The sequence below is a fragment of the Streptomyces scabiei 87.22 genome (genome assembly GCF_000091305.1).
Classification (GTDB): domain Bacteria; phylum Actinomycetota; class Actinomycetes; order Streptomycetales; family Streptomycetaceae; genus Streptomyces; species Streptomyces scabiei.
This window is the reverse complement of the sequence record NC_013929.1, coordinates 9,046,923-9,508,295: the sequence shown is the minus strand read 5'-3', so window position 1 is coordinate 9,508,295 and position 461,373 is coordinate 9,046,923. Positions and strand designations below refer to the sequence as shown.

Genomic DNA, 461,373 nt, shown 5'->3' with positions numbered 1-461,373 from the left:
ACGGCGTGGTCGTGGTGAGCGGCTCGAAGCCCAGGCGGGCCAGGATCGGGCGGCTGGTGGCGAGCGCGTCGACCTGCACATAGCGGTAGCCGCGGTCGGCGGCGACGCGGGCGCGGTGGGCGACCAGGGCACGGTAGACGCCCCGGCCCCTCCATGCCTCGACGGTTCCGCCGCCCCACAGGCCGGCGAAGCGGGTACCGGGGAGCAGTTCCATCCGGGCGGCGCTCACCGGTTCGTCGCCGACGAGCGCCACCACGGCCACCACGGACTCGGGGTCCCCCGTGAGCTGGGCCAGCAGCTGGTGGCGCATCCGGGTGCTGTCCGTGCCGAAGGCCCTCTCGTGGACGCGGGCCACCATGTCCACGCCCGCGCGGTCGGTGACCGGGAGCAGCCGGACGCCCTCGGGCGGTTCGACGTCGAGGCTCAGGTCGGCGACCTCCGCGACCATCAGCGTCTCCTCCGGGTCGGCCGTGAACCCGGCGTCGCGCAGGCGCTGCCCCAGGTCGACGGGGAGGTCGTGGCCGTACAGCTTCCACTCGAAGTCGCGGCCGAGGCCGGAGAAGTACCGGATCTGCTCGGCGATCGCCGCGTCGGCGCCCGCCTCGTCCAGGTCGGACCAGACGACGCCGCTCCAGCCGTTCTCGAAACCGACCTGCCGCACCACCCCGCCCACGCGCTCGATCCGGGCGCCGGGCCCGTCGGGGCGGGCGCCCTCGCGCATGTCGCGGTCGAACAGTGCCAGCACAGCAGCGTGATCCATACCGCTCACTCCATCATCAGTCGTTCACCCTGGCAATGGAATTCGCCCGCGCGCGGTGGCCGAGGAGGAGTGAGCCGGGCGGGACGGGGCAGGCGGTCCGGGTTCCGTCCTCGCAGCCCGGAGACCTCCCCGATGTCCGAAGACGCGGTGCAGCACGTCGGCCCGGCGCCGCCGGTCCCGCCCGAGCGGGCCGGGCCGCGAGCCGGGCGGACCTCGCGGGACCCGTACTTCGACAACGCGAAGTACCTGACCATCGTCCTGGTGGCCTGCGGGCACGCGTGGGAGCCGCTGACGTACGGCAGCCGGACCGTGACGGCCGCGTATCTGACCGTCTACGCCTTCCACATGCCCGCCTTCGCCCTGATCTCCGGCTACTTCTCGCGAAGTTTCGACATGGCGCCGGGCCGGCTGAAGCGGCTGATGACGGGGGTGGTGCTGCCGTACGTCGTGTTCGAGACGGCGTACACGCTGTTCTACCGCTGGGCGCAGGACGATCCGGGCTATCCGCTGAGCCTGCTGGACCCCTGGTACGTGATGTGGTTCCTGGTCGCGCTCTTCGTCTGGAGGCTGACCACGCCCCTGTGGCTGATGCTGCGTCATCCGCTGCCCGTCGCGCTGGGCCTGGCGACGCTGGCGGCCGTCTCCCCGGACCTCGGCGGCGACGTCTCCCTCCAGCGGGTGCTGGGGTTCCTGCCGTTCTTCGTGCTCGGGCTGACCCTGCGGGCCGAGCACTTCGAGCGGCTGCGGACCCGCCGGGCGCGGCTGTGTCTGCTCCCGGTGGGTCTCGGGGCGTACCTGGCCGCGTACCGGGTGGCCCCGTGGTTCGACGCGGGCTGGTTCTACCACCGGGGCAGTGTCACCGGTCAGGGCGCGCCCCGCTGGGCGGGCCTGCTGACCACGCCCGCTCTGTTCTGTCTGGCGGTGCTGCTGACGGCCTGCTTCCTGGCCTGGGTGCCGCGCCGGCGGCTGTGGTTCACCGCGCTGGGCGCCGGCACGATGTACGGCTACCTGCTGCACGGTTTCGTGATCAAGTGGGCGCGTTTCCGCGACTGGTACGCCGTGGAGTGGGTCCACACCCCGCTCGGGCAGCTCGCGGTGACGGCCGTCGCGGCCGGCGGCATCACCCTGCTGTGCACCGCGCCCGTACGAACCACCCTGCGCTGTGTCGTCGAACCACGCATGGAGTGGGCGTTCCGGAAGGAGGCCGCCGCCCGGGACGCCGGACACTCCGGCCGGGTCCGGGGCGGAGGACACCGTCCCCTCGTCTAGGGCGTGTTGCGAAAGGCCCGCCCTTCGGGCGAACGACGGGACTTTCGCAACACGCCCTAGCCGAGTTCGAGCGTCGTGATCCCGTAGACGCGCTCCGTGGCGTACGGGCGGACCGGGCCGGTGTACATGCGGGCCGTCTCGAAGGACGGGGTCAGCCCGTACTCCTCGGCCAGCGCCACGGCGGCCGTGTTCGGCTCCGGCACGTCGATGGCCAGCGCGCGGCCCGCGGCCTCGGCGGCGAGCCCGGCGAGGAGCGCGCGGGCGTCCGCCGGGGTGTCGGCGAACAGGGGGCCGATCCGCAGGGCGTCCCGGCCGGGGCGGATCACGCCGTAGCCGGCGAGCCGCCCGTCGACGATCCGTGCGAGGGCCCGGTGTCCGTCGGTGGTCAGCCAGCGTTCCAGGAAGCGGGGGCGGTCGGCCGGGTGGCAGGCGTTGTCGTACGCGGCGAGGGAGGCGGCGTCGCGGACCGGCACGAGGCCGTCGGGCGGGGCGGCCTCCGGGATCACTCCCGCGTACCGGTAGGTGCGGTGGGCGGGCTCGAAGCCGGACCGGCGGTAGTTGTCCTGCTGCGCGACCACGCCGTCGAGGCCGACCGTGCGGTCGCCGGCGTGGGCGAGCGCGGTCCGCCAGGTGGCGAGGCCGTGTCCCCGGCCGCGCAGATCCGGGCGGACCAGGTAGAAGCCGAGGAAGGCGTGGTCGGCGCCGTAGGTGACGACGGAGACGGAGGAGACCGGTTCACCGTCGAGCCGGCCGATGAAGAAGCCCTCGGGGTCCTGTGCGAAGAAGCACGACGGGTCCGAGAGCCCCGGGTTCCAGCCCTCGTCGCCCGCCCATCGGGCGACCACCGCCCAGTCGTCGGGCGTGGCCCGGGTGACGACGAGGTCCTGATGCCCCGCAGAGGTCATCTGCGCGCTCCTTCGCTGACGCGGGTGCGCGGCCGGCGGACGGCCGCGGGCACGCGTGGTCGGCCGCGCCCCGCAGCATCCTCGCCGACACCCGGTCGCGGCCGCGACGCCGGAAACGGCCGATGCCGCCGGGCGCGGGGCCCGCCCGCCGGTCCCCTTCACACGGACGAGCGACCCGCTCCCGGCGGCGCTGCGCCGCAGGGTACGGCGGTTCCGGCCGTTCCGCCCGCTGGGAGGCGTGGCCGGAAGGGGCCGCCTATGGTGATCCGGGGGTCGTCCCCGGTCGCCCCGGCCGGGTGTCCCGGGAGGCACGCATGCGGTCCACGCACAGACGGTGCCCGCTCGCCGGAGCCGCGGTCGCGGTGCTGGCCCTGCTGGGGGCCGGACTGCCGGCCACGGTGGCGGGCGCCGGCAGGCAGGAGGGCGCCGAGCAGGGCGACCTGAGCCGCTTCTACCGGCAGAAGATCACGTGGTCGGCGTGCGACGGCCTGGAGGCACCCCGGGATCTGCGGTGCGGCAAGGTCACCGTGCCGCTCGACTACGCGCGGCCCCGGGCGGGCACCCTCGACCTGGCGGTGGCCCGCTACCGGGGCACCGGCGACCGGCGCGGCTCGCTGCTGCTGAACTTCGGCGGCCCCGGCGGCCCGGGCGTCCCCGAACTCGCCTACAGCGGCGCGGACTTCATGGATCTCACCAACGGCTACGACCTCGTCTCCTTCGACCCGCGCGGTGTGGGCCGCTCCTCCCCCGTCAGCTGCGGCGAGGGCACCGAGGAGGCGCTGGAGGCGACCGACGACGGACAGGACGCCGACGATCCGCAGGCGGCGCTGACCACGCTGCGACGGGCCGCCGCCGCGTGCCGGAAGCACTCCGGCCCCGTGCTGCCGCACATCGGCACCCTCGACGCCGCCCTCGACCTGGACGTGATGCGGGCCGCCCTCGGCGACAAGAAGCTCAACTACCTCGGCTTCTCCTACGGGACGCGGCTGGGCGCGGTCTACGCGGCGCGGTTCCCCGACAAGGTGGGCCGCATGGTCCTCGACGGGGTGGACACCCTGACCGAACCGCTGACCGAGCAGGGACTGGTCGGCGCGGCGGGCCAGCAGACCGCGCTGGAGGACTACCTCGACGCCTGCACCGAGCAGCTGACGTGCCCGTTCGGACAGGACTCCCGCTCCGCCCGCGAGCAGGTCGTCGCCCTGGTCGAATCGCTGGACGAGTACCCCGTGCCCTCGGACTTCGGGGCGGACTTCACGGGTCAGGACCTGGTGGGCGCCATCGGTCACGCCCTCTACAGCGAACAGCTGTGGCCCCTGCTCACACAGGCGCTCAACATGCTCGTCCACGACGGCGACACCCGGGGCGTCATGGCCCTCTCGGGCGGCGGCTTCGCCCCGCACACCGCCCTGTACCGGTCCGTGGTCCCGGCCCGCCCGCACGAGCCCGCCGAACCCACCGCCTCCGGAACCCCGACTCCGCACGCCGGGCTCGTCGACGCCGAGAAGGTGCCGATGGACAACTACCCGGCCGCGCTCATGGCGATCAACTGCGCCGACGACCCCGACCGGCCCTCCGCCCGGAGGATCACCGACGATCTGGAGGACCTGCGGGAGGCCTACGAGGACGCCTCCCCCGTCTTCGGCGCCTACCGGCTGACGCAGGTGCTGATGTGCTACGGCCGCCCCGCGGGCACCGACTTCATCCGCGAGAAGGTGCGGGACGTCGGCACCCCGAAGATGCTGCTGGTGGGCACCCGGGGCGACCCGGCGACCCCCTACCGCTGGACGGTCGAGACGGCGAAGCGGCTCGGCTCCTCGGCCGTCGTCCTCGACAACAAGGGCAAGGGGCACACCGGTTACGGGTCCTCCTCGTGCGTGCACGAGAAGGTCGACGACTTCCTGCTGTTCGGGACGCTGCCGGACGACGGAAGTTCATGCGGAGCCGACGACTGAGCATCGGGCTTGTAACACGCACAGGTTCGGTACAACCCCGCGCACACCCCGGACGTCACACTGGGCAGACGTCACGATTGCGCGTGCCGTACCTGTACGTGACCAATACTGGGGGATTCCACCGATGCGTATCCGTTCCTTCCTCACCGTCTCCACCGTGGCGACCGCCGGCGCCGCGCTGCTCATCGCCGCCGCCCCGCAGGGACTGGCCGCCCAGCCCGCCGCCACGACGCCGGTCTGCAAGTCCAAGGTCCTCAAGCTGGCGGCCAAGCAGGCGAAGGACACGCGGGTCGTGCACATCAGTGTCAAGAACACCGGCACCCGCACCTGCACCATCGACCGCCTGCCCGTGGTGACCTTCGGCGACCTGGACGGGGCGGCCCAGCCGGTGCCGTCCGGCGAGAGCGGCCCGTACAAGGTCGGCGCCGGCAAGACGGTCTACGCGGCCGTCCGTACGATCGCCGACCTGAAGGACCCGGAGGCCCGTCGCGTCGACACGGTCACGGTGTCGGCCAACCCCAACCTCGACGGCCGCACGTTCACCCTCAAGCAGCTCGGCGCGAGCAAGAAGGTCAAGGTCTGGGAGCCGGTGACGACCTGGTGGAAGCCGTCCAAGGCCGCCGCCGACAAGGCGCTGGAGAAGGAAGTCGGCTGACCGCGACGACGACCGCACGGCACCACGGCACCACGGCACCACGGCACCGAGGAGCCCGTCGGCGCGCCCCGTGAGGGTGCGTACCGGCGGGCTCACCGCCGTCCTCGGCGGGCCGTCGGAACCCTTCACGGCAAGGTCCGGATTACCCCAAATGCCCGACACCCGGATCGGTCCTATCGTGAAGTCATGGAGCATGCCCTCAGTACCGCGACCCTGACCGAACTGCGCCGCCCGCGGCCCTACCCCGCGGTCTCGGTGCTGACACCGACCCACCGCAGGGAACCGGAGAAGGCCCAGGATCCGGTCCGGCTGCGCAATGTGGTCGCCGAGGCCAGGAAACGGCTGGAGCACGATCCCGCCGTGACGCGCGAGCGGCGCGCCGATGTCGTCCGGCAGCTGGACCAGGCACTGGCCGAGGTGGATCTGGCGCACGCCGAGGACGGTCTGGTGATCTTCGCCGCGCCCGGTGAGCACCAGGTCTGGTCCCTGACCCGGCCCGTACCGGAACGCGTGGTGCTCTCGGACACCTTCCTCACCCGGAACCTGGTGGCGGCGCGGGCCGCCGAGCGGTCCTTCTGGGTGCTCTCGGTCGCCTCGGACCGGGTCACGCTGTGGAACGGGGGCGGCGACCGGGTCAAGGAGGCGCACACCGGCGGCTTCCCCCTGACCCGGGAGCGCGACAACTTCGACGCCGAGCGCCAGGAGCGGACCGGCGACCTGCCGTCCGCCTTCCGCGACGAGGACACCCGGCGCTTCCTGCGGGACGCCGACACCGCGCTGGCGCGGGTCATGCGCGCACGGCACCGGCCGCTGTACGTCACCGGGGCGCCTGCCGCGCTGGCCCTGTTCGACGAGATGGGCACGGTCACCCGGGACGCCACCCACCTCCCGCACGGCGGTCTGGCGCACGGCACCCCTGACGCCGTGTGGCAGGCGGTCGGGCCCCTGGTCGCCGCCGAGGAGCGCAGGAACGCCGACCTCGTGGCCCGGCGACTGGAGACGGCGCGCGGCAGCAAGGAGTTCGCGGCCGGTCTCGACGAGATCTGGCAGAACGCCCAGCAGGGCCGCGTGGGGCTGCTGGCCGTCGAGGAGAACTACCGCGCGAACGTCCGCTCCGACGGGGGCGGCGCCGGCCCCGGCGGGGCGGGGGGCGGCCATCTGGTGCCGGCCGAGAGCGGCGACCTCGACGCCCGTGAGGACATCGTGGACGAGATCGTCGAACGGTGCCTGGACACCGGTGCCGAGATCTTCTTCGTCCCCGACGGCATGCTGAGCGACGCCCGGGGCATCGCGGGGGTCCTGCGCTACTGAGCCGCGCGGGCCGTCACACGCCGCGCAGGAGCGACGTCAGCCCCCGGTCGAGCGCCGGGCCCAGCTCCTCCCGTCCGGCGGGGACGACGCCGTAGCTGCGCAGCAGGAAACGCTGGAGCGCCGCCTTCTCGAACCGGAGCAGGGCGGTGCCGTACGGGGAGTGCAGTTCCACCACCGTGCGCAGGCGGCCGCAGGGCCAGATGTGCACGTCGCCGTTGCCGGAGGGTGCCCCCACCCCCTTCTCCAACAGCTCACGGGAGAACGTCCAGGTCACCATGGTGCCGTTCAGCGAGATGTCCGCCGGGAAGTCGAGGTGCACGGCCAGCGGGTCGTCGGAGCGGTAGCGCAGGCTCGCGGGCACCGGCACCTCCCGGTCCTCGGCGGTGACGAGGAGAGCGCGGGCGGGCTGTTCCAGCGTGACGGTCATTGAACGGTCTCCGTTTCGGTGAAGCTCTTTCTGCGACGCGGGCCGACCCGTGCGCCCACGTGCGTTCTCGACCTCGCGAAGGGTTTTCGTGGCCCGCGTCCCTCTGGATTCATCACTGTGACCCATGTCACTCATTTCCCTCGTGGAACAGTCGCACATATGCCCTTCGAACACGGGAATGAAAGACGTGTGACGGGAACCGACACTCCGTCAAGTCACGTACTCTTCCTACGACTTGGGGCCCACGAAGACGTACCGGAACACCGGGGAAGATCTCGACCGCAAGGACCGTGACATATGCCGGAAGCACCACCGCATCGTGTCTTGCCAAATCCCTTACAGCGCGTCGCGGGCTGTGCAACAGTCGTAATCGGCCCTTACGTCAGCGTTGGTCGTACCGTCCCCCATCGGAGTACGTGATGCCGTCCCCTCTCTCTGCGGATCGTCCTTCCGCCCAGCCGCCCAGCCGCGGCACGGTCGACGCCCTCATCTCGCAGACGCGGCGACTGCGGGGCGACGTGGACGCCGTACGCCGTGACGCGCCCGTCGACACGGAGGACCCCGAGGTCCGCTGGCAGCGCGCGCTCTACGACCTGGCCTTACATCAACTCAGCGACCTCGACGACCACTTGGCCCAGCTGCGGGACGGCCCAGCCCCGCCACCGGCCCCCGCGCCGGCCGCCCCGCCCCCGGCGCCCCCGCGCCCCTCCCTCCTCAGCCGGGTCGGCAGCGCCGAGTGGAACCTGCTCACGGACGAGGCCGACTGGTCCGGGGAGCTGTACCAGATCCTCGGCCGTGACCCCGCCTCCCCGCCGCTCACCCTCGACGAGCTGCCGTCGCTGGTCCTCGACGACGACCGGCCGACGCTGACCGCCATGGTCACGGACTGCCTGATCGACGCCAGACGCATCGACGGGGAGTTCCGGATCGTGCTCCCCGACGGCGGGGTGCGCACCGTGCACATGATGGGCGAGCCCGTCCTCGACGAGGACGGCGCCACGGCCTCGATGTGGGCCGTCCTGCGGGACGTCAGCGAACTGCGGCGCAGCGAACGGGTGGAGAGCGAGACCCGTGACTCGCTGAACCGGCAGCGGCACATCGCCCAGACCGAGCACCGGCTCGCGGTCGCACTGCAGGAGGCCGTGCTGCCGCCGTGGCGGGCCTCCCTGCGGCTCCCCCGGCAGGGACCCGAAAGGCTGGACCTGGCCGCCCACTACCTGCCCTGCTCGACCAGCGCGCTCATCGGCGGCGACTGGTACGACGCCCTCGAACTGCCCGGCGGCGAGAGCCTGTTGAGCGTCGGCGACCTCACCGGACACGGCGTCACCGTCACCTCCGGCATGGCGATGCTGATCGGCGCCCTGCGCGGCATGGCGATGGCGGGCACCGAGCCGGGCCCGTTGATGGCCTGCCTCAACCAGTTGCTGGACACCACCGTGCAACCGGCCCTCGGCAGCGCCGTCTGCTGCCGCTACCGGCCCGCGACCCGCACCCTCGTATGGGCGCAGGCGGGGCACCCCGCCCCGCTGCTGTTCCGCGACGGGACGGGGCACGTGCTGACGGCGCCTGACGGCGTCCTGCTCGGAGCGACCTCCGGTGCCGTCTACGGGCAGGCCGAAGTGACGCTCGAACAGGGCGACCTGCTGCTCCTGCACACCGACGGACTGGTGCCCCGGCGCGACGGAGAGGCGGCCGTCGAGCGGCTGCTGGACCTGGCCCCGCGGTTCGGCGGGGCCCGTACGGCCCAGGAATGTGTACGGACGGTGGTGGAGGAGTTCGGCGAGGCCGAGCGTGCGGACGACGCCTGTGTACTCGTCGCCAGGGTCAGCTCCTGAGGACGTACCGGTGACGGCTCCGGACGGTCCGGAGGCCGTGCACGGCGCTCACGCCGGGGCGATGTCGCCCCTGTTCTTCGACTGGGGCTTGGGCAGGGCGAGTTTGAGCTCCTCCCGCAGCTCCTGGATCTTGGGGTAGCTGGAGTACTGACCGGTGAGCCGGTACATCTCACGCAGCCGGTCCCAGGTGCGGTGGGAGGAGTTGGAGCCCATCGACATCAGAGCGAGACGGGCGTACCGGTCGGCCTGTTCGGGGTCGTCGCCGATGAAGCAGGCCGAGGCCATGGACAGGAAGTCGAAGATCTTGGACCGCTGCCGGCCGTCGACGCGCAGCTCCAGTGCCTTCTGCGCATAGTGCTGGGCCTGCTTGGCCGCGGCCGGGTCGTGCTCCGCGAGGGTGCGGTAGGCCAGGGCCTGCATGCCGTACAGGTCCTCCTCCTTGAACATCTGCATCCAGCTGGGCGGCGGCACGTCCGACCGGTCGGAGACGAACAGGTCCTCGGCCTGTCCGAGGGTGCGGCGCATGGCCTGGCCCTTGCCCATGGACGCCTGGGCCCAGGCCTCGACGGTGTGCAGCATGGCCCTGGTGCGGGGCAGCACCTGCTCGCCGGAGCCGGAATGGGCGAGCTTCATCAGATCGAGCGCCTCGTCGGGCTTGCCGAGGTGCACCAGCTGCCGGGCCGCCCGGGAGAGGGCCTCGCCGGCTCGGGGCCGGTCACCGCCCTCCCGGGCGGCGTGGGCGGCGATGATGAAGTACTTCTGGGCGGTGGGTTCGAGGCCGATGTCGTGCGACATCCAGCCGGCGAGGACGGCGAGGTTGGCGGCGACGCCCCACAGGCGCCGCTGGATGCGTTCGGGATGATGGTAGGAGAGCATGCCTCCCACCTCGTTGAGCTGTCCCACGACAGCCTTGCGTTGCAGCCCGCCGCCCCGGGCCGCGTCCCAGGCCCGGAACACCTCGACCGAGCGCTCCAGTTCCTCGATCTCCTGCACCCCGATGGGGGCGGCCTCGTAGCGGTCGTACCCGGCGGGATCGGCGTGCAGGGGGTCGTCGAGGTCGGGGGCGTCGGCCGCGAGGGCCGGATCGGTGTGCAGCCAGTCGTGCATGGCGCTGCTGAGAGCAGGTCCCGCGGTGAGCGCGACACCCGCGCCCACCAAGCCGCGTCGGTTGAGCATGAGGTCCATTCCCGTGAATTCGGTGAGGACCGCGGCAGTCCGTTCGGGCGCCCACGGCACGCCGTCGGGATGCTCCGCATTCCCGCCGCCCCGCCGTTTCCCCGTACGCCCGTGCCGGACCAGACCGAGGTCCTCGATGGTCACGACACGGCCGAGACGCTCGGTGAACAGGGCCGCCAGCACCCGCGGTACGGGATCGCGCGGGATCTCTCCCATGTCGATCCATCGCCGCACCCGTGAGGTGTCGGTCGCCAGCTGGGGGTGGCCCATGGCCGCCGCCTGCCGGTTGACCAGTCTCGCGAGCTCTCCCTTGGACCAGCCGGCCAGGCCGAACAGGTCTGCGAGTCGAGTGTTGGACGGTCCGCTCACGTCAAGCCCCCAGGTTCTCGGCTGAGTTGAATGTAGCCCGCTGTCAGTTGCACGGGGACTATTCGCCAGGCTTCGCCAGGGTGCGCTACATGGTGTGCCACGGCCCATCCGGTGTCAGGTAGGAAAGCGCCACCCCGACCCGGTCGGCCCGACGGGCACTCCCCAGGGTGCCCCCGGACGGCCGGGGCGGGCAGCGCGTGACATTGCCGGCACACGAAGGGATCTGTCTCCCCCATGTACGCAGCATCGTCCTCCGTGTCCGCTCCTCCCCGGTCGCTGCACCCCCGCCAGCCGGGCGGCGGCGGCCCCTACCTCGACCCCACGCGTACGGCGGCCCCGATGCTCGGTGCCGGACGGGCGCGGCGCTCGCCGGGGCTCGGCACCCAGCCGCTCAGCGGCAGACTGGACCTGTCGGGTCCCCAGGGTGCGCAGCTGCGCACGGCGATCGCGTCGGTGCATCGCATCTGCCCCGAGTTCACTCCGGTCCAGGTGCTGCGCCGCAGCGGCCGTTCGGTGCTGCTCGTCGGTACGACCGGGCGCAGTACGGCCGTCGCCAAGTGTTTACTGGATCATTCCTCCATCTGGGAGGAGCGGTTCCGGCACGAAATAGCCGCATACCGCTCGTTCGTCCGGCACCGCCCGCCGGTGCGGGCGCCGAGGCTGATCGCGGCGGACCCGGACAACTGCACCCTGGTCATCGAGCGGATGCCGGGCCGGGTGGCCGCCCTGCAGCGGCATCCGGCGGAGGCGCCGCCGCGCGCGGACATCCGGGCGGCGCTCGGCGCGATCTGCCGGCTGAACGCGTGGCGACCGCCGACGGGGACGTTCGACGCCCCGCTGGACTACGCGGAGCGGATCTCCCGGTTCCATGAGCTGGGGCTGCTGACCGACCGGGACATGGGAGACCTGCAGAAGCTCCTGCACGGCATCGCCCACGCGTCGGGCCGTCAGGGCATGGGCCAGTTCTGCCACGGCGACGCCCTGCTGTCGAACATCCTGCTCTCACCGGCCGGTCCGGTGCTGGTGGACTGGGAGCACGCGGGGTGGTATCTCCCGGGGTACGACCTGGCCACGCTGTGGGCGGTGCTCGGGGACGCGCCGGTGGCGCGGCGGCAGATCAGTCAGCTGGCGCAGTCGGCGGGGCCTGCCTCGCGGGACGCCTTCCTGGTGAACCTGATGCTCGTCCTGACCCGGGAGATCCGTACCTACGAGACGGCCGTGCAGCGTTCGATGCACGACACGACCCCGACGGCGCCGGGCCCGGCCCACCCGGCTGCCGCGCCGTCCGGCGAGGAACAGCGGTTGCTGCTCAGGCGGTTGCACGACGACTGCCAGCTGGCCCGCAAGGCCGTCCGGGCGGCGGTCGGCACTCGCTGAAGGAACGAAGGTCCGCGGTGCGCCCCTGTGCAAGGGGGTGGCGCACCGCGGGCCTTTGCCATGTCGGCGGGCCCCTCCCCCGTCTCGACGCGGGCCGCCGGGCAGCGCGGCCCGCGTCGTCACGGGTGAACAATCACCGCGGAAGGCGCCCGGTGCGGGCATGATTGACGGATCGTCGGCGGGCCGGCGGCACTGCTGCCGTCCGGTCCCGCACGCCCCCGCCAACGCCCCACCGTTACAGGAGGCCGCCTTGCGAGGTTCCCCCACCGACCGCAGACCCACCCCGCGCCCCGGACGTGCGCGCAGATCGGCGTTGGCCGCGGCCCCCGCCGTCCTGCTGCTGCCCCTGCTGGGCGCGGCCCCGCCCGCCGGCCTGCCCTCCGCCGCCCCGGCCCGTCTGCAGGGCGCGTTCGGCACCGCGGCGGCCGAGTACGGCGTGCCGCGCGACGTGCTGCTGGGCGTCTCCTATCTGCAGTCCCGCTGGGACACGCACGGCGGAGCGCCGAGCGTCACCGGCGGCTACGGCCCCATGCACCTGACCGACGCCCGTACCGCCCTCGCCGAGGCCCCGCACCACGGCGAGGGCGCCGAGGACCCGCGCGGAGACGGCTCCCGGCCACGCCGGGTCGCCGAGGCCGGCCGGCCCGCACCGACCCGGATCCCGGCCCGGCTGCGGACGTTGACGCGGGCGGCCGCCCTGACCGGCCTGCCGGAGCGGACACTGCGCACGGACCCCGCCGCGAACGTGGCGGGCGGTGCCGCCCTGCTCGCCGACGCACAGCGGGAGCTGGGCGTACGGCCGAGTGCCGATCCGGCGGACTGGTACGGCGCCGTGGCCCGCTTCTCCGGCGCCGACGACCGGGCGACCGCCGCGGCGTACGCGGACGAGGTGTTCGCCGTGATCCGCGACGGCGCCGGGCGCGTCACGGACGCCGGCCAGCGGGTGGTGCTGACCGCCGAGCCCGGTCTCGTCCCCCGGACCGGGCAGCTGTCCCGGGCGGGGCTGCGCACGTCGGCCGCGGGCGCCACGGAGTGCCCGGCGACGGTGTCCTGCGAGTGGGTCCCGGCCGCCTACGCGGAGTTCGGCGACGACGACTACGGCAACCACGACCTGGCCGACCGGCCGAACTCGCAGCCCGTGCGGTACATCGTCGTCCATGACATCGAGGGCTACTGGGACAGCGCCCTCGAACTGGTCCAGGACCCGACGTACGTGTCGTGGCAGTACTCGCTGCGCTCCACGGACGGGCACATCGCCCAGCACATCAAGGCCAAGGACGTGGGCTGGCACGCGGGCAACTGGTACGTCAACGCGGCGTCGATCGGTCTGGAGCACGAGGGGTTCCTCACGGCGCCGGACGCCTGGTACACGGAGGCGATGTACCGCGCCTCGGCGCGGCTGGTGCGGTATCTCGCCGACAAGCACGGCATCCCGCTGGACCGGCAGCACATCCTCGGCCATGACACCGTGCCCGGCCCGACGACGGCGGCGGTCCCGGGGATGCACACCGACCCCGGGCCCTACTGGGACTGGCGGCACTACTTCGAGCTGCTGGGCGCACCGCTCGTCGCGACGTCCGGCGGCGACAGCGACATGGTCACCATCCGCCCGGACTACGCGGGCAACCGGCCCGTCTTCACCGGCTGTGCGTCCGGCGGCGCGTCCTGCGCGGTGCACGGCTCCAGTGCGGTGCGGCTGTACAGCCGGCCCGACGCGGCCTCGCCCCTGATCAAGGACATCGGGCTGCGGCCGGACGGCAGCGCCTCGACGACCGGGGTGAACGACCTCGGATCACGGGTCTCCACCGGTCAGAGTTACGCGGTGGCCGAGCGGCAGGGCGACTGGACGGCGATCTGGTACCTGGGGCAGAAGGCGTGGTTCAAGAACCCCGAAGACGAGCCGACGGCGGTCGGCGCGGCCGGTCTGCTGGTGACGCCCCGGGACGGCCTCGCGGACATCCCGGTGTACGGCCGCGCCTACCCGGAGGCGGCGGCGTACCCGGCCGGTGTCCCCGTGCAGGCGGTGTCGCCGCTGCCGTACAAGCTCCCGAAGGGTCAGCGGTACGTGGCCGGTGACAAGGTGCCCGGCGAGTACTACTACGCCGTCTCCTTCGACACCGGCGGGCATCGGGTCGTGGTCGGCGAGGACCTCTACTACGAGATCCAGTTCGGCCACCGGGTGGCGTTCGTGCGGGCGGCGGACGTGCGGGTGCTGCCCGCCGTGTGACGACGGGGCGCGAGGAAGGGCCGGGTGCGCGTGCACCCGGCCCTTGTCGTCTGCGTCCCCTGCCGCCTTCAGCCCTGCTGGAACAGCTCCGCCGGGAGCGGCTTGAGCAGCGCGTACAGGTCGTCGGTGATGGGGCGGTCCCAGGCGGCGATGGTCACCAGGACGTTGTCGCTGCGGTCGAACTGGACGCAGGAGATCCGGGACTCGGAGAGCTTGAGGCGGCGGACGATCAGGAGGTTGTCGCCCTGCATCACCGGCATGTCCTCGGAGCCGACGACGGTGATCTCCTCCTCGTTCTCCAGGGCGATCAGCAGCTGGCTCACCTCGAAGGGGATCTCTCCCTCGGCCACCTCGCGCGCCGGGGAACCCTCCGGGAGGTTGCCGATGATCATCGCGGGGCCGCGGCCGCCGTAGAGGTCGTAGCGCAGGAAGACGCCCTGACAACTGCCGTCGGGGGCGGGCAGCAGACCGGCACCGAGATTGCCCGGCCAGTCGCCCGGATCCATGGCCAGTACGTCGAATTCGGGGCCGGCGGGAGTGGCGCTGCGGCGGCGGAGGAAGGACATGCCGCAATGGTACGGCGTGCCGTGCGGCGGTGGGGCCGAGGGAGCGGCGGGGGCGAGGGCGCTCCGGGACGGCCCGGACGGCCGTGCCCGGCGCCGCCCACGAGGGAGGGAAGGGGGATTCCCCGTTGCGCTGACGAGGCGGACGAGGTGGACGAACCGGGCGTCGTGGGCCGTCCGTCAGGGCCGCGGGCGGGCCCGCGTGCCGGAACGGGTGGGCTCGTCGTCGGCCGGCGGTGCCGCGCCCGCGACGGTGTTCCGGCGGGAGGTGTCGACCGCGGGGGCCAGGAAGGCCGCGCAGACGACGAAGGCGAGGACGACGAGCATGGCGGGCCGCAGACCGATCTGTTCGCCCAGGAAGCCGAGCCCCGGCGGGCCGACGAGGAAGGCGACGTAGCCGATGACGGCGACGAGGCTGACACGGGCCGTCGAGTCGGGGCCGGACTCACCGGCGGCGGAGAGCGCCAGGGGGAAGCCGAGCGAGGCGCCGAGGCCCCAGAACAGCACGGCGGCACCGGCCAGCGCGGGGCTGTCGGAGACGACGACGAGGAGCAGGCCGAGGGCGCCGGAGGCGGCACTGGCGCGCACCACGGTGATGCGGCCGTAGCGGTCGAGGACGTAGGTGCCGGTGAAGCGGCCCAGCGTCATGGCGGCGGCGAATCCGGCGTAGACGAGGGAGCCCGCGGTGGGGTCCATTCCGTGTCCGTCGACCATGAGCAGGGGCAGCCAGTCGTTGGCCGAGCCCTCGGCCAGTGCCATGGCCAGCACGATCGCGCCGATGAGGAGGAGCCTGCCGTCCTTCCACACCGCCGGGTGCCGTTCCCCGTCGCCGTCCCGGGTCTCCGCGGGGGCGGTGCGGCCGGTGCCCGCCGGAACGGATCGCACCGCGTACAGCAGGAGGCCGACGCAGACCGCGACGACCGCCGCGAGATGCCAGTGCACCGGGATTCCGGCCGCGGTCGCCGCCATGCCCGCCGCGGCTCCGCACACCGTGCCCAGACTGAAGAAGCCGTGCAGCGGGGGGAGCGTGGTCCGGCCGCTGATCCGCTCGACGTCGGCGCCGTCGACGTTGACCGCCACGTCCCCGACGCCCATGCCGGCGCCGAACGCGCACAGGCCCAGGGTCACCAGGGGCACGGAGGAGGCGAAGCCGCCCCAGCAGATCGTGACCATGCCGGCCAGCAGCAGCCAGGTCCCCCAGGCGATCACCGGGCGGGTGCCGTAGCGGGACACCAGCCGTCCCGACGAGCTGATCCCCAGCATGGAGCCGAGCGACAGCCCGAACAGGACCAGTCCCATCTGCGCGGTGGAGACGTCCAGCCGGTCCCTGATCGCGGGCGTGCGCGTGACCCACGACGACATGGAGATGCCGGCGAGCAGGAAGACGAGGAACAGCGCCTGCCGGCGTCGGCGCACGGCGTCGTCCATGAGACTGCTTCTCCTAGGGAGCGGAGCCACTGCGGGCCCCCCTGCGGTGCCCCCTGACCGAACAAATGTACAGGCCCCGCCCGTTCCGGGGCCGGGCGCGGGTTCCGCCTCCTCCTCGCCGGTGGGCGCCGCCGGGCTCCGGCCGCCCACCGGCACCGTGCCCGCGGTCGCTCAGGTCAGGTCGAACTCGCCCTCCCGGGCCCCTGACACGAAGGCACCCCATTCGGCGGGGGTGAAGATCAGCGAGGGGCTCTCGGGGCTGCGGCTGTTGCGCATGGCGATGAAGCCCTCGACGAAGGCGATCTGGACATCTCCCCGCCCCTGGCTGCTCGACCGCCAGTCCGCGTTGGTCAGGTCCAGTTCCGCCGGTTTGTGCCAGCCGTCGAGGGATCGCTGCTGCATGGTGGTCTCGGCCACGTCCGTGCTCCTCCCGGTTCGTCGTCCGCCCGCCAGACTAGCGATCGGCCCCCACCGCCGACAGGCCACGTGAGGGGCGGGTTCAGGACGTGGGCGGCTCGGCGCCCACCAGCCACATCGAGAAGAACTGCGATCCGCCGCCGTAGGCATGTCCCAGCACCCGGCGTGCGCCGTCCACCTGGTGTTCTCCCGCGAGGCCCCGCACCTGGAGTGCGGCCTCCGCGAATCGGATCATGCCGGAGGCGCCGATGGGGTTGGTCGACAGGACCCCGCCGGACATGTCGACCGGAAGGTCCCCGTCCAGCTCGGTGACACCGGACTCGGTGAGCTTCCAGCCCTCCCCCTCCGCGGCGAAGCCGAGGTTCTCCAGCCACATCGGCTCGTACCAGGAGAACGGCACGTACATCTCCACCGCGTCGATCTCCCGGCGCGGATCCGCGATGCCCGCCTGGCGGTACACGTCGGCCGCGCAGTCCCGTCCCGCGCGCGGGGACACGCTGTCCTTGCCCGCGAACAGCGTCGGCTCGCTGCGCATCGCGCCGCCGTGCATCCACGCGACGGGCCGGGGCGCGCGGGCGGCCCCCGCCCGGTCGGTGAGGACCATCGCGACGGCCCCGTCGGAGGAGGGGCAGGTCTCGGAGTAGCGGATCGGGTCCCACAGCATGGGCGAGGCCTGGACCTTCTCCAGCGTGATGTCGTGCTCGTGGAGGTGGGCGTAGGGGTTCTTCAGCGCGTTGCGGCGGTTCTTGTACGCGACCAGGGAGCCGACGGTGTCGGGGGCGCCGCTGCGTCGCATGTACGCCCGTACGTGCGGGGCGAAGAAGCCTCCGGCGCCGGCCAGCAGCGGCTGCTGGAACGGGATCGGCAGGGACAGGCCCCACATGGCGTTGGACTCGGACTGCTTCTCGAAGGCGAGGGTCAGCACCGTGCCGTGGACGCGGGCGGCGACCAGGCTCGCGGCGACCAGCGCGGTCGAACCGCCGACCGAGCCCGCCGTGTGGACCCGCATCATGGGTTTGCCGACGGCGCCGAGCGCGTCGGCGAGATACAGCTCGGGCATCATGACGCCCTCGAAGAAGTCGGGCGCCTTGCCGATGACGACGGCCTCGACGTCGGCCCAGGTCAGCTCGGCGTCGTCCAGGGCCCGTCGGGCGGCCTCGCGGACGAGTCCGGCGATCGACACGTCCCGGCGCGCCGCCACGTGCTTGGTCTGGCCGACACCCACGACGGCCACGGGTTCCTTGCTCATCGCGGATCCCCTTCGAGTACGGCGACCAGGTTCTGCTGCAGACAGGGCCCGGACGTGGCGTGTGCCAGCGCCCGGTCGGACTCGCCCCGGTGGATGCGGGCGGCGGCCTCGCCGATCCTGATGAGCCCGGCGGCCATGACCGGGTTGGCGGCCAGGGCCCCGCCCGACGGATTGACGCGCACGTCGTCTCCGAGCCCCAGGACCTCGCGCAGGATCACCTCCTGCGCACTGAACGGGGCGTGCAACTCGGCGGTGTCCACGGGGCGTTCGAACGCTCCGGCCCGTTCGGCGGCGAGCCGGGCGGACGGCGAGTCGGTGAGGTCGCGCACGCCGATGCCGTGTGCCTCGATGCGGTGGTCGATGCCCCGGATCCAGGCGGGCCGCTCGCACAGGTCCCGGGCCCGCTCCCCCGCGGCGAGGATCACGGCGGCGGCCCCGTCGCCGATGGGCGGGCAGTCGCCGGTACGCAGCGGCCGTACGAGGTAGTCGCCCTGCGGCACCGGACCGCGCAGCTGGGCGTGGGAGTTGGCGGCGGCGTCCGCGCGGCTGCGGGCCCCGACCGCCGCGAGCGCCGGCTCGTCCGTGGTGCCCGCGTCGATGAGCGCCCGGGCCTGGAGGGCGGCGAGGGCGACGGAGTCGGGCCACAGCGGGGCCAGGTAGTAGGGGTCGAGCTGCCGGGTCAGGACGTCCCGCACCGATCCGGGCGAGGACTTGCCGTAGGAGTAGACGAGCGCGGTGTCGGCGTCCCCCGTGCGCAGCTTGACCCATGCCTCGTACAGCGCCCAGGCCCCGTCCATCTCGACGTGCGACTCGGAGATCGGCGGCCAGGCGCCGACGCCGTCGAGGGCCAGGGTGAAGGAGAAGGCGCGCCCGGCGAGGTAGTCGCTGGAGCCGGAGCAGGTGAAGCCGATGTCGGCGGTCTTCAGCCCGGTGGCCTGCATGACCTCGTGGAGCACCGGCATGAGCATCTCCACCTCGGAGACGTCGTCGCTGGTGCGCCGGTGGTCGGTCTGGGCGAAGGCGACGACGGCGATGTCCCGTGCGTCCGTGCCCGGTCGTGCCTCGCGGGTCATAGCGTCTCCCTGTACGTCTCGTAGTCCGCGTCGGGTTCGCCGGTGGGCCGGTAGTGGTCGGGATAGCGGGCGCCCTCGGTCCACACCGGCTCGACGCGCAGCCCCATGCGCACCTGGTCGTAGGGGATGCCCGCGATCCGCCCGTGCAGGGCGAGTCCGGCGCCGTCGAGGGCGATGTGGGCGTAGACGTAGGGGACTTCGATGTCCAGGTTCTTCGCCTTGATGTTGACGATGCAGAACGTGGTGACCGTCCCGCCCGGCCCGACCTCCACCTGTTCGGCCGTGGCCACCCCGCAGGTGGGGCAGGCGCCCCTCGGGGGGACGTACACCTTCGCGCAGGAGGGGCAGCGTTCGCCGACCGTGCGGCGGCCGCCGAGGGCGTTGATGTATCCGGTCTGGGCGCGGCCGGGCGAGTAGGTGTAGTCGAGGCGGGCGGGGGCGACGATCCCGGTGACGGCGTCGTCGAACGCGCCGCTGTGGCCCGTCGGTTCCTCCGCCTGCCCGTCGTAGGGCTCGAAGCAGGCGATGTCCGTGATGGCGCCGGACCGTTCCCCGGCCCAGCGCACGCGGACCCGCATCCCGGTGCGTACGGCGTCGGGGCCGGGCGCGTCGAGGGCGTGCAGCAGGGCCGTGTCGGCCCCGTCGAGCCGCACCAGCACCCAGGCGAAGGGGGTGGCGAGGGGCTGGCCGCGGCGTGGCTCGTGGTTCCAGGCCCAGGTGGTCACGGTGCCGGTCGGCGCGACCTCGACCAGGTCGCGGATCTCCTCGGCGGTGACGGGGTCGTACTCGACGGGCGGGACCAGCACCCGCCCGTCGCCGGTGCGCACCCCGAGAAGCACACGCTCACGCAGTCCGGTGAGGAAGGCGCTCTGTACCGGGCCGACGGAGCGGGTGAACGGAAACTCGACGGTGAGGGGGGCCTTGAGGATCGCGGACATCGCAGGTTGCCTCCTTCGCATGAGGGCACGGGGACGCGCCCTCTTTTGGGGGCGCGGGGAACTGCGCGACCGGCCACGACACACCCGCGGCCGGCTCACGACGTCCCGGGGCGGTACGCCTATTCCCGCCGGTAGACAGGGGCCCGCTTCTCGGCGAAGGCACGAGCCCCTTCCTTCGCATCGGCCGTGTCGAAGACCGGCCACCCCCGCTTCAACTCGGCCGCCAGCCCCTCCGCCTCGGTCATCTCGGCCGTCTCGTAGACGGACGCCTTCACGGCCTCGACGGCAAGCGGCCCGCACGCGTTGACCTGTTCGGCGATCTCCAGGGCCTTGGCCAGGGCCGTGCCCTCGGGCACCACATGTCCGATCAACCCGATCGCGGCGGCCTCCTGCGCGCTGTAGGGCCGCCCGGTGAGCAGCATCTCCAGGGCGTGCGTGCGCGGGATCTGCCGCTGGAGCCGGACCGTGGAACCGCCGATCGGGAAGAGTCCGCGCCGGACCTCGAAGAGGCCGAAGGTCGCCGACTCGCCGGCGACCCGGATGTCGGTGCCCTGGAGGATCTCGGTGCCTCCGGCGACGCAGTGCCCCTCGACGGCGGCGATCACCGGCTTGCGCGGCCGGTGGTGGCGGAGCATGGCCTTCCAGTGCAGGTCGGGGTCGGCCTTGAGCCGGTCCCGGTACTGCTGCCCCTCCATCCCCTTGCCCGCGAGGGCCTTGAGGTCCATGCCCGCGCAGAAGGCGCCGCCCGCTCCGGTGAGGACGATGGAGCGGATCTCCTCGTCCTCGTCGGCCCGGACCCACCCGTCGTACAGGCCGACGAGCATCGGCAGCGAGAGCGCGTTCTTGGCTTCGGGCCTGTTGAGCGTGAGCACCAGTGTGCCGCCTTCGCGCCGCACGGTGAGGTGTTCGGTGCCGCCCATCGGGGTTCTCCCTCCACAGGAAACGAGAACAGGTTGCAGGAGACGGGTCGGCACTTCAAGGGTTTTCTGACAGACAGTCAGATTTCTGCGCGAGGACTCTTCACAGTTGCGCCGCCCTTTGCTCTGATGACCGGCAACCCGAGGGCCAGCGAGGTCAGGAGGAGCACGGTGGAGTACAACCTTGCCGACCTGTTCGAGTCGGTGGTGGACGTGGTTCCCGGCCGGGCGGCGCTCGCGTATCTCGACATCCCCGGCACCGGCGCGGAACACCGCCTCACGTACGCCGAGTTGGACGCGGCCGCCAACCGGATCGGCCACCATCTGCTGGACAGCGGGATACGGCCCGGCGAGCACGTGGGGCTGCACCTGTACAACGGCATCGAGTACCTGCAGACCGCGCTCGGCTGCCTGAAGGCCCGGATCGTCCCCGTGAACGTCAACTACCGCTATGTGGAAGAGGAGTTGGTCTATCTCTACCGGGACGCGGACCTGGCCGGGCTGGTCTTCGACGCGGAGTTCACGGAACGGGTGGCGGGCGCGCTGCCGCGGACGGAGAAGCTGCGGCATCTGGTGCGGGTGGGGACTCCCGCGCAGGACGCGCCCGCGCTCGACGTGACCGCCTTCGCCGAGGCGGTGGCCGCCGCCTCCGACGGGCGGGGCTTCCCGGCCCGCTCGGGCGACGACCAGTTCATCATCTACACCGGTGGCACGACGGGCATGCCCAAGGGCGTGATGTGGCGTCAGGAGGACCTGTTCTTCTCGGGTCTGGGCGGCGGGGCCCCCACCGGGGAGCCGGTGAAGTCGCCCGAGGAGCTGGCCGAGCGGGTCGCGGCCGGCGGCGACGGGATCACCTTCTTCCCCACGGCCCCGCTGATGCACGGCACCTCGACGCTCACCGCGTTCATCGGGTTCAACTTCGGCCAACGGGTCGTGATCCACCGTAAGTTCGTGCCCGAGGAGGCCCTGCGGACGATCGAGAAGGAGAAGGTCACCAGTGTGTCGCTGGTCGGCGACGCCATGCTGCGCCCGCTGATCGACGCGCTGAACGGCCCGATGAAGGGCACCGACTGCTCGTCCCTGTTCAGCGTGTCGTCGTCCGGGGCCGTCATGTCGGAGACGGTCCGGCAGGAGTTCCGGGCCCTGGTGCCGAACGCGATGCTGCTGAACAACTTCGGTTCCTCGGAGTCCGGCTTCAACGGCACGGCGACCCAGGACTCGGGCGCGGGCGACGGGTTCCGTATCCGGGTCCACTCCCGTACGCGGGTCGTGGACCCGGCGACGTACGAACCCGTACCGGTCGGCGTGCCGGGGCGGGTCGCCCAGCGCGGCCATGTGCCCCTCGGCTACTACAACGACCCGCGCAAGACCGCCGAGACGTTCTTCGAGCGGGACGGCGAACGCTGGGTGCTCCTCGGCGACATGGCGACCGTCGACGAGGAGGGCGTCGTCACGGTCCTCGGCCGGGGTTCGCAGTGCATCAACACCGGTGGCGAGAAGGTGTACCCGGAGGAGGTCGAGCAGGCCCTCAAGGCGCACCCCGACGTGTACGACGCGCTGGTCGCCGGGGTGCCGGACCCCCGCTGGGGCAGTCATGTCGCCGCCGTGGTGCAGCTGCGCGAGGGCGCGGCCCGGCCGTCCCTGGAGGAGATACAGACCCACTGCCGCACCCGCCTGGCGGGCTACAAGATCCCCCGCCGGCTGGTCCTCGCGGAGACGATCCAGCGCTCCCCCAGCGGCAAGGCGGACTACCGCTGGGCCCGGTCGGTGGCGACGGCGGCCGACGGCTGAGCCGCTGCCTCATGTCCGTCAGCGGCCGTCGAGAAAGGCCGCCACCTCGCGTACGAACCACTCCGGGTCGTCGAGCCAGGGGAAGTGGCCGGCGCCGGGCTGGACCGTGAACCGTGCCTCCGGGAAGAGGGCGGCCGCACGCCGGGCCAGTTCCGGGGTCGGGCCCGTGTCGAACTCCCCCGCGAGGACGAGGACCGGCGCCGGCAGTCCGGCCCGGGTGGCGGGCGGGTCGTAGGCGCCCGCCGAGCCGTAGACGTCGGACGCCTCGTCGTTCGTCTGTTCCTCCTCGGCGGCCATGTGGGCGCGGGCGGTGTCGTCCCAGCGGCCGTAGAACAGCGGCATCATCGCGTCGTCGAAGGGGCCGCGGCCGGTCCAGGCCGCCTCGAAGGCCGCGTACGCCTCGGCGAACCACGGTTCGCCCTCGCGCAGCCGGGCGGCACGGAGGCGGTCCTCGACGGTCACCGGCAGACCCACCGCCCAGGGGGTGGCGGTGATCAGCGCCAGGCGGGAGACCCGTTCGGGGTGGCGGGCCGCGTAGAGCGTGGCCAGGTTGCCGCCGGCCGAGTGGGCGAGCAGGTCCATACGCTCCAGGCCCAGGTGGACGCGGAGTGCCTCCACGTCGTCCACCTGACGGTCGCAGCGGTAGGTCGCCGGATCGGCGGGGACGGCCGAGCCGCCGGTGCCCCGCAGGTCGAGCAGGACCAAGCGCCGGTGGGCGGTGAGGCCGCCCAGGTCGCCCAGGTAGGCGGAGGCGCGCATGGCCCCGCCGGGCAGGACGATCAGCGGCTCGCCCTCGCCAAGCTCGTGGCAGGCGAGTTCGGTTCCGTCGGGTGCGGTGAAGGTCGGCATGGTGCCGATCTTCGGGGGCGGGCCCCGTACGCCGCAACGCGGTTCACGGCGAGGCCGTGCCTCACCCCCGGGTGAAGCGGTCCCGCAGCTCCCGTTTGAGGATCTTCCCGCTCGCGTTGCGCGGGAGATCGTCCACGAAGTGGACCGTCTTGGGGGCCTTGAAGGAGGGGAGCTTCTCGCGGGCGTGCGCGAGGAGCTCGTCCTCCGTGACCTCTCCCCGGCGGACGACGACCGCCGTGACGGCCTCGATCCAGTGGTCGTCGGGCAGGCCGATCACCGCGGCCTCGGCGACCGCGTCATGGGTGTGGAGCGCGTCCTCGACCTGGCGGGAGGCGATGAGGACGCCGCCGGAGTTGATGACGTCCTTCACGCGGTCGACGACCGTGAAGTAGCCGTGGGCGTCACGCACGGCGAGGTCCCCGGAGCGGAACCAGCCGTCGCGGAACGCCTCGGCGGTCTCCTGCGGCTTCTCCCAGTAGCCCTCGCAGAGCTGTTGCGACTGGTAGACGATCTCGCCGGGGGTGCCGTCGGGCACCTCCGCGCCGTCCTCGTCGACGACCTTCGCCTCGACGAACATGACGGGTCGTCCGCAGGAGTCCATCCGCCCCTTGTGCTCGTGCGGTCCGAGGACCATCGCCAGCGGGCCGATCTCGCTCTGCCCGAAGCAGTTGTGGAAGGCCAGCTCGGGCAGCCGCTCCCGGAGCCGTTCCAGGACGGGCACCGGCATGACGGACGCCCCGTAGTACGCCTTGCGCAGGCCGCCGAGGTCACGGGTGTCGAAGTCGGGACGGTTCGCGAGGGCGATCCACACCGTGGGCGGGGCGAAGAAGCTGTCGGCGCGGCCCTCCTCCACGAGGTCGAGGATGCGGTCGCCGTCGGGTGCGTCGAGGATCGTGTTCGTGGCGCCCACCGCGAGGTACGGCACCAGGAAGACGTGCATCTGCGCGGAGTGGTAGAGCGGCAGGGAGTGCACGGGCAGGTCGCCCGCCTGGAGGTCGAGGGCGGCGATCGCGCTGAGGTACTCGTGCACCAGCGCCCGGTGCGTCATCATCGCGCCCTTGGGGAGCGCGGTGGTGCCGGAGGTGTACAGGAGCTGGACGAGGTCCTCGGCGCGGGGCTCCTCGCCGTCGTACGGCTCGGTGCGGGCGAGCAGGTCCAGGAGCGAGTCGTCCGCGTCGCGCAGGGGCAGGGAGCGGGTGCCCTCGGGGAGGTTCCCGGCGAGGCCGGGGTCGGTGAGGACGAGGGTGCTGCCGGACTGGTCGAGGAGGTAGGCGAGGTCGTCGCCGGTGAGGTGCTGGTTCACGGGGACGTGCACCAGGCCGGCCCGGGCGGCGGCCAGGAAGGCGATGAGGTAGGCGTCGGAGTTGTGGCCGTAGGCGGCGACGCGGTCGCCGGGCCGCAGTCCCGTGTCGCGCAGGGCGCGGGCCCCGCGGGAGACCGCGTCGTCCAGTTCGGCGTAGGTCCAGGACCGTCCGCCGTAGTGGACGGCGACGCGGGCGGGCATCCGCCGGGCACTGCGCCGCAGGGTCCCGTCGACCGTCACGCTGCGGCCTGCCGTCATGTTTCCCGCTCCTTCTTCCACGTTCCCGACGCCCGATCCTCGTTCCGTCCCGCGAGCGAGGTCAAGCCGCCACCCCCGGGACCGGACCCCCGGTGACGACCGGATCCGGACGCACATGGCGGGAAGTCGCTCAACTCCGCTCAGGGGACGGCGAGTCACCTTGAGCGGGGATCCCCCGCCCGTATGGACTACGCAGACACGTGTCGACATGCTCAACCATCCCTTGACACAACGATGTTGGGAGCTCGGATGCGCACCCGTCACAGACGGCTGGCGGTCTCGGCCGTCGCCCTGCTCACCGCCTCGGCCGTCCTGCCGTCGGCCGCCGCCGACGACGCCCGGTCCGAAGGGAACCGCGCGTCCCACGGCGGCCTGTCCGCCGTGATCCGCTACACCGAGTACGGCGTTCCGCACATCGTGGCGAAGGACTACGCGAACCTCGGCTTCGGCACCGGCTGGGCGCAGGCCGCCGACCAGGTGTGTGTGCTCGCCGACGGGTTCGTCACCGTGCGGGGGGAGCGCTCCCGCCACTTCGGACCCGACGCGGCACCGGACTTCTCGCTCTCCTCCGCCTCGAAGAACCTCACCAGCGACCTGTACTTCCAGGGCGTCCGGGACGCGGGCACCGTACAGAAGCTGCTGGACCGGCCCGAGCCGCTCGGACCGAGCCGCGCGGTCAAGGACCTGATGCGGGGCTGGGCGGCCGGCTACAACGCGTGGCTGAAGAAGAACCCGATCACGGACCCCGCCTGCAAGGGCGCCGCCTGGGTGCGGCCGGTCTCCACGCTCGACGTGTTCTCCCGCGCGTACGCCCTCGCCGTGCTCGGCGGCGAGGGGCGCGTGGTGGACGCGATCACCACCGCGCAGCCGCCGGCCGCCGGCGCCGCGGGCACGGCCCCCGCGCCGGACGCCAGGGCCGCGGCCCGCGCCGCGAGCGAACTGTTCGGCGCCGCGAACGCGGACATGGGATCCAACGCCGTCGCCTTCGGCGGTGACACCACGGCGAACGGCCGCGGTCTGCTGCTGGGCAACCCGCACTATCCGTGGGCCGGCGGCCGCCGGTTCTGGCAGGCGCAGCAGACGATCCCCGGCGAACTGAACGTCTCGGGAGGGTCGCTCCTCGGCTCGCCGATCACCCAGATCGGCTTCAACGCGAAGGTCGCCTGGAGCCACACGGTCGCGACCGGCACCCCCATGAACCTCCATCAGCTGACGCTGGACCCGGCCGACCCGACCACGTACCTCGTGGACGGCGAGGCGGAGCGGATGACGAAGCGGACCGTGACCGTCGGCGTGAAGGACGGCTCCCCGGTCACCCGCAGCCAGTGGTGGACCAGGTACGGTCCGGTCGTCACCTCGATCGGCTCCGACCTCGCGCTGCCGTGGACGGCCGGCACCGCGTACGCCCTGAACGACCCCAACACGGCGAACATCCGCTTCACCGACACCTCACTGGGCTTCGCCAGGGCGGGCGGCACGGCGGACGTGCTCAGGTCCCTCGCCCGGTACCAGGGCCTGCCGTGGGTGAACACGGTGGCCGCTGACTCCGCCGGGCACACCCTGTTCACCCAGTCGCAGACGCTCCCCCGGATCACCGACGACCTGGCCGCCCGCTGCTCGACGCCCCTGGGCAGGGCCACCTACCCGGCGGCGGGCCTGGCGATCCTGGACGGTTCCCGCGCCGACTGCGCGCTCGGCAGCGACGCCGACGCGGTGCAGCCGGGGATCTTCGGGCCCGCCAGGATGCCGACGCTGAAGGACGCGCCGTACGCGGAGAACTCCAACGACAGCGCGTGGCTGGCGAACGCGGACCGGCCGCTGACCGGGTACGAGCGGGTCTTCGGCAACGTCGGTACGCAGCGCTCGATGCGGACGCGCGGCGCGGTCGAGGACGTGGCGGCGATGGCCGACCGGGGCGATCTGACCGTGCGGGACCTGCAGCGGCAGCAGTTCGCGAACCGGGTGCCCGCCGCCGACCTCGCGGTGGAGGACGTCGCGCGGGCGTGTGCCGCGCTGCCGGGCGGCACGGCGACGGCCGGTGACGGCACGGTCGTCGACGTCTCCGAGGCGTGCGGTGTGTTCCGGACCTGGGACCGGACCGCGGACAGCGACAGCGCCGGTGCGCTGCTCTTCGACCGGTTCTGGCGGCGGCTGAACTCGGTGGTGCCGCGTGCGCAGTTCTGGAAGGTTCCCTTCTCGGCGGCCGATCCGGTCGGCACCCCGAACACGCTCAACACGGACGCGCCCGGCTTCGCCACGGCCCTCGCCGACACGGTCCGCGATCTGCGGGCGGCGGACGTGGCCCTGGACGCGAAGCTCGGCGACCACCAGTTCGTCGTACGCGGCGGCCGGCGGATCCCGGTGTCGGGCGGCACCGAGTCGCTGGGCGTGTGGAACAAGATCGAGTCGCCGTGGGACCCCGCCCGGGGCGTCTACGCGGAGGTCTCGTCGGGTTCCAGCCACATCCAGGCGGTCGGCTGGGACGGCGGCCGCTGCCCGGTGGCCCGCACGCTGCTGACGTACTCGCAGTCCTCCGACCCGAATTCGCCCCACCACCTGGACCAGACGCGGCTGTTCTCCGCGGAGAAGTGGGTGACGTCCCGCTTCTGCGAGAAGGACATCCTGTCCTCGCCGAAGCTGAAGGTGGTCCGTGTGAGCCAATGAGCCGAGGGATGTGGTGCCGCCCCCTGTCGGGGCGGCACCATTCCTGTGTCAGCACCATGCCATTGGCATATCACCGCTCTTATCGAGGAGGCCGCCCGATGGCGCAGGACTCGTTACGTCCCGAGACGGATGCGATCGCCATGATCGACACGACGGTGCCGCACTCGGCCCGTATCTGGAACTACTGGCTGGGCGGCAAGGACAACTATCCCGTCGACCACGCTGCGGGCGACGCCTTCCGCGCGGTGTTCCCCGGCATCACCGACCTGGCCCGCGACTCCCGGGCCTTCCTCCGCCGCACGGTCACCCATCTCACCGCCGAGGCGGGCATCCGGCAGTTCCTGGACATCGGCACCGGTCTGCCGACCGCCGACAACACGCACGAGATCGCCCAGCGGGTGGCGCCGGAGGCACGGATCGTCTACGTGGACAACGACCCGCTGGTCCTGACCCACGCGCGGGCGCTGCTCACCAGCACACCGGAGGGGGTGACCGACTACATCGACTCCGATCTGCGCGACCCGCACACCGTGCTGCGGGAGGCGGCCAGGACCCTGGATCTCTCACAGCCGGTCGGACTGACGATGATGCAGGTCAGCGGGCACATCGTCGACTACGACGAGGCACGCTCCGTCGTCGGCGCCCTGATGGCCGCCCTGCCGCCGGGCAGTCACCTCGCCTTCAACGACAGCGTGGACACCCACGAGGCCAACGCCGAGGCCACCCGCCGCTACAACGAGAGCGGCGCGGCCCCCTACCGTCTGCGCAGCCCCGCCGAACTCGCCGGGTTCTTCGAGGGTCTGGAGCTGCTGGCCCCGGGCGTGGTGCCGCTCAACGACTGGCGGCCGGACGCGGCGGAGGCCGGCGGAACCGGCGGAACCGGCGGATCCGGCGAGGTGATCGCGGTGGGCGGGGTCGCGCGCAAGCCGTGAGCGCCGTGTGCGGCCCAGGCCCTCAGACGGCCTTCTGCCGCCCCTCCCAGTACGGCTCGCGCAGCCGCCGTTTGTAGAGCTTGCCGTTGGGGTCGCGGGGCATCGCCTCGGTGAAGTCGACGCTCTTCGGGCGCTTGTACCCGGCGAGTCGACGGGTGCAGTGGGCGAGGATCTCCTCGGCGAGCGCCTGCCCCGCCGTGAATCCGGGGGCGGGCTCGACCACGGCCTTGACCTCCTCGCCCCAGTCGTCGTGCGGGATGCCGAAGGCGGCGGCGTCGGCGACCGCGGGATGGGTGAGCAGGGCGGCCTCGATCTCGGCGGGGTAGATGTTGACGCCGCCGGAGATGATGAGGTCGATCTTGCGGTCGCGGAGGAAGAGGTAGCCGTCCTCGTCGAGGAGGCCGAGGTCGCCGACGGTGAAGAAGTCCCCGATGCGGTTCTTGCGGGTCTTGCCCTCGTCCTTGTGGTACGAGAAGCCGCCGGTGCTCATCTTCATGTACACGGTGCCGAGTTCACCCGGCGGCAGCCGGTTGCCGTCGTCGTCGAAGACGGCGAGTTCGCTGATGGGCCAGGCCTTGCCGACCGTGCCGGGCTTCTTCAGCCAGTCCTCGGCGGTGGCGAAGGCGCCACCGCCCTCGCTGGCCGCGTAGTACTCCTCCACACAGGCGCCCCACCACTCGATCATGGCCCGCTTCACATGGTCCGGGCAGGGCGCGGCCCCGTGGATGGCGTGCCGCATGGACGACACGTCGTAGCGGGCGCGCACCTCCTCGGGCAGGGCGAGGAGCCGGTGGAACTGGGTGGGCACCATGTGGGTGTGCGTACAGCGGTGGGCGTCGATGACGCGGAGCATCTCCTCGGGCGCCCACCGGTCCATCAGCACCAGCCGGTGCCCGATGTGCAGGGACGCGCCGGCGAACTGCAGGACGGCCGTGTGGTAGAGCGGCGAGCAGACCAGATGGACGTTGTCGTCGAACGGCCTGATGCCGAAGATGCCGAGGAAGCCGCCGAGGTAGGACTCCTCGGGGAGCTTGCCGGGCAGCGGTCGGCGGATGCCGCGCGGGCGGCCGGTGGTGCCGGAGGTGTAGTTCATGACCCAGCCGAGCGTGCGGTCGCCGGGCGCCGACTCGGGCTGTCCGTCCAGGAGTTCGGCGTACGGGCGGAAGCCCTCGGCCGGGCCGACGGCGTACCGGTGGCTCGCGGGGAGCTCGGCCCCGTCGGCGGCGTCGCGGGCGGCCTCGGCGAAACGCTCGTGCGCGATGAGCACCTTGGCGCCCGAGTCGGACACGATCCAGGCGATCTCGGGGCCCACCAGGTGGTGGTTGACGGGGACCAGGTAGAAGCCGGCCTGGGTGGCGGCGAGGTAGGCGGCGAGGAACTCGACGCCGTTGGGCAGGACGACCGCGAAGGCGTCGCCGCGCTCCAGTCCGGCCGCCCGCAGTCCGTGCACGAGGCGGTTGGTCTCGGCGTGCAGGCGCCCGGCGGTCCACTCCTCCCCGTCGGGCGCGACCAGCACCGCACGGTCGGGGTCGGCGGCGGCCTGCGCCCAGAAGCCCTGGGGCGGCTGGGCCTGAGGGGCTCCGTCGCGGGCGGCCGCCGACTGCGGGGCGCGGCCCAGGGGCCCACGGTCTCCGGACGGCCGGTCCTCCGTGGGTCGGTCCTCGGACGGTCGGTCCTGAGAGGCTCGGTCCTCGGACGGTCGGTCCTGAGAGGCTCGGTTCACTGTCCCCCGCTCCTTCCGGCGATCCGGTTGATGTGGTCCACGGCCCGCTCGAAGCCCCGGGTGAGGTCGTCGAAGACCGCCTGGACGCTGCGTTCGCTGTTCATACGGCCGACGATCTGCCCGACGGGCGTGCCGAGCAGCGGCTCCACCTCGTACTTCTGGATGCGGGAGACCGCCTCGGCGACGAGCAGCCCCTGGAGGGGCATGGGGAGGGTGCCGGGTCCGGCGGGGTCGTCCCAGGCGTCGGTCCATTCGGTGCGCAGCTGACGCGCGGGTTTGCCGGTGAGGGAGCGGGAGCGGACGGTGTCGCCGGAGCCGGCGGCGAGCAGTTTCTCGATCAGCCGGGGCGAGGGCAGTTCGGCCTCGGTGGTGGTCAGCCACAGCGAGCCGAGCCAGACGCCCTGGGCGCCGAGCGCGAGGGCGGCGGCCACCTGCTGTCCGCTGCCGATGCCGCCGGCGGCGAGGACGGGCAACGGGGCCACGGCGTCGACCACTTCGGGGGTGAGGACCAGGGAGCCGATCTCACCGGTGTGGCCGCCCGCCTCATAGCCCTGGGCCACGACGATGTCGATGCCCGCCTCGGCGTGCTTGCGGGCGTGGCGGGCGCTGCCGGCGAGCGCGGCGACGAGGACGCCCCGCTCGTGGGCGCGGTCGATGACATCGGCGGGCGGTGAGCCGAGGGCGTTGGCCAGCAGCTTGATCGGGTAGTCGAAGGCGACGTCGAGCTGGCTGCGGGCGACCTGCTCCATCCAGCCGGTGATGCGCCAGCCCGACGCCTCGCCCTCGGCCAGCTCCGGCACGCCGTACTTGGCGAGGGTGTCCTGGACGAACTGCCGGTGCGAGGCGGGGATCATGGCCTCGACGTCGGCCTCCGTCACCCCCTCGACCTTCTTGGCCGGCATGACGACGTCCAGGCCGTACGGCATGCCGTCGACGTGGGCCTCGATCCAGTCGAGGTCGCGCTTGAGTTCGTCGGGGGCCGTGTAGCGGACCGCGCCCAGCACCCCGAGGCCGCCGGCCCGGCTGATGGCCGCCGCGACCGCGGGGAACGGCGTGAAGCCGAAGACGGCGTACTGGACCCCGAGTGTGTTGCTCAGCTCCGTCTGCATGGTGCGCAGGATGCCGCAGTCCTCCGGACGAGGGAAGAGTTTTTCTGATGCACCGTCAGATTTCGCGCTCTCGCGCCGTCGAGAGGCGGGTGCTTGACTGGGTGTCATGAGTGAAGGCGTGGGGAGCGCGGGGTCCGGGTGGAGCCGGCGGCAGCTCGGTCGGCGGGTGCTGGCGGTCGGTGGCGGGTTCGCCGCACTGCCCTTTCCGGCCGCGCCGGCCGTCGCCGCCTCCCCCGGAGAGGGCCGTCCGCCCCTGCGGCACGGTTCGCCCGCGCGGGCCGGGCTGCTGCCCGAACATCTGGAGCGGCTCGTCACCGATGCCGAGTCGTTCCTCGGCCCGTCGCCCCGGCACCCCTGGTACGCGGGTGCGGTCCTGCTCGCCGGACGGGGAGACACCGTCGCGCTGCACCGGGCGATCGGGACGGCGGTGCGGTACTCGGCGTACGACGAGAAGACCGACACCGGGGTGGAGTTCCCGGCGGAGCAGCAGATTCCGATGGCCCGGGACACCGTCTTCGACCTCGCCTCCGTGTCGAAGCTGTTCACCTCGATCCTCGCGGTGCAGCAGATCGAACGGGGCGCGCTGGAGCTGGAGGGGAAGGTCTGCTCGTACCTACCCGAGTTCGGGGCCGCGGGCAAACAGGACATCACCCTGCGCCAGCTGCTCACGCACACCTCCGGGTTCCGCTCCTGGCTCCCGCTCTACAAGGAGCCGACGTACGAGGGAATGCTCCGGCTCGTGTGGAACGAGGCGCCGCTGAACCCGCCAGGCTCGACGTATCTGTACTCGGACCTGAACCTGATCTCGCTGCAGCTCGTCCTGGAGAGGATCACCGGTCACGGTCTGGATCAGCTGCTCCACGACGAGATCACCGCTCCGCTCGGGATGGACCGTACGCGCTTCAACCCGCCGGCCTCCTGGCGGCCGCGCATCGCGGCGACCGAGGACGCCCGTCTCCCCTGGTCGGGTCTGGACCGGGGGCTGGTGTGGGGAGAGGTGCACGACGAGAACGCGTTCGGCCTCGGCGGGGTCGCGGGCCACGCCGGTGTCTTCTCCTGCGCCTGGGACCTGGCCGTCCTCTGCCGCACGCTGCTCGACGGAGGCGTGTACGGCACGACCCGCATCCTGGCCCCCGAGTCGGTGGAGCTGATGTTCACCGACTTCAACACCTCGTTCCCCGGCGACGAGCACGGGCTGGGCTTCGAGCTCTACCAGCACTGGTACATGGGCGCGATGGCCACCCCGCGCACGGCGGGCCACACCGGCTTCACCGGCACCTCGCTCGTCCTGGACCCGAGCACCGACTCCTTCCTCGTGGTGCTCGGCAACTCCGTCCATCCGGTGCGCGGCTGGCGGTCCGGATCCGCGCCCCGGGTGGCCGCGGCGAACCACCTCGCCCGGGCCGTCCCCGTACGCCCGGCCCGGGGCCGCACGTCCTGGTTCTCCGGGATGGCGTCCGGCACCACGGCGACGCTCGCGCTCCCGCCGCTCGACACCGCCGCGGCCGGCGCACGGCGGCCCCGCCTGCGCTGCGCCCTGTGGTGGGACACCGAGCCACAGGCGGGCGCCCTCGTCCTGGAGACCTCCGCCGACGGCGGCGGGACCTGGCGGCCGGCGCCCTTCACGACCGTACGGGGCGCAGGCGCCCCCCAGGAGCATCCTTCCGGGTCGGTGACGGGGTGGTCGGGCCGGGCCTGGCACCGGGTCACCGCGGAGCTGCCGGAGGCCGAGGCGCTCACCGTGCGCTGGCGGTACACGACCGACCGGAGTTACGTCGGCCGCGGGGTGTACGTCGACGGGCTGCGGGTGACGGCGGGAGGCCGGGCCCTGTTCGACGAGTCGCGGGCGGCGGACGCGGGACGGATCGCCACGGCGGGATGGACGGCGGCAGCCGACTGAACGGCGTTCGGCGACGGCCCTGCTGGTCGCGGCGACTCAGCAGGGCGCTGCCCCCGTGGGCGGTCACGGGCCGTCCGCCCCGGACTCCTCCAGGACCGCCATGGCCGCGTTGTGGCCGGGGACCCCGCTCACCCCGCCGCCCCGCACGGCACCCGCCCCGCACAGCAGGACGTTGGCGTGGCGGGTCTCGACGCCCCAACGGCCGGTGCCCTCCTGGGTGTGGGGCCAGGCGAGGTCGCGGTGGAAGATGTTGCCGCCGGGGAGGCCCAGGTCGCGTTCGAGGTCGAGCGGGGTGCGGGCCTCGATGCAGGGGCGGCCGTCGGCGTCGGTCGCCAGGCAGTCGGCGAGGGGTTCGGCGAGATGGGCGTCCAGCTGGGCGAGCGTGGCCTTGAGGAGGTCCTCGCGTACGGCGTCGTTGTCGGCCGCGAACAGGCGCGCGGGCGTGTGCAGGCCGAACAGGGTGAGCGTCTGGTAGCCCTGGTCGGCCAGGTCCGGGCCGAGGATGCTCGGGTCGGTCAGGGAGTGGCAGTAGATCTCGGAGGGCGGGGCCTCGGGGAGTCTGCCGGAGGCGGCCTGGGCGTGGGCGGTGGCCAGTTGCTCGTAGCCCTCGGCGATGTGGAAGGTGCCGGAGAACGCCTCGCGCGGGTCGACGGACCGGTCGCGCAGGGCCGGCAGCCGCGTGAGCAGCATGTTCACCTTCAGCTGGGCGCCCTCGGCGGGGGCGGGCGGTGCGTCGCCGGTCAGCGCGGCCAGTTCCTGGGGCGAGGCGTTCACCAGGACGTGCCGGGCGGCGACGGTGCCTTCCGTGTCGGCGGTCCGGTACGTGATCTCGGCGGACCGTCCGTCCGTCACGATCCGGCGCGCCTCGTGGCCGGTGGCGATCACGGCGCCCGCCGCGCGCGCGGCCGTGGCCAGCGCGTCCGTGAGCGCGCCCATGCCGCCGACGGGCACGTCCCAGGCGCCCGTACCGCCGCCGATCACGTGGTAGAGGAAGCAGCGGTTCTGCCGGAGGGAGGGGTCGTGGGCGTCCGCGAAGGTGCCGATGAGCGCGTCGGTGAGGACGACACCGCGCACGAGGTCGTCGGCGAACCGCGCTTCGACGGCCCTGCCGATCGGCTCCTCGAACAGGACCTGCCACGCCTCCTCGTCGTCGATCCGCGCGCGCAGGCCGTCGCGGGTGGGCAGGGGCTCGGTGAGCGTCGGGAACACCCGTTCGGCGACATGGCCGGTCATCGCGTAGAACCGCCGCCATGCCTCGTACTCGCGGCCGGAGCCCGTCAGCCGCGCGAACGCCTCGCGGGTGCGGCGCTCTCCGCCGCCGACCAGGAGGCCGGTGGAGTGACCGTCGCGTTCGACGGGGGTGTACGACGAGATCGTGCGGCCACGGACGCGGAAGTCGAGGTCCAGGTCCCGCACGATCTTCCGGGGCAGCAGGCTGACCAGGTAGGAGTACCGCGACAGCCGGGCGTCCACCCCCGCGAAGGGCCGGGTGGACACGGCGGCGCCGCCGGTGTGGTCCAGTCGCTCCAGCACGAGCACGGAACGCCCGGCACGGGCCAGGTAGGCGGCGGCGACCAGGCCGTTGTGGCCGCCTCCGACGATCACCGCGTCGTACGCGTCGTGCGGCCGGGGTCCGGCGGGGCGGTCGGGGTGCGCGGGACGGTCGGGGTGTGCGGGGGTGGCAGCCATGGCTCTTGGTAACACGCGATGATCGGGATCGGCCAGAGGGGCGGGCCGGACGGACGCCGTCCCGTACGACGGCCTACCTCCCGGCTCTGTGCGGTGCCGGACGGGAGCCGGGGCCGAGCCGTGCCATGGCGCGGAGGATGTGCTGGGGCGGGAGCTGCCAGCGCAGACGGGCGGGGACGCGGCGCAGCAGGGTGGCGGTGCGGCGCAGGCGGCGGGTGACCACGGCCGGGGCGGGGGCCTCCCTGCCGTACAGCTGATGGGCGTACGGCGGCAGGGAGGCGTACGCGAGGTTCGCCACGCGCCGCCACAGCGCCTCGCGTGCCGGGACGAGCAGCGGGTGCGTGGGGGCCGAAGCAGGAAGTCGTCGACGGCCCGCGCCTCGGGTCCGGCCGCCAGTTCGGGGCGCACGGCCTCGAAGTAGGCCGCCAGCTCCGCCCGGTCCCCGGGTACGGCCTCGGGGTCGAGGCCCACCAGACGGGCGCTGACACGGTGTTCGCCGACGTAACGGTCGGCGGCCGCCTCGGTGAGGGGGTAGCCGGAGCGGCGCAGGATGTGGAGGTAGGAGTCGATCTCGGCGCAGTGCACCCACAGCAGCAGGCCGGGTTCGTCGACGGCGTACCGCTCCCCCGTGTCCGGGTCGGTCGCCGTGAGCAGGCGGTGGATCTTCCGGACGCGGGCACCGGCCTGTTCGGCGGCCTCGGAGGTCCCGTACGTCGTCGTACCGACGAAGCTCGCCGTGCGCATCAGGCGGCCCCAGGCGTCCTTGCGGAAGTCGGAGTTCTGCATGACACCGCGCACCGCGCGCGGGTGCAGGGCCTGGAGGTAGAGCGCGCGGATCCCGGCGATCCACATGACGGGGTCGCCGTGGGCCTGCCAGGTCACGGAGGCGGGCCCGAACAGGCCGGGGTCGGGCGCGGGAAGGTGAGGGGCGTCCACGTCGTCAGTGTGACGGGGCTCGCCGGTCGGCACCAGGCCACCTGCACGACCTGCGCGGAGGCCGCGTGCCGGTGACGCTCGCGCAGTGGCGGCATGCGCCCGGACACCGCCGGGCGTCAGGAGAAGGTGCTCCTCACGCCCGGCGGCACAGGGCGTCGTTCAGGTGTCAGACGACCATCCACTGCTGGTTGGCACCGGCGTTGCAGGTGGACTGTTCCAGGGCCGCGCCATTGGCGGTGGACGCTCCGGCGACTTGCAGGCACTTGCCGCTGTTGACGTTGGTGTAGGTGACGTAGCCGCCGATCACGGCGGTCTTCCTCCACAGCTGGTGCGAGGCTCCGGTGCAGGTCGACTGCACGGCCGCGGCGCCGTTGGCGGTGGCGGCGCCGGCGATCTGCAGGCACTTGCCGCTGTTGACGTTGACGAGCCGATAGTCGGAGCCGACGGCGGTGGAGACCCACTGCTGGTTGGTGCCGGAGTTGCAGTTCCCCGAGTTCACCGATGCCTCGTCGGCCGTGCTCGCGAACCAGACGTCGGCGCATTTGTCGGCGTTGCGGTTGAGGAGGTGGTTGTTCGCGGCCCCGAGCGGGCCCGCGAGGACGGGCCAGCCGTTCGCGAAGGTCACCTGACGGATGTCGAGCGTCTCCCGTCCGGCGTTGTCGGCGTCGTAGTAGTGGTAGGCGAGGAACTTGGAGACACCGTCGTCGTAGGCGTCCGCGCCGCCGGCCGCCACCCTGGGGCGGGCGCCGGTGAGGACGGTGGTGCCGCCGTTCGAGAGCATGTTGACGCCGCTCTGGTCGAGGTAGGGGCCGGTGATGCTGGTGGACCGCCCGACCACCGTGTAGTAGTTGCTGTTGGTTCCGCTGCAGCACAGCCCCTTGGAGCCGAAGAGGTAGTAGTAGCCGCCGTTGAGGATGATCGTGGGGTTCTCGATGCCGACGGCGAGGTGCCAGAGGTTGTTGTCGGTGGTCGACAGTTTGCCGGTGGCCTCGTCGAGGACGTGCATGTAGGTGCCGGGGCCGGTGAACGAGCCCCAGGTGATGTACAGCCGGCCGTCGGGTCCCCAGTCGACGTTGGGGTCGATCGGGTAGTTGACGTCCGTGACCATGCCCTGGTCGGTCCAGGGGCCCTCGATGTCGGTGGCGGTGGCCAGACCCATCACCGCGTAGGCGGAGCCCCAGAGTGAACCGGCGTAGTACAGGTGGTACTTGCCGTTGAAGTACTTGACGTCGGGGGCCCAGATGTTCGGCGGGGTCGAGCCGAGCTTGGCGGTGATCCAGGACGGCGTCGACGACCAGACGTTGCCGACCTTCGTCCACCCGGACGCCGCGGTGCCGGCGCACGTCTTGCGCACGGTGATGGATCCGCTGGGATTGAGCGGGTCGTTCTCGAAGCCGGTGGAGAAGCCGTAGTAGCAGCTGCCCACCTTGATGAGGCTGGGGTCGTGCATGCGCAGGTCACCGCTGAGTGCCTGCGCGGGTCCGGCGGTGACCAGGCCCAGGAGGGTGAGCAGTGCAACCAGGATCGAGGCGAGGGCGGGACGTCGGGCCCTGCCGCGTATGCCGGGGCGGGGCGGGGCGGTGTCATGTCTGGTCACGCGAGACTCCTTCGTGTCGCTGTGGCTCAGTGGGTCGGTTCGGGGCAGGAGGCGAGGTGGTGCCGGCGCGTGCTCGTGGTCCCGGTCGGCAGGAAGGTCACGCCTCCGTCGGGCCACTCGATGCGTCCGGTCGTGCCGGTGGGCACCGTCGTCTCCACGGTGAGCTCCGTCCGTCCGAGCTCCCATCGGATCGCCACGCGCCCGTACGGCGACTCGTGGGCGGCACTCGCCCAGCTGATGCCGCCACCCGGACGGGGGCGGAAGACGACCTCCCGGTAACCGGGCGCGCCCGCCTCGAGTCCGGCGACGGTGGTGTGCAGCCACTGGGCGACGGCGCCGAGGGCGTAGTGGTTGAACGACGTCATCTCGCCCGGATTGACGGTGCCGTCGGGCAGCATGCTGTCCCAGCGTTCCCAGACGGTCGTGGCGTCGTGCTTGAGCGCGTAGAGCCATGAGGGGCACTCCTGCTGGAGGAGCAGGGCGTAGGCGCTGTCGTCGTGGCCGGTGGCGCTCAGGGCGGGTGCCACCAGCGGGGTGCCGATGAAACCGGTCCGGATGGTGTGCCCGCCCGCCGCGACCAGGTCGGCCAGCCGCCGCCCGGCCGCGGCCCGGGCCGCCGCGTCGGGGAGGAGGTCGAACTGGAGGGCGACGGCGTAGGCGGTCTGGGTGTCGCTGGTCATCAGGCCGCCGGGTCCGGCGTACTCGGCGACGAAGGCCTGCCGGACCCGATCCGCGCGTAGCTGGTAACGGCGGCGTTCGTCCTCACGCCCCAGGACACCGGCGGTCCAGGCCACATGCCGGAGGGACCAGGCGTAGTACGCCGTGGCGATGAGGTGACGGTCGGTGCGTCCCGCTCCCGGGTCCTCGGGGGGTGCGAACGGGTCGAGCCAGTCGCCGAGTTGGTACCCGCGGTTCCACAGGCCCGACTCGTCGGCGAGCTCGGTGACGAGGTCGACCCAGCGCCGTGCGCCGGCGTACTGCGCGGCGAGGAGTCCGGTGTCGCCGGAGGCCCGGTACAGGTCCCACGGGGTCAGTGCCACGACGTCGCCCCAGCCGGCGCCCGGGCGGGCCGGGGTCCACTGTTCACCGCCGGGGATCTCGGGGACGTACCAGGGCACGGTCCCGTCGGCGTGCTGTTCCACGGCGACGTCACGCAACCAGGAGGCGAGCATGCCGTGGCAGTCGTACAGGAAGGCGGCGGTGGGGGCGAAGATCTGGATGTCGCCGGTCCAGCCGAGCCGTTCGTCGCGCTGCGGGCAGTCGGTGGGCAGGTCGACGAAGTTGCCGCGCAGGCTCCACACCACGTTCCGGTGCAGGCGGTTGACCTGCTCGTTGGAGCACTCGAACCAGCCGGTCCTCGCCATGTCGGTGTGGTGGACGCGGGCGGTGATGTCGCGGTGGGGGTCGCCGCCCCGCCAGCCGGTGATCTCGGCGTAGCGGAAGCCGTGGATCGTGAAGCGGGGCTCCCAGGTCTCGGGGCCGTCGCCGCGCAGGGTGTAGCGGTCCGTGGACGTGGCGCCGCGCAGGGGGCGTACGCACAGTTCGCCGTCCTGGAGCACCTCGGCGTGGCGGATGACGATCGTGTGCCCGGCCGGGCCGGAGACCGTGATGCGGATCCTGCCGACGAGGTTCTGCCCGAAGTCCACCAGCAGCCGGTCGCCGTCCAGCGCGGTCACCAGTACCGGGTGGATCTCCTCGGTGCAGCGCACGGGTGGGCCGGTGGGCGCGACCAGTGTCGCCGGGTCCCTGGTGACGACGTCCACCGGTGACCAGTCGCCGTCGTCGAATCCGGGGCTGGACCAGCCGGGCAGTTCCTCCCGGGCGTCGTACGTCTCGCCGTCCAGCAGGCCCGAGGCGAGGATCGGGCCCTGGCCGGCCCGCCAGGAGGGGTCGGTGCCGATGACGGTGACGGTGCCGTCCCGGTGGACAATCTCCAGCTGGGCGAGGAGCGCGACCCGGTTGCCGTAGAGGTCGGCATGGCCGCCGCCGAAGCCGAGGCGGCCGCGGTACCAGCCGTCGGCCAGCCAGGCGCCGATGGCGTTGTCGCCGACGCGCAGGTGCTCGGTGACGTCGTGGGTCTGGTAGCGCAGCCGGTGGTGATAGCTGGTCCAGCCGGGGGCGAGCGTGTGGTCGCCGACGCGGCGGCCGTTGATCTCGATCTCGTACAGGCCGTGGGCGGTGACGTACAGCCGGGCGCGTTCCACCTCCGCGCCGAGGGCGAACTCCCTGCGCAGCAACGGCGGGCGGCGACCGGCGACCGGCCTCTCCGAATCGTGCGGCTCGTGCGGCTCGTGCGGTGAGATCGCGCGGGCCGTCCAGTTCGTCGGCTCCAGCAGGCCCGTCTCGATCTGCAACGGCGGGCTCCAGTCGCTGGTCACCCTGTCGGCCCCGCGGACCCGTAGCCGGACCTCGCAACGTGCGCGTGACGACAGCAGCGGCAGCGGCCAGGGGACGAGCACGGAGTCCTGGGAAGTCACCCAGTCCGTGCGGCCCGTGCGGTGCGTCCCGTCGGCGCCGATGACCTCGATCTGGTAGGCCCGCTGGGTCCAGCCGACGGGTGCGGTGGTCTTCCAGGAGAGCCGGGGAGAGGACTCGCCGATGCCGAAGGGCTCCCGGTGGTGCTCCACCGTCGGGGCGGCCACCGTGGGTATGCGCTCGGGGGTCATCCCTTCACCGCCCCGGCGGTCAAACCCTTGATGATGCGCTGGTTGATGAGCAGGTAGAGCACCAGCGCGCCCACGACGTTGATGCTGATCGCGGCGAACAGCGGGCCGTAGGACGTCTCGCCGTACTGGCCGGTGAAGTTGAGCAGTCCCACCTGAATGGTGCGCAGGTCGTCGTCGGTGGTGAAGGTCAGCGAGATGAGCAGGTCGTTCCAGATGAAGAAGAACTGCACCAGCGCGACCGTGAAGACGGCGTTGCGGACGACGGGGAACCCGATCCGCCAGAAGGCCGTGAGCATGGAAGCCCCGTCGAGGGTGGCGGCCTCGAACATCTCGCGCGGGACCGCCCGGAAGTAGGTGGCCATCATGAAGACGGTGAGCGGGAGGCCGACCGCGGTGTAGGTGATGATCAGCGGCCACATCGTGCCGGACAGCCCGGACTGGAAGTACACCCGGAACAGGGGCAGCAGGATCATCTGGCTCGGCACCATGATGCCCAGCAGGAAGACCAGGAGGACCTGATGGCGTCCGCGCCAGATCATGACCTCCAGGGCGAATCCCGCAGCGGTGCCGAGCACGATGATGAGCGCGAGCGAGGGAACCGTGGCCAGGAGGCTGTTGCGGACGTAGAGGGCGACGTGCCCGGTCGTCCACGCCTCGGCGTAGTTGTGGAGGTCCCACGTGCCGGGCAGCGACCAGGCGGGGTCGTTGACGAACTCGGACTGGGTCTTGAAGGAGCTGAGCAGCAGCCACACCAGCGGCGTCAGCTCGACGATCACCAGCAGGGCGACGAGCAGGTTGCGGATCAGGCGCCGGGCGTAGGCGCGCTTGCGGACGGTGGCGGGCCGTGAGGTGGGCAGGGGTTTCCGCGGCGGGGCCGTCAGGGTCTCGGTCATGGGGGTTCAGCCCTTGGTCAGGTCGCGTCGCGAGAAGCGGAAGATGATGAGGGTGACGCCGAGGCAGACGACGGTGAGCAGGGATGCGATGGTGCTGCCGTAGCCGTAGTCGCCGTAGGAGAACGCGGTGCGGAACATGTAGAGGGTCAGGGGCGTCGTGTCGCTGCCCGGTCCGCCGTTGGTCAGGGCGAGCACCGAGTCGAACACCTTGAGCGTGCCGTTGATGCTGAACACGACCGAGGAGAGCAGGACGGGCGCGGACAGGGGCAGCACGATGTGCCGGATCAGCCGCCAGCCGGTGGCGCCGTCCAGCCGCGCCGATTCGAGCGTCTCCTCGGGGATGTCGAGGAGCCCGGCGAAGATCAGGACGCCGTAGAAGCCCATGGAGCGCCACACGTCCACGACGACGAGGACGGCGAAGGAGCCGCCGGCGCTCGCGAACCAGTCGCCGTGGTGGAGACCGAGCCCTTCGAGGGCCGCGTTGGCCAGGCCGTTCTGCGGGGCGACGGCGAAGAGCTTCTGGAACATCAGGGCGACCGCGACCGTCGGGAGGATCACCGGGAAGAACACCAGCGTCCGGACGGTCGCGGACGACCTGCGAAGGACGAACACGTAGAGCAGGGCGAGGAGATATCCGCACAGGACCTGCCCGACGCTGACGGCGAGTCCGTACTTGAAGGTGAACCAGAGGGCCGAGTGCGCCTGCGGGTCGTTCCAGAGCTTGTCGAAGTTGCCGAGCCCTCCGAACGTGAAGCCCTCGATGACGTTGCCCTTGAAGAAGGTGTACCCGAGGGACCAGCCCATCGGGACCAGCATCACCAGGGTGTACACCAGCAGCGCGGGGCCCAGCAGGACGGCGATGGCACGGCGGTCTCCCAGAACTGAACGCATGACGGCTCTTTCACGAAGGGTGTGGCGCGGACGGCGGTGGTGCGGCGGGATCAGCCGTTGTCGAGATCGGTCTGGATCTTCTGCATGAAGTCCTTGGCCGAGAGGGATCCGTTGACGAGCGGCGCGGCGTTCGTCTGGCTGGTCTCCGTCGCCTTCGTGTTGAACAGCGCCTCGAACCACAGGGTGCTGGTCGTGGTCTTGCCGATGGTGTCCTGGACCGTCTGCGTGAGCGGGGGAAGGGTGCCGGTGTCGCCGTTGGGCTTGAACCCGGAGACGGTGCCCTGGTCCTTCAGGGAGGCGGCGCCGTAGTTCTTGGTGATGCAGGAGAGCCAGTCGCCGACCTTGGCGTCGTAGGACTTGGCGGAGACGGCGACCGGGAGGCCGACGTTGGCCGGGATCTGGTCCGCGCTGCCCTTGCCGCCCGCGACCGCGGGGAACGGCATGAAGCCGACGTTGTCCGCGCCGATCTTGTTCTTGGTCTTGTCGTTGAAGTCGCCGAGCGCCCAGCTGCCCATGTAGAACATGGCGGCCTTGCCGGTGAGGAACTGCTGGGTCGCGGTGTCGTAGTCGATCGATCCGACGCCCTTGCCGAAGTAGCCCGCCTTGCCGAGGTCGGCGATGGCCTGCGCGGCCTTCACGTAGGCGGGGTCGGTCAGCTTGGCCTTGCCGTCCGCGACGTCCTGGAGGGCGTCCGGGCCGAGGTCGCGGTAGAGGTAGCCGCTGACGAGGCGGGTCAGGGGCCAGCCGTCCTTGCCGTCCGCGGAGAACGGGGTGACGCCGGCGCCCTTGAACTTCTTGGCCGCGGCGACCAGTTCGTCATAGGTGGCCGGCGTGGCGACGCCGTTCTCGGTGAAGAGCTTCTTGTTGTACCAGATGCCCTCGATGTTGAACTGGTACGGCATCACGTTGAACTTGCCGTACAGGTTCTCGACGGTCTTGATCGCCGCCGGCTGGAGGTCGTCCCACACACCGAGGTCCTTGAGCGTCTTCTCCAGGTCGAGGACCTGGCCGGCCTTGTCCAGGGTCTTGGTGAGCTGCGGGGTGCCGCCCGCCGCGAACTGCACCGGCAGGGCGTTCTGCCCGGCGAGCAGCTGCACCTTCTGGTCGACGTTGCCGATCGGGAGCGTCTGGATCTTCAGCGGCAGGGCCGTGTTCTGCGTCTTGCACGCGCCCTTGCTCAGGGTGGTGAGCTCCTGCTGCACGATGTGGTTGTCATCGTTGATGGTGAGGCTGAATTCCTTGGTGCCGCCGCTCGACGTGTTCGAACCGCCGCCGCAGGCGCTCAGCAGGAGTCCGGCGGAGGTGGCGGTTGCCAGGACGGCAAGGCTGCGGGGCTTGAGGGTGTGGTGCACGGGGTTGCTCCTCGCGGTGCACAGCGCATTGAAGCGCTTCAATGTTGCCCCGGAACCTACGGCCCGCTACGCGACCATGTCAAGGATGATTCGCCGGTATTTCCGAACCGCAATGCACCCGTCCCGGCAGAAAACAGGTGCCCCCCGAGTCGGACTCGGGGGGCACCTGTTTTCTGCCGGGACGGGTGGGGCGGCTCAGTGCGGCGCGCTGGCCCGGACGATCAGCTCCGGTTCGAGCACGACGGTGGCATGCCGGTGCTGCGCGCCCGCGGCCACCTCGTCCATCAGCAGCCGCATGGCTTCCTGTCCCATCGCCCGCCCCGGCAGGTCCACCGCGGTCAGGGGAACGGCCGCGGATCCGGCTGTCCGGTTGTTCTCGCATCCGACGACCGCGACCTGGTCGGGCACGCCGATGCCCGCCACCGTGTGCAGTTCGTGGATGATGCCGTTGGCCAGCTCGTCGGCGACGACGACCAGACCGTCCGGCAGGTCGCCGGGCTCCCGCCCGGCGAGAGCCCGGCCGACCAGGTGCCCGTGCGCCGTGGTCAGGCCCGCACTGTCGATCTCCTCCAGCGTCACCCGTCCGCCGGCCTCCTCGACCGCCGCGCGCACCCCCCTGCGCCGGTCACGCACGGGCTGGTAGTCGTCGTGCGCGACCACGTACGCCAGCCTGGTGCGGCCCGTGTCGATGAGGTGGCGGGCCGCCAGGTATCCCACGTGCTCGTTGTTGACCAGCACCGAGCAGCACGTGCCCGGCCTCGGCGCGAAGTTGAGGAGCACGATCTGACGTCCGTGCGAGCGCATCCGGGCGATGCCCTCGGTGGAGTCCTCCATCGGAGCCAGCAGCACTCCGGTCACCCGGGCCTCGTCGAACACGTCCAGATAGTCGTTCTGGAGCCCCATGTCGCACGCCGTGTTCGCGAGCAGCAGGTTGAGGCCGGCGGTGCGGGCAGCCTCCTGCGCGCCGTGCGCCATGTCGATGAACAGCGAGTTCTCGATGTCCGCGAGCACCATGCCAACACTGTCGTTGGACCCCGAGGCCAGTGAGCGGGCCGCGTCGTTGCGCACGAAACCCAGCCGGTCTATGGCCTCACGCACGCGCTGCGCGGTCACGGGGCTGACCTTGGCCGGATGGTTCAGGACGTTGGAAACCGTTCCGAGCGAGACGCCCGCCGCCTTCGCGACATCCTGCATGCTCGGACCGGCGTGTCCGTTCGCTCGTGGACCTGCGGCTGCCACGACGCTCCTCGGCTTCCGGTCTCCTTCGAACCGGGCACGTCACTGACGCGGCCCGGTCGGTCTGAACACCCGCAGGATACACGCTGGCGTTAAAGCGCTCCAACGTCTGCGCGTGACACACGCTCCGGAACTCACTGGATGTGAGCGCATATGCCCGGCTCGCGCCGTTTTCACCGGCGCGCTCGCGAGCTGTGGCACTCCGGGACAGCGCCCGCTCCACAAGACCCGCCACAGGAACGGCGGCCCGCACCGAAGTTGCCGCTGTCTGCAGGATGCTGCGAGAACCCTTGACGCCCGGACCGGGGAGTGTCAGCCTCACACCGCTGAAGCGATTGAAGCGTATCAATCCGCCCTTCGGCTCTGGAATGCCGGCCCACGCGGCGACCTCCCCGCAGCCGTACCGGCCATGCACAGGCCCGGCCATGTGCTCCGGTTCCCCGTCGGAGCACATGGCCGGCCTCGGCGCCCCGGGGCAGCGGTGCGGAGACGGGGGACGTGCCGGGTCCGCATCGAGCTGTGCACGCGTGAGCCGACGGCCGGACCCCCGCCGCACGGTCACGCCCGTGCATCAGCGACACAAAGGAGTCCCGAATGACAAGCCAGCGCGCCGGAGGCGCATTCCCCGAGATCCGCGGCCGCCGTGTCCCTCCCGCCCTTGCCGCGATCCTGGCCGCCCTCGTGGTCGTCATGGGTCTGGTCACCGCCGGCCCGGCGAAGGCACTCGGCGGTGATGTCCGGATGCACGACCCGAGTGTCATCAAGGTGGGGCACTGCCACTACGGATTCTCCACCGGGTTCGAAAGAGACCCGCTCGACCCCAGCGGATCCCTCACCATCCGCAAGACGTGCGCCCGCACCGCCGCGACCGGCTGGGCGAAGGTGGGCAACGTCTGGGAGACGACCCCGTCGTGGATCACCGCCAAGCTCGGCGCGACTCCGCCGAACATCTGGGCCCCCGACATCGCGTACTTCAACGGCAGGTACCACCTGTATTACGCCGGTTCCCGATGGGGGACGAACTACGCGGTGATGGGCCTGGCCACCGCCAAGCACATCGAAGGCCCGTGGACCGACCAGGGCATGGTCACGGACGTCAACTACCCGATCGACCCCGACGTCGAGAAGGGGCCCCACGGCCGGCTGTACATCTCCTGGGGCTCCTGGACCGGCAGCGGCACCTACATGCACGCCCTGAACCCTCGCACCGGCAAGTTGTCCAGCACGGACAACGAGCTCCGCCACGTCGCCATCAACATCGAGAATCCCACCATCATCCACAACGGCGGCTACTACTACCTCTTCGGTTCCAAGGGTTGGTGCTGCAACGGGGTGAACAGCACCTACTACACCGTGGTGGGGCGCTCCACCAGCATCACCGGCCCCTACCTGGACCGGAGCGGCACGGGCATGCTGTCCGACGGCGGAACCACCGTCCTCACCGGTGCGTACCCCAAGGTCGCCGCGGGTGGCGCCGACGCATTCGAGGACGGCAGGTCCGACTTCCTCGCCTACCACTACTACGACGGCGACAACGCCGGGCAGGAGACCCTCGACATCCGCCGGGTGACCTTCGCGGGCGGATGGCCCGTCATCGCCGGCCCGCTCGGTGCCGCCCACAACCATCTGCTGAACCGCAACAGCGGCAAGTGCGCGGACGTCTGGTACCTGAGTACGGCGGACGACGCATCGGTCAACTCCGGGAACTGCAACTCCGGCGCCAACCAGCAGTGGGTGTCGACGCCGGTGGGCCGCAACCACCAACTGGTCAACGTCAACAGCGGCAAGTGCCTCCAGGTCTCCGGCGCCTCCACCGCCGACGGCGCGGCGGTCGTCCAGTCGACGTGCACCGGTGCCCCGCACCAGTTGTGGAAGAGGACCCCGGTGATCGGCGGCTATGTCACCTTCACCAACGTCCGCAGCGGTAAGTGCCTGGAGGTCGCCGGAGCGTCCGGCGACAACGGCGCGGCCCTGGACCAGTCGACCTGCGCCGCCGGCGCCAACCACCAGTGGATGGTCGTCTGACGGCTCCGGTTGTCATCAGAACGGCGACCGACGGGTGTGACCAGGATTCTTACTTGGCACCAGGCGACGTTCGTGACCTGCTCTGATGCCAAGTAGCGTCCGCCCTGGTAGGGGCCCATGTCGGCGAAGCCGTAAGCGGCTCCGGCGATGGCCGGTTCCGGCTGCATGGTCAGGCAGTAGTTGGTCAGCCCCCGCTCGCACTGCTTGCAGAAGCCGCAGGCGATGTTGAAGAGCAGGACCACGTACTCGCCGACCTGGACCTGCGTACGGCCGGGCCGATCTCCACGACCTGGCCCATGTTCTCGTGTCCCAGCGTGCGGCCGGACTCGAACGAGGTGCGACCCTCGTACATGTGCAGGTCCGAACCGCAGATGTTGGTGGTGGTGATCTTGACGATGATGTCGCAGGGGTGCTCAATCTTCGCGTCCGGTGCGTCCTTCACCGCGACCGTACGCGGGCCTTCGTCAACCGCTGCTGTCATGATTGCGATCCCTTGCTGCCGCGGCATGACCGGTCCATGGCGGTGATGGAGCCGGCGCGAAAGGCCTCGCTCCCGGGGCGCTGAACGAGGGATGCGGGACTCGCTCCGTGACTCCGGCATGCCTCTGCGGGTCGTTCACCCGGATCAGGTGCAACGGCGCGGCCGACGACTTGCGATGCGGAGTACGGCGGCGTGCTGCCCGGGTCCCCGTCGACTCTCGACGCGAAACGAACACACACACATCAATCAGAAAAATCTTCCCATCCGGACGACCACCGACCACCGCCGTATCCCCGACTGGGATTCCGGCTGTGCCGTGGTGGACGTCGCGGGCGGCCGGCCGAATGACGAGGTCGCTCGAGATTCGGCCGATGCCGTTCTCAGTGGTCACGTGGTGTTCGCGGCAGGGACGGAGCGCGCCGGAACGTGGCCATGGAGCGCCGCGAGAACCTGGGCGAGGCGTTTGCGGGAGAGCGCGAGTGTCAGCTCAACGAAAGCTGCGGTGCCGTCGACAACGTGCGCCGCATCGTCAGCTCCTGAACGCAACGCGTAGGCAGATCTGCTCTTCCCAGGCCTCGACCAGGGCGTCCGCCCCGCGACTCTCCGCCCGTCGGTCAGGGCCGCCGTCCGAGGTGGCGGCTTGACATATTTCAGGCCAGTGTGAGGCTGGAGAAGAGGCGGTTCCGCCGCCGTAGCGCGTAGAGCCTGGCAGTGCCGCCCATCGGGTCCAGTCACCCACCAGTTCGCGGCGGCGACAGATGCCCCCACCCCTGCTCCGTAGGGGTCTCCGGGACGCGAGGTGAGGCGATCCAATGGACCGGGTTCCCGAGGTGGCCGTGGTAGGAGCCGGCATCGTCGGACTCTGCACCGCCTATGCACTGGCCGAACGCGGAACGACGGCGCGAGTCTACGAGAGCGGCGTTCCAGGCAACGGGCAATCCGGTGGCGAGTCCCGCATATTCCGTCACGCGCACGACGACGCCCGCCTGGTTCAATTCACACGGCAGGGCCGCGCGATCTGGGGCGAGTGGGCCGACCGGTTGGGCGCCGAACTGATCTCCCAGGATGGAGTGGTCGCCCTGGGCGATCCCGTTCCTGGAAGACTTCGCATTCTGCAGGATGTCGGCGGCATACCGGTCCGGACCGTGGACAGCGCCGAGCTTCAGGCCAGCATGCCGCTGCTCGCGGCCTACCGCGGTCCCGCGATGCTTGACGAGGACGGCGGTGCCATCCGCACCCGTGTCGCGGTCGCGCGCCTGGCCGAGGCACTGGGTGACTCTGTGGTCACCGACGAGGTCCTCTCGTTGCATCCCACTGGCCGCGGCACTGTGGAGGTGCTCAGCGTCGTCGGCCGCGAAGAGTACGCAAGCGTCATGGTATGCGCCGGCTTGGGCACCGCTCGGCTCGCGCGCAATATGGGGCTTTCGCTCCCCATACGGTCGGCGGCCCACGTCCGCCTCACCTTCCAGGTCAGGGGAGCGCCCCCGGAACGGGTCGCCTGTCTGCAGGACAGCAGCGGCGACTTCGGGGAGGTCGGCGTCTACGCGGCCCCCTACCCGGGCAACAGCCGCTATGCGGTGGGCCTCAGCCAAACGGTCGAGGTGCGGGAGGACGGCAGCGTCGTGGACCCCGAAGCACTGGCGGCACTCAGCGACCGCGCCGGCGCGTACGTCTCCCGCGCATTGCCCCGCCTCGACCCCGAACCAGTAGAGCACCTGCACTGCTGGGTGACGAGCCTGCCGTGGAGCGAAGACGGCATAGCGGTCTGGGAAGCCGACAGGGTCTTTTTCGCAGCCGGGCACAACCTCTTCAAGCAGGCACCTCGACTGGGACGGGCATTGGCCAGCGCGGCCATGGCCGAAGAACTCGAGGAGAGCCTGCGTCCGGCGGCAACACTCGGCCGACCCCTCTGAACGCCCCGACAGTTGGGACCTGTCACTGGACGCCCTGCAGACGCCCCGGCCGCGTCGCCTGGCTGAGCGGGTGCGCGGTAGGCGGTGAGGCCGAGGATGGCGGCGGGACTCGTTGTGCACATCTGGCGTGCCGACGCCTGCCGTGCCGACGTCAAGGCCGCGGTCTGCCGGGGGGACAGCAGACCGGCGACGGCTGGGACGATATCGCTCCACCGTGCACGAGCTCGTTACTCGTCTTGGCCGTTCTGCAGCTGGCGGCGACGTTCCTGTTCGCGCTTGGAGTAGGCGGCCGCCCGGATCGCCTCGTCGCTCTCCAAGCCTGATCCCAGTGCGCCGCCCACGGTGGCGACCGAAGCGACGAACCAGGCCAGCGTCACGTACTCCTCGGCGTGCAGCGGGGTTCGCGTCATGGAAGCGAACACTTGGTCGTTGAGGATGAACAGCGCCCACACCCAGTTGATGAGCATCAGACCCACGTAGCAGACGAGCACCCCGATACCCACGGTCGCGACCGTCGAGGCGTTGTACAGCCGCGCCCTCTGCCTCGCCTCCGGCGAGCTCTCCGCTGATCGATGCCACAGGTCCGCGTCTATGATCAGCCAGCCGATCATGATCGCGACAGATCCTACGGTGGCGATCACAAGGCGTGGCGTGCTGAGGGACGCGGCCAGGTTCCAGACGGTGGAGTTCACGGTGGCGACGGCCCCCGTGGCGAGCGCGGCCGCCAGGGCTTTCGACAAGCCCGGCACCAACCGCCACGGCCGATTGGCGCGGACCATACCGGCGAGCACTCGCAGGTAACCGAGCGGCCCGCTGACGACGTACCGAAGGTCGTCGGTCTCCTTCTGGCCGGGGCGGCCCGGATGAACAGGCGCGAGACGTTTGGCGGAGGGCCCAGGACGCGGCTGACTTCGTGGAGGTCCTTCAGCACCAGTGGTTTGCATGCCCGCCATGTCAAGCACGACGTCTTCGACGGCCCGCCGGGCCCTCGTCAGCAGCCGCAGGCCTCCCAGTGAAGGAAGGGAGAGCAGCGCCAGGCCATGTTCGTGATTCAGATTCACAGCGAGCCTGCGCCCGTGTGAGTGCAGCGGAAGGTCGGTGAGGGCCACGAGGATGTCCCAGTTCTCCGCACCCCCACGGTCCATGATCCGGCGCATCAAAGTGGGCGGGTCTTCCGCCCCGGCGCTGAAGGGCTCACTGACCACCTCGACGTCGAACCGTCGTCCCTGGCCCGACTTGTCGGCGAGCCGAGCAGAAAGTGTCCGGGCCATGCGCTGCGCGATCTCTGTCGGCGCGTCCGGATCCGCCAGGAGAGCCACGACTGTAACGCCCTGAGAAGTCACCTGCATGGCTGGACCCTCCTCGTCGGCTGCCCCGCCGATCCCGAGTGCCCACAGACGCCGCCGACGTAACGTCGATGCCGCGTGACACGCGACCTCCGCCTGCAGGTGCGGGCGGTCACACGACCTGCTCCCACCGCTCCACGAGCGCGTCCACCACCGCGAAGACCCACTCCGGCATCACTCCGGCACGCACCGCTGCTCAACTGCCTCTCCCGATCGATCTCCGGCCCTGCCGTCGGACCGCGCGCCCGTCCAACGACCCGGGCGGTCGGACGCCTAGGCCTGGCAGGGGCAAGGCGGAGAGGCTGATTGGGCCCGACATGCGCATGCGTTCGCGCGTCCGCGCGACCAGCCTGGCTGGGAGCCCAAGGGCCGGGAGCCACCCGGATCCCACAGCGGGAGGTTGCCACCATGACCGTGATGTCCATCGCCAGGTTCGAGAAGTTCTTCCGTGCGGCCGCAGGACTGGACGTCGACAAGAACGATCTCAAGCGCTACAGCGACTTCGTCGACGCCAAGCTCTACGATCTGCTGACCGTCGCCCAGGCCACTGCCAAGGCCAACGGTCGCGACGTCATCCGGACCTGTGACCTACCGATCACGGGGACTCAGCACTGGGACGAGGCTCGAGCCGTCTTCGACCTCCTGCTCTGAGCGGCGACGGCACCAAGGGGCTCAGGCCACGGCCGGAGATCGAGTGTCGGAGGAATCAGACCGTAACCGCTCGTCCTCGACCGGATCACCGAGGGCATGGCGACGATGCTTTCGATACGACCATGGGTTCTCCGGGAGACGGTCCCGAAGCAGCTGCTTCAGCTCAGTCCGCGAGGTCGGCCTTGCCGAACAGGACCGCATAGCTGGAGGGGAGTTGACTGATGATCTGGTTCAGTTCTCCGCCGGTGACCGCGTCGGCGACGGTGGTCAGGACGGCGCCGGCGTCCCACTGCGCCGTTCGCGGCCGGGCATCGGTGCGCTCGGCGACCCGGCGGCAGAACTCTTCGATCCCGAAGCTCTGCGCGTGCTGCGGCGTGGCGTGGTCCAGAACCTGTCCCAGCGGGTCGGGCAGCTGGGATGCGAGGTCCTTGACCTCTCCCGGGCTGATCCGTCGGGCCGGCACTTCCAGCACGGCGTTGGTGACGTCCGCGGCTTCATCCTGGTCGTTGTATTCGCCTCGCTCGCGTACACGGGCGAGGAATCCGTCGTATTTCATCGCCGCCTCTTTCTGCCGCGCAATGCGTAGCTGCCACTAGCAGGGCTGCTGGGCCCTCCCGTTCGGACCCACGCGAGGCACGGCGGAATCGGACCGTGGTGGTCATGCGACGCGGTGCTCCGGCGCCGCGCGTGGGTGCGAAGCAGAGGAGGGCAAGCGTCAAGCCCGGTTGACGAGCCTCGCCGGCCCGGCCGTGCTGCCGGACGGGTGTCCGGAGCCCCGGCGTTCGCATGTCAGCCACTGCTCCCGGTGCTTTCACTCGTCTCGCTGATCTCGACGTGCCGGGGCTTCGCGACCTCGGCCTTGGGGACGGTGATGGTGAGCACCCCGTCCGACATCCGCGCATTGATCTTCTCGGTGTCGACCTCTCCGGGCAGCCGCAGCCGGTACTCGAAGGCTCCGGTGCGGCGGGTGCTCCGGCGTAGTACGCCTTTGTGTTCCTTCTCCTTGATCTCTCCGGTGACCACCAGCTCCTGGCCGTTCGCTTCGACGTCGATGTCCTGGCTCCTGACGCCGGGGAGTTCGATCTCGACTCGGAAGGCGTCGTCGGACTCCGCGACATCCGCCGACGGCGTCCACGCGACTGCGGTTGTCGCGCCTCCCACCGTGGATTCGATCAGCCCGCTCATCTCGCTCAGCAGTTGGTCGAACTCCGTCAGCGGATTGCGTGCCCAGCCGAGCGGCCTGGCCTGCATTGCGGCACCCCGTTGGTGCCGGACGGGCGTAGTCATTCCCATCCCATTGCCCCCTTCTCCTTCTCCCTCTCCTTCTCGTGATCTCGTCGCTCTCTGGGGTCATCCGAGCCAAGCGGACTCCTTCGGACGGATGTGCGGGGAGCTGTCGGTGCCGCCGGGCGCGGCCGTGTGGCCCAGATAGCGGTGCACGAAGTGGATGCTCATCGCGCCTTCGCCGACCGCGGAGGCCACGCGCTTCACCGAGCCGCTGCGGACGTCGCCGGCGGCGAAGACGCCAGGCAGGCTGGTCTCCAGCGTCAGGCAGTCGCGGCCCTGGCTCTGCCAGACTTCGGGAACGGATCGGGCCTGCGCCTCCGCGCCGGTGAGCACGAAGCCGCGCGCGTCGAGGGCGAGCGCGTTGGACAGCCACTCGGTGCGGGGCTCGGCGCCGGTGAAGACGAACAGGGCCCGCACCGCGAGCTGCCGGTGCTCGCCCGTACGGTGGTCGGCCACGTCGACGGCCTCCAGCGTCTTGTCGCCGAGCGCCTCGGTCACCTCGGTGCGCAGCAGCACCCGCACCCGCGGGTGGCTCTCGACCTGGTCGATCAAGTAGCGGGACATATGCGCATCGAGACTCGGCCCACGGACGAGCAGATACACCTGCGGTGCGTACCCGGCCAGGAAGAGTACGGCCTGGCCCGCGGAGTTGCCTCCGCCGACGACGGCCACCGGGTCGGTGCGGCACTGCTGGGCCTCGTAGAGGGTCGCCGAGTAGTGGACGCTCGTTCCCTCCAGGCGTTCGATGCCGGGCACCTGGAGGCGGCGGTAGCGAGCGCCGGTGGCCAGGACGACGGTGCGGGCGGTGATCTCGCCGCCGTCGGCGAAAGCGACGGCGTAGTGGCCCTCCCGCGGTTCGAGACGGGCCGCCTCCGCCGGGACACTGATCCGGGCGCCGAACTTGGCGGCCTGGAGCACGGCGCGGTCGGTGAGTTCGGCGCCGGAGATGCCGGAGGGGAAGCCGAGCAGATTCTCGATGCGGGACGACGTCCCGGCCTGACCGCCGGTGGCCATCACCTCGACCAGGGTCGCACCGAGACCTTCCGAGGCGGCGTTCACCGCGGCGGCGAGACCGGCGGGTCCGGAGCCGATGATCAGGAGATCGCCGTGATGGTTTCCCGCGGGCAGCGAGGGCAGGCCCATGAGCCGGGCCAGTTCCGCGTTGCTGGGGTTGCGCAGCAGTGTGGTGTCCCGCCAGATGACGAGCGGTGTCTCTTCCGGGCCTACGCCGAAGCGGCGCAGCAACTCCTCGGCCTCCTCGTCCGTCTCCAGGTCGATCCAGCGGTACGGCAGCCGGTTGCGGGCGGCGAACTCACGCAGCCGCCGGGTGTCGGGCGAATAGCGCGAGCCCACGATGCGGAAGCCGGCGCCCTGCCCGACGAGTAGGGCACGGCGGCCGAGGCAGGCGCGCAGCACCAGATCGCCGAGGACGGAGTCCCGGGTCACCAGGTCACGCAGCTGGTCCATGGACAGGTCGAGGATCTCACCGGGGTCCCTGACCGTAGCGGTGTAGAAGGCCACCTGCCCGTTCAGGAGGCCGAGTTCGCCGATACAGCGGCCAGGGCCGTGCACACGCAGCAGACGTTCGTCGGGCATGCCGTAGCCCTCGACGACGGCGACCGAGCCGCTGAGGACGACGTAGAACGTCTCGCACCGCTCCCCCTCCCGGATCAGCACATCGCCGGCGTCGACTTCGCGCCGCCGACCACGCTGCGCCAGGCGGTCCATCTGATCCTCCGACAGGCGGGGATAGGCGCCATAGATGTCGGCGGTCTCGAAGGGGACGCTCTCCTCCGTCTCGTCCGGCACCTGCGCCGCGCTTGGCCCCGTATCGTCGCCGGACATCACACGAACGCCTCGTGGACGAAGCACCACCGCCAGTCCTCACCGGGCTCCAGCGACGCCGCGATCGGATGTCCGTCGGCGGCGGCGTGACGGCGCGCGTGCCGGTTCGGCGAGGAATCGCAGCAGCCGACGTGGCCACAGGTCAGGCAGAGCCTCAGGTGGACCCACGGGGTGCCGAGCAGCAGACACTCCTGACATCCGTCGGGGGTCAATGGCTGGACCGGCCGGACGAGCGCGAGGTGGGGGTCGGTTCGTACGGTCATGGCTGATCACCCTTTCCCGGCCGGTTCGCGGCCCGCGATCGACTGCTCCACCCACCGCCGCAGGGCTGGGGCAGGTGCGACGCCCGCTTGCCGGGCGATGGTCCGCCCCTTGTCGAGGACCAACAGTGTCGGTACCGCCTGGACCTCGAACCGCTGCGCCAGGCGTGGGTTCTTGTCGACGTCGACCTTGACCAACTTGATCTTTCCCGCGAGATCGGCGGCGACCTTCTCCAACGCGGGACTCACCATGCGGCAGGGACCGCACCAGGTGGCCCACAGGTCGACGACGACGGGCACGGTGGCCTGCTCGACGACCTCGGTGAAGTCGTCGTCGCCCGCATCGGCCGTCCACGGCAGCGGCTGTTTGCAGTTGCCGCACGTGGGGCGACCCTCGGCGGCCACGGGTACCCGGTTGGTGCGCCCGCAGTGCGGGCAGGTGACGTTGGTGGCCTGCACGGTACTCATGCCGCCCTCGCCCCCTTCTCGTCCTCGGGCTGGTCGTAGGTCACCACCAGCTCGCCGTGCTCGGCGTCGACGCGGACCTTCGCGCCGTCCTGCACGTCGCCGCGCAGCAGGGCGCGCCCGACCAGCGTCTCGACCTCGTGGGAGATGTAACGCCGCAGCGGCCGGGCCCCGTACACCGGGTCGTAGCCCTGGTGGGCGATCAACTCACGTGCCTCGTCGGTGAGTTCGACGGTGATGCGGCGCTCGGCGAGGCGGCGGCGCAGTTCGTCGAACTGCAGCTCCACGATCCGCTCGATCTGCCGCTCACCGAGCGGCTTGAACAGCACGATGTCGTCGACGCGGTTGAGGAACTCCGGGCGGAAGTGCCCGCGCAGCTCGCCCATCACCAGGGCGCGGGAGTCCGGCTTGATCTCGCCCTCGGCGGTGGCGCCGTCGAGGAGGTGCTCGGAGCCGATGTTGGACGTCATGATGATCACGGTGTTGCGGAAGTCGACGGTACGGCCCTGGGCGTCGGTGATGCGGCCGTCGTCGAGGATCTGCAGCAGGGTGTTGAAGACATCGGTGTGCGCCTTCTCGATCTCGTCGAACAGCACGACCGAGTACGGCTTGCGGCGTACGGCCTCGGTGAGCTGACCGCCCTCCTCGTAGCCGACGTATCCGGGCGGGGCCCCCATCAGCCGGCTGACGGTGTGCCGCTCCTGGTACTCGCTCATGTCGAGGCGGACCATGTTCTCCTCGGAGTCGAACAGGGCCGCCGCGAGGGTCTTGGCCAGCTCGGTCTTCCCGACGCCCGTCGGGCCGAGGAAGATGAACGAGCCGATGGGGCGGCGCGGATCCCGGATGCCGGAACGGGCGCGGATGATGGCGTCGGCGACGAGCTGAACGGCCTCGTCCTGGCCGATCACGCGCTCGCGCAGGATCTCGTCCAGGCGCAGCAGCTTCTCGCGTTCGCCCTCCTGGAGGCGTGCGACGGGTACGCCGGTCCAGGCGGCGACGATCTCGGCGATCTCCTCCTCGGTGACGACCTCGCGCAGGAGCCGGTTCTGCCCCTGCTTGGCGGCCAGTTGCTCCTCCTCGGACTTCAGCCGGCGTTCCACGTCCTGGAGCCGGCCGTAGCGGAGTTCGGCGGCGCGGTTGAGGTCGTAGGCGCGTTCTGCCTCCTCCGCCTCGTGGCGGACCTGTTCCAGTTCCTGGCGCAGTTCCTGCACGCGGCGGATCGCCTGCCGTTCGGCCTCCCACTGAGCGTGCTTGGCGTCGGCCTCGCCGCGCAGGTCGGCCAGTTCCCTGCGCAGCTCCTCCAGGCGGGTCTTGCTGGCCGGGTCGGTCTCCTTGGAGAGGGCGGCCTCCTCGATCTCCAGGCGGGTGACGCGGCGGGTGATCTCGTCGAGTTCGGCGGGCATCGAGTCGATCTCGGTACGCAACCGGGCGCACGCCTCGTCGACGAGGTCGATGGCCTTGTCGGGCAGGAACCGGTCGGTGATGTAGCGGTGGCTGAGGGTGGCCGCGGATACCAGCGCGGTGTCCTGGATCTTCACGCCGTGGAAGATTTCCAGGCGTTCGCGCAGTCCGCGCAGGATGGAGATGGTGTCCTCCACGCTCGGCTCTTCGACCAGGACCTGTTGGAAGCGGCGTTCGAGGGCGGCATCCTTCTCGATGTGCTTGCGGTACTCGTCGAGGGTGGTGGCGCCGATCATGTGCAGTTCGCCGCGGGCGAGCATCGGCTTGAGCATGTTGCCCGCGTCCATGGCCCCTTCGGCGGCGCCGGCACCGACGACAGTGTGGAGTTCGTCGACGAAGAGCAGGATGTGCCCCTGGGCGGCCTTCACCTCGGACAGCACGGCCTTGAGGCGTTCCTCGAACTCGCCCCGGTACTTCGCCCCGGCCACCAGAGAACCCATGTCGAGTGCGAACACGGTCTTGTCGCGCAGTCCTTCGGGCACATCCCCGCGGACGATGCGCTGGGCCAGTCCCTCGACGATGGCGGTCTTGCCGACGCCGGGGTCGCCGATGAGGACCGGGTTGTTCTTGGACTTGCGGCTGAGGATCTGGGTGACGCGACGGATCTCGGCGTCGCGGCCGATGACCGGGTCGAGCTTGCCGTTCCTGGCCTCGGCGACCAGGTCGCGGCCGTACTTCTCCAGCGCCTCGTACGCCACTTCGGGGTTGGCCGAGGTGACGCGCTGGTTACCGCGGATCTGGGTGAGCGCGCTCAGGAACGAGTCCCGGGTGATGCCGTGCTCCTTGAGCAGGCGTCCTGCGGCGGTCGCCGAGCCTTCCTCGGCCAAGGCGAGCAGGAGGTGCTCCACGGACACGTACTCGTCCTTGAGGCGTTTGGCCTCCCGCTCGGCCGCGTCCAGCAGCCGGGACAAGCGCTGGGTGACGAACACCTGGCCCGGCGCCGCACCCGGGCCGGTCACCTTGGGCCGGCGGGACAGCTCCTCACCCACAGCCGCACGGAACTCCTCGGGCTCCCTGCCCGCCTGTTGCAGCAGCCGCGGGATCAGGCCGTCCTCCTGGTCGAGGAGCGCGAGCAGCAGATGCTCCCCGTCGACCTCGGTCTGTCCCATACGGACGGCGGCGGTCTGCGCCTCCTGGAGGGCTTCCTGTGACTTCTGGGTGAGTCGGTTCATGTCCATGGCGGTATGTCACTCCTCGTACCGGCGCGGCGCAGGGCGGCTTCGAGCAGGCTGATGCGGTCCAGCAGATCGAGCACCAGACCGATGGATGCGTAGTTGAGACACAGACCGGAGCGCAGCCGCTGGACGCGGGCGAGCACCGCAGGGGCCTCGGAGTCGAACACCAAGTGCCCCGCAATGTCGCGCTCGGCGTCGACCAGGCCCAGGGCAACCAACCGGCGGACCAGGTCGGGATGGACACCGGCGCGGCGGGCCACGGTGTCCAGGGAAAGCCTGGGCACGGGGACGAGCGCGTAGCGCACGGCCGTGGAGCCGGCGCTCGTCCGTACGGGACGCCCGCCCGCGTCGGCCCGGGATGTCCGGCCGCCAGCCGCCGCCCGTGAGGGTCGGTCGCTCATCACGTCCTCCTGGGGTCGTACGAAGAGGTGGCGGCGAGCTCCTCGAACAGCTCGCGCTCCCGGTCGCTGAGCTTGGGCGGCACCATGACGCGGAGTTCGGCGTAGAGATTGCCGTCCGCACCGCGCGGGTTCGGCATGCCCTCGCCGCGCAGCCGCAGCCGCCGGCCACTGGACGAGCCCGGGGGTACTGTGACCTTGGCCGTGCCGCCCCCGGGGGTGGGCACCGGAACCGTCGCGCCCAGCGCGGCCTCCCAGGGGGTGACCGGAAGCCGCACGTGCACGTCCCGGCCGTCCAGCCGGAACCGAGAGTGCGGTTGGATACGCACCCGCAGATACAGATCCCCCGCGGCGGCGTCACCACTGCCCCGTCCGCCCTCGCCCGCCAGCCGGATGCGCTGCCCGTCGGTGACGCCGGGCGGTACGTCGACCTCGTACCGCCGCGGCTGCCCGGTGGGACCGGCCAGCGTGACGGTGCGGCGGCCGCCTCGGTACGCCTCCTCGACGGCGAGCGGCAGTTCGGCCTCCTGGTCGGCCCCGGGCACACCGCCGGGGGCGGCGCCTGCTCCGAAGAGCGAGCCGAGCAGGTCCTCGATGTCGACGCCCTCCGCTGCGAAGTCGTCGTCGAAGCCGGTGTACCGGACACGGGGGCCGCCTGCACCCGCGGTCCTCCGAGCGCGGAAGCCGCCACCGGGTCCGGCACCTGCACCGACCCGCTCCTCCCAGTCCTCTGGGACCTTCCGGAAGTCCTCGCCGAAGCGGTCGTAACGGGCCCTGGTCTTCGGGTCCGACAGGACGCTGTACGCCTCGTTGAGGTCCTTGAAGCGTTCCTCCGCATCCGGGGCCTTGTTGACGTCGGGGTGGTACTTGCGGGCGAGCGTGCGATACGCCTGCTGGATCTCGTCCTGGCTCGCGGTCCGCGACACGCCCAGCGCCTCATAGAAGTCCTGTGCCATGACCGGTCACTCCCGCTTCGCGACCGTCACGGCGGCGGGCCTCAGCTGGCGTTCGCCGTCCCCGTAGCCCGGGCGGAGCACCTCGACGACCGTGCCCGGTGGGGCGTCGGGGTCCTGGACGACACCGACCACCTCGTGCCTGGCCGGGTCGAAGGCGACGCCGGTCTCCGCGTGCCGCGGGTAGCCGAGCAGTTCGAGGACGTTCACCCCCTGATCGCGCACCGCCCGGACGCCCTCCACGATCGCGCCGGGATCGGATCCGGCATGCGTCAGGGCGAGTTCGAGGTTGTCCAGGACGGGCAGGAAGGCAGCGGCTGTGCGGGACCGCTCGGACGTTCGCTCCCGCGCCAGTTCCCTGGTGTGGCGCTTGCGGAGGTTGTCGAGGTCGGCGAGCGCACGCCGCCAGCGGTCCTCGAGTTCCTTGAGCTCGACCCTGTGCTCGTCCTCGGACGGGGCGGGGCCGCCGGCCGCGTCCGGGCCGGGTTCCTCATCCGCGTCGGACTCCGGCCCGGTCGGCGGGCCCGAGCGCGGAAGATCCCCTCCAAGAGGGCTTACGGCGCCCTCCGGAGCCGGGTCGGCCGGGTCCGGCACGGCCGGGTCGGATTCCCTGGGGTGGATCGGCATGGCGGTTCCTCAGTCCTTGTCGAACTCGGCATCGATCACGTCGTCGTCACCGCCACCGCCGCTCGGGCCGCCGCCGGTCGCACCGTCCCCGGTGGCGTCCTGGTCGGGACCGCCCGTGGCGCCGCCCTGATGTGCCGACAGCCCTGACAGCACCTGCTGGAGTTCGGACGTCAGGGGCCGCGCCCGCTCCACGCCTGCCTCCTCCTTGACCGCCGCCCTGGCGTCCGACACCAGCATCTCGGCGCGTGCCTTCTCGTGCGCGGGTACGGCGTCACCCAGCTCGGCGAGGCGCTTGTCGACCTGGTATGCGACGGCGTCGAGCTCGTTGCGGGCGTCGACGGCCTCCCGCATAGCCTGGTCCTGGCCCTGGTTACGCTCAGCCTCCTGGACCATGCGCTCGACCTCACTGCGGTCCAGGTTGGAGCTCTCGGTGATGGTGATGCCCTGCTCCTTGCCGGTGTCCCGGTCTCGGGCCTTGACGTTGAGAATGCCGTTGGCGTCGATGTCGAAGGTGACCTCGACCTGTGGCTCGCCGCGCGGCGCCGGGCGGATGTCGGTGAGCTGGAAGCGACCAAGCACCCGGTTGTCGGCGGCCAGCTCGCGCTCGCCCTGGAGGACGACGATGTCGACGGCAGGCTGGTTGTCCTCGGCGGTGGAAAAGGTCTCGGTGCGACGCACGGGAATGGTGGTGTTCCGCTCGATGATCTTCGTCATCACGCCGCCGCGCGTCTCGACACCCAGCGACAGGGGCGTGACATCGAGCAGTAGGACGTCCTTGACCTCGCCCTTGAGCACGCCGGCCTGGATCGCGGCGCCCAGGGCCACGACCTCGTCGGGGTTGACGCTCATGTTGGGTTCCTTGCCGCCGGTCAGCCGACGCACCAGCGCCTGGACGGCGGGGATGCGGGTGGAACCGCCGACGAGGATGACCTCATCGATGTCGCTCTCGCCGACCTTGGCGTCGGCCATGGCCTGCTGCACCGGCCCCAGGCAACGCTCCACGAGGTCGCCGGTGATCTGCTCGAAAGTGGACCGCATGACGGAGTCGGTGAGGTGCTTGGGGCCCGAGGCGTCGGCGGTGATGAACGGTAGGCTGACCTGCGTCTGCGTCACCGAACTTAGCTCGGTCTTGGCCTTCTCCGCCGCCTCGAACAATCGTTGCAGCGCCTGCGGGTCTTTGCGCAGGTCGATGCTGTTCTCCTTCTGGAAGTCGTCCGCGAGGTAATCCACCAGACGCCGGTCGAAGTCGTCGCCGCCCAGATGACTGTCACCCGCCGTGGAACGCACCTCCACGACGCCGTCGCCGACGTCGAGGACGCTCACGTCGAAGGTGCCGCCGCCCAGGTCGAAGACGAGGACGGTCTCGTGCTCCTTCTTGTCCATGCCGTAGGCGAGGGCAGCCGCGGTCGGCTCGTTGATGATCCGCAGAACCTCCAGTCCCGCGATCCGTCCGGCGTCCTTGGTGGCGGTGCGCTGAGCGTCGTTGAAGTAAGCGGGCACCGTGATGACCGCTTCTGTGACCCGCTCCCCCAGTTGCTTGGAAGCGTCGTCGGCGAGCTTGCGCAACACCTGGGCACTGATCTCCTCAGGCGCGTACAGCTTGTCGCGCACCTTGAATCGGGCTGCCCCGCCGTCGCCCTCGACGACGTCGTACGCCACTGCCCTGGCCTCGTCGGAGATCTCATCGAAATGCCGGCCGATGAACCGCTTGGCCGAGTAGATGGTGCCCTTGGGGTTGAGGATCGCCTGGCGCCGGGCGAGCTGGCCCACCAGCCGCTCCCCGGTGTCGGTGAAGGCCACCACCGACGGTGTCGTACGGTTGCCCTCGGTGTTGGGCACGACGGAAGGTTCGCCGCCCTCCCACACGGCGATCACCGAGTTCGTGGTGCCCAGGTCGATGCCCACTGCCTTGGCCATGAGGAACTCCTCCCGGTGCGGCGGCATGCGCCGCAGCCGCGGTCCGATCGTTCATGTACGGGCGGGACGTCCGCCGACGCCGGTGGTCTGCAGCCCGCCGAGCAGCCGTACGGCCTCGTCGGCGACCTCTTCGTCCACGACGACGTCGTACCGGCCGGGCTCCATCGAGCGGACCGAGGCGAAGTCCCGGTGGCCGCCCTGCAGGGCGTACAGGAGCAGACCGAACAGCGCGCCCACGACCGCCCCGAAAATCAGGCCGTAGAGGGCGACGAGCAGGGCGGAGACGAGCGGGTCCACCCAGTCGACCAAGCCGAAGAGCCAGCCGATCAGCGCACCGGGAAGGGCCCCACTCGCCGCACCGTGCAGGGCGGCCCTGCCGTAGTCCATACGGCCGACGACCTGTTCGACGAGGCGGACGTCCTGGCCGATGATGGCCACCCTCTCCACGGGAAACCCCTGGTCCGAGAGGTGGTCGACGGCGCGTTCGGCCTCCTGGTACGTCTCGTACGCGGCAACGGGCCTGCGAGGCTGCTCGGTCATCGCCCAGTCCTTCCTGCCGACGGGCACGGCCGCCCACGGCACACCCCAGGCTCGCGAACCGAGGAGCTCTACGCCTGCGCCCGGCAGGTCGAAGAACGACGGAGCCCGTCCCCCCGCGAGCACGAGGCGGAAAACTCCGAAGAGCCGGGGGTGAGCCGGTCGCAGCGGGGTACGCGAAGGCCGCCCACCTCTCTGCGGGCTCGGGAAAGGGAGTGATCCCATGGTCGGCCGCTGGGCCCGGAACATGCGCCGAGGCCGTCCCGACCAGGAAGGCAGCCTTCCACGGGGCCGTCCCGGGCGGCACCCGACGGCCTCGTGGAGAGGGTCCCGCCCGCACCTTCCCAGCCCGGCCGACCCTCCCCACGAACTGCTGGCAATCTCCCGCCTCCTGTTCGACAGCCGGAACGAAGGCGAGATCCTGCGCCTGGCCATGGACCACCTGTCGGCCGTCGGCCCGTACAGAGCCGAGGCCGGATACCTCAGGGTGCACGGCCGGCTGGTCTCCAGCCCGCAGGGCAGGCCGGACCCTGCGCCGGCCGTCGACCGGACGGTGCGAGAGCTGACGGGGCAGGACGGCCCCGTCGCAGTTCCCGGCCGGTCACGGGGCCGAGCCCTGGCCCTGCACGGACCCGGTGGACTGCACGGCTACCTCCTGGTGACGTCTCGCTCCCGGCCCACCCATGCCCAGCAATTCCTGCTCGCCGTACTGGTACGCCTCACCGCCGCAGCCCTGTCGGTCGCCGTCGCGCACCGCCGCCGGCAGGAAGACGCGCTGGAGCTGCACCGACTGCGACGAGAGCGGGCAACCCTCCAGCGGCGGCTGATCTCCCTCGTGGTCGAGACGGGATATCAGCGGGCCGTGCACGAGGCCCTCGCCGAGGTCACGGCCTCGGGAGGCGGCGAGGAGGCCATCACCAGCGCAGTGCATGAGCTCACCGGCTTTCCGGTTCTGGTGGAGGACCGCTTCGGCCGACTGCGGTCCTGGACCGGTCCCGGTCGGCCCGACCCCTATCCGGAACCGGACCCCGCACGCCGTGAGGAGATGCTCCGGGAGGTCGCCCGAAGGGGCGGACCCGTGCGCATCAAGGACCGGCTCATCTCCGTGCTACGCCCACGCGGTGAGGTCCTCGGAGTGCTGGCCCTGGTCGATCCCCTGGACGACGCCGACGAGTACACCCTGTTCGCCTTGGAGCACGCCGCCATCTCACTCGCCCTGGAAATGTCGCATCTGCGCCACCTGGCGGAGGTGGAGCTGCGACTGCACCGCGAACTGGTCGACGATCTTCTGGGGGGCACGGACGAGACGAGCGCCTACGCCCGGTCAGAGGCGTTCGGGCACGACCTGCACCGTATCCAGTACGTGGTCGTCGTGCAGTGGAAGAGCCAGGTCTCCGACGACGCATTCGCGCGGACCGTGGGCCGGGTGGCGTCGGCCGTGGGCATGCCGTCATTGGTGACTCGGCGTTCCGACCACGTGGTCCTGGTCGCCGAGGGCAGGCCCCACGAACACGCCTTGTACGAGGCGCTCGCCCGGGAGACCGGAACAAACGACGGGACGATCGGGGTGAGCGCCCGCTGCGACACCCCGGACGGTATCCCCGGCCGCTACCAAGAGGCACTGCGTGCCCTGGAGGTACGCCGCCGGTCCCGAAAGCGATACGGCACGACGTTCTTCGACAATCTGGGCCTCTACCGCATCCTGGGGCCCGGCAACGAATACCGGGAGCTTGAGGCATTCGTTCAAGAATGGCTCGGACAGCTCACCGACTACGACGGCCGGCACCGCACGGCGCTCGTGGAGACCCTGTCCCGGTACTTCGACTGCGGCGGCAACTACGCCGAGACCGCCGACTCCCTCACGATCCACCGCAGCACGCTCCGCTACCGGCTCCAGCGCATCCGTGAAATCAGCGGCCATGACCTCACGAACGTGGAGGACCGCCTCAACCTGCAGGTCGCGACCCGGGTGTGGAAGATCATGCTGGGTGGACCCGGTTGAGGCGCCCACCCACCGGGGGGCCGGCTCCGCTGTCCCCATCCCACGGGGAGCAGGATGCGGTCCGCCGACATGGCTCGTCAGACGATGGCCTGCCGCACACCGCGAGTGTCCTGCTCCGAGCGGTTCCTCCGCGCCGTGTAACTCGAAACCTCGTCTGGCAGCAGCCACATCACCAGTGGCAGCGGCATGAGCCTCGGAATCCCGTATCCCCGCGACCGATCGAACGCGGCCCGAGCCACATGAATCGAGGTGATGCGCCGGCACGTGTGACAACACCCGTGATCTTGGTGCCATCTATCTCTCTTTTGTGCCAACCAAAAGTCCTCGTCACATACAGCTAGCGCCGTACTCTGGGCATGCCGAGGCCGATCCACGAGATGATCTCGCGCTGGATCTCGTTGTTGCCGCCGCCGAAGGTGAAGATGACGGCCGAGCGGTAGCCGCGTTCGAGTTCGCCGTGCAGGACGGTGCCCGCGGAACCCTCCTTGAGGGCGCCGGCGGCGGCGACGATCTCCATGAGCCAGGCGTAGGCGTCGCGGCGGGCCTCGGAGCCGTAGACCTTCACGGCGGAGGCGTCCTGCGGGGTGAGGGTGCCCTCCTGCAGGGCACTGACCATGCGCCAGTTGAGGAGTTTGAGGGCGTCGAGCCGGGTGTGGGTCTGGGCGAGGCGGCGGCGGACCCAGGGCAGGTCGATGACGCGGCGGCCGTCGGCGAGCTTGGTCTCCATGGCCCAGCGCTGGACGTTGTGCAGGGAGCGGATGGCCATGGTGCCGTGGGCGGCGAGGGTGACGCGTTCGTGGTTGAGCTGGTTGGTGATCAGCCGCCAGCCCTTGTTCTCCTCGCCGACGCGGCGGGAGACGGGGACGCGGATGTTCTCGTAGTAGCTGGCGGTGGTGTCGTGGGAGGCGAGGGTGTTGATGAGGGTGCAGGAGTAGCCGGGCTCCGTGGTCGGGACGAGGAGCATCGTGATGCCCTTGTGGGGCGGGGCGTCGGGGTCGGTGCGGACGGCGAGCCACACCCAGTCGGCGGTGTCGCCGTTGGTGGTCCAGATCTTCTGCCCGTCGACGACGTAGTGGTCGCCGTCCCGGACCGCGCGTGTCTTCAGCGAGGCCAGGTCCGTACCGGCGTCGGGTTCGCTGTAGCCGATGGCGAAGTCCAGCTCGCCGGAGAGGATCCGGGGCAGGAAGTACGCCTTCTGCTCCTCGGTGCCGAACTGCATGATCGTCGGGCCGACCGTGTTGAGTGCCATCAGGGGCAGCGGGACGCCCGCCTGGGCGGCCTCGTCGAAGAAGATGAACTGCTCGATCGCGGTCAGCCCGCGTCCGCCGTACTCCTTCGGCCAGCCCACGCCGAGCCAGCCGTCGGTGCCGAGCCGGCGGATGGTCGCGCGGTAGAAGCGCTTCTGCGCGGCCGGGTCGGCGTGGCGGGTGTAGGCGCCCTCCGGAACCAACTCGGCGAAGTAGGTGCGCAGTTCGGTGCGCAGCCGCTGCTGCTCGGGCGTGTATTCGAGGTGCACGGCGCCTCCAGGCTCCCCAGGGCGGACCTGACGGCGCACACGCTAGAACGTGTTCCAGTAATTGGGAACAGCGGGAGCGGGGGCCTTTTCCGGCGCCCTGGGCTCAGCGGAGGGTGGCCAGGAAGTCCGTGCAGGCCCGGGCGCACGCGCGGCACGCCTCGGCACCGTCCTGGGCACCGGAGGATGCGTCGAAGGCGCGCGCGCACTCCAGGGCGACGGTGCGGCACCACTCCACCTGGAGGCGGATGGCCGCCTCGTCGAGGTTGGCCTCCTCGGAGAGCGCCCTGCACGTGGCGTCGCACACCTCCGCGCACATGATGCCCTTGCGGCGCGTCTTCTCCTCGGCCTCGGGGCCGTCGGGGTCGACCAGGCTCGCCCGCAGGGCGCACTCCCGCGCGCACTCGGTGCACGCCTGCGCACAGGCGAAGCGGTCTTCCAGGAATTTGATGAGTTCCTGCTGGGATGTCGTCGTCGTGGTCACCCCGGGCGGGTAGCCGGTGCCCCTCCCGCCAAACACGGGCCTCCGGGATCCGCCCGGCAGGCGGTTCGAGGGGTTCCGTTTCAGGAGGTCCGGACCGGGCACCCGGGCACGAGCCGGTCGAAGCGGGCCGGTTCACTCGACACATTGGGGGTATTCATCCCTTATGAACATGGAATGGACCGATATAGCCGCAGAACGAAGCGTCCTGGCCGGTGCCGCCCCGTTCGTGGCAGGCCTCGTGGTGGTCGCCATGCTCATCGGCGCCCTGTGGCTGGGCGCCCGCGTACGCGCTCGTGAGCCGCGCCGGCCCCGCCCCGACGAGCAGCCCCGGCTCCCCGAGAGCGGCCCCGTCCGCGAGGAGCAGCTGAACCGTGAACCGGACGAGATCCCGCAGAGCGACCGCCGGCTGACCCCGTACGAGGTGCACGGCAACCAGGGGACCCGGCCGAGCGAGGACAAGAAGCGGCCGCGCTGGAGCGGAAAGAGCAGCGGCGGCTTCGGCAGCGGCGGCCTGGGCGCGCACTGACGCCGGGGCCACCCGGCCCACAGCGGCGCCGAGTGCGTCGGGCACGACCGAAGGCATCGAGGGGTGGGCGTCGAACGGATTTCCGTTCGACGCCCACCCCTCGATGTCGTCCCCGCCGGTCACCGGCCCCGTCGGGGGATCCGGGCCGGCAGCCCGGTCAGGAGCCGGTCCCCAGCGACAGCCCCGTGTAGTTCTCCGCGAGTTCGGCCGCTGCGTGACGCGAGGTGGCGACCCGGTCGAGCTGGGCGAGCTGGAGCCTCGTCTCGAACGGTGACTGGTCCGGGTCCGCGTGGAGGGTCGTGGTCATGAAGTACGAGAAGTGCTCGGCCCGCCAGACCCGGCGCAGACAGGTGTCCGAGTAGGCGTCCAGCAGCTCGGTGGACCCGGTCTCCCTGAGCCGGGCGAAGGCGCGGGCGAGCACGATGACGTCGGTCGCCGCGAGGTTGAGCCCCTTGGCGCCGGTGGGCGGCACGATGTGCGCCGCGTCGCCGGCCAGGAAGACCCGGCCGTAGCGCATCGGCTCGGTGACGTGGCTGCGCATCGGGAGGACGGCCTTGGAGGTGACGGGCCCGCGCTTGAGCCGCCAGCCGGGGTTCGCGGTGAGCGCGAGGCGGGCGTCCAGCTCGTCCCAGATCCGCTCGTCGGACCAGTCGCCCGGGTCGGTGCCGTTGGGGACCTGGAGGTAGAGGCGGCTCACGGACGGCGACCGCATGCTGGCCAGCGCGAAGCCGCGCTCGGAATGGGCGTAGATCAGCTCGTCGTAGACGGGCGGGGCGTCGGCGAGGATGCCCAGCCAGGAGTAGGGGTACGTCCGCTCGTACGTCGTGCGCACTCCGTCCGGAACGGCGTCGCGGGCCACGCCGTGGAAACCGTCGCAGCCGACCACGTAGTCACAGGTCAGGGTCTGTTCGCGGCCCTCGTGGGTGTACCGGATCGACGGCCGGTCCGTGTCGGCCCCCTCCACGGCGTGCACCTCGGCCTCGAACAGCAGCGGGCCGCCGCCGGTGAGCTGGAGGGCGATGAGGTCCTTGACGACCTCGGTCTGGGCGTAGACCCACACCCGGCGTCCGCCGGTCAGCCCGGGGAAGTCGACGCGGTGGGCGCGGCCGTCGTAGCGCAGTTCGATGCCGTCGTGGGGGATGCCCTCGGCGTCCAGCCGCGCCCCCGCGCCGGCCGAGCGCAGCACGTCGACGGTGGCCTGCTCCAGGATTCCGGCGCGCTGGCGCTGCTCGACGTAGGCCCGGTCCTTGCGTTCCAGAACCACACTGTCGATTCCCGCGTTGTGCAGCAGACGGGCCAGCAGCAGCCCCGCCGGGCCGCCGCCGATGATGCCGACAGTGGTGTGCATGGAGTACTCCTCGTCGTGGAAGACGGGCCGCGTCCCGTCCCGGGGCACCGACTTTGTTCGTCAGGTGAAATTCACTTCACTCTCTTGTGCGCATGAGTCTGCGCCCGGCCTGCCCGCCTGTCAACGGTCACACCCCCTCAGAGGGGCGGGGCGGGCGGTCGGGTTCCGTGCCGGAGCCGGCGAGGATCAGTCGACGATGTGGAACCCGGGGTGCGGATGCATGAGGAAGTCGTGGTGCGAGATGTTCCAGGCGTAGGCGCCCGCGAGCGCGAAGGCGACTCTGTCACCCGCCCGCAGCCCCGGCGCGCGCACGTGACGCGCGAGGACGTCCTTCGGTGTGCACAACTGCCCGGCGAGGGTGACGCGCTCCCCCTCGGCCGACGGACGCGGCCACGGGTGCGGCCACCGCTCCACCGCCAGGACCGAGCACGGCTGGTCGTGCCCCTTGGTGGCGGGGGTGCGCAAGTGGTGGGTGCCGCCCCGGACCACGGCGAACTCCTCGCCGTGGCTGCGCTTCACGTCCAGCACCTCGGTGGCGTACCAGCCGCAGTACGCGGTCAGCGCCCGGCCCGGCTCGATGCGCAGGGTCAGGTCCGGGTGCGCGTCGGTGAGCCGGGCGAGGCCCGCGCCGTACTCCTGCCAGGCGAAGCGGCTCTCGGGGCGGGTGTAGTCCACGGCCATCCCGCCGCCGACGTTCACCTCGCGCACCGGCATGTCCAGGGCCGTCGCCCAGTCCACGACCGAACGGGCGACGGAGAGCAGGGAGGGGGCGTCGAGCCCGCTCGCCAGGTGGGCGTGGACGCCGAGCGGTTCCAGGTGCGGATGGGTGCCGTCGGTGAGGGGGCGCAGCACGTCCGCGGCCCGGCCGGGGTCCAGGCCGAACGGGGCGGGACGTCCTCCCATCGCGAGCGCACTGCCCGCCAGTGAGCCGTCGGCCACCGCGAGGTTGAAGCGCAGGAGCACCCCGACGGGCCGGGCCGGTGCCGCACGCCGGGCCAGTTCGCCGAGCATCCGCAGCTCGTGCTCGCTCTCGACGTGGAAGCGCGCGACGCCCCGCTCCAGGGCGTCCCGGATCTCGTCGGGGGTCTTGCCGGGCCCGCCGAAGGCCAGCGGTCTGCCGGGGACGGCCTGCGCCACATGGGCGAGTTCACCGCCGGAGGCCACCTCGTAGCCGTCGACGTACGGGCCGAGCGCGGCCAGGATCTCCGGCTCGGGGTTGGCCTTGGCCGCGTAGTACAGCTCGACCCGTTCCGGGAGGGCTGCCCGCACCCGTGCGGCGTGGTCGCGCAGGGCCGTCATGTCGTACACGTAGGCGGGAAGCCGGGTGGACGGCAGGGAGAGGGCGCGGTCGCGTACGGCGGGGGTGGGCAGGGTCATCGACGGCTCCTCGTTCATCGAATGCTTCTGGTTCACCGGGTGCATCTGGTTCACCGGGTGCATCTGGTTCACCGGGTGCATCTGGTTCACCGGGTGCTCCGGCGCAGGACGTCCTCGGCGAGCGGGGAGGGCAGGCGGACGTAGCCGGCCTCGCGGTCGGCCCTGCGTTCCCAGCGGGTGAGCAGATTGGTCTTGGCGGGGAGCGGGGCTCCGGCGAGGAGGTCGGCCAGCAGGGGCGGGCAGCCGGCCTCGTCGGCGTGGGCCCGGAGGGTCGCGCGGACCGCCGCCCACAGGTCGTGCTCGGTCCCGGGGTGCAGGTCGGCGAGGACGGCGAGCAGTTCGGCGACGTGGTTGACGAGGAGGCAGTACACGACGCGGTCCCAGCCGCGCCGGGCGTCGTAGGACATCGGTCCGGCGACCTCGGGCGGCAGGGCGGCGAGGGCGTCGGCGTGGTGGCCGGGCAGGAGCTTGGCGCCCTCCAGGTCGCGGAAGAGGACCTGGGCGGGCATGCCGTCGGGGTCGACGCAGACGAGGACGTTCTGGAGGTGGGGTTCGAGGACGAGCCCGTGGTCGAAGTAGGCGGCGAGGACCGGCGGCAGGAGGAGGCGCAGGTACTCCTTCCACCAGGTCAGGGCCGCCCGGGGACCCGCGCCGTCGAGAAGGCGGGACAGGTGGGCGGCACTGGTCGGGTACTCGTCGGCGACGGCGGCCGCGAGCAGCGGGGTGGTGCCGGGCAGCAGCCGCCGGGACAGGCCCTCGCGGACGATCACCCCGAAGCCTTCGAGGAGGGCCCGGTCGGGGGTGCCGTCGGGGCCGGGGACGGCGAGGCTGCGGTAGGCGGGCTCGCGCAGTACCGCGCTGCCGGGGAAGCGGCTCTCCAGGTCGGTGAGGACCGGGGCGAGGACGCGGGTGAGGGCGACGGCGCCGGAGAGTTCGTAACTGGCGTTCTTGCGAAGGCAGTTGGTGATCCGGACGTTGAGGCTGAACTTCAGGAAGGCGTCACCGTCGAAGAGGGTGCGGACGGAGGCGGTGGCCGCGTACTCCCGGTCTCCGGGCCCCAGGTCGAGGATGTCGCCGCGGCCCAGCGCCTCGCGCAGCAGCCGGTGTCCGCGCAGCATCTCGTACTGCCAGGGGTGGGCGGGCAGCACGCGATAGCCGTCGGGGACGCCGCCGGACTCCCGGTCGAGTACGGCGGTCGCCCCGGCCTCGGCGGTCTCCTCGGCGATCAGGTGGTCGCGGACAGCGAGGCGGCGCAGCGGGAAGGAGGCACCGTCCTCGGGGGCGTACGACCGCCAGGACTCCGCGTCGCCGGTGCGGGCCTTCGGGGTGGGGTGGAAGCGGTGGCCGAACAGCAGGGACCGCTCGGAGACGAGATAGTCCGGGCGCCCGTGCGGGGCGTGCGCGGCGGCCTCGCGGCTGGTGAGCGTGGTGGCGAGGGTGCGGTGGCTGGAGTCGACCTGGTGCAGGAACTCGGGGTTGCTGACGCCGGTGCGCAGGGTCAGCTCGTCGTGCGTGTACACGGCGAGGCGGCGCCAGTCGAGCGGTGTCCAGCCGGTGCCCGACCGCTCGTGGACGGGGCCGGTGAAACGGTGGGCGCCCAGCAGGGACGTGCGGCGCAGCGCGACCCGCAGCAGGAGTCCGCGGCGGGGCAGACGCAGCAGCAGGTGGCCGTCGCTGACGGCGGTCTGGTGTTCGGGGCCGGACACCTCGCGCAGCAGGCAGTTCAGCAGGGTGTGGGCGACGGCGTCGCCGGCGGCGGGGAGGCGGGTGGTGCCGGGCGAGTCGGTGAGCGGGGGCATGCGGCGGCTCCAGCGGGTACGCGGTCGTGGGGGCGGGTCGGACGCGAAGGAAGGGCCGGCGGCCGCGCCGGCCTCGAAGTCATCCCGGAACACCGTGCCGGAGCAGGTAGTTGGGGCCGGTGGTGTAGTGCTTGTTGATGTCGGCGGCGCCGGTCCTCTCCTTGCTCAGCAGGGTCCCGGCGGTCACCATCGCCTTCACCGGCAGCTCGGCGGCGTGCAGCACATGGGCACGCAGAACGGCCGCCGCGTCACCGCCGAGGCGGTCGACGGCCTCGGTGAGCCGGTCCCGTACGAGGCGCAGCAACTCGGGCAGCGGGGCGCGGCCGTGACGGGCGAGGCCGAACGCGTAGGACCCGGCGCACAGATGGACGGTGATGGTGGTGAAGACGTCGGTCAGCGCGCGGTCGTCGGTGGTGAAGGTGCGGGCGTCCTCGAAGCCCCAGCCGCCGTCGCCCTCCCCTTCGTGGGTGCCGAGGGCGGCGGCCAGGCGGGCGGGGTCGACGCGCGGTCCGTCGTTGTCCTTCAGCAGCAGACGCAGCGCGCCGGAGTCCGGGCCGAGGACCAGGGAGACGTTCTGCTGATGCGACTCCAGGGCGATCCCGTACCCGAAGAGCGTGGTCTGCCAGTCGAACAGCAGGGTCAGCACGGCGTCGAGCAACGCGATCGGGTCACCCCTGTGGAACCGGTCGGCGAGGTGGTCCAGGACCAGTCGCCCGCCGGGTGCCGGGGCCAGCAGGGCGGCCAGGGGGACGACGAGCGAGTCGTCGAGGTCCGCCGGGAGGCGGCGGCACAGGACGGCGAGGAGTTCGTGTCCGGCGTGCGCGTACACCGACTCGTCGGCGTGCAGGATCCGGCCACGGAAGCGGGGTTCGCGGTCGAGGACCGCCGCCAGGAGGCGCTGTCCGGCGGCACCGTCGGCGAGGGTCCCGGGCTTGACGGACCGCTTGTTGCGCAGCCCCAGGGTGGCGGTCGCCAGGGGCAGTTTGAGGTGCAGCCCGGGGGCGGCGGCCGGTGCGACCGTACGCATGGACAGGGTGGGCACGACCGTGAGGTACGGCCGGTCCGCGAGGACGGCGTGGTCGGCGAGTCCCGCCTCGCGCAGGGCCGCGTCGAGAGGTGCGCCGGCGGTCAACGGGTGCACGGGCAGGGTGAGATGCGTGCGGTCGAGGTCTGCGAGGCCGAGCCCGGAGGGGGTGGGCCAGCCGTCCGGGAGGGCCCCGGACACGGTGACGGCCTCCCGGGGCAGGGCGAGCCAGCGGAGGGGAAAGCCCGGGTGGAACTCCGGTGCACAGCGGCGCAGTTGCTCGCCGTCCAGGCCCGCGCGGCCGCGCGCGGTCGGGTAGACCGGGTGGTCGAGGCGTGCGGCGAGGGTGTCGAACGCGAGTCCGGCGCGCGGTCCGGTCCAGTCGGCGGGGTCGGCCCCGTACAGGTCGACGAGTCCGGCGGCGGTCTCCTCCTCCGTCTCCTCGTGCAGCAGCATGGTCGCGAGGGTCTGGCGGCACTCCTCGGCGAACGCGTCGAAGCCGGCGCGGTCGACGGGCTCGGCGAGGGAGCGCAGGGCGGCGAGGACGGCCTCGCAGGTGCCGAGGCGGGTGCCGTCCGACTCCCGGAGCAGCAGGGGTTCCCGGGCGGCGTACGGGGACTGGAAGCCGTCCTCGGTGACGGGCAGCAGGAGGGCGTCGTCCACGGCGGGCAGGCGCAGCCAGGGGCCGTCGGCGCGGTGGACGAGGGTACCGCGGGAGCGCAGGCCGACGACGTCCTCGCGGAGCAGGGCACCGAGCACGCGGGTGAGGAGGCCGGCTTCGACGGTGTTCGCGGGCGCGGCATCCGTGGTGGCGGGCGAGGCGTGCGTGGTGGTGCCGGCGGCGGCCACGGGGCGGGCGTCGGTGGTCACGGCCGGATCTCCCAGCGCTGGGCGGCGAGGAAGTCCGCCGCCACCCGGTCGACGGCCTGCTGACCGGCGCCGGTCGCGTTCGAGGCAGCGGTGGCGGTGGCGGTGAGGACGCCGAGGTAGTCGCGGTTCGTCCGGTACAGCGCGTGGTGCTCACCGATCGCGCGGAGCGGACGGTACGTCAGGTCGACGCCGTCGACGTGGAGTTCGGTGGCGGAGGGGCCGGCGACCAGGGTTCCGGCCCGGTCGGCGCAGGGGTACTCCAGACGGGCCGCGGCACCGCGTCGGGCGCCCAGGCCGGCGGGCAGCGGCTCGCCGAGGTGGGTGCGGAGGATGTACTCGAAGAGGGGGAGGCCGAGCAGCCGGGCGAGCAGCAGGTCGCAGCGGTCGCCGATGGCACGGTAGTTGACCTCGATGACGCGGGCCCGGCCGTCGTGGACCACGAACTCGGTGTGACAGGCCCCGAACCCGACCCCGAGGGCGTCCAGTTGGGCGAGGATCTGTGCGAGGACCGGTTCGGGGTGGGCCGGGACGAAGGCCATCCGCCGCTCGACGAAGTACGGCGGCGGGGACAGCTCGGTGTGGAAGCCGCCGAGGACGTGCCGGACGCGGGCGTCGCCGAGGGTCTCCAGGGTGTACAGCTCGCCCGGCAGGTACTCCTCGACGACGAGGGCGGCGCCCGGGCGCCGGGCCAGGATCTCCTTGCCGCGGGCCACCAGGTCCCCGGCGTCGGTCACGAGGACGACGTCCTCGCTGGCGACGCCCTCGCGGGGCTTGACGACACAGGGGTAGGGGGCGTCGGCGACGCGGGGGCCGGTGAGGTCTGCCGGGTCGCGGATCTCGGCGGACCAGACGGTGTCCACGCCGGCGGCGGCCAGCCGGCGGCGCATCTCGCCCTTGTCCTTGGTGCGCAGGGCGGCCCGCCAGTCCTTGCCGGGCAGTCCGAAGTAGTGGGCGGCGAGGGCGGCCTGGGTCTGGAGGTGGTCGCTGTTGGTGAAGACCGCGTCGGGCCGGTGGTGGGTGGAGATCCGGGTGACGACGGCACGGTGGTCGCGTACGTCGCACGCCAGGATCTCGGCTCCGGGGTACGCGGCGCGATGGTCGTCGGGCCGGTCGGTGAGGACGGTGACGTGCAGGCCGAGCCGGGCCGCGGCGGGCAGGAAGCCCTCGGTGACGGAGTCGGTGGGGTTGAGGGCGAGCAGGTACAGACGCATGGGGTGGTGCACTACTTCCGCTGACGGGTCGGGGGCGGCGGGGCGGGCCGGTCTCGTGGTGGGGCCCGCCCCGCGAACCGCGGGAGTCACCGCCCGGGAAGCCGTACGCCGGTGGCTCGGGGTGGAGCCTGGTCATCACTGGGCGATCTTGTGGATAAGGTAAGCCTCACCTACCCCGACTGCAAAACCTCTTCACGCTCTGGAGTGACGGATGACCGTGGTTCACCTGGAGGACGCCCGGGCCGACACCGCCACCCACGTCCCGGAACTCCTGGCCGCCGCCTACCGCCGCCTGGACGCGATCTGCGACGCCCTGTCCGTACGCGTGGCCCGGCCCGGCCGGCCGGGCTACCGGCCGGCGCCCTCCTCGGACCGGCGGACGCCCGAAGTCGGCGTGCGCACCATCAACCTGATGGACGGTCAGGACAGCGTGGAAGCCTTCGTCGAGGCGGAGGCCGCCCGCATCCGGGACCGCCACGACCACCGCGCGCCCCGCCATGTCGCCGCTTCCCGCGCCCTGCACGACTACGCCTGGTCAGCCGCCCTGCTGATGAGCGGGGTCTGGTACCTGGAACAGAGGGTGCCCCGCGTCGCCCCCGCCGACCTCCGGATCGACCTCGCGACCGGCGCCTTCGAGATCCGGCCCGGCTCCGGCCTCGTCTGCCTGCCGGACGACCCGGCCGCGGCCCTGCCCGGCGCTCGCGCCGTCGCCCACCAGGAGGCGCTGCGCGCGGAGTTGAGGGCCGCCGTCGCGGACCACATGGCCCCGGTGCTGGAGGCGTTCGGCCCGTTCGTCCGCCGGGGCTCGCGGGCCCTGTGGGGTCTGGTCTCGGACGACCTGGTCTCCGGGCTGTGGTACCTCGGCCGGGCACGCGGCGACGAGGCCGCCGGTGTCCGGGCCGCCTCCACGGTCCTGCCCGGCGCGCACGCCCCCTTCCCCGGTGGCGCAGACTTCCGCCTGCTGCGCACCGGTGACGGCCGCGAACACCCGACCCGCACCCGCCTGGGCTGCTGCCTCTACTACACGATCCGCCCGGCCGAGGCGTGCTCCACCTGCCCGCGCACCTGCGACGCGGAACGGATCCGCCGGCTGGAGGGCTGACGCGCGGGAGCGTACCGCCGCGCCGAAACTTTTCGATGCCGTCCCCGGACCTTGAGCCGATTGACGCCGCCGGACACAGATAGCAACACTCTTCGACGGAGCTTCCGCACAGGAAGTCTCAAAAGGTCGCAGCTCTGGAGGTCGGCTTGCAGGAGTACGCCGGATACGTCTTCGTCTACTTCACCGGCGAGGGCAGACCGGACGGTGAGCGGATCCGGTTCGCGCTCAGCCGGGGGAACGACCCACTGCGCTGGCGCGAGCTGAACGGCGGGGCGCCGGTGCTCACTTCGGACCTCGGCACGGGCGGGCTGCGCGATCCCTTCCTCGTGCGCGCCCCGGAGGGTGACCGCTTCTACCTGATCGCCACCGACCTCAGGATGCACGGGGAGCCGGACGGCGACTGGGACCGGGTGCAGCGCACCGGGAGCACCTCCCTCATGGTCTGGGAGAGCACCGATCTGGTGCACTGGACCGACCGTCGACGGGTGCGCGTCGCCCCGGACACCGCCGGCAACGTCTGGGCGCCCGAGGCCGTTCACGACCCGGAGCGGGGCGAGTTCGTCGTCTTCTGGGCGTCGAGGCTGTACGCGCCGGACGACCCGGACCACAGCGCCGACACCCACAACCGGATGCTGTACGCGACCACCCGCGACTTCCGTGTCTTCAGCGAACCCCGGCTGTGGAACGACCCCGGCCACTCGGTGATCGACTCGACCGTCGTCCGCCACGACGGCACCTACTACCGCTTCACCAAGGACGAGCGCGGCAACTCCCCCGCCGCGCCCGGCGGCAAGTTCATCACCGTGGAGAAGTCGAAGGAGCTGCGCGCCACCTCGTACGACTTCGTGGCCGACCGGATCGGGCACGGGACGGTCGAGCAGGGCGAGGGACCGATCGTCTTCCGCTCCAACACGGACGACCGCAGGTGGTACCTGTTCGTCGACGAGTTCAGCGGGCGCGGCTACGTGCCCTTCGAGACCACCGATCCGGGCTCCGGGGAGTGGACACCCTGCACGGAGTTCGCGTTGCCGCCCGGCGCACGGCACGGCTCGGTACTGCCGGTGACGCGGGCCGAGTACGAACGCCTCCTCGCCGGGTACGCCCCGGCGGCGTCCGTCGTCGACGCCGACGTACCGGAGGGTCTGAAGGCGTACGCGCTCGTCGACCATGCCCGCTCCAGGGTCGTCCTGCCCCTGCATCCGGGGGCCGGACTCGACGCTCTCGCGCCGGAGTTCAGCCTGTCCGCGGGCTCCCGGATCGATCCGCCGCCCGGCACCCCGCGCGACTTCCGTACCCCGCGGGAGTACACCGTCACCGCGGCCGACGGTACCGCGCGCATCTGGACGGTCGAGGCGGTGCCGATGCGCAGCCCCTTGCTGCCGGGCCTGTACGCCGACCCCAACATCCAGGAATTCCACGGCCGTTACTACGTCTATCCGACGACGGACGGCTTCGAGGGCTGGGGCGGCACCCGCTTCGAGGTGTTCTCCTCCGACGACCTGGTCACCTGGGAGAACCACGGCGTCGTCCTCGATCTGGAGTCGGACGTGAGCTGGGCGGACCGCCACGCCTGGGCGCCGGCCGCCGGGGAGCGCGACGGGTCGTACTACTTCTACTTCTGCGCCGACCAGCAGATCGGTGTGGCCGTCGCCGACAGCCCGACCGGCCCCTTCCGGGACGCCCTGGACCGGCCGCTCGTCGGGCGCGACGACTACGCGGGCCAGATGATCGACCCGGCCGTCTTCCGGGACGACGACGGCACGTCGTATCTCTACTGGGGCAACTGCGAGGCGTACGGCGTCCCGTTGAACGAGGACATGGTGTCCTTCGACCCGGCGCGGGTCCGGCGGTTCACCCCGGAGAGCTTCCGCGAGGGCGCCTTCGTCGTCAAGCGGCGGGGCGTCTACTACTTCATGTGGTCGGAGGACGACACCCGCAGCGAGGACTACCACGTCGCCTACGCCACCGGCCCCACTCCGCTCGGCCCGTGGACCGAGCGCGGCGTGATCCTGCGCAAGCGCCCGGAGTACGGGATCCTCGCCACCGGCCACCACACGGTCGTGAACGTCCCCGGCACCGACGACTGGTTCATCTGCTACCACCGGTTCGCGGTCCCGGGCCCCGGCACCCCGCGCGGTGACGGCGTGCGCCGGGAGTCCACCCTGGACCGGCTGGTGTTCGCGGCGGACGGCTCGATCGAGGAGGTCGTGCCGACGCTGGAGTCCATCGTGCCGGTGGCCGGCCCGAGGTGATCCGGGCGGCGGCCGGGACCACGATCCGGTGGCCCGGTCGGCGCCCCGTGGTCAGTCGTGCGGCGCCTGTCCGCTGACCCGGTGGTCCGCGTGGCTGAGGGCCTCCACCACCAGGCGCCTGAGATGGCCGTCGGCAAGGCTGTAGTAGATGTGACGCCCCGCGCGGCGGGTGTCCACCAGCCCGGCGAGCCGGAGCTTCGCCAGATGCTGGCTGACCGCCGTCCGGGAGGCCTCGCAGCGGTCGGCCAGGGAGCCCACGTCCGACTCGCCCTGGGCGAGCAGCCACAGCAGATGGAGCCGGGTGGCGTCGGAGAGCATCGCGAACACGCCCGTCGCCTCGGCGAGCCGCGCGCCGTCGGGGGCCCGCAGATGCGCACCGGACGCAGATGACACGGCGTGGCGTTCTGGCATGGGCCCAGCGTAGGCGTTCCTCGTACGACTCGGGGGGCCACCTGCGGGAGCAATCCTCATGTGCGCACGTGCGCACATGAGGGCTACACTCGTGCGTACCGACACCCGACCGCTCGACGTCCCGCCGAGGGGAGCCGTCCGTATGCTCGCCGTTCTGCGTCATCGCGCCTACCGGCGGCTGTTCGCCGCCCAGGTCGTCGCTCTCGTGGGCACGGGGCTCGCGACGGTCGCCCTCGGACTGCTGGCCTACGATCTCGCGGGCACCGACGCCGGTTCCGTCCTCGGGACGGCCCTGGCGATCAAGATGGTGGCGTACGTGGTGATCGCCCCGGCCGTCGGCGCGGTCGCCGACCGGCTGCCGCGCCGCGCGCTCATGGTGACGGCCGATCTGGTGCGCGCCGCGATCGCCGTGTCCCTGCCGTTCGTCGGCGAGGTCTGGCAGGTGTACGTGCTGGTGTTCCTGCTGCAGTCCGCCTCGGCCGCGTTCACGCCCACGTTCCAGGCCGTCATCCCCGACGTGCTGCCGGAGGAGCGGGACTACACGCGGGCTCTGTCGATGTCCCGGCTCGCGTACGACCTGGAGAGCCTCTTCTCCCCCGTCCTCGCGGCAGCCCTGCTGTCCGTCGTCACCTACGACCGGCTGTTCACCGGCACCGTTCTCGGCTTCCTCGCCTCGGCCGCGCTGGTGCTCTCGACAGCGCTGCCCGAACGGCCCGCCCCCGGCCACCCCCGCGCGGACGGCGTGTACGCCAGGGCCACCGCCGGCACCCGCCTCTTCCTCGGTGTCCCCGCGCTGCGGGCCCTGCTCGCGCTGAACCTCGCCGTCGCGGCGGCCGGTGCGATGGTGACGGTCAACTCGGTGGTCTACGTCCGCGAGGTGCTGGGCCTGTCGGCGGGCTCCGTCGCGGTGGCGCTCGGGGCGTACGGTGCCGGGTCGATGGCCGTGGCCCTGGTGCTGCCGCGTGTCCTGGACAGGGTTCCCGACCGGGCGGTGATGCTGCCGGGCGCGCTGTCCCTGGCCGTCGTCTTCGCCGGACTCGGCGTCGTCACGGCCGCCCGGGACGGGATGTGGCGGCTGCCCGCCCTGCTGCTCCTGTGGGCCGCGTTCGGCGCCGCGTCCTCGGCGGTGCTCACCCCGGCCGGGCGGCTGGTACGACGCGCGGTGGCGCCCGGGGACCGTACGGCCGCGTTCGCCGCGCAGTTCTCCCTCTCGCACGGCTGCTGGCTGCTGACGTACCCGCTGGCCGGATGGCTGGGAGCGGCGGGGCTCGGCCGGGCGGTGTTCGCCCTGGGGGCGATCGCCCTGGCGGCGGCCGTGCTGGCCGTCCGCCTGTGGCCGTCGGCGCGGTCGACGGCCGGCCTGCCCGCGGCTCCCGCGCCGGCGGACCATGTCCACGCGGATCTCCCTCTCGGCCATCCCCACCTGGCGGGTGCCCTGCGCGTGCCGACGGGCTGGCGGCACAGCCACGGACACCTCGCCGACGGACTGCACGCCCGGTAGCGCGGCGGCCGGGGACGGCGACGATCGCCACGACCTGCCCGCGAGCGGTGGGGTGCCCGGCGGTAGGCTCCGGCAGTGCCGTCGCGGGGGCGTCGGCAGGCGAGTCGAGGAGTGCCATGGCGAGGCGGCCCGAGGAACTGCTCCACCTGCTGAGCCGGGCGGAGCGCCTGTCCGTACGCCGAGTCCAGTCCGTGCTCGACGGGTACGGCTGTTCGGTGGAGGCGTGGCGCGTCCTCGACCTGCTCTCCGACGGGCACGGTCACCACATGACGGCCCTCGCCGAGCACGCCTTCCTGGCGGCGCCGAGCCTGACCAAGCTGATCGACCAACTCGTCGACCAGAACCTGGTGTTCCGCCGCGTCGACCCCGTCGACCGGCGCCGCGTCCTCGCCCATCTCACGGAGCGCGGCCGGCAGCGGTGGCAGCTGCTCGCCCATGAGGTGCGCGCCGGCTGGACCGGGACGGAACCGCCGCTCGACGACGAGGACGACAGACAGCTCGGAATGCTGCTGGACCGGCTGGCCCGCGCCCTGGAGGAGGGCGGGGGCGCCGAGGGCCGGGGCGGGATCAGCGCAGGTCGTGCGGAGCGCGCAGCCGGGCGAGGACGGTGAAGTCGTACGCGTCCGCCCGCGCGAGGTAGATGCGCTGGCGGACGTGGCGTCCGTCCAGGCCCAGCAGTCCGCGCGGTCCCTCGTACGTGACCGTGTGGGCGACCGCTCCGATCGCCGCCACGTCCGTGGCGCCCGCCCGTGCGGCCAGCGCGGCCAGCAACAGGACACCCTCGTAGCAGGACTCGCCGAAACTGCCCGGGACCGGTGCCTCCAGGCCGAAGCGGGCGGTGTACTGCCCGAGGAAGTCCAGGGTGTTCCGGTCGGCGAGCGAGGCGAAGTGACCGGCGGCGCTGTACAGGTCGAAGGTGTCCTCGGGGCCGCCGCCCAGCAGCATGTTCTCGTCCATCAGCGTGCTCAGCCGCAGGCACCGCCGGTCCAGCCCGGCCGCGGCGAAGGCCCGGTTGAAACGGACCGCGTCGCTGCCGACCAGGAGCATCAGGACCCCGTCGGCGTCGGCCCGCTCGATACGGCGCAGCACGCCCTCGAAGTCCCCGGTGCCCAGCGGCAGATACGCCTCACCGCCGACCCGGCCCCGGCACGCGCGGGCGTAGCGCCGGGCCGCCCGCGCGGTGCGGCGGGGCCAGACATAGTCGTTGCCGACGACGAACCAGCGGCGGATCCCGCGTGCCCCGGCGAGCAGCCGCATCGCGGGCAGCAGTTGCCAGGACGGCGTCTCGCTCGTCATGTAGACGCCCTCGGTGCGTTCCCCGCCCTCGTACAGGGCCGTGTAGACGTAGGGCACCCGGTGGGCGATCCGCGGGGCCACCGCCTGCCGTACGGAGGAGATGTGCCAGCCGGTGACGCCCTGCACCACGCCCGCGGCGACCAGGGCCTCGACCTCCTCGGCGACCCGCCGGGGCTCGGCTCCGCCGTCGACCTCGACCAGCCGCAGCTCCCTGCCCAGCACTCCCCCGGCCTTGTTGACCTCCTCGGCGGCCAGCCGCGCGCACGCCCCGCAGGCGGGGCCGAAGATGCCGGCGGGGCCGCGCATCGGGTAGACGAGCGCGACGTTGAAGGCCGAGGCGTCGGCCCTGTACCACGGTGGGGTGCGGAGACGCGGGGGTGGCCCGTTCATGGGCTCATGATGGCGTGACCGTCATCGGCAACCCAGGTGCTGCCCACGGATCGAGACCGATACGGGTCGCACGGGCACCGCCCCGGGCCGCCGGGCGTGATCGGGTCATGGGGCGGGCGCGTCGGGAGCCGATGTGCGGTCGAGTCATGAGGCCGGCGCGTCGGGAGCCGGTGTGCGGCCCGTCGCCCACTTCTCCTCGATCCGTGCGAACCGCCACACCGACAGGGCGACCGCCCAGGTGACGAGGAACAGGCCGACGACGACGTAGCCGACCGCGTTGAGGTCGAGGCCGGCGATCCCGTCCCAGAACGGGCCGTGCAGACCCGCCTTGTCGGCGACGAGCCCGAGCAGTTCGACGGTGCCGATGACGAGGGCCACGGCGACCGAGAGACCGGTGACGGTGAGGTTGTAGTAGACCTTCCGTACCGGCTGGGAGAACGCCCAGCCGTAGGCGAAGTTCATGAACGTGCCGTCGATCGTGTCGAGGAGCGACATGCCGGCCGCGAACAGGACGGGCAGGCACAGGATCGCGTACCAGGGCAGCCCGGAGGCGGCGCCCGAGCCGGCCAGCACCAGGAGCGCGACCTCGGTCGCCGTGTCGAAGCCCAGGCCGAAGAGGAAACCCAGCGGGTACATCTGCCAGGGGCTGGTGATCGACTTCATCAGGCGCCCCAGGAGGCGGTTCATGAAACCCCGGCTGTTCAGCCGCTCCTCCAGTGCCGCCTCGTCGAAGGAGCCCGAGCGCATCTGCCGGAACACCTTCCAGATGCCCACCAGGACCACCAGGTTGACGACCGCGATGACGTACAGGAACGTCCCCGACACGGTGGTGCCGATCCAGCCGGCGACGTCGTGCAGCCCGGAGCCGTCGTCGCGCACGGGGTCCGCGAGTGCCTTGACTCCGACGGTGAGCAGGAAGGTGAGGGCGAGGACGACGGAGGAGTGCCCGAGGGAGAACCAGAAGCCGACCGACAGCGGGCGCTGCCCCTCCCCCATCAGCTTGCGGGTGGTGTTGTCGATGGCGGCGATGTGGTCGGCGTCGAAGGCGTGGCGCATGCCCAGGGTGTAGGCGGTGACGCCCATGCCGATGCCGAACGCCTTTCCGCCGACGCTGTAGTGCTCGGGAGCGACGAGCACGACCAGCGTAAACCAGCCGATGACGTGCAGCGCCAGGACGAAGCCCGCCATCCCGCCGAGGTTCGCCCACTCCCGGCGCGTCATCGCGGCACGTATGCGGCGCCGGGAGAGAGCGCCCCGGTCGGTCGTGACCGGAGGGACGGCGTCGGTGGGGGGAGCCATGGGGCGTGGGCCTTCTCTCGGGGGCGGCCCGGTGCCGCGCCGGTGGTGTCGAGCCCCCTCAGACTCATGCGACAGGCTGTTAGCTGCAAGCAGGTTGCAGTAAAGCTCGTGTCAGGTTTCGGTCAGGTCTGGAGGACCACCGACCCGGCGTCGGGCAAGGACGACGGGGCGAGATGGCTCGTGTGCGGTGTGGGGCCGGTGGGGCGTGCGCGGGGGTGTGAGCTGTTGCACGGCGCCCGCGCGCCCCCCGTCTCCGCTTGTCAGCGCCCTTATCTGGGCACTACTGTCACCACGCCTTGGTGAACGGGAAATCCGGTGTGATGCCGGTGCGGCCCTCGCCACTGTGATCGGGAAGTCCGGCTCCAGTCCTCACGGACAGCCACTGGGTCTTGTGACCCGGGAAGGCGGAGCACGGGCGGTGGTACCCGTCAGCCAGGAGACCGGCCAAGGCGCGTCAACCATCCACGAGGTGCTGGAGAGGGTCTGCTGAGCCATGCACATAGCCGAGGGTTTCCTTCCTCCGGCGCACGCGATCGCCTGGGGTGTCGCGTCCGCGCCGTTCGTCGTCCACGGAGTCCGGGCTCTCTCCCGTGAGGTCAGGGAGCATCCCGAGAGCACCCTGCTGCTCGGCGCCTCCGGTGCCTTCACCTTCGTCCTGTCCGCGCTGAAACTGCCGTCGGTCACCGGAAGTTGCTCCCACCCCACCGGCACCGGACTGGGCGCCATCCTGTTCCGGCCGCCGATCATGGCCGTGCTGGGCACCATCACCCTGCTCTTCCAGGCGCTGCTGCTCGCGCACGGCGGCCTGACCACGCTCGGCGCCAACGTCTTCTCGATGGCGATCGCCGGCCCCTGGGCGGGCTACGCCGTCTACCGGCTGCTGCGGCGGTTCGACGTGCCGCTGATGGTCACGGTGTTCTTCGGCGCGTTCGTCGCCGACCTGGTGACGTACTGCGTCACCAGCGTGCAGCTGGCGCTCGCCTTCCCGGACCCGAGCAGCGGTTTCCTGGGCGCGCTCGGCAAGTTCGGTTCCATCTTCGCCGTCACGCAGATCCCGCTCGCGGTCAGCGAGGGTCTTCTCACCGTGCTGGTGATGCGCCTGCTGGTGCAGTCGAGCAAGGGCGAACTGACCCGGCTCGGCGTGCTCCTGACGGGCGGCCGGGACAGTGCCGGGAGCGAGACCGAGACGAAGGCGGTGGCCCGGTGAACCGGAACACGAAGATCAACCTCCTGCTGCTGCTCGTCGTGGCCGCGCTCGCCGTCCTGCCGCTGGCCCTCGGCCTCGGCGACCACAAGAAGGAGCCCTTCACGGGCGCCGACGGCGAGGCGGAGACCGCGATCACGGAGATCGAGCCGGACTACCGGCCCTGGTTCTCCCCGCTGTACGAGCCACCGTCCGGTGAGATCGAGTCCGCTCTCTTCTCCCTGCAGGCCGCGCTCGGCGCGGGCGTCCTCGCCTACTACTTCGGTCTCCACCGGGGCCGGCGGCAGGGCGAGGCACGGGCCCGGGCGCAGCTGGACGGGGCGGACACCGGCCCGGTTGCGGCGCCGGGGGCGGGGACTGGGGCGGAGGCGACCGGCGAGGAGCGCGCGGCCGGCGGTCCGGCCGGGGGGAACACCCCCATCGGGCGGGTCTGACCCTCGTGCTGCCGATCGACGCGGCGGCGCACAGCAGCCGCTGGCGCCACCGCCATCCCGTGGACAAGGCCGTGCTCGGGCTCGGCCTCACCGTGCTCGCGATCTCCCTGCCGCCCTGGCCCGGCGCGGCCCTGGTGCTGTCGGCCGCGCTCGTCGTGCTGCTGGGCCCGGCGGGCGTACCCGGCCGCCGGCTGTGGCGTGCCTACCGGGTGCCGCTGGGCTTCTGCGTGACCGGCGCGCTGCCGCTGCTCGTCCAGGTCGGCGGGCCCGAGGGGTTCGTCACCCTGGCCGACGGCGGTCCGGTCCGCGCCGGGGAACTCCTGCTGCGCACCTCGGCCGCCTCCCTCGGCGTACTGCTGTTCGCCTTCACCACGCCCATGTCGGACCTGCTGCCGCGGCTGGTGAGGGCGGGAGTGCCCGCGCCGGTGGTGGACGTCGCGCTGGTCACGTACCGGATGAGCTTCCTCCTGCTGGACTCCGTGCGCCGGATCCGGGAGGCGCAGGCGGCCCGGCTCGGGCACACCACACGGGCCGCGACCTGGCGTTCGCTCGCCGGTCTCGGCGCCACCGCGTTCGTGCGCGCCTTCGACCGGGCGGCCCGGCTGCAGACCGGCCTCGCCGGGCGCGGATACGACGGCACTCTGCGCGTCCTGGTGCCCGAGGCCCGGATCTCCGCCCGCTTCATCGGCGCCGGCGTCGCGCTGCTCGCCGCCCTCGCCGTCCTCACCTTCGTCCTGGAAAGGCCGCTGACATGAACGACCCCGTGCTGGTCACCCTGCGGGGCGCCTCCTTCGCCTACGAGGACGGCCCGGTCGTGCTCGACGGCCTCGACTTCGAGGTGTGCGAGGGGCGCGCGCTCGCCCTGCTGGGCCGCAACGGCAGCGGCAAGACGACACTGATGCGGCTGCTCAGCGGTGGACTGCGGCCCCGCACCGGCGAACTCGCGGTCGAGGGGCGGCCGGTGACGTACGACCGCAAAGGGCTGACCCGGCTGCGGACGACGGTCCAGCTGGTCGTCCAGGACCCGGACGACCAGCTGTTCGCGGCGTCCGTCGCGCAGGACGTCTCGTTCGGCCCGCTGAACCTCGGGCTGTCCGACACCGAGGTGCGGGCCCGGGTGGACGAGGCGCTCGGCGCGCTCGGCATCGGCGCGCTGGCCGACCGGCCCACGCATCTGCTCTCCTACGGCCAGCGCAAACGGACCGCCATCGCGGGCGCGGTCGCCATGCGGCCCCGGGTCCTGATCCTCGACGAGCCGACGGCCGGACTCGACCCCGACGGGCAGGAACGCCTGCTCGCCACCCTGGACGGACTGCGCCGGTCCGGCACCACCGTGGTCATGGCCACGCATGACGTCGACCTCGCCCTGCGCTGGGCCGACGACGCGGCCCTGCTCACCCCGTCCGGGGCGCGTACGGGCCCGGTGGCCGAGATGCTGGCCCGCACGGACCTCCTCCGGCAGGCCGGGCTGCGGCTGCCCTGGGGCATCGCCGTCGCCGGACTGCTGCGCGAGCAGGGCCTGCTGGCCGACGACGCGGCCGGACCGCGCACCCCCGAAGGGCTGGCGGCCCTGGCTCAGGTCCGCAGGCCGTAGACGCGGACGGCGGTGCCCGCGAAGACCTCCCGGTGTTCCGCCGGGCCGAGTCCGGACAGCAACTCCTCGGCCGTGGCGAGGACTTCGCGGTAGTCCGAGGCCAGCCGGCAGACGGGCCAGTCGGAGCCGAACATCAGCCGCTGCGGGCCGAAGGCGTCGAGCAGGGTGTCGGCGTACGGGCGGAGCCCGGCGACGGACCAGTTGCTCCAGTCCGCCTCCGTGACCAGGCCGGAGAGTTTGCAGACGGTGTTGGGGAGGGCGGCCAGGCGTCGTATCTCCCCCGCCCACGGCCGCAGTTCACCGGAGGCGACGGGCGGCTTCGCCGCGTGGTCCAGGACGAAGGTGAGGTGCGGGAGGCGGGCCGCCGCCTCCACCGCGGCCGGCAGCTGGTGGGGCCTGACCAGGAGGTCGTAGACCAGTCCCGCGTCCGCGACGGCGGCCAGGCCCCGCAGCACGTCCGGGCGTACCAGCCAGCGGGGATCGGGTTCGCCCTGCACCTGGTGGCGGATGCCCACGAGGTGCTCCCCGCCCGGCCGTTCACGCAGCCCGGCGAGGGCGGCGCCGGCCTCGGCGGAGGTGAGGTCGGTCCAGCCGACGACCCCGGCCACCAGGTCGCTGCCCGCGGCCAGTGCCAGGAACTCGGGGGTCTCCTCCGGCACGGTCACCGTCTGCACCAGCACGGTGGCGGTGACCCCGGCCGCGCGCGCCTGCGGTTCCAGGTCACGGAGGGTGAAGTCGCGGCGCAGCGGCGCGAGTTCGGGTCCGGTGATCCAGTCCTGGTCGCGGACGGAGAGGTCCCACACATGGTGGTGGGCGTCGACGATCCCGGTGGGCGGGGCGGGTGTGCCGGCCGGTGTCACAGCTCCCACACCACGGGCAGTCCCGCACCGGATCCCTCCGCCGAGTAGTCGTGGACGACGTCGAGGAGGTCCGCCATACGGGCCTGCCAGGCGATGTTGACCGGGAGCCGCTCCAGCTCGGCGATCATCGCCGCGTAGTCCTCGACCTCCAACAGGTGGAAGAGGTCACTACCGCTGCGCCAGATCGTCCACTCGCTCACCCCGGCGACGCGGATCGCGGTGGTCAGCTCCTCGGGGACCTCGCGGTGGGCCGCCTCGTACTCCTCGACGCGGTCGGCGCGGACCTTGGTGTGCAGGGCGACCCTCACGACGGCTCCTTCTCCTCGGCAGGCGTTTCGGCGGGTACGGGGGCGTCCGGGGCGATGAGGCGGGCCGCGCGCAGTTCGTCCCAGAGGGCGTCCGGCACGGGGTGCCGGCACTGCCGTACGGTGTCGCGGACCTCGTCGGAGGAGCGGGCGCCGGTGAGGACGCCGGCGACCGCCGGGTGGCCGAGGGGGAAGCGGAGGGCGGCGGCCCGCAGCGGCACGCCGTGGCGTTCGGTGACCTCCTTCAGGCGCAGGGCCCGCTGGAGCACACTCTCCGGGGCGGGGGCGTAGTCGTAGGTGGCGCCCGGCCTCGGGTCGGTGAGCAGGCCGGAGTTGAAGACGCCTCCGACGAGGACGCTCCGGCCTCGGGCGGCGGCCTCGGGGAGCAGTTCGGTGAGGCCCTCCTGTTCCAGAAGGGTGTAGCGGCCGGCGAGGAGGACGACATCGATGTCGGTCTCGCGGAGGAAGCGGGCCGGAAGGGCGGTCTGGTTCATGCCGACGCCGATCGCTCCGACGACACCTTCGCCGCGCAGTTGTTCGAGGGCCGGGTAGGCCTCGTCGAGAGCCTGGTCGGCGTGGTCGTCGGGGTCGTGGAGGAGGACGACGTCCACCCGGTCGAGGCCGAGGCGCTCCAGACTGGCTTCGAGGGAGCGGCGGACACCGTCGGCGCTGAAGTCCCAGACACGGCGCAGGGTCGCGGGGACGGCGAAGCCGTGGGCCAGGTCGTCGGCCGGGCCGCCGTCCTCGGCGGGCACCAGCAGACGTCCGACCTTGGTGGAGACGGTGTAGCCGTCCCGGGGGCGCTCGCGCAGGGCGGCGCCCAGGCGCCGTTCGGAGAGGCCGAGGCCGTAGTGGGGTGCCGTGTCGAAGGTGCGGATCCCGGCGTCCCAGGCGGCGTCGACCGCGGCGGCGGCCTCCTCGTCGGTGACGGGCCGGAAGAGGTTGCCGATGCCGGCGGCGCCGTACGCCAGCTCGGTGACACGGACGGCGGTGCGGCCGAGGGCGCGGGTTCTCATGAGCCCACCGGGCGCAGCCGCAGACCCTGCATGCCGCCGTCGACGGCCAGGGCGGTGCCGGTGACGGAGGCCGCGGCGGGGCTCGCCAGGTAGACGATGGCCGCGGCGACCTCGTCGGCGGTGACCAGACGGCCCAGGGGCTGGCGTGCGTTGAGGGCGGCGCGCTCGGCCTCGGGGTCGTCGGCGGCGTCGAGGAGGCGGCCGACCCAGGGGGTGTCGGCGGTACCGGGGTTGACGCAGTTGACGCGGATGCCCTCGCGGACGTGGTCGGCGGCCATGGCTAGGGTGAGGGAGAGCACGGCTCCCTTGCTCGCGCAGTAGAGGGCGCGTTGCGGCAGGCCGGCGGTGGCGCCGATGGAGCAGGTGTTGACGATGGCCGCGTGGGACGATTCCCGCAGGTGGGGCAGGGCGGCGCGGCTGGTGCGGACGATACCGAGGACGTTGACGTCCAGGACGCGGTGCCACTGTTCGTCGGGGTTGTCCTCGATGGTGCCGATGGCGCCGATGCCCGCGTTGTTGACGAGGACGTCGAGACCGCCGAGCCGCCGGACGGCGTCGGCGACGGCGACCCGTACGGAGGTGTCGTCGGTGACGTCGGCCTTCAGTCCGAGCAGGGGGGCCGGTGCCCCGGCGGGGTCGAGGTCGAACACGGCGACGGCGGCGCCCCGGGCGGCCAGCAGCCGGGCGGTGGCGAGCCCGATGCCGGACGCGCCTCCGGTGACGATCGCCCTGAGTCCCGCCAGTTCCCCTCTCGGCCCGGTGGGTCCGGCCGTCGGTCCGGTCGGTGCGTCCGTCTGCCCGGTCGGTGCGTCCGTCTGCCCGGTCATGCGACTTCCTCTCGTCCGGCGAGGTCGGCGGCCCAGAACGTGCCGTCGGGGTAACGGTATTGGGCGATCGACGCGGGATGCATGGTGGCGGAGAATCCGGGGGTCAGGGGGGCGACGTAGTGGCCCTCGCGCATCACCACGGGTGCGGTGAAGTGCTCGTGGAGGTGGTCGACGTACTCGATGACCCGGTCGTCGGTGGTGCCGGACAGGGCCAGGTAGTCGAACATCGACAGGTGCTGGACCAGTTCGCACAGGCCCACGCCCCCGGCGTGCGGGCAGACGGGGACGCCGAACTTCGCGGCGAGCAGCAGGATCGCCAGGTTCTCGTTGACGCCGCCGACGCGGGCCGCGTCGATCTGGAGGACGTCGAGGGCGCCGGCCTGGAGGAGCTGCTTGAAGACGATGCGGTTCTGGACGTGTTCGCCGGTCGCGACCTTCACGGGGGCGACCCCCCGGCGGACGGCGGCGTGACCGAGGATGTCGTCGGGGCTGGTGGGTTCCTCGATCCAGTACGGGTCGAACTCGGCGAGCGCCCGGGTCCACTCGACGGCCTCGCCGATGTTCCACCGCTGGTTGGCGTCGATGGCGATGCGTACGCCGTCGCCGACGGCGGCGCGGGCGGTGCGCATCCGGCGGACGTCGTCGTCGAGGTCGGCGCCGACCTTCAGCTTGATCTGGGTGAAGCCGTCGGCGACGGCCTGCTCGGCCAGCCGGGTCAGCTTCTCGTCGGAGTAGCCGAGCCAGCCCGGGGAGGTGGTGTAGCCGGGGTAGCCGCGCTCCAGCAGCCGGCTCTCGCGCTCGGCGAGCCCCGTACGGCCCCGCCGGAGCATGTCCACGGCCTCCTCGGGGGTGAGGGCGTCGGCGATGTAGCGGAAGTCGATCTGGGCGACCAGCCACTCGGGCTCGGCGTGGGCGAGCAGCTGCCACAGGGGCCGGCCGGCGCGCTTGGCGGCCAGGTCCCACACCGCGTTGACGACGGCACCGACGGCCATGTGCATCACGCCCTTCTCGGGGCCGAGCCAGCGCAGCTGACTGTCGCCGATCAGGTCGCGGTTGACCGAGCCTGGGTCGGCGCACAGCTCCTCGACCGAGCGGCCGACGACATGGGCCCGCAGGGCCCCGATGGCGGCGACCTGGACGTCGTTGCCGCGCCCGATGGTGAAGGTGAAGCCGTGCCCTTCGAGGCCGTCCCCGGCGTCCGTGCGCAGGACGACGTAGGCGGCGGAGTAGTCGGGGTCCGGGTTCATGGCATCGGAGCCGTCCAGTTCCCGCGAGGTGGGGAACCGGATGTCGTAGGTGTCGACCGCGGTGATCCGGGCGGGGGTTGCAGTCACGGGGGTGCCTTTCACGCTTGGCCGAGGGTCTGGCGCTGGCTTCCGAGCCCGTCGATCTCCAGCTCGACGGTGTCACCGGGGCGGAGGTAGGGGGTGCCGGGCAGGCCGAGGGCGACACCGGCGGGCGTACCGGTGTTGATCACGTCGCCGGGCTCCAGGACCATGTGCCGGCTGAGATAGGCCACGATCTCGTGGACCGGGAAGATCATGTCGCGGGTGTGCCCGTCCTGCCGCTTGACGCCGTTGACGCTCAGGCGCAGCCCGAGGTCCTGCGGGTCGCCGGCCTCGTCGGCGGTGACCAGCCACGGGCCCATCGGGTTGAAGGTCTCGCAGGACTTGCCGAGGTCCCACTGCGAGGAGTGCTCCAGCTGGAACTCGCGCTCGGAGACGTCGTGGCTGACCACGTATCCGGCGATCACCGCGGCCGCCTCCTCGGGGCCCTCCAGGTAGCGGGCCCGCCGTCCGACGACGACGCCCAGCTCGACCTCCCAGTCGGTCTTCCCGGAGCCGCGCGGGATCAGCACCTCGTCGTACGGGCCGACGACCGTGCCCGGGTCCTTCATGAAGACCACGGGGCGGGGCGGGATCGCGGCGCCGGTCTCGGCGGCGTGGTCGCGGTAGTTCAGCCCGACGCAGACGATCTTGCCGGGGCGGGCGAGGGGGGCGCCGACGCGCAGGTCCCCGGTGCCGAGCACGGGCAGTCCGCCCGCCGCGACCGCCGCGCGGGCCCGGTCGACTCCCCCGGAGGCGAGGAAGGCGCCGTCGATGTCGGGGGTCACGGAGGACAGGTCCAGCAGCCGGCCGTCGTCGGTGCGGACGGCGGGCCGCTCCTCTCCCGGGGCGCCGACGCGTAGCAGTTTCACTGGGGATGCTCCCTTGCCATGGAGTGACACGTTCATTCATCGGAGGAATGGCGCACCGTGACTGTAGGGGCAGTTCGGCGCGCTGACAACGCATTCCTCGGATGTATGTGACCGACAGGGGCTGCTCCGCAGGTCACGGATCGGTCATGTGCGACATCCTTCCCCGGATGTCCGCCACCTCCCCCTCGATCATGCGGACAACTCGTCGGGAAGGACCTCTTGTCAACTCCGGCAATGCCGTCGTAACGTCCTCGTCGTCCGAGATACATCGGAGGAATCGCCCCACCATCTCGTGGCCGGTCAAACTCCGCTCCTCGTTCACCGGTTGACCCCCGACCCTCCCCTTCGACGGTCCCCTCACGCCTGTCCCGGAGGGCGGCCTCCCCGTCCTGGCTAAGGAGAACCCGGCCATGAAGCTCGCTCGCACCCGCTCCACCGCCGCAGCGGCCTGCGCCCTCGCGGCCCTCACCCTCCTGACCGCGTGCAATCGCGACAGCTCCTCCGGCTCGGCCGGCTCGGGCGGCTCGGGCGGCTCGGGCGGTGACAAGCCCGCCATCGGGATCGACCTGCCGCGCTCCGACTCGGACTTCTGGAACTCCTACGCCGAGTACCTGAAGAAGGACGTGAAGTCCGAGGACATCAACGCCCTGCCGCTCAGCAACTCGCAGAACGACGTGACCAAGCTGGTCGCCAACGTGCAGGTGTTCCAGAACACGGGCGCGAAGGCCGTCGTCATGGCGCCGCAGGACACCGGCGCCATCGCCTCCACCCTCGACACCCTGGCGTCGAAGAAGATCCCCGTGGTCAGCGTCGACACCCGGCCCGACAAGGGCGACGTCTACATGGTCGTGCGCGCCGACAACCGGGCCTATGGCACCAAGGCCTGCGAGTTCCTCGGCAAGCAGCTCGGCGGCAAGGGCAAGGTCGCCGAACTGCAGGGTGCCCTGGACTCCATCAACGGCCGCGACCGCTCCGAGGCGTTCGCCGAGTGCATGAGGACGAAGTACCCCAAGATCAAGTTCTTTGAGCTGCCCACCGACTGGAAGGGCGACGTGGCCTCCGCCAAGCTGCAGAGCCTGCTCGCCCAGCACCCCGACCTGAACGGCATCTACATGCAGGCCGGCGGCGTCTTCCTGCAGCCCACCCTGGCCCTGCTGGAGCAGAAGGGCCTGCTGAAGCCGGCCGGGCAGAAGGGCCACATCTCGATCGTCTCCAACGACGGCATCCCGCAGGAGTTCGACGCCATCCGCAAGGGCCAGATCGACGCCACCGTCTCCCAGCCCGCCGACCTCTACGCCAAGTACGCGCTGTACTACGCCGAGGCCGCGGCCGAGGGCAAGACGTTCAAGCCCGGTGCCACCGACCACGACTCCACGATCATCAAGATCCCCAACGGTCTGGAGGACCAGCTGCCGGCGCCGCTGGTGACCAAGGACAACGTGGACGACAAGACCCTGTGGGGCAACAACGTCGGCTAGCCGGTGCCGGACCGGCACCGGGGCGGAGGGGCGCGGCCCGTCCCTCCGCCCGCACCCTCTCGTACCCACCCCACGAAGGACGGTATCCACATGGCGGACACCGCGACCGCCGCGGCGAACGGCGGCGGGCACCCCGCCGCCGGGAGTCCCGCCCCGGTGGCCGAGGCCACCGGCATCAGCAAGAGGTTCGGCGCCACCGTCGCGCTGCGCGACGCCCGGATCACCATCGCCCCCGGCGAGTCGCACGCGCTCGTCGGCCGCAACGGCGCCGGCAAGTCGACGCTGGTGTCCATCCTGACCGGCCTGCAGCCCGCCGACACCGGGACCCTGCGCTTCTCCGGCGAGGCGGCGCCCGCCGTCGGCGACATCGACGCCTGGCGCTCCCGGGTCGCCTGCGTCTACCAGAAGTCCACGATCATCCCGGACCTGACCGTCGCCGAGAACCTCTTCCTGAACCGGCAGAGCGACGGCGCGGTCCGCCCCATCCGCTGGAAGCGACTGCGGTCACGGGCGGAGGAACTGCTCGCCGGATACGGCGTCGACGTGCGGGCCGGCGCACGGGCGAGGGATCTCACCGTCGAACAGCGGCAGTTCGTGGAGATCGCGCGGGCGCTGTCGTTCGGCGCACGCTTCATCATCCTCGACGAACCGACCGCGAAGCTCGACGCCCGCGGCATCAACCGCCTCTTCGACAAGCTCCGTGACCTCCAGCGCCAGGGCGTCGCCTTCCTCTTCATCTCGCACCATCTGCAGGAGGTGTACGACCTCTGCACCACCGTCACGGTCTACCGCGACGCCTCCCACATCCTGACCGCGCCCGTCGCCCGGCTCGGCCACCAGGAGCTGGTGGAGGCCATGACCGGGGAGACCACCGTCACGGCGGCGGAGGCCGTGGAGAACCGCCCTCCGGTACGGCCCGACTCCCCCGGCCTCCTCACGGTCGAGGGCCTCACCCTGACCGGCGCCTGCGAGGACCTGTCGCTGTCGGTGCGCGCGGGCGAGGTGGTCGGCCTCGCCGGCGCTGCCGCCAGCGGCAATGTGCGGGTCGGTGAGACCGTCGCCGGGCTGCACCGCCCGGAGCGGGGCACGATCTCCGTCGGCGGGCGGCGGGTGAAGGGCGGCAGCGTGCCCTCGGCGCTCGCCGTCGGCGTGGGCCTCGTCCCGGAGGACCGGCACCTCCAGGGCCTGGTCAACAACCGCAGCGTGGCGGAGAACGCCACCCTGACCGTCACCGACCAGCTCGGCCCGTACGGCACGGTGCTGCCCGCCCGGACCAGGAGCTTCGCGCGGCGCATGATCCGCGACCTCGACATCAAGACCCCGGGCGGCTCCACCCCGGTGTCGGCCCTGTCGGGCGGCAACCAGCAGAAGGTGGTGGTCGCCCGCGCCCTGGCCACCGACCCCCAGGTGCTGGTCGCCATCCGCCCCACCAACGGGGTGGACGTCAGGTCCAAGGAGTTCCTGCTGCGCCGGATCCGGCAGGTCGCGGACGCCGGGAAGGCCGCACTGATCGTCTCCGACGAGCTGGACGACCTGAAGGTCTGCGACCGGCTCGTGGTGATGTTCCACGGGCGGGCGGTCGCCGAGTTCGACCGCGGCTGGAAGGACGAGCACGTGGTCGCCGCCATGGAAGGCGTGGCCGGGCGCGGGGAGACCTCCGCCGGGGCCACGGCGGGCCGGGCCGGGGCGTCCGGCACCGCCACCGACGACCGGGCGGACACCGCGCCGGACACCACCGAAGAGCACGGAAGGTAGTCATGTCCGCCACCACTGATGTCACCGACCCCGCCACGGCAGCGGCGCGGGAGACCACCGGGGACACCCGCCGCGGGCTCGACCTCGGTCGCTTCCGTGAGCTGTCCCTGGTCCCGGCGATCCTCGTCCTCGGACTGATCGGGTTCATCGTCTCGCCGGCCTTCCTGACCGCCGACAACCTCATCGGCGTGGCCCAGCAGTCCACCGAGCTGAGCCTGCTGGTGCTGGCCACCGCGCTGATCCTGGTCTGCGGCCGGATGGACCTGTCCCTGGAGTCCACCATCGGCGTGGCGCCCGTCATCGCCGTCTGGCTGGTCCTGCCGACCGGCGGCGCCCGGTTCACCGGGCTCGGGCTGCTGCCCGAGTGGACGGCCGTACCGCTGTGTCTGCTGGTGGGCGTGGTGATCGGGGCCGTCAACGGGTTCCTGATCCTGAAGCTGCGCCTCAACGGCTTCATCGTCACCCTCGGCATGCTCACCATGCTGCGCGGTCTCCAGGTCGCCCTCTCCGAGGGCCAGTCCATCGTCGAACTGCCGTCCTCGTTCACCTACCTGGGCAGGGCGTCCTGGCTGGGTGTGCCGGCCGCGATCTGGATCTGTGTGGTGCTGTTCGCGGCGGGCGGCAGCGCGCTGGCCTGGCTGCGGCACGGCCGGGCGCTGTACGCGATCGGCGGGAACGCGGAGGCGGCCCGCACCGCCGGTATCCGGGTGGACCGGATCGTGTGGACGGTGCTGATCCTCGGCAGTGTGCTGGCCGCGTTCGCCGGCATCCTCTACAGCGGTCACTACGGCTCGATCTCCGCCACCCAGGGCAGCGGCTGGATCTTCCAGGTCTTCGCCGCGACCGTCATCGGCGGGGTGAGCCTCAACGGCGGCAAGGGGTCCGTGTTCGGCGCGCTCACCGGTGTGCTGACGCTCCAGCTCGTCGTGAACGTCATGACGCTGGCGGGTGTCCCGCCCCTGTGGAACCAGTTCCTCAACGGCGCGATCATCATCGTCGCGCTGATCATCTCCCGCTTCGCCTCCGGCGAGAAGCAGGAATAGGCCGCGGCAGGGAGGTCTCTCGTGGCACTGACCGACGAGGCGATGGACAAGATCAAGGCGATGATCGTGGCCGGTGAGCTGGCGCCGGGGTCCCGCCTGCCCAAGGAGGAGATCCTCGCCGCCCAGCTCGGCCTGTCCCGCAGCTCGCTGCGGGAGGCGGTACGGGCCCTGACCGCGATGCGCATCCTGGTCACCCGGCAGGGCGACGGCACCTATGTGTCCAGCCTGGAGCCGCACCTCCTGCTGGAGTCGCTCTCCTTCGCCTCCGACGTCTCCCAGGGACGGACGGCACTGCAACTGCTCCATGTGCGGCGGCTGCTGGAACCCCAGGCCACCGGGGCGGCGGCCGCGCTGCTCACCGCCGACGACCTCCGTGACCTCGGCGGCATCCTGGAGCGGTCACGGGCCGCCGCCACGGTGGAGGAGTTCGTCGGCCACGACATCGCCTTCCATCTGGGGATCGTGGAGGCGGTCGGCAACCCGGTACTGTCCATGCTGATGAAGGTGCTCTCCACCCGCACCCAGCGGGCCCGGATCGTCCGGGGCACCCGCGCGGAGCGGGCCGTGGAGCATGCCCACCGCGAGCACGAGGCCATCCTTCGCGCCCTGCAGGCCCGTGACGCCGCGCTGGCGGTCTCCGCCGCGACGGTCCATGTCGCGGCCCTGGAGCAGTGGATGGCGGACGGACTGGACGAGGACCCCCTCTGCGCGATCGGGGACTGACCGCGCGGAGGGGGCGGAGACGGGGCGGCGGAGAGCAGGGGAAGGTCTGCGGAGAGGCGCCCCTCACATGCCGGTGGCGTCCACCAGGTCTCCGAGATCGACGAACTTGAAGCCGGTGGACGTACGGGTGCCGCCCTCCCCGTCCGGGACGCCGGGGGTCTCGTGGCCGTCCTGGACGACGAGGAGCCCGCGCGGATAGCGGCGGCCCAGCGGGGCGTTGAGGACGGCAGCGCCGTCGCACTCCTGCACGCCGTCGAGGGTGTCCGACGCCGCCCCGATCCGGAAGCCGCCCTCGTACTCGTTGCCCTCGCGCACCTCCCGGTCGTACAGGGCGAAGGTGTCGTCCCCCTGGCTGGAGGCGAGCAGGTACCCGTCCCCGTCCGGCTCCTGATAGATCGTCAGGCCCTCGACGTCGGCCGACAGACGCTTCCCGCCGAAGCCGGGATCGGCCCCCGGCACGCACTCCTCGCTCTCCTCGTCGTACCGTCCGGGGACGCCGTACTGCCTGGTCCTGTCGATCAGGACGGGCCTGCCGGTCAGGTCGGCGCGCAGGCGCCAGACACCGATGTCCTCCTGGCCGGCGTAGAGGGTGCCGGTGGCGGGGTCGACGGCCATGCCCTCGACCTGCGGGAGTTCGCCGGGCTCGCCGCAGGGACTCCAGGTCGTGCCGTCGGGCAGCCGGAAGGAGGAGGGCAGGTCGAGGGTGCGGACCGTGCGGTAGCCGACCTTGCCGTTCGCCGCCGGGAGGAGTTCGAGCAGGGCGAGGCGGGTGCGCTCGCGTCGGCTGACGAGGGCGTAGGAGCGGCCGGTGGCCCGGTCCGTCCAGGTGGCGAGGCCGTACGCGGTGTGCTGGTCGTTGATCTCGGCCTGGTCGGCGGAGAAGACGGGAGCGGCGGCCGGGTCGGTGATGTCGGTCAGCGGGCCGCCGCGGCGGGTGGGGTCGATCCGGTAGATCCGCAAGCGGTCGTTGCCCCGGTCGCTGACCACGGCGACGTCGGTCCGCCCGGCGGGGGTGCGCAGGCCGGTGACGAGGTCGACGTTGTTGTAGCGGCCGGGGGCGTCGTCCCGCGTCGGCGGCTGCGGCGCGGGCAGTGACTGCACCGGGCGGGCGTTCAGGTCGTAGACGCGCAGGCCGCCCTCCTTCGCGGTGGCGACGACGAGGCTGCGGCCGGGGTCGGCGGGGTTGCGCCAGATCGCCGGGTCGTCGGCGTCGGAGTTGCCGCCGGCCTCGTCGTCGTACAGCGCGGCCGTCTCGCTCGTCGCGGTCACCGTCGGGAGGGCGGACCCGGCGGCTCCCGCTCGCGCTCCCGCGGGGGAGACCACGAGCGAGGTGGTCAGCGCGGTGACCGAGACGAGGAGGGCGGCTCTTCCAGCAGTGCGGGGGGTTCTCACAGGTTCGCTTCCTTACCGTCGTGCAGGCCGTCGAGGGTCGTGACTCGCAGATGGTGCGAAGAGAATCCTGCGCCCGCACAGACGTGACCTGTCCATGCCGATTCGGTCAACGGGCCCGGGTTCGGCCGAAGTTCGCCCGCTCGTCACCTGATGTGGCGGGCTGGGCGCGTGGCGAGGTCGAGGAGATGCTCCAGGGGTCCGCGGCGGAACCGCCGGATCCAGAGGGCGGCGAGCAGCGGACGGGCAGGGGGACGGCGGATGAGGTCCCGGGCCCGCCCGCGGTCTACCCGACGCCCAGGGGCTGGGCGCGGACCCCGCTGCGACCCGTCAAGCGGAACGTTTCGTCGAGGTGGTCGAGCGGGTCCGCCCGCAGCGCGAGGATTCCCGCGCACAGCGCCGTGACGACGAGATGCGTACGGTTCTTCGCACACAACTTCTCCCTGATGCTGCGCATATGGGCGGCCACCGTACGAGGTGAGATCGACAGTCTCCGGGACATGTCCGCGTCCGACATGCCGTGGGCCGCCAGCAGGAGAATCTCCAGTTCCCGGGCGCTGAGCCGGCCGTCGCTGTCCATTGCCATGGGGTGCCTGCCTTGTTCGGTAGGGGTCGCGGACCCGTGGGTCGTGCGTCGATTGCGCTGTGACTCTCCCGTGACATCCCGTTCCCGGGCATCGACCGTTCGACCGATACCGGGCAGTAGTCATCAGTCGATGGGCCCGGTCCTGCGGCCGGGACACGCCTTTCGCCGGGAAAGGGCCAACCGCCCCATTCGGCAGGGCAGTTCGGTCCGCCGGCTTCCCCGTAAGGCCGGACCGCCCAGGTGATCCATGGCATGCTCGCCGCGTGAGCGACGCCCCCATACGCGTGATGATCGCCGACGATCAGGACCTGGTCCGGGCCGGCTTCCGTCTCATCCTGGACGCCCAGCAGGGCATCGAGGTGGTCGGGGAGGCCGCCGACGGGCTCGCGTGCGTGGAGTCGGCACGCGTACTGCGGCCGGACGTGTGCCTGGTGGACGTTCGGATGCCGAAGCTGGACGGACTGGAGGTCACCCGGCTGCTCGCCGGGCCGGGAGCGACACACCCGACCCAGGTCGTGGTGGTCACCAGCTTCGACCAGGACGACTACCTCACCATCGCGCTGCGCAACGGCGCGTGCGGTTTCCTGCTGAAGGACGCCGCGCCCGCCCTGCTGATCGAGGCGGTGCGGTCGGCGGCGCGCGGCGACGCACTGGTCTCGCCCGGGGTGACGGTCCGGCTGCTGCGGCTGCTGGAGGAACGGACGTCGGCCGCCGCAGGCGGGGTGCCCGGCTCGGCGCTCAGCGCACGGGAACTGGAGGTCGCCCGGCTCGTCGCGGTGGGCCGCACCAACCAGGAGATCAGCGACGAGCTGTGTCTGTCCCTGTCCACGGTGAAGACGCATCTGGGCCACATCCACCACAAGCTGGGGGTGCGCAACCGTGTCGAGGTGGCCGCGTGGGCCTGGGCCAACGGGACGGTGCGGACGGAGCGTTGAGGGGGGAATCATGTTCGCCCTGTGGATGATCTGTGTCCCTCCCCACAGATCGGACTTCCGTCTCCCGGAAGGACATGTGCATGCCTAGCCTCCGGTGACATGACCACCTCGTCACTCACGGCACTTTCGGCACAGGCGACCCGGCCGCACCACGGTGCTCCCCGGTTACCCATGCGGCAGCTGAAGCACTGCGCCCTGTACCCGGCGCTGGGCGCACTGCTGGTTCTCGACGTGGTCGTCATCGGGGTCCATCAGCGCGGTCCCGTGGACTGGCTGCCGCTGGTGACCGGCCCGCTCGCCCTGGCGCTGGTGGTGGTACCGGCCCCGCGGCTGAGCACCGAGTGGCGGGCGGGGATCTGTGCGGGTCTCTCCACGGCGGTGACGCTGGGCACCTCCCTGATGGGGTCGGACCTGCCCGCGTGGGGGCTGCTGGAGACGGCGTGCATGCTCGTCCTGCTGATGCGCATCTGCCGCAACGTCTCCCGGCCCGGCATCGTCCTGGCCCTGGCCGCCGCGCTGGGGGCGAGCGTCATCGACGAACCCCTGCGCACCGGGGGCACGGGCATCACGCTGACGTACCCCTTCCTGCTGACGTTCGCGGTCGGCGGGGCCGTGGGCGGGGGCTGCTACCTGCGGACGCTGGACGCCCGGCGGCGTCGGACGATCTCCGCCGTCCGGCTCGCCGAGCGGATCCAACTCGCCCGGGAACTGCACGACTTCGTGGCTCACCATGTGACGGGCATCATCGCGCAGGCCCACGCCGCCGGGGTGATCCACGAGAGCGCGCCCCATCAGGTCGGCCCCATCCTGGGCAACATCGCCGAGGCCGGGCAGCGGACCATGGACTCCATGCGGCGTCTGATCAGCGTGCTGCGCGAGGACGGTGAGCAGGGTGCCATCGAGTGCCCCGAGGCTCCCTACGCCGAACTCGCCCGACTCGTCTCGGCCTTCAGCGGCCAGGGGGACGGATCGTCCGCCCAGCTGGAGGTCACCGGGGTCGCCCGCGGGAGCACGCTGCTGCCCGAAGTGGGCTGCGCGGTCCACCGTGTGGTGCAGGAGGCGCTGACCAACGTACGGCGGCACGCACCGGGGACCCGGGCGACCGTACGCGTCCAGCGCACGCGTGGCGATCTGCTCCGGGTGGACGTCCACAACGGCGGCCCCGAGGGCCGGGTCTCCCGTCCCACGGGGGGCCGCGGCGGCTACGGCCTGATCGGGCTGCGCGAGCGGGTCGAGGCCGTCGGCGGCTCGCTGACGGCGGGCCCCGCCGACGACGGCGGATGGTGGCTCATCGCCCACTTCCCGGTCCTCGAAGACGCCCCGCCCGCGAGCACGGAGAAGTCCGCGGCGCCCCGGCGGCCGGCCGGACGGCACGCCAAGCCGCCCGCACACGCGGAACCGGAACCGGACATGAGCTGGGACGCGGGATAGGCGGCCCGGGAGGCGCCGACGCGACGCGGCGGTGAAATAGGCAATTCTGCGCATCGCGCCGGGCCGGTGGACGCATTAATCTCGGAGAGCCAAAGGCGCCGGGACGTCCTTCCCTCGTCCCGCAGAGCGGTGAACCGGCCCGGGACCGGGCCCTTTCGAGGGCCCGCTCCTTTCTTTTCCGGCCCGCCGTTCCGTGCCTTTCGGCGGACCGATGTCCCTCTGCGGGGAAAACAGGAAAGCGCAGAAAAACGCAGGGAAACCGCTGACGCACAGGACGCGGGAGACTCGAAGGACCCGGGAGACACATGACTACGGCCGTCGTGGTGGGCAGCGGTCCGAACGGTCTCGCGGCCGCCGTGTACCTCGCCCGGGAGGGCGTCGAGGTCACCGTCCTGGAGGCTGCCGGCACCATCGGCGGCGGTACCCGCACCAGCGAACTGACCCCGGGACTCCTGCACGACCACTGCTCCGCCACCCACCCGATGGCCGTCGGTTCGCCGTTCCTGCGCAGCCTCGACCTGGGGCGCCACGGCCTGACCTGGCGCCTGCCGGACATCGACTGCGCGCATCCGCTGGACTCCGGCGAGGCCGGTGTGCTGCACCGGTCGGTCCAGGAGACGGCGGACGGACTCGGCGGGGCCGACGGACGCCGGTGGCGGCGGGTGTTCGGGCCGCTGGCGGACGGCTTCGACGCGCTGGCCGAGGACCTCATGCGGCCGCTCACCCACGTGCCCCGCCATCCGCTGCGGCTGGCGGCCTTCGGGCCGCAGGCGCTGCTGCCGGCCGCCGTGACGGCCCGGCTGTGGCGGTCACCGGCCGCCCGGGCCCTCTTCGGCGGGGTGGCCGCACACGCCTTCCGCCCGTTCCACCGGCCGGCGAGCGCCGCCGTCGGGCTGACGATCATCGCGGCGGGCCACCGGCACGGCTGGCCGGTGGCGGCGGGCGGCTCCCGGGCCATCGCCGACGCGCTCGCGGCGCGGCTCGCGGAATGCGGAAGCCGGATCGAGACCGGTGTGCGGGTGCGCACCCCGGCCGACCTGCCACCGGCCGACGTGGTGCTCTTCGACCTCGCGCCCCGCGCGGTGGCCGACATCCTGGGTGACCGGCTGCCGCGGCGGGTCGCGCGCGCCTACCGCCGCTTCCGCCACGGACCCGGAGCCTTCAAGGCCGACTTCGCGGTCGAGGGCGGTGTCCCGTGGACCAGCGAGGCGGCCCGCCGGGCGGGCACCGTCCACCTCGGCGGGACCTTCGAGGAGGTCGCCCACACCGAGCGGACGATCCACGCCGGGCGCATGCCGGAGCGGCCCTTCGTGCTGGTCGGCCAGCAGTACCTGGCCGACCCGAGCCGTTCGAAGGGCGACCTCCACCCGGTCTGGACCTACGCCCACGTCCCGCACGGCTACGACGGTGACGCGACCGAGGCGATCATCGGGCAGATCGAGCGGTTCGCCCCCGGGTTCCGTGAGCGCGTCCTCGACATGGCCGTCCGCCCGCCGGCCGCGTTCGAGACCTACAACCCGAACTACGTCGGGGGCGACATCGTCACCGGGGCCAACACCGCCCTGCAGCTGGCGATGCGCCCCCGCCTGGCGCTCGACCCGTACCGCACGGGAGTTCCCGGCATGTACCTCTGCTCCGCCGCCTCGCCGCCGGGTGCCGGCGCCCACGGCATGTGCGGAGCGAACGCCGCCGCGTCGGCGCTGCGCCACCTCGGGCGGCGGCCCGGCGGGGGCTGAGACGCGCGAGAGAATTCGAAAGGGCCTGGACCGATTCGGTCCGGGCCTTTTCTGTCACCCGGTTCACGAATAGGCATTTTTATCGATGCGCAGGCGGTCGACGGAAGCCTATTGTTTTCTCCAGAAGGGCACCGGAAGAAAAGAACTTCCGAAGTCCCGAAAGCGAGAGGATAAAAGAAATGAGCAGCATCGAGAACGCGCTGAACAGCGTCGAGATCCCCGTCGAGGGTGTCGTCTACGTCGCCGCTCGCCCGACCCTGGGCACCCCGCGCATCGCGCGGATCGGCCGGATCGCCCAGGCGGCCGAGGGCATCGGAGCCATCGCGGCTGCGGCCACCGCGGGCGTCGGGGTCGCCCAGGCGGCCGAGGCCAACAACCTGGCGGCGGAGGCCAACGCCCAGAACGCCGCCGCTCTCGCCGCGGTCGGCGGCGCGCCCGCCTCCTGACCCGGCGGTGAACACCGGGCGGTGAACACCCGGCAGTGAACGCACAAGGAACCCGCTGTCGGACCAGAGGGCTGTTCTGGTCCGGCAGCGGGTTCTCCGCACGCGAAAAACGTGCTCAAAAGTACCAGGAGAAGAGGTTCCATGAAACTCGTCCGAAGGATCAATTCCGCCGTGCCGGGCCGGGTCGCCTCCGCGGTGTTCAGCCCGATACCGGTGGGCCGGGACCGTGCGCTGGGCCTGTCGGAGCGGCTGGCCGCCGCGACGAGCCTCACCTCGTCCCTCGAATACCTCACCCAGCGCCACGAGATGGGCAAGGGGGGCATGAACGACTGGGAGATCGCCCGGGACAGCATCGCGCACGCGAACCCGCTGGTGCGCCGGCTGATCGACATCGCCAGCGGTCAGCGGACCACGACGGCCCTGCACGTGACGCGCGCCGCGGTCGCCTCCGCCATGCTGCTGCCGGGCGGGTCGGCCTGGCGCGGGGCGGGCAGCCTCTTCCTCGGCGCGACCTCGGCCCTGCTCGGCCCCCGCCAGCACTACGGCAGCGACGGCGCCGACCAGGTGGCGACCCTCGTCCAACTCGCCACGGGAGGCGCCCGCCTGGTGCCCTCGCCGGCCGCCAAGGACGCGCTCCTGTGGTACGTCGCCCTGCAGTCCAACCTCTCCTACCTGGTCTCCGGCTGGGTGAAGCTGCTGGGCCCCGACTGGCGCGACGGCTCCGCCCTGCCCGGCGTGATGCGCACCCACACCTACGGCCACCAGGGCATGCACGCCTGGATCCGGAGCAACCCCCGGGCCGCCAGGCTGCTCGCCCACGGCGTGCTGGCGCTGGAGTGCCTCTTCCCGCTCGCCTACCTCAAGGGCGGCCGGCTGACCCGTCCCGTCCTCGCGAGCGCCGCCGCGTTCCACCTGGCCAACGGCTACTTCATGGGGCTCGGCCGGTTCGCGACCGCGTTCCCCGCGATGCACCCCCTGATCGCCTACACCGCGGCTCCCCGCACCCACCCCGCCGTCGCGGGACGCGACGACCGCGCTCTGCCCGCCGCGCTCACCGCGCTCGCCGGGGCCACGGCGGCCGCGGCCGTCACCGCCGTCCAGCGGCGCATGCGTGCCACCGAGGGCTGGTGGACCTCCCGTGTGCTGACGACCCGTCACGGCAACCGGCTCCAGTACGAGGAGATGTCGGCGGGCGACACCGACCGGCCGGTCTTCGTGCTGGCCGCCGGCCTGCTGTCCACCAGTGAGCACTACGCCTGGATCAGCGAGCGCCTGTCCTACGAGACCACCTACGGCGTCCTCACCTACGCCCGCGCCGGATACGCCGGAAGCCGCCGCAGGGCGGTCACCGCCTACCGGCTCACGGAGTCCGTCGACGACCTCGTCGACCTGGTGAACGGGGCCGTGGCTCCGCACCGCAAGGTGATCCTGGTGGGCCACTCGATCGGCGGCGAACTCGCCCGTCGTGCCGTGCGGCAGCTCGGCGACCGCGTGCACGGCGTCGTGTACCTCGACTCCTCGCACCCGGACCAGTTCAACCGCTCCGCCCAGCAGCGGGTGTCCGGTGCCGGTCTGGGCAGCTCCTTCGCGTCCATGAGCCGGGCACTGCGCCTGGGCACCGGGGCCCTGCTGACCCGCCCGTGGTGGATCAGGGAACTGCCCGCCGCCTACCACGACAAGGTCTTCGCCCAGTACGGGGACGCGCGGATGTGGTACGCGGCCCGGCGCGAATGGGCGGCGCTGCAGGAGGACTTCAAGACGTTCTCCGGACCGCTCGACCGGATCGACGGGGTGCCCGCCCTGGTGATCTCCGCCCAGCGGACGGTGGACCGCGACCCCGAGCAACTGCTGATGCACCGTGAACTCGCCGAGGCGCACCGCCGGGCGCCCAGCGAGACGGTCGTCGTCGAGGGCGCGGGGCACGACTCACTGCTGATCAACAGCCGCTACGCCCACCAGGTCACCGACCGTGTGCTCGCGTTCTTCCAGGGCGTCGAGGACAAGGCCGGGGCTCCCCGGCGGACCAGGTCCGTCACGCTCGACAAGGAGACCGCGCGATGAGCACCCCCCGGCTACTCCCGTCGCGCAACCCGTTCACCGGCGAGGGCGCGGCCTGGCGGATCGCCGGCGCGGCCATGCTGGTCGTCACGGTCGCCGGCCAGCATCCCTTCGAGCAGTTCTCCCGGTTCCGTGCCAAGGACGTGCTGTCCCTGGTGCCGAACTGGCGGTTCTTCGCCCCCAACCCCTGTATGCACGACAGCCACTTCCTCTACCGCACGGTGGACGCGGACGGCAACGCCGCGGCCTGGCAGGACGCGTTCGCCACGGAGACCCGCAAGCCCCGGCACATCGTGTGGTTCCCGACCCGCCGCGCGGACAAGGGGATCGTCGACGCGTGCGCCGACATCCTGCCGACCCTGGAGTTCGGCGGCTTCGAGGGGGCCGCACGCACCCCCGGGTACCGGATGGTCACCGAGCACCTGCGCGTCCTCATCAGGTCCCGGGGGCCCGTACCCGCGGACGTCCGCGGCTTCCAGTTCGCCCTGGCCAAGGACACCGGCTACGACACGCGCCACCGTCCCTCCCTGCTGTTCGTCTCCCCCTTCGTCCCCCTGGACCCCCAGGCCCCGGGCACCCCGCTGACACGGGCCCCGGCCAAGACCCCCGCAAAGGTGTGACCATGGACAACGCGACCCCCTTCATCCTCCTCGGCCTGCTGATCTTCGCGGTCGGCCTGCTCAAGGCGGGCCTGCGGCTCGCCCGGGACCGCGCGGAACCGGACGAGGACGGCGGGGAGCACGAGTGAACCGGGTCCGGGCGGCCACCGCGGGGCCGTGGGCGCGCGATGAGTGACCGTCCGCCCGGCCGGGGGCGGCACACCCGCCCGCAGGATCCGCCGGTGAACCTGGAGAAGGCGGGCGCGCCCGGCGCCGGACGGCGCGCCGCGCACCGGGCGGTGCCCCAGCTCGACCTGCATCTGCTGTGGGGCGAGGGGGCCCGGCCCTGGCGGGCCATGGGCCGGCACCGCCGCATGGTCCTGCTCGGCATCCTCCTCGGCCTGCTGGGCGCCGCGACGTCCCTGGCCCAGCCCGCGGTCATCGGCAGCCTGGTCGGCGCCGTCGGCGAGGGACGCTCGCTGACCGGCCCGATCATGGTGGGCGCCGCCCTGTTCATCGCCGACGCCACCCTGGGCGCACTCCACTCGTACGTCATCGGGCTGGCCGGGGAGAACATCGTCTACGACATCCGCAGGAACCTGGCCTCGCGGCTGCTGCGCTCCCGGTTCCGGGCGTACAGCGGGCTGCAGCAGGGCGATGTGTTCTCCCGGATGGTCAGCGACACCATGCTCGCCCGCTCCACGATGACGCACGCGATCGACAGCATCCTCAACAACAGCTTCCTGGTCGTCGGCGGCGTCGTCCTGATGGCCTGGATCGACACCGTGCTGCTCGCCGCCACCCTGGTCTGTCTGGGCGTCACCAGCGCCGTCTCGCTCTATCTGGCGCGCGGGGTGCGGAAGGTGTCCTTGCTCAACCAGACCGACCTGGGCACCTTCGGCACCGCCCTGCTGCGGGTGCTCGGGGCGATGCCCACCGTGAAGGCGTCCCGGGCCGAGGACCGGGAGGCCGAGGGGATCGCGGCCATCGCCCGGCGGGCCCGGAAGTCGGGGATCAAGGTGACGGTGATGTCGTCGCTGCTCGACCCGACCATGAGCATCGGCACCCAGCTCGCCCTGACGGTCGTCATCGGTCTGGGCGCGGCCCGCACCGCGACCGGGGCGATGCCCACCGCCGACCTGACGGCGTTCATCCTCTACCTGTTCTATCTGGTGGCCCCGCTGCTGACGCTGTTCGAGTCGATCGCGCAGTTCCAGATCGGCAGGGCGTCGGTGGAACGGCTCGCGGAGCTCGGCAGGATCGAGGTCGAGACGGACCCGGACGACAGCCGTCCGGCCGAACAGCCGCGTACCGCCCGGCCGTTCGGGCGCGGGTACGAACCCGGCCTCGTCTTCGACGGCGTCCGGTTCTCCTATCCCGGCAGCGACAGGGTCGTCCTCGACGGCGTCTCGTTCACCGTCCCCGCCGAGGGGCTGACCGCCGTCGTCGGCCCCTCCGGCGGCGGCAAGTCCACCGTCTTCCAGCTGATCGAGCGGCTCTTCGACCCGGTGGCCGGCGTGATCCGCATCGACGGCACGGACATCACCGACCTGCCGCTCAACCGTCTGCGGTCCATCGTCGGCTACGTCGACCAGGACCACACCCTGCTGCGTGGCACCGTCCGGGAGAACCTCACCTACAGCGCGCCGGACGCCGACGACAAGGACATCGCCGAGGCACTGCGCATGGCCAACCTGACCGAGGTGATCGCCGCGCTCCCGCAGGGCCTCGACACCGCGCTCGGCGACCGCGGCGCCGGCCTGTCGGGCGGTCAGCGTCAACGCCTCGCCATCGCCCGTACGTTGCTGCAGGCGCCCCGCTTCCTGCTGCTGGACGAGGCCACCGCGAACCTCGACACCGAATCGGAGAACGCGCTGCGCGACAGCATCGCGATGATCTCCGGCTTCTGCGCGGTCATCGCCATCGCCCACCGCCTGTCCACGGTCACCGAGGCCCGGCAGATCGTCGTGCTCGACCGGGGGCGGGTGCACGCCGTCGGAACGCACGACGAACTCCACCGGCACAGCGAGCTGTACCGCCGGCTCGCCCGGCTCCAGGAACTCAGCGACCTGGCGTCCTGAGCCGGCAGGTAACAGCGGGGACCGGCGGCACCACCGGATCCGCTCCGACAGGAGAAAGACATCCCGACAGGAGAAGTGCATGAACGACTTTCTGCTCATCCCGTCCGTGGTGGCCCTCGGCATCGTCGGCTTCCTCATCGCCACCCGGGCCGTCAGCACCCCCGCCGTCATCGGCGTCGCCCTCGTGGTGCTGTGGGGCGCCTGCTCCCAGGCCAGAAGCACCGTCCACCCGAGGCACACCTCGTCCAAGAAGCGGAGGCAGCACCCATGAGCACCACCACGACACCCCCTGCGCCCGGCCCCACGTCGAGCGCCGTCGTCGAGGACATCGGCTACGGCCGGCAGTTCGGCGACTGGTACCACCGGCTGTTCCCGGACGACGCCTCGGTGGTCGACGAGGTGGAACGCCTGGTCCTCCTGCATCCCGATCCGGGCCTGGGCACCGTCGAGTTCGGTGTCGGCACCGGGCGGATAGCGCTCCCGCTGTCGCGCCGCGTCGGACCGGTCACCGGCGTCGACTCCTCTCCGGAGATGCTCGACGTGCTCCGCCGCGACCTGGCCGACGACACCCCCGTCGAGCCCGTGCACGGCGACATCTGCGTCTACACCGCCGAGCGGACCGTGGGGCTCGTGTACTGCGTCTGCGCGACCCTGTCGATGCTGCTCACGCCCGAGGAGCAGCAGTCGGCGGTGCGTCGCGCGGCCGAACTGCTGGCCCCCGGCGGCAGGCTGGTGATCGAGACCCACAACAAGCCGGCCATCGTCGCCCTGCACGAGGGCAGCGCCCGCGCCACCTACTTCTCGCCCTACCCGGAGCCGGGCACCGGTCTGCAGAGCCACTCCGTCCTGCTGCCGCAGGGGTCGCTGTGGCACCTGTCCCACGTCTGGTACGAGGCCGACGGCACGACCCGCGTGGGCACCGAGGTCTCCCGGCTCACCGACCCGGACGAGATGGACGCCTACGCCCGCGCCGCCGGGCTCGTCCCCGAGCACCGCTTCGGCGACTGGCCCGCCGACGCGGCCCCCTACTCCCCGGAGTCCCCGCTGGCCATCTGCACCTACGTCAAACCCTGACCGCCGGGGGCAGCACGGGGGGCCGGGACGCGTCCCGACCCCCCGTCACAGTGCGATCAGACCGGCCGCCGTGTCCTTGAAGCCGCAGGCGTCGACGTAGAACGGCCGCAGGTGCTCCTCGAAGTCGACGTGCAGCCACTGGCATCCGGCGGCACGGGCCTCGCGGGCGGCGGCCTCGATCAGCGCGACGCCGACGCCGCTGCCACGACGATGCGCCGCGACCACCGTGTCCAGGACGAAGGCGTGCACGCCCCCGTCCCAGACGACGTTGACGAAGCCGATCAGCTCTCCGTCCTCCCCCGCGCAGACCCGGCCGAGGCTGTGCCGTTCCAGTCGTCCGCGCCAGTCCGTCGCGGTCACCGGATGGCCGAAGCCGTCCGCGTGCAGTGCGTCGAGGGCCGTGTTGTCGAAGGGGCCCCGCCACTCGTAGGAGATCGTCACGCGCCGATCGTAGGGCGACCGCGGGCACCGCCGCGCGAACTTAATCGGTGGGGCTGTGGGCGGAGATCTGCCACGCTCCTCGCATGGGTGCCTTGGACATGGTGGCGGAGCGGGTCGCGGGCGGGGCGACCGTGACGTTCCGGCCCAGCGGCTCCTCGATGGTGCCGCTGATACGCAGTCGCCAGCAGGTGACCGTCGCTCCCGTGGACCCGACGAAGGTCGAGGCCGGGGACATCGTCCTGGCACGGGTCGCGGGGACGGTCTACCTGCACCTGGTGTCCTCCGTGGACCATGCCAGGAAGCGGGTGCAGATCAGCAACAACCGCGGCCACGTCAACGGCTGGACCGGCCACGGGAGCGTCTTCGGCATCTGCGTGACCGTCGACGGAGCGGCCCGCCCGGGAACGACGGGCAAGACGCGGCCCGGCGGGTGACGCACCGGATCCCCGGCCGGCGACACGGCAGCCGGTACGCCGACTCAGGTGACGAGGGCACGCCGAGGTGGGTTCCTTCGCCGGCCGGTCGGGGGCGCGCCGGCGAGCACCGCTTCGGTCAAGGGGTCCATGGGGGGCTCCTGAAGTGTCGTCACCGGGCGGTCCGGCGGGCGGGCGCGGACGGGCCGAGGGGAGGGCGGCAGCACGGAGAGGGCGGCTGCGGGAGGTCGTGGGAGAAGGACGTCGAGGGGACGGGGAGGGACGCGACGCCCGGGAGGACGGGCCGGGCGGCGGTCCGCCGGCTGCCGGCCGGGGTTCACCCGGACGCGGCCCGGGGCGCCACGACCGGTGGCAGCCGTGCCCGTAGCTCACCGACCAGCCGGCGGCCGACCAGGTCGACGCCGGTCCGCTCCGCCTCGGCGAGGGCCTCGACGAGTCCGGCGCGGTCGTCGTCCGTCCAGTGCACGGTCGGCAGGCGCAGGAGGTACGTCCCCTCGAGTTCCCCCGTCCGGCCCGGACGGACGCTCCGGAAGAGGGTGTGCAGATACCACCGGAGCAGGCGGCGCAGTGTCTGCACCCGGTACTCCGGACACTCCTCGGCGTCGGCGCGTTCACGGGCGTACGCGCGCACCAGCGCGTCGAGGTGGTAGCGGAAGTGGTCGTGCTCGCGCAGCAGGTGCGCGTCGACCAGCACGTCGAGCACGTCCTCGGCGTTCTCCCGGGAACAGCCCAGCAGCACCGCCGCGGTCTCGCCGCGGACGTACGGCATGTTGCCCGCGCCGAGTGTGCGGAACGCCGCCGCGAGATCGATGCCGTGCACGGACCGGCCGTGCACGGCGGCGTATCCCGCGTCGAGTCCGGTGCGGACCGACAGGTCGCCGAGGTGCAGTTCGTCGAGCAGACGCCGCTGTTCGAGCAGGCGGTGCGCCAGGGCTCCGAGGCTGCGGCGGGGTCGTGAGCGCAGCCGGGTGCCGACGATGCGCAGGGCCAGCGGCACACCGGCGCACGCTTCGACGAGCCGGTGTGCGGCGGCGCGTTCGGCGTCCACGCGGGAACGGCCGGCGAATCGTTCCAGCAGTTGCAGCGAGGCTTCCTCGTCGAGCGCGTCCAGGGTGACGTCGTGGACCCCTTCGAGGTCGGCGAGCCGGTTGCGGCTGGTGACGATCACCCGGCTTCCGCCGCTGCCGGGGATGAGGGGGCGGACCTGGGCGGTGCTCACGGCGTCATCGAGCACGATGAGCATGCGGCGGTCGGCGACCAGGGACCGGAAGAGGGAGCTGCGGTTGACCATCGTTCTCGGCACCGCGACATCGGGCACCCCGAGGCCGACGAGCAACCGGGCGAGGACCTCGGCGGGTTGCGCGGGTTTCCCCGTGCTGCCCTCCAGGTCCGCGTAGACCTGTCCGTCGGCGAAGTCACCGCGGACGGCGTGGGCCGCGTGCAGTGCCAGCGCGGTCTTGCCGGTGCCGGCGGCACCGTTGATCACGACCGTGGTGGCCGGGCCCGCGGCGGGCGCCCTGCCGCGCAGCAGCCGTCCCAGCGCGGCGGTCTCCTGGTCTCGGGCAATGAAGTCCGTGACGCCCTGGGGCAGTTGGGCGGGGGTCGGCCAGCCGGGCCAGGGCCCGCCGTGGCCGCCGGGCGTCTCGGGGCGCTCCTCGAAGGCGGCCCGGTGCCGCGGCGGCTCGTCCTCGGCACGCAGGATGCGCCGCTGGACGGCCCGCAGTTCGGAGCCGGGCTCGGTGCCGAGCTGGTCGATGAGCGCGGCGCGGGTCCGCTGGAACAGGTCGAGGGCCTCCGGCTGCTGGCCCGAGCGGAACAGCGCCAGCATGAGACGGCCGATGAGTCCCTCGTGGAGCGGATGTTCCCGCACCATCTGCCACAGCTCGGGCAGGATCTCGGCATGGCGCTGCAGATCGAGCTCGAGGTCCACGCACCAGATGCGGGTCTGCAGATGGAGCCGCTGCAGATGGGAGACCTCCATGTCCTGAAGGGTGCGCGAGGGTACGTCCATCAGCGGGTCGTGCCGCCACAGGGCGAGCGCTCTGCGGAGTTCCTCGGCGGCTTGCGCGGTGCGGCCCGCCTGGACGAGGGCGTCGGCGGTCTTCCGGTGGGCGGTGAACCGTCCGAGGTCGGTCTCGTCCTCCTCCAGTTCGATCAGATAGCCGGGCGCTCGGGTGGTGATCCGCGCCCTCCCGGCCATGCCCAGGACCTGACGTAACCGCATGACATAGGTGCGGATCGTGGCGACGGCGCTGGGCGGCGGGGTGCCGTCCCAGACAAAGCTCGCGATGTTGTCCACCGGGACCACTCGGTTCGCGTTGAGCACGAGGGCGGCGAGGATCACCCGCTGCCTCGCGGCGGGCACTCTCAATTCGTTCCCGCCCGACCGGATGACCAGGGGACCTAGCAACAAGAACTCCATAACTGCCTCACCCCTACGAAAACATGATGCGATTTCCGTCGATCGCGAGGTCCCCCGTGGCACGCTGGGCGCGCACCACGCGACGCGACAGTGGGTGGAACCCTCTCGCCCGACGTCACCCTTGCAGGGGTGGCCGAGCGGGCAGGGCGATCGCGGTGACGGACAGGCCGTCCCGCACCAGCCAGCGGCCGGACAGTTCCGTGAGCATGGCCGGACCGGGCACCAGCAGCCGGGCGTCGAAGACGCCCGACGCGTGTCCCGGGGCGACTTCATGGGGACGGAAATCGACGACTGCCTCGTCGAAGTCCAGTTCTCGGCCCGTGTGTGGGTACCAGACCTTGAAGACGGCTTCCTTGGCACCGAACAGCAGCCGGTCCCACCACACTCCGGTACCACTGCCCTGCCCTGCGATCCAGGAGCGTTCCTCGGGCCGGGCCACGACGTCGAGGACCCCCTCCGGCAGGGGCTGGTGGGGCTCGGCGTCGATCCCCAGGGCGAAGGCGTCGGACGCCCGGGCGAGGGCGGCGGCACGGTAACCGGCGCAGTGCGTCATGCTTCCGACCAGCCCGTCCGGCCACCGCGGCGCCCCGCGGTGGCCGGGGACGACGGGGGCCGGTTCCATGCCGAGTTGGGTGAAGGCCCTGCGGGCGCAGGCCCGTACGGTGGTGTACTCGCGGCGGCGTCTGTCGACGGCGTCGCCGAGTGCCGCTTCCTCCTCGGGGAACAGGCGGGTGTCGGGCAGGTCCTCCCGGGACCAGGCGGAGGCCACCGTGTCGGGCAGCAGCTGGTCGATCACGCGGTCACCGCCGGAAGGATCTGGCGCAGGACGCCTCGGGGCATGCCGCGTTGCCGGTGCTCGCGGGGGTAACCGACCGAGACCTCCTCGAAGCGGACTCCGTCGTGCCAGGTGGTGCGGGGGATGTGCAGATGGCCGTAGACCACGACCTTGGCGTCGAACCGCACATGCCACTTGGCGGTCTGTTCGGTTCCGCACCACTGGGCGAACTCCGGGTGGTACAGGACTCTCGTCGGATCCCGTACCAGGGGAAAGTGGTTGACCAGTACGGTCGGCAGCTCGGGATCGCGCTCGGCGAGCCGGCGCTCGGTCTCCATCAGCCGGGCGTGGCACCACGCCTCGCGGCTCGGGTAGGGGTCGGGGTGCAGGAGCATCTCGTCGGTGCACACCACACCGGCCTCGTACGCCTGGGTGAGCGCCTGCTCCTTGGTCGCGGCGGTAGGGGTGCGGAAGCTGTAGTCGTACAGGACGAAGAGGGGTGCGACGGTGACGGGGCCGCCCGGTCCGTCCCACACGGGATAGGGGTCCTGCGGGGTGAGGACGCCGAGACCGCGGCAGATGTCCACGAGGTGGCGGTAGCGTTCCTCCCCGCGCAACTGGACGGGGTCGCCGGGAGGGGTCCAGAGTTCGTGATTCCCCGGAGCCCAGATCACAGTGTCGAATCGTTCTCGCAGCAGGGTCAGCGCCCACGTGAAGTCCTCGGTAATCTCACCGACGTCGCCGGCCACGATGAGCCAGTCGTCGTCGGACCGGGGACGCATGCCGGCCACGATGTGCCGGTTCTCCGGATAGGCCACATGAAGATCACTTGTTGCCATGAGCCTGCCTGATACCCGTCCGGAAGATCTCATGCAGCACTTTCTACCGGCTGCTGCCCGCGCCGAGGCAGCGGATCTGGGGTGGCTGGAAGGATCTCTGGGGGTTGTAGGGGGTGGCTAGGGGTGGCCGCCACCGATTCGGGCTGCCTAACCTCCGTTACGTTGCCGGCAGGCACATGAACTACCAGCGCGAAGGACGGACGATGGATCGAAGCACCGAGGACCCGGACCTGTGGCTCCGATGCTTCGTGGCCGCCCCACGGGCCCGGACACGGCTCGTGTGTTTCCCGCACGCCGGAGGATCGGCAAGTGCCTATCACGCCATGGCGGGCGCGCTGCCGCCCGCCGCGGAGGTGCTGGCCGTGCAGTACCCGGGCCGTCAGGACCGGCGGGGCGAGAAGTGCGTCGACAACCTTCCGGAGCTGGTCGACCGGCTGGTGCCGGTCCTGACCGCGTCGGCCGACGACCGGCCGCTGGCGCTGTTCGGGCACAGCATGGGCGCCACCCTCGCCTACGAGGTGGCGCGCCGGCTGGAGCGGGAGGGCGGGGCGAACAGCCCGGTCACCGTCTTTCTCTCCGGCCGCCGGGCACCGCGCTTCGAACGCAGTGAGTACATCCACCAGCGCGACGACCAGGGAATTCTGCGGGAGTTGGAGCTGCTGGGCGGATCCGGTGCTGTGGCACTGGCCGACCCGGAGATCCTCCAGATGGTCATGCCCGCCCTACGCGGCGACTATCGCGCGGCGGAGACCTACGTCCATGTGCCGGGACCCCCACTGCGCTGCCCGGTGGTGGCGCTGACGGGGGACGCCGACCCGCGTGCGGCCGTGGCGGAGGTCGAGGCGTGGCGCGAGTACACGGAGGGCCCGTTCGCCACGCAGGTGTTCAAGGGCGGTCACTTCTTTCTCAACGATCATCCGGACGCGGTGCACAGCACGGTCCGCGATCGCCTGAGCTCGCTCCCGGTCTTCGGCGCGGGCACTCACTAGGCAGACTCGAAAGGAAGCTCGATGCCCCCAGCCGCCGTCAGAGAACTGCTCCGCACCCTCGACCGGCTGGCGCACTGCGTCGGCTCACTGCGGTCCTCCGGATTCGGCGAGCCTCCCGCGCTCAACGGACTGGCCGACGACGTGGAACGGCTGCGCCTGCGTGCCCGCGCACTCGTCGGTGAACCGGCCGACGCTGTGTCGGCCCGCCCGCCGGCCGGAGAACGAGCCACCATCGCGGTGCCCGACAGTCCCTACGACGCCAGGCTGTGGCACGGCGCGGACGACGAGGGCGTGGGCGGCCACGGCCCCCAGATTTCCCCCGACGCCGGGCGCTGACCGCCCGGAACGACGCCGAGGCCGGTCCGTACCCGACCACGCACGGCTCGTCGTCCGGCGCTCCCCCGCCGCCCGGCGTGCCGCTCGCACCGACTCCCATCGAGACGGAGATCCCCATGGCTGAGCAGATCGGCATGACGCCGCGGCTTCTCGAATACGTCAGGCAGACCTCGCTGCGCGAGGACGACCTCCTGCTGGAACTGCGCGAGGCGACGGCCGGGCTGCCCGGCGGCGTCGCCCTGCAGGTGCCCGCGGAGGAAGGGCAGTTGCTCGCGCTGCTGGTCCGGCTCACCCGGGCGGCCGCGGTCCTGGAGATCGGCACCTTCACCGGCTACAGCACCCTGTGCATGGCCCGCGCCCTGCCGGCCCACGGACGACTGGTGACGTGCGACATCACCGATCGCTGGCCGTCGATCGGCGCGGAGTTCTGGAAGCGCGCCGGGGTGGACGGCCTGATCGACCTCCGGGTGGGCGACGCGGCGGAGACCCTGGAGAAGCTGCTCGCCGACGAGGGCCGGGGCGTCTTCGACCTGGTGTTCATCGACGCGGACAAGGCCAACTACCCGCGCTACTACGAGCTGTCCCTGGAACTGCTCGCACCGGGCGGCCTCGTCGTCGTGGACAACACGCTCTTCTTCGGCCGGGTCACCGATCCGCAGTTCACGGACGCCGACACCGCGGGCATCCGTGAACTCAACGCCCGCCTGCACGCGGACGAGCGGGTGGACCTGAGCATGCTCACCATGGCCGACGGCATCACGCTCGCCCGGCGCAAGGACGCCTGACGCGGGGTGGCCGCCGTACCGGCGTCGGCGGGGGCCGCGGGCGGCGGGTCGCTCTCATTCGGGCAGAGCGCCAGGCGGCCCCGTGGCCGGCGCCGGTGCGCGCCGGCCGTGCGCTCTCAGGCGGGCTGCCGGCTCTTGAGGGGCTCCCACCAGTCCCGGTTGTCGCGGTACCAGGCGAAGGTCTCGGCCAGCCCGGACTCGAAGTCGCGCCGCGGGCGGTAGCCCAACTCGGTCCGCAACCTGGTGCAGTCGATCGCATAGCGCCTGTCGTGGCCCTTGCGGTCCGGTACCTGCCGTACGCGCGCCCAGGTCGCGCCGACTGCCGCCAGCAGCCGCGCCGTCAGTTCCCGGTTGCTCAGCTCGATACCGCCGCTGATGTTGTAGACACGGCCCGCGACACCGCCGGCGCGGACCAGCTCGACGGCCGCGCAGTGGTCCTCGACGTGCAGCCAGTCGCGCCGGTTGAGCCCGTCGCCGTACAGCGGGACGTCACCACCGTCGAGCAGTGTCGTGAGGAACAGCGGGATGATCTTCTCGGGGAACTGCCGCGGCCCGTAGTTGTTGCTGCACCGGGTGACCCGCACGTCGAGGCCGTGGGTGCGGTGGTACGACAGGGCCAGAAGGTCCGAGGCCGCCTTGGAGGCGGCGTAGGGGGAGTTGGGGTCGAGAGGGTCCCGCTCGGTGCGGGAGCCGCTCTCCACCGAGCCGTAGACCTCGTCCGTGGACACGTGCACGAAGCGGTCGAGGCCGTGGCGCAGCGCGGCGTCCAGCAGGGTCTGGGTGCCCGTGACGTTGGTGCGCACGAAAGCGTCGGCGGAGGCGATCGAACGGTCCACATGGGACTCGGCGGCGAAGTGCACCATCTGGTCGGCCTGTCGCATCAGCTTGTCGACGAGGGGGGCGTCGCAGATGTCGCCCCGGACGAACGTCAGCCGGGGATCGCCGAGATCGAGATTGTCCAGGCTCCCGGCGTAGGTCAGGCTGTCCAGCACCGTGACCTGGGAGACCCCGCCGCGCTGCGCGGTGTCACCCGCGAGCAGCATCCGTACATAGGCGGAGCCGATGAAACCGGCGGCGCCGGTGACCAGCAGATTCACAGCTCCTCCGAAGGAAGCGGAAGCAGCATGCCCGCCTTGCGCAGGCGCGCCCGCTCCATGACGTACTCGCCGTAGGGCGAATTGCCCATGCTCGCGCCCAGCGCCTGGCAGTCGTCCGGGTCGATGTATCCCATGTGCATGGCGATCTCCTCGATGCAGCCGAGGCGGGTGCCCTGCCTGCGCTGCGTGTCCCTCACGAAAGTGCCCGCTTCGAGCAGGGATTCATGAGTGCCGGTGTCCAGCCACGTGACGCCCCTGCCGAGCCACACCAGTTCGGCGGTGCCCATCTCCAGGTAGACGCGCAGCAGGTCGGTGATCTCCAGCTCGCCCCGGGGGGACGGCTCCAGGTCTCTGGCGAGATCCGTGACCTGGGCGTCGAAGAAGTACATCCCCGGGATGGCGAGCTTCGAGCGTGGGTTGAGGGGCTTCTCCTCGATGGAGACGAGTCCGCCCCGCGCGTCGATCTCGGCGACCCCGAACCGCTCCGGGTCGGCCACCTCGTGGCCGAACAGCACACAGCCACCCATCTTGAGCGCGGTACGCCGGAGCATGGCGGGCAGGTTGGCGCCGTGGAAGAGATTGTCGCCGAGGACCAGCGCGCACTGCTCGCCGCGGATGTGGTTCTCCCCCACGAGGAAGGCGTCGGCGATGCCGCGCGGCTCGTCCTGCTCGGCGTAGTCGAGGGACAGCCCCAGCTGCCGGCCGTCGCCCAGAAGCGCCTGGAAGGCGGGGAGGTCGGCAGGACGCGTGATGATGAGGATGTCCCGGATGCCCGCCAGCATGAGCATGGAGAGCGGGTAGTAGATCATCGGCTTGTCGTAGACCGGCGCGAGTTGTTTGGAACCCGCGAACGTGAGGGGCTGCAGGCGGGTGCCGTTGCCGCCCGCCAGAATGATCCCCTTCATGCTCTCCACGCTCCCTCGTGATCGGTGTTCGGGCATCGTCGGGGGCCCCGCCCCACGTTGTTCTCCCGCGTGTCTCGGGGAGCGGGGCCGACGATCAGCGCGGGGACTTCGAGCAGGGTCATGGCATGGTGGGGACCGGTCCGGTCCGCTGCGTTCTCCTGGCGTCCCTCACACCGCCGGACGGGCGTCAGGCCGGGGTCAGCGTCAGGTACCGCTGCTGCCAGAGTTCGTACAGCTCGGCACGCACCTCGTCGGGGGCGACGCCGGCTTCCTTCGCCAGCTCGCCGACGGTGCGCACGCCGTCCACGACGCTGAGCAGCGTGAACAGCTCCTCCGACACCCTGCTCTCCGGAGCTCCGGCGTAGTTCAGGGAGATCTCGTGCCAGGCGTCACCCGCCGCGGCGGCCCCGGTGCCGAGCCGGCGCGCCAGCCTGGTCACCGGCCGCAACCGGGGAACGAGTCCGTCCAGGTCGGCCGTCGGGTCCGCCGAGCGCCGGCGCACCAGGAAGTCCTCGACCACCAGGTAGTCCAGATCGGTGGTGAGGTAGCACGCCACCACGTCGTCGACGGTCTGCACGATCGGCTCCGCGTTGTTGTTGAAGGACGTGTTGAGCAGCACCGGTGTCCCGGTGCGCTCGCCGAAGGCCGCGACGAGCCGGTGGAACCGTTCGTTCGCGGCCGGGTCGACGACCTGCACGCGCGCGGTGCCGTCGATGTGGGTGACCGCCCCCAGATCCGGCCGGCGCTCCTCGCGGACGGGAACCACGTAGGACATGAAGTCGTAGTTCGCCTCGGTGGCGGGCAGGTCGAAGTAGTCGGCGGCGGCCTCGGCGGTGACCACGGGCGCGAACGGCCGGTAGCTCTCCCGCTGCTTCACCATCGCGTTGATCCTGGTCTGGTTCTCCGCCGGCCGGGCGTCCGCGATGATGCTCCGGTTGCCCAGCGCCCGCGGGCCGAACTCCGAACGTCCCTGCGCCCAGCCCAGGACCGCGCCGTCGGCCAGCAGTCCGGCCGCGACCGGCACGATGTCCTCGTGCCGCTCGAAGTCGAGCACCGCACCCCACGCGCCCAGGCGGTCGCGGACCTCCGCCTCGGTACCCAGCGCGGGGCCCGAGCTAGCGGTGCGGGACCGGCGGACCGGCCGGGCCGCACCGCCCAGCCGGTCGGCCGCGAGGAACGCGGCACCCTCGCTCGCGCCGGCGTCGTGCGACGCCGGGTGCACGAACACCTCGCGGAACAGCCCGGAGCGCAGGATGTTGCCGTTCAGGGTGGAGTTGTGGGCCACGCCGCCGCCGAAACACAGCCGGGACAGGCCGGTCGACTCGGCCCAGTGCGACAGCACGTGCATCACGATCTTCTCCAGCGCCTCCTGGGTCGCGGCGGCGAGGTCCTTGTGCTGCTGGGTGAACGGCTCGCCCTTGCGGCGCGGCGTGATGCCCCTCGTGAGCATCGACGGCCCGACCAGGTCGGGCACCGTCATGTTCGGCAGCAGGTGGTAGTCGCCGTTGTCGGCCAGCATGTACAGCGAGCTGAGGGCGTCGCGGAAGGTCGCCGGGTCGCCGTAGGGCGCCAGGCCCATCACCTTGTACTCGTCGCCGAAGCCGTAGCCGAGCAGCTGGGTGGCGTTGAGGTAGAGCATGCCCAGTGACTTGAAGATCGGGTAGTCGGCCAGCTTCTCCAGCTGCCCCCCGGCCTCCCTGTAGACGGTGCCGGAGTTCTCCTCGCCGCGGCCGTCCAGGACCAGCACCAGCGACTCCGGCATCCCGGACCGGGCCACCGCCGCTATCGCGTGCGCGTCGTGGTGCGGGGTGAAGACGAGCTTGTCGTCGCTGAGTTCCCAGTCGAACTCTTCGGCGAACCACTGCTTGATCAGCTGGCGGCAGTACACCGTGGGCACCTTCGGGTACACGGTGTAGAAGAAGTTGAGCGTGGTGTCGACGAACTCCTCGGGGAAGTAGTACGCCACGCCGTCGAGCTGGTCGACCGTCACCCCCGCCTCGTCCAGGCACGCGCGGATCGCGTTGACCGGGAACTTAGTGGTCTTCTTGATCCGGTTGAAGCGTTCCTCCTCGACGGCGGCGATCACCTCGCCGTCCCGCACCAGACACGCGGCCGAGTCGTGGAACACCTGGTCCGGCAGGAGGGGGACCAGATCGGAGTCCCGCGCGGAGAAGTTTCCGCTCAGCCCGAGCACCAACATCGTGACCACCCCAACTCGTCGTTGACTTGACAATCGCCTGCCGTCAGGCTGCGGCCCCTGCCGGACCACGACACTGCGTGGCTGCGGGCCCCGGGAGTTCGGCTGCAGCCTAGGCGGGACGGATAGCGGATGAATATCGCCGACCACTGGGCCGGACGGCCGTGAAGGCGATCCGTACGGCCCCCGTTCTCCCCACCGGTCGCGGGCTAGTTCAGCCGGCGTATTCGGCCACGTACCGGTCGAGCAGTCGATCGAGGTGGCCGGGTCCGCCCGGCAGGTCGGCGGTCGGCAGCAGGGCCCGCAACCGGGCGGTGGAGACCGTCGTGCGCGCCGGCGGGGCATCGACGACATCGAGCCGGGCGGGCAGGCCCATCCGGGCCCGCACCCCGGCGGCGATCTCGGTCACCGGAACCGGTGTGCCCGAGGCGACGTGCACCACCTCGCCGTGCACGCCGGCCGCCAGCAGACCGTCCACAGCGGACACGACATCGCGCACGTCGACCAGATCCCGGTAGGTGTCCCGGTACAGCCGGACGGTTCCCGAACGCACCTGCTCGACGAACGCGGGCAGCAGTTGGTGCGGTCGCTGTCCTGCGCCGACGACGTGCGACAGCCGCAGCACGAGCCAGTTCGCGCCCGAGTCCGCCGCCTGCCGCTCCAGCCCGAGTTTGTGCCGCCCGTAGGGCGAACCCGGCGAGACGGGTTCCCGTTCCTCCACGATGTGGTCGGTCGAGCCGTACATCGCGTGCGACGCGGTCGACAGCACCACCGCGGTCAGGTTCTCCCGCAGGCAGCGCCGCGTCACATCGGCCATGAGCGCCCGCTCCCTGGCGAACTCCGCCGGATCGGTCACCCGTGTGCTGGACACACCGGCAGCCACCACCACGGCGTGCGGGTGCCGGTCGGCGATCGTGCTGAGGTGGCTCGCGAGGAAGCCCCGGCCGATGACGGGCATCAGTGTCCTCCTGAGGCGGTGACGACGCGGGCGGATGCCCTGATGGCGTCGAGTAGTTCGGCGGTGCACAGGGTGTCGGCGTGGGACGCCGTCGCCGAGTTCGGCACGCCGGCCCGGCGGGCTCGGACCTCGGCGGTGAAAGCGGCGGCCGAGCGGGCCCACTGGTCGGCGGCCGGCGTCACGATCTCCTCGGCATGGTCCTGTTCGTCGATGCGCAGCACCGGCTGGTGGGTGGCGGGCGGGGTGAACGCGCGCTCCAGCAGCAGCTGGGCGGACGAGCCCCACAGCCGGTAGCGGGAACCGTAGCTGTGCCGGAAGCCGAACTCGGCCGTCACGACCACGTCGCCGGTCGTGAGCAGCGCGCTGCCGGACACGTCGACCCCGGTCACCGGATCCACGTGCAGCACCGCGCCGGCGACCTCGATCTCGTTGCCGAACAGCAGTTGTGCCGCCCGGATCGGGTAGACACCGGCGTCCAGCAACGCCCCGCCGCCCAGTTCGGGCCGGTAACGCACGTCGGCGACGGGAAGCGGCGGGAAGCAGAACGAGCTGGTGAAGTGCCGAGGCTCGCCGATGCGACCGGCGGTCACCAGGTTCCGCACGACGGCGTGCACCGGGTGGTGCAGGAACGTGAAGTTCTCCCGCAGCACGAGGTTGTTCACCTCGGCCAGGCGCACCAGATCAGCGGTGTCGGCGGCGCACGTCGTCAGCGGTTTCTCCGCCAGGACGTGCTTTCCGGCCGCGAGCGCGGCGGCAGCCCACTCGTGATGGAGGGAGTTCGGCAGCGGGACGTAGACGGCGTCGATGTCGGCGCGCTCCAACAGCGCCGCGTAGCCTTCGATCGGCTCGCCGCCGAACCGCTCGGTGAACGCCGCGGCCCTGGACCGATCCCGGCTCGCGATGGCCGCGACCGACACCCCGGCCGTGCCGGTCAGAGCAGGCAGCGTGCGCCGCCACGCGATGGATGCCGCACCCAGCACACCGATCCGCACCGTCGCCGCCGGGTCGAAGTCCGCTCCGGGGGCGGGTTCCGTGAGAGGCCGGACCATCAGGCGCCCCCACCCTGTGCGACCGGGCTGTCGTCATCGAGGCGAGCCACGAGGCTGTGCAGGCACGCCACCAGACTGCGGGCCTGCACGTTCACGTAGTGGCTGTGCCGCAGCAACCCGACGATCTGGGCGATGGTCATCCACCGGTGCCGGGCCGGGCCGGAGCCGTTCGCCACCACCGGATCGACCTCGACGATCACGTGCCGGGTACGGGCGTGGAAGAACCGGCCGCCCTCCTCGGAGAGCTCGGAGTCGAACCGGATCCGGTCGGCGGGCGCGGCCAGCACGTCGTCCAGGAAGGGCGGCCTGGCCTCGGCCGGCAGGTGCTCGTAGTTGTCCGGCGTGCACTGCACCGTCGGCGCCAGCTCGACGAAGTCCACGAGCCCCGGCTCCGCCTGGACGCCGACCAGTACGTGCAACACCCCGGAGAACCGGGCGACCAGGAACGCCACGACGCCGAGCCCGTGGGGGGCGATCATCGGCTGCGTCCAGCTGTCGATCTCACGGCCCCCGCCGTCCACCGCGACCGCGCGGACGTCGAAGAAGACGCCCGTGTCGTGCGTGATCCGGTCGGGCTGCCGGCGCCAGCCGCGCACCTCGCGCAGCGGGATCGGGGTGGCCTCGACCTCGCGGCGGGACCGCAGGTCGGTGATCCAGCTCAGGATCTCGCCGTCGGTGTGCAGTGCGCCCCACTCCGTGTCGATCGACCGCACCAGGGCCGCCCGGAACCCGGACGCGCCGCAGCCCAGCTCGCCCACGAGGTTCGGTCCGGAGAAGGACAGGCAGGACAGCACGGTGCGCGTGTTCATGTTGATCAGATGGTCCTCGGCGAGCAGCGCGTGAACCTGGCCCAGTGACAGCCAGCAGAAGCCGGGCAGCACCTCGACGTCCCCGGTGGCCTCCACGACGATGTTGCGGTTGCGTTTGCGGTAGAACCACGAGCCTTGCTCGGACTGCAGCACGTCGGCGAGCACCGCCTGCGGTGGCGCGGACAGGAACATGTCCACATAGGGCACCGGGCGGCCTCGGTGCACCGCGGTGTAGTTGCTCTGCGTGGCCTGCACGGTCGGGGACAGTTGCAGCACGTTGCAGTTGCCCGGCTCCATCTTGGCCTGCATCAGGCAGTGCAGCACCCCGTCAAACTCCTTGACCAGGATGCCCAGCACGCCGGTCTCCGGCTGATTGATGATCGGCTGCGACCAGCGCGCCACCGGGCCATGAGCGGCGGCCACCGACAGGCCCTCGACGGCGAAGAACTTGCCGCTGTCGTGCACCAGGTTGCCGGTGTCGTCGGCGAAACGCCAGCCGACCAGATCGGCGAAGTCGATACCGGCGACCGTGGTGGTCCTGGCCACGGCCAGCCGTTCGGCGAACCAGGACCGAAGGTCCGGTGTGGCCGTCACGGTGCCCTGGGTGGAGAGTACTGATCGGACGACGCGCAGCGCCGCCGACGGGTCGTGGGTCCGAAGCAGACCACCGGAGGTGACCGGGGATGCGGCCATTCGGACTCCTTCGCGGATACCCCGGCCTTCGGGCCGGGAAGAGAACGAACTTCTGCGGAGCAGGACGAGAAACGAGGTCCACCCGGAGGGCGAACGAGGGTTGTGTGCGTTCGGTCGGCCGCTCCGGGGCGAAACCGAGGTGCGGGCCGGCCTGCCACCGCGCCGGCGGGGATGAAGGCGATGAAGCTCGTGCACGACCGATGTCCGGCACCCCGGCCGTCGCCGTGAAAGCGGGTCGGCAACGGGCCGTGCGGCAGAAAGGGCGTTTCGCGAGGTGCGGATCTCCCCGCCACAGCCGGGAGAGAGGTCAGGGTTCCTCCCGTGCCGGCTGGGGAAGAGCTGCCACCGGAAGCCGTCAGAGCCGGGTGACGGCGTGCTTCTCGATGACGTCCGCGGCGGCGGCCACTCCTCGATCAGCGCGCACCGCCGCCGCCAGCGCCGCCGCCCGAGTGGCGATCGACGGATCGTCGACGGCGGTTCGCACGGCGGCGGTCAGCCGGTCGCCGGTCAACCGGGAGAACGGCACCGGCGGCGGTGCGACGCCCAGCGCGGCCATCCGGCTCGCCCACACCGGCTGGTCCGCAAAGCAAGGAACGACGACCTGTGGCACGCCGGCGGACACCACGGCCGCGGTGGTGCCCTGGCCGCCGTGGTGCAGTACGGCAGCGGCGCGGGGCAGCAGCCAGACGAAGTCGGCGCTTTCGGTCCGGATCGCGTCGACGCCGGCGGGCGGCGGGCCGTCCGGGCCGCCGACGACCAGCAACCGGTGTCCGGTCGCCGCCGCTGCCGCCACGCTCGCCGCGAGCAGGCCGGGACCGTCCACCGCCCAGGCGCTGCCGAAGGTGGCCACCAGCGGCGGATCGCCGCGTTCGACGAACTCGGTCACCTCCGCCGGATTGTCCCAACGCGTGTTGTCCGACCAGTACCCGGTGATGTGACACTGCTCCGGCCAGTCCGCGGGCGGCGCGAACACGTGCGGGCTGAACTGGTACAGCAGCGGCCGGGTGACCCCGTCGTCACGGAAGGGTGAGCGGAGCCCGAGTCGCGGCAGCCCGGCCGCGACCCGGCCGCGGTTCACACTGGGCCGGTACACCAGCCACTCCAGTGCGCCCATGGCCCGGTGGGTGAACCGGTTGTAGCCGCCGCCCAGCGGCAGCTCCGGCGCGCCCAGCGCGGGCCACGCGGCGGTCTCGGTCACCGGCCAGGACGCGACCGAACACCACGGCACGTCCGGCCGGCCCAGCGCGCCGATCCGGGTCAGCGTGGTGTTGACGACCATGTCCGCGCCCTCGCCGGCGGCCACCATCTCGTCGATCAGGGCCTGCTGCTGGGCACCGGTCAGCCGTGGCGCCGCCATGGCCATCCGGTACATCGACGGCCCACGCCGCAAGGCGGCCTGCACCTTCGGATCGCGCAGCACCGAGTCGGCGTACCCGGCGGGCAGCGCTTCGAGAGCCCGGAAGCCGAGACCGGCCCGGTCGGCCAGGCTCTTGAACTCCGCCCCGGCTGCCAGCACCACCTCGTGCCCGCGTGCCTTCAGCTCGACGCCGAGCACCACGAACGGCTGCACGTCACCGCGCGAGCCGATGGTCAGCAGGACGATCCGCATCGTTCTCCTCGAGTACGTCACTCCGCCGGACGGGCGTCAGGCCGGGGTCGGCGTCAGGTACCGCCGCTGTCGGTGGTCCTCGCCCGTCGATGAGCCGACAGCCCGTCCGCCGTCGAGCGGTTGCGGCCGAGCCTAGGCGGGACGGATAGCGTCCGAATATCGCCGGACCAGCGGAACCCGGCGACCACGGCCCGCCAGGCATCTCGTGTCGCCCGCATCCGGTCGGGCGACCGGGGCCCCGGAGGCCTCGGGGACGGTCAGGTCGTGGCCGGTGCGCTCTTGGCGGACCCGCCACGCCCATGTCGCACGAGTCCTCGGCGGGCTACCGGACGAGGTGGTCCGGTAGCCCGCCGTGAGCCCTCTTCGGCGGGGGGGGGACCCTCACGCCGGAGCCACGACCGAGGTGTCCGCGGCGGGTCGCGCCGTCAGGTCGGGGGCGTTGAGCCGGACGGTCGTGGAGGGGGGCCGGGGTGCGGCGACGAGATGCAGCCGTTCGACCTCCGCCGTCTCCTGCTCCTCCGCCCCCTCCGCCGCCCGTGCCGGCGCGGTCCGCACGGCGTCGCGGCAGGCGCAGGGCTCCTCGTCGAAGCCGGCGAACCGGTAGGCGACCTCCATCATGCGGTTGCGGTCCGTGCGCCGGAAGTCGGCCACGAGATGGACGCCGGCCGCGGCGGCCTGGTCCACGAGCCAGTTCAGGATGACCGATCCGGCGCCGAAGGAGACCACGCGGCAGGAGGTGGCGAGCAGCTTCAGGTGCCATACGGCCGGGTGCTTCTCGACCAGCGTGACGCCGACGGCCCCGTGCGGCCCGAACCGGTCGGTCAAGGTGGTGACCAGGACCTCGTGGCCGGGGTCCGCCGACAACGCGCGCAGTGTCCGGTCGGAGTAGTGCACTCCGGTGGCGTTCATCTGACTGGTGCGCAGGGTGAGTTCCTCGACCCTGGTGATCTCCTCCTCGGTGGCCCGTCCGATGCGCATGACCAGGTCGAGGGAGCGGAGGAACTCCTCGTCGGGGCCCTCGTGGGCGGACCGTTCGGTCTCCCTGCGGAAGCCGGCCTGGTACATCTCGCGCCGGCGACGGGAGTCCACCGTGCTCACGGCGGGGCTGAACTCGGGCAGGCCGGTGAGGGCGACCGCCTCCTCGGCCGGGTAGCAGCGGACGTCCGGGAGGTGATGGGCGACCTCGGCCCGTTCGGCGGGCTGGTCGTCGATGAAGGCGATGGTCCGGTGGGCGAAGTTCAGGCCCTCGGCGATCCGCCGGACCGCTTCGGACTTGGGGCCCCAGCCGATCTCGGGCAGGACGAAGTACTCGGCGACGCCCAGCTCTTCGAGACGTGCCCAGGCCAGATCGTGGTCGTTGCGGCTGCAGACGGACTGCAGGACGCCCCGCGCGTCGAGTTCGACGATCGCCGCCCGTATCGCGTCGGGCAGCCGTACCTCCGCGTCCTCCAGCAGCGTGCCCTGCCAGAGGGTGTTGTCCAGGTCCCAGACCAGGCACTTCACCAGGGCCGGCGCGTCGGCGCCGGTCTTGTCGCTCATGTCGGCTCCACACTTGTCAACGCGTGCTGGGCGAGCAGGAGTTCGCACATCTCGTTGCTGCCCTCGATGATCTCCATCAGCTTGGCGTCCCGGTAGGCGCGGGCCACCGGGTGGCCGTCCTGGGCTCCCGCCGAGGCCATGACCTGGACGGCGGACGCGGCCCCTCGGGCGGCGTGACCGGCGCTGACGTGTTTGGCGAGGATGGTGGCGACCACCATGTCGGGGGACCCGTTGTCCCAGCGGTGGCTGGCGTGTTCGCAGGCGCGGGAGGCGACCTGTTCCGCGACGAAGAGGTCGGCCAGGTGCTTGGCGACGAGCTGGTGGCGGGCCAGCGGCTGCCCGAACTGCTCGCGGGACGCGGCGTGCCGGGTCGTCGCGGCCAGGCAGGCGCGCAGGATGCCGACGCATCCCCAGGCGACCGACATCCGTCCGTAGGCGAGGGCGGTGGTCACGAGCAGCGGCAGGGACAGGCCCTCGCCGCCCAGCACGCTGTCGGCGGGGAGGCGTACGGAGTCGAGGCGGACCTCGGCGTGTCCTGCGGCGCGGCAGCCCAGGGGGTCGGCCACCCGTCGTACGTCGACGCCCGGGGCCCGGGCGGGCACGACCACGGCGGCGGCGCCGTCGCCCATCCGTCCGAAGACGATGAGCAGGTCGGCGTAGTGGGCGGCCGTCATCCAGACCTTGTGACCGTCGACCACGACGGTGTCGCCGTCGGCGGTGATCCGGGTGTCGATGCCCGACAGATCGCTGCCGGCCTGGCTCTCGCTGAAGCCGACGGCGGCCAGTTCGCCCGAGGTGAGGCGGGGCAGCAGGGCGCGGCGCTGCGCCTCGTCGCCGAGCCGTTCGACGGTCCAGGCGGCCATGCCCTGGGAGGTCATGACGCTGCGCAGGGAGCTGCACAGGCTGCCGACGTGGGCGGTGAACTCGCCGCCGGTGCGGCTGTCCCAGCCGAGGCCGCCGTACTCGGTGGGCACACCGGTGCACAACTGCCCGGCGGCGCCGAGCTTTCTCAGCAGCTCGGCGGGAAGCAGGCCCGAGCGGTCCCAGTCACCGGCCCGGTCACCGACGAGGCCGGTGACCGAGGCCGTCGCCTCGGCGAGGCGCTCACTCACCGGCGTCCCCGGCTGCCGCGCGCAGACGGCGGACCAGTGCCGCCATTCCCGTGACGGTACGGAAGTTGTCCAGCCGCAGGTCGGCGCCACGGATCGCGATGCCGTAGGACTTCTCCAGGTGGACGACGAGTTCCATGGCGAACAGGGACGAGAGCCCGCCGGCCGCGAAGAGGTCGGTGTCCTCCTCCCAGACGGTCTTGGTGCGTACGTGCAGGAAGTCGAGGAGTTCCTTCTCCACGGTTCCCTCGGATGGCATGGTCATGACTTTCATCCCTCGTATTCGTAGAAACCACGGCCGGACTTCCGGCCGTTGTGGCCCGCCCGGACCTTCTCCAGCAGCAGGTCGCACGGGCGGCAGCCGCTGTCACCGGTGCGCTCGTACAGCACGTTCAGCGAGTCGACGAGGTTGTCGATGCCGATGAGGTCCGCCGTGCGCAGCGGACCTGTGGCGTGCCCCAGGCAGCCCTGCATGAGGGCGTCGACGTCCTCGGCGGTCGCGGTCCCCTCCTGTACCACCCGGGCCGCGTCGTTGATCATCGGGTGCAGGACCCGGCTGGTCACGAAACCGGGGGCGTCCCGGACCACGACGGGCTGACGGCGCAGGGTGGTGAGCAGGGCCCGTACGGAGTCCATGGCGGCCTCGCCGGTGCGGGCGCCGCGGATGACCTCGACCGTGCGGATCAGATAGGACGGGTTCATGAAATGCGTGCCGACGAGTTCCGCCGGACGAACAGCGGCCGAGGCCAGTTCGTCAATGGGAATGGACGACGTGTTGGACACCAGGAGAGTACCAGGCGAAACGATCGCGGAAACCTCCGCGATCACTTTCTCCTTGATTTCCGCCATTTCCGTGACGGCCTCGACGACGGCGGTCGATCCGGCCGCTTCCGACAACGATTCACCGATGACGAGCGGCCCGGGGGGAAGGTCGTCCGGCAGGGCGCCCATCAGCCGTGCGAGCCGCAGTTCGTGGGCGATGCGGGCCTCTGCCTCCGCACGTTTGGCCTGGTCGACGTCGATGAGTGTCACCGGCACACCGTGACCGACCGCCAGCGTGGTGATGCCGACACCCATGACGCCGGCGCCGAGCACGGTGAGGCGGGGCATTCCCCCCGGGGCACCGGAATTCTTTTCCAACATATCACTCCACTTGTTTTTCACGGTTCTCTCAGGGATTTCGGGGCGACTTACGAAATGACCGAATCGAGCCACCCCGTGACCGCGTCGACGGTCGTGCGCAGATGCTGTTCCATCATCGACCAGTGATTTCCCGGAACGTCCAGGACGGAATGCGCGGACGGCCATGAGGCCCGCCAGTCGATGTCGCTGTCCGGTGCCGGCTCCGCCAGGGGGCTGGATGCCCGGACCAGCAGCACGGGCGCCGCGACGGGGGGCGGCTCCCAGTCGTCCAGGAGCTGGAAGTAGCGCCCCATGGCGGTCAGCCGGGTGCCGTCCATGGGGGCGGCCCGGTCCTCGCGCTCGAACATGCCGCTGACCAGTACGTCGTCGAACTGGGTCATCGCCTCGTCCCCGGACAGATAGGTGTCCAGCAGCACCACGGCGGCCGGGCCGGCCCCGAGCGCTTCCAGGCGGGCGGCGGCGGCGTGCGCGAGGGTGCCGCCCGACGAGGAACCGAGCAGCACCTTCGGCCGGTCGCCGAGGCGCCGCAGGAGGACCTCGGTCTGGAAGTCCAGCAGGGCGGCCATGTCGGCGGGCAGCGGCTCGTCGGGGGCGAAGCCGGGCGCGTCCAGCGCGCTGACGCCGTAGCGGCCCTCGAAGGCGGACGCGAAGCGGCTGTACTGATGGGCTCCGCCGAGCGCCACCACCGAGGCGAAGCAGACCAGTTCGGGCGCGTCGTCGCGGATGTGCAGCCGCAGCAGCTCCGGACGGCGTCCGGACGAGCTCAGCAGCTCGGGGCCGGACCCGAAGTCGGGGCGGAGCTTCGCGGCCTGCTGGAGGATCTGGATGCCCTCGTGGATCCGGCCCACCTCGCACGCCTGCCGGAACAGGGCGCTGACCGCGTCGTGCGGCGGTTCACCGGCCTGTCCCCCGGCTCCGGGAGCGGTACTGCGGCTCAGCTCCCCCCGCAGGTGCTCGGCCAGCCGGGCGGGAGTCCCGGAGTCGAGTACGGCGGTGGGGCGCAGCCGCAGGTCGAGCGCGGCGGCGAGGCGGTTGCGCAACTCGACGGCGGTCAGCGAGTCGAACCCGCTCTCCAGGAAGGCGTCCCCCTCGGACAGGGCGTCCGGGTCGGTGTGGCCGAGCACCTCGGCCGCCTGGGTCCGCACGAGCCGCAGCAGGATCTCGCCCTGTTCGGCCTCCGGCGCGGCGGCCAGCCGGGGCCGCAGCGACGCGTCGGTCCCCGGGCCACGCCGGCGTACGGCGGGGGTCCGGACCAGCGACCGCAGCAGGTGGGGCACCGGGCCGCCGGGGCGGGCCCGCAGGTCGAGGCCCACCGGGACGAGGACGGGGTCGTCGCCCGCCAGCGCCGCGTCGAACAGGGCCAGGCCCTCCTCGGTGGGCAGGGCGCGCACCCCGCTCCGGGCCATCCGCCGCAGGTCCGTGTCGCCGAGGCCGTCGGTGAGGCCGGTGCGCTGCTCCCACAGGCCCCAGGCCAGGGAGGTGCCGGGCAGCCCCGCCCGGTGGCGGGCGGCGGCCAGGGCGTCGGTGAAGGCGTTGGCGGCGGCGTAGGCGGACTGGCCCGGACTGCCGAAGACACCGGCGGAGGAGGAGAACAGGACGAACGCCGTCAGGTCCTGGTCCCGGGTCAGCTCGTGCAGGTTCCAGGCGCCGTCGGCCTTGGGGCGCAGGACGGCCGACAGCCGCTCGGGGGTGAGGGCGGTCACCAGCCCGTCGTCCAGCACACCCGCCGTGTGCACCACGGCGCGCAGCGGGTGCTCCGGGGGGATCGCCGCGAGGCAGCCGGCCAGCGCCTCCCGGTCGGCCACGTCGCACGCCGCGACGGTGACCTCGGCTCCCGCCGCGCTCAGCTCCTCCGTGAGCGCGGCCATGCCCTCGGCGGCGGCACCCCGGCGCCCGAGCAGCAGCAGACGCCGTACGCCCTGGGTGGTCACCAGGTGACGGGCCACCAGTCCGCCCAGGATGCCTGTGCCGCCGGTGACGAGGACGGTGCCCTCCGGGCCGAACCCGGCGGGCCGGCCGGCGACGGGCGGGCGGACCAGGCGGGGTGCGTACAAGGTGCCGTCGCGCAGGGCCAGTTGGGGCTCGCCCTCGGCCAGGGCGGTGGCGAGGGCCGCTTCGAGGCCGTCGCCGCCGTCGGTGTCCAGCAGGACGAAGCGGCCGGGGTGCTCCAGCTGGGCGGTGCGCAGCAGCCCCCAGGCGGCGGCGCCCCCGAGGTCCGCGGGGACGCCGGCGAGGTCGACCGCGCCACGGGTGAGCAGGACCAGAGGGGTTTCGGTGAACTTCGGCTCCGCCAGCCAGCGTGGGAGCAGGTCCAGTACGGCGCCCACGGCGGCGCGGGCCGCTTCGGGGCCCGCGCCTTCGACGGGCGGGCACAGGGCCAGCACGGCGTCGGACGTGGTGGGCACGTCAGCGAGGGCCGGACACGGGTCGGCCCGGAAGCCGGCCGGCAGCAGGCCGCCGCCGGAGCTGCCGAGCGTGGCCCACGTTCCGGTGGCCGGTCCGGTACCGGGCAGCCGGGTCCAGTCGAGGCGGAACAGGGACCGCTCGGCGGCGGCCGGACCACCAGCCGCCGCCCGCAGGGTCAGCGCGCCGACGGTGACGACCGGGCGCCCGGTGCGGTCGGTGATCCGTACCGCCACGGCGTCGCCGCCCTGCGGGGCTGGGCTCAGTACCACCCGCAGCACCGGGTCGGCCGCGGGGGCGACCGTCACGTCGTGCCAGGAGAAGGGCAGCGGCACGCCTCCCGTACGCGCGTCCGTGTCGCGGGTGCCGTCGGGGCGCAGGGCCACCGTCTGCAGCGCGGCGTCGAGCAGGGCCGGGTGGACGGCGAAGCCGTTCTCGCGGGTCCCCGGCACCGACTCGGGCAGAGCCACCTCGGCGTGGATCTCGTCGCCGGCCCGCCAGGCGGCGCGCAGGCCCTGGAAGAGCGGGCCGTAGTGGACCCCGGCCGCCTCGAAGTCCGCGTACAGGTGATCGAGGTCGAGGCGTTCGGCGCCCTCGCCGGGCGGCCACCGGCCGGGGTCACCCGGCGCGGAGGCGGGCGTCCCGGCCAGGGTGCCCCCCGCGTGGCGGACCCACGGTTCGGTGGACTCGGGGTCGTCGGGGCGGGAGTACAGCGCCACGGCCCGGCGGCCCTCGGGGTCGGGCGCGTCCACGGTCAGGCGGAGCCGTCGGGCCTCGTCGGCGGCGAGGACCAGGGGTGCGGCCAGGGTGAGTTCCTCGACGGTGGTGCAGCCGACGTGGGCGGCGGCGTGGGCGGCCATCTCCACGTAGGCGACGCCGGGCAGCAGCACCGTGCCGGAGACCGCGTGGTCCGCCAGCCACGGATGGGTGCGCGGTGAGAGGCGCCCCGTGAAGAGCACTCCGTCGCCGTCCGGCAGATCCACGGCCGCGGTGAGCAGCGGGTGACCCGTCTCCGTCTGGCCCGCCGACTCGGGGTCCCCGGCGTGCGCGGGCACGTCGAGCCAGTAGTGGGTGCGCTGGAAGGCGTACGTGGGCAGGTCGGTGCGGCGGGCCCCGGTGCCGTCGAACACGCGCCGCCAGTCGACGGCCACACCGTTCGCGTGCGCCTCGCCGAGCGCCAGCAGCATCCGGTGCAGACCGCCCTCGTCGCGCCGCAGGGTGCCCAGCACCACGGCGTCGTCCGCGCCGGCGTCGGCCGCGGTGTCGCCGATGCCGTAGGTGAGCAGCGGGTGGGGGCTCACCTCGACGAAGGTGCGGTGCCCGGCGTCGAGGAGCAGGCGTATCGCGTCGTGGAAGCGGACGGTCTGGCGGAGGTTGCGGTACCAGTACGCGTGGGTGAGGTCGCCGGCGCCGATCCAGTCGGCGTCCACCGTGGACACCAGGGGCACGGCCGGGGCCTGGGGGACGAGCGAGGACAGGTCCTCGCGCAGCCGGTCCCGTACGGTGCTCACGTCGTCCGAGTGGGAGGCGTAGTCCACCGGGATGCGCCAGGCCATGACGCCCTCGGCGGAGAGTTCGTCGACGAGGGCGCCGACCTCGTCGCCGGGTCCGGCGACGACGAGCACGCGCGGCCCGTTGACGGCGGCGACCGTGACCTTGCCCGAGCGGCGTTCCAGGTACGGGCCGAGTTCGGCCGCGGAGAGCACGACGGTGGCCATGCCGCCGCCACCGGCGAGCCCGGCCAGCGCCCGGCTGCGCAGCGCCACCACACGGGCCCCGTCCGCCAGGGTGAGAGCGCCCGCGACACAGGCGGCGGCGACCTCGCCCTGGCTGTGGCCGACGACGGCGGCGGGCTCGACGCCGTACGACCGCCACAGCGCGGCCAGCGACACCATCACGGAGAACAGCGCGGGCTGGAGGACGTCCACCCGGTCCAGCGACGGCGCGCCGGGCGCGCCGCGCAGGACGTCGGTGACCGACCAGTCGATGTGCGGGGCGAGTGCCTGGGCGCAGTCCGCCATGCCGGCCGCGAACGCGGGTGACTCGTCGAGCAGTTGCGCGGCCATGCCGGGCCACTGCGAGCCGAGGCCGGGGAAGACGAAGACGGCCTTGCGTCCGGGCCGTGCGCGGGCGGAGACGACCGCCGGGTCGGGCCGTCCGGCGGCCAGCGCGGCCAGGCCGGACAGCAGGGCGGGACGGTCGTCGCCGACGACGACGGCGCGGTCGGCGAACCCGGACCGGGAGGTGGCCAGCGAGAAGCCCACGTCCAGGGGGTGCGCCTGCGGGGTGCCGGTCAGACGGGCGTGCAGGGCGGCGGCCTGTCCGCGCAGTGCCGCCTCGCCCTTGGCGGACAACGGCCAGGCCACGGGGCCGGGTACCTCGTCCCGGCTCTCGTCCTCGGCGGGTACGTCGGCGGGCGCCGCCTCCAGGACGGTGTGGGCGTTGGTACCGCTGGCGCCGAAGGAGGAGACGCCGGCCCGGCGGGGGTGATCGGTCTCCGGCCAGGGGGTGGCCTCGGTGAGCAGGGCGATGTCGCCCTCGGTCCAGTCGACCTGCGGGGTGGGACGGTCGAGGTGCAGGGTGCGCGGCAGCAGGCCGTGGTGCATCGCGAGCACCATCTTGATGACGCCGCCGACCCCGGCGGCGGCCTGGGTGTGGGTGAGGTTGGACTTGAGCGAGCCGAGCAGCAACGGCCGGTGCGCCGGGCGGTCCTGGCCGTAGGTGGCCAGTAGCGCCTGCGCCTCGATGGGGTCGCCGAGGCGGGTCCCCGTGCCGTGGGCCTCCACCGCGTCGACCTCGGCCGGCGAGAGGCCGGCCGCCGCCAGGGCCTGCTGGATCACCCGTTGCTGGGAAGGGCCGTTGGGCGCGGTCATGCCGTTGCTGGCACCGTCCTGATTGACCGCCGAACCCCGCACCAGGGCGAGCACGGGGTGGCCGTTGCGCCGGGCGTCCGAGAGCCGTTCGAGGAGCAGCACGCCGACGCCCTCGCCGAAGCCGGCGCCGTCGGCGGCCGCGGCGAACGACTTGCTGCGGCCGTCGGGCGCGAGGCCCCGCTGGCGGCTGAACCCGACGTACAGGCTCGGGGTGGACATCACCGTGACGCCGCCCGCCAGGGCGAGGGAGATCTCCCCCGCCCGCAGCGCCTGGCAGGCCAGGTGGAGGGCGACCAGCGACGACGAGCACGCGGTGTCGATCGTGACGGCCGGGCCCTCCAGACCGAGGGTGTAGGCGATCCGGCCGGTGACCACGCTGGGCACGGTGCCGGTGCCGATGAACGCCTCGACGTCCTCCGGTATGCGCTGGAGCCTGGCGCCGTACTCGTTGTACATGACACCCGCGTACACGCCGGTGCGGCTGCCGCGCAGGGACAGCGGGTCGATGCCACCGCGTTCGACGGCCTCCCAGCAGGTCTCCAGGAGGAGCCGCTGCTGCGGGTCCATGGCCAGCGCCTCACGGGGTGAGATCCCGAAGAAGCCGGCGTCGAAGCCGCAGGCGTCGTGCAGGAAGCCGCCCTCCGTGGTGTAGGAGGTGCCCGGGGTGTCCGGGTCGGGGTCGTACAGGGCGGCGGTGTCCCAGCCCCGGTCGGCGGGGAACCCGCTGACGGCGTCGCGTTCCTCGGCGAGCAGCCGCCACAGGTCCTCCGGGGTACGGACGCCGCCGGGGTAGCGGCAGCTCATCGCGACGATCGCGACCGGTTCCCGGGACTCCTCGCGCATCCGCGTGTTCTCGCCGCGCAGCCGCTCGTTCTCCAGCAGGGAGGCGCGCAGCGCCTCGACCACCTTGTCCGTGGACATCTCTCTCCTCGCTTCGTCTTCCGGGCCGGTACGCGGGTCAGTCACGCTCGCTCCCCAGCGCCAGCCGTACGAGGTCGTCCACGTCCATCTCCTGGATGCCGCTCTCGCTCCCGGACGCCTGCGGTTCGCCGCCCAGCGGGTCCGGTCCGGCCAGCTTCAGCAGCGCGTCCAGCAGTCCGGAGTCGCGCAGCCTGGCGGGCGGGATCGTCGACAGGGCCCGGGTGATGTCGGCGTCGGCCGGGGCCGCCGCCGGGGCCTGCGGGGCGCCTGCCGGGGCGAGGCGTTCGGCGCAGTACCCGGCGACGGCGGCCGGGCTCGGGTAGTCGAACACCAGGGTCGCGGGGAGCCTGAGGCCGGTCGCCGCGTTGAGGCGGTTGCGCAGTTCCACCGCGGTCAGGGAGTCGAAGCCGAGCTGCCGGAAGGCGCGTTCGGGGTCGACGGCCGAGGCCCCGGCGTGCCCGAGCACGTCGGCGGCGTGCGCGCACACCAGATCGGCTAGGACCGTACGGGCGTCGTCGGCGGCCAGTCCGGCGAGCCGCCGGCGCAGCGCGTCGGCCCCGTCGGTGTCCGCGCCGGAGGCGGCCGTGCGACGGACGGCGCCGCGCACCAGGGCGCGGAAGAGCGCGGGGACGGCGGCGTTGCCCGCCCTGGCGCGCATCCGGGCCAGGTCGATCCGGACCGGCACCAGTACGGCGTCGTCCAGTTCGAGGGCGGTGTCGAACAGGGCGAGGCCCTCGTCGGAGGTGAGGGCCCCCACGCCGCCTCGGGCGATGCGCCTGAGGTCGACCTCGTCGAGGGTGCCGGTCAGGGTGGAACGCTCGGCCCACATGCCCCAGGCCAGGGACTGGCCGGGCAGGCCCTGGGCACGCCGGTGCTGGGCCAGGGCGTCCAGGAAGGCGTTGGCGGCGGCGTAGTTGCCCTGGCCGGAGCTGCCGACGGTGCCGGAGGCCGACGAGAAGAGCACGAAGGCGGCCAGCGGCAGGTCGCGGGTGAGTTCGTGCAGGTTGAGCGCGGCGTCCGCCTTGGGGCGCAGGACGTGGTCGAGGCGCTCGGGGGTGAGGGAGCCGATGACCCCGTCGTCGAGGGTGCCCGCCGAGTGGACCACCGCCGTCAGCGGGTGGTCGTCGGCGACACCCGCGAGCAGTGCGGCCACGGCGTCGCGGTCGGCCGTGTCGCAGGCCGCGGCCCGCACCTGGGCGCCGAGGGCGGTGAGTTCGTCGACCAGGGCGTTCGCCTCGGGGGTGTCCGCGCCGCGCCGCCCGGTCAGCAGCAGGTGACGTACCCCGTGCCCGGTGACCAGGTGGCGGGCCACCAGGCCGCCGAGGACGCCGAAGGCGCCCGTCACGAGGACGGTGCCCTCGGGGTCCCACGGCTTCCCGGCGCCGCCGTCGGTGCCGGTGGCGGGTGTCCTGGTCAGTCGGGGCGCGAGCGTGCGTCCGTCCCGTACCGCGAGTTGGGGTTCGGTGGCGGCGATCGCGGCGGGCAGCGCCCTGAGGGCGTCGGCGGTGTCCTCGGCGTCGACGAGGACGAACCGGTCGGGGTGTTCGGACTGGGCGGAGCGCACCAGGCCCCACACGGCGGCGGCGGCCAGGTCGCCGATGTCCTCGCCGCGTGCGGTGGCGACACCGCCCCGGGTGATCAGGGCCAGCCGGGTGTCGGCCCAGCGGTCGTCGGCCAGCCATGCCTGGAGCAGACGCAGGGTGTCGGCGAGCGCGGTGCGGGCCGCGTCGGCGCTGTTCCCGCCGGGCGGGCAGGCCGTGACGACGACGTCGGGCACGGTGGCGCCGGCGTCCACGGCGGCGGTGAGCGCGCCGAGGTCGTCGTGGGTCTCGGGCAGGAGTCCGCCCGCGCCGAGCGCGGCCCACCGGCCGACGGGCTCCTCGGCGGTGGCGGGCAGCGCGGTCCAGTCGAGCCGGAACAGCGAGTCGCGGCCCTGGGCGGCGGCGCCGCGCAGGGCGTCCACGGCGATCGGGCGGATGGCGAGCGCGGTCACGTCGGCGACCGGCCGGCCGGCCGGGTCGGCGGCGGACAGGGCGACCGAGCCGGTGTCGTCGTAGCTCAGCCGTACGCGCAGTTCGGTCGCCCCGGAGGCGTGCAGGGTGACGCCTTCCCAGGCGAAGGGCAGCCGGGCGGTGCCGGGTTCGTCGCCCTGGTCGGCGCCGTCCGGGGTGGCCAGCCACAGGCCGTGCAGGGCGGCGTCCAGGAGCGCGGGGTGCAGCCCGAAGGCGGCGGCCCCGGTGTGCTGGTCCTCCGGCAGCCGGACCTCCACGTACACGTCCTGGCCCAGGCGCCAGGCGGCCCGCAGGCCGTGGAAGGCGGGGCCGTATCCGTAGCCGGCGTCCGCGAACCGCTCGTAGAGGCCGTCGACGGGCACCGGTTCCGCCCCGGCGGGCGGCCATGCCGCGCCGTACGGGTGGGCCGCCCCGTCGGTGGCCCCGGCCGGGGCGAGGACACCGGTGGCGTGCCCGGTCCACGGGGTGCCGGCGCCGTCCTCGCCCCGGGAGAACACGCCGAGGGTGCGGCGCCCGGAGTCGTCGGGCGCGCCGACCCGCACCTGGATCTGCACGGCGGCGTCCCGGTCGAACACCAGCGGTGCCTGGAGTGTCAGTTCCTCGACCCGGGGGCAGTCCGCCTCGTCGCCGGCGCGCACGGCCAGTTCGACGAAGCCGGTGCCGGGCAGCAGGACCACGCCGGAGACCGCGTGGTCCGCGAGCCAGGGGTGGGTCCGGGTCGACAGGCTGCCGGTGAGCACGAGATCCCCGGTGTCGGCGACCTCGACGGCCGTGCCGAGCAGCGGGTGACCGGTGGCACCGGGCCCGCGCGGCGTCGCCGCGGGCGGCTGGATCCAGTAGCGGCGACGCTGGAAGGCGTACGTCGGCAGCTCGGCCGTGCTCTCGCCGGGGAACGCGGCGGTCCAGTCGACCGCGCCTCCGCGCACCCACAGTTCGGCCGCCGACAGCAGGACGCGCCGCAGTCCGCCCTCGTCGCGGCGCAGGGTGCCGAGGACGACGGCCTCGCGTCCCGCGGTCTCGACGGTCTCCTCGATGGCCATGGTGAGCACGGGGTGCGGGCTGACCTCGACGAAGGAGGTGAACCCCTCGGCGGCCAGGACGCGGACGGCGGGGTCGAAGCCGACGGTCTGGCGCAGGTTGCGGTACCAGTAACCGGCGTGCATGCCGGTGGTGTCGAGCCAGGCGCCGTCCACCGTGGAGTACAGCGGGACCTCGCTCGGCAGCGGCTTGATGCCCGCCAGGGCGTCCATGAGGATGCCGTGGATCTCCTCGACGTGCTCGGAGTGCGAGGCGTAGTCGACGTCGATGCGCCGGGCCCGTACGCCCTGGGCCTCGCACTGCGCGAGCAGGGCCGCCAGAGCCTCGGCGTCGCCCGCGACCACGGTGGTGGCGGGGCCGTTGAGCGCGGCGACCGACAGCGCGCCGGCCCAGGGGGCGAGGGCGGCCTCGGCCCGGTCGGCGGGGAGGGACAGGGAGGCCATGCCGCCGCGTCCCGCCAGCGCGTCGAGGGTCTTGCTGCGCAGGGCGACCACCTGGGCCCCGTCCTCCAGGGACAGCGCGCCCGCCACGACGGCGGCGGCGATCTCGCCCTGGGAGTGGCCGACGACGGCGTCCGGTACGACACCGAACGACCGCCAGACCTCGGCCAGCGACACCATCACCGCGAACAGCGCGGGCTGGACGACGTCCACCCGGTCCCAGGCACCGCCCGAGCGCACGGCATCGAGCAGCGACCAGTCGACGAAGGGGGCCAGAGCCCGTTCGCACTCCTCCATGCGGGCCGCGAACACCGGCGATTCGTCCAGCAACTCCCGTGCCATACCGGCCCATTGGGAACCCTGGCCGGGGAAGACGAAGACCGTACGGCCCACGGTGTCGGCGACGCCGCGTACCAGGTCGGGGGCGGTGCCGTCGTCGGCGAGGGCGGTGAGCGCGGCGGGCAGCCGGGTGGCGTCGCCGACCAGCACGGCGCGGTGTTCGAACGCCGTGCGGGTGGTCAGGGCCCGGCCGATGCCGGCGGGCGGAAGGCCGGGCGTGTCGGCCAGGTGGGCGGTCAGCCGCTCGGCCTGCCCGCGCAGGGCGTCCGGGGACTTGGCGGAGAGCGGCCAGGCGACGGGCCGGGCCGGCGCCTCGTCGGGTGTCTCCCGCGGGCTCCGCTCGGGAGCCTCCTCCACGATCGCGTGCACGTTGGTGCCGCTCATGCCGAACGCGGAGATCCCGGCGCGGCGCGGGCGGCCCGTCGCGGGCCACGGGGTCGTGTCGGTGACCACGTCCACGGCACCGGCCGTCCAGTCGACCTGGGTCGAGGGCCGGTCGACGTGCAGGGTGCGCGGCACCTGCCCGTGCCGGAGCGCCAGGACGGTCTTGATCACGCCGGCGACGCCCGCGGCGGCCTGGGTGTGGCCGATGTTGGACTTCAGGGAGCCGATCAGCAGGGGGCGCCCGTCGGAGCGTTCCCGGCCGTACGTGGCGAGCAGGGCCTGGGCCTCGATGGGGTCGCCGAGCCTGGTGCCGGTGCCGTGGGTCTCGACGACGTCGATCTCGGCCGCCGAGAGCCGGGCGTTGGCGAGGGCGGCCCGGATGACCCGTTGCTGGGAGGGGCCGTTGGGGGCGGTCAGGCCGTTGCTGGCGCCGTCCTGGTTGACGGCGCTGCCGCGCAGGACGGCCAGCACGGGGTGCCCGTGCCGCTGTGCCTCGGAGAGCCGTTCGAGGAGGATCACGCCGACGCCCTCGGCCATGCCCATGCCGTCGGCGGCGTCGGAGAACGCCTTGCAGCGGCCGTCGGCGGCGAGGCCGCGCTGGCGGGCGAAGCTGATGATGGCGCCCGGGCTGGACATCACCGCGACGCCCCCGGCCAGGGCGAGCGAGCAGTCCCCGGCGCGCAGCGCCTGGGCGGCCAGGTGCACCGCGACGAGGGAGGCGGAGCAGGCGGTGTCGACGGTGACGGCGGGGCCCTCCAGGCCGAGGGTGTAGGAGATCCGGCCGGAGATCACACTGGCCGCGCTGCCGGTGAGGAGGTGGCCCTCGTTCTCCTGGGTCTGGGCCACTGAGGCGCCGTAGTCCTGGTAGTTGACGCCGGTGAAGACGCCGGTGTCGGTGCCGCGCAGGCGGTCCGGATCGAGACCGGCGCGTTCGAACGTCTCCCAGGAGGTCTCCAGGAGCAGTCGCTGCTGCGGGTCCATGGCGACCGCCTCGCGCGGCGAGATGCCGAAGAAGTCGGCGTCGAAGTCACCGGCGTCGTAGAGGAATCCGCCGTGCCGCACATAGCTGGTGCCGGGCTGGTCCGGGTCCGGGTCGAACATGGACTCCAGCGGCCAGCCGCGGTCGGTCGGGAACTCCGAGACGACGTCGCCGCCCTCCTCCAGCAGCCGCCACAGCTGTTCGGGGGTGTGCACCCCGCCGGGGAAGCGGCAGCTCATCGCGACGATCGCGATCGGCTCGTCGGCCGCGCCGGTGCCGGCGGGCGCGGGCTCGCGGCCGGCGGGCGTCCGGTGCTCGCCGAGCACCTCGGCGCGGATGTGCTCGGCGAGCACGGCCGCGGACGGGTAGTCGAAGACGAGGGTGGCGGGCAGGGGGAGGCCGGTGGCGGTGCGGAGCCGGTTGCGCAGTTCGACGGCGGTCAGCGAGTCGAAGCCGAGTTCCTGGAACGCCCGGCCCGGCCGCAGCTCCTCCGGGGAGTCATGGCCGAGGACGGCCGCGGCATGGGTGCGGACGAGGTCCAGGGTGACGCGGCGCTGCTCGGCCCCGGCCAGCCCGGCCAGGCGCTCGCGCAGCACGTCGGCGGCCGGTGTGGCGGCGCTCGCGCCGGGCGTCGCGGCCTCCTCCAGCTGGCGCCTGGCCTCCGGTACGCCGGTGAGCAGACGGCTGGGGCGTACGGAGCCGAAGACCGCGGCGAACTGCTCCCAGTCGACGTCGGCGAGGGCGACGACCGTCTCGTCGTCGTCGAGTGCCTGCTGCAGTCCGGCGAGCGCGAGGTCGGGCTCGATGAGCGGCAGGCCCTGCTTCTGCACCCGGTAGAAGTCGGACTCGTCGACGGTCTCGCGGACGGCCCACGGGTTGGCGGCCGACCAGACACCCCAGTCGACGGTGGTGGCGCTCAGGCCCCGGGCCCTGCGGTGTTCGGCGAGGGCGTCGAGATAGGCGTTGCCGGCGGTGTAGGCGGCGTGGTTGCTGCTGCCCCAGACCCCTGCGACGGAGGAGAACAGCACGAACGCGTCGAGTTCGCGGTCGAGCAGTTCGTCCAGGTGCCGGGCTCCCTCCGCCTTGGCGGCGACGACCTCGGCGAAGGCGTCGAGCGGGGTGTCGTCCAGGGAGGCCAGCTGGATGTAGGCGGCGGCGTGGAACACGGCGGTGACGGGGGTGCCCTCTTCCTCCAGCCCGGTCAGCAGCCGGGCGACCTGCGCGCGGTCGGCCACGTCGCAGGCGGGCAGGGACAGCCGGGTGCCCAGTTCGGCGAGTTCGGCCCGCAGTTCGTCGGCTCCGGGGACGTCGGCGCCGCGCCGTCCGGGAAGGACGAGGTGCTCGGCGCCGCCGCGGGCGAGCCAGCGCGCGACGTGCGGGCCGAGGGCGCCCGTGCCGCCGGTGACGAGGACGGTGCCCCGGGGCTTCCACGCGGGCCGGGTGCCGGGCGGGCGGGGGGCGCGGACCAGGCGTCGGCCGAGGAGTCCGGCGGAGCGGACGGCGAGCTGGTCCTCACCGGTGGCGCCGGCGAGGACCGCGCGGAGCCGGTCGCGGGACAGGGAGGTGAGGGTCGGCGGCAGGTCGACCAGACCGCCCCAGCGGGTGGGGTGCTCCAGTGCGGCGACCATGCCGGTGCCCCAGACCAGTGCCTGGTCGGGTGCGGTGAGCGGGTCGCTGTCACCGGTGGAGACGGCGCCGTGAGTGGCGCACCACAGCGGGGCTTCGACGCCGAGGTCGCCGAGCGCCTGGACGAGGACGAGGGTGAGGGCCGAACCGGCGGAGACCGCGGGGTGGTCGGGGTGCGGCCGGCCGGCGATCGCCAGCAGCGACAGGATGCCGTGCGGGGTGCGGCCCTCCAGGGCGCTGGTGAGCCGCTCCCCCAGGGTGACGCGGTCGGCGTCCGTGTCGGTGAGCCGCACGGTCACGACGTCGGCCCCGGCCTCGGTGAGGGCCGTCACGGAGTCGTGCGCGAGCGGGGCGCCCGGTACGTCGTCGTGCCCTTCGGGCAGGACCACGAGCCAGGTGCCGGACAGGGGCGCGGCGGGCGGGTCGGGTACCGGCTGCCAGTCGACGCGGTAGCGCCAGGTGTCCACGGCGGCGCCCTGCCGCTGCCTGCGGCGCCAGGCGTTCAGGGCGGGCAGCACCGTGCCGAGCGTCTCGGCGTCCACCGCCAGGTCACCGGCGGCCTCGGCGGCGTCACCGCGCTCGACGAGACGCCAGAACGCGGAGTCCACCGCGTCCGCCTCGTCCGCCGTGCCCGACGGGGCGGCCGGCTCGGCGGACTGGAGCCAGTAACGCCGGTGTTCGAACGGGTAGGTGGGCAGGTCGGTGCGGCGGGCGCCGGTGCCTTCGAAGAGGACCGGCCACAGCACCGGGACGCCGCGCACCCACAGTTCGGCGGCCGAGGTGAGCGCGCGGGCGAGGCCGCCCTCGTCACGGCGGAGCGTGCCGGTCACCACGGTCCGCGGGGCCTCGGCAGACTCTGCGGACTCTGCGGACCCGGCAGCCTCGATGGTCTCCTGCACGGACATGGTGAGCACCGGGTGCGGCGAGACCTCGACGAAGACCTGGTGACGCTGGTCGGCGAGGGCGCGCACGGCGCCGTCGAACTCGACGGTCTCGCGCAGGTTCCGGTACCAGTACCCGGCGTCCATCTCCGTCGTGTCGAGCCAGTCGCCGGTGAGGGTGGAGTGGAGCGGCACCCGGCCCGCCACGGGCACGATGCCGTCCAGTGCGTCGAGCACCTCCTCGCGGATGCGCTCGACGTGCGCGGAGTGGGAGGCGTAGTCCACCGCGATCGTGCGGGTCCGTACGCCCTCCTCCTCGCAGGCGGCGATCAGCTCGGTCAGGGCCTCCGTGTCTCCGGAGACGACGACGGCGGACGGTCCGTTGACGGCGGCGAGGGAGAGCCGCCCTGACCACCGGGCGACGAGTTCCACGGCGCGCTCGCGCGGGACGGCCACGGAGACCATGCCGCCGTGCCCGGCGAGGGAGAGGATGGCCCGGCTGCGCAGAGCGACGACCTTGGCTCCGTCGTCCAGGGAGAGGGCGCCGGCGACCACGGCGGCGGCGATCTCGCCCTGGCTGTGGCCCAGGACGGCGTCGGGCTCGACGCCCCAGGAGCGCCACTGCGCGGCCAGCGAGACCATCACGGCCCACAGTGCGGGCTGGACCACGTCGACCCGTTCGAAGGGGGGCGTGTCCGGGGCGCCGCGCAGCACGGCGTCGAGCGACCAGTCGACGTACGGCGTCAGTGCCTGCTCGCAGGCGGCGATGGAGGCGGCGAACACCGGTGAGGTGTCCAGCAGTTCCACCGCCATACCGGCCCACTGCGCGCCCTGGCCCGGGAAGACGAACACCCGTCGGCCGTCGATGTCGGCCACGCCGCGGATCAGCCCCTGGGCGTCCTCGCCGCCGGCCAGCCCGTCGAGGGCGGCCGCCGGGGCCTCGCCGCCGGTACCGAGGAGCACCGCGCGGTGTTCGAAGGGGGTGCGGCCTGTCGCCAGGGAGTAGCCGGTGTCCAGCGGGTCGGGGGCGCCGCCCCCGGCGAGGTGGCTTCGCAGCCGCTGGGCCTGGTGGGCGAGGGCCTGCGGCGACCTCGCGGACAGCACCCAGGGCACGCCCGGCGCGCCGGGCGCGGGCCGCGGCTCCGGTCCGTCGTCGTCCGAGGCGGCTCCGGGGACGGCTTCGGGGACGGGTGGTGCCTGTTCGAGGATGGCGTGCACGTTGGTGCCGCTGAAGCCGAAGGAGGAGATGCCCGCGCGGCGGGGTGCGCCGGTGTCGGGCCAGTCGCGGGCCTCGGTGAGCAGCTCCACCTCGCCGGAGGCCCAGTCGACGTGCGGGGAGGGCTCGTCGGCGTGCAGGGTGCGCGGGAGGACGCCGTGCCGCAGGGAGAGCACGGTCTTGATCATTCCGGCGACTCCGGAGGCGGCCTGGGTGTGGCCGATGTTGGACTTGAGTGCGCCGAGCCGGAGCGGGCGGCCGTGCGGGCGGTCCTGCCCGTAGGTGGCGAGCAGGGCGTCCGCCTCGATGGGGTCGCCGAGGGTGGTGCCCGTGCCGTGCGCCTCGACGACGTCGACGTCGGCCGCGGTCAGCCCGGAGTTGGTGAGGGCCTGGCGGATGACCCGCTGCTGGGCGAGGCCGTTGGGGGCGGACAGGCCGTTGCTGGCGCCGTCCTGGTTGACGGCGCTGCCGCGCAGCACGGCGAGGACCGGGTGGCCGTTGCGGCGGGCGTCCGAGAGCCGCTCCAGGAGGACCACGCCGACGCCTTCGGCCAGGCCCATGCCGTCCGCGGAGGCGCCGAACGCCTTGCAGCGGCCGTCGGCGGCGAGGCCGCGCTGCCGGGAGAAGCCGACGAAGACGCCCGGGGTGGCCATCACGGCGACGCCGCCGGCGAGGGCGAGCGAGCAGTCGCCGCCGCGCAGGGCCTGCGCGGCGAGGTGGGTCGCGACCAGGGAGGAGGAGCAGGCGGTGTCGACGGTGACCGCCGGGCCCTCCAGACCGAGGGTGTAGGCGACGCGCCCGGAGACCACGCTGGCGGCTCCGCCCGCGACCAGATGTCCTTCGCCGCCCTCCGGCGAGGAGCCGGCGAGCGAGGTGTAGTCCTGGTAGTTGACGCCGGCGAAGACACCGGTCGGGGTGGTGCGCAGGGACGCCGGGTCGATGCCCGCCCGTTCGAACGCCTCCCAGGAGGTCTCCAGGAGCAGCCGTTGCTGCGGGTCCATGGCGACGGCCTCGCGTGGCGAGATGCCGAAGAAAGCCGGGTCGAAGTCGCCCGCGTCGTGCAGGAAGCTGCCCTCGCGGACGTAGGAGGTGCCCTGGTGGTCGGGGTCGGGGTGGTAGAGGCGGTCCAGGGGCCAGCCGCGGTCGGCGGGCATGCCGGAGAGCACCTCGCCGCCGTCGATGAGCAGTTGCCACAGCCGCTCCGGAGTGTCGATGCCCCCGGGGAAGCGGCAGCTCATCGCGACGATGGCGATGGGCTCGTCGGGGTCCGCGACGGGGACGACGGCCGTCGTGGCCGCGGCCGGGGCGGTGTCGCCGAGGAGTTCGGTGCGCAGGTGCTCGGCGAGGAGCGCGGCGCAGGAGTAGTCGAAGACGACGGTGGCGCGCAGTCGCAGGCCGGTGACCTGGTTGAGCCGGTTGCGCAGTTCGACGGCGATCAGTGAGTCGAAGCCCAGTTCGCGGAAGGCCCGGTCGGGCAGGACGGCGTCGGCCGAGTCGTGGCCGAGGACCGCGGCGGCGTTGGTGCGGACGAGGTCCAGCAGGGTCCGGCGGACCTCGGGTTCGGCCAGTCCCGCGAGGCTGCGGCGCAGCGCGGAGGCGCCGTCGGCGTCGTCCGGGTCGGGTTCGGTCCGGTCCTCGGCGGTGGCCAGGGCGCGGACGTCGGGGAGGTCGGCGATGAGGGGGCTGGGCCGTACGGAGGTGAAGACGGGCACGAAACGGGCCCAGTCGACGTCGGCGACCACGACGACGGTCTCGTCGTCGTCCAGGACACGCTGGAGGCCGCCGACGGCCAGCCGCGGGTCCATGAAGGGGATCCCGCGTTCGAGGAGGGCGCGTTCGAGGTCGCTGGTGGCGAGGCCGCCGCCCTCGGCGCTCCAGATGCCCCAGACGACGGAGGTGGCGGTGAGGCCCCGGCCGCGTCGGTGGGCGGCGAGGGCGTCGAGGTAGGCGTTGCCGGCCGCGTAGGCGGCGTGGTCCGCGCTGCCCCACACACCGGAGACGGAGGAGTACAGGACGAACGCGTCGAGGTCGGTGTCGGCGAGGACGGCGTCGAGGTTGGCGGCGCCCTGGACCTTGGCGGCCAGGGTGGCGGCCATGCTCGCCGGGTTCTCGTCGCGTACGGGGAACAGCTGGGCGGCCGCGGCGGTGTGCAGGACGGCGCGGACCGGGTGCCCCTCGGCGGCGACCCGGTCGACGAGCGCGGCGAGCGCCTCGCGGTCGGTGATGTCGCAGGCGGCCAGGGTCACACCGGTGCCCAGGGCGGTGAGTTCGGCCGCCAGTTCGTCGGCGCCGGGGGCGTCGGCACCCCGGCGGCCGACGAGGACCAGGTGGTCGGCGCCGCCCCGGGCGAGCCAGCGGGCGGCGTGGGCGCCGAGCCCGCCCGTGCCGCCGGTGACGAGGACCGTGCCGGAGGGCCGCCAGGGATCCGACGGCGCGGGGGTGGAGGGGGTGGCGCGGACGAGCCGGCGGGCGTGCGCCCCGGAGGACCGTACGGCGAGCTGGTCCTCGTCGCCGGCTCCGGCCAGGAGGTCGACGAGCAGGTGCCCTGCGCGGGCGTCGCACTGCTCGGGCAGGTCGATCAGACCGCCCCACAGACTCGGGTGTTCCAGGGCCGCCGTGCGGCCGAAGCCCCAGACGAGGGCCTGGACCGGGTGGGGCACCGGTTCGGACGGGTGCACCGGCACGGCCCCCGAGGTGACGCACCACAGCGTGGTCCGGACCCCGAGGTCGTCCAGCGCCTGGACCAGGGCGGTGGTGAGCGCCAGGCCGACGGGCAGGGCGGGCAGTCCCTCGTGCGGCCGTTCGTCGAGGGCCAGCAGGGACAGCACTCCGGCGGGGGCGGTCTCCGTGCCGGGCCCGGTGGCCAGCAGCTCGCGCAGGTGGTCGGTGAGCCGGGACCGGTCGGTGTGGCTGTGGTCGAGGACGACGAGTTCGGGGTCGGCGCCGCGCTCGCGCAGGGCCTCGACGGCACGGGTCACCGCCGCGTCGGCGGTGTGGCCGTCCGGGACGAGGACCGGCCAGCGGCCCCGCAGCGGTGCGGCTGCCTTGGCCGTGAGCCGCTGCCAGGAGATGTGGTAGCGCCAGCCGTCGAGGACGGCCCGGTCACGGCGGTCACGGCGCCAGGCGGATAGGGCGGGCAGGACGTCGCTCCAGCTGGCGGCCTCGACCCCGAGCGTGGCGGCGACCTCGGCGACGTCCTCGCGTTCGACGGCGGCCCAGAAGGCGGCGTCCGCGGGGTCGGTGGTGTCCCGCGTGGTGCCGGGCCGGGTCTGCGGCTCCAGCCAGAAGCGCCGGTTCTGGAAGGCGTACGTCGGCAGTTCGACCCGCTCGGGCCGGTGGGCGGCGAACACGGCCGCCCAGTCCACCGGCACACCGTGCACGTGCACCTGGGCGAGGGCGGTGAGCACCCGGTGCAGGCCGCCCTCGTCGCGGCGCAGGGTGCCGGTGACCAGGGTCGGCGGGGCCGGGACCGCCGCGTCGGGGTCGGCGAGGTCGTCGAGTGTGTCCTGTGTCGGCACGGTGAGCACGGGGTGCGGGCTGATCTCGACGAAGACGCTGTGGCCGCGCCGGACGAGGTCCCGCACGGCGGCGTCGAACTCGACGGTCTGCCGCATGTTCCGGAACCAGTAGCCGGCGTCCATGCCGGTCGTGTCGAGGGATCCGCCGGTCACCGTCGAGCAGAGCGGGATGGTGGCAGCGCTGGGCCGGACGCCGGCGAGCGCGTCGAGCAAGCCGTCGCGCAGCCGGTCCATGTGCGCGGAGTGGCCCGCCACGTCGGCGGCGACCCGCCGGGTCCGCACCTGGCGTTCCTCGCACTGGCGGAGGAACTCGTCCAGGGCCTCGGGGTCCCCGGAGACGACCGCGGAGGCCGGGCCGTTGACGGCGGCGACCGACAGGCGGCCCTCCCAGGCGCCCAGGCGGTCCCGCAGGGTGTCGGCGGGCAGCGCCACGGAGGCCATGCCGCCGGTGCCGGAGAGTTCCAGCTGGGCGCGGCTGCGGACGGCGACGATGCGGGCGGCGTCGTCGAGCGACAGGGCGCCGGCGACGTACGCGGCGGCGATCTCGCCCTGGGAGTGGCCCACGACGGCGTCGGGTTCGACCCCGTACGACCGCCACACGGCGGCGAGGGAGACCATCACGGCGAACAGCACCGGCTGGACGACGTCGATGCGGTCCAGCGGCGCCGCGTCGGGCTCGCCCCGCACGACCGCCGACAGCGACCAGTCCAGGTGCGGGGCGAGGGCCTGTTCGCACTCGGCCATGCGGGCGGCGAACACCGGTGACTCGTCCAGGAGTTGCCGTGCCATGCCCGCCCACTGCGAGCCCTGGCCGGGGAAGACGAAGACGGTCCTGCCGTCGCCCGCGCCGGTGCGGCCGGCGACCGTCTCGGCGGCACTGGTGCCCGCGGCGACGGCGGCGAGCCCGCGCAGGAAGCCCTCGGGCCGGTCGGCCACGACGACGGCCCGGTGCTCGAACGCGGAGCGGGTGGCCGCGAGCGAGTGGCCGACATCGGCCGGGCGGAGTCCGGGCCGGTCGGCGAGCCAGGAGGCGAGCCGGGCCGCCTGGTCGCGCAGCGCCTCCGGGCTGCGGCCGGACAGCGGCCAGGGCACGGTCGGCAGGGGGGCCGCGTCCGGTTCCGCGCCGGACGCGAGACCGGACCCGGCGTTCGGCACGGTGAGCGGCCCGGCGTCGGCGATCGGCTCGGCCGCGCCCTGTCGGCCGCCCTCGGGCGCCTGCTCGTCGGCGGGCCGCTGCTCGGCCTCGGGTGCCTGCTCGATGATGACGTGCGCGTTCGTGCCGCTCATGCCGAACGAGGAGACGCCCGCGCGGCGCGGGCGGTCGACGGACCAGTCGCGGCGTTCGGTGAGCAGCCGCACGCCGCCGGAGCTCCAGTCGACGTGCGGGGTGGGCGCGTCCACGTGCAGGGTCTGCGGCAGCACGCCGTGCCGGATCGCCATGACGACCTTGATGACACCGGCCAGGCCCGCCGCGGCCTGGGTGTGGCCGATGTTGGACTTGATCGAGCCGAGCCACAGCGGCTGGTCCTCGGCGCGGTCCTGGCCGTAGGCGGCGAGCAGGGCGTCCGCCTCGATGGGGTCGCCGAGCCGGGTGCCGGTGCCGTGTGCCTCGACGGCGTCGACGTCGGCCGGTGCCAGCTGGGCGTCGGCGAGCGCGGCGCGGATCACGCGCTGCTGGGAGGGACCGTTGGGGGCGGTCAGGCCGTTGCTGGCGCCGTCCTGGTTGATGGCGCTGCCCCGCAGCACCGCGAGGACCGGGTGGCCGTTGGCGCGGGCGTCGGAGAGGCGCTCCACCAGGAGCACGCCGATGCCCTCGCCCCAGCCGGTGCCGTCGGCGGCCGCCGCGAAGGGCTTCGCGCGGCCGTCGCCGGCGAGGCCGCCCTGGCGGGAGATCTCCACGTAGGCGCCCGGCAGGGCCATCACGTTGACGCCGCCGACGAGCGCGAGCGAGCACTCGTCGTTGCGCAGGGACTGCGCCGCGAGGTGCAGGGCAACCAGCGAGGCGGAGCAGGCGGTGTCGACGGTGACCGAGGGCCCCTCCAGGCCCATGACGTAGGAGACGCGCCCGGACATGACGCTGATCGCGTTGCCGGTCATCAGGAAGCCCTGGACGCCCTCGGGCGCCCCGTCGGCCAGCGACATGTAGCCCTGGTCGATGGAGGCGGCGAACACGCCGGTACGGCTGCCGCGCAGCGACACGGGGTCGATGCCGCCCCGTTCGACGGCCTCCCAGCAGGTCTGGAGCATCAGCCGCTGCTGCGGGTCCATGGCGAGCGCCTCGCGGGGCGAGATGCCGAAGAAGGCCGGGTCGAAGCCACCGGCCTCGTCCAGGAAGGCCCCGGTGACGGGGACGCCGGAACCGGCCAGCCCGGCGGCGTCCCACCCGCGGTCGGCGGGGATCCCGGAGTAGGTGTCGCGGCCGTCCGCCACCAGGTCCCACAGATCCTCCGGACTGTGCACCCCGCCGGGGAAGTGGCAGCTCATCGCGACGACGGCGATGGGCTCACGGCTGCGCTCCTCGACGTCCCGCAGCCGTCGCCGGGTCTGCTGGAGGTCGATGGTGACGCGGTTGAGGTAGTCACGGAGCTTCTGCTCGGTCCGGTCGCTCACTGGGCGTTTCTCGCCTTCTCCTGGAAACGGCTGTACGTGGATCCGGGGCGTCACGAGATGCCCAGCTGGTTGTCGATGAGGTCGAAGATCTCGTCGTGCGAGGCGGACTCGATGTGGTCCGCGGTGACCTGTCCTGCGGGTGCGGTGGCTTCGAGGCGGGCCAGCACCTCGCGCAGCCGCTGGGAGAGCCGGTCGCGGTCGGGGGCGTCCGGCGCGAGGCCGGCGACCAGTTCCGCGAACCGGTCCAGCTCGGCGAGCGGCGCGGACGCCCTGGCCGGGGCCGGCCGGCCGGTGGCGGTCACGAGGTGGCGGGCCAGTACGTCGGGGGTGGGATGGTCGAAGACCATGCCCGCCGGCAGCCGGACGCCGGTCGCGGACGACAGCCGGTTGCGCAGCTCGACGCCGGTGAGGGAGTCGAAGCCGAGTTCCTTGAACGCCCGGGTGGGCTGGACCAGTTCGGGCGAGGGGTGGCCGAGGACGGCCGCCGCGTGGCCGCGCACCAGGTCCAGCAGCGCGGTGTGGGCGTCCGCCTCGGACAGCCCGGCGAGGCGGTCCGCGAGGCCCGCGGCCCGGCCGCCGCCGTCGCCGTTCACCGCGGCGGCCCGTCGGCGCGGTGCCCGGACCATTCCGCCGAGCAGCGCCGGTACGTCCTGCCCACCGCCGGCGCGCAGCGCGCCGGTGTCCAGTCGCGCGGCCAGCAGATAGGCGTCCTCGGAGCGGAGGGCCGCGTCGAACAGGGCCAGCCCTTCCTCGGAGGTCAGGGGGGTGACGCCGCTGCGGCTCATGCGCCGCAGGTCCACGTCGCCGAGGTGGCCGGTCATGCCGCTGCGTTCCTCCCACATGCCCCAGCCGATGGAGAGGCCCGGCAGGCCCTCGGCGCGGCGGCGTGCGGCGAGCGCGTCCAACGCGGCGTTGGCGGCCGCGTAGTTGGCCTGTCCGCCACCGCCGAGCAGGGCCGCGGCGGAGGAGAACAGGACGAAGGCGGCGAGGTCGTGGACCCGGGTCAGCTCGTCCAGGTTCACCGCCGCGTCCGTCTTCGGGCGCAGTACGCGCTCCAGCTGCTCGGTGGTGAGGGAGGAGACCACGGCGTCGTCGAGCACACCGGCGGCGTGCACCACGAACGTCAGCGGGTGCTGCGCCGGTATGCCGGCCAGGACCTCGGTGAGCCGGTCGCGGTCGGCGGCGTCGCAGGCGACGACGCTCACCTCGGCGCCGAGCGCGGCCAGTTCGTCGCACAGCTCGGCCACGCCGGGGGCGTCGGGGCCGCTGCGGCCGGTCAACAGCAGGTGCCGTATCCCGTGTTCGGCGACGAGGTGACGGGCCACCAGGCGGCCGAGGGTGCCGGTGCCGCCGGTGATCAGGGCGGTGCCGTCGGGGTTCGGGGCGGCGGGCGGCAGCAGCACGTTCTTGCCGGTGTGCCGGGCCTGGCCGACGTACCGGAACGCCTCGGGGGCCCGCCGCACGTCCCAGCAGGTGAGCGGCAGCGGGGTGAGGGCGCCCTGCCGGAACAGGTCGAGGATCAGATCGAGCGTCCGCGCGATCCGCTCCGGGCCCGCCTCCGCCAGGTCGTACGCCCGGTAGCGGACCCCGGGGTGGGCGGCGGCCACGGTGTCGGCGTCGCGGATGTCGGTCTTGCCCATCTCCAGGAAGCGCCCGCCGCGCGGCAGCAGCCGCAGGGAGGCGTCCACGAACTCCCGTGCCAGGCAGTCCAGTACGACGTCGACGCCGCGTCCGCCGGTCGCGTCGAGGAAGCGGTCGGCGAAGTCGAGGGTGCGGGAGGAGGCGATGTGGGCGTCGTCGAGGCCGAGGCCGCGCAGGACGTCCCACTTGCCGGGGCTCGCGGTGCCGTACACCTCGGCCCCGGCGTGCCGGGCGAGCTGGACGGCGGCCATGCCGACACCGCCGGCCGCGGAGTGCACCACGACCGTCTCCCCCGCTTTCAGGCCGCCGAGGTCGAACAGGCCGTAGTGGGCGGTGAGGAAGGCGATGGGCACGGTGGCGGCCTGGGCACAGGACCAGCCGGGCGGGATCGGGGCGAGGGTGCGCCGGTCGGCGACCGCGACGGGGCCGAAGGCGCCGCCGAAGACCCCGAACACGCGGTCGCCGGGGGCGAGATCGGTCACGCCGGGGCCGGTCTCCAGGACGGTGCCCGCCCCTTCGCTGCCGAGGATCCGCTGGTCGGGGGCGAGGCCGAGGCAGACCGCGATGTCCCGGAAGTTGAGGCCGGCGGCCCGGACGGCCACCCGGACCTCGCCGGGGGCCAGGGGGGCACCCGCCTCGGGGGACGGTACGAGCGCGAGGGCGTCGAGGCTGCCCTCACCGGTGGTGTCCAGCCGCCAGACCGCTTCGCCGGCCGGCGGTGTCAGGGTGCCGGGGCGCCCTGCCCGGGCCAGCCGGGGTACGAGCGGGTTCCCCCCGCGGGCGGCCAGCTGTGGTTCCCGCGTGGCGAGGGCCAGACCGAGCAGGCGGGGCAGGGCGTCCGCCGAGTCGGCGGTGTCGTCCAGGTCCAGCAGGACGAAGCGGTCCGGGTGTTCGGTCTGGGCGGCCCGGACCAGTCCCCAGGCGGCGGCCTGTGCCGGGTCGGCGAGGTGTCCGCCGGGCCCGGTCGCGACCGCGTGGCGGGTGACGACCACGAGGGGGGCGTCGCCGGAGCGGGGGTCGGACGGCCACCGCTGGACGACGGCGAGGGTGGCGGTCGCGGTGTCCCGGACGCGGGCGGCCTCGTCGGCGCCGGTGGCGGTGGGGCAGGTCCAGACGACCGCCGTGGGCTGCGCGCCGGAGCCGGTGTCGTCGAGGTCCGTCCAGCCGGTGAGCGGGGCGGTGGCCCCGGCGCCGGGGGCCGGTGTCCAGTCCAGGCGGTACAGGCCGTCCCGGCCCGCCACGGCCGCCGCCAGCAGGTCCGGGGAGAGCGGGCGCAGCACCAGCGACTCGGCGGACAGCACCGGCTGCCCGGTCGGGTCCCAGGCGTCCAGGCTCACGGCGTCGGGCCCGGCCGGGCCGATCCGGACGCGCAGTGCGGCGGCCCCGGCGGCGTGGGCGGTGACACCGTTCCAGGAGAAGGGCAGCCGGGCGGGGCCGGGCCGGTCGCCGAGGAGGGCCGACGCCTGGAGGGCGCCGTCCAGCAGGGCCGGGTGGACGAGGTAACCGCCGCTGTCCGACTGCCGTTCGAGCGCGACCTCGGCGTAGACGTCGGTGCCGTCGCGCCAGGCGGCACGCAGCCCCTGGAAGGCGGGGCCGTAGCGGTAGCCGGCCTCGGCGAAACGGTCGTAGACGCCGTCCAGGTCGACCGGCTCGGTGCCGGCCGGCGGCCAGGTGGCGGGCGCGGACGGGCCGGCGGCGCCGTCGCCGGGGGCGAGGGTGCCGGTGGCATGCGGGGTCCAGTCCGCGCCGGGGTCGGTCTCGGGGCGGGAGTACAGGCCGAGGGTTCGCCTGCCGCGGTCGTCGGGCGGGCCGAGGCGCAGCTGGACGTGGACGGCGTCCCGCTCGGGGAGGATCAGCGGGGCCTGCAGCGTCAGTTCGTCGACGAGGGCGCTGCCGGCCTCGTCGGCGGCGCGCAGGGCGAGTTCCAGGAAGGCGGTGCCGGGGAGCAGGTTCGTCCCGGAGACGACGTGGTCGGCCAGCCACGGGTGGGTCCTGGAGGACAGCCGCCCGGTGAGGAGCCGTTCCCCGGTGTCGGCCAGATCGACGCAGGCGCCCAGCAGCGGGTGATCCGTGGCGCCCAGCCCGGCGGCGGCCACGTCTCCGGTGCGGACGGGGGCGTCGAGCCAGTAGCGGGTGCGCTGGAAGGCGTAGGTCGGCAGGTCCACCGGCCCGCTCGTGCGGACACGGCCCAGGGCCGCGGGCCAGTCGACGGGCACGCCCTGGACGTGGGCCTCGCCCAGCGACAGCAGCAGCCGGTCCCGGCCTCCGTCGTCGCGGCGCAGCGAGCCGACGACCACACCCGTGACGGCGGAGTCCTCCAGCACCTCCTGGACGGCCGGGGCGAGCACGGGGTGCGGGCTCGACTCGACGAAGGTGGTGAATCCGGCGCCGGTCAGGGCCCGTACGGCGGGCTCGAACTCGACCGTGCCCCGCAGGTTGCGGAACCAGTAGTCGGCGGTGAGTTCGGGCCCCTCGACCCAGTCGGCCTCCAGGGTGGAGAACATCCGGGTGCCTGCCGTGGCGGGGGTGATGTCGGCGAGGACGTCGAGCAGTTCGGCGCGCAGGGGGTCCATCCCGGCGGAGTGGGACGCGTAGTCGACCTCGATGCGGCGGGCGCGTACGCCGTCCTTCTCGCAGGAGGCGACGAGTTCGGCCAGGGCCGCGGTCTCGCCGGCGACCACGGTGGAGCGCGGGCCGTTCACGGCCGCGACCGAGATCCTCTCGCCCCAGCCGGCGAGCAGCTCGCGGGTGCGGTCGGCGGGCAGCGCCACCGAGGCCATGCCGCCGTGCCCGGCGACGGCGCGCAGCAGCCTGCTGCGCAGGGCGACGACCTTGGCGCCGTCCTCCAGGGTGAGCGCCCCGGCGACGACCGCCGCCGCGATCTCGCCCTGGCTGTGGCCGAGTACGGCGTCCGGTTCGACACCGCAGGACCGCCAGGTCTCGGCCAGCGACACCATGACGGCCCAGAGCGCGGGCTGGACCACGTCCACCCGCTCCAGGTCCGTGGCGGAGGCGAGGACCCCGGTCAGGGACCAGTCGACGTGCGGAGCGAGGGCGCGTTCGCAGGCGGCCATGCGGGCGGCGAAGACCGGCGAGGAGTCGAGCAGGTCCAGTGCCATGCCGGTCCACTGGGCGCCCTGGCCGGGGAAGACGAACACGGTGCGCCCGACGGCGGTGGCGGTGCCCCGGGCCACGGTGGCGAGGGGTGCGTCGGCCGCCAGGGCCCGCAGTCCGGCGGTCAGTTGCCCGCGGTCGCCGACGAGGACGGCCCGGTGGTCGTGCCGGGTGCGGGTGGTGGCGAGGGCCAGGCCGATGGCGGCGGCGCCGTGCCCGGGGTGGGCGTCGGCGTGATCGGCGAGCCGTTCGGCCTGGGCACGCAGTGCTTCGGGGGTGTGGCCGGAGAGGACCCAGGGCACGGCGGGTCCCTCGGGGGGTGCGGGCTCCGCGACGTCCTCGTCGACGTGCTCCAGCACCAGGTGGGCGTTGGTGCCGCTCATGCCGAAGGAGGAGACTCCGGCGCGTCGGGGCCGGCCGGGGCCGTCGGGCCAGGAGCGCTCCTCGGTCAGCAGTTCCACCGCGCCGGCGGACCAGTCGACCTGCGGGGTCGGCGCGTCCACATGCAGTGTCCGGGGCAGCACCCCGTGGCGCATCGCCTCCACCATCTTGATGACACCGCCCACGCCGGCGGCCGCCGAGGTGTGTCCGATGTTCGACTTCAACGACCCCAGCCACAGCGGCTCTTCACGGTCCTGGCCGTAGGTGGCCAGCACCGCCTGCGCCTCGATCGGGTCCCCGAGCCGGGTCCCGGTGCCGTGCGCCTCGACGACGTCCACGTCACCGGGTGAGAGCCGGGCGTCGGCGAGCGCCGCGCGGATCACGCGCTGCTGCGAGGGACCGTTGGGCGCGGTGAGCCCGTTGCTGGCGCCGTCCTGGTTGACCGCGCTGCCCCGCACGAGGGCCAGCACCCGGTGGCCGTTGCGGCGGGCGTCGGACAACCGCTCCAGCAGCACCATGCCCACGCCCTCGCCGAAGCCGACACCGTCGGCGGCCGCGGCGAAGGGTTTGGAGCGGCCGTCGGAGGCCAGACCGCGCTGGCGGCTGAACTCGACGAACAGTTCGGGGCTGGACATGACGGTGACACCGCCGGCGAGGGCGAGGGAGCATTCACCGGAGCGCAGCGCCCGGGTCGCGAGGTGCAGGGCGACCAGCGAGGACGAGCACGCGGTGTCGACGGTCACCGCCGGGCCCTCCAGGCCCAGGACGTAGGCGACGCGGCCGGAGACGACACTGCCCGAGTTGCCGGCGCCGAGGAAGCCCTCGACCTCCTCGGGGATGTGGGGCAGGAGCCGGGCCGCGTAGTCCTGGTGCATGACGCCGACGAAGACGCCGGTCGCGGTGGAGCGCAGCGTCGCCGGGTCGATGCCCGCGCGCTCCAGCGTCTCCCAGGAGGTCTCCAGCAGGAGCCGCTGCTGCGGGTCCATCGCGAGGGCCTCGCGGGGCGAGATGCCGAAGAAGCCCGCGTCGAACTCCGCCGCGTCGTACAGGAAGCCGCCTTCCCGTGCGTACGAGGTGCCGTGGCGTTCGCTGTCGGGGTCGTAGAGGGCGTCCAGGTCCCAGCCGCGGTCGGCCGGGAAGGCGGCGATGCCGTCGGTGCCGGAGGAGACCAGGTTCCACAGGTCCTCGGGCGAGCGGACACCGCCGGGGTAGCGGCAGCCCGTGGCGACGACGGCGATCGGGTCCTCGTCGGTCGCCGCTCCCCCGCCGCCGGCGGCCGGGACGGCGGTCGGCACGCGGCCGGTGTCCGCGCCGAGCAGTTCACCGCCGAGGTGGGCCGCGAGGACCTCGGGGGTCGGGTGGTCGAAGACGAGGGTGGCGGGCAGCCGCAGTCCGGTGGCGTTGCCGAGGCGGTTGCGGAGGTCGACGGCGGCCAGCGAGTCGAAGCCGAGGTCCCGGAAGGCGCGGCCCGCCTCGACGGCCTCGGGCGACGGGTGGCCGAGTACGGCGGCGACCTGGCCCCGGACCAGGTCGAGGAGTTCACGGCGGCGGCCGGGGGCGTCCAGGGCGGCGAGCCGCTCCGCCAGCGGGCTCCGGTCCTCGGCGGCGGCGGAGGCCGGGGCGGCCTGGCGGCGGGCGGGCAGCCGGACCACGCCGTGCAGCAGACGGGGTACGGGTTCGCTCTCGGCGCGGGCGCGCAGCGCGGCCGTGTCCAGCCTGAGGGCCACCAGCAGCGGTTCGTCGACGGTGAGCGCGGAGTCGAGGAGGGCGAGGCCCTGCGCGTCGGTCAGGGGCGGCAGGCCCGAGCGGGCGATACGGCGGACCTCGTCGTCGCCGAGGTGCCCGGTCATGGCGCTGCGCCGCTCCCACAGCGTCCAGGCGACGGACCGCCCGGCCAGGCCCTGGGCCCGGCGGTGGTGGGCCAGGGCGTCCAGGAAGGCGTTGGCGGCGGCGTAGTTGCCCTGTCCGGGGCCGCCGAAGGTACCGGCGGCGGAGGAGAAGAGCACGAACGCCGCGAGGTCCAGGCCGGCGGTGAGCCGGTGCAGGTTGAGTGCCGCGTCGGTCTTGGGCCGCAGGACGGCGTCGACCCGCTCGGGGGTGAGCGAGGAGACCACGCCGTCGTCGAGCACTCCGGCGGCGTGGACGACGGCCGTCAGCGGATGCCGTACGCCGGCCAGGACCTCGGCGAGCCGCTCCGCGTCGGCCGCGTCGCAGGCGACAACGCTCACCTCCGCGCCGAGCGCGGCCAGTTCGTCCCGCAGTCCGTCCGCACCGGGGGCATCCGGGCCGCTGCGACTGGTCAGCAACAGGTGCCGTACGCCGTGTCCGGTGACGAGGTGACGGGCGACGCGGGCGCCGAGCAGGCCGGTGCCGCCGGTGATCAGGACGGTGCCGTCGGGGTCCAGGGGCGGGGCCGCGTCGTCGTCCTGTACGGGGATCCTGGCCAGCCTGGGTACGAAGGTCTCGGAGCCGCGCACCGCGAACTGCGTCTCGCCGGTGGCGGTGAGCACGGCGGCGAGGGCGGCCGGCAGGCCGGCGTCCGGGTCGAGGTCGACGAGGTGGAGGCGGTCCGGGTGCTCGGTCTGCGCGGAGCGCACGAGCCCCCACACGGCGCTGTGCGCGAGGTTCGGTACGTCCTCGCCGGGCCGGGCGGCGATCGCGCCCCGGGTGACGAGGACGAGCCGTGTCCCGGTGAACCGGTCGTCGGCGAGCCAGTCCTGGACGAGGGCGAGGGCGTCGTGCACCGCGGTGCGGGTGGTGTCGGCGAGCCCGTCGGCCCGGTCGTCCGGGGCCGCACCGAGGTCGGCGAGGACGAACTCCGGCAGGGGCCCGTCGGCGTCGCGGAGCGCGGCGAGGTCCGCGTGGCGGGCGGCTCCCGGGGTGTCCTCGGTGGGGCCGAGGACCGCCCATGACGGCGTCGTGGGGCCGGGCACCGGGCGGACCGGCGTCCAGTCGAGGCGGAACAGGGAGTCGTGGTGGCGTCCGGCGGCCGGAGTGGTGAAACTACCGGCGCCGACCGGCCGCAGGGCCAGGCCCGTCACGGTCAGGACGGGCCGTCCGGCCTGGTCGAGCGCGCGCAGTGTCACCGTGTCGGGACCGGCGGGGGTGATGCGCATCCGCAGACCGGTCGCGCCCTGCGCGTGGAGGACGGCCCCGGTCCAGACGAACGGCATCCGGCCCTCGGCGGCCTCACCGAGGCCGGTCGCGTGCAGGGCGCCGTCGAGGAGCGCGGGATGCAGCCCGAACCGTGCGGCCTCGGCCTGCTGTTCGGACGGAAGGCTCGCCTCCGCGTACACCTCCTCCCCCAGCCGCCACGCCGCACGCAGCCCCTGGAACGCCGGCCCGTACGCGAAGCCGCCCTGCGCGAAGCGCTCGTACAGCCCGTCCAGTTCCACGGGGACCGCGCCGGCCGGCGGCCACACCGCGGGATCGTCCGGGGCCGCCTCCTCGGTGGCGGGAGCCAGCAGCCCCCGGGCGTGGCACGTCCACGGCACGTCGTCACTGCCGTCCGGGCGGGCGTGGAGGCTCAGCGGGCGGCGCCCGTCCCGGTCCGGGGCGCCGACGGCGAGTTGTACGGCGACGCCGCCCTCCGGGGGCAGGACGAGCGGGGCCTCCAGGGTGAGTTCCTCGACCTGGCCGCAGCCGACCTGGTCGCCCGCGCGGACCGCGAGTTCCAGGAAGGCGGTGCCGGGCAGCAGGGCGGCGTCACGGACGGCGTGGTCGGCGAGCCAGGGGTGGGTGCGGGTGGAGAGTCGGCCGGTGAGGAGCAGTCCGTCCCCGTCGGCGAGGGCGACGACCGCGCCGAGCAGCGGGTGGTCGGCGGCGGCGAGCCCGGCCGAGGCCATGTCGCCCTGCGGCGCGGCGGAGTCCTCCAGCCAGTACCGGCGGCGCTGGAAGGCGTAGGTCGGCAGGTCGGCCGGGCGGGTGCGCCAACCGGCGTAGGCGGCCCGCCAGTCGACGCGTACGCCGTGGACGTACAGCTCGCCGACGGCGGCGAGGAACCTCGCCCGGCCGCCGTCGTCGCGGCGCAGCGTGCCGGTGACCACGGCACCATCGGCACGGTCGGCCCCGGCCGCCCGGGCGGTCTCCTCCATCGGGACGGTGAGCACCGGGTGGGGGCTGACCTCGACGAGGACCTGATGGCCGGCGGCCAGCAGGGCGCGGGTGGTCTGTTCGAACTCGACGGTCCGGCGCAGGTTGCGGTACCAGTAGCCGGCGTCGAGGCCGGTGGTGTCGAGCGGCTCGCCGGTGACGGTGGAGTAGAAGGGGATGTCGGAGGGGCGGGGGGTGATGTCGGCCAGCAGCCGGAGCAGTTCGTCGTGGATACGCTCGACGTGGGCGCTGTGCGAGGCGTAGTCGACGGGGATCCGCCGGACTCTGAGGTCGCGGGCGGTGAGCCGGTCGATCAGGTCGTCCAGCGCCGCCCGGTCGCCGGAGACGACCACGGAGGCGGGCCCGTTGACGGCGGCGACGGACAGCCGGCCGTCCCCGTCGGCCAGCAGGGCGCGGACCTCGTCGACCGGCAGCGGTACGGACGCCATGCCGCCGGCCCCGGCGAGCGCGACGATGGCCCGGCTGCGCAGCGCGACGACCTTGGCCCCGTCCTCCAGGGACAGCGCCCCGGCGACCACGGCGGCGGCGATCTCGCCCTGGCTGTGCCCGGCGACCGCGGACGGCTCGACACCGTACGACCGCCACAGCGCGGCCAGCGACACCATCACGGCCCACAGCGCGGGCTGGACCACGTCGACGCGGTCCAGCGGCGGGGTGCCGGGGGCGTCGCGCAGTACGTCGGTCAGGGACCAGTCGGTGTGGGGGGCCAGTGCGCGTGCGCAGTCGGCGATCCGCTCCGCGAAGACGGGGGCGGTGTCGAGGAGTTCGGCTGCCATGCCGGTCCACTGCGAGCCCTGGCCGGGAAAGACGAACGCGGTGTCGGCCCCGGGGACGCCGGTCCCGCGGAGCAGCCCGGACTCGGGGGTGTCCTCGGCCAGGGCCCGCAGGCCGCGCAGGAAGCCCTCCTCGTCGGCGGCGACCACGACGGCACGGTGTTCGAGGGCGGCCCGGGTGGTGGCCAGGGCGTGGCCGATGTCGAGGGGCCGCTGTCCGGGGTGCGTGTCGAGGTGGGCGGCGAGGCGGCGGGCCTGGGCACGCAGGGCCTCGCGGCTGCGGGCGGAGACGGGCCAGGGGAGGGCGGCCGGAAGGCCGGGCTCGTCGGTGGTGTCGGGCTCGTCGGTGGTGCCGGGCCCGGTTCCCGGAGCGGGGGCAGACTCGGGCTCGGGTCCGGCCTGTTCGAGGACGACGTGTCCGTTGGTGCCACTGATCCCGAAGGACGACACGGACGCCCGGCGCGGTGCGCCGGTCTCCGGCCAGGGCACCGCCTCGGTGACCAGTTCCACCGCGCCCGACGACCAGTCGACCGTGGGGGTGGGCCGCTCGACGTGCAGGGTGGGCGGCACGACGCCCCGGCTCATCGCCATCACCATCTTGATGACACCGCCGACGCCCGCCGCGGCCTGGGTGTGGCCCATGTTCGACTTCAGCGAGCCGAGCAGCAGGGGCCGGTCGGCGGGCCGGTCCTGCCCGTACGTGGCCAGCAGGGCCTGTGCCTCGATGGGGTCGCCGAGGGGCGTACCGGTGCCGTGCGCCTCGACCACGTCGACGTCGGCGGGGGTGAGCCCGGCGTCGGCGAGCGCCCGTCGGATGACCCGCTGCTGGGCGGGCCCGTTGGGGGCGGTCAGGCGGCTGCTCGCGCCGTCCTGGTTGACGGCGGTGCCGCGGACCAGGGCGAGCACGGGGTGACCGTTGCGGCGGGCGTCGGACAACCGCTCCAGCAGGAGCATGCCGACGCCCTCGCCCCAGCCGGTGCCGTCGGCACCGGCGGCGAAGGACTTGCATCGGCCGTCGGCGGCGAGCCCGCCCTGCCGGCTCATCTCGACGAACGGCACCGGTGTCGACATGATCATGGCGCCGCCGGCCAGCGCCAGCCCGCACTCCCGCCGGCGCAGGGCCTGGGCGGCCAGGTGCAGGGCGACGAGGGAGGACGAGCAGGCCGTGTCCACCGTCACCGCCGGGCCCTCCAGGCCGAAGGTGTAGGAGAGGCGGCCGGAGGCGACGCTGTCGGAGTTGCCGTTGCCGATGTACCCCTGGATGTCGTCCGGGACCTGGCGCAGCCGTAGTCCGTAGTCCTGGTACATCACGCCGACGAAGACCCCGGTGTCGCTGCCGCGCAGCCCGCCCGGGTCGAGGCCCGCCCGTTCGAAGGCCTCCCAGGTGGTCTCCAGCAGCAGCCGCTGCTGCGGGTCCATGGCGAGCGCCTCGCGGGGCGAGATACCGAAGAAGCCGGGGTCGAAGTCGGCGGCGTCGGCGAGGAATCCGCCCTCGGCGGCGTAGGTCGTGCCGGGGCGCTCCCGGCCGGGGTCGTGCAGGGCGGCGAGGTCCCAGCCGCGGTCGGCGGGGAAGCCGGCGACGGCGTCGGTGCCGGAGGCGACGAGCTGCCACAGCTCCTCGGGGGACACGACGCCGCCCGGGTAGCGGCAGCCCATGCCGACGATGGCCACGGGCTCCTGCTGCCGGGCCTCCACCTCCTGCAGCCGGCGCCGGGTGCGGTGCAGGTCGGCCGCCACCCGCTTGAGGTAGTCGCGGAGCTTGTCGTCGTTGAGTGTGCCGTCAGTCACTGTGCACCGTCACCTTCGGAGCCTTCGTGCGGGAGGGGCCGGGCGTGGGGAGCCGCCGTCGCGCGGATGGGGGCAGGGGGGTCACGACATGCCGAGTTCGTTGTCGATGAACTCGAAGAGCTCGTCGTCGCTGGCCGTGTCCATCCGCTCCTCCAGGCGGTCCTGCGCCGCGCCACCGGTTCCCGGGCGCAGCCTGCTGATCAGTTCTTCGAGCCGGCCGAGCAGCTCCGGCCCGGCCGTGCCGTTGTCCAGGGCGCCTTCCAGCAGGCCGAGTTCGGCCAGGCCCGCGGTGTCGGCGGCGTGATCGGGTCCGGCGCTCTCGGGGACGAGTTCGACGGACAGCTGGCGGGCGATGGCCGCCGAGGTGGGGTGGTCGAAGAGCAGGGTGGCGGGCAGCCTGAGGCCGGTGGCGGCGCCGAGCCGGTTGCGCAGTTCGACCGCGGTCAGCGAGTCGAAGCCCAGTTCCAGCAGGCCGCGTTCGGCGTCCACCGAGGCGGGGCCGGGGAAGCCGAGCACGGTGGCTGCGTGCCCGCGCACCAGGTCGAGCAGGGTCCGTTCGCGCCGCTGCTCGGGCTGGCCGGCCAGGGTGCGGCGCAGGGTGTCGGCCGCGTCCGGGGCGACCTCGCCGACCGCCGCGCTGCGGCGGGCGGGCGGGCGTACGAGTCCGCGCAGCAGAGCCGGAACGCCGCCGGTGCCGGTCTGGGCGGCCAGGGCTCCGGTGTCCAGCCGCAGCGGCAGGACGACGGGTTCGCCGGTCGCGTTGGCCGAGTCGAACAGGGCGGCGCCCTCGGCCGGGGAGAAGGCGACGATGCCGCCGCGGGCGATGCGCCGGAAGTCGGCCTCGTCGAGGCCTCCGCTCATGCCGCTCTTGTTCGCCCACAGGCCCCAGGCGAGCGACGCGGCGGGCAGGCCGTTCGCCCGGCGGTGGTGGGCGAGCGCGTCCAGGAAGGAGTTGGCCGCCGCGTAGTTGCCCTGCCCCATGCCGCCGAAGATCCCGGCGATGGAGGAGAACACCACGAACGCCGACAGGTCCATGTCCTCGGTCAGCTCGTGGAGGTTCCAGGCCGCGTCGACCTTGGGCCGCAGGGCGGTGTCCAGCCGGCCCGGCGTCATCGCGTCCACGACCCCGTCGGCGATGGTCCCCGCCACGTGCAGGACAGCGGTCAGCGGGTGGGCGTCCGGCAGCGAGCCGAGCAGTCGGGCCAGTGCGTCCCGGTCGGCGGCGTCGCAGGCCACGACCTCCGCGTGGGCGCCGAGTGCGGCGAGGTCGACGACCAGGTCGGCGGTGCCCTCGGCGGCGGGGCCCCTGCGGCTGGTGAGCAGCAGGCGCTTCACGCCGTGTTCGGCGACCAGGTGACGGGCGAGCACGGAGCCGATGGCGCCGGTGCCGCCGGTGATCAGGACCGTGCCGGGGCGTCCCCAGTCGGGTGTCTCCGCCTGTTCGGCGGCGGGCACGCGGGCGAGCCGGGCGATGTGCGCACGGCCCTCGCGCAACGCCAGTTGGGGTTCGCCGGAGGCGACGGCGGCGGTGAGAGCGTCTCGGGAGGCCCTGGTCCCGTCGAGGTCGGCGAGGACGAAACGGCCGGGGTTCTCCGTCTGCGCGGACCGCGCCAGCCCCCATGCGGCGGCGTGGGTCAGGTCCGGCGCGTCGCCGTCGGCGCTCGTCGGGACGCCGTCCCGGGTGACGAGCACCAGCTTGGCGTCGGCGAACGTGCTGTCGGCCAGCCAGTCCTGTACGAGGGTGAGGGTTCGGCCGGTGACATGCCGTACGGCGTCGGCCCTGCCCTGTCCTTCCGGTGCGGCGGGGACGTGGGCGAGGACGGCCGTGGGCCGGGCGGCTCCCTGGGCGATCTCCCGGGAGAGCGCCTTGAGGTCGGTGGCGGAGCGGGTGATGCCGTGAGCCGCCCAGTCGGGTGCCTCGGCGCCGATGACGGCCCAGGTGTCGGAGCCGGCGTCGGCGGGCTGGGGCAGTGTGGGCCATTCGAGGCGGTACAGGTCGTCGTGGTGCGCGGTCCGGGCGGCGCGTACCTGGTCCGGGGAGACCGGGCGGAGCACCAGGGACCGGATGGAGGCGACCGGCTGTCCGGCCGTGTCGGCGGCCTGGACGGAGACCGCGTTGTTGCCCGCGGGGGTCAGTCGGATGCGCAGGGCGCGGGCCCCGGAGGCGTGCAGGCGGATCCCGTTCCAGGAGAACGGCAGCCACCCCTGGTCGGTGCCTTCGAGGACGCCGAAGATCAGCGCGTGCAGGGCGCTGTCGAGGAGCGCGGGGTGCAGCCCGAACCGTGCGGCCTCGGCCTGCTGTTCGGACGGAAGGCTCGCCTCGGCGTACACCTCGTCCCCGAGCCGCCACACCTCGCGCAGCCCCTGGAACGCGGGCCCGTATCCGAAGCCTCCCTCGGCGAACCGCTCGTACAGACCGTCGATCTCCACGGGCTGCGCGCCGGCCGGCGGCCAGGTCACGGAGTCGGCCGGTTCCGTCTCGTCGGTGGCGGGGACGAGCAGCCCCCGGGCGTGGCAGGTCCAGCCCATGTCGTCCGTGTCTCCCGGGCGGGTGTGGACGCTGAGCGGGCGGGCGCCGGTGGTGTCCGGGGCGCCGACGGTCAGTTGCAGTGCCACCGAGCCCTGGGCGGGGATCACCAGCGGGGTTTCCAGGGTGAGTTCCTCGACCTGGCCGCAGCCGACCTGGTCACCCGCCCGGACCGCCAGTTCCAGCAAGGCGGTGGCGGGGAACAGGGCGGTGCCGAAGACACCGTGGTCGGCCAGCCAGGGGTGGGTGCGTACGGAGAGCCTGCTGGTGAACAGGACTCCGTCGGTGTCGGCGAGCGGGACGGCGGCGCCGAGCAGCGGGTGGTCCGCCGACAGGAGCCCGGCGGCGGCCATGCCCCCGGATGCCGCAGTGGCCTCCAGCCAGTAGCGCTCGCGCTGGAAGGCGTAGGTGGGCAGTTCGACCCGGCCGCCCCTGCCGGTGGCTTCCAGGACCGTGGGCCAGTCGACGGCCGTGCCCCGGACGTACAGCTGGGCGAGGGCGTCGGTGAGGGCCCGGATCTCGGTGCGGTCCTTGCGCAGCAGCGGCACGAGGGGGCCGACGGCGGACGGGTCCACCGGGTCGTCGGAGTCGATGGGGTCGGCTTCGGCGAGGCAGTCGCGGCCCATGGCGGTGAGTGAGCCGTCGGGGCCGAGTTCGAGGTAGGTCACGGCGCCTTCGGCGGCGAGCCGCCGCATGCCGTCGTGGAAGCGGACCGCCTCGCGGACGTGCCGCACCCAGTACTCGGGCGATCCCAGCTGTTCGGGGGTGGCGAGTTCGCCGGTGACGTCGGAGACCAGCGGGATGCGCGGCGCCCGGTAGTCCAGGCTCTCGGCGACCCGCCGGAACTCGTCGAGCATGGCGTCCATGTGCGGCGAGTGGAAGGCGTGGCTGACGGTGAGCCGCCGGGCCTTGCCGCCCCGGTCGCGCCACTGTTCGGCGAGGTCGAGGACGGCGTCCTCGTCGCCGGAGACGACGACGGAGGCCGGGCCGTTGACGGCGGCCACCGCAACGCGGCCGTCATAGGGGGCCAGGAGCGCCGTGGCGTCCGCCTCGGACGCGGTGAGCGCGACCATGGCGCCGCCCTCGGGCAGTGCCTGCATCAGGCGGCCCCGGGCCGCGACCAGCGCGGCGGCGTGAGGCGCGGTGAGGACCCCGGCGACGTGGGCGGCGGCCAGTTCGCCGATGGAGTGGCCGAGCAGCAGGTCCGGTACCACGCCCCAGTGCTCGACCAGCCGGAAGAGGGCGACCTCGACGGCGAAGAGCGCCGGTTGCGTGTACTCCGTACGGTCCAGGCGGGCCGCCGCGTCGGAACCGGCCGCGGCGAAGACGACCTCGCGCAGCGGGCGGTCGAGCAGCGGGTCCAGTTCGGCGCAGATCTCGTCGAAGGCGTCCGCGAACACCGGGTACCGGGCGTACAGTTCGGCGCCCATCGCGGCGCGCTGGCTGCCCTGTCCGGCGAAGAGGAAGGCGACCTTCCCCGCCACGGCCGTGCCCTGGGTGACGCCGGACGCGCTTCCGGCGGTGGCGAGTGCCTTCAGTCCGCCGGTCAGCGCCTCGCGGCTGTCGCCCACGACGGCGCCCCGGTACTCGAAGGCGCTGCGGCCGGTGGCCAGGGTGTGCGCGATGGCGGCCGGACGCAGGCCGGGGCGGGCGTCGGTGTGCTCCAGCAACCGCTGGGCCTGGGCGCGCAGGGCGGCCCGGCTGCGGGCCGACAGCAGCCACGGCAGGACGGTCCCGTCGTCAGCGGCGTCATCACCGGCCTCGTCCGGGCCGTCCGGGGCGTACTCGTCCGGTACGTGTTCCAGGATCGTGTGCGCGTTGGTGCCGCTGACGCCGAAGGACGAGATCGCGGCCCGGCGCGGTCGCCCGTGGTCGGGCCAGGGGGTGTCCTCGGTGAGCAGCGACACGGCGCCCGCCGACCAGTCGACGAACGGGGTCGGCGCGTCGACGTGGAGGGTGCGCGGCAGGACTCCGTGCCGCATGGCCAGCACCATCTTCTGCAGGCCCGCGATGCCGGCGGCGGCCTGGGCGTGCCCGATGTTGGACTTCAGCGAGCCGAGCAGCAGCGGCCGGTCCGCGGGGCGGTCCTGGCCGTACGTCGCGAGCAGCGCCTGCGCCTCGATCGGGTCACCGAGCCGGGTGCCCGTACCGTGCGCCTCCACCGCGTCAACCTCTGCGCTGTCGAGCCCGGCGGAGGCGAGGGCCTGGCGGATGACGCGCTGCTGGGAAGGGCCGTTGGGGGCGGTGAGACCGTTGCTGGCGCCGTCCTGGTTGACCGCCGAGCCCCGCACCAGGGCGAGCACCGGGTGGCCGTTGCGCCGGGCGTCGGAGAGCCGTTCCAGGACGACCATGCCGGCGCCCTCGGCCCAGGCGGTGCCGTCGGCCGCGGCGGCGAAGGGCTTGCAGCGGCCGTCGGCGGCGAGCCCGCGCTGCCGGCTGAACTCGATGAACGCGTCGGGGGTGGACATCACGGTGACACCGCCCGCGAGGGCGAGCGAGCACTCGCCGGAGCGCAGGGCCTGGGCCGCGAGGTGCACGGCGACCAGCGAGGACGAGCAGGCGGTGTCGACGGTGACCGCAGGCCCTTCGAGGCCGAGGGTGTAGGCGATCCGGCCGGAGGCGACGCTGCCCGCGCTGCCGATGCCGAGGTAGCCCTCGGTCTCCTCGGTGGGCTGCTGGACGCGGGAGCCGTAGTCGCGGTAGCTGGAGCCCACGAAGACCCCGGCCCGGCTGCCCTTCAGCGACACCGGGTCGATACCGGCCCGTTCGAACGCCTCCCAGGAGATCTCCAGGAGCAGGCGCTGCTGCGGGTCGATCGCCAGCGCCTCACGCGGGGAGATCCCGAAGAACGCCGGGTCGAAGTGGTCCGCGTCGTGCAGGAAGCCGCCGTGACGGGCGTACGTACGGCCGAGCTTCTCCGGGTCGGGGTCGTACAGCTCGTCGAGGTCCCAGCCACGGCCGGTGGGGAACTCGGTGATGGCGTCGGAGCCCGACGTCACGAGTCGCCACAGGTCCTCCGGGGTCGTGACGCCGCCGGGGTAGCGGCAGCTCATCGCGACGACGGCGATGGCGTCGTCGTCGGCCACCGCGGCCTGCGCGGGTGAGGACGCCGGCGCGGGTACGGAGGTTTGTGCCGGTGCCGTACCGCCGAGTTCGGACCGTACGTGGTCCACCAGGGCGGTGACGGTGGGGTGGTCGAAGACCAGGGTGACCGACAGCCGCAGCCCGGTGGCCTCGGAGAGCCGGTTGCGCAGGTCGACCGCGGTGAGCGAGTCGAAGCCGAGGTCCTTGAAGACCCGGTCGGGGTCGATGCCGGCGGGGTCGGGGTGGCCGAGGACGGCGGCGACCTCGGTGGCGACCAGGCGGGTCAGTTCCTCCTGCCGCTCCTGGGGGGACAGGGCCGCGAGGCGGGCGGCGAGGGAGTCCGCCTCCGTCTCCTGCCGGTCGGCGCCGGTGGCGGCCAGGACGTCGCGGACGTCGGGCAGGTCGCGCAGGGCGGCGCTGGGCCGCAGGGCGGTGTAGGCCGGCGCGAAGCGGTCCCAGGCGAAGTCGCAGAGCACGAGCCTGGGCTCGGCCCGCCCCATGGCCTGTTCCAGGGCCGTGACCGCGAGCTCCGGGTCCATCGGCGGCAGCCCGTTGCGCACCAGCCGTTCGCGGGCCGAGTCGGCGGCGCTGTCGCCCGCCCACAGGCCCCAGGCCACGGAGGTGGCCGGCAGGCCGAGCGAGCGCCGCTGCTCGGCGAGGGCGTCCAGGAACGCGTTGGCCGCGGCGTAGCTGCCCTGTCCGGTGCCGCCGAGGGTGCCGGCGAGCGAGGAGAACAGGACGAACGCGGTCAGGTCCAGGTCGCGGGTGAGGGCGTCCAGGTTGAGGGCGGCGTCCATCTTGGGGCGCAGGACCCCGGCGGCCCGCTCGGGGGTGAGGGTGTCGAGGACGCCGTCGTCCAGGAGGCCGGCGGCGTGCACGACGGTGCGCAGGGGGCGGTCCTCGGGGATGTCCGCGAGCAGGGTGGCGAGCGCGTCCCGGTCGGCGGCGTCACAGGCGGCGACCGTCGTCTCGGCGCCGAGGCCGGCGAGTTCGGCGACCAGTTCCGCCGCACCGGGCGTGTCGGGGCCGCGGCGGCCGGTGAGCAGCAGGTGGCGGGCGCCGGAGCGGGCGAGCCGGCGTGCGACATGGGCGCCGAGGGCGCCGGTGCCGCCGGTGATCAGTACCGTGCCGTCGGGGTCGAAGGCGTCCGCCGTCGTCTCCTCGGCGGGCCGGGCCCGGACGAGCCTGCGGCCGTAGACGCCCGAGGGCCGGATCGCGATCTGGTCCTCGCCGTCGAGACCCGCCAGTACGGCGGCCAGCCTGACGCCGGCGCGTTCGTCCAGGTCGGAGGGCAGGTCGAGCATTCCGGCCCAGCGTTCCGGGTACTCCACGCCGGCGACGGCGCCGAGTCCCCACAGGGTCGCCTGGGCGGGTGCGGTGAGGGCGTCGGAGCGTCCGACGGACACCGCGCCGCAGGTCGCGGACCACAGGGGGGCGTTGATCCCGGCGTCGCCGAGTGCCTGGAGGAGGGTGGTGGTGAGGGCGAGCCCGGTCGGCAGAGCTGTCCCGTCGGCGTACGGCTGCTCGGCGAGGGCGAGCAGCGAGAGCACGCCGCCGTCCGGGGCGGTCGCGGCGCCCAGCCGGGCGGCCAGGCCGGCCCGGTCGGTGCCGGTGGTGCCGATCTCGACGGGTACGGCGGTGGCACCGTGCCGTTCGAGGGCGCGCAGCGCTCCCTCGACCACGGGGTGGCCGGCGGCGCCGGCCGGTACGACGACCCACCAGGTGCCGGTGAGGGCGGGGGTGCCGGGGGTGAGGTGCAAGGGCTTGAAGGTGACCTGGTAGCGCCAGCCGTCGATGGTGGTGCGGCCGCGGCGGCCGCGCTGCCAGTCGGCGAGCGCGGGGAGCACCCCGCCGAGGGAGGCACGGGCGGTCGCGTCCGCGTCCGGCAGGTTCAGCGCGGCGGCGACGGCGGTCAGGTCGTGCCGTTCGACGGCGTCCCAGAAGGCCGTGTCGGCGGGCTGGGCACCGCCTTCACCGGCAGCGAGCGCCGCCGTCGGCTCCAGCCAGTACCGCCGGCGCTGGAAGGCGTAGGTGGGCAGTTCGACGGGGCGGGCGTCGGTGCCCGCGAACACGGCCCGCCAGTCCACCGGGACACCGTGGACGTGCGGTCCGGCGAGCGCGGTCAGGAACCGGGCGGGGCCGCCGTCGTCGGTGTGCAGCGTGCCCGTGACGAGTCCGGCGACGTCCGCCGCCTCCAGGCTCTTCTCCACCCACACCGCCAGCACCGGGTGCGGACTGACCTCGACGAAGGTGTCGTGGCCGGCGTCGACCAGCGCGGCGAGGGCGCGGTGGAACTCCACGGGCTCGCGGAGGTTGCGGTACCAGTACTCGGTGTCCAGGGCCGTGGTGTCGAGGGCACCCCCGGTGACGGTGGAGTAGAAGGCGACGTCGGTCCGGCGGGGTGTCACCCCGGCGAGCGCGTCCAGCAGTTCCCGGCGCAACCCGTCCACCTGGGGCGAGTGCCCGGCGAAGGTGACGCCCGGGATCATCCACCGCATGACGCCGTCCTCGGACAGCCGGTCGCCGAACTCCTCCAGGGCCTCCGGGTCGCCGGAGACGGTCACGGCGGCGGGCCCGTTCACGGCGGCGACGGACAGCCGGCCGTCCCAGGGCGCCATCCGCTCGCGCACCCGGTCGTCGGGGAGCGCGACGAAGAGCATCGCGCCCCGGTCGACGAGCGTGGTCAGGATCCGGCTGCGCAGGGCGACGATCCTGGCGCCGTCCTCCAGGGACAGCGCCCCGGCCACCACGGCGGCGGCGATCTCCCCCTGGCTGTGCCCGATCACCGCCGACGGCTCGACACCGTGCGACCGCCAGAGCGCGGCCAGCGACACCATCACCGAGAACAGCACCGGCTGGACCACGTCGACCCGGTCGAGCGGCGGGCTGTCGGGCCCGCCGCGCAGCACATCGGTCAACGACCAGTCCACGTACGGCGACAGCGCCCGTTCGCACTGCGCCACCCGCTCCGCGAAGACCGGGGCCGAGTCCAGCAGCCCCACCGCCATGCCCGCCCACTGCGAACCCTGACCGGGGAAGACGAAGACGGTACGGCCCGGCGTGGCCACGGTGCCGTGGACCACGGCGGGGTCGTCCTGTCCGGCGGCGAGTGCGGCCAGGCCGGTGAGCAGGGTGGCCTGGTCGGCGCCGACGACGACGGCACGGTGTTCGAAGGCGGACCGGGCGGTGGCCAGGGTGAGGCCGACGTCGTGGGGCCGCAGTTCCGGACGGTCCGTCAGACGGGCGTGCAGCCGCGCGGCCTGCTCGCGCAGCGCTTCCGGGGTCCGGCCGGAGAGCAGCCACGGCACGGCGGCCACGGGGGCGTTGCCCTCGGGCGCCTCCCCGGCCTCCTCGCCGTGCGGCTCCTCGATGATCACATGGGCGTTGGTGCCGCTGAGTCCGAAGGAGGAGACGCCGGCGCGGCGCGGGTGGCCGTTGCGGGTCCACGGCCGGGGCTCCGTCAGGAGTTCCACTGCGCCCACGGACCAGTCGACGTTGGGGGTCGGCTCCTCGGCGTGCAGGGTGCGGGGCAGTTCTTCGTGGCGCATCGCCTGGACCATCTTGATGATCCCGGCGACGCCCGCGGCGGCCTGGCTGTGCCCGATGTTGGACTTCAGCGAGCCGAGCAGCAGCGGCCGGTCCGCGGGGCGGTCCTGGCCGTACGTCGCGAGCAGCGCCTGCGCCTCGATCGGGTCACCGAGCCGGGTGCCCGTACCGTGCGCCTCCACGACGTCGACCTCGGCCGAGGGCACCCCCGCGCCGGCCAGCGCGCTGCGGATGACCCGCTGCTGCGCCAGGCCGCTGGGGGCGGTCAGCCCGTTGCTGGCGCCGTCCTGGTTGACGGCCGAGCCCCGCACCAGGGCGAGCACCGGGTGGCCGTTGCGCCGGGCGTCCGACAGCCGCTCCAGGAGCAGCAGTCCGGCGCCCTCGGCCATGCCGAAGCCGTCGGCGCCGGCGCCGAAGGACTTGCAGCGGCCGTCCGCGGCGAGACCGCGCTGTCTGCTGAAGCCGGTGAAGGACAGCGGGGTGCCCATGACGGTCACACCGCCCGCGAGCGCCAGGGAGCACTCGCCGGAGCGCAGGGCCTGGGCCGCCAGGTGGACGGCGACCAGCGAGGACGAGCAGGCCGTGTCGACGGTGACCGCCGGTCCTTCGAGGCCGAGGGTGTAGGCGATCCGGCCGGACAGGATGCTGGTGGAGATGCCGGCGATGAGGTGTCCCTCCACCTCCTCCGGTACGTCGCTCAGGCCGCCGTAGCCCTGGTAGGCGGCGCCGGCGAACACGCCGACCTGTCCGCCGCGCAGGGAGGCGGGGTCGATGCCGGCCCGTTCCAGGGCCTCCCAGGAGGTCTCCAGGAGCAGCCGCTGCTGCGGGTCCATGGCCAGCGCCTCGCGCGGCGAGATGCCGAAGAAGGCAGGGTCGAACTGCCCGGCGTCGTAGAGGAATCCGCCTTCGGAGCTGTAGGTCGTACCGGGCCGGTCGGGGTCGGTGTCGTACAGGCCGTCCAGGTCCCAGCCGCGGTCGGCGGGCAGCGCGGAGATGACGTCCCGGCCCTCGGCGACGAGCCGCCAGAGGTCCTCCGGGGTGCGGACGTCGCCGGGGTAGCGGCAGCTCATGCCGACGATGGCGATCGGGTCGTCGGCGTCGGCGGGCACATGGGCGGGCACGGCCGGTCCGGCCGGGGCGGCGGTGTCGGGGCCGAGGAGTTCCTCGCGCAGATGCCGGGCGAGCGCGTCGGCCGAGGCGTAGTCGAAGAGGACCGTGAGCGGGAGCCGCAGACCGGTGGCGGCGTTGAGCCGGTTGCGCATCTCCACGGCGGTCAGCGAGTCGAAGCCCAGTTCACGGAACGCGCGTTCAGGGGCGATGGCGTCGGCGGAGCCGTGGCCGAGGACGGCGGCCGCGTGCGCGCGCACGAGGTCGGTGAGCAGGCGGTCGCGGTCGGCGGGGGGCAGGTCCGCGATGCGGTCGCGCAGCGAGGAGGCGGTGTCGTCGCCGTCCTGGCCGGGCGCGGTCTCCTCGGCGAGCGCGCGTCGGACCTCGGGCAGGTCGCCGATGAGCGGGCTGGGCCGGGCCGAGGTGAACACGGGCGCGAAGCGGTCCCAGTCGACGGCGGTGACGAGGACGACGGTCTCGTCGTCGGTCAGGACCTGCCGGAGCCCGGTCAGCGCGACCCGGGGGGCCATGAAGGGGATGCCCCGGCCGCGCAGCTGCTCCTCGACGAGGTTGGCGGCCATGCCCGCGCCGCCCTCGGGGTCCCAGATGCCCCACACCACGGAGGTGGCGGTGCGGCCCCGGGCGCGGCGCCGGTCCGCGAGCGCGTCGAGGTGGGCGTTGGCGGAGGCGTACGCGCCGTGGTCGCCGCTGCCCCAGACGCCGGAGATGGAGGAGAACAGGACGAAGGAGTCCAGGTCGTCCCGGTCGAAGACGGCGTCGAGGTTCTCCGCGCCGGCGACCTTGGCGTAGAGGATGTCGGCGAACTCGTCGGGGTCGGTGTCGGACAGCGGCACGAGCTGGCCCGTGCCGGCGGCGTGGATGACGGTCCCGATCCGGGAGCCGTCCTGTTCGAGCCCGGCCACCAGTTCGGCGAGCCGGTCGCGGTCGGCGACGTCGCAGGCGGCGACGGTGACCCGGGTGCCGAGCGCGGTCAGCTCGGCGGTCAGGTCGGCCGCGCCGGGGGTGTCGGCGCCCCGGCGGCCGACCAGGACGAGGTGCTCGGCACCGCCCTCGGCCAGCCAGCGCGCGAGGTGCGCGCCCACGCCGCCGGTGCCGCCGGTGACCAGGACCGTGCCGCGTGGCTGCCAGGCGTCCGCGCGGGCGGGGCCGGCGGGCCGGGCACGGACCAGCCGCCGGCCGTACGCGCCGGAGTGGCGTACGGCGACCTGGTCCTCGTCGTCCCGGCCGGCCAGGATGCCGCACAGCCGGGCGGCGGCCCGCTCGTCGAGCGTTCCGGGCAGGTCGACCAGACCGCCCCAGCGCTGCGGGTGCTCCAGCGCGGCACACCGGCCGAGGCCCCAGACCATGTGCTGTCCGGGACTGGTCACCGCGTCGTCGCGGCCCGTCGTGACCGCTCCCCGGGTGGCGCACCAGAGCGGGGCGGTGACGCCGGCGTCGCCCAGGGCCTGCACGAGGGTCAGGGTGAGCGCGAGGCCGAGGGGGAGGTGGGGGTGGCCCGGGTGGGGGCGCTCGTCGAGGGCGACGAGGGAGAGGACGCCGCTGACGGGGCCGGTGCTCGCCTCGGAGAGGTGCGCGGTCAGTGTGGCCCGGTCGGCGTGGGCCTCGGTCAGGACGACGGGCACGGGGACGGCGCCGGCCTCGCGCAGCGCCCGGACCACGGCTTCCCGCGTCGGGTCGTCCTCCGTGCCGTCGGTGACCGCGACCAGCCAGGTGCCGGTGGGGGCGTCGGCGGTGCGGCCGGCCGGGGCGTCGGCGAGGGGCCGCCAGTCGACCCGGTAGCGCCAGGAGTCCACGGTCGCGCGTTCGTCGCGCCGCCTGCGCCAGTCGGCCAGGGCGGGCAGGACGACGGTCAGCGGATCCTCGGGGCGGACGCCGAGCGTCGTGGTGAGCGCCGGGAGGTCCTGTCCGCCGACGCTCTCCCAGAAGGCTGCGTCCGCCGGGTCGGTGGCGGCGGTGTCCTCGGCGTCGGCCGAAGGCCGTTCCAGCCAGTACCTGCGCCGCTGGAAGGGGTACGTGGGCAGGTCGACGGTGTCACCCGGGTGCCCGGCGAGCAGGGTGTCCCAGTCCGGCGCGAGTCCACCGGTGTGGGCCTCGGCGAGGGAGAGCAGGAACCGGTCCAGGCCACCCTGGTCGCGGCGGAGGGTGCCGACGGCGACGGCGTCGCACTCCTCGGCCTCGGCGGTCTGGCTGATGCCCACGGTGAGCACCGGGTGGGCGCTGGACTCGACGAAGAAACGGAAGCCCTGGGCGAGCAGGGTGCGGGTGGCCTCCTCGAACCGCACGGTCTGCCGCAGGTTGCGGTACCAGTACTCGGCGTCCAGCGTGCCGGAGTCCTGCCAGTTCAGGTCCACGGTGGAGAAGAACGGCACCCGGCCGGCCGTCGGCTCGATGTCCGCGAGGCACTCCAGGAGCCGTTCGCGGATCTCCTCGACGTGCGCGGAGTGGGAGGCGTAGTCGACGGGGATGCGACGGGCCCGTACGTCCTCGGCCCGGAGGGCGGCCACCACGCCGTCGATCGCCTCGGTGTCGCCCGACAGCACCGTGGCGGCCGGGCCGTTGGCGGCGGCGACGGAAAGCCGGTCGCCCCACGGGCCGAGATGTCCGGCCAACTCCTCCGGCGGCAGCGGGACGGAGGCCATCCCACCGCGTCCGGCGATGGCCGTGATGGCCTGGCTGCGCAGGGCGACGACCTTTGCGCCGTCCTCCAGGGACAACGCACCCGCCACGACGGCGGCGGCGATCTCGCCCTGGCTGTGGCCGAGCACGGCGTCCGGCTCGACACCGGCCGAGCGCCACAGCGCCGCCAGGGAGACCATGACGGCCCACAGCGCGGGCTGGACCACGTCGACGCGTTCCAGGTCCGTGGCGGAGGACAGGACGTCGGTGAGGGACCAGTCGACGTGCGGGGCGAGGGCGCGCTCGCAGTCGGCCATGCGGGCCGCGAACACCGGTGAGGAGTCGAGGAGTTCGAGAGCCATGCCGGTCCACTGGGTCCCCTGGCCGGGGAACACGAACACGGTCCGGCCGGCGGGTCCCGCGAGCCCTCGGACCAGGTTGGCGGCCTCGCCACCGGTCGCCAGCGCGGTGAGTCCCGTACGGAATCCCTCGGCGTCGCCCGCGACCACCACGGCGCGGTGTTCGAGCGGCGAGCGGCCGGTGGCGAGGGTGCGGGCGACGGCGCCCGGGATCAAGGCGTCCGCGTCGGCGAGGGCCAGCAGTTGGCGGGCCCGGTCGGTGAGGGCGTCCTCGCCACGGGCGGAGAGTACCCAGGGCACCACCGGCAGGGGGGTGGCGGTTTCCGGAGCCTCCGGGGTCTCGGGGGACTCCGGTGCCTCCTCCAGGATCACGTGGGCGTTGGTGCCGCTCACGCCGAATCCGGACACGGCGGCGCGGCGGGGGCGGCCGGGGTCGCAGGCCCAGGGGCGTTCCTCGGTGAGGAGTTCGACCGCGCCCGCCGACCAGTCGACCTGCGGGGTCGGCGCGTCGACGTGCAGGGTCCGGGGCAGCACCTCGTGGCGCAGCGCCTGGACCATCTTGATGACGCCGCCCACCCCGGCGGCGGCCGAGGTGTGCCCGATGTTGGACTTGAGGGAGCCGAGCAGCAGGGGCCGGTCGGCGGGCCGGTCCTGGCCGTACGTGGCGAGCAGCGCCTGTGCCTCGATCGGGTCGCCCAGCCGGGTTCCCGTACCGTGCGCCTCCACCGCGTCCACATCACCCGGCAGCAGCCGGGCGTCCGCCAGCGCCGCCCGGATCACCCGCTGCTGCGAAGGACCGTTCGGCGCCGTCAGCCCGTTGCTCGCCCCGTCCTGGTTCACCGCGCTGCCCCGCACCACCGCCAGCACCCGACGACCGTGGCGCCGCGCGTCCGACAGCCGCTCCAGCAGCAGCACCCCCACGCCCTCGGACCACGAGGTGCCGTCGGCCCCGGCCGCGAAGGCCTTGCAGCGGCCGTCGGGTGCCAGGGCACGCTGGCGGCTGAACGCGACGTAGGGGTCGGGATGCGGCATGACGGTGACACCGCACGCGAGGGCGAGGGAGCACTCGCCGGAGCGCAGCGCCCGTATCGCGAGATGCAGGGCGACCAGCGAGGACGAGCACGCGGTGTCGACCGTGACCGCCGGGCCCTCCAGGCCCAGGGTGTAGGAGATCCGGCCGGAGATCACACTGCCGGCGGTGCCGGTGTGGAGCAGGCCCTGGACGTCGGACTGGTCCCGGGAGCCGTCGCCGTAGCCGTTGGTCATGGCGCCGACGAAGACGCCGGTCGCGGTGCCCTTCAGGACCGCCGGGTCGATGCCCGCACGTTCCAGCGTCTCCCAGGAGGTCTCCAGGAGCAGCCGCTGCTGCGGGTCGGTGGCGAGGGCCTCACGCGGCGACATGCCGAAGAACGCGGCGTCGAACTCCCCCGCCCGGTGCAGGAATCCGCCGTGCCGGGTGTAGGAGGTGCCCGGCCGGTCGGGGTCCGGGTCGTAGAGGCCGGCCGTGTCCCAGCCCCGGTCGGCCGGCCATTCGGAGATGGCGTCGGTGCCGGAGGACACCATGTCCCACAACTGCTCGGGGTCGTCGGCGCCACCGGGATAGCGGCAGCTCATCGAGACGATCGCGATCGGCTCGTGCCTGGCGTCCTCCTCCTCGCGCAGCCGCTGGCGCGCCTGCCCGAGGTCCGCGGTCGCCCGCCTGAGGTACTCAAGAAGCTTCTGTTCGTCCGGCATCTTCGCGGTGCTCCTCAGGCCATTCCGAAGTTGTTGTCAAGCAGGTCGAACAGTTCGTCGGCGCTGGCGGAACCGATCGCGTCGGTGTCCGCCGGGCCGGTGTCGGGCGCTGTGCGCCGGGCCCAGGTCCGTACGAGGTCCTGCAGGCGCGCGCCGAGCTCGTCGGCGCCCTGGGCGCGGGGGTCGGCGGAGGTCAGGGCCGCCTCCAGCGCCCGGAGTTCGGCGAGCGCGGGAACGGCCGGTCCGGGACGGGCGCTCAACCCGTCGTACAGGTGGTCGGCGAGGGCGGCGGGGGTGGGATGGTCGAACACCACCGTCGCGGCGACGGGGACGCCGGTCGCGGTGCGCAGCCGGTTACGGAAGGACACGGCGAGCATCGAGTCGAACCCGACGGCGGAGAACGCCTGGTCGGCCGGGACGGCCTGGCGGCCGGTGTGGCCGAGGACCGCGGCCGCGTGGTCGCACACCAGGTCGAGCAGCAGACGGCGTCGCGCGGGTTCGTCCAACGGTTCGAGCCGGCGGGCGAGTTCGGCGGCCGCGTCGTCCTCGTCGTCCCGCGTGGCGTCGCCCGGCGCGGAGGCCGCCTCGGGCAGTTCGCCGAGCAGCCGCAGCGCTCGAGGGTCGGGCACGGCGGCCACGACGCGGTCCCAGCGGACGTCGGCGAGGATCGCGGCGGGTTCGTCGTGGTCCAGCGACTGCTGCAGGGCGGCGAGGAGCGTGTCCGCGTCCAGGGGGCGTTCCACCGCGTCGGATCCGGCGGGCGCGGGTTCCAGGCCGCCGAGGGCGAGGGTGACGCAGCGGCTCCCCCGGTCGCGGCGGTCGCGGGCCAGCGCTTCGAGGGCGGCGTAGGCGCTGGTGGCGGCGCCCCGCCGGGCGGCCCCCCAGACGCCGCTCAGCGGGAACAGCACGGCGAGGGCGACGGAGTCCGGTGCCGGGTGGCCGTCGAGCAGCGCGTCGAGGTCTGCCACCGGGCCGAGGGCGGACCGCAGGGCGACCTCCAGGTCAGCGGAGGTGAGTTCGGCGAGCGAGGCGCCGGGGTCATGGGCGCGGGCGAGGTGGACGGCGACGGTCAGGGGCGCCCCGCCGAGCAGGCCGGCCAGGGCGTCCGGGCCGTGGGACTCCGTCAACTCGGCGCCCAGTTCGACCAGTTCGTCGCGCAGGGCGGCCACAGCCACCTGGTCCGCGCTCCGGTCGTCGGCCAGGACGACCTGGCGGGCGCCGCGCCGGGCCAGCCAGCGGGCGATGTCCGCGCCCAGCACCCCGGTGTCGCCGGTGATCAGGGCGGTGCCTCCGGCCGGCGTCCAGTCGCGGCCCGCCGAGGCGTCGGGGGCCGGGGCACGGACGAGTCGGCGCGCGTGAGCGCCGGTGGGCCGGACGGCGAGGTGGTCCTCCCCGTGGCCGCCCGCGAGGAAGGCGGCGAGGCGGCGCGCCTCGTCGGGGCCGGGGCTCGGCGGCAGGTCGGCGATGCCGCCCCAGCGCCCCGGCTGTTCCAGGCCCACGACCCGGCCGAGCCCCCACAGCTGGGCCCCGCCCGGACGGGTGAGCCGCTCGTCGGGGTGGACGGCGACCGCGCCGCCGGTCACGCACCACAGCGGGGCGTCGATCCCCAGGGTGTCCAGGGCCTTGAGCAGTTCGAGGGTGGCGGCGGTCCCGGCGAGCACCGGGGCCCGTTCCGCCGCCGCACGCTCGTCCAGGGCCAGCAGGGACAGCACGCCGGAGACCGGCCGGGCCGCGTCCGCGACGGCGTCGGCGACGTCCTGCGCGGTCCGGGCCGCGTCGCCCGCGTCGACGGTGACGGTACGGGCCCCCGCGCCGCCGAGCCGCAGCGCGTCCTGGCACGCGCCGACGAGCGGGTCGTCGGTGTGCTGCTTCGGTACGACGAGGAGCCAGTCGCCGTCGAGCGGCGCGGCGGACGGGTCGGCCACCGGCTGCCAGCGGACCCGGTAGCCGAGGGACCGCACGGCGTCCCGGTCGAGCCGGGCGCGACGCCAGCCGGACAGCACCGGAAGCACCTCGCGCAGCGCCGGGGCGAAGCCCTCCGGTGTCGTGTCGGCGTCCGCGCCGAGGGCGGCGGCCAGCCCGGCCGGGTCGCCGCTGTCCACCGCCGCCCAGAAGCGGTCCTGTGCGGCGGTGTCCGCCGCGCCGGCCGCCGGGGCGGTGCGGCCCGGGGTGGGCAGCCAGAACCGGGTCCGCTGGAAGGCGTAGGTGGGCAGGGGGACGGGTCGGGCACCGGGCGCGGCGTGCGCCACGACGTCCGGCCAGACCACCGGGGCTCCGGTGGTCCAGGCCTCGGCGAGCGAGGCGAGGAACCGCGCGGGGTCGCCGTCGTCGCGGCGCAGCGTCCCCACGGTGGTGACGGTCCGGCCCGCCCGTTCGGCGGTTCCCTCGACCCCGGCGGTGAGCACGGGGTGCGGGCTCGCCTCGACGAAGAGGTCGAATCCGGCGTCCAGCAGCCGTTCGGTGGCACGCGCGAACTCGACGGGTTCACGCAGGTTCCGGTACCAGTAGTCCGCCGTCAGCAACGATCCGTCGAGGGGTTCGCCGGTGACCGTGGAGTACAGCGGTGTCCCGCCCGTGCGGGGCGCCACGTCGGCCAGCGCCTCGAGCAGGTCGTCGCGGACCCGGGCCACCTCGGCCGAGTGGGCCGCGTAGTCGACGGGGATGCGCCGCGCCCGTACGCCGTCCCTCTCGCAGGCCGCGAGGAGGTCCGTGAGCACGTCCGGCCGGCCGGCCACCACCACCGTGTCGGGGCCGTTCACGGCGGCCACGCAGACACCGTCGCCGTGGGGTGCCAGCAGGGCGCGGGCCCGGTCCTCGGAGACGGCGAGGGACACCATGCCGCCGGCCCCGGCCAGCGCCACGAGGGCCCGGCTGCGCAGCGCGACGACCTTGGCCCCGTCCTCCAGGGACAACGCCCCCGCCACCACGGCGGCCGCGATCTCCCCCTGGCTGTGCCCGACCACCGCCGACGGCTCCACACCGTACGACCGCCACAGCGCGGCCAGCGACACCATCACCGCCCACAACGCGGGCTGCACCACGTCCACCCGCTCCAACGACGGCGCACCGGACTCGCCCCGCAGCACACCGGTCAACGACCAGTCCACGTACGGCGACAGCGCCCGCTCGCACTGGGCCACCCGCTCCGCGAAGACCGGAGCCGCATCCAGCAGACCCGACCCCATCCCCGCCCACTGCGATCCCTGACCGGGAAAGACGAAGACGGTACGGCCGCCGCCGCGGGCCTGTCCCTCGACGGCCCCGGACGCGGCCGACCGGTCCGCGAGGGCGGCCAGCGCGTCCAGCAGTTCACGGTGGCCGGTGCCGACGACGACGGCCCGGTGCGGGAGGGCGGACCTGGTGGTCGCCAACGCGTGGGCGACGTCGGCCGGCCGCAGTTCGGGTCGGCCGGTGAGGTGGGCGTGCAGCCGCGCGGCCTGTTCGCGCAGGGCCGGCTGCGAGCGGGCGGACAGGAGCCAGGGCAGCGCGGGTGACGCGTGGGTGTCGGGCCGGGCGTCGGTGTCCTGAGCGGCGGTCGGCGGCTCCGGGGGCGCCTCCTCCAGGACCACATGGGCGTTGGTGCCGCTCATGCCGAACGCCGAGACTCCGGCGCGCCGGGGGCGGTCGGGGGCCGTCCAGGGGCGGGCCCGGTCGAGGAGCCGGACGGCGCCGCCGGACCAGTCGACCCGGGAGGTGGGGTCGTCGGCGTGCAGGGTCCTGGGCAGCGTCGCGTGCTCCATGGCCAGAACGGCCTTCATCAGTCCCGCCACGCCCGCCGCGGCCTGGGTGTGGCCGAGGTTGGACTTCAGCGAGCCCAGCCAGAGCGGCCGGTCCGCCGGGCGGCCCTGGCCGTAGGTGGCCAGCAGCGCCTGGGCCTCGACGGGATCGCCGAGGACGGTGCCGGTGCCGTGTGCCTCGACCATGTCGACGTCTGCGGTGGTCAGGCGGGCGTGGGCGAGCGCCTCGCGGATCACCCGCTGCTGGGCGAGGCCGCTCGGGGCGGTGAGGCCGTTGCTGGCGCCGTCCTGGTTGACCGCCGTACCGCGGACCAGGGCGAGCACGGGGTGACCGAGACGCCGGGCGTCGGACAGCCGCTCGACGAGGATCATGCCGGCGCCCTCGCCCCAGCCGGTGCCGTCGGCGCCGTCGGCGAACGAGCGGCAGTGGCCGTCGGGCGAGAGACCGCCCTGTTTGCCGAACTCCACGAACACGTCCGGGGCGGCCATCACGGCGGCGCCGCCGACGAGCGCGAAGGAGCAGTCACCGGCGCGCAGCGCCTGACCGGCCAGGTGCAGGGCGACCAGCGAGGAGGAGCAGGCCGTGTCGAGGGTGACGGCCGGGCCCTCGATGCCGAGCGTGTACGCGATCCGGCCGGACGCCACGCTGGTGACGTTGCCGCTCAGCAGATGTCCTTCGACGCCGTCGGACGACGTGCCCGGTCCGGTGCCGTAGCCCTGGGAGGCCACGCCGACGAAGACGCCGCCCCGGCTGCCGCGGACCGACAGCGGGTCGATCCCGGCACGTTCCAGGACCTCCCAGGACGTCTCCAGGAGGAGCCGCTGCTGCGGGTCCATGGCCAGCGCCTCACGGGGCGAGATCCCGAAGAAGCCGGCGTCGAAGTCGCCCACCCCGTCGAGGAATCCGCCGCCGGAGCTGTAGAAGGTGCCCGGCCGGTCCGGGTCGGGGTCGTACAGGGACTCCAGGTCCCAGCCCCGGTCGGTGGGGAAGGCGCCGATGGCGTCCACCTCGTCGGCCACCAGCCGCCACAGGTCCTCCGGGGCGCGGACGCCCGCGGGGAAGCGGCAGGCCATCGCGACCACGGCGAGCGGGTCGTCGGCGGGATCGGCGGGGTGCGGGGCCGGGGGTGCGGTGGTGTCCGGGCCGTCGGCGGGCCGTGCGGCGCCCGTGAGGCCCTCACGGATGTGCCGGGCGAGGCCGGTCGCCGTGGGATGGTCGAAGAGGCCGGTCACCGGCAGGCGGAAGCCGGTGGCGGTGACGAGCCGGTTGCGCAGTTCGACGGCCGTGATGGAGTCGAAGCCGATGTCGCGCAGCGGGCGTTCGGGGTCGACCCGCCCGGCCGACGCGTGACCGAGGATCGCGGCCGCCTCTGTGGTGATCAGTTCGACGAGGAGCCGGTCGCCCTCCGCGTCGGGGAGGGCCGTGAGCCGGTCGCGCCACCCGCCGGCGTGGTTCTCGGGCAGGGCGGTGTCGGCCGCGGGCCCGCCCTCGGAGGCTTCGGCGGCCCCGGCCGCCCCGGCGGTCCCGGGCAGTGCGCCCAGGAGCCTGCTGGGGCGTCCGGAGGTGAAGACGGGGACGAACCGCCGCCAGTCCACATCGGCGACCACGACCTCGGTGCGGCCCGTGTCCAGCGCCTGGCGGAGTGCGGTCAGCGCCGTTTCGGGCCGCAGGCCGACGAGGCCGTGCCGGCGCAGTCCGGCGCCGGCGTCGCCGTCGGCCATGCCGGTGCCCTCCCAGGGGCCCCACGCGACGGAGAGCGCGGTGCGCCCGCGGGCCCTGCGCCGGGCGGCGAGGGCGTCCAGGTGCGCGTTGGCGGCCGCGTACGCGGCCTGGCCGCCGCTGCCCCAGGTGCCCGCGATGGAGGAGAACAGCACGAAGGCGTCGAGCGGTTCGTCGGCGAGGAGGGCGTCGAGGTGGTCGGCTCCGTCCGCCTTGGCGGCCAGTTCGGCGTGGAGTTGTTCGGGGGTGCACTGTTCGGTGCGGGTGTCGGAGACGGTGCCCGCGGCGTGGAAGACCGCGCGCGGTGTGTCCCCGGCCGCCCGGAGCCGGTCGACGAGCGCGGCCGTCGCGTCCCGGTCGGCGAGGTCGCAGGCGGCCACGGTGACCCGGGCCCCCGCCTGCTCCAGCTCGGCGACGAGCGCCGCCGCGCCGGGGGCGGCCGTTCCCCGCCGGCCGGCCAGCACGAGGTGCCCGGCCCCTTCCCGGGCCAGCCAGCGGGCGACGTGCCCGCCGATACCGCCGGTGCCGCCGGTGACCAGAACGGTCCCCCGGGGGCGCCAGCCGGTGGGGGCCGGTACCGCGCCGGAGGTGACCTGACGGCCGGAGGTGTCATCGTCGCCGGTGTCGGCATCGTCGCTCGTGTCGGCATCGTCGCCGGGGACGACACGGCCGCCGGAGGCCGGGGCGCCCGCCGGAGCGGCTGTCAGCCGTCGGCCGAGCAGGCCGGACGGCCGGACCGCGATCTGGTCCTCACCGGCGAGCCCGTCCGCCGTACCGTCGCCGTGACCGGTGTCGACGCCGTCCACGCCCCCCAGGCACGCGCACAGACCGCGCAGGGCGGCGGGGTCGAGCCGTTCGGGGAGGTCGACCAGGCCGCCCCAGCGGTCGGGGTGTTCCAGGGCGGCGACCCTGCCGAGTCCCCACACCCGGGCCTGGGTGGGCGACGGCGGCGTGTCCTGGCCCGCCGCGACCGCGCCGGACGTCACGCACCACAGCCGGGCGCGGCTGCCGGTGTCGCCGAGGGCCTGGAGCAGGGTCAGGGTGAGGGCGAGCCCCGCGCCGAGCGGCGCGTGGTCCGGGTGCGGGAGGTCGGTCAGGGCCAGCAGGGAGAGCACACCGGTGGTCCCGGCGGGGAGACGTTCGGCCAGTTCCGCGCGTCCGGCGCCGGCGGCGATCCGCACGACGGTCGTCTCGGCGCCGTGCTCCGCGAGGGCTCGTTCGACGGCCGCGGCCGTCTCCGTGAGCGCGGGGTCGTCCGGCACCACGAGGAGCCACGAGCCGGACAACCGGATGCGGGCGGGCAGGGCCAGCGGCTGCCATGCGACGCGGTAGTGGTGCCGGGCGGCGGACGCCTCCTGGTCCCGGCGCGCACGCCAGGCGGACAGCGCGGGCAGTACGTCACCGAGTGGCGCCTGCTCGTCGAGTCCCAGCAGCGAGGCGACCGACGGCGCGTCGGCCGTGCCGACCAGGTCCCAGAAGGCGTCGGAGCCCGTGAGGGCGCCGTCCTCACCCTTCCGCGCGGACGGGCGCGGCCAGAACCGCTCGTGCTGGAACGGGTAGGTGGGCAGGTCGACGTGCCGGGCGGCGGTGCCCTCGTGCCCGGCGCTCCAGTCGACGGGGACCGCACGCACGTGCAAGCGGGCGAGGGCCGCGACGACCGAGGCCGCCTCCGGCCGGCCCTTGGGCAGCAACGGGATCGCCGTCACGCCGGATGCTCCGGGCCCGTCCTCCGGCAGACAGGCCGGCACCAGGGCGGAGAGCACTCCCCCCGGCCCGGCCTCCAGGAACGTCGTCGCGCCCTCGGCCACCAGACTCCGTACGCCGTCCATGAACCGCACCGCGCCGCGCACGTGCCGCACCCAGTACTCCGGGGAGCACAGCTCGGCGGCGGGGGCGAGCTCACCGGTGAGGTTGGAGATCACGGGGATGCGGGGCTCGGCGTACGTCAGGCCCTCGGCCACCTCGCGGAAGGCGTCGAGCATGCCGTCCATCCGGGCGGAGTGGAACGCGTGGCTCACGGTGAGCCGCCGGGTCCGGCGGCCCTGGCGGCGGAACTCCTCGGCCGCGCGCAGGACGGCGTCCTCGTCACCGCTGATCACGGTGGCCGCCGGTCCGTTGACGGCCGCGACACCGGCCGTGCCGTCGGCGGGCTCTCCGAGGAGGCCGAGCACACGGAGCACGTCGTCCTCGCCGGCCTCGACCGCCACCATGGCGCCGCCGTCGGGCAGTTCGTCCATCAGACGGCCGCGGGCGGCCACCAGGGCGCAGGCGTCGGGCAGGTCGAGCACCCCGGCGACGTGCGCGGCGGCGAGTTCGCCGACCGAGTGGCCGATGAGCAGGTCCGGGACGACTCCCCAGTGGTCCAGCAGGCGGAACAGCGCCACCTCCAGCGCGAACAGCGCGGGCTGGGTGTACCGGGTGCGGTGCAGCAGCGCGGCCCGCTCGTCGCCCTCGGCGGCGAACAGGATGTCGCGCAGCGGCAGGCCGAGGTGGGGGGCGAAGTGGGCGAGTACGTCGTCCAGCGCGTCGGCGAACACCGGCTCGTCGCGGTACAGCGCGGCTCCGGCGGCGGCCCGCTGGCTTCCCTGACCGGGGAAGAGCAGCACGGTACGTCCGGGTGCCGCCAGGCCGGTGACCAGCTCCGGGTCGGACGTCCCGGCGGCCAGCGCGCCCAGCGCGCGGCGCGCGGCCGTCTCGTCGCCCCCGGGCACGGCGCCCCGGTGCTCCAGCGCGGCCCGTCCGCGGACGAGCGCCAGGGCCACGTCGGGCAGCGGGGTGCCGGGGCTCGTGTCCAGGTGGGCGAGGAGTCGAGCGGCCTGGGCGCGCAGCGCGGCGGGCGTCCGGGCGGACAGGAGCAGCGGCAGCGTCCGGGCCGGGGACGGTCGCGTCTCCCCCGCGCCGCCGGTCGCGGTCTCTCCGGCCGTGCCGTCCGCCTCGCCCGTGCCCTCCGCGTCGTCCGCGTCGTCCGGGTCGGGCGCCTGTTCCACGATCACGTGGGCGTTGGTTCCGCTGATGCCGAACGAGGAGACGCCGGCGCGGCGCGGGCGTCCGGTCCGGGGCCACGGGGTGGGCTCGCCGAGGAGCCGCAGGCCCGCCGTGTCCCAGTCGATGTGGGTGCTGGGTTCGTCGGCGTGCAGGGTCCGGGGAAGTTCGCCGTGGCCGATGGCGAGCACCATCTTGATGACGCCCGCGACACCGGCGGCGGCCTGGGTGTGGCCGATGTTGGACTTGACCGACCCCAGCCACAGCGGCTCGTCGGCGGTCCGTCCGGCGCCGTACACGGCCTGGAGGGCCTGGGCCTCGATGGGGTCGCCGAGCCGGGTGCCGGTGCCGTGCGCCTCCACGGCGTCGATGTCCTCGGGTGCGACCCGGGCGTCGGTGAGGGCGGCCCGGATGACGCGCTGCTGCGCGGGCCCGCTCGGCGCGGTCAGGCCGTTGCTGGCGCCGTCCTGGTTGACGGCGGTGCCGCCGAGCACCGCGAGCACCCGGTGGCCGCGGCGGCGGGCGTCCGAGAGGCGTTCCAGGAGGAGCATGCCGACGCCCTCGGCCCAGCCCGTGCCGTCGGCGCCGGCCGCGAACGCCTTGCAGCGGCCGTCCGGGGCCAGTCCGCGCTGGCGGCTGAACTCGACGAACAGCTTGGGCGTGGTCATGAGGGTGACACCCCCGGCGAGGGCCTGAGCGCACTCGCCCCGGCGCAGGGCCTGCGCCGCCAGGTGCAGGGTCACCAGCGAGGAGGAGCACGCGGTGTCCACGGTCAGCGCGGGCCCGTCGAGGCCCAGTTCGTACGAGATACGGCCCGACATCACGCTGGCGGTGTTGCCCGTCATGACGTGGCCCTCGGAGACGCCGGGCGCGCCGTCGAGGACGCCGGGGTAGTCCTGGCCGTTGGTGCCGACGAACACGCCGACCGGGCGGCCGCGCAGTGCGGTGGGGTCGATACCGGCGTGTTCGACGGTCTCCCAGCAGGTCTCCAGGAGCAGCCGCTGCTGCGGGTCCATGGCCAGGGCCTCGCGGGGCGAGATCCCGAAGAAGGCGGCGTCGAAGCCGCCGGCGTCGTGAAGGAATCCGCCGCGCCGACTGTAGGTGGTGCCGGGGCGGTCCGGGTCGGGGTCGTAGAGCCGGTCGGTGTCCCAGCCCCGGTCCGCCGGCCAGTCGGCGACGACGTCCCGTCCCTCGGTGAGCAGCTGCCAGAACGCGTCCGGGCCGTGGACGGCGCCGGGGAAGCGGCAGCCGATGCCGATGATGGCGATCGGGTCGTCGTCCACCGCGCTCGTCGCCCCGGGGTGGGCCGGGTCGGCCTCCTCGGTCCGTGGGCCCGACGGGGCGAGTTCGGCGAGGAGATGGGCGGCGAGTGCCTGGGGTGTGGGGTGGTCGAAGAGCAGGGTGGTGGGCAGCCGCAGTCCGGTGGCCGTGCCGAGCCGGTTGCGCAGTTCCACGGCGGTGAGGGAGTCGAAGCCGAGTTCGGCGAAGGCCCGGCCGGGGGCGATGTCGGTGGCCGCGCCGTGGCGCAGCACCGTCGCGGCGTGCGTGCGCACGAGGTCGGTGATGTGACGGGACCGTTCGGCGGCGGGGAGCGCGGCGAGCTGCCCGCGCACCTGCCCGTCCTGCCCTTCCTGCCCTTCCTGCTCGGCGGGTCCGGCCGGTGCCGGGTTCCGCGCGCCGGCGGCTCCGGGCAGGCCGCTCAGCAGCGCCGTGGCGCGCAGCCCGACGGCCTCGCGGAAGCGCTGCCAGTCCACGTCGGCGACGACGCAGAGTTCGTCGTGGTCCGCGAGGGCGGCGGTCATGGCCCGGACGGCGGCCCGGGGCTCCATGGGGGTGATGCCGAGGCGGCGGAGGCGGTCGGCGATCCGGTCGTCGACCATGCCGCCGCCGGCCCAGGCGCCCCAGGCGAGGGAGGTGCCGGGCAGTCCGGCGGCACGGCGTTCGGCGACCAGGGCGTCGAGCGCGGCGTTGGCGGCGGCGTAGTTTCCCTGGCCGGCGCTGCCGAGGACGCCCATGAAGGAGGAGAACACGACGAAGTCGGCGAGGCCGATGCCGTCGGTGACCTCGTGCAGGGTGCGGGCGGCGGTGACCTTGACGCGCATCAGAGTGGCGAGGCGGGCCGGGTCGAGGGCGTCGAGGGTGCCGTCGTCGAGGACCCCGGCGGCGTGGACGACCGTGGTGAGCGGCTCCTCCTCGGGGATCGCGGCGACGACCGCCGTCAGCTGGGCGCGGTCGGCGACGTCGCAGGCGGCGACGGTCACCCGTGCGCCGAGCGCGGTGAGTTCGGCGCGCAGTGCGTCCACGCCGGGGGCGTCGGGTCCGCGGCGGCTGAGCAGCAGCAGGTGGACGGCTCCCCGCTCGGCGAGTTCGCGGGCGACCTGCGCCCCGATCCCGCCGGTGCCGCCGGTGATGAGTACGGTGCCGCTCGGGCTGTGGCGGGCCTCGGCCGGCCGGCCGGGACCGACCGGGAGCAGGCGGCGGCCGTACACGCCGGAGGAGCGCACGGCGACCTGGTCCTCGTCGGTGACGGCGGCGAGGACCGCGCCCAGCCGGTCCGCGGCCCGCTCGTCCAGCACGGCGGGCAGGTCGACGAGGCCGCCCCAGGTGTCGGGCCGTTCCAGGGCGACCGTCCGGCCCAGTCCGGCGACCGCGGCCTGCGCACTCGCTCCCGGCCGCTCGCCGCCTCCCACGGCCGCCAGGGCCCGGGTGGCGCACCACAGCGGGGCGTCCGTGCCGGTGTCGCCGAGGGCCTGGACGAGGGCGAGGGTCAGGGACAGCCCGGCGGGCACGTCGGGCTGGGCGGGGTGCGGGCGCGTCTCCTCGGCCAGCAACGAGAACACGCCGGCCACGGGCTCGGCGCCCGACGCGGCACGCAGGGAGGCCGCGAGGGATTCCCGGTCCTGGTCGGGGGCGGAGACGACGACGGGGACCGGTTCGGCCCCGGCAGCCGTCAGCGCGGCGAGCACATCGGCACCGCTGTCGGCCGCCGGGAGCACGACGAGCCAGCGTCCGGACAGCGACGCCCTCGGCGCGAGCGTCAGCGGACGCCACCCGACACGGTGACGCCAGCCGTCGGCGCGCCGCCCTCGTAACCGTTCGGAGCGCCACGCTGACAGGGCGGGCACGACCTCGCCGACCGCGTCGGGGTCGACCCCCAGGGTGTCGGCGAGGGCCGCGGGTTCCTGGGCCTCGATCTCCCCCCACAGTCCGTCGTCGGCCGAGGCGGCCGGGTCCGACGCCCGCGGGGTCTCCAGCCAGTAGCGGCGGCGCTGGAACGGATAGGTGGGCAGGTCCACGAGGCGGGCACCGGTGCCGGCGAGGGCCGGCTTCCAGTCGACGGGGAGCCCGCGTACGAAGGCTTCGCCGAGCGCGTGGTGCAGGCGCCGCAGCCCGCCCTCGTCGCGCCGGAGCGTACCGAGCACGACGGCCTCGCAGCCCGCCTCGTGGACGGTCTCCTCGATGCCCATGGTGAGCACGGGGTGCGGGCTGACCTCGATGAACCCGGTGTACCCGGACTCGGCGAGGGTGCGGACGGCGGGTGCGAAGCCGACGGTGGCCCGCAGGTTGCGGTACCAGTAGTCGGCGTCCATCCGAGCGGTGTCCAGCCAGCCGCCCTCGACGGTGGAGTACAGCGGCACGTGGGCGGCCGTCGGCCGCAGTCCGGTCAGGGCCTCCAGAAGCGTCTCGCGTATCTCCTCCACATGGGCGGAGTGCGAGGCGTAGTCGACGTCGATGCGCCGGGCCCGTACGCCCTGGGCCTCGCAGTGCGCGAGCAGTTCGGCCAGGGCGTCGGGGTCGCCGGACACCACCCCGGCGGAGGGGGCGTTGACGGCGGCGACCGAGAGTCCGGGGCGGTCGGCGAGCAGGTCGGTCAGGGGGGCGTGCGCGAGGGCCACGGAGACCATGCCGCCGCGTCCGGCCAGCACACCCAGCGCCTGGCTGCGCAGGGCCACGACCCTGGCTCCGTCCTCCAGGGACAGCGCGCCCGCCACCACGGCGGCGGCGATCTCCCCCTGGCTGTGCCCCACGACCGCGTCCGGCACCACGCCGAACGACCGCCACACCTCCGCCAGCGACACCATCACCGCGAAGAGGGCGGGTTGGACCACATCGACCCGGTCCCAGGTCTGCCCCGAGCGCACGGCGTCCAGCAACGACCAGTCCACGAACGGCGCCAGAGCCCGCTCGCACTCCTCCATCCGGGCCGCGAACACCGGCGACTGCGCCAGCAACTCCCCCGCCATACCGGCCCACTGCGAACCCTGACCGGGGAAGACGAACACGACCGGCCCGGTGGCGGATGCCTCGCCCGCCGCCACGTCCGCGCCGGGCTCGCCGCCGGCAAGCGCCGCGAGCCCTTCCTCCCATGCCCGCCGGTCCCCGCCGACCACGGCACGGTGGTCGAACAGCGAACGGGACGTCAGCAAGGAGAAGGCGAGGTCGCGGGCGGCGGGCCCGGCGGTGTCCCGAAGCAGGGGCAGCAGGCGCCGTGCCTGGTCGCGCAGCGCGTCCGGGGTACGGGCGGAGAGCACCAGCGGCAGCGGGGAGGTGTCGGGCTCGGGGGTCGCTTCCGGTTCGGGGGTGGTGGTCGCTTCCCGTTCGGGGGTGGGGGGCGCTTCCTCCAGGACGAGGTGGGCATTGGTGCCACTGATCCCGAACGAGGACACCCCCGCCCGACGCGGACGCCCCGCAACCGGCTCCCACTCCTGCTGCTCGGTCAGCAACTCGACGCCACCCGACGCCCAGTCCACCAACGGCGTCGGCTCATCCACATGCAACGTCTTCGGCAACGCACGCCGCTGCAGCGCCATCACCATCTTGATCACACCAGCCACACCCGCAGCCGCCTGCGCATGCCCGATGTTCGACTTCAACGACCCCAACCACAACGGCCGACCATCCGACCGCTCCCGCCCATACGTCGCCAACAACGCCTGCGCCTCGATCGGATCACCCAACCGAGTCCCCGTCCCATGCGCCTCCACCACATCCACATCAGCAGCACCCACACCCGCCGACGACAACGCCGCCCGAATCACCCGCTCCTGCGCCCGACCACTCGGCGCCGTCAACCCATTACTCGCACCGTCCTGATTGACCGCACTCCCCCGCACCACCGCCAACACCCGATGACCAAGGCGACGCGCATCCGACAACCGCTCCAACACCAGCAGCCCCACCCCCTCCGCCCAACCCGTCCCACCCGCAGACGCAGCGAACGACCGACACCGCCCATCCACCGACAACCCACGCTGCCGCGAAAACTCCACAAACGTCCCCGGCGACGACATCACCGTCACCCCACCCGCCAACGCCAGCGAACACTCCCCCGCCCGCAACGCCGACACCGCCAGATGCACCGCCACCAACGACGACGAACACGCCGTATCCACCGTCACCGCAGGACCCTCAAGCCCCAACGAAAACGCCACCCGACCCGACAGAACGCTGCCGGCGCCGCCGGTCAGCCGCTGGCCGTCCACGCCTCCGGCGGGTATGTGCAGTGCGGGTCCGTAGTCGTGGTACATGATTCCGGCGAAGACGCCGGTGCGGCTGCCCCGCAGCGCATGCGGATCGATACCCGCCCCCTCGACCGCCTCCCACGACGTCTCCAGCAACAACCGCTGCTGCGGATCCATCGCCAACGCCTCACGCGGCGAGATCCCGAAGAACTCCGCATCGAACTCCGCCGCATCATGCAAGAACCCGCCATGCCGCGTGTACGACGTCCCCGGCCGATCCGGATCCGGATCGAACAACCCCTCCACATCCCAACCCCGGTCCACCGGAAACCCCGACACACCGTCCCGACCCTCAACCACCAACTCCCACAACCCCGCAGGCGACACCACCCCACCCGGCAACCGACACGCCATCCCCACCACCGCCACCGCCTCCCCCACACCCGCCTGGAGTTGCCGGTTCTCGCGGCGCAGCCGGGCGGTTTCCTTGAGGGCGTCCCTGAGCGCCTCCACGACGGTCGTGTCGGAGGAAGCGGACGAAGAAGCGGACGAAGCAGGTGACGAAGAGGCTGACGAGGACGACGGCGTTCGGGTCATGAGCGTTCTTCTCCCAGTGCTGTTCAGGACTCGATGCCTTCGCGGGCCATCCGGACCAGTTCCGCCACATCCATGGCGTCGATCAGTTCTTCCTCGGCGGCCAGTTCCTCCGCGTCGGCCGCGGGATCCGGTCCGTCGGGGACGGTGTCGTCTGCCCCGTCCGGGAAGAGTTCGGCCCGTAGCCGTCCGGCCAGTGCGGCGGGGGTCGGATGGTCGAAGACGACCGTCGCGGACAGCCGTAGTCCGGTCGCCCTCCCGAGCCGGTTGCGCAGTTCCACGGCGCTGAGGGAGTCGGCGCCGAGTTCCTTGAAGCTCCGGCGCGCGTCGACCGTCTCCGCGCGGTCGTAGTTCAGGACGGCTGCGGCCTCGGTCCGCACCAGGGCGAGCAGCTGCTTCTCCCGGGCGGCGGCGTCGAGTTCGACGAGCCGGGCCACGAGCCGGGCGCCCGGCGCTTCGCCGGATGTGCTCGGGCCGGAGCCCGCCGCTTCGCGGACGCGTGCCGGGACGAGCCCGCGCAGCAACGGCGGTACGCCGGTCCCGGCGGCCCGCAGCGCGGCGGTGTCGAGGGCGAGCGGCACCGAGCAGGCGTCGCCGGAAGCCAGTGCGGCGTCGAGGAGGCGCAGGCCCTGACCGGGAGTGAGCGCGTGGATGCCCGCGCGGGCGAACCGGCGGCGGTCGGTCTCGCCGAGCCCGGCGGCCATGCCGCCCTCCGCCCACGGGCCCCAGGCCAGCGAGGTGGCCACGAGACCGCCGGCCCGCCGATGCTGTGCCAGGGCGTCCAGGTAGGTGTTGGCCGCCGCGTAGTTGGCCTGTCCCGCGCCGCCGAGCAGGCCCTGCACGGAGGAGAAGAGGACGAAGGCGGTGAGGTCGAGATCGCGTGTGAGGTCGCTGAGGTGCCGGGCGGCGTCCGCCTTCGGTCGGAGGACCGCTTCGAGGCTCTCGGGAGTGAGGGCGTCGAAGACACGGTCGTCCAGGACACCGGCGGCGTGGACGACGGCCGTCAGCGGACGGTCGGCGGGGACGGTGGCGAGCAGGGCCGCGAGCGCCGCACGGTCGGCGACGTCGCAGGCGGCGAGGGTGGCACTGGCCCCCAACTCGCGCAGGTCCTGGCGCAGTTCGACGGCACCAGGGGCGGCGTCGCCGCGTCGGCCGACGAGCAGCAGATCGCGTACGCCGTGCTCGGTGACCAGGTGGCGGGCCACGGCGGCGCCCAGGGCGCCGGTCGCGCCGGTGATCAGTACGGTGCCGTCCGCCGGCCACGGCCCGTCACCGGGCACGGAGGGCTCGGGCGTCGTGGCACGTGTCATGCGGGGGACGAGAACGCGCCCGGCACGGACGGCGAGTTGGGCTTCGCCCGAGGCTTCCGCGGCCGCGAGGGCCGCCGCCATGACCCGCCGCGAGGCGGGTTCGTCGTCAAGGTCGAGCAGGGTGATCCGGTCGGGGTGCTCGGTCTGTGCCGAGCGGACGAGCCCCCAGACAGCGCTGTGCACGAGGTCGGACACGTCCTCGTCGGGCCCCGCGGCGACCGCGCCCCGGGTGACGACGACCAGACGGGAGGCGGCGAAACGCTCGTCGGCCAGCCAGTCCTGGGCCAGGGCCAGCGCACGCCCGGCGGCCCGTGCCACGTCCGTACCGTCCGGGGAGGAGCCGGTCAGCGGTGCCAGGACGACGGCCGGGACGTCCGCCGTACGGTCGATGTCCTCGGCGAGCGCCGGAAGATCGGGATGGGTGCGGACCTCAGCGCCTGCGGCCGTCGGCGTTTCGGCCATGCGGGCCGCGTCGGCCGCGTCGCCGACGACCGCCCACCGCTCGGGGATCGCGCCGGGTCCCGGACCGGCGATGCCGGGCAGCACGGTCCACTCCACCCGGTACAGCGGGTCGCGTCCCCCGCTCTGTGCCGCGCGGAGTCGCTCGGCGGAGACCGGCCGCCGCGACAGCGCGCCCACCGACGCCACCGTACGACCCGCCGCGTCGGCGAACGCGAGGGTGACCGTGTCGGGCCCGGCGGGTGCCAGCCGGACGCGTGCCGCGGTGGCCCCGGCCGTGTCCAGGCACACCCCGCTCCACGCGAAGGGCAGCCGGGTCCCGTCGCCGCCGGGCAGCGCGCCCAGTTCGATGGCGTGCAGTGCGGCGTCGAGCAGCGCGGGGTGCAGTCCGTACCCGGCCGCGGCGGTGGCCTGTTCCTCGGGGAGGGCCAGTTCGGCGAAGACCTCCGTGCCTCGTCGCCACGCGGCACGCAGCCCGCGGAAGGCGGGGCCGTAGCCGAAGCCCTGCGCGGCGAGCGCGTCGTACCACTCGGTCAGGTCCACCGCTTCGGCGTCGGGCGGCCAGTTCGCGAAGTGGTCGGCGTCGGCCGCCGCCCCGGCGGCCGGGGCGAGCACCCCTACGGCATGCAGCGTCCAGTCGCCACCGTCGGTCTCGCCGTTCTCCTGGTCGCGGCCCGGGGCCGCCGCCGGCCGGGTGTGCACGGTGACGGACCGCCGCCCGTCGGATTCGGCCCCCGCCACCTGGACCTGGAGCTCGACGGCCCCTTCGTCCGGGAGTAGTAGCGGCGCCTGCAGGGTCAGCTCCTCCAGCAGGTCGCAGCCGGTGCGGCGGGCGGCGTGCAGGGCCAGTTCCACCAGGCCCGCGCCGGGGAAGAGGACGCTGCCGAGGACGGTGTGGTCGGCGAGCCAGGGATGGGTGTCCAGGGACAGCCGCCCGGTGAGGACCAGCGTGTCGGAGCCCGCGGGTCGCACCGCGGCACCGAGGAGGGGATGCCCGCCGGTACCGAGCCCGAGCGCGGGAGCGTCCCCGGCGGTGACCGGTCCGGCGCTCGCCCAGTAGCGCCTGCGCTGGAAGGCGTACGTGGGCAGGTCGACGCGGGAGGCGCCCGTGCCGGTGAACACCGCCGCCCAGTCGGGGCCGACGCCTCGGACGTGGAGCCGGGCGACTGCCTCCGCGAGGGTCCGCTCCTCGGGGTGGTCACGCCGCAGCAGGGGGACGAACTCCACCTGGGCGTCCTCGGCCTCGTCGTCGGGGAGACAGTCGCGGCCCATGGCGGTCAGGACGGCGTCCGGTCCGATCTCGACGAACGTCGTCACTCCGTCCGCCCGCAGAGCGCGTACGACATCGGCGAACCGCACCGTCTCCCGGACGTGGCGCGCCCAGTAGTCCGCGTCGGCCGGGCTGCCGTCGGCCGGCCCGGTGACGGGCTGTGCCGTCATGTCCGACAGCAGCGGCACTGCGGGCGCCGACAGGCCGAGCCCCTGGGCCACCCGACGGAACTCCTCCAGCATGGGATCCATGCGGGGCGAGTGGAAGGCGTGGCTGACCCGCAGTCGCCTGGTCCTGCGACCGCGCGCCGCCAGTTCGTCGGCGATCTCGGCGACCGCGTCCTCGTCGCCGGAGAGTACGCAGGAGAGCGGGCCGTTGACGGCGGCGATCGCCACCCGTGTCTCCCGGCCGCGCAGCAGTTCGGCGACCTCCTCCTCAGGCGCCCGGACCGAGACCATCGCGCCGCCCTCGGGCAGCTCCTCCATGAGACGGCCGCGCTCGGCGACCAGAGTCACCGCGTCCGGCAGCGACAGCATCCCGACGGCGTGAGCCGCCGCCAGTTCGCCGACCGAGTGCCCGGCCACGCGGTCCGGCCGTATTCCGAGGTGTTCGACGAGCCGGAAGAGGGCCACCTCGACGGCGAACAGCCCGGCCTGGGTGAACACGGTCCGGTCCAGCAGGGCGGCGTCCGGGGAGTCCGCCCCGGCGAGGACGACATCGCGCAGCGGCCGTCCGAGGCGGTCGCCGAACGCCTCGAAGACCTCGTCCAGTGCCTCGGCGAACACGGGGAAACGCACGTGGAGTTCACGTCCCATGCCGACGCGCTGGCTGCCCTGCCCGGTGAAGAGGAACGCCGTCTTCCCGCCGGTCGGTACGCCGTACGGCACACGGGACGGCGGGTCGCCGTCCGCGAGCGCCGCCAGATCCCCGAGCATCCGGTCCGGGTCGTCGCCGACCAGCACCGCCCGGTGCTCCAGCGCGGCGCGCGTGGTGGCCAGCGAGAAACCCACGTCGGCAAGGTCCGCCCGGGGCGTCGCGCGCAGGTGCTCACGCAGCCGCCGCGCCTGCGCGCGCAGTGCCTGCTCGGTGCGGCCGGACAACGGCCACAGGACCGTTCCGGGCGACGGCTCGGGGGGCGCTTCCGGTTCCGGAGCGGGGGTCGCTTCCGGTTCGGGGGTGGTGGTCGCTTCCCGTTCGGGGGTGGGGGGCGCTTCCTCCAGGACGAGGTGGGCATTGGTGCCACTGATCCCGAACGAGGACACCCCCGCCCGACGCGGACGCCCCGCAACCGGCTCCCACTCCCGCTGCTCGGTCAGCAACTCGACGCCACCCGACGCCCAGTCCACCAACGGCGTCGGCTCATCCACATGCAACGTCTTCGGCAACGCACGCCGCTGCAGCGCCATCACCATCTTGATCACACCAGCCACACCCGCAGCCGCCTGCGCATGCCCGATGTTCGACTTCAACGACCCCAACCAGAGCGGTCGTTCGGCCGACCGCTCCCGACCGTACGTCGCCAGCAACGCCTGCGCCTCGATCGGATCACCCAACCGAGTCCCCGTCCCATGCGCCTCCACCACATCCACATCAGCAGCACCCACACCCGCCGACGACAACGCCGCCCGAATCACCCGCTCCTGCGCCCGACCACTCGGCGCCGTCAACCCATTACTCGCACCGTCCTGATTGACCGCACTCCCCCGCACCACCGCCAACACCCGATGACCAAGGCGACGCGCATCCGACAACCGCTCCAACACCAGCAGCCCCACCCCCTCCGCCCAACCCGTCCCACCCGCAGACGCAGCGAACGACCGACACCGCCCATCCACCGACAACCCACGCTGCCGCGAAAACTCCACAAACGTCCCCGGCGACGACATCACCGTCACCCCACCCGCCAACGCCAGCGAACACTCCCCCGCCCGCAACGCCGACACCGCCAGATGCACCGCCACCAACGACGACGAACACGCCGTATCCACCGTCACCGCAGGACCCTCAAGCCCCAACGAAAACGCCACCCGACCCGACAACACGCTCGCGGCACCACCGGTCAGCCGACGCCCCTCGGAGGAGTCGGGCAGCCTGACGCCGCTGTCGGAGTCCCGGAAGGTGAAGGTGCCGGCGAAGACGCCGGTGCGGCTGCCCCGCAGCGCATGCGGATCGATACCCGCCCCCTCAACCGCCTCCCACGACGTCTCCAACAACAACCGCTGCTGCGGATCCATCGCCAACGCCTCACGCGGCGAGATCCCGAAGAACTCCGCATCGAACTCCGCCGCATCATGCAAAAACCCGCCATGCCGCGTGTACGACGTCCCCGGCCGATCCGGATCCGGATCGAACAACCCCTCCACATCCCAACCCCGGTCCACCGGAAACCCCGACACACCGTCCCGACCCTCAACCACCAACTCCCACAACCCCGCAGGCGACACCACCCCACCCGGCAACCGACACGCCATCCCCACCACCGCCACCGCCTCCCCCACACCCGCCTGGGTGAGGGCCTCCTGGCCCGGCGTGTCGTCGTCCGGTGTGCCGTCACCGGCCGCGTTCCGTACGTACCGGATCAGGGCCTCGGGTGTCGGGTGGTCGTAGATCAGGGTGCTGGGCTGGCGTGTGCCGGTCGATCTGCTGAGGAGGTCGCTCAGTTCGACGCCCATGAGGGAGCTGAAACCGAGTTCCTTGAAGGTGGTGCCGATCGGCACGGAGTCGGGCGAGTCGTGGCCGAGGACGTGGGCCACGTGTGCGCGCACCAGCTCCGCCGGTGCGGGCCGGCGGTCGCCGGGGGCGGCCGGGGATGCCAAGTCGGTCTCCGGCGACGGGAGTTCCGGGGCGGCCGGGCCCTGCGGGAGCGATGTGCCGGGGGAGCCGAGCCAGTAGCGCTGCCGTTGGAAGGCGTAGGTGGGCAGGGCGACGCGGCGCGCTCGGGAGGAGGCGAAGAGCTGGTCCAGGGTCCCGGTGGCGCCGCCCACGTGGAGCTCCGCGAGTGCCGAGTAGAGAGTGGCCGCCTCGTCGCGGTCCCTCCGCACGGCGGGGACGAAGAGCTGGTCCGCGCCGTCGGGCGCGCAGTCGCGGGCCATGGTGGAGAGCACCGCGTCCGGCCCGATCTCCAGGTGGAGGACGATGCCGCAGGCGTGCAGGGTCCTGACCCCGTCGAGGAAGCGGACCGCGCCGCGGGCGTGGCGGACCCAGTGGTCGGGAGAGCGGAGTTCGTCCTCGGTGGCGGTCCGGCCGGTCAGGTTGGAGACCACGGCGAGGTGCGGTGTGCGGTAGGTGAGACTCTCGGCGACCTGGCGGAACTCGTCGAGCATGCCGTCCATGTGGGGTGAGTGGAAGGCGTGGCTCACCCGCAGTCGTCCGGTCCTGCGGCCGCGGTCGCGCCAGCGTCCGGCGAGGCGGAGCACGGCGCCCTCGTCGCCGGAGAGCACGGTCGAGGCGGGTCCGTTGAACGCGGCCACGGCGACCTGGCCGGCGAAACCGGCCAGGTCGGAGCGGAGTTCCTCCTCGGACGCCTGGACCGACACCATGGCGCCGCCACCCGGCAGTTCGTCCATCAGACGGCCTCGGGCCGCGACGAGCGCGCAGGCGTCCGGCAGGTCCAGTACGCCGGCCGCGTGTGCCGCGACCAGTTCGCCGACGGAGTGGCCCAGTACGGCGTCCGGAGTCAGACCCCAGTGTTCGAGCAGCCGGTAGAGCGCGGTCTCGAAGGCGAAGAGCGCCGGCTGGGTGTAGCCGGTCCGGTCTAGCAGGGCCGCGTCGGGGGTGCCGGCGCTGTCGAGGACCAGGTCCCGCAGCGGCCGGTCGAGGTGGCGGTCCATCTCCTCGCACGCCGCGTCGAAGGCGTCCGCGAAGACGGGGAAGGCGGCGTGCAGCGCCGCGCCCATGCCGGGCCGCTGGCTGCCCTGCCCGGTGAACAGGAACGCGAGGCCGCCCTCGCGTGCGGTGCCCTCCACGAGGCGCGGCGCGGGGCGGCCCTCGGCCAGGGCCGCGATCGACGCGAGGAGGTCGTCGCGATCGGTGGCGAGCGCGACCGCGCGTCGCGCGAAGTGGGTACGGGTCGTGGCGCAGGAGTACGCGATCTCGCCGGTCCCGAGCTCGGGGCGGTCGGCGAGATGGCCGAGCAGGCGTGCCGCCTGGGCGCGCAGGGCGGGCTCGTCGCGCCCGGAGAGGGCGACGGGGGCGGGCAGCGGGACGTACGACGGTTCTGGGACCGCGGGCGTGCCCCGGCCGTACCAGTCCGACAGCACCAGATGGCAGTTGGTGCCGCCCATGCCGAAGGAGCTCACGCCCGCGGTCCTCGGCAGGTCGTCGTGGGGCCAGGGCGCGAGTTCTCGCTGGACCGTCAGATTCAGGCGGTCCAAGGGCACCGAGGGGGGCGGGGCGGTGAAGTTGAGGCTGGGCGGAAGGGCCTGGTACTCGATGGACAGGATGACCTTGAGCAGGCCCACGACACCGGCGGCGGCCTCCAGGTGGCCCACGTTGGTCTTGGCGGAGCCGACGGCCAGGGGCCTGCCGGGCGTCCTCGCGGTGCCGAGGGCAGCGCCGAGTGCCGCGGCCTCGACGGGGTCGCCGGCCTTCGTCCCGGTGCCGTGCAGTTCGACGTACTGCACCTGGTCGGGGCGTGTCCCGGCGCGCCGGTGGGCGAGCCGGATGACCTCGCGCTGGGCGCTCTCGTCGGGAACGGTCAGCCCGGAGGAGGCGTTGCCGGCGTTGTTCACCGCGCCGCCGAGGATGAGGCAGCGGATGCGGTCCTCGTCGGCCATGGCCCGGTCGAGGGTCTTGAGGACGACCAGGGCTCCGCCCTCGCCGCGTACATAGCCGTTGGCGCGTTCGTCGAAGGTGTGGCATCGCCCGTCCGGCGAGAGGGCGCCTGAGCCGGCGGCGACGAGCGCGCCGTCCAGGGCGAGGTTGAGGTTGACGCCGCCGGCCAGGGCGGCCGTGCAGTCGCCCGCGCGCAGACTCTCGCAGGCCAGTTGGACGGCGACCAGGGAGGAGGACTGTCCGCTGTCGACGGTCTGGCTCGGCCCCCGCAGGTCGAGGGCGTGCGAGAGCCGGTTGGCGATCATGGTGCGTTGGGTGCCGACGGCCGTGTGGCGGGTGATGCCGGCGGCGCCCAGGCGGGCGCGCAGGGTCGCGTAGTCGTCGGTGGCGGCGCCGACGAAGACCGCGGTCGGGCTGTCGGCCAGGGTGCCGGGGACGATGCCGGCGTGTTCCAGGGCCTCCCAGCCGAGTTCCAGCACCAGGCGCTGCTGGGGGTCCATGGCGGTGGCCTCGCGCGGGGAGATCCCGAAGAAGGAGGCGTCGAAGAGGTCGGCCCGGTCGAGGAAACCGCCCCACCGCACGCGCTCGGCGTCCGGTGCCGCCCCGGCCGACGTGATCGCGTCGGCGTCCCAGCGGTCGGACGGCGCCTCGGTGATGGCATGCCGGCCCGTCGCGAGCAGCCGCCAGAACGTCTCCGGATCGGGCGCGCCGGGCAGCCGGCAGGAGTATCCGACGACCGCAATCGGCATGCCGGGATCACCGTCGTCCTTATTTGGCATTTCTTCCATTTCCGGCTTCCCGGCCATCCGGGCAAGAGGAATTACTCGGGCCACGCAAGAACTCTGACAGTCCCGCATAGCGTTTCGATAGCGCGGCCCGCGACACCCGACGGTGGCTGGAAAGAGTCAGACGACTCTTTCCGCTGGGGCGGGCGATGGGTACGGTAGCTGCGCATCAGTGGTCTCGAAGGCCTTGTCGCGCAGTTGGCACACTGAGAGCACCAGGTCCTGTTCACGCCTTTTCGTTCGAGATACACGGGAGTCGGCCATGACATTGGGCCTTCTGTTCGGCGGCGGAGTCGGCGCGGATGTGCACGGTCCGGAGATGTACAGGGCCCATCCCGTGATGCGGGACCTGTACGAGCAGGTCTCGGGGTGGACGGGTCTCACGGTGGGTCAGATCCTGGAGGAGGAGCTGCCGGAGCCCCAGGAGGAGCGGGAGAGCGCCGGGACGATCCGCGAGGCGGCACTCGCCCTCGGCGTCCACGACGTACTGGCGGAACGCGGGCTGAGCCCGGCGGTGCTGGGCGGGCTGAGCCTCGGCGCCCTGACGGCGAGCTGCCTGGCGGGCTCGATCGGGCGGCGGGAACTGTTCGAGATGCTGGCGCACGCCCGTCACACACCCGAACTGTCCGCAGAGGAGCCGGAGCAGGGCCTCGCGCTGGCATTGGCGCCGGCCGAGGGCGACCTGATGGCGGCGTACCGGGGCGAGGGCCGGGCCGGGGTGCATCTGTCCGGGGACCTGGGGCCGACGGCCGACGGGGCGATGCGGATCCTGATGCTGTCGGGCGAGCGGAAGGCACTGGACACGCTGACGGCCGCTCTTCCGCCGGGCACCGTCGCCCCCTTGCCGGACCGGCCGATCGCCGTGCACTCGCCGCTGCGCGGTCACTTCCGCGCGTTCATGGCGCCTTACATCGACGCGATGCCGTTCAAGGCGCCCGAACTGCCGCTGGCCTCCTGCCTGGAGCGCAAGACCCTGACCACGGCGGAGGATGTACGGGATCTGTTCGACCGGAACGCCACGGACCCGATCAGCCTGGTGGACGTCGGCGACGAGATGAAGGACCAGGGCGTGCGCCTCGGCCTCGTCATGGGCGGCTCGATCCCGGACGGCATCCTCAGGTTCCCGTTCCCGGTGGTGCACGTCGACAAGCCGGAGCACATCCAGCAGGTGCTGACCAGTGTGTACGAGTTCGGCATAGACGTTTCGCCGGCGCCGGCCCGGTGAGCGCGGCGGCCGACGTGTCGCCCGCCGTGCGGGGCGCGGAGCGCGACACGCTGATCGAAGACTGGCTCGAAACCGACCTCGACGCGTGGACACGGAAGGTGGTGGCGCGACACTTCCACCCGGAGACATGCAGCGCGTACGGCTGCGGTGCTCCGCCCGACTCGACGTCGACGCGCGGGACATCACCCGCTATGGGCAGCTCACGGTGTTCGGCCCGTTTCCGGTGGACGTCCTGCGCTCCCTGGACCCGGCGGACCCGCTGCCGCTCGACGTGCCGCGCCCGCCGACCGACCGCGCCCGGGACACCGGCGGCACGACCGGCACGACCCTCGTCGGCATGGACCCGCGCCGGGTCGAGCGACTCGTCCGGACCTGCCGACCGGCGGACGCCGCCGGGTACAGCACCCCGTCTGCCGGGGGTGCGGCTGCGTGTCACGCAGTCGAGCCCGGACACGTACCGGGACGTCGAGGCCGCGATGGACGACGGCATCCGCGGTCGCGGCTACGGCAACACCTTCGGCCACGCGGCGGGCCCGCCCGGCCGAGCGGAACGCCGAACTCACGCCGTATGTTCCGATTTACCCGCAGACGACAATGAATGCCGTACGCAAAGAGGACTGGTCAACGGCGGTGGAATACGGCACCGTAGGACAGGTTCGACCGGCCGTGCCGCACGAAGACCCGCCCCTCCCCGACATCCTCGAACGCGACCAGGCACCGCGTTTACGACACCGGCTCGAAATGACCGTCCGACGGAGTCGCGAATGTCACTCCGCTGCAGACTGCTTCGTCGGCTCCCCAGGGGCTCTACTAAGACCCTGCAAAGAAACCCGAGGCCTCCGGCAATCTACTCGTGAGTTCACGAATAGAATTCCGACGTGCTGCAAAGAGTACACGCATGATACTGATCGACCGCAAAGACGAACTGTCCGCATTACGCGAATTCCTTGCGGACAGCCGCCACGGCAATGGACACGTCGTCCTCGTCAGCGGCTCCGTAGGCATCGGCAAGTCTGAGTTGCTCTATGCCTTTGCCGAGGAGGCGTCCTCGACCGGTTCCGAGGTCCTGCGAGCCGTCGGCCGGGAAGAGGAGCGCGACGTCCCGTTCGGTATCGTCCATCAACTCGTCCGGGACATTTCGCTGCCCGCTCCGCTCCGTGCGCAGATGACCGTCCTGGAGGACAGCTTCGCCTCCGGTCATCCGCCCGCCCGTCATGAGTCGGCCACCCTGCAGGCCCATGTCGCGCGCAGCCTGTGCCGTGCGCTGCTGGACGCGGCCGGGGCGGGCGGCCTGCTGCTCTGCGTCGACGACGTCCAACACGCCGACTCCGCTTCCCTGAGCTGTCTGCTGCAACTGCTCCCGCACACGAGATCCGCCCCTGTGATGCTGGTGTTCAGCCGCCCGGACAGTGCCCGCCACGGTCTGCCGCTGTTGAGCACCGAACTGCTCCGCCATCCCTTCTACCGGCGTGTCCGGTTGGCTCCCCTGTCCCCGGAGGGCACGACCGAGCTCACGACGAAGGCCCTGGGCACGGAGGAAGCACAGGCCCTCGGCCCCGTCTACCACTCCCTCAGCGGAGGCAATCCCCTGCTCGTCCACGCCCTGCTGAGGGACCACCGCGACAGGCAGGCGGACGGTGACGGCGACGCCGGGTCCGAAGTCCCGCCCGCGGGAGAGGAGTTCGCACAGGCGGTGCTCGCCTGTCTGCACGGCCGGGAGCCGGACGTCCTCGGCGTGGCCCGCACGATGGCGTTACTGGACTCCTGCTCCTCCCCCGACCGCATAGGCCGCCTGCTCCGGCTCGGTCCTTCCTCGGTGGCGAACGCGCTGCGGCACATGGAGGCCGCCGGGCTCGTCGCCGGCCACCGTTTCCGTCATCCGGCGGCACGGTCGGCCGTCCTGGACGACTTCCCCTGGGGCCTGCTCCGGCGACAGCGACTGGACGTCGCGGAGTTACTCCACCACGAAGGACTTCCGACCCCCACGGTCGCCCGGCATCTCGTCGCCGTTCGACACGTGCCACCCGGCTGGGCCGTTCCCGTGCTGATGGACGCCTCCGAGCAGGCGCGCCGAAGCGGCGACGTCGGCTTCGCCCTGGAGTGCCTGGAACTGGCGCTGTCCGGCTCCGACGACGCGCGGGAGCAGGCGCTCACGACGATGATGCTCGTGCGGCTGGAGTGGCAGCTGAACCCCTCCATGGTGACTCCCCGTCTGGGGCCGCTGTGCGACGCGCTGCTGACGGGCGTCCTGCCCGCCCGTCTGACCGTCCCGCTCTCCCGCGCCCTGCTGTGGCACGGGCGCTTCGACGAGGCCGCCGAGGTGATCCGCGCGCTGGGCCCGAAGGTCCCGGGCCCGCACGGCCAGGTCACGGAAACCAGGGAGTGGCTGCGGAACCGCTACCCCGTGATGGTGCCTCTCCTCCCCGCCGAGGACGGCCCGGGCATCCGCGACAGCCGGGAACCCGCGGCCGCCAGGCCCCTCCTGCTCGCCGAGACCGTCCTCGGCTCGACACTGCGCAACGGCGGCGACGAGTCCAGCGCCAGGAGCGCCGAACAGGTGCTGCGCTCCTGCCCTCTGGACGACACCAGTCTGTACGCGCTGGAGTCCGCGCTGCTCGCGCTCGTCTACGCGGACCGGCTCGGCCAGGCCTCCGTCTGGTCGGCCAAGCTCCTGCAGGAGGCGACCGCCCGGCAGGCGCCCACCTGGCAGGCGAAGCTCACCGCGATCCGCGCCGAACTGGCCCTGCGACAGGGCGATCTGCCCGAGGCCTGCGCCCTCGCCCGCTCCGCCATGACCCACCTGTCGCCCCGCAGTTGGGGAGTCGCCGTCGGTGCGCCGCTGAGCACGCTCGTCCTGGCCGCCACCGCCATGGGGGCGGACGACGTCACCGAGGAGTACCTGCGGCACTCGGTACCGGAGGCGATCTCCGAGTCACGGTACGGCCTGCAGTATCTCTACGCCCGGGGCCATCACCACCTGGCCGCGGGCCGGGTGCACGCGGCCCTGGACGACTTTCTGCGGTGCGGCGACCAGGCCCGCGCCTGGGACATGGATCTGCCCGCCTTCCTGCCCTGGCGCAGCGGCGCGGCGGCCGCGCATCTGCGCCTCGGGCAGCGGGACCAGGTCCGCCGGCTCGCGGATGCGGAGCTGGCCCGCCCCGGCAGTGCCAAATCCCGCAGTCGCGGCGTCGCCATGTGCCTGCTCGCCGAGATCGCCGAACCGCGACGCCGGGCGAGCCTGCTGCTGGAGGCGGTCGGTGTCTTACGGCTCACCGGGGACAGGCTGGAACTGGCCCGGGCACTGGCGGCGTTGAGTTCCGCGCAGCGCGCGATCGGGGAGGCGGAACTGGCACGGCGCGCGCTGTACCAGGCGCTGCACCTGGCCGATGTGTGCGGCGCCGAACGTCTGCAGCCCTCCCAGTCGCCGCGCGGCAGGGAGGGGGCACCGCCCGACCCGGTCACCCTTCCGCGCGACCCCCTCAGCGCGGCGGAGCGACGGGTCGCGTCCCTGGCCGCCCTGGGCAACTCCAACCGCGAGATCGCCGACCAGCTGTGCGTCACCATCAGCACGGTGGAACAGCACCTGACCCGCGTCTACCGCAAGCTCAACGTCACCAGGCGCGCGGAACTCCCCAGAGAGTTCAAAGCCCTGGCCGTCGGATCCATCTGAGAGACCGCGCCGCCGTTCCTGACGGGCGCCGCCCAGTGTCGCGGCGCCCCCTTACGCCCGTCGCGGCGCATCACCACGGCGCCTGCGGTCGACCCGTCACCCGGCCCCTGGCCCGCTGCCGGGGCATCGATCGTCTTCGGCCGGCAACACAAGGCGTCGAGCGGCAGCAGCGTCTCATGGACCGGGCCGCACCGTGGCAGGACAGACTGCGGGACGGCACGGTGCCGGTCAGGCTCGGTGACGGCTCCACCCGCGCCGACAAGGCGTACGGCTCCCACGCAGATCGCGGCGTCTGCCGGCTCGGTCGACTCCACTTGTGGCAGCCACTGGTCGGCGTACGAGGCCCCTCGAAGGAGCACATCGGGGACGACCGGCGCGAGATGACCGTCGTCGTGGGCGTGGAGCGCTTCGACACATCCGCGACCACCCCGCATCGACGTGGTCGCGCATGTCTTCGAACGAGGGGAACCGGCCGCGTGCGAGGAAAACGTGCACCACGCCGGCTCGAGCCACCGGACGATTGCCGCCCCACGCTGAACCCGCCCGCGGCCGCCACGAGACACCGTTCAGACATCGGACCCGCCGACAACGAGAGCGACGAGGTCCGCGCCCTGGCCGGCCCAGAAGACTGCAACCGCATCGAGTGCCCCACCCATGAGCGGTTCCCACGCACCCGCGACCGACTTCTCTGCGCAGGACACATCAAGATCACGTGTGTCAGATCAACTCGACTTCTCAGAGGCCGATCCGGGATTGCGTGAGAGCGTTGTCCAGAGCGTCCCCGACGGTGCCGATCGAGGCGTCGATGCCGGCCTCCGGATGGTGCACGGCGAACGCGAAGGACGTGTACTGCAATCGGTCCCTGGCACGCCTGGGAACGCTCGGGCACGTGACCTTCGCCGCCGCAAGGTCGATACTTCCAGCGGAGGCGCGCCCGTCGGCATCCGCTCGACCGCTACCACTGTGAATACCTGACGGGTCGTCACCGGAATCGACGTCAAGTCAGCATCGGTACCGCCGGAGCCCGCCTACGACAGCCACCGACCGCCAAGATCAACAATTTGACCAAACCTGCACTGAACAGCAGGAACTCAGGTAAGCAGCTTGTCAGATAACGTCTACAGGAGGCACCAGTGAAGATGCTCATCAACGTCGCGGAGAGCGTTGTCGCCGACGCGTTGCGGGGCATGGCGGCCGCGCACCCGGAGTTGACCGTGGACGTGGAGAACCGGGTGGTGGTGCGGCGGGACGCGCCGGTGGCCGGGAGGGTGGGGCTGGTCTCCGGGGGCGGCTCGGGACACGAACCGTTGCACGGCGGTTTCGTGGGGCCGGGGATGCTGTCGGCGGCGTGTCCCGGTGAGGTGTTCACCTCGCCCGTGCCGGACCAGATGGTGCGGGCGGCGGCCGCCGTGGACAGCGGGGCCGGAGTGCTGTTCATCGTGAAGAACTACACCGGCGACGTCCTCAACTTCGACATGGCCGCCGAGCTCGCCGAGGACGAGGGCATCCAGATCGCCAAGGTGCTCGTCGACGACGACGTGGCCGTCACCGACAGCCTCTACACCGCCGGGCGGCGCGGCACCGGCGCGACCCTGTTCGTGGAGAAGATCGCGGGGGCCGCCGCCGAGGAGGGCCAGCCGCTGGAGCGGGTCGAGGCACTGGCCCGGCAGGTCAACGAGAACTCCCGCAGTTTCGGAGTGGCCCTCAGCGCCTGCTCCACACCGGCCAAGGGCAGCCCCACCTTCGATCTCCCCGCCGGGGAACTGGAGTTGGGCGTGGGCATCCACGGCGAGCCGGGACGCGAACGGCGCGCGATGATGACCTCGCGCGAGATCGCCGACTTCGCGGTGAACGCGATCCTCGACGACATGAGCCCGCGCAACCCGGTTCTGCTGCTGGTCAACGGCATGGGTGCCACTCCGCTGCTGGAGCTGTACGGCTTCAACGCGGAGGTGCAGCGCGTGCTCGTCGAACGCGGGGTGGCCGTGGCCCGCACCCTCGTCGGCAACTACGTCACCTCGCTCGACATGGCCGGCGCCTCGGTGACGCTGTGCCAGGTCGACGAGGAGCTGCTGCGGCTGTACGACGCGCCGGTGCGGACACCGGGGCTGCGCTGGGGCGTGTGAGGGAATGCGAGGCCGCCCGGCCCGGGCGGCGGCCCGCCCCATGCCTCACCGTCAGTCAACTCACGTACCACGCAAGGAGATTCCGTGCTCGACGCCGATTTCTTCCGTCGTTGGATGACGGCCACCGCGGCCTCGGTGGACCGTGAGGCCGATCGGCTCACGGCGCTCGACTCGCCGATCGGGGACGCCGACCACGGCAGCAACCTGCGCCGCGGGTTCACCGCCGTGGTGGCCGTCCTGGAGAAGGACGCGCCCGACACACCGGGCGCCGTCCTCGTGCTGGCCGGACGGCAGCTGATCTCGACCGTCGGCGGTGCCTCCGGCCCGCTGTACGGCACCCTGCTGCGCCGCACCGGCAAGGCACTCGGCGAGGCGGGTGAGGTGAGCGAGGCCCAGCTGGCGGACGCGCTGCGGGCCGGGGTCGACGCGGTGCGGGCGCTGGGCGGGGCCGCGCCCGGCGACAAGACCATGGTGGACGCGCTGGTCCCGGCGGTCGACGCGCTCGCCGAGTCGTTCGGCGCGGCACGGGCCGCCGCCGAGGCGGGGGCGGCGGCGACCACGCCGTTGCAGGCCCGCAAGGGCCGGGCCAGCTATCTGGGTGAGCGGAGCATCGGCCATCAGGACCCCGGTGCCACGTCCGCCGCGCTGCTGATCGCCGCGCTCGCCGCCACGGCCGGGACCCCGGAGGCCACCGATGTCTGACGCCGGGCAGGTCGGCATCGTGCTGGTGTCGCACAGCGCCGCCGTCGCCGCCTCGGTCGCCGAGCTGGCGCGGGGGCTGGCCGGCGCGGGTGCCGACGTGCCGGTCGCACCGGCCGGCGGCACCGGGGACGGCGGCCTGGGGACCAGCGCCGAGCGCATCTCGGAGGCGGCCGCCTCCGTCGACCGGGGCGCGGGGGTCGCGGTCCTCGTCGATCTCGGGAGCGCGGTGCTCACCGTGAAGGCCCTGCTCGCCGAGGGCGACGAACTTCCCGCGGACACCCTGCTGGTCGACGCCCCGTTCGTGGAGGGCGCGGTCGCCGCGGTCGTGACGGCCTCGACGGGCGCGGACCTCGCGGCGGTGGCGGCCGCGGCCTCGGAGGCGTACACGTACCGCAAGCAGTGAACCTCCGGGGAATCCGGCGCACGGTCCGGGGCCCGCCACCGCTCGGTGGCGGGCCCCGGACCGTACCGGTCCGGCCTCGGACCGTGCCGGTCAGTTCGCGGCCCCGCCCCGCATCGCCGGCCCCCTGCGCAGTGCCGGTTCTCCGACCCACGCCCGCGCCAGCTTCTCCCCCAGGCGGACCGCCGCGTCGTGGTCCTCGATCGGGGTGACCCTGGAGTCCTCGAAGAGGATGTAGGTGACGCCGGACGCGGTGCCGCCGGTGCGCGGGTCGGGCCGGATGCCGAGCGCCTTCGCCGTGGCGTACGAGGCCTCGCCGATGATGTTCCGGGGCCCGGTGTCGCCGACGACGGCGTACTGGACGCGGTCCTTGTACACGACGGCGGCGACCGAACCGCCCCTGATGCCGTGGACCCGGTGGTCCCAGATCCGGCTCGCGACCGGAACGACCACGAAGGGCAGGCTCTCGGAGCGCAGGTACCGGCCGTCGGACTGGAGGAACGACGTGGTGGGCTGGAACCACGGGTCGGTGTCGCTGTTGCAGTGCGGGCTCGGCCGGCCGTCGCAGTCGATGTCCATGTCGGCCTTCCAGAACACCGCGCCGTCGACACCGCACACCGGGATGGCGGCCGGGGTGCCCGCGTCACTGCTGTAGAGCCCCTCGGACACCCGGACGCAGCCACGCGCCTTGGCCAGCAGCCGGGCGGCGGTCACCTCGCCCTCCCGGTGCACGGGACGCTGCGGGTGGGCCAGGGCGGGCAGGCCGACGGGAGCCAGCAGTACGGCGCCGACGGCGGCCAGCGTCAACGAGCGGAGACGCACGATGAGGACCCTCTCCTGGGGGACATGACGGACACTCACCCAAAGGTGGTGGGGGGCGGAGAGGTCGGCCACCGGGAGGGGGCCGGACGGATCACGGCGCGCCGTGCAGGGGTGCGCGGCCGAGGGCCAGGGCCCCGATTCGGTCCCGGCCGCTCGGCCGCTCTCGTCGGCGCGGGATCGGCGACGACAGCGGCCCGCGCCGTGCGACGCGAACATGCCTGGAAATCAGGCGAGTTCACGCCGTGCCAGGTCACCAGCATACGTATCCGTCCGCCGTGCCCGCACCGCGGCCACAGTCGGCCGAGCTGGACACGGGCGACGGTCGACCCGCTCCGCACCCACCTCTTGATGTGGCCGCGCCAGTCATGCCATACATGAGTCAGGTACAGACCAATCCCGTCGCGGCTCGACGACCGAGGGGGCAGGATCGTGCGACGCTCCGGCTCACTGCTCTCCGGCGCGCTGCTCCTCGTGTCGGGCTGCGCGATCGAGGAGGCCCCCGGTCTGCGCCCGCCGCCGGCTCCGCCCGGCGTCACCGCCGAGGCGGGCAGTGCCACCAGCGTGCACGTCATGTGGAACCGGGCGCCCGGCGACGCGCGCATCGCCGGGTACGTGGTCTACCGGGACCGCACCGAGGTGAAGGACGTGCCGGGCGGCGCGCACATGGCCGACATCACCCGGCTGCGGCCCTCCACCGGTTACGTGTTCACGGTCCGGGCCCGCGACGCCGCCGGGAACCTGGGCCCGCCCAGTGCGGAGGTCCGGGCCACGACGCCCGCCGCCGGGACGGCAGACCGGCGCTCCCCCACCCGTCCGCAGCGCCTCGACGGCAGGACGGTCGGGAGCAGGGCGGTCCAGCTGTCCTGGGGGCCGTCGACGGACGACCGTGCCGTGGTGTCGTACGACATCCTCCAGGGCGGTTCGCGGATCCACAGCGTGGGCGGGCAGCAGACGGCGGCCGTGGTCACGGGCCTGCGGCCCGGCACCCGGTACTCCTTCACCGTGCGGGCGCGGGACGCGGCGGACAACCTCTCTCCCGTGAGCCGGACGGTGCGGCTCGGCACCGCGCCGGGGGCGGACGACGGGCGGGGCACCGCCCCCACCGGGTTCCGCGCGGGCACCCGCCGGGCCGACGGGGCGTACTCCATCGAGCTGTCGTGGCGGCCGCCGCGCGTCGACGGGGTGATCACGGAGTACGAGATCCAGCTCGACGGACGCCCGGCGACCACACTCGTCTGGGGCGGGACCCCGCCCCGGGGCCGGGCCGCCCACAGTTTCTACGCGGGCCGGGAGTCCGGAGTGTCGTACCGGGTGCGGATCCGCGCGAAACTCCCGGACGGGACCTGGGGCGGCTTCTCACCCGAGCGGACGGTGACCACCGGCGGCTGAGCCGGGCCCACCGCCGCCGGGCGGGCGCGCCGGGTCCCCCGCCCGGCGGAACGCGTCACCTGCCCGGGGGCCGTCCGGGTGCGGACCGGGCGGGCGGCGCGTTGGCTCACCCTGAGGCAGCACGGGTCTCCCGATCCTCGGCGGCGCAAGGGACGTGCCGTCACCGTGCCGCTGGAGGGCAGACCATGCGTACGTCTCAGCTACTCCTCCGCTTCGGCCCGGCCGCGGCCGCCGCGGTGCTGCCGATCGCCCTGGCCACACCGGCGGCCGCCGCCGCCCCGACCGGCATCTCGGTGAGCACCACCGGATCGTCGGTCACCGTCACCACCGACGACTGCCCGAACAGCACCAACGGCACCTTCGGTACCGCCTCGCTGCTCTCCAGCGGGCAGGCGAACTTCTCCCAGGGGCGCCAGGCGACCCTCACCGGCACGAGCACCGATCAGGCCGCATCCTGGGCGAACGTGGGCCCGGGCACCTACACCGTGATCGCGGTGTGCAAGGACGGGACCACGGCGGGAACCCAGTCCGTCATCGTCACCGCCGCCACCCCCGCCATCTCCACCCCCGCCGTCTCCGCCCCGGCGTCGCCCGCACGGGGCGTCATGGGCGGCCTGGGCGGCGCGACCCGCGAGTACGGCACCGTCACCCTCGTCGGCGGCGGCGCGCTGGTGGCCCTGGGCACGGGCGCCACCGTCTGGTACCTGCGCCGCCGGGCCAAGCCACACCGCCTCTGACCGCCGGCCAGACGCGTGGGTCGGTAACGAGCAAGCGGCAGGGCCTTGCGGCCGCTTCTTCCCGGCCGGCGCGACCTCGAACAGCCCATTCCCCCCACGCATACCGTGATCACTCCCGCATGAACGGTCACGAGACGTGGGCGAGGGCGCCGGATGCATGTTCAGGCGGTCGCCTACCGGAGCCGGTGCGGCATGTTCCAGCCCTCCGCAAGTCTCGACGGGTGAACGTTGCGTCCCCCGCCGAAGAACTCGCAGAACTTCATGATCAACGGGTCCCAGCCGAGCGGGTCCACGTAGCGCGTTCCCGGGATGACCAAGGTCTGCTCGACATGGGCGCGAAGGATCTCGACCTCGAAGGCGGTGGCATGCCCGTCGGGGCCGCCGAAGGGATGAGCCGCGACGAGCCTGCATTCCAGCTGGACCGGGCATTCCGCAACCCGGGGGGCCCGGACCAGGTCCGATGCCTGCTCCGTCAGCCACGCGGTCGAGAACTTGTCCGGCTCGTATCGGTAGCCCTGCTTCTCCTTGTAGTCGGGCATGGCTGACTTTCCGGTGGTGAGCGCGATCCGGTCGACGGCATCGACCATCGCCGACGAGGGCAGATTGAGCACGCATTCACCTTCCCGCAGCAGGTTCGCAGCGGTCTGGGCGTCGTCGCCGAGACCGAGCATGCAGGACTGGTCCAGCCACCACGCTGAGGACATCGGCGCAAGGTTCGCTGTGCCGTCCTCGTTGAGTGAGCTGATCAGCACCACGGGCGTTCCGAAGTACAGGACCTTGAGCCCGGGGACGACATGCATGCGCGGTGCCTTTCGCGGAGTGTCGGACGGACAGGTCCGCGATCGGGAACACGAACCTCACTGACCCTCTCGCGAGCGAGACGCCAACACTGGCGGTAATACGACATCAGGTTTCGGCGAGCAGAGCGTCGCCCCATGACAGGCCCGGCGTTGATTACCGGGACACGCTCCTACACGCGCCCCGCGCCGTCTCCGTCGCCGTCAGCGACGGCTTCCGGCAAGGTCTCGAACTCCTCCAGCGCGTCGCTCAGCCACTGGGTCCAGAAGGTCTGCAGGTCGATGCCCGCCCGCAGGATCAGATGCTGCAGCCGGTCCTGGGTGGTGTCCCGGCCGGGCCCGAAGTCCCGCTTCTCGATCTCCTCGTACTCCGCCAACTGCCGCTGATGCAGCGCGAGATGGCGCCGCAGATCGTCCTGGAGGCCGGCCGTGCCGACCACAGCCGCCGCGCGCAGCCGGACGAAGAGCGCGTCACGCCAGGGCTTGGGGTCCTGGGGCGCGGCGGTCCAGCGGGCCAGTTCCGCGCGGCCCGCCGCCAGGACCTCGTAGCTCTTCTTCTGCCCTCGTGCGGGCCGTTCGGAGGGCAGGGCCCGGATGTGGCCCTCGCCCTCCAGCCGTCCCAGCTCACGGTAGATCTGCTGGTGCGTCGCCGACCAGAAGTAGCCGATCGACCGGTCGAACCGCCGGGTCAGCTCAAGGCCCGACGACGGCTTCTCGAGCAGGGCGGTGAGGATCGCGTGCGGGAGTGACATGGGCTCATCCTAGGAAGGCCCGGGGTGCACGACACTCCCGCGCACCCCGGGCAGGGGGCTACAGCGCCGCCGCGACCTCGGTCCCCTGGAGGATCGCCCGCTTGGCGTCCAGTTCGGCCGCCACGTCGGCACCGCCGACGAGGTGCGCGGAGCGCCCGGCCGCCACCAGGTCGTCGTACAGGTCGCGGCACGGGTCCTGACCGGTGCACAGGACGACCGTGTCGACCTCCAGCACCTGGGGGACGCCGTCGACGGTGACGTGCAGGCCGGCGTCGTCGATCAGGTCGTACCGGACGCCGGGGACCATGGTGACGCCTCGGTGCTTCAGCTCGGTGCGGTGGATCCAGCCGGTGGTCTTGCCGAGTCCGGCGCCGACCTTGGAGGTCTTGCGCTGGAGGAGGTGCACCGAGCGCGGCGGGGCGGGCCGCTCGGGGGCGACGAGGCCGCCGGGGGCCCGGTAGTCCATGTCGACGCCCCACTGCCGGAAGTACGCGGCCGGGTCCTCGCTCGTCTTCTCGCCGCCGTCGGTCAGGTACTCGGCGACGTCGAAGCCGATTCCGCCCGCGCCGAGGATCGCCACCCGGTCACCGACGGCGGCGCCGTCGCGCAGGACGTCGAGGTAGCCGACGACCTTGGGGTGGTCGACGCCGGGCAGTTCGGGCGTGCGGGGGGTGACCCCGGTGGCGACGACGACCTCGTCGTAGGCCGTGAGGTCGTCGGCGGCGACGCGGGTGCCCAGGCGTACGTCGACGCCGTGGGCGTCGAGCTGGTGGCGGAAGTAGCGCAGGGTCTCGTCGAACTCCTGCTTGCCGGGGACCTTGCGGGCCACGTTGAGCTGGCCGCCGATCTCGCTCGCGGCGTCGAACAGCGTGACGTCGTGGCCGCGTTCGGCAGCGCTCACGGCGCAGGCGAGGCCGGCCGGGCCCGCCCCGACGACGGCGACCCGCTTGCGCAGCCGGGTCGGGGAGAGCACCAGCTCCGTCTCGTGGCAGGCGCGCGGGTTGACCAGGCAGGAGGTGATCTTCCCGCCGAAGGTGTGGTCGAGGCAGGCCTGGTTGCAGCCGATGCAGGTGTTGATGGCCTCGGAGCGGCCCTCGCGGGCCTTGTTGACGAAGTCGGGGTCGGCGAGCATCGGGCGGGCCATGGACACCATGTCGGCGTGCCCGTCCGCGAGCAACTCCTCCGCCAGCTCGGGGGTGTTGATGCGGTTGGTGGTGACGAGCGGGACGGAGACCTCGCCCATCAGCTTCCTGGTCACCCAGGTGTACGCGCCCCGCGGCACCGAGGTGGCGATGGTGGGGATGCGGGCCTCGTGCCAGCCGATGCCCGTGTTGATGATGGTCGCCCCGGCCGCCTCGACGGCCTTCGCCAGCGTGACCACCTCCTCGAGGCTGGAGCCGCCGGGCACGAGGTCCAGCATCGACAGCCGGTAGACGACGATGAAGTCCTCGCCGACCGCCTCGCGCACCCGGCGCACGATCTCCACGGGGAAGCGCATCCGGTTCTCGTGGGAGCCGCCCCAGCGGTCGTCGCGGTGATTGGTCCCGGCGGCGATGAACTCGTTGATCAGATAGCCCTCGGAGCCCATGATCTCGACGCCGTCGTACCCGGCGCTGCGGGCGAGGCGGGCCGCGTTCGCGTAGTCGTCGATCGTCTGCTCGACCTCGGCGTCGGTGAGCGCGTGCGGGACGAACGGGCTGATCGGGGCCTGCAGGGCGCTCGGGGCGACCAGGTCGCGGTGGTAGGCGTACCGCCCGAAGTGCAGGATCTGCAGCGCGATCCGGCCGCCTTCGCGGTGGACGGCGTCGGTGATCAGGCGGTGCTCGTCCGCCTCGGCGTCGGTGGTGAGCTTGGCGCCGCCCTCGAGAGGCCGGCCGGCCTCGTTGGGCGCGAACCCGCCGGTGACGATGAGCCCCACTCCCCCGCGGGCCCGGGCCGCGTAGAACTCGGCCATGCGCTCGAATCCGCGTTCGGCCTCCTCCAGTCCCACGTGCATGGAGCCCATGAGGACCCGGTTGGGGAGCGTGGTGAAGCCCAGGTCGAGCGGGCTCAGCAGGTGCGGGTAACGGCTCATGAGGGGCCCTCCGTGCGTGGCGTCGTCAGCACGGTTGTAGACGACGCCACGCCTTTTATGCAACTAGTTGCACAACGGGTGAGGGCAAGGCCACATCCGACGCGGGGGCCCTGCAAGGTCCCGCACGGGAGCCCGGGCAGGGCCCTGCGGTGTCCGAGGGTGCGGCCCGCGGCACCTCAGGGCCGGGTGCCGAGCACCACGTGGGCGTACATCTCCCGCGAGACGGCGGTGTGCGCGCCGAGACCGGCCCGCTGGAACGCGTCGAGGGCGAGCGGCGCCTGGCGCTCGCTCGTCTCGACGAGCAGACAGCCGCCCGGGGCCAGCCACGCGGGTGCCTCGGCGGCGACCCTGCGCAGGACGTCGAGGCCGTCCGCGCCCCCGTCCAGGGCGACCAGGGGTTCGTGGTCACGGGCCTCGCCCGGCAGGAACGGGACCTCACCGGTCGGGACGTAGGGGACGTTCGCCGCGAGGATGTCGACGCGGCCCCGCAGGCGGTCGGGCAGCGCCGCGAAGAGGTCGCCCTCGTGGGCGTGGCCGTCGTGCGGGGCGATGTTGCGGCGGGCGCAGCGGACCGCCACCGGGTCGATGTCGGCGGCGTGGAGTTCGGCGCCGACGAGCCGCACGGCCAGTGCGGCGCCCACCGCGCCGGAGCCGCAGCACAGGTCGACGACGACCGAGGCGCCGGGGACGGCGGCGAGGGCCCGCTCGACGAGGAACTCGGTGCGGCGGCGGGGGACGAAGACGCCGGGTTCCACGGTGATGCGCAGACCCGCGAACTCGGCCCAGCCGAGGACGAGTTCGAGAGGAAGGCCGGCGACCCGGCGGTCGACCATGGCGGCGGCCTCGTCCGCGGTGCGGGCGGTGGCGAGGAGCAACTCCGCCTCGTCCTCGGCGAAGACGCAACCGGCGGCGCGCAGGGCCGTGACGACGGAGGAGATCGAGAGAAGTGGCATGACAGCCGAGAGCCTTTCGGTGGGCCGAAGGGCGCTCCCGCGGTGGCCTATCGGCGAGGCACCGCGCCGCGTTGGGGGGAGAGCACCCGACCTGACACAGCGGTAATGGGTCTCACCTCCTCGGTCCACGTGCTGACTGGCCCGGCAACCCTACCCCATGCCCGCGCCCGGGCCTTGAGGGCACGAACGCCACTCCGCACGCCCGCCGCGGCCGCGCTACACCCCCACCCGCTCCTCCCCCACGGCCGGCACCCTGGCCGCCATGAAGCGGGTGGTGCGGCGCAGGCGGAAGCCGAGGGACTCGTACAGGCGGATGGCGCCGGTGTTGGTCGCGGAGGTGTGGAGGAAGGGGGTCTCGCCGCGTTCGCGGATGCCGTGGGCGACGGCCAGGACGAGGCGGGTGGCGAGGCCCGCGCCGCGGAAGGCGGGGTCGGTGCAGACGGCGCTGATCTCGGTCCAGCCCGGCGGGTGCAGCCGCTCGCCGGCCATCGCGACCAGCGCGCCGCCGCGCCGGATGCCGAGATAGGTGCCCATCTCGACGGTGCGGGGCAGGAAGGGGCCCGGCTGGGTGCGTTCGACGAGGTCGAGCATCTCGGGCACGTCGGCGGCGCCGAGCGGCACGGCCTCGGCGTCCGGGGCCGCGGCGATCCCGTCGTCGACGAGCTGCACGCCCGCGAGATCGAAGGTCACCTCCCAGTCGGGCGGGAAGCCCCCGGTGTAGGCCGGGACCGGGACCTCGGCGCCGGGGCCGGCCAGTGCCGCGAGGTCGGCCCAGTCCTGCGCGTCCGGCGCGTCGGGGAGGGCCAGCCACGGCGACACGTCGAGGGGATAGCGCAGCACCCGGCCGCGCCGCTCGGCGAAGCGGGCGTGCGGTCCGGTGAGGGAGGCGAGGGCAGGGTTGTCCAGGACGTGCGGCACCGCACCCGCGCCCTGGCTGCCGCTCGTGTACTCGGACATGCGCTCTCCACTCTCTGATCTGTTCTGTTCGGTTCGGCTGAAGACGGCAAGGGAGATCGCCGAGCCGCTATTCCCGGGCCGCCGGAGAGTTCATACGGCCGCAACGATCGCCGCCTGCCCCCGGGCCCGAGCACCCGCCCCGGACACGTACGGTTGTATGACTCAGCATTCACCGTCGTCACGTGGGACCCCATGAACGTCACCCGAGGCTTCACCGGACGCCCCCGCGTCCACCATCCCGGACTGCCGCCCGGCCAGTACGACGCCGGCGACGACTGGCCCGTGCTGTCCGCCGAGGTCACCCCGGACCTCACGCCCGCCGACTGGACCTTCCGGATCGACGGCCTGGTGGCGGAGCCGCGCACCTGGGACTGGGACGAGGCACACGCGCTGCCCGCGTCGGCGTACGAGGGCGACATCCACTGCGTGACGAGCTGGTCGAAGTTCGGCGTGCGGTTCGCGGGCGTCTCGCTCGACGCGTTCCTGGACGCCGTCCGGCCCGACGCGTCCGCCACCCACGCGGTCGCGTACGCGCACAGCGGCTACACCACGAACCTCCCGCTCGCCGATCTCACCGGCGGACGCGCCTGGATCGCGTGGGAGTACGACGGCAAGCCGCTGCCCGCCGAGCACGGCGGCCCGGCACGGCTGCTGGTGCCGCACCTGTACTTCTGGAAGAGCGCCAAGTGGATCGCGGGCCTGCGGCTCCTCGACCACGACGAGCCCGGCTTCTGGGAGCAGAACGGCTATCACGCGCGGGGCAACCCGTGGGAGGAGCAGCGGTACTCCGGTGACTGAGACGACCACGGACACGCACACGCCGGCCGCCGCGCCGCCGGAGCCGGCCTTCGCTCCGCCCACCCGGTTCGCCGTGCCCGGCCGGATCGCCGTGAGCAACCGGGCCGCGTCCCTGTGGCAGCGGGCGACGCTCACGGAGGTCCGGCGCGAGACACCGGCCGCGGCCACGTTCCGGTTCGCGGTGCCCGGGTGGGAGGGGCATCTGCCGGGGCAGCACCTGATGCTGCGGCTGACCGCCGCCGACGGCTACACGGCGCAGCGCCACTACTCGCTGGCGTCACCGCCGGACGACAGCGGGCACATCGAGCTGACCCTGGACCACGTCGGGGGCGGCGAGGTCTCCGGGTGGTTCCACACCGAGGCCCGGCCCGGCGACGAGGTCGAGGTGCGGGGCCCGCTCAGCGGCTTCTTCGCCTGGCCCGGGGACCGGCCCGCGCTGCTGCTCGGCGCCGGTTCCGGTGTCGTACCGCTGATGTCGATGATCCGCCACCACCGGGCGCGCGGGCTCGACGTCCCGCTGCGGCTGCTGGTGTCCGCGCGCGGGCCCGAGGAGCTGATCTACGCGGCCGAGTACGGCGCGGAGACGACGGCGGTGTTCACCCGCCGGGCGCCCGAGGGGGTGCCGGTGGGGCGGCTGTCGGCGGCCCAGGTGGCGCCGCTGGTCGCCGAGCGCCCGGCGGGCGGGTGGGAGGCCTACGTGTGCGGCTCCAACGCGTTCGCCGAGCACGCCTCACGGCTGCTGGTCGAGGCCGGACAGCCCGTGGACCGCATCCGTATCGAACGGTTCGGCTGACCTTCGGGCGACCGGGTCCCTACCGCAGGGCCGGATCCCGTACCGCAGGGCCGGGACCCGCCCCCGCAGGGCCGCATCTCCATCATTTATGCCGCAAACCATGCCATCACGCTCTCTTTCGGGTACACCGGAAGTGCGGACCAGTCCAGACCGGGGTTCTCGTACACGAGGACCGGACCGGCGAGGGAGGGCGAGATGCGAGGCCAGGTGTTCGGGTGGCGCTGGCGGGCCAATCCGCTGCGCCGGCGCTCGGACGTCGTCGAGGCGTGGACCGTCCTGTGCGTGGTCCTGCTCCTCGCCCTCGGCGCCCCGGCGGCCGGGGTTCTGGTGGGCCGGTGGGCCCACGCGGACGCGCGGGCCCAGGCGACGGCCGAGCGGGCCTCGCTCGACCGGGTGAGTGCCGTGATCGTCGAGAAGGCCCCGGCCTCGGTGCCCTCGGCCCACGACGACAAGCAGCCCACGTACTGGGTCCGGGCACGCTGGACCGAGCCCGACGGCAGCTCCCGCACCGGCGAGGCACGGGTGCCTGCCGGCACCGGGCGGGGCGACCGCGCCGACGTCTGGCTGGACGACGCGGGCCGCAGCGTCCGGCCGCCCCCGACCGACACGGCCATCTGGCAGCACGCGCTCGCCATGGGTACCTGCGCCACCGGCGGCGTCGTCTGTGTCGTCCTGCTCGGGCACGTGGTCGTCCGCCGGGTCGCCATCCGGCATCGCCTGGCCGAATGGGAGCGGGAGTGGGCGCGGACGGGCCCCGACTGGGGCCACCACTGGGCGTGACGGCGGAACCCGGTACCGGGCAGGGGTGAGCACGCCGGGCCGTCGCGGGCCCGCAGAGACCCCCTTGGCGACCCGCGGCGCCCCACGTACGGTGTGATCATCCGCACCTCAGACTTACATAGGTGGTCCTTCATGGCCCTGTTCGACCTGCCGTTGGACGAGCTCCGTGGTTATCGAAGCGCTTCAACGGAGCCCGAGGACTTCGACGCCTTCTGGGCGAAGACACTCCAGGAGGCGCGCGAGCACGACCTCGACGCCCGCTTCGAGCCGGTCGAGACGCACCTGAGGACGGTCGAGGTGTACGACGTCACCTTCGCCGGGTTCGGCGGGCACCCCGTCAAGGGCTGGCTGGCCCTCCCGGCCGGAGACGGCGGACCGCTGCCCACCGTCGTGGAGTTCGTCGGTTACGGCGGCGGCCGCGGCCTGCCCCACACCCATCTCCTGTGGGCGTCGGCGGGCTACGCCCACTTCGTCATGGACACCCGGGGCCAGGGCAGCGCCTGGGGCGGGGGCGGGGACACCCCCGACCCGGTGGCCGGCGCCCCCGCCTTCCCCGGCTTCATGACCCGGGGCATCGACGCCCCCGAGAACTACTACTACCGCCGGGTCTACACCGACGCCGTCCGCGCGGTCGAGGCCGCCCGCTCGCATCCGCGGACCGACGCGGCGCGCACGGCCGTCGCCGGTTCCAGCCAGGGCGGCGGCATCTCCATCGCCGTCGGCGGACTCGTCCCCGACCTGGTCGCGGTAGCGCCCGACGTGCCCTTCCTGTGCGACTTCCCGCGCTCCACGACGATCACCGACCGCGACCCGTACCGCGAGATCGGCAAGTACCTCAAGACCCACCGCGGCCGTACCGAGCAGGTCGGGCGCACCCTGGCCTACTTCGACGGCGTGCACTTCGCCGCGCGTGGCCGCGCCGCCGCCCTGTTCTCGGCGGCCCTGGAGGACCAGACCTGCCCGCCGTCCACGGTCTTCGCGGCCTTCAACGCCTGGGCCGAGGCGAACAAGCGCATCGAGGTCTACGACTTCAACGACCACGAGGGCGGCGGCCCCTACCAGGAGGCGGTCAAGCTGCGCTGGCTGGCCTCCCACCTCTGAGGAAGGCGGACGGCATGGACACGGGGGAGGCGGCCCGGCGGTTCGTGGGCGTGTGGCAGCGGGCGTGGGCCGCGCACGACGTCGAGGCGATCCTGGAGTTGTACGCGACGGACTGCGTCCACCGGTCGATGCCGTTCCGGGAGCCGCACCGGGGCCGCGACGAACTCGCCGCATACCTGCGCTGGTCCTTCACCGGCGAGCGGGTGGACGACGTGCGCTTCTCGGACCCGGTGATCGGCCAGGACGGTGTGGCCGTCGCCGAGTTCCGGGTGCTGTCCGAGGCCGACCGGGAGCCGCAGACCCTCGCCGGCTGCGTCTTCGTCCGGTTCGACGCGGCCGGCCTGGCCGTGGAGACCCGGGACTACTGGCACCTGATCCCGACGCACACGGAGCCGTCCCGGCCGATGTTCCTGTCACGGACCCCGCGGGGCGGGTGAGGCTCCTTCCCGCCGCACGGGCAGAAGGGTGCCGCATCCCGACGCCGGGCGGGCCGTCGGTCCCGGAAGGGACGGGCCCGGCCGGCGCTTCCCTGGTCGCGTGCGGCCGTGTCCACAGCCGACCGTGGAGAAGATGCGGCAGGTGCGGTGGTTCCGCTCGCCGATGCAGCCGAGGTGCGGGGCGGCGAGCACGTTCGGCAGTGAGCGCCACCTGGCCGGCCCGTCCGGCGCTGCGGCACGCCCCGGCCGGTCACCCCTTGCGGGTGGCCACGACCATCCGGCAGCGCGGGCTGCCGTCGGTCCGCCGCCCGAACTCGGGCAGCGTGTACAACTCCACCTCGAACCCCGCGCGTTCCAGCTCCTCCCCTACGACGCCGAGCCGGAACGGCCGGTAGTACATGACGAACGGGGGCCGCCAGAGGGCGTTGCGCACCCGCATCGCCGTGTCGAAGCCCAGTGCCGCCCAGTACCAGGGCGAGCGGGGCGGGGCGGGCGCCGGCAGCGGGAACGCGAAGCGTCCGCCGGGCCGCAGCACGGCGTGCACCTCGGAGAACAGTCCCGGCAGCTCCCGCGGCAGGAAGTGCCCGAACGCGCCGAAGCTGACGGCCAGATCGAAGACAGGGGCGAAGGGCAGCGCCAGGGCGTCACCGCGCACCCAGGCCACACGCGTGGCGCCGGAACCGGGGCCGTTGCCCGAGTCGCCCGGTCGTTCGGCCCCGGCGGAGGCGACCCGGCGGCTGTCGGGACGGACGCTCGCGGAGTCCAGCCGCTCCCTCCCCACCGCCAGCATCCCCGCGCTGATGTCGACGCCGGTGACACTCTCCCGGCACACCTCGCGCAGCACCTCCATACCGGCTCCGGTGCCGCAGCAGAGGTCCAGGCCGTGGGCGAAGGGCCCCAGCGACGACAGGGCGGCCTCGACCGCCTCCAGGATCGAGTCGGGCGTACGGAACGGGGTCTCGTCGAACTTGGGCGCGAGCAGGTCGTAGCCGTGTTCGACGGAGGAGAGCGCCTGGACGGCGAGTTCGCGGAGGCTGGGGCCTTGCGGGGTGAACATCACGTCAGCTTAGGCCCTGGCTCGGGGCAGCGGCGGGCGGGCGCCGTCGCCTATGGTCCGTGCCATGACTCCGTTCCGCCCCGCCCCGACCTGGCTGGCCGACGCCGTCTTCTACCAGATCTATCCGCAGTCCTTCGCCGACTCCGACGGGGACGGCATCGGGGACTTCGCCGGCATCGCCGGACACCTCGACCATCTCTCCTGGCTGGGTGTCGACACCGTCTGGCTGAACCCCTGTTTCGTCTCGCCGTTCGGCGACGCCGGGTACGACGTCGCCGACTATCTGAACGTCGCCCCCCGCTACGGCTCGAACGACGACCTGGCGAGGCTCGTCGACGAGGCGGGCCGCCGGGGCATCCGGATCCTGCTCGACCTCGTGGCCGGCCACACCTCGGTCGACCACCCCTGGTTCCGCGCGTCCGCGGACGACCCGGACGACCACCGCTACATCTGGGCGCCCCGAGGCCGTCCCGAAGGCTTCGTGGCCTCCCCCGGCACCCGGCCCGGCGCCTACCTCCCGAACTTCTTCGACTCCCAGCCCGCCCTCAACTTCGGTTACGCGCGCGGGAATCCGGCCGAGCCCTGGCGGCTGCCGCCGGACACCGACGGCCCGCGCGCCAACCGTCACGCGCTCCGCACGATCATGGACCACTGGCTGGGCCTCGGCGTGGCCGGCTTCCGCGTCGACATGGCCGCCTCGCTCGTCAAGGACGACCCGGACCGGGCCGAGACCTCCCGCCTCTGGGCGGAACTGCGGCACTGGCTGGACGCCGCCCACCCGGACGCCGTGCTCCTCGCCGAGTGGGGCGAGCCGGAGGTGTCGGTCCCGGCCGGGTTCCACGCCGACTTCTTCCTCCACTTCGGGGGCCCCGCCGACGGCCTCGCCCTGCGCTCGCTGTGGAACAACGGCGAGGGCACGGTCCACGAGCACTGGGACCCGCTCGACTGCTTCTTCGACGCGAGCGGCCACGGCTCGCCGCGCCCCTTCGTCGAGGCATGGCGGCAGGCGTCCGCGGCGGTCGGCGGTGCGGGCTCGATCGCGCTGCCCACCGCCAACCACGACTTCTCCCGCCTCAACTGCGGCCCCCGCACGGCCGAACAGCTCCCCGCCGCCTTCGTCTTCCAGATGACCTGGCCGACGCTCCCGGCGATCTACTACGGCGACGAGATCGGCATGCGGTACGTCCCGGGCCTGCCCGACAAGGAGGGCAGCGTCCTCGGCCCCCGCTACAACCGCGCGGGCTCCCGTACGCCCATGCAGTGGGACGGCACCGCGAACGCGGGGTTCTCCACCGCCCGCGCCGACCGTCTCTACCTCCCCGTCGACCCCTCCCCCGGCCGCCCGGACGTCGCGGCCCAGCGCGCCGACGACACCTCGCTCCTGCATCTCGTGCGCCGCCTGATCGCCCTGCGCCGCCGCACCCCCGAGCTGGGCCCCGGCGGTGCGGTGGAGGTGCTGCACGCGGGGTACCCGTTCGTGTACGTCCGCGGCGGGCGCTACCTGGTGGTCGTCAACCCGCAGCAGCACACGGCGAGTTGCCCGTACGAGCCCGCCGTCCACCGGGCGCTGGAGGTGCTGGGGGTGGAGATCACGGACGGCACGATCACCGCCCGGGGCTTCGGCCACGGCGTCTTCGACTTGCGCGGTTGAACACCGGAGCGGCTGCCCGGTCCCCCGTTCCGGGCAGCCGCTCCCGCACACGGACGGCTACGGCACGGGTGTGCCGGCCGCCTCCGGTTCCTCGCCGTACGCGGTGAGGAACCGGTCGCGGAAGGAGTCCATGCGCCAGACCGGGGCGTCGGCACCGGGCCGCAGGCCGTCGGACCAGCCCCAGTCGTCGATCCGGTCGAGCACCTTGGGATCGTGGGCGACGACGGTGACCGGTACGTCGTGGCTCGCGCCGTCGCCGCTGACCCTCGCCATGGGCTGGTGGTCGCCCAGGAAGACCAGCACCGAGTTCTTGTCGCCGTACCTCTTCAGGTACTGCAGGAGGCTGTGCAGCGAGTACTGGACGGACCTGCCGTACTCCTCCTTCACCTTGACGGGGTCGGTGAACACGTCCGCCGGGTCCTTGCCCGCCTTCTCGACGGCCCGGTAGACCGAGCCGTCGCCCACCTCGTCCCAGCCGATCATCTTGGGCAGCGGTGCCCACGGCTGGTGACTGGAGGTCAGGATGATCTCCGCCATCAGCGGCTTGTCACGCTTCTTGGCGGCCTCCAGGCGTTCGAACGCGGTGAGGGCGTACTGGTCGGGCATGGTCGACCAGCTGAACTTCGGCCCCTGGTAGCCGACATCGCGGGAGTCGTAGACCTTGTCGAAGCCGTAGAAGTCGCCTTCCGGCCAGTTGTAGCGGACGCCGGGCACGACCCCGACCGTGCGCCAGGCGCCGGTCCTGCCGAAGGCTCCGGGCAGGGTGAGGCGGTCGCCGGCGGTGACCGTGCGGTAGCGGCTCTGGTTGTCGATCCACAGGCCGGTGAGGAACGTGGAGTGGCCGAGCCAACTGCTGCCGCCGTACGTCGCCGAGGTCAGCCAGCCGCTCTTCGCCGCGAACCCCGCCTCGGCCAGCGCCTTGCCCTCCCCGTCGAGGGCTCCGTTCACGCCGGGGGCGATGGCGGGGTCCTGCAGGGCGGCGCGCCCGTAGCTCTCGATGAAGGCGATCGTGACGTCCTTGCCGCGCAGCCCGGTCAGCAGCCGGTCGCCGGGCACGTCGGCGAACCGGTCCTTCTTGGCCTCCTCGGCGAACGCGGCCTCGTCCCGCAGTGTCTCCTGGACCCGGCCCCAGCGGTCCTGCACGAAGCCGATGGTGCTCCTGGAGGCGACCGCGGTGTTGTCGAGGGGTGTCAGGCCGAGCGCCGCACAGGTGATCCAGACGGTGCCGGCGACGACGATGCCCTTCGTCGCCCGTTCCCGGTCGCGGACGAGCAGCCTCGTGAGCCGCAGCACGGCCAGCGCCATGAAGGCGAACAGCAGCAGCACCAGCACCACCAGACCGAACACGGCCGCCCGGACGCCCGCGCCGCCGAGGGTGTCCCGCACGTAGGACTCGGCGTCGTCGAGCAGGCCCCAGTCGAGGACCACGTTGAACCCGCGGCCGAGGAACTGGTTGAAGCCGATGTCCAGCGCCTTCACGACCACCAGGGCGGCCAGACCCACCCCGATGACGACCGCCCCCGCCAGCCGCGGCCGGCGCGGCAGCACCAGCAGCAGGGCGGCGGCGAGGATCGGCTCCACGGGGATCCGCAGGAACTGCCGCGCCTCGAAGTACTCGGCCTTGCCCGGCATGAACAGCGCGAAGAACACCAGGGCGGCGGCCAGCGCGGTGACGGTCCAGGACGAACCGCGTGCCGCGCGCGGGTACTTCTCCCGCAACGCCGCGCGGTATCTCCGCCATCGACGCGCCGGGCGCCCGGACGACGGACCTCCGGTCGGACCGGACGACGACTCGGAAGAGGGTTCGGCCGTCGGGGCGGCCGTCGACGGCGCAACCGTTCCGTCCGTGCCGTCGGCGCCGTCCGTGTCGTCGGTGCCGGGTGAGGGGCTGGAGCGCGTGAAGAGGGACACGCGGCGTTCCTTCCGTGCGAAGACCGCTGGCGGTGCCCCCCTCTGTACGAGGTCCCCGGGAGATCGGTTCACCGGCCACGGGTAAGTCATCGGTAAGGAACTCCCCCACCATCGGCCACCGATGGTGGTACGGTTGTTCCGGCACGTGTGTATCGCCCCCTCCGGGGCGCCGGTGCCGCTCTCTCCCGAATCCCGGGATCTCTTCCGCTGAACCGCCCGTCGTCCTCCGACCGGCCGTCAGCCTCCCCGCACCACCCGTGACACACGGTCCGCCTCACACGAGCGGCCCCGAACGGCTCCGCCGTACCCCGGGTGTATGCCCCTCCCCCTTCTTCCACATTCTCCTGTCCTCGAAAGGACCCCCACTCATGACCACCACCACACTCGAACGCACGTCCACCGATCGGCAGCCTCCCGCCCGGGTCACCGGTGTCCTGGAGATCGCGCAGGGCGGGCAGGGACACCTGCGCGTCGACGGCTGCCTGCCCGACCCCGCCGACCCGCAGGTCCCCGCCGCACTGATCCGCCGGTACGGGCTGCGCAAGGGCGACACCGTCGAGGGCGTACGCGACGGCGGACGCGCCCTCACCGGCGTCGAACGGATCAACGGCCGTACGCCCCAGGAACTGGGCCGCCGCCCGCACTTCCACGACCTCACCCCGCTGCACCCGCGCGAGCGGCTGCGGCTCGAACACCCGGCGAGCGGCCTGACGGGCCGTCTGGTCGACCTCGTGGCACCCGTCGGCAAGGGTCAGCGGGGACTGATCGTCGCCCCGCCGAAGACCGGCAAGACGGTGCTGCTCCAGCAGGTGGCCGCCGCGATCGCCGCCAACCACCCGGAGGCCCGCCTCATGGTGGTGCTCCTCGACGAACGGCCCGAGGAGGTGACCGACATGCGGCGCTCCGTACGGGGCGAGGTGTACGCGTCGACGTTCGACCGGTCCCCCAGGCAGCACATCGCGCTCGCCGAACTCGTCGTGGAGCGCGCCAAGCGGCTCGTCGAACAGGGCGAGGACGTCGTGATCCTGCTGGACTCCCTGACGAGGCTGTGCCGGGCCCACAACAACGCGGCCGCCGCCGGTGGCCGCACGCTCAGCGGCGGCGTCGACGCCGCCGCCCTGCACGGACCCAAACGGCTGTTCGGCGCCGCCCGGCTGACCGAGGAGGCCGGATCCCTCACCGTCATCGCCACCGCCCTGGTGGAGACCGGGTCCCGCGCGGACGACTTCTTCTTCGAGGAGCTCAAGAGCACCGGCAACATGGAGCTCCGCCTCGACCGCGCGCTGGCCGACCGCCGTGTGTTCCCCGCCGTCGACATCACCCCCTCCGGCACCCGCCGGGAGGAACTCCTGCTGACACCGGCCGAGTTGACGGCCGTACGCGGACTGCGGCGGGCCCTGCGGTCACGCGAGGGACAGGCGAACCTCGAAACCCTGCTGGAGCGGCTGCGGGCCACCCCGGACAACGCGGCCTTCCTGCGGCAGGTGCAGCCCACGCTGCCGGCGGCCTGACCTACGGCATCCGGGTGCTGGATGCGGGCACACGGCCCTGGCATCCCGGACCGGGACCCGCCTCTTCCTACGTTTGCGGTATGACCATCGGATTCCCATCCCGAGTCCCCCGTCTCGCCCGCATCGCCGTCTGCTGCTCCGCCGTCTGCGCGCTCGGGGCCCTGGCCGGCGTGACGCACCCGGAAGGGGCCCCACGTCCGGCCGGGGCGGACCGGCCGGACGCCAAGGCCGGGCAGGAGCCGTCGCCGCTGTTCCGGCACGGGACCCAGGTACGGCCACGGTCCGGGGCTCCCCGGGTGCCGCAGGACCTCTCGGCGGTGTCCTGGCTGGTGGCGGACGCCGGCAGCGGCGAGGTACTGGCCGCGCACGACGCGCACCGCAGACTGCCGCCGGCGAGCACCCTGAAGACCCTCTTCGCCCTGACCGTGCTGCCGGGGCTGCCGGCCGGCCTGAGACACACCGTCAAGAGCGAGGAGCTCGCGGGCATCGGCGCCGGCAGCAGCCTGGTCGGCGTCAAGGAGAACAACACGTACACCGTCGCCGATCTGTGGCGCGGGGTCTTCCTCAGCTCCGGCAACGACGCCGTACGCGTGCTCGCCTCCCTCAACGGCGGCTGGAAGGCCACCACCGAGCAGATGCAGGCGAAGGCCCGCGCCCTGGGCGCCCGGGACACCCATGTCGTCTCGCCCGACGGCTACGACGCGCCCGGCCAGGTCTCCTCCGCGTACGACCTGGCGGTGTTCGGGCGGGCCGGGCTGCGCAACGCCGAGTTCGCCGGGTACTGCGCCACGGCCACCGCGACGTTCCCGGCGGGCGGCTGGTCGTACGGCATCCAGAACACCAACCGGCTGCTGACCGGCGCCGGGGTCGAGCCCTATCCCGGGCTGATCGGCGTCAAGAACGGCTACACGACCAACGCGGGCAACACCCTCGTCGCCGCCGCGAAGCGGGGCGGCCGCACCCTCGTGGTGACGGTGATGCGCCCGGAGTCGGGCGGTGGCCACGCCGTCTACGAGGAGGCGCGCTCCCTCCTCGACTGGGGGTTCCGGGCCGCCGGGCACGTCGACGCCGTGGGCTCGCTGCTGCCACCACGTCCGGCGGCCGCTCCTCAGGCCGGCCCCGAACCGCTGTCGGTGCGCGCGGAGGAGAAGGCGGTCACCTCGCCCGGCCTGCCGGTGGCGGGTGCGATCGCGGGTGCCGCCGGCTGCGGCGCGGCGGCCGTGGCACTGGTACTGCGGCTCCGACTGCGGCTCAGGCGCGGCCGGGCCGCCGACGGCTGACCGACCGGGAGCCGCAGCAGGAGTCCGAGCGTGATCCACACATAGGTGTGGGCGCCGAGGAACCCGCCTGGGCCGGAGGCGTCGTCGAACCAGAGCCATACGACGCTGCTGCACAGCACGGCCTACAGCGCGGCCGTGAGCGGCAGCAGTCTGCGGTGTCACAGCAGGACGGCGAAGGACGGCAGCAGCCAGACCAGATGGTGCACCCAGGTGACGGGGCTGACCAGACACGCGGTCAGCCCCGTCAGGGCGAACTCGGCCGGTGCCTTGACCAGGGCGGCGAGGGTGACGAGGGCGACGCCGATGAGGTACCAGCGGCCTCTGGCGAGCACCAGGCCGACCCCGAGCAGGCCCAGCATCAGCGCGTCGTTGTGGGCCCCGGCCACCAGGTGCAGCAGCACCAGCGGGTTGAGGGCGCCGAGCCAGAGGGCGACGGCCGGGTCGGCTCCGCTGTGCCGGGCGAGCCGGGGCAGCGCCACGGCCATCAGGACGACCCCGAGCAGCGCGATCAGCCGCATCCCAATGAGCCCCGCCGGTATCCGGCCCTCGGTCAGACCGGACAGCCCGGAGGCCGCGGCGAGGAAGACCGGGCCGTACGGGGTGGCCGTGTACCGCCACATCGGGGCGACCTCGTCGGCGAGCGGGCCGCCGAGCCGGGCGGGCCCGTGCAGATAGACGTCGATGTGCCCGTCGACCATGGCGCCCCGGGCGAGGTAGCTGTAGACGTCCCGGCTGAACAGTGGCGGCGCGAGCAGCAGGGGTGCCGCCCAGACGGCCAGCACCAGGAGCAGGGCGCGGGGCGTCGGGGGCTCCGGGCCGCGTATCACCTTCCCGAGCAGGGCCCAGGCGGCTATCAGCAGGACGACGCCGAAGTAGACACCGACCAGCCCCAGGGCGCCGCGCCCGGAGGTCGGCGACAGGAGCTCCCGGACCGGCAGGGCACCGGCGGTCTCACCTCCCAGGGCGAGAAAGGCGGATCCGGCCAGGCCGAGCGCCTGGCAGCGGCGTAGGTCGACGGGGAAAGCGATGGCCAACACTCGGTCAGCCTGGCAACGCCGAGTGGCGGGCAGGCGACGTACCGCCCTCCGGGCGGGTACCGGGACGTGACCAGGAACGAACCGGTCGGCGCGGCGGTCAGAAGACCGACAGTCCCGTCAGGGTGGTGAACCGGTCCAGCGCCGCCACTCCCGCCACCGAGTTGCCCCGCTCGTCCAGCCCCGGACTCCATACGCACAGCCCGCAGCGGCCCGGTACGACGGCGATGATGCCGCCGCCCACACCGCTCTTGCCGGGCAGGCCGACGCGGTAGGCGAACTCGCCCGCCGCGTCGTACGTCCCGCAGGTGAGCATGACCGCGTTGACCTGTTTCGCCTGGCTGCGCGTCAGCAGGCGGGTGCCGTCGGCCCGGACGCCGTGGCGGGCCAGGAAGGTGGTCGCGAGGGCCAGGTCGGCGCAGGAGGCGGTGAGGGAGCACTGCCGGAAGTACTGGTCGAGGAGGGCCGGTACGGGGTTGTCGATGTTGCCGTACGAGGCCATGAAGTGGGCGAGGGCCGCGTTGCGGTCCCCATGGGCCGTTTCGGAGGCGGCGATCTCCACGTCGAAGTCCAGGTCCGGGTTGCCGCTCTCCGACCGCAGGAAGGCGAGCAGTTCGCCGGCCGCGTCGCCCGTCCGGGTGTGGAGGCGGTCGGTGACGACGAGGGCACCCGCGTTGATGAACGGGTTGCGCGGGATGCCGCTCTCGTACTCCAGCTGGACCAGGGAGTTGAAGGGGTTGCCTGAGGGCTCCCGGCCCACGTGCTCCCAGAGGGCGTCACCCTCGCGAGCCAGGTCGAGGGCGAGGGTGAACACCTTGGTGATGGACTGCGTGGAGAACGGCTCGCGCCAGTCCCCCACGCCGTACACCGTGCCGTCCGGTTCCGCGACGGCCATGCCGAAGCGGCGCGGGTCGACGGCCGCGAGCGCCGGGATGTAGTCGGCGGGCCGGCCGCGGCCCGGGGTCCGCTCGATCTCCTCGGCGATGCGTTCCAGCACCGCCTGGTAGGTGGGCGATCCCATCAGCCGAGGGGTCCGCCGCTGCCCGCGAGCACCTCGGGCCGCAGCAGTTCCCGGAGCCGGTCGGCGGGCAGCAGGCCCTTCTCCTGGACGAGTTCGGCGACACCTCGGCCGGTGGCGAGGGCTTCCTTGGCGATGTCGGTGGCCGCCGAGTAGCCGATGTAGGGGTTGAGGGCGGTCACCAGACCGATGGAGTTCTCCACGCTCGCGCGCAGCGCCTCGGTGTTCGCGGTGATCCCGTCCACGCACCGCTCGGCGAGCGTCAGACAGGCGGCCCGCAGATGGGTGAGGGACTCCGACAGCGAGTGCAGGATGATCGGCTCGAAGGCGTTCAGCTGGAGCTGACCGGCCTCGGCGGCCATCGTGATGGTGACGTCGTTGCCGATCACCTCGAAGGCGACCTGGTTGACCACCTCGGGAATCACCGGGTTCACCTTGCCCGGCATGATCGACGAACCCGCCTGCACCGGCGGCAGGTTGATCTCGTTCAGCCCCGCCCGCGGCCCCGACGACAACAGCCGCAGATCATTGCAGCTCTTGGAGAGCTTCACCGCGATGCGCTTGAGCACCCCCGACATCTGCACGAACGCACCGCAGTCCTGCGTCGCCTCCACCAGATTGGCCGCCGTCACCAGCGGCAGCCCCGTGATGTCCGCGAGATGCCGGCGCGCCGACTCGGCATACCCGGCCGGGGCGTTGAGGCCCGTGCCGATGGCCGTGGCACCCAGGTTGATCTCATGGACCAGTTCCACGGCCTCCGCCAGACGGGACCGGTCCTCGTCCAGCATCACCGCGTACGACGAGAACTCCTGGCCCAGCGTCATGGGCACCGCGTCCTGCAACTGCGTACGGCCCATCTTCAGCACATCACGGAACTCCACCGCCTTACGGGCGAAGGAATCCTGGAGCACCGCCATCGCACGGAGCAGCTCCCGCACCGCGAAGACGGTCGCGACCTTCACAGCGGTCGGGTACACGTCGTTCGTCGACTGGCCGAGATTGACGTCCTCGTTCGGGTGCAGGAACTCGTACTGCCCCTTGGCGTGGCCCAGCAGCTCCAGCGCCCGGTTGGCGACAACCTCGTTGGCGTTCATGTTCGTCGACGTGCCCGCACCACCCTGGATGACGTCCACGACGAACTGATCATGCAGCCTGCCGCCACGGACCTCCCGGCACGCCCCGACGATCGCGGCGGCCTTCCCCGCCTCCAACAGACCGAGTTCCTCGTTCGCGAGGGCGGCGGCCTCCTTCACCGCGGCCAGCGCCTCGATCAGATGCGGGTACGCCGAGATCGGCATACCGGTGATCGGGAAGTTCTCCGTCGCGCGCAGAGTGTGCACACCCCAGTACGCATCGGCGGGAACGTCACGGTCACCGAGCAGGTCGTGCTCGCTGCGGGTGGTAGCGGCGGTCATGGAGGGTGGGCCTTTCCTGGTGCTGTGCGGGTGGGTGGGTGGTGGTGGGCGGGGGCGTGTTGTCGGGTGCGGGTCCGGTGGGGGCTCTCGCGCAGTTCCCCGCGCCCTTGAAAGAACAGGAAGGCTCGGGGCGCAGCCCCGGCTTTTCAGGGGCGCGGGGAACTGCGCGAGAAGCCCCACCGGGCCGGCAGTCGACAACCCGCCCGACGGTCAGGGCAATCGCGGCATCGGATCCAGCGCCCGCACCACACCGACCCGCCCGACCTCCCGTCCGCCTCCGAGCAGCGCCTCGCCCGAGAACGCGGCGAGAGCCTCGGGGGCGACCCCGGCCCGCACGAGCGCGGCGGCCGTCACCGGCACCCGCGCCCGGTTCGCGCCGTCGGCGATCTTCACGGCGACGGCCCGGCCGTCCGGGAGGGCTGTGACCTGGACGCCCTCGAAGCCGTCCTTGGTGAGCAGTCCGGGCACGGCCCGCATCAGCTCGGCCACATCGCGCCCGGCGCCGGACGCCATCTCGGCGTGCGCGCGCATGGCGTCGGCGACCGTGCGCTCGGGGGTGCCCTCGGCGGCGGTGGTGATCCTGGAGAGAGCGCGGGCCAGGCCGTGCAGGGAGACGGAGAAGAGGGGGGCACCGCAGCCGTCGACGGTCACCCGGGCGACGGCCTGCCCGGTGAGGTCCTCGACGATCTCCGCGATGGCCTGCTGCAAGGGGTGGGCCGGGTCGAGGTAGTCGTCGAACGACCAGCCGTTGAGCCGGCAGGTGTAGAGCATGGCCGCGTGCTTGCCGGAACAGTTCTGCGCGAGACGGGAGGGCTGCCTCCCCTCGCGTATCCACTGGTCCCGGACCGCCGGGTCGAAGGGCATGTCGGGGACGTTGCGCAGGTCGTCCTCGCTCGCCCCGGCCAGCTGGAGGATCTGCCGGGCTCCGGCGAGGTGGCGTTCCTCGCCGGAGTGGCTGGCCGCCGTGAGGGACAGCAGTGCGCCGTCCAGCGGCAGTCCGGCGCGCAGCATCGCCACGGCCTGGACCGGCTTGAGAGCCGACCGGGGGTAGAACGCCGCCTCGATGTCGCCGAGTTGGAGTTCCACCTCCCCGCCGGCTCCCAGCACCACGACGGAGCCGTAGTGGATGCCCTCGATGACACCTCCGCGTACGAGGTGGGCGACGGGGGCGTGGAGCGGTTCCCGGATCGCGGGGGCCGCGGCCACCGGAGCCGCAGGGATCGCCGCGGCGCCGGTGGTCGTGGGGTCGTACGTCACTGCGTGGATCACTTCTTCACTCCGGCCGACTGCTGGGCGACCCGGCGACGGACGCCGAACCACCCCGCGATCAGCGCCAGCACTATGAGGGGGAGGCACAGCACGGTCGTGCGGCCCGCGCCGCCGTCCGCGTACATCAGGACGAGGACCGAGCCCAGGAAGAACAGGGTGACCAGTTCGGTCCACGGGGAGCCCGGCAGCCGGTAGCTCGGCCGGGTCAGCTCGCCCTTCTCGGTCTTCTGCCAGAACACCAGGTGACAGATCATGATCATGCCCCAGGTGCAGATGATGCCGATCGCGGCGAAGTTGAGCACGATCTCGAACGCGTCGGCCGGGACCACGAAGTTCAGTCCGACACCGAGCACGCAGATGCCGCTGGTGAGCAGGATGCCGCCGTAGGGCACCTGGTTGCGGCTCATCACGCCGGTGAACTTCGGGGCGGAGCCCGCCATCGCCATCGAGCGCAGGATGCGTCCGGTGGAGTACAGGCCCGAGTTGAGCGAGGACATGGCCGCGGTCATCACGACCAGGTTCATGATGCCGCCGGCCGCTGGGATGCCGATGTTGGAGAGCACCGTGACGAAGGGACTCTCGCCGGCCTTGTACGAGGACCAGGGCAGCAGCATCGCAAGCAGCAGGACGGAGCCGACGTAGAAGAGGCCGACGCGCCACATGATCGAGTTGATCGCCTTCGGCATGATCTTCTCGGGGTTCTCGGTCTCGCCCGCGGCGACGCCGACCAGTTCGACGGAGGCGTAGGCGAAGACGACGCCCTGGATGATCAGCAGCATGGGCAGCAGGCCGTTGGGGAAGATGCCGCCGTTGTCGGTGATCAGGGACGGGCCGGGAGTATGACCGTCGACCGGCTGCTGGGTGACCAGCAGGAAGATGCCGATCAGCATGAAGGTCACGAGCGCGCCGACCTTGATGATCGCGAACCAGAACTCCAGTTCGCCGAACATCTTCACCGAGATCAGGTTCACGGCCAGGACGACCCCGAGCGCGATGAGCGCGATCACCCACTGGGGGATGTCGGAGAACATGCCCCAGTAGTGGGTGTAGAGGGCGACCGCGGTGATGTCGGCGATGCCGGTGGTGGCCCAGTTCAGGAAGTACATCCAGCCGGCCGTGTACGCGCCCTTCTCACCGAGGAACTCCCGGGCGTAGGACACGAAGGCGCCGGAGGACGGCCGGTACAGGACCAGTTCGCCGAGGGCGCGGACGACGAGGAAGGCGAAGACTCCGCAGACCGCGTAGGCGATGAAGAGGGACGGCCCGGCGTCGGCGAGCCGGCCTCCGGCGCCGAGGAACAGGCCGGTGCCGATCGCTCCGCCGATGGCGATCATGTTGACGTGGCGGGACTTCAGGGACTTGCTGTAGCCGGCGTCTCCGGCGTCGACGTGCGCCGGGGACGTCCTGGTCTGCACGACGTCTTTGTCGAGGGACTGCTCGCTCACGCCTCGGGTCCGCCTTCCGTGGAACTCTCCGTGCGCGGGGAACGCACGATGTCGGTGAGGGTGGTCTCGACGCGGTCGAGGTGGTGGGACATGGCCTCCACCGCGTCGTGTTCGGAACCGTCGATCAGCGCCTCGACGATGGCCCGGTGTTCACGGTTGGACTGCTCGCGCCGGCCGCCCAGCTCGTTGAGGAAGGCCGACTGGCGGGCCAGTGCGTCCCGGATCTCCTCGATCACCCGGCGGAACACCGGGTTCTGGGCGGCCTCGGCCACGGCCAGGTGGAAGAGGGAGTCCATCGCGACCCAGGCGGTGGTGTCGGTCTCCCGCTCCATCCGGTCCAGGAGATGGGCCAGATGGTCCAGGTTCTCCGGGGTGCGGCGCACCGCCGCGTACCCGGCGACCGGGATCTCCACGTGGCGGCGCACCTCCAGCAGGTCGCTGGCCGTGAAGTCGCCGAAGGTGGGGTCCTCGACGGCGTTCGCGATCACGAAGGTGCCCTTGCCGGTGCGGGACTGGGTCAGTCCCATCACCTGCAGCGCGCGGAGCGCCTCGCGGAGCACCGGACGGCTCACTTCGAGCTGTCGGCACAGCTCCGCCTCCGAGGGGAGCTTGTCCCCGATGGCGTACTTGCCGCGCTCGATGGCGTCGCGGAGGTGGGTGAGCACCGCTTCCATGGCGCTGACGCGCCGGGGTGCCGAGCCACCTGTCTGGCTGTCTGACAGGTTCACGGGGGTGATCCTGCGGGTGACGGGAGGGGGCTGTCAAGAGGTCGGGGATTCGATCTTCGAGCTGGTCAGCTCAGCCCGCCCGCGCCGAGCAGCCCGAGGAGGAGCACGCCGACGACGATCCGGTAGGCGACGAACACGTTGAAGGAATGCCGGGTCACGAACTTCAGCAGCCAGGCGACGGAGGCGTACGCGACCGCGAACGAGACGGCGGTTCCGGCGATCAGCGGGGCCGCGCCCACCCCCGCGCCGAGGGCGTCCTTCAACTCGTAGAGCCCGGCGCCGGTCAGGGCCGGTATGCCGAGGAAGAACGAGAGCCGGGTGGCCGCGACCCGGTCGAGGTCGAGCAGCAGCGCGGTGGACATGGTGGCGCCGGAGCGGGAGAAACCCGGGAAGAGCAAAGCGAGGATCTGCGAACCGCCGACGAGCATCGCGTCCCGGAACCGGGTGTCCTCCTCCGCGCGCCGGCGCCGGCCCACCTGTTCCGCGACCCACATCACACCGCTGCCGACGATCAGCGAACCGGCCACCACCCACAGCGAGGCGAGCGGCCCCTCGATGAGCGACCGGGCGGCGAGCCCCACGAGGACGATCGGGACCGTCGCGGCGATCACCCACCACGCGAACCGGTAGTCACGCTCCTGCCGCTCCCCCGCGTGGAGGATTCCGCGGAACCAGGCGGCACAGATCCGCACGATGTCCTTGCGGAAGTAGACGAGCACCGCGGCGATCGCACCGACCTGGATCACCGCGGAGAACCCGACGACGGCCTTGTCGTCGACCTGGATCCCCATGAGTCCTTCGGTGATCTTCAGATGGCCGGTGGAGGACACCGGGAGGAACTCCGTGACGCCCTCCACCGCTCCGAGGACGACGGCCTGACCGACGCTGATGGTGCTCATGGGGTCCAGTTCTGCTCGGCGAGGGCATGCCTGACGGGCGCATGGCTGAGGTGCGACCGGCCACGGCTCACGGCGACCGTGATCGCGCCGGGGAGGCAGTCGTACTACAGCCGGGTAAGGGCCGTGCTCAGAGCCAGAGGGCCCGCGCCACCGTCAGCCCCACGAAGACGGCGCCCAGGCCCGCCGCCACGCTCGCGACCGCGTTGGCGACGGCGAGCGGACGGGCGCCGTCCTGGGCCAGCCGCAGGGTCTCGTACGAGAAGGTCGAGTACGTGGTGAGCGCCCCGCACAGCCCGGTGCCGAGCAGAAGCTGCAGATGGGAGCCGACGGCGCCGGCCGCGACGGCACCGGTGAGGGTGCCGAGGACCAGGGACCCGGTGACGTTGACGGCGAACGTCCCCCAGGGGAAGCCGGTGGCGTGCCGCGCCTGGACGGCACGGTCGGTGAGGTAGCGCAGGGGCGCGCCGACCATGCCGCCGACGATGACGAGCACCCAGTTCACGACGACCTCTTACCTTTCTCGCGCAGGGGCAGGGTCGGGAGCAGGCGCCGCGCCGTCGCCGCCGCGAGCCAGACCGCCGCGAGGGCGGCGAGAAGGGTCGCGGCGAGGTAGGCGAGGGCGGTGCCGGGCCGGCCCTCCTCCATCAGGCGCTGGATGTCGACGGCGTACGTCGAGAAGGTGGTGAAGCCGCCGAGGACTCCGGTGCCGAAGAAGGGCCGGACCAGCCGGTGTACGGGTCGTCCCTCCGTGATCACGACCATGAAGAGGCCGATCACGCAGCAGCCGGCGACGTTCACCCAGAACGTGGTCCAGGGGAAGCCGGCCGCCGCCGTGGGCCACAGGAGAGAGGCGCCGTAGCGTGCCGCGGCGCCGATACCGCCGCCGGCCGCCACGACCGCGACCACGGGCGCCTGCCCGTGCCAGCGGGCGGGCCGGGGCGGATCGGCCACGGGGGCGTCGGGGGACAGCGCGGGTACGGTCGCGCCCGGCACAGGGGCTTCGGGTTCGGGGTGGGGGGCCGGCATGGCTGTGCGTCTCTCCTACTCGCCGGGGCCCGGCGTCCGCCGGGCGTGCTCCGTCGCAAGCAGGGACCGTTGTCGGCACCGGTGCCGCGGTTCGGGTACGGCGGGCCCCACCGCCGCGCCGCGAGGGATCGCGGCCGGTCGTCAGCGTAACGCGGCCGTGCTGCGCCGCGCACCCGGCCGGTGCCCGGGCACACCCCGGGGTGCGACGTTCCTCCCCGGGCCGTGCCGTCAGGCGGCCGGGCCGCACCCCAGGGCCCCGGGTTAGGTTGGCCGTCACCGACCAGGGAGACCGCCGTGCCCGCCCGCCCCCGCCTGCTGTACGTCACCGACCTCTCCTATCCGGCCCGCGGGCGGCGCTACGGCGACGAGGACGTCTTCCTCACCTCCCGGCTGCGCGCGGAGTTCGACCTCGCCCTGTGCCATCCGCTGGACGCCGCGGCCCTGCTGGACGGCTTCGACGCGGTCGTGGTCCGCAACAGCGGGCCGGTCCTGCACCACCGGGAGGCGTACGACGCGTTCCGCACGCGGGCGCGGGCGCTGGGCACCCCCGTCTACAACCCGCTGACCGGCCGGGCCGACATGGCCGGCAAGCAGTACCTGGTGGACCTGACGGAGGCCGGGTACCCGGTCATCCCCACCGTCGACAGGCCCGAGGACCTGGGACGGCTGCCCGCGGCCGACGCCTACGCGGTGAAGCCGAGGGCCGGCGCCGACTCCATCGGCCTGCGCTTCGTGACCGGTGCCGAACTGGCGGACCTGACCTGGGGCGACGACCTGGTCCAGCCCCGCGTCGATTTCCGTCACGAGGTGTCCTTCTACTACGTCGACGACACCTTCCAGTACGCCCTCTACGCGCCGGACCCCGCCCGGCGCTGGGTCCTGGAGCCCTGTGCGGCCTCGGCGGCCGACCTCGCCTTCGCCCGGCGGTTCATCGACTGGAACACCCTCGACCACGGCATCCAGCGAGTGGACGCCTGCCGCACCCGGGACGGCGACCTGCTCCTGGTCGAGCTGGAGGACCTCAACCCGTACCTCTCCCTGGACCGGGTGCCGGAGCCGGTCCGGGACGGCTTCGTGACCGCCCTGACCGACTCGCTGCACGCCTTCCTGCGGACCGCGGGCGGCTGAACGTCCGAAGGGCCGCACGCCGGCACGTGCGGCCCCGAACTCAGCGGCGGTGTCCTACCGGTGGCCGAACCAGGCCATCGCCGGGAGCGCCCTGTCGTCGTACCCGAACAGGGCCTGGTTCTCCCAGCCGTTCCCGGAGGCCGCGTCCGTCGGGTCCCATCCGTTGCCCGCGACGGCGGTCCACGTCGACTCCCAGTAGAAGATGCCGAGGCCACGGCCGTTCGGGACGGCCTCGACGATGCTGGCGACGTCCTTCATCCAGCGGGTCTGGCCGGCGGTCGTGGCGGGGTAGCCGGCGACCAGCTCGCTCGGCACGTCGATGATGTTCTCGTGCGTGTCCTTGCTGTCCAGCCGGAACGGGTAGGCGGTCTCGGCCAGGTACACCGGCTTGCCGTACCGGGAGGCGGCGTCGTCCAGCGTGGTCTGGAAGTCCGCGAGCGTGCCGTGCCAGTAGCCATAGTACGACAGCCCGATGACGTCGAACCTGACGCCGTTGGACACGGCGTTGTCGAACCACCAGCGGGTGCCCGACAGGTCGCCGCCCTTGGCGAGGTGCAGCGCCACGCGGGTGCCGGAGCCGACCGCCTTGACCGCGTCGTAGCCGGAGTTGAGCAGTCCGGCGAGCTGCGGCCAGTTGGAGGTGGATCCGGCGGACCACAGCATGCCGCCGTTGATCTCGTTGCCCACCTGGACCATGTCGGCGGTGGTGCCCTGGGACTTCAGGGCGTTGAGGACGTCGTAGGTGTGGGTGTAGACGTCCGCCTTCAACTGGCTGTAGCTGTGCCCGGCCCACGCGGACGGAACGGTCTGGGCGCCGGGGTCGGCCCAGGTGTCCGAGTAGTGGAAGTCGACCAGCAGCTTCATGCCCTGCGCCTTGACGCGCTTGGCGGCGGCCAGCACGCGCGCCTTGTTGTTGTAGCCGTCGGCCGGGTTCACCCAGACCTTGACGCGGGCGTAGTTCTGACCGGCGTTCTTCAGGACGGCGAGCGCGTCGCCGGTGGCGCCGGAGGCGTTCTTGTAGACGCCGCCCTTGGCCTCGCTCTTGAGGAGGGAGGACACGTCGGAGCCCTTGACGGCCAGGCCGGTCGAACCGGGGGTGAAGGTCAGGTCGTCGACGTTGAGCCAGTTGCCCGCGGCCGCGTCGGAGGTGACGCTGATGGTGCACTGGTTGTTCGTCACCGCGATCGAGGTGACGATCCGGATCCAGCCGCTCGCGGAGACCGGGATGTCGGTGCGCTGTTCGGCACTGCCGCAGTTCCTCAGCGCGAGGTACGCGGAGTTCTGGCCGCCGCCGGAACGCACCCAGGCGGTGAGCTTGTAGGTGCCGTTGGTCAGGCCGGACAGGTACTGGTAGGTCTCCACCTTGTAGGCCGAGGCCGACCAGTGGCTGAGGCGGTGACTGCCGCCGTGGCCACCGTACTCGGTGAAGGAGGCGGAGTTCTGCCCGGCGGCCGAGTACGTCGACCAGCCGGCCGGCGTCGCGGTTCCGGTGCCGTCGGACTCGAAGCCCCCGTTGGTGAGGGTGGAGGCCGCGGCTGCCGGTCCGGCGGGCAGGGTGGTCAGCGCCAGACCTGCGAACAGCGGTATGAGCAGGGCCCTGAGGGCGCGTCTCGCGTGGAACATCGTCGTCCCTTCGACGAAGGTGGGGACCTGGCTGCACGGTGCCGCGGCGGCGCCGCACCCGAAGGCCGTGGGCGCGACGCCGCCGGTACCGGCCGGAAGTCCCCAGAGATCCGGCCGGTGTTCGGGGGGGTGGCGGGTGCCGGTTCGTACGCCGTGATCAGGCGTCGAGGCGTACGACCCTGACGCCGCCCGCGGGGACGGCGAGACGGCCCGCCGCGCGTTCGCCGGTGAGGAGTTCGGTGCCCTCGGCGTCGAGCGGCACCTTCGCGTCGGTCGCGGTGTGGTTGATCGCGAACAGGAAGGCGCCCGACTCGCCCGCGCGGCGCACCACTTCGACGTCGCGTGGCAGGTCGCCGCGGGGCGCGAGGCCCGCGTCGTCGGCGGCCCAGCCGAGCAGCGCGTCCAGACCGTGCGCGTCGAGGCGGGTCGACACGTACCAGGCGGAGCCCTCGCCGAGCCGGTGCCGGGTGACGGCGGGCCGTCCGGCGGTGAGGCCGTCGGCGTAGGTCCACACCGGTTCGGCGCCGCGCGGCACCACGAACTCCGTCCACACGTCGCCGGTCAGCTCGGAGCCGTCGGGGCCGGTGAGCCGTACGCTCTCCCCTGCCTGCAGCGGCGAGAACTCCTCGACGGTCAGGCCGAGCACGTCCCGCAGGGCGCCCGGGTAGGGGCCCTCGTGGACGGCGTCGTGCTCGTCGACGATTCCCGAGAAGCAGGAGACGACGAGGGTGCCACCGTTCTCGACGTACTCCTTGAGGTTGTTCCCGGCCGCTTCGGTCGTCAGGTACAGCGCGGGGACGACGACCAGCGGGTAGGCCGACAGGTCGGCCTCGGGGTGGGCGAAGTCGACCGTGAGGTGGCGGTCGTAGAGGGCCGCGTAGAAGGCGTCCGCGCGCTCACGGGCGTCGTGGTCCTCGCTGGGGCGCCAGGCGAGGTTCTGCGCCCACCAGGAGTGCCAGTCCCACAGGACGGCCACGTCGGCGACGGTCCGGCTGCCGCGGACCTGGCTCAGCGAGTCCAGGGACGCGCCCAGTTCGACGACCTCGCGCCACACCCGCGACTCGGTGCCGGCCTGCGGGAGCATCGCCGAGTGGAACTTCTCGGCGCCGCGCCGGGACTGCCGCCACTGGAAGAACATGGCGCCGTCGGAGCCGCGCGCCACATGGGCGAGCGAGTTGCGGGCCATCTGGCCGGGGGCCTTGGCGGGGTTGCGGGCCTGCCAGTTGACGCCCGAGGTGGAGTGTTCCAGGAGCAGCCAGGGGGCGCCGGCGCCCACCGAGCGCGTGAGGTCGGCGGCCATCGCGAGGTTGACGTGGGTGCGGCGGCCGTCGGTGATCAGGTAGTGGTCGTTGGTCACGAGGTCGACCTCGCGGCCCCAGGCCCAGTAGTCCATGGAGTCGCACTGGCTGAGCGCGGCCATGAAGTTGGTGGTGACCGGGATGCCGGGGGCGAGGCGGTGCAGGATGTCCCGCTCGGCGACGAAGTTCTCGCGGACGGTCTCGTCGGCGAACCGCTTGTAGTCGAGTGCCTGCCCCGGGTTGCCGACGGTGGGGGTGGTGCGCGGCGGGTTGATCTGCGCGAAGTCGGTGTAGTGCTGACCCCAGAAGGCCGTGCCCCAGGCTTCGTTGACCGCCTCGACGTCACCGTACACACGCTCCAGCCAGCGGCGGAAGTGCGCGGCGCAGGAGTCGCAGTAGCAGGCGGAGACGGGGACGCCGTACTCGTTGTGCACGTGCCACAGGGCGAGCGCCGGGTGGTCGGCGTAGCGCTCGGCGAGCCTGGTGGTGATGGTCGCGGCGGCGGCGCGGTAGTCGGCGTTGCTGTGGCAGATGGCGCCCCGGGAGCCGAACTCGTAGCGGGTGCCGTCGGCGGTCACGGGCAGCGCCTCGGGGTGCTCGCGGTAGAACCAGACGGGCGGGACGACGGTGGGGGTGCCGAGGTCGACGCGGATGCCGTTCTCGTGGAGCAGGTCGAGCAGCCGGTCGAGCCAGCCGAAGTCGTAGATGCCGCGCGAGGTCTCCAGCAGGGCCCAGGAGAAGATCCCGACGCTCACCATCGTGACGCCGGCCTCGCGCATCAGCCGGACGTCCTCCTGCCAGACGGTTTCCGGCCACTGCTCGGGGTTGTAGTCGCCACCGAAGGCGAGCCTGGTGAGGCCCGTGGGGGTGGTCTCCGGCATGGATCTCTCCCGTTTGAGTTGATCATTTGGGAACGTGCACACACAGATTCGGCGATGCAAGCCCAACATAACCGCACAGCTACAACCATTGACAAGTGTCCGGGATGTTTCTCTACTGTGAACGCTCACAGAAGCATGGCACGGTCCTCGCGGCAGACGAGGGCCCAGGTCAGGGGAGAACGATCCATGTCCGACATCACGAAGCACGGGCGCTTTGTGGCCACCGCCGTCGCCGTCGCGCTCGGCGCCACCACCCTCGCCGCCTGCGGCGGGTCCGGCGACGACGGCGAGACCCAGGCGGGGCCCGCCGAGCTGACGTACTGGACCTGGACGCCGGGGATGGACAAGGTCGTCGACCTGTGGAACAAGGGTCCCGGCAAGAAGCAGCAGATCACCGTCACGGTGAAGAAGCAGGCCTCCGGCGACACCCTGGTCACCAAGATCCTCACCGCGCACAAGGCAGGCAAGGGTCCCGACCTGGTGCAGGCCGAGTACCAGGCGCTGCCGACGCTGGTCAGCAACGACGCGGTCGCCGACATAGCCGAGGAGTCCGGCGCGGCGAAGGCCAAGTTCGCCGACGGCGTCTGGCAGCAGACCACTCTGGGCTCGGACGCCGTGTACGCGATCCCGCAGGACATCGGGCCGATGATGTTCTACTACCGCGAGGACCTCTTCAAGAAGTACGGCCTCGAAGTGCCCAAGACCTGGGACGAGTTCGCCGAGACCGCCCGGAAGCTGAAGAAGGAGGACGCGGACGTCGACCTCACCACCTTTTCGGCGAACGACTCCGGCCTCTTCGCCGGCCTCGCCCAGCAGGCGGGCGCGAAGTGGTGGACCACCGAGGGCCAGAAGTGGAAGGTCGGCATCGACGACGCGGCGACGAAGCGGGTCGCCGACTTCTGGGGCGGCCTCGTGAAGGAGGGCGCCGTCGACAACCAGCCGATGTACACCCCGGCCTGGAACAAGGCCCTCAACACCGGCAAGCAGATCGCCTGGGTCAGCGCCGTGTGGGCGCCGGGCACCCTGACCACCGCCGCGCCGGACACGAAGGGCAAGTGGAAGGTGGCGCCGCTGCCGCAGTGGTCGGCGTCCGAGAACACCACCGGCAGCTGGGGCGGCTCCTCGACGGCCGTCACGACGGACTCGAAGAACAAGGGTGCCGCCGCGAAGTTCGCCACCTGGCTGAACACGGACCCCGACGCGCTGACCGCACTGGCGAAGGAGGGCGGCATCTACCCGGCCGCCACCACCGCCCAGACCAGTGACGCCTTCACCCGGCCGCCGGCCTTCTTCTCGAACCAGGCCGACTTCTACACCGTCGCCTCCGGGATCGCGAAGACGACCGCGCCCTCCGCGTGGGGCCCGAACGTGAACGTCGCGTACACCACCTTCAAGGACGCGTTCGGCGCCGCCGCGAAGAACAAGTCGGACTTCGGGGCCGCCCTGAGGACGATGCAGGACGACACGGTCGCCGACATGAAGAAGCAGGGCTTCGAGGTCGCGGAGTGACGACGGCACGCCGGAGGCCGTACGGGGTCAAGGGGGCCCCGTACGCCCACCCGTCACCCACCACCACCCTCAAACGAGCGCGAAGCGCCCCCTACTTTTTCCTCCTCCCCGCCACGGTGTTGTTCACCCTGTTCTTCGCGCTCCCCATCGGCTACGCGCTCTGGCTCAGCCTGCACAAGGTGCAGGTCAAGGGGCTGGGTCTCGGCTCGGGCGCGCGCAGCGAGGTGTGGGCGGGCATCGAGAACTACACGGACGCGCTGACCGACTCCGAGCTGCTGGACGGCGCGCTGCGCGTCCTCGGCTACGGCGCGATCGTGGTCCCGGTCATGCTCGGTCTGGCGCTGGTCCTCGCCCTGATGCTGGACAGCGACAAGGTCCGCCTCGCCCCCTTCACCCGGCTGGCGATCTTCCTGCCGTACGCCGTCCCGGGCGTCGTCGCCGCCCTGCTCTGGGGCTTCCTCTACCTCCCCGACGTCAGCCCCTTCTACTTCGTACTGGAGAGGCTGGGTCTCCCCCAGCCGGACCTGCTGGACGGCGGCGGGCTGTACGCGGCGCTGTCGAACATCGCGATCTGGGGCGGCACCGGCTTCAACATGATCGTCATCTACACCTCGCTGCAGGCGATCCCGGCCGAGGTGTACGAGGCGGCGAAGCTCGACGGCGCCACCCCGCTGCAGATCGCCCTGCGGATCAAGATCCCGATGGTGGCGCCCTCGCTGGTGCTGACCTTCTTCTTCTCGATCATCGCCACGCTCCAGGTGTTCAGCGAGCCCACCACCCTCAAGCCGCTCACCAACTCCGTGTCCACGACGTGGAGTCCGCTGATGAAGGTGTACCGGGACGCGTTCGGCGAGGGTGACATCCACTCGGCCGCGGCCGGCGCGGTGATCATCGCCGTGGCCACCCTGGTCCTCTCCTTCGGCTTCCTGAGAGCCGCGAACTCCCGTAACAGGCAGGAGGCAGCACGATGAGTTCTCTTGCCGTCCGCGAGGCCGCTCCGGCGGCCGGCACGACCCCCGGCGCCGCCCGGAGGCCACCGCTGCGCCGCCGGATCGCGCTCGTCCCGACGCTCACCCTGCTGCTGGGCGCCGTCTACTGTCTGCTGCCCGTCGTCTGGGTGCTGATCGCGGCCACCAAGTCGGGCAGCGAACTGTTCTCCACCTTCACCTTCCTGCCGGGCACCGGCTTCGCCGGCAACCTGTCCGATCTGAACGCCTACCGCGACGGCATCTACTGGCAGTGGATGGGCAACTCCGCCCTCTACGCCGGTGCCGGCGCCCTGCTGTCGACAGCCGTCTCCGCGATCAGCGGGTACGCGCTGGCGATCTACCGCTTCCGGGGTCGCGAGGCCGTCTTCAACGTCCTGATGGCGGGCGTGCTGATGCCCCCGGTGATCCTGGCGATCCCGCAGTACCTGCTGATGGCGAAGGCGGACCTGGCGGACAGCTACTGGTCGGTGCTGCTGCCGCTGGTCCTCTCCCCGTACGGCGTGTACCTGTCCCGGATCTACGCCGCCGCGGCCGTCCCCTCCGACGTGGTCGAGGCGGGCAGGATGGACGGGGCGGGCGAGTGGCGGATCTTCACCCGGGTCGCGCTGCCGATGATGGTGCCGGGCCTGGTGACGGTCTTCCTGTTCCAGTTCGTGGCGGTCTGGAACAACTTCCTGCTGCCGTACATCATGCTCAGCGACGACGAGAAGTTCCCGATCACGCTGGGCCTGTTCACCCTCCTCGAACAGGGCGCGAACACCCCGGCGCTCTACACCCTGGTGATCACGGGCGCCCTGCTCGCGGTGATCCCGCTGATCGCGCTCTTCCTGGTCGTCCAGCGCTTCTGGAGCCTCGATCTGCTCTCGGGAGCCGTAAAGTCATGACCATGAGCAACACCGGGGGCAGGCGCAGGGCTCCGACCATTCACGATGTGGCGCGCGAGGCGGGAGTCTCCCGGGGGACGGTCTCGCGCGTGCTCAACGGTGGTCACTACGTCAGCCCCGCAGCGGCCGAGGCGGTCGACGCCGCCATCCGGAAGACGGGTTATGTCGTGAACCGGCACGCCCGCTCGCTGATCACGGGCCGCTCCGACTCGATCGGTTTCCTGCTGACGGAACCGCAGGAGAAGCTGTTCGAGGACCCCAACTTCAACGTGCTGCTGCGCGGTTGCACCCAGGCGCTGGCCGCGCACGACATCCCCCTGCTGCTGATGGTGGCCGGCACGGCCGACGAGCGGCGCCGGATCACGCGCTACATCACCGCCGGCCACGTCGACGGGGTGCTGCTGGTGTCCAGTCACTCCGGCAACCCGGTCGCCCAGGAACTGCGCGAGGCGGGGATCCCCCTGGTGCAGTGCGGCAAGCCGATGGCTCCCGGCTCCAAGGTGAGCTACGTGGCCGCCGACGACCGGGACGGCGCCCGGGACATGGTGCGCCACCTGCTGTCGCTGGGCCGTCGCCGCGTCGGTGTCGTGACCGGGCCGCTGGACACCCCCGGCGGTGTCGACCGTCTCGCCGGGTACAAGGAGGTCCTCGGGGAGGCGGGCATCGGGATCGACGAGCGGCTGATCGTCTCCGGTGACTACAGCCGGGCCAGCGGCGAGGCGGGCACCGACCGGCTGCTGGAGCGGGCCCCCGACCTGGACGCCGTGTTCGTGGCCTCCGACCTGATGGCGCAGGGCGCCCTGGCGGCGCTGCGCCGGGCGGGCCGCCGGGTCCCCGAGGACGTGGCCGTGGGCGGTTTCGACGACTCGGCGGCCGCGACGGAGGCGGTCCCGGCCCTCACCACCATCCGCCAGCCCTACGACCGCATCAGCAACGAGATGGTGCGGGTGCTGCTGGCCCAGATCGGCGGCGAGGACCCGGCGGCGGTGATCCTCCCGACGGAACTGGTGCGGCGGGAGTCGACGTAGGACGCGGCTGCGGCCCCGGGGAGCGGGTCCGGGCCGCACGGCCGTCCGGGTTCCGGGCTCAGTGGTGCACGGGCTGCCGGTCCGGTGCCGGTGTCTCCTCCGTGACCCGGGTCCCCGGATGCCGCAGCGCGCACAGGAAGCCGACGCCGAGCGCGATGGCCATCCCGTAGAACACCCACTGGTTGGCCTCGGCGAAGTCCATGCGGATGGCGTCCGCCGAGTCCCGCACCACCGTGCCGACGGGGCCGTCGCCGCTCGGCGCCTGGCTGTCCGGGTTGCCGGTGACCGACTCGGCGATGTCCCGGGCCACGTCCCGCGCGGTGTCGTCCGGCACCCCCTTCGAGGTCAGGGTCTCCACGACGTTGTCGGTGGTGAGGTGCGTGAGGATCGTGCCGTACACCGCGAGGCCCACGGCCGCCGCGTAGTTGCGGACGGTCTGGGTGATCCCCGTGACCTCGCCGTAGGAGGCGTTGAGGGACCGGTTCACCGCGTCGGTCGAGGCGGGCGCGAGCAGGAAACCGATGCCGGCGCCGGCGAGGGCGACGTAGGGCCACTGGTCGTGCATCGAGAGGTCCGTCAGTTTGTTCGCCCACAGGGCGAAGCCGACCGCGCCGAGGGCAGTGCCCAGTTTCAGCGCGGGCCGGGCGCCGCGCTTGTCGAGGATCCGGCCGCCCCACTGGGAGGCGATGGCGAAGCCGATGAAGAAGTACAGCAGGAACAGGGCGGCCTGGTTGGGCGAGGCGCTGAGCGAGACCTGCGCGTACACCGAGGCGAAGAAGAACAGCGGCACGAAGGCGAGCATCGAGAAGAACAGGACGGCCGCGTCGACGCTGAACGCCTTGTCGCGGAAGACGTGGAGCTTGACGAGCGGTTCGTCGACGCGCAGTTCGTAGGCGCAGAACAGCACCAGGACCGCGAGTCCGCCGATGATGCAGGCCCAGGTGGCGAAGCTGCTCCAGCCCCAGGCGGACGCCTGCTGCAGACCGAGCACGCTCAGCCCCATGCCGACGGCGACGAGCACGGCGCCGGGTACGTCGAGGCGTTCCCGGCGGACCTGGTGCGGGATGCGGGCAAGGGCGGTCAGGACGAGCGCGACGATCGCGACGGGCACATTGACCCAGAAGATGGCCCGCCAGGTCCAGCCGGTGAGCCAGCCGCCGAGCAGCGGACCGAGCGCGGTGAGCGCGCCGGAGAGCCCGAAGAACAGGGCGAGCGCCCGGCCGCGTCTGTCGACCGGGAAGACGGCGACGACCACGGCGAGCGCGGCGGGGAACATCAGCGCGGCGCCCAGGCCCTGTGTGGCGCGGAAGGCGATCAGCCAGCCCAGCGCGAAGCTGTCGTCGGGTACGCAGCCGCAGAGCACGGAGGAGACGACGAAGAGCAGGGTGCCGACGACCGCCATCCGGCGGTGCCCGAGGATGTCGGCGAGCCGGCCGCCGAGCGCGAAGAACGCGGCCAGGGAGAGCAGATAGGCGTTGACCACCCACTGCATGCCCGACGAGGAGAGACCCAGTTCGTCGACGATGCTGGGGGCGGCGATGGCGACGATCGTCTGGTCGATGAACGTCATCGACACGGCGAACATCATCGCGGCGAGAGCGAGGGTCTGGTGGGGCGCGGCGGAGCCGGCGGCGGCCGGCCCGGGCCCGGAACGTTCCGTTGTGTCGGCCATGGGCAGAATTTTCCCTTGATCCGCCGCCGTGCGCATGCTCACGGCGGCGGCGCCCGGTAACGGCCCGAACCCCTTGGTCATCACCCGAACGGCCGTCCGAAGATCGGCAGCCCACCGGGATCGGAACGCCGACTTGGGGGTACTCGGCGCGCACCGGTCCCGGATCCGGTTGGACACTGGAGTGCGGCCGGGGTGTGCCGGCGGACGAGACCAGGACGCGACTGCCATGAACAGCGACAGTAATTTCGGGGGCGCGGAGCACGTCGTCTCCAGCCATTCCGTCTTCGGGGCCCCCTGCTGGGTGACCCTCACCAGCCGGGACCTGCCGGCCACGGAGGACTTCTACGCCGCCGTACTGGGCTGGCGATGGCGTACGGCCAAACTGGGCGACCACTTCAGGATCGCGCTGGCGGGCGGGGTGCCGGTCGCCGGGATCGCCGGGGTGGCGTCCCTGTGGCAGATGGCGGTGGCCTGGACCCCCTACTTCGCGGTGTCCGACGCGGACGCGGCGGCGTCCCGGGCCCGGGAGCGCGGCGGCACGGTCGCCGTCGGCCCTCTCTCCTTCCCGCCCGGCCGGGCGGCCCTGCTGGCCGACCGGCACGGTGCCTCCTTCGGGATCTGGGAGGGTGCCCTGTTCACCGACTGGGAGACCTGGCGCAAGGCCGCGCCGTCCTTCATCCGGCTGCACACCCGGGACGCCTTCGACGCCGCGATCTTCTACGGCGAGGTCCTGGAGTGGGCCACCGAGAAGCCCGGCTGCTGCGAGGTCCACTACGAGGGCAACGAGGTGGTCCTGCGCAGCGAGGGCGAGGCCGTCGCCCGGATCACCTCCGGCGCGCTGGAGGCCGCGCCGGACCCCACGATCCGCCCGCACTGGCAGGTGCACTTCTCCGTCTCCGACGTGGCGGCCTGCGTCGAGGCCGCCGAACACCACGGCGGCACGATCCTGGCGCAGGACGCGGACGAGGCGGTGCTGCGCGACCCGGACGGGGCCCAGTTCACGATCACGTCGCGCACCAGGCGCTGACCGTCACCGGGCCCCGGCGCGGGTCAGGTGTCCCGGCAGGGCCGTGACAGCAGGACCAGGCCGCGGGCGTCGACGGTGATCTCCGCGTCCGCCTTGTGCTCCGTCTCGTCGGGGACGCCGTCCGGCTCCGCGGCCGTGTCGAGCAGGCTCGTCCACCGCTCGCCGTACACGGGACCCGGCAGCCGGAACCGTCTCGGCTCCCAGTGGCTGTTGAGCAGCAGCAGGAAGGAGTCGTCGACGACCCGGCCGCCGTGGGGGTCGGGTTCGGCGATGGCGTCGCCGTTGAGGAAGACGGCCACGGCGTGCGCGTCGGAGCGGTCCCAGTCGGCGTCGGTCATCTCGGTGGCGTCCGGCAGCAGCCACACCAGGTCGGGCAGGGGCTGGTCCGCGCGGGTCGGGGTGTCGCCGCGGAAGAAGCGCCGGCGGCGCAGCACGGGGTGCGCGGCGCGCAGGGCGATGAGGTCGCGGGTGAACGCGAGGAGCGCGTCGCGTTCGGGGTCGGGCCGCCAGTCGAGCCAGGAGATCTCGTTGTCCTGGCAGTAGGCGTTGTTGTTGCCGAGCTGGGTGCGGCCCGACTCGTCGCCGTGGCCGATCATCGGGATGCCCTGGGAGAGCAGCAGCGTGGCCAGGAGGTTGCGCTGCTGACGGGCGCGCAGCGCGCGGACGCGGGGGTCGTCGGTGGGGCCTTCGACCCCGCAGTTCCAGGAGCGGTTGACGCTCTCGCCGTCCCGGCCTCCCTCGCCGTTGGCCTCGTTGTGCTTGTCGTCGTACGAGACCAGGTCGCGCAGGGTGAATCCGTCGTGCGCGGTGACGAAGTTGACGCTGGCGCGCGGGCGGCGGCGGCTGTGCTCGTACAGGTCGGCGGAGCCGGTCAGGCGGGAGGCGAACTCGCCGAGCGTGTGCGGACGTCCGCGCCAGAAGTCCCGTACGGCGTCCCGGTACTTGCCGTTCCACTCCGACCACAGCGGCGGGAAGTTGCCGACCTGGTAGCCGCCCTCGCCCACGTCCCAGGGTTCGGCGATGAGCTTGACGCGGCTGATCACGGGGTCCTGCTGGATGAGGTCGAAGAACGCCGAGAGCCGGTCCACCTCGTGGAACTGCCGGGCCAGGGTGGCCGCGAGGTCGAAGCGGAAGCCGTCGACGTGCATCTCGGTGACCCAGTACCGCAGCGAGTCCATGATCAGCTGCAGCACGTACGGGTGCCGCATCAGCAGGCTGTTGCCGGTGCCGGTGGTGTCGTAGTAGTGGCCCCAGTCGCCGTCCACGAGGCGGTAGTAGGAGGAGTTGTCGAGGCCGCGGAAGGAGAGGGTGGGGCCCTTCTCGTTGCCTTCGGCGGTGTGGTTGTAGACGACGTCGAGGATCACTTCGAGGCCGGCGGCGTGCAGTGCCTTGACCATCGACTTGAACTCGCCGACCTGCTGGCCCCGGGTGCCGTGGGCGGCGTAGGCGTTGTGCGGCGCGAAGAACCCGATGGTGTTGTAGCCCCAGTAGTTGGTGAGGCCGCGGTCCCGCAGGACGCCGTCCTGGACGAACTGGTGCACGGGCATCAGCTCGATCGCGGTCACCCCCAGCGAGGTGAGGTGCTCGACGACGGCGGGGTGGGCAAGTCCCGCGTAGGTGCCGCGCAGTTCGGGCGGCACGTCGGGGTGGGTGCGGGTGAGGCCGCGGACGTGCGCCTCGTAGACGACCGTGTCGGCGTAGGCCCGCCGGGGCGGACGGTCGTCCCCCCAGTCGAAGTACGGGTCGGTGACGACGCCGAGCATGGTGTGCCCGGCGCTGTCGGCTCCGGGCTCGTACAGGGAGGGGTGGTTGTCCGTCTCCCCGTCCACGGCACGGGTGTACGGGTCCAGCAGCAGCTTGGCCGGGTCGCAGCGGTGGCCGGCGGCGGGGTCCCAGGGGCCGTGCACGCGGTAGCCGTAGCGCTGTCCGGGCCCGATCCCGGGGAGGTGGCCGTGCCAGACGAACCCGTCGGCCTCGGTGAGCCGGACGGTGTCGTGGACACCGTCGTCGTCCACGAGGACCAGGTCGACGCGTTCCGCGACCTCGCTGAACAGCGCGAAGTTGGTGCCGGTGCCGTCGTAGGAGGCGCCCAGCGGACAGGGGTGCCCGCTCCACACGGGCACCCCTGTCCGGTCCGCTCGCAGCGTCACCGCGCGGCCTCGCAGGCGTCCGGCTCGTCGCCGGGAGCTCCGGCGAGCAGGGCGACCTGCGTCGCGCGGGGGACCTGAAGGACTTCGCGCAGGGCCGGCTCGGGCACGGTGGGCACCAGGCGGACGCTCTGGTCCACCGGTGCCCGCTGGGTGAACCAGATGACCGTGCTGCCGGTGGCCGTCGAGCAGCAGCCCCAGCCGTCGCTGAGCGCGGCGATCCGGGTCAGGCAGGGGCGCAGTTCGCGGTCCGGGCGCATCTCGCGGTCGTTCGCGCCGACCGCCGCGATGAGGTGCCGGCCGTTCCACCACATCTCGATCGAGGTGTTCTTGTCCGTCGCGTGGTCGTGGATCGCGCGCAGCAGCAGTTCGGTGTTGTGGCAGACGGTCCCGGACAAAGTCTCCAGGTCCCAGAACCGGAGGTGGGCGGCCAGGATGCGCCTGACCTGGCCGACCCGTTCCGGACCGACCTCCACGTCGAGGTGGTAGTAGCGAGGCACTGCGGTCTTCATCGTCGTTGGCTCCTCACCGGCGAAGCTCCCGCCCCATGAGCACGAAGCGTGAGCACCGATCACTTCTGAGTCAGCTCCAGAGTGGGAGTGCTACGCCATTCGTGCAACACGAGCGACCGCCGGGGTAGTTGAAGTGCCAACAAGACGCCCGGTGGCCACCTGTGCACCATGAGTGCAGGCATCGGCTCCGTGAGGCGCCGGTGCCCCTCCGTGCACGACCTCCCCAGGGAAGCGTGCTCCGTCGAGAGTGCCGGGAGGGACCAGCGCATGTTGCTGCCCGCCAAGAACGAGGTGGCGAGACATCTGCGGCGCTACCGCACCTGGGAACGCGCGATGCTCGCGTCCCCGACCGACCGTGCCGCCCGGGACAGTTTCGAGGACTCGGGCTACACGCTGTGCGTCCTGATGGGCAAGCGGTGTGCCCGCGAGGCCGTGACGGCCGCCGAGCGCTACCTCCAGACGAGCCTGCCCGCCTATCTCCAGGAGCAGAGCGGCCGGCCCCAGTCGGCCCAGAACGGCAGGACCCGTAAGGACCAGACCGGCAAGACCCGTTCCGTCCGACGCGGTCCGCCGTCCGGGCAGCGTTTCGCGTCAGGGCGGTAGGACCCGTTCCACACCCGTTCGGCCCAGCGCCGATCCCCGAGCACGGCGGAGGTGAGACCCATGAGCCCGATCCCGGCCCCGGCCGTCGGGCGCGTCCCCGTCAGGGACGTCCGCCCGCTCGTCGAGTGCGGCAGGCGTCCCGCGAAGGCAGTCGTCGGTGAGACCTTCGAGGTCACCGCGACGCTCTTCCGGGAGGGACACGGTGTGGTCGCCGCCAATGTGGTGCTCAAGGATCCGGAGGGCCGCCCGGCCCCGTGGACCACGATGCGCGAGCTGGCCCCCGGCACCGACCGCTGGGGCGCCTGCGTCACTCCGACCTCCGTCGGCCGGTGGACGTACCGCGTCGAGGCCTGGAGCGACCCGATCGCCACCTGGCGTCACACCGCCCGTATCAAGATCCCGGCCGGCATCGACTCCGGGCTCGTCCTGGAGGAGGGCGCCGAGCTCTACGCGCGCGCCGCCGCCGGTGTGCCGGAGGCGGACCTGCACGCGGTGCTGCTGACGGCCGTACGGAGACTCCGCGACGACACCGTTCCGGTCGCCGACCGGCTGGCGGCGGCGTTGGCGCCGGAGGTGGACGAGGTCCTGGCCCGTCATCCCCTGCGGGAGCTGGTCACCTCCTCCGAGCCGTTGCCGCTGCTGGTGGAACGCGAACGGGCCCTGTTCGGCTCCTGGTACGAGTTCTTCCCCCGGTCCGAGGGCACCCCCGCCCAGCCCCACGGAACGTTCCGCACGGCCGCCCGCAGGCTGCCGGCCATCGCCGCGATGGGCTTCGACGTCGTCTACCTGCCCCCGATCCACCCGATCGGGACGACCTTCCGCAAGGGCCGCAACAACACCCTCTCCCCCACCCCCGACGACGTCGGCGTCCCCTGGGCCATCGGCTCCCCCGAAGGCGGCCACGACGCGGTCCACCCCGACCTCGGCACCCTCGACGACTTCGACCACTTCATCTCCGAGGCACGCGCCCTGGGGATGGAGATCGCCCTGGACTTCGCGCTGCAGTGCTCCCCGGACCACCCCTGGGTGGACAAGCACCCCGAGTGGTTCCACCACCGCCCCGACGGAACGATCGCCTACGCGGAGAACCCGCCGAAGAAGTACCAGGACATCTACCCCATCGCCTTCGACGCCGACCTGCCCGGCCTCGTCACCGAGACCACCCGGATCCTGCGGCACTGGATGGACCACGGCGTGCGGATCTTCCGCGTCGACAACCCCCACACCAAACCGGTCGTGTTCTGGGAACAGGTCATCGCCGACATCAACGCCACCGACCCCGACGTCATCTTCCTCGCCGAGGCCTTCACCCGCCCCGCGATGATGCACACCCTGGCCGCCACCGGCTTCCAGCAGTCCTACACCTACTTCACCTGGCGCACCACCAAGGCCGAACTCACCGAGTACGCCACCGAACTCGCCGGCGAGGCCGCCGCCTACATGCGGCCCAACTTCTTCGTCAACACCCCCGACATCCTCCACGCCTTCCTCCAGGAAGGCGGCCGCCCCGCCTTCGAACTCCGCGCCGTCCTCGCCGCCACCCTCTCCCCCACCTGGGGCATCTACTCCGGCTACGAACTGTGCGAGAACACCCCCCTCAAACCCGGCAGCGAGGAATACCTCGACTCCGAGAAATACCAGCTCCGCCCCCGCGACTGGGACACAGCCGCACACGAGGGACGCACCATCGCGCCGCTCATCACCGCGCTCAACGACATCCGACGGCGCCACCCCGCACTGCAGGGGCTCAGGAACCTGCGCTTCCACCACACGGACAACGACGCGGTGATCGCGTACAGCAAGCGCTCCGGCCCGGACGCGGTCGTGGTGGTCGTCAATCTCGACCCCCACCGCGCCCAGGAGGCCACGGTCACGCTGGACATGCCGCAGCTCGGCCTCGGCGCAGGCGACGACGTGCCCGTGCGCGACGAGCTGACCGGGGAGAGCTACCGATGGGGAAGGACGAACTACGTGCGGCTGGAACCCGGTCGGGCACCCGCGCACGTCCTCCATGTCCACCTGCCCGTCGACAGCACGTCCGCCTCGGCGCGGACCGGAGGTTCAGCCACACCATGACGACGAACAACCCCATTCCGGACACCTTCGAGGACACGCCGCAGAAGGACCGGGACCCGGACTGGTTCAAACGCGCCGTCTTCTACGAGGTACTCGTCCGCTCCTTCCAGGACAGCAACGGCGACGGAGTCGGCGACCTCAAGGGCCTCACCGCCAAACTCGACTACCTGCAGTGGCTCGGCATCGACTGCATCTGGCTCCCGCCCTTCTTCAAATCCCCCCTCCGCGACGGCGGCTACGACGTCTCCGACTACACCGCCGTCCTCCCCGAATTCGGCGACCTCGCCGACTTCGTCGAATTCGTCGACGCCGCCCACCAACGCGGCATGCGCGTCATCATCGACTTCGTCATGAACCACACCAGCGACCAGCACCCCTGGTTCCAGGAATCACGGAACAACCCCGACGGACCCTACGGCGACTACTACGTCTGGGCCGACGACGACAAACAATTCCCCGACGCCCGCATCATCTTCGTCGACACCGAAGCCTCCAACTGGACCTTCGACCCCGTCCGCAAACAATACTTCTGGCACCGCTTCTTCTCCCACCAGCCCGACCTCAACTACGAGAACCCCGCCGTCCAGGAAGAGATGATCTCCGCCCTGCGGTTCTGGCTCGACCTCGGCATCGACGGCTTCCGCCTCGACGCGGTGCCCTACCTGTACCAGCAGGAAGGCACCAACTGCGAAAACCTCCCCGCCACCCACGACTTCCTCAAACGGGTACGCAAAGAGATCGACGCCCACTACCCCGACACCGTCATCCTCGCCGAAGCCAACCAATGGCCCGAGGACGTCGTCGACTACTTCGGCGACTTCGCCAGCGGCGGCGACGAATGCCACATGGCCTTCCACTTCCCCGTCATGCCACGCATCTTCATGGCCGTCCGCAGGGAATCCCGCTACCCCGTCTCCGAAATCCTCGCCAAAACCCCGGCGATCCCCTCCAGCTGCCAATGGGGCATCTTCCTCCGCAACCACGACGAACTCACCCTCGAAATGGTCACCGACGAAGAACGCGACTACATGTACGCGGAATACGCCAAAGACCCCCGCATGCGCGCCAACATCGGCATCCGCCGCCGCCTCGCCCCCCTGCTGGACAACGACCGCAACCAGATCGAACTCTTCACCGCCCTGCTGCTGTCCCTGCCCGGCTCACCGATCCTCTACTACGGCGACGAGATCGGCATGGGCGACAACATCTGGCTCGGCGACCGCGACGCCGTCCGCACCCCCATGCAGTGGACCCCCGACCGCAACGCCGGATTCTCCTCCTGCGACCCCGGCCGCCTCTCCCTGCCCACGATCATGGACCCCGTCTACGGCTACCAGGTCACCAACGTCGAAGCCTCCATGTCCTCCCCCTCGTCGCTGCTGCACTGGACCCGCCGCATGATCGAGATCCGCAAACAGAACCCCGCCTTCGGCCTGGGCACCTACACCGAACTCCCCTCCACCAACCCCTCCGTCCTCGCCTACCTCCGCGAACACGGCGACGACCTCGTGCTCTGCGTCAACAACTTCTCCCGCTTCGCCCAGCCCACCGAACTCGACCTGCGCGCCCACGAAGGACGCCACCCCGTCGAACTCATCGGCGGAGTCCGCTTCCCCGCCATCGGCGAACTCCCCTACCTCCTCACCCTCGCGGGCCACGGCTTCTACTGGTTCCGGCTCTCCCGAGTCCTCACCCGCGCCGCCGCCCCAGGGCGTTGAGGCGCGGCCCGGCGAAAGGACGCGTCACCATGCAGAAGACCGCAACCGCACTGCTCCGGCCGGGCAGCGGCGGGCCGAGCACCGGCGAGGCCGCCGCCGACCTCATGACCTCGCTGGCCGGGCTGCTGCGCGACTGGCTGCCCCGGCAGCGCTGGTTCGCCGGCAAGGACCGGCCGGTCACGGACCTCGCCCTGCTGTCGATGACCGAGCTGTATCCGGGCTGTCTGCACCTGCTCGTGCACACCGGCCAGCCGAGTCGCGCCGGCCACGGCGGGGTGCCCTCGCCGGGCGGCGCACCCGCCGGCGACTGCTATCAGTTGCTGCTCGGTGTGCGGGAGCACCAGGTCCCGCGTCTCGCCCGGGCGCTCATCGGGCAGGCGCGGAAGGGCCCGCTCGCGGGTCTCAGCGTGTACGACGCGCTGTACGACCCCCGCTCGGCCCGGCTGCTGCTCGAACGGCTCAGGCACCCCGGCTCGGCGGGCCCGTTGTGTTTCGAGGCGGACCCGGACGTACGGGTGCCGGAGGGGCTCGCGCCCCGACTGCTGGACGCCGAGCAGTCCAACTCCTCGCTGGTGTACGGGGACGCGTTCATCCTGAAGGTGTTCCGGCGGATCCAGCCGGGGGTCAATCCCGACCTGGAGGTGCCGGGCGCGCTCGCCGGGCAGGGGTGCGGCCGGGTACCGGCGCCCGTGGCCTGGTTCCGGACGACGGATCCGTTCCCGGCGACGCTCGGTGTGCTACAGCCGTTCCTGCCCGACGCGTCGGACGGCTGGACGCTGGCGCTCGGCGCGCTCGCCGCCGGTCAGGACTTCACGGCGCAGGCCCGGGAGCTGGGCCGGGCCACGGCGGAGGTCCACCTGGCGCTGGCCTCCGCCTTCCCCTCGGGCGCCCACGACGAGAACGGGCGCACGGCCGCCGCGATGACCGAGCGCCTGGACGCCGCCGCCCGTTCCGTACCGGCCCTGCGGCCGTTCGTCCCCGGTCTGCGCACCGCCTTCCGCGCCCTGCTCTCCTGCGACGTGGGTCCGCCTGCGCAGCGCGTGCACGGCGATCTGCATCTGGGGCAGGTGCTGCGGGCCGGCCGGGAGTGGTTCGTCATCGACTTCGAGGGCGAGCCGTCCCGTCCGCTGGCGGAGCGGTGCGGCACCCAGTCGCCGGTGCGGGACATCGCCGGGATGCTCCGCTCCTTCGACTACGCGGCCCGGCAGCGCCGCCCCTGGCGCCCGGAGTGGGCACGCCGCTGCCGGGAGGCGTACTGCGCGGGCTACGCCGCCCACGCCGGCTGGGACCCGCGCAAGAAGCACGGCCTGCTGCGCGCCTACGAGACGGACCGGGCCGTGTACGAAGTGCTCTACGAGGCCCGGCACCGCCCCGACTGGCTTCCCGTACCGATGGCGGCGATCGAGCGTCTCGCCGTGAGAGGAGACTGAGACCGTGGCCCTGCGCGACACCACTCCCCCCGAGGCGGCGGGCCCGCCCCCGCGCGGACCCCGGCTGACCGTGCCGGCCCCTCCCCTGGCCCCCGACGACCGTGCGCGGCTGCTCTCCGGCGCCCACCACGACCCGCACGCCCTGCTCGGCGCCCATCCGGTGGCGGGCGGGATCGCGGTGCGGGCGCTGCGGCCGTACGCCCATGCCGTGAGCGTCGTGATCGGCGGTGAGCGCACCTACCTCGCCTCGGAGGGCGACGGTCTCTTCTCCGTCCTGCTGCCGCGTGAGTCTGTCCCGGAGTACACGCTGCTCGTCTCCTACGAGGACACCGACCACGAGGTGCACGACCCGTACCGCTTCCTGCCCGCGCTGGGCGAGCTGGATCTGCATCTGATCCGTGAGGGGCGGCACGAGCAGCTGTGGAAGGCGCTCGGCGCCGAACCGATGACCCACCAGGGCGTGACCGGCACCCGCTTCACCGTGTGGGCCCCGAACGCCCGGGGTGTCCGGGTGGCCGGCGACTTCGCCTGCTGGGACGGGACGGCGTTCCCGATGAGGTCCCTCGGGTCGTCCGGGGTCTGGGAGCTGTTCCTGCCGGGGGTGGGCGAGGGCGCCCACTACAAGTTCGAGATCACCTCCCGCCACGGCCACCGTCTGCTCAAGGCCGACCCGATGGCCCGCCGGGCGGAGGTACCGCCCGCGACGGCGTCCGTCGTCACCGCCTCGCACTACGAGTGGGGCGACGCGGACTGGATGGCGCGGCGCGGGGACACTCCGGTGCACGAGGCGCCGTTCTCCGTCTACGAGGTCCATCTGCCGTCCTGGCGACCGGGACTGACGTACCGTCAACTCGCTGATGTGCTGCCGGAGTACGTCCGCGACCTCGGTTTCACCCATGTCGAGCTGATGCCGGTCGCCCAGCACCCGTTCAGCGGGTCCTGGGGTTATCAGGTCACCGGCTTCTACGCCCCGACCGCGCGGCTCGGCTCCCCGGACGACTTCAAGTACCTGGTCGACGCCCTGCACCGGGCCGGTGTCGGGGTGATCCTGGACTGGGTCCCCGCGCACTTCCCCAAGGACGACTGGGCGCTCGGGCGGTTCGACGGGGAACCGCTGTACGAACCCGGGGACAACCGGCGGGCCGAGCATCCCGACTGGGGCACGTACGAGTTCGACTTCGGCCGTACCGAGGTGCGCAACTTCCTGGTGGCGAACGCGGTGTACTGGTGCGAGGAGTTCCATGTCGACGGGCTGCGGGTGGACGCGGTGGCGTCGATGCTCTACCTCGACTACTCGCGCGACTCGGGCCAGTGGACCCCCAACGTGTTCGGCGGTCGCGAGGATCTGGACGCGGTCGCCTTCCTCCAGGAGATGAACGCGACCGTGTACCGGCGCGCGCCGGGCGTGGTGACCATCGCGGAGGAGTCCACGGCCTGGGACGGCGTCACCCGCCCGACCGACAGCGGCGGCCTCGGCTTCGGCCTGAAGTGGAACATGGGCTGGATGCACGACTCGCTCGGCTACATCGAGCACGAGCCGGTGCACCGCAAGTACCACCACGACGAGATGACCTTCTCGATGGTGTACGCGTACAGCGAGAACTACGTCCTGCCCATCTCCCACGACGAGGTCGTCCACGGGAAGCGGGCGCTGGTGTCGAAGATGCCGGGCGACTGGTGGCAGCGGCGGGCGAACCACCGGGCGTACCTGGGCTTCATGTGGGCCCACCCCGGCAAGCAACTCCTCTTCATGGGACAGGAGTTCGCGCAGGGGGCCGAGTGGTCGGAGGCGCAGGGCCCGGAGTGGTGGCTGCTCGACCCGGGGTACGGCGCCGAGGCCGACCACCGGGGGGTGCGCGACCTCGTCCGCGACCTCAACGCGGTGTACCGGCGGACGCCCTCGCTCTGGCAGCGGGACACCGATCCCGCCGGTTTCCAGTGGGTGTGCGGCGACGCCGCAGACGACAACGTCTTCGCGTTCCTGCGGCTCGACGCGCAGGGGGTGCCTCTCCTGGCGGTGTCCAACTTCAGTCCGGTCGTACGGCGGGAGTACCGGCTCGGTGTCCCCGAGGAGGTCCCCGCATGGGTCGAGGTGCTGAACACGGACGCCGTGATGTACGGGGGCGGTGGCGTGCACGACCCGGGGCCCGTCGCGGTCGAGCCGGTGGCGTGGCACGGGCGGTCGGGCAGCGTCCGGGTGACGCTGCCACCCCTGGCCACGGTGTGGCTCCGCCCGGCCTAGGTGTTGCGGTTCGCGTGCGGGTGAGTGGGGCCTTCTCGCGCAGTTCCCCGCGCCCCTGAAAAGCAGGGGCTGCGCCCCGTGCTTTTCAGGCCCGCAGGGCCCGGGTTCTTAGGGGCGCGGGGAACTGCGCGACCAGCCCCCGCCCACCCGCACCCACCCACGCACGGACAGCCCTCCGAGCCGATCGGTCAGGATCGGAGAAGCCCGCCGACGCGCCCCCGCCCTAGCGTTGAGCGCAGTACACAGCGACCAGAAGAACGACCCCCGAGGAGCACCCCATGACCGCCGGACTCAAGACCGTCATCTACCCCGTCAAGGACCTGGCCGCGGCGAAGGCCCTGTTCAGCGCCCTGCTGGGGGTCGAGCCGTATGCGGACTCGGCGTACTACGTCGGTTTCAAGGACGCGGGCCAGGACGTGGGCCTGGACCCCAACGGCCACGCGAAGGGAATGACCGGGCCCGTGCCCTACTGGCACGTCACCGACATCCGGGCCACGCTCACGGGCCTGCTGGGCGCCGGCGCCGAGACGCTGGAGGACGTCCACGACGTGGGCGGCGGCCGGCTCATCGGCTCGGTGAAGGACCCGGACGGGAACCTGATCGGACTGCTCCAGGACACCGCGGCGGAGTAGACACCGGCCGCGTTCGTTGCACCTGCACTAGTTGCACAGGCAACAACCACCTCGTCCTCTGTTACCGTGCACATATGGCAGCGAACACGGCCGACGCCCGGCTTGAGGACGAGTGGCGGGACATCCTGTCCGTGCACGCCCGCACCATGTGCGAGATCGACCGCGTCCTGCATCCGCATGGCCTCGGCGCCAGCGACTTCGAGGTGCTCGACATCCTCGCGTCCGGCCTGGCGGCCGCTACCGCCGCCGGGGACCTGTGCCGGGTGCAGAACATCGCGGAGAAGGTCCACCTCAGCCAGAGCGCGCTGTCCCGGCTGATCGGCCGACTGGAGAAGGACGGCCTGGTGGAACGCTCCGTGTGCGCGGAGGACCGGCGCGGCGTATGGGTCGCCCTCACGGACAAGGGCCGCGCGCTGCACGCCGAGGCGCTCCCGCTGCAGCGCGACGCCCTGGCCCGCACGCTCCGGCAGGACTGACAGCCCGCCCGCCACCCGGCCGGGCCGGGCACGAGGGGCTGCGGTCCCCGCTTCTCGGACCGGCTCTCCGGCTCAGCCGGCCTGCCTTCCCAGCAGGGTGCCCACGTCGTGGGCGTCGAGGGTGAGACCGTGCGGGGAGCCGGCGTCGATGGTGAGGGACAGGTCGGCGTCGGCCGGCCACTGGGAGGCGAGGGCACCCAGCGGCACCAGGCGGTAGCGCGCCACATAGGGCAGGACCTCGGCCATCGCGGGTTCCGAGGTGAAGACCGGCACGATCTGTTCACCGCCGGGCTGCTCCAGAACCGGCAGCGCCACGGCCGTCGGGTCACTCACGGCCGCCTCGTCGGCGTCGTCCGGCACGGGAATCAGCACGTCGCTGTCGGCGAGGGTGCTCAGCGCGGCCTCGTCGTGGGTGTCGAAGGCGAGCACGGTCAGCGCGCGCTGGGCCGGCGATACGGCCTGGGGCGCGTGGTGACCGTTGGGGGAGATGTCCATGAAAGATCCCAGGTAGTGATGGAAAGGCCGCCCGGAACGGCGTCCGCACCGGGCGCGTCGCCCTGCGCGTACCCGACACGGACGCGCGCACTCCTCATGTGCAGCTCCGGATACGGCCCACCGCTCCGTGGCACACGGGGCAGGACCGGCCGTTCCCGGTTCGAGGTGAGAACGGACCAGTAGTGGTGACCGGCACCCACGCGCCCTCCGGAGCCCGCCGCCTAGCGTGACCGTATGACCATGCAACCCTGGTTTCCCGCCGCCAAGCTGGGCATCTTCATCCACTACGGCATCTACGCCGTGGACGGGGTGCCCGAGTCCTGGTCCTTCTACTGGGGCGAGGTGACGCACGAGCGGTACATGAAACAGCTGGACGGCTTCACCGCGTCCGCCTACGACCCGTCGGCCTGGGCCGGGCTGTTCGCCCGGGCGGGCGCGGGATACGCGGTGCTCACCGCACGCCACCACGACGGCGTCGCCCTGTGGGACACCGCCCACGGCGAACTGGACGTCGTCCGGCGCACCCCGGCGGGCCGGGACCTGATCGGCGGATACGTGGACGCGCTGCGCGAGCGGGGTCTAAAAGTCGGCCTCTACTACTCGCACTCCGACTGGAACCACCCGGACTACGCGAGCCTGCGCCACCCCGAGATCGACCGGTGGTCGCACACGCACCCGGGCGGCAACGACGCCAACCCCTACGCGCACGCCGCACCCGGCGAGGAGGACCCTGCGGCCTGGGAGCGTTACCTGGCCTATCGTGACGGCCAGGTGAAGGAGCTGGTGGAGCGGTTCCGCCCCGATCTGCTGTGGTTCGACGGCGAGTGGGAACGCACCGAACAGCAGTGGCGCATCACGGAGTTGGCCGACCTGATCCTCGCGGAGAACCCGGACACCGTTCTGAACGCCCGTATGCTCGGCCGCGGCGACTACGCCACCCCCGAGCAGGGGGTACCGCTCGAAGCGCCCGGCGGCCCCTGGGAGTTGTGTCTGACGATCAATGACTCGTGGGGTTTCCAGCACGCGGACCACAATCACAAGTCGGTTCGGCAGCTGGTGCGTTACTTCACCGAGACGATCGGCATGGGCGGCAATCTGCTGCTGGACGTCGGTCCCCGGGCGGACGGGACGATCCCCGCGGAGCAGGTCGAGCGGCTGGAGGGGCTCGGCGCATGGATCGCGCGGCACTCCGAGGCCGTCCACGGAACGGTCGCCGGGCTGCCCGCCGGGCACCACTACGGCCCGAGCACTCTCTCCGCCGACCGGCGCACCCTGTATCTGACGTGCTTCGACGTACCGCGCGAGTCCGTCGCGGTGCGGGGGCTGCGCAATCCGGTCCGGAGGGTCACCGTCGTCGGCACGGGCACCGAACTGGGCCACCGGGTGATCGGCGGCCTGGACGCCGTGCCCGGTGTGACCTGGATCGACGCCCCCGAGGAGGCCGACCTCGACCCGTACGCGACCGTGCTCGCGCTGGAGCTGGAGGGGGAGCTGGACCTCTACCGGGGTACGGGCCGCGACTGACCGAGGAGCCGGTCGACGGTCAGGACCCGCACCTGTGGGCGGCAAGCGGGGGCGTGCGGGAAGGAGGCGCCGAAGCCGGGCACGAACAGCGCGCCGTAACTCGTACCGGGCACGGAGACGTTGGCGCCGGAGCAGGGCCAGGAGACCGGGCCGCCTGCCTGCCTGCCTGCCTGGAGCTACGTACAATCTTCGGGAATCGGCCGGAGGTGCGTGATCAGGGCTCTCCGGATGGGCTCCGGACGGCCCGGGGCCGCCTTCGGGGGGAATCGCATTGCCGTGGGACGTGGCTCCGCTGGTGAGCCGGGAGACCGAGCTGGCACGGCTCGCCGGAATACTCGACGGACTGACGGGGACCGGCGACGGCCCGGCGGTCCCCGCCCCCGGCCCGGCCGTCGTCGACGTCACCGGCGCGGCGGGCATCGGCAAGAGCAGATTCGTCTCGGAGTTCTGCGCGCTGGCGCGGGAGCGGGGCATGACGGTGCTGCGCGGCCGGGCGACCGAGTACGAGCAGCATCTGCCCTACCAGCCACTCGCCGACGCCCTCGCGGACCTCGACTCCGAGACCGGGATCCCGTCCCCGTTCACCGAGGCGCACACCCTGGACCGCTTCGCGATGCAGCGTGCGGCGGCGGCCTTCCTCGCCCGGGTCGCCCGCACCGGCAAGGGCCTCGTGGTGGCGCTCGACGACGTGCACTGGGCGGACCCGGCGTCCCTGGAACTGCTCGACCACCTGGTACGGCACCCTCCGCGGCGCGCGCCGGTGGTGATCGTGGTGGCGCGCCGCGAACGGCAGACCTCTCCCCGGCTCGTCGCCTCGCTCACCCGGGGCGTGGAGACCGGGACGGTGCTGCGGCTGGAGCTGGGCCCCCTGGACCGTGCCGACTGTCTCGCGGCGCTCGCCCCGGACCGGCCGCCCGCCCTCGCCGCCGAGCTGTACGCGGCCAGCGAGGGCAATCCGCTGTACCTCCTGGCGCTGCTCCAGGCGGGCAGACCTGCGGGGCTCAGCTCGCTGCTCCTGGACGAGTTGACTCCACTGACCGACGCCCAACGCGCCACGGTCCAGGCCGTGGCCGTGCTCGGTGACCATGCCGCACCCGCGCTGGTGGCGGCCGTCACCGGGCGGGACGAGATCGAACTCGACGCGGATCTGAGGGAGTTGACGGCCCGCGATCTCGCGCGGCCGGGGCCCGACGGCCGCTGGGCCCTGCGGCATCCCGTGCTGCGGTCCCTCGTCCACGACACCACCGACCCCCTGCTGCGCACCCGGATGCACCACCTCGCCGCCGCCGAACTGGCCCGGATCGGGGCGCCGGTCACCGAGCGGGCGCATCACGTGGAACGTTCGCTGACCGGCTGGGACCCGGACGCAGTGACCGTCCTCACCGAGGCCGCCCGGCAGGCCGCCGCGACCGCGCCGGCGAGCAGCGCGCACTGGCTGGGCGTCGCCCTCACCCATCTGCCGGAGCGGCCTGCGCACGGGGCGCTGCGCCGCGACCTCATGCTGCGCCGGGCCGAGGCGCTCGGCGCCTGCGGCGGGCTGCTGGAGAGCCGGGACCTGCTGCACGAGGTGATCAGTCTGTCGCCGCCGGGCACCGACGACGGCGTACGGGCCGGCGCGGTCACCCTGTGCGCGGTCATGGAACGCCATCTGGGCCGGTACGCGGAGGCCATCGCCCTGCTGCGCCGCGAACTGGCCCGCGGCGCCGACCTCTCCCCCGCGGAGACCGTCCAACTCGGCCTGGAACTCGGCTCGTCCGCCCCGCACGCCAGCTCCTACCCGGACGTGCGCGACGACGTGGTCCGCACGCTGGAGCTGGCCCGGTCACTGGGCGACGAGGTCGCGGAGGCGGGGGCGCTCGCCGTCACCGCGCTCGGGGAGGCGTACGAGGGGAACACGGTGGCCGCCGCCGAGGCCGCCGACCGGGCCGGCGCGCTCATCGACTCCCTCACCGACCAGGATCTCGCGGGCCTGTGCGAACCGCTTGCCCGGCTCGGCTGGGCGGAGGCGTTCCTCGAACGGTACGCCGACGCCGAACGGCACGCCGGGCGTGGTCTCGCCATCGCCCGACGGGGCGGCCTGCTCTACGTGGTGCCGCATCTGCTGCTGTGCCTGTCCCACATCCAGGTCATGACCCTGCGGCTGGGGCCGGCCCTGGAACTCGCCGAAGAGGCGGAGACCATCGCCCGGGGCATCGGCAGCGACGAACTGCTCGCGTTCGTCCTGGCGTCGAAGGCCCAGGCACTGGTCCCCGCTCTCCCGCCGGGCGACGGTGGCGCGCTGGCCGTCGCCGAGGAGGCCGTGGCGCGGGCCGGTGCCGGCACCCGCTGGTGGGCGTCCATCGCCTGGTGCATGCTCGGGTACGCCGCGCTCCACACCGGTGATCCGGCGCGGGCCCGCGCGGCGGTGATCCGGGCGGGCGGGGAGGATCTCGGGGGCCTGCAGCCGAGCATGCGGCCCCTGTTCATGGAGATCCTGGTGACCGCCGCCGTGGTCGCCGGGGACCGCGATCAGGCCCGGCAGTGGGCGGACCGCGCCCGCAAGGAGGCGGAGCGGCTCGGTCTCGTGGCGCAGCGGGCGTCGGCGCTGCGCAGCTCGGCGCATGTGCCGCTGGCCGACGGCGACGTGGCGGCCGCGGCCGACCTGTTCGAGCGGGCCGCGGCGGAGGCGGCCCGGGGCGGGGGCCGGCTGTGGGAGGCGCAGACGCTGCTGCTGGGGGCGCCCCTGACCGCGTCCGCGGGACGCGCGGCCCGGGCCCGGGCCATGTGGGAGCGCGCCCTGCGGCTGAGCACCGAGGGAGAGGCCCGTCTGCTGACCGGCCTCGCGGAGGTGATCCGGCCGACGGTCCTCGACGCGGAGCGGACGGCGGGAGAGGTGACGAGCCCGCTGGCGGCGACCGCTCCGGAGGTCGCGGGCGGGAACGGCGGGGAGCCGGGCGCGGGTCTCGTGGCGGGCGCGGTGACCGGTCCGGGCGCGGGTCCGGTGGCCGGTGCCGTGGCCGGAGCGGGGGCAGGTCCGGCGAGCGGTGCGGGGGTACGTCCGAGCGGGGGCGCCGACGGGCCGTCACGGGAGGCGGCGTCCGAGGAACTGGCGGTGCTGTCGCCGCGGGAACGGGAGATCGCAGCTCTCGTCGCCAAGGGCCTGACCAGCCCCGCCATCGCCGAACGTCTGTTCCTCAGCCCGCGTACGGTCGAGACCCACCTCTCCCGCATCTACCGCAAGACCGGTGTGACGTCGCGTGCCGCGCTGGCGGCGCTGCAGGTGCGCGAGGAAATGCGTGACGGGGGCGTGTGAGCGCTCCTCGGCACGCGATCGGGCGCGGTCGTGACGCGGCGGCGGGGTGCGCGGCGCGCCCGATTACGTAGTCTCCCCGATACCGGGCACGCCCGCCGTCCGGAACGATCGCTTCTGGAACCACGTGGCGGGCCGACCATGCCGGCCGAACTCGCCGAACACGCCCTACCGACCACGGCCGCCGCCGTCGCCCCGCACGCGACGGCCGGTCCGGACACGCCGGGTCGCCGCCGCGGAGGGGGCGGCGGCGACCGGGCTCCGCCCCGTCGGCCGCTCCGGTGCCGACGCCGCCGGGCCGCCCCGGACGGCCTGGGCCCGCTCCACTGAACCCGTGCGACCGCGCGCTTCCCGCACCCCTCGTTCGTCTCCTCCGAGCGGGGTGGTTAGCATATGAGCGCCGCCTAGCTCGAAAGATAAACTTGTGACTGTCAACGAGGACTCGTTCACCCAATGGAAGAACCGCGAGGAGATCGCGGAGTCGATGATCCCGATCATCGGGAAGCTGCACCGTGAGCGGGACGTGACGATCCTGCTGCACAGCCGCTCCTTGGTGAACAAGTCGGTGGTCAGCATCCTGAAGACCCACCGGTTCGCCCGTCAGATCGCCGGTGAGGAGCTGTCGGTCACCGACACCCTGCCGTTCCTGCGGACCCTCACCTCGCTCGACCTCGGCCCCTCCCAGATCGACATCGGTCTGCTCGCCGAGGCCCACCGGGCCGACGACCGGGGGCTGTCGGTCGAGGAGTTCACCGCGGAGGCCGTCGCCGGCGCCACGGGCGCCAACAAGATCGAGGGCAGCGAGGGACGCGACGTCGTCCTCTACGGCTTCGGCCGCATCGGCCGCCTCGTGGCCCGCCTGCTCATCGAGAAGGCCGGCTCCGGCAACGGCCTGCGGCTGCGCGCCATCGTGGTGCGCGGCGGGGGTGAGCGGGCCGGCGAGGACATCGTCAAGCGGGCGTCCCTGCTGCGCCGGGACTCCATCCACGGCCAGTTCCAGGGCACGATCACCGTCGACGAGGCGACCAGCACGATCAACGCCAACGGCAACGAGATCAAGGTGATCTACGCCGGCGACCCGTCCGAGATCGACTACACCGAGTACGGCATCAAGAACGCCATCCTCATCGACAACACCGGCAAGTGGCGCGACCGCGCGGGGCTGTCGAACCACCTGCGCCCCGGCATCGACAAGGTCGTGCTGACCGCGCCCGGCAAGGGCGACGTCCCGAACATCGTGCACGGCGTCAACCACGACACGATCAAGCCGGACGAGCGGATCCTGTCCTGCGCGTCCTGCACCACCAACGCGATCGTGCCGCCGCTGAAGGCGATGGCCGACGAGTTCGGTGTGCTGCGCGGTCACGTGGAGACCGTCCACTCGTTCACCAACGACCAGAACCTGCTGGACAACTACCACAAGTCCGACCGCCGGGGCCGGTCCGCGCCGCTCAACATGGTCATCACCGAGACGGGTGCCGCCTCCGCCGTCGCCAAGGCGCTGCCCGACCTGAAGGCGCCGATCACCGGCAGCTCGATCCGCGTGCCCGTCCCGGACGTCTCGATCGCGATCCTCAGCCTGCGTCTCGGCCGGGAGACCGACCGCGACGAGGTCGTCGACTACCTCCGCGGCGTCTCGCTGACCTCGCCGCTCAAGCGCCAGATCGACTTCACCAACGCCCCCGACTCGGTCTCCAGCGACTTCATCGGCTCCCGCCACGCCTCGATCGTCGACGCGGGCGCCACCAAGGTCGACGGCGACAACGCGATCCTCTACCTCTGGTACGACAACGAGTTCGGCTACTCGTGCCAGGTCATCCGGGTCGTCCAGCACGTCTCCGGCGTGGAGTACCCCACGTACCCCTCCCCGGCGGTCTGATCCACCGGGACACGGGACCGAGGGCCGCGGGCCGGACGGGGGACCCCCCGTCCGGCCCGCGGCGCGTCCGGACCCCTGGGGCGCGGCGCCGGAGCCGGCCCTCCGGGCCGACGCCGGGGCATTGTCAGTGGTGGGAGGCAGGATGGCTCCCATGACGACTTCAGCTGCAGTGATCGTGGATGCCGCCGCCTACGCCCAGGCCGTCGAGGACGCGGTCCGGGCCTCGGCCGCGTACTACACCGGCGGCACCTCGGCGCTGGACGACGACACCTACGACCGGCTCGTGCGCGGCATCGCGGTGTGGGAGGCGGCCCATCCCGAGCAGGTCCTGCCCGAGTCGCCCACCGGGAAGGTGGCCGGCGGAGCCGTCGAGGGGGACGTGCCCCACACGGTCGCGATGCTCAGCCTGGACAACGTGTTCTCCGCCGAGGAGTTCACGGCGTGGACGGCGTCGCTGGCCCGGCGGATCGGGCACGACGTGGAACGGTTCGGTGTGGAGCCGAAGCTCGACGGGCTCGCGGTCGCCGCCCGGTACACGCGGGGGCGGCTCACGCGGCTGATCACGCGGGGCGACGGGACGGCCGGGGAGGACGTCTCGCACGCCATCGGCACCATCGAGGGGCTGCCGCGGGAGCTGGCCGAGCCGGTGACGGTCGAGGTGCGCGGCGAAGTCCTCATGACGACCGCCCAGTTCGAGCACGCCAACGAGGTGCGCACCGAACACGGCGGGCAGCCGTTCGCCAATCCGCGCAACGCCGCGGCGGGCACGCTGCGCGCCAGGGAACGGGCGTACACCGTGCCGATGACGTTCTTCGGGTACGGACTGCTGGCGCTGCCCGGCACGGACGCCGACTCGGCCGCCCGCCTGGGCGAGCTGGCCCACAGCGAGCTGATGGCGCGGGCCGCCGGGCTGGGGGTGAACACCACCGCGAGCACGGCCGTCCCCGGTGTCACCGCCGCCACGGTCGAGGAGGTCCTGGACCGGGTGAAGGAGATCGCCGGGCTGCGGGCGGAGCTGCCGTTCGGCATCGACGGAATCGTGATCAAGGCGGACCTGGCCGCCGACCAGCGGGCCGCCGGGTCAGGAACCCGTGCCCCGCGCTGGGCGATCGCCTACAAGCTGCCCGCCGTCGAGAAGATCACGCGGCTGCTGGAGGTGCAGTGGAACGTCGGCCGCACCGGCATCATCGCGCCACGCGGAGTACTGGAGCCCGTCGAGATCGACGGCTCCACCATCACGTACGCCACCCTCCACAACCCGGCGGACATCACCCGCCGTGACCTCCGCCTGGGCGACCACGTCATGGTGCACCGCGCCGGTGACGTCATCCCCCGCGTCGAGGCCCCCGTCGCCCATCTGCGCACCGGCGACGAACAGCCCATCGTCTTCCCCGAGGTGTGCCCCAGATGCGGCTCCGGCATCGACACCGGTGAACAGCGCTGGCGCTGCGAGAACGGCCGCAACTGCCATCTGGTCGCCTCCCTCTCGTACGCCGTGGGCCGCGACCAGCTCGACGTGGAGGGGCTCGGGCACACCCGGGTCGTCCAGCTCGTCGAGGCGGGACTGGTCGCCGATCTGGCCGATCTGTTCGCCCTCACCCGGGAGCAGTTGCTGAGCCTGGACCGCATGGGCGAGACCAGCACCGACAACCTCCTCGCCGCGCTCGACACGGCCCGGGGGCGGCCGCTGTCGCGGGTGCTGTGCGCGCTGGGCGTGCGGGGCACCGGGCGCTCCATGTCCCGCCGGATCGCCCGCCACTTCGCCACCATGGACGACATCCGCGCCGCGGACGCCGAGGCGATCCAGCGGGTCGAGGGCATCGGCACCGAGAAGGCCCCGTCCATCGTGGCCGAGCTGGCCGAACTCGCCCCGCTCATCGACAAGCTGGTGGCGGCCGGGGTGAACATGACGGAGCCGGGCGCCACACCGCCCGCCCCGGCCGGCGACCCGGAAGGGCCGGAGGAGGGCGCCGAGGGCGCCGGCGGGCCGCTCGCGGGGATGGCCGTGGTGGTCACGGGAGCGATGACCGGCGTCCTGGAGAAGCTCAGCCGCAACCAGATGAACGAACTCATCGAGCGGGCCGGGGGGCGCGCCTCCTCCAGCGTCTCCAAGAAGACCTCCCTGGTCGTGGCGGGCGAGAACGCCGGCTCCAAGCGGGCCAGGGCCGAGAGCCTCGGCGTCCGGCTGGCCGGCCCGGACGAGTTCGCCGCGCTGGTCGCCGACTTCCTCGACTGACCGCCTCGGGGCGATCGCCGTGGGGGCGGCCGGGATCAGAGCTGGAGGATGACGAGGGCCGCGTCGTCGGTGGCACGGCCGGCGGGGAGAAGATCGAGCAGGAGGGCGTCGGCGAGGGGTTCGGGGCCGACCCGGCGGTGGCGGGTGAGCGCGTCGGCGAGACGGGCGAGGCTGTGGTCGATGTCCTCGCCGCGGCGTTCGACCAGGCCGTCGGTGTAGAGGACGAGCAGGTCGCCCTCGGTGAAGGCGACGGTGGCCTCGGGCCGGAGCGTGTGTTCCGGGCGGGCGCCGAGCGGGGGATCGGTGGCCCCGTCGAGGAAGACGACCTCGCCGTCACGGCACAGCAGCGCGGGCGGCAGATGCCCGGCGCTGCTGTAGGTGATGGTGCGGGTGTCCCAGTCGACGCAGGTCTGCACGGCCGTGGTGTTCTCGGCGCCGTCGACGGAGCGGGCGTACAGGCCGAGCGCGTCCAGGGCCTGTGCGGGACCGTCCGCCACCAGGGACGCGGCGCTCAGCGCGCTGCGCAGCTTGCCCATGACGCAGGCGGCGGCCAGGCCGTGTCCGACCACGTCACCGACGGCGATGCCGATGCGGTCGACACCGGTCAGGTCGACCAGGTCGTACCAGTCGCCGCACACGTTGAGCGCGTCGGTCGCCGGCTGATAGCGCACCGCCGCCCGGTGGTGACCGAGCGGGTTGGGCGCGGGCAGCATCGCCGTCTGCAGGGCGAGCGCGACCTCCCGCTCGTGGGCGTGCGCCTCGCGCAGCCGCTCGTTGACCTCCTGCAGCTCGCGCGCGCGGGTGTACAGCTCGGCCTCCAGCACGCTGGCCCGGTCGCCCGGGGAGCGCTCGCGGGCGCGGATCAGCTCGGTGACCTCCTCGACCTTGTGGATCAGGAGGACCACCTTGCCGTCGGGGCCGAGGATCGGCGCGTTCACCGGGCTCCAGTACCGCTCCTCCCACTCCCCCGGCCGCTCAACCGACTCCACGTCGTAGCGCTGGAGCGCCATCGCGTCGCGCTCACCGGTCTCCACCACCCGGTGCAGGGAGGCGGCCAGATTGCGCATCCCGCTCGCCGAGGGGTCGGCGGGGTTGTCGGGGAACACGTCGAAGAGGTACCGGCCGACCACCTGCTCGCGGGTGCGCCCCGACAACCGCAGGAACTCCTCGTTCGCGTCCGCGTACACCAGGTCGGGTGTCAGCAGCGCCACCATGCCCGGCAGCGCCTGGAACACCGCCGCATAGTCGTTCGCCGTGTCCGTCATGGTCGCCGCCTCAGCGTCCGTCGCCGTTCCGTGATCCCCACCATAGGAGCCCACGGCCCCGAGGGCGCGGTCCCGTTCCAGGAAAACCCACAGGTAACGCACGTTTGTGCGATATAGGACCCTGGCGTACGGGAAGGGTCACGGTGCGGCACCGCGCCATGGCCGGGCGGAAGCCTCACCCCACCCCGCGCCGCTGCGGAGGGTGAGCGCGCACGGCGGTACGACGGCGGCCCGGCGCCGGCCCCGGTGACTGGCCGGTAATACGTACTCCGGTTACGTAGGACTACGGATGCGGCGGCGCACCCGCTTCGGTTGGCTTGCCGGACGCCGGGGTGATCCTGTCGTGCGCCCGCTCGCCGTCGGGGGCTCCCGGCGCGTCGCGGGAGGCTTCTCGGGAGGGGCCCCTCGGCGATTGTCAGTGGCTGCCGCTAGCGTTCCGCACATGGTCGCACGTGGGCCGGGATTCCCCGGCTGAACTGTGCTTTCTTCCTGTGCAATTGACGCTAGGGGCTGGGGTACGTGGGTTGGCTGTCGGCGGGCGACGGGTATGAAGTCGCCCTTGTGGAGGGGCGGGTGGCGGCGCGAGCCACCTCGGGCCGGGCGGCGGGGAGGCAGTTGAAGTCGCTGCCGAAGGCGCTGAAGGACCACCCGGAGGTGGACCGGCTGCGACGGTTCGCCGAATGGCTGGATCGGCACGCGGCGGCGTGCGTCACGCAGGTGGACGCCTGGATGGTGTCGTCACTGCCCGTACCCACCGGTCTGCTGGCCCGGGTGTGGCCGGACGAGGCGTGGCAGGCCGCGCTGCGGGACCTCGCGGTGGTCGGCGACGACCCGGACGAGGTCGGCTTCCTGCGGGGGGCCACCGACTCGGGCGAACTGCGGGTCGTGAACCTGGACGGCGAGACGGTCCGCCTCTCCCCGCGCACGGTGACCCTGCCGCACCCGGTGCTGCTGCCGGACCTCGACGACATCCGGGAGTTCGCGGCGGAGCTGGGCATCGTCCAGCGCGTCGAGCAGATACACCGCGCGACCTGGCGCCGGCCGGCGGACCTGGCCGCCAAGGCCACCCAGGTACGGGACTTCACCGGGGGTAAATTCCGCTCCCGGTTCGCCCTCGCCGCCCGCGCCACCTCCCTCGGGTACCGCGTCTCCGGCGGGTACGCCACGGCCCGCGTCCGGGACGGCGAGCGCACCGTCGAGGCCTCCGTGTGGATCGGGGAGCCGTACTGGGACGACGAGGTGGAGACCGGCAGCCTGACCTGGCAGGACCAGGACGGCCGCGCCCTGCCGCTGGCCGACGTGGGTCCGGTGGCCTGGTCGGAGGGGATGCGGATGGCCTCGGCGCTGCACGCCGGGCGCGTGATCGAGGAGGGCAAGGACGCATGAACGGGGGCGAGGCTGTGTCGTACGAGGAGATGCTGGCCGCGGGCGGGGTGCTGCCGGCCGACACCGAGGGGGCCGGGGAACGGGCGGTGCCGCTGACGGCGCGGACCTACCGCCATCCGGGTCTGGACGACCGGGTGGTGGTACGGCTGGTCGCCGGGGAGCTGGGCGCGGCGGAGGATCTGGCCGCCGGGTTCCTGGGGCTGGAGCAGGACGCGGAGCCGGCGGTCGTGGGGCTCGGGCTGCGGCAGTCGCTGGGCTTCCCCGAGTGGGTGCTGGTGCACCACCCGGCGGACGGTCACCACGCGCTGGGCGTCGTGCCGGACCTGGAGCGGGCGGCCCGGCAGGCCCGGACCAAGCCCAAGGCGGCCATGGACGCGTATCTGGAGCTGGGCGACCGGCTCGCGGCGTCGGTACCGCACTTCCTGCCGACCTTCTACGAGCAGGCCGGGCGGGTGTTCCTCGGGGAGGAGAACGCCACCTACGCGGCCCAGTTGTTCACCCGCGCCCGCAAGGCCGAGGCGGAGCACGGGCTGGTCGTCGAGGAGGAGCGGCTCGACGCGGTGTTCCTGGAGTTCGCGCTGGCCGGCGCGCTCCCGGTGAAGGTGCTGTCGGCCTACGCGAAGGAGCTGGCCGCGCGGGTCCCCGCCGAGGAGGCGCTGCGGCGCTTCACCCGGCTGTGCCTGCGCCGCACGGCGGGCGGTCTGCCGCCGTCGGCGCAGATGGCGAACGACCTGCGCAGGCTGGCCCGCGCCGCCGGCCTCGACGCCGACGTGACCGAACAGGACTATCTGGCCGAGCTGCTGGCCCTGCCGTCCACGCTGCGCGCGGCGGCCGGCTGGTGGAAGGGCCACCGTACGGCGCTGGTGGCGCTGGCCGCGCGTGAGCCGAGGGTGCGCGGCACCCTGCTGGACACGCTCCCCTCGTCCACCGACGAGGACCTGCCCGGGATGTGGCTGGACCTCCTGGAGGTCTCCGGCGCCACGGCCGCGCTGTGGGACGGCTCCCTGCCCGCGGACCAGCGCCCGCACGACGGTACGGCGGGCTGGCTGGAGCGGTTCCTGGTGTTCCGGGAGCGGGCGCGGTCCTGGCGCGGTTCCACCCGGATGCCCGAGCTGTACCCGCTGGTGGAACGGGCGGCGGACCGGCTGCGGACCGAACTTGCTTCTTCGGAGCGCGAGTTGACGGTCACGCACGACATCGACCTGATAGATCTGCTGCTGTCCCTGGACGTGCCCGTGGCCGCGCCGGCGAAGGCCACGTCGCTGCCGCTGGAGCAGTGGGCGCCGGGTGAGGGCCACCGCGAACTGCTGTCGCTGAGCGCGGACTCCCGCTTCCACGAGGCGTTCCTGCTGGGCGCGGACCGCTTCGGCGACGACGACTCCGGGCGGCGCGCGATCCGTGTGCTGGCCGCCTCCCCGGGCGGGCGCCCGCTGCTGGCGCGCTGGGTGAGCGGGGTCGTGCGGCGGTTCACCGCCGTGGGCCTGCCCCAGCTGCCCGACGCCCTCACCCGGCTGAAGTGGCTGCCGGCCGAGGCGCTGGCGCTGGCCGAGGACGAGGTCCGCGCGGCCGTCGCCACCGACCTGGCACCGGTGCTGGCGCGGACCCTGCGCGCCGGACTCTTCGACGAACTGGGCTGGCCCGCCTGGGAGGACGCCACCGCCAGCCTCGTCCCGAAGAACGACGTCGAGGACATCATCGTCGCCGACGCCTGGCCGCATCTCGTCGTGGCCGGCGGCGCCCAGGCCCGCGTGATCGGCGCGGAGGGCACCCTCCTCACCCACGACCTGCGCATCCCGGCGAACGACCGCTGGGGCGACCCGGGCTTCCACCACGTGGACGGCGAACTGCTCGTCTACTGGCGGTCCCGCAACGACGGGCTGCGCGGCTACTGGCACACCCGCGCCGACAGCCCCCGGACCATGGAGGGCCCGGGCGGCACCCGGGGCACCGAGATGGACTGGTACAAGGCCGACCTGCGGCTCACCCTCCCCCTGCCGGGCGGCGGCCGGGCCACCGGCGCGGGCGTCCTGCACACCGGGGACACCACGGTCCCCGAGGAGCGGTGGCTGCTCTTCGACGGCGCCTCGTACTGGGTGTGGCACGCGGAGGGCGAGCGGGACGCCCACGGCTTCCACGAGTACGACCCGGCCACCAACACGCGCGGGCGCCGGAGCCTGCCCGCGTTCCTGTCCGACGCGCTGCGCGACGCCCCCGAGGGCAGCACCTACGACAGCGGCTGGCTCGGCCCCTCCCCGACCGTCGGCCGCACCCCGGCCTCGGCTCCCGTGGACGGCGTGGTGGGCATCCGCACGATCCGGCTGCCCGACGGCTCCCGGCGCACCGAGGACCTCGCCGGACACAGCGTCACCCTGCCCGCCGGCCGGGGCCGGGCGGCCGCGCTCGTGGTGTTCCCGGGCGACGACCGGGCCCGTGCCGTCGTCCGCAACGGCTGGCAGCTGGAGATCTTCGACACCGACGGCGTCGTCACCTCCGTCGCGAAGACGGACCGTACGCCGGGCGTCTTCGGCGAGGGCACGCTGCTGCTGCCGCCGGTGCAGTTCTGGGAGTGCATGACCGCCCGGGATCCGGAGGGCTCCGCCGCACTGCGCCGCATCGACGGGGCGACCACGCAGGCCCTGCTGGCGGCCGCCGCCGAGGAGGACAAGGACGCGCTGCCCACCGCGATCCGCGCGCTGCTGCCGGTCACGCACGACGCGCTCGTCGCGGGCATCGCCGGAGTCGTGCGCCACGCGGCCGGCCAGCAGGCCGTCCTCGACGGTGCCGCGGCACGGCTCACCCGGGCGCTCGACGGGGGCCTGGAGGAGGAGGGACCCGCCGGGCCGGCGGACACCGTGCTCCAGCAGGCCCTGAGCGGCGTCGGCGGATCGGCCGGCCACTGGTGGCACCGGGACGACCAGGCGGACACCGTCTTCCGTGCCCTGCGCACCCTCACCAGGGCCGCCGGGCTCGACGGGACCGCCGTGCCGCAGGAGCGCGCCGTACGCCTCCACCTCGACGGGACCGGGCTGCCGGCCGGGCGCCCCGAGTTGCCGACGCTGATCGACCGGGTGTGCGCCCTGGCGTTCCGGGCCGCGGCCCTCACCACCACGGAGGACCACCGCGAGGTGCTGCGGACGCTGCTCGAACGGCTCGACGCCCTGGGCCTCGGCAACGACGGCGCGTCCACCCGCTGGCGCGAGGTGACCGTCCGGCTGGGGGCCGACCAGCTGCGCACCCCGTCGGGCGCTTGGCGCGAGGGCTCCTGGGACGGACTCCTGCCGCTGGGCGGCGGCGCGTTCCTGGCGATCGTGGAGCACGGCTCGCCGGACAACGACGGCTGCACCTTCCGCGGGTACTTCCACGACCCGGCGGAGCGGTTCGAGACGCCGGAGCCCTACACGCTCCAGAAGTCCACCCCGCTGGGTGTGGCGGGCGACGCGCCCTGGATCGGCGGGTTCCTGGCGGAGCTGGCCGCGCGCGGTCCCGCGCCCTGGTTCCCCGAGGCCGCCGAGGAGTTCGCCCGGCTGACCGGGGTCACCGACACGGTGGCCAGGCTGCTCGTGGCCGGGCTTCCGGGGGTCGACGTGTACCAGCGCACGTTCCTGACCACGGAGGCGCGCCAGGCCCTCGGGGTCAAGGCCGCCCCCGCGGCCGTCGCCAAGGACGAACTCCAGAGTGTCGACAGCGCGGTCCGCGCGGCGGTGGTCGGCGCGCTGCTGCCCGACGACCCCGCCGGTCTGTGGAGCGACGGACCGAACGCGGCCGCCGCGGCCGAGCTGTGGAACAGCGAGGTCGGCAGGCGGACGGCCGTGCCGGAGGACGTGCTCGCCGACGCGCTGCGCGCGGTCAGGCACGCGCGGTGGAACGTGCGCGAGGCCCTGCCCGCGCTGCTGCACCCGGCCGGTGAGCCGCGGCTCACCCAGGACCTGGACTGGGCGGTCAAGGGCGACCGGGTCCGGCCGGTGACGGACGACGCGGTCGGCTTCACGGCGGACACCCTGGTCGGCTCGGTCGGCCTGGCCGCCTGGCTCGCCCACCGCCTGCCCGCGGGCGACCCGCTCCGGGCCGCGCTGCCCGTCGCGCTCACCGCCGTACGGGAGCGGCTCGCCCACCCCGGGCTGGTGCTCGACCTCGGGCGGTACGTCAGCCTCACCCAGTTCCGGAAGACGGCCGGCACCCCGACCGAGACCGGTGAGGGCTTCGAGCGGTACGGCGCCGTCGTCCTCGCCACCCACGACGACCAGCCGTCGCCGGGCGTCCGGGTCGCGCTGCTCGACGAGGCCGGCCAGGACCCCTACCTGCCCGCGCTGCGGGTGGACGATCAGCGGCCCTACGCGGCCGAGGTGGCGCTGCGCCTGGCCCGCTCCGCCCCGTTCGCGGCCCTGCTCGACGACCCGGGCGCACCGCTCGCCGGCGAGCGCGCCGCGGACGGCACCTGGTGGCCGCAGGACCCGAGCCGTTCGGTGCCCGACCTGGTCACCGAGGTGGCGAAGGAGTACGGCATCGGTGAGGACGCCGCCACGCTCTACCTGATGCTGCTCGCCATGCCCGACCCGACGGACCGCATGACGGCCCGCTGGACCGGGTGGAAGCCGGCCCGGCTCAAGGCGGCCCGTGCCGAACTGGCCGGGGGCGAGCTGATGGTGGAGGCCAGCCGCACCCGGGCGGGGCGGTCGCTGTTCCTGCCCGGCGCCTGGGTCGACCCGAAGGCGCCGCGTCTGCCGCTGGAGCGGTGGAAGCTGCCGCTGTTCGGCGAGCTGATGACCGACGATCACGCCACGTTCGGCGTGATCGTGCCGACCGCACCGGCCGCCGAGCTGTACCGCAGGGCCTGGCAGCGCGTCCAGGACGGCGACGCGCCCCGGTTCGAGGAACTGAAGGTACGGCGCGGCCGCCGCCGCTGACCGGCCCGGGGCGCCCCGCTGCGGGGCGCCCCCGGCACCCGCACACGAGAACGACCCACCGACCCACCGACCCACCGAGCAAGGACATCCATGACCCCGACCGACACGGCGACGGCCCTCCCGGCCCGGCAGACCCTGCCCGCCGAGGAGCGCCACGCCACCGAACTCGACTTCCTCGCCGCCCACGACCAGGGCCCCCGCCCGCCCGGCTGGCGGCTGACCCCGCGTGCGGTGGTCACCTTCGTCTGCGGCAGCGGCGGCGAGACCCTGAAGCTGCCCAAGCCGCACGAGACGCTGCCCGAGAAGCTGGTGATCGCGCCCAAGTTCGTCGGCGAGCGCGCCCTGGTCGAGCGGTGCGTGGTCACCCTGGCCGGTGAGCGGGGCCTGCTGCTGGTCGGCGAGCCCGGTACGGCCAAGTCCATGCTCTCCGAGCTGCTGTCGGCCGCCGTGTGCGGCACCAGCGCGCTGACCGTGCAGGGCACCGCGGGCACCACCGAGGACGCCTTCCGCTACGGCTGGAACTACGCCCTGCTGCTCGCCCAGGGCCCCACCCCGCAGGCGCTGGTCGACTCGCCCGTCCTCGGCGCCATGCGCTCGGGCCGGGTGGCGCGGGTCGAGGAGATCACCCGCTGTCTGCCCGAGGTGCAGGACGCGCTGGTGTCGATCCTGTCCGACCGGCGGGTGAGCGTGCCCGAACTGTCCGGCACGGACGACGCCCAGGTCCCGGCCGCGCCCGGGTTCACCGTCATCGCCACGGCCAACCTGCGCGACCGGGGCGTCTCGGAGATGTCGGCGGCGCTCAAGCGTCGCTTCAACTTCGAGACCGTGCACCCGATCGCGGACGTGGACGCCGAGACCGCCCTCGTCCGGCGGCAGGCGGAGGCGGCCGTGCAGCGGGCGGGCGCGGCCTTCGGCGTGGACGACGCCGTGCTCGACGTACTGGTGACCGTCTTCCGCGATCTGCGCGAAGGGCGCTCCGCCGAGGGCTGGGACGTGGAGCGTCCCGGCACGGTGATGTCCACCGCCGAGGCCGTGCAGGTCGCGGCCTCGCTCGGGGTGGCCGCCGCCTATCTGCCCGGCGGGGACGCCCTCGACCTCGTCCCCGGACACCTGCTGGGTGTGGTCCGCAAGGACGACCCGGCCGACCACGCCCGGCTGCTCGGCTACTGGGACGGCCCGGTGCGCCGCCGCGCCGAGGACGGCTCGGCGATGTGGCGCCGCCTGTGGGACCTGCGGGAGAACCTTCGGTGACGACCACTCAGGACCCGCGGGCTGCCGTCACGGCTCTCGCCGACTCCGCCGCGCCGTACCTGCTCGGGGTACGGCACCACAGCCCGGCCCTCGCCGCGGCCGTACCCGCCCTGCTGGACGCCTCGGGCGCCGAGGTCGTGTGTGTGGAGCTGCCGGCCGACTTCCAGCAGTGGCTCCCCCATCTCGCCGCGCCCGGGACCCTGGCACCGGTCGCGCTGGCCGGGGCGAGCGAGGGCGGACGGCTCGGCTTCTACCCGTTCGCCGACTTCTCCCCCGAACTCGCCGCGCTCCGCTGGGCGCGTGAGCGGGGGGTGGAGGTGATCTGCTGCGACCTGCCGATGTCGGATCCGGCGTGGAGCGCGGACGGACCCGGCCCGGGCCCGGCTCTTCCGGCACCGCCCGCGAACGGCCCGGCAGCCGGACCCGCGGACGGCCCCGCCGCACCGGCGGACGGCCCCGCCCCGCCCGCCGACACGCGGAGCGCGGTCGCCGAGGCCGCCGCTCCCTCCGCCCCGCCCACCGCGTTCGCGGCCGCGCTCACCGCCGCCGGGACGGGGCGCGACGGCGACGACCTGTGGGACCGGTGCGTGGAGGTGCTCGCCCCCGGCTGCGCCCCCGAGGCGATCCGCCGTGCCGCGCTCGGCGTGGGATGGGCGCTGCGCCGCGATGCCGAGTCGGCGGGCGGCGTGCCGTCCGTGGACCTGGCCCGCGAGACCCACATGCGGGACACCGTCGCCCGCGCGGCGGCGGGGGGCCGCCGGGTCGCGGCCGTGATCGGCGCCTTCCACGCCCCGGCGCTCACCGACGGGCTGGCCGACGGCCCGGCCGAGGGCGGAAGCGGGGCGCCGGTCCCGCGTACGTCCGGTGCGGCCGGCCGGGCCCCGGCGACGGGGCTCGTCGCGGAGCACCCGTCCGTCGTCACCTCGCTGGTCCCGTACGCCTTCGACCTGCTGGACTCCCGTTCCGGGTACCCCGCGGGCATCCGGGACCCGCGCTGGCAGCAGGCGGTGTTCACGGCCGGGGGCGACCCCGGGCTGCTGCGCGGTGCCGCCGCGCGGGCGATCACCGACGTGTGCCGGGAGCTGCGCGCCGCCGGGCACACCGCGGGCACCGGGGAAGCCACCGAGACGCTGCGGATGGCCTGCGACCTGGCCAGCCTCCGGGGGCTGACCGCCCCCGGCCGGGGCGAGGTCCTGGAGGCGCTGACGACCGTCATGGGCCAGGGCGAACCGCTCGGCCGGGGCCGTGCCCTCGCCCGGGCCCTCGACGTGGTCCTGGTCGGCACCGACCGCGGCCGGATCGCGCCGGGCACCCCCCGCTCCGGCCTCGGCCCCTCGGTGGAGGCGGAGCTGGCCGCGCTGCGGCTGCCCGGCCCGGACGACCCCGCCTCGCGCGAACTGCGCCTGGACCCGCTCCGCTCGGCCCTCGACAGCCGCCGCGAGACGCTGCTGCAGCGTCTCGCGGTGTGCGGCGCTGGCTACGGCGAGGCCGTGGAGGTGGCCGGCACGGGCGACGGTACGGCGCTCACGACCCGGTGGCGGCTGTCCTGGACGCCCGCGGTCCCCGTACGGCTGGACCTGGCCGGGATACGGGGCGTGACCGCGGGCCTGGCCGCCGAGGGCACGCTGCGGGAGACCTTCCGCCGGGAGTCGGCGGACGGCGGGCCCACCTGCGCCCTGGTGCTCGCCGGGCTCCGCGCGGCGGCCCGCTGCGACCTGCCCGCGCTGGTCGCCGACCGCCTGGCGGACGCCGCCGCCGTCCTCCCGGCGGCGGCCACCCTCCCCGAACTCCTCGAAGCGCTCGACCTGTTGGAGGCACTGCGGCGGGGCCATCTGCCCGGCACCACCGCCGAGGGCAGGCTGTCGGCGGCGGAGCTGGCCGTCGACCTTCTGGACGCGGCCGTCCGCGCGCTGCCGGGCCTCGCGGGCAGCGACCGGCCGGAGGACGCCGCCGCGCTCGTGGCGCTCGCCTCACGGGCCGGTGACCACCGCCTCGGTCTGCGCATGGACGACGCCCTGGGCACCCTCGCGCGCACCGGCTCCCCGCTGGTCCAGGGCGCGGCGCTGGCCGCCCGCGTCCTGCTCGACCTCGACGCCGCCGACACACTCGGGGAGCGTGCCGCGGGCTGGATCGACACGGCCACCGGCCCCGACGGCCGGCTCGCGCTGGCCCGCCGGCTCAGCGGTCTGCTCAGCGGCGCGGCCCCTCTCCTCCAGTCCGCGCCGAAAGCACTGGACCCGCTGCTCGACCGTATCGACACGCTCACCGACCAGGGGTTCCTGGACCGGCTGCCCGCGCTTCGCGGCGGCTTCGACACGCTGACCCCGGCCGGCCGCGACCGTCTTCTCGACACCGTGACCGAACGCCTCGGCGACCGGCTGGACCTGTCGCTCGGCGCGTCACCGGCACTCCTCGCGCTGTGGACGGCGGCCGACAGGGCGGGCCTGGCGGCCGTCGACCGGCTGCGGCTGCCGGCCCGCACGGAACCGGTGGGGCGCCCCGAGGACGTGGCCGACGCCGCGGCTCCGGAGACGCACGCCGCCCCGGCGGCCCCCGTAGCCCCGGCGGAGCCGGGTGCGCCGGACCTCCTCCACCTCACCCCCGCCGACCGCTGGCGGCTGCTCCTCGGCCGGGAGAGCGAGAAGCTGCCGCAGGGTGCCCGCCGGTACGCGCACGCCCTGGACGAGCTGTACGGCACCGGCCGGGGCGAGGGTTCCTCGGACCTGGGACGGGAGGGCGGCCGGAGCCGGGCCGGCGGTCAGGACACGTCGTTCCCCACGGCCCGGGAGTGGGCCGAGGAGCTGGACGCGCTGTTCGGCGCGGAGGTCCGTGAGGAGGTGCTGGCGCGGGCCGCGGACCAGGGCCGTACGGACGTCCTGGCCGAGCTGGACCCCAAGGCCGTCCGTCCCTCGGTCGACCTGCTCACCTCGGTGCTCTCCCTCGCCGGAGGGATGCCGGAGCAGCAGCTCGCCAGGCTGCGCCCGCTGGTCCGGCGTCTGGTCGACGAGCTGGCGAAGGAGCTGGCCACCCGGATGCGCCCCGCGCTCACGGGTCTGGCCACCCCGCGCCCGACCCGCCGCCCCGGCGGCCGGCTCGACCTGCCGCGCACCCTGCGGGCGAACCTGGCCCACACGCGCCGGACGGCGGACGGCCGGACCGTGGTGGTGCCGGAGCGGCCGGTGTTCAGCACCCGGTCCCGCAAGGAGGCGGACTGGCGGCTGATCCTCGTCGTCGACGTGTCGGGGTCCATGGAGGCGTCCGTCATCTGGTCGGCGCTGACGGCGGCCGTGCTGGGCGGTGTGCCCACGCTGTCGACGCACTTCCTGGCCTTCTCGACCGACGTGATCGATCTGACCGACCGGGTCGACGACCCGTTGTCGCTGCTGCTGGAGGTGCGGGTCGGCGGCGGCACCCATATCGCGGCGGGACTGGCCCACGCCCGTTCCCTGGTCACCGTCCCCAGCCGGACCCTGGTCGTGGTCGTGAGCGACTTCGAGGAGGGCTACCCGCTGGGCGGGCTGCTCGGCGAGGTACGGGCCCTCGCGGGTTCCGGGGTGCACCTCATGGGCTGCGCCGCCCTGGACGACACCGGCACCCCGCGCTACTCGGTGCCCGTCGCCCAGCAGCTCGTCGCGGCCGGGATGCCGGTCGCCGCCCTCAGTCCCCTCGCCCTCGCCCGCTGGGTGGGCGACCGCCTCCGCGGAGAGACCCGATGAACGCCGAACTGCCCCCGGCGGCGCCCGATGTGGTCGCCGCCGCCGTCGAGACCCTGACCTCACGGCTGCGCAAGAAGCTGGACGCCGCGATCGAGACGTACGCGGCCCTGCCCGTCACGGCCGACGGCGCGGCCCTGCGCGTCCGGTGCGGCGAGGACGCCGAGGTGACGCTCACTCCCGGACCCTCCGGCACGGTCACCGACGCCGAGCGGGCCGTGTGCAGCTGCCTGCTCGCCCCCCGCTGTCTGCACCGGGCCGCGGTGCTGAGCGCCTGCCCGGTGGCCGACACGGAGGCCGAGGGCGTCGGCACGAACGGGGCCGCGGCCGACGCGGTCACCGAAACGGACGGTCCGGCAGGGACGGGCACCCCCGACCCCGGCGGCTCCGACGACGCAACCACCACCGGCGGCTCCGCAGCGGACAACAGCGCCACCGGAACCGGCACCGGCACCGGCACCCCTGGAACGCCCCACACCCCCGCGGCTGCGCCCCCCACGCCCGCCCAGACCGCAGCCGCGGCCGGGCTCTGGGCCGCCACCGCGGCCGTGCTCGCCGCCGGGGTCCCGGGTGCGGGCGCGGTGCCGCAGGCGGAGCTGCTGCGGGCCGCGCACACCGCGCGGCTCGCGGGGCTGCACCGCGCCGAGGCGGCCGCCCTGCGGGTGGTGCGCGGTCTGCGCGGCGCGCGCGCCCGGCACGAGGGCCACCGGTTGGCCGACCTCGTCGCCAACGTGCGCGAACTGCTGCTCACCACCGGCCTGCTGTCGGCGGCGGACCCGGACCCGGGCCTCGTCGGCACCGCCCGCCGCGCCTACCGGCCGGGCGGCAGCCTGCGGGTGCACGGGGTGTGCCGGGAGCCGGTGATCTCGGCCACCGGCTACGGGGGTGTCGTCACCCACCTCGTCTCCGACGAGGGTGACTGGTTCTCGATCGCCGACGTCAGGCCGGGCGGCCCGGCGCGCGCCCGGGGCGCCGGCACGGCCACCGTCGCGCTAGGTTCCGGCACCCTCGACCACGCCGGGCTCTCGCGGGGCGGCCTGCTGGTCTCCGGCGCCACCCTCTCCCCGGACGGCCGCCTCGGCTCCGGCAAGGGTGTACGGGCCACGCCGCTCACCGGCCTGTCGTGGACGTCGGGACCGCTCGCCGCCCTCTTCGCCCGGCCGCTGGCCGAGGCCGTCGCCGAACGGCTCGCGGTCGCCCCCGGAACCGATCCGGAACAGGCCGAGCGGACGGCCCGCCGGCTGATCGGCTGCGACCTGGTCCTCGTCGGGGCGGCGGGCGATCATCTGCTCGCCCGTGAGGTGTCGCCCGGCGGGGCATCGACCGGTGACGGGCTCCTGGTCCGGCTGACTCCGGCGAACGGCCACCCGGACCTCGCCCACACCGCCAACTTCCGTCAGCTCGCCGCCCGGCCCGGTCTGCGGCTGCGCGTCCTCGGCCGGCTCGAACCCGACCGGGCCGCCACGCTCCGCCCCCTCGCGGTCGGCCCGGCCCCGGACGCGGAGTCCACGCTGCGGCTGCCGGACGACTGGCAGGGCCACGCCGACCTGGGGTACGACCGCCTCCAGGGCGCGCACTTCCCGCCGCCCGGCTCCCTGCCGGCCCCGGAGGGTCTCGTCGGCGACCCGGCCGACCCGCTGGCCGAGGCCCCGCTGTGGCGGCTGCGCCGGCTGGTCGAGGTCGCCGTCTCCGGGGGCCGCCGCGCGGTCGCCGAACCGGCCCGGGACGGCGACCGGAACGGAGCGGGCGCGGCCCTGCGCCGCAGCGGGTTCCACGCGGCCGCCGACCTGTCGAGAGCGCTCGCCGCGGAGGCCGACCGTCGCTCCCGGGACGTCTTCGGCCGCGTCACCGATCCCGATCCGGCCCCCTACGCCCGCGCCTGGCTGGCGACGGCGGTGTACCTGGCCGCCACCGAACGCGCCCTGGTCCAGGCCACCTGGCAGCCGGCGGCCTCCGGCACCTGACCGCGGACCCCGCCCGCCGTGCCCGCTCCCGGTCTCTCCCGACCGGGGGCGGGCACGTCACTCAGACCCGGCCCGAAGGCTCCGGCACCGGTTCCCCCGTCTGCTGGTGCGGGAGGGGCGGACAGCGCCGCTGGAGGCTGGATTCGAGAGCGTCGAGGGCCTGCCGTGCGGCCAGGACGCGGAGGAGGAGTTCGCGCTCGTCGCCGGTGTGCCCCTCGACGGCCGGGCGCGCCGGACCCGGCATGGGGAGCGGTTCCGCCTGCGAGCGCGTGCGCTCCGCCTGGGCACGCGCCCGCTCCTCCTCTTCCCGTTCCATCTCGCGGGCCTCGTCGAGGGAGCTGATGACGACGCCGATGAGGACGTTGACGAGGACGAAGGAGGCGAACAGGACGTAGGAGGCGTAGTAGACGATGCTCCAGCGGGAGATCTCCAGGCCGGCCCGGACGGCGTCGCCGAGACCGTCCAGGGTCATGAGGAGGAAGAGAGTGAGGACGGCCCGGCCGAGGGAGCCGAAGTGTTCGGGGTCGTGCTCGGCGAAGAACACCCAGCCCACCATGGCGTAGACGTACAGCACCAGGGCGCCGACGAGAAGGAAGCTGAAGGTGCCGGGCAGGCTGCGGCCCACGGCGACCATGAAGACGCGCAGCTGGGGCAGGAAGCGGGCGGTGCGCAGGACGCGGGCCAGGCGCAACAGCCGCAGGACGGTGCCGTTGTCGCGGGCGAAGGGGAGGAAGGCGGAGGCCACGACGGCCAGGTCGAACAGGTTCCACGGATCGCGCAGGAAGTCACGGGGGCGGTCGGCGTGCGCGCAGGCACGCACGAGTATCTCCGCGGTGAACGCGACCAGGAAGGCGTGCTCGGCGAGGCGTAACCAGGTGCCCCAGCCCGCCACCAGCGCGCTGTACGTCTCCACGCCCAGCAGCGCCGCGTTGGCGAGGATCAGGGCGAACACGGTGACGCCGAACCAGCGGGCCTCCGTGACGTCGCGGGCCCGTTCCGCGAGCGCCGGGCGGAGGGGCCGCCGGTCCGTGGTCGTACGGTCGTGCGGGTCGGTCATCCTGCTGTACCTGCTCCTTCGCGCAGCGCGACGTCCCGCCGGCCGGGGCGGCCGGCGGGACCGTTGGAACGATCACGCTCCAGGAGACTTCTACAGCACGGTCTCCGTGTGCTGCGCCGAGGGCGGCCGTCAGGCGGCCCGGGGTTGCAGATAGCGCGCCAGGAGGTCGTCCAGGGTGACGAGACCGGACGGCCGTCCCGAGTCGTCGTGGACGACGGCGAGGGTGGCACGGTGCCGGCGCAGGACGTCGATCGCGTCGGCCACGGTCGCGTCGTCCGGCAGGCCCGGTACGGGCCGGGCGAGGGTCCGTGCCGTGACGGCGCGCCCCTTCGTCCGGGCGACCAGGGCGTCACGGGCGTGGACCGAACCGAGGACGGTGCCGTCCCCGGCGCGGACGAGGAGGCGGGTGCGGTCGTGCGCGGCGGCGGCGCGGAGCACGGCCTCGGCGTCGGCGTCCGCGTCGACCGCGTTGATCTCCGCGGCCGGCACCACGAGGTCGCGCACCGGGGTCGCGGGCTCCGTCAGCGACCGGGTGATCAGCGCGGAGTCCGTCTCGCTGATCAGCCCCAGGCGCTGCGACTCCTCGACGAGATGCGTGAGCTGCTCGCGGTTGTGCACGGAGGTCAGTTCGTCGCGCGGGGTGACCTTGCAGAGTCGTACGAGTGCGTTGCTGACCCGGTTGAGCACTCCGATCAGCGGTCGTACGGCCCTGACCACGGCCCGGAAGGACGGGGACAGCAGCATCGCGGAGCGCTCGGGGTGGGCGATGGCCCAGGACTTGGGCGCCATCTCGCCGACCACCATGTGCAGGAACACCACGACCACCATGGCGACGACGAACGCCACCCCGTAGCTGAGGGCGCTGGGCAGGCCCAGGCCGTGCAGGAGGGGGTCGAGTTCGTGCGAGATGGCGGGTTTGGAGACGGAGCCGAGGCCCAGGGTGCAGACCGTGATGCCGAGTTGGGCGCCGGCCAGCATCAGGGACAGCTCGCGCATGCCGGCGAGGGCCGCCTTGGCGCCGCGCTGCCCGGTTGCGGCGGCCTGTTCCATGCGATGGCGTTTGGCGGCCACGAGCGCGAACTCGGCGGCGACGAAGAACCCGCTGCCGATCAGCAGCAGGACGGTGACGAAGAGCGCCATGGGGAAACTCATGCCTGTTCCTCCTCGCGCTCACGTACGGGCAGCCGCTCCAGGCGGACCCGGGCCGGTACGTGCCGGTCGAGCGTGGTGACGTCGATGGCGACGCGTCCGCCGTCGGGCAGGTCGACGGCGAGCCGGTCGCCGATCGCCGGGAAGCGGCCGAGCCGGTCCACGACCAGTCCGGCGACGGTGTCGTAGTCCTCCTCCTCGGGCAGGTGGAGGCCCGTGGCGTCGGCGATCTCGTCGAGGCGGCGCCCGGCGTCCACCAGCCAGCCGGTGCCGTCGGCGACGGCGAGTTCGGTGACGGTGTCGGACTCGTCGGCGATGTCGCCCACCAGTTCCTCGGCGATGTCCTCGTAGGTGACGATGCCGGCGAGGCCGCCGTGCTCGTCCAGGACCACGGCGAACTCGTCGTCCTGCTCGCGCATCCGTGTCACGGCGTCCGGCAGCGGGAGGGTGTCCGGCAGCAGCAGCGGGCGGCGGGCGAGGGCGCCCGCGGTGGTGGCGGTGAGGGGTCCGGCGGGCAGCCGCATCAGCTCGCGCACGCCGAGGACGCCGGTGACGTCGTCCGGGTGGTCGCCGAGCACCGGGTAGTTCGAGTGACCGTGCCTCGCGATGAGCTCGACCGCCTCGGCGGCGGAGGCGTCGTCGCGGACGAAGACGGCGGCCACCCTCGGCACCATCACCTCGTCGAGGGTCCGCTCGGAGAACTCCAGGGCGTGGTCGAGCAGTTCGGCGGTGTCCTTGGGCAGTTCACCCTGCTCGTGGGACTCGCCGATGAGGTGGCCCAGCTCCTCCAGGGTCGCGCCGTGGTGCAGTTCCTCGACGGGCTCGATGCCCACCCTGCGCAGCAGCCGGTTGGCGGCGCCGTCGAAGACGTGCACGACCGGGCCGACGACCTTCAGGTAGGCGAGCGTGGAGGCGGCCAGGGACTTCGCCAGGCGTTCGGGGACGGCCAGCGCGAGGTTCTTGGGTGCCAGTTCACCGAGGACCATCTGGACGACGGTGGCCGCCGTGAACGCGAGGACGACGGAGATCCCGCCGACCGCGCCCTCCGGGACCCCGAGGCCGGTCAGGGCCGGTTCGAGCAGGGCGGAGACGGACGGTTCGGCGATGAAGCCGACGATCAGGCCGGTGACGGTGATGCCCAGCTGGGCGCCGGACAGCATGAACGACAGCCGTTCCAGCACGGTCAGGGCGCGGGCGGCCCGCCGGTCGCCCGCCGCCGCGTCACGCGCGAGGGCGAGCCGGTCGGCGGAGACGTAGGCGAACTCCTGGGCGACGAAATAGCCGGTGCCGGCGGTGAGGACGAGGACGGCCAGCAGGCCCGTCACGGCGTTCACGGCACTCATCGAGCACCACCTCGTCGCGTGCCGCGATCGGATCGATCAGCCGAGATTCGGCGAGGTGGTCGGGGACTGTGCCCCGGGGAGTCCGTCTGTCTGGCGGACACGGGCTTGCTCCTTCAGTAGATGTGCAGCACGTGAACGATTCTGACCCGATCTTCGTTCCCGACCGCGATCACCTCCCGCCCGGCGCGGCACTCCTTCCCTGCAGCAGAAGCCAACCGCCCGGACCGGACCCTTCTCGTACGCGATCACGTGCACGGCGCCTCGACGAGTGAGGCATGCGCGACCCGCGCGCGGGCGCCCTACCCCCGGCCGGGCGCCCCCGTACGCAGACCGCGCATGACGAGGTCGAAGAGACGGGCCGCGCGGGGCTGCCAGTCGCCCTGCGGGTCGAGCTGCCAGACGCCGGCGATGGCGAGGACGACGTCGTCTGCGGTCACGTCCGGGCGGATGGTTCCGGCGGCGTGGTTGGCCGTCAGCAGGCGTTCGACCGCGGCGACCAGGAGCGGGGAGCCGGGTTTCGCCGGGGCACCCGTCGCGGCGGTGGCCCGGCGCAGTGCGTCGGCCAGGCCGGCCTTGGCGGTGGCGTAGCGGGCGAGGTGGTCCAGCCATGCGCGCAGCGCCCGGTCGGGCTCCAGGGCGCGGAGCAATGCGGCCGCACCGTCGACGAGTTGCTGCACCTCCTGGCGATGGACCTCCAGGACGAGCGCCTCGCGGCTGGGGAAGTTGCGGTAGAAGGTGGCCTGCCCCACGCCCGCCTTCTTGGCGATCGTGCTGAGCGGGACGTCGGCGGAGCGCGCCAGTTCGGCCAGCGCGACCTTCAGGATGCGCTCGCGATTGCGCTGCGCGTCGGACCGCTGCGGCACCTCACTCGCCGACACCCCTCGCCCGCCCTTCCTGACGCACGCCCGGCACTGCCGGACAGATGTCCACTTAGGGCGACCTTACCGCGACTTCCGGCCGGGAACGAACCCCCGGCCCACCACCCGGCCCGCCGGAGCGCCTCGCGAGGAGGTGTACGGTCTCCGCTATAACACTCGTCATAGGAGAGAGTCATGACCGTCATCACCGTGAACACCGTGCAGGGCAGGCTGAGCCCCGACCAGCGCCGGACGCTGGCCGAGACCCTGACGGACGCCGTCCTGGTGCCCGAGGTCGGCCGGTTCTCCCCGGCCGCGCGGGCCGGGTTCCAGGTGCACTTCGACGAGCGGGCCAGCGACATGGCCGCGATCGGCGGCCGGCTCCTGGCGGACGGCGAGCAGCCCGCCGACGCCATGGTGATCGACGTCATGGTGATGGACGGGGACTGGCGCCGGGAGGTCAGGGCGGAGGTCATCGAGCGCGTCCTGGCCGCGATGGCCGCGGCCTGCGGGCTCCCCGAGCCCTCGCCGACGTGGTGGGTCACCTTCCGGGTCGTCGACGAGGGCAGCTGGGGCTCCGGCCGCGGGGTCCTGTCGGTTCTGTCCCTCCTCGACAGCGGCGTGTTCACCGAGGAGAAGGCCACGGCGATCCGGCGAGCCGTCGGGGCCTGAGTCCACGGCCGGGCCCGCCCGGGCGAGCCCGGCGAACAACATGCGCAGCGCCGCGGGCACGGGTCGGCGCCCGCGGCACGGGCGGACGGCGCCGAGGTCGCCCGAGCCCTCACGGCTGACGGCTGACGGCTGACGGCTGACGGCTGACGGCTGACGGCAGCGGCGTCTCACCACACCGGCCCAGCACGGTAGAGCTTTCGGCGGCGAAGCCCGACGCCGCCCGGTCACACCCCTGCCGGCCTCAGCCCCGGCCCTCGACGGCCTCGGCGATCAGCGCCACCAGCTGCTCCCCCACCTGGTCCAGCGGCCGGGCGCTGCGCTTGGCACGGCACATGGCGGTGGCGCCCTCGACGGAGGCCACGACGAGGGCACCGAGGGCGGCCGCCCGCTCCGGTTCGACGCCGTGGTCGCACAGCGCGTCGGCGAGCAGGCGCTCCCAGCCGTCGAACGCCGCGGCGGCGGCACTGAGGGCCGCGGGAATCTCGCCGTCCGGTGGCTCCTCCACAGACACCGCGAGGATGGGGCAGCCCACCCGGAACTCGCTGTCGACCACGATGCCGCGCCACAGGGCCAGGAAGGCACGGACCCCGTCGACGGGCCCGTCCTTCAGTGCCTTGCCGAGAGCTCGGGCGATGGCCGTCTCCGCGTACCGCACGGCCTCGGTGGCCAGTTGCGCCTTGCCGTCGGGGAAGTAGTGGTACGTCGAACCGAGCGGCGCCTTGGCGTGCTTGGCGAGGTTGCGGATGCTCGCGGCGTGCAGCCCGCGTCTGCTGATCAGGTCGGCCGCCCCGGCCACGATGCGCTCACGGGACGGCGAGCCGCCGTGCGTCAAGATCGTAGTCCCCTCTGGTTATGTCGCTCGTCATAGTCTAGCGTGACCCCCGTCTATAGCGTTCGTCATAGAGAGGAACCCGCCATGCCGATGATCCGGCTCACCGCCCCCGCCGGTTCGCTGACCGAGAAGGGCCGTGCGAGCGTTCAGCGCGAGCTGGCCGCCGCACTGCTGCGCTGGGAGCGCGCGCCCGACCTGCCGTTCTTCCGCGCCCAGGCGTGGAGCTACCTGATCGAGCTGCCCGAGGGGGCGCAGACCACGGCCGAGGACGACGAGCCGCGCTTCCTCGTGGAGGTGACGGTCCCGCAGGGCGCTCTGGACGACGAGCGCAGGGCCGGGCTCGTGGCGGAGGCCACCACGACGGTCCTCGACGCCGCCGGGCTCTCCCCGGACCACGCCATGCGCGTCTGGGTGCTGGTCAACGACCAGCCCGAGGGCACCTGGGGCGCGGGCGGCAACGTCATCCGCTTCGCCGACCTCGTCGCACTGGCGAGGGAGCAGCGGGCAGGTGCGTGAACTGACCTACGTGGCCCGCCGCACCGTGGAGTGGCGGGAGGCTCCCGACCCCGTGCTCCGGTCCGGCCGGGAGGCGATCGTCGCCCCGGTCGCCGCCACCTCGTGCGACGTGGACTCCGCGATCCTCGCGGGCCACGGCTTCCTCGAACCGCCCTTCGCCCTCGGTCACGAATGCGTGGCCCGGGTCGTCGAGACGGGTGACGCCGTCACCACCGTGACCCCGGGCGATCTGGTGGTGGTCCCCTGGTCCGTCAACTGCGGCACCTGCGACCACTGCCGCGCCGGACTCACCGCGCACTGCACGTCCGTACCGCACATGGCGATGTACGGGGCGCCGATCGGCGGCAGTTGGGGCGGGCTCTTCTCCGACCTGGTCCGGGTGCCGTACGCGGAGGCCATGCTGGTGCCCCTGCCCGCCGGCCTCGACCCGGTCGCCATGGCCTCGGCGAGCGACAACTGGTCCCTGTCCTGGCGGCTGGTCGCCCCCCACCTCAGGAACCGCCCCGGCGCCCGTGTCCTGGTCGTCGCGCGGGGCAGCATCGGCCTGTACGTGTGCGACATCGCCCGCGCGCTCGGCGCCTCGGACGTGCTGTACGTCGACCCCGACCCCGGTCACCGCGCTCTCGCCGAGGGCTTCGGCGCCCGTACCGCGGAGGTGTTCGAGCCCGTACCGCACGGCTTCGACCTCGCCGTCGAGGCCACCGGACGGGTCGACCAGCTGGCGCTGGCGGTCGGTTCCCTCGCGCCGGAGGGGGTGTGCGAGTCGGCGGGCAATCATTTCCGGCCGGGTGAACTGCCCCTGCTGGACATGTATCTCACCGGCGTCACCCTGCGGATCGCCCGGGACAACGTCCGGGCCCACCTCCCGGACGCGCTCGAACTGGCCCGCTCCGGAAAGGTCGACCCCGCCCGGGTCGTCTCCCACGTCCTCGACTGGGAGCAACTCCCGGACGCACTCCCGGAGAAGCACCTCAAGCCGGTCTTCGTACGCCCCGCCGCCTGACCGTGGGGCACACCGGGCCCCGATCCCACCGGGCCCGGTGGCCGGACCTCAGGCCGTGGGATCGAACCAGGTGACCGCGTCGGACATCGCCTGCTTGATCCGGAACAGCGCGAACTCGTTCAGGTCCGGCAGGGCGTCCAGCGAGAACCAGCCGACGTCCAGCGACTCGTCGTCGTTGACCCGTGCCTCGCCGCCGACGGCCCGGCAGTGGAACGTGGTGTCCATGTACTGGCAGACGTCACCGTTGTCGTACCGCACCGGGTCCAGCGCCTGTACGAGGACGATCCGTTCGGCCACGCACCGCACCGCCGTCTCCTCGTAGACCTCCCGCACGGCACAGGCCGCCGGCTGCTCGCCCGGGTCCGGGATACCGCCGATCAGCGCCCACCTGCCGGTGTCGGACCGGCGGCCCAGCAGCACTCTGCCCTCGTCGTCGAAGACGAGGGCGGTGACTCCGGGGAGCCAGAGGAGCTGGTTGCCGGCGGAGGCACGGAGTGTGCGGATGAAGTCAGGGGTAGCCATGGAGCCGACCCTAACGGGCCGGTTCCCTCACCCCCGCCGTTCCGGCACGCGCACGCGAGGCGTACGGCTACACGCCACCGGCGCGCCTCCCGCGCACACCGGCCCCGATCGCCCAGCCGAGTCCACCGGCCGCGACCAGCACCAGCAGCATCTCGGGCGCGATGCCGTACCGGGTGGCGGGCGTCTGCGAGGACCGCAGCGGGACCTTCTGGACGAGCGAGTCCGGGACGAACATGCCCGTCTTCTGCGCGATCCGGCCGTCCGGCATGATGATCGCGCTGACGCCGCTGGTCACCGGCACGGTGACGGTTCGGCTGTGCTCGACGGCGCGGACCCGGGACATGGCGAGCTGCTGGTAGGTCATCTCGCTGCGGTCGAAGGTCGCGTTGTTGCTCGGCACCGAGATCAGCTGGGCGCCGTCGGTGACCTCGGAGCGCACGGCCCAGTCGAAGGCCGCCTCATAGCAGGTGACGAGACCGATTTTGGCGCCGTGCATGGTGAAGACGCCCGGTTCGGTGCCGCGGCTGAAGTCCTTGCGGACCATGGAGGTCCACTCGCCGTTGATGGCGCCGATGAGCGAGCGCAGCGGAAGGTACTCGCCGAACGGCTGGATCTGCCGCTTGTCGTACGTGTCGACGGGGCCCTTCGCCGGGTCCCAGAGGATCTGCTCGTTGTAGAGCTTTCCGTCCCGCTCGACGACACCGCCGACGGAGATGGGGGCGCCGATGGCGGTGGCCGCCCGGTCGATCACCGCGCGGGCGTCGGCGTTGGCGAAGGGGTCGATGTCGGAGGAGTTCTCCGGCCAGAGCACGAAGTCGGGCCGGGCGACCTTGCCCGCCTTCACCTGGGCGGCCAGCCGTTCGGTTTCCTTGGCGTGGTAGTCGAGCACGGCCCGCCGCTGCGCGTTGAAGTCCAGCCCCAGGCGCGGCACGTTGCCCTGGATGACCGCCACGGTCGCGGTGCCGTCCTCCGCCGTGTCGCTCACCAGGGCGCGGGACGCGAAGGCACCGGCCAGGGGGACGGCCACGGAGAGCGCGGCCACGGCGGCGGTGCCCCGCCGTACGGCCTCGCCGGTGCGGCGGTTCGCGACGAGCAGCCGCACCGCCTCGCAGAGCCCGAAGCCACACAGCACGACCGCGAAGCCGAGCACGGGGGTGCCACCGAGCGCGGCCAGCGGCAGGAAGACACCGTCCGCCTGCCCGAAGGCGATCTTGCCCCAGGGGAAGCCGTGGAACGGGGCACGCGCGCGTGCCGCCTCACCGGCGACCCACAGCGCGGCGGCCCACACCGGCCAGCCCGGCAGCTTCGAGACCACGGCGACACCCGCGCCGACGAGCGCCACGAACACCGCCTCGATCACGGCGAGCGCGAGCCATGGTCCGGGGCCCACCTCCACACCGGTCCACACCAGCAGCGGAAGCAGGAAGCCGAGGCCGAAGAGGTAGCCGAGGCCGAGGCCCGCCTTCCAGCCGCGTCCGCGCAGCACCCAGCCGAGGACGGCGAAGGCCGGCAGGGCCAGCCACCACAGGGTCCGGGGCGGGAAGCTGACGTAGAGCAGCACCCCGGAGAGCGCCGCGGCGGCGGCCGGAAGGAGCCGGGCGGCCCATCGGGACACCCGGGAGACGGGCGCGGCCTGGGGTTCGAGCTGTTCCGGCTCGTCTACGGGAGTGGCGGTGACGGTCACTCGGGGAGTGTACGGCGCGTCACCCCGGCGCCGACAGCGCGGCCCGGGCGTCCGGCGTGAGGCTTTTGCCGCACCCCGGCCGCAACGTTTCTGCGCAACTCGTCCACAAACCGGCGCATCACCCGTTACGGTGTCCGCGAGCCTCTGACGTGCGGCCGGACGTGTTCCGGGCGGTCGAGGCCCGGCACAGGCGAGAGGCGTCGGGGGGCGACGGGTTGGGGTCCACGAGGACGCGGTCCGCGGCCGGAGCGCCGGCCGCACACGAGAGGCGGAACGTCTCCGATGTCACGGGTGTGCTCCTGCTCGGGGCGTGCGCGGCCTGGTCCCTCACCACGGCGGCGGCCCGGGGCGGCCGTCCCGAGGGGGTGCTGCTCGCGGTGCTCGCCGTGGCGGCCGGGTATGCGGCGGGCCGGATCTGCGGGGCGCTGCTGCCGGTGCTGGCCCCGTCCGTCGCGGCACTGGCCGGATTCGGTCTGGCGGTCACGTCCCCGCACACCGTGGGGAGCTCGGCGCTGATCGCGCCGCTCGGGCACAGCGGTGCGACCGCCGCGCTGCTGGCCCTGTCCACGGGCGCCGCCTGCTGTGCCGCCTGGGCGGCGCCCTCCCCCGGGCCGCGGCCGGCTCTGCGGCTGCTGGCCTGCGGTATCGCGGTGACGGCGGCCGTGCTCGGGTCCACCACCGGTGTCGCCGCGTGCGTGGGCGTGCTGCTGTGCTCGCTCGCGTCGGACCGGATGCGGCATCGCGGCCTGGGGCTCGCGGGGCTCGCCGCCGGCACGGCCGTGGTGACGGCGACGGTCTGGGCGATCGCCGAGGACGCGCTGCCGGCCGGACTGACCGACCTGCTGGAGGGGCAGCTCACCGGTCACCGGGTGCTGCTGTGGCGCGACGCGCTGGGCCTGGCGCGTGACGAGCCGCTGCTGGGCACGGGGCCGGGCCGTTTCGGGGAACTGAGCCCGACGGTCGCGCTGTCCCTGCCGTCCGACGACCGTCCCCACTCGGCTCCGTTGCAGCTGGCGGCCGAACAGGGGTTCGTCGGGGTCGTCCTGCTCGCCGCCGTGTTCGGCTGGATCCTGTACGTGCTGTGGCGGGCCCCGCGTTCCACGCCGGTCGTCCTCACCGCCGGTGCGGCCCTGACCGCGCTGGCCGCGATCGCCTCGGTCGGCAACGCGCTGAGCTTCACGACGGTGACGGCGGGCGCGGGCCTGCTGGCGGGCATGGCGACGGCCCGTCCCTTGACGGACGAGGACGACCACGACGACGGCGGTGCGGGGTCCGGCCCCGGAGGGCTCTAGTACAGAAGGGGTGTCCGCGAAGCGGCAGGTGGTCAGCGCGCGGCGCCGGACGCCCTGGGGCTCAGCCGGGCGCGGATGACACGGACGGCCGTCTCCGCGTTGTCCACGGTGATGGTGAACGTGTGGCCGTCCCACAGGCGCAGCACCACGGCCTCCCCCCGCCGTACGACGACGGCGGTGCCCTTCTCGGGCCGCCAGCGATAGCCCCAGCCGCCCCACTGGTGGGGAGTGACACAGGCCGCGAAGTCGGCGTCGGCGACCTGGGACAGGGGGATACGGCGACGGGGTACGCCGATGTGGCCGCACCGGACCTCCAGGCACTCGTCGTCGACCCGCACGGAGACATGGACGAACGCGAGGGTGCCGAAGAGGACGAGCAGTCCGGCCGCGATGCAGCCGACGACCGCCATGACGAGCGGGGCGGTACCGGACGTCCACGCCGAGTCGACCGCCAGTTCGATGCCCAGTGCCATGAACGCGGCACCGCCGAGCGCCAGCAGCCACTGACCGCGGTTGGTCGCGCGGCCGGTCCAGACCTCGGAGCCCGGGCCCGCAGGGGTACCCGTCTCGCCGTGGGGGTGGTCCCTCATGGCTTTGAGACTACTCAGATTCCGCAGCGCGGGCACCTGGTCGCGGAGCGTCACTGCTCCGGGTGGGCGGCCGGTACGGGCGCGGTCGTCCGGAGCAGGGCGCCCTCCGCGTAGGCCAGCGCCGGGGCGGGCAGCGGGCCCTCGCGGCCGCTGAGGATGACGGTCAGCGTCGCCCCGGTCCAGTCGGCCTCGGGCTTGGGCAGTTCCCCGATGCGGCGCAGCGCCTGGGCGGCCACGGCGCCGGCGGAACCGTGCAGCACGAGCGGCAGGCGGCCGGGCTGCTGGACAGCCGCCCGGATGCGCTCGGCGACCAGTTCGTAGTGGGTGCAGCCGAGGACGACGGTCGTCACGTCCGCGGGAGTGAGGGCGGCGGCCGCGGCGATCGCGGCGTCGATCGCCGCGTCGTCCGCGTGCTCCACCGCTTCGGCCAGACCCCAGCAGGGCACTTCGGTGACCGCGACGCCGCCGGCGAACTCCTCGATCAGGCCGCGCTGGTAGGGGCTGCCGGTGGTGGCGGGCGTGGCCCAGATGGTGAAGGGGCCGCCGCCGGACGCGGCGGGCTTGATCGCCGGGACGGTGCCGATGACCGGCAGACCGGGTTCGAGGAGGGCGCGCAGGGCGGGCAGGGCGTGCACGGACGCGGTGTTGCAGCCGACGATCAGGGCGTCCGGCGCATGGGCGGCCGCCGCCGTCGCGACGGCGAGGGCGCGCTCGGTGAGGTCCTGCGGCGTGCGCGGTCCCCAGGGCATGCCGTCGGGGTCGGAGGAGATCACCAGATCCGCGTCGGGCCGCAGCCGCCGTACCGCGGCGGCGGCGGGGAGCAGACCGATACCGGAATCCATGAGCGCGATCTTCACCCGGCCACGATAGACGATGGCCTCGGTACGGCCGCCGCCGTGGGGCAGACTGCGGACGTGAGCGCCATCGCGTGGACCTCCGCCGGATCACTCGCCGCCTGGTTGTGGCTGCTGCTCGGCCAGGGCTTCTTCTGGCGCACCGATGTGCGCCTGCCCCCGCGCCGGGATCCCGACGACTGGCCGGACGTGTGTGTCGTCGTCCCCGCCCGCGACGAGGCCGGGGTGCTACCGGAGAGCCTGCCGTCGCTGCTGGCGCAGGACTATCCCGGCCGGGCGGAGATCTTCCTGGTCGACGACGGCAGCTCGGACGGCACCGGTGACCTGGCCCGCGAGCTGGCCCGACGGCACGGCGGGCCGGCCCTGACGGTGTCCTCGCCGGGGGAACCGCCCCCGGGCTGGACGGGCAAGCTGTGGGCCGTACGGCACGGGATCGAGCTGGCACGCGCGCGGGGGCCCGAGTTCCTGCTGCTGACGGACGCGGACATCGCGCACCGGCCCGACAGTCTGCGGGCGCTGGTGGCGGCCGCGCGCACCGGCGGCTTCGACCTGGTCTCCCAGATGGCCCGGCTGCGTGCCGAGAGTCCGTGGGAGCGGCTCGTCGTGCCGGCCTTCGTCTACTTCTTCGCCCAGCTGTATCCGTTCCGGTGGATCCGCGTCCCGGGTGCGCGCACGGCGGCAGCGGCGGGTGGCTGTGTGCTGCTGCGCACCGAGGCCGCCGAGCGGGCGCGGATCCCGGAGGCGATCCGGCAGGCGGTCATCGACGACGTGGCCCTGGCGAGGGCCGTGAAGAGGAGCGGCGGCCGGATCTGGCTGGGGCTGGCGGAGCGGGTGGACAGCGTGCGCCCCTACCCCCGGCTGCGCGACCTGTGGGACATGGTCGCGCGCAGCGCCTACGCCCAGCTGCTGCACAGCCCGCTGCTGCTGGCGGGCACGGTCCTCGGCCTCACCCTGGTCTACCTCGTGCCGCCCGTCGCGCTCCTGGCGGGGCTGCTCGCCCGGGATCCGGCGGCGGCGTACCTGGGCGGCCTCGCCTGGCTGCTGATGACGGTGACGTACCTGCCGATGCTCCGCCACTACGAGCAGCCCCGGCGGCTCGCTCCGCTGCTGCCGTTCACGGCGTTCCTGTATCTGCTGATGACGGTGGACTCCGCCGTGCGGCACCACCGGGGGCGCGGTGCGGCCTGGAAGGGCCGCACCTACGCACGCCCGGAGCCGGTCCCCGAGGAGGGGTAGCGCGGTTACTTCCGTCCGGGGGTCCAGTTCATGCCCCACCCGTAGGCGTAGTCGACCGTACGCTGCGGGCTCACTCCGCGTTCGGGGACGAGGTAGCGGGCCTCGCGCTGGACGATGAGGTCGCTGCCCTGGTTGGTGATGAGGGCGAGTGCGCACACGGTGGAGGGGACGGTGCACTCGTCGAGGGAGAAGTCGATGGGCGCGCCGTGCTGCGGCTGGAGGGTGACCGTCGCGTGCAGGTCGGCGAAGGAGCGGGCGCCCTCGTAGATGGTGACGAAGATCAGGATGCGCCGGAAGTACTGCGTGTGGTCCAGGTTGACGGTGAGGTTCTCGCCGCTGCTGACGGCACCGGTGCGGTCGTCGCCGTCGAGGTGGATGAACGGCGGCTGGTGCAGGGAACCGAAGGCGTTGCCGAGCGCCTGGACGACTCCCTTGCTGCCGTCGGACAGTTCGAACAGGGCGCACAGGTCGAGGTCGAGGTCCGCGTGCATGGCGACGGCCCGGCCGAGCTTGCTGCCCCACCCCTTGAACTGCTTGTGCACCTCCCAGTTGAGGTTCACGCGCATCGCGCCGGAGGTGCCGCCCTGCTTGGTGAGGGAGACCGCCGGGGCCTCCTTGGTGAGCGTCACCTTGGTGAGGCGGACCGGCGCGGGGGGCGTCACGGGAGGGGCGGGGGGCGGGGGCGGGGCGTGTGTCACGGGCGGCGGCACGGTGACGGGAGGAGCGACGGGCGTGGGTGCCGTGGGCGCGTGCAGGGGGGCGGGCGCGGCGGCCGTCTGCTGGGGTTCGTCCACCGTGATGCCGAAGTCGGTGGCGAGGCCCTCCAGTCCGCTGCTGTAGCCCTGGCCGACGGCGCGGAACTTCCAGGCGCCCTGCCGGCGGTAGAACTCCCCGAGCACGAAGGCGGTCTCGGCCCCCGCGTCCGCGCTGTCGTAGCGGGCGATCTCGGTGCCCGCGCGTTCGTCGAGCACGCGGATGTGCAGGCCGGGCACCTGACCGAAGGTGCCGCCGTCGGCCGAGGCGGCCACGACCACGGTCTCGACGGCGGGCTCCACGCGCGCGAGGTCGACGACGAGCGACTCGGTCACCTGGCCGCCGGCGTCCCGTTTGCCCTCGTGCCGGACGGCGCCGGAGGAGTGCGCGGGCTGGTTGTAGAAGACGAAGTCGGCGTCCGAGCGCACCTTTCCGCCGACGAGCAGCAGCGCCGAGGCGTCCGTGTCGGGCACGCCCGGTCCGGAGCGCCGGCCCAGTTCCACGCGCAGCGCGGTCGTCGGCACCGCGGTGTTCGATCCTTTCGGCATTGACATGTCCGCCCCCATCAGAAGGTCATCCAGAAGGTCGTCGCCAGACCGCGTCCCACGCGGACCGTCGGATCCGGCCGGATCCGTTGTCGGCGCCAAACCTATTCCCCCGGGGCCCGGAACCCCCAGAACCCGTACCGAAAGATCGTGGCCGACCGCCGGTAACCCGCCGGGAACTCTGCCTTTACACGATCAGTACGCACTTTGCTGCCCTTTTTCGCCGACTTCGCTCGCATTGGGGGTCCGGCGTCACTGCCGACACGGAAAACAACCCTCTTATCGGTCTCCCCAACCAGCACATCGTGGGCTTAACTTATGTGCCATGACCTCCCCCCGCTCCACCTACGGCGGCGGTTACTACTCCGCCTCGTCCTTCGCGGACACCCCGATCTACGACTCTCTCGTCGCCGAGCGGGGAACCCCTCAGATCGCCCCGATCCGGGTACCCGCCCAGTACGACATCCCGAGCAGCAACCTGCCCGCGCTGCCGTCGGCGCTGCCCGCCCTGCCGTCGGCTCCGTCGCAGAACGCCTACGGCTATCCGCAGGCGCAGCAGCCTTCGCCGTTGCAGCAGGCCCCCAACGCGTACATCCCGCAGCAGGTCGCGGGCCCGCGCGGCTATCCGGGCGCCCAGCCGCAGCAGCAACGGCCCATGGCCGGGTACGAGGCCATGCGCCCGGCGGCTCCGCGTCCGGCCCCGTCGGCCCCCTACCAGCAGGATCCGTACAACGGCCAGCAGTACCGCGGGTACTGAGGCACTCGGCACAATTCGCGTGGGGTTGTCACGGTCTGCTGGCAGGATGACCCCATGGGGAATCCGTCGCTGCACTCGATCCACGTCCATCCGCTGAAGGCGGCCCGGGGATTCGCCCCCGACGAGGCCGTCGTGGAGCCCTGGGGGCTGGCGGGAGACCGTCGGTGGGTGCTGGTCGACGACTCGGGCAAGGTCATCACTCAACGTCCGCATCCGCGTATGGCGTTGGCCGCCGCCGGGCTGCTGCCCGGCGGCGGTCTTCTGCTGTCCGCGTCCGGCCGCGCGCCGCTGACCGTCCCCGTGCCCGGGCCCACCGGCACGGTCACGGTGGAGATCTGGCAGGACAAGGTGGAGGCGGTCCTCGCCGACGCCGCCGCGCACGCCTGGTTCAGCGACCACCTCGGCGCCTCCGTGCGCCTGGCGCACCTCGACGACCCGGCGACCCGTCGCCCGCTCGACCCCGAGTACGCCCGGCCGGGCGAGACCGTCAGCTTCGCCGACGGCTATCCCCTGCTGCTGACCACCCTCGCGTCGCTGGACGCGCTCAACGCGCTGGTCGCGCGGGGCGACCATCCCGAGGAGGGCCCGCTCCCCATGAGCCGCTTCCGGCCGAACGTGGTCGTCGACGGCACGGTCGCCTGGGCCGAGGACGACTGGCGGCGGGTCGCGATCGGCGAGGTGACCTTCCGGGTCGCGAAGATGTGCGGCCGGTGCGTGGTGACCACCACCGACCAGGAGACCGGCGAGCGCGGCCGTGAACCCCTGCGCACCCTCGCCCGCCACCGCCGGTTCGGCGACAAGCTGGCCTTCGGGCAGAACCTCGTACCGGAATCCGGCGGCACCGTGCGGATCGGTGATCCGGTGCGGATACTCGAATAGCGAGTCCGAACTCACCGCCGTACAAGCCTTCTTGAGGCGGCCGGTATGCGGCCCCGAAAGCGGCCCCCCGCGCGTCCCGGTGTGCGAACCCCCGTCTCCCGCTTGAAAATTCAATCTCCTACGATTCGGTTTCACGAGCTGGGAACACATGCTCAGGGTCAGGCCGTTGGGTGTTTGTGAGAAGTTCATGAGAAGGCCCGGTGGAAGAGTGACGTCGCTCTCTCTTCACCGGGACCGCCCGTGGACGGCTCCGCCCCGGGTTATCACGGACGCGGAAGGGGGTGTGATGCGATGCGGGCCATCGGTGGACTGCGGGCGATCCGCGGGCTGTGGCGCTGGCGGCACAATCCGCTGCGACGGACGACCGATCTGGTCGAGGCGTGGCTGGCGTTCGCCGCCCTGCTGCTGATCCTCGTCGCCGCGCCCCTCGTCGGCGCCGTCGCCGGCACCACCGCCCAGGGAGCCCTGCAGCAGTCCGTGCGCGACCAGCAGCAGAGCCGGCACCGGGTGACGGCCACCGTCGTCAAGAAGGTCGACGGCTCCCCGCTGGACCCCGATCCGGAGACCTCCACGACCCGCGGCCGGCAGAGCCGTGTGATCGCCGACTGGACCGGCCCGGACGGCACCGAACGCAGCGGCACGGTCCTGGCCGGTCTCAGGACCCCGAGACCCGGCGACCACTTCACGCTGTGGACGGACGGGCAGGGCCGCGCGGTCGGCCGCCCCCTGGACGCGGCCACCGCGACGACCCACGCGGTGCTGGCCGGATTCGGCTCCACCGTGCTCGCCGCGGGGCTCGTCGAGGGCGTCAGACGCCTGGTCGTCTGGCGCATGGTCCGCCGCCGGTACGCCCGCTGGGACCAGGCATGGGACAAGGCGGGGCCGGACTGGGGCAGGACGGGCACGGGCAGCTGACGGCCTTCCCACTCCGGTCAACTCCCCCTGCCCGCGCACGCTACGGTGGAGCGACCAGCCGAACTGTTCGGCATCGACCCGCGTTCCACGAGGTGGGGGCACAGCAACGCCATGGCACAGGGCACGGTCCAGGTGACGCACACCGGTACATCGCGGTGGCGGCGCCGCACGGGTGAGTACGCATCGCTCGCCGCAGCCCTGGAGGCCGCGAGCGACGGCGACGTGCTCGTCGTCGCTCCCGGCACGTACCGGGAGAACCTCGTCGTGCAGCGGGGGATCACGCTCCGCGGTCCGGAGGGCTCGCCCGGCTCGGTCCGCATCGCGCCCGCGGACGGGGTGCCGCTGACCGTGGCCGCCTCGGCCGTCGTCCAGGACCTGCACGTGGAGGGCCAGGACGCGGCGGCGCCCGCGCTGCTCGTCGAGGACGGCACACCCGAGCTGCTGGACCTGCGGATCGTCACCCGTTCCGCGGCCGGCATCGAGGTGCGCGGCGGCGCCCGGCCCACGGTCCGGCGGTGCACCGTGGACAACCCGGCGGGCATCGGCATCGCCGTGGTCGACGGCGGCGGCGGTGTGTTCGAGGAGTGCGAGATCGTGGCCGCCGGTCAGGCCGGTGTCGCGGTGCGCGGCGGCGGGCATCCCCGGCTGGAGCGCTGCCGGGTGCACCACACCTCGGGCTCGGGTCTGACGGTGACGGGGGAGAACTCCGCGCTGGAGGCGGTCGGTTGCGAGGTCTACGAGGTCCGCGGCAGCGGCGTGCAGATCACCAACCGGGCCACTGCCCATCTCACCGACTGCGATGTGCACCGGACGACGGCCGACGGGATCACTCTCGACACCGACGCCGTGCTCACCCTCGCGGACTGCCGGATCCATGACATCCCGGAGAACGCGGTGGACCTCCGCTCGCGCTCCGTCCTCACCCTGACGCGCACGTCGGTGCGGCAGTTCGGGCGCAACGGGCTGTCGGTGTGGGACCCCGGCACCCGCGTGGACGCCAACCAGTGCGAGATCTTCGACAGCACCGGCGACTACCCGGCCGTCTGGGTCAGCGACGGCGCGACGGCGGTGCTGGAGTCCTGCCGTGTGCACGATGTGCCGGACGCGCTGTTCGTGCTGGACCGGGGCTCACGCGCGGACGTCGTCGACAGCGACCTGTCGCAGGTGCGGAACACCGCGGTGTCGGTCAGCGACGGGGCGACCGCGCAGCTCGACGACTGCCGGATCCGGGACGCCGCCACGGGCGCCTGGTTCCGCGACCACGGCAGCGGCGGCACGCTCAACGGCTGCACCGTCGACGGCACCCAGACCGGCGTGATCGTCACCAAGGGTGCCGACCCGACCATCGAGCGCTGCACCGTCACCTCGCCCGCCGAGGCCGGCTTCTACGTCTCCGCGGGGGGTCGCGGCAGCTTCCTCAACTGCCGGGTGACCGGCAGCGGGGGCTACGGCTTCCACGTCATCGACGGCTGCCGGGCCACCCTGCGCAAGTGCCGTACGGAGCGCTGCGCGCGCGGCGGCTACGAGTTCGCGGAGGGCGGTTCCGGTGCCGCGGGCGGCGGTCCGGTGGTCGAGGACTGCACCAGCGACGAGAGCGCGGGAGTCCGGCCCCCGGCCCCGCAGGAGACGGTCACACAGACCACGGCCGCGTCGTCCGGTCTGCTGGGCTCGATCCCCGGGCAGCGCACCACCGAACAGCCGGTGACCGCCACCCCGGCCGCCGTGGAGCCCGAGACCCCGGCGCGGGCCTCCAAGGCCGTGCTCGGTGAACTCGACGCGCTGGTCGGCCTGGACAGCGTCAAGCGCGAGGTCCGCGCGCTCACCGACATGATCGAGGTGGGCCGCCGCCGTCAGCGGGCCGGCCTCAAGGCGGCCTCCGTCAAACGGCATCTGGTGTTCACGGGCTCCCCCGGCACCGGCAAGACCACGGTCGCCCGCCTCTACGGCGAGATCCTGGCCTCGCTCGACGTCCTGGAGAAGGGGCATCTCGTCGAGGTGTCCCGCGTGGACCTGGTCGGCGAGCACATCGGCTCCACGGCGATCCGCACCCAGGAGGCCTTCGAACGCGCCCGCGGCGGCGTGCTCTTCATCGACGAGGCGTACGCGCTGTCGCCGGAGGACTCGGGACGGGACTTCGGCAAGGAGGCCATCGACACCCTGGTGAAGCTGATGGAGGACCACCGGGACGCGGTGGTGGTGATCGTCGCGGGCTACACGGCCGAGATGGAGCGCTTCCTCACCGTCAACCCCGGCGTGGCGTCCCGTTTCTCCCGCACCATCACCTTCGACGACTACGTCCCCGACGAACTGCTGCGCATCGTGGAGCAGCAGGCGGAGGAGCACGAGTACCGGCTGGCGCCCGGCGCCGGCGAGGCCCTGCTGGACTACTTCACCGCGATCCCCAAGGGCCCGGCCTTCGGCAACGGCCGTACCGCGCGGCAGACGTTCGAGGCGATGGTGGAACGCCACGCGAGCCGGGTGGCGCAGGTCGACGAACCGGACAAGGACGACCTGACACTGCTCTACGCGGAGGACCTGCCGGAACTGCCGTAGTCCCTGTCACCAGCTGCCGTAGCCCCTGATCACTGGGGTGTGCCCCAGGGGGAGAGCCCCACCCCAGGGGTGCTGTCAGCCGGATGGGACCGGGGCGGTCCGGCCGACAGCATGGGCGCATGAAGATTCGCACCCGACGCGCTCTCGTCCTGGCCCTGTCCGTCTCGGCCGCCGCCACCACGCTGACCGCTCTTCCCGGCCCGGCGTCCGCCACGGCGGCCGCCTCCCCCGCCCTCGACTGGCGTTCCTGCGCCCGGCCCGGCGGGCCGGCCGGGCAGCAGTGCGCCGAGCTGACCGTTCCGGTCGACCACCGCTCCCCCGACGGGCCCCGGCTGACCCTCGCGGTCTCCCGGCTGCCCAGTGAGCGCCCCGAGGCCCGGCGCGGCACCCTGCTCGTGCTTCCCGGCGGGCCGGGCGGCTCCGGCACGGCGAAACTCACCCGGCAGGGCGAGGCGTTACGGCGGGAGACGGGAGCCGCGTACGACCTCGTGAGTTTCGATCCGCGCGGTGTGGGTGCCAGCACCCGCGCGTCCTGCGGACTTCCCGAGGCGGACCGCCAGTTGGTGACCCTGCGGCCCTGGCCCGCGCCGGACGGCGGCATCGCGGAGAACGTCGCCCGCTCCCGCCGTACCGCCGAGGCCTGCGCCCGCAACGGCGGTGCGGTGCTGCGCAGCTTCAGCACCGCCAACCAGGTGCGCGACATCGAACAGCTGCGGCAGGCCCTGGGCGAGAAGAAGCTGTCGGCGTACGGCGTCTCGTACGGGGCCTACGTCGGGGCCGTGTACGCGCAGCGGTACCCGGGGCGCGTCGACCGGCTGGTGCTCGACAGCAGCGGTGACCCCGACCCCCGCCGGGTCGAGCGGGGCTGGCTGGCGAACATGGCGCGGGGGGCCGAGGACCGGTTCCCGGACTTCGCCGCCTGGGCCGCCGACCCGGCCCGGGAGGCGGAGGGCCTGCGACTGGCCCGGCGTGCCGAGGACGTCCGGCCGCTGTTCCTCTCCGTGGCGGCGGAACTGGACCGCGTCCCGAAGGAGTCCACGACACCGGGCGTGCCGCTGACCGGCAACCGGCTGCGGCAGGTCATGCACAACGCCCTGTACGACGACGCGGCCTTCCCCCGGCTGGCCCGGCTGGTGCGCGCGGCCATGGCGCCGCGGGAGACCCCGGTGCTGCCGCCGGAGGTCGCCCTACCGCTGGGCGACGAGGACGCCTCGGGCACGACGGCGGTGATCTGCAACGACGTGCGCTGGCCGAGGTCGGTGGCCGGGTACGAGCGGGCGGTGGCCGCGAACCGGGCGCGCTACCCGCTCACCGCCGGGCTGCCCGTGAGCATTCCGCCGTGCGCCTTCTGGAAGGACGCGCCCGCCGACCGGCCCACCCGGATCACCGACCGGGGCCCCTCGAACATCCTCATGATCCAGAACCGGCGTGACCCCACGACCCCGCACGCCGGCGCGCTGCGGATGCGGCAGGCCCTCGGTGACCGGGCGCGGCTCGTCACGGTCGAGCGCGGCGGTCACGGCGTCTATCTCGGCACGGGCAACGCCTGCGGGGACCGGGCCGTGACCCGGTTCCTCACCACGGGCGAGCGACCCCTGCGGGACGTTGCCTGCCCCGACTAGTGCCGCGGCAGGCAACGTTTGCCCGTGAAGGAGCGGCGTCCGGTGCGTGCTCTCGGCGTGCCGGGCGCATGCCCTCGTACTGGATGTACTCGGGCTTGTGCCCGGTGCGGCGGTGGGGGCCCCTCCCGCTCGAGCGAAGCCGAGAGTGGGGGAGCGTGCCGGGCGACGCGACGGGGCGAACGTTGCCTGCCGCGGCACTAGGGAGTCCGCGGGCCCGGCAGTCCGGCGTCGAGGCGGTCGAGCAGGTGTCGCCGTTCCTCGACGAAGGCGGGGTCCGCCTGGTAGTCGGAGTGGCCGAGGATCGGGGCGGGCAGGGGGTGGGCGGCGGTACGGCCGTAGGCGAGCGGGTCGGTGAAGGGTTCGGCGTCGACCTGGGGCCCGTTCCCGCTCGTCAGCCGTACGGGGCCGCCTATGGGGTCGGTGCGGCGGTACAGGTTGCGCCAGCAGTCGATCTCGCGGTGCAGGGCGGCGAGCGGCTCGGGGCCGAAGTGGGCGGGGAACCAGCGCCCGTACAGCCGCTCCAGCGGGGATCCGTAGGTGAGGAGCGCGACCCGGCTGCGGACCGACGGGGTCAGCTGCCAGGCGGCGGCCGCCGCGAGGACACTGCCCTGGGAGTGCCCGGAGATGACGAGCCGGCCGCCCGTGGCACGCGTCCAGGTGGCCATGCGCCAGGTCAGGTCGGGTACGGCCCGTTCGGCATAGCAGGGCGGCGCGAACGGGTGGGCGGCTCGCGGCCAGAACGTGCCCACGTCCCAGAGGATGCCGATCGTGCGGCGCGCGGAGGCGTCCTTGTAGGCCCGGCGCCCCCAGGTGACGAACAGCAGGAAGCCCACGCCGATCAGCCAGGACCCCAGCGCCTGTGCGGCCTCGGCGGCGCCCGCGACGAAGGCGGACGAGCCGAGCGCCGCCCGCGCCGGTGTCTCCCGCGTCACCAGGGCACCGGTCAGGGCGGCCGCGCCGAGCAGCAGGGTCACGGTGGAGATCACGCCGACGAGGCGGGGCGCCCGGTCGGTGAGCGCGGCCATGGCCCGGGTGCGAGCGATCCGGCGGGTGCGGCCGTCGTCCCGGGACTCGTGCTCCTCGCCGGGGCACTCCTCGTGGGGTCGCTCCCGCGTCAGGCCGTACTCCCGTTCGACGGTCACCGTCTCCGACCGCCGCAGGGCCAGGGTGCGGCGCGCGAGCCAGCCGAGGAGGCCGAGGACGACCAGGAGGAAGGGCGGGATGACGGATGCCTGCCAGGTGAGCAGGACGGGGGGACCGGGCAGGGCGTCGTCCGTGCCGCCCAGCCAGTCGGCGACGCGCTGGGCGACGCCGGCGGACATCACGCCGCCGAGGGCGCAGGCAAGCATCGCGACGGCGGGACCGGCCAGTCCGTACAGGGCGGTGCGCGGCTCGGGCCGGGAGCGGTACAGCAGACGGGCGACCACGCCGAGCGCGAGGACCAGCACACCCTGGGCCAGGGTGATCCCGCCGAAGGTCAGGTCCCCCGGCAGGCGTCCCGCCGACCGCCAGCCGGGGCGCGACCACCCGGCGTACAGCAGGGCGAGGACGAGCACGGCGAGCGCGCAGGACGGCAGGCTGCGTACCAGGTGGGCGTCCAGGTGCTGGTCGAGGCGCCCTTCGCTGCGGCCACGGCGGCACACCACCCACACCACGACGACGGCGAGCACGACCAGGGCCGCGTTCAGCAGCGAGCCCAGCAGTTCCAGGACGGCCGGGCCGCCCGCCCGGCGGTCATGACGGGCGGCGGCCGTGCCGACGGTCGCCGCCACGGTCAGGAAGCCGGCCGCCACATGGGCGGCGCGCAGCCTGGCCACGAGCCGGCGCCCGTACCAGAAGCCGGGCCGGCCGAGGGCGACGCGTGCGGTGTCCTCGGCGTCGGGGGCGGCGCGCGGCGCCCCCTCGTCCTCGGCGTGGGTGTCGTCCTCGGAGCGGGTGTCGCCGCGTTCCATGGGGCGCTGGGACTCGTACGCGCTCCAGGTGCGGTGGGAGAGGTACCACAGCAGGCCGGTCAGGGCGCTGGGCACCAGGGCGGCCAGGGCGAGACGGCGGCCGGGCAGGCTCCACCAGCCGTCGTCGGAGACGGCCGGGGAGAGAAATCCGAGCCAGGTGTGCGCCCGCGCGCAGTCGCGTGCGCCCGCGCACTGCCAGGCGGTCAGGTCGAGCGCGACCTCGCAGGCGGCCGCGACGAGCAGCACGGTGAGGGTCAGGCCGGTCAGCCGGACCAGCAGGCCGTAGAGGCGTACGGTCCGGCGGCGGTCGCGGGCGCCGGGCCGCATCCAGTGGGCGAGGTTGACGACCATGAACGGCAGCAGTAACAGCCACAGCGCGCGGGAGCCGTTGCCGGAGGTGAGGTTGCACCAGACGTAGGCCTCGGGGACGGGTCCGCCCCGGCGGTCGGCGGGGCGCTCCTCCGCGTCGGCGTCGTCGGCGCGACGGAACACGGCGGCCGTGTCGTCGCCGGTGATCCGGACGGTGCGGGGGTCGTCGAGCATGCGGTCGGGGCTGGTGCCGCCGACGCCGTGGACGAGGAGTTCGAGGGCGGGCCCCTCCGGCTCCGTGCGGCCGGATTCCGGGCGCTGCTCCGCCGCGGCGCGTTCCCGGTGTTCCCCGGGTTCCGTATGTGCCGTATGTTCCCTCGCACGATCCACTGTTCCGCTTCCCCCGTGACGCGCCGCAAGTCAGGTGATGTGCAGGCACTGATGATCGCCGCTGAGGGCGCCTCGTACACCTGTGGTCACCGAATCTCCTCGATCCGTGTGATAGTGACGGGCGCGGAGAACGGTGGGTGACGTGCGGGTGACGTCACGGGCAAGGGCCTTGCCCGTGACGGGGCGTGCGAATATGGGACGTCCTCGGGACCGGGGACGGGGGAATGTCCTCGTCAAAGGGGGTAGGGAAGGCGTGTCGGGCGTGATGGGGCGAGAGGACCGGAGCGGGCGTGAGTGAGAACCAGAACCTCCTCGCGGAGCAGCGCCGAGCCCTGATCCTCGACGAGGTGCGACGGCGGGGCGGGGTCCGGGTCAACGAGCTGACCCGCAGACTCGGGGTGTCGGACATGACGGTGCGCCGCGATCTGGACGCGCTCGCCCGCCAGGGCGCGGTGGAGAAGGTGCACGGCGGCGCGGTGCCGGTGGCCGAGGCGAGCACGCACGAGCCCGGTTTCGAGGCGAAGTCCGGGCTGGAGCTGAACGCCAAGGAGGACATCGCGCGTGCTGCCGCGGAGCTGGTCGCTCCGGGGTCGGCGATCGCCCTGTCGGGCGGTACGACGACGTACGCGCTGGCGCACCGGCTCGTGGACGTGCCGGACCTGACCGTGGTCACCAATTCGGTGCGGGTCGCCGACGTCTTCCACGCGGCCCAGCGCACGACGGGCCCCCGGCAGGGAGCGGCGACCGTGGTGCTCACCGGCGGGGTGCGCACGCCCTCCGACTCCCTGGTGGGGCCGGTGGCGGACCAGGCGATCGCGGCGCTCCACTTCGACGTGCTGTTCCTCGGGGTGCACGGCATATCCGTCGAGGCGGGTCTGTCCACGCCGAACCTGGCGGAGGCCGAGACCAACCGGCGGCTGGTGCAGTCGGCGCGGCGGGTCGTGGTGGTGGCCGACCACACCAAGTGGGGGACGGTGGGCCTGAGTTCGTTCGCGGCACTGGAGCAGGTCGACACGCTGGTGACCGATGCGGGGCTGGCCGCGCAGGCGCGGGCCGAGATCGCGGAGCATCTGCGGCGGCTGGTGGTGGCCGGGGAGGACTTCGACGACGGCGTGGACGACTGAGCGCCGTCGAGCGGCGAGGACTGCCTGTGGCTGCGGGGTGTCCGTGGCCGGTCGTGCCCCCGCGGCGGGGCCGCTGACCGGAACGGCCCCGCACCCCTGACGGGGCGCGGCCGGACCCGGCGCCGGGGTGGCGCTCTCAGGCCGTCCACTCGCCCGACGCCAGCAGCGTCTCGATCGCCGTCGTGTACGGGGCGATGTCCAGGCCCTGTTCCGCCAGCCACGCGTCGGAGTAGTACTTGTCGAGGTAGCGGTCGCCCGGGTCGCAGAGCAGGGTCACCACACTGCCCTGACGGCCCTCCGCCACCATCTCGGCGGCGATCTTGAGGGCGCTCCACAGGCCCGTGCCCGTCGAACCGCCGGCCTTGCGGCCGATGGCCTGCTCCAGGGCGCGTACCGCGGCGACGCTGGCGGCGTCGGGGACCTTCATCATGCGGTCGACGGCGCCGGGGACGAAGCTGGGCTCCATGCGGGGCCGGCCGATGCCCTCGATGCGGGAGCCGCAGTCGCAGGTGACGTCGGGGTCGCCGGTCGTCCAGCCCTCGAAGAAACAGGAGTTCTCGGGGTCGGCGACGCAGATCCGGGTGTCGTACTGCATGTAGTGCACGTACCGGGCGATGGTCGCGGAGGTGCCGCCGGTGCCGGCGGTGGCGACGATCCAGGCGGGCTCGGGGAAGCGCTCCAACTGGAGCTGGCGGAAGACGGATTCGGCGATGTTGTTGTTGCCGCGCCAGTCCGTGGCGCGCTCGGCGTAGGTGAACTGGTCCATGTAGTGGCCGCCGGTCTCCCCCGCGAGGCGGGCCGACTCCTCGTACATCTTCCGCGAGTCGTCCACGAAGTGGCAGCGTCCGCCGTGGAACTCGATCAGGCGGATCTTCTCGGCGCTGGTCGTGCGGGGCATGACGGCGATGAAGGGGACGCCGATCAGTTTGGCGAAGTACGCCTCCGAGACGGCCGTGGAGCCGCTGGACGCCTCGATGACGGGGCGGCCCGGCCGGATCCAGCCGTTGCACAGGCCGTAGAGGAAGAGGGAGCGGGCGAGGCGGTGCTTGAGGCTGCCGGTGGGGTGGGTGGACTCGTCCTTGAGATACAGGTCGATGCCCCAGGTCTCGGGCAGCGGGAAGCGCAGCAGATGGGTGTCGGCGGAGCGGTTGGCGTCGGCCTGCACCTTGCGCACGGCTTCTTTGAGCCAGCCGCGGTACCCGGCGTCGGTGTGATCGACATCAAGGGTCGCGCCCGGACGAGTGGGGTGGGGGGTGCTCACGACGTGCTCCTCACGGTGCGCCGACGGCGGATCGCGGCGTCGGACACACCGATGATAAACACCTTCCACACGCTTCTCACCTGCATAAACATGCCTTTGAGCACCTCAAAGGCACTCCTGTGGCAGGGACGCGCGGGGCGCATGGGGGGCGCATGCCGCGCATGCGCCGGAACCCCGCCCCCGGTCCACCGTGCGCACTGGTGCTCGACCCGCAGGACGTGCAGACTTCACCGCACGGGCCGAGTCGACGCCACCGGGGCCGTTCAGGGGGAGGCGGCCTCGGGCACACTGGAGCACGGTCCGCGAAGGATCACACGACACGGGACAGTCGACGCGCGCTAGGGGGCGGGATACATGGCCGAGCCGGAGTTCAGGGCCACGGGCGTCCGGATCGGGAAGAGGCTGCGGCAGCTCACCCGGGCGGGGCAGGTCCGGATCGAGGACGGCCGGCTGCAGTTGCTGACCAGCTACGGCAGCGAGATCGACAGCGCCCCGGTGCAGGCGGTGCGCGCCTCGAAGCCCTGGTTCGCCAACGAGGACCGGGCGCTGGCCGACGTCAACGGCACCCGTTACACGCTCACGCTGAATGAGCACGACCCGGCTCCGGGAAAGCCCGGTCCGCCCTCGGCGCGCCGGTTCATAGAGGCGGTGCGCAGGGCCGCCGGGCGGGGCTGACGAAGCGGGTCGCCGAGCCGCGAGTTGCGGGACCGGTCCCCTTGCGTCACTCTGGTCTCACGTCACTCTGGGTTTACCGGCGATAACGCTGCGAACCAGCCGCCGGCCACGTCAGCGGGCGGCGGCCGTGCGCAGCCACCCCACGAGCAGGCGGCAGCCCCGGCTTCCGTCACCAGGCGGCAGTCATCGGCGGCCGCACCACAGCAGGCGGCGTTTTTCGCCCAGCCACCTCGCTGGATCCGTACTCCGATCTTCTTCCGGACTCAACTTCGGGGAGTCGCAGCCGTGATCAGCCAGCAAAGCAGGCACTGCACGGTGGAGCTCCAAGCCCTGCCGTCGCGGATCGGACAGGTCCGCAGAATCGTATCTGCGCAATTGCGCTACTGGCATCTGGATCCGTTGATAGAGCGGGCCGCACTCGGGGTGACCGAGCTGCTGTCCAACGTCCACCGGCACGCGGAGCCGGACAAGATGTGCACCGTGGAGATGGAGTTGCTCCTCGGCCGACTCACGGTCTCGGTGCGCGACAACGATCCCCGTCTCCCCGTCGTCCAGGACGCGGAGCCCTTCGCCACCTGCGGCCGCGGTCTCGCGATGGTCGCCGCGGTGAGCGAGAGCTGGGGCGTGCGGCCGCACGCCGAGTCGGGGAAGGTCGTGTGGTTCACGCTGCCGGCGTCCTCCGCGGCCGTGCCGAAGATCTCGCCGTACGACGCCGGGCTGACGGTCGAGGCCGCCCAGCCGTGCGACCTCGGACAGCCCTACGACACCGGACGCAGGCCCGCCGCGCGCGGGCGCAGGTCCGAACACGCTCCCGCCCGGTCGGCCGTCGCAGGCTGACCGGGCGGTGACCATCCCTCGGTGGGCCGAGGCGGGTCCGCACGCCCGCGACCGGTCGCGGGTGGACCGTGCCGTACGGAGCGGTGCTCACGACGGCCACGGGCAGGGGTCGGCCGCGGGTGAGAACCCGCCCGTGGCAGGATCGTGGGGCTCGCCGTCCCTCCGTCCGGCGGTTCCCGCGGCAGCCCGATCCGAGAAGAGGCCCACCCATGGCGCTGGAGATGCGCGACCGCTGCGAGCGCTGCGCGACGACCGTGCTGCCCGCCGACGCCCCGGCCCGCATCTGCTCGTACGAGTGCACGTTCTGCGTGCCGTGTGGCGAGGCCCTGCGCGAGATCTGCCCCAACTGCGGCGGGGAGCTGGTGGCCAGGCCCCGGCGCCGGACGGACGCCTGACACCACGGGACCGCTTCTGCGTGGTGGAGTGGGGGCGCCGTACCCGTCGGCGGCGTGGAGTCGGCGGGTTGTGTCACCATCGTCCTGTCCGTCACCGCCCTCGCCGGGGTACCGGGTGAGGGCGACCGATGGGGAGCAGACGGAGGAACACACGGCGTGCGGCACGACCAAGGACCTCATACGCCGATACGCACGGCGACGCGGACACGGCCGCTCCCCGGACCCGCGGAGCGGCCCGGGGCCCAGGCCCGGCAGCGGTCCCGGGCGCACGCGACCCCGGAACGCCGCATCCCGGGCCAGATCGCCGCGTTCGCCGTGGTCGGGGTGGTCAACACAGCGGTCTACTACGGCCTTTACCTGCTGTTCCTCCACTGGATGCCCTACCTGGGCGCGCATGTTCTCGCCTTCGCCCTGAGCATGACGGGCTCGTTCTTCCTGAACGCGAGGTTCACCTACCGCACCCGCCCGACCCTGCGGAAGTTCCTGCTCTTCCCGCTGACGAACGCCACCAACTTCCTGCTGACGACGACGGGTGTCTACGTGATCGTCGACGTCCTGCACGCGGGCAACCGGTTCGCTCCCCTGCTCGCGTCGGGGGCGGCCGTCCCGGTGACGTTCGTGGTCTCCCGTTCGATCATGCTGCGGGGTACGGGCACCCGCTGAGCGGCGTCAGACCAACGCGCCCAGCGGATCGTCGAGCACCGGCTGCCACGCCAACTCGGCCGCGCCGACCAGGCTGTTGTGGTCCAGCGTGCAGGCGAGGATCGGAGGCACCCCGCTCTGCCGTCCCCACAGGCTGCGGTCGGCGACGACGGCACGCAGCCGGCCGGGGTCGGCGTCGAGCAGGGCGCGGTGCATGCCGCCGAGGATGATGCGGTCGGGGTTGAGGATGTTGACCAGGCCCGCGATGCCCAGGCCAAGGCGGTCGATGATGGCCTCGGCGGCCGTGCGGACCCCCGGGTCGGCGTACTGGGTGCGGATCAGGTCGTTGGCCTGCTGCAGCAGGGAGCCCTCGGGGCCGGGGTCGCGGCCGACGGCCGTGAGCAGGGCCCGCGGATCGGCCTCGACGTCGAGGCAGCCGCGGCTGCCGCAGTGGCAGGGGCGGCCCTCGGGGTTGACGGTGAGGTGTCCGACTTCGAGGGCGAGGCCCGAACTGCCCGTGTGCAGACGGCCGTCGAGGACGAGCGCACCGCCGACGCCCCGGTGCCCGGTCGCCACGCACAGCAGTTCCCGGGAGCCCCGTCCGGCGCCGTGCCGGTGCTCGGCGAGGGCGGCGAGGTTGACGTCGTTCGCCGCGAAGGCGGGCCCCTCGATGCCGGCCGCGCGGACCCGTTCGGCGAAGATCTCCCGGACGGGCGCCCCCGCCGGCCAGGCCAGGTGCAGCGGGTTCAGCGCCAGTCCCGCCGGTTCGGCGACCGCGGACGGTACGGCGAGCCCCGCGCCCACGCACCGCCGGCCCGTCTCGCGCAGCAGCACGGCGCCCGCGTCGACGACCGAGCCGAGCACCTTCGCCGGATCGGCGTCGACGATCTCACAGGCGGGCGCGGTGGTGACGATCCGTCCGCCCAGGCCGACCAGGGCGACCCGCCAGCCGTCGGCGTGGATCTGGGCGGCGAGGGCGACGGGCCCCTCCTCGGCGACCTCCAGACGGTGCGAGGGTCTGCCCTGCGAACCGGCGGCCGCGCCCGGGTGCGCGTCGACGCGGATCAGACCGAGCGCCTCCAGTTCGGCGGCGACGGCACCCGCCGTGGCCCGGGTGACCCCCAGTTCGGCGGTGAGCACGGCCCGGGTGGGCGCCCGCCCGGTGTGCACCAGCTCCAGTGCCGGACCGAGCGCGCCCCTCCCCCGGTCCAGCCGCGTACGTGTCGTCGGTGTCCCTTCGCCCGCCGCCTTGGGGGCCGCCTTGCCGTCCATGAGGGGGAGTCTCCCATGATCCGCTCGGCGTCGGCCTCCCGCCCGGTGCCGCGCCTCAGACGTCGTCGAAGCCGCCGGCCCGCAGGGTGATGTTCAGCCGGCCGGTCAGGCCCAGTCCGGGCGGCGCGGTTCCCGCGTACACCCGGGGCACCCCGTGGTACGCCCGCCGCGCCTCTCCGCCGAACACGAAGAGGTCACCACTGCGCAGTTCCACGTCCGTGTAGGGCCGGGTCCGGGTCCGCGGGTTGCCGAAGCGGAAGAGGCAGGTGTCGCCGAGACTCAGCGACACCACCGGCGCGTCCGACGGCTCGTCGCTGTCGCGGTGCATGCCCATGCGGGCGTCGGCGTCGTAGTAGTTGATCAGTGCGATGTCGTACGGGTCCGTCGCCCGCTGCGGGCCGAGGGTGTCCGCCACCGCGCGCCGGCCCAGTTCGCCGAGCCAGGCCGGGAAGGGCTTCACGGGCGCGCCGTCGCCGTCGACGACCGTGCGGGAGTAGGCGTACGGGTAGGTGTGCCGGCCGGGGCAGGCGGGGTTGTCCCGTACGGCGCGGCCGCAGGCGGGGCATGCCGGTACGACGCCCCAGTGCCGGCCGAGGCAGACCTGCCGGGCGGTCATGGTGCCGCCGCCCGGGGTGCGGACCGTGCGGAGCCCGGCGGGCGGCCGGGCCCATGCGCGGCAGGCGTCCAGGAGGCGCCGCTGCTGTCCGGCGTCCAGCCGGTCCGGGACGTGGACCGCGCCGGGCACGATCTCCCTGCGGTCGCGGGGGAACAGCTCGGCGTTCATCGTGCCATCGTCCCGCACGGCCGCCCGGCCGCTCGGGGAGGAGTCCTGCGCCGCGGCTCGGTTAGCCTGGGCGCACGATGAGCGACCGTATGACCGCGCCCTGGGGCGAGTACACCCTGACGCGCTTCCCCGAGGACCCCCGTGACCTGTTGCGCGCCTGGGACGCGTCCGACGCGTATCTGCTGCGCCATCTCGCGGAGAGCGGGACGCGGCTGGACGGGACGGTCGTGATCGTCGGGGACCGCTGGGGTGCGCTGACGACCGCGCTGGCCGGGTACGGGCCGACGCAGATCACCGACTCGTTCCTGAGCCGGGAGGCGACGCGGGCGAACCTGGAGCGCGGCGGGGTCGATCCGGACGCCGTACGGCTGCTCACCACCCGGGACACGCCGCCGGACCGCGTCGACGTGCTCCTCGTCCGGATCCCCAAGAGTCTCGCGCTCCTGGAGGACCAGCTGCACCGCCTCGCGCCCGCCGTGCACGAGGGCACGGTCGTGATCGGCACCGGCATGGTGAAGGAGATCCACACCTCCACGCTCCGCCTCTTCGAGCGGATCCTGGGCCCGACCCGCACCTCGCTCGCCCGGCAGAAGGCGCGGCTCGTCCTCTGCACGCCGGACGCGGAGGTGCTGGCGGCCCGGGGCGACGATCCGTGGCCGTACACCTATCGACTGCCGGACGACGTCGGCGTGTTGGCCGGGCGGGCGGTCGTCAATCACGCGGGGGTGTTCTGCGCGGACCGCCTCGACATCGGCACCCGGTTCTTCCTGCGGCAGCTGCCGCAGGCCCCGGCCGGCGGCCGCGTCGTCGACCTGGGCTGCGGCAACGGCGTCGTGGGCACGGCCGTCGCGCTGGCCGGTCCGGACGCGGAGGTGGTGTTCGTCGACGAGTCGTACCAGGCGGTGGCCTCGGCGCGGGCGACGTACGAGGCGAACCGGCCCGGCGCCGACCCCGGGGCCGAGTTCCTGGTCGGCGACGGGCTGGAGGACTTCCCGGCGGGGAGTGTCGATCTGGTCCTCAACAATCCGCCGTTCCACTCCCATCAGGCGACGACCGACGCCACGGCCCGGCGGATGTTCACCGGGGCTCGGCGGGCGTTGCGGCCGGGCGGGGAGCTGTGGGTGGTCGGCAATCGTCATCTGGGCTATCACGTGACGTTGCGGCGGATCTTCGGCAACGGCGAAGTCGTCGCGAGCGACCCCAGGTTCGTGGTGCTGAGGGCGGTCAGGGCGGGCTGATCGGTCCCGGCCTGCGGGGCGCCCCGCAGCGCGCGGGGTGAGGCACCCAGCTCCCGGCGGCAGGCCTTGTTGAAGGCCTGGAGGTCGGGGATGCCCACGGAGGCGGCCACGGCGGGGATGGAGAGGGTCGTGGCGCGCAGCAGATGGTGGGCGCGTTCGAGTCTGCGGCGGCGGATGTAGGCGACGACCGTGCCACCGGTCTCGGCGTGGAACAGCCGGGTCAGGTGGTTGTGGGAGACGCCGGCCGCCCGGGCCACCTCCGGGACGGTGAGCGGCGCCGCCAGCCGGGCCTCGATGTGGGCGATCGCGGCGGTCACCGCCGGGTGCGGTCCGGGGCCCGCGGCGGCGGGCGGCGCCAGCGTGGCGACGCGCCACAGGGCGGTCCAGATCTCGGCCCGGGTGCGGTCGGGCTCGCTCGGAGCGGCCGCCACCGCCCGCAGCAACAGCCCGGTGAGCGTGGGCAGTTCGGGTCCGGCGTCCTGGACGACCGGTACTGTGCGGGGCGGTCCGGCCGGGGTGATCCGCAGATGGGCGAAGAGGTGTTCGGAGCGGCCTCGGTAGCGGTAGCGGACCGTGGTGCCGGGCGGTACGAGGCTGACCCGGCCGGGGCGGATGAGGTGGACGGTGCCGTCGACGGTCAGTTCGCCCTCGTACCGGTAGAGGTGCAGCTGCCACAGCTCCGGCAGCCGGAACACGTCCGTGGGGCTCGCGACGCCGTGCACGCCGACCCCGGTGAGGGCGACGACCGGCGGCTCACCGAGGTGGATCTCCGTCTCCCGCATGACCGGAAAATACCAGTGACGGGCGTCACATTCCGCCCCCGCGGCCGCGCTCCCTAGGTGGAGGGAACGGTGGGAGCCGGCAGTTCCGCGCGCAGGACGCGGATGAGGCGGGCCACGGTGTCGGCCATCGCCGACCGGCCCGCCGCGAGGTACCGGCGCGGGTCCACCACGTCGGGGCCGGCGTCGAGGAACTCCCGGATCGCGCCGGTCAGGGCGATGTTGAGCGCGGTGCCGATGTTGACCTTGGCGATGCCTCCCGCGACGGCCCTGCGCAGTTCGTCGTCCGGGACGCCGGAGGAACCGTGCAGGACGAGGGGGACGTCCAGGGCGCCGGCCAGCCGTCGCAGAAGGGCGTGGTCGAGGGCCGCGGTGCGGGTGGTCATCGCGTGCGCGCTGCCGATGGCGACGGCGAGCGCGTCCACGCCCGAGTCGGCCACGAAGGCCCGCGCCTCCTCGGGGTCGGTCCGGGCCCCCGGCGCGTGCGCGTCGAGCGGCCGCTCGCCGTTCTTGCCGCCCACCTGACCCAACTCGGCCTCGATCCACAGTCCTTGGGCGTGTGCCCAGCGCACTGCGGCGTGGGTCGCGGCCAGGTTGTCCAGGTACGGCAGATGCGAGGCGTCGTACATCACGGAGCTGAAGCCTGCGTCGGCGGCCCGGCGCAGCAGGTCGTCGCTGCGCACGTGGTCGAGGTGGAGCGCGACGGGCACGGCCGCCCGCTCGGCGGCGGCTGACGCGGCGCGGGCCAGCGGGAGCGGGTCGCCGTCGTGGAACCCGACCGCGTTCTCGCTGACCTGGAGGACGACGGGTGCGGCGGCGGTCTCTGCGCCCGCGAGGACCGCCTCGACGTGCTCCAGGGTGATGACGTTGAACGACGCCACCGCGGCGTGCGTGGCGGCGGCCCCGGTGATCAGTGCTGCGGTCGTCGTGAGGGGCACGGCTCCTCCTGTTTTCGGCTTTCAGCTCTTCAGCGGTCGTTCGGGCCGAGGATCACCGAGCGCGTGAGATGGCGCGGCCGGTCGGGGTCGAGGCCACGGGCGGCGGCCAGGGCGACGGCGAGCCGCTGGGCGCGGACGAGTTCGGCGAGCGGATCGAGTCCGCCGGGCACCCAGGTCGCGCCGGTCGTCCGCACCTCGTCGGCGAGCCCCTGCGGTGCCTCGCCGAACATCCAGGTCGCGGTGGACCGGGTGGTGACGCTGATCGGGCCGTGCCGGTACTCCATCGCCGGATACGCCTCGCTCCACGCCAGTGCGGCCTCGCGCATCTTCAGCGCGGCCTCGTGGGCGAGGCCCACGGTCCAGCCCCGGCCCAGGAAGGTGAACTGGGTGCCGTCGACGAGCCCTTCGGGCAGCGGCGCCCGGAGCGCGGTGCGGGCGTCGGCGACGGCGGCCTCGGTGTGCAGGCCGAAGTGGGCGCGCAGCAGGGTGAGCGCGGTGGTGGCGAACCGGGTCTGGACGACGGACTTCTCGTCGGCGAAGCCCAGGACGACGACGTCGTCCGCGGCGGCCATCACCGGGGTGGCCGGGTCGGCGGTGATCGCGGTCGTACGGGTACGGCCCCGCAGCGCGCCCAGGAGGTCCAGCACCTCGGTGGTGGTGCCGGAGCGGGTGAGGGCGACGACCCGGTCGTAGGTCCGCCGGCGGGGGAACTCCGAGGCGGCGTAGGCGTCCGTCTCCCCGTGTCCGGCGCTTTCACGCAGTGCCGCGGCGGCCTGGGCCATGAAGTACGACGTCCCGCAGCCGACGAGCGCCACCCGCTCCCCCGGCGCGGACAGGACCCCGGCGTGCTCCACCGCCTCGGCGGCGACGCGGGCCCAGCACGCGGGCTGGCTGTTCAGCTCGTCCTCGACATGGGTCATGCGGTCACCCTCCCCAGGAGACTCCGGGTTCATGCTCGTTCCTGCACGATAGAGTCTGCTTTCGAGCATCTTCAAGCATCATGCGGCAACCGGAGCAGCAGGAGGAGACCCCATGTCCCGCGACGCGCGCTGGCAGACGCTGCTGGAACTGCTCGCCGAGCGGGGGCGGCTGGACGTCGAGGAGGCGGCCGCCGCGCTGGGGGTGTCCGCCGCGACGATCCGGCGCGACCTCGACCGGCTCGCGGAGCAGCAGATGCTCGTCCGCACCCGGGGCGGAGCGGTCGTGCACGGCGTCTCGTACGAGTTGCCGCTCCGCTACAAGACGGCACGCCGGGCCACCGAGAAACAGCGGATCGCGGCGGCGGTGGCGGACCTCGTGGCCCCCGGCGAGGCGATGGGCCTCACCGGCGGCACGACCACCACCGAGGTCGCGCGGGCCCTGGCCGTACGAGGGGATCTGGCGTCCGGGACTCCCGCGCTGACCGTGGTGACCAACGCGCTCAACATCGCGAGCGAGCTGGCCGTGCGGCCCCAGTTCAAGATCGTGGTGACGGGCGGGGTGGCCCGCGCCCAGTCCTACGAGCTCGTCGGCCCGCTCGCCGACGGGGTGCTCGACCGGATCACCGTGGACGTGACCGTCCTCGGCGTGGTCGCCCTGGACGTGGTCCATGGCGCCGCCGCCCACGACGAGGCGGAGGCAGCCGTCAACCGGCTGCTGTGCGAGCGGGCCGAGCGAGTGGTCGTGGCGGCCGACTCCGGCAAACTGGGACGGCGGGCCTTCGCCCGGATCTGCGGGACCGGCTCGGTGAACACGCTGGTCACGGACGAGGCGGCGGCACCGGAGACGGTTCGGCGGTTCGAGGAGGCGGGCGTGCGGGTGGTCGTCGCCCGATGAGACCGGGGCGCGGTGAGGCCGTCGGTGCGCGTGGTATGTCGCGCGGTGAGACCGTCGGTACGCCTGGTAAATCGCGCGGTGAGACCGTCAGTGCGCGTGGTCGGTCGCGGGCTTCTCGGGGTGCGTGGGCGCCGCGGCTCCTCCGGCGCCGACCGTGAACGCCGCCGTGTGGACCTCGCCCTCGTGCTTGAAGTCCAGGAAGAGGCGGTAGGTGCCGGCGCTGGGGGCGGTGGCGGTGAAGGAGATGCCGGGGCCGGGCCGGGTCCGTGCGTCGCCGGGCTCGCCGTTCGGGTGGACGTGCAGGTAGGCGAGGTCGCCCGAGCGCAGGGCGACCAGATGACCGTACGCGCCGAGGTAGGGCTGGAGGTCGGTGACGGGGCGGCCGTCCCGGGAGACCTTGAGGGTGAGTTCGCTCGCGGCGCCCGGGCGCAGGCCGCCGTCCAGCTCGACCTCGTAGCCGTCGGCCTCCGCGGTGGCGTTCGGCGCCGGGAACCTGCGCGGCTCGTAGGTGCCCGAGGCCGCGAGGTCGACGCCGAGGGTGAGGTTCTCGGCGCTCTTCCCGGCCGGCGTGAAGTCGGCGAAGACGCGATAACCGCCGGCGTCGGGCAGCTCGACGGGAGTGCTCCAGGTGCCGTCGGCCGCGCGGGCGGGGTGCAGATGGCGGTAGGTGACCAGATCACGCGAGGCGACGATGAGGTGGAGTTCCTTGCCGTGCTCGCGCTGGTACGCGGTGACGGCACGGCCGTCCTCGTCGCGGATGACGAAGCGCAGGTCGGAGCGGTGGCCGGCGGTGACACCCGGGGTGCGCAGGTCGAGGGTGTAGCCGCCTTCGGAGAGCTGGAGTCCGCCGGGCGGGGCGGTCTCGTGGCCGCCGTCGCCGTGCTTGGGGGCCGGTGACGTCTCGGCATGGCTGTCGTGGCGCGCGGGCTCGGTCTCCGCGGCGCCGGAGACGACGGGTTCGATGCCCTTGCCCACGCCGTAGGCGGTGCCGAACGTGGCGGCCAGCGCCGCGGCGAACGCGGTGATCCTGAGTCCGGTGTTCATGGCCGTCTCCTTCGGTGTGCGGGTCCTGTCACCACGGCCCACCATACCCCTGGGGGGTATGTAGTCAAGTCGCGCGAGCAGCTTGCCACGGGCGCCCCGGGCAGGACGCGACCCTGCCGACCGCGCACCCCGCCGACCGCGCACCTCACCGACGACGACGCTCGGCGCACAAGTGATCGACACTCAGGTGATCGACACTCAGGCGATCGGCGCGCAGGCGATCGGCAGGCTCGCGTGCGCCCGGCCTCGCGGCACGTCCGGCCTGCTGAACCCGGCGATCGCCGGGCCACCATGCCGATAACCCCTGCCTTCGTAGGGGCAACTCTCCGCGACGGGGGCGTTCTGAGCGGAGGGAGATTCAAGCGCCCGCGCGAATACGGTCAGTCGCCTTCCGGTTACCGGCGACCGTTAGCGAAAGGCCCGCCGAGACCCCGAGGAAAACGATTCGGCAGGATGCGGCCCCGGGTGGTGGAAATGGCGTCGAATTCCGGGTTCGATCCACCGTCACGGTCTCGCACTTGGACGAGACCCCTTTGCCGACAGCCCCCTTTCGCCAGCCCAGCGCCCGGCGCCGCGCATTCCTCTCACCCGGACCCACGAATTCCGTACTGCCGGTGAACGGCTGGGTCACCGTCGGTGAGCATCCAGGAGGCGGAACACTCACGGCGACGCGGCCGGTCACGACGTCCTTCGCAGGCGCGGGCCCGCTTCACGACTCGCCGCCCAACCGACCCGGTCACCCACGACACCCCCTCGAACACCCTCGGCCCGTCCTCCGAGCCCCCGCTCACGCACGGGCAGCAACCCCGTCGAACCTTGCCCCGGTCCCGGCTCCCGCCTAGCCTCATTTTGTGCCGCGAATAAACAAAACCCGAACGCACAGCGCCGTGCCGGGCCACGACAGCGACCCCGCACACCCCTACGACCTCCGCGCCCTCCGCATCGCGATCACCGCCTTCTTCGCCCTCGACGGCTTCGTCTTCGCCGGCTGGGTGGTCAGGATCCCCGCGATCAAGGAACAGACCGGCGCGTCGCCCGGCGCGCTGGGGCTCGCGCTGCTCGGCGTGTCCGCCGGAGCGGTGATCACGATGATGCTGACCGGCCGGCTCTGCCGCCGCTTCGGCAGCCACCCGGTGACGGTCGTCTGCGCCGTTCTGCTGTCCCTGAGCGTGGCCCTGCCCCCGCTCACCCACTCGGCACTCGCCCTGGGTGCGGTCCTGCTGGTGTTCGGCGTGGCCTTCGGCGGCATCAACGTCGCCTTCAACAGCGCGGCCGTGGATCTGGTGGCCGCGCTGGGGCGCCCCGTCATGCCCGGTTTCCACGCCGCGTTCAGCCTCGGCGGCATGGTCGGGGCAGGGCTCGGCGGCCTGGTCGCGGGCTCCTTGTCCCCCACCCGCCATCTGGCCGGTATCGCCGTGGCGGGCCTGCTGGTCACCGCCCTGGCCGCACCCACCCTGCTGCGCCACGGGCCTCCGGCGCCACGGCCCCGCCCCCTGGGAGAAGACGCCCGGGAGGCCGGACCGCGCGACGCGCCCGGCGCGGACCACCAAGGCGGCCGTACGCGCGGCCCGGTCGTCGTCCTCGGCCTGATCGCCGGGTGCACGGCGTACGGCGAGGGGGCACTGGCGGACTGGGGCGCCCTGCACCTGGAGGCGGACCTGGACGCCTCACCGGGAGTCGCGGCGCTCGGTTACTCGTGTTTCGCTCTGGCCATGACGATCGGCCGGCTCACCGGGACACCCCTGCTCGAGCGCCTGGGCAGGACCACGGTGCTCGTGGCCGGTGGCGCGACCGCGACGGCCGGCATGCTGCTCGGCTCCCTCGCCCCCTTCGCGTGGGCGGCCCTGCTCGGCTTCGCCGTCACCGGCCTGGGCCTCGCCAACATCTTCCCCGTCGCCATCGAACGCGCCGGCGCGCTGGCCGGCCCCGGCGGGGTCGCCACGGCCTCCACGCTCGGCTATCTCGGCATGCTCCTCGGCCCGCCCGCGATCGGATTCATGGCCGAATGGCACTCCCTGCCCGCCGCGCTCACGAGCGTCGCGGTACTGGCCGGGTTCGCCTCCGCCATCGCGTTCACCACCCGCCGCTCGACCGCGAAATGACCACTCACCGTTGCCTGGTGACGCCTCGCGGTGCATGAAGTCAGCCCTCCGAGAACATGAGGCAACCATTCAGTCGTTCGATTCGTATAACTCCCTGGAGGCACTGCGACCCGGCCGAACAGAGAGCGGCCGGAGCGTCACCATCCGCTTTCCGGATGGTCCCGAACAAGGAGAAACGATGCGACTGTTCGTGCTCAACTACGCTCGCGCCGCTGAGCAGTTGGAGTTCAGCGCTCCGTACACCTACGACTCCGGGCTGCAGTTGAACGTGCTCGCCGACGGGCGGATAGCGGCACACGACCAGGGTCTTATGCGGGAATTGGGGGCGACCACCTCCACGGCGGGATCGAAGACCCATTTCGACGACTGAACGCGGATTCGCGACGATGACGGTGTTGATCCTCACCTCTGAACAGGACGTGACCGCGGACCTGGTGGTGGCCCGGCTCAACGGGACCGGTGTACCGGTGGTCCGGCTCGACCCCGCCGACCTGCCCGGCACGGTGGCGCTCTCCGGCGAGTACGTCCACGGCTCGTTCCGCGGCCATCTGTCCGCCGGCGGGCGCCAGGTGAGCATGGACGGGCTGCGGTCCATCTGGCTGCGCAGACCGGGCGTTCCGGCCTCCGGGGTCGCCGATCCGTCCCGGTGGCTCACCGAGGAGTCCTCGCAGGCCCTGTACGGCATGCTGCGCGGCACGGGCGCCCGCTGGATGAACGACCCGGACGCGGCCCGGCGAGCGAGACACAAGCCGTGGCAGCTCCGGCATGCCCAGCACTGCGGGCTCCCCGTACCGGCCACGCTGATCACCACGTTCCCGCAGGCCGCCCGGGACTTCGCCGAGCGCTTCCCGGACCTGGTGGTGAAGCCGGTCTCCGGCACCCACCCACGGGAGCCCGTCGGCACCGTCCCCACCAGCCGCGTCGCGCCCGGCACCGACTTCACCGCCGTCGCGTTCGGCCCGACACTGCTGCAGCGGCGCATCGCCAAGACCGCCGACATCCGGCTCACCGTCGTGGGCGACCGCATACTGGCCGCCCGCAAGGTCGTGGCCCCGGACGCGCACCCCGACGAGGTGGACGTCCGCTTCGCCCCCTCCGCCGCGCCCTGGCAGCCGGCCGAGGTACCGGAGCGCACCGCCACGGCCGTCCGCGCCTATCTCCGCGGTGCCGAACTCTCCTACGGAGCCTTCGACTTCGCGGAGGACACGGACGGCATCTGGTGGTTCCTGGAGTGCAACCAGTCCGGCCAGTTCGGCTTCGTGGAGATGGACACCGGCCAGCCGATCGCGCACAGCGTCGCCGAGTGGCTGGCACACGAGGAACCGGGGGCGGGAGCCCACGGCAACGACCGGATCCGGACGACCTCCTGACGTACCTGGTGTCTCTGGTGTCTCTGACATCCCTGACATCCCTGACGGCTCGTCAGTGCGTGGACGTGCCCTCCCGGGGCCGAGGGCGGGCGCGGCGCGCTGATCCCGGGGCGGCGGACGCGTCCGCCGCCTTGTCGGCCGCGCCCGCCACCCTCACACTCGGGCCATGGGGAGACGAACGCAGGCCGAACGGGACGCGATGACCATGGAGATGCTCTTCGCGCTCTTCGCGGGGGCGGTCCTGGCGGGCGCGGCCTACTTCGGCGTCACGGCGTTCCTGCCGAACGCCTTCGGCTCGCTGCGCGACCGGGAGAGCCTGATCGGCCCCCTCGCCCTGGCCGTCACCGCCGTGGTGTTCATCGTGGTCGTCTCGATCGTCCTGACACGCTTCCGGCGCGCCACGCGCCTGCGCCGGCAGGCCGCCGGACAGCGCGCCCCTCGGCCCCGCCGCACCAGCCCCGACTCCTAGGTCAGGAGCACAAGTTGGGGACGGACGACTAGGAGCTGTCACGGGCGCCCCCGCTCCACCATCGCAAGGGACACCCCGGGCGACTGCAGCCCGTCACCCCTGGGGAAACACCAGGCCGACGTGGTGGGCGAGTTGACCGGCCGCGTGCCGGAAGAACACCTCCCGGTCCTCGACCACCCGGTTGAACTGCCCGAACACCTCGAAGCTGATCAGGCCGAACAGCTGCGCCCACGCCCCGACGAGCACCGCGATGACCTCCGGCGGCAGGTCGGGCGCGAACTCCTCGGCGATCCGCCGCGCCTCGGGGCGCAGCTCGGGAGGCAGCTTCCACTGGGCCACACCCTTGGCCTGGTAGGCGTCCCGCACGATCCTGATCAGCAGCTGTCCGACCCGGGAGGCGGCCGGAAGGGTCGTGTCGGGGGCCCGGTAGCCGGGCACGGGCGAACCGAAGATCAACGCGTACTCATGGGGCCGTGCCAGCGCCCACTCCCGCACCCCCTCGCACACCGCGACCCACTGCCCGGCCGGGCTCTCCCCGGCGGCGCGGGCGTGCGCGGCCTCGGCGGCCTCGCCCACGGAGTCGAAGGCGTCGATGATCAGCGCGGTGAGCAGTTCGTCGCGACTGGGGAAGTAGCGGTAGAGCGCGGAGGAGACCATGCCGAGTTCGCGCGCCACGGCTCGCAGCGACAGCTTGGCGGCGCCCTCGGCGGCGAGCTGTCTGCGCGCCTCGTCCTTGATCGCGGCGGTGACTTCGATCCGGGCGCGGGCACGGGCTCCCTGTGCAGTGCTCATATGAGGCAGTGTGCCACAAGGTCGGAGCACTGCACACGTTTCGGAGCACTGCTCTCCCTCGGGATCGACGCTCTCGCCCGCGATCACCGCTCTCGCCTTGGATCACTGCTCTCACCCGAGAACGCCGCTCACTATCTGGAGCGCCAGAACAAAACGAGATCACTGCTCTTGCTTTGGAGCACCGATCTCGTGCACACTGCTCTCAAGCGAGAGCACTGCTCTCCAAAGCGCCCGACGTACCCCGGTTCCAGCCCCACCCCAGTTCCAGCCCCGCCCACGGCCCCGGCCCCCGGCCCCGCCGCCACCCCACCCCACGGGAGGACCCCATGTCGTCGTCGAGCCACTACATCAGGACCAACCCCTTCGACCGCGCACTCAACGGCTTCATCGGCTGGCTCGCCCGCCGCGGCGTCAGCCTCCTCGGCACGGCCGAGCTCTCCGTGCGCGGCCGCAAGAGTGGCGAGTGGCGTCGGCTGCCGGTCAACCCGTTGCCGTACGAGGGCGGCCCCTACCTGGTCTCGGCGCGCGGCCACTCCGAGTGGGTGCGCAACATGCGGGCGGCCGGTGGCGGACGGCTCCAGGTGGGCCGCCGGGTGCAGGAGTTCACGGCGGTCGAGCTGCCCGACGAGGAGAAGCCCGTCGTTCTGCGCACCTACCTCAAGAAGTGGGGCTGGGAGGTGGGCCGGTTCTTCGGCGACGTCAGCGCCGACTCCACCGACGAGGAACTGCTCGCCGCCGCGCCGAGGCACCCCGTCTTCCGGATCACCGTGCAGCGGTGACCGGGCGGAGTGCCGACGGGCGGGCACGGAGGGCCGGACACCGGCCCCCACGGCCCTACTTGTCGAACGCCGTCAGCGCGCGCTGGGCGATCGGGCGGTTGCGGACGATCTCGCCCAGGGAGGTCGACCCGCGGGTGATGTCGACGAAGGCCCGCCAGGCGGGCCGGAACCCGGTCAGCGCCGCGTGGAAGAGACCCGGCCGCCGTTCGAAGGCGGCCAGCAGCCGCTTGCCGACGCTCATCTCGACACCGAGGCCCGCCTTCACGGCGAACGCGTAGTTGAGGGCCTGGCGGCGGGTGTCGACCGCGTCGTGCGCCTCGGCGATCCGCACCGCCCACTCCCCCGCGAGCCGGCCCGACCGCAGCGCGAAGGAGATGCCCTCCCGCGTCCACGGCTCCAGCAGCCCGGCCGCGTCCCCGCAGACCAGCACCCGGCCCCGCGAGAGCGGCGAGTCGTCCGCACGGCAGCGCGTCAGGTGCCCGGAGGACACGCTCGGTTCGAAGCCGGCGAGGCCGAGGCGCCCGATGAAGTCCTCCAGGTACCGCTTGGTGGCGGCGCCTTCACCGCGCGCGGAGATCACGCCGACGGTCAGGGTGTCGCCCTTGGGGAACACCCATCCGTAACTGCCGGGCATGGGGCCCCAGTCGATGAGGACGCGCCCCTTCCAGTCCTCGGCGACCGTCTCCGGCACGGGGATCTCCGCCTCCAGACCGAGGTCGACCTGTTCGAGCTTGACCCCGACATGCGCCCCTATCCGGCTGGCGCTGCCGTCCGCCCCGACGACGGCCCGCGCGAACAGCGTCTCGCCGCCCTGGAGCACCACCGCGACCGTCCGCCGGTCCGGCACCGCCGAGCCGTGCTGCTCGACCCGGGTGACCGTGACGCCCGTACGCAGCTCGGCGCCCGCCTTCTGGGCGTGCTCGACGAGTTGCTGGTCGAACTCGGGCCTGTTGATCAGGCCGAACAGCATCTGCTTGGACTTGCGCGTCCGGGCGTAACGTCCGTCGAGGGAGAAGGTGACCGCGTGCACCCGGTCCTTGAGGGGCAGTTCGAAGCCGGGCGGCAGCGCGTCGCGCGAGGGGCCGATGATGCCGCCGCCGCACGTCTTGTACCGCGGCAGCTCCGCCTTCTCCAGCAACAGGACGCTGCGTCCCGCGACCGCCGCCGCGTAGGCGGCCGAAGCCCCTGCGGGGCCCGCGCCCACCACGACGACGTCCCACACCCGCTGCACGTCGTCCGCCGAAGAGTTCTCGCTGCTCACGATGGTCTACTGCTCCCGATCCAGCCGCCTGCCGCACCTGTCCCACGCATCCTACGGCGGGTGACGCCGAGGACCGCTGTGGGAGGATCGGCAGCGCGTGCGCCCTACACCGACACTCCGGGCAAGCGCGTACGCAGCCACATGCCCACCAGGACAACGTCGCACCCACGAGGAGCGTGCCCATGCCGTCGAACCAGGTCGCCGAGACCGTCGCCTCGCTGATTCCCCGGGCGAAGGAGGAGCTCGCCGAACTGGTGGCCTTCAAGTCGGTGGCGGACTTCGACCAGTACCCCCGCAGCGAGAGCGAGGGCGCGGCGAACTGGGTCGCCGACGCCCTGCGCGCCGAGGGTTTCCAGGACGTCGCGCTGCTCGACACCCCCGACGGCACCCAGTCCGTGTACGGGTTCCTGCCGGGCCCCGAGGGCGCGAAGACCGTGCTGCTGTACGCCCACTACGACGTGCAGCCGCCGCTCGACGAGGCCGCCTGGGGGTCGCCGCCGTTCGAGCTGACCGAGCGCGACGGCCGCTGGTACGGGCGCGGCTCCGCCGACTGCAAGGGCGGTGTGATCATGCACCTGCTCGCGCTGCGGGCGCTGAAGGCGAACGGCGGGGTGCCGGTCCACGTCAAGGTGATCGCCGAGGGCTCGGAGGAGATGGGCACGGGCGGACTGCAGCGGTACGCCGAGGCCCATCCCGAACTGCTCGCCGCCGACACCGTCGTCATCGGCGACGCGGGCAACTTCCGCGTCGGACTGCCGACGGTGACCACCTCCCTGCGCGGCATGATCGCGATGCGCGTCCGGATCGACGCCCTCGAAGGCAACCTGCATTCGGGCCAGTTCGGCGGCGCGGCACCCGACGCGCTGGCCGCGCTGATCCGCGTGCTCGACTCGCTGCGCGCCGAGGACGGCACGACGACCGTCGACGGCCTCACGGGCGAGGGGACGTGGGACGGACTGCAGTACCCCGAGGAGCGGTTCCGCGAGGACGCGCGGGTGCTCGACGGCGTAGGGCTCGTGGGCGACGGTACGGTCGCCGACCGCATCTGGGCGCGCCCGTCCGCCACCGTGCTCGGCATCGACGTGCCGCCGGTGGTCGGCGCGACGCCGTCGATCCAGGCGAGCGCCCGCGCCCTGATCGGCCTGCGCGTCCCGCCGGGCGTCGACGTGCGGCAGGCCGTCAAGCTGCTCGAAGCGCACCTGGTGGCGCACACCCCGTGGGGGGCCCGCGTGGCATGTGAACCGATCGGCCACGGCGAGGCGTTCCGCGCCGACACCGCCAGCCCCGCGTACGAGGCGATGGCCTCGGCGATGGCCGTCGCCTACCCGGGCCAGGAGATGCAGTACGCGGGCCACGGCGGCTCGATCCCGCTGTGCAACACCCTCGCCGCCCTCTACCCCGAGGCCGAGATCCTCCTCATCGGCCTCAGCGAGCCCGAGGCCCGGATCCACGCGGTCGACGAGAGCGTGTCCCCGCAGGAGCTGGAGCGCATGGCCGTGACGGAGGCGCTGTTCCTGCGCAACTACGCGGCGAGCTGAGGATCGGGGGCCGGTGGGGATCCGCGCCCGTCAGGAGCGCGGTGACCGCCGCGTGATCCGCGCCGCGCCGGGGCGTCGCGCGGACGTCCGCGGTCGCGCTCCGGGCGGGCGGCGGCGGGCCGTCACACCGGCACACCGGCCTCCAGGTACAGCGCGGCGCCCCGCTCCCGTGCGCGCAGAGCCCACCGCAGCCGCTCGTACCGCACCGGCGGCAGCAGTTCCGCGGCCTCCTCCTCCGTCACGAACCGCCAGCCGCGCAGCTCGGGGCCGGGCAGGACCGGCCGCTGCGCACCGCTGACGTCGAGGCGGCCCCCGTCGAACAGCAGCCGCAGTCCGCCGTATCCGGGCGGGCGGGGCGCCTCCCAGTCCACCACCAGCAGCCGGGGCACCTCGTCCAGCCGTATCCCGGTCTCCTCCAGGACCTCACGCACTCCGGCGCGCGCCGGGGCTTCCCCGGACTCCACGACACCGCCGGGAAACTCCCAGCCGGCCTTGTAGGTCGGGTCGACCAGCAGGACCCGGTCGTCCTCGTCGAACAGCAGGACCCCCGCGGCGACCGTCTCGGCGGTCGGCTCGGGGGTCTGCACGATGTCGCACGCGGGTACGTCGTCGCCGGCCACGGCGTCGGCGATGCGCCGCGCGGTCTCGTACGGGGTGAGGGCGCCGGTGTCGACGAGATGGGCGTCCGCGGTGAGCCAGCCGCCGAGGGCCGCGCGGTAGGGCGCGATGTGGTCGTACGCCCATTGACGCAGCCGCATCTCGCCGTCGGGGAGGTCGGGCGGTATCTCCCGCCCGGCTATTCGCTCGCGCAGGATCGTTTCGGCCGGGGCCAGGAGCAGATGCCGTACGACGATGCGGCGGGACGCGAGGCCGCCGAAGATCTCGTCGCGGTACTCCTGGCGGAGCAGCGTCATGGGGACCACGAGGGTGCCGCCCAGCTCGGCGAGGAGGGCGGCGGCGGTGTCGACCACGAGCCGTCGCCAGCTGGGCAGATCCTGGAAGTCGCCGACCTCGGCGAGGCGCTTGGCCGGCAGCATGTGCGTCAGTGCGCCGCCGATGACCTCGGGGTCGAAGAGCGTGCTGTTCGGGATCAGTTCGATCAGTTCCCGTGCGGTGGTGGTCTTCCCCGCACCGAACGCACCGTTGATCCAGACGATCACGGTTCCCCCTCTTCTGTTGACCCCCTGAGGCTTGCCCTCCACCCCGCTACGGAAACCAGCCGCTGCCGAGGAGCCGAAAGTTGCGGAGCGACGTAGCCGCGGAGCCGCCGAGACGGAGCCAGGGACGACGACGGCGGGCCCCATCGAGTGGGGCCCGCCGGCCGCGATGCGAGGGGGGAGACGGAGAACCGGCCGCATCCACGGCCGCTTCCACCACTCTCCGTACGGGCGTCAGCCCTGCTTGCCGCCCTTGCCTCCCTGGTCCGCCAGGCCCCCCAGGGCGCCCTTGTCGACCGCCAGGCTCTCGCTGGAGACCGTCTTGCCGACCTTGCCGAGGGTGCTCTCGACGTCCAGTTTGCTCAGACCGTCCGTCTTCCCGAGGGCGTCGGCGGCTTCGAGACCGTGCGACGGCGTGACGGCCGCGACGACGAAACCGGTGGCGAGGGAGGCGATGGCGAGCATGCTGCGCTTCTTCATGCCCTGCCCAACTGCGGAACGCCCCGCGGGGTCACGGTCGACTTTCGACACCCGGCGCCGCCCGGACGGGGGCGGCGGCCCCGTCGGCCCGCCCGAACGAACACCGCCGGCCCCGTCGGGGCGTCGCCCGGCGGCCCAGGCGGGGCTCTGTCCGGACGACGGCCCGAAGCCCGGCGGGCCTGTCCGGACAACAGCTCCCATTCCGGAAAACCTGTCCGGACAGCCCCCGCCCCCACAGGCCCGTCCTGACAACAGCCCTATTCCGGCAGCCCCGTCAGGACAACAGCCCCTACCTCGGCGACCCCGTCCGAACCACAGCCGCCACTCCGCAGACCTGTCCGGACGACAGCCCAACCCGCAGCCCCACCCGGACGACAGCCCCGCCCCGGCAGCCCCATCCGGGCCACAGCCACAAGCCCAGCACCCCTGTCCGGACGGCGACAGCGACTGACGGCGACGGCGACGTACGGCGACAGCGGCTGACGGCGGCGGCGACGGCCCCTATCCCGCCAGGCCCGCCCCCGCGCCCGGACGCCCCGTCAGTGCCGCCGCGGCGGCTCCGACGAGGCCCGCGTCCGTGCCCATCACCGCGGGGGCGACGGTGAGGTGCTGGACGAAGGAGAGGGTGGCGTAGTCCTTCAGGGCGGCGCGGAGAGGGGCGAGGAGGACGTCGCCGGCGTTCGCGACGCCGCCGCCGATGACCGCGATGTCGATCTCGACGAGGGTGGCGGTGGCGGCGATTCCCGCGGCGAGGGCCCGTGCGGCGCGCTCGAAGGACGCCACCGCGACCGGGTCGCCCGCCCGCGCGGCGGCGGCCACCGCGGCGGCCGAGGTGTCCCCGTCGGGACCGGGCCGCCAGCCGCGCTCCAGGGCACGGCGGGCGATGTTGGGCCCGCTCGCGATGCGCTCGACGCAGCCGTGGGAGCCGCACGGGCAGGCCTCGCCGTCGAGGTCCACGCTGATGTGCCCGATGTGACCGGCGTTGCCGGTGGGACCGGCGTGCAGTCGGCCGCCGAGGACCAGGCCGCCGCCGACACCGGTCGACACGACCATGCAGAGCGCGTTGTCGTGGCCGCGTGCCGCGCCCTGCCAGTGCTCGGCCGCCGTGATGGCGACACCGTCGCCGATCAGCTCCACGGGCAGTCCGCCGGTCGCCGCCCGGACCCGGTCGACGAGCGGGAAGCCGCGCCAGCCGTGGATGTTCACGGGGCTCACCGTGCCGGCCGAGGCGTCCACCGGCCCCGCGCTGCCGATCCCGAGGGCCGTCACGCCACCCCACTGCGGCGCGCCCCTCAGCTCGCCGAGCACACCCTCGACGGCCCGCATGACGGTGTCGCCGTCCTCCCGTGCGGGCGTCGGTCGCTGGGCGCGGACCACTATCCGGCCGTGGCCGTCCACCAGCGCCCCGGCGATCTTGGTGCCGCCGATGTCGAGCGCGGCCACGAGGTCGGTCTGCATCAGTGTCAGTTCTCCCGCTGCGAGTCTCCCGCCGGGCGCCCGGCAGAGCGGCGCCCGGATCTCCGGCCGGAAATCCGGCAGCACGACGCTCGCCTGGTGGGGGGCGCCGGCCGGAGAATGCGACAGACAGTCTCTCCCGGGCGTGACAACGTTGTCCAGGCTCTATGCTCGACGGCACATCCTCAACAGCCGCACCACAGCGACAGCGCACCACCGATCACACCCGTGGACGACAGGACAGGACCGCGCACTGTGCCCGAGACCGCCAACGGCTTCGCCCGCCGCCCCGAGAGCCGCTACGGCAACCGTCCCACGATGAAGGACGTCGCGGCCCGGGCCGGAGTGGGTCTGAAGACGGTCTCCCGGGTGGTGAACGGCGAGCCGGGCGTCACCCCCGACACCGAGCGCCGCGTCCAGGAGGCGATCGAGGCGCTGGGCTTCCGGCGCAACGACAGCGCCCGGGTGCTGCGCAAGGGCCGTACGGCCAGCATCGGCCTGGTCCTGGAGGATCTCGCCGACCCGTTCTACGGCCCCCTGAGCCGGGCGGTGGAGGAGGTGTCCCGCGCCCATGGCTCGCTGCTGATCAACGGGTCCAGTGCCGAGGACCCGGACCGTGAGCAGGAGCTGGCGCTGGCGCTGTGCGCCCGCCGCGTGGACGGACTCGTGATCATTCCGGCCGGTGACGACCACCGCTACCTGGAGCCCGAGATCAGGGCGGGTGTCGCCACGGTGTTCGTGGACCGTCCGGCGGGGCGCATCGACGCCGACGTCGTGCTGTCGGACAGTTTCGGCGGGGCCCGCGACGGCGTCGCCCACCTCCTCGCCCACGGGCACCGCCGTATCGGTTTCATCGGCGACATGCCCCGGATCCACACCGCCGCCGAGCGGCTGCGCGGGTACCGGGCGGCCATGGAGGACGCGGGCATACCGGTCGAGGACGGGTGGATGTCGCTGGGCGTCACCGATCCCGAGCGGGTCCGCAGGGCGGCCGAGGAGATGCTGTCCGGCCCGTCCCCCGTCACGGCCGTCTTCGCGGGCAACAACCGGGTGACGGTGACGGTCGTACGGGTCCTCGCCGAGCACCCGCGCCCGGTCGCCCTCGTCGGCTTCGACGACTTCGAGCTGGCCGATCTGCTCCGGCCGGGCATCACGGTCGTCGCCCAGGACCCCGCCCGGCTGGGCCGTACCGCCGCCGAGCGGCTGTTCCGGCAGCTGGACGGCTCTCTCGTCGCCCCGGAGCGCATCGAACTGCCGACCAGGCTGATCGCCCGCGGTTCGGGCGAACTCCCGCCCGCGGACTGACCCCCATGGCACCCGACCCCTACACGCTGGAAGCGCTCGGCCTCGCCGTGGCGCCGCGCGAGGACCCGCTGAGCTATCCGGGCGTGTGGCCCGCCGAGTCGGGACTGCTCGACGGCAACCGGATGCTGCCGCTGGACACGCTCCGCTTCGAGGACCGCGCGCCCGTCCTCTCGGTCGGCTCCAACGCCAGCCCCGCGCAGCTCGTCCACAAGATGGCGGAGCACGGTGTGCCGTGCCGGATCCCCATGGTCAAAACCCGGGTCACCGGCATCGGCATCGGTGTCTCCGCGCACGTCAGCCTGCTCGGCTACGTGTCCGCGTCGCCGTTCCGCTCCCCCGGCACCACCACCGAACTGTTCCTCACCTGGCTCGACGAGGCGCAGCTCGCCGTGGTCGACGCGAGCGAGGGGGCCGACTCGCCGACCGGCAACTTCCAGCGGGCCCTTCTGCCCGCCGCCGACGTCCGCGTCGCGCTGGAGTCGGGCGAGATCCTCGATCACGCCTGGATCTACGTCAACCGGTGGGGCGTCCTGCGCGACGGCGGCCCCGGACCGCGTCGCCATCCGGGCCGGCAGCGACCGCTCATCGGCGAACTCCTCGCCGCGTCCGCGGAGTTGCGCGAACTGTTCGGCACCACCCCGGAGGAGTTCTGCGCCCGTGCCCGGGGCGACCGGGCCCGGTGCGTGCGGGGCAGGGAGCTGTTCGCCGAGCGGCGGTGGACGACCGTGTCGGGCCTGGAGCAGTACGTGGCGCCGCACCCGGCGGCGTAGGGGCCGCCGTTCCCTGGACCCGGCTCTCAGCAGTGCGGGAGGCCCGGCACCGGGGCGTCGTTGTCGCCGCCCTGTACGTAGACGACGCTGACGAAGACGTTCCTGTTGCCGCTGTCGTCGTCGGTCTTGGCCCACCACACGTTGGTCCACCTGCCGGAGGTCTCGCGGCGGCCCAGGTTCTGCTGGCAGTAGAAATAGTTGGTGCCCTGCTTCAGGATGCCGACCTCGGTGCCCGCGGCGTCGTAGGACTTGGCCGTCGTCCAGACCGTGCAGTTGTACTTGCCGCCGGCGATCGCGTGGCAGACCGGCTCCTCCTCGGTCGCCCCTCCGGTGGAGCCGCCCGAGGTCTCCGTACCGCCGGAGCCGCCGGTGGTGCCGCCGCTGCCGTTCTTCGACGGGGTGGCGGACGCGTCGGGCTCCTCGTCGTCCACCTGCTCGTCCTTCCCGCCGGAGCTCGGGGTCGCCCTGACGTCCTTGTCGTCGTTGCCCTTGCCCTTGTCCTTGGCGGTTTCGTCGTCGGAGAGGTCGACCGTGCCCCGGCTGCGGCCCGCCGAGGGGGTGCCGCCGCCCGGCGCGTCGGCGGAGGTACGGGTGCCCTTCTTCGCGTCCTCCCCGTTGAGCAGGACGACGGTGACGCCGGAGGCGGCGAGGACGACGGCGACGGCCACGGCGGCGAGGAGGGCGCGTCCCCTGCCCTTGCGGGCGCTCCGGCCGCCGGCCGGGGAGACGGTGGTGACCGGTCCCGAGGGCGGTGCCGGCGTCTGCGGGGCGACCGCACCGGACGCGGCGGCCGCACCGGACGCGGCGGTCTCCGCCGGTGGTGCGGTGGCGGGCCCCGGGACTACCGGCTGCGGGGGACCGAAGCCGGGGGTGGGGCCCGTCGCGCCGGCCCCGGCACCCGCGCCGGCCGTAGGCGGTCCGAAGCCCGGGGGCACCGACGGCAGGCTCCGCTGGGTCTCCGGCCTCGGCGGAGGTGCCGGGTCGCCGCCCGCTCCCGTGGCGGCCGGGGAGGCGGGGGTCTCGCCTGCCGCCACGGCCTCCAGCAGGGCGCGCGCGTCGTCGGCGTCCGGGCGCCGCTCCGGGCGCTTGTCCATCAACTGCCGCAGGACGGCTCCGAGCGGTCCGGACCGCCGGGGTTCGGGCAGCTCGTCGCTGACGATCGCGGTGAGCGTCGACCAGGTGGACGTACGCCGGAACGGGGAGGCGCCCTCGACGGCCGCGTACAGGGTGGCCCCGAGGGCCCAGACGTCGGAGGCGGGGCCGGGGTCGTTGCCCTGGGCGCGCTCGGGGGCCAGGTAGTCGAGGGAGCCGACGAGTTCGCCGCTGCGGGTGAGGTGGGTGGCGGAGCCGTCGCCCGGGTCCTCCATGGTGGCGATGCCGAAGTCGGTGAGGACGACGCGGCCCGAGCGGTCCAGGAGGATGTTGCCGGGCTTGACGTCACGGTGCAGTACGCCGACCCGGTGGGCGGCGGCGAGGGCGTCCATGACCTTGGCGCCGACGGCGGCCGCCTCACGCGGGTCGAGCAGGCCCCGGTCGCGCAGGACGTCGTCCAGGGACGGCCCGTCGACCAGCTCCATGACGATCAGCGGGCGTCCGTCGACCTCGGCCACGTCGTGCACGGCGACGACCCCGGGGTGCCGGACGCGGGCCGCGGCCCGTGCCTCGCGCTGCATCCGCAGCCCGAGGTCGGCCAGTTCGGGCGCGCCCGCGTCCGTGAAGGTGCGCAGTTCCTTGACGGCCACCTCGCGGTGGAGGACCTCGTCCACGGCCCGCCAGACGACGCCCATGCCGCCGCGCCCGAGTTGCCCCACGATCCGGTACCGCCCGGCGAGCATCCGCCCGACACCGTCCGTCTGTTCGTTCGCCCCCGAAGACACCCGCGCCTCGCTCCTGTGACACACCGATGAATGGCGTACAGCCTATGCGGTGCGCGGAGGCTCTTCGGACCGGCGCCAACAGCTGTCACAGGACCGCTACTTGGCCGCCCGCCGACCCGCCCACAGAACGCGCCGGCTCACCCCTACCGGCCGGACGAGATCGTCAGATCGGCCCGTCGGGGTGTCGCGAAGCCCTCCAGGTCGGCGCGGGCCAGACCGGTCGCCGCGGACACCTCGTCGAGGTCGAGGGCGCCGCAGTCCAGCCCCCGCAGCAGGTAACCGCTGAGGGCCTTGGCGGTCGCGGGCTCGTCCATCACGTCGCCGCCGGCCCGGTGCGCGTACCGGGCGAGGCGGGCGGCGGCCTGTTCGTAGCCCTCGCGGTAGAAGGCGAAGACGGCCGCGTAGCGGGTGGGGAGGTGGCCGGGGTGCATGTCCCAGCCCTGGTAGTAGGCGCGGGCCAGGGCGCGGCGGGTGAGTCCGTAGTGCAGGCGCCAGGCGTCGTGGACCTGCTCGGTGGGGCCGACCGGCAGGACGTTGGTGGAGCCGTCGCAGACGCGTACGCCGGTGCCGGCGGCCGCGACCTGCATGACCGCCTTGGCGTGGTCGGCCGCGGGGTGGTCACTGGCCTGGTGGGCGGCGGAGACGCCGAGGCAGGCGCTGTAGTCGAAGGTGCCGTAGTGCAGACCGGTGGCCCGGCCCTCGGCGGCGTCGATCATCCGGGCGACGGTGGCGGTGCCGTCGGCGGCGAGGACGGCCTGGCTGGTCTCGATCTGGATCTCGAAGCCGATCCGGCCGGGCTCCAGGCCGCGTGCCTTCTCGAAGGCTTCGAGCAGGCGGACCATGGCGGTGACCTGCTCGGTGTACGTCACCTTGGGCAGGGTGAGGACCAGCCCGTCGGGCAGGCCCCCGGCCGCGAGCAGACCGGTGAGGAAGATGTCGAGGGTGCGGATGCCCCGGTCGCGCACCGGTGCCTCCATGCACTTCATGCGGATGCCCATGTACGGGGCGGCGGTGCCGGTGGCGTACGCCTCGGCGATCAGCCGGGCGGCGCGGGCGGCGGCCTCGTCCTCCTCGGCGTCCGGGCGCGGCCCGTAGCCGTCCTCGAAGTCGACGCGCAGGTCCTCCACCGGCTCGCGCTCCAGCTTGGCGCGGACGCGGTCGTACACGGGCCGCGCGAGGTCGTCGTCGAGTCCGAGGACGGCGGCGAAGGAGGCGGCGTCGGGGGCGTGCTCGTCGAGGGCGGTCAGGGCCCGGCCACCCCAGTCGCGGAGGGTGTCGGCGGCGAGGACGTCACCGGGTACGTAGACGGTGTGCACGGGCTGGCGGGTGCCCGGGTCGCCCGGGTAGCGGCGCTCCAGCTCCGCGTCGACGGGGGCGAGGGAGGCGCTGATCTCCTCGCTGACGGCGCCCGCGAGACTCGTCGCCACGTTCTCCTGCCGGCCCTGCCCCATTCCACACCCTCCATTTTCCGCACTGCGGAATCAGAAATCCGTATACCGAAGCTAACGGTCGATCTTCGTCCCGGTCAACAGCGTCCCGACGTGTGATTCCCCATGTCTTCCCCCTGGTCACTGCAGACTCGGCCGCTTCTTCCGTATTCATCGGGCAAGGTTCATCCTGACCCCCAGGGGAGGAGATCGCGTTGCCGAAAGAGGTCGGAGTGACGCGCCGCCAAGGACTCAGGTCCGCGGCGGCCGCCGCCATCGCCGTGCCGCTGCTGACCACAGCGGGCTCGTCACTGCCGGCGGCCGCCGGCGAGTACGCGGGCGCCCTGAACGTCATGACGTTCAACGTGCGCTTCGCGACCGTCGTCGACAAGACGCCGCGCTGGACCGTGCGCCGCCCGGTGATGCGGGAGCTGCTGCGCCGCGAGCGGCCGCACGTCATCGGCACGCAGGAGGGGCTGTACCAGCAGCTGCGCATGATCGAGAAGGATCTCGGCGGCCACTACGACTGGATCGGCACCGGCCGAGGGGGTGGCAGCAAGGACGAGTTCATGGCGATCTTCTACGACACCCGCCGACTCGACCCGATCGAGTTCGACCACTACTGGCTGTCCGACACCCCGTACACGATCGCCTCCAACACCTGGGGCGCGGACTGGCTGCGCATGGTGACCTGGGTGAAGTTCGCCGATCTCGCGGACGGGGGGCGGGAGTTCTACGTCCTCAACACCCATCTGGACAGCGTCAGCCAGTACGCCCGGGAGCGTTCCGCGAAGCTGGTCGGCGAGACGATCGCCGGATGGGACCGCTCGGCCCCGGTCGTGGTCACCGGCGACTTCAACGCGGCCGCCCACGACAACCGGGTGTACGAGCTGATGCTGGGCAACGGGCTCGTGGACGCCTGGGACGCGGCGGCCTCGCGCAGCCCGGCGTACGGGACCTACCACGGCTACCGGGCGCTGAAGCCCGACGGCCGCCGCATCGACTGGATCCTGACCTCGCCCGGGGTGACGACGCACTGGGCCGCCATGAACACCTTCTCCGTCGACGGGCTGTACCCGAGCGACCACCTGCCGGTGCAGGTCTCACTGACCCTGGGATGAGCCGAGGCCCCCGTGACCGCCTGTGCGGTCGCGGGGGCCTCGGCCGACGAGAGATGTCAGCCCTTGCGGGTGTTGATCTCATCGGTGAGCTGGGGGACGACGTCGAAGAGGTCGCCGACGACGCCGTAGTCGACGAGGTCGAAGATGGGGGCTTCGGCGTCCTTGTTGACGGCGACGATGGTCTTGGAGGTCTGCATGCCGGCGCGGTGCTGGATGGCGCCGGAGATGCCGTTGGCGATGTACAGCTGCGGGGACACGGACTTGCCGGTCTGGCCGACCTGGTTGGTGTGCGGGTACCAGCCGGCGTCCACGGCGGCGCGGGAGGCGCCCACGGCCGCGCCGAGGGAGTCGGCGAGGGCCTCGATGAGGGCGAAGTTCTCGCTGCCGTTGACGCCGCGGCCGCCGGAGACCACGATCGCGGCCTCGGTCAGCTCCGGGCGGCCGGTCGACTCGCGGGGGGTGCGGCCGGTGACCTTGGTGCCGGTGGCCAGCTCGCCGAAGGTGACCGCGAGGGCCTCGACCGCACCGGCGGCCGGGGCGGCCTCGACGGCGGCGGAGTTCGGCTTGACGGTGATGACCGGAGTGCCCTTGGCGACACGGGTCTTGGTGGTGAAGGAGGCGGCGAACACCGACTGCGTGGCCACCGGGCCCTCGTCGGAGGCCTCCAGGTCGACGGCGTCGGTGATGATGCCGGAGCCGATCCGCAGCGCCAGACGCGCGGCGATCTCCTTGCCCTCGGCGGAGGACGGCACGAGCACCGCGGCCGGGGAGACGGCGGCGACGGCGGCCTGCAGCGCGTCGACCTTGGGGACGACGAGGTAGTCGGCGTACTCGGCGGCGTCGTGGGTGAGGACCTTCACCGCGCCGTGCTCGGCGAGGGCGGCGGCGGTGTCGGCGGCACCGGCACCGAGCGCGACGGCGACGGGCTCGCCGATGCGGCGGGCCAGCGTCAGCAGCTCCAGGGTGGGCTTGCGGACGGCACCGTCCACGTGGTCGACGTAGACGAGAACTTCAGCCATGGGATTGCTCTCCTGCGGATTGCGAAGGCGTGAGGGAAGGGGAGGGGCGGCCTCGGCCGTGACCGGCGACGGTCGCGACGGGCCGCGGGGGCCTCAGATGAACTTCTGGCCCGCGAGGAACTCGGCGAGCTGCTTGCCGCCCTCGCCCTCGTCCTTGACGATCGTGCCGGCGGTGCGTGCCGGGCGGGCGGTCGCGGAGTCGACGGCCGTCCAGGCACCCTCCAGACCGACTTCCTCGGCCTCGATGTCGAGGTCGGACAGGTCCCAGGACTGCACCGGCTTCTTCTTCGCCGCCATGATGCCCTTGAAGGAGGGGTAACGCGCCTCGCCCGACTGGTCGGTGACGGAGACGACCGCCGGCAGGGACGCCTGCAGCTGCTCGGAAGCGGCGTCGCCGTCACGGCGGCCCGTGACGACCCCGTCCTCGACGGAGATCTCGGAGAGCAGGGTGACCTGCGGGACACCCAGCCGCTCGGCCAGCAGCGCCGGGACGACACCCATCGTGCCGTCGGTGGAGGCCATACCGGAGATCACCAGGTCGAATCCGGCCTTCTCGATCGCCTTCGCCAGGACCAGCGAGGTGCCGAGGGCGTCGGTGCCGTGCAGGTCGTCGTCCTCGACGTGGATCGCCTTGTCCGCGCCCATCGACAGCGCCTTACGCAGCGCGTCCTTGGCGTCCTCCGGACCCACGGTCAGCACGGTGATCTCGGCGTCGTCAGCCTCGTCGGCGATCTGAAGCGCCTGCTCCACCGCGTACTCGTCCAGCTCGGAGAGCAGGCCGTCCACGTCGTCACGGTCGACGGTCAGGTCATCGGCGAAGTGCCGGTCGCCAGTGGCGTCGGGCACGTACTTCACAGTGACAACGATCCTCAAGCTCACGCCGGCTCTCCTACTGCATCGTCATTTCCGGGCTGCCTTCTGCAAGGCAGCATAGGCGCCTGAAGCGGCCGATCCCGATCGGGGCGACCTGCGCTCCGAACAGAATATTACTCACCAGTACGACGCCTACGCTCCCGCATGACGTGCCCGCTAAGCAAGCGCTTTGAACTGTGAGTTAGGCAACCCTGCGTAATCACGCGGGGTTCAGTCTCGCAGACCGCCGAAGCGGCCCTGGTGGTACAGCAGCGGCCGGCCGGCGCCCGACGGGTCTCCCTCGACCACCTCGGCGAGGACGATCCGGTGGTCCCCCGCCGGGACCCGCGCCACCACCCGGCAGACCAGCCAGGCGAGCACGTCGTCGAGGACGGGAACTCCCTCCGGGCCGCTACGCCATCCGGTGGGCGGGCCGAAGCGGTCGGCGCCGCTGCGGGCGAAGGTGGCGGCCAGGTCCCGCTGGTGCTCCCCGAGTATGTGGACGCCGACGTGGGACGCCTCGGAGATCACCGGCCAGCTGGAGGCTCCGGTGCCGATGCCGAACGAGAGCAGCGGGGGCTCGGCGGAGACCGAGGTGAGCGAGGTGGCGGTGAAGCCGACCGGGCCGCCGCTTCCCCGAGCGGTGATCACGGCGACGCCCGCGGCATGCCGGCGGAAGACGGAGCGCAGGAGGTCGGGGGAGGCGAGGCGGGTCGAGCGGAGGCCGGAGGTGGCCGTCATGGAGTTGTCCTTCTGCCGGGGTCGACGGGATCGCGCGGGGCCGCTCACGGTCCCGGACAGCGGGAACTGGCCGTGCGGACCAGGTCCACGTGCACACGCGCGAAGAGAAGGAGTTCTCGGGGCATTCCGTCAGGCTGACGAGAGGCGGGGTCCATCGTCAAGTGCGTCCCGGTGTGCGGCTTCACACGGCCTCACCGAGCGCGGCGATCACATCGGCTCTGCGCGGCTGGCCGCTGGCCCTGCGCACGATCCGGCCGTCCGCGTCGAGGACGAGGACGGTCGGCGTCTTGAGGATGTCCAACCGGCGGACGAGATCGAGGTGTTCCTCGGCGTCGATCTCCACATGGGCGACGCCGGGGACCATGGCGGCCACCTCGGCGAGCACCCTGCGGGTAGCCCGGCACGGGGCGCAGAAGGCGCTGGAGAACTGGACGAGTGTGGCCCGTTCGCCGAGCCCCTCCCCCAACTCCGCCGCGTCGAGCCGCTTGTCGCCGTCCCGCCCGCGCACTCTCACCCTCCCGCTCCGCCGCCGATGCAGCACTCCGTAGGCGCTCGCCAGCGCCAGCACCAGCCCACACACCACAAGTCCGGTCACAGCGTGCTTCAGCGTTCACGAGACTGCAAAGATTCCCGGTTCCCCGTGGAGATCGGCCTGAGGAATGCTTGACGTATGGACATCGATGTGAGGGGACCGCGCTTCGGGGCGGCCGTGACGACCGTGGTGCTGGCGGTCGCGCTGATCACCCAGAACCCCTGGCTGCTCGCGTGGCAGACGCTCGCCTTCGCGCTGGGCGCGGCGGGCGGGGTGGGGCGTTCGCCGTACGGGTGGGTGTTCCGCACGCTGCTGCGGCCGCGGCTCGGGCCCCCGACGGATTTCGAGGCGCCGCAGCCGCCGCGGTTCGCGCAGGCGGTGGGGCTGGTCTTCGCCGCGGTGGGTCTGGTCGGTCTCACGGTGGGGCCCGCGTGGCTGGGACTGGGGGCGACCGGCGCGGCGCTCGCGGCGGCGTTCCTCAACGCGGTGTTCGGATACTGCCTGGGGTGCGAGATGTATCTGCTGGTCCGACGGGTGACGGTACGCGTGGGGTGAAGACCGGGTGCGCTTACGGTGGTCGATCATGTGTCCGACGTGACGAGAATCTCGCCGCGGGCGAGCGCCAAGACTGGCTACTCGTGCGTTCTTGGGGCACGATCTGCGGGATGCCGTAAACCTACGGCTGCGTAACTTCCCGCCGGGAGACCCCGTCCCAGGCAGAGAGAAGGGTCCACTCCGCCCATGGCAGAGCTTGTCTACCGCCCCGCGATCGGTCTCGCCCAAACCCTGTTCAAGGCCTGGGACCTGAAGATCGACCTCAAGGGGACGGAGAACATTCCGCGCTCGGGCGGCGCGGTGCTGGTGAGCAATCACATCGGCTACCTGGACTTCATCTTCGACGGCCTGGCCGCGCTGCCGCAGAAGCGTCTGGTGCGTTTCATGGCCAAGGAGTCGGTGTTCCGGCACAAGGTCTCCGGTCCGCTGATGCGCAACATGCGGCACATCCCGGTGGACCGCAAGCAGGGCGAGGCGGCCTACGCGCACGCCCTGGACTCGCTGCGTTCCGGTGAGATCATCGGCGTCTTCCCCGAGGCCACCATCTCGCAGTCGTTCACGCTGAAGAGCTTCAAGTCGGGCGCCGCCCGGCTGGCCCAGGAGGCGGGCGTCCCGCTGATCCCCATGGCCGTGTGGGGCACCCAGCGACTGTGGACCAAGGGCCACCCGCGCAACTTCAAGCGCAGCCACATCCCGATCACCATCCGGGTCGGCGAGGCGATAGAGGCATCGAAGGACAAGTACGCGGGCGCCATCACCCGCCAACTCCGCGAGCGGGTGCAGGAGTTGCTGGAGGCCGCCCAGCGTGCCTACCCCGTGCGCCCCAAGGGCCCGGACGACACCTGGTGGATGCCGGCCCACCTCGGCGGTACGGCCCCGACCCCGGAGCAGGTCCGCGAGGCCGAGGCCCGCTGACCCGCGGTCACAGCGCCTCGGGGAGCGTCTCCCACAGCCGCGCCCGGTCGGGGGCGGCCCGCAGGGCGCCGAGCACGGCCGGATGCGGTGCGGCGTACAGCGTCGGGAGGTCCGACTCACCCGCACCGGCGTCCGGGACGAAGGCCAGGCGCTCCCCGTCGAGCGAGAACCGGGCGTCCACGCCCGGCTTGTTGCCCCGGGGGTCCTGGCGGTGCCAGGCGCCGTGGAAGCGCACGGCGACCAGGCCGTGGATCACGTATCCGTCGCCGTCGTCGTGCGCCAGCCGCTGGTAGCACAGGGCGGTGGGGATGTCCTCGGCGCGCAGCAGCGCGGCCAGGGCATGGGCTTTGGCGTAGCAGATCCCGGTGCGCTGTTCGAGGACGTCGGAGGCGCGCCAGGTGACGCGCGGATCGCCGGCGTCCTGGGAGTGCGGGACGCTGTCGCGGACGAACTCGAATGCCGCTCTCGCATAGCCATACGAGTCCGCCACGCCCTGGGCGAGCTGCGCGGCCGTCCGTCGCACGACGGGATGGTGGTGGTCGATGGCCTCGTCGGCGGCCAGATAGGCGGACAGGTCCGGGTTCTGCTGGATCGGTTCCATGCCCGTGGAGCATAGGAAAACGATCACCCGAGAGTCAATGACTTTTCGGGTGACCGTATATCTATGCAGTCCGTGATGAGCCTCTGCGGTCTCAGCGGGCCATTTCCTCCTTGAGCGCCGCCACGAACCGGTCCACGTCCTCCACGGTGGTGTCGTAGGAGCACATCCAGCGGACGTCACCCGCGGGCTCGTCCCAGAAGTAGAAGCGGAAGCGCTTCTGCAGGCGTTCGCTCACATCGTGCGGAAGGCGGGCGAAGACGGCGTTGACCTGCACCGGGTACAGGATCTCGACCCCGTGGACGGCGCGGACGCCCTCGGCGAGCCGCTGGGCCATCTCGTTGGCGTGACGGGCGTTGCGCAGCCAGAGGTCCTTCGCCAGCAGGGCCTCCAACTGCACCGACACGAAACGCATCTTGGAGGCGAGCTGCATGGACAGCTTGCGCAAGTGCTTCATGTGGCGGACGGCGTCCTGGTTGATCACGACGACCGCCTCGCCGAACATCGCGCCGTTCTTGGTGCCGCCCAGGGAGAGCAGGTCGACGCCGGCCGCGTTGGTGAAGGTCCGCATCGGCACGTCCAGGGCGGCCGCGGCGTTGGCTATCCGGGAGCCGTCCAGGTGCACCTTCATCCCGTGCGCGTGGGCGTGCTCGCAGATCGCGCGGATCTCCTCGGGCGTGTAGAGGGTGCCGAGTTCGGTGCTCTGGGTGATCGAGACGACCTGCGGCATCGCCCGGTGCTCGTCGTCCCAGCCGTACGCCTGCCGGTCGATCAGCTCGGGGGTGAGCTTGCCGTCGGGCGTGGGCACGGTGAGGAGCTTCAGGCCCCCGACCCGTTCCGGCGCGCCGCACTCGTCGACGTTGATGTGCGCGCTCTCGGCGCAGATCACCGCGCCCCAGCGGTCGGTGACCGCCTGGAGCGCGACGACGTTGGCGCCGGTGCCGTTGAAGACCGGGAACGCCTCGGCGGTGGCACCGAAGTGGCTGCGGACGATCCGCTGCAGGTTCTCGGTGTACTCGTCCTCGCCGTAGGCGACCTGGTGCCCGCCGTTGGCCAGGGCCAGGGCGGCGAGCACCTCGGGGTGGACCCCCGCGTAGTTGTCGCTGGCGAAGCCGCGGATCTCCGGGTCGTGATGGCGCCGGGCGTCGGTCTTCGGAGGGTTCACGGCTTGTCGGTCAGCCACAGACGGTTTCCGTTCACTTCGGCGGCGGACTTGTCCCAGACGCCGGCGATGGCCTCGGCCAGCTCCTTGACGTCGGTGAAGCCCGCGAACTTCGCGTTGGGGCGGTCGGCGCGCATCGCGTCGTGCACCAGTGCCTTCACCACCAGGATCGCAGCCGCCGAGGTCGGCCCGTCCGGCCCTCCCGCCTTGCGGAAGAAGTCGGCCGTGGCCAGCGTCCACGCCTCGGCCGCGGCCTTGGCGGCGGCGTAGGCGGCGTTGCCCGCGGTGGGATTGCTGGCGCCGGCCGCGCTGATCAGGACGTACCGGCCGCGCTCGCTGCGCTGCAGGGCCTCGTGGAAGGCGAGGGAGGTGTGCTGCACCGTGCGGATCAGCAGCATCTCCAGGAAGTCCCAGTCGTCGAGGCTGGTCCGGGTGAAGGTCTCGCTGCCCCGCCAGCCGCCGACGAGGTGGACGAGGCCGTCGACCCGCCCGAAGTCCTTCTCGATACGGGTGGCCCAGTCACGGGTCGACTGGAGGTCCAGCAGGTCGACCGTGTCGCCGACGACGGTGGCGCCGCCGTGCGCGTAGCGGGCCGCGTCGACGGCCTCGGAGAGCCGCTCGGGGTCGTTGTCGGAGCCGACGACGATCGCGCCCGCGTCGGCCAGCCGCAGCAGGGTCGCCCGGCCTGCGGGTCCGCCCGCGCCGGCCACCGCGATCACCGCGCCACTCAGTGCACCGTTGCCGTTCTGCATGGTCCTCGCCTCCTGAGCGGCGTCCGAGACGCCCGCGGGTCCGGCGCTCACGCGGCGATCCGCTCGGCGTTCGCCGCCGTGATGCCCTTGGTGGAGGCGATCACGGACTTCAGCTTCTTGGCGAGCGCCTCATAGAACATGCTGAGCGGAAACTCGTCCGGAAGCACGTCGTCGACGAGTTTCCGCGGCGGCTGCGTCAGATCCAGGGCGTCGGGGCCCTTGGCCCAGCGGGAGCCGGGGTGCGGGGCGAGGTACTCGGAGACCAGCTCGTACCCGGCGAACCAGTGGACGAGCTTCGGGCGGTCGATGCCGTCCCGGTAGAGCTGCTCGATGTCGGCGCAGAGCTGGTTGGTGACCTGCGGGGCGCGCTGCCAGTCGATGTGCAGCTTGTTGTCGGTCCAGCGGACCACGTCGTGCTTGTGCAGGTAGGCGAAGAGGAGCTGCCCGCCGAGCCCGTCGTAGTTGCGGACGCGCTCGCCGGTGACCGGGAAGCGGAACATGCGGTCGAAGAGCACCGCGTACTGCACGTCACGGGCCTGCGGGACCCCGTCGGCCTCCAGCTTCACGGCCTCCTTGAAGGCGGTGAGGTCGCAGCGCAGCTCCTCCAGGCCGTACATCCAGAACGGCTGGCGCTGCTTGATCATGAAGGGGTCGAAGGGCAGGTCGCCGTGGCTGTGGGTGCGGTCGTGGACCATGTCCCACAGCACGAACGCCTCCTCGCAGCGCTTCTGGTCGTGGACCATCGCGGCGACGTCCTCGGGCAGTTCGAGGCCGAGGATGTCGACGGCGGCGTCGGTGACCCGGCGGAAGCGGGCGGCCTCGCGGTCGCAGAAGATGCCGCCCCAGGAGAAGCGGGCCGGTGCCTCGCGCACGGCGATGGTCTCCGGGAAGAGCACGGCCGAGTTGGTGTCGTAACCGGCGGTGAAGTCCTCGAAGGTGATGCCGCAGAACAGCGGGTTGTCGTAGCGGGTGCGCTCCAGCTCGGCCAGCCACTGGGGCCACACCATGCGCAGCACGACCGCTTCGAGATTGCGGTCGGGGTTGCCGTTCTGCGTGTACATCGGGAACACCACGAGGTGCTGGAGGCCGTCCGCACGGTCGGCGGCGGGCTGGAAGGCCAGCAGCGAGTCCAGGAAGTCGGGGACCCCGAAACCGTCCTCGGCCCAGCGGCGCAGGTCCTTGACGAGGGCCTCGTGGTAGGCGGCGTCGTGCGGCAGCAGCGGCGACAGCGCCTCGACGGCCCCGACGACCTCACGGACCGCCCGCTCGGCGTCGCCCGCGGCGGGGGCGCCCTCGGCGTCGAAGTCGATCGAACCGTCCTTGGACTGCCAGGGCCGGATGCGCTCCACGGCATCCTTGAGCACGGGCCAGGCCGGGTGCTCCACCACCCTCACCACCGAAGGAACAACGCCCTCCGCAGCCGTCTGCGCAAGAATTTCCGTCATGACCCATCCTTCACGAGAGAACCTTTCGTAGTGACACCGTACGTAGCAAGGGTTCCTCACCGCAAGACCGATCTTGTGTGAGCCAGCCGGAAATCTTCCCGCCACCCCCGGCTCCTAACCGCTGAATCTCCTGTCACACGAGTCATGGATCACAGTTCGTGCGTCACGCTCTCCGAACGGAGGCACCCCGGGTCAACGCACGCCGGACTCGCCCACTCAGGGATGACCCGCTCGGTGCGCGGCAGCTGCGGAAACGGTCCTGTTCCCGGACGTGACACGGGGTGACACGCCCCGAACGGGCTCGTGCACATACGGATGCATCGCACGGCGGGAGGACTACGCTGCGCCCCAGCCGCGTGCCGCCCCTCCCCCGGTCACGCGGGCCGAGCCGCCGTCGACGGAAGCGAGTCCACCTTGAACTTCCTCACCATCGGTCACCGCGGTGTCATGGGTGTCGAACCCGAGAACACCCTCCGTTCCTTCGTGGCCGCCGATCGCGCGGGCCTCGACGTCATCGAACTCGATCTGCATCTGAGCAAGGACGGCGCGCTCGTCGTCATGCACGACGCGGACGTGGACCGGACGACGGACGGCACGGGCCCGATCGCCGACAAGACCCTCGCCGAACTGCGCGCCCTCGACGCCGGACGCGGCGAGCGCGTCCCCACCTTCGAGGAGGTGCTCGACGCGGTCCGGGCACCACTGCAGGCCGAGATCAAGGACACGGCGGCGGCCCGCGCCCTCGCCGAGGTCATGCTCCGGCGCGACCTGGTGGGGCGGGTCGAGGTGCTGTCCTTCCACGACGAGGCGGTCGCCGAGATCGCCCGCCTCGTGCCCGGCGTGCGCACCGCCCTGGTCGCCAGCCGCTACGGCCCCGACGTGGTGGACCGGGCGGTGGCGGTGGGCGCCGCCACGCTGGTGCTGAACATCCGACGGCTGACCCTGGAGGTCGTCGAGAAGGCCCGCAAGGAGAACCTGCGGATCATCGGCTGGGTGGTGAACACCCAGGACCACCTGCGGCTGGTCCGCGCGCTCCAGCTGGACGGGGCGACGACCGACTACCCGGACATCAAACGCACGGGCCGTTTCACGGCCTGACGCTCAGCCGAGCGGCTTGACCAGCAGCTCGAACCGCAGATCCGTGCGCAGCGGCACTCCGAACCGCTCGTCGCCGTACGGGAACGGGGTCATCCGTCCCGTACGGCGGTAGCCGCGCCGCTCGTACCAGGCGATGAGGTCGTCCCGTACGGAGATCACGGTCATGTGCATCTCGTGGGCGCCCCAGGTCTCGCGGGCGATGCGCTCGGCCTCGGCGATGATCACCTTGCCGAGACCGCCGCCCTGGAGGGCCGGACTCACCGCGAACATCCCGAAGTAGGCGTGGGAGCCGCGGTGTTCGATCTGGCAGCAGGCGACGACCCTGCCGTCCCGCTCCACGACGAGCAGCCTGCTGTCGGGCGTCTTGATGACCTGCAGCACACCCTCGGCGTCGGTCCGCTGCCCGTCGAGGATGTCCGCCTCCGTGGTCCACCCGGCCCGGCTGGAGTCCCCCCGGTACGCCGACTCGATCAGCGCGACGAGGGCGTCCACGTCACCGTCGGTGGCGTCACGGAAGGTCAGACCGGTGGCGGCGGTGTCCATGAGCTGCTCCAGGCGGATGTCTGCGGACGAGAACACGCACGAGGGTATCCGCAGCCGCGCCCCGGCCGGGGGGCGGGGAAGCGCCGCGAGAAGCCGCCCCCGCCCGCCCCCGCCCGTCCCCGTGCGGACCGCCCGGCACCTACCCTCGATCGCATGATCCACGTACTCAGCAGCCGCGTCCTCCTGCGCCCCACCGACCCCGAGCGGTCCCGTGTCTTCTACGGCGAACAGCTCGGCCTGCCCGTGTATCGCGAGTTCGGCACGGACGACCACCGGGGCGTCGTGTACTTCCTCGGCGGCGGCTTCCTGGAGGTCGCGGGCCGCTCCGAGACCCCGCCCTCGCCCGCGCTGAAGCTGTGGCTGCAGGTGGCGGACGTGGCCGCGGCGCACCAGGAGCTGCTGGCGGCCGGGGTGGAGGTGCGTCGGCCGCCGGTGAAGGAGCCGTGGGGCCTGATCGAGATGTGGATCACCGACCCGGACGGAACCGAGATCGCGCTGGTGGAGATCCCGGCGGACCATCCGCTGCGGTACCGGCCGGGCATCTGACGCTCCGCACACCGGTGGCCGGGGCCGGAACCGGGCCGCCGTGCCCCGGTGGCCGGTGCCGGAGCCTGGGCATAACGTGCTGGCAGGGACCCGGATCGCTCGCGGGAGGCACGCGATGAAGCTCGACGAGCCCGTCATCGGCGGACCCTGCTGGACCGAGCTGGGGACCAGCGACCTGGACGCGGCGAAACGCTTCTACACCGAGCTGTTCGGCTGGCGTCCACGCACCGATCCGCGCCAGGAGGCGGGCGGCTACAGCATCGCGCACCTCGGTGACGCGGCGGTGGCCGCCCTCGCCCCGCTGTACCAGGAGTCACAGCCGGTGGCGTGGAACGTGTCGTTCGCCGTGCGCGACGCGGACGCGGCGGTCGGGGCCGTACGGGCGGCGGGCGGGACCGTGGTGCTGGAGCCCATGGACGTCTTCGACATCGGGCGGTTCGCGGTGGTGTACGACCCGGGCGGCGCGGCCTTCCAGCTGTGGCAGGCGCGCTCCTTCCCCGGCGCCGGGCTGTTCAACGCGCCCGGCACGCTCGGCTGGGTCGAGCTGATGACCCGTGCCCCGGAGCGGGCCAGGGCCTTCTACACGGCGGTGTTCGGCTGGAGCGTGAACACGGGCGACCGGTACACGCAGTGGGGGCTCGACGGCGCCGACTTCGGCGGCATGGTCACGATGGACGACAAGTTCCCGCCCGAGGTGCCCTCGCACTGGCTGCCGTACTTCGCCGTGGCGGACGTGGACGACACGGCCCGCGTCGCCGTCGAGGCGGGCGGCACCCTGCTCATGGAGCCCACCACCGTGCCGGAAGGACCCCGTATCGCGGTCCTGCGGGACCCTCAGGGGGCCGCCTTCGGGGTGTACCCGGCCGGCGCCGAGGGCTGACCGAGGCGCCGGGCGCGCGGCGGGCCCGGCGCGTGCTCCCGCCGGTGCGGTGCTCCCGCTGGTGCGGTGCGGCGCCCCGGAGGCCGTGGCCCCCCGTGCCGCACCCCCACGCGCTCCCCCGCGTACACCCTTGCGCTCGTATGCGCGCCACACCGTCCGGGCATGCCCTGACCGACTGTCCGACCTCGCTCTCAGCGCTGACCGACGTCGACGAACGGGGGGATGCGTGGTGCACGGACCGGTGTCGTCCGGCTGGCTCCTGGTCGCGCTGTGCGCGATGACCGGCGGGTACTGCCTGCTGCGGATGCGCAGTGCCGTCGAGGAGCAGCGCCGGGCCGCGGGGGGCGAGGCGTTGATGGGCTTCGGCATGGCCGCGATGGCCGTGCCCGCCGCGGCCGTCGCACCGCCGCGCTGGGCCTGGCTGGCCTACGCGGTCGTCTTCGGCACGGCGGCGGTGCGCGCCCTGTGGTCGGCCCGTACGAGCGCTCACCATCTGCATCACCTGGTGGGCGCGCTGGCCATGGTCCACATGGCCGCCTCGATGGCCGCCGGACCGGGCGGTGGGCACGGCGGCGCGGGCCTGCCGCTGGTGACCGGGGTCCTGCTGGCGTACTTCGCCGGCTACGTCCTGTGGGCGGGACTCCGGCTCATGCCGGTGCCCGTGCCGGTGACCGCGGGCGCGCGGGGCGCGGCTGCCACGGCGGCGGCGACGGGCTGGGGCGACCGGCCGGAGCTGGCCCGGGCCTGCCGACTGTCCATGGGCATAGGGATGTTCGCGATGCTGCTGACCGTCTGAGCGGGGCCGTCGGCCCGCGCCGTCGGCCGCGGCCGGCAAGCGGTTCGTCCGGCCGTGGGGCGTATCCGGCCGTGGACTGCGTCACTTCGGCACCGCCGCCCGTGTCGCGGCGCACCGGCCCGCTCATGGGCTGCGCCTCATGATGGTCCCCGCGGCGTTGTTGCTGCTCGGCGCCCTGACCGCCGTCGCCGCCCCGCGGCTGCCGGCCCGCGCCGACTGGCCGGACCGTGAACCGGTGGTCGCCCTGTGGGTGTGGCTGGGGGTACCCCCTCTGGGGGAGCGTGGTGGCGGCCGTGCTGCTGTGCTGCGTGCTGTCGATGGCCCTGGGCGCGGCGCCCGCCTGGGCCGCGGTGCGCGGGCCGGTGTTCGCGCCCGCACCGGACGGGGTCGTGGAGGCGTACGCGCTGGGCGGCGGGGGTTCCTGGGCCGTGGCCACGGCCGTGGCGCTCGCCTGCGGAGGGCTGCGGACCGGGGCGATGCCGACCCGTGAGATCGTCCGGGCCCGCCGGCAGCGGCAGCGGCGCCATGCCGAACCGCGGCGGCGTGCCCCGCTGTTGCCCGGTGAGGAGCCGGACGGCGACCGGCTCGTGGTGGTGGAGGGCGACCGGCCGGACGCCTGGTGGCTGCCGGGCCCCGAGCCCCGACCGGTCATCACCACGGCCGCGTTGCGCCGGCCGGAGGAACGGCAGGTGGACGCGGTGGTGGCCCATGAGCAGGGGCACGCGCGGGCGCGGCACCACTGGCTGCTGCACTGTTCGGCGGCGCTCGCGGGCGGCTTCCCGCGGGTGCCGGTGTTCGCGGCGTTCCAAGGTGAGATGCACCGGCTGGTCGAACTCGCCGCCGACGACACCGCCTCCCGCCGCCACGGCCGTCCCACCACCGCCCTCGCGCTCGTCGGCCTCGACGAGGACCGGGGCGTGTTCGGGCCCTGCCCGACCCCCGAGGACCATGTGCCGCAGCGGGTCGACCGGCTGCTCGCTCCCCCGCGGCGCCTCAGCCCGGCACGCCGGCTGTGGCTGACCGCGTACGCCGCCCTGGTGCCGGCCGTGCCGGTCCTGGTGGCTTTCGTTCCCGCTCTGCGGGCACTCGGTAGGTCGTGACACGGCAAAGAGGGCACACAGAGAAGCCCAAGGACAACGTGCGGCGCGGCGGCTTCGCTCCGGATGCGCCGCGTGACGGTGATCTCACGCCCCGGCATTGGCCCGAGGCCCCACGAGTCGGTCAGGATCGCTGTATGCACACCCCCACCGTCGACGCGCCGCCCCACCGGCCGCCGGCCACCCGCACCGTCCGTGCCGCCGTGGCCTTCGCGGCCCCCTCCGTGCTGCTGCTGGTCCTGGTCGCGCTCTCCTGGGCACCGCTGATGTCGCTGGACCGGAGCATCGCGGACACCACCCATCGCTGGGCGGTCGCCGACCCGGTTCTCACCCACGCCTTCCGCATCCTCACGGACTGGGTCTGGGATCCGGTGACGATGCGTCTGCTGGCCCTGGCCGCCGCCGTCTGGCTGGTGTGGCGCCACCGGGACTGGTGGCTCGCCGTCTGGCTGGGCGTCACCTGTGCCGCGGGGACGGCGGTGCAGCAGGGGCTGAAGGCGGCCGTCGGGCGGGAGCGGCCCGCGTGGCCCGACCCCGTGGACTCCGCGCACTACGCGGCGTACCCGTCGGGCCACGCCATGACGGCCACCGTCGTCCTCGGGCTGGTGGTGTGGCTCCTGCACCGGTACGGCGCCGGGCGCGCCGTCGTGCGCGCCGCCCTGGCGGTGGCCGTCGTCTCCGTCCTCGGTGTCGGCCTGACCCGGATCTGGCTGGGCGTGCACTGGGCGTCGGACGTGCTGGGCGGCTGGCTGCTGGGCGGACTGACGATCGCGGTGGCGGTGCTGGCCTACGAGAAGTGGGGTTCCCCGGGGCGTACTTGACCGGCCGGAGGCGGGCACGAAAGATCGACGGCATGACGGTCGAAGGAGTGTTGTTCGACTTCTCCGGAACTCTCTTCCGGGTGGAGTCCACCGAGTCCTGGCTCCGTGCGGTCCTCGGGGACGCCGGTCTCGTCCTGCCCGAGCCGGAGTCGCTGCGGGTGGCCGAGGCCCTGGAGCGGGCCGGCGCGCTGCCCGGCGGGGCGGTTCCGGCGGAGCCGCCGACGGGCGCGACGGGTGAGCTGTGGGCGATGCGGGACCGCAGCGCCGACTCGCACCGGGCCGCCTTCACGGCCCTCTCCCGGCGGGTGAGCCTGCCCGACCCCGCGCTCCACGAGGCGCTGTACGACCGCCATATGACGCCGTCGGCGTGGAGCCCCTACCCGGACGCCGTCGAGGTGCTCGCGGCCCTGCGCGACCGCGGGGTGGCCGTCGGGGTGGTGAGCAACATCGGCTGGGATCTGCGGCCGGTCTTCCGGGCGCACGGCCTCGACGCCTACGTCGGCGCGTACGTGCTGTCGTACGAGCACGGCATCCAGAAGCCGGACGCGCGGCTGTTCGCCCTCGCCTGCGAGGCGCTGGGCGTCGACGCGCGCAGGACGCTGATGGTCGGCGACGACCGACGGGCCGACGGCGGAGCGGCGGCTCTGGGGTGCGCGGTGCACTTCGTGGACCATCTGCCCGCCGCCGAACGGCCGGACGGGCTGCGGCCGGTGCTGGACCTGGTGGGCTGAGACGCCGTCCGGACCCGGCCACCGGGCGTCGCGTCCGCGTTCACGAGGCGGCCTGTTCGGCGCCGCCGGACGTCCGTCCCGGACCGTCCCCCGTGCGGCCCGGGACGCACGACGGCCGGACGGTGGCACGCCGGGCCTCCGCCGGAGGCGCCGAGTATAGTGCGCCGGCGACGGGCCGACGCGGGAGTCGCGGGACCGCGCCCCGGCCGGGACCCCGTCGTACGCGCGAGTCCCGCCGGACCCCTGGGGGCCCGGCGGGACGGTTGACGCGGAGACCGCTCGATGCCCCTAGTCGAGGTCGAAGTAGTCCGGCTGCGTCTGCACGTTGAGCTCGGACATGGTGACCTGCTGGGCGGGGTTCGTCCGCGGGTCGTCGAGCTTCAGGACGTCGAAGCCCTTCACCAGGTCGTTCGAGTAGATGTAACCGTTGTAGTAGTACGCCGACCAGGAGCCGCCGCCCACGAGGGTGCTGGTGGAGATCGGGCCGCGCTCGAAGTAGGCGATCTCCTCGGGCTTGGTGGAGTCGGTGAAGTCCCAGACGGAGACACCGCCCTGGTACCACGCCTGGACCATGATGTCCTTGCCCTCGACCGGGATCAGCGAGCCGTTGTGGGCGACGCAGTTCTCGGTGTCCGCCTGGTGACGGGGGATCTTGTAGTAGCTCTTGAAGACCAGCTTGCGCTTGTCGCCCTTGCCGGTGATCTCGTAGATGCCGTCGGCACCGCGGTTCGGCCCGATCGCCGCGTTGCAGGTGGCCGCGCCGCCGCCGCCCAGCTCGTCGGTGAAGACGACCTTGTCGGCGTCCTGGTTGAAGGTGGCCGAGTGCCAGAACGCGAAGTTGACGTTGTCCTGGACGCGGTCGATGACCTTCGGCTTCTTCGGGTTCTTGATGGAGAACAGGATGCCGTCACCCATGCACGCGCCGGCCGCCAGGTCCTTCGACGGCAGCACCGTGATGTCGTGGCAGCCCGTGGTCTTGGAGACACCGGGGTTCGTGGGCGAACCGGGGTTGCCGCCGCCGTCCGGGCCCTCACCGGGGAACAGGACCGGGAAGCCCACGACCTTCGCCCGCTCCGGGTGCTTGCGGGACACCTTGATCACCGAGATGCCGTCGTGCGGCGGCTTGCAGTCGGGGAACGAGGCGCTCGGCGAGTACGAGGAGACGTAGACGTAGACGTTCTTGCCGTCCGGCACCAGCGTGTGGGTGTGGGAGCCGCAGGCGGTCTCGACGGCGGCGACGTACTTGGGGTGTGCCTTGTCGCTGATGTCGAAGATCTTCATGCCCTCCCACGACGACTTCTCGGTCGCGGGCTGCGTGGTGCTGTTGCAGGAGTTGTCGCTGCGCGAGGAGTCGGTGGACAGGAACAGCAGGTCGCCGGAGACCGAGATGTCGTTCTGCGAGCCCGGGCAGAGCACCTGGGCAACGGTTTTGGGCGCCTTCGGATCGCTGATGTCGAAGATCCGGAAGCCGTCGTAGTTGCCGGCGAAGGCGTACTTGCCCTGGAAGGCGAGGTCCGAGTTGGTGCCCGGCAGCGCCTCCTTGGGGATGTTCGTCAGGTGCTGCATGTTGGCGGAGTGGACGATCTCGTCCTGGCCGGGTATCTCGCCGGCGGCTATCGCCGCCCGCGCCTCGGCGGCATCGCTCTTGGAGACCTTCTCCCGTACGGCGGGCGCGTCCCCGGGGTCAGGAGTCGCGGCCGCCGGTCCGGCGGTGAGCAAGGCGGCCAGGAGACCGGCCGCGGTCGCGGCGACCCCCAGACGTCTGTGCCGCGTCCGAAGGTTCTTCAACAGGGTCACTGTGTCCTCCCGTGTGGCCGTTCGCGGTCGAACGGTTCAGGCTCCTCCGAAGTATCGTCTTCATCATGCACAGATCAACAGACGGCAATGCACTTGTAACGAACAAATTTGATCACCGATCGGTGAATGCGTGTTAGGAAAGTTCGTCAACACCCACAAGGTGTCCGCCCGTTGCCGTGTCCCCAGGAGGTCACTGTGCTCGTTCGCCGCACCACCCGCGCGCCGCTGGTCACGGCCTCACTCACGGCCGTCCTCCTGGCGCTCGCGGGCTGCGACTCGGGGTCCGGGGCGGACCCCGACGGCGGTTCCGCCAAGTCGGGCGGGCCGGCGGTGATCGCCCCCGGAAAACCGGGTGAGGCGGCTCAAACCCTTTCGCCGGAAGAAGTTGAGAAACAGCGCGCGGAGGACGACGCCCCGAACTCCGCGGACTACGACTACGCCCGCATGATGATCGTGCACCACACCCAGGCGCTGGAGATGACCGAACTCGCCCCCGACCACGCCAGGTCGACCCAGGTGAAGCGGATCGCCGAACGCATCTCGGCCGCCCAGAAGCCCGAGATCGAGGCCATGGAGGGCTGGCTGAAGGTCCACGACGCCGACGAGCACGGCACGTCGCACGACCACGAGGCGATGCCCGGCATGGCGACCGAGGCACAGATGAAGAAGCTGGGCTCGCTGGACGGGGCGACGTTCGACCGGCTGTTCCTGAAGCTGATGATCACTCACCACGAGGGGGCGATCACCATGGCCACGGACGTGAAGGCGCAGGGCAACAACATCCTGGTCGAGGAGATGGCCGACGACGTGATCGCCCAACAGGCCACGGAGATCAGCCGGATGCGCGACCTGACGGCCTGACAGGTGCCCCTTGCCGGACGGGGAGGGGCTCAGCGCCGGGCGTGCCGGGGGCCGAGCAGGCCCTCGTCGCGTGCCGCGGCGATGAGCCGGAGCGACTTGCGGCGGCTGTGCCCGGTCGCGCACATCACGGCGACGACCGGGTCGTGGCCGGACCGCTTCGCCGCGAGGTACTCCTCGGCCACCAGGCGCCGCCCCTCCACCCCGCGGGGCCATGCGGGCCTGGCCCGGCGCCCCGGTCCGTACGGGACCCCCGGCCGCTCCTCGTCGAGGTACGCCGGCGGGGTTCCGCACACCTCGAACAGCGGGCCCTCGATCCAGTCGGCCAGCTCCGTCAGGTCCTCCAGGGACAGTGGCGGCTGGGCGCGCACGTCCTCCAGGGACAGCCGGCCCTCGCAGACCACGGCGAGCACCTCGACCGCGGCGCCGTCGGGGAAGGCCAGCCGCGCGGTGAACCAGGCCGTGGCGCCGTCGTGCTCCTGCACCTCCCAGGCGGGGCACACGTTCACCACACCGTCCCGCCAGTGGCGATCGGAAAGGTTCAGAAAGGAGGCTTCCAGCACCTACGCAACGTAAGCGCATGATCACATTCACTGCGAATAGGCACGCATACCGGGGGCGCACGGCACCCCGACGGCGCATCACCCGGCCCCGTCTCCGCGCCCCTCCCCCGGCGGGCCCGGCGGTGCCATCCTGGAGGCATCAGCGATCTCCTCGCGTAAGGAGTTCCGCCGTGCTGCGAGTCGCCGTCGTGGGGTCGGGGCCGAGCGGGTGCTACACCGCCCAGAGCCTCGTCCAGCAGGATTCGGGGGTGCTGGTCGACGTACTGGACCGGCTGCCCTGCCCGTACGGGCTGGTGCGCTACGGGGTCGCGCCCGACCACGAGAAGATCAAGTCGCTGCAGAACAATCTGCGTGCCGTGCTGGAACACGAGCGGGTGCGCTTCCTGGGCGGTGTCCGGGTGGGCCCGGACGGGGTCCCGGCCGCCCGGTTGCGGGAGCTGTACCACGCGGTCGTGTACTGCGTGGGCGCCGCCGCCGACCGCCGGCTCGGCATCCCGGGCGAGGAGCTGCGCGGCAGCTGGTCGGCGACCGAGTTCGTCTCCTGGTACAGCGCCCACCCGGACGCGACGGACCGCGCCTTCGGCGGACCCGTCCTCGGCGCGCGCACGGCGGTGGTCGTCGGCGTCGGGAACGTCGCGGTGGACGTCACCCGCATGCTCGCGCGCGGCGCGCGCGAGCTGAGCCCCACCGACATGCCCCAGGCCGCGCTCGCCTCCCTCGCCGCGAGCGAGATCACCCAGGTCCACATGGTGGGCCGCAGGGGTCCCTCGCAGGCCCGCTTCACCACCAAGGAGCTGCGCGAGCTGAGCGCTCTCCCCGACACCCGTGTCGGCGTCAACCCGGCCGAGCTGGAGCTGGACCCCGACTACGTCGATCCGTCGTCCCTCCCCGCCGCGCGGCGCCGCAATGTCGAGGTCCTGCGCGGCTGGGCCACGGCACCCCCGCCGTCCGGCCGTCGCCGCATCCGGCTGCGCTTCTTCCTGCGCCCCGTCGAACTCCTCGCCGACGGCGACCGGGTCTGCGGTGTGCGACTGGAGCGCACCGCACCCGACGGGCACGGCGGGGTGACCGGCACCGGCCGCTTCGAGGAGATCGAGGCCCAGCTCGTGCTGCGCTCGGTCGGCTACCGGGGCGTCCCCCTGGACGGCCTCCCCTTCGACCCGGTGCACGGCACGGTCCCGCACGCGGCCGGGCGCGTGCTCCGCGACGGCGCGCCCTCGCCCGGCGAGTACGTGGCCGGCTGGATCAAACGCGGCCCGACCGGAGTGATCGGCACCAACCGCCCCTGTGCCAAGGAGACGGCGGCCTCGCTGCTGGAGGACGCGCCGGAACTGGCGGTCCGGCACGTGCCCGACGACCCGGTGGCGGCCCTGCGGGCCGGGGGGTGCGAGCCGGTCGAGTGGCGGGGCTGGCAGGCGATAGAGCGGGCCGAGGCGGCCCTCGGCGCCTCGCTGGGCAGAGGCGTGGTCAAGCTCCCCGACTGGGACGCGCTCATGACGGCGGCGCGCACCGGCCCCCGCTGAGACGGGGAGGCGGTCACGGGGGCCACGGGGACCCCCGGACGAGACCGACGGGGCCGCGGCGCCCCCTCAGCAGCACGGCGGCCGGGCCGTGTCGTTCAGCCCCGCTGGAGGAGGCGGGCCGGGACCGTCCCGGCGAGGATCCGGTAGCCCTCCGGGTTGAGGTGCAGCCAGTCGCCGTCGTGGAGGCCCGGCTGGAGGCGGACGGGGTTCTCCGGGTCGCGGACCGCGCGGTCGAAGTCGAGGACCGCGTCGAAGCGGCCGCTCGTGCGGATCCAGGTGTTGACCGCCTGCCGTGCCGCCTCGCGGTGTCCGGCGGCGTCGTCGTAGAGGGTGTTGCCGCCGAAGGGCAGGAGGGTCGCGCCGTAGACACGGATGCCCTGGGCGTGGGCGCGGACGATGATCTGCTCGTAGGCGGCGACGAGGTCGGCGGTGACGCGCTCCTGGGCGGCGGGGGTGGCCTCCGCGGTGCCGAGGTCGTTGACGCCCTCGAAGACGATCAGCTGCTCGACGGCGCTGTGGGCCAGGATGTCGCGGTCCAGGCGGGCGAGGGCGTTGGGGCCGAGGCCGTCGTTGAGGACGCGGTTGCCGCCGGCGGCCAGGTTCACCACCGCCAGGTGGCGGGTGCCGGGCCGCTGCTGGAGGCGGTCGAAGAGCTGGTCGGGCCAGCGGTTGTTGCCGTTGGTGGTGGAGCCCCGGCCGTCGGTGAGCGAGTCGCCGAGGACCGCGACCGAGGTCGTGGCGCGCCGGGACAGCACCTCGATGTCGCTGAGCAGGTACCAGTGGTTGGTCGGGGTCGCGCCGGAGAGGTCCGCGTCCTCGGTGCCGTCGCCGTGCCGGAGGTAGGAGGTCGTACGGGAACCGGGGTGCGAGGTGAGGGCGAGCGACGCCTGGCCCTCGGCCAGATACGCGGTCACGGTCAGGACGGTGGCCGGCGCCAGGGTGAGGTCCAGGGGGTCCGAGACCACCTGGGCGCCGACCGGTACGGTCGTGGACCTCCGGCCGCTGAACGTCACGGTCCGGGAGGTGCCCGGTTCGATCGCCGCCACGCCGGCCCGCCCGTCCAGCGGGAGGGCGACCGTCACGGCGGTCAGCGGCAGCGCGCTGCCGCCGAAGGCGTTGGAGAAGCGGAGGCGGACGCGGTCACCGCCGGTGGTGACGCGTACGGTCTGCCGCAAGGTGGTGTCGACCAGGACGGCCCGTTCCCCGGTGAACGGCGCCGGGGGCATGTTGGCCGGTTCGGTCAGCTGCGGCATGGCGGACCAGGTGTTCACCCAGTGCCGGGCGGAGGACGCCGCGGCGCCCTTGCCGGTCCCGTCCGTCCGCCGCGGGCCCTCGACCAGGGCGACCACGGCGGACGACGCCATCACCAGGGCCAGGGCGAGAACGCAGGTGGTGAGCACGGTCGCGAGCGTCGACCGGCGCGACGGCCTGACGGGACGTGGGGTGCTGAGCGGTCGCAAGAGCGGTGCCTTTCTCGGAGATCGGGCAGAACGGACCGTCGCGCGGGCGCGCGCCGCGGCGCGCGCCCGCAATCGGCCGGTCGGAACGTGCCGGGGACGGAGGACGGCGAGTCAGGGCACGTCAACCACCCGTGCACGCGGCCTCGTTGAGCGTGAACGCCGAGGGCGCGGCGCTGTTGCCGGTGTGGTTGGCCTGGTAGCCGATGCTGACGCTCGCCCCGGGGGCGATCGCGGCGTTGTACGCGGCGTTGGTCGCGGTCACGGCGCCGGTCGCCGGGCTGTACGTGGCGCCCCAGCCGCTGGTGACGGTCTGTCCGGCGGGCAGGGTGAAGCCGAGCTTCCAGCCGTCGACGGCCGTGGTGCCGGTGTTGGTGAGGGTCACGGACGCGGTCAGGCCGGTGCTCCAGGGCTGGGTGGTGACGGTCACCTTGCAGGGTCCGGCCGGAGGCTCGGGCGTGGGGCCGGGGCCGGAGCCGGTCAGGCCGAAGAAGGTCAGGACACGCTCGCCCATGCCCCGGGCGTAGACGTTGTGGCCGGTGCCCTGGAGGCTGATGGCCTCGACGGGGGCACGGTCACCGGTGCTGCCGTAGCGGGTGCGGGTCCAGCCGGACTGGGGCGAGTCGGTGGCCGCCGGTGTCTGGCCGACACCGTGCACATTGGTCCACTGCTTGATCTCCTCGCCGAAGTTCGGGTAGCGCAGCACGTCGTCGGTGGTGCCGTGCCACAGCTGCATGCGCGGACGGGGTCCGGTGTAGCCGGGGTGGGCGCCGCGGACGAGGTTGCCCCAGGCCTGCGGGGTGCGGATGACGGTGCCGTTCGCGCAGTCGCTGTTCCACTCGGAGCCGTTGGTGGTGGCGAAGCAGGCGAAGGGCACGCCCGCGAAGGCGGCGCCGGCGGCGAAGACGTCGGGGTAGTCGCCGAGGAGGACGTTGGTCATCATCGCGCCGGAGGAGATGCCGGTGGCGAAGATCCTGCCGGTGTCGGCGCCGTAGGTGCGGACGGTCCAGTCGACCATGGACTTGATGCCCACGGGGTCGCTGCCGCCGCCGCGGGTCAGCGCCTGCGGGGAGGCGACGTCGAAGCACTTGCTGCTGCGGGTGACGGACGGGTACACGACGATGAACCCGTAGCGGTCGGCGAGCGAGGCGTACTCGGTGCCGTTGTACATCGCCGGTCCCGAGCCGGTGCAGTAGTGCACGGCCACCACGATCGCCGGCTTCGCGGTGACTCTCTGGGGCACGTACAGGTACATCTGCAGATTGCTGGGGTTGGTGCCGAAGCCGGTGATCTCGGTGAGTGCCGCCCGGGGAGCGGCCTCGGCCCCGGTGTCCGACGCGGCGGCCGCGGGCGCGGTGAGAAGCGTGGCCGCGAGCAGCGGCACCAGGGCCGCCAGCAGCATGCGCAGCGCCGAGCGCAGCGGTCCGCGCGCCCGGTGGTGGGGGGTGGGGGTCACGTCGTCGTGCCTTCCTGTGACGGGATCTGCGGGGGCGACAGGAGCGGGTACCTCGGTTCAGGTCGGCGGAGCGAGCAGCATCGTGACATGGGCATGGCGGCCATGGAAGCGCTCCCACACGTCGAAAGAATTCGCTCGCGGCACCCCCGGCCGCGGGCCGGGTCCGGCTCGTCCGACACCATCCGCCACGCCACCAGGGCCGACCCGACGTCTTTTGCGCGAAGCGTTGACTAGAAAGCGCTTGCCCTCTACGTTCCGTTCAGCAGTGTGAACCGGCGGCCGCCGCCCCGCCCCAGGGTTCAGGCATGCCGGGACCAACTCACCCCCGGGAAATCGCTCCACCTGCACGATCGAGGCCCTGACCACAGCCGTTCCGCTCATGCTCGTCGATCAGAAGAGTGAACTCAGTTCTTCTACATGGCCCATCAGCATCTCCCTGAAGGGACGCACCCGCATGCGTACCGTCCCCCCACATGCACGGCCGCAAAGAACCGCCTCCCTGGTGGCCGCGGCCGCCGCCCTGGCGACCGCCGCCGTCCTCGTCCTGCCGCACGCGGCGACGGCGGCGGAGACCTCCCCGGTCGGCTTCGGCGCCGGGACCACCGGCGGCGGCAGCGCCGGCCCCGCCACCGTCTCGACGCTCGCCGCGTTCCGGACCGCCGTCGCCGGCGACAACGCCAAGGTCGTCCGGGTGAGCGGCCTGATCGCACTGAGCGGTCAGGTGGACATCGGCTCGAACACGACGGTCCTCGGCGTGGGTCCGTCGTCCGGGTTCACCGGCGGCGGCCTGCGGATCAAGGAGCGGACCAACGTCGTCGTCCGCAACCTGAACATCAGCAAGCCGGTCGCCCCCGCCGACGGGATCACGGTCCAGGAGTCCACGAAGGTGTGGATCGACCACAACTCCTTCTCGGCGGACCGCACGCACGACAAGGACCACTACGACGGCCTGCTGGACGTCAACCACGGCTCGGACCGGGTGACGGTGTCCTGGAACACCTTCAAGGAGCACTTCAAGGGCTCCCTGGTCGGTCACAGCGACAAGAACGCCTCCGAGGACACCGGCCGTCTGAGGGTGACGTACCACCACAACCACTTCGGCAACGTGTACTCGCGCATCCCCAGCCTGCGCTTCGGCACCGGGCACTTCTACAACAACTACGTGGACGGCGCCGAGACCGCCTGCCACTCGCGCATGGGCGCCCAGATGCTCGTGGAGAACAACGTCTTCCGCAACACGGGAGTCGCCGTCACCACGAACCGCAGCAGCGACGTGGACGGCTTCGCGAACCTGCGCGGCAACGACCTCGGTGGAGCCGCCACCGAGATCTCCCGGGTGGGCACCTTCACCGCCCCGCCCTACGGCTACACCGCCGAGCCCGCCTCCTCCGTCGTCTCCTCGGTGACGTCGGGCGCGGGCGCCGGGAAGCTCTGAGAACCGCCACCCCCATCCGCTCGGACCACAGAAGGAACCGGGACATGACTTCTGCAGCACGTCCGCGTGTCCGCACACGCGCGCTGACCGGCACGCTCGCCGCGTTCAGCCTTTCGTTTGGCATGATCATGACTAACGGAGCCACTCCGGCGAGCGCCGCCACCTGGCCGTCCGCCAACGGCAGCCAGCCGGTGTCATCCACCATCTCGGTGTCCGGCACCCGGGACGGCGGAATGGTCCGCTACTACGGCAGCGGCGAACTGGCCGGCGACGGCCAGGACGAGGGCCAGGACCCGATCTTCAAGCTCGCGGCCGGCGCGACGCTGAAGAACGTCATCATCGGCGCGCCCGGCGCCGACGGCATCCACTGCGAGGGCAACTGCACCCTGCAGAACGTCTGGTGGGAGGACGTCGGCGAGGACGCGGCGACCTTCCGCGGCGGCTCCACCTACACGGTGACCGGCGGCGGCGCCCGGAAGGCCGCGGACAAGGTCTTCCAGCACAACGGGCCCGGCACCCTGAACATCTCCAACTTCGCGGTCAGCGAGTTCAAGACGCTGTACCGCTCGTGCGGCGACTGCTCCACGCAGTACACCCGCAAGGTGAACCTCAACAACATCGAGGTGACGGGGACGGGCTCCACCGCACGGCTCGTCGGCATCAACGTCAACCGGGGCGACGTGGCGACCCTGCGGAGGATCACGATCCTCAACGACAGCGGCCGCAAGGTCGTCCCGTGCCAGAAGTACAACAACAACACCGCCGTCGGTACGGGCCCCGACAGCACCAACTGCCTGTACTCCTCCTCGGACATCACCTACAGGTGAGCCCGCTCCTCACCCACCGGTGAGTCCTCCGGCGGCCGGACGAAGCCTCCCCCCACGGGCATCGTCCGGCCGTCGGCCGTGCGCGGGGCGGTCGCACTCCCGTGCGCCCGCCCCGACCGCGTTCACCAGATCTTGCGCTCCCAGAGCGGACCGATCCGGGCCCACTCCACGTCCCACTGGTCCATCCGCCGCCGTTCCATCCGGCCCCGGACCAGCCGGCCGCCCACCAGGGGCACCGCGGCCGCGAAGGCACCCGCGAGACCGCCGACGAGCGCGGCCCGCAGCCTGGCCTGGGCCTCACTGGCGGGTTTGGTGACCAGCAGGCCCCGGGCGTCCGTCCAGACGGTGACCCGGGCCCCCATCAGGACGGCGGGGTCGACCCGGGCCTGTCCCGTGCGGGCTGAGCCGTCCGGAGCCGTCCAGCGGACCTTCGCCCAGACCTTCGCCGGGCCCGTGCCGGCGCCTTCGGGGGCGGACGGCTCCGGCGCGTCCTCGGTGAGCACCGCCTCGACCGGACGCCACTCGGCGCGCTGCCGGGCGAGACCGGACTCCACGGAGCCGGCGGCCGCGAGGCCCACGGCCACCCCGCCGAACAGCGTCAGCGCCCAGGTGATCAGCACGACCCAGGACTCCAGGCGGTCGGCGCGTCTTCTGAGCGGATTGCGCCGCCATCGCCACAGCCACACCTTCGGACCACGGAATGCCACCATCGGAGGCACCCTCCCTCGCACGCACAGGACTGCCGGACCGCCCTCCCATACGGCGGCGGTCCGCCCTCTGCTCATGCGACCTGGGTCACCCCGCCCCCGCCGGACGGCCGCCGGACCGCCCGGCACGCCTCTCCACGCCCGCTGACCTGCGGCGAGGCCGTCCCGAAGGGTGACTGTCAGTGCCGGGGTGCAGACTGACCCATGGCTGAGACGACGATGTCCAGGAGGTGGCCGCCATGGCCGAGGTACTGCTGACCGTGGGTACACGCAAAGGGCTGTTCATCGGCCGGCGGCGCGGTGGCACCTGGCAGTTCGACGAGGCTCCGTACTTCAACGCCCAGGCGGTCTACGCGATCGCCGTCGACACCCGTACGGACACCCCCCGGCTCCTCGTCGGCGGCGACAGCGCCCACTGGGGCCCCTCCGTCTTCCACTCCGACGACCTCGGCCGCACCTGGACCGAACCGACCCGGCCGGCCGTCAAGTTCCCCCAGGACACCGGGGCCTCGCTGGAGCGCGTGTGGCAGCTGCACCCGTCGGCCGCGGAACCGGACGTGGTGTACGCGGGCACGGAACCGGCCGCGCTCTACCGTTCCGAGGACCGCGGAGTGAGCTTCGACCTGGTGCGGCCGCTGTGGGAGCACCCGACGCGCGACCGGTGGGTGCCGGGCGGCGGCGGCGAGGGGCTGCACACGATCCTGACCGACCGGCGCGACGCGCGTGCCATGACCGTGGCCGTCTCCACCGCCGGGGTGTTCCGCACCGAGGACGGCGGCGCGAGCTGGTCGCCGTCCAACTCCGGTGTCTCCGCGGTGTTCCTGCCGGACCCGAACCCGGAGTTCGGCCAGTGCGTGCACAAGGTCGCCCGGGACGCGGCCAACCCCGACCGGCTGTATCTGCAGAACCACTGGGGGGTGTACCGCAGCGACGACGGGGGCGGGCACTGGGAGGACATCGGGTCGGGCCTGCCCTCCACGTTCGGGTTCGCGGCCGTGGCCCATCCGCACCGCGGGGACACGGCCTACGTGTTCCCGATCACCGCCGACGCCGACCGCGTCCCGGCCGACCGCCGCTGCCGGGTCTACCGCACCACGGACGCCGGCAAGAGCTGGGAGCCGCTGTCGGCGGGGCTGCCCGCCGGGAACCACTACGGCACGGTCCTGCGCGACGCGATGTGCACGGACGACGCGGACCCGGCGGGCGTGTACTTCGGCAACCGCAACGGCGAGGTGTACGCCTCGGCCGACGACGGCGACACCTGGCACCAGTTGATGTCGCACCTGCCGGACGTGCTGTGCGTGCGCGCGGCGGTCGTCGGCTGAGGCGGGCCCGAGAAGAAGGCAGGGGAACATAAGGAACAAGAGGGGGAGTCCGGTTGTCCACGTCGTCATCAAGTCGGTCTGCGGCCAGTCGTGTTCGGGTGCGGAACGGTCGTCATCGATCAGCCGTCGGCCACCGGTTGATCGTCATGACCGTCACGGCAGTAGGGTGACGCCGTGGCACCACGACCGTTGCACGAGATCGTCGAATCCGGCTGGGCGAAGGCCCTCGAACCCGTGGCCGGGAGGATCGCCGAGATGGGCGACTTCCTGCGCGGCGAGATCGCCGCGGGGCGCACCTATCTCCCCGCCGGAGCCCATGTCCTGCGGGCGTTCCAGCAGCCCTTCGACGACGTCCGCGTCCTCATCGTGGGACAGGACCCCTACCCGACCCCGGGGCACGCGGTGGGACTGTCCTTCTCGGTCGCGCCGGAGGTACGGCCGCTGCCGGGCAGCCTGCTCAACATCTACCGGGAGCTGAACACCGACCTCGGGCTGTCCCAGCCGTCCAACGGTGATCTGACGCCGTGGACGCTGCAGGGGGTGCTGCTGCTCAACAGGGCGCTCACCACGGCCCCCCGTAAGCCGGCCGCGCACCGGGGCAAGGGCTGGGAGGAGGTCACCGAGCAGGCGATACGGGCACTGGCCGGGCGGGGGAAGCCGCTGGTGTCCATCCTGTGGGGCCGTGACGCCCGTAACCTCCGCCCGCTCCTAGGCGACCTGCCGTCCATCGAGTCAGCCCACCCCTCCCCCATGTCGGCCGACCGGGGCTTCTTCGGCTCGCGCCCCTTCAGCCGGGCGAACGACCTGCTGGCCCGCCAGGGCGGCGCTCCCGTGGACTGGCGTCTGCCGTGACCGGCGGCGAGCCGCCCGTCGTGCTCGCCGTGGACTCGGGCGGCTCCGGGCTCCGCGTGGTACTGGCCCGGGGCACGCGGAGGCTGGGCGAGCCGCTCTCCTCCCCGGAGCCGGTGCGGACCGGGGCGCGCGGGATCGACGCCGGGGAGCTGCTGGAGCGGTTGCTGCCCCTGGCGCGGCGGCTGATCGACGACGCCGGGTGCGGCGGTCCGGTCGCCGCGGCCGTCGGGGCCGCCGGGTTCGCGACGCTCGGCGAACAGCTGCGTGCCGAGCTGCCGTCGGCGCTGGCCCGCGAACTGGGCGTGCGGCGGGTGGCGCTGGCCGCCGACGCGGTCGCCGCGTACATCGGCGCCCTCGGCCCGCGCCCGGGTGCGGTGGTCGCGGCCGGCACGGGGCTGATCGCGATCGGCACGGACCTGGAGCGCTGGCGCCGGGCGGACGGCTGGGGCCATCTGCTCGGGGACTGCGGCGGCGGGGCATGGATCGGGCGGGCCGGACTGGAGGCGGCGCTGCGGGCGTACGACGGGCGCGGCGGCGGCTCGGCCCGGCTGCTGACGCGCGCCGAGGCGACGTTCGGCCCGATGGACGGGCTGCCCGGCCGGCTCTACCCGCGGCACGACCGCCCCGCGGTCCTCGCCTCCTTCGCCCCCGAGGTGGGCGCCTGCGCCGTGGACGACCCGGTGGCGGCGGAGATCCTGCGCGAGGCCGCCCGGCACATGGCCGACGCCGCGGCTGCCGTCTGCCCCGCCTCGGGTGAGCCCCGAGTGGCCCTGACCGGCGGTCTGTTCAAGCTGGGCGCGCCCCTGCTCGACCCGCTGGAGGCGGAGTTGGCGAAGCTGCTGCCGCACGCGCGGCCGGTGCCGGCCGAGGGGGATCCGCTGGACGGTGCCGTGCGCATCGCGGCCGCGCTGGCCGGTGACGGCCCCGGGTTGCCGTACGACGAGGGGATGTTGTACGTGGTGGCCGAAAAACGATCCCCACAAAAGGGAACAATCAAGTTTGTCGGACAAGACCCGCCGTTCACCCCCAAGAACACCCCTCGATAGATATATGCGGGAGTGATCGACCCTGATCGGCCCGTAACTCATCAGACAAATCAGGACGGATACCGCTCACCTGCACCCTCCCCGAACAGGGGAGCCCAAGAAGCCAGTAACATGCGGCGCCATGAGCTCCCCCACTGGGCCCGCGTCCGGCCTGCCAGTACGAATGCCGCGACCCCGTCAGCCCGGGCGGCACCGCCGTCCGGAGCCCCTGGCGGCTCCCGAGGGCGCGCCCGCGCTCGTCCTCGCGGTGCCCGGCACGCCCAGCGCCGCCACGCGCGGCCTCGCCGAGGAGGTCGTGAGCATCGCGCGCTCCGAGCTGCCCGGCCTCGACGCCCGCATCGGCTATGTCGACGGCGGCGCCGACGAGTTCCCCACGCTGCAGTCGGTGCTCGCGCGCGCCGCCGAGGAGCGCACCGCCCGCTACGAGCAGGCGCGCGCCGCCGGCCTGGACGTCAAGGAGCCGGAGGGCCTCGTCGCCGTCGTCGTGCCCCTGCTGGCCGGCCCGGACAGCGCCACCCTGCGACAGGTGCGCCAGGCCGTCATGGAGAGCCGTATCGCGGCCGAGCTGACCGATGTGCTCGGCCCGCACCCGCTGCTCGCCGAGGCGCTGCACGTCCGCCTGTCCGAGGCCGGTCTGGCGCGTGCCGACCGGGCCCGTCTGTTCACCGTGGCCACCGCCGCCGACGGTATCGTCCTCGCCACCGTGGGCGGCGAGGAGGCCGTGCAGGCGGCCGGGATCACGGGCATGCTGCTGGCCGCGCGTCTCGCGGTGCCGGTGATGGCCGCCGCCCTCGACCAGGAGGGCTCGATCACCTCCGTGGCCGAGCAGCTGCGCTCCTCGGGCTCCCAGCAGCTGGCTCTCGCCCCGTACCTGATAGGGCCGGAGATCGACGCCGGTCTGATCGAGGCCGCCGCGAAGGAGGCGGGCTGCTCCGCCGCCGAGGCGCTCGGACCCTACCCGGCGATCGGCAAGCTGGCGCTCGGCAAGTACACCACCGCGCTCGGCATCGCGCCGCAGCAGCCGCAGGGCATGCCGGTCCGCTGAGCCCGGTTCTCCGACCCGGACCGCGACCCGTACGGCCGAGGGCCCGCTCCTCTCGCAGGAGCGGGCCCTCGGCCGTGTCCGCGCGGACCTACACGTCCAGGACGACGCACGAGGCCGCCGGCGCCTCGATCGAGCCCGCTCGCACCGGTATGCCCGTCTCCGGGTCCACCGTGAACCAGGTGACGTCGCCCGACCGCTCGTTGGCCACGTACAGCCTCCCGGCCGCGTGGGCGAGGGCGCGGGGCCAGTGGCCGCCGCAGTGGACGGTCGCGACCAGGCGCAGCCCGGCGTCCTCGACGGCGAGCACCGAGAGGACGTCCGTGCCGCGGGTCGCCGTCCACACGAAGCGCCCGTCGGGTGACGTGACGATGCCCGAGGGGTACGCGTCGCCCTCGGGTGCCTCCGGGAGCACCGGAATCTCTCCCAGCGCCTCCAGCGGGCCGTCAGGGGCGTTCCAGCGGCACACCGTGACCGAGGCGGCGAGTTCGTTCAGCACGTAGGCGAACGGTCCGTGCGGGTGGAGGGCGAGGTGGCGGGGACCCGAGCCCGGCCGCAGGGCCGTCTCGTGGAGGACGACGGGGACGCCGTCCTCCAGCGTGCACACCCGCACCGCGTCCGAACCGAGGTCGACGCCGAGGAAGTGGCGGCCCCCCGGGGCGGGCACCACCTGGTGGGCGTGCGGAGCCCGGGGGCCGGGGCCGGTGTGCCGGAGCGTCCCGGACGCGCGGGCGGCGAGGGTGCCGTCGGGGCGCAGGGGGACGGCGGTGACGCTGCCGGAGCCGTGGTCGGCGGTCAGTGCGTGGCCGGCGTGCAGACACAGGTGTGTGGGGCCGCCGCCCACGGCGACGGGGGGCCCGGTCAACTCGGGTCTGTCGCCGGTCACCCGGTAGGCGGCCACGGCTCCCTCGGGGCGCTCGCTGACCGCGTACAGGGTGTCGCCGCCCGGGGAGAGAGCGAGGTACGACGGGTCGGGGACGTCGTCCGCGCCGCCGAGGACGGTGAGCGCTCCGCTCTCCTCGTCCACGGCTGCGGTGAGGACGCCGAGGCCGCCCGCCGAGGTGAACGACCCGATGTAGGCCCGTGGTGACCGCCGTCCGCCCCTGGTCCGAGGTTCTGTCGACACTGCCGTCCCCTCCCGCTCACCGGTGTGCGGGCGAACAGTAGCAGCAGGTCTAGACCACAGTCCGTACGGGGGAGGAGCCACGCAGCGGAGCTGCCAGATCCGCGAGGGCGCGTTCCATGCCGTGGAGATGCGCGAGAGCCTGTTCCGCGCCGGGGTGACGGCTGAGGTGGGGTGCGCCGGCGTGCGCCGGGGCGGGGCGCTCGGGCAACGCGCCGACCAGCGTCTCGACGGCCGATTCGACGCGTCGGCAGGCGGCGGTGAGGCGGGCCGCGTGGGAGGCGTCCGGGTCGGCGCCGATGGTCGGGGGGCCGGGCGTGCGTACCGTCCGGTGGCCGTCGTGGGAGGCCCGTACGACCTCTCCGAGTCCCCGGGCCTCGCGGGCGCACTCGTCGAGCAGGGCGAGCACCCGGCGGGCCCTCTCCTTGCGCGGGCGCAGCGGGTTCAGCGGGTGGACCAGGGGCCCGAGGGACAGCCGTACGCGCCCGAGGAGCGCCTCCAGTTCCGCCACGTGGGGCGCCGGGTCCGCGTCGGGGTCGCCCGCCAGACTCCGGGCCGCCGCCGCGGTGCAGTCGCGCACCGCGTGCAGGGCCCGCCCCACCCACCGGTCGGTGACCGCGTGCGTGGTGACGGGGAGGATCAGCGCCACGGCGAGCGCGGCGCCCAGCGCGCCGACCCCGGTCTGTGCCAGACGGAGGCCGAGAAGCGCGGGGTCGAGGACGCCGAGCAGACCGTAGAGCAGGGCCGCCATCACGGTGACGCACAGCATCATCCAGGAGTACGACACGGCGGCGGTGTAGAAGATGCCGAACACGCAGACGGCCACCAGTGCGGCGGTCGGGGCCGGGGCGCCGTGCAGGGGGACGGCGGCCAGGAGGCCGACGAGGATGCCGGTGACGGTGCCGAGGATGCGCCGGAAACCGCGGACCAGGGTCTCGCCGCGCGAGGTGGTGTTCACGAAGATCCACCAGGCGGTGCCGACGGCCCAGTACCAGCGCTCCTGCGAGAGGACCTGTCCGACGGCCATCGCGAAGGCGCAGGCGGCGCTCGCCTGGAAGGCCTGGCGGGTGGTGGACCGGGCGAGTCCCCGGCCGTCCCCGGGGGCGGGGGCCGCCGGCGGCGGGACGTGCCGCTCGATGCACCAGACGCCGAAGCGGACGGCCGCGGCCGCCGCCAGCGCGAGGGTCATCGCCGCGTACAGCTCCGGCAGCTGGCCCGGGACGGCGTGCAGGAACTGGGTGACGAAGAAGGTCATGAAGGCGAAGATGCCGAGCGCGTGGCCGCGCGGGCCCCAGCGGCGGGCGTGGACGCCGCAGAAGACCACCACGAGCCAGACCGTGTCGCGCAGCGCCGGTACGTCGTGCAGCACCGTCGCGAGGGCCAGGACCGGGAAGCCCGCGGCGGGCAGCAGTGCGGTGGTGAGCGCCTGGCCGCGCACGGTGGGGTCGGCGACCGTGAAGAGAGCCAGCAGCGCCGTGAGCCCGCCCGTGATCGAGGCCGTCAGGGACAGCCCGGCGGCCTCCGCCACGGCCACCGCGAGACCGATGCCGAGCACCGCCCGCAGCGCGATCCGCAGCCTCAGCAGCCCCGGGTCCGGAGCCATGAACATCCTCTTCACCGCCGGCCGCCCGCCCTCTCCCGTTCGCTTCGGCCCGTACGGGCCCCGAGGCCCGACCACCGGAGCCACACCGTCACCGCATGGAAATGGCGCCGCGGGCACGGACCGGCCTCATTGCCGTCCTGCGCTGCGCGGCGCCATCGATGGTCATCAGGAAAGCACCGGAGGCCCGATGGCTCAACCGGCACGCTTCCCGCTGGGCCATTGGTACAGTCGACTCCGGTCGACGGACGACACAGGGAGGCCAACGGACCATGGCCGTGGACGAGCTCGACACGCGCATCCTGCGGCTGCTGCTGGACCGGCCGCGCACCAGCGTGCGGGAGTACGCCCGCATCCTCGGCGTCGCCCGTGGCACGCTGCAGGCCCGCCTCGACCGGCTGGAACGCGAGGGCGTGATCACGGGCACCGGGCCGTCCCTCTCCCCCGCCGCGCTGGGCCACCCCGTGCTGGCGTTCGTGCACATCGAGGTGACCCAGGGGCATCTGGACGACGTGGGGGACGCGCTGGCGGCCGTACCGGAGATCGTCGAGGCCTTCTCGATCACCGGCGGCGGCGATCTCCTGACCCGGGTCGTGGCCCGGGACAACGCGCACCTGGAGGACGTCATCCAGGCACTGATCAGCCTTCCGGGCGTCGTGCGCACCCGCACGGAGGTCGCGCTCAGGGAACGGGTGCCCCACCGGCTGTCACCGCTGGTGGAGTCGATCGGCGCGGCGGCGGCCCGGTCGGCGGCGCGGAACTGAGCGGCCGGTCCGGGTCATGCCGATGGGGCCCCGCCCTCAGGTGTCGAAGTCGACCGTCAGCGTCTCCGACACCGGGTACGACTGGCAGGTCAGGACATACCCCGCCGCCACCTCCGCCGGTTCGAGCGCGAAGTTGCGGCGCATGTCGGCCTTGCCGTCGGTGACCAGCGCCCGGCAGGTGCCGCAGACGCCGCCCTTGCAGGCGAACGGCAGGTCGGGGCGGGTGCGTTGGGCGCCTTCCAGGATGCTCCGCCCGCGGGGCAGCGCGGCGGTGGTGGAGCGGCCGTCGAGCGTGACGGTGACCTCGCTGACGGGCCCCTCGACGGCGGCCTCCTCGTGCCGGGCCTCCCGTACGGGCTCGTCGTCGGCATAGAACAGCTCCTGGTGCACACGGTCGTCCGGCACCCCCAGTCCGGCCAGCACCTCCTGGGCGTCACGGACCATGCCGTGCGGACCGCACAGCCACCAGTGGTCCGCGGTGCCGACGTCGACCAGGGCGCCGATCAGCTCCGAGAGCCGGCCGGCGTCCAGGCGGCCGGACAGCACCTCGGCCTCACGGGGCTCACGGGACAGGACGTGCGCGAGCTGGAAACGGGCCGGGTACAGGTCCTTCAGGTCGGCCAGTTCGTCGGCGAACATCACCGTGCCGCTGCGGCGGTTGCCGTAGAACAGGGTGACGGTCGAGGAGGGGTCGGCGGCCAGCACGGACTCGGCGATGGAGACCATGGGCGTGATGCCGGAACCCGCCGCGATCAGTACATGGTGGCCCGGGGTCCCGAGGTCGGGGGTGAAGAACCCGGTGGGGCCCATGACCTCGACGGTGTCGCCGGGCCGTACGTCACCGACGAGCCACGACGAGAACAACCCGCCCGCTACCACCCGCACACCGATGCGCGGCGTCGTACCGGCCGGCGAACAGATCGAGTACGAGCGGCGTTCGTCGCGTCCGTCGATCTCGCGCCGCAGGGTCAGCGACTGTCCGGGCGCGAACGCGAACTCCTCCGCCAGTTCCGCCGGGATCGCGAACCCGACGACCACGGCGTCCTCGCAGAGCGGCTCCACGGAGGCGACCCGCAGGGCGTGGAAGGCGGGACGGCGTCGGGTGCGCACCGCCGGGGTGACGGACCCGGACGGCACCGGCGGGGCGGGATCGGCCGGGGCGCCCGCCCCGGCCCGCGGGCCTCTCGTCGGTTCTTCCTTGAGGCCTTCCATCAGATCTCCTTGACGTGCTCGAACGGCTCGCGGCAGGCGCGACAGCGCCACAGGGACTTGCAGGACGTGGCGGCGAAGCGCGAGGTCTCCTCGGTGTCCGCCGAGCCGCAGAGCGGGCAGGCGACCGACCGCCGGGTGGGTGACAGCAGCAGGGGAAGCGGGCCCCGGGGTGCCGCGCCGGGTGGGGAGATGCCGTGTTCGGTGAGCTTGCGGCGGCCGGTGTCGGTGATCCAGTCGGTGGTCCACGGGGGGTTGAGGACCGTACGGATCTCCACCCGCGCGTACCCGGCGGCGCTCAGCCGGGCCGCCACGTCGGCGCGCATCTCGGCCATGGCCGGGCACCCGGAATAGGTCGGGGTCAGGCTCGCGACCACCGTGCCGTCCTCCGTCAGCTCGACGTCCCGCAGGACGCCGAGGTCGGCGAGGGTCAGCATGGGCAGCTCGGGGTCCGGAACCTGCTCGGCGATGTGCCGGGCGCGCCGCGCCTCGGTCGGCGTGGTCACCATGTCGCCTCCGGGTGGGCGCGAGCCACGCTCTGCAACTCGGCCAGCAGCGGCGCCAGATGCTCGGTGTGGTCGCCGGCGCGGCCGACGCCCGGCAGCGGCCGGTAGACCGGCATGGGCAGTCCGGCCGCCTCGGTGACCTGGCGGAGCACGTCGACGACCTCGTCCCGCACGTCGTGGGCGGTGAACAGTTCGCCGAAATACGGGGCGGCCTGCTCCATCGCCCGGCGCATCCGCCGGTGCGACTCCTGCGTGCCGTCGCCCAGCCGCACGGCCCATTCGGCGGCGTACTGGCGGTGGTAGGTCAGCTCCTTGACGCCCTTCGCCGCGATCGCCGCGAGCACCGGGTCGGGGTGCTCCACCAGTTGCTCGAAGTGCGCGAGGCGCCAGCTGGAGAGCACGAGCAGCCGGACGATGGAGAACGCGAAGTCACCGCAGGGGAGTTCGGCGAGGCGGACGTTGCGGAAGTCGCCGGCGTCCCGGAAGTAGGCATACGCGTCCTCGCCGCGCCCGGTGCCGTCGACCTGCCCGGCGCGGGAGTACAGCAGACGTGCCTGGCCGAGGAGGTCGAGGCCGATGTTGGCGAGGGCGACCTCCTCCTCCAGTTCGGGCGCGCGGGTGGTCCACTCGGCGAGCCGCTGGGCGCCGACCAGCGCGTCGTCGGCCAACGCCACGCAGAGGGCGGCCAGTTCACCGGGGTCCACGCCCTCGGGCACCGTGGTGTCCACACCGTGCAGCGGGTCCTCGAAGCCGGTGCCGTACGCCCAGCGGGCGTCGTCCTCGTGCCCCTCGGCGAGGGACAGGTAGACGTGGTCGTCACTCATGCCCTGCTCCTCAGATGTGCGGGACGTCGGCGGGGATGTCGTAGAACGTGGGATGGCGGTACACCTTGTCGGCGCTGGGCTCGAAGAAGGGGTCCTTCTCGTCGCGGGTGGAGGCGGCGATGTGCTCGGAGCGCACCACCCACAGGGAGACGCCCTCGTTGCGGCGGGTGTAGAGGTCGCGGGCGTGGGTGAGGGCCATCTGGTCGTCGGCGGCGTGCAGCGAGCCGACGTGGACGTGGTTGAGTCCACGCTTGCCGCGCACGAAGACCTCGTACAGCGGCCAGTCGCCCCTGTCCGGGCGGGCCGCGCCCGCGTCGTTCGCGGGGGCCGTGCCACCGTCGCCCGTACGGGCCGCGCCCTCGCCGCTCGTTCCGGTCGTACCGCCGTTCATGCCGCCGTCCCCTTCCGGGCTCGTTCGTCGCGCCGGGCCGCGTGGGCGGTGGCCGCCTCGCGGACCCAGGCACCTTCCTCGTGGGCGGTCCGCCGCCGTTCCACACGCTGCTCGTTGCACGGTCCGTCACCGGTGATCACGCGCTTCAGCTCCTCCCAGTCGGGGGTGCCGAAGTCGTGCCGGCCGCGCTCCTCGTTCCAGCGCAGCTCGGGGTCGGGCAGGGTCACGCCGAGCTTCTCCGCCTGCGGCACGGTCATGTCGACGAAGCGCTGACGCAGCTCGTCGTTGCTGTGCCGCTTGATCTTCCAGGCCATGCTCCGGGCGGAGTTGGGCGAGGCGTCGTCGGGCGGGCCGAACATCATCAGCGAGGGCCACCACCAGCGGTTCACCGCGTCCTGGACCATCTCCCGCTGGGCGTCGGTACCGCGCATCATCGTCAGCAGCAGCTCGTACCCCTGCCGCTGGTGGAAGGACTCCTCCTTGCAGATCCGCACCATGGCGCGCGCGTAGGGTCCGTACGAACTCCGGCATAGCGGCACCTGGTTGCAGATCGCCGCGCCGTCCACGAACCAGCCGATCACGCCCACGTCGGCGAAGCTCGCCGTCGGGTAGTTGAAGATCGACGAGTACTTCTGGCGGCCCTCGATCAGCCGCCGGGTCAGGTCCGCGCGGTCGGCGCCCAGGGTCTCGGCCGCCGAGTACAGGTACAGCCCGTGGCCCGCCTCGTCCTGGACCTTGGCGAAGAGGATCGCCTTGCGGCGCAGCGAGGGCGCCCGGGTGATCCATTCGCCCTCCGGCTGCATGCCGATGATCTCCGAGTGGGCGTGCTGGGCGATCTGCCGGACGAGCGTCCTGCGGTAGCCGTCGGGCATCCAGTCGCGCGGTTCGATCCGCTGATCCCGCGCGATCGTCGCCTCGAAGTGCTCCAGCAGCGCGTCCTGGGCGTCAGGGGCGTTCGAGGCTCCCTCGGCGTCCTGGGACGCCGCCCCGGTGGAGTCTGTCGTCGTCATCGATACCAGCTTCCCAACCGACCATTCGTTCGGGAACAGTGTGACGCGATTCGAGCGGCCAGGCAAGACCCGTCCGCCCCCTCCCGCGATCAGCGCCCTTCTTGACAGGTTTCGGCACCCGTGGATTACATGACCGTGACGCACAGCAACCGAATGGTCGGTCGGCTCACGGGGTGGTGGGCACGAAGGAGTCGCGATGAGCAGCAGCCTGGGCGAACCACTCCCCCGCGACCTGCTGGACGAGGGCGAACGCCTCGCTCCGGAGGAGTTGCGGGAGCTGCAGCTCGTGCGGTTGCGGGCGACTCTGCGGCATGCGTACGACCATGTGGAGTTGTACCGGCGGAAGTTCGACGCGGCGGGGGTCGGTCCTGAGGACTGCCGGTCGCTGGATGATCTGGCGCGTTTTCCGTTCACGACGAAGGCCGATCTGAGGGACACCTATCCCTTCGGCATGTTCGCGGTGCCGATGGAGGAGGTGCGGCGGGTGCACGCCTCCAGCGGGACGACGGGGCGTGCGACGGTGGTCGGTTACACGGAGGGGGACATCTCCCGCTGGGCGGACGTGGTGGCGCGTTCGATCCGGGCGGCGGGCGGGCGCCGGGGACACAAGGTGCATGTCTCCTACGGCTACGGTCTGTTCACCGGGGGGCTGGGCGCGCACTACGGGGCGGAGCGGGCCGGGTGCACGGTGATCCCGGCCTCCGGCGGCATGACCGCCCGGCAGGTGCAGCTGATCCGGGACTTCCGTCCCGAGATCATCATGGTGACGCCGTCCTACATGCTGACGCTGCTGGACGAGTTCGAGAAGCAGGGCGTCGATCCGCGCACCTCGTCGCTGGAGGTGGGGATCTTCGGGGCGGAGCCGTGGACGCAGGAGATGCGGCGGGAGATCGAGGAGCGGGCGGGGCTGCACGCGGTCGACATCTACGGTCTGTCGGAGGTGATGGGTCCCGGTGTCGCGCAGGAGTGTGTGGAGACCAAGGACGGTCTGCACATCTGGGAGGACCACTTCTACCCCGAGGTCGTCGACCCGCTCACGGACGCGGTGCTGCCGGAGGGGGTGGAGGGGGAGATCGTGTTCACCTCGCTCACCAAGGAGGCGATGCCGGTGATCCGGTACCGCACCCGCGATCTGACCCGGCTGCTGCCCGGCACCGCCCGGCCCGCGTTCCGGCGGATGCGGAAGGTCACCGGCCGCTGCGACGACATGATCATCCTGCGCGGGGTGAACGTGTTCCCCAGCCAGATCGAGGAGATCGTGCTGCGCACGCCCGGCGTGGCGCCGCATTTCCAGATCCGGCTGACCCGGCGGGGGCGTATGGACCATATGACGGTCCTGGTGGAGGCACGGCCGGGCGCGGGCGGGGACCGCCGGGAGGCCGTGGCTGCGGCGATCGGCCGGGCGGTCAAGGACGGGGTGGGTGTCACGGTGGAGGTGGCGATCGTGGACCCGGAGACCCTGGAACGGTCGGTCGGCAAACTGAAGCGGGTGAAAGACCTCCGCGACCTTCCCGACTCGCCCGGCTGACGGCGTCGGGTCGGGGGGTGGGGCGCCTTGGGGTGCGTGGTCGGGTGCGGGCCCGGTGGGGCTTCTCGCGCAGTTCCCCGCGCCCCTGAAAGCCCAGGCCCTGCGGGCCTGAAAAGCTCGGGGCGCAGCCCCTGCTTTTCAGGGGCGCGGGGAACTGCGCGACCAGCCCCCACTCACCCGCACCCACCCCACGACCGGATCCACCCCCGACCCACCCCGCCCGACCCCACCGCTCAGAGCCCCCGGTGCACCACATGCCCGCCCGTCACAGTCAACCGAACCGGCGCCTGCGCGACCTCGTCCGCCGGTGCCTCCACGGGGTCGACCCCCAGCGCGGTGAGGTCGGCGCGGAAGCCCACGGCGATGCGGCCGGTGGCATCGGCCTCCCCCGCGGCCAGCGCCGCGTGACTCGTGCAGCCTTCCAGCGCCTGCGCCCCGGTGAGTCCCGCCCCACCGGACGCCGCGCCCCGCGGCTCGCGGGCCGTCGCCAGGACGGCGCGCGCGTCGTAGTGGGCGATGGGCCAGTCCGACCCGAGGGCGACGACCGCGCCCGCGTCCCGCAGATCCCGCAGCCGCCACGCCCGCACCGCGCGTTCCTCTCCGAGCCGCAGGGACCACTCGTCGCTCAGGTCGGCCCGTGTGTAGTCGGTGTGCGGGGGCTGCATGGAGGCGATGACCCCCACCTCGGCGAAGCGCGCCACCAGTTCGTCCGGCACCGACTCGATGTGCTCCACCCGGTGGGCGAGCCGCCCGCCCGGCCCCAGGGATGCGATCGTGTCGAGGACGTGCCGCACGGCGGCGTCCCCGATCGCGTGGGTCGCCGTGCGGACGCCGGCGCGGTGCAGTTGCCGTACCGCGTCGCTGTAGGCGGCCGGGTCCGGCCAGAACGCGTCGGTGCCCTGGCCGTGGCAGTCGGGATGGTCCAGCCAGGCGGTGCCGCCCTCCACGGTGCCGTCCATGAAGAACTTCACGCCGCCGACCCGCCAGTGCCGCCCGCCCCTGCCCTGCAGCTCGACGAGTTCCGCGAGGTCGTCCGCGTCGGCGCCGGGCATGCACCAGGGCGCGAACCGCAGCCGGAGCGGCAGCACCGACTCCTCGGCGACCGCGGCCACCAGGTCGAGGTCGCCCTTGTCCATGACATGGGCACCGGTGAGGCCGGTGGCGGCCATCGCGCCGAGCAGCTCGGCGAGCCGGGCGCGCCGTTCGGTGGAGGAGGGCCGGGGCATGACGGGCTGGAGGAGTTCCATCGCGGCGTGCTCGACGAGGTGGCCGGTGAGCCGTCCGTCGGCGTCGACGACGATGTGCGAGCGCTGTTCGAAGGCGCGCGGCCCGGTGATGCCGGCGAGCTTGAGCGCGGACTCGCTGACGAGGGCGGAGTGCCCGTCGTACAGGCGCAGGAAGGCGGGGGCGCCGTCCAGGACGTCCTCGACGAGGGCGCGGTCGACGCTGCGGCCGCCGAAGACGTTGTGGTCCAGGCCGTGGCCGATCACCCAGCCGTCGACACGCTCCCCCGAGGCGAGCGCGGCGCGCAGTCCGTCGAGGTCGCGTACGGCGGTGAGGTCGATGCCGGTGGCCATGTCCAGGCCCCACACGGGGTGGCTGTGGCTGTCCACCAGGCCGGGCACCAGGTGGGCGCCGCCCAGGTCCACGGTCTCGGTGCCCGGCCCGTGCCAGTCGCGCAGGTCCGTCTCCTCGCCGACGGCGGCGATCAGTCCGTCGCGCACGGCCAGCGCGGTGGCGTGGGGCCGCCGGGGGTCGAGGGTGCGGACACGGGCGCCGGTGATGACGAGGTCGGCGGTGGGCATGGAGAGACTCTCCTCCGGTGAGGGTGGTGCGGGTGGCGGCGATCGGCTGGGGCGCGGTCAGTGCCCGGTGCCGGCCGGGGGTTCGGCGGCGAAGTTCGCGTAGACCTCGGGGCGGGCCCGGCGCAGCCACCGGGCGAGGACGAGGCCGATGACGAGGACGGCGGGGACGAGGGCCGCCAGCAGGGTGTTGACCGTGGTGGAGGCGCCGGTGAACTGGTCGAGGTGGCTGACGACGAGGGCGATGGCGCCCGCCAGGAGCACCGCCGCGACCACGGGGGCGACGACCGTGCGCAGGACGCCCTCGGAGTGGGTGATCCGCCGGAAGTAGAAGGGCACGGCGAGCGCGGCGAGCAGTTGCAGCAGCATCAGGGCGAGCATGCCGGGGGTGTTCACCCAGAGCAGCAGCTGCATGTACGGATCGGCGCCGGCCGCGGCGAAGGCCAGGACGACGATCGCGCCGAGCACGGTCTGGGCGATGCCCGCCACGTACGGGGAGCGGTGGCGCGGGTGGACGCGGGCCAGGGCCTTGGGCAGGATCCCCTCCTCGGCGAGGGCCAGTCCGTAGCGGTTGATGGCGTTGTGGAAGGCGAGCAGGGAGGCGAGGACGCTGGTGACGATGAGGACGCGCATCAGGTCGGCCGCCCAGGGGCCGACGTAGGTCGTGATGGCGGAGAAGAACAGGGCCGCGGGGTTGGCGCCGGCCGCCGCGACGACCTGGGCGTCGCCGAACGCCTGGATCACGATCCAGACGATGAAGGCGTAGAACAGGCCGAGGAAGCCGATGGCGAGATAGGTGGCACGGGGCACCGTGCGGGCCGGGTCGCGGGCCTCGCGGCGGTAGATGACGGTGGACTCGAAGCCGGTGAACGCGGCGAACGCGAAGGCCAGGACGGCCACCATGCCGGGGACCATGGCGTTGTCCGGGGTGAAGGAGGCGGCGGAGAGGCCGCCGGCGCCGCCCTTGACCAGCACCGCCCCGGCGAGCAGGACGAGGATGCCGGTCTCGGCGACGAGCAGGACGCCGAGGAGTTTGGCGCCGAAGTCGATGGACCGGTAGCCGGCCCAGCCGATGACCAGCAGGCCCACGAGGGAGACGGGGAGCCACGGGACGTGCGCGCCGAACAGGGCGTCGGCGGTGTCCCGGGCGGCGGTGCCGAGGAGGCCGTACACGCCGATCTCCATGCCGTTGTAGCCGACGAGCGCGAGGAGCGCGGCGCCGATGCCGGCCCGGCGGCCGAGACCCCGGGTGATGTACGCGTAGAAGGCGCCGGCGCTGCGGACGTGGCGGCTCATCGCGGTGAAGCCGACGGCGAAGACGGCGAGCGTGAGACCGGCGACGAGATAGCCGACGGGGGCGCCGATGCCGCCCATCAGGATGGCGAGCGGGGCGACGCCGGCCATCACCGTGAGCGGGGCGGCGGCCGAGACGACGAAGAAGGCGATGTCGGTGGTGCCGAGCGAGCCGGAGCGCAGGGACGGCGCCGGGGAGTCCTCGCCGCCCGCGGCCGGGGCGGCGGTCGCGTCGGCGGTGGTCGCGTCGGGGGTGACGGTCATGGGGAAAGCCCTTCTGCTGCGGGCGGGGGCGGGATGGGGGCCGTAGGGGGTCACCCGGGCCCGTTAACCTAAAGGCTTTCGGTTTTTGCAATGTAGCCTTCACTCGGACTGCTGGGAAGACCTCGGAGGGGACGGACGACATGGGACGGCCGCGCACCCCCCTGCTCGACAGGGAGCGCATCACCACCACCGCGCTGGAACTTCTCGCCGCGCAGGGCGAGTTCAGCGTGCCGCAGATCGCACGACGGCTCGGGGTGCAGACCGGCTCGGTGTATCACCATGTGGACGGCCGGGACGGCATCGTGGAACTGCTGCGCGAGCGGGTCGCGACGGGCATCGACGCCTCCGCCCTCGACCTCCGGCCCTGGGACCGCGCCCTGGAGACGTGGGCCCGCTCCTATCGCGCCGCCTTCGCGGCCCACCCCCGGGCCATCCCGCTGCTGATGACCTCGCCGGTCCGGGCCCCGCGCGTCCTCGAACAGTACGAGCGGGCCGTCGCCCTGCTCCTCGACGCGGGCTTCCCCCTCCCGGAGGTGATGCCGGTGCTGGTCGCGCTGGAGAACGTCGTGCTGGGCTCGGCGCTGGACCTCGCCGCCCCGGTGGCCATGTGGGAGATCACCGACGCGTCCGCGACTCCGCGCCTGGCGCGGGCCCTGGACGCGGTGGGCGACCGCCGGGCGGACGCCGCCTTCGAGTTCGCCCTCGACGGCTTCCTCGCGCACGCGCGAAGGAGGCTGGAGGCGGCCGCGGAGGCCTGACGGGACGCGTCGCGGGCGGGGCGGCGCACGGCGAAACTCCGGTGCGCCGGTTCGCACACCTCTGCGATCATCCCGCAATGACGCAGAGTCTCGCATCGCTGGTCATCCGGCACACCCACCGCCTGCCCGCCCCCGAGGGGTCCGCCGGCGACGGCGCCGCGGCCGCGCGGCAGTTCGACGCCGCCCTGATGGGTGTGGGCTTCAAGCTCTCGGCGGAGCTGCTGGAGCGGCTGTCGGGACTGTCCGGGGCGGCCGTCCTGCACACCGCCCGGCGGACGCTGCGCATCGTGCGCGAGATGGTCGGCGACCACGTCCGCCACAACTCCTACTTCATCGACTTCCCGGCGAACGTGCCGGGACACCGAGGAGTTCTGGGCGCGGTGCGTCGCGCAGGCCCTCGGCGACGAGAAGTCGCGCGAGAACGTGCTGACCCAGCTGGCGAACGGCGTGCTGGACCTGCTGAGCCTGCCCGCGTACGGCCGCTACCAGCACACCTACGAGGAGATGCTGGCCGCCCAGGACGAGCTGATCGCCGCGGCCGGCGACCGGGTGACCGTCCTGCACGCCGGCCGGACCCTGGACGAGGAGCTCACCGGCCTGTACCTGGCGCTGGCGGGCAGCACCACACCGCTGGGCGAGGAGCACCTGGCCGACCTCCGGCTGCTCGCGGAGCGGTGCGCGCTCGGCCCCCAGCCGGAGAGGGTCCCGGTGCGGGAGAACCGGGCGGTCGTCAACACGGCCCGGCTCGGCGTCGGCGCCGACCTCCTCCTGGACACCGTCACCGACGTGCTGCGGCTGGCCTGCGCGCTGTCGGGCGGCGACGTGACGCTGCAGGAGCCGACCCGGTTCCGGCCGCTCGCGCGTCCGGTGCGCCGGGCCCTGCTCGCGGGTCTGGACGCCGTCGTCGCCGCGAACCCCGCGAAACTCGCCGACGTACACGCGCACCGGGAGCCCTTCAAGCGGCTCGGGGAGCGCCTGCACCCGCACGAGTACCCGCGCTGGCCGCACGCCGCCGACGTGTTCGCCGTCGCACGCGGCGAGAAGCAGGCGCGGTCCTTCGGCAGCCGGTTCGAGCAGCTGCTCGACAGCTCCGACGTACTCGGTGCGGTGAGGCTGCTGGAGCCCGCTCCCGGCAGGCTGTTCCGCGCCCTGGACCTGCTGCTGCGCGCCGCCGCCGACGGGGCGGAGCGGGACGCGGTGGTGGACGCGGCGGTACGGGCGGCGCCCGGGGCCTCCGCCCGGGTCGTGCTGTCGGTGCGCGAGCACTTCCACAACCGCGAGCGGGAGAGCGACCGCCCGCGCATCTTCGTCAACGGCCGGGGCCGCGCCTGGGTGACCCGCGACCTGCGGCGGCCCGTCCCGGCCGCCGACCGCGACCGGCTGATCGCCGCGCTCGACGCCGAGATCCGGCGCCGGCTGCCGGTGGCGGGCCGGCTGCTGATCGACCCCGACATCGTCGACGTGGCGCTGCCGCTCAGCGGCCGGGCGACGTCGGCCGGGCTCGGGGTGCTGCCGCGCGGGTCGGTGTCGGCGGTCGAGGGCGAACTGCTGCGTTTCTTCGTGTACTGGAAGGAGACCGAGCGGCGGACCGACTACGACCTCTCGGCCCTGCTGCTGCGGGCCGACTACAGCACCGACTCCTGGCTCTCCTACACCTCCCTCAAGGCCGGCGGGGGCGAGCACTCGGGCGATGTCACCGAGGCGCCCGAGGGGGCCTCGGAGTTCATCAACCTCTCCCTGGACCGGGTGCGCGCACCCTTGGTCGTGCCGCAGGTCAACATCTACGCCGGTGAGGGGTTCGAGGAGGCCGAGGAGTCGTTCTTCGGGTTCATGCTCCGGGACGGCGAGCAGAAGGGCCGGCCCTTCGAGCCCCGCACGGTGCGGATGAAGTCGGAGCTGCGCGGCGTGGGCCGGGTGGCGCTGCCGCTGGTGTTCCGGCGCGGGGACGACGGCCGGTGGCGCGCGAAGTGGCTGCACCTGTACCTGAAGGGCGTCACGGAGGCCAACCGGGTCGAGGAGAACCAGGTGTCGGTGTCCAAGGTGGTGCGTGCCGTCGTGGAGCGCGAGCAGCTGACGGTGGCGTACCTGATCGACCTGATGTCCGACGGCGACACGGTCGTGGACCTCTGGGACGGCCGGTCGGTCCCGGACGGGCCCGTGACCTACCTCGGCCTCGAACGGCCGGAGGGGCTGCACCCGGACTCCCGGATCATCACCCTCGAAAATCTGCGCGACCTGATCCCGGACTGAGTGCTAGCGTTGGCCGCGGCGAGGCCATGGAGGGGCTTCCTTCTCATTCACTCCAAATGATTCAAGCACTTCCGCTCTCCTCGCCAGCGAGTTCGAACCGGGAGGCGCCCGCGCGGCGCCTCCCGGTTTTCGTGCGTCGGCGGCTCGACCACTTGGAATGCCGCGACTCGGCCCCGGTCCCGACAAGGGCGTCCCGGAGCGCCGTCGTTCGTCGGCCGACGGGCGGCCGACGAGCCGCGCCGCGCCGCCAGGGCACCGGGTGATCGGCCACGGAACGTGTGGTGATCATCCTCGCCGGACTCGCGGGCGTCGACCGCACGTCGTACGAGGCGGCCGCGATGGACGGGGTCTCACTGTGGCAGCGCCTGCGGTACGTGACGCTGCCGGCCGTCCGCCCGGCCCTCGGCATCGTCCTCACCCTGGCCGCCATCCGCGGACTGCGCGTGTTCACCGAGGTGTACGTCCTGACGGGCGGCGGCCCCGCCGGATCCCCCGAGGTGTGGATGACCCGCGCCTGCACCCTCGGCTTCACCCGCAACGACATCGGCGGCGCGTCGGCGGCCTCCGTCGTCCTGCTCGCGTGACGCTGCTTCTCACCGTTTCCGTCAACCACTTCCGCAGGAGGGGAGACGTGCGATGAGCGCACCCGCCCTCGATCCCGTCCGCACTCCGTCGTCCGACGAGACCGTCACCGCGTCCCGGAACTCCGGCAGGAGCGCCCGCACGACACCCGCCCGTTTCGACACCGCGCTCGGCCGGAACGACCGGCCCGGCGTCTCCTGAGCCCTGCGGATCCTGCTGTGCGCCCTGGCGCTCGGTGTCTTCGCCGTGGAGATCGCCGCGATCGAGGCGCTCGCGGACGCCTTTCCCGGGCAGCCCCTGCCCCTCGACCCCAACACGGCCTGGACGGTGGACACCTCGGCGTACGTCGCCCGTCGGCTGGACGGCGTACTGGAGTATCTGGAGGACCCGACCGCGACCATCGCCGGTATGGCGGAGGTGGCGAAGGACGCGCCCATGCCGCTCGCCACCAACATGTGCGTGGTCGCCTGGGAACATCTGCGGCCGGCGATCGAGCGGAACGCGATCCAGGTGCTGCTCACCGACCACCACTACTGGGGCGGACTGCGCCGCACTCGTGAACTGGCCGCCGTCTGCGAGGCGTTCGGGCTCGCCCTGTCCATGCACTCCAACTCGCACCTGGGCATCAGCCTCGCCGCGATGACCCATGTCGCGGCGGCCCTCCCCCGGCTCGACCACTCCTGCGACACGCACTACCCGTGGAACTCGGCGGACGACGTGATCGTCCCCGGGGTGCTGGAGATCCGGGACGGGGAGGTCGCGGTGCCCACCGGACCCGGGCTGGGCGTGGAGCCGGACCACGACGCCCTCGACCGGCTGCACCGGCTGTACGTCGACTCCGGCATGCGCTCCCGGGACGACACCGGGTACATGCGCCGGATCCGGCCGGGGTACGAGCTGCGACTGCCGCGCTGGTGAACCACCGCCGGGGCGCCGCGCCCGGGAGCCGGCCGAGCGCGCCGCGGCGATGAGCCGAGCGATTGCTCGGTGCCGACGAGCGATCAGTGCCGGTGCATCGCCCGCGACCGCGGGGCTGTCGCGTCGAGGCGGGGGGAGGGGGCGCCCGGAGCCGGCCCCTTCACCCCTCGCGTCGTGTCGCGCGCCCCGTACGCCGGTCGTACGAGGTGGACCGGGAGCGTGGAAGCACGCGACGGCCGGCAGTCTGCCTCGGCAGACGGTTTCCGCATCCCCGGGCCGAGAAGCCGCCCCCTTCACGCGGTACCCGAGGGACCCTCCCGCCTGTTTGGCTGGAACCGCAACGCGCCGCCCCTCGCACGCGCGCCGTCTCAGCACCGTACGTGTCGCCTCGCGTCACCCTTGCGGCGTCCATCGCCTCGGAATCCGCCCACGACCAAGTCGTCAGCGCGCCGACCGAGTTCCGCGCCACCCGAGTTCCTTCGTCTCGACAGCACCCGGCGCTCGCCCGTGTCCGGGCACCTCCCCGCGACGCTTCCGCGGCCCCCGTGCATCCGCTCATCCCTCGGGAGGGAATGTGACCGCCCCCGTAAGCTCCTCCGAAAGCACGCCCGAACCCGCCGACGAACACCGGTTCACCAGCCTCAGCACCCGAGCCGCGCGACAGCTCGCGACGACCACCAAGTCCGAACCGCAGATGCAGGCCATCACCTCGCGATGGCTGCTCAAGGCCCTGCCGTGGGTGGACGTCAAGGGCGGCACCTACCGGGTCAATCGCCGGCTGCAGCTGCGGATCGGCCGGGGCCGGGTGCAGTTCGACCAGAACGGCGCCGACGACGTCAGGGTCATCCCGGAGACGCTCACCGAACTCCCCGCGCTGCGCGGCTACACCGATCTCGCGGCCCTGCGGGAGATCTCCACCCGGTTCCGGGTGCGTGAGGTGCGCGCCGGCCAGGTGCTGGTGGACGCCGGGCAGCCGGTGACCGAGGCGTATCTCGTGGTGCACGGCCGGTTCACGCGCTACACCACCGGCAAGTACGGCGAGGAGGAGGTCCTCGGCGTCATCAGCGACGGCGACGGGCTGGGCGACGAGGCGATCGGCCACACCGACCCACTGTGGCTCAGCTCGGTGCGGGCCGACACGGCGGGGGTGGTGCTGGCGCTCAACTGGGACGTGCTGATGGCGTTCGTGGAGCGTTCGCCGTCCCTCGCGGCCCAGTTCGAGGCGTTCACCGAGCGGCAGCGCCTGCCCATGAACCGCAAGGGCGAGGCGGATGTGCCGCTGGAGGCCGGGCACGTGGGCGAGTTGACCCTGCCGGGCGGCTTCGTCGACTACGACCTCGCGCCGCGCGAGTACGAACTCTCCCTCACACAGACGGTGTTGCGCGTCCACACCCGGGTCGCGGACCTCTACAACCACCCGATGAACCAGACGGAGCAGCAACTGCGCCTGACCATCGAGGAGATCCGTGAACGCCAGGAGTGGGAGCTGGTCAACAACCGCGAGTTCGGCCTGCTGCACAACATCGACTACGGGCAGCGCGTCAGCACCTTCTCCGGGCCGCCCACCCCGGACGACATGGACGAGCTGCTGGCCATGCGCCGCAGGACCAGGCTGTACCTGGCCCACCCCAAGGCGATCGCGGCCTTCTTCCGGCAGTGCAACCGGCGCGGACTGGTGCCCGGCACCGTGAACGTCGACGGACACGAGGTGCCCGCGTGGCGCGGGGTGCCGCTCTTCCCGTGCAGCAAGATCCCGATCACCCCGGAGCACACCACCAGCATCATCGCGCTGCGCACCGGGGAGAAGGACCAGGGGGTCGTCGGGCTGCGCCAGACGGGCCTCCCCGAGGAGTTCGAGCCGTCGCTGAACGTGCGGTTCATGGGCATCGACGCCACCGCGATCATGAGCTACCTGGTCACCGCCTACTACTCCATGGCCGTGCTGGTGCCCGACGCGGCCGGGATCCTGGAGAACGTGCAGATCGGCTGGATGCCGGAATGAGCGGGCCGTCGGTGGCCGACACGCCACCCGCGACCCGGCTGCCGGGTCCGCCCAGCCTCGCCCGTGCCCGGCGGGACCGGCGCGGTGGCGCGGTCCCCGGGCTGCGCCACCGGCCCGCCGTGCCCGCCGATCCGGCGAAGGTCGCGGAGGTCGACCGGAGGCTGGAGGAGTGGGCGGAGCGGCTGGAGCTGTTCCCCCGGGAGTGGGGCGGGCAGTTCGCGCGATTCGGGCTGGGCCGGGCGATCGTGCTGACACACCCGGGTGGCGTCGGTCTCGAACACCTCACCGCCGCCGGGAAGCTGCTGCTCGCCGAGCATCTGGTCGACAACCTCTACTGCGAGGTCGACGAGGGCAAGGGCGGCTCGCCGCGCGGTCTCGGGGCACGGCTGCTGATGGCCCAGTCGGCGCTCGACCCGCTGCACGGCACTCCCGAGACGGAGGAGCGGTGGGCGCACGGGGTGCGGGCCGACGGGCCGCTGCGGTCGTACCACCACGCCCTGCGCGACTACGCGGCCCTCGCCACCCCCAGCCAGACCGACCGGCTCGTGCACGATCTGGCCCGGCTGCATCTGGGGTATCTCGGCGAAGCCGCCTGGGCCGAGGCCGGCCACATGCCACAGGTGTGGGAGTACCTGGTGATGCGGCAGTTCAACAACTTCCGGCCCTGTCTGGCGGTCGTCGACGCCGTGGACGGCTGGGAGCTGCCGGAGCCCCTCTACGCCCGGCCCGAGGTCCAGCGGATCACCGCACTGGCCGGGAACGCGGCCACGCTCGTCAACGACCTGTACTCCTTCGCCAGGGAGATGGCGAACGACCCCGACCACCTCAACCTGCCCAGGGTGATCGCCGCCAACGAGCGGTGCGGGCTCAAGGCCGCCTATCTGGAGGCCGTGGAGATCCACAACCGGATCATGGACGCGTTCGAGGAGGAGTCCACGGCCCTGTCCGCCACCTGCCCGCCGACCGGGCGCTACGCCGCCGCTCTCGCCGCCTGGATGGCCGGCAACCACGAGTGGCACGCCACCCACACCGAACGCTACAGCCTGCCCGACTACTGGTGACGCCCCGGCCCCGCGGCCCGGATTGCCTCCGCGGTGGTCCGGGCGCAGGCTGGAACGAGGAGGGGGTGGCGGACAGCGGGCGCCGGCAGAAGGGCGCGTGGTCATGCCCTCGTTCAAGTATCTCGTCCGGGAGACCGGCCGCGTCGTGAGGTCCTGGCCACCGGCGGGGGCCCGCCGGGGGCGGCGGATCGCGGGCCTGCTCAAGGCGGCGCTCAGTACCAACGCGGTGTTCCTGCCGATCGCCGCCGCACTGGTCACGCTCACCGTGACGGGCGTCTTCCACGACCTGTGCGGGAAGTGGTCCGTGGCGGAGTGGGTCGCGCTCGTCCTGGCCCTGATCCTGGTCCTGCTGGCGTTCAGCCGCAGGAGGTCACGGCCGGTGCACATCCTCTCGTTCAAGAACCTGGTCGCCGGGGACGACGTCGGCGAGCTGGACCGGGTGGCGGCGGGCTTCGCCGAGTTGCTGCACAGCGAGATCGAGCGGATCTCGGAGCTGGTCAGACAGGAACCGTTCATCACCCCCGCCGACGTGCTCAATCCGGCCGGGGAGCGCGGCGAGATGGTGCTGCGGTCGTCGACGCGGGTGCCGTTCAAGTCCGGTGTCGCGGCGACCGGACTGCACGGGGACATCAAGGAGACGGAGATCGGCACGGTCGCGCTCGGCCCGCTCCAGCTCCAGGTCGGCACCCTGCTGACGCTGGTGGAGCGCACCTTCGGCCGCACGCTCCAGGGTTCGCTGGTGGAGGCCGAAGGAGTCCTGCGGGTCGTCGCCTCGCAGTCCGGGCACGGCGGCCGTACCTGGTCCGCGCAGACGGACATCGTCTCCGGTGACGTACGCCGGGCCAGCGCGTCGCTCGCCCGCGAGCTGGCCCACAGCATCGAGCTGGAGCGGCCGGGGGCCGCGGAGTCGGGTGCGGACGTCGACAGTTTCCAGCGTCTGGTGGACGGGCTGGAGAGCTATCAGCACTTCCAGCACGAAGGGCTCCTGCATCATCTCGACGCGGCGGAGGAGCACTTCCGCGCGGCCCTCTCGCACAGCCCCGGTTACGCGGCGGCCTATCACAACCTCGGCCTCGTCTACCGGGAGCAGCGCAGGATCCGCACCGACATCGGGCTCCGGGCCTCCACGGTGGTGCGCAGCGCGGCCACGCTGATGTGGCAGAAGGCGGTCGCCCTCGACCCGGCCCTCGCCCCGGCCCGGATCCAACTCGCCCGGGCGGCCCTCGAACAGGCGGAGCATCCGGACGTCGACGCGGCGAAACGCGGCGAACTCCTCGGTCAGGCCGCCCAGTCGGCCCGCAGCGCCCTGCAACACGCCGGCGGCGATCACCCCATGGACGGCGCGCTCGCCGCGTACTGGCTCGGGGTGGCGCTGCTGCGGCAGGAGGCGGAGACATGCCGCACGGTGGTACCGGGCCGGACGCCGGAGCCGATGCGCGGGGCCGAGCCCGTCCGGCGGGCCGGGGCGGACACGGAAGGCGAGGCGGGAGACGACGCGGCAGGCGCGGCGACACGCGCAGCCGAACGGAGGCGGGCCGACGGGAAGGTCCGGGAAGCCCTTGGTCTCTTCCACCGCGCCGAGCGGGACCTGATCGACGAACGGGCCCGCCGGCTGGTCCAGGACGGCGACGAGACCGCGGTACGGCCGCTGACGGAGCGGATCGCCCATGTGGTCGCCATGCGGTCCGAGTGCTGGTTCCGGCTGGCCCGGGACGCCGACGACCGCCCGGGGCGCCGCGCCCGCGCGAAGGCGGACCGGTGCCTGCGTACGGCCATCCGCTGGGCCCCCGACATGGCCGAACTGCACGCGCTGCGGGGCCGCATGTTGCAGCGGCACAACCGGGAGGGCGCGCTCTTCGCCTGTCTGGAGGCGATCCAGCGTGACCCGCAGAACCATCATGTCGCCATCCGTGACGTCGGCCTGTTCGCGGTGGGCTCGCCGGAGTCCAAGGACACGCGCGACCTGGCCACCGCCCTGTTCACCGTCGCCGCGCACCAGCATCCCGACGACGCCGAGGCGTGGCTGCTGCTGGCCGTCAACCAGATGTTCTGGCGGGGGAACAGAACGGCCGCCCGGGCCCTCGCGGGCATGGCGCTGACCCTGGAGCCCGGCCGGGAGGACGTGCGCCGGATCGTCGACGCGTACTGGCCGCCGCCGGGCGACTCCGGCGGCGCGGACGGCAGGCCCTTCCTCCTGCGCTGGGCCCGCGCCTGGGCCCACGCCCGGGAGGCGCAGCAGCACTTCGACGAGGCGGGGCTGCGGCAGGCACTGTCGGAGATCGACTCGCTGCGGCAGGCGCCGGGGGCGTGCGCGCCCGAAGTGTCCCTGGCCGCACGGGAGATCGGTCTGCTGCACGGCGCGCTGGCCGGTCTGATCCTGCCCTCGGACCGGCAGCGCCGGCACTGGGCGACGGCGGTCGAGGAGCTGACCCGGGCGGTGCGGGAAGGGCTGCCCGCCCGGCTGGAGAGCCCGCCGCAGTGGAACGTCGATCTGGGTGACGCGCACGCGGCCCTCGGCGACTCCCTGGCCGAGGCGGATCACCACGGTCCGGCCGGGCCGAGCTATCTGGCCGCGGTGGGACAGTACGGCCTCGTTCTCGACCGCCCGCCGAAGACGGTCTGTCCTCGGTACCGTTCGGGGCGGCGGGGCCAGGAGCGGCTGACGGTGCTGTCCGCCGAGCCGCCGGACCTGCCCACCCGGGCCCGGGCCCTGGCGGGGCGCGCGGCGGTGCGCCTGCGGCAGGGGCGCACCAGCGACGCGGTGCGCGACTGCCGGGACGCGTTGAAGCTGGCACCCCTGTACGCGTATCCCCGCTTCACCCTGGCCCGGCTGTACCGCGACCACCGGGCGCAGTACGACCTCGCCGAGCAGACGCTGTTGCGGTTGATCGAACTGCTCCCGGCCGGGGAGCAGCGGGACCTGGCGCGTCTGGAGCTGGCCGTCACGCACCGCGAACGGGCGCAGACCGCGCAGGACGAGGAGCGCGCCGGGCTGCTGGAGCGGGCCCGGGAGGAGTTGACGGACGCCACACGGGAGGCCACCCTGAGCGCGGATCTGGAGGCCCGGATGCACGAGGAGCTGGCCAACGTCCTGGATCTGCTGGGCCGTTCGGACGACGCGATCGTCGCGCTGCGCTCGATCGGCGGCTCGGTCCGGCAGCCGGGCGCCGGCCGGCACCATGAGTGGATCGCCCATCTGATCGCCGGACGTGAGCAGCCGTGGGAGGTCGAACAGGAGCTTCTGGAGGCCCAGGACGCCTGCGCGGCCCGGCTGACGACGTACCGCGGCACGGACGAGGAGCATCCGCTGCGGGCCGCGCTGGTCATCCTCACGGCACGGCTCGCCATGTTCTACGCGGAGCAGGGCATCCGGCTCGACGAGGCACGTCTGCTGGCGGACGGCGCGCTGAAGAGCGCGCGCCGGGTGCTGGAGCCGAGCCGGATGGCCGTGTGCGAGGACGCCTGCGGCTGGGTCGCCTTCCGGCAGGGACGTCTGGACGAGGCCGTCGACCTGCTGGAGGACGCCGTCGAGCACTCCGGCGGCCATGCCCGGCAGTGGGCCCACCTCGCCCAGGCCCTGGAGGCCCGCGACGATCCCGAGGGCACGGAGCACGCCCGCGACATCTGGCAGCAGATCGCCGAGCAGTTCCCCCACAGCGAGACGGCGGAACAGGCACACCGCCATCTCGGCCTGCTCGCACAGGACTGAACCTCCGCACGGCACGCGGCCGTCCGGCGCGGGGCGGCGACGGGCCCGGGGCCCGCGAGGTCAGGGTGAGGGCTCCGCCGTCTCGGATTCGAGCGAGGCGCGGGTCGCCTCGCCGTAGACGCCCGACTCGTCCTCCAGGAGGACGCGGGTCAGCTGGTAGCCGCGGACCGCGCTCTGGACCTCGCGGTCGTACTCGCCGTCGGCGTCACCGTTGTAGAAGCCCACCTCGTTCAGGCGGAGTTGGAGTTCGGTCACCTCCGCTCCCCGGTCGCCGAGGCCGAGGACGGGGGGCGTGGTGTCGGACGGCGGCGGCGCGGGAGCACCGGTGACACTGGCGTCGCTGCCGGACGGCGTCCTGCTCGGGCCGCCGGAGCCCGTGGGGGTGGCCCGGCTCTCGGTCGGGGTCGCCTCCGGCGAGGTGGACTCGCTCGGGGACGGGGACGCCGAGGACGCCGTGGCGGAGGGGGCCGTCGACGACGGGGCCGTGCCGGCCGCCGCCTGAGGGAGGTCGGCCCTGATGTCGCCGGGGCCCGAGCCGTCCCGTGAGGGCGCCTCGTACGAGAAGACGCCGCCGATGATGCCCGCCGTCACGAGGACGGCGGCCGCCGCGGTACCCGCCCCGGCCGCCAGCAGCACCCGTCGCCGGCTGCGGCCGCCCCGGGCGGGGCCGGTGGGAGGCCCGTCGTCGCCGGAGGGCTCGTCATCGGGAAGCGCCTCGTGGTCGAGAGAGGGCTCGTCGGAGGGAGTGGTCCGCGCGCGGTGCGGCTCGGCGGGAGTGGGCGGCTGCGGGGTGTCACCGTCCGCCGAGGGGTCCCGCGGCGGCCCGTCCTCGCCGACGTTCACGAACGGCCGAATACGTACCGGGTCGAAGTCCTCCGCGGCCTCCGCCTGCGCGGTGCGAATGTCCCGGTGAGCTTCCGACGCGAGCCTGCCGCAGGAGCAGGCCGGGGTGCCGTCCACCGCCCGGGGCGTACCGCACTGTGGGCAGGCAGGGGGTGTCGGTTCACTCACGCGTGGTCCTCTTCGAACGGATTCCAGAATTCAAACAGATCTTCTGCACAGAATCCCCAAGACTTGCTTGAACCTCAAACTTTTGTCGGTCAAGTCCCCCGGCGTGCGTGCGAGTTCGGACAGGTCTCCGTGTGACAGGGCTGGTGCGCGACCCGGCGCTCGGTGTGTCATGCCTCTGACATCAATCCGGTGTGCCGGAGTGGAAGGAACCCCGTGAGCCTGTCCCGTCCCCATCCCCGTCCTCGTACGCGCCCTCGCGCCCACGCCCGTGCCCTGGGCGCGGTCGCCGCGCTCACCCTGGGCGCGCCCTTCGCCATGCCGGGGACCGCCGCCGCGGCGGTCCCCACGCACTCGGTCTATCTGCAGAACTCCGTCACGGGGCTCAACGCGGCGGCCGGCGGCGGTACGGTCGCCGCGCACAACCCCAAGGGCAACGAGGACCACCAGCAGTGGACGCCGGTCGCCGTCGGCGGCGGGCACCAGCTGCGCAACGCCGACCAGTCGGGGATCTGCCTCGGCCGCAACGGCACCTCGGCGGTGACGGCGGCCTGCGGCGCGGACGGCACCACGTGGACGGTCACCGAGGCGGCCGGCAGCACGTACACGATCGCCGTGCCCGGCACCGCGCAGTACCTGACGGGGGTCTCCTCGGACTCCTCCCTCGTACAGATCGGGTCGAACGGGGACCAGGCCCGCTGGTATCTCACGCCGGTCGCCCCCGCCACGACGGCCATACCGTCCCCCGGCACCCGGACCCTCGACCAGGTCGCGTTCCTCACCTCGCACAACGCCTTCGCCAACGGCGCCGACGGAAACTTCGCCTCGTTCCCCGTCAGTCTCTTCCCCAACCAGTCACGGGGCATCAGCCGCCAACTCACCGACGGGGTCAGGGGGTTCATGCTCGACGCGTACACCGTTTCAGGTCAGGCCGTGCTGTGCCACAACAGCTGTGACGGGGTCGGCAGCCCGGTGCCGCTCGCCACCGACCTCCAGCGCATGGTCGACTTCCTCAAGGCCAACCCGGGCCAGTTCGCCACCGTCTTCCTGGAGGACTACACCTCCTCCGACGTGCTGAAGGCGTCGCTGGCCTCCGTCCGCGGCCTTTCCGACGTGCTGTACCGGCCCGACCAGGAGGGCGTGGCCACCAACGGCTGGCCCACCATGGCCGACCTCGCCGCCCGCGGCAAGCAGCTGATGGTCTTCAGCGACCGCACCCGCGCGAGCGACACCTCCGCCGGCCAGGCCACCCGGAACACCTTCGGCGTGATGTACCAGCGCGAGTGGACCGTGGAGAACTACTGGTCCATGGGCGGCGGGCTCGGCGGGTCCGACTGGTCCTGCTACAGCCGCTGGGGCACGAGCAGGCCCCTCACCACGGACTCGGCGGCCTTCCATCCGCTGTTCGTCATGAACCACTTCCGCGACTACACCATCAGCGGCACGACCGAGACGGACAACGCCAAGCTGGGCAACCGGGCGCAGAACTTCTGCACCCCGGCCGCCCGCAAGAAGCCCAACTACCTCGCCGTCGACCGCTACGAGCTGGGTTCGCCGTCACCGCTGACGACCGTCGCCGACCTCAACACATACGTCCTCGCGGCGGGTCAGTAGCCGCCGGCCCCACCTGCGGGGCGCCCCAGGGATGCCCCGCAGGACGGGCAGATGATTCCGGGTCAGCTTCGCCCGCTCCCCGCCGCCCGCGATCAGGGCGTTGACCGACGCCATCGGGTCACCACCGGCCGACCGCGCCACCAGCGCGCCGACCAGCAGCGGCAGCAGCACCACCGCGAGGGCCGAACCGGTGGCGGTGGCCGTGGCGGTGACATTGCGGAGCGGGCGCGAGGAGTGCGTGTCCATGACGACAGTGCACCAGCGGGCGGCGGTGCCGGGCATCGGGGCAGGTACTCAGTCGTCCCGGCCGACGTACTCAGACCCGGCCGCTGCCCGCGCCCGGTCAGGCCGCCGCCACGGCCCCCCGCTCCCTCGCCTCGCGATGGATCGGCGTCCCCGACCCGGTCAGCGGCGCGCCCGTGCCGCCGCGGCGGGCCGCGACGATCTCCGAGGCGATGGACAGGGCCGTCTCCTCGGGCGTACGGGCGCCGAGGTCGAGCCCGATCGGGGACCTGAGCCGGGCCAGTTCCCGTTCGGTGAGGCCGGCTTCGCGCAGGCGCCGTTCGCGGTCGGTGTGGGTGCGGCGGGAGCCCATCGCCCCCACGAACGCGACCGGCATCCGCAGGGCCGCCGTCAGCAGCGGGATGTCGAACTTGGCGTCGTGGGTGAGCACGCACAGGACCGTGCGCCGGTCGGTCCCGGTGCGCCGCAGATAGCGGTGCGGCCAGTCCACCACGATGTCGTCGGCCTCGGGGAAGCGGGCCCGCGTGGCGAAGACGGGACGGGCGTCGCACACGGTGACGTGGTAGCCGAGGAACTTGCCCGCGCGCACCAGCGCCGCCGCGAAGTCGATCGCCCCGAACACGATCATGCGGGGCGGCGGCACGCGCGTCTCCACGAGGAGCGTGAGACCGCCGGGGCAGTGCGAGCCGTCCGCCGACAGCTCGACGGTGCCCGTGCGTCCGCCGTCCAGCATGGCCCGCGCCTCGGCTGCCGCCGTCCGGTCCAGATCGGGGTGGCCGCCGAGCCCGCCCTCGTGGCCCGCCTCGGCCGCCGGGTCGTACGCCCCGTCGGCGGGCCCGTCCCCGGCTCCGTCGGCCCGTACGAGCAGGGCGTGTCCGAGGAGTTCGGCCGGGCCCCGCACGACGCGGGCGACGGCCGTCGGTTCGTCCCGGGCCGCCGCCGAGAGCGCGGCGCGCAGCACGGCTCGGGCCGGTGAGGCGGCGGTGACCGGCGTGATCAGGATGTCGATGACGCCGCCGCAGGTCAGGCCGACGGCGAAGGCGTCCTCGTCGCTGTAGCCGAAGCGCCGCAGAACGGTCTCGCCGTCCGCCAGCGCCTGCCGGCACAGCTCGTACACCTCGCCCTCGACACAGCCGCCGGAGACCGAACCGACGGCCGTGCCCCGGCTGTCGACGGCGAGGGCCGCGCCGGGGCCGCGGGGGGCGCTGCCGCTCACCGCCACGACCGTGGCGACGGCGAAGTCACGCCCCTCCTCGGCCCACGCGCTCAGCTCGGCGGCCGCGTCAAGCATCCCGGCCCGCCGTCAGGACGCGGTCGGGCCGGATGGGCAGGTGGCGGTGGCGTACGCCGGTGGCGTGCCAGACCGCGTTGGCCACGGCGGCCGCCGCGCCCACGATGCCGATCTCGCCGATCCCCTTGATGCCGACGGGGTCGTCGGGGTCGAGGTCGTCGACCCAGTCGGCCTCCACGGCGGGCACGTCGGCGTGCGCGGCCACGTGATAGCCGGCGAGGTCGGCGCCGTAATGGCCGCCGGAGGCCCGGTCGCGTACCGCTTCCTCGTGCAGGGCCATGGAGATGCCCCAGATCATGCCGCCGACGAGCTGGCTCCGGGCGGTGAGCGGGTTGACGATCCGGCCCGCCGCGAAGATGCCGAGCATGCGCCGTACGCGGACCTCGCCGGTGGCCGGGTCCACGGCGACCTCGGCGAACTGGGCGCCGTAGGAGTGGCGTTCCTTCCGGGCGAGGGCGCCGAGGGCGGCGGTGGTGTCGGAGCGGACGGTGATGCCCTCCGGCGGGATGTCGATGCCGAGGGCGAGCCTCTCCCGCATGTCGCGGGCGGCGAGGGTGACGGCCCAGGCCCAGGAGCGAGTGCCCATCGAGCCGCCGGCGATCATGGCGGGCCCGAAGTCGCTGTCGCCGATCCGTACCCGGACCTCTTCCGGTGCCACCTCCAGGGCGTCGGCGGCGACGAGGGTGAGCGCGGTGCGGGCTCCGGTCCCGATGTCCGCCGCGTTGACCCGAACGGTGAAGGTGCCGTCGGCCTCGGCGGTCACGGCCGCCGTGGACGGCGCGGCTCCCGCGCCGAAGGAGGCGGCGGCCGTACCGGTGCCCAGCAGCCAGCGGCCGTCCCGGCGCAGGCCCGGGCGCGGGTCGCGGTCGGCCCAGCCGAACCGGCGCGCGCCCTCGCGGAAGCAGGCGTGCAGGTTGCGGCCGGCGAACGGCAGCCCGGAGACCGGTCCCCGCTCGGGTTCGTTGCGGGCCCGCAGCTCGATCGGGTCGATGCCGAGCCTCTCGGCCAGCTCGTCGACCGCCGACTCCAGCGCGAAGGAGCCCGGAGCCTCGCCCGGCGCGCGCATCCAGGTGGGGGTGGGCACATCGCGCCGTACGATCCGGCCGGCCGTGTGGTGGGCGTCGGCGCCGTACATGACCCGGGCCGGTCCGGCGGCCGGCTCGATGAACTCGTGGACGGTCGAGGTGAGGCTCTGCGAGCGGTGCTCCAGGGCGCGCAGCCGTCCGTCGGCGTCGGCACCGAGCCGCACCCGCTGGGCGGTGGGGCTGCGGTAGCCGGCGAGGGAGAACATCTGACGCCTGGTCATGACCACGCGGACCGGGCGCTGCAGGACCGTCGCGGCCATGACGGCGGCGACCTGGTGGGCGCGGACGCCCTTGCTGCCGAAGCCGCCGCCGACGTGCTCGGAGCGGACCCGCACCGAGCCCGGGTCGAGGGAGAAGAGGTTGGCGAGTTCGCCCTGGACCCACATGGTGCCCTGGTTGGAGTCGAACACGTCGAGCCGGCCGCCGTCCCAGTGGGCCGTCACCGCGTGCGGCTCCATCGGGTTGTGGTGTTCCTCGGGGGTGGTGTACTCGGCGTCCACGACGACGGCGGAGGCGGCGAGTTCGGCCTCCAGGTCGCCCTGCTCGATCACCGCGGGGCCGAAGGCGTCCAGCGGGTACGCGTCCGGGGCCCCGGGGGCGAAGTCGATGTCGTGCGGCTGCTGTTCGTAGTGCACGACCAGCGCCTCCGCCGCCTCCCTGGCCTGCTCGGAGGTCTCGGCGACGACCAGCGCCACGGGCCAGCCCCGGTGCGGTACCCGGTCGTGCTGGAAGACGGCGGTGGTCGGGTCGGGCTTGGTTCCCATGAGGCCCGCGTAGTCGGTGTCGAGGCGCGGGGCGTTCTCGTGGGTCAGGACGGCGAGCACGCCCGGCATCGCGAGGGCGTCGGCGGTCTCGATCGCGCGGATCCGGCCGCGGGCCACCGTGGACAGCGCGAGCCAGCCGTGGACGAGTCCGGTGAGGGGGATCTCCCCGGCGTAGCGGGCGGCGCCGGTGACCTTGTCGCGGCCTTCGACGCGGGTGCGCGCGGTGCCGACGGCGCCCTGGTGTGCCGTGGGGGCGGTGGTCATCGGGCGGCCTCCTCGGTGAGTTCGGACAGGACGGCCACGACGAGATTGCGCATGAGGGTCACCTTGTAGGCGTTGTGCGGAAGCGGCGCGGCGGCGGCCAGTTCGGCGTCGGCGGCGGCCGCGAAGGTCTGCGCGTCGGCCGGGGCTCCGGTCATCGCGCGCTCCGCCGCACGGGCCCGCCACGGCCGGGACGCGACTGCCCCGAAGGCCAGCCGGGCCTCGTGCACGAGGCCGTCGCGGACGTCGAGCGCGGCGGCGACCGAGCCGATGGCGAAGGCGTACGAGGCGCGTTCGCGGACCTTGCGGTAGCGGGAGTGCGCGGCGACGGGGGCGGGCGGCAGGACGACGCCGGTGATCAGGGCGCCCGGCGGCAGGGCCGTCTCGAGGTGCGGGGTGTCGCCGACGGGCAGGTAGAGGTCGGCGAGGGGCGACTCGCCGCGTCCGTCGGCCGTCTCGTAGGTCACCACGGCGTCGAAGGCGGCCAGCGCCACGCCCATGTCGGAGGGGTGGGTGGCCACGCAGTGCCCGGACGCGCCGAGGATCGCGTGGTTGTGGTGCTCGCCCTCGATCGCGGGGCAGCCGCTGCCGGGCAGGCGCTTGTTGCAGGGCTGGGTGACGTCGGCGAAGTAGCCGCAGCGGGTGCGCTGCAGGAGGTTGCCGCCGACGGTGGCCATGTTGCGCAGCTGACCGGAGGCGCCGGCCAGCACGGCCTGGGCCAGGGCGGGGTAGCGGCGGCGGATCTCTGGGTGGGCCGCGAGGTCGCTGTTGGTGACGGTCGCGCCGATCCGCAGTCCGCCGCCCTCGGTCGACTCGATCGCGTCGAGGGGGAGTTCACGGACGTCGACGAGCCGGGCGGGTCGCTCGACGCCGGTCTTCATCAGATCGACGAGGTTGGTGCCGCCGCCGAGGAAACGGGCCTCGGGGTCGGCGCCGAGCAGGGCGACCGCGCCGGAGACGTCGTACGCCCGCTGGTAGTCGAACTCCTTCACGCCACGCTCTCCTCGGTCTTCGCGGTGCTGCCGGCGGCGGCGCGGGCGACGGCCTCGACGATCGACACGTAGGCGCCGCAGCGGCACAGGTTGCCGCTCATCCGCTCGCGGATCTCCTCGGGGGTGAGCGGTGGCGCTTCCGCCTCGGGGCGTACGTCGGCGGTGGCGGCGCTGGGCCAGCCCGCCGCGTGTTCCTCGATGACCGCGATGGCCGAGCAGATCTGGCCCGGGGTGCAGTAGCCGCACTGGAAGCCGTCGAGATCGAGGAACGCCTGCTGCACGGGGTGCAGTTCGTCGCCGACGGCGACGCCCTCGATGGTGGTGATCTCCCGCCCCTCGGCCGCGACGGCCAGTTGCAGGCAGGAGACGGCGCGGCGTCCGTCGACGAGGACGGTGCAGGCGCCGCACTGTCCCTGGTCACAGCCCTTCTTGGTGCCGGTCATGTCGAGCCGCTCGCGCAGGGCGTCGAGCAGGGTGGTGCGGTGGTCGACGGAGAGGGCGTGCTTCTCGCCGTTGATGTTCAGGGTGATGGCGCTGTACGTCGAGGAGGTGGCTGGGGACATGATCAGCCTTCTTTCGCGTATCCGGAGCATGTCGAGGAGACCCGCTCCGGCCGGCGGTCGAGTCAGGTATGTGGACAGCGGAGGTTGCCCTCGGCGGCCGGTCCGACGCTACGATGACACAACCGGACAGCTGTCCTCTCCGGAAAACTTAACGGACAGTTGTCCGCTTAACAAGGACGGGTTTCGGCCAGGGACCCGCGAGGAGGACCCGTGGAGCCGAAGAAGGACGCCCCGCTGCGCTCGGACGCCCAGCGCAACCGCGAGCGCATCCTCACGGTCGCACTGACCGAACTGACGCGCTGCGCGGACGCACCGTTGAGCGGGATCGCCAGGAAGGCATGCGTCGGGCAGGGCACGTTCTACCGCCATTTCCCCACCAGGGAGGCCCTGGTCCTGGAGGTCTACCGGCACGAGATGCGGCAGGTCGCCGACTCCGCGGTCGAGCTGCTCGCCACGCGCGAGCCGGACCGGGCACTGCGCGAGTGGATGGACCGCCTCGCCCGGTTCGCCATGACCAAGGCGGGCCTGGCGGACGCGATCCGCCAGGCCACCTGCCGCCCCGACGGCCCCGACCGGCCGCCGCACACCCCGGTGACGGAAGCCGCCGAACTCCTGCTCCGCGCGGGTGAGAGGGCCGGCACCGTCCACCCCGGAGTCACCGCGGACGACTTCTTCCTCGCGATCGCCGGCCTGTGGCAGCTGGCCGCCCAGGACGCCACCCATCCCGACTGGCAGCCCCGCGCCACCCGCCTCCTCGACCTCGTCATGGACGGACTGCGGGCGGGGGCTGCGGGGGTGGAGGGGTAGGGGGTGGGCCGGTAGGGGCGGCGAGCGGGGGTACGCCGGACGGCCTCGACGGCCGACCACGCGTATGACCGCGGACGACGCCCCCGCCGGGCCGACACGGGCATCCCGTTGCCCGCCGGAATGCTCGGTCGACGCGTAACGAAGCGGCCCGAGTTCCTGGCCCTGGGGGTTGCGCTCGACACGACGCTGCGGTGCCCCAGGGCGTGCACAGGCCCGACAGCACCGCCCTCAAATACCCCACTGCATCAGCATCAGGGTCTTCTTTGGTCCAGTAGCGCCAAAGTGCGCAATCGCAGGATCGCCTGCTCCCTGTCATTCAGCCGGTACCCTCCACGCCGCGCCTGCAGATCTGCGAGAGCAGCGACAACAAGCTGTGCATCCCCTGCAATCCTCCGGGGATCCCCCTCTGCCGCGAGGAGGGCCTCGACCCGCTCCGGAAGGAAGATCCCTTCCGACATTGCCTCCACGTGCTCAGCGATCTCCTGGGTTGCCGGGCTACCTGCCTCCTCCCTGAGGCGTTCGAGGTAGTCCTCCCACATCTCGGAGGGCTTCGGTGCCGCTCTCTTCACATCCCAATTGGTCTGATTCCATTGGACAAAGAGTCGTTGCGCAGCCCTTTCGAACTTCCACACCAGATCGGAGGACGGTTCGAGTCCTGCCGAATAGACGGACCAGAGAGCCAACACTCTGGCAACCGCTCCGGCTTGAACAACACCTCCTCCACCATGAAGGCTCTGTCTCACGGCTTCGCGGCTGGGCTGCTCGGACCAGGCTTTCGCCACCATTTCGGCAATGCGCACAAGTGTGGGTGAGCCGGCGGCGGCACGTAGGCGACCTGTCCACTCGGTCCAGCCTTCGTCATCGGCAGGCATCCCATCCATCTGACGATCGGACACATGCTGTGCGTCCGATTCACTCTGGCCGCCAGCAGCTGGGCCCGACGCACCAGCGACGCCGTCCCCGGCTATCGCTGCGGCCAAGCGGGCAGTCAAGAGAGCGTCGAAAGCATCCCAGTCGTTCGAAGGGCGATCAGTCAGAGGCCGCTGGTCCATCTCCGCGAGTGTGTAGGCGAGGGCCGCTGCGGGCCTCTCGCTCAGGGTCTCGCCGCGCAGCAATCTCCGGACGGTGGCTGTACTCAGAGGTTGCCCCTTGAGCTTCGCCTTCACTGCCACCGAGCTGAGGGAGGGCGTGTTGGCCCTCCGTCGCAGCTCCGCCAGCCACTCCAGCCATGTGCGGAGCGGTCCGTCGGGGACGGAGTCAGGGATTTCCACCGCTCTGCTGGCTGATCCTGGCACGGCGACCTCCCCCGTCGTGGAGCCGAGGGCTCGGTTCACCACGATTCACTGCGACTCTTTCTGCGTCACAGCGTATCGCCGTGAATCATCACGGTGGGCGGTGGACGAAGCTCAACTCACCAACCCAGACAGAGAGGTGAGGAGCTTGAGACTCGACAAGGAGTGGTGGCGGACGGTCAGATTCGCCATCGCGGAGGAGCGACGTACGGCACGATTGATCGCCGTCCTGATCGTAGTCGGCGTGATCGTCGGTACGTTGATCATGATGGGGCAGGGTGTCACCGTAAGAGTGGGATGAAACAGCCACAAGGACCGGCCACGCGGCGCACACACGAGCCCCGGTCGCTCGACCGGGGCTCTCTGCCGTGCAGGACCGGTTCAGTCCATTTGGACTGTCGTCCGGGATTCGTGCGCGGCGGCAGCGACGGCGTCGAAGGGCGGTGTCACGGCTCGCGGTGCCGGGCGAACACCTCTCGCTGTTCCTCCTGCCAACTCCATTCGGCCGGGCGGGAGAAGGGCAGGCTTCGGGCGAGGACGGTGAACTGACCGGACGGCTCCCGGCTGGCCTTGTTCACCACGATCGCCGAGAGCATCGGTGCTCGTCCGTCCTCATTGTGGTAGGAGCACACGTCCTTGAGGAGATACGTCATGACTCCGCGGTGGGGCGGGATGGAGTCGAAGCCGCGTGCCTTCAACTCGCCGCTCAGCTCCCCGTAGGTGATGGTCCGTTCCTGCCGTGCCCGTGCCCGCAGGATCTCCACGGCGGCCTCGACCGCTGCCGGGTACTCCGGGTCCTTGATCCTCATCGCCACTCCCCCTCGCGTGAAAACCGACCGGCACGCGCATCGTAGCGACCGGACACCCTCCCGGCACCGTGATCAGAACCGAGCCCCCACATCCGCCCCGTTCGCCGGCCGGAGGAACACCGACGTCGGGATCGCGCCGTTCGCCGCCCTCGCCCCCGTGATCGTGGTCGCGTCCGTGCTCGTGAAGGTCCAGGCGCCTCCGAGGTTCCAGGAGTTGCCGCTGCCGCCGGAGTTCGAGCCCAGCGAGACGTTCGTACCGTTGGCCACCGCGAGGTTCTTCGTCAGCGTGCCGTCGGCGTCGGCGAAGTCGAATCCCGCGCCCTTGTTGCGCCAGGCCGTGCAGCGCTCGGCCACCAGCGCGCCGGGGTTGGCGTTGTCGATGAAACCGCCGGCCGAGTTGTCCCATGCCATGCTGTTGCGCACCACGTGCGCGGCGGGCCGGTCCTCGTCGCCGCCGCCGAGCTTGTAGCCGTTGCCGTCACCGGTGTAGTCGGGCAGGTTCCAGCGGTTGTAGCCGTTCCCGTGGGCGAGGCTCCCCTCGATCGTCACCGGTGACAGGAACTCCCAGAGGTCCAGCCCGTCGTCCGCGTTGTTCCACAACCGCGCCCCGCGGACGACGTTGCCCGTCCCGGAGCCCTCCTTGATCGCCAGGCCGTCGGCGCTCTCGCCGTTCTTGCGCGGATCCCGGTTGCCGTAACTGTCCAGATCGATGATCTGGTTGGCGCCGGACGCGCCCTGGAGGTGCACCCCGGACTCGTAGTTGTTCCGGGTGACCAGCCGCTCGAGGACATTGCCGCTGGTGTCCGAGCCGAAGATCCCGTACGGCCCGTTGACGATCTCCAGCCCGCTCAGCCGCCAGTGGTCTCCCTCGATGTGGATCGCACCCCGCTGTGCCCGCGGGATGCTGGAGCCGACCGCGCCGGGCGTGTACGGCATTCCCTCGCCGTCGATGACGACACGCTCGCCGTTGTAGTTGCCGAGCCGGATGGGCCGGCTCGCCGTTCCGCTCTTCAGCAGCTGGATGTTCGCGGTCGGCGCGTAGGTCCCGCCCCGGATCAGGATCGAGTCGCCCGCCTGCGCGAGGTCGACGGCCCGCTGGATGGTCCGTAACGGGGCGGCCAGGGTGCCGGGGTTGGCGTCGTCACCGTTGGTCGCGACATGGAGGGCGCCGGCCGCGTGCGCCGCGGGGGCGGACAGGGCGAGGAGGCCGCCGGCCAGGACGCTCAACAGGCCTACGCACGCGGTGAATCGCTGTGGTCGCATGGTTCGTCTCCCGGACACCGAGGGGGAAAGCGCTTTCCCTCACGGAAGCTAGAGCTGCCGTCCCAGACACGTCAATATCCATGCACGTGATTGCCGTTCTCATTCATGAATCACCCGTAAATCCGCGAGAAGGGAGCGGCGCGGCGACGAGGAGAGCGGGGCGGACGGGGCAGGGCACCCCCTGTGGGGGCCGACACGGGCGGCCGCCCTCCCGTCGAAGATGTACGCGCAGCCATCTTGACGTGTAAATGACAACGATGGCAGGTTCACCCGGGAGCGCTCCCATCTCACTCAGGGAAGGGACCCACCCCATGCGTGACACTCACCCGTCCCCCTTACCGCCTCTGCCGCTTCTCGGCCTGGTGGCAACCCTGCTCGTCTCACTCGCACTGACCCTCGCACCCCCCGCACCCACCGCGGCGGCGGCCGCGTCGACGGCAAGCGGCGCCGCCGCGGCCCCCGTACGCGTCATGCCGCTCGGCGACTCGATCACCGGCTCGCCCGGCTGCTGGCGGGCGGTGCTGTGGAACCGCCTGCGGAACGCCGGCTACACGGACCTCGACTTCGTCGGCACGCTCCCCACCCAGGGCTGCGGGCAGGAGCACGACGGCGACAACGAGGGCCACGGCGGGGAACTCGTGACCAATGTCGCCGACCAGAACCTGCTGCCTGCCCGGCTGTCGGCCACGCGACCCGACATCGTTGTCATGCACTTCGGTACGAACGACGTGTGGAGCAGCATCGCCCCGGACCGCATTCTCGCCGCGTACACCAAGCTCGTCGGTCAGATGCGCGCGTCCAACCCGCACATGCGGGTTCTCGTCGCGCAGCTCATCCCCATGAACCCCGGCAGCTGCACGGGCTGCGCACAGCGGGTGGTGGACTTCAACGCGCGGATCCCCGCCTGGGCCCGGGCGACGAGCACCGAGGACTCACCGGTGACCGTGGTCGACCAGTGGACGGGGTTCGGCACGGCGACCGACACCTACGACGGGGTGCATCCGAACGCCGCCGGGGACGACAAGATCGCCGCCCGCTGGTTTCCGGCGCTGAGGGCGGTGCTGGACGCGGGAGTGCCGGGTGATCCGGGCGATCCGGGCGGCGGTCAGGCCACCTGCGGTGCCGTCTTCCGGGCCACCAACGTCTGGCAGGGCGGCTACCAGGGCGAAGTCACCGTGACGAACACGTCGTCGTCCGCCGTGGCGGGCTGGACCGTGACGGTCGTACCGGCCGGCGGGGCCCGTCTCACCCAGGTCTGGAACGGGACCTCGGCCACGGCCGCCGACGGCACCGTCACGGTCACCAACGCCTCGTGGAACGGCACGCTCGCGGCAGGCGCCAGTGCCTCGTTCGGATTCGTCGCCACGGCCCCGACGACGGCCGGGACGCCGTCCGCGACGGTCGGCTGCACGGCACGGGCGACGGCCTTCTCCTCGTAATCGACACCTCGTCATCGACACCTCGTCATCGATGACAAGGCATCGATGCCTTGTCATCGATGCCTTGTCATCGACGACTTGTCATCGACGACTTGTCACCGGCCGGGACATCGGCCGGTGACCGGTCGGCCACCGGTGCACCACCGGCCGGCAACGGACCCGCCGACAAGGGTTCCCTGCCCCACGCCCCTCACCCGCTCCCCCTTGTCTCTCCCTCACTCCCCTTCGCTGGAGCCGCCATGAGAGCCCCCACGCACACGACAGCCCCCGCCCACGCACCTCGGACGCCCCGCAAGCGCCGAGCACCCCGAACCGGCACCCTCGTCGCCGCCCTCCTCGGCCTGCTGCTCCCCTTGTTCGCCCTCGGCACACCGGCGCACGCGGCGCACGCGGCGCAGCCCGGTTTCCGGATCGAGAACGGGCGCCTGCTGGAGCGCTCCGGCAACGACTTCGTGATGCGCGGCGTGAACCACGCCCACACCTGGTACGCGGACCAGATCGGCTCGCTCGCCCACATCAAGGCCAAGGGTGCCAACACCGTGCGCGTGGTCCTCTCCAGCGGTGACCGGTGGACCCGTAACGACACCGCCGACGTGGCGAACGTCGTGGCACAGTGCAAACGGAACCGGCTCATCTGTGTGCTGGAGGTGCACGACACCACGGGGTACGGCGAGCAGAGCGGGGCGGTGACGCTCTCCCGGGCCGCCGACTACTGGATCGGCGTACAGAGCGCGTTGACGGGCCAGGAGGACTACGTCGTCGTCAACATCGGCAACGAGCCGTACGGCAACAACAACTACGCGGGCTGGACGGCGGACACCAAGGCGGCGATCCAGAAGCTGCGCGCCGCCGGGTTCGACCACACGATCATGGTCGACGCCCCCAACTGGGGCCAGGACTGGGCGTTCACGATGCGCGACAACGCGGCCTCCGTCTTCGCCGCCGACCCGGACGGCAACACGGTCTTCTCCATCCACATGTACGGCGTCTTCGACACGGCGGCGGAGGTGAACGACTATCTCAACCGGTTCGTGCGGGCCAAACTGCCCATCGTGATCGGCGAGTTCGGGCACGAGCACTCGGACGGCAACCCCGACGAGGACGCCATCCTCGCCGCCGCGCAGCGCCTCGGCCTCGGTTACCTCGGCTGGTCCTGGAGCGGCAACGGCGGCGGCGTCGAGTACCTGGACCTGGTGACCGGCTTCGACCCGGACCGGCTGACCAGCTGGGGGCAGCGCCTCTTCAACGGCGCGAACGGTATCGCCGCCACGTCCAAGGAGGCCGCGGTCTACGCCTCCTCCGGCGGCGACACCACTCCCCCGACGGCCCCCGGCACCCCGACCGCCTCCGCGGTGACCTCCTCGTCCGCCACCCTGACCTGGGCCGCCGCCACCGACGCGTCAGGCGTCACCGGCTACGACGTGGTCCGTGTCAGCGGCACCGCCGAGACCGCCGTGACCACCACGACGGGCACCTCAGCAGCCCTCACCGGGCTGACCCCCGCCACGTCGTACACCTTCGCCGTGTACGCGCGGGACGCGGCAGGCAACCGTTCGGCACGCTCGGGATCGGTGAACGTCACGACCGCCTCCGGCGGTTCCACGGCGGCCTGCGCCGTCGGCTACCGGGTGACCGGCGAGTGGTCCGGCGGGTTCCAGGGCGAGATCGTCATCCGCAACACCGGCACTGCGGCCGTCGACGGCTGGACCCTGCGCTGGACGTTCCCCGGCAGCCAGCGCGTCTCCAGCCTCTGGGGCGGTACGGCGGCCCAGTCCGGCGCGGCCGTCACCGTCACCGCCGCCTCGTACACCGCGAAGATCCCGGCCGCGGGCTCGGTCACCCTCGGGTTCACGGCGAGCCGTGGCGCCACCAACCCGGCGCCGACCGCGTTCTCCCTCAACGGGGCCTCCTGCACGACGACATGACCCTCCGTACGCCGCCGGCCCCGGGTGGTCAGCCCGGGCCCGGCCCGACCCCGCCGCCCTTCAGCCGCTCCAGGTCGGAGGGCCGCACCTGGATGGCCAGGACGGCGATGAGGGCGGCGACGACGGTGAAGATCGCCGCCATGACGAAGGCGGCCGAGACGCCCGCGGTGAGCACCTCGTCGGACCAGGGCGGCGGGAGCTGCCTGGTCTGTTCGAACCGCAGGCGCTCGGCCGGGGTCGCCTGGGAGAGGAAGGCCGGGACCTGCTCGGCCGCCTCGTTGGTGCTCGCCGTGCCGTACATCGTGACGAGGATGGAGAGGCCGAGCGAACCGCCCACCTGCTGGGTGGCGTTGAGGAGTCCGGAGGCGGCACCGGTCTCCGGGGTGGGTACGTCGGAGAGGGCCATCAGGGTCAGCGAGACGAACTCCATGCCCATGCCCAGGCTGAAGACGAGCATCGGGCCGAGGACGCTGCCGGCGTAGGTGGAGTGGACGTCGGTCAGGGTCAGCCAGCCCAGCCCGGCGGCCGCGAGGATCGCGCCCCCCACCATGAACGGTTTGGGTCCGTACACGGGCAGGAACCGTGAGGCCAGCCCGGCACCGACCGCGATGACGGCGCTGACCGGCAGGAACGCGAGCCCGGTGGCCAGGGGGCTGAAGTCCAGGACGTTCTGGGTGAACAGCGTCAGGAAGAAGAACATGCCGAAGATCGCGGCCGCCAGGCACAGCATGATGCCGTAGGTCCCGGCGCGGTTGCGGTCGGCGAACATGTGCAGGGGAGTGATCGGCTGCCGGGAGCGCTTCTCCACCAGCACGAACGCCACCAGCAGCACGACGGCCGCGGCGAACGAGGCCAGCGTGAGCGCGTCCCGCCAGCCCTCCTGCGCGGCCCTGATGAAGCCGTACACCAGGCACACCATGCCCAGGGTGGAGGTGAGGGCGCCGGTGACGTCGAAGTGCCCGGGTGTGCGCTCGGACTCCCTGATCCAGCGCGGTGTCGCCAGCACGATCAGCAGTCCGATCGGCACGTTGACGAACAGCACCCACCGCCAGTTCAGCCACTCCACGAGGATGCCGCCGGCGAGCAGTCCGATCGCGCCGCCGCCCGCCGAGACCGCCGCGAACACCCCGAACGCCCGGTTGCGCTCGGGGCCTTCACGGAACGTCGTACTGATCAGGGCGAGGGAGGTCGGCGAGGCGATGGCACCGCCGACGCCCTGGAGGGCGCGGGCGGCGAGGAGTTGGGTCTCGTTCTGGGCAAGACCGCCGAGGAGCGAGGCCAGGACGAAGAGGAGCACGCCGAAGACGAAGACGCGCCGTCGGCCGAGGATGTCCCCGGCCCGGCCGCCCAGCAGCAACAGCCCGCCGAAGGTCAGCGTGTAGGCGTTGACCACCCAGGCGAGGCTGGTGGTGGAGAAGTCCAGCGAACGCTGGATGTCCGGCAGGGCGATGTTCACGATGGTGATGTCCAGCACCACCATCAGCTGGCACGAGGCGATGACGAACAGCGCCATCGTGCTGCCACCACCGCCCGTTTCCTGGGTGGTGGTGGGTCCTGGGGAGGTCGGCCGAGGTTCGCTCATGGCAGGTCGCAAGGTCCGGGTCCGGCGGACGGGTCCGCCCGCCGCCGCGTTCCATTGTTCGACCGTACGCCGGTGACCTGAGCGTCACCACTCGGGCCCGATCCGCACGCGCACCCGCACCGGATCGGAAATACAGGTGCGCGACCGCGCGGGTCGGCGCTACGGTCGCCGCGATGACTACACACTCCTTCTGCAGAATGGGGGTCCCGTCCGAGCAAGGTGAGCGCTGATGCTCACTGACGCCGTGAACGGGGATCCCCGCCTTTCCCTCTGGTTGCGCGTGCGCGAGTTCGCCGTGCCACCCTCCATGGTCGAGACCGCGACCGCCCGCCGCTCCGTCGGCGACTGGGCCGGTGCGTGCGCCGCCGCGGGCGTCGACGTCGACCTCGACCTGCGTTCCGTGGCACGCACGTACGGCCGCGAGCTCCTGGCCCGGATCCGGGCCGATCTCCGCCATCTGGCTCCGGACCTGCTGCGCTGGCACATGCCGAGGATCGCCCCCGACGGGCTGCTGCGGCCGGGCCTGACCCTCACACTGGCCCGGTACCGCACGGACGGGCGCGACGGCCCGGGTTCCGTACACCTCGTGGTCCGGACTCCGCCCGCCTGGGCGGACGCCGGGCAACGGATCGGCCTCGCACTGTGGGACGGCTCCCGCTCCGCCCCCGGTGCCCCCGCTCCTCCGCACCCGCGCCCGCGTCCCGGCCGTCGGTACCGGCTGGATCTGCATCGCCACCTCTGGGACGCGCGCAAGTCGGCGGAGCTGCGCGGGCGTTGCGGAGCGGACCGGCCGCCGGGGCTGCCTCCGCCCGGGCCGGACCCGTGGGGCACACCGGCCGCGGAACTCGGCTGTGCCGTCGAGCGGTGGGCGGACGAGGCGGCGATCGTGCTCCGCGCCGAGGGGCGGTCCACAGGGACCGTCCTCGTACGGTGCGGGGTCAGGCGCCGGCTGCTCCTGGACCTGGGCACGGGCGGGGAACCGGCCGCGGACGGGAGCCGGGGCACGGACACACGCCCCGGTCGCGGCGACGCCGACGCAGCCTCGCTGCGGATCACGGCCGCACCCGGCGACGACGGGGCTTTCACCTCCCTGCCGGTGCTCCCCGACGCGGCGACCTGGGTGCTGCCCGATCTGGAGCTGATCCGGGCCGGTGCGCTCGACGCCGAGCGGCTGCATCCACTCGTCGCCTCGGCACTCGTACCGGATCACGCGTGGTCCGGGCCCCACGAGGCCCTGGACCGTGCGGGCCGGCCGCGCCTCGTGGAGTGCCGGGGGGGAGCGGCACCGGATCGGCCTGGTGGACGGGACGCTGACGGCCCTCGACCATGACCCGGCCGAACTGCGGCGCGAGGAGCTGCTGGTCCATCTGACCGGCGCTCCCCTCCCCTGTCTACGGGCCATCGACGCGGCACACCGCCGTCCGGACTGCCTGTCCGGAGTGCGTGAACGGCTGGACCACGGGGACATCGCCGGTGCGCTGGCCGTCGTCGAGGGGCTGCTCGGCCCCGAGGCGGTGCTGCGCGAAGGTCCTCTGCGGGACGAACTGGAGTCGGCCGCGCGCCGACGGATCGTCTACGGCCTGTACCGCGCCGGTCTCGCCGAACCGCTTCCCGGACGGGTCCGCCTGGACACCGGCCGCCGCCCTCCCCGCCACCGCCGCCCGCGCGACGCGACCTTCTACTGACCCGGACCGGGCCAACCGGCCTCCGGCCCCTCCGGCCCCTCCGGCCCTTCCGGCCCCTCTGGCTCCTGGCCTCTGGCTCCTGGCTCCCGGCCTCTGGCTCCCGGCTCCTGGCTCCTGGCTCCGCCTGCACGCTCACCCGTCACAGGTCTTCGACCCACTCCACCCGAAGGTGATACCCCATGCCCACATGTACCCCGTTCGCCCTGCCCACCACGCTCTCCGAGCCCGTCGCCGCTTCCCAACTCGACGTAGCCGCAGACCTGTTGAGTCTGCTGCGCACCACGACCACCGAACCCCGCCCCGACGCCCAGCTGGAGGCCCTGACGCTGGCCGTCGCCGCCGACCTTCCCGTACTGCTCTGGGGCGAGCCCGGGATCGGCAAGACCGCCGCGCTCACGCAGCTCGCGGCCGCCCTGGACCTTCCGCTGACGACCGTGATCGCCAGCGTGCACGAGCCGTCCGACTTCTCGGGGCTGCCGATCGTCGGCGACGACCCGGCCGAGCAGGGAGTGCCGATGGCCCCGCCGGACTGGGCGGTGCGGCTGGTGCGCGTGGGCCGGGGGCTGCTGTTCCTGGACGAGCTGTCGACGGCGCCGCCCGCGGTGCAGGCCGCGCTGCTGCGCCTGGTGCTGGAGCGGAGGATCGGCACCCTGCAACTGCCGCCCGGCGTAAGGATCGTGGCCGCCGCCAACCCCCGGTCCTCGGCGGCGGACGGCTGGGAGCTGAGCCCGCCGCTGGCCAACCGGTTCGTGCATCTGCAGTGGACGCACGACCACGAGGTCGTCGTACGGGGTCTAGGCGGGACCTGGCCGCGGGCCACTCTGCCGCGGCTCGCGCCGGAACGCCTGCCGGAGGCGGTGGACTTCGCCCGGCGCGCGGTGTGCACGCTGCTGGCCGCCCGGCCCAAGCTGGTGCATCAGCTGCCGAACAGCGAGAGCCGCCGGGGCGGGCCGTGGCCGTCCCCGCGGAGCTGGGAGATGACGCTGCATCTGATCGCCTTCGCGACCGCCGCCGGCGTCTCACGCGATGTGCTCTCCCCGTTGGTGCGCGGCACCGTGGGCGACGGGCCGGGGCTGGAGCTGCTGGCCTCCCTGGACCGGCTCGACCTGCCGGATCCCGAGACGCTGCTCGCCGACCCGGCGGGGGCGGAGCTGCCCCGACGGGGGGATCTGCGGCAGGCGGTGCTCGACGGCGTGGTGGCGGCGGTCCGGGTACGGCCGGAGAAGGACCGCTGGGACGCGGCGTGGGCGCTGCTGGTGCGGGCGCTGGAGACCGGGGCCCCGGATCTGGTGGTCGTCCCCGCGACCACGCTCGCGTCACTGCGCCGCGACGACTGGGACGTACCGGCCGCGATCGAGAGCCTCGCCGGAGTGGTGACGCTGTCGCGGCGGGCGGACGAGGCGGCGTCCCGCGCCGAGCAGGCGACGAGTGCCCGCCGATGAACAGCGGGCAGGGGCTCGACTTCGACAAGCTGTACACCGCCCGGCTGCAGGCGGCGCGGGCCCGTCCCTATCTGGCGACGGCGCTGTTCGCGCTGCAGGCCGTGGAGTCCCGGCGGGTGCCCACCATGGGGGTCGACCGGTACTGGCGGTGTTACGTCTCCCCGGACTTCGTGGACCGCACTCCGGTGGAGGAGCTGGCCGGGGTGTGGGTGCACGAGGTGTCGCATCTCCTGCGCGACCACCACGGGCGCAGTGACCGCGTTGCCAGGGAGCGCGGTCTGACCGGGCCCGGGGAGCGGCTGCGGATGAACATCGCAGCCGACTGCGAGATCAACGACGACGCCTTCGGCGACGGCCTGGTCAAGCCCGAGGGCGTCGTCGATCCGGCGTTCCTGCGGCTGCCGGAGGGGCAGCTGATGGAGGACTATCTGCGTCAGTTCCAACTGGGTCCGTATACCGATGAGTTCGCGTGGCTGGACTGCGGCAGCGGCGCCGACGGTCTGGAACGGGAGTGGGAGCTGGGGGCGGACGGGGCGTGCGCCCTGAGCGAGCAGGAACGGGACGCGGTCCGGTTCCGGGTGGCCCAGGGCATCATCGGCCGGCCCGGGTCGGCGTCCGCGGGCTGGAAGCGCTGGGCGGAGGAGGCGTTCCATCCGCCCCAGGCGTGGCGCGAGCTGCTGGGCGCGGCGGTCCGGTCGGCGGCGTCCGCGCCCGGGGCGGGCGAGGACTACAGCTACGGGCGGCCGTCGCGGCGATCGGCGGGCGTGCCGGGCACTGTGCTGCCGAGTCTGCGGCGCCGGCCTCCCCGCGTGTCGGTGATCATCGACACCTCCGGGTCGGTGAGTGACGCGGAACTGGGCAGTGCGCTGCTGGAGGTCGCGGCGATCTCCCGTGCCGTGGGCGGCCGGCGGGACCTCGTCACCGTCGTCCCCTGCGACGCGGCGGCCCGGATCGCCCACCCGCTGTGCAAGGCGGAGGGCATCCCGCTGCTGGGCGGCGGCGGGACGGACCTGCGCGCCGGCTTCTCCCGGGCGCTGCGCGGCCACCCCAGGCCCGATGTGGTGGTGGCCCTCACCGACGGACAGACCCCCTGGCCCGCCTCCCGGCCGCTGTGCCGGACCGTGGTCGGCCTGTTCCCCCGGCACTCCCGGCGCAACGCGTGGCGCGAGGACGACCCGGACTACGTACCCCACTCGCCGCCGGACTGGGCCCGGGTGGTCCTGATCGGATGAGCCACGTCGGCCTCTCGAAACCCACACATGACAATGAAAACGATTATCGATAAGGTGGGCATGTCAAGCCGGGCGCCTCCTCCGCGGGGGCGTCGTCGGGCTGCCCTGACACCGATACGCACCGCACGAAAAGGGGAGCTGTGGCTCATCTGTTGGTGGTCGAGAGCTGGGTCGGATCGATGAGCAGACTGCTGCCACGGTCCATCCTGGAGGGCGGGCACGAGTTCACGTTCCTCACCCGCGACCTGCACCACTACCTGCGCTCCGCCCCCGAGGGCGCGGCCCACCCGCTCCTCGGCGCCCGGAACGTGGTGACGGCCGACACCAACGACCTCGACACCCTCCTGCCGGAGGCGGAGCGCCTGCACGGGGTGTTCGGCTTCGACGGGGTGATCTCCTCCTGCGACTACTACCTGCCGACGGTCGCCCGCATCGCCGGCCGCCTCGGTCTCCCGGGGCCGGGGCCGCGGGCCGTCGAGGACGCCTGCCGCAAGGACGCCACCCGCCGCGTCCTCGACGACGCCGATGTGCCCGGCCCGCGTTTCGCCCTGCACGAGGAGTGGGCCGATCTCGCCCGCGCGGCGCGTGAGATCGGCTATCCGCTGGTCGTGAAGCCGGTCGACCTGTGCGCGGGCATGTTCGTACGGCGTGTGGACGACGAGGCCGAACTGGCTGCCGCAGTCCGGTCGTTGGCTGACTTCCCGCTGAACGCGCGCGGGCAGCGACGGGTGCCGGGCGTGCTGCTCGAAGAGCTGCTGACCGGTCCCGAGGTGAGCGTCGAGACCGTGTCGCACGCCGGGGCCGTGCACGTCGTGGGCGTGACCGACAAGAGCGTCGGCGGCGCGCCCGCGTTCATCGAGACCGGGCACATGTTCCCCGCCGCCCTGACCGGCGCCGACACCGAGGCCGCCGAACAGACCGCGCTGAGCGCGCTCAAGGCGCTCGGGCTGACCGACGGCCTCGTGGCCCACACCGAGATCAAGCTGACCCCTGCCGGTCCGCGCGTGGTCGAGGTCAACCCCCGGCCCGCCGGGAACCGCATCACCGAGCTGATCCGTCATGTCACCGGCATCGACCTCGCCGCGGCCGCCGTGGAGGTCGCCCTCGGCCGTGCGCCCGATCTGCGCCGCCGGGAGACCGGGCTGCGCAGCGCGGCCGTCGGCTTCCTCGTACCGCAGAGCTCGGGCACGCTGGTGGCGCTGGACGGCGGCCCGCTCACCGATGCCGCCGGAGTGCTGGAGGCGCAGCTCGCCGAGCCGGGCCGGCAGGTCAGACAGGCCGGCAGCAACAACGAGTACCTCGGTCATGTCATGGTGGGCGACCCTGCCGGGCCGGGCGCACGCGAACAGGTCGAATCGCTGCTGGCCGAGGTGCGCGCCGGGCTGGTGATCCGGTGACCGCCCTGGCGCGGGCCGCCGGTGCCGCCACCACGTACGAGAACCTGCTGGAGCGTACCCTCGCGGGCGAACTCGGCCCGGATCCACGGACGTTGCGCGTCTCGGTGGCGTTCGTGACGCGGCAGGCGGTGCGGCACGACGGGCGGGGCACCGGCTATCGCAACGAGGTGCTCAGTCTGCGTCTCGCCGGTGCCGTGGGGTCCTGCGCGGTCGAGCCCGGCGCCCTGCCGGACTCGGCGGTCGACGACTGCGCCGGCGCCGACGCCGCCCGCCTCCTCGGGCATCCGCTCCTCCCCGTGCGGGTGGCCGCGCTCGACGCCTATCTCATGCATGCCGGCCCGCACACCCCGGAACACGGGGCACACCCCTTCCCGCTGCCGGCCGGTACCTCGCTGGAGAAGTCACGGGCGCGGGCGCGGGCCGTCGTCGAACTGCTCGATCTGCCCGAGGGCGCCACCGTGCTCGTGGTGGGCGTCGTCAACTCCCTGCTGGAGGGGCTGCGTTCACGCGGACTGCGCTATGTGCCGTGCGATCTCAAGGGCGGCGCCACGGAGTGGGGGGAGCCGGTCGTCACCGACGCGCTCGCGGCCGCGGAGTCCTGTGACGCGCTGCTGGTCTCCGGGATGACCCTGGGCAACGGCAGCTTCGAGCCGCTGCGGCGGCACGCGCTGGCGCGGGGCAAGCAGCTGGTGATGTTCGCGCAGACCGGCAGTGCGGTGCTCCCCAGGTTCCTCGGTCACGGCGTGAGCGCGGTGTGCGCGGAGCCGTACCCCTTCTTCTGGCTGGACGCGGGACCGGGCACCCTGCACCGCTACCGCTCGGACGGAACGGCCCCCGGCCGGGGCGTCGGCCACCTGGTGGGAGAGCGCCGGTGACGTCCACGACCGTCCTCCGTGCCGTCGCCCGTCCGGAGCTGCTGTCGCTGGTCGGGCGGACGCCGCTGGCGCGGATCACCGCCGATCTGCCGGGCCCGCAGCCGGGGTTCTGGGCCAAACTCGAAGGGCTCGCGGCCGGCGGGATGAAGGCGCGGGCCGCCGTGTCCATGCTGCTGGGCGCCCGGGAGCGGGGTGAACTGCTGCCCGGCGCCCCCGTGGTGGAATCGACCTCCGGCACGCTGGGCATCGGGCTGGCCTTCGCCGGACAGGCGCTCGGCCATCCGGTCGTCCTGGTCGGCGACAGCGAACTGGAGCCGTCCATGCGCCAGTTGCTGCGCTCCCACGGCGTCCGGCTGGAGCTCGTTGACCGCCCGGCGGCCGTGGGCGGCTGGCAGGCGGCCCGTCTGACGCGACTGCGGGACCTGCTCGCCGTCCTGCCCGGGGCGTACTGGCCCGACCAGTACAACAACCCCGACAACACCGCCGGCTACGCCTCGCTCGCCGCCGAACTCGCCGTGCAGCTCGATCACGTGGACGTCCTGGTGTGCAGCGTCGGCACCGGCGGGCACAGCGCGGGGATCATCGGCCCGCTCCGGCGGCACTGGCCCGCGCTGCGCCTCGTCGGCGTCGACTCCACCGGCTCGACGATCTTCGGCCAGCCGGCCCGGCCGAGGCTGATGCGGGGCCTGGGCAGCAGCATCCACCCGCGCAACGTGGCCTACGACGCCTTCGACGAGGTGCACTGGGTCGGTCCGGCCGAGGCCGTCGACAGCTGCCGCCGCCTCGCCCGGGGGAGCTTCGTCAGCGGCGGCTGGAGCACCGGGGCGGTCGCGCTCGTCGCCGCCTGGGCGGCCCGTGTCCACCCCGGTGCCGTCGTCGCCACCGTCTTCCCGGACGGCCCGCACCGCTACCTCGGCAGCGTCTACGACGACGACTTCGCCGCCGCCCACGGCATCGACCCGGCCTCCGCCGCCGTCCGCCCCGTCGAGATCCCCCATCCCGGCGCGGCCGAGGCCGTCGGCTGGGTCCGGTGCGGCAGGGTCCGCGACCCGCTCCAGGTCCCCCGTCCGGAAGAGAGACTGTGAAGGTCACCCGGCGCACCGTACGCCTCGCACTCGCCGAGCCGTTGCGCATCTCCCGCTCCACCATGTCCGCGCGTGACGCGGTGTGGCTGACCGTCGAGGACGACGACGGGCGGCACGGCCACGGTGAGGCCGTCACCAGCGTGTACTACGGCCTCGACACGGGCACCCTGGACCGGCTGTTCGCGGACGTGGCCGTGGACCTCGCCCGTTTCCGCGATCCGGAGAGCGCGCTGGAGGCCCTGGTCGACGGCGAGTTGGCCGGTGCCCCGGCGACCGCGCCCGCCGTGACCGCCGCCGTCGGCGCCGCGCTCCTCGATCTGGCCGGCAAGCGCGCGGACAGCCCCGTCCACCGTCTGCTGGGCGCCCCGTCCGCCCCGACGGCCGCGACCGCCCGCACCATCGGCATCACCTCACCGGCCCGCGCCGGGGCCCAGGCACGCCGCCTGGCCGCGTGCGGCTTCGGGGTCCTCAAGGTGAAGGCCGGGGCCCCGGACCCGGAGGAGGACGTCGAGCGCGTCCGGGCCGTCCGTGCCGCAGCGCCCCGGGCCAGGCTGCTCCTGGACCCCAACGGCGCCTGGACGACGTCCCGGGCCGAGGCCCTGCTGCCGCGCTTCGCGGACCTCGGGGTGGAGGCCGTCGAACAGCCCATCGCCCCCGGTGACCCGGAGGCGCTGGCGGCCCTCGCGCAGCGCTCGCCGCTGCCCGTCATCGCCGACGAGGACGCGGTGGGGCTGGAGGACGTACGGCGGCTGGCGGGACGGGTGCACGGTGTCAACGTCAAGCTCGCCAAGTGCGGCGGCGTCCACGCGGCCCTGCGGATCGCCGAGTCGATCGAGGGCAGCGGCACCGAGCTGATGCTCGGCTGCCTCACCGCCAGCAGCCTCGGTCTCGCCCCCGCCGTCCATCTCGTGGACCGGGCCCGCTGGGTCGACCTCGACGGACATCTCCTGCTCGCCGCCGACCCCTGGACCGGAATCGGCGGCACCGACGGACACGTGACGACAACCGGGCTCCCCGGACTGGGAGTTCGGCGCCGCACGACCGGTGGACACGACGAGGACGAAGCCCGAACCGAGGGGAGCGCACCGCTCGATCCGGCAGCCGCGGCGAACGGACCGCGCGGCGGAACGGAGGGGACAGGCCGTGCAGACCTGGCATGAGATACGCGCGTTCCCGTTCGCCGTCCGCCTCCTGCTGGTCAACCAGCTCGGCGTCAACATCGGCTTCTACCTGCTGATCCCCTACCTCGCCACCCACCTCACCGAGAACCTGGGCATGTCGGCGGCCGTCGTCGGGATCGTCCTGGGCGTCCGGAACCTGAGCCAGCAGGGCCTGTTCGTCATCGGCGGTTCCGCCTCGGACCGGCTCGGCGCGCGGGGCGTGATCATCGCCGGCTGTGCGCTGCGGACCGTCGGGTTCGCGCTGTTCGCGCTCGGCGACGGACTGCCGGTGCTGCTCGCCGCGTCGGTGCTCAGCGGACTCGCCGGGGCGCTGTTCAACCCGGCGGTGCGGGCGTACCTGTCGCAGGAGTCCGGGGAGCGCAAGGCGGAGGCGTTCGCGCTGTTCAACGTCTTCGCGACGACCGGGGCCCTGATCGGACCGCTGCTGGGCGGCGCGCTGCTGCTGGTGGACTTCCGTACGTCGGCGCTGACCGCCGCCGGGATCTTCGCGGTCCTCACCGTGGCGCAGGCCCTGGTCCTGCCCGCGCGGAGGACCGAACCGAGCGGCGGCGGTGTCCTCGGGGACTGGCGCGAGGTGCTCGGCAACCGTGCCTTCCTGGCGTTCGCGCTGGCCATGGTCGGCATGTTCACCCTGGAGAACCAGCTGTACCTGCTGCTGCCCACGGGGGCCAGGGAGGCCACCGGCTGGGACGGCGCGGCCGGGCTCGTCCTCCTCGTCGGCACGCTCGCCAACCTCGCGCTGCAACTGCGCATCACCCGATCGCTCAAGTCCCGTGGGGATACGCCCCGTTGGATCGGTGCAGGGCTCGTCCTGACCGGCCTTGCCTTCCTTCCAGCGGCCCTGGCGGCCGCTGTCGGGGCCTCGGGACGGCTCGCCCTCGTGCCGGTCCTCCTCGGCGCGCTGCTCCTCCATCTCGGCCTCATGATCGCCTCACCGTTCGTGATGGAGCTGATCCCCCGTTTCGGGCGCGAGGAGCTGACCGGCACGTACTTCGGCATCTTCTACGTCGTCTCGGGCATCGCGGCGGCCGTGGGCAACACCGTCGTCGGGTGGGCCATGGACGCCGGAGGGCGTAGCGGCCACCCCTGGGTGCCCTGGGTGTGCTGCGCCGTCCTCGGGCTCCTCTCGGCGGCCGGCGTCGGACGGCTGCACCGGCTGGGGGCGCTTCCCGCGAGGCCAGCCGCACCCGCGGTCGCCCCGGCCGGTGAGCGGAGCAGCGCATGACCGCCGCCAACCTCCTCACCGACAACCCGGCGCTGTACGAGGCCCGCTTCCCCGATCACGGGCGGCTGGCCGGGCGTTGGGCCGAGGACTGTCTGCGGCGTCACGGGGCCGGCCCCCGGGTCCTGGACATGGGCTGCGGCACCGGGCGCGACGCCGCCCATCTGCACCGCGCCGGCCGTACGGTGACCGGCGCCGACGTCTCCGATGCGATGCTCGCCCACGCCCGTGCCCGGCACCCCGGGCCGCAGTACGTACGGGCCGATCTGCACGGCTTCGACCTGGGCCGGGCCGCCTTCGACGCGGTGGTCTGCCTGGACAGCTCGCTGCTGTACTGCCACACCGCCGCCCAGCTCGACGGATTCCTCTCCTCCTGCCGCCGGGCGCTCGCCGACGGCGGGCTGCTGGTCGCGGAGATGCGCAACGGGGCCTACTTCCTGGGCCGCACCGACCTGCTCGACACTCCGGCCGTGCACGCCTTCACCTGGCAGGGCACCGCCTACCGGTCCACCACCACCCTCACCGTGGACCGCACCGCCCAACTCCTGCGCCGGGTCCGGGTCTGGACCTCGGACGACGGCACGCAGCAGGCCGAACAGCGGTCCGCCTGGCGGCTGTTGTTCCCGCAGGAGCTGCGCCACGTCCTGACCGCGCACGGCTTCGAGGTGCTCGAACTGCACGACGGGCCGGGTCCGCGCACCGAACCGCCGTGGCACGAGGGTCGGTTGCCCGGCAGCACGGCCGACGCGGACCGGCTGCACCTCGTCGCCCGGCTCGCCTGACGCCCCCTCACTTCTTCTCCCCATCACCGAAGGAACCCTCATGCACGACGAACGTTTCACCGGTCTGCGCCGACGCGGCTTCCTCGCCGCGGGCGGTGCCGTCGCACTCGGCTCACTCGCCCTGACGGGGTGCGGTGACGGCGGCGGCACGGACGCCGGGGCCGGTGGCAGCGACGGCAGGCCGAAGCGCGGCGGACGGCTGCGCGCCGCGTTCGCGGGCGGCGGCGCCAGTGAGACCCTCGACCCGCACCTGGCCAGTCTCTTCGCCGACGTCGCCAGGGCCAAGGCCCTGTTCGACAAGCTCGCCGACTACGGCGCCGACCTGTCGGCGCGGCCTCGCCTCGCGGCGAAGTGGGAGTCGGACAAGGCCCTGGACCGTTGGCGGGTCACCCTGCGCGAGGCCGCCTTCCACGACGGCAGCCCGGTCACCGCGAAGGACGTGCTGTTCAGCTACCGCCGTATCGCCGACCCGAAGAAGGCGTTCCGCGCGAAGGCGTCCCTGGAGCCCATCGACCTCGACGCCAGCCGGGCCACCGGGGAGCGGGACATCGAGTTCGTCCTGAAGCGGCCCACCGCCGAGTTCCCCAACGTGCTGGCCGCGTTCGGCGCCTACATCGTCCCCGAGGGCACCGCCGACGCCGACTTCGACCGGAAGCCGATCGGCTCCGGGCCCTTCCGTTTCGTGTCGTTCGCCCCCGGCCGTTCGGCCGTCTTCCGCCGCCACGACGCCTACTGGGACGGCGCCCCGCACTTGGACGAACTCGAATTCGTCGTCGCCAATGAGGAGTCGGCCCGGGTGAACGCGCTCCTCGGCGGCCAGGTCGAATACGCACACGAACTGAACCCCGCCACCGCCCGCGCCCACGAGGACAAGGGACGGATCGAGATCGTCCGGCTGCGCAACAGCGCCATGCAGGCGTTCTGCATGAAGACCGACCGGCCGCCCTTCGACGACAAGCGGGTGCGGGAGGCGTTCTTCCTGATCGCCGACCGTCAGGAACTCGTGGACGGGGCCCTGTCGGGGGCGGGCGTCGTCGGCAACGACCTGTTCGGCAAGGGCTACGAGTACTACCCCGCCGGCCTCCCGCAGCGCGAACAGGACCTCGACCGGGCCCGCGCCCTGCTGAAACGGGCCGGCGCCGAGAAGCTGAAGGTCACCCTGGACACCTCGGCCGTGGCCGCCGGATTCACCGAGGCGGCCGGCATCTTCCGCGACCAGGCCGCGAAGGCGGGCGTCACCGTCGAGGTCAGGATGGGCAGCAAGGACTCGTACTGGAGCGACATCCTCGACTCCGGCACCCTCTCCTGCTACCGCTCCGGCGCCATGCCCATCGAGGCGCACATCTCGCAGCGGCTGCTCATCGACTCCACCACCAACGCCACCCACTGGCGGCACAAGGACTTCGACGCGCTGTACCGGCAGGCGCAGTCCAGCCGGGACAAGGCGGAGCGCGGGGCGGTCTACGAGCGGATGCAGCGTCGGCTGTACGCCGAGGGCGGCTTCCTGATCTGGGGTTTCGCCGACTGGATCATCGGAACGAGCAGGCAGGTGAGGGGAGTCCGGACCGAGGCGCCCGCCAACACGCTCGACTGGGCACGGTTCGACAAGGTGTGGCTGACGTGACCACGAGCGCCCCGGAGGGCTGCGGGGAGCCGGGCGACCGGCCACGACGGCGCGGTACGCGTCCGGCGCCCCCGCTCCCCTTCGTGGCCCGGCGCCTCCTGCTGGGCGCTGCGCAGGTCGTGGCCGTCGTGCTGCTGGTCTTCGCGCTCACCGAGGCGTTGCCGGGCGACGCCGCGGTCGCGCTCGCCGGTGACCAGCCCGACCCGGCGCGCATCGCCGCCATCCGCGAGGCGATGCACCTGGACCGGCCCGTGCACGAGCGGCTGGCCGACTGGGCGCTCGGCCTGCCGCAGGGCGACTTCGGGACCTCCCTCACCTCCGGCCGCCCGGTCGCCGGGTACATCGCCGACGGCTTCGGCCCGACCCTGCTGCTCGCCGCGCTCACGGTCGCTCTGCTCGTGCCGGTCGGCTTCGGGCTGGGCGTCCTGGCCGCGCGGCACGAGGGCGGGCCGGTCGACCGGCTGGTCAGCTCCGTGACGCTCGCCGTGTACGCGGTGCCCGAGTTCGCCCTCGGAGTGCTGTTGGTGACCGTGTTCGCGCTGCGGCTCGGCTGGCTGCCGCCCACGGCCGTCGGCCACGGCGGCGACCTGCTCGCCCGTCCGGCCGTGCTGGTCCTGCCCGTCCTCGTCCTGCTGTCCCGGCCGGTGTGCTCGCTCGCCCGCCTGGTCCGCGCGGGCATGGTCGACGCCCTCGCCTCCCCCTTCGTCGCGCACGCCCGCCGGTGCGGGATCCAGGGCGCGCGCGTCCGCTACGCCCACGCGCTCCCCCACGCGCTCGCCCCCGCCGCTCAGCAACTCGCCCGCACGGCGGACTGGCTGCTGTGCGGCGTCGTCGTCGTGGAGGCCCTCTTCGTGATCCCCGGGCTCGGTACCGTGCTGCTCAACGCCGTCACCGAACGCGATGTCCCCGTCGTCCAGGGCCTGGCGGTGGTCTTCGGCGTCCTGACCGTCGTCCTCAACCTGGGCGCGGACATGGTCGCCCGGCGTCTGGCCCCCCGGGCGGGGGTGGCCGCGTGACCCGGGGCACCGATGCCGGAGCGGGTGCCGTCGCCCGGGGGCGTACGACGCGCTTCGCGCTCGGCGTCGCGGTCATAGCCGTTCCTCTTCTCCTGGCCCTCCTGGGACCGGTGTTCGCCGGGGAGCCGGAGCCGCGGGCCATGTCCTTCACGCTCGGCGACGGGCACTGGCTCGGTACGGACTTCACGGGCCGGGACGTGTGGCAGCAGATCCTGCACGGCGGTCGGCCGGTCGTGCTGACCGCGCTCGGCGCCGGAGCGCTCGCCTACCTGGTCGCCCTGCCGGTCGGCCTGCTCGCGGCACTGACCCACCGCCGGTGGCTGGAGGAACTGCTCATGCGGCCCCTGGACGTGCTGATCTCGGTCCCGTCGCTGTTGCTGATCCTGCTGGTGGCGTCCGTGTCCACCCCCGGAGCCGTGGGCCTCGCCCTCCTCGTCGCCCTGGTCAACGTGCCGGACGCCGCCCGCCTCGTGCGCGCCGCCGCCACGGATGCCGCCGCCCGGCCCGTCGTCGAGGCCCTCCGCCTCCAGGGCGAGACGTGGTGGCGCACCGCCGTGGGGCATGTGGGCCGCAGCATCCTGCGTACCCTCGGCGCGGATGCCGGGACACGGCTCACGGGCGTCCTGTACCTGGTCGCCACCGCCGCGTTCCTCGGTGTCGGGGTGGCCCCGGACGCCGCCGACTGGGCGGTCATGGTCGACCGCAACCGTACGGGTCTGTTCGTGCAGCCCTGGGCCGTGGTCGTCCCCGCGCTGCTGATCGTCGCGCTGACCACGGGCACGAACCTCCTCTTCGACGCGGCGTTGGAGAGGCCCGGCGGGCCGACGGGGCGCCGCGAGCACGGACGGGTTCCGGCGAGGGTCCGCACAGGAAGGGGACGACGGTGACGCGGTACGACGACGAAGCCGGCCGGGCCGCCCCGGCCCCCCTGGCCGAGATCACCGGCCTGCGGGTCGAGGTGGGCGGCCGGGCGATCGTGGACGGAGTGGACCTGCGGGTGCTGCCGGGCCGGATCACCGCGCTGGTGGGCGCCTCCGGCAGCGGGAAGACGACCACCGGGCTGGCGCTGCTGGGCGAGTACCCGGAAGGGGCGCGCGTCACCGGCGAGGTCCGTCTCGCGACGGCGGGCCCGGTCGGGTACGTCCCCCAGCATCCGGCGGCCGTGCTCAACCCCGCCCGCCGGATCAGTGCCCTGCTCACCGACATCGCCCGCGCCCAGGTGCGCCCGCTCCCCCGGCGTGCCCGCCGCACCGCCGCCCGGGACCGCGTACTGCGCGCCCTGGCCCAGGCACAACTCACCGACGGCGAAGCGCTGTTGGCACGCCATCCGCACCAGCTCTCCGGCGGTCAGCAGCAACGGGTGGTCCTCGCCCAGGCCCTCCTGCTCGGGGCGCGGGTCGTCGTCGCCGACGAACCGACCACCGGTCAGGACATGTTGACCAAGCGTGGCGTCGTCGAACAGCTGGCGGCGGTCGCGGCGCACGGCATCGCGGTCGTCCTGCTCAGCCACGACCTCGACGTCGTCCGCGCGCTCGCCGACGAGGTCCACGTCATGCGGGAGGGACGGGTCGTGGAGTCGGGTCCCACCGCACGGGTGTGGGAGGCGCCCCGGCACGCGTGGACCCGGCAGCTCCTGTCCGCGCGCCCGAGTTTGCCGGAGACGGGACCGACGCCCCGGACGGACCAGGGCACCGGCCCGGGCGAGGGAACCCCCGCCCGCGTCGCCCGGACCGCCACCGCGCCCGTCCTGCGGGTCCGCGGTCTCACCGCCCGTCACCGTGACGGCTCACGCGGCACGGGGGTGACCGTGCACGTCGGCGAACTCGCCCTGTATGCGGGTGAGTCGCTGGCCGTCGTCGGACGTTCGGGCAGCGGCAAGACCACCCTCGCCCGGTGTCTCGCCGGGCTCCACCGGGACCTCGACGGCGAGATCCTCCTCGACGGCATCCCGCTGCCGCGCAGCCTGCGCGATCGCGACCGGGGACGGCTGGCGGCGGTGCAGTACGTCTTCCAGGACGCCCGCGCCTCCTTCGACGAGCACCGGCCGGTACGGGACCAGATCGCCCGCACGGCGGTCCGGCTGCGCGGGCTGGACGCGGGGGCGGCCGAGGCGGAGGCGCTGACGACGGCGCGGCGTCTCGGTCTCCCCGCGGAACTGGTGCGGCGTCGTCCCGCCGGGCTCTCCGGCGGGGAACTGCAGCGCGCCGCGCTGGCCCGCGCCCTCCTCGCCCGTCCGCGCGTCCTGCTCTGCGACGAGATCACCTCGGGCCTGGACGCCGTCACCCGGCGCGGCATCCTCGACGTCCTCACCGGACTGTGCGGCGACGCCGAGGGGGCCGGACCGGCGCTCGTCCTGATCACCCACGACCTGGACACCGCCGCGGTCGCCCACCGCATCGCGGTCATGGACGCCGGGCACGTGGTCGAACAGGGCCCCGCCCACCAGGTCCTCACCGCCCCGCGGCACGCCTTCACGGCTCACCTGGTGTCGGCGGCACGCCGGCCGGCCGGGGCGGCGCCCTGAGGCGCCCGCCCCGACGCGGAGGTCAGACGATCTCGACCAGCAGGTCGCCGCCCTCCACCTGCTGGATCTTGTTGATGGCCAGGCGGGAGACCCGGCCGGCCTTGGAGACGGTGATGGTGGCCTCCATCTTCATCGCCTCGATGGTGGCGACGGTCGCGCCCGCCGCGACTTCGTCGCCCTCGGCGACGGCGAGGGTGACCACCCCGGCGAACGGGGCGGCGACATGGCCGGAGTTGGAGCGGTCGGCCTTCTCCGTGACGGGGATGTCCGAGGAGGCGGCCTTGTCGCGGATCTGGATCGGCCGCAGCTGGCCGTTCAGGGTGGACATCACCGTGCGCATACCGCGTTCGTCGGCCTCGCCGACGGCCTCCAGGCCGATGAGGAGCCGCACACCGGGCTCCAGGTCGACGGCGTACTCCGTGCCGGGGCCGAGGCCGTAGAAGAAGTCCTTGCTGTCGAGGACGCTGGTGTCGCCGTAGGTCTGGCGGTGGTTCTCGAACTCGCGCGTCGGGCCGGGGAACAGCAGCCGGTTGAGGGTGGCGCGGCGGTCCTTCTCGAGTCCGGCGCGGTCCTCGGCGTTCAGGTCCTGGACCGGCTTGGCGTCGGCGCGGCCCTGGAGGGCCTTGCTGCGGAACGGCTCGGGCCAGCCGCCGGGCGGGGTGCCCAGCTCGCCGCGGAGGAAGCCGATGACGGAGTCCGGGATGTCGAACCGGTCGGGCGTGGCCTCGAAGTCGGCGGGTGACACCCCGGCCCCGACGAGGTGCAGGGCGAGGTCGCCGACCACCTTGGAGGAGGGCGTGACCTTCACCAGGTGGCCGAGGATGCGGTCGGCGGCCGTGTACATCGCCTCGATGTCCTCGAAGCGGTCGCCGAGACCGAGGGCGACGGCCTGGGTGCGCAGGTTGGAGAGCTGGCCGCCGGGGATCTCGTGGTCGTAGACGCGGCCGGTCGGCGAGGCGAGGCCCGCCTCGAAGGGGGCGTAGACGCGGCGCACGCTCTCCCAGTAGGGCTCCAGGTCGCCGACGGCCCGCAGGTCTAGGCCCGTGGGGCGGTCCGAGTAGTCGGTCGCCGCCACGATCGCGGAGAGCGACGGCTGCGAGGTGGTACCCGCCATGGAGGCCACCGCCCCGTCGACGGCGTCGGCGCCGGCCTGGATCGCGGCGAGGTAGGTGGCGAGCTGACCGCCGGCGGTGTCGTGGGTGTGGATGTGCACCGGCAGGTCGAACTCGCGGCGCAGCGCGGTCACGAGCTTGGTCGCGGCGGGGGCGCGCAGCAGGCCCGCCATGTCCTTGACGGCGAGGACATGGGCGCCGGCCTCGACGATCTGCTCGGCGAGCCGGAGGTAGTAGTCGAGGGTGTAGAGCTGCTCGGCCGGGTCGGAGAGGTCGGAGGTGTAGCAGAGGGCGACCTCGGCGACGGCCGTTCCGGTGGCCCGGACGGCGTCGATGGCGGGCCGCATCTGGCCCACGTCGTTGAGCGCGTCGAAGATCCGGAAGATGTCGATGCCGGTCTCGGTGGCCTCCTGGACGAAGGCGTCGGTGACCTCGGTCGGGTACGGCGTGTAGCCGACGGTGTTGCGGCCGCGCAGCAGCATCTGGAGGCAGATGTTGGGGGCGGCGGCGCGGAAGGCGGCCAGCCGCTCCCAGGGGTCCTCGGCGAGGAAGCGCAGGGCCACGTCGTAGGTGGCGCCGCCCCAGCACTCCAGGGAGAGGAGCTGCGGGAGGGTCCGGGCGACCACGGGGGCGACGGCGAGCATGTCCTTCGTACGGACCCGGGTGGCCAGCAGCGACTGGTGGGCGTCCCGGAAGGTGGTGTCGGTGACACCGATGGTCGGCGACGCGCGCAGCCAGCGGGCGAAGCCCTCCGGGCCGAGTTCGACGAGCTTCTGCTTGGAGCCGGCCGGGGGCTCGGCCGCGGCGGCGCCGGCCCTCGGCAGCTTGGCCGTCGGGTCGGCGAGGTCGGGCCGTGGGCCGTTCGGCTTGTTCACGGTGACGTCGGCCAGATAGGTGAGCAGCTTGGTGCCCCGGTCGGCCGAATGGCGGGAGGTGAGCAGGTGCGGGCGCTGCTCGATGAACGAGGTGGTGACGTTGCCGGACTGGAAGTCGGGGTCGTCGAGGACGGCCTGCAGGAACGGGATGTTGGTGGAGACGCCCCGGATGCGGAACTCGGCGACCGCGCGCCGGGCCCGGTTGACTGCGGTGGTGAAGTCCCGGCCGCGGCAGGTCAGTTTGACCAGCATGGAGTCGAAGTGGGCGCTGATCTCCGTACCGGCGTGGGTGGTGCCGCCGTCCAGACGGATGCCGGAGCCACCGGGCGAGCGGTAGGCGCTGATCCGGCCGGTGTCGGGGCGGAAGCCGTTGGCGGGGTCCTCGGTGGTGATACGGCACTGCAGGGCGGCGCCGCGCAGGGTGACGGTCTCCTGGGACAGGCCGAGGTCGGCGAGGGTGGCCCCGGCGGCGATCCGCAGCTGGGACTGGACGAGGTCGACGTCGGTGACCTCCTCGGTGACCGTGTGCTCGACCTGGATGCGGGGGTTCATCTCGATGAAGACGTGGTTGCCGTCGCGGTCGAGGAGGAACTCGACGGTGCCCGCGTTGCGGTAGCCGATCTCGCGGGCGAACCGGACGGCGTCGGCGCAGATCCGGTCGCGCAGGTCCGGGTCGAGGTTCGGGGCGGGCGCCAGCTCGATGACCTTCTGGTGGCGGCGCTGCACCGAACAGTCGCGTTCGAAGAGATGGATGACGTTGCCGTGGCCGTCGGCGAGGATCTGCACCTCGATGTGGCGGGGCTCGACGACGGCCTTCTCCAGGAAGACGGTGGGGTCGCCGAAGGCGGAGGCGGCCTCGCGGGAGGCGGCCTCGATGGACTCGCGCAGCGCGGCGGGGTCCTCGACGCGGCGCATGCCGCGCCCGCCACCGCCGGCGACCGCCTTCACGAAGATGGGGAAGCCGATGCCGTCGGCGGCACGGACCAGTTCGTCCACGTCGGTGGAGGGCTCGGAGGAGCCGAGGACCGGTACGCCGGCGGCGCGGGCGGCGGCCACCGCGCGCGCCTTGTTGCCGGTCAGCTCCAGGATGTGCGCGCTGGGGCCGACGAAGGTGATGCCGGCCTCCTCGCACGCCCGGGCCAGCTCGGGGTTCTCGGACAGGAAGCCGTAGCCCGGGTAGACGGCGTCGGCGCCGGCGAGGCGGGCGGCGCGCATGACCTCCTCGACGGAGAGGTAGGCCCGCACGGGGTGGCCCGGTTCGCCGATCTCGTAGGCCTCGTCGGCCTTGAGCCGGTGCAGCGAGTTGCGATCCTCGTGGGGGAAGACGGCGACCGTCCGCGCGCCCACTTCATAGCCTGCGCGGAACGCGCGGATCGCGATCTCGCCGCGGTTGGCGACCAGTACCTTGCGGAGCATTCCGGATCCCTTCGGCCTGCCTGGTGAGGAACACCATGGTCGCGGCAATGCGGCCGACGTGCCATGAGAGTCCCGTCACTGACAGGTGATCGGAGGTCTGATGCCCGTGACAGGGCCATGGTCAGCCCGCCACCGTGAACTGGCTCCCCGTCTTCTCGCCGTCCTCCGTGACCGCCGCGGCCACACAGCGGAAAACACGCAGTCCCTTGTCCCACTGCGTGGCCGACGGCGGGACGATGTCGACGTTCCACTCCTTCGCGACCTCACGGCCGCCCGCGGTCATGGTCGCGGCCATCACCTTCTGCGAGCACAGCGCCTTGACGTCCGGATGCCTGATCAGGTCGCGCGCGTTGTTCGTCATGCCGTCCTTGGGCAGCGGGGCGATCGCGAAGGTCTCCCACACGTGCTCGGCCTGACAGTCGGCGCGGCTGACGGTGACGACGCCGGAGATGTCGACGATGCCGCTCCAGCACTCCGGAGCGGCGACGCACCGGCCGCCCACTCCGGCGACCTCGGTGGCGGGGCAGTTCTCCGCCGTGGTCGCCACCTCGAACCCCGAGGCCCCCGCGCCCCCGGCGGTGGCACCGGCGGAAGGCGAGGCGGAGGAGCCCTTCGCCCCGGCGTCCGCGCCGTCGTCGCTCCCGTACGTCACGACGGTCACCGAGACGCTCACGGAGACGGCCACGGCCACCGCCGCGAACCCGGCGATCACCGCGGGCCGCCGCCGCGCCGCCTTCCGCCCGCCGCTACCGTCGCCGTCCCCCTCGGGACCGGGCACCACGGTCGTACCGCCCCCGCCCGGCGGGACGACTCCGTACGGCGGCATGGTCGTGGGCGGGGCACCCCGGTACGGCGGGGCGGTCGTGGGCGGCGCGCCCGGGTGCGACGGCACCGTCGTCATGGCGGGCGCCGGGCCGAACCCTCCGCCTGCTCCCCCGCGCAGGTCCACGGTGTCGAGGTCGACCGCGGCGAGGGCGTCGCGGAACGCGCCCGCGTCGGACAGCCGCCCGGCGGGGTCGGCCACGAGGGCGTGCCGGAGCACCGCGTTGAGGGCGGGCGGCACTCCGGGGAGGTCGGCGTAGGGCCAGGTGTGCCGCACGATCAGTTCGGCGAGGCTGAGCTGGGTGCCGTCCTCGGGATGGTGCGGCGGACGTCCGCACAGCAGGGCGTGGACGGTCGCGGCCAGGGAGTACACATCGCCGGCCGGGCTGGGCTCCGCCATGTGGAACGCCTCGGGCGGCGCGTACGCGGGGGTCAACGCCTCCCGGGTCACGGACAGTTCGCGTCCCGGCCGGGGCATGGCGGCGAGGCCGAAGTCGGTGAGGGCGACGCCGCCGTACCGGTTGACCATGACGTTGCCGGGCTTGATGTCGCGGTGCAGCACTCCGGCGGCGTGGGCGGCGGCCACCGCGTCGGCCAGGCCCACCCCGATGTCGCGTGCCTCCTTCAGCGGGAACGCGCCCTGCCGGTGCAGCCGGTCGCCGAGCGAGCCGCCGGGGCACAGCTCCAGCACCATGTAGGGGCGGTCGTCGGAGAGGACCCCGGCGTCGTGGACCGGGACCACGTGGGGGTGCCCGGACAGCTGCCCGGCGGCCGTGACCTCGCGCAGGAAGCGCTGCCGGTCGCGCGGTGTGGACAGCACGCGGCTGTCCACCTTCAGGGCGACCTCGCGGCCCACGGCCAGTTGCCGGGCCCGGTAGACCGTGGCGAATCCGCCCCGGCCCAGGACTTCCTGGATCTCGTAACCGGGCAGGTCCGTTCGTTCGGGCCCCATGGTGCCGTACCCCCCGCGCACAGCCCCGGCCAGGACGTCCGACCGAGGTGAGGCGAGACTCTAGCCGAGCCCGATGACACCGGAACGCCGGGTTCGTCCGCCGGCCGACGCGTCCGGGTCGAGCTGATTAAAACGTTTCATTCCTCAGGAATTCACTAGCGGCCCACTATTGACCGGATTCGGCACGGAACTCTAACCTCCGGGAAATCGCATTGAAACCTTTCATGATGCGACCCTCAGCCCCCGGACCCCCGACCGAAGGTATGCACCATGGCGCAGGACTTCTCACGGCGAAGACTCCTCCAGTTCAGCGGCATCGCAGCGGCCTCGGTCGTCCTGTCCGCGCCCCGGACCCTCGCCGGACCGGGACCGGTGGGCATGGCCGCGGTCGCGGAGGAGGCTCTCGTGCCCACCGGGATGCTCACGGACCTGCTGCCGCGGGCGCTCGCCACGGACGCCGGACGCGCCCCCCGCTTCAGCTGGCAGGTGCCGGACTTCCGCGAGGGCACCGTGCAGCGCGCCTACCAGCTCCAGGTGGCGACCACCCCGGGCGGCTTCGAGGACGACGACCTGCTGCTGTGGGACTCCGGCAAGCGGGACTCCGCCGACTCCACGGCCGTCCCGTACGGCGGGCCGGCGCTGAAGCCCCGCACGGCCTACTGGTGGCGGGTCAGGAGCTGGAGCAACAAGCGCTCGGCCTGGTCGGAGCCCGTCCTGCTGGCCACGTCCGTCGAGGACGAGTGGGAGGCGAAGCCCCTCTGGGCGCCCGCCGGACCGGTGATGACCGACGGTACCCTCACGGTCCGCGTGAAGATCAGCGCCGTGGCGGCCGGGCTGTGGTTCCGGGCCGCGAACACCTCCAACAACTACATGTGGCAGCTGCGCGCGGGCACCCCCGGGGTGCTGCGCAAGCACGTCTGCGTGAACGGCACGTACACCGTGCTCGGCGAGGTGCGGCTGCCGTTCGCGGTCACCGCCGGGGAGTGGGTGGACCTCGGCGTCACCATGGCGGGCGCCACCTTCACCACCACCGTGAACGGCACCGTCGTGGACACCACCACCGACAGCCGCTACGCCTCCGGCAACGTGGGTCTGCGCAACGGCAGCACCGAGTCGCAGACCTACGACCGCGTCACCTTCACGGCCGCGGACGGCACGGTCCTCCTCGACGACGACTTCGCCTCCGACAAGGGCACCTTCGCCACCGGCACGGTCTCCGGCGGCGTCCTCGCCTTCCCCTCCGGCGCCTCCTCGCTCTCCTCCTACGGAGCCGACGACACCTGGGCGCTGCTGCGCCACGAGTACGACACGAAGGCGGGCAAGGAGATAGCCGCCGCGATCCTCTACGTCGCGGCGACCTCCCCCGATCCGGCCCGGCAGTACGTCGCGAAGGTGTGGAGCAACGGCACGACGGTCGGCTACGCCTCCGTCCGCTCCGGCACCGGCACGGCCTACCAGGCGTTCGACGTGACCGCCACGCTGCGGGCGGACGGGAGGGCCAACGCGCTGGCCGCGCTGTGCTGGACCACCTCGCAGCAGAAGTTCCTGGCCCAGCTGGAGATCACGTACACGGACGGCAGCCGCTCCACCGTCGCCTCCGGGGACCACTGGAAGGCCCGCCGCCAGGCCGGTCTGCTGCCCTCCAGGGGGAGCGCGGGCAGCAGCTACTACACCGTTCCGCAGGAGTACTGGGACCTGCGCCGGGAGCCGGTGGGCTGGACGCGGCCCGGATTCGACGACGGCGACTGGCTCAAGCCGGCGGTCCGCACCGCGATCGGCGATCTCGTGCCCGCGCTGATCGAGGCGATCCGCCCGCACGACGTCACCCCGGCCTCCGTCACCAAGGTCGCCGACGGCCGCTGGCTGGTCGACCTCGGCCGGGAGATCGTCGGCGGACTCGCCCTGGAGATCACCGGCGACGCGGGCGACACCGTAGAGGTGCGGCTCGGCGAGGAGCTGAACTCCGACGGCACGGTCAGGTACCAGCTGCGCGCGACCAACACCTACCGCGAGGTGTGGACCCTGCGGGACGGCGAGCAGCGCTTCGAGCACTGGGGCTACCGCGGCTTCCGCTGGGCCGAGCTGCGCACCGCGCTCGACCTGTCGAAGGCGGTCGTCACCGGCCGTGCCTGGAGGCTCGACTGGGACGACACGCAGGCCACGTTCCGCAGCTCCGACGCCGACCTGGACCGGGTCTGGGAGCTGTGCCGCTACTCCATCGAGGCCACCCGCGGCGACCTCTACACCGACACGCCCACCCGTGAGCGCGGCCCGTACGAGGGCGACGCGCTGATCAACCAGCTCTCCGAGTACGGCGTCCAGCGCTCCTACGCCCTCGCCCGCTGGTCGAACGACTACCTGGTCCGCAAGGGCACCTGGCCCACCGAGTACCGGCTGATGTGCGCGATCTCCGCCTGGGAGGACTATCTCGCCACCGGCGACGACCGGCAGCTCGCCAAGGACTACGACCTGCTGACCGCGAAGAACCTCACCTCGTACCTGGACTCCGCGGGGCTGGTCCGCAAGGCGCCCGGCAGCAGCAGTCAGGACCTCGGCGACCTGGTCGACTGGCCGGTCGCGAGCCGGGACGGCTATGTGTTCACCAACGTCAACACGGTCGTCAACGCCTTCCAGTACGCGGCCTTCGCCGCCCTCGCCGAGTGCGCGGCGGCGCTCGGCAAGGACACGGACGCGACCGCCCTGCGCGGCCGGGCCGACACTCTCGCCAAGGCGATGCGGGCGACCCTCCTCGACAGCGCGGGCGGGCGCTTCCTCGACGGCGTCGGCACCACCCACAGCGCCCAGCACGCGACCGCCTTCCCGGTGGCCCTCGGGGTCGCGGACGGGCTGGACAGGGCGGTGCTGGCGAAGCTGGGCGACACCCTCGCGGCCGGCGGCATGAAGGTCAGCGTGTACGGGGCGCAGTTCCTGCTGGACGCACTGTTCCGGCTGGGCCGCTCCGACGCCGCCCTCGCCCTGCTCACGTCCGGGGCGACCAACTCGTGGCTGCACATGCTGGACTCGCTGAAGGCGACCATCGTCACCGAGGCGTGGGACCCCGCGCTGAAGTCCAACACGACGCTCTCCCACGCCTGGGCCTCCGCACCCGCCAACGCCGTGGCCCGGCACATCCTCGGCGTGCAGGTCAGCGAGCCCGGCGCGGCCGCCTTCCGGATCCGGCCCCGAACGGGTTCGCTGACGGAGGTGGAGGGCACGGTGCCCTCGCTGCGCGGGCCGGTGTCGGTCCAGGTGCGCCGCTCCGCGGACACGCACACCACCCTGGTGACGCTGCCGCCCAACTCCCAGGCCGTGCTGGAGGTCGAGATCGGGGACGCCTCCCCCAAGGCGTACCGGGTGAAGGCGGCCACACCGCGCGGGGAGGGAAGCGCGAAGGTGGAGTCGTTCACCGATCTCACGGGCACGGTGCTGCGGATCGGCCTGATCGGTTCGGGGACGACGGAGGTGCGGCGCAAGTCCTCCTGAACAGGCCCCTGAACGGGCCCCTGAGCCGACCGCTCACGGCTTTTCGTGGGCCGGAAGTGACCGATAACCCGGAACGCGAGCCGCCGCTGAGCTAGCCTCAGCATTCTGGGGGCGAACTGACGTGCGTCAAAAGTGATTTCGGGGGTGTTGTGTCAGACCAGCGGCCGGTGCCGCCATCATCCACGGCGGACAGGGCTCCGGCGCTGCGGCAGGCGGGTGCCCTGCCGCTGCGAACCGGCGACCCGGACCGGATCGGTCCCTATGTGCCGCTCGGACTTCTCGGCAGCGGCGGGATGGGGCGCGTCTATCTGGCGCGCCCCACGGACGGCGGGCCCGACCTGGTCGCGGTGAAGGTGATCAGGCCCGAGTACGCGGAGGACGTCCGGTTCCGCCGCCGCTTCGAGCAGGAGGCGGCGGTGCACAGCAGGATCCGCACCCCGCGCATGCCGCGCCTGGCCGGCACGGGCTTCCGGGACGAGATGCTGTGGATGGCCACGGAGTATCTGCCGGGGCTCGACCTGTCGGCCGCCGTGGACGAGGACGGGCCCCTGACGGCCCCCGCGGTGCGGCGGCTGGTGGCGGAGCTGGGACAGGCGCTCGCCGACCTCTCCGCCGCGGGGATCGTGCACCGGGACCTCAAGCCGTCCAACGTCCTGCTGTCCGCGCAGGGCGCGCACGTCATCGACTTCGGCATCGCGAAGGCCGCCGACGCCAGCGCGATCACCGGCACCGGCAACCGGGTCGGCACCCCGGCCTACATGTCACCGGAGTACCTGCGGACCGGCGAGTGCGACACGGCCTCGGACGTGTTCTCCCTGGCCTGCACGCTGGTGTTCGCGACGATCGGCAGAGCCCCGTTCGGCGACGGCACCGGCGTCGACGTCATGCACCGGGTGGCGTTCGAGGAACCCAACCCGGACGTGCTGGCCGAGATCGCGGACGCCGACCCCGGTCTCGCCGCCCTGCTCGCCGCCTGTCTGGCCAAGGAGCCGGGCCGGCGGCCCACACCCGCGCAGCTGATCGAGGCGGCGTCCTCGGACTCGTGGGGCGCCTGGGGTTCCGAAGCGGTCGCGTACGACTTCCCGGAGGCCGGCGCGGCCCGGGACACCGAGGCGGACGGACCGTCCGGGACGTTCGAGTGGCCCGAACCGCTGGCCGGTCGCGTGCTCGCCCGGCAGCGGGCGTGCGAGACCCTGCGCCGTGTCCCCCTCGACCAGCCCGGTCCCCGGCCGGCGGCGAAGGCGGCGGCCGGGGGCGACGCCTCGCCGGGGCCGTCCTCCGACGCCTCGGCCCAGCCCTTACCTCCGACGGCGCCCGGCGGCCGGGCCCGCCGCAAGCGGGTGCTGATCGGCGCCGCCGGACTGACCGCCTGCCTGGCGGCGGCCGGGGTCGTGCTCACCCTGCTGAGCCCCTCCACGACCGAGGCCTCGCCGCGCAAGGGGACGACGGACTCCGCCGACGCCCGGCCCGGCGACTCCGTCTCGTTGCCGGCGTCCAAGTCCGCCGACCGGGCGGGCGCCGCCCCCGACGGCGGATCGGGTGCCTCGGAGGTGTCCGGCAAGGAGAAGGAGGAGCGGGCCGCGGGCGACGACGACACCCCGCGCCCCGGGGCGTCCGCGTCCGGCTCGGGAAGCGGGAAGGGCGCCGGAAGCGGCTCCGACGACCCCTCGCCCACCGATCCCTCCGTGCCCGACCCGAGTGCCAGCGAGTCCGCCGATCCCTCGCCGACGCCGCCCGACGACCCCACCGAACCCGGAAACCCGGCCTGGCTCACGGACTGCAGTTACTACTACGGCAACGGAGTCACCCGCCCCGGCGACAGCGGCGACCGCGTCCGGCAGGTGCAGTGCATGCTGTCCAAGCGCGGCTACAGCCTCGGACCCGGCGGTGTGAGCGGCGAGTTCGACGCCGGGACGAAGGCCGCGGTCCAGAGCTTCCAGCGGGCCAGGCAGCTGGTGGTCAAGGACGGCACCGTGCGCCCGCGCGTCTGGAGGGCGCTGCGCTCGACCGACTGAGGGGTCTGTTCGTCGACTGAGCGGCCCGGCCGGTGCCGGGCCGCTCAGTCGACGAACAGGCCCCGGGCCGCGGCCCGTACGTCGAACTCCTCCAGCTGGGCCTGGGCCGAGGGGAGGGCGTCGCACATCGCCTCCAGCAGGACCTGGCCCAGCAGCATGGGCGCGGCGACGGTGTCGAAGACCAGGCCGGTGCCCACGGCGGCGGGGAGCAGCACGTCGCTGTGGGCGGCGACCGGTGCGAAGGTGCCGTCGGCGACGGTCACCACCGTGAGCCCTGCGGCCCGGGCGTGGGCGAGGGCGGCGAGGAGTTCGCGCGGATGGCGGGGCAGCGCGAAGCACAGCAGCGCGTTCGCACCGGCCTGCCGGGCCGCGTCGACGCGGTCCCCGAGCAGGGAGCCGCCCTCGTCGAGCAGCCGGATGTCGGGGTGGACCTTCGCCGCGAAGTAGGCGAAGCCGCGGGCCTGCGCGGCGGAGGCGCGCAGGCCGAGCACCGGCAGCGGCCGGGAGGCGGCCAGCAGACGGCCCGCGCGTTCCACGGGTGCGGGGTCGGTCAGCAGGGACGCCAGCTGCCGCAGATTGTCGATCTCGGCCTGTACGGCCCGCTGGTAGGGGTTGGCGGGCCGTTCGTCGGGGCCGTGGCCCGGGGACGCGACCGCCCGTAGGTGGGCGCGCAGGGCCGGGTAGCCGTCGAAGCCGAGGACGGCCGCGAAACGGGTCACCGACGGCTGGCTGACACCCGCCAGCCGGGCCAGTTCCACGCTCGACAGGAACGGCGCGTCGGCCGCCTGCCGGACCAGGAAGTGTGCGACGCGACGCTGGGTCGGGGTGAGCCTGCGCCCTTCGAAGAGCTGCTGCAGCCGCGCGGCGGCGCCGACTCCCGCGGGTTCGCCGGTGTCTGCGCCGTCGGGTCCGGCGGTGCCGGCCGCAGTGGTGCCGTTCGCGCCGGACCGGTCGCTGTCGGCGGCGTCCGTCATCTGGTCTCCCGGCCGGTGGTGTGCGGTCCCCGCCCCGGCCCGGCGCGGGTGGTCGGGCGTGCGCTGCCGGGCAGGGGCGGGGGCGGTCGGTGGGGATGTGGCCGCGTACCGTCAGCCGACGAGACCGGCGGAGGTCAGCCAGTCCTTGGCGACGGTGTCGGAGTCCTCCTTGTCGTTGCTGAGCCTCTTCATCATCTCCAGCAGGTCCCCGGTGGTGAGCTTGGCGGAGACGGCGTCGAGCGCCTTCTTGGCCTTGTCGTTCACCGCGTCCTTGTAGACCAGGGGCGTCACGTTCTGCGAGGCGAAGAGGTTCTTCGGGTCCTCCAGGACCACCAGTTTGTCCGCGACGATGGCGGGGTCGGTGGTGTACAGGTTGGCGGCCTGCACCTTGTCGTCCTTGAGCAGCTTCACCAGGGTGGTCTGGGCGCCCGCGTCGAGGGGCTGGAACTTGCCGAACTCGACGCCGTAGATCTTCTTCAGGCCCACGCCGCCCTGGACGCGGGTCTTGAACTCCGACCCGGCCCCGAGGGTCATGTCCCCGGCGACCGGCTTGAGGTCGGCGAGGGTCTTGAGCTTGTACTTGGCCGCGGTCTCGGCGGTGACCGTCACCGAGTCCTTGTCCTCGGCCGAGGCGGAGTCGAGGATCTCCACCGACGAGGGGAGCTTCTCCTTCAGCTCGGCGTTGATGTCCTCGGTGGTGGTCGCCGTGCTGTTCTTGTCGACCGCCACCGTCAGCAGGGCGCCGTTGTACTCGGGGAGGACGTCGATGCCGCCCTTGACGACCTGGTCGTAGTAGACCTCGCGGGCGCCGATGTCGAACTTCCGGGTCACCTTCAGGCCCTTGTCCTCCAGGGCCTGTGAGTAGATCTCGGCGAGCAGCTGGTTCTCGGGGAAGTTCGCCGAGCCGACGGTGATGGTGTTGCCCCCGCCGCCACCGCCGCCGCCCGCCAGCGGATCGTCGTCGCTGCCGCCGCCACCGCCGCAGGCGGTCAGCGTGAGCGCGGTGATGAGGCCGAACGCGGCGCCTCGGTACATGCCTCGCATGGGTCGTGTCCTCTCTCGGAGCCCGGAAGCTCGGAAGGTCGAGCAGGTCGGGATCATGAATCTGTGTGCGGGAACGGGGGGTGGGGGTGCGGGTTCGGTCCGCCGGTGCGGTCGCGCCCTCGGGTCAGGGCCTCGACGCCGTGGTCCTCAGGCCCGGCGAGACGACGACGTGTCGCAGCGCGGTGAACACGAGCTGGACGACGAGCGCGAGGGCGACGACGACCGCCGAGCCTCCGATGACCAGCTCGTAGTCGTTGCGGGAGAGTCCGTCGACGATGTAGCGGCCGAGCCCGCCGAGGCCCGGGTAGGCGGCGACGGTCGCGGTGGCCACGACCTGGATCGCGGCGACCCTCAGTCCGAGGAGGATCAGCGGCAGCGCCATCGGCACCTCGACCCGGGTCAGGACCTCCCACTCGGTCATGCCGACCCCGCGTGCGGCGTCCCGGGTGGCGGGGTCGACGCCTCGTACGCCTTCGAAGGTGTTGATGAGGATCGGCGGCACCGCGAGCGCGGTCAGGGCGACCAGTACGGGTGCGGTGCTGAGCCCGGCGAGGGTGACCACCAGGACGACGAGGCCGAAGGTCGGGATCGCGCGGGCGAGGTTCGCCACCGTGGCCACGGCGAAGGCGCCGCGGCCGGTGTGCCCGACGAGCAGGCCGAACGTCAGCCCGATGGCGGCGGCGAACAGCAGCGACAGTCCGCTGTAGGTGAGGTGTTCCAGCAGCCGGCTCGGGATGCCGTCGTCGCCGTGCCACTGGGCCGAGGACGTCAGCCAGTCCCCCACGAGCCGCATCTGGTTCAGGAAGTCGTTCATGCCGACGTCACCTTGTTCCGGGACCACGGGGTGAGCAGCCGCTGCGCCAGGACCAGCAACGCGTCGGTCGCGAGGGCGAGCAGCATGATCAGGACGATCGCGGTGACGATCGGGGTGGGGAAGTCGAGCTGGAGGCCGCGGGTGATGTAGTAGCCGAGGCCGCCCTGCCCGATCAGCTGGCCGACGGCGACGAGGCTGATGGAGGAGACGGCGGCGACGCGCACGCCGGCGATGACGACGGGCACGGCGATCGGCAGCTCGACCTGGACGACCCGGCGTACGGCGCCGAATCCCATCGCGGTGGCCGCGAGCCGTACGGGTTCGGGCACCGAGGCGAGGCCGTCGACGACGTTGGGGACGAGCACGGACAGGGTGTACAGGGTCAGCGGGATCATCACCGTCTGTTCGGTCAGTCCGGTGTACCGGACGAAGATCATGAACAGGGCGAGGGACGGGATCGAGTACAGGATGTTGGCCACGGTCAGGACCGGCGGGTAGAGCCGGCGGAAGCGGTGGCACAGGATGCCGAGCGGCACGGAGATGATCAGCCCGAACAGCACCGGCAGCAGGCCGAGTCTGAGGTGGACGCCGGTGTACTCGGCGAGTTCGGCGGTGTGATCGGCGATCCACCCCCACCGGACCAGGGGTTCGCCGTCACTCATCGGTCACCGCCTCGCGGGTGCCGGCCGGGGCCGCTCCGCCGACGGGCGCCGTGGACACGGCTCCGGCCGGCCCCTTGGCCGGGGGCGTCGCCGCAGCGGGCTCCGCGGGGGCGGACCCGGTGGTCGTCCCGCCGGTGACCGCGCCGGCGGACAGTTCGTAGGCGTCGGCGACTCCGGCGACCGCGCCGTGGGCGTCGACGGCCACCGCCAGGCGGGCGGGCGACAGGAGGGCCGAGTCGAGCGCGGCCCGGGCCGAGTCGCCGACGAGGCTGAAGGTGTGGCCGAGGGGGGCGAGGGCCGCGTCGGCGAGGGTTCCGGTGGCCGGCAGCGTGTCGGTGGCGGCCCAGCCGAGCGGCCGTCGGGCGTCGTCGACGACGAGCACCCAGGGGACGTCCTGCGTCCGGGCTTCGGTCACCGACGAGGTGACCGGCAGCACCGGGCCGTCGCGCAGCGGCAGTTCGGCCGCCCCGACGAAGGAGAGCCGGCGGATGCCGCGGTCCTGCCCCACGAAGTCGGCCACGAAGTCGTCGGCGGGACGGGCCAGCAGCCGCTCGGGGGTGTCGAACTGAGCCAGCAGGCCGCCGGTGCGGAACACGGCGATGTTGTCGCCGAGCCTGATCGCCTCGTCGATGTCATGGGTGACGAACACGATCGTCTTGTGCAGCTCCTTCTGCAGCCGGATGAACTCGGCCTGCAGTTCCGCCCGGACGATCGGGTCGACCGCGCTGAACGGCTCGTCCATCAGCAGCACCGGCGGATCGGCGCCCAGCGCCCTGGCCACCCCGACGCGCTGCTGCTGCCCTCCGGAGAGCTGGTTCGGATAGCGCCTGGCCATCTCGGCGGGCAGACCGACGAGTTCGAGCAGTTCCGCCGCCCGGGCCCGCGCCTTCCTGCGGCCCCACCCCAGCAGCAGCGGAACGGTGGCTATGTTGTCCAGGACGGTACGGTGCGGGAACAGTCCCGCGTGCTGGATCACGTACCCGATGCCACGGCGCAGCTCCGGGGCGTTGACCTCCCGGATGTCCCGGCCGCGCAGGCTCACCGTGCCCGAGGTCGGCTCCACCATCCGGTTGATCATGCGCAGGGTGGTGGTCTTGCCGCAGCCGGAAGGACCGACCAGGACCGTGATGCCCCCCTCGGCCAGCTCCAGCGACAGATCGTCCACCGCTGTCGTGCCGTTCGGATACTTCTTGCTCACCGCGTCGAATCTGATCAAGACTGCCCCTTACCCGACTGCATATGGTCATGCAGAGTTGTCGGTGACTGAATGACAGTCAATGGAATTCCGTGAACGGCACGTTACGTTCACACCAAACCCTGCCCAAGGCGCCCCGGTTTCGACTGTATGAGAGCTTTGGTCCTCTTGATGATGAGCCGGTACGGAGGAAGGGACGACACCGGATGGGGTGCCTGAGCGGGAGGCGGCCGTTCGCGGCCCCCGAGTTCCCCGGGGCCGTGAACGGGGAAGTCCTTCCCCGCCCGGACGACGTCCGGAGCGGACGACGCACCCCGGCCGGGGAGGCGCCGACCTCGGTGGGAGGAGCGGCATGACCAACTGCGACGTGCACCAGCATCTGTGGACCCCCTCGCTGGTGACGGCCCTGCGCTCACGCCGCGAACCGCCGTACCTGGACGGCTGGACCCTGTTCCTGGACGGCGAGCCGCCCTACGACGTCCCGCCCGCCGACCACGACATCGCCCGCCGGACCGAACTCGCCCGCGCCGACGGCCTCGGCCGGACACTGGTCTCGCTCTCCTCCCCCATCGGCGTGGAGTGGCTGCCCGCCACCGAGGCACGCCCACTGATCGACGCCTACCACGAAGGCTCGGCCCTACTCCCCGAACCGTTCGGCGTCTGGGCCGCCGCCTGCGTACGGGACGTCGACGCGAAGGCCGCGGCCCTGGACCTCGACCGCGGCTTCGCCGGCCTCCAGCTTCCGGCGGACGCCCTGGGCGACGCGGACGGCTACACGCGCTGCGCCCCGCTCCTCGACCTCCTCGAAGAACGCGGCCTTCCGCTGTTCGTCCACCCGGGGCCCGCGCCCGGCGGCACCGAGGGGCCCGGGTGGTGGCCGGCGATGGTCCCCTACGTCCAGCAGATGCACTCGGCGTGGTTCGCCTTCCGTGCCTTCGGGCGCCCCCGCCACCCCCGGCTGCGGGTGTGCTTCGCGCTGCTGGCCGGGCTGGCCCCGCTGCACGACGAGCGCTTCGCCGCGCGGAGCGGCGGGGGCGACACGGCGGCGGACCCGGACGTCTTCGTGGAGACGTCCTCCTACGGTCCGACCGCCGTCGAGGCCGTGGTCCGCGCCCTCGGCGTGGACGCCGTCGTCCAGGGCTCCGACCGCCCCTACGCCGGACTCCCGCGCCAGCCCGGCTTCGGCCTGGGCGGGGCGGCGGCGTACGCGATGCGCGTCGCCAATCCGCACCGGCTGCTCACCGGGCAGGCCGGCTGACGCGTCGGCGCCCGTCAGCGGCCGGAGCGGATCAGCCCCGTGAGATAGCGCCACAGCGAGGAGCGCTGCCGGGCGGACACGTCCCGCGCCGGCGTCCCCGCGCCGGCCCCAGCGCCGGCTCCGGACTCCGCCGGGTCCAGCGCCGGCGGCTGCTGGTCCGTCGGTGCGAGCTCGTAGCGCACGGGCAGCGAGCGCAGACCCCGCATGAAGGGCGAGGACCGCCAGGGCAGCTGGTCGACGGGGAGCGCGAGGTCCAGGTGGGCGAACCGCTCGAACAGCCGCCCCACCCCGACGGCGGCGACGGTCGAGGCGAGTTCGCGTGCCGGGCACTGGCGCGGTCCCGCGCCCCAGGACAGATGGGCCCGGGTGCTGACCGTGGTGGTGGGTGCGACGTGGTCGGCGAAGAGGGGGTCGGCGTGCGCCGCGGCGGAGGAGACCCACACCGGGTCGCCCGCGCGGATGGTGTACTCGCCGAGCCGGGAGTCCGCGGCGGCGAACCTCGGCACGAAGTTCACCAGCGGGGGCTTGCGCATGACGACCCGGTTCATGGCCTCCCGGACCATGCCGGCGGACAGGCTCGCCCGCACGCTGTCCTCGCCCGAGAGGACCTCGACGACCGTGTTGGAGATGAGGATGCCGACGTGGTCGGACGTCATGCCCAGCAGCATGAACAGCTCGCGGGCCAGCTGGTCCAGGGAGAGGTCGGGGTGGGCGGCCAGCAGGTAGGAGGGGAAGTCCTCGCCCGGCGTCTTCAGCTTCAGCTCCGCCAGTTCCGCCAGCGCGCCCAGCAGCCTGTCCAGGGCGGGCCCCGCGTCGGGGCCCGCGTCCAGGACCCGCCACATGTCCATCAGGGCGTCGTCGCCCTGGGAGCCGGGGAAGCCGAGCAGATGACTGGCCACCATCAGCGGCAGGGGCCGCGAGAACTGCGCGGACAGGTCCGCCAGCCCCGTACCGCCCGCCTCGCCCATCAGGGTGATCAGCTCGTCGGCGTAGGCCGTCACGGCCGCCTTCAGCCGCTTCGTCTGGGGGTTGCGCGGGTCCTGGAAGGGCTTGAGCGCCTGGTCCCACGCCGTCCGCAGCGACTTGTAGCCGGGGCCGCCCTGGATCAGTACGTGGTTGACCTCCAGGGAGGGCGCGAGCGGCCAGTCGGCGGGCACCCTGCCCTCGGTCCTGGCCCGCCAGTTCTCCAGTCCCTTGGGCCATCCCGCGTCGTCCTGGAGCACCTGGAGCGACTCGCGGTAGCCGAGCACCAGCCAGGCGGGTACGCCCAGCAGGTCGACCGGCGCGACGGCGCCGTGCCGCTGCCGCAGCCGCTCGTACACCAGCGAGGGGCGCGTCTCGTAGTCCCGGGTCAGCAGTGGCTGGGGAGACAACTCCTCCAGCCTCGCCCCGTCCAGGTCCACGGACACACCCTCGTCCGACCGGATTTCCCTCACCATGCCGCCCGCCCCTCCGACACTCCCCGTACCGGACCACCTTCAGCCGGTAGCCGGAACGTGGGGACCCTACCCCAGGGTCACTTCCGGGGGAACGCCGGGCGTCATCAGGTGCGGCCCCGCATGGCCGGCGAACGGGCCGCGGCACGGCCGTCCGTCACCTCCCGGCGCGGGCCGCCCGGACGAACTCCCTGATCAGACCGGGGTCCTTGACCCCTCGGCGGTGTTCCACCCCGCTGGAGACGTCGACACCGAACGGGTTGGTCGCGGCGACGGCGTCGCGCACGTTCTCCGGGGTGAGGCCACCGGCGAGGAGCCACCTCTCCCCGGCCGACGCCTGCGGGCCGCGCGCCCAGTCCCAGGCGATGCCGGAGCCGGGGACGGGCGCGTCGAGGAGGAGCATGTCCTCGCCGAACTCCCCGCAGCGCGGCACCGAGTCGCCGAACGCGGCGGCGCGGATCAGCGTCCGGCCGCCGGTCGCCAGGGCGTCGTAGTAGGCGCGGTCGTCGGGACCGTGCAGCTGGATCGCCCCGATGCCCGACTCCTCGGCCAGGGCCCGCACGTCGTCGAGGGGTTCCCGGCGGAAGACGCCGACCGTCAGGACGTGCTCCGGCACGCGCCGGCCCAGCCGGGCGGCGGTGGCGGCGTCGATCCGGCGGGGGCTCTCGGAGAAGACGAAGCCGACGGCGTCGGCGCCCGCCTCCACGGCGGTGTCGACGTCCTGCTCGGTCTTCAGGCCGCAGATCTTGATGAAGAGGGAGTCACTGGAGTTGCTCACGGCTCCAGCCTGCCCCATCGGCGGCGGCGCGGGCACCTCGGCCACCCGGTCCGGTGCCCCGGCCCGGAATGGCCCGGTCCCGTCAGTCCCAGGCTCCCGACAGGCGCCGGGCGACGACCGTGCTCAGCGCGCGCACGCCCCGGGTGGAGCCCGGGTCGATGCCGGTGAGTTCCCGCACCCGGCGCAACCGGTAGTCCAGGGTGCGGGAGTGGACGGTGAGCGCCGCCGCGGTGGAGCCGCGGTGCATGTCATGGCGGTAGTACGCGTCGAGGGTGGTCAGCAGGTCCGGCCCGGAGTCCAGCCGGCGGGCCAGCGAGCGCAGCCACGCGTCCGCGAACGGCACGTCCGCGACGGCGAGTTCGACGAAGACGTCGGCCAGGGTATGGGGCCGCGACTGGGCGGAGGCGGGCCGCAGCGGGGCCGCCCGGCTGATCCGCCGGGCCCGCTCCAGGGCATCGGCCGACTCGGCGGTCCGTGCGACGGCGGTGCCGACGGCGCAGGGGCTGCCGAGGGCGAGGGCGAAGTCCCGTACGAGATCCGGCAGACGGTCGGGGACGAGGTCGGAGGCGAGATCGGGGACGCGATCGGACAGGAGGCCGGGGGCGGGGTGCGGGGGCACGTTCTGCGCCGCCGCACCCGTCGGCAGGGGCACCAGGGCGATCAGTTCGGCACTGCCGTCGCCGCTCCCCGGGCCCCACGTGACGGGTGTGCGGTGCGTCTTCACCAGGGTGTCGATCTCGTTTTCCAGAAACCGGTCGAGAAGGGGAGGGTCCGGCAGCCGGAACACCGTCACGGCGTGGTATTCGGGCAGTTCCATGTCGACGGCGGCGGCGATTTCCGCGGCAATCGGGTCCCCGTTCAGCAATGACCGGGCCAGCAGGGACACCTGCTCGGAGTACGGCATTCGGTGGCGCAGCACGCGGACGAATCCCTCGCGGTAGGCGCGGATTCCCCGCTCACCCTGCGGCGCGAACCAGGTCATCATCCGCATGAGTTCGTCGACACCGGCGCCGCGCTGGGCGTCGGTCGCCTCGTTGATCTCGCGCAGCATGAGCGCGGTGTGCACCCGCAGTACCTGCTGACGTGCGTCGAGCGACATGCCGGCGCTCGCCCGCGACTCTCCCATCGACGCGATCCAACCGAGATCTTCGTCGGTCAACTCGCTTATGTCAGGCGAGAGTTCGACCGTGCGCCGACGCAACCACAGCGCGTGTTCCAGTGTCTCGCCGCGCGCCCGGCGGTCCCTGTCCAGGAACCCGAGTTCCGGGATCTCGCGGGTGTACGTCTCGACCTCCCGGCGGGCGTTGGCCGACGCCCGGCGGGCCAGCTCGGCGAAGAGGCTCCCCATGCAGGCGAGCATGTCATCGCGCGCGAACGGGCCGACAGGCGACTTCCGGACGGCATTCATCACTTCTCATAAAGAGCGGCAAGTATGCCCGAAGGGTTTTTGTCACCATGCGCAAAATTCCCGGATCGGGGCGTTCCCGCCCTACCTTCCGCTTGTGGAGGAACCGTAAAGCGGCCTTAATGAGAACCGCCCACGGGCCCGTGGGGGAACAGCGGGACGGCTTTCCGGCGCGACTACGGAAGGCTCCGTCGGTCAGTACGGGCACGGGTACGCAATTTCTCAGCCGGGCGCCACGCGACGGCGCTCGCCCGAACGGGAGGGAACCCCGATGACAGCAGGCACGAGAAGGAGAATCACGGCGGCGCTGGCGGTCGTGGTCACGTCGGCGTCGCTCATGCTGGGCGTGCCGGGCACCGCTTCGGCCGCTCCCGCCGCCGTCCCCAGCCTGCGCGCGTTCGGGATCAGCGGCGACGGCACCCTCATGGCCACGTTCACCACGGACCGGCCGGACGTGCTCAACTGGGTGCGGGCCGTCACCGGGCTCAGCGGCGACACGGCCCTGGTCGGCATCGACTTCCGGGTACAGAACGGCCTGCTGTACGGAGTCGGCAACAAGGGCGGCATCTACACCATCAAGATCCCGACGGGCACCCAGGACGTCGTGGTCACCAAGGTGTCCCAGCTCCAGTACGCGCTGACCGGCACACAGTTCGGCGTGGACTTCAACCCGGCCGCCGACCGCCTCCGCGTGATCAGCGACAACGGCCAGAACCTCCGCCACAACCTCAACGACCACACGACCGTCCAGGACGTGAACCTCACCACCCCGCCGACCGAGGGCGCGACCAAGGGGGTCACCGCCGCCGCGTACACGAACAACGACCTCAACGGGGCGACGGCGACCACGCTGTTCGACATCAACACCACCAGCGACCAGGTCGTCATCCAGTCCCCGGCCAACAACGGCACGCTCGCCCCGACCGGCAGCCTCGGCGTCGACGCCCAGCTCAAGGCCGGCATGGACATCTACAGCACCCTGAGCGGCGGCAGGACGGTCGACAACGCCGCCTTCGCCTCCCTCACCCCGAGCGGCGCGAGCAACCCCTCGCTCTACACCGTCAACGTCTTCACCGGCGAGGCGACCGTCGTCAAGCAGTTCCCGCTGAACATCACGGACCTGGCCATCAGCCTCACCGGCTCCTGAGCCCGCTCCGCTCCCACCCTCGCCGCGGCCCGGTCATCACCGGACCGCGGCGCGTCCAGGTCCCGGACTCCCCTATGCTTCTACACGCCTGTAGAGGGAAATCGCCCTCAACTGCACACGCATGTACGGAAGTTAAGGAGTGGACGCCATTATGGTGTTCAAACGACTGCTCGGTTCGCTCGGCGTGGGCGGCCCCACGGTCGACACGGTTCTCGACCCCGGGGCGGTCCGCCCGGGCGCCACACTGACCGGCCGGGTCCATCTCAAGGGCGGCGACGCCGACTTCGAGATCGAGCACCTCACGCTGGAGCTGGTGGCCCGGGTCGAGGCCGAGCACGAGGAGGGCGAGAGCGAGGGGATCGTCACCTTCGACCGGACCACGGTCGGCGGCGGCTTCCGGCTCTCCGAGGGCGAGGTGCGCGAGGTCCCGTTCGCACTGACCCTGCCGTGGGAGACCCCGATCACCGAGCTGTACGGGCAGGCCCTCGGCGTCGTGCTCGGCGTCCGCACCGAACTGGCCGTCGCCGGCGCCAAGGACAAGGGCGACCTCGACCAGCTGAGCGTCACGCCGCTGCCCGCCCAGGAGGCCGTCCTCGAAGCGCTCGGCCAGCTCGGTTTCGGCTTCCGGTCCGCCGACCTCGAACTCGGCCGGATCCACGGCACCGGCCAGCAGCTCCCCTTCTACCAGGAGATCGAGCTGACCCCCTCCCCCCGGTACGCCCACCTGGCCGGCGAGATCGAGCTGACCTTCCTCGCCGGTCCCGGCGGCATGGACGTCGTCCTGGAGGCCGACCGGCGCGGCGGACGGTACGCCGAGGGGCACGACGCCCTCTCCCGCTTCGCCGTCTCCCACGAGGAGGTCGCCGACCAGGACTGGAACGCCCTGGTCGACGGCTGGATCGAGCAGGTGGCCGCGCACCGGACCGCGCCCGGCCCCGACTCCCCCTACGGATACGCGAGTTCCCACGGCGAGGGGCACGCGGGGCACCACGGCGACGAGGGACACCGCTCCGGCCCCGGGATCGGCACCGCCGTCGCCGCGGGCGCGGCCGGACTCGCCGTCGGAGTCGTCGGGGGGATGGTCGCCGCCGAAGTCGTGGACGAGGTGGGGGACTTCTTCGAGGGCGAGGACGAAGAGGAAGAGGAGGAAGAGGAGGGCTGACAGGTCTACGGACCGGTCACCACATCTTCTCCGGATCGAGGTCCGATCCGACGATCAGGGTCACCTCTCCTGCGGCGGCGTCCGCGGACCGGGTGGCCTTGGCGTCGGGCAGCCGTGAGGCGAGGACCTTGGCCTGCCGGGTGAGGCCGTCCGGGTGGGCGACCGTGGTGGTGTCGGTGGTCTCGGGCGCGTTGCCCGTGCCGACGACCGTGAAGCCGGCCTCGCGCAGCTTCTCGGCCACGGCGGCCGCCCGCCCCGCGACCCCGGTGCCGTTGAGGACCCGTACGCGCACGGTGGAGGCGTAGATCAGGCCCTTCTTGGCCTGGGCCTGGAACCCCTTCTTGTCGACCTCCTTGTCGTTGGCCAGGGAGGTGAACAGGTCGGCGGCGTACGGGTACTGCCAGACGACATTGGCCTTGTCGGCGGGAACGTCCGCCTCGCGCGGGTAGTTGGGGACGGTCAGGAAGGTCAACCGGTCGCTCGGGATGCCCTTCAGCTCGGAGGCGAGGTCGTAGATCGGGTCGATGCCGTCGAGTTCCTCGTCCGTGGTCAGGGACTTGGTCGCGGACTGCAGGAAGTCGTAGAGCGACGTGGGGCTGGTCAGCTTGGACTTGGCCTTGGCGGCCAGCGTCTCCATGAACTCCTGCTGGCGGCCGATGCGTCCGATGTCGGAGCCGTCGCCCACCGCGTAGCGGGTGCGCACATAGCCGAGCGCCTTCTCGCCGCGGACGGTCTGGCAGCCGGCGTCCATGTCGAGGTGGGCGTCCTCGTCGTGGATGGCCTGCTCGGGGCAGACCTCTATGCCGTCCAGGGCGTCGACCATCCCCTTGAAGCCCTGGAAGTCGATGGACATGAAGTTGTCGATGCGCAGGCCCGTGTTGTCCTCGACCGTCTTGATCGAGCAGGCGGCCGCACCCGCCACCTCACCGCCCGAACCGCCTATCGCGAAGGCCTCGTTGATCTTCGCCAGATGCGGACCGGAGGTCCCGCCGTCGCCCTTCTCGCACGCCGATATCTCGACCCACGAGTCCCGTGGGAACGACACCACGGTCGCCCACTCGCGGTTCGCGGGGAGGTGCAGCACCATCAGCGTGTCCGACTGCATGGTGGTCAGGTCCCTGCCGTACTTCGCGTTGGCTCCGTCGCGGCTGTCCGAGCCGACGACCATGATGTTCTTCGAGCCCGGACTGAGGTTGGCCGGCCGGTCCCCGCCGAGCTTGCCGTCGATGTCGGCGCCCTTGATGTTGTTGTCCAGGTCGTTGTAGACCCAGGCGCTGACGCCTCCGGCGCCGAGGACGAGCACCGCGGTGGTGCCCGCGAGCCAGCTCACCACGCGTCCCCGCCGCGTCAGGCGCGTCCCCCCGCCTCCGGCACCCGCGCGCCGCCTTCCCGTACCGCTCACCGGCCTTCCCCCGCCTCGGCCGCACCCGGCCGGTCGACTCCCCCTGGACGTCCGGGACGTGTGATCACCGAACCCGCAGGACTCTACATGCATGTAGATATACGGACCGGTGCCCCACATGTCTCACCAGGCCCCGTGGCCCCGAAGGTCACAGAGGCGTCGCAGCGTACAGAATCAGGGCCATCGTCACGGCAGAGTTCGCCGAGGACATCGCCGAGAGCGCGGCCCCGACGGCCGCTCCCCACGCGGCCAGCCCCACCGAGGTGAACACCGGCGGCCAGCTGCGCGCCGCGGGCGCGGGGCCCAGCAGCGCGGCCACCCGGCGCGGCACCGGCCCCGACGCGGCGAAGCCGGCGAGCGTCGCCACCGGCGAACCGGCCGACAGGAGCGCGGCCTTGCCGATCGCACGCGCCACGACCCGGCGGCTTCCGACGGCACGCGCCGCGTCCTCGTCCGCCCACCGTTCGGCCGTGTAGGACACAGCTGTGCGCAGGGGCCGGAGGAACGGGTTGGCGCGCGCGGCCAGCCGGACGGCCAGCAGCAACCGGTGGTGCCGGGCGGCGAGATGGGCCCGCTCGTGGGCGAACAGCGCCCGGCGCTCGGCCGGTTCCAGGGACGCCAGGAGGGCCGTGGTGACCACCACCCGGTCGCGCCGGCCCCCGGGCAGCGCGTACGCGTAGGGCACCTCGTCGGGCAGGACGGCCACCTCGGTGCCGGGCAGCCCGGCCAGGGCCCGGTGGGCGCGACGGCGCACCCGCCCGTGCCGCCACAGCGTGCGGCCGCAGGCCACCACGACCGCGAGGAGCGCCGGGATGGCCAGCCGCCCGGCGACCTCGTCGTACGGAACGGCCGCGCGCACCTCGGGGTCGGACCAGCCGTCCGGCAGTGGATTGCCGGGGAGCTGGGCCGTGCCGACCACCATCAGCAGGGCGAGGCAGACCGTGCTGCACACCGCCGTCACCACGGCCACGCCGGTCAGCAGCCGGGTGGCGGTGCGGGGATGCAGCCGCTGCTCGGCCAGCCGCGCGATCGGCCACGCGGTGAGCGGCAGGACCAGCGGGAGAAAGACGAACAACCCCATGCTGCCTCAGTCGTCCCCTTCGGCCCTCGTCCGCCCGAGCAGCTCGCGCAGCAGGCGTTCGTCGTCCGGCTGCAGCGAGGTGACGAAGCTGGCCAGCACGGCCTCGCGGTCGCTCTCGCCGTCGAGGACCCTGCGCATCCGGTGCGCGGCCAGGCCCGCCTGGTCGGAGGCCGGGGTCCACACGAACGAGCGGCCGGAGCGCTCCCGGGTCACCGCACCCTTGGCCAGCAGCCGGGTCAGGATCGTGATCACCGTGGTGTAGGCGAGGTCCCCGCCGAGGCGTTCCTGCACCCACCCCGCGCTCTCGGGGGCCCGCGCCTCGCGCAGCGCCGACAGGACGAGCGCCTCCAGCTCGCCCTGCCCCCGCCGCCGGGGACGCTGCTCGTCCGTCACGCCCTGTCTCCTCGCCGCCGGCCGATCGATCCGCGTCACGCTCTCTACAGAATTGTAGAAGGGGGATTGCGGAAACACGTCCACTCTTCTTCTACAGTGCTGTAGATTTCAGATCCCGGCAGAACGCCGGTACGACACGCAGGCGGCAGGTTCCACGGGACCCTGCCGGCCCGCACCATCTCAAGAAGGAGTCCACCGTGGGAGTTTCCCTGTCCAAGGGCGGCAACGTCTCGCTCAGCAAGGCGGCACCGGGCCTCACCGCCGTCCTGGTCGGCCTGGGCTGGGACGTGCGCACGACCACCGGCACCGACTACGACCTCGACGCGTCGGCGCTGCTGCTCGACGCCGCCGGAAAGGTGCTCTCCGACCGGCACTTCGTCTTCTACAACAACCTCACCAGCCCGGACGGTTCGGTCGAGCACACCGGAGACAACCTCACCGGCGAGGGCGAGGGCGACGACGAGTCGGTCAAGGTGAACCTGGCGACCGTACCGGCCGAGGTCGACCGGATCGTCTTCCCCGTCTCGATCCACGACGCCGAGAACCGGGGCCAGAGCTTCGGCCAGGTCCGCAACGCCTTCATCCGCGTGGTCAACCAGGCGGGCGGCGCCGAGATCGCCCGCTACGACCTGTCCGAGGACGCCTCCACCGAGACGGCGATGGTCTTCGGCGAGCTGTACCGCAACGGCGCCGAGTGGAAGTTCCGTGCCGTCGGGCAGGGTTACGCCTCCGGGCTGGCCGGGATCGCCGCCGACTTCGGCGTCAACGTCTGAGGAGGACGGGGTGACGGGGCCGTATCCCCCGACCGGTCTCCGCCCCGAGGACCGGACGGACTTCGAGGCTGCGCTGTGCCGGGCGCTGGACACCCCGGACATCCGCGACGCGCTGCGTGCCGACACCGGCGGGGTGGCCGAACGGCGTCTGCGGGTCAGGGCGTCGGCGGACGCGGACACGATCGTGGCGGCGGCGAGCGGCGAATACCGTGCGTACCTCGCCGCGCTCGCGTCCGGCACGGACGGCCCGGACGCCTTGAACGGGGAGGAGCCCGGGGCGGGCGGCTGGACCGGGCGCACGCCGCGGCGGACCGCCGACGCCGGGCTGCTGCCGCTGCTGGCGGTGCTCACCCCTTCCTTGGCCGCCTGCTCCGCCGCCGTCGTCCTTGTCCTCGGCGGGCTCCTGCGGCTGCTCGGCGTGCGGGGCACGCTGCCCGGCTCGCTGCTGGCCGCCGGCTGGACGCTCGCGCTGTTCGCGGCCACGAGTGCCCTGCTCGCGCTCGCCGCCCTGTTCCGCACGGCGCTGCGCGGGCCCGGCGATCCGGCGGGGCCCGCCCGGACGGAGCAGGCGCGGCTGGTGTGGCAGCAGGCCCTGTTGCACCGTGGCATGCTGCCCCACCTGCGCCGCTGTCTGCGCGAGGACCCGTCCCTCAGCGAAGCGAGTCCGCCGGGTCGTCCCGCTTGACCACACACAGGGCCCAGATGATGAACGCCGAGAAGGCGATCATCACGATGGACCAGACGGGGTAGTACGGCAGGGACAGGAAGTTGGCGATGATGATGAGCCCGGCGATGGCGACGCCGGCGATCCGGGCCCACAGGGACGCCTGGAACAGGCCCAGACTGACGAGGACGGCCACGGCGCCGAGGGCGAGGTGGACCCAGCCCCAGCCGGTGAGGTCGAACTGGAACACGTAGTTGCGGGTCGAGACGAAGACCTCGTCCTCGGCGATGGCCATGATGCCCCGGCAGACGCCGAGGACACCCGCGATCATCAGCATGATGGCCGCGAAGACCGTCAGTCCCTCCGCGAAGGGCCGTGACCGCTTGCTCGCGTGCATGTGTCCCGTGTGTGTGGCGGTCATACCGCTTCCTCCGTTCGGTGTGGTGCGCTTGCGTGCGGTGCGTCCTCAGCGCATGGCGGAGGACCGGCCGGTGCCCGCTCCCGCCGAGGCGCCGTGGCCGCTCAGGACCAGTTCCTTCGCGCGGCGGAACTCGTCGTCCGAGATGTCTCCGCGGGAACGGATCTCGGACAGCCTGGCGAGTTCGTCGACACTGCTGGACGGTGCGCCGCCGCCCTTGGCCGTCTCCCGGATGTAGGAGTCGAAGGCCGCCTGCTGCGCACGCGCCTGGGCCACCTCGCGGCGGCCCATGTTCTTGCCGCGGGCGATCACGTAGACGAAGACGCCCAGGAACGGCAGCAGGATCGTGAAGACCAGCCAGCCCGCCTTGGCCCAGCCGCTCATGTCGTCGTCGCGGAAGATGTCGACGACGACACGGAAGAGCAGCACGAACCACATGATCCACAGGAACAGCCAGAGCATGGACCAGAAGACGCTCAGCAGCGGGTAGTCGTACGCGAGGTACGTCTGACCACTCATGTCTCTCCTCCGTTCCGGGCGTTCGCCCGGCAGTCTTCCTGCCGTCCAGGCGTGACGCCCACGGCACCACCCGGTGCCGCTCTCAGCGTGCCCACGCCACCGACCGGCCGGCCTCACCCCGGGCGGGTGAGAACGGTGCCGCCGGGGGTGGTGCCGAAGGTGGGGCCAGGGCAGGCGGCCACCTCGGTGCCGTACCCGCACACGCGTCCGGGAGCCGCCGGCACCCGGCGGCTCCCGGACGGCGCGGCCCCCGTCACTCGGGGGTCACGGCGGTCGCTCCGTGCGTACCCGTGAGGCCCGCCCGGTGGAGCGCGGCCCGCCAGGCGAAGGCGATCGCCGCCTCCGCCAGACCGAGCAGGACCAGCCACAGGCCGAGCAGCCGGGTCAGCGCCGTGGCCGACTCGGTGGGCAGGGCAAGCACCACGATCCCCGCGACGATGCCGAGCACGGCGGCGCCGAGAACGAACCCGCGGTGGGGCAGGTCCTTCGCGGCGAGGGCGGTGTGGAGCGTGAGGATGCCGCTCACCAGCCAGACCACCCCGACGATCAGCGAGAGCGCGGCGATCGTCTGCAGCGGGTTGCGCAGGCACAGCACTCCGGCCAGGACGCACAGCAGGGCGAGGAGCAGTCCGGCCAGCCGCTCCCCGGGCTCCTCCCGGGCGAAGACGGCGACGAACCGGAACAGGCCCATCACCAGCAGATACAGCCCGATGAGGACCGCGAGGACGTGCAGGGTCTCGTCCGGCCAGACCAGGATGATGACGCCCGGCACCAGGGTGACCAAGGCCGCGCCGAGGATCCACGTCCAGGACCGGCCGACCCGCCCCAGCGCCTCCGCCGGGTCGCCGAGGGCGCCGGGCGCCGTCGCACGGGGCGGGGCCGCCGACCCGCCGGGCCTGTCGGCGGCCCCGCGGGGCCCGCGGTCCGTACCGGTACGCGGTACCGGGTCGGGAGAGTGCGTCATGGCTCCTCCTCGCGGCCGAGCGGGCCGCCTCCCCCACCGCCGGCACGCGGCGGTGGACGGTGATGTGTGCGGTGACCTCTCTGCGGCCAGCGTTCCCGCGCGCGTGCCCGCCCGGATCACCCTCGGCGGGTGAAACCGGTACATCGGAGGCACGATGAGGTGGGAAGCACGCCCGGCCGGCGGTTCAGGAGGTAGGGGTCATGACCGTATCCAGCGCATTCAGTGCGTCGCTGACCGTGGCCGACAGGGCCGCGTACGGCCGCAGCGCGCGCAAGCGGGCCTCGCGCTCGTGTCACGGCTGGTTCGAGGCAGACGTGGACTCCGGCCGGACCGACCCCGTCGAGGTGATCGAGCGCCAGTCGGCCACCCGGCTCCAGGAGCTGGTGCCGATCCGCTACGGCCGCATGCTCGAATCCCCGTTCCGCTTCTACCGGGGCGCCGCGGCGATCATGGCCTCGGACCTCGGGCCCCTGCCGAACACCGGCCTCACGGTGCAGCTCTGCGGCGACGCCCATCTGCTCAACTTCCGGCTGCTGGCCTCACCCGAACGCCATCTCGTCTTCGACATCAACGACTTCGACGAGACCCTGGCCGGGCCCTTCGAATGGGACGTGAAGCGGCTGGCGGCCAGCTTCGTGATCGCCGCCCGGGCCAACGGTTTCCCGGAGAAGGAGCAGAACCGCGCGGTACGCGCCTGTGTGGAGGCGTACCGGCGGCGGATGCGCGACTTCGCCGGCATGCCCACCCTGGACATCTGGTACGCGCAGGACGACGCCGACCGGCTGCGGGAGCTGATGGCCTCGTCGATGGACAGGCGCAGCAGACGCCGTACCGCCGAGGCAGCCACGAAGGCCCGCACCCGCACCCATCTCCAGGCCTTCGAGAAGCTCACCCGGGTCACGGCCGAGGGACGGCGCATCACCCCCGACCCGCCGCTGATCACCCCGCTGAGGGACCTGCTGGCGGACCCCTCCGGGAACGGGCAGGAGAAGGAGCTCCAGAACGTCCTGGACCAGTACGTACGAACCCTGTCGTCGGAACGCCGGCATCTGCTGCGGCACTACCGCGTCGTCGACATGGCCCGCAAGGTGGTGGGCGTCGGCAGCGTCGGGACGCGCTGCTGGATCGTCCTCCTGCTCGGCCGGGACGACACCGATCCACTGCTGCTCCAGGCCAAGGAGGCGCAGCAGTCCGTCCTCTCCGCCCAGCTCGGCGGCGACCGCTGGGACAACCAGGGCCGCCGTGTGGTGTCGGGGCAGCGGCTGATCCAGACGACCAGTGACATCTTCCTGGGCTGGACCCATGTGGTCGGCCTCGACGGACGCGAACGGGACTTCTACGTACGGCAGTTGCGCGACTGGAAGGGCATCGCCCGGCCGGAGACCTGGGACCCCGGCATGCTGCGGCTCTTCGCCCAGGTGTGCGGGGCCAGCCTGGCCCGGGCGCACGCCCGCTCCGGTGACCCCGTCGCGATCGCCGCCTACCTGGGCGGCAGCGACCGCTTCGACCGGGCGCTCGCCGAGTTCGCGCAGGCGTACGCCGACCGCAACGAGCGGGACTTCGACGCGCTGCGGGTGGCCGCGCACACGGGCCGGGTCCGCGCGGAGATCCTCTGACGGGGCCCGCTCCGGCTCACTCCGGCAGCTGGCGCATCTCCAGGACCCGTAGGCCGAGGGACTGGCAGCGGGCCAGCAGACCGTACAGATGCGCCTCGTCGACGACGTGCCCGAACAGGACCGTGTGGCCGGACATCCGCACATGGTCCAGCTCGGGGAAGGCGCCGGTCAGCGCCTTCGACAGATGTCCGTCGACGCGGATCTCGTAGCGCATGCGCATGGATTCCCCACGGCCGGTGGCGGGCGGACTGCGCCCCTTCTCTGCGATCGTGCGGCCCGGGGGCCGGGCCGGGCCTCACCCCTGGAAGGTGAGAGTCGGCGTCGGCGGGGCGGGAGTCCGGGGGTCAGTGCGTCAGTGCGTCAGTGCGTCAGTGCGTCAGGTACAGCTTGAACGCGATGATCAGGAGGCCGAGCAGCAGGTTCACCGAGGCCGTGAGGGCGACCATGCCCCATGGGGCGCCGGCCCGGCGGGCGGCCGCCGCGGACCAGCCCACCTGACCCGCCACCGCCACCGCGATCGCCAGCCACAGGGCGCCCGGCACATCGAGGCCGAGGACGGGGCTGATCGCCACGGCGGCGGCGGGCGGGACGGCGGCCTTGACGATCGGCCACTCCTCGCGGCACACCTCCAGCACGACCCTGCGGTCCAGGCCCCGCTGCGCCAGCCGCGCCCCGAACAGCTGGGCGTGCACGTGCGCGATCCAGAACACGAGGCCGGTGAGCACCAGCAGCAGGACGATCTCCAGGCGCGGATAGGACCCCAGGGTGCCCGCACCGATGAGCACGGAGGAGGCGAGCATGGAGCCGTAGACCCCGCCGGTGTAGTCGGCGCGGGCCCGGCGCTCGGCGCGACGCTGCTCGCGGGACGTGGCGGGTGCGGGTGTGGGTGCCGGTCCGGTCGCGGACATCGTCGGCCTCCTCTCGGTGGCGGGTGGTCCCCCAGGTCCTGGCTCCGGGCCCCCAGGCCCTGGCTCCGGGGCCTCGTGTCCTGGCTCCGGCCGTCTCAGTCGCCGTCGTGCGGGCGGGCCCGGCCGCCGCGGTGCCGGGCCGAGCCGTGCGCGGCCGCCGGGGTGCGCCCGGTGACGGGCGGCTCGGAGCCGCCCGCCGCGGGCGACGGTGCACGGTCCGTCCGCGCACCGGGCAGTCGCGGGGTGACCAGGAACGCGGCGAGGGTGATGCCGCCGGTCGCGAGGATGGCGGCCTTGAGGCCGTTCAGCTGGGCCGTCGCGTAGGAGTCCGCGAGGGCGTCGACCTCGGACGGCGGCAGCCCGGCGTCCTCGGCCGCCGCACGCACCTGATCGGTGGGGACGAAACCGATCCCGGCCTGCAGCGCGACACTGGTCTGCTGCCGGGTCTCCTGCGACAGCCTCGGGTCGTCCTCCACCTGGGCGGTGAAGGCGTGGGCGAGGGCACCGATGAGCAGCGAGCCGATGAGGGCGGTGCCGAGCGCGGACCCCAGGTTCTGGGCCGTGAACTGCAGACCGCCGACCTCGCTGCGTTCCTTCTCCCCCACGCTGGACTGCACGACGTTGCCCAGCTGCGAGGCGAGCAGGCCCATGCCCACGCCGAGCAGGGCCATGGCCAGGGCGAACTGGGTGTCGTCGATGACGGGGTCGATGGTGGCCAGCAGCCACACGATGGCGACGGCCAGGGTGGCGAGGGCCAGCCGCACCACACGGCGCGGTCCCGCCCGCCGGCCCAGCCGGGAGGCGACCAGCGACGAGGCCAGCATGGTGATGGACACCGGGAGCAGCCGCAGCCCGGTCTGGAAGGCGTCGAAGCCCTGCACCACCTGCAGATAGAGCGGGATGGTGAAGAACAGCCCGAGGAGGATGAGGTTCTGGCAGAGCAGCGCCGACAGACCCGAACCCAGCGCGGGCCTGCGCAGCAGGGGCAGGTGGACGAGGGGGTCGGTGCCGTGGGCGGTCCGCCGGTGCTCCCAGTGCGTGAAGGCGGCCAGGACGAGGATTCCGGCGCCGATGACGAACAGGGTCGGGGCGAAGCCCATGACGGTGAAGGGCGGGTTGCGGGGCTGCACCCAGCCCCAGGTACTGCTCTGCAGCACACCGAGCACGCCCAGGGCGAGACCGGTGGCCGACAGCGCGGCGCCGACGCCGTCCATCGCAGGCCGGCGCCCGGTCCGGGGGGACTCGGTGATGGCCCGGCGGAAGCAGAGCATGGCGACGACGACCACGACCTCACCGGCGAAGACCAGCCGCCAGGTGAGGTAGGTCGTCACCCAGCCGCCCAGCAGCGGGCCGACCGCGATGCCCGCGCCGGCCAGCCCGCCGATGACTCCGTAGGCGACGGCCCGGTCCCGGCCCCGGTAGGACTCGGCGACGAGCGCGGCCATGGAAGGCAGCACCATGGCCGCTCCGAGACCCTCGATGACCGACCAGCCGAGCCCGAGGACCCACAGTGTGGGCGCCACGGCGGTCAGGGCCGAGCCGATGCCGTAGACCACGAGGCCGAGGAAGAAGAGCCGGCGGCGGCCGATGATGTCGCCGAACCTACCCCCGATGATCATGAAGGCGGCCATGACCAGCGCGTACAGCGTGATCACGCCCTGGATGGCGGTGACCTCGGTGTCGAAGTCCTCGACGAGTTGGCTGATGGAGACGTTCATGACGGACGTGTCCAGCACCATCAGGAACTGGGCCGTCCCGAGGACGATCAGAGCCCGCCACTGCTTCACCGTGTCCTCCTCGCCGAGACCGGGTAGGCCCGGACCGCCACCGCCGTCACCCGGACGACGGGCGGCCCACGCTCACCATCGCAGCTCAGAAACCATGACGCCGCCTCACCCGCCACGGGCGAGACAACCACCCCGCAGCCCGCGACCACGGCCCGCCGGAGCTGCGGGCAGGTCGCGAGAGCGGCATCTCAGGCGCCCTTCCGTCCGGCTTCCGGGATGAAGGGCGTAGTAACCGGCCTCCTCCGGACTCAGCCCGAACACCTCGCCCTGCCTGAGCCCGCAGCCCAGACCGAGCACGACAGCTATCCGGTTTCGAGGGCTGATCGCATCGCGGACGCGCAACGCCGTATCCAACGGCCAAGCATCGCGACGCTCCTGCGGCAGTTCGGGCCACCTCACGGACTTCGCGCGCATGGGGTTCGCGATTGCGGTACCGCTGACAACTACTACTTCCCGGTTGCATGGCAGTAGTCGCCGGAGTCACCCTCCGATAGGGTACCGACCGGACGGTATGCGCGGGATGGCCCGCGCACTGTCACGTGCTCGATGAACAGCAACGCTGCATCCGCCACAGGACGGAGAGCCCCTCATGACGCACGGCACGGATCGCGACAGCCTGACGCTCGCACGCCAGACCTGGAGAACTCTCGAGCCCTACCACGGGGCTGTCTACTTCTCGCCCGAAGCGGCGGGCCAGTACGCCCAGTTGGGTGTGGACGCCAAGACAGGCTATTTCGCATCCCGCTCCGCCGCGCTCGGCGCCGCTCCCGCAGATCTGGTCATCGCGACGTTCTACAACTTCAATCCCCAACTGGTGCGCCGAGCCATACCCGCAGCATGGGAAGCCGCTACGCCCCAGCGGTTCGCCGCCGCCCGCCTCACCGCGGTCGACGCCATGCTTCGCCGCATCCTCGGTACGGACGTCTCCACACCGGCGCTGACCCGCGCGGCGGAGTTGGCCCGTGCCGCAGCCGAAGTGGCCGTGCGCCATCCACAGGGCCGCCCTCTCTTCGCCGCGCACGCCGCACTGCCGTGGCCGAGCCCACCCCACATGGTGCTCTGGCACGCACAGACCCTGCTGCGGGAGTTCCGGGGCGACGGGCACGTGGCGGCACTGCTGACCGCCGGGCTGAGCGGACTGGAGGCTCTCGTCACGCACGCCGCCACAGGTGCCATCGACGCAGCGGTGCTTCGCGACTCCCGGGCATGGACGCCGGAGCAGTGGGAACAGGCCGTGCGTAACCTGCGTGAGCGTGGATGGCTCAGCGACGGACCCCACCTGGCCCTGACCGAGGACGGCACGCGGCGCAGGGCCGAGATCGAGGACACCACCGACAGGCTGGCAGCCCTCCCCTACACCACGCTCGGTCCTGCCGACTGCGGCGAACTCCGTTCGCTGGTACGGCCGTTCAGTCTCGCTCTGGCCAAGGAGCTCGTGCCGTCGGCGGTCGACCGCCTCCGCGAAGAAGAGGCCGCCCGCTGACCCGCCACGACGTCATCGTGAACAGCATCGCGGCGACCACCACCCGCACTGGGCTGACCGTCCACGCCGAACTTGATCGAGGCCCGTCGTGGAGCGGGGTGGGGGTGATCCCGTAGTCGCTGGCGCTGCGAACGATCAAGCGTGTTCCTACTGGACACCGGGTGTGAGCTCGATGCGCACGCCCTCGCCCTCCCTGAGGACGAAGACGTTGTCGGTCCGGGCCCGCCATCCGATGGGCACGGCATAATAACGCCCAGCACGCTCCACGACAAGCCGCAGGCACCAGTAGCGGTGACGGAGGTGGACTCCCTCGCCGAGGTCCAGATAGCGGAGGCCGGCCGACCGTGAGGTGAGGCTGAGCGGCTGGGCGCTGTGGACCACCAGACCGGTGCGCAGGATCACCTCGCGGGCATCGTTTCGGGCGTGCCGTTCGCCGAGTTGACCGGAGACGAGAGTGACCGCCCAGAGCAGGAACAGGCCGGCGGCCAGGACCAGCAAAGCCGTCTCCCACGGACTGCCTTGGCGGCCCTGGCCGGTCTGCCCCACCGCGCCGAGCAACAGCCCGAAGCCGACGAGGAGAGGGCCCAGCCAGCGGTACGGCAGAAACACCTGCCACTGCCACCACAGGACGAGCAGAAGCAGACCCACGGCCACGACGATCGGATAGTGGCGGGCCAGAGCCGATGCGAGACGTCTGACGCCCCGCATCAGGGCACCTTGAGATTCCTGCCGCGGTCGATGTCCGGCTGCCGCAACGGCCAGAAGGAGCACGGTGGCGCCCACAAGCACCGGGAAGGTGGCCAAGTGCAGGCTGTGCAGGACGAATTCACCGAATCCGAAGCCGAGCGCGAAGGGGGAGAGATGGAAATGGCCGTAGTAGGCGCTTGTGTAGATCACCCCCAGGTAGAACAGCAACGCCGCGATGAAAGTCGCCTGCGCGACCACGATGTTGATCAGCGCAGTCGGAGGCGTGGGGGCTGCCTGGTCTGGGCGCTCGAGCCACGCTGCAGGACGAGGCTCCGGTTCGTTCACGTGCCGTCCGGTGAGGGCGCGTCCGGTGAGGGCGGGCACGCCGGATCACCAGGGCAGACGGGAGGGGTCGTTGCTGGCTCGGTGAGGCCGGGGCCGGTCTTCTTCGACGGGCGAGTGTTCGACGGCACGGGTTCGGGCGGGGAGATCGGCTCACCGCCGTGGGAAGAAGAGCCACCCGATGGTGACGATGAAGAAGCGCCGTCCGACGGTGACGATGAAATAGAGCTGTCGGACGGTGACGACGACAGGGTGGCGCTTGGCCGCGAAGG

The 461,373-nt window shown here is 72.9% G+C and carries 328 protein-coding genes, 9 pseudogenes and 1 riboswitch (1 of these 338 cut by a window edge); of the genes and pseudogenes, 160 read left to right on the top strand and 177 right to left on the bottom strand.

From position 1 onward, the window contains the following. Positions 1-760, bottom strand: the 5' portion of a protein-coding gene (locus SCAB_RS40685) for a GNAT family N-acetyltransferase (RefSeq protein WP_013005892.1). Its footprint begins 35 nt before the window's first position; only the first 760 of its 795 coding nucleotides appear in the window; it begins with the start codon at positions 758-760; its stop codon lies off the left edge, out of view. A gap of 132 nt (positions 761-892) precedes the next feature. Between SCAB_RS40685 and SCAB_RS40680 the strand changes: the two genes are divergently transcribed. Next, on the top strand, positions 893-2,029 hold the full coding sequence (locus SCAB_RS40680; RefSeq protein ID WP_041670185.1) for an acyltransferase family protein: 1,137 nt from the start codon (positions 893-895) through the stop codon (positions 2,027-2,029). Positions 2,030-2,085: 56 nt separating this feature from the next. Here the strand turns inward: SCAB_RS40680 and SCAB_RS40675 are convergent, their stop codons facing one another. Further along, positions 2,086-2,934 carry a GNAT family N-acetyltransferase gene (locus SCAB_RS40675; protein ID WP_013005890.1) on the bottom strand — a complete coding sequence of 283 codons (849 nt, stop codon included), beginning with the start codon at positions 2,932-2,934 and terminating at the stop codon, positions 2,086-2,088. A gap of 314 nt (positions 2,935-3,248) precedes the next feature. Between SCAB_RS40675 and SCAB_RS40670 the strand changes: the two genes are divergently transcribed. The 3 genes from SCAB_RS40670 (at position 3,249) to SCAB_RS40660 (ending at position 6,852) form a co-directional block, all read left to right on the top strand. Beyond that, entirely contained in the window at positions 3,249-4,886 is a 1,638-nt protein-coding gene (locus SCAB_RS40670; protein ID WP_041670183.1) for an alpha/beta hydrolase, read from the top strand. A gap of 124 nt (positions 4,887-5,010) precedes the next feature. Then, positions 5,011-5,541 (top strand): DUF4232 domain-containing protein, encoded by a 531-nt coding sequence (locus SCAB_RS40665; protein ID WP_013005888.1) that lies wholly within the window; start codon positions 5,011-5,013, stop codon positions 5,539-5,541. Positions 5,542-5,727: 186 nt separating this feature from the next. Beyond that, positions 5,728-6,852 carry a baeRF3 domain-containing protein gene (locus SCAB_RS40660; protein WP_013005887.1) on the top strand — a complete coding sequence of 375 codons (1,125 nt, stop codon included), beginning with the start codon at positions 5,728-5,730 and terminating at the stop codon, positions 6,850-6,852. Between the two features lie 13 nt (positions 6,853-6,865). Here the strand turns inward: SCAB_RS40660 and SCAB_RS40655 are convergent, their stop codons facing one another. Further along, positions 6,866-7,279 (bottom strand): SsgA family sporulation/cell division regulator, encoded by a 414-nt coding sequence (locus SCAB_RS40655; protein ID WP_013005886.1) that lies wholly within the window; start codon positions 7,277-7,279, stop codon positions 6,866-6,868. A gap of 419 nt (positions 7,280-7,698) precedes the next feature. Between SCAB_RS40655 and SCAB_RS40650 the strand changes: the two genes are divergently transcribed. Then, positions 7,699-9,114, top strand: a complete 1,416-nt coding sequence (locus SCAB_RS40650) for a PP2C family protein-serine/threonine phosphatase (RefSeq protein ID WP_041670181.1) — start codon at positions 7,699-7,701, stop codon at positions 9,112-9,114. A gap of 48 nt (positions 9,115-9,162) precedes the next feature. Here the strand turns inward: SCAB_RS40650 and SCAB_RS40645 are convergent, their stop codons facing one another. Then, positions 9,163-10,659, bottom strand: coding sequence for a DNA-binding protein NsdB (locus SCAB_RS40645; protein ID WP_013005884.1), 1,497 nt, complete (start codon positions 10,657-10,659; stop codon positions 9,163-9,165). A 234-nt stretch (positions 10,660-10,893) separates the two neighbouring features. Between SCAB_RS40645 and SCAB_RS40640 the strand changes: the two genes are divergently transcribed. Continuing rightward, positions 10,894-12,036: an aminoglycoside phosphotransferase family protein gene (locus SCAB_RS40640; protein WP_013005883.1), complete on the top strand. Its 1,143-nt coding sequence runs from the start codon at positions 10,894-10,896 to the stop codon at positions 12,034-12,036. A 250-nt stretch (positions 12,037-12,286) separates the two neighbouring features. Then, positions 12,287-14,263 (top strand): N-acetylmuramoyl-L-alanine amidase, encoded by a 1,977-nt coding sequence (locus tag SCAB_RS40635; protein ID WP_041670179.1) that lies wholly within the window; start codon positions 12,287-12,289, stop codon positions 14,261-14,263. Between the two features lie 68 nt (positions 14,264-14,331). Here SCAB_RS40635 and SCAB_RS40630 read toward each other — a convergent pair whose 3' ends face one another. The 7 genes from SCAB_RS40630 to SCAB_RS40600 form a co-directional block, all read right to left on the bottom strand. Beyond that, entirely contained in the window at positions 14,332-14,829 is a 498-nt protein-coding gene (locus SCAB_RS40630; protein ID WP_013005881.1) for a hypothetical protein, read from the bottom strand. Positions 14,830-15,006: 177 nt separating this feature from the next. Beyond that, positions 15,007-16,254, bottom strand: coding sequence for an MFS transporter (locus SCAB_RS40625; RefSeq protein WP_013005880.1), 1,248 nt, complete (start codon positions 16,252-16,254; stop codon positions 15,007-15,009). Between the two features lie 171 nt (positions 16,255-16,425). Continuing rightward, positions 16,426-16,671, bottom strand: coding sequence for a DUF397 domain-containing protein (locus tag SCAB_RS40620; RefSeq protein ID WP_013005879.1), 246 nt, complete (start codon positions 16,669-16,671; stop codon positions 16,426-16,428). Positions 16,672-16,753: 82 nt separating this feature from the next. Continuing rightward, positions 16,754-17,920, bottom strand: coding sequence for a thiolase domain-containing protein (locus SCAB_RS40615; protein WP_013005878.1), 1,167 nt, complete (start codon positions 17,918-17,920; stop codon positions 16,754-16,756). Beyond that, entirely contained in the window at positions 17,917-18,993 is a 1,077-nt protein-coding gene (locus SCAB_RS40610; protein WP_013005877.1) for a thiolase domain-containing protein, read from the bottom strand. The genes SCAB_RS40615 and SCAB_RS40610 overlap by 4 nt, the downstream gene beginning before the upstream one ends. Further along, a complete protein-coding gene (locus tag SCAB_RS40605) occupies positions 18,990-19,931 on the bottom strand; it encodes a Zn-ribbon domain-containing OB-fold protein (RefSeq protein WP_013005876.1) in 942 nt (313 codons plus the stop codon). The genes SCAB_RS40610 and SCAB_RS40605 overlap by 4 nt, the downstream gene beginning before the upstream one ends. Positions 19,932-20,050: 119 nt before the next feature. Continuing rightward, positions 20,051-20,851 carry a crotonase/enoyl-CoA hydratase family protein gene (locus SCAB_RS40600; RefSeq protein WP_013005875.1) on the bottom strand — a complete coding sequence of 267 codons (801 nt, stop codon included), beginning with the start codon at positions 20,849-20,851 and terminating at the stop codon, positions 20,051-20,053. A 168-nt stretch (positions 20,852-21,019) separates the two neighbouring features. Between SCAB_RS40600 and SCAB_RS40595 the strand changes: the two genes are divergently transcribed. Next, complete coding sequence (locus tag SCAB_RS40595; protein WP_037728741.1) at positions 21,020-22,639, top strand: acyl-CoA synthetase; 1,620 nt, start codon at positions 21,020-21,022, stop codon at positions 22,637-22,639. An 18-nt stretch (positions 22,640-22,657) separates the two neighbouring features. On the opposite strand, the gene SCAB_RS40590 is transcribed toward SCAB_RS40595, so the two are convergent. Both SCAB_RS40590 and SCAB_RS40585 read right to left on the bottom strand, forming a co-directional pair. After that, entirely contained in the window at positions 22,658-23,488 is an 831-nt protein-coding gene (locus tag SCAB_RS40590) for an alpha/beta fold hydrolase (protein ID WP_013005873.1), read from the bottom strand. 61 nt (positions 23,489-23,549) lie between these two features. Then, on the bottom strand, positions 23,550-25,049 hold the full coding sequence (locus SCAB_RS40585) for an acyl-CoA synthetase (protein ID WP_013005872.1): 1,500 nt from the start codon (positions 25,047-25,049) through the stop codon (positions 23,550-23,552). 249 nt (positions 25,050-25,298) lie between these two features. Between SCAB_RS40585 and SCAB_RS40580 the strand changes: the two genes are divergently transcribed. Further along, positions 25,299-27,713 carry a penicillin acylase family protein gene (locus SCAB_RS40580; protein WP_013005871.1) on the top strand — a complete coding sequence of 805 codons (2,415 nt, stop codon included), beginning with the start codon at positions 25,299-25,301 and terminating at the stop codon, positions 27,711-27,713. Positions 27,714-27,811: 98 nt separating this feature from the next. Beyond that, positions 27,812-28,645, top strand: a complete 834-nt coding sequence (locus SCAB_RS40575) for an SAM-dependent methyltransferase (RefSeq protein WP_013005870.1) — start codon at positions 27,812-27,814, stop codon at positions 28,643-28,645. A 22-nt stretch (positions 28,646-28,667) separates the two neighbouring features. Here the strand turns inward: SCAB_RS40575 and SCAB_RS40570 are convergent, their stop codons facing one another. Together SCAB_RS40570 and SCAB_RS40565 are read right to left on the bottom strand one after the other, a co-directional pair. Beyond that, complete coding sequence (locus tag SCAB_RS40570) at positions 28,668-30,263, bottom strand: acyl-CoA synthetase (protein WP_078580374.1); 1,596 nt, start codon at positions 30,261-30,263, stop codon at positions 28,668-28,670. Between the two features lie 101 nt (positions 30,264-30,364). Then, positions 30,365-31,477, bottom strand: a complete 1,113-nt coding sequence (locus tag SCAB_RS40565; RefSeq protein ID WP_013005868.1) for an NAD(P)H-dependent flavin oxidoreductase — start codon at positions 31,475-31,477, stop codon at positions 30,365-30,367. 106 nt (positions 31,478-31,583) lie between these two features. On the opposite strand from SCAB_RS40565, the gene SCAB_RS40560 reads away from it, so the two are divergent. After that, positions 31,584-33,377: a serine hydrolase domain-containing protein gene (locus tag SCAB_RS40560; RefSeq protein ID WP_041670177.1), complete on the top strand. Its 1,794-nt coding sequence runs from the start codon at positions 31,584-31,586 to the stop codon at positions 33,375-33,377. 63 nt (positions 33,378-33,440) lie between these two features. Here the strand turns inward: SCAB_RS40560 and SCAB_RS40555 are convergent, their stop codons facing one another. The 8 genes and pseudogenes from SCAB_RS40555 to SCAB_RS40525 form a co-directional block, all read right to left on the bottom strand. Then, on the bottom strand, positions 33,441-35,066 hold the full coding sequence (locus SCAB_RS40555) for a phytoene desaturase family protein (protein WP_046773407.1): 1,626 nt from the start codon (positions 35,064-35,066) through the stop codon (positions 33,441-33,443). A gap of 73 nt (positions 35,067-35,139) precedes the next feature. Beyond that, positions 35,140-35,918 (bottom strand): annotated as a pseudogene (locus SCAB_RS45730) (oxygenase MpaB family protein). 250 nt (positions 35,919-36,168) lie between these two features. Further along, on the bottom strand, positions 36,169-37,599 hold the full coding sequence (locus tag SCAB_RS40550) for a family 43 glycosylhydrolase (RefSeq protein ID WP_013005865.1): 1,431 nt from the start codon (positions 37,597-37,599) through the stop codon (positions 36,169-36,171). A gap of 26 nt (positions 37,600-37,625) precedes the next feature. After that, a complete protein-coding gene (locus SCAB_RS40545; protein WP_013005864.1) occupies positions 37,626-40,265 on the bottom strand; it encodes an alpha-L-rhamnosidase in 2,640 nt (879 codons plus the stop codon). Continuing rightward, positions 40,262-41,158: a carbohydrate ABC transporter permease gene (locus SCAB_RS40540; protein ID WP_013005863.1), complete on the bottom strand. Its 897-nt coding sequence runs from the start codon at positions 41,156-41,158 to the stop codon at positions 40,262-40,264. The genes SCAB_RS40545 and SCAB_RS40540 overlap by 4 nt, the downstream gene beginning before the upstream one ends. A gap of 6 nt (positions 41,159-41,164) precedes the next feature. Continuing rightward, the gene (locus tag SCAB_RS40535; protein WP_013005862.1) at positions 41,165-42,049 is read right to left on the bottom strand and encodes a carbohydrate ABC transporter permease; all 885 of its coding nucleotides are present in this window, start codon (positions 42,047-42,049) and stop codon (positions 41,165-41,167) included. Between the two features lie 50 nt (positions 42,050-42,099). Then, positions 42,100-43,401, bottom strand: a complete 1,302-nt coding sequence (locus tag SCAB_RS40530; protein ID WP_013005861.1) for an ABC transporter substrate-binding protein — start codon at positions 43,399-43,401, stop codon at positions 42,100-42,102. A 195-nt stretch (positions 43,402-43,596) separates the two neighbouring features. Next, positions 43,597-44,595 (bottom strand): LacI family DNA-binding transcriptional regulator, encoded by a 999-nt coding sequence (locus SCAB_RS40525; protein WP_013005860.1) that lies wholly within the window; start codon positions 44,593-44,595, stop codon positions 43,597-43,599. 636 nt (positions 44,596-45,231) lie between these two features. Between SCAB_RS40525 and SCAB_RS40520 the strand changes: the two genes are divergently transcribed. Then, entirely contained in the window at positions 45,232-46,662 is a 1,431-nt protein-coding gene (locus SCAB_RS40520) for a family 43 glycosylhydrolase (protein WP_013005859.1), read from the top strand. Here the strand turns inward: SCAB_RS40520 and SCAB_RS40515 are convergent. Continuing rightward, positions 46,656-47,143 (bottom strand): annotated as a pseudogene (locus tag SCAB_RS40515) (alcohol dehydrogenase catalytic domain-containing protein); the annotation flags it as partial. The gene SCAB_RS40520 and the pseudogene SCAB_RS40515 sit on opposite strands and share 7 nt — an antisense overlap. A gap of 812 nt (positions 47,144-47,955) precedes the next feature. Here SCAB_RS40515 and SCAB_RS40510 point away from each other — a divergent pair. Then, complete coding sequence (locus tag SCAB_RS40510; RefSeq protein ID WP_037728731.1) at positions 47,956-49,056, top strand: NAD(P)/FAD-dependent oxidoreductase; 1,101 nt, start codon at positions 47,956-47,958, stop codon at positions 49,054-49,056. Positions 49,057-49,283: 227 nt separating this feature from the next. Here the strand turns inward: SCAB_RS40510 and SCAB_RS40505 are convergent, their stop codons facing one another. Further along, positions 49,284-50,405 (bottom strand): hypothetical protein, encoded by a 1,122-nt coding sequence (locus tag SCAB_RS40505; protein WP_013005855.1) that lies wholly within the window; start codon positions 50,403-50,405, stop codon positions 49,284-49,286. 405 nt (positions 50,406-50,810) lie between these two features. Between SCAB_RS40505 and SCAB_RS40500 the strand changes: the two genes are divergently transcribed. Continuing rightward, positions 50,811-51,053, top strand: a complete 243-nt coding sequence (locus SCAB_RS40500) for a DUF1931 family protein (protein ID WP_013005854.1) — start codon at positions 50,811-50,813, stop codon at positions 51,051-51,053. A gap of 163 nt (positions 51,054-51,216) precedes the next feature. On the opposite strand, the gene SCAB_RS40495 is transcribed toward SCAB_RS40500, so the two are convergent. The 11 genes from SCAB_RS40495 to SCAB_RS40445 form a co-directional block, all read right to left on the bottom strand. After that, positions 51,217-51,609, bottom strand: a complete 393-nt coding sequence (locus tag SCAB_RS40495) for a DUF2267 domain-containing protein (protein ID WP_013005853.1) — start codon at positions 51,607-51,609, stop codon at positions 51,217-51,219. Between the two features lie 233 nt (positions 51,610-51,842). Next, complete coding sequence (locus tag SCAB_RS40490; protein WP_013005852.1) at positions 51,843-52,304, bottom strand: Hsp20/alpha crystallin family protein; 462 nt, start codon at positions 52,302-52,304, stop codon at positions 51,843-51,845. Positions 52,305-52,403: 99 nt separating this feature from the next. After that, positions 52,404-54,185 (bottom strand): FAD-dependent oxidoreductase, encoded by a 1,782-nt coding sequence (locus tag SCAB_RS40485; RefSeq protein ID WP_037728728.1) that lies wholly within the window; start codon positions 54,183-54,185, stop codon positions 52,404-52,406. Further along, the gene (locus SCAB_RS40480; RefSeq protein WP_013005850.1) at positions 54,185-54,448 is read right to left on the bottom strand and encodes a UBP-type zinc finger domain-containing protein; all 264 of its coding nucleotides are present in this window, start codon (positions 54,446-54,448) and stop codon (positions 54,185-54,187) included. The genes SCAB_RS40485 and SCAB_RS40480 overlap by 1 nt, the downstream gene beginning before the upstream one ends. Before the next feature lie 6 nt (positions 54,449-54,454). Then, positions 54,455-54,913, bottom strand: coding sequence for a thioredoxin (trxA, locus tag SCAB_RS40475; RefSeq protein WP_037728727.1), 459 nt, complete (start codon positions 54,911-54,913; stop codon positions 54,455-54,457). Continuing rightward, the gene (gene clpB, locus SCAB_RS40470) at positions 54,910-57,549 is read right to left on the bottom strand and encodes an ATP-dependent chaperone ClpB (RefSeq protein ID WP_013005848.1); all 2,640 of its coding nucleotides are present in this window, start codon (positions 57,547-57,549) and stop codon (positions 54,910-54,912) included. The genes trxA and clpB overlap by 4 nt, the downstream gene beginning before the upstream one ends. Then, entirely contained in the window at positions 57,540-57,947 is a 408-nt protein-coding gene (locus SCAB_RS40465; RefSeq protein ID WP_037728726.1) for a chaperone modulator CbpM, read from the bottom strand. The genes clpB and SCAB_RS40465 overlap by 10 nt, the downstream gene beginning before the upstream one ends. Further along, a complete protein-coding gene (locus SCAB_RS40460) occupies positions 57,947-58,900 on the bottom strand; it encodes a DnaJ C-terminal domain-containing protein (protein ID WP_013005846.1) in 954 nt (317 codons plus the stop codon). The genes SCAB_RS40465 and SCAB_RS40460 overlap by 1 nt, the downstream gene beginning before the upstream one ends. 6 nt (positions 58,901-58,906) lie before the next feature. After that, on the bottom strand, positions 58,907-59,524 hold the full coding sequence (locus tag SCAB_RS40455; protein WP_037728725.1) for a nucleotide exchange factor GrpE: 618 nt from the start codon (positions 59,522-59,524) through the stop codon (positions 58,907-58,909). Between the two features lie 9 nt (positions 59,525-59,533). Then, complete coding sequence (gene dnaK / locus SCAB_RS40450) at positions 59,534-61,441, bottom strand: molecular chaperone DnaK (protein ID WP_037729241.1); 1,908 nt, start codon at positions 61,439-61,441, stop codon at positions 59,534-59,536. 51 nt (positions 61,442-61,492) lie between these two features. Beyond that, entirely contained in the window at positions 61,493-61,981 is a 489-nt protein-coding gene (locus SCAB_RS40445; RefSeq protein ID WP_037728724.1) for a general stress protein, read from the bottom strand. Between the two features lie 220 nt (positions 61,982-62,201). On the opposite strand from SCAB_RS40445, the gene SCAB_RS40440 reads away from it, so the two are divergent. Then, entirely contained in the window at positions 62,202-63,980 is a 1,779-nt protein-coding gene (locus SCAB_RS40440) for a PucR family transcriptional regulator (protein WP_013005842.1), read from the top strand. A gap of 337 nt (positions 63,981-64,317) precedes the next feature. On the opposite strand, the gene SCAB_RS40435 is transcribed toward SCAB_RS40440, so the two are convergent. After that, positions 64,318-65,496, bottom strand: coding sequence for an acyl-CoA dehydrogenase family protein (locus tag SCAB_RS40435; RefSeq protein WP_013005840.1), 1,179 nt, complete (start codon positions 65,494-65,496; stop codon positions 64,318-64,320). Positions 65,497-65,599: 103 nt separating this feature from the next. Further along, positions 65,600-65,977: a ferredoxin gene (locus tag SCAB_RS40430; protein ID WP_037729239.1), complete on the bottom strand. Its 378-nt coding sequence runs from the start codon at positions 65,975-65,977 to the stop codon at positions 65,600-65,602. A 163-nt stretch (positions 65,978-66,140) separates the two neighbouring features. Between SCAB_RS40430 and SCAB_RS40425 the strand changes: the two genes are divergently transcribed. Further along, positions 66,141-66,503 carry a DUF6479 family protein gene (locus SCAB_RS40425; protein WP_013005838.1) on the top strand — a complete coding sequence of 121 codons (363 nt, stop codon included), beginning with the start codon at positions 66,141-66,143 and terminating at the stop codon, positions 66,501-66,503. A 157-nt stretch (positions 66,504-66,660) separates the two neighbouring features. On the opposite strand, the gene SCAB_RS40420 is transcribed toward SCAB_RS40425, so the two are convergent. The 5 genes from SCAB_RS40420 to SCAB_RS40400 form a co-directional block, all read right to left on the bottom strand. Next, a complete protein-coding gene (locus SCAB_RS40420; protein ID WP_037729238.1) occupies positions 66,661-67,851 on the bottom strand; it encodes a 4-hydroxybenzoate 3-monooxygenase in 1,191 nt (396 codons plus the stop codon). A 186-nt stretch (positions 67,852-68,037) separates the two neighbouring features. Then, complete coding sequence (locus SCAB_RS40415) at positions 68,038-69,246, bottom strand: type III PLP-dependent enzyme (RefSeq protein WP_037729236.1); 1,209 nt, start codon at positions 69,244-69,246, stop codon at positions 68,038-68,040. A 68-nt stretch (positions 69,247-69,314) separates the two neighbouring features. Further along, on the bottom strand, positions 69,315-71,027 hold the full coding sequence (locus tag SCAB_RS40410; RefSeq protein ID WP_037728723.1) for an IucA/IucC family protein: 1,713 nt from the start codon (positions 71,025-71,027) through the stop codon (positions 69,315-69,317). 79 nt (positions 71,028-71,106) lie between these two features. Beyond that, entirely contained in the window at positions 71,107-72,921 is a 1,815-nt protein-coding gene (locus tag SCAB_RS40405) for an IucA/IucC family protein (protein WP_013005834.1), read from the bottom strand. Then, positions 72,918-74,132: an ATP-grasp domain-containing protein gene (locus tag SCAB_RS40400; RefSeq protein ID WP_041670173.1), complete on the bottom strand. Its 1,215-nt coding sequence runs from the start codon at positions 74,130-74,132 to the stop codon at positions 72,918-72,920. Before SCAB_RS40400 ends, SCAB_RS40405 begins: the two co-directional genes overlap by 4 nt. Before the next feature lie 211 nt (positions 74,133-74,343). Between SCAB_RS40400 and SCAB_RS40395 the strand changes: the two genes are divergently transcribed. Next, the gene (locus SCAB_RS40395) at positions 74,344-75,234 is read left to right on the top strand and encodes a (2Fe-2S)-binding protein (RefSeq protein ID WP_013005832.1); all 891 of its coding nucleotides are present in this window, start codon (positions 74,344-74,346) and stop codon (positions 75,232-75,234) included. Positions 75,235-75,380: 146 nt separating this feature from the next. Beyond that, positions 75,381-77,486, top strand: coding sequence for a family 43 glycosylhydrolase (locus tag SCAB_RS40390; RefSeq protein ID WP_013005831.1), 2,106 nt, complete (start codon positions 75,381-75,383; stop codon positions 77,484-77,486). A gap of 51 nt (positions 77,487-77,537) precedes the next feature. On the opposite strand, the gene SCAB_RS40385 is transcribed toward SCAB_RS40390, so the two are convergent. Further along, positions 77,538-77,897, bottom strand: coding sequence for an ArsR/SmtB family transcription factor (locus SCAB_RS40385; protein WP_037728719.1), 360 nt, complete (start codon positions 77,895-77,897; stop codon positions 77,538-77,540). A gap of 142 nt (positions 77,898-78,039) precedes the next feature. Between SCAB_RS40385 and SCAB_RS40380 the strand changes: the two genes are divergently transcribed. Next, the gene (locus SCAB_RS40380; RefSeq protein ID WP_013005829.1) at positions 78,040-79,398 is read left to right on the top strand and encodes an MFS transporter; all 1,359 of its coding nucleotides are present in this window, start codon (positions 78,040-78,042) and stop codon (positions 79,396-79,398) included. A gap of 116 nt (positions 79,399-79,514) precedes the next feature. After that, the gene (locus tag SCAB_RS40375; RefSeq protein WP_013005828.1) at positions 79,515-80,009 is read left to right on the top strand and encodes a MarR family winged helix-turn-helix transcriptional regulator; all 495 of its coding nucleotides are present in this window, start codon (positions 79,515-79,517) and stop codon (positions 80,007-80,009) included. Here the strand turns inward: SCAB_RS40375 and SCAB_RS40370 are convergent. Next, positions 79,966-81,084, bottom strand: a complete 1,119-nt coding sequence (locus SCAB_RS40370) for a substrate-binding domain-containing protein (protein WP_013005827.1) — start codon at positions 81,082-81,084, stop codon at positions 79,966-79,968. The two genes, SCAB_RS40375 and SCAB_RS40370, sit on opposite strands and share 44 nt — an antisense overlap. 144 nt (positions 81,085-81,228) lie before the next feature. Then, positions 81,229-82,305 (bottom strand): Nickel transporter NicT, encoded by a 1,077-nt coding sequence (gene nicT / locus SCAB_RS40365; protein WP_013005826.1) that lies wholly within the window; start codon positions 82,303-82,305, stop codon positions 81,229-81,231. 358 nt (positions 82,306-82,663) lie between these two features. Next, positions 82,664-82,846, top strand: a riboswitch (cobalamin riboswitch). 30 nt (positions 82,847-82,876) lie between these two features. Here nicT and SCAB_RS40360 point away from each other — a divergent pair. The 4 genes from SCAB_RS40360 to SCAB_RS40345 are packed head-to-tail and all read left to right on the top strand — an operon-like array spanning position 82,877 to position 85,615. Next, entirely contained in the window at positions 82,877-83,590 is a 714-nt protein-coding gene (locus SCAB_RS40360) for an energy-coupling factor ABC transporter permease (RefSeq protein WP_013005825.1), read from the top strand. Continuing rightward, positions 83,587-84,021, top strand: a complete 435-nt coding sequence (locus tag SCAB_RS47910; RefSeq protein WP_013005824.1) for an energy-coupling factor ABC transporter substrate-binding protein — start codon at positions 83,587-83,589, stop codon at positions 84,019-84,021. The genes SCAB_RS40360 and SCAB_RS47910 overlap by 4 nt, the downstream gene beginning before the upstream one ends. Positions 84,022-84,026: 5 nt before the next feature. Continuing rightward, positions 84,027-84,776 (top strand): cobalt ECF transporter T component CbiQ, encoded by a 750-nt coding sequence (cbiQ, locus tag SCAB_RS40350; protein ID WP_013005823.1) that lies wholly within the window; start codon positions 84,027-84,029, stop codon positions 84,774-84,776. Further along, positions 84,773-85,615 carry an energy-coupling factor ABC transporter ATP-binding protein gene (locus tag SCAB_RS40345; protein WP_013005822.1) on the top strand — a complete coding sequence of 281 codons (843 nt, stop codon included), beginning with the start codon at positions 84,773-84,775 and terminating at the stop codon, positions 85,613-85,615. The genes cbiQ and SCAB_RS40345 overlap by 4 nt, the downstream gene beginning before the upstream one ends. Here SCAB_RS40345 and SCAB_RS40340 read toward each other — a convergent pair. From SCAB_RS40340 to SCAB_RS40315, 6 genes are read right to left on the bottom strand one after another with little or no spacing between them, the layout of a single operon-like run. Beyond that, positions 85,597-86,475: an amidohydrolase family protein gene (locus SCAB_RS40340; RefSeq protein ID WP_013005821.1), complete on the bottom strand. Its 879-nt coding sequence runs from the start codon at positions 86,473-86,475 to the stop codon at positions 85,597-85,599. The genes SCAB_RS40345 and SCAB_RS40340 overlap by 19 nt on opposite strands. Continuing rightward, positions 86,472-86,783: an L-rhamnose mutarotase gene (locus SCAB_RS40335; protein ID WP_013005820.1), complete on the bottom strand. Its 312-nt coding sequence runs from the start codon at positions 86,781-86,783 to the stop codon at positions 86,472-86,474. The genes SCAB_RS40340 and SCAB_RS40335 overlap by 4 nt, the downstream gene beginning before the upstream one ends. Then, positions 86,780-87,796 carry an aldo/keto reductase gene (locus tag SCAB_RS40330; protein WP_013005819.1) on the bottom strand — a complete coding sequence of 339 codons (1,017 nt, stop codon included), beginning with the start codon at positions 87,794-87,796 and terminating at the stop codon, positions 86,780-86,782. The genes SCAB_RS40335 and SCAB_RS40330 overlap by 4 nt, the downstream gene beginning before the upstream one ends. Further along, on the bottom strand, positions 87,793-88,623 hold the full coding sequence (locus tag SCAB_RS40325) for an SDR family NAD(P)-dependent oxidoreductase (protein WP_013005818.1): 831 nt from the start codon (positions 88,621-88,623) through the stop codon (positions 87,793-87,795). Before SCAB_RS40325 ends, SCAB_RS40330 begins: the two co-directional genes overlap by 4 nt. Further along, a complete protein-coding gene (locus SCAB_RS40320) occupies positions 88,620-89,957 on the bottom strand; it encodes an L-fuconate dehydratase (RefSeq protein ID WP_013005817.1) in 1,338 nt (445 codons plus the stop codon). The genes SCAB_RS40325 and SCAB_RS40320 overlap by 4 nt, the downstream gene beginning before the upstream one ends. A gap of 11 nt (positions 89,958-89,968) precedes the next feature. Next, positions 89,969-90,820: a fumarylacetoacetate hydrolase family protein gene (locus SCAB_RS40315; RefSeq protein WP_013005816.1), complete on the bottom strand. Its 852-nt coding sequence runs from the start codon at positions 90,818-90,820 to the stop codon at positions 89,969-89,971. 410 nt (positions 90,821-91,230) lie between these two features. Here SCAB_RS40315 and SCAB_RS40305 point away from each other — a divergent pair, with 410 nt between their 5' ends. The 4 genes from SCAB_RS40305 (at position 91,231) to SCAB_RS40290 (ending at position 95,819) form a co-directional block, all read left to right on the top strand. Then, positions 91,231-92,298 carry a sugar ABC transporter substrate-binding protein gene (locus tag SCAB_RS40305; protein ID WP_013005815.1) on the top strand — a complete coding sequence of 356 codons (1,068 nt, stop codon included), beginning with the start codon at positions 91,231-91,233 and terminating at the stop codon, positions 92,296-92,298. A 90-nt stretch (positions 92,299-92,388) separates the two neighbouring features. Next, positions 92,389-94,053, top strand: a complete 1,665-nt coding sequence (locus tag SCAB_RS40300) for a sugar ABC transporter ATP-binding protein (RefSeq protein ID WP_013005814.1) — start codon at positions 92,389-92,391, stop codon at positions 94,051-94,053. Between the two features lie 2 nt (positions 94,054-94,055). Then, positions 94,056-95,096, top strand: a complete 1,041-nt coding sequence (locus SCAB_RS40295; RefSeq protein WP_013005813.1) for an ABC transporter permease — start codon at positions 94,056-94,058, stop codon at positions 95,094-95,096. 21 nt (positions 95,097-95,117) lie between these two features. Next, complete coding sequence (locus tag SCAB_RS40290; RefSeq protein WP_013005812.1) at positions 95,118-95,819, top strand: FadR/GntR family transcriptional regulator; 702 nt, start codon at positions 95,118-95,120, stop codon at positions 95,817-95,819. A 63-nt stretch (positions 95,820-95,882) separates the two neighbouring features. Here SCAB_RS40290 and SCAB_RS40285 read toward each other — a convergent pair whose 3' ends face one another. Both SCAB_RS40285 and SCAB_RS40280 read right to left on the bottom strand, forming a co-directional pair. Next, on the bottom strand, positions 95,883-97,211 hold the full coding sequence (locus SCAB_RS40285) for a phytase (RefSeq protein ID WP_013005811.1): 1,329 nt from the start codon (positions 97,209-97,211) through the stop codon (positions 95,883-95,885). A gap of 283 nt (positions 97,212-97,494) precedes the next feature. Continuing rightward, complete coding sequence (locus SCAB_RS40280) at positions 97,495-97,794, bottom strand: helix-turn-helix domain-containing protein (RefSeq protein WP_013005810.1); 300 nt, start codon at positions 97,792-97,794, stop codon at positions 97,495-97,497. A gap of 287 nt (positions 97,795-98,081) precedes the next feature. Here SCAB_RS40280 and SCAB_RS40275 point away from each other — a divergent pair, with 287 nt between their 5' ends. From SCAB_RS40275 to SCAB_RS40235, 10 genes are all read left to right on the top strand, one after another. Continuing rightward, positions 98,082-98,729 carry a response regulator gene (locus SCAB_RS40275; protein WP_049875904.1) on the top strand — a complete coding sequence of 216 codons (648 nt, stop codon included), beginning with the start codon at positions 98,082-98,084 and terminating at the stop codon, positions 98,727-98,729. A 171-nt stretch (positions 98,730-98,900) separates the two neighbouring features. After that, positions 98,901-100,160: a sensor histidine kinase gene (locus SCAB_RS40270; RefSeq protein ID WP_013005808.1), complete on the top strand. Its 1,260-nt coding sequence runs from the start codon at positions 98,901-98,903 to the stop codon at positions 100,158-100,160. Between the two features lie 305 nt (positions 100,161-100,465). Beyond that, positions 100,466-101,896, top strand: coding sequence for a phytoene desaturase family protein (locus SCAB_RS40265; protein WP_013005807.1), 1,431 nt, complete (start codon positions 100,466-100,468; stop codon positions 101,894-101,896). 179 nt (positions 101,897-102,075) lie between these two features. Further along, positions 102,076-102,342: a hypothetical protein gene (locus tag SCAB_RS47485; protein ID WP_013005806.1), complete on the top strand. Its 267-nt coding sequence runs from the start codon at positions 102,076-102,078 to the stop codon at positions 102,340-102,342. A 141-nt stretch (positions 102,343-102,483) separates the two neighbouring features. Beyond that, positions 102,484-104,403 (top strand): alpha/beta fold hydrolase, encoded by a 1,920-nt coding sequence (locus SCAB_RS40255; RefSeq protein ID WP_013005805.1) that lies wholly within the window; start codon positions 102,484-102,486, stop codon positions 104,401-104,403. Further along, positions 104,400-105,020: a hypothetical protein gene (locus tag SCAB_RS40250; RefSeq protein WP_013005804.1), complete on the top strand. Its 621-nt coding sequence runs from the start codon at positions 104,400-104,402 to the stop codon at positions 105,018-105,020. The genes SCAB_RS40255 and SCAB_RS40250 overlap by 4 nt, the downstream gene beginning before the upstream one ends. Positions 105,021-105,022: 2 nt before the next feature. Next, a complete protein-coding gene (locus SCAB_RS49145) occupies positions 105,023-105,148 on the top strand; it encodes a hypothetical protein (protein ID WP_013005803.1) in 126 nt (41 codons plus the stop codon). A 39-nt stretch (positions 105,149-105,187) separates the two neighbouring features. Further along, complete coding sequence (locus tag SCAB_RS40245) at positions 105,188-107,080, top strand: ABC transporter ATP-binding protein (RefSeq protein WP_041670169.1); 1,893 nt, start codon at positions 105,188-105,190, stop codon at positions 107,078-107,080. A 79-nt stretch (positions 107,081-107,159) separates the two neighbouring features. Continuing rightward, a complete protein-coding gene (locus SCAB_RS40240) occupies positions 107,160-107,351 on the top strand; it encodes a hypothetical protein (protein ID WP_013005801.1) in 192 nt (63 codons plus the stop codon). Next, positions 107,348-108,154 carry a class I SAM-dependent methyltransferase gene (locus tag SCAB_RS40235; protein ID WP_013005800.1) on the top strand — a complete coding sequence of 269 codons (807 nt, stop codon included), beginning with the start codon at positions 107,348-107,350 and terminating at the stop codon, positions 108,152-108,154. The genes SCAB_RS40240 and SCAB_RS40235 overlap by 4 nt, the downstream gene beginning before the upstream one ends. 45 nt (positions 108,155-108,199) lie before the next feature. Here SCAB_RS40235 and SCAB_RS40230 read toward each other — a convergent pair whose 3' ends face one another. Next, the gene (locus SCAB_RS40230) at positions 108,200-108,595 is read right to left on the bottom strand and encodes a GNAT family N-acetyltransferase (RefSeq protein ID WP_013005799.1); all 396 of its coding nucleotides are present in this window, start codon (positions 108,593-108,595) and stop codon (positions 108,200-108,202) included. A gap of 83 nt (positions 108,596-108,678) precedes the next feature. Between SCAB_RS40230 and SCAB_RS40225 the strand changes: the two genes are divergently transcribed. Beyond that, a complete protein-coding gene (locus SCAB_RS40225) occupies positions 108,679-109,029 on the top strand; it encodes a S24 family peptidase (RefSeq protein WP_037728697.1) in 351 nt (116 codons plus the stop codon). Positions 109,030-109,345: 316 nt separating this feature from the next. Here SCAB_RS40225 and SCAB_RS40220 read toward each other — a convergent pair whose 3' ends face one another. The 3 genes from SCAB_RS40220 to SCAB_RS40210 all read right to left on the bottom strand — a co-directional run bounded on the left by SCAB_RS40220 (position 109,346) and on the right by SCAB_RS40210 (position 113,065). Next, complete coding sequence (locus tag SCAB_RS40220) at positions 109,346-111,394, bottom strand: AfsR/SARP family transcriptional regulator (protein ID WP_013005798.1); 2,049 nt, start codon at positions 111,392-111,394, stop codon at positions 109,346-109,348. A gap of 172 nt (positions 111,395-111,566) precedes the next feature. Further along, positions 111,567-112,247 (bottom strand): 4'-phosphopantetheinyl transferase family protein, encoded by a 681-nt coding sequence (locus tag SCAB_RS40215; RefSeq protein WP_013005797.1) that lies wholly within the window; start codon positions 112,245-112,247, stop codon positions 111,567-111,569. After that, entirely contained in the window at positions 112,244-113,065 is an 822-nt protein-coding gene (locus tag SCAB_RS40210; protein ID WP_013005796.1) for a metallophosphoesterase family protein, read from the bottom strand. The genes SCAB_RS40215 and SCAB_RS40210 overlap by 4 nt, the downstream gene beginning before the upstream one ends. Positions 113,066-113,268: 203 nt before the next feature. On the opposite strand from SCAB_RS40210, the gene SCAB_RS40205 reads away from it, so the two are divergent. The 3 genes from SCAB_RS40205 (at position 113,269) to SCAB_RS40195 (ending at position 115,175) form a co-directional block, all read left to right on the top strand. Beyond that, a complete protein-coding gene (locus tag SCAB_RS40205) occupies positions 113,269-114,054 on the top strand; it encodes a thioesterase II family protein (RefSeq protein ID WP_041670168.1) in 786 nt (261 codons plus the stop codon). A 21-nt stretch (positions 114,055-114,075) separates the two neighbouring features. After that, positions 114,076-114,390 (top strand): hypothetical protein, encoded by a 315-nt coding sequence (locus tag SCAB_RS40200; protein WP_013005794.1) that lies wholly within the window; start codon positions 114,076-114,078, stop codon positions 114,388-114,390. Positions 114,391-114,506: 116 nt separating this feature from the next. Further along, entirely contained in the window at positions 114,507-115,175 is a 669-nt protein-coding gene (locus SCAB_RS40195; RefSeq protein ID WP_037728693.1) for an O-methyltransferase, read from the top strand. A 116-nt stretch (positions 115,176-115,291) separates the two neighbouring features. On the opposite strand, the gene rfbB is transcribed toward SCAB_RS40195, so the two are convergent. The 17 genes from rfbB to SCAB_RS40110 form a co-directional block, all read right to left on the bottom strand. Continuing rightward, complete coding sequence (gene rfbB / locus SCAB_RS40190; RefSeq protein WP_013005792.1) at positions 115,292-116,272, bottom strand: dTDP-glucose 4,6-dehydratase; 981 nt, start codon at positions 116,270-116,272, stop codon at positions 115,292-115,294. After that, positions 116,269-117,177 carry a glucose-1-phosphate thymidylyltransferase RfbA gene (rfbA, locus tag SCAB_RS40185; RefSeq protein ID WP_037728691.1) on the bottom strand — a complete coding sequence of 303 codons (909 nt, stop codon included), beginning with the start codon at positions 117,175-117,177 and terminating at the stop codon, positions 116,269-116,271. The genes rfbB and rfbA overlap by 4 nt, the downstream gene beginning before the upstream one ends. A 187-nt stretch (positions 117,178-117,364) precedes the next feature. Beyond that, a complete protein-coding gene (locus SCAB_RS40180) occupies positions 117,365-119,377 on the bottom strand; it encodes a carbamoyltransferase family protein (protein ID WP_037729230.1) in 2,013 nt (670 codons plus the stop codon). A gap of 211 nt (positions 119,378-119,588) precedes the next feature. Then, a complete protein-coding gene (locus tag SCAB_RS40175; RefSeq protein ID WP_013005789.1) occupies positions 119,589-120,332 on the bottom strand; it encodes an NAD-dependent epimerase/dehydratase family protein in 744 nt (247 codons plus the stop codon). After that, positions 120,332-121,381: a Gfo/Idh/MocA family protein gene (locus SCAB_RS40170; RefSeq protein WP_013005788.1), complete on the bottom strand. Its 1,050-nt coding sequence runs from the start codon at positions 121,379-121,381 to the stop codon at positions 120,332-120,334. The genes SCAB_RS40175 and SCAB_RS40170 overlap by 1 nt, the downstream gene beginning before the upstream one ends. Then, entirely contained in the window at positions 121,381-122,883 is a 1,503-nt protein-coding gene (locus tag SCAB_RS40165; protein WP_013005787.1) for an NDP-hexose 2,3-dehydratase family protein, read from the bottom strand. The genes SCAB_RS40170 and SCAB_RS40165 overlap by 1 nt, the downstream gene beginning before the upstream one ends. 355 nt (positions 122,884-123,238) lie before the next feature. Beyond that, positions 123,239-124,492 (bottom strand): glycosyltransferase, encoded by a 1,254-nt coding sequence (locus SCAB_RS40160; RefSeq protein WP_041670166.1) that lies wholly within the window; start codon positions 124,490-124,492, stop codon positions 123,239-123,241. Positions 124,493-124,873: 381 nt separating this feature from the next. Beyond that, on the bottom strand, positions 124,874-126,031 hold the full coding sequence (locus tag SCAB_RS40155; RefSeq protein ID WP_013005785.1) for an HAD-IIIC family phosphatase: 1,158 nt from the start codon (positions 126,029-126,031) through the stop codon (positions 124,874-124,876). Then, the gene (locus tag SCAB_RS40150) at positions 126,028-127,143 is read right to left on the bottom strand and encodes an acyl-CoA dehydrogenase family protein (RefSeq protein WP_013005784.1); all 1,116 of its coding nucleotides are present in this window, start codon (positions 127,141-127,143) and stop codon (positions 126,028-126,030) included. Before SCAB_RS40150 ends, SCAB_RS40155 begins: the two co-directional genes overlap by 4 nt. Further along, positions 127,136-127,414, bottom strand: a complete 279-nt coding sequence (locus tag SCAB_RS40145) for an acyl carrier protein (protein ID WP_013005783.1) — start codon at positions 127,412-127,414, stop codon at positions 127,136-127,138. Before SCAB_RS40145 ends, SCAB_RS40150 begins: the two co-directional genes overlap by 8 nt. After that, positions 127,411-128,250 carry a 3-hydroxyacyl-CoA dehydrogenase family protein gene (locus SCAB_RS40140; protein WP_013005782.1) on the bottom strand — a complete coding sequence of 280 codons (840 nt, stop codon included), beginning with the start codon at positions 128,248-128,250 and terminating at the stop codon, positions 127,411-127,413. The genes SCAB_RS40145 and SCAB_RS40140 overlap by 4 nt, the downstream gene beginning before the upstream one ends. Before the next feature lie 80 nt (positions 128,251-128,330). Further along, positions 128,331-134,480, bottom strand: coding sequence for a type I polyketide synthase (locus tag SCAB_RS40135; protein ID WP_013005781.1), 6,150 nt, complete (start codon positions 134,478-134,480; stop codon positions 128,331-128,333). Positions 134,481-134,517: 37 nt separating this feature from the next. Further along, complete coding sequence (locus SCAB_RS40130) at positions 134,518-149,523, bottom strand: type I polyketide synthase (protein WP_013005780.1); 15,006 nt, start codon at positions 149,521-149,523, stop codon at positions 134,518-134,520. A 50-nt stretch (positions 149,524-149,573) separates the two neighbouring features. Continuing rightward, positions 149,574-161,333, bottom strand: a complete 11,760-nt coding sequence (locus SCAB_RS40125) for a type I polyketide synthase (RefSeq protein ID WP_013005779.1) — start codon at positions 161,331-161,333, stop codon at positions 149,574-149,576. Between the two features lie 81 nt (positions 161,334-161,414). Then, positions 161,415-176,327, bottom strand: coding sequence for a type I polyketide synthase (locus SCAB_RS40120; protein ID WP_013005778.1), 14,913 nt, complete (start codon positions 176,325-176,327; stop codon positions 161,415-161,417). Positions 176,328-176,341: 14 nt separating this feature from the next. After that, positions 176,342-190,741: a type I polyketide synthase gene (locus tag SCAB_RS40115; protein ID WP_013005777.1), complete on the bottom strand. Its 14,400-nt coding sequence runs from the start codon at positions 190,739-190,741 to the stop codon at positions 176,342-176,344. A 107-nt stretch (positions 190,742-190,848) separates the two neighbouring features. Beyond that, a complete protein-coding gene (locus tag SCAB_RS40110) occupies positions 190,849-199,383 on the bottom strand; it encodes a type I polyketide synthase (protein ID WP_041670164.1) in 8,535 nt (2,844 codons plus the stop codon). Positions 199,384-199,681: 298 nt separating this feature from the next. Between SCAB_RS40110 and SCAB_RS40105 the strand changes: the two genes are divergently transcribed. From SCAB_RS40105 to dhaM, 5 genes are all read left to right on the top strand, one after another. Then, entirely contained in the window at positions 199,682-200,644 is a 963-nt protein-coding gene (locus SCAB_RS40105) for a malonyl transferase (protein WP_013005775.1), read from the top strand. 898 nt (positions 200,645-201,542) lie between these two features. Continuing rightward, a complete protein-coding gene (locus SCAB_RS49140) occupies positions 201,543-204,314 on the top strand; it encodes an ATP-binding protein (RefSeq protein WP_013005774.1) in 2,772 nt (923 codons plus the stop codon). Between the two features lie 1,133 nt (positions 204,315-205,447). Next, a complete protein-coding gene (dhaK, locus tag SCAB_RS40090) occupies positions 205,448-206,440 on the top strand; it encodes a dihydroxyacetone kinase subunit DhaK (RefSeq protein ID WP_013005772.1) in 993 nt (330 codons plus the stop codon). A gap of 84 nt (positions 206,441-206,524) precedes the next feature. Then, complete coding sequence (gene dhaL / locus SCAB_RS40085; protein WP_013005771.1) at positions 206,525-207,142, top strand: dihydroxyacetone kinase subunit DhaL; 618 nt, start codon at positions 206,525-206,527, stop codon at positions 207,140-207,142. After that, positions 207,135-207,545, top strand: coding sequence for a dihydroxyacetone kinase phosphoryl donor subunit DhaM (gene dhaM / locus SCAB_RS40080; protein ID WP_013005770.1), 411 nt, complete (start codon positions 207,135-207,137; stop codon positions 207,543-207,545). Before dhaL ends, dhaM begins: the two co-directional genes overlap by 8 nt. A 90-nt stretch (positions 207,546-207,635) precedes the next feature. Here dhaM and SCAB_RS40075 read toward each other — a convergent pair whose 3' ends face one another. After that, positions 207,636-208,364 (bottom strand): glycoside hydrolase family 75 protein, encoded by a 729-nt coding sequence (locus SCAB_RS40075; protein ID WP_037728678.1) that lies wholly within the window; start codon positions 208,362-208,364, stop codon positions 207,636-207,638. Between the two features lie 429 nt (positions 208,365-208,793). Here SCAB_RS40075 and SCAB_RS40070 point away from each other — a divergent pair, with 429 nt between their 5' ends. Both SCAB_RS40070 and SCAB_RS40065 read left to right on the top strand, forming a co-directional pair. Beyond that, positions 208,794-209,753 carry a fibronectin type III domain-containing protein gene (locus tag SCAB_RS40070; RefSeq protein ID WP_013005768.1) on the top strand — a complete coding sequence of 320 codons (960 nt, stop codon included), beginning with the start codon at positions 208,794-208,796 and terminating at the stop codon, positions 209,751-209,753. Between the two features lie 185 nt (positions 209,754-209,938). Next, complete coding sequence (locus SCAB_RS40065) at positions 209,939-210,490, top strand: hypothetical protein (protein WP_013005767.1); 552 nt, start codon at positions 209,939-209,941, stop codon at positions 210,488-210,490. Between the two features lie 173 nt (positions 210,491-210,663). On the opposite strand, the gene SCAB_RS40060 is transcribed toward SCAB_RS40065, so the two are convergent. The 5 genes from SCAB_RS40060 to SCAB_RS40040 form a co-directional block, all read right to left on the bottom strand. Further along, entirely contained in the window at positions 210,664-211,290 is a 627-nt protein-coding gene (locus SCAB_RS40060; RefSeq protein ID WP_013005766.1) for a flavin reductase family protein, read from the bottom strand. Positions 211,291-211,460: 170 nt separating this feature from the next. Further along, positions 211,461-212,039 carry a PadR family transcriptional regulator gene (locus tag SCAB_RS40055; RefSeq protein ID WP_013005765.1) on the bottom strand — a complete coding sequence of 193 codons (579 nt, stop codon included), beginning with the start codon at positions 212,037-212,039 and terminating at the stop codon, positions 211,461-211,463. A gap of 58 nt (positions 212,040-212,097) precedes the next feature. Next, the gene (locus SCAB_RS40050) at positions 212,098-214,113 is read right to left on the bottom strand and encodes an NADPH-dependent 2,4-dienoyl-CoA reductase (RefSeq protein ID WP_013005764.1); all 2,016 of its coding nucleotides are present in this window, start codon (positions 214,111-214,113) and stop codon (positions 212,098-212,100) included. 176 nt (positions 214,114-214,289) lie between these two features. Further along, positions 214,290-215,066 carry a putative protein N(5)-glutamine methyltransferase gene (locus tag SCAB_RS40045; RefSeq protein WP_013005763.1) on the bottom strand — a complete coding sequence of 259 codons (777 nt, stop codon included), beginning with the start codon at positions 215,064-215,066 and terminating at the stop codon, positions 214,290-214,292. Between the two features lie 216 nt (positions 215,067-215,282). After that, complete coding sequence (locus tag SCAB_RS40040; RefSeq protein ID WP_013005762.1) at positions 215,283-216,023, bottom strand: GNAT family N-acetyltransferase; 741 nt, start codon at positions 216,021-216,023, stop codon at positions 215,283-215,285. Between the two features lie 192 nt (positions 216,024-216,215). On the opposite strand from SCAB_RS40040, the gene SCAB_RS40035 reads away from it, so the two are divergent. The 5 genes from SCAB_RS40035 (at position 216,216) to SCAB_RS40015 (ending at position 219,932) form a co-directional block, all read left to right on the top strand. Next, positions 216,216-216,821, top strand: a complete 606-nt coding sequence (locus SCAB_RS40035) for a sulfite oxidase-like oxidoreductase (protein WP_013005761.1) — start codon at positions 216,216-216,218, stop codon at positions 216,819-216,821. After that, a complete protein-coding gene (locus SCAB_RS40030) occupies positions 216,814-217,614 on the top strand; it encodes a ferredoxin reductase (RefSeq protein ID WP_013005760.1) in 801 nt (266 codons plus the stop codon). The genes SCAB_RS40035 and SCAB_RS40030 overlap by 8 nt, the downstream gene beginning before the upstream one ends. Positions 217,615-217,809: 195 nt before the next feature. After that, the gene (locus tag SCAB_RS40025) at positions 217,810-218,394 is read left to right on the top strand and encodes an Rv1733c family protein (protein ID WP_041670162.1); all 585 of its coding nucleotides are present in this window, start codon (positions 217,810-217,812) and stop codon (positions 218,392-218,394) included. Positions 218,395-218,526: 132 nt separating this feature from the next. Next, complete coding sequence (locus SCAB_RS40020; protein ID WP_013005758.1) at positions 218,527-219,495, top strand: acetylxylan esterase; 969 nt, start codon at positions 218,527-218,529, stop codon at positions 219,493-219,495. A gap of 14 nt (positions 219,496-219,509) precedes the next feature. Continuing rightward, positions 219,510-219,932 carry a nuclear transport factor 2 family protein gene (locus SCAB_RS40015; protein WP_013005757.1) on the top strand — a complete coding sequence of 141 codons (423 nt, stop codon included), beginning with the start codon at positions 219,510-219,512 and terminating at the stop codon, positions 219,930-219,932. 250 nt (positions 219,933-220,182) lie between these two features. Here the strand turns inward: SCAB_RS40015 and SCAB_RS40010 are convergent, their stop codons facing one another. Then, positions 220,183-220,989, bottom strand: a complete 807-nt coding sequence (locus tag SCAB_RS40010) for a class I SAM-dependent methyltransferase (protein WP_041670160.1) — start codon at positions 220,987-220,989, stop codon at positions 220,183-220,185. Between the two features lie 64 nt (positions 220,990-221,053). On the opposite strand from SCAB_RS40010, the gene SCAB_RS40005 reads away from it, so the two are divergent. Then, the gene (locus SCAB_RS40005) at positions 221,054-222,640 is read left to right on the top strand and encodes an alpha-amylase family glycosyl hydrolase (RefSeq protein ID WP_041670158.1); all 1,587 of its coding nucleotides are present in this window, start codon (positions 221,054-221,056) and stop codon (positions 222,638-222,640) included. A gap of 57 nt (positions 222,641-222,697) precedes the next feature. Here SCAB_RS40005 and SCAB_RS40000 read toward each other — a convergent pair whose 3' ends face one another. Next, the gene (locus SCAB_RS40000; protein WP_013005754.1) at positions 222,698-224,551 is read right to left on the bottom strand and encodes an alkaline phosphatase family protein; all 1,854 of its coding nucleotides are present in this window, start codon (positions 224,549-224,551) and stop codon (positions 222,698-222,700) included. A 368-nt stretch (positions 224,552-224,919) separates the two neighbouring features. Between SCAB_RS40000 and rho the strand changes: the two genes are divergently transcribed. Further along, positions 224,920-226,062 carry a transcription termination factor Rho gene (rho, locus tag SCAB_RS39995; protein WP_013005753.1) on the top strand — a complete coding sequence of 381 codons (1,143 nt, stop codon included), beginning with the start codon at positions 224,920-224,922 and terminating at the stop codon, positions 226,060-226,062. 80 nt (positions 226,063-226,142) lie between these two features. Next, entirely contained in the window at positions 226,143-227,342 is a 1,200-nt protein-coding gene (locus SCAB_RS39990) for a D-alanyl-D-alanine carboxypeptidase family protein (protein ID WP_013005752.1), read from the top strand. A 236-nt stretch (positions 227,343-227,578) separates the two neighbouring features. On the opposite strand, the pseudogene mptB reads toward SCAB_RS39990, so the two are convergent. The 9 genes and pseudogenes from mptB to crcB (SCAB_RS39945) all read right to left on the bottom strand — a co-directional run. Next, a pseudogene (gene mptB, locus SCAB_RS39985) lies at positions 227,579-228,370 on the bottom strand (polyprenol phosphomannose-dependent alpha 1,6 mannosyltransferase MptB); the annotation flags it as partial. Between the two features lie 106 nt (positions 228,371-228,476). Continuing rightward, on the bottom strand, positions 228,477-229,397 hold the full coding sequence (locus SCAB_RS39980; protein ID WP_013005750.1) for a glutaminase: 921 nt from the start codon (positions 229,395-229,397) through the stop codon (positions 228,477-228,479). Beyond that, entirely contained in the window at positions 229,397-230,809 is a 1,413-nt protein-coding gene (gene aspA, locus SCAB_RS39975) for an aspartate ammonia-lyase (protein WP_013005749.1), read from the bottom strand. Before aspA ends, SCAB_RS39980 begins: the two co-directional genes overlap by 1 nt. A 210-nt stretch (positions 230,810-231,019) precedes the next feature. Continuing rightward, a complete protein-coding gene (locus SCAB_RS39970; protein WP_013005748.1) occupies positions 231,020-232,066 on the bottom strand; it encodes an asparaginase in 1,047 nt (348 codons plus the stop codon). Positions 232,067-232,074: 8 nt separating this feature from the next. Beyond that, positions 232,075-233,523, bottom strand: a complete 1,449-nt coding sequence (locus SCAB_RS39965; protein WP_013005747.1) for an amino acid permease — start codon at positions 233,521-233,523, stop codon at positions 232,075-232,077. Then, positions 233,520-234,251, bottom strand: coding sequence for a FadR/GntR family transcriptional regulator (locus SCAB_RS39960; protein WP_078580266.1), 732 nt, complete (start codon positions 234,249-234,251; stop codon positions 233,520-233,522). The genes SCAB_RS39965 and SCAB_RS39960 overlap by 4 nt, the downstream gene beginning before the upstream one ends. A gap of 65 nt (positions 234,252-234,316) precedes the next feature. Beyond that, positions 234,317-235,150, bottom strand: a complete 834-nt coding sequence (locus SCAB_RS39955) for an undecaprenyl-diphosphate phosphatase (RefSeq protein ID WP_013005745.1) — start codon at positions 235,148-235,150, stop codon at positions 234,317-234,319. A gap of 127 nt (positions 235,151-235,277) precedes the next feature. Then, the gene (gene crcB, locus SCAB_RS39950; RefSeq protein ID WP_013005744.1) at positions 235,278-235,652 is read right to left on the bottom strand and encodes a fluoride efflux transporter CrcB; all 375 of its coding nucleotides are present in this window, start codon (positions 235,650-235,652) and stop codon (positions 235,278-235,280) included. Then, positions 235,649-236,176: a fluoride efflux transporter CrcB gene (crcB, locus tag SCAB_RS39945; RefSeq protein ID WP_231885184.1), complete on the bottom strand. Its 528-nt coding sequence runs from the start codon at positions 236,174-236,176 to the stop codon at positions 235,649-235,651. Before crcB (SCAB_RS39945) ends, crcB (SCAB_RS39950) begins: the two co-directional genes overlap by 4 nt. A gap of 294 nt (positions 236,177-236,470) precedes the next feature. Here crcB (SCAB_RS39945) and SCAB_RS39940 point away from each other — a divergent pair, with 294 nt between their 5' ends. Beyond that, positions 236,471-237,304: an ATP-grasp domain-containing protein gene (locus SCAB_RS39940; RefSeq protein WP_013005742.1), complete on the top strand. Its 834-nt coding sequence runs from the start codon at positions 236,471-236,473 to the stop codon at positions 237,302-237,304. Between the two features lie 54 nt (positions 237,305-237,358). Here the strand turns inward: SCAB_RS39940 and SCAB_RS39935 are convergent, their stop codons facing one another. Next, on the bottom strand, positions 237,359-238,927 hold the full coding sequence (locus SCAB_RS39935; RefSeq protein ID WP_013005741.1) for a glycoside hydrolase family 53 protein: 1,569 nt from the start codon (positions 238,925-238,927) through the stop codon (positions 237,359-237,361). 157 nt (positions 238,928-239,084) lie between these two features. Beyond that, a complete protein-coding gene (locus tag SCAB_RS39930) occupies positions 239,085-241,106 on the bottom strand; it encodes a beta-galactosidase (RefSeq protein ID WP_013005740.1) in 2,022 nt (673 codons plus the stop codon). 186 nt (positions 241,107-241,292) lie between these two features. Here SCAB_RS39930 and SCAB_RS39925 point away from each other — a divergent pair, with 186 nt between their 5' ends. The 4 genes from SCAB_RS39925 to SCAB_RS39910 are packed head-to-tail and all read left to right on the top strand — an operon-like array spanning position 241,293 to position 245,516. Continuing rightward, positions 241,293-242,615 carry an ABC transporter substrate-binding protein gene (locus tag SCAB_RS39925; protein WP_013005739.1) on the top strand — a complete coding sequence of 441 codons (1,323 nt, stop codon included), beginning with the start codon at positions 241,293-241,295 and terminating at the stop codon, positions 242,613-242,615. After that, entirely contained in the window at positions 242,612-243,586 is a 975-nt protein-coding gene (locus SCAB_RS39920; protein ID WP_037728650.1) for a carbohydrate ABC transporter permease, read from the top strand. The genes SCAB_RS39925 and SCAB_RS39920 overlap by 4 nt, the downstream gene beginning before the upstream one ends. Then, positions 243,583-244,488: a carbohydrate ABC transporter permease gene (locus tag SCAB_RS39915; protein WP_013005737.1), complete on the top strand. Its 906-nt coding sequence runs from the start codon at positions 243,583-243,585 to the stop codon at positions 244,486-244,488. The genes SCAB_RS39920 and SCAB_RS39915 overlap by 4 nt, the downstream gene beginning before the upstream one ends. Beyond that, a complete protein-coding gene (locus tag SCAB_RS39910; RefSeq protein WP_013005736.1) occupies positions 244,485-245,516 on the top strand; it encodes a LacI family DNA-binding transcriptional regulator in 1,032 nt (343 codons plus the stop codon). Before SCAB_RS39915 ends, SCAB_RS39910 begins: the two co-directional genes overlap by 4 nt. A 58-nt stretch (positions 245,517-245,574) precedes the next feature. On the opposite strand, the gene SCAB_RS39905 is transcribed toward SCAB_RS39910, so the two are convergent. After that, positions 245,575-247,188, bottom strand: coding sequence for an MFS transporter (locus tag SCAB_RS39905; protein ID WP_013005735.1), 1,614 nt, complete (start codon positions 247,186-247,188; stop codon positions 245,575-245,577). Between the two features lie 226 nt (positions 247,189-247,414). On the opposite strand from SCAB_RS39905, the gene SCAB_RS39900 reads away from it, so the two are divergent. Continuing rightward, positions 247,415-248,215 (top strand): VOC family protein, encoded by an 801-nt coding sequence (locus SCAB_RS39900; RefSeq protein WP_013005734.1) that lies wholly within the window; start codon positions 247,415-247,417, stop codon positions 248,213-248,215. Positions 248,216-248,238: 23 nt separating this feature from the next. Here the strand turns inward: SCAB_RS39900 and glgX are convergent, their stop codons facing one another. Together glgX and SCAB_RS39890 are read right to left on the bottom strand one after the other, a co-directional pair. Next, positions 248,239-250,365, bottom strand: a complete 2,127-nt coding sequence (gene glgX / locus SCAB_RS39895; protein ID WP_086022913.1) for a glycogen debranching protein GlgX — start codon at positions 250,363-250,365, stop codon at positions 248,239-248,241. Continuing rightward, positions 250,362-250,874: a hypothetical protein gene (locus SCAB_RS39890; RefSeq protein ID WP_013005732.1), complete on the bottom strand. Its 513-nt coding sequence runs from the start codon at positions 250,872-250,874 to the stop codon at positions 250,362-250,364. Before SCAB_RS39890 ends, glgX begins: the two co-directional genes overlap by 4 nt. A 267-nt stretch (positions 250,875-251,141) precedes the next feature. Here SCAB_RS39890 and SCAB_RS39885 point away from each other — a divergent pair, with 267 nt between their 5' ends. The 7 genes from SCAB_RS39885 (at position 251,142) to SCAB_RS39855 (ending at position 260,051) form a co-directional block, all read left to right on the top strand. Beyond that, positions 251,142-251,477 (top strand): DUF5133 domain-containing protein, encoded by a 336-nt coding sequence (locus tag SCAB_RS39885; protein ID WP_013005731.1) that lies wholly within the window; start codon positions 251,142-251,144, stop codon positions 251,475-251,477. 60 nt (positions 251,478-251,537) lie between these two features. Beyond that, entirely contained in the window at positions 251,538-253,553 is a 2,016-nt protein-coding gene (locus SCAB_RS39880) for an alpha-1,4-glucan--maltose-1-phosphate maltosyltransferase (protein ID WP_013005730.1), read from the top strand. Then, on the top strand, positions 253,550-255,271 hold the full coding sequence (gene treS, locus SCAB_RS39875; RefSeq protein WP_013005729.1) for a maltose alpha-D-glucosyltransferase: 1,722 nt from the start codon (positions 253,550-253,552) through the stop codon (positions 255,269-255,271). Before SCAB_RS39880 ends, treS begins: the two co-directional genes overlap by 4 nt. Positions 255,272-255,300: 29 nt before the next feature. Then, positions 255,301-256,701, top strand: coding sequence for a maltokinase N-terminal cap-like domain-containing protein (locus tag SCAB_RS39870; RefSeq protein ID WP_013005728.1), 1,401 nt, complete (start codon positions 255,301-255,303; stop codon positions 256,699-256,701). 4 nt (positions 256,702-256,705) lie between these two features. Continuing rightward, positions 256,706-258,943: a 1,4-alpha-glucan branching enzyme gene (gene glgB / locus SCAB_RS39865; protein ID WP_013005727.1), complete on the top strand. Its 2,238-nt coding sequence runs from the start codon at positions 256,706-256,708 to the stop codon at positions 258,941-258,943. 278 nt (positions 258,944-259,221) lie between these two features. Beyond that, positions 259,222-259,575: a VOC family protein gene (locus SCAB_RS39860; protein WP_013005726.1), complete on the top strand. Its 354-nt coding sequence runs from the start codon at positions 259,222-259,224 to the stop codon at positions 259,573-259,575. A gap of 74 nt (positions 259,576-259,649) precedes the next feature. Next, complete coding sequence (locus tag SCAB_RS39855) at positions 259,650-260,051, top strand: MarR family winged helix-turn-helix transcriptional regulator (protein ID WP_013005725.1); 402 nt, start codon at positions 259,650-259,652, stop codon at positions 260,049-260,051. A 72-nt stretch (positions 260,052-260,123) separates the two neighbouring features. Here the strand turns inward: SCAB_RS39855 and SCAB_RS39850 are convergent, their stop codons facing one another. Next, entirely contained in the window at positions 260,124-260,546 is a 423-nt protein-coding gene (locus SCAB_RS39850) for an SseB family protein (RefSeq protein WP_013005724.1), read from the bottom strand. A gap of 234 nt (positions 260,547-260,780) precedes the next feature. Between SCAB_RS39850 and SCAB_RS39845 the strand changes: the two genes are divergently transcribed. The 4 genes from SCAB_RS39845 (at position 260,781) to ligA (ending at position 269,474) form a co-directional block, all read left to right on the top strand. Further along, positions 260,781-262,070 carry an alpha-L-fucosidase gene (locus tag SCAB_RS39845; protein WP_013005723.1) on the top strand — a complete coding sequence of 430 codons (1,290 nt, stop codon included), beginning with the start codon at positions 260,781-260,783 and terminating at the stop codon, positions 262,068-262,070. A 283-nt stretch (positions 262,071-262,353) separates the two neighbouring features. After that, positions 262,354-265,362 (top strand): helix-turn-helix transcriptional regulator, encoded by a 3,009-nt coding sequence (locus tag SCAB_RS39840; protein ID WP_013005721.1) that lies wholly within the window; start codon positions 262,354-262,356, stop codon positions 265,360-265,362. Between the two features lie 421 nt (positions 265,363-265,783). Continuing rightward, on the top strand, positions 265,784-267,238 hold the full coding sequence (locus tag SCAB_RS39835; protein ID WP_013005720.1) for a glyceraldehyde-3-phosphate dehydrogenase: 1,455 nt from the start codon (positions 265,784-265,786) through the stop codon (positions 267,236-267,238). A 142-nt stretch (positions 267,239-267,380) separates the two neighbouring features. Next, a complete protein-coding gene (ligA, locus tag SCAB_RS39830) occupies positions 267,381-269,474 on the top strand; it encodes an NAD-dependent DNA ligase LigA (RefSeq protein WP_041670155.1) in 2,094 nt (697 codons plus the stop codon). A 35-nt stretch (positions 269,475-269,509) separates the two neighbouring features. On the opposite strand, the gene SCAB_RS39825 is transcribed toward ligA, so the two are convergent. After that, complete coding sequence (locus SCAB_RS39825; RefSeq protein WP_037726500.1) at positions 269,510-270,739, bottom strand: PP2C family protein-serine/threonine phosphatase; 1,230 nt, start codon at positions 270,737-270,739, stop codon at positions 269,510-269,512. Positions 270,740-271,258: 519 nt separating this feature from the next. Here SCAB_RS39825 and SCAB_RS39820 point away from each other — a divergent pair. From SCAB_RS39820 to SCAB_RS39800, 5 genes are all read left to right on the top strand, one after another. Further along, positions 271,259-272,125: a DUF4132 domain-containing protein gene (locus tag SCAB_RS39820; protein WP_037726501.1), complete on the top strand. Its 867-nt coding sequence runs from the start codon at positions 271,259-271,261 to the stop codon at positions 272,123-272,125. Then, positions 272,122-277,029, top strand: coding sequence for a DNA-binding protein (locus SCAB_RS39815; protein WP_173402949.1), 4,908 nt, complete (start codon positions 272,122-272,124; stop codon positions 277,027-277,029). Before SCAB_RS39820 ends, SCAB_RS39815 begins: the two co-directional genes overlap by 4 nt. Positions 277,030-277,119: 90 nt before the next feature. Beyond that, positions 277,120-278,280, top strand: a complete 1,161-nt coding sequence (locus tag SCAB_RS39810; RefSeq protein WP_013005715.1) for an ATP-binding protein — start codon at positions 277,120-277,122, stop codon at positions 278,278-278,280. After that, entirely contained in the window at positions 278,277-281,996 is a 3,720-nt protein-coding gene (locus tag SCAB_RS39805; RefSeq protein WP_013005714.1) for a vWA domain-containing protein, read from the top strand. The genes SCAB_RS39810 and SCAB_RS39805 overlap by 4 nt, the downstream gene beginning before the upstream one ends. Further along, on the top strand, positions 281,993-283,957 hold the full coding sequence (locus tag SCAB_RS39800; RefSeq protein ID WP_013005713.1) for an SWIM zinc finger family protein: 1,965 nt from the start codon (positions 281,993-281,995) through the stop codon (positions 283,955-283,957). Before SCAB_RS39805 ends, SCAB_RS39800 begins: the two co-directional genes overlap by 4 nt. Before the next feature lie 61 nt (positions 283,958-284,018). Here SCAB_RS39800 and SCAB_RS39795 read toward each other — a convergent pair whose 3' ends face one another. From SCAB_RS39795 to SCAB_RS39780, 4 genes are all read right to left on the bottom strand, one after another. Next, positions 284,019-285,014 (bottom strand): ion transporter, encoded by a 996-nt coding sequence (locus SCAB_RS39795; RefSeq protein ID WP_013005712.1) that lies wholly within the window; start codon positions 285,012-285,014, stop codon positions 284,019-284,021. 129 nt (positions 285,015-285,143) lie between these two features. Beyond that, positions 285,144-286,166, bottom strand: coding sequence for a CNNM domain-containing protein (locus SCAB_RS39790; RefSeq protein ID WP_037726503.1), 1,023 nt, complete (start codon positions 286,164-286,166; stop codon positions 285,144-285,146). After that, positions 286,163-287,506 carry a hemolysin family protein gene (locus SCAB_RS39785; RefSeq protein WP_037726504.1) on the bottom strand — a complete coding sequence of 448 codons (1,344 nt, stop codon included), beginning with the start codon at positions 287,504-287,506 and terminating at the stop codon, positions 286,163-286,165. The genes SCAB_RS39790 and SCAB_RS39785 overlap by 4 nt, the downstream gene beginning before the upstream one ends. A 299-nt stretch (positions 287,507-287,805) precedes the next feature. Continuing rightward, entirely contained in the window at positions 287,806-288,384 is a 579-nt protein-coding gene (locus SCAB_RS39780; RefSeq protein ID WP_013005709.1) for a TetR/AcrR family transcriptional regulator, read from the bottom strand. 174 nt (positions 288,385-288,558) lie between these two features. Here SCAB_RS39780 and SCAB_RS39775 point away from each other — a divergent pair, with 174 nt between their 5' ends. Then, on the top strand, positions 288,559-289,035 hold the full coding sequence (locus SCAB_RS39775) for a tautomerase family protein (RefSeq protein ID WP_013005708.1): 477 nt from the start codon (positions 288,559-288,561) through the stop codon (positions 289,033-289,035). 241 nt (positions 289,036-289,276) lie between these two features. On the opposite strand, the gene SCAB_RS39770 is transcribed toward SCAB_RS39775, so the two are convergent. Then, positions 289,277-289,867, bottom strand: coding sequence for a TetR/AcrR family transcriptional regulator (locus tag SCAB_RS39770; protein WP_013005707.1), 591 nt, complete (start codon positions 289,865-289,867; stop codon positions 289,277-289,279). Positions 289,868-289,951: 84 nt separating this feature from the next. Between SCAB_RS39770 and SCAB_RS39765 the strand changes: the two genes are divergently transcribed. Together SCAB_RS39765 and SCAB_RS39760 are read left to right on the top strand one after the other, a co-directional pair. Beyond that, positions 289,952-290,383 (top strand): tautomerase family protein, encoded by a 432-nt coding sequence (locus SCAB_RS39765; RefSeq protein WP_013005706.1) that lies wholly within the window; start codon positions 289,952-289,954, stop codon positions 290,381-290,383. Continuing rightward, entirely contained in the window at positions 290,376-291,386 is a 1,011-nt protein-coding gene (locus SCAB_RS39760) for a zinc-dependent alcohol dehydrogenase (RefSeq protein WP_013005705.1), read from the top strand. The genes SCAB_RS39765 and SCAB_RS39760 overlap by 8 nt, the downstream gene beginning before the upstream one ends. Positions 291,387-291,434: 48 nt before the next feature. Here SCAB_RS39760 and SCAB_RS39755 read toward each other — a convergent pair whose 3' ends face one another. Both SCAB_RS39755 and lnt read right to left on the bottom strand, forming a co-directional pair. Then, complete coding sequence (locus SCAB_RS39755) at positions 291,435-291,908, bottom strand: NUDIX hydrolase (RefSeq protein WP_013005704.1); 474 nt, start codon at positions 291,906-291,908, stop codon at positions 291,435-291,437. Positions 291,909-291,975: 67 nt separating this feature from the next. After that, complete coding sequence (lnt, locus tag SCAB_RS39750) at positions 291,976-293,592, bottom strand: apolipoprotein N-acyltransferase (protein ID WP_013005703.1); 1,617 nt, start codon at positions 293,590-293,592, stop codon at positions 291,976-291,978. Between the two features lie 293 nt (positions 293,593-293,885). Here lnt and SCAB_RS39745 point away from each other — a divergent pair, with 293 nt between their 5' ends. Further along, the gene (locus tag SCAB_RS39745; RefSeq protein WP_013005702.1) at positions 293,886-294,884 is read left to right on the top strand and encodes an O-antigen ligase family protein; all 999 of its coding nucleotides are present in this window, start codon (positions 293,886-293,888) and stop codon (positions 294,882-294,884) included. A 32-nt stretch (positions 294,885-294,916) separates the two neighbouring features. On the opposite strand, the gene SCAB_RS39740 is transcribed toward SCAB_RS39745, so the two are convergent. Together SCAB_RS39740 and SCAB_RS39735 are read right to left on the bottom strand one after the other, a co-directional pair. After that, positions 294,917-295,474: a hypothetical protein gene (locus SCAB_RS39740; protein ID WP_037726506.1), complete on the bottom strand. Its 558-nt coding sequence runs from the start codon at positions 295,472-295,474 to the stop codon at positions 294,917-294,919. 50 nt (positions 295,475-295,524) lie between these two features. Then, positions 295,525-296,331: a glutamate racemase gene (locus SCAB_RS39735; RefSeq protein ID WP_013005700.1), complete on the bottom strand. Its 807-nt coding sequence runs from the start codon at positions 296,329-296,331 to the stop codon at positions 295,525-295,527. A gap of 57 nt (positions 296,332-296,388) precedes the next feature. On the opposite strand from SCAB_RS39735, the gene SCAB_RS39730 reads away from it, so the two are divergent. Next, positions 296,389-297,564: a glycosyltransferase gene (locus SCAB_RS39730; RefSeq protein ID WP_013005699.1), complete on the top strand. Its 1,176-nt coding sequence runs from the start codon at positions 296,389-296,391 to the stop codon at positions 297,562-297,564. A 5-nt stretch (positions 297,565-297,569) separates the two neighbouring features. On the opposite strand, the gene SCAB_RS39725 is transcribed toward SCAB_RS39730, so the two are convergent. Next, entirely contained in the window at positions 297,570-298,871 is a 1,302-nt protein-coding gene (locus SCAB_RS39725; protein ID WP_013005698.1) for a TerD family protein, read from the bottom strand. Positions 298,872-299,187: 316 nt separating this feature from the next. On the opposite strand from SCAB_RS39725, the gene SCAB_RS39720 reads away from it, so the two are divergent. The 5 genes from SCAB_RS39720 to SCAB_RS39700 all read left to right on the top strand — a co-directional run bounded on the left by SCAB_RS39720 (position 299,188) and on the right by SCAB_RS39700 (position 305,588). Beyond that, positions 299,188-299,619, top strand: a complete 432-nt coding sequence (locus SCAB_RS39720; protein WP_013005697.1) for a DUF6643 family protein — start codon at positions 299,188-299,190, stop codon at positions 299,617-299,619. 54 nt (positions 299,620-299,673) lie between these two features. Next, positions 299,674-300,498 carry an MOSC domain-containing protein gene (locus SCAB_RS39715; protein ID WP_013005696.1) on the top strand — a complete coding sequence of 275 codons (825 nt, stop codon included), beginning with the start codon at positions 299,674-299,676 and terminating at the stop codon, positions 300,496-300,498. Positions 300,499-300,789: 291 nt separating this feature from the next. Next, positions 300,790-301,413, top strand: coding sequence for an Rv1733c family protein (locus SCAB_RS39710; protein WP_013005695.1), 624 nt, complete (start codon positions 300,790-300,792; stop codon positions 301,411-301,413). A gap of 111 nt (positions 301,414-301,524) precedes the next feature. After that, positions 301,525-303,966: a right-handed parallel beta-helix repeat-containing protein gene (locus SCAB_RS39705; RefSeq protein WP_041670148.1), complete on the top strand. Its 2,442-nt coding sequence runs from the start codon at positions 301,525-301,527 to the stop codon at positions 303,964-303,966. 119 nt (positions 303,967-304,085) lie between these two features. Continuing rightward, on the top strand, positions 304,086-305,588 hold the full coding sequence (locus tag SCAB_RS39700) for an alpha/beta hydrolase (RefSeq protein ID WP_013005693.1): 1,503 nt from the start codon (positions 304,086-304,088) through the stop codon (positions 305,586-305,588). A gap of 197 nt (positions 305,589-305,785) precedes the next feature. Here the strand turns inward: SCAB_RS39700 and SCAB_RS39695 are convergent, their stop codons facing one another. Further along, on the bottom strand, positions 305,786-308,239 hold the full coding sequence (locus SCAB_RS39695) for a hypothetical protein (protein WP_013005692.1): 2,454 nt from the start codon (positions 308,237-308,239) through the stop codon (positions 305,786-305,788). A gap of 290 nt (positions 308,240-308,529) precedes the next feature. On the opposite strand from SCAB_RS39695, the gene SCAB_RS39690 reads away from it, so the two are divergent. Then, a complete protein-coding gene (locus SCAB_RS39690) occupies positions 308,530-309,363 on the top strand; it encodes a DeoR/GlpR family DNA-binding transcription regulator (protein WP_013005690.1) in 834 nt (277 codons plus the stop codon). Between the two features lie 136 nt (positions 309,364-309,499). Here the strand turns inward: SCAB_RS39690 and cds1 are convergent, their stop codons facing one another. Next, the gene (gene cds1, locus SCAB_RS39685; protein WP_041670146.1) at positions 309,500-310,624 is read right to left on the bottom strand and encodes an L-cysteine desulfhydrase Cds1; all 1,125 of its coding nucleotides are present in this window, start codon (positions 310,622-310,624) and stop codon (positions 309,500-309,502) included. A 354-nt stretch (positions 310,625-310,978) separates the two neighbouring features. Here cds1 and SCAB_RS39680 point away from each other — a divergent pair, with 354 nt between their 5' ends. The 4 genes from SCAB_RS39680 (at position 310,979) to SCAB_RS39665 (ending at position 313,194) form a co-directional block, all read left to right on the top strand. Continuing rightward, positions 310,979-311,299 carry a hypothetical protein gene (locus SCAB_RS39680; RefSeq protein WP_005474746.1) on the top strand — a complete coding sequence of 107 codons (321 nt, stop codon included), beginning with the start codon at positions 310,979-310,981 and terminating at the stop codon, positions 311,297-311,299. A 285-nt stretch (positions 311,300-311,584) separates the two neighbouring features. Next, positions 311,585-312,136, top strand: a complete 552-nt coding sequence (locus SCAB_RS39675) for an ATP-binding protein (protein WP_173402948.1) — start codon at positions 311,585-311,587, stop codon at positions 312,134-312,136. 209 nt (positions 312,137-312,345) lie between these two features. Continuing rightward, positions 312,346-312,531, top strand: coding sequence for a DUF1272 domain-containing protein (locus SCAB_RS39670; protein ID WP_013005687.1), 186 nt, complete (start codon positions 312,346-312,348; stop codon positions 312,529-312,531). Positions 312,532-312,831: 300 nt separating this feature from the next. Then, positions 312,832-313,194: a GtrA family protein gene (locus SCAB_RS39665; RefSeq protein ID WP_046774107.1), complete on the top strand. Its 363-nt coding sequence runs from the start codon at positions 312,832-312,834 to the stop codon at positions 313,192-313,194. A gap of 6 nt (positions 313,195-313,200) precedes the next feature. Here SCAB_RS39665 and SCAB_RS39660 read toward each other — a convergent pair whose 3' ends face one another. After that, on the bottom strand, positions 313,201-314,445 hold the full coding sequence (locus tag SCAB_RS39660; RefSeq protein ID WP_013005685.1) for an ROK family protein: 1,245 nt from the start codon (positions 314,443-314,445) through the stop codon (positions 313,201-313,203). Positions 314,446-314,500: 55 nt separating this feature from the next. Further along, positions 314,501-315,229, bottom strand: coding sequence for an alpha-ketoglutarate-dependent dioxygenase AlkB family protein (locus SCAB_RS39655; protein ID WP_013005684.1), 729 nt, complete (start codon positions 315,227-315,229; stop codon positions 314,501-314,503). A gap of 77 nt (positions 315,230-315,306) precedes the next feature. On the opposite strand from SCAB_RS39655, the gene SCAB_RS39650 reads away from it, so the two are divergent. After that, positions 315,307-316,467, top strand: coding sequence for a methyltransferase (locus tag SCAB_RS39650; RefSeq protein WP_013005683.1), 1,161 nt, complete (start codon positions 315,307-315,309; stop codon positions 316,465-316,467). On the opposite strand, the gene SCAB_RS39645 is transcribed toward SCAB_RS39650, so the two are convergent. From SCAB_RS39645 to SCAB_RS39635, 3 genes are read right to left on the bottom strand one after another with little or no spacing between them, the layout of a single operon-like run. Next, entirely contained in the window at positions 316,377-317,249 is an 873-nt protein-coding gene (locus SCAB_RS39645) for an AraC family transcriptional regulator (RefSeq protein ID WP_041670142.1), read from the bottom strand. The two genes, SCAB_RS39650 and SCAB_RS39645, sit on opposite strands and share 91 nt — an antisense overlap. A gap of 53 nt (positions 317,250-317,302) precedes the next feature. Then, complete coding sequence (locus SCAB_RS39640) at positions 317,303-318,184, bottom strand: class II fructose-bisphosphate aldolase (RefSeq protein WP_013005682.1); 882 nt, start codon at positions 318,182-318,184, stop codon at positions 317,303-317,305. Positions 318,185-318,213: 29 nt separating this feature from the next. Further along, positions 318,214-319,104: an SIS domain-containing protein gene (locus SCAB_RS39635; RefSeq protein ID WP_041670141.1), complete on the bottom strand. Its 891-nt coding sequence runs from the start codon at positions 319,102-319,104 to the stop codon at positions 318,214-318,216. Positions 319,105-319,216: 112 nt separating this feature from the next. Between SCAB_RS39635 and SCAB_RS39630 the strand changes: the two genes are divergently transcribed. After that, positions 319,217-319,999, top strand: a complete 783-nt coding sequence (locus tag SCAB_RS39630; protein WP_013005680.1) for a DeoR/GlpR family DNA-binding transcription regulator — start codon at positions 319,217-319,219, stop codon at positions 319,997-319,999. 87 nt (positions 320,000-320,086) lie between these two features. Here the strand turns inward: SCAB_RS39630 and SCAB_RS39625 are convergent, their stop codons facing one another. Beyond that, a complete protein-coding gene (locus SCAB_RS39625) occupies positions 320,087-321,043 on the bottom strand; it encodes a hypothetical protein (protein ID WP_041670140.1) in 957 nt (318 codons plus the stop codon). An 887-nt stretch (positions 321,044-321,930) separates the two neighbouring features. Here SCAB_RS39625 and SCAB_RS39620 point away from each other — a divergent pair. The 4 genes from SCAB_RS39620 to SCAB_RS39605 all read left to right on the top strand — a co-directional run bounded on the left by SCAB_RS39620 (position 321,931) and on the right by SCAB_RS39605 (position 324,984). Continuing rightward, on the top strand, positions 321,931-323,145 hold the full coding sequence (locus SCAB_RS39620; protein ID WP_013005677.1) for an MFS transporter: 1,215 nt from the start codon (positions 321,931-321,933) through the stop codon (positions 323,143-323,145). 178 nt (positions 323,146-323,323) lie between these two features. Then, positions 323,324-323,515 carry a putative ATP-grasp-modified RiPP gene (gene tgmA / locus SCAB_RS39615; RefSeq protein WP_013005676.1) on the top strand — a complete coding sequence of 64 codons (192 nt, stop codon included), beginning with the start codon at positions 323,324-323,326 and terminating at the stop codon, positions 323,513-323,515. A 16-nt stretch (positions 323,516-323,531) separates the two neighbouring features. Further along, a complete protein-coding gene (tgmB, locus tag SCAB_RS39610) occupies positions 323,532-324,515 on the top strand; it encodes an ATP-grasp ribosomal peptide maturase (RefSeq protein ID WP_013005675.1) in 984 nt (327 codons plus the stop codon). Between the two features lie 166 nt (positions 324,516-324,681). Continuing rightward, a complete protein-coding gene (locus SCAB_RS39605; protein WP_013005674.1) occupies positions 324,682-324,984 on the top strand; it encodes a DUF6332 family protein in 303 nt (100 codons plus the stop codon). A gap of 93 nt (positions 324,985-325,077) precedes the next feature. Here the strand turns inward: SCAB_RS39605 and SCAB_RS39600 are convergent, their stop codons facing one another. Continuing rightward, positions 325,078-325,776, bottom strand: coding sequence for a TetR/AcrR family transcriptional regulator (locus tag SCAB_RS39600; protein ID WP_013005673.1), 699 nt, complete (start codon positions 325,774-325,776; stop codon positions 325,078-325,080). Positions 325,777-326,102: 326 nt separating this feature from the next. Here SCAB_RS39600 and SCAB_RS39595 point away from each other — a divergent pair, with 326 nt between their 5' ends. Then, positions 326,103-326,555, top strand: coding sequence for a nitroreductase family deazaflavin-dependent oxidoreductase (locus tag SCAB_RS39595; RefSeq protein ID WP_013005672.1), 453 nt, complete (start codon positions 326,103-326,105; stop codon positions 326,553-326,555). 55 nt (positions 326,556-326,610) lie between these two features. On the opposite strand, the gene SCAB_RS39590 is transcribed toward SCAB_RS39595, so the two are convergent. Beyond that, the gene (locus SCAB_RS39590; RefSeq protein WP_013005671.1) at positions 326,611-327,816 is read right to left on the bottom strand and encodes a geranylgeranyl reductase family protein; all 1,206 of its coding nucleotides are present in this window, start codon (positions 327,814-327,816) and stop codon (positions 326,611-326,613) included. Positions 327,817-327,998: 182 nt separating this feature from the next. Here SCAB_RS39590 and SCAB_RS39585 point away from each other — a divergent pair, with 182 nt between their 5' ends. Then, complete coding sequence (locus SCAB_RS39585) at positions 327,999-329,354, top strand: dipeptidase (RefSeq protein WP_037726521.1); 1,356 nt, start codon at positions 327,999-328,001, stop codon at positions 329,352-329,354. A 122-nt stretch (positions 329,355-329,476) separates the two neighbouring features. On the opposite strand, the gene SCAB_RS49135 is transcribed toward SCAB_RS39585, so the two are convergent. The 3 genes from SCAB_RS49135 to SCAB_RS39570 form a co-directional block, all read right to left on the bottom strand. Further along, entirely contained in the window at positions 329,477-330,514 is a 1,038-nt protein-coding gene (locus tag SCAB_RS49135; RefSeq protein ID WP_013005669.1) for an NUDIX hydrolase, read from the bottom strand. Positions 330,515-330,745: 231 nt separating this feature from the next. After that, positions 330,746-330,991, bottom strand: a complete 246-nt coding sequence (locus tag SCAB_RS39575) for a hypothetical protein (protein ID WP_013005668.1) — start codon at positions 330,989-330,991, stop codon at positions 330,746-330,748. A gap of 501 nt (positions 330,992-331,492) precedes the next feature. After that, complete coding sequence (locus SCAB_RS39570; protein ID WP_041670139.1) at positions 331,493-332,449, bottom strand: ROK family protein; 957 nt, start codon at positions 332,447-332,449, stop codon at positions 331,493-331,495. Positions 332,450-332,701: 252 nt separating this feature from the next. Between SCAB_RS39570 and SCAB_RS39565 the strand changes: the two genes are divergently transcribed. Together SCAB_RS39565 and SCAB_RS39560 are read left to right on the top strand one after the other, a co-directional pair. Further along, on the top strand, positions 332,702-333,751 hold the full coding sequence (locus tag SCAB_RS39565) for a LacI family DNA-binding transcriptional regulator (RefSeq protein ID WP_013005666.1): 1,050 nt from the start codon (positions 332,702-332,704) through the stop codon (positions 333,749-333,751). Positions 333,752-333,756: 5 nt separating this feature from the next. Beyond that, entirely contained in the window at positions 333,757-334,521 is a 765-nt protein-coding gene (locus tag SCAB_RS39560; protein ID WP_013005665.1) for a hypothetical protein, read from the top strand. Between the two features lie 26 nt (positions 334,522-334,547). On the opposite strand, the gene SCAB_RS39555 is transcribed toward SCAB_RS39560, so the two are convergent. Together SCAB_RS39555 and SCAB_RS39550 are read right to left on the bottom strand one after the other, a co-directional pair. After that, positions 334,548-336,398: a serine/threonine-protein kinase gene (locus SCAB_RS39555; protein WP_013005664.1), complete on the bottom strand. Its 1,851-nt coding sequence runs from the start codon at positions 336,396-336,398 to the stop codon at positions 334,548-334,550. Between the two features lie 143 nt (positions 336,399-336,541). After that, positions 336,542-337,849: a DUF6986 family protein gene (locus SCAB_RS39550; RefSeq protein ID WP_013005663.1), complete on the bottom strand. Its 1,308-nt coding sequence runs from the start codon at positions 337,847-337,849 to the stop codon at positions 336,542-336,544. A 191-nt stretch (positions 337,850-338,040) separates the two neighbouring features. Here SCAB_RS39550 and SCAB_RS39545 point away from each other — a divergent pair, with 191 nt between their 5' ends. Next, positions 338,041-338,946 (top strand): endonuclease/exonuclease/phosphatase family protein, encoded by a 906-nt coding sequence (locus tag SCAB_RS39545; protein ID WP_041670138.1) that lies wholly within the window; start codon positions 338,041-338,043, stop codon positions 338,944-338,946. A 56-nt stretch (positions 338,947-339,002) separates the two neighbouring features. Here SCAB_RS39545 and SCAB_RS39540 read toward each other — a convergent pair whose 3' ends face one another. The 4 genes from SCAB_RS39540 to SCAB_RS39525 all read right to left on the bottom strand — a co-directional run bounded on the left by SCAB_RS39540 (position 339,003) and on the right by SCAB_RS39525 (position 342,153). Next, entirely contained in the window at positions 339,003-339,965 is a 963-nt protein-coding gene (locus SCAB_RS39540) for an electron transfer flavoprotein subunit alpha/FixB family protein (protein ID WP_013005661.1), read from the bottom strand. A 93-nt stretch (positions 339,966-340,058) separates the two neighbouring features. Next, the gene (locus SCAB_RS39535; RefSeq protein WP_037726526.1) at positions 340,059-340,844 is read right to left on the bottom strand and encodes an electron transfer flavoprotein subunit beta/FixA family protein; all 786 of its coding nucleotides are present in this window, start codon (positions 340,842-340,844) and stop codon (positions 340,059-340,061) included. A 204-nt stretch (positions 340,845-341,048) separates the two neighbouring features. After that, positions 341,049-341,558: a flavin reductase family protein gene (locus SCAB_RS39530; protein ID WP_013005659.1), complete on the bottom strand. Its 510-nt coding sequence runs from the start codon at positions 341,556-341,558 to the stop codon at positions 341,049-341,051. A 181-nt stretch (positions 341,559-341,739) separates the two neighbouring features. Continuing rightward, the gene (locus SCAB_RS39525; RefSeq protein WP_041670137.1) at positions 341,740-342,153 is read right to left on the bottom strand and encodes a thioredoxin family protein; all 414 of its coding nucleotides are present in this window, start codon (positions 342,151-342,153) and stop codon (positions 341,740-341,742) included. Positions 342,154-342,228: 75 nt separating this feature from the next. Between SCAB_RS39525 and SCAB_RS39520 the strand changes: the two genes are divergently transcribed. Continuing rightward, positions 342,229-342,645 (top strand): DUF4395 domain-containing protein, encoded by a 417-nt coding sequence (locus SCAB_RS39520; protein ID WP_013005657.1) that lies wholly within the window; start codon positions 342,229-342,231, stop codon positions 342,643-342,645. A gap of 186 nt (positions 342,646-342,831) precedes the next feature. Continuing rightward, on the top strand, positions 342,832-343,560 hold the full coding sequence (locus SCAB_RS39515) for a lysophospholipid acyltransferase family protein (protein ID WP_013005656.1): 729 nt from the start codon (positions 342,832-342,834) through the stop codon (positions 343,558-343,560). 7 nt (positions 343,561-343,567) lie between these two features. Here SCAB_RS39515 and SCAB_RS39510 read toward each other — a convergent pair whose 3' ends face one another. From SCAB_RS39510 to SCAB_RS39495, 4 genes are all read right to left on the bottom strand, one after another. Next, positions 343,568-344,161, bottom strand: a complete 594-nt coding sequence (locus tag SCAB_RS39510; RefSeq protein ID WP_013005655.1) for a transglutaminase domain-containing protein — start codon at positions 344,159-344,161, stop codon at positions 343,568-343,570. Positions 344,162-344,252: 91 nt separating this feature from the next. After that, positions 344,253-345,323 carry a threonine aldolase family protein gene (locus tag SCAB_RS39505; protein WP_013005654.1) on the bottom strand — a complete coding sequence of 357 codons (1,071 nt, stop codon included), beginning with the start codon at positions 345,321-345,323 and terminating at the stop codon, positions 344,253-344,255. Then, positions 345,320-346,072 (bottom strand): SDR family NAD(P)-dependent oxidoreductase, encoded by a 753-nt coding sequence (locus SCAB_RS39500; RefSeq protein WP_013005653.1) that lies wholly within the window; start codon positions 346,070-346,072, stop codon positions 345,320-345,322. Before SCAB_RS39500 ends, SCAB_RS39505 begins: the two co-directional genes overlap by 4 nt. Positions 346,073-346,119: 47 nt before the next feature. After that, the gene (locus tag SCAB_RS39495) at positions 346,120-347,517 is read right to left on the bottom strand and encodes a DUF6421 family protein (protein WP_041670136.1); all 1,398 of its coding nucleotides are present in this window, start codon (positions 347,515-347,517) and stop codon (positions 346,120-346,122) included. Between the two features lie 414 nt (positions 347,518-347,931). On the opposite strand from SCAB_RS39495, the gene SCAB_RS39490 reads away from it, so the two are divergent. Further along, the gene (locus SCAB_RS39490) at positions 347,932-348,615 is read left to right on the top strand and encodes a glycerophosphodiester phosphodiesterase (RefSeq protein WP_013005651.1); all 684 of its coding nucleotides are present in this window, start codon (positions 347,932-347,934) and stop codon (positions 348,613-348,615) included. 3 nt (positions 348,616-348,618) lie between these two features. Here SCAB_RS39490 and SCAB_RS39485 read toward each other — a convergent pair whose 3' ends face one another. Further along, positions 348,619-349,158 (bottom strand): GNAT family N-acetyltransferase, encoded by a 540-nt coding sequence (locus tag SCAB_RS39485; RefSeq protein WP_037726604.1) that lies wholly within the window; start codon positions 349,156-349,158, stop codon positions 348,619-348,621. Positions 349,159-349,311: 153 nt separating this feature from the next. On the opposite strand from SCAB_RS39485, the gene SCAB_RS39480 reads away from it, so the two are divergent. The 6 genes and pseudogenes from SCAB_RS39480 (at position 349,312) to SCAB_RS39455 (ending at position 354,029) form a co-directional block, all read left to right on the top strand. Then, positions 349,312-349,704, top strand: a complete 393-nt coding sequence (locus SCAB_RS39480; RefSeq protein ID WP_013005649.1) for a VOC family protein — start codon at positions 349,312-349,314, stop codon at positions 349,702-349,704. A 115-nt stretch (positions 349,705-349,819) separates the two neighbouring features. Beyond that, positions 349,820-350,584: a VOC family protein gene (locus SCAB_RS39475; RefSeq protein WP_013005648.1), complete on the top strand. Its 765-nt coding sequence runs from the start codon at positions 349,820-349,822 to the stop codon at positions 350,582-350,584. Positions 350,585-350,813: 229 nt separating this feature from the next. Then, entirely contained in the window at positions 350,814-351,380 is a 567-nt protein-coding gene (locus SCAB_RS39470) for a DUF5134 domain-containing protein (RefSeq protein ID WP_037726605.1), read from the top strand. 139 nt (positions 351,381-351,519) lie between these two features. Further along, positions 351,520-352,480, top strand: a pseudogene (locus tag SCAB_RS39465) (M56 family metallopeptidase). 134 nt (positions 352,481-352,614) lie between these two features. Beyond that, on the top strand, positions 352,615-353,298 hold the full coding sequence (locus SCAB_RS39460) for a phosphatase PAP2 family protein (protein WP_013005645.1): 684 nt from the start codon (positions 352,615-352,617) through the stop codon (positions 353,296-353,298). Between the two features lie 32 nt (positions 353,299-353,330). After that, positions 353,331-354,029 carry an HAD family hydrolase gene (locus SCAB_RS39455; RefSeq protein WP_013005644.1) on the top strand — a complete coding sequence of 233 codons (699 nt, stop codon included), beginning with the start codon at positions 353,331-353,333 and terminating at the stop codon, positions 354,027-354,029. A gap of 288 nt (positions 354,030-354,317) precedes the next feature. Here SCAB_RS39455 and SCAB_RS39450 read toward each other — a convergent pair whose 3' ends face one another. Beyond that, positions 354,318-355,826, bottom strand: a complete 1,509-nt coding sequence (locus SCAB_RS39450; protein WP_013005643.1) for an LVIVD repeat-containing protein — start codon at positions 355,824-355,826, stop codon at positions 354,318-354,320. Between the two features lie 195 nt (positions 355,827-356,021). Here SCAB_RS39450 and SCAB_RS39445 point away from each other — a divergent pair, with 195 nt between their 5' ends. Then, the gene (locus SCAB_RS39445) at positions 356,022-356,687 is read left to right on the top strand and encodes a DUF305 domain-containing protein (protein WP_013005642.1); all 666 of its coding nucleotides are present in this window, start codon (positions 356,022-356,024) and stop codon (positions 356,685-356,687) included. 29 nt (positions 356,688-356,716) lie between these two features. Here the strand turns inward: SCAB_RS39445 and SCAB_RS39440 are convergent, their stop codons facing one another. Beyond that, complete coding sequence (locus tag SCAB_RS39440; protein WP_231885183.1) at positions 356,717-357,247, bottom strand: DUF6214 family protein; 531 nt, start codon at positions 357,245-357,247, stop codon at positions 356,717-356,719. Positions 357,248-357,417: 170 nt separating this feature from the next. Between SCAB_RS39440 and SCAB_RS39435 the strand changes: the two genes are divergently transcribed. Next, positions 357,418-358,770, top strand: a complete 1,353-nt coding sequence (locus tag SCAB_RS39435; RefSeq protein ID WP_013005640.1) for an FAD-dependent oxidoreductase — start codon at positions 357,418-357,420, stop codon at positions 358,768-358,770. 95 nt (positions 358,771-358,865) lie between these two features. On the opposite strand, the gene SCAB_RS39430 is transcribed toward SCAB_RS39435, so the two are convergent. Together SCAB_RS39430 and SCAB_RS39425 are read right to left on the bottom strand one after the other, a co-directional pair. Further along, positions 358,866-360,170 (bottom strand): SGNH/GDSL hydrolase family protein, encoded by a 1,305-nt coding sequence (locus tag SCAB_RS39430; protein ID WP_013005639.1) that lies wholly within the window; start codon positions 360,168-360,170, stop codon positions 358,866-358,868. A 181-nt stretch (positions 360,171-360,351) separates the two neighbouring features. After that, positions 360,352-361,683, bottom strand: coding sequence for an extracellular catalytic domain type 1 short-chain-length polyhydroxyalkanoate depolymerase (locus SCAB_RS39425; RefSeq protein WP_013005638.1), 1,332 nt, complete (start codon positions 361,681-361,683; stop codon positions 360,352-360,354). A 454-nt stretch (positions 361,684-362,137) separates the two neighbouring features. Between SCAB_RS39425 and SCAB_RS39420 the strand changes: the two genes are divergently transcribed. After that, positions 362,138-363,118 carry a pectate lyase family protein gene (locus SCAB_RS39420; protein ID WP_046773198.1) on the top strand — a complete coding sequence of 327 codons (981 nt, stop codon included), beginning with the start codon at positions 362,138-362,140 and terminating at the stop codon, positions 363,116-363,118. Between the two features lie 44 nt (positions 363,119-363,162). Beyond that, positions 363,163-363,945 carry a pectate lyase gene (locus SCAB_RS39415; protein WP_013005635.1) on the top strand — a complete coding sequence of 261 codons (783 nt, stop codon included), beginning with the start codon at positions 363,163-363,165 and terminating at the stop codon, positions 363,943-363,945. 122 nt (positions 363,946-364,067) lie between these two features. Here SCAB_RS39415 and SCAB_RS39410 read toward each other — a convergent pair whose 3' ends face one another. Next, positions 364,068-364,655: an Rv1733c family protein gene (locus tag SCAB_RS39410; RefSeq protein WP_013005634.1), complete on the bottom strand. Its 588-nt coding sequence runs from the start codon at positions 364,653-364,655 to the stop codon at positions 364,068-364,070. Positions 364,656-364,891: 236 nt separating this feature from the next. On the opposite strand from SCAB_RS39410, the gene SCAB_RS39405 reads away from it, so the two are divergent. The 4 genes from SCAB_RS39405 to SCAB_RS39390 all read left to right on the top strand — a co-directional run bounded on the left by SCAB_RS39405 (position 364,892) and on the right by SCAB_RS39390 (position 368,920). Continuing rightward, positions 364,892-365,977: a WD40/YVTN/BNR-like repeat-containing protein gene (locus SCAB_RS39405; RefSeq protein WP_041670135.1), complete on the top strand. Its 1,086-nt coding sequence runs from the start codon at positions 364,892-364,894 to the stop codon at positions 365,975-365,977. Between the two features lie 174 nt (positions 365,978-366,151). Further along, on the top strand, positions 366,152-366,829 hold the full coding sequence (locus SCAB_RS39400) for a uracil-DNA glycosylase (protein ID WP_013005632.1): 678 nt from the start codon (positions 366,152-366,154) through the stop codon (positions 366,827-366,829). Then, positions 366,826-367,875, top strand: coding sequence for an N-acetylglucosamine kinase (locus tag SCAB_RS39395; protein ID WP_013005631.1), 1,050 nt, complete (start codon positions 366,826-366,828; stop codon positions 367,873-367,875). Before SCAB_RS39400 ends, SCAB_RS39395 begins: the two co-directional genes overlap by 4 nt. A 121-nt stretch (positions 367,876-367,996) precedes the next feature. Continuing rightward, positions 367,997-368,920, top strand: a complete 924-nt coding sequence (locus SCAB_RS39390) for a sirohydrochlorin chelatase (protein WP_086022912.1) — start codon at positions 367,997-367,999, stop codon at positions 368,918-368,920. 88 nt (positions 368,921-369,008) lie between these two features. Here SCAB_RS39390 and SCAB_RS39385 read toward each other — a convergent pair whose 3' ends face one another. Together SCAB_RS39385 and SCAB_RS39380 are read right to left on the bottom strand one after the other, a co-directional pair. Then, entirely contained in the window at positions 369,009-370,043 is a 1,035-nt protein-coding gene (locus SCAB_RS39385; RefSeq protein WP_013005629.1) for a lactonase family protein, read from the bottom strand. Positions 370,044-370,092: 49 nt separating this feature from the next. After that, positions 370,093-371,649, bottom strand: a complete 1,557-nt coding sequence (locus tag SCAB_RS39380) for an FUSC family protein (protein WP_013005628.1) — start codon at positions 371,647-371,649, stop codon at positions 370,093-370,095. A 263-nt stretch (positions 371,650-371,912) separates the two neighbouring features. Here SCAB_RS39380 and SCAB_RS39375 point away from each other — a divergent pair, with 263 nt between their 5' ends. Beyond that, positions 371,913-372,404 (top strand): Lrp/AsnC family transcriptional regulator, encoded by a 492-nt coding sequence (locus SCAB_RS39375; protein WP_013005627.1) that lies wholly within the window; start codon positions 371,913-371,915, stop codon positions 372,402-372,404. 36 nt (positions 372,405-372,440) lie between these two features. Here SCAB_RS39375 and paaE read toward each other — a convergent pair whose 3' ends face one another. From paaE to paaA, 5 genes are read right to left on the bottom strand one after another with little or no spacing between them, the layout of a single operon-like run. Further along, positions 372,441-373,616 carry a 1,2-phenylacetyl-CoA epoxidase subunit PaaE gene (gene paaE / locus SCAB_RS39370; RefSeq protein WP_013005626.1) on the bottom strand — a complete coding sequence of 392 codons (1,176 nt, stop codon included), beginning with the start codon at positions 373,614-373,616 and terminating at the stop codon, positions 372,441-372,443. Then, positions 373,616-374,122, bottom strand: a complete 507-nt coding sequence (gene paaD / locus SCAB_RS39365) for a 1,2-phenylacetyl-CoA epoxidase subunit PaaD (protein ID WP_013005625.1) — start codon at positions 374,120-374,122, stop codon at positions 373,616-373,618. Before paaD ends, paaE begins: the two co-directional genes overlap by 1 nt. Then, a complete protein-coding gene (gene paaC / locus SCAB_RS39360) occupies positions 374,116-374,943 on the bottom strand; it encodes a 1,2-phenylacetyl-CoA epoxidase subunit PaaC (RefSeq protein WP_013005624.1) in 828 nt (275 codons plus the stop codon). Before paaC ends, paaD begins: the two co-directional genes overlap by 7 nt. A gap of 10 nt (positions 374,944-374,953) precedes the next feature. Continuing rightward, positions 374,954-375,334 carry a 1,2-phenylacetyl-CoA epoxidase subunit PaaB gene (paaB, locus tag SCAB_RS39355; RefSeq protein WP_013005623.1) on the bottom strand — a complete coding sequence of 127 codons (381 nt, stop codon included), beginning with the start codon at positions 375,332-375,334 and terminating at the stop codon, positions 374,954-374,956. Beyond that, on the bottom strand, positions 375,331-376,344 hold the full coding sequence (gene paaA / locus SCAB_RS39350; RefSeq protein ID WP_013005622.1) for a 1,2-phenylacetyl-CoA epoxidase subunit PaaA: 1,014 nt from the start codon (positions 376,342-376,344) through the stop codon (positions 375,331-375,333). The genes paaB and paaA overlap by 4 nt, the downstream gene beginning before the upstream one ends. A 196-nt stretch (positions 376,345-376,540) precedes the next feature. Here paaA and paaK point away from each other — a divergent pair, with 196 nt between their 5' ends. After that, on the top strand, positions 376,541-377,872 hold the full coding sequence (paaK, locus tag SCAB_RS39345) for a phenylacetate--CoA ligase PaaK (RefSeq protein ID WP_013005621.1): 1,332 nt from the start codon (positions 376,541-376,543) through the stop codon (positions 377,870-377,872). 233 nt (positions 377,873-378,105) lie between these two features. On the opposite strand, the gene SCAB_RS39340 is transcribed toward paaK, so the two are convergent. After that, positions 378,106-379,677: an amidohydrolase gene (locus tag SCAB_RS39340; protein WP_013005620.1), complete on the bottom strand. Its 1,572-nt coding sequence runs from the start codon at positions 379,675-379,677 to the stop codon at positions 378,106-378,108. A gap of 57 nt (positions 379,678-379,734) precedes the next feature. After that, positions 379,735-381,231: an APC family permease gene (locus SCAB_RS39335; RefSeq protein WP_037726548.1), complete on the bottom strand. Its 1,497-nt coding sequence runs from the start codon at positions 381,229-381,231 to the stop codon at positions 379,735-379,737. 140 nt (positions 381,232-381,371) lie between these two features. On the opposite strand from SCAB_RS39335, the gene SCAB_RS39330 reads away from it, so the two are divergent. The 8 genes and pseudogenes from SCAB_RS39330 to SCAB_RS39300 all read left to right on the top strand — a co-directional run bounded on the left by SCAB_RS39330 (position 381,372) and on the right by SCAB_RS39300 (position 392,511). Beyond that, a complete protein-coding gene (locus SCAB_RS39330) occupies positions 381,372-381,989 on the top strand; it encodes a TetR/AcrR family transcriptional regulator C-terminal domain-containing protein (protein WP_013005618.1) in 618 nt (205 codons plus the stop codon). A gap of 77 nt (positions 381,990-382,066) precedes the next feature. Beyond that, a pseudogene (locus tag SCAB_RS39325) lies at positions 382,067-384,239 on the top strand (hypothetical protein). Positions 384,240-384,514: 275 nt separating this feature from the next. Next, positions 384,515-384,879 (top strand): annotated as a pseudogene (locus SCAB_RS39320) (carbohydrate ABC transporter permease); the annotation flags it as partial. Further along, complete coding sequence (locus tag SCAB_RS46750) at positions 384,876-385,022, top strand: hypothetical protein (RefSeq protein ID WP_013005615.1); 147 nt, start codon at positions 384,876-384,878, stop codon at positions 385,020-385,022. The pseudogene SCAB_RS39320 and the gene SCAB_RS46750, both read left to right, overlap by 4 nt. A 48-nt stretch (positions 385,023-385,070) precedes the next feature. Next, a pseudogene (locus SCAB_RS39315) lies at positions 385,071-385,739 on the top strand (enolase C-terminal domain-like protein); the annotation flags it as partial. A gap of 574 nt (positions 385,740-386,313) precedes the next feature. Beyond that, positions 386,314-387,741 (top strand): family 2B encapsulin nanocompartment shell protein, encoded by a 1,428-nt coding sequence (locus tag SCAB_RS39310; protein WP_013005613.1) that lies wholly within the window; start codon positions 386,314-386,316, stop codon positions 387,739-387,741. Positions 387,742-387,752: 11 nt separating this feature from the next. Then, positions 387,753-388,802, top strand: coding sequence for a family 2 encapsulin nanocompartment cargo protein terpene cyclase (locus tag SCAB_RS39305; RefSeq protein WP_013005612.1), 1,050 nt, complete (start codon positions 387,753-387,755; stop codon positions 388,800-388,802). Positions 388,803-388,905: 103 nt separating this feature from the next. Next, the gene (locus SCAB_RS39300) at positions 388,906-392,511 is read left to right on the top strand and encodes a tetratricopeptide repeat protein (protein WP_037726610.1); all 3,606 of its coding nucleotides are present in this window, start codon (positions 388,906-388,908) and stop codon (positions 392,509-392,511) included. A gap of 60 nt (positions 392,512-392,571) precedes the next feature. Here SCAB_RS39300 and SCAB_RS39295 read toward each other — a convergent pair whose 3' ends face one another. Further along, positions 392,572-393,471 (bottom strand): peptidoglycan-binding domain-containing protein, encoded by a 900-nt coding sequence (locus SCAB_RS39295; RefSeq protein ID WP_013005610.1) that lies wholly within the window; start codon positions 393,469-393,471, stop codon positions 392,572-392,574. A 264-nt stretch (positions 393,472-393,735) separates the two neighbouring features. Here SCAB_RS39295 and SCAB_RS39290 point away from each other — a divergent pair, with 264 nt between their 5' ends. Beyond that, positions 393,736-395,133, top strand: coding sequence for an RICIN domain-containing protein (locus SCAB_RS39290; protein WP_013005609.1), 1,398 nt, complete (start codon positions 393,736-393,738; stop codon positions 395,131-395,133). On the opposite strand, the gene SCAB_RS48000 is transcribed toward SCAB_RS39290, so the two are convergent. From SCAB_RS48000 to SCAB_RS39265, 5 genes are all read right to left on the bottom strand, one after another. Further along, positions 395,077-395,379, bottom strand: a complete 303-nt coding sequence (locus SCAB_RS48000) for a hypothetical protein (RefSeq protein WP_193789224.1) — start codon at positions 395,377-395,379, stop codon at positions 395,077-395,079. The two genes, SCAB_RS39290 and SCAB_RS48000, sit on opposite strands and share 57 nt — an antisense overlap. Positions 395,380-395,476: 97 nt before the next feature. After that, positions 395,477-396,667, bottom strand: coding sequence for an XdhC family protein (locus SCAB_RS39280; RefSeq protein WP_013005608.1), 1,191 nt, complete (start codon positions 396,665-396,667; stop codon positions 395,477-395,479). Beyond that, positions 396,660-398,780, bottom strand: a complete 2,121-nt coding sequence (locus tag SCAB_RS39275) for a xanthine dehydrogenase family protein molybdopterin-binding subunit (protein ID WP_013005607.1) — start codon at positions 398,778-398,780, stop codon at positions 396,660-396,662. Before SCAB_RS39275 ends, SCAB_RS39280 begins: the two co-directional genes overlap by 8 nt. Beyond that, positions 398,777-399,769, bottom strand: coding sequence for an FAD binding domain-containing protein (locus SCAB_RS39270; protein WP_013005606.1), 993 nt, complete (start codon positions 399,767-399,769; stop codon positions 398,777-398,779). The genes SCAB_RS39275 and SCAB_RS39270 overlap by 4 nt, the downstream gene beginning before the upstream one ends. Then, a complete protein-coding gene (locus SCAB_RS39265; RefSeq protein ID WP_013005605.1) occupies positions 399,766-400,332 on the bottom strand; it encodes a (2Fe-2S)-binding protein in 567 nt (188 codons plus the stop codon). The genes SCAB_RS39270 and SCAB_RS39265 overlap by 4 nt, the downstream gene beginning before the upstream one ends. Positions 400,333-400,542: 210 nt before the next feature. Here SCAB_RS39265 and SCAB_RS39260 point away from each other — a divergent pair, with 210 nt between their 5' ends. Then, positions 400,543-401,139 (top strand): TetR/AcrR family transcriptional regulator, encoded by a 597-nt coding sequence (locus SCAB_RS39260; protein WP_013005604.1) that lies wholly within the window; start codon positions 400,543-400,545, stop codon positions 401,137-401,139. Between the two features lie 251 nt (positions 401,140-401,390). Here the strand turns inward: SCAB_RS39260 and SCAB_RS47600 are convergent, their stop codons facing one another. Beyond that, positions 401,391-402,476: a hypothetical protein gene (locus tag SCAB_RS47600; RefSeq protein ID WP_013005603.1), complete on the bottom strand. Its 1,086-nt coding sequence runs from the start codon at positions 402,474-402,476 to the stop codon at positions 401,391-401,393. Positions 402,477-402,579: 103 nt separating this feature from the next. Between SCAB_RS47600 and SCAB_RS47595 the strand changes: the two genes are divergently transcribed. Continuing rightward, on the top strand, positions 402,580-402,732 hold the full coding sequence (locus SCAB_RS47595; protein ID WP_162471718.1) for a hypothetical protein: 153 nt from the start codon (positions 402,580-402,582) through the stop codon (positions 402,730-402,732). 145 nt (positions 402,733-402,877) lie between these two features. Here the strand turns inward: SCAB_RS47595 and SCAB_RS39245 are convergent, their stop codons facing one another. Together SCAB_RS39245 and SCAB_RS39240 are read right to left on the bottom strand one after the other, a co-directional pair. Then, entirely contained in the window at positions 402,878-403,240 is a 363-nt protein-coding gene (locus SCAB_RS39245; RefSeq protein WP_037726558.1) for a hypothetical protein, read from the bottom strand. A gap of 72 nt (positions 403,241-403,312) precedes the next feature. Continuing rightward, positions 403,313-404,503 carry a right-handed parallel beta-helix repeat-containing protein gene (locus tag SCAB_RS39240; protein ID WP_037726559.1) on the bottom strand — a complete coding sequence of 397 codons (1,191 nt, stop codon included), beginning with the start codon at positions 404,501-404,503 and terminating at the stop codon, positions 403,313-403,315. A gap of 311 nt (positions 404,504-404,814) precedes the next feature. Here SCAB_RS39240 and SCAB_RS39235 point away from each other — a divergent pair, with 311 nt between their 5' ends. Next, complete coding sequence (locus SCAB_RS39235) at positions 404,815-405,942, top strand: GDSL-type esterase/lipase family protein (RefSeq protein WP_041670132.1); 1,128 nt, start codon at positions 404,815-404,817, stop codon at positions 405,940-405,942. Between the two features lie 239 nt (positions 405,943-406,181). After that, a complete protein-coding gene (locus tag SCAB_RS39230; RefSeq protein ID WP_037726561.1) occupies positions 406,182-407,867 on the top strand; it encodes a cellulase family glycosylhydrolase in 1,686 nt (561 codons plus the stop codon). Between the two features lie 28 nt (positions 407,868-407,895). Here the strand turns inward: SCAB_RS39230 and SCAB_RS39225 are convergent, their stop codons facing one another. Further along, positions 407,896-409,380 carry an MFS transporter gene (locus SCAB_RS39225; RefSeq protein ID WP_013005597.1) on the bottom strand — a complete coding sequence of 495 codons (1,485 nt, stop codon included), beginning with the start codon at positions 409,378-409,380 and terminating at the stop codon, positions 407,896-407,898. Positions 409,381-409,678: 298 nt separating this feature from the next. Between SCAB_RS39225 and SCAB_RS39220 the strand changes: the two are divergent. The 13 genes and pseudogenes from SCAB_RS39220 to SCAB_RS39160 all read left to right on the top strand — a co-directional run bounded on the left by SCAB_RS39220 (position 409,679) and on the right by SCAB_RS39160 (position 425,514). Continuing rightward, positions 409,679-411,134: pseudogene (locus SCAB_RS39220) on the top strand (hypothetical protein). 179 nt (positions 411,135-411,313) lie between these two features. Next, positions 411,314-412,576: an AAA family ATPase gene (locus tag SCAB_RS39215; protein ID WP_013005594.1), complete on the top strand. Its 1,263-nt coding sequence runs from the start codon at positions 411,314-411,316 to the stop codon at positions 412,574-412,576. Next, positions 412,573-413,808 carry a vWA domain-containing protein gene (locus SCAB_RS39210; protein ID WP_013005593.1) on the top strand — a complete coding sequence of 412 codons (1,236 nt, stop codon included), beginning with the start codon at positions 412,573-412,575 and terminating at the stop codon, positions 413,806-413,808. Before SCAB_RS39215 ends, SCAB_RS39210 begins: the two co-directional genes overlap by 4 nt. A gap of 140 nt (positions 413,809-413,948) precedes the next feature. Continuing rightward, positions 413,949-415,205, top strand: a complete 1,257-nt coding sequence (locus tag SCAB_RS39205) for an ATP-grasp domain-containing protein (RefSeq protein WP_013005592.1) — start codon at positions 413,949-413,951, stop codon at positions 415,203-415,205. Continuing rightward, positions 415,202-416,080, top strand: a complete 879-nt coding sequence (locus SCAB_RS39200) for a Rossmann-like domain-containing protein (protein WP_013005591.1) — start codon at positions 415,202-415,204, stop codon at positions 416,078-416,080. Before SCAB_RS39205 ends, SCAB_RS39200 begins: the two co-directional genes overlap by 4 nt. Beyond that, complete coding sequence (locus SCAB_RS39195; protein WP_013005590.1) at positions 416,077-417,165, top strand: PLP-dependent cysteine synthase family protein; 1,089 nt, start codon at positions 416,077-416,079, stop codon at positions 417,163-417,165. The genes SCAB_RS39200 and SCAB_RS39195 overlap by 4 nt, the downstream gene beginning before the upstream one ends. Further along, entirely contained in the window at positions 417,162-418,325 is a 1,164-nt protein-coding gene (locus SCAB_RS39190) for a mandelate racemase/muconate lactonizing enzyme family protein (protein WP_013005589.1), read from the top strand. The genes SCAB_RS39195 and SCAB_RS39190 overlap by 4 nt, the downstream gene beginning before the upstream one ends. Beyond that, entirely contained in the window at positions 418,309-419,571 is a 1,263-nt protein-coding gene (locus SCAB_RS39185) for an MFS transporter (RefSeq protein WP_013005588.1), read from the top strand. Before SCAB_RS39190 ends, SCAB_RS39185 begins: the two co-directional genes overlap by 17 nt. Then, a complete protein-coding gene (locus SCAB_RS39180) occupies positions 419,568-420,350 on the top strand; it encodes a class I SAM-dependent DNA methyltransferase (protein ID WP_013005587.1) in 783 nt (260 codons plus the stop codon). The genes SCAB_RS39185 and SCAB_RS39180 overlap by 4 nt, the downstream gene beginning before the upstream one ends. A 40-nt stretch (positions 420,351-420,390) precedes the next feature. After that, on the top strand, positions 420,391-421,974 hold the full coding sequence (locus tag SCAB_RS39175) for an ABC transporter substrate-binding protein (RefSeq protein WP_013005586.1): 1,584 nt from the start codon (positions 420,391-420,393) through the stop codon (positions 421,972-421,974). A gap of 83 nt (positions 421,975-422,057) precedes the next feature. Then, complete coding sequence (locus SCAB_RS39170; protein WP_041671219.1) at positions 422,058-422,990, top strand: ABC transporter permease; 933 nt, start codon at positions 422,058-422,060, stop codon at positions 422,988-422,990. Beyond that, complete coding sequence (locus SCAB_RS39165; protein ID WP_013005584.1) at positions 422,987-423,877, top strand: ABC transporter permease; 891 nt, start codon at positions 422,987-422,989, stop codon at positions 423,875-423,877. The genes SCAB_RS39170 and SCAB_RS39165 overlap by 4 nt, the downstream gene beginning before the upstream one ends. Then, entirely contained in the window at positions 423,874-425,514 is a 1,641-nt protein-coding gene (locus tag SCAB_RS39160) for an ABC transporter ATP-binding protein (protein ID WP_013005583.1), read from the top strand. Before SCAB_RS39165 ends, SCAB_RS39160 begins: the two co-directional genes overlap by 4 nt. A 22-nt stretch (positions 425,515-425,536) precedes the next feature. On the opposite strand, the gene SCAB_RS39155 is transcribed toward SCAB_RS39160, so the two are convergent. Beyond that, positions 425,537-428,917 (bottom strand): pyruvate carboxylase, encoded by a 3,381-nt coding sequence (locus SCAB_RS39155; protein ID WP_013005582.1) that lies wholly within the window; start codon positions 428,915-428,917, stop codon positions 425,537-425,539. 121 nt (positions 428,918-429,038) lie between these two features. Beyond that, positions 429,039-430,691: a serine/threonine-protein kinase gene (locus SCAB_RS39150; protein ID WP_013005581.1), complete on the bottom strand. Its 1,653-nt coding sequence runs from the start codon at positions 430,689-430,691 to the stop codon at positions 429,039-429,041. Between the two features lie 270 nt (positions 430,692-430,961). On the opposite strand from SCAB_RS39150, the gene SCAB_RS39145 reads away from it, so the two are divergent. Beyond that, the gene (locus SCAB_RS39145) at positions 430,962-434,174 is read left to right on the top strand and encodes a family 78 glycoside hydrolase catalytic domain (RefSeq protein ID WP_013005580.1); all 3,213 of its coding nucleotides are present in this window, start codon (positions 430,962-430,964) and stop codon (positions 434,172-434,174) included. Positions 434,175-434,341: 167 nt separating this feature from the next. Beyond that, positions 434,342-436,189, top strand: a complete 1,848-nt coding sequence (locus SCAB_RS39140; RefSeq protein WP_269450649.1) for a serine/threonine-protein kinase — start codon at positions 434,342-434,344, stop codon at positions 436,187-436,189. A 44-nt stretch (positions 436,190-436,233) separates the two neighbouring features. On the opposite strand, the gene SCAB_RS39135 is transcribed toward SCAB_RS39140, so the two are convergent. The 5 genes from SCAB_RS39135 to SCAB_RS39115 form a co-directional block, all read right to left on the bottom strand. Next, positions 436,234-437,163, bottom strand: a complete 930-nt coding sequence (locus tag SCAB_RS39135) for a MurR/RpiR family transcriptional regulator (protein WP_013005578.1) — start codon at positions 437,161-437,163, stop codon at positions 436,234-436,236. Between the two features lie 111 nt (positions 437,164-437,274). Beyond that, positions 437,275-438,198, bottom strand: a complete 924-nt coding sequence (locus tag SCAB_RS39130; RefSeq protein WP_013005577.1) for an ABC transporter substrate-binding protein — start codon at positions 438,196-438,198, stop codon at positions 437,275-437,277. 133 nt (positions 438,199-438,331) lie between these two features. Then, complete coding sequence (locus SCAB_RS39125; RefSeq protein ID WP_013005576.1) at positions 438,332-439,021, bottom strand: ABC transporter permease; 690 nt, start codon at positions 439,019-439,021, stop codon at positions 438,332-438,334. Next, positions 439,018-439,683 carry an ABC transporter permease gene (locus SCAB_RS39120; RefSeq protein WP_013005575.1) on the bottom strand — a complete coding sequence of 222 codons (666 nt, stop codon included), beginning with the start codon at positions 439,681-439,683 and terminating at the stop codon, positions 439,018-439,020. Before SCAB_RS39120 ends, SCAB_RS39125 begins: the two co-directional genes overlap by 4 nt. Continuing rightward, positions 439,676-440,899, bottom strand: a complete 1,224-nt coding sequence (locus SCAB_RS39115; protein ID WP_013005574.1) for an ABC transporter ATP-binding protein — start codon at positions 440,897-440,899, stop codon at positions 439,676-439,678. The genes SCAB_RS39120 and SCAB_RS39115 overlap by 8 nt, the downstream gene beginning before the upstream one ends. A 331-nt stretch (positions 440,900-441,230) precedes the next feature. Here SCAB_RS39115 and SCAB_RS39110 point away from each other — a divergent pair, with 331 nt between their 5' ends. Continuing rightward, positions 441,231-442,136 carry an amidohydrolase family protein gene (locus SCAB_RS39110; protein ID WP_013005573.1) on the top strand — a complete coding sequence of 302 codons (906 nt, stop codon included), beginning with the start codon at positions 441,231-441,233 and terminating at the stop codon, positions 442,134-442,136. 14 nt (positions 442,137-442,150) lie between these two features. On the opposite strand, the gene SCAB_RS39105 is transcribed toward SCAB_RS39110, so the two are convergent. The 3 genes from SCAB_RS39105 to SCAB_RS39095 form a co-directional block, all read right to left on the bottom strand. Then, the gene (locus SCAB_RS39105) at positions 442,151-443,575 is read right to left on the bottom strand and encodes a cytochrome P450 (RefSeq protein WP_013005572.1); all 1,425 of its coding nucleotides are present in this window, start codon (positions 443,573-443,575) and stop codon (positions 442,151-442,153) included. A 154-nt stretch (positions 443,576-443,729) separates the two neighbouring features. Next, a complete protein-coding gene (locus SCAB_RS39100) occupies positions 443,730-444,368 on the bottom strand; it encodes a phosphoribosylanthranilate isomerase (RefSeq protein ID WP_046773295.1) in 639 nt (212 codons plus the stop codon). Between the two features lie 64 nt (positions 444,369-444,432). Further along, on the bottom strand, positions 444,433-445,698 hold the full coding sequence (locus tag SCAB_RS39095; RefSeq protein WP_013005570.1) for a PucR family transcriptional regulator: 1,266 nt from the start codon (positions 445,696-445,698) through the stop codon (positions 444,433-444,435). A gap of 328 nt (positions 445,699-446,026) precedes the next feature. On the opposite strand from SCAB_RS39095, the gene SCAB_RS39090 reads away from it, so the two are divergent. Further along, entirely contained in the window at positions 446,027-446,902 is an 876-nt protein-coding gene (locus SCAB_RS39090; RefSeq protein ID WP_013005569.1) for a DUF4394 domain-containing protein, read from the top strand. A gap of 151 nt (positions 446,903-447,053) precedes the next feature. Further along, positions 447,054-448,064 (top strand): sporulation protein, encoded by a 1,011-nt coding sequence (locus SCAB_RS39085; protein ID WP_013005568.1) that lies wholly within the window; start codon positions 447,054-447,056, stop codon positions 448,062-448,064. Between the two features lie 16 nt (positions 448,065-448,080). On the opposite strand, the gene SCAB_RS39080 is transcribed toward SCAB_RS39085, so the two are convergent. From SCAB_RS39080 to SCAB_RS39070, 3 genes are all read right to left on the bottom strand, one after another. After that, on the bottom strand, positions 448,081-449,466 hold the full coding sequence (locus SCAB_RS39080) for an LCP family glycopolymer transferase (RefSeq protein ID WP_434991380.1): 1,386 nt from the start codon (positions 449,464-449,466) through the stop codon (positions 448,081-448,083). Positions 449,467-449,614: 148 nt separating this feature from the next. Beyond that, positions 449,615-450,547: a M56 family metallopeptidase gene (locus SCAB_RS39075; RefSeq protein ID WP_013005566.1), complete on the bottom strand. Its 933-nt coding sequence runs from the start codon at positions 450,545-450,547 to the stop codon at positions 449,615-449,617. 6 nt (positions 450,548-450,553) lie between these two features. Then, complete coding sequence (locus tag SCAB_RS39070) at positions 450,554-450,940, bottom strand: BlaI/MecI/CopY family transcriptional regulator (protein ID WP_037726573.1); 387 nt, start codon at positions 450,938-450,940, stop codon at positions 450,554-450,556. 197 nt (positions 450,941-451,137) lie between these two features. Here SCAB_RS39070 and SCAB_RS39065 point away from each other — a divergent pair, with 197 nt between their 5' ends. Both SCAB_RS39065 and SCAB_RS39060 read left to right on the top strand, forming a co-directional pair. Further along, on the top strand, positions 451,138-451,713 hold the full coding sequence (locus SCAB_RS39065; RefSeq protein WP_013005564.1) for a TerD family protein: 576 nt from the start codon (positions 451,138-451,140) through the stop codon (positions 451,711-451,713). Positions 451,714-451,723: 10 nt separating this feature from the next. Further along, a complete protein-coding gene (locus SCAB_RS39060; protein ID WP_013005563.1) occupies positions 451,724-452,398 on the top strand; it encodes a hypothetical protein in 675 nt (224 codons plus the stop codon). Here SCAB_RS39060 and SCAB_RS39055 read toward each other — a convergent pair. The 3 genes from SCAB_RS39055 to SCAB_RS39045 form a co-directional block, all read right to left on the bottom strand. Continuing rightward, the gene (locus SCAB_RS39055) at positions 452,364-452,798 is read right to left on the bottom strand and encodes a DUF7144 family membrane protein (protein WP_013005562.1); all 435 of its coding nucleotides are present in this window, start codon (positions 452,796-452,798) and stop codon (positions 452,364-452,366) included. The two genes, SCAB_RS39060 and SCAB_RS39055, sit on opposite strands and share 35 nt — an antisense overlap. A gap of 45 nt (positions 452,799-452,843) precedes the next feature. Next, on the bottom strand, positions 452,844-453,314 hold the full coding sequence (locus SCAB_RS39050) for an SHOCT domain-containing protein (RefSeq protein ID WP_013005561.1): 471 nt from the start codon (positions 453,312-453,314) through the stop codon (positions 452,844-452,846). A 253-nt stretch (positions 453,315-453,567) separates the two neighbouring features. Continuing rightward, positions 453,568-454,278, bottom strand: coding sequence for an HdeD family acid-resistance protein (locus SCAB_RS39045; protein WP_013005560.1), 711 nt, complete (start codon positions 454,276-454,278; stop codon positions 453,568-453,570). Between the two features lie 200 nt (positions 454,279-454,478). Here SCAB_RS39045 and SCAB_RS39040 point away from each other — a divergent pair, with 200 nt between their 5' ends. Next, entirely contained in the window at positions 454,479-455,894 is a 1,416-nt protein-coding gene (locus SCAB_RS39040; RefSeq protein WP_013005559.1) for a DUF2252 domain-containing protein, read from the top strand. Between the two features lie 16 nt (positions 455,895-455,910). On the opposite strand, the gene SCAB_RS39035 is transcribed toward SCAB_RS39040, so the two are convergent. The 3 genes from SCAB_RS39035 to SCAB_RS39025 all read right to left on the bottom strand — a co-directional run bounded on the left by SCAB_RS39035 (position 455,911) and on the right by SCAB_RS39025 (position 458,589). Next, a complete protein-coding gene (locus SCAB_RS39035; RefSeq protein WP_013005558.1) occupies positions 455,911-456,108 on the bottom strand; it encodes a hypothetical protein in 198 nt (65 codons plus the stop codon). A 154-nt stretch (positions 456,109-456,262) separates the two neighbouring features. Continuing rightward, positions 456,263-456,802 carry a hypothetical protein gene (locus SCAB_RS39030; RefSeq protein ID WP_013005557.1) on the bottom strand — a complete coding sequence of 180 codons (540 nt, stop codon included), beginning with the start codon at positions 456,800-456,802 and terminating at the stop codon, positions 456,263-456,265. A gap of 95 nt (positions 456,803-456,897) precedes the next feature. After that, complete coding sequence (locus SCAB_RS39025; protein ID WP_013005556.1) at positions 456,898-458,589, bottom strand: MFS transporter; 1,692 nt, start codon at positions 458,587-458,589, stop codon at positions 456,898-456,900. Positions 458,590-459,178: 589 nt separating this feature from the next. On the opposite strand from SCAB_RS39025, the gene SCAB_RS39020 reads away from it, so the two are divergent. Continuing rightward, positions 459,179-460,072 carry an SCO6745 family protein gene (locus SCAB_RS39020; protein ID WP_013005555.1) on the top strand — a complete coding sequence of 298 codons (894 nt, stop codon included), beginning with the start codon at positions 459,179-459,181 and terminating at the stop codon, positions 460,070-460,072. Further along, positions 460,057-460,179, top strand: a pseudogene (locus tag SCAB_RS49495) (ISAzo13-like element transposase-related protein); the annotation flags it as partial. The gene SCAB_RS39020 and the pseudogene SCAB_RS49495, both read left to right, overlap by 16 nt. A 40-nt stretch (positions 460,180-460,219) precedes the next feature. Here SCAB_RS49495 and SCAB_RS39015 read toward each other — a convergent pair. Beyond that, on the bottom strand, positions 460,220-461,143 hold the full coding sequence (locus SCAB_RS39015; protein ID WP_148274249.1) for a hypothetical protein: 924 nt from the start codon (positions 461,141-461,143) through the stop codon (positions 460,220-460,222). Between the last annotated feature and the right edge of the window lie 230 nt (positions 461,144-461,373).

Excerpts from the sequence above, each read along its gene's own strand:
- SCAB_RS40165 (WP_013005787.1), bottom strand. The coding sequence starts at position 122,883 with ATGGCCGCATCCCCGGTCACCTCCGGTGGTCTGCTTCGGACCCACGAC.
- SCAB_RS39100 (WP_046773295.1), bottom strand. The coding sequence starts at position 444,368 with ATGGGGCAGGCTGGAGCCGTGAGCAACTCCAGTGACTCCCTCTTCATC.
- SCAB_RS39180 (WP_013005587.1), top strand. The coding sequence starts at position 419,568 with ATGACCGCCGCCAACCTCCTCACCGACAACCCGGCGCTGTACGAGGCC.
- SCAB_RS40665 (WP_013005888.1), top strand. The coding sequence starts at position 5,011 with ATGCGTATCCGTTCCTTCCTCACCGTCTCCACCGTGGCGACCGCCGGC.
- SCAB_RS39850 (WP_013005724.1), bottom strand. The coding sequence starts at position 260,546 with ATGGACATCTCCCCCAACGGTCACCACGCGCCCCAGGCCGTATCGCCG.
- SCAB_RS40180 (WP_037729230.1), bottom strand. The coding sequence starts at position 119,377 with ATGTTGGTGCTCGGGCTGAGCGGAAACTTCTCCGCGCGGGACTCCGAT.
- SCAB_RS39680 (WP_005474746.1), top strand. The coding sequence starts at position 310,979 with ATGGCCGAGCCGGAGTTCAGGGCCACGGGCGTCCGGATCGGGAAGAGG.
- SCAB_RS39660 (WP_013005685.1), bottom strand. The coding sequence starts at position 314,445 with ATGGACGGCAAGGCGGCCCCCAAGGCGGCGGGCGAAGGGACACCGACG.
- SCAB_RS40110 (WP_041670164.1), bottom strand. The coding sequence starts at position 199,383 with ATGCCGATTGCGGTCGTCGGATACTCCTGCCGGCTGCCCGGCGCGCCC.
- SCAB_RS39785 (WP_037726504.1), bottom strand. The coding sequence starts at position 287,506 with ATGAGTGCCGTGAACGCCGTGACGGGCCTGCTGGCCGTCCTCGTCCTC.
- SCAB_RS40195 (WP_037728693.1), top strand. The coding sequence starts at position 114,507 with ATGGCTGAGCAGATCGGCATGACGCCGCGGCTTCTCGAATACGTCAGG.
- SCAB_RS40505 (WP_013005855.1), bottom strand. The coding sequence starts at position 50,405 with ATGCAGGTGACTTCTCAGGGCGTTACAGTCGTGGCTCTCCTGGCGGAT.
- SCAB_RS39125 (WP_013005576.1), bottom strand. The coding sequence starts at position 439,021 with ATGAACGACTTCCTGAACCAGATGCGGCTCGTGGGGGACTGGCTGACG.
- SCAB_RS40140 (WP_013005782.1), bottom strand. The coding sequence starts at position 128,250 with ATGCCCCGCCTCACCGTGCTCGGCGCCGGCGTCATGGGTGTCGGCATC.
- SCAB_RS40135 (WP_013005781.1), bottom strand. The coding sequence starts at position 134,480 with ATGTCCACGGACAAGGTGGTCGAGGCGCTGCGCGCCTCCCTGCTGGAG.
- SCAB_RS39725 (WP_013005698.1), bottom strand. The coding sequence starts at position 298,871 with ATGTCAATGCCGAAAGGATCGAACACCGCGGTGCCGACGACCGCGCTG.
- SCAB_RS39155 (WP_013005582.1), bottom strand. The coding sequence starts at position 428,917 with ATGCTCCGCAAGGTACTGGTCGCCAACCGCGGCGAGATCGCGATCCGC.
- paaK (WP_013005621.1), top strand. The coding sequence starts at position 376,541 with ATGAGCAGCAGCCTGGGCGAACCACTCCCCCGCGACCTGCTGGACGAG.
- SCAB_RS39460 (WP_013005645.1), top strand. The coding sequence starts at position 352,615 with ATGCACACCCCCACCGTCGACGCGCCGCCCCACCGGCCGCCGGCCACC.
- SCAB_RS40055 (WP_013005765.1), bottom strand. The coding sequence starts at position 212,039 with ATGTCACTCCCGCACGCGATCCTCACCGCCCTGCTCGAGAAGCCGTCG.
- SCAB_RS39550 (WP_013005663.1), bottom strand. The coding sequence starts at position 337,849 with ATGGGGCAGGGCCGGCAGGAGAACGTGGCGACGAGTCTCGCGGGCGCC.
- SCAB_RS39410 (WP_013005634.1), bottom strand. The coding sequence starts at position 364,655 with ATGGTGGCATTCCGTGGTCCGAAGGTGTGGCTGTGGCGATGGCGGCGC.
- SCAB_RS39755 (WP_013005704.1), bottom strand. The coding sequence starts at position 291,908 with ATGGCTACCCCTGACTTCATCCGCACACTCCGTGCCTCCGCCGGCAAC.
- SCAB_RS39175 (WP_013005586.1), top strand. The coding sequence starts at position 420,391 with ATGCACGACGAACGTTTCACCGGTCTGCGCCGACGCGGCTTCCTCGCC.
- SCAB_RS39605 (WP_013005674.1), top strand. The coding sequence starts at position 324,682 with ATGGGGAGACGAACGCAGGCCGAACGGGACGCGATGACCATGGAGATG.
- SCAB_RS39655 (WP_013005684.1), bottom strand. The coding sequence starts at position 315,229 with ATGAACGCCGAGCTGTTCCCCCGCGACCGCAGGGAGATCGTGCCCGGC.
- paaE (WP_013005626.1), bottom strand. The coding sequence starts at position 373,616 with ATGGAAGGCCTCAAGGAAGAACCGACGAGAGGCCCGCGGGCCGGGGCG.
- SCAB_RS39480 (WP_013005649.1), top strand. The coding sequence starts at position 349,312 with ATGATCCACGTACTCAGCAGCCGCGTCCTCCTGCGCCCCACCGACCCC.
- SCAB_RS49140 (WP_013005774.1), top strand. The coding sequence starts at position 201,543 with ATGATACTGATCGACCGCAAAGACGAACTGTCCGCATTACGCGAATTC.
- SCAB_RS39235 (WP_041670132.1), top strand. The coding sequence starts at position 404,815 with ATGCGTGACACTCACCCGTCCCCCTTACCGCCTCTGCCGCTTCTCGGC.
- SCAB_RS39110 (WP_013005573.1), top strand. The coding sequence starts at position 441,231 with ATGACCAACTGCGACGTGCACCAGCATCTGTGGACCCCCTCGCTGGTG.
- tgmA (WP_013005676.1), top strand. The coding sequence starts at position 323,324 with ATGCGACTGTTCGTGCTCAACTACGCTCGCGCCGCTGAGCAGTTGGAG.
- SCAB_RS39050 (WP_013005561.1), bottom strand. The coding sequence starts at position 453,314 with ATGAGTGGTCAGACGTACCTCGCGTACGACTACCCGCTGCTGAGCGTC.
- SCAB_RS40160 (WP_041670166.1), bottom strand. The coding sequence starts at position 124,492 with ATGCGGATCGTCCTGCTGACCATCGGCTCGCGCGGTGACGTGCAGCCG.
- SCAB_RS40380 (WP_013005829.1), top strand. The coding sequence starts at position 78,040 with ATGCTCGCCGTTCTGCGTCATCGCGCCTACCGGCGGCTGTTCGCCGCC.
- SCAB_RS40500 (WP_013005854.1), top strand. The coding sequence starts at position 50,811 with ATGACCGTGATGTCCATCGCCAGGTTCGAGAAGTTCTTCCGTGCGGCC.
- SCAB_RS39860 (WP_013005726.1), top strand. The coding sequence starts at position 259,222 with ATGACCGCCGGACTCAAGACCGTCATCTACCCCGTCAAGGACCTGGCC.
- SCAB_RS48000 (WP_193789224.1), bottom strand. The coding sequence starts at position 395,379 with ATGGACACGCACTCCTCGCGCCCGCTCCGCAATGTCACCGCCACGGCC.
- SCAB_RS39455 (WP_013005644.1), top strand. The coding sequence starts at position 353,331 with ATGACGGTCGAAGGAGTGTTGTTCGACTTCTCCGGAACTCTCTTCCGG.
- SCAB_RS39030 (WP_013005557.1), bottom strand. The coding sequence starts at position 456,802 with ATGTCCGCGACCGGACCGGCACCCACACCCGCACCCGCCACGTCCCGC.
- SCAB_RS40660 (WP_013005887.1), top strand. The coding sequence starts at position 5,728 with ATGGAGCATGCCCTCAGTACCGCGACCCTGACCGAACTGCGCCGCCCG.
- tgmB (WP_013005675.1), top strand. The coding sequence starts at position 323,532 with ATGACGGTGTTGATCCTCACCTCTGAACAGGACGTGACCGCGGACCTG.
- SCAB_RS39900 (WP_013005734.1), top strand. The coding sequence starts at position 247,415 with ATGAACAGCGACAGTAATTTCGGGGGCGCGGAGCACGTCGTCTCCAGC.
- SCAB_RS49145 (WP_013005803.1), top strand. The coding sequence starts at position 105,023 with ATGGACAACGCGACCCCCTTCATCCTCCTCGGCCTGCTGATCTTCGCG.
- SCAB_RS39510 (WP_013005655.1), bottom strand. The coding sequence starts at position 344,161 with ATGGAACCGATCCAGCAGAACCCGGACCTGTCCGCCTATCTGGCCGCC.
- SCAB_RS40600 (WP_013005875.1), bottom strand. The coding sequence starts at position 20,851 with ATGGGCGGCACCGAACACCTCACCGTGCGGCGCGAAGGCGGCACACTG.
- SCAB_RS40120 (WP_013005778.1), bottom strand. The coding sequence starts at position 176,327 with ATGCCGGACGAACAGAAGCTTCTTGAGTACCTCAGGCGGGCGACCGCG.
- SCAB_RS40540 (WP_013005863.1), bottom strand. The coding sequence starts at position 41,158 with ATGACCGAGACCCTGACGGCCCCGCCGCGGAAACCCCTGCCCACCTCA.
- SCAB_RS39705 (WP_041670148.1), top strand. The coding sequence starts at position 301,525 with ATGGCACAGGGCACGGTCCAGGTGACGCACACCGGTACATCGCGGTGG.
- paaD (WP_013005625.1), bottom strand. The coding sequence starts at position 374,122 with ATGGTGACCACGCCGACCGAGGCGCGGCGCGCCCGGCACATCGCCGAG.
- SCAB_RS40200 (WP_013005794.1), top strand. The coding sequence starts at position 114,076 with ATGCCCCCAGCCGCCGTCAGAGAACTGCTCCGCACCCTCGACCGGCTG.
- SCAB_RS39375 (WP_013005627.1), top strand. The coding sequence starts at position 371,913 with ATGGCCGTGGACGAGCTCGACACGCGCATCCTGCGGCTGCTGCTGGAC.
- SCAB_RS40655 (WP_013005886.1), bottom strand. The coding sequence starts at position 7,279 with ATGACCGTCACGCTGGAACAGCCCGCCCGCGCTCTCCTCGTCACCGCC.
- SCAB_RS40445 (WP_037728724.1), bottom strand. The coding sequence starts at position 61,981 with ATGACCGAGCAGCCTCGCAGGCCCGTTGCCGCGTACGAGACGTACCAG.
- rho (WP_013005753.1), top strand. The coding sequence starts at position 224,920 with ATGACCACCACCACACTCGAACGCACGTCCACCGATCGGCAGCCTCCC.
- crcB (WP_231885184.1), bottom strand. The coding sequence starts at position 236,176 with ATGCCGGCCCCCCACCCCGAACCCGAAGCCCCTGTGCCGGGCGCGACC.
- SCAB_RS39040 (WP_013005559.1), top strand. The coding sequence starts at position 454,479 with ATGACCGTATCCAGCGCATTCAGTGCGTCGCTGACCGTGGCCGACAGG.
- SCAB_RS40225 (WP_037728697.1), top strand. The coding sequence starts at position 108,679 with ATGGGTGCCTTGGACATGGTGGCGGAGCGGGTCGCGGGCGGGGCGACC.
- SCAB_RS40490 (WP_013005852.1), bottom strand. The coding sequence starts at position 52,304 with ATGCAGGCCAGGCCGCTCGGCTGGGCACGCAATCCGCTGACGGAGTTC.
- SCAB_RS40020 (WP_013005758.1), top strand. The coding sequence starts at position 218,527 with ATGGCCCTGTTCGACCTGCCGTTGGACGAGCTCCGTGGTTATCGAAGC.
- SCAB_RS40640 (WP_013005883.1), top strand. The coding sequence starts at position 10,894 with ATGTACGCAGCATCGTCCTCCGTGTCCGCTCCTCCCCGGTCGCTGCAC.
- SCAB_RS39700 (WP_013005693.1), top strand. The coding sequence starts at position 304,086 with ATGAAGATTCGCACCCGACGCGCTCTCGTCCTGGCCCTGTCCGTCTCG.
- SCAB_RS40590 (WP_013005873.1), bottom strand. The coding sequence starts at position 23,488 with ATGCCGACCTTCACCGCACCCGACGGAACCGAACTCGCCTGCCACGAG.
- SCAB_RS39625 (WP_041670140.1), bottom strand. The coding sequence starts at position 321,043 with ATGAACACCGGACTCAGGATCACCGCGTTCGCCGCGGCGCTGGCCGCC.
- SCAB_RS39880 (WP_013005730.1), top strand. The coding sequence starts at position 251,538 with ATGAGCCCGATCCCGGCCCCGGCCGTCGGGCGCGTCCCCGTCAGGGAC.
- SCAB_RS40410 (WP_037728723.1), bottom strand. The coding sequence starts at position 71,027 with ATGCCCCCGCTCACCGACTCGCCCGGCACCACCCGCCTCCCCGCCGCC.
- SCAB_RS39635 (WP_041670141.1), bottom strand. The coding sequence starts at position 319,104 with ATGACCCATGTCGAGGACGAGCTGAACAGCCAGCCCGCGTGCTGGGCC.
- SCAB_RS39300 (WP_037726610.1), top strand. The coding sequence starts at position 388,906 with ATGCCCTCGTTCAAGTATCTCGTCCGGGAGACCGGCCGCGTCGTGAGG.
- SCAB_RS40485 (WP_037728728.1), bottom strand. The coding sequence starts at position 54,185 with ATGTCCGGCGACGATACGGGGCCAAGCGCGGCGCAGGTGCCGGACGAG.
- SCAB_RS39870 (WP_013005728.1), top strand. The coding sequence starts at position 255,301 with ATGCAGAAGACCGCAACCGCACTGCTCCGGCCGGGCAGCGGCGGGCCG.
- SCAB_RS39485 (WP_037726604.1), bottom strand. The coding sequence starts at position 349,158 with ATGGACACCGCCGCCACCGGTCTGACCTTCCGTGACGCCACCGACGGT.
- SCAB_RS40175 (WP_013005789.1), bottom strand. The coding sequence starts at position 120,332 with ATGCCCGTCATCGGCCGGGGCTTCCTCGCGAGCCACCTCAGCACGATC.
- SCAB_RS39210 (WP_013005593.1), top strand. The coding sequence starts at position 412,573 with ATGAACAGCGGGCAGGGGCTCGACTTCGACAAGCTGTACACCGCCCGG.
- SCAB_RS39790 (WP_037726503.1), bottom strand. The coding sequence starts at position 286,166 with ATGAGTTTCCCCATGGCGCTCTTCGTCACCGTCCTGCTGCTGATCGGC.
- SCAB_RS39095 (WP_013005570.1), bottom strand. The coding sequence starts at position 445,698 with ATGGGGAGCCTCTTCGCCGAGCTGGCCCGCCGGGCGTCGGCCAACGCC.
- SCAB_RS39330 (WP_013005618.1), top strand. The coding sequence starts at position 381,372 with ATGGGACGGCCGCGCACCCCCCTGCTCGACAGGGAGCGCATCACCACC.
- SCAB_RS39925 (WP_013005739.1), top strand. The coding sequence starts at position 241,293 with ATGTCCGACATCACGAAGCACGGGCGCTTTGTGGCCACCGCCGTCGCC.
- SCAB_RS40555 (WP_046773407.1), bottom strand. The coding sequence starts at position 35,066 with ATGGCTGCCACCCCCGCACACCCCGACCGTCCCGCGCACCCCGACCGC.
- SCAB_RS39035 (WP_013005558.1), bottom strand. The coding sequence starts at position 456,108 with ATGCGCTACGAGATCCGCGTCGACGGACATCTGTCGAAGGCGCTGACC.
- SCAB_RS39905 (WP_013005735.1), bottom strand. The coding sequence starts at position 247,188 with ATGGCCGACACAACGGAACGTTCCGGGCCCGGGCCGGCCGCCGCCGGC.
- SCAB_RS40605 (WP_013005876.1), bottom strand. The coding sequence starts at position 19,931 with ATGTCCGCGATCCTCAAGGCCCCCCTCACCGTCGAGTTTCCGTTCACC.
- SCAB_RS40585 (WP_013005872.1), bottom strand. The coding sequence starts at position 25,049 with ATGACGGCAGGCCGCAGCGTGACGGTCGACGGGACCCTGCGGCGCAGT.
- SCAB_RS39855 (WP_013005725.1), top strand. The coding sequence starts at position 259,650 with ATGGCAGCGAACACGGCCGACGCCCGGCTTGAGGACGAGTGGCGGGAC.
- paaC (WP_013005624.1), bottom strand. The coding sequence starts at position 374,943 with ATGAGTGACGACCACGTCTACCTGTCCCTCGCCGAGGGGCACGAGGAC.
- SCAB_RS39415 (WP_013005635.1), top strand. The coding sequence starts at position 363,163 with ATGACTTCTGCAGCACGTCCGCGTGTCCGCACACGCGCGCTGACCGGC.
- SCAB_RS40060 (WP_013005766.1), bottom strand. The coding sequence starts at position 211,290 with ATGCATGTCGTCCCCGGGCTCAAGGTCCTGTACTTCGGAACGCCCGTG.
- SCAB_RS39600 (WP_013005673.1), bottom strand. The coding sequence starts at position 325,776 with ATGAGCACTGCACAGGGAGCCCGTGCCCGCGCCCGGATCGAAGTCACC.
- SCAB_RS40005 (WP_041670158.1), top strand. The coding sequence starts at position 221,054 with ATGACTCCGTTCCGCCCCGCCCCGACCTGGCTGGCCGACGCCGTCTTC.
- SCAB_RS39575 (WP_013005668.1), bottom strand. The coding sequence starts at position 330,991 with ATGAAGAAGCGCAGCATGCTCGCCATCGCCTCCCTCGCCACCGGTTTC.
- SCAB_RS40525 (WP_013005860.1), bottom strand. The coding sequence starts at position 44,595 with ATGCAGGATGTCGCGAAGGCGGCGGGCGTCTCGCTCGGAACGGTTTCC.
- SCAB_RS39475 (WP_013005648.1), top strand. The coding sequence starts at position 349,820 with ATGAAGCTCGACGAGCCCGTCATCGGCGGACCCTGCTGGACCGAGCTG.
- SCAB_RS39500 (WP_013005653.1), bottom strand. The coding sequence starts at position 346,072 with ATGCAGAACGGCAACGGTGCACTGAGTGGCGCGGTGATCGCGGTGGCC.
- SCAB_RS39075 (WP_013005566.1), bottom strand. The coding sequence starts at position 450,547 with ATGGGGTTGTTCGTCTTTCTCCCGCTGGTCCTGCCGCTCACCGCGTGG.
- SCAB_RS40275 (WP_049875904.1), top strand. The coding sequence starts at position 98,082 with ATGATCGCCGACGATCAGGACCTGGTCCGGGCCGGCTTCCGTCTCATC.
- SCAB_RS40650 (WP_041670181.1), top strand. The coding sequence starts at position 7,699 with ATGCCGTCCCCTCTCTCTGCGGATCGTCCTTCCGCCCAGCCGCCCAGC.
- SCAB_RS39570 (WP_041670139.1), bottom strand. The coding sequence starts at position 332,449 with ATGCAGACCGACCTCGTGGCCGCGCTCGACATCGGCGGCACCAAGATC.
- SCAB_RS40280 (WP_013005810.1), bottom strand. The coding sequence starts at position 97,794 with ATGGCAATGGACAGCGACGGCCGGCTCAGCGCCCGGGAACTGGAGATT.
- SCAB_RS40675 (WP_013005890.1), bottom strand. The coding sequence starts at position 2,934 with ATGACCTCTGCGGGGCATCAGGACCTCGTCGTCACCCGGGCCACGCCC.
- SCAB_RS40360 (WP_013005825.1), top strand. The coding sequence starts at position 82,877 with ATGCACATAGCCGAGGGTTTCCTTCCTCCGGCGCACGCGATCGCCTGG.
- nicT (WP_013005826.1), bottom strand. The coding sequence starts at position 82,305 with ATGACGCGCCGGGAGTGGGCGAACCTCGGCGGGATGGCGGGCTTCGTC.
- SCAB_RS40255 (WP_013005805.1), top strand. The coding sequence starts at position 102,484 with ATGAAACTCGTCCGAAGGATCAATTCCGCCGTGCCGGGCCGGGTCGCC.
- SCAB_RS40460 (WP_013005846.1), bottom strand. The coding sequence starts at position 58,900 with ATGGCACAGGACTTCTATGAGGCGCTGGGCGTGTCGCGGACCGCGAGC.
- SCAB_RS40420 (WP_037729238.1), bottom strand. The coding sequence starts at position 67,851 with ATGCACACCACTGTCGGCATCATCGGCGGCGGCCCGGCGGGGCTGCTG.
- clpB (WP_013005848.1), bottom strand. The coding sequence starts at position 57,549 with ATGGACATGAACCGACTCACCCAGAAGTCACAGGAAGCCCTCCAGGAG.
- SCAB_RS39245 (WP_037726558.1), bottom strand. The coding sequence starts at position 403,240 with ATGAGGATCAAGGACCCGGAGTACCCGGCAGCGGTCGAGGCCGCCGTG.
- SCAB_RS39915 (WP_013005737.1), top strand. The coding sequence starts at position 243,583 with ATGAGTTCTCTTGCCGTCCGCGAGGCCGCTCCGGCGGCCGGCACGACC.
- SCAB_RS39520 (WP_013005657.1), top strand. The coding sequence starts at position 342,229 with ATGGACATCGATGTGAGGGGACCGCGCTTCGGGGCGGCCGTGACGACC.
- SCAB_RS40615 (WP_013005878.1), bottom strand. The coding sequence starts at position 17,920 with ATGAGCAAGGAACCCGTGGCCGTCGTGGGTGTCGGCCAGACCAAGCAC.
- dnaK (WP_037729241.1), bottom strand. The coding sequence starts at position 61,441 with ATGGCCAAGGCAGTGGGCATCGACCTGGGCACCACGAACTCGGTGATC.
- SCAB_RS39085 (WP_013005568.1), top strand. The coding sequence starts at position 447,054 with ATGGTGTTCAAACGACTGCTCGGTTCGCTCGGCGTGGGCGGCCCCACG.
- SCAB_RS40025 (WP_041670162.1), top strand. The coding sequence starts at position 217,810 with ATGCGAGGCCAGGTGTTCGGGTGGCGCTGGCGGGCCAATCCGCTGCGC.
- rfbA (WP_037728691.1), bottom strand. The coding sequence starts at position 117,177 with ATGAAGGGGATCATTCTGGCGGGCGGCAACGGCACCCGCCTGCAGCCC.
- SCAB_RS39645 (WP_041670142.1), bottom strand. The coding sequence starts at position 317,249 with ATGCGGGAGACGGAGATCCACCTCGGTGAGCCGCCGGTCGTCGCCCTC.
- SCAB_RS40245 (WP_041670169.1), top strand. The coding sequence starts at position 105,188 with ATGAGTGACCGTCCGCCCGGCCGGGGGCGGCACACCCGCCCGCAGGAT.
- SCAB_RS40205 (WP_041670168.1), top strand. The coding sequence starts at position 113,269 with ATGGATCGAAGCACCGAGGACCCGGACCTGTGGCTCCGATGCTTCGTG.
- SCAB_RS39710 (WP_013005695.1), top strand. The coding sequence starts at position 300,790 with ATGCGGGCCATCGGTGGACTGCGGGCGATCCGCGGGCTGTGGCGCTGG.
- SCAB_RS40345 (WP_013005822.1), top strand. The coding sequence starts at position 84,773 with ATGAACGACCCCGTGCTGGTCACCCTGCGGGGCGCCTCCTTCGCCTAC.
- SCAB_RS39795 (WP_013005712.1), bottom strand. The coding sequence starts at position 285,014 with ATGACCGACCCGCACGACCGTACGACCACGGACCGGCGGCCCCTCCGC.
- SCAB_RS39670 (WP_013005687.1), top strand. The coding sequence starts at position 312,346 with ATGGCGCTGGAGATGCGCGACCGCTGCGAGCGCTGCGCGACGACCGTG.
- SCAB_RS40010 (WP_041670160.1), bottom strand. The coding sequence starts at position 220,989 with ATGTTCACCCCGCAAGGCCCCAGCCTCCGCGAACTCGCCGTCCAGGCG.
- aspA (WP_013005749.1), bottom strand. The coding sequence starts at position 230,809 with ATGACCGCCGCTACCACCCGCAGCGAGCACGACCTGCTCGGTGACCGT.
- SCAB_RS39020 (WP_013005555.1), top strand. The coding sequence starts at position 459,179 with ATGACGCACGGCACGGATCGCGACAGCCTGACGCTCGCACGCCAGACC.
- SCAB_RS39265 (WP_013005605.1), bottom strand. The coding sequence starts at position 400,332 with ATGTCCCCAGCCACCTCCTCGACGTACAGCGCCATCACCCTGAACATC.
- SCAB_RS40415 (WP_037729236.1), bottom strand. The coding sequence starts at position 69,246 with ATGAACGAGGAGCCGTCGATGACCCTGCCCACCCCCGCCGTACGCGAC.
- SCAB_RS39845 (WP_013005723.1), top strand. The coding sequence starts at position 260,781 with ATGACCATGCAACCCTGGTTTCCCGCCGCCAAGCTGGGCATCTTCATC.
- SCAB_RS40385 (WP_037728719.1), bottom strand. The coding sequence starts at position 77,897 with ATGCCAGAACGCCACGCCGTGTCATCTGCGTCCGGTGCGCATCTGCGG.
- SCAB_RS39335 (WP_037726548.1), bottom strand. The coding sequence starts at position 381,231 with ATGACCGTCACCCCCGACGCGACCACCGCCGACGCGACCGCCGCCCCG.
- SCAB_RS39800 (WP_013005713.1), top strand. The coding sequence starts at position 281,993 with ATGAACGCCGAACTGCCCCCGGCGGCGCCCGATGTGGTCGCCGCCGCC.
- SCAB_RS39420 (WP_046773198.1), top strand. The coding sequence starts at position 362,138 with ATGCGTACCGTCCCCCCACATGCACGGCCGCAAAGAACCGCCTCCCTG.
- SCAB_RS40330 (WP_013005819.1), bottom strand. The coding sequence starts at position 87,796 with ATGAGAACCCGCGCCCTCGGCCGCACCGCCGTCCGTGTCACCGAGCTG.
- SCAB_RS40015 (WP_013005757.1), top strand. The coding sequence starts at position 219,510 with ATGGACACGGGGGAGGCGGCCCGGCGGTTCGTGGGCGTGTGGCAGCGG.
- SCAB_RS39890 (WP_013005732.1), bottom strand. The coding sequence starts at position 250,874 with ATGAAGACCGCAGTGCCTCGCTACTACCACCTCGACGTGGAGGTCGGT.
- SCAB_RS40455 (WP_037728725.1), bottom strand. The coding sequence starts at position 59,524 with ATGCCGATCCACCCCAGGGAATCCGACCCGGCCGTGCCGGACCCGGCC.
- SCAB_RS40535 (WP_013005862.1), bottom strand. The coding sequence starts at position 42,049 with ATGCGTTCAGTTCTGGGAGACCGCCGTGCCATCGCCGTCCTGCTGGGC.
- SCAB_RS39105 (WP_013005572.1), bottom strand. The coding sequence starts at position 443,575 with ATGGTGAGGGAAATCCGGTCGGACGAGGGTGTGTCCGTGGACCTGGAC.
- SCAB_RS39130 (WP_013005577.1), bottom strand. The coding sequence starts at position 438,198 with ATGTACCGAGGCGCCGCGTTCGGCCTCATCACCGCGCTCACGCTGACC.
- SCAB_RS39825 (WP_037726500.1), bottom strand. The coding sequence starts at position 270,739 with ATGACGGACACGGCGAACGACTATGCGGCGGTGTTCCAGGCGCTGCCG.
- SCAB_RS39935 (WP_013005741.1), bottom strand. The coding sequence starts at position 238,927 with ATGTTCCACGCGAGACGCGCCCTCAGGGCCCTGCTCATACCGCTGTTC.
- SCAB_RS40375 (WP_013005828.1), top strand. The coding sequence starts at position 79,515 with ATGGCGAGGCGGCCCGAGGAACTGCTCCACCTGCTGAGCCGGGCGGAG.
- SCAB_RS39595 (WP_013005672.1), top strand. The coding sequence starts at position 326,103 with ATGTCGTCGTCGAGCCACTACATCAGGACCAACCCCTTCGACCGCGCA.
- SCAB_RS39515 (WP_013005656.1), top strand. The coding sequence starts at position 342,832 with ATGGCAGAGCTTGTCTACCGCCCCGCGATCGGTCTCGCCCAAACCCTG.
- SCAB_RS40105 (WP_013005775.1), top strand. The coding sequence starts at position 199,682 with ATGACATTGGGCCTTCTGTTCGGCGGCGGAGTCGGCGCGGATGTGCAC.
- SCAB_RS39955 (WP_013005745.1), bottom strand. The coding sequence starts at position 235,150 with ATGAGCACCATCAGCGTCGGTCAGGCCGTCGTCCTCGGAGCGGTGGAG.
- SCAB_RS39980 (WP_013005750.1), bottom strand. The coding sequence starts at position 229,397 with ATGGGATCGCCCACCTACCAGGCGGTGCTGGAACGCATCGCCGAGGAG.
- SCAB_RS40295 (WP_013005813.1), top strand. The coding sequence starts at position 94,056 with ATGTCCGCCACCACTGATGTCACCGACCCCGCCACGGCAGCGGCGCGG.
- SCAB_RS39540 (WP_013005661.1), bottom strand. The coding sequence starts at position 339,965 with ATGGCTGAAGTTCTCGTCTACGTCGACCACGTGGACGGTGCCGTCCGC.
- SCAB_RS39280 (WP_013005608.1), bottom strand. The coding sequence starts at position 396,667 with ATGCTTGACGCGGCCGCCGAGCTGAGCGCGTGGGCCGAGGAGGGGCGT.
- SCAB_RS39055 (WP_013005562.1), bottom strand. The coding sequence starts at position 452,798 with ATGACCGCCACACACACGGGACACATGCACGCGAGCAAGCGGTCACGG.
- SCAB_RS39120 (WP_013005575.1), bottom strand. The coding sequence starts at position 439,683 with ATGAGTGACGGCGAACCCCTGGTCCGGTGGGGGTGGATCGCCGATCAC.
- SCAB_RS40510 (WP_037728731.1), top strand. The coding sequence starts at position 47,956 with ATGGACCGGGTTCCCGAGGTGGCCGTGGTAGGAGCCGGCATCGTCGGA.
- SCAB_RS39585 (WP_037726521.1), top strand. The coding sequence starts at position 327,999 with ATGCCGTCGAACCAGGTCGCCGAGACCGTCGCCTCGCTGATTCCCCGG.
- SCAB_RS39240 (WP_037726559.1), bottom strand. The coding sequence starts at position 404,503 with ATGCGACCACAGCGATTCACCGCGTGCGTAGGCCTGTTGAGCGTCCTG.
- SCAB_RS39885 (WP_013005731.1), top strand. The coding sequence starts at position 251,142 with ATGTTGCTGCCCGCCAAGAACGAGGTGGCGAGACATCTGCGGCGCTAC.
- SCAB_RS39405 (WP_041670135.1), top strand. The coding sequence starts at position 364,892 with ATGGCCGAGGTACTGCTGACCGTGGGTACACGCAAAGGGCTGTTCATC.
- dhaM (WP_013005770.1), top strand. The coding sequence starts at position 207,135 with ATGTCTGACGCCGGGCAGGTCGGCATCGTGCTGGTGTCGCACAGCGCC.
- SCAB_RS40480 (WP_013005850.1), bottom strand. The coding sequence starts at position 54,448 with ATGACCGTACGAACCGACCCCCACCTCGCGCTCGTCCGGCCGGTCCAG.
- SCAB_RS40520 (WP_013005859.1), top strand. The coding sequence starts at position 45,232 with ATGACAAGCCAGCGCGCCGGAGGCGCATTCCCCGAGATCCGCGGCCGC.
- SCAB_RS40270 (WP_013005808.1), top strand. The coding sequence starts at position 98,901 with ATGCGGCAGCTGAAGCACTGCGCCCTGTACCCGGCGCTGGGCGCACTG.
- SCAB_RS40155 (WP_013005785.1), bottom strand. The coding sequence starts at position 126,031 with ATGAGCGACAAGACCGGCGCCGACGCGCCGGCCCTGGTGAAGTGCCTG.
- SCAB_RS39340 (WP_013005620.1), bottom strand. The coding sequence starts at position 379,677 with ATGCCCACCGCCGACCTCGTCATCACCGGCGCCCGTGTCCGCACCCTC.
- SCAB_RS40170 (WP_013005788.1), bottom strand. The coding sequence starts at position 121,381 with ATGGTCCGGCCTCTCACGGAACCCGCCCCCGGAGCGGACTTCGACCCG.
- SCAB_RS40250 (WP_013005804.1), top strand. The coding sequence starts at position 104,400 with ATGAGCACCCCCCGGCTACTCCCGTCGCGCAACCCGTTCACCGGCGAG.
- SCAB_RS39090 (WP_013005569.1), top strand. The coding sequence starts at position 446,027 with ATGACAGCAGGCACGAGAAGGAGAATCACGGCGGCGCTGGCGGTCGTG.
- SCAB_RS39275 (WP_013005607.1), bottom strand. The coding sequence starts at position 398,780 with ATGACCACCGCCCCCACGGCACACCAGGGCGCCGTCGGCACCGCGCGC.
- SCAB_RS39560 (WP_013005665.1), top strand. The coding sequence starts at position 333,757 with ATGGCACCCGACCCCTACACGCTGGAAGCGCTCGGCCTCGCCGTGGCG.
- SCAB_RS46750 (WP_013005615.1), top strand. The coding sequence starts at position 384,876 with ATGAGCGCACCCGCCCTCGATCCCGTCCGCACTCCGTCGTCCGACGAG.
- SCAB_RS40045 (WP_013005763.1), bottom strand. The coding sequence starts at position 215,066 with ATGCCACTTCTCTCGATCTCCTCCGTCGTCACGGCCCTGCGCGCCGCC.
- SCAB_RS39810 (WP_013005715.1), top strand. The coding sequence starts at position 277,120 with ATGACCCCGACCGACACGGCGACGGCCCTCCCGGCCCGGCAGACCCTG.
- SCAB_RS40630 (WP_013005881.1), bottom strand. The coding sequence starts at position 14,829 with ATGTCCTTCCTCCGCCGCCGCAGCGCCACTCCCGCCGGCCCCGAATTC.
- SCAB_RS40425 (WP_013005838.1), top strand. The coding sequence starts at position 66,141 with ATGAACATGGAATGGACCGATATAGCCGCAGAACGAAGCGTCCTGGCC.
- SCAB_RS39045 (WP_013005560.1), bottom strand. The coding sequence starts at position 454,278 with ATGACGCACTCTCCCGACCCGGTACCGCGTACCGGTACGGACCGCGGG.
- SCAB_RS39390 (WP_086022912.1), top strand. The coding sequence starts at position 367,997 with ATGAGCTCCCCCACTGGGCCCGCGTCCGGCCTGCCAGTACGAATGCCG.
- SCAB_RS40145 (WP_013005783.1), bottom strand. The coding sequence starts at position 127,414 with ATGAAAGTCATGACCATGCCATCCGAGGGAACCGTGGAGAAGGAACTC.
- SCAB_RS39765 (WP_013005706.1), top strand. The coding sequence starts at position 289,952 with ATGCCGATGATCCGGCTCACCGCCCCCGCCGGTTCGCTGACCGAGAAG.
- SCAB_RS40400 (WP_041670173.1), bottom strand. The coding sequence starts at position 74,132 with ATGCGTCTGTACCTGCTCGCCCTCAACCCCACCGACTCCGTCACCGAG.
- SCAB_RS40545 (WP_013005864.1), bottom strand. The coding sequence starts at position 40,265 with ATGACCCCCGAGCGCATACCCACGGTGGCCGCCCCGACGGTGGAGCAC.
- SCAB_RS40395 (WP_013005832.1), top strand. The coding sequence starts at position 74,344 with ATGACCGTGGTTCACCTGGAGGACGCCCGGGCCGACACCGCCACCCAC.
- SCAB_RS39145 (WP_013005580.1), top strand. The coding sequence starts at position 430,962 with ATGGCGCAGGACTTCTCACGGCGAAGACTCCTCCAGTTCAGCGGCATC.
- SCAB_RS39930 (WP_013005740.1), bottom strand. The coding sequence starts at position 241,106 with ATGCCGGAGACCACCCCCACGGGCCTCACCAGGCTCGCCTTCGGTGGC.
- SCAB_RS40305 (WP_013005815.1), top strand. The coding sequence starts at position 91,231 with ATGAAGCTCGCTCGCACCCGCTCCACCGCCGCAGCGGCCTGCGCCCTC.
- SCAB_RS40565 (WP_013005868.1), bottom strand. The coding sequence starts at position 31,477 with ATGCAGACGGAGCTGAGCAACACACTCGGGGTCCAGTACGCCGTCTTC.
- SCAB_RS39775 (WP_013005708.1), top strand. The coding sequence starts at position 288,559 with ATGACCGTCATCACCGTGAACACCGTGCAGGGCAGGCTGAGCCCCGAC.
- SCAB_RS47485 (WP_013005806.1), top strand. The coding sequence starts at position 102,076 with ATGAGCAGCATCGAGAACGCGCTGAACAGCGTCGAGATCCCCGTCGAG.
- SCAB_RS39135 (WP_013005578.1), bottom strand. The coding sequence starts at position 437,163 with ATGACGGACGCCGCCGACAGCGACCGGTCCGGCGCGAACGGCACCACT.
- SCAB_RS40575 (WP_013005870.1), top strand. The coding sequence starts at position 27,812 with ATGGCGCAGGACTCGTTACGTCCCGAGACGGATGCGATCGCCATGATC.
- SCAB_RS40370 (WP_013005827.1), bottom strand. The coding sequence starts at position 81,084 with ATGAACGGGCCACCCCCGCGTCTCCGCACCCCACCGTGGTACAGGGCC.
- SCAB_RS40670 (WP_041670183.1), top strand. The coding sequence starts at position 3,249 with ATGCGGTCCACGCACAGACGGTGCCCGCTCGCCGGAGCCGCGGTCGCG.
- ligA (WP_041670155.1), top strand. The coding sequence starts at position 267,381 with ATGGCTCCCATGACGACTTCAGCTGCAGTGATCGTGGATGCCGCCGCC.
- SCAB_RS40040 (WP_013005762.1), bottom strand. The coding sequence starts at position 216,023 with ATGTCCGAGTACACGAGCGGCAGCCAGGGCGCGGGTGCGGTGCCGCAC.
- SCAB_RS39630 (WP_013005680.1), top strand. The coding sequence starts at position 319,217 with ATGTCCCGCGACGCGCGCTGGCAGACGCTGCTGGAACTGCTCGCCGAG.
- SCAB_RS39815 (WP_173402949.1), top strand. The coding sequence starts at position 272,122 with ATGAACGGGGGCGAGGCTGTGTCGTACGAGGAGATGCTGGCCGCGGGC.
- SCAB_RS39530 (WP_013005659.1), bottom strand. The coding sequence starts at position 341,558 with ATGACGGCCACCTCCGGCCTCCGCTCGACCCGCCTCGCCTCCCCCGAC.
- SCAB_RS40580 (WP_013005871.1), top strand. The coding sequence starts at position 25,299 with ATGCGCACCCGTCACAGACGGCTGGCGGTCTCGGCCGTCGCCCTGCTC.
- SCAB_RS39495 (WP_041670136.1), bottom strand. The coding sequence starts at position 347,517 with ATGACGGAAATTCTTGCGCAGACGGCTGCGGAGGGCGTTGTTCCTTCG.
- SCAB_RS40050 (WP_013005764.1), bottom strand. The coding sequence starts at position 214,113 with ATGAGCCGTTACCCGCACCTGCTGAGCCCGCTCGACCTGGGCTTCACC.
- SCAB_RS40235 (WP_013005800.1), top strand. The coding sequence starts at position 107,348 with ATGAGCACCACCACGACACCCCCTGCGCCCGGCCCCACGTCGAGCGCC.
- paaA (WP_013005622.1), bottom strand. The coding sequence starts at position 376,344 with ATGACGACGACAGACTCCACCGGGGCGGCGTCCCAGGACGCCGAGGGA.
- SCAB_RS40065 (WP_013005767.1), top strand. The coding sequence starts at position 209,939 with ATGCGTACGTCTCAGCTACTCCTCCGCTTCGGCCCGGCCGCGGCCGCC.
- paaB (WP_013005623.1), bottom strand. The coding sequence starts at position 375,334 with ATGAACGGCGGTACGACCGGAACGAGCGGCGAGGGCGCGGCCCGTACG.
- SCAB_RS40680 (WP_041670185.1), top strand. The coding sequence starts at position 893 with ATGTCCGAAGACGCGGTGCAGCACGTCGGCCCGGCGCCGCCGGTCCCG.
- SCAB_RS39650 (WP_013005683.1), top strand. The coding sequence starts at position 315,307 with ATGAGCGACCGTATGACCGCGCCCTGGGGCGAGTACACCCTGACGCGC.
- treS (WP_013005729.1), top strand. The coding sequence starts at position 253,550 with ATGACGACGAACAACCCCATTCCGGACACCTTCGAGGACACGCCGCAG.
- SCAB_RS39215 (WP_013005594.1), top strand. The coding sequence starts at position 411,314 with ATGCCCACATGTACCCCGTTCGCCCTGCCCACCACGCTCTCCGAGCCC.
- SCAB_RS39990 (WP_013005752.1), top strand. The coding sequence starts at position 226,143 with ATGACCATCGGATTCCCATCCCGAGTCCCCCGTCTCGCCCGCATCGCC.
- SCAB_RS39225 (WP_013005597.1), bottom strand. The coding sequence starts at position 409,380 with ATGGCGCTGTTCGTCATCGCCTCGTGCCAGCTGATGGTGGTGCTGGAC.
- SCAB_RS39715 (WP_013005696.1), top strand. The coding sequence starts at position 299,674 with ATGGGGAATCCGTCGCTGCACTCGATCCACGTCCATCCGCTGAAGGCG.
- SCAB_RS40625 (WP_013005880.1), bottom strand. The coding sequence starts at position 16,254 with ATGGACGACGCCGTGCGCCGACGCCGGCAGGCGCTGTTCCTCGTCTTC.
- SCAB_RS40300 (WP_013005814.1), top strand. The coding sequence starts at position 92,389 with ATGGCGGACACCGCGACCGCCGCGGCGAACGGCGGCGGGCACCCCGCC.
- SCAB_RS40560 (WP_041670177.1), top strand. The coding sequence starts at position 31,584 with ATGAGTGAAGGCGTGGGGAGCGCGGGGTCCGGGTGGAGCCGGCGGCAG.
- SCAB_RS39720 (WP_013005697.1), top strand. The coding sequence starts at position 299,188 with ATGACCTCCCCCCGCTCCACCTACGGCGGCGGTTACTACTCCGCCTCG.
- SCAB_RS39150 (WP_013005581.1), bottom strand. The coding sequence starts at position 430,691 with ATGGGGCCCGAACGAACGGACCTGCCCGGTTACGAGATCCAGGAAGTC.
- SCAB_RS40610 (WP_013005877.1), bottom strand. The coding sequence starts at position 18,993 with ATGACCCGCGAGGCACGACCGGGCACGGACGCACGGGACATCGCCGTC.
- SCAB_RS40495 (WP_013005853.1), bottom strand. The coding sequence starts at position 51,609 with ATGAAATACGACGGATTCCTCGCCCGTGTACGCGAGCGAGGCGAATAC.
- SCAB_RS40325 (WP_013005818.1), bottom strand. The coding sequence starts at position 88,623 with ATGACCGGGCAGACGGACGCACCGACCGGGCAGACGGACGCACCGACC.
- SCAB_RS40265 (WP_013005807.1), top strand. The coding sequence starts at position 100,466 with ATGACTACGGCCGTCGTGGTGGGCAGCGGTCCGAACGGTCTCGCGGCC.
- SCAB_RS40210 (WP_013005796.1), bottom strand. The coding sequence starts at position 113,065 with ATGGCAACAAGTGATCTTCATGTGGCCTATCCGGAGAACCGGCACATC.
- SCAB_RS40465 (WP_037728726.1), bottom strand. The coding sequence starts at position 57,947 with ATGAGCGACCGACCCTCACGGGCGGCGGCTGGCGGCCGGACATCCCGG.
- SCAB_RS40035 (WP_013005761.1), top strand. The coding sequence starts at position 216,216 with ATGAACGTCACCCGAGGCTTCACCGGACGCCCCCGCGTCCACCATCCC.
- SCAB_RS39740 (WP_037726506.1), bottom strand. The coding sequence starts at position 295,474 with ATGAGGGACCACCCCCACGGCGAGACGGGTACCCCTGCGGGCCCGGGC.
- SCAB_RS40440 (WP_013005842.1), top strand. The coding sequence starts at position 62,202 with ATGGTCGGCCGCTGGGCCCGGAACATGCGCCGAGGCCGTCCCGACCAG.
- SCAB_RS39910 (WP_013005736.1), top strand. The coding sequence starts at position 244,485 with ATGACCATGAGCAACACCGGGGGCAGGCGCAGGGCTCCGACCATTCAC.
- SCAB_RS39380 (WP_013005628.1), bottom strand. The coding sequence starts at position 371,649 with ATGTTCATGGCTCCGGACCCGGGGCTGCTGAGGCTGCGGATCGCGCTG.
- SCAB_RS40240 (WP_013005801.1), top strand. The coding sequence starts at position 107,160 with ATGAACGACTTTCTGCTCATCCCGTCCGTGGTGGCCCTCGGCATCGTC.
- trxA (WP_037728727.1), bottom strand. The coding sequence starts at position 54,913 with ATGAGTACCGTGCAGGCCACCAACGTCACCTGCCCGCACTGCGGGCGC.
- SCAB_RS39230 (WP_037726561.1), top strand. The coding sequence starts at position 406,182 with ATGAGAGCCCCCACGCACACGACAGCCCCCGCCCACGCACCTCGGACG.